A 461,373-nucleotide genomic window follows, 5' to 3' on the forward strand; every position below is an offset into this window, starting at 1 on the left:
TAAGATATACCCCTAACAGCAGCATTACTGTTCTCAGCAATGCAACCACTGTGTTCGATTGCATAGATTGGTTGAGTTTCACACCCAATTTCGCACCCAGATAACTTGAAATAACTAAGACGATTGCATAATGCCAAGCCACATGGCCTTGGAAAATATGTCCGATTGAACTCATGACACTTGAGAAGAAAATCATCATCATACTTGTACCTACTGCCACATGCGGCGGGAATCTGAATACAATCAGCATTAACGGTGTCATTAAAGCACCTCCGCCGATGCCGAATAAACCTGTTGTAATACCGATAAAAAATGTCGCAAAGAAAGCAAACACTGGCGGTACATGATAATGATAAAGTGTGCCATCTTTATCTACATACGTTTTTTCATATTTTTTCTTTTCAAATACTTTAATCGGTTTAATGGCATGACGTACTAATAACAGCACAGCAACTAAAATCAGAAACAGTCCGAAATAAAGGTTGAATGAATCTAATGTTAAATAACGGCTGATAAAGGAACCGAGCAATGACCCCGGCAACAAGCCGAATAAGAAGACATAACCGTTTTTAACATCGACTTGCTTAGATTTTAAATACCCTAATGTTGAGGTTAAACCCGTCACAATTAGAATAATAGAAGAAGTTCCGATCGCAATTTGCGGTGTAATCCCATGCAGCATGTCATGCTCCACTCCAAGATACACCATAGTCGGAACAATAATCAATCCGCCGCCGATTCCGACAATAGAACCGATAATTGCAGATAATGCCCCAATTAAAATGAGCAGTATAATACTCACCATATCCCATCACTTCCTAAAATAATTTCAATTGCTGCGGTGCTAATCCTTCGTAATCAATCCCTAATATACGCTGGAATTCTTTTGCGTTGCCTGCAGCGTGACCGCCGGAGTTATTATTAAACACCACATATATGTTTTTGGCTTTGTGCTGAATAATACGCACTTTTTCAGCTAAGTCTTCCAGTTCCTTTGTTGAATAGTCGTATAAATAACGCACATCACGCCATGCTTCATCTGTCATGTCTTGTTTGGTCCAACCATGACGATTACGGCCATGATAACGTACAAATGCCGTTTCTGTCGTAATACGATTGACGAGCGGTGCTGAACCTTCGCCGACTTGCGGTTCATCCACAATCGCATGAATGAGCTGCTGCTCCGTTAAGAATTCTAATGTGTGTTCTTTCATGCCGTCTTTAAACCAAGTTTGATTTCTGAATTCGATACATACAGGGACATCTTTAAGTTGTACTCTGACGTATCTAATATAATTAATGTTTTGTGTTTTGCAGTCAAACCATGGCGGAAATTGAACTAAGACCATCGCTAGTTTATCCGCTTCGATTAATGGCGCAATCATTAATTTAAAATCTTCAAATAAGCCTTCACGTGTGTCCGCAAAATCTTTATAGTCTGCGTGCAACGTGAGTGCTTGATGGATTTTAACGACGAATTTGAAGCGGTCCGGTGTTTCTTTAATCCATTTTCGGATATTGCGTTCAGGTTGAATCGCATAATACGATGCATCCAATTCTACCACTGGAAAATGACTCGCATACGTCTTTAATTTATCAGTTTTTCGACTTAGATCAGTATACAGGGAATCATGATCTCCCCAACCTGTCAGCCCTATCTCTATCATACTTAATCACCAGTTTCATTCTATCATATTTTAACCTACGACCTTATCTGAACGACCTTTCTCTCGAATCGAGTAGGAGAGTAATCATTAATTGAATACTCGTCCTCTCACACCACCGTGCGTACGGTTCCGTACACGGCGGTTCAATATCTTGCGTAAGCAGACTCTGCGAGTCGGGCTAGTGGTACTAGACCCCACTTGTAGAGTCTATTTGTTGTAAGCGCATGATGAACCTCATGCGTTTTGGAAAGCCTCCAATACTTCTTTCTTGAGTTCGCAATACGCATGGCACCATTGTGGTCTAATCCGTATTTTCGAAGCATTTTGTATTTTGTTTTGACCTTCTTCCATCGCTTTAAAATAAGTTGTCTGATTCGATGGTTCAACCACTCTTGCATTTCGCGGATAAATCCTTTAACAAAACCTCTGCCAAAATAGTTTATCCAACCTCTAGTAATCGCGTTGATTCCTGTTATAATTTCAGTAAATGTGCCAGGTCTATTTCTTCTTGTGACCCACTTTAATTTGGCTTTTAAATTTCTTTTTGCTTCCATAGTGGGTCTGAAACGACAAGTGCCATTTATTTTCGTTATCAGACAACTCAAGAACTTTAAACGTGTGGGAGAGCCTACCTTACTTTTATCTTTATTCACTGTTAATTTCAGGTCCTTTTCGATAAAGTTTGTGATACTCTCCATAACACGTTGTCCGGCACGTTTTGATTTAACAAAGATGACGAAGTCATCTGCGTATCTCACAAAACGATGTCCGCGCTTCTCTAATTCTTTATCCAGCTCATGCAAATAGATATTACACAACAAGGGAGATATAATCCCACCTTGAGGGGCGCCTGTCTTTCTTTCTGCGTATTCGCCAGACAGGTCTGCAGACCCGCTTTGTAAACTTTTGCGGATAAATTTAGAGATAGCTTTATCTTGTATAAAGCGTTCAAACAAGTACATCAATTTGTCATGGTTCAACGTGTCAAAACATTGTTTTAAGTCACAGTCTACGACTGTGTGATAACCCTCCTCATAGTATTGGATACATTGTTTTAATGCAGTACCTGTACTATGATTTGGTCTAAACCCATGACTATGTTTCGAAAACTGGCGATTTATCATCGGTTCGATAACTTGTTTGATTGCTTGTTGGATAACTCTATCCCTTGCGACGGGAATTCCAAGAATTCTCTTTTTGCCATTCGGTTTTGGAATGGCTACTTTCTTAACTGCTTGCGGTTTATACGTACCGTTAAGCAGTTTTCCTTTTATCTGTGGATAGAATTCTCTGAAGTGAGCATGTAACTCTTTAACCTTCATCCCATCGATTCCAGGAGAGCCATTATTTTTAACAACTTTCTTGATTGCTTTCTCTATGTTGTTCTTTCTTACAACAAGTTCCATCAGTGATGGAGTCTCACGATACATTTCTTTCATATCAACTAAGATTTACTGTACACATCTGCTTATCTTTTTCGTTCCACTACTTATCTTCCACAGACTGCCAATTTGCATTGTTTTCGGTACTTCGTAAATCTATAACCTCCATTCTTTACTTTGTATTTAATATTGTTCAGTCCTTCGGTACATTTTCCCTACTATGACTTCTGCTGACTTCTCATAATTCGTTGTTACTACGATTCGAAGAATCGCTTATGAGACCTCCTCGGGTAAGATTAACCACTTTCCACTCATGTCATTGCATCATTTACTCATACGAATTCGGGCAGTATCGGACTTTGTTTTGTTAAGCAAACTCATCCGTTCGCATAAGCCTTGATATGATGTTTCTATTCGTCAATGCGAGTGTTTGCGTCCGACTTCCTTCAGATTCCACCTCGCGATGGACACCCTTGTCTTTCGCTAACAGTTCCTACTGCCAAGCCTGTAATGGACTTTCACCATCAAGTTGCTAATCATGCCGAGCGCACTTAAAATAAGTACTGTGCGTGCTGCACAGTACTTTAATATTGATGTTATTCAGTTAGCGCAAACGCATCTCCTCAATTTGATTAACAATAGACGTTACGATCTCTTGTGCAGAGCGGCTTGTCGCTAATCGCGGTGTTTGGCCGCTCCATAAAGACATCATTGAATCATCGTGGTTTGCGGTAGAAGCTTTTCGAATCGCTGAAGTCAATTGATTTTGGATAGGATACTCCGGAACTTCTCCGTTAAATTGCGATAAATAATTTACAAAATCATTTCGGATACCTCGTGCCATTTTACCGCTGAAAGCATTCGTCAGCACTGTAGAGGTTTCTGTGCTGTTAAGGATAGCTTGTTTATAAGCGATGTCTGCACCGCTTTCTTGCGATGTAAGGAACGCTGTACCCATTTGTACCCCAGACGCACCTAGAATCAAGCTGGCAAGCACACCTCTGCCGTCCATAATGCCTCCTGCAGCGATAACCGGTACACTCACCGCATCCGCAACCTGAGGAATCAGCGAGATACTGCCGATCATCGGATATTCACCATCTTGTTTTAAGAATGAACCGCGATGTCCGCCTGCTTCACTGCCTTGTGTCACGATAATATCAACACCGGCTGCTTCATTTGCCAGAGCTTCTTCAACAGAAGTTGCTGTCCCCATCACAATAATGTCATTTTCATGCATTTTACGAATTAATCTGGTTTCAGGTACGCCGAAAGTAAAACTTGCGACAGCTACTTTCTTTTTGATTAATATATCAATTTGGCGTTCAAGCTGTTGAGACTCTGATAAATTGACAACAGGATGTTCTAAATCCAATGCACGGCGGTAGGGACTTAACCAAGCATTCATTAAATCCACTTGTGCCGGTTTCAGCTTTTGCTTGTTCGGCACAAATAAATTCACCGCAAACGGTTTGGCAGTTAAAAGTTTCACTTTATCTATTTCTTCGCTTAATCGTTCTAAACTGAAATAACCTGCACCTATAGTTCCTAATCCGCCGCTGTCACTCACACTCGCGACAAGTTCAGGCGTTGTATTGCCTGCCATGCCTGCTTGAATAATAGGATACTTGATGCCAAGCATTGCACTCGCTTTTGTCTCAAACCACATAGGGTAAACACTCCTTATAAAGTTGGTTGATTCGGTTTAGGCTTTTGTTTTTGTTTTTGTCTTAAACGTTCATTGACTTTATTTTGTTCGTGTTGATCCATTTCGTCTTCGATATCAATACCAAGCAACTGTTCAATCAAGTCTTCCATAGTAATAATCGCATCCGTTCCGCCATACTCATCCAGCACAATCGCAATATGTTTGCGTGATGCGATCATTTTGCGCATCACCCATTCTGCTTTATTATGCTCGTTCACAAACAGCGGTTTTGAGATGTAATCTTCTAATGATTTGTCATGATGTCGACTCCATACTAATAAATATTTAGAATGGAATACACCTACAATGTTATCAATTTCCTCATCATACACCGGATAACGTGTATAGGGGTGGGTCATAATAATATCATATACCTCATCATAAGGTGTATCGAGCGAAAATGCGGTCACATTGACACGCGGTGTAGTATCTACATCCTTTACACGCAGTTGTTCGAAAGTCAAAACACTTTGAAGTCTGTCTCGCTCGCTTTCATTAAAAGCACCTTGTGCCCCAGCAATCGTCACCATCGTACGAATTTCTTCTTTCGACATTCTATGACTTTGAAATTTATCATTCGCAAGCATTTTGTTGATTAAACCTGTTAAACCGTTCAATATTTTTGTGATAGGTGTCAAAATCACCACAAAGAAATGAATGACTGGATAAACAAGTTTAGAAATCACATCTGGATATGTAGCTGCGATGGATTTAGGAATGACTTCTGAAACAATGATTACAACAACAGTAATGACTAACGACGCAATTCCGACATTCCAGCCGTTTTGAACTGCTAAAATCGTTACTAAAGTCGGCAACACGATATTGGCACTGTTGTTCGCAATCAATATCGTTGTGATAAAATCTCTTGGTCTATTGAGTAATTTTAATAATTTTTTAGATTTAAGATCGCCTTTACGGCTTTCCGTCTGTAATTTAACTTTATTTGCGGCAGTTAACGCAGTTTCACTGCCTGAAAAGAAGAAAGAAACAAATATTAATATAATGATAGCTATAATCATGGTGGCAACGCTCCCTTAAAACTCTGTTTTCACTTGCAAGAAAATGCGTTTATATCTATAATATTTTCCCTTTCAGCTAACGATGTAAACCGAATGCACTTGACACTTTTTCCGCACAGTGAAAGTATTTATCCCTATTGTACCGAATTTTCAGACGAAATGTTTGTAGAATATAAAAATTTACCTCTCTTGCTTGCAGGTTGTATTTTCTTCAGTGTCATCCCTCCACTCTTTGATAGCTATAATCTCACTTTTTTTAAATAGATAGCACTGACTAGTATTTTCAGATTCAAATGATACTTTCGTATCTGTAGTCAACCATTCATGAATATTGTCAACTTCTAACAAGATACTTTCTTCTTTGTGATCATATTGCACTTTACTTACAAATCCTTTAAAACGTGTAAGCGACTGAGTTGTAAGTTCAACGTACTTACCTGCATAACTGCTAAGTTTTGGTTCATCTTTTATTTCAATACTTGCGATGATACTTTTTTTAAATGTTGCTGCTGTTGCTAATACACCCAACTCAACAGTATCTGTATCTAAGTTAACATTGAAATCTTCTATGTCCATTTTCAATATTTCAACATCATGCGTTTTTCTTTTTTTCGTTTCAATCCCCGTCACATAACCCGTGTACTTATTCCCAATTATAGTGGTTAATGTCACATCATGGTTCAGAAAGTCATTTAAATTGATCACCGGTATGTTTTCAATAGAAATACGCTTTTCAAGTTCAATTTCATTAATAAGAGATGTATTATCAAAAGAAATAGTCTTTTCGAATTCAATTTCATTGATATCCTTTGTCTTGACTTGATACGTATTCCACCAAAGATTTAAAATCTTCTCACTGTCCAATTTATATTCTTCAAAAGTAAAGTATATATTAATACTAAGTTCATAGAAGTCTTCATGTTTTTTTATATCTTCAACAAAGCCTGTATATACTCCATTTGATGTATGGATCGTCACAAACTCCGCAAGGTACTTTATATATGGTATGTCATCTGTGATTGTGAGTTTGTCAATCTCACTTAAGTCAAAACAGAAATAGTTATACAATGTATATAAGGTGAATTTTTCGTCATTAAAATCAAAATTTTTGCCGATGTAATTAACTTTCATTGCAATATCATCTTCGTTAGAATCATTATCTACTCTAGAACCAAAGAAACTGTCATATCCTCTATAAATTTTGCCTTCTTTTGTAACTATCTCTAAATGCTTGTTTTCATACTCCCATAATTTTAGTGTGTTCTCATCATAATCAAAAGGTTTGACATCAAATATCACATAGTCATATTCATCACTTGTTAATTCCTCAAACCCTTTAGGATAGTTAAATGTATCCTTCTTTCTTCTTCCGATAAATTGCTCCATCTTTCCCATTCTGTTAAATAAGCTTTCTTTATGATGTCCAGTTTTTCATAGTCTAAATCTTCAGCCATTTTATTTCCCACTTTCTTTAAGTGGAATTATGTCTCTTTCATCCATTAAATATGATTATCTATTTAAGTCAACTATACGCTTCGATAATGCATTTGTGAATAAACTGAATAAAAAACACGAGCAATGCTTCTACCACATCATGTAGGCATTGCTCGTGCTTTGTTTTCAATATTTTAATTCCATAGAATATCGATTAACCGATAGAACCTTCCATTTCGATTGAAATCGGTGTTTTTTTGAAATTGTCAAAATTAAAAACGTTGATTTGACGCGATTTTTAGGCACTCTAATTTTCTGAAATTTACTGTTTTTCAACAAAATGGTATCAAAAATGGTATCAAAAAACCACCTAACTTAATGGATGGGTTCTAAAATCGTTCAAAAGTTACGTGAAATAGAAAAAGCGCTATCTGACGAAAGTTTGACGACCGAATCAGATAACGCTTAAAATATAAGGTTGATTAGTATGTTTAATACAATTAGCATTATATCAAAGATTAAAGGGATAAGCAAGAGTTAGATATATTATAATATGAAAAAAGAGGCTGCCGAAGCAACCTCTATGCCCTATTATCGTTAATATTCACCAAGACTTTTTCAACTTAAAATTTCAACATTAAAAAAATAGTAGAAAATAGAGGATCTATAAACCTTCATAGCGATATCAAGTAATATCACTATGAACAATATAATATGTTTTTTATGTGTAGTCAAGAAAAGGTCACCCCTAGGTGACCAAACGCATGAATTATAAATATCAGACACTATATTTATAATACAACATAATTAAATAAAAAAACCACCCCGAAGGGTCGCGTGTTTTACTCAGGATAGAAAGGAATAACTAAAACGCTTAATAAAGTAACAGAAACGCTTAACCTATAGCATTAAGAAGATAAGAATACAATATGCATATCATTTACATATTGTAACATAAATCATAGCATGATCCTTTCATATAATCAACAATAAGAGGACTACCTGTAGGCAGCCCTCAGTCTTGGAGATTATTATCTATGAACTCATAATATAGCATAGAATATTGGAAATGAAAAACAACGGCCTATTTTGAATATAGCATATTTATTTAACTGATTCTACCCCAAAGGTCGCCTACACCATGATTAGGCGGAGCGACACCGTTCCATGTACGGATTGGTAAATAGTATCGCTGTCCTTGCCAGTCATAACCGATCCAAACGTGGCCATCTTGAAGCATTACTTCTGTATAATCACACCAGCCACCCGGTTGAAAGTCATAAGCATGTGGACAACTTGTGAAAGGCCCAACAGTTCGCGCCATAATTGGTTGATTACCGTTCGTAAACCGCGCCTTTTCTTCCATATAGTAAGTACCATAATTATTGCGTCTCCACGCTCCTGCAACTGGCTTTACTGTATTACTTGATGCGCTTGTACCTTGATTAACTGTAGCAACAGGTACTTTACCGTTCATATAAGCTCTAATTTGCTTAATAAAGTAGTCTTTAAGCTTCAATTGCTTATCTTTAGGCAGTAACCCTTGCGTGACTGGATTAAAACCTGTATGAAGCTCTGCGCTTCTGTGTGGGCAAGATGTAGATGTAAATTCGTTGTGCAATCTGATAGTGTTTCTATTTGCGGGTAGTCCCCACTTTCTCAATAGCCTTGCACATTCTTGAAATACAGCTTGTTCATTTTTTAAAAATGTTTTGTCATCTGCACCGATGGATTGACAGACCTCAATACCATAATAATTTTTGTTTCCGTATTGATTGGCTGTATGCCAACCGACTTGTGACTCATCTAATGCTTGCCAAACGGTATTTTCCGAGACATAACTGTGAGCAATACCTGCCTCTAAGCGTGACAATGGCGCATTGACTAAACCATTTCTATACGCTTGTGCAGTTGCCCCTTTACTTCCAGCGTCGTTGTGTATGACAATCCCTTTTGGGTTATATCCACGCTTGGGTAAGTTGTACCCTTTTACTACATCTTTGACAATGTTTAATTTAACCGGTTTTGCTTTCTTTTTAGAATTAGCTTTTTTAACACTTTGTGTTGGTGATTGTTCTGAACGTGTTTGTGTCGTTTTATATTTCGGACGAATAAACCACATAGGAAAGTCATAATTATGATTGATAAGCTGAGCGACTTCTGTTTTGGCCATACCGCCGCCCCACCAGTTTTGGTCGAGTGATTGGAATGTATTATAGTTACCGTCAATATTTCCGTTCGTAACAATAGCAACATGACCATAACCCCCGCCGTAACTTCTATTGAAAATAACAACGTCCCCTGGTTCTGCTTTGAACGAAGGTGTATTAGGATAAATGACAGCTTCTCCATCAAAATTATTAGCGTTAGGAATGTCTGCAGCACCTATACCTTTAAGACCATGTCCAAATAATTTATACCAGTACATATTAGCTAGATCAAAACATTGCCAGCCATAAACACCGTCAAAATCCCAACCTTTGCCCTTTAACTCATTAATATAAGCGATTGCTTCGTTATTAGTCAGTTTTGCTGTCATCTGAACCGCCTCCATGTTCGTATTCGTTCACATCAAATCCGATTTCATCTGAATCATCTGTAAAAGGCTGCGTTGTATCATATATTTTAGGTTGGAACTGTTGTACTTCAGGCGCATGTGCTTGATTCTGCCACTGAACCATTTCATCTGTATTATTACTATCTCTAGGCTTTGTATAAGTTTGTACAATACCGCTGTCTTTAATCCCCTTGCTTGTCGGATCTACAATAACACCTAAGCCGACAAGCAAAGTAATAATTGTACCCGCTAAGGCGCTTATTTGTTCTAATTGCGTTGATAAATCTAATCCGAATAACTCAGTCACTTGTTTCACAAATAATAAAACAGCACCGACTAATCCAGTCAGCACTGCCTTGTTTTTAAATCTTAATTTCATGTTTATTTTCATTTCATTTGCTCCTCTCTATATTCTGTGTTAAATTGAATATAGAAAAAGGACTCACAATATAGTGAGTCCCCTTACGAACCCGTTAAAAAGACGGTGGCTATTCAGAATTATAGAATTATAATCTAACCATTCCTACTTGGCCAAAGTTGGGGAATGGTTATTTTTTATGGTTAATTTTAATTATTGCAATGACTAAACTGATTAAGGCAACGATAAACATACCGAAACTAATCATCAGTTGTAGCGCATCTACAATAGATACCACAAAGGGCGTCTCCTTTCTAAAGATTCAAGTAATGCCGACATAGGCATCACCTCCTTATACTCAGATAGCCACCATCTATCCAACTTGCTCGCTTTTCTATTTTAACACATTCATTAATATTAAGCCGACGCAGTGCGCCGACTTAGAAAAAGACTTGCGCAAATCCGAATGCCGCAACGATAACCGCAACTACGCCTGATATAATTGCTACTGTAATTTGCGCGTTACCTTTTTGCTTTTCAGAGATAACGCTTTGGACATTATGCAAAGTATCATCGTGCGCTTTGACTTTATACTTAATATCAACCACTTCATCGCCTAAACGTTCCATTGTTCCATTTAACTTTTCTAAATGTTTTTCAGAACGTTCTTGCGATTCAAAAGATCGTTCTTGCAATAAAATCTGCCGATTGACTGTCTTCTCTAATGTGTTGATTGCCTCTGTATGCTTTCGGTCATTATCGTTAATGCGTTCGTATATCTTATTCTTAGCGGCTTCGAATTCATGTTTGGCTAGATATTCATTGTCGTTTGTCATTGAACATCATGCCTCCGATAAATGCTATAGCACCGCTTTTAGCAGTCAATACCGCGAATTGCGCCCATGTCAACCAGTTAATCGCATTGTATATACTTGCGCTTGCCATTAAAAAGTAAATAATTGATGCACCGATACCGCCGATAATCAATAAAAATTGACACGTGTTTGTTAGTCGATGTCTAGGTATCAACCACGCTGCTGCAAATAAAATGATAGCTACAATCATCAGCAATAAGCCCCATACCCAAATAGACATTACATCATTCAAAGCTGAATAAAATTCCGAATCTGCAATCACTTCGTCATCTTCTACAAACCAAAATAAACCTCTCATGAACGTAAAAATTGCAAACCCTGCAAGCATCACAAAAGCGAGTGCTTCGCCTAAATCCGTTCTTTTCATCAAAACACCTGCTTTCTATCGGGTTATTCCTCTTCAGAGTCTTCTTCTAATTCATCAATAAATTCTCTATTAATCACTTCACGAGCGATTCGTACACGGTATTGGTCTCCCGAGAGTTCATACAAACTATTTAAAGCTTTCGAAATCTTTTTAGCTTTTTCTTCATCTTCAAAAGACGTTGCTTGGTCCGGTGATTGGAACGCACTATAACCACCGCCATATAAATTTTTTGCTATAACACGCTCACCTTCTTCTTTGTCTAAGTCTACTTGCACTAAAATAATTCTTTCTTTTCTTCCAATAATATTGTTTTCCATGAAAAATCCTCCTAAAAATTGGTATAAAAATAGTGGTATAAGTTACTCACTTACACCACGGTCATTTTTCTGAGATTCATCTAATAATTGTTGTAATAAAGCTTTATATTGCGCGTTTTCGTTCGTCAATCTAGCCACTTCTTCCAATAAATTTTCAATCACTTTATTTGCTTGTGGTTGTAATTGTTTATCTTCCATTCAGTTTGTCCTCCAATTCTTTTACTTTTTCATTTAATTGCTGTATCGCCCTCATACTGTGTGCGAGCATATCATATAGGTTGACGCCGTCATCTTGAATAAACTGATTCGGTGTATGATAACCTTCTCCGATAATGACGCCGTGATGTGTTTGATTATCGTAGTTCCCTTTGTAATTGAAAGTATATAATTCCGTACTATCGATAACTTTAAGTGCATCACCATGCCAAGGCATAATATTCTTTTTATATTCTGCCTTAGAACCGTTTGTAAAAGCAGATGCGACAACTGGTCTATATTGAGGTCTGCCGTTATTATAACCGTTAACATCTGTTACATACATTTTATTCTTAGGATCAGCGCCTACACCAAAGTACGTACCGCCCTTGCTGTGGTTAGTAAACCCTAACGCGGATTGCGTGGACATCGTTAATGCACGAATCGGTACATACGTTGTCTTTTTGCCTCTCTCTCCTGAAAGGCTTGTTGCGCGTATTTCGCCACCGTTACTATCAGCCATGATATATAAATGTGTAAGTCTTGTTTTTAAGTCGCCATAAAAGTTTCTAGCACTAAACGATCCAGTGTTCGCATTGCCTGCATTATCTGTTGCATATATCATCGGCTCGTACTCTCCGGTCTCATTCCCTTTAACACCTTTTTTTCTGAAACGAATACCTGAACCTGCCAATCCATCCGGATTAGAAACTTCACCGTAAATAAAATAACCATCAGTGTCTGACGCGTTATCTGCCTCTATAACTTTATAACTAAACTCGTTAACCCCTTGTCTAGTAAGAGTGTAAGGTCTTAAATATATACCCGCATCAGCAGTTTCAATGTTAGTCGTTTGTTTTGAACGAATATAAACACGATTTTCTTGAGATTGCAGATATACCATGCCGTAATACGAATGCAGCCTTACACCTTCTGTATTATCTGTAGGACTTAAAAAGTGGAATTGCAATGTACCGCTTGTCCCTTTTAAGTTACCAGCCATTGTAGTTGATAGACCTTTTTCAGTTAAATATAAGTTTCTACCCGATGTTTCGTTTTGCATGATAAGATGCCCATCATAAATACCTAATTTACAGTAAGGACGGTCTGTTTCACCGCCCCACGTTCTCTCAAAGAAACCACGCGACAATAGTTTTGTATTTTGAATGTCGAGATACGTCGTTCCGTCTCCACCACGTATACCAACTTTATTTGCATCAATCGCAATACCCTCATTCGATACATTAATACTGTTAATAACTTCATGTTTACCAACTTTGTTATCAATAGCATTAGCCATGACTTTAAAGTCTTTATTAACTTTAATATTAACTCGGTCGCCTTTTAATTTGATGCCATCTCTCCCAATATTCGCTGATTGAATATTACCGTTATCATCATAGTTAAAGAACATACCGCTCGAAACATCATTGATAAATTCTGATGTGTATCTTTCTAAAGTTTTACTGTTTTCATTAAATATTTCTTTCGAAACACGGTTCGATGTTTGTTCAGCTTCAATTAATACTTCAGCTTTAGAATTAATAAGCTTTTGTCCAACATCATTCTCGTATTCAGACCTTGTAACTCTATCCGCAATTTGATTAGAAAGTTGTTTTCTTTCTGAATCAGAACTATTTAATCTTTCAATAATCCCTTGTTGATCACTTTGATATTGTGAAGAAGTGACATAATCTCTTAACATTTGATTTGTCACTTCACGCACAGATTCATCAATTTGTTTAAAAACATCAACCTCTCCAACGAGTTGATTATTTTCATTAACTGTTAACCCTAATTTAGACGCTACATTCTGCATAGCTTCATTGAATTTCTCATCTGTATATTGCGATTGCAATAATTTGAAGCGATCATCTATTGCAATCTTTGCATTCTCTAATGAATTGTATAATGTTTGCAGTAATTCGCGATATTTTAAAAACAGTGCTTGTGTATCGACCAGTTTGCCGATTGTGGCTGTTTCCGGTTTCATACTATCAAGATTTGTCTTGATTTCATTATAGGTATTGATTGTATTATCTAAATTTTGTTGAACCTGTTGTTTCAATTCAGTATCAACAAAATATTCACTGTCTATCACTTCATACACTTCACTTAATAACTTGCTGTGTTGAATGTTCAAGTTTATAAATGTGTTGGTTAACTCACTGTATAATGCTTTCTCTCGTGTAACTGCACCAATATCTTCAGCTTTTTCAGCAGTCGCATTGAGCCATCTTCCGTTCCAATATCGTTTTAATACAGCAACATCAGGATTACTGGTATCTAACCATAGCAAGTCGTTAACTGGCTTTTTAGGAGGATGCGCACCTTTTATGATTTTCTTTTCAAAGTATTCAAGATTACCTGCTTGTGTCTGTTCAATAATTGTATTAATATTACTTACTTTATCATTCAGCTTTTGTTGAATGTCGCGTAATCTTTGCTCGAACGCTTTCTTGAGTTCGGATTCTGCATATTCCTTATACTCCCCAAAACTGTACTCGGAATCTCCAGAAATCAAATCGTAATCTTCACCGATTACTTCTGCTTCCAGATATAAACTAGGTACAAAATCTTCATTTTTAATTCTGATTTTATCACCTAAACGAATCACTTCATGTGGGTAATAGCGTTTAATATCTGCTGCTTTAACTTCATAACTGATAGCAGCTGCTTTGCGCTTATTTAATTCAGTAGTTGCTAAAGTACGCAAACGTGATTCAGTCATATTTTCATCTTCAGTTTCAGGTGAATAAATCCCCCACAAGTACCGTCCTGGAAGACTGTATCGATTATTTGCTTCATCATCTTTGACAGTCAACGTGATACCTGGTGTCCCATCTTCCTTTTGTGGTCCGCTGGCAAGCAATGCAGTTTTAATTTCAGTCATATCTACTGTACGCTTCATTTCTAGCAAATCTTTACCATACACAATTTCTTTGCCTTTGAATAAAGGAGCGCGCGTCTTTAATACAACATATCTTCCTTCTACACGATTACGCCCGACTTCCACATAAAAATCAGGAATCATTTTATACGTCGTGCATAACTGCATCAATACTTCATAACGTGTTTGAAAACTTGTCCAAGAAGTAGAACGTGTGCCGCCGTATTCAGTTCTATCCGAAACTTGCCAACCTGTATCTTTTAATACATCTCTCAATGCTTGTGATGTGGTCATACTAGGTAATTTACCTGGACTGTAAGGTTTGCTTTTAGAAATATCTTCTAAATAACTGGCGCTGGTTTCTACCTCGGTATAGCCGTCGATATCTTGTGAGGTATGTTCAATAATGAACTCACGATACTGTTCATTCGAATCTTGTATAATGATTCTGTTTCTGTCTTGCAAATGTTCAGCGCGCTCAGACAATATTGTAAAATCAAACGTTTCAGATCGTTCATTTATATTTTTATGGTGCACCGCACTGATAACTGCATTATCGTTTTGAGCTATAAAATCAATAATCTTACCTTGATAATCCAAAACATGAATCATATCAAACCCTCCCTTCTCTAGTAGTATCTATCTTGCCATTTAACTGTTGTATCGAAAGTCTTTTCAGGATAAATCATCAACTCTGTATGACCCGAATCAATATTAAAGAAATTACTGCCAAAGCTTTTTTCAGTTAAAAATGATTCTTCATTTACCATTACAAGATTGCTCCGCGTATCGATAAGGATGTTGTCTCCTTCTTTGATAATCATATCGTTAGCATCTTGTGGTTTTGGCAGTATTTCATGGTTAAAAGTTCCAGCGATAAAAACAGGAAACGTTTTGTCTGTCCCATGCTTACCTTCATACACGCTCACGCTGGATACAGGTCGTTTATAAAAGTTTCCTCGATCTGTAAAGACTTGGCGGTGTTCATCAAAGATTACGCGTTGTTTCTGATCTGTATACTTCCAACTTCTCAATGTAAATTCGTTGCCTACACGCTTGATTTGAACATAGATAACAAAATCATTCATTCTTTGTACTTTCGGCGAATTAGCATACTCATATACTTTACGTTGATTACCGCTTTGGTCGAATAATGTGATAATCACACGTCCTATATTTTGTGTTGGGCTTGGGTTCACGTAACCTAAACTTGCAATGACACGATTATCTGTATCATAGATGTATTGTGCTGCACGGACTGCACCCTTGTTTTTCTGTCCTATAATAAAGCGTACGCTTGAACGAAAATCTTGTGCAGACTTAGTATAACTGCGCTTATACATACCGCCAATCCAGCCTTTTCCTTCAACACTTTCGGGTTCTAAATAAACACTGTCCTTAGTTTCAGACTGTTTGAAGTAACCGCCGACTCCGCCTCCTGTATAATTGTCTGTAAAATCAATCGTAGACTGTTTGCTCCAGTCCACCATTGTCGTAATTTCAGATGAATAAATCGAAGGAAGATAGTTTTTGTAGACCTTATTAACGTTATCGTCACCTATCATAAAATAATCCTTATCACCTTTAGTAATCATAAAATAACTTGATGGTTTGAGCGCTCTCGCTTCAACAATAATAGGCGTGTCAGCTGTGCCAGAATTGACAATACTGACCTGGTCAGAGATTGCAGTGTTTTTATTACCTTTTATAGCGTACTTGTACGGGTCAGTTAAAACCACTTTTAAATTAACCACATTGATTTGATTTTCAGTTTTGTTAAATAACTCGATCGGTCCTTCAAAAAACGCATTCCAATACCATGATTTTGATTTGAATTGAAGTTTAACCTCTTGATCGTAATTCAAGAACTTGACGAGTTCATTCAATATATCGTCGTGCGATTTAAAGCCATTATGCGATAAATAGTCATTGTGAATAACCAATGGTAATTCAAACGCATACTGTTTCAATTCTCTTCCTTGGTATACTGATCCTCTTCTAACGGGTACTTCTTTCGTTTTTACTTCAAAATTAAAAGAGGGTATTTTAAACCCTCTTTGAACAAAAAGCCACGGAAGCGTTTTATCATTTACTATTACTGTATCGTTCATTAAGCAAATACACCTCCTGTATTAAATCTTTGTTTACGTGATACATTGCTCTCACGTTTATCTACGGTTCTATTTATAAACTCACCCAAACCGAAATTATCAATCACTGGTTCGTAATCCTTATTTGCAATTTCTTCATTAGAACCAACAAGTTTGATTAATAAGCCAATCATTGTGTCTAACTTTTTCTCTAACTTACTGTTGTCATTATTGCTCAACGTTGCATTACTAAAGTTTTTAGGGCGCTTATTCTTACTAATATCATTGTTAGCTAAGGCGAGTAATTTAGCTGCGTCATCTGCACGTCTAGGATTGGTAGGGATTATCCACTCAGGGTAACCGTCATCACCTAAATGATATAACCCATTATGAACAAGCCCACCAGTTTTGTATGCATAGTCACCTGCACGTTTGAAAGCTGCACGCCAAGAGCCCATACGCGGCACCCATTTACCTACAATATAGCGCATTGCTGAAATAGCTTGATGCGTCGGATTTAATGGGTTGCCATAGCCTGATTTGGCATATGCTCTGAATGATGGATCTATCATTTGGAACATACCGCGCGAAGGTGTACCGTTACGTGCGTTGATGTCCCAATTATTGACAGCATTTGCGGTGTAATTGGATTCACGGCTGGCAACACGCATCATTTCATTTGTAATAAAACCTGATTTGTAACGACCACCTAAGATATTTTGAGCGGCCTTAATTGCTCTGCGGGCATTAGCTGCACCGCTGCCACCGGGTGCTTTTTTGCCACCGCCGGTTTTGTCATTTTTCTTCAGCCAACTTGTCGGTTCGATTGAGTAACGGTTTGCTTCGCCACCTTGATTGACTTGGAAATGTAAGTGTCGGTAGTTCGTCATAGAACCTGTGTTACCAGACTTACCTACAAGCTGACCTACTTTAACTTGTTCTCCTGTTTTTTTAAGCTGCTTGCTAAGGTGCATGAACCATAAGAATGTTTTGCCTTTTGAAACAGTGATAGCATTACCGCCGCCGTAGCTGTCGTACCAACTTCTGACACGACCAGCCATCGGTGTGCGCACAGGCGTACCAACAGGCATGTCATAATCGACACCGTGATGGACTCCGCCATTAAATGGATAATTTGGGTTGGGTGGATATGGCGGAGCAGAATATTTTTGTAGGATTCCATAACCTTCAAACACCGAACCGTCGCCCGCTTGTGCTTCAAATCCATTAGTTATCCAATCAATTGCGCCTTTTTTAATCTTCTTCCACGCAGCACGCGTAATATCTCCGACAACACCCATACCTTTTGTAAGGGAGTTGAAGTCGACGCCCATCATAGAAAGTACTTTGTTAAGTAGTTTGCCTGGATTGTCCATGTAGTCCATAACGTCTCCGATTTTGTCGGATAGCCATTTAGCGCTATTACCTACGGCTTTACCGGCACCTTTAAGCTTATCACCGACCCAGTCTTTGGCATTGCCGAACCACGTACCTATACTCAATCTCGGCAATGTACCTATGCTGAAGCGAGGTGACATACCTGCACCTTCAGCTTCTTCGTATTTTTGTCGCATTCCGCCACTTATGACACGTGATCCTCTAGGTAAAAATGTAGTGGTGTCTTTTGCGGGTGTTAACGCAGTACGTCCGTTTGGATATTGAATTAATTCACGTCTACCATCAATACCTCTTCCATTACCTGGGCCTTTATCACCCACAATAGCCATAGTACCATCTTTTAATCGACCATCAGATGTTGTTCTGACGTGGCGATTAATTCTTTGTGTACCAGTTGATAATTTAGGTATTTTAGGCAAGCTCAACTTAGAACCTACCCAGTTTAAACCGTCAATTAATCCATTTAAACCTTTCTTAATGGCGCTAACCATGCCGCCGATGTGGTCTTTGATTTTACCGATAATATTCGCAAGCCCGTTTTTCATATTATTAAAAGTAGCAACAACTTTGCTTTTAATACTCTGCGCAATACCTGTTAGTTTTGATTTAATCGTATTCCACGCATTAATTAAATATTGCTTTGCCTTACTTGTAATATCTACTACTGCTCTTTTTAGGCTATTAAACCTTTTTGCCACATTATCGCGGATATTTTGTGCAATTTGCGTAAGTTTATTCTTAATACTTGTCCAAATCGAATATAAGAAGCGCTTTACACTATTAAAAATCATCATTATTGTACGTTTAACATTGTTAAATATACTTTTTACATTCCTATATAATTGACTGACTAGAGAAACGACACGATTTTTTATCGACGTCCAGACTCTAATCATAAAGCTCTTAACGCTATTAAATATAGAAGTTATCGATGATTTTAGACTATTGAATAAAGATCTTGCTGTTCTTACATATGTTTTAATAATTGCAATAACGCTATTTTTAATTGCAGTCCACACTCGAATGAAGAAGCTTTTAATGCTACTGAAAATTGATGAAATTGCATTCTTTAAAGCATTAAAAATCGTTTTGACTGTATTGACGTATGCTCTAACAATTGCGATCACACTATTTTTGATTGCGTTCCATACTCTAAGCGAAATCGCTTTAATCCCGTTCCAAATGTTAGTCAGCGCTGCTTTAAGACCATTAAATAATGCTCTTATACCTGAAATCAATGCACGAACAATTGATAATACTGCATTCTTTAAAGCGTTCCATATATTACGTGCAGCAACAGATAGAGCTGTGAATATTGCAATCACTACTGTCTTTAAGGCTGTAATAGTCGCACGAACACTGAATGCCAGTGCTTTGGCTAAACCAACTACTACATTCTTTATAATTGTCCATATTGTTCTAAAAGCATTTAACATCATTAATCCGATTGTCTTTATGAATGTTAAAAGATTTCCAAATGTCAGACGTAACATACCGCCAATCGCTGTTAATGCACCGCTAAAGACTTGTTTAATACCTTGCCACATCAAACGGAAATTACCAGTAAACAGACCTTTAAAAATGTTGATAATACCGTTGATTGCAGTTAAACCGCCTTGTACAACCATTCTAATACCGGTAAATACATTGATAACGATCGCTTTTAATCCACCGAAAATTATTCTAAAGTGATTTCCGATTCCAGCAAGTATCGGTTTAATAATATTATTGAATAAGAATCCTAATATTAAACCTACGGCAGCTTTTATAGCATTAAAAGTATTAATGATTGTTGAACCGTGCTGTTTCCAAAATGCTCTCATTGCTGCGCCGAAAACTGCTGACGTCGTTCTGATAAATGTGAAGAATTCTCTAAAAGCACCACGAATCATTAATAATGTGCTTGTTAGTTGAGTTGCTGCTTCTTTCGGCAATATTTTTTTAAATATGTTAAAACCGCCCGCAGTATCTCCGCTGAATACATTTTTTATACCTGTAGCAAAAGCTTTGATACCGTTCCACAATGAAATAATAGCATTTTTAACCGGATCTATGACTGCATGAACAATATTTCTAAATGTTTCGGATTTTTTATAAGCAATTATAAACGCTGTGCCCAATGCTGCGATAGCCGCAACAGTAATACCGATTGGACCAGTAAGCAGCGTAAATACACTTCCCAATAACGGTATTTTAGTGAGCATTTGACCAATGTTAGGCAATACTGATTTAATACCGCCGTTAAATAAACTAAAGAATGCAGCTCCGCCTTTTGTGCCGTTTAAAATTGTTACTGCACTTGCGATATTTGTTATCGAACTTCCGAGCAGTCCTAGACCGATAAGCAATGGCGGTATAGACGCAGCCATAATTCCGAAAACGGTTATGGCAATTTTTGTTGCATCACTCGTTCCTTGCAAATGTTTAAATACTCCGGTTAAAGCATCCGACAATTTAATTACAAAAGGCGCTAATGCATCGCCAATTGTACGCATAAAGTTAATAAACGTATTTTTAAGAACCTGAAGTTTAGAACCCATTGTCTCGTAACGAATACGTGCCTCATCTGTGAGTGCAGTATTCTTTTTCCAACCTTCAGCACCAGTTTTCAAAGCATTGTCAAGCAATTTGTGATTATTAGACATACGACGTACAGTGTCCGCTTCACGTACACCTTTAATACCTACAGCGTCTAATGCAGCGATTACACCTTTGGCTCCGCCTTGCGTTTGAGATAATCCTTTAACAAATGCGCTCAATGCTTTGCTTGGGTTGTTTTCCCACGTCTGCGCAAATTCCTGCGCACTCATTCCTGATGTTTTAGCGAATGCTTTAAGCTCTGAACCGCCGTTAGCTGTTGCCTTTGTCATCTTATTCATAATTTGAGTCATTGCAGTACCGCCAGCTTCAGCCTCTATTCCCGCACTACTCATTGCGGCTGAAATGCTCATTATTTGGTCAGCGCTGAATCCTGCTTGTGCGCCAGCTCCAGCTAACCTTTGCCCCATTTCAACGATTTCTTTTTCGGTAGTGGCAGTTGTATTACCTAAAGCAGTTACGGTACTACCCAATCTATCTACATCAGTTATAGGCATTTTTGCTGCGTTAGCGAATCTAGCAAATTCTGTAGCTGCTTCATCCGCAGTTAAGTTAGTAGCGACTCCTAGATTTAACATTGTTTTCGTAAATGCGGTAATATCTTTTTTCTTAACACCCAACTGGCCTGCACTTTCAGCCACACCGGCGATTTCTGTTGCAGCAAACGGCATTTTATTACTCATATTAGTAATTTCATTGCCCATTTTATTCAGCTCTGAACCGCTCATATTTGTAGTTTTAGCTACACCTGCAAGTGCTTGTTCCCACTCAATAGAAGATTTAATACTTTTTCCCATAGCAGCAATGGCGGGCAAGGTCATATAAATCATTGCGCCTGTTCCTACAGAGCGCATTGTAGAAGTTATGCCTCGCAGCGAGTCTTTGTATCTATTAACAGATTGTACACCTCTGCCAAAAGCAGTTGCATTTAAACGCTGCGCACGTTGTTGCTCAATTGAAAGTTGTTTATAAGCATTTGATGTTTGTTTGATTTCGCTTTCAATTTCGTTCATGCGTATTTTTTGTTGAGTGATGGCACTTGCCAGTTCTCTTGCTTCTTGACTGTTTTTACCTTGAGACTGAGCGACAAATTTGTATTGTGCACTTAACTCCCGCAATACTGTTCGCTGTTGGATCATATTATTTTTAAGTGTTTTCAAATGCGCATCATATGCTTTTACACTTTGACCCGCACGCGTTAAATTGCTGCGTGATAATGATAATGTATCGTTAAAACTTTGCATTTTCGCACGTATTTGGGTCATGGAAGCGATACCTTGTTTTTGCTCCATCTCTAGACGATTGTGCGCGTTTGTCGTTTCTTTCAGTTGATTGTTTAAAGACTTTAAACGCACTCTTTCCTCAGTCAATTTTAGGTTCAACTCTTGTGCTTCTTTACTCGTTTCCCCATATTGGCGCTTAGCATAATCATATTGTCTGCTTAAATTTTGTACAATCAGTTTTTGCTTCTGCATGGTGTTATTTAAATCAGCGATGCGTGCTTTATATGATTGAGCAGTTTGCCCGCTCATTTTAAATTTAGAAGCACTTATTTTTAATGCAGTCGCTACTGATGCAATGCTCTTTCTAATTTGCGACATAGACATTGTCAATGTACGTTGCTCCATGGAAAAACGCTTAGCTTCCACGGCGGTGTCTCTATATTGTTTGTCCAGAACGTTCAAGGCTTGTTTTTCTTGCAATATTTTTTGTTTTAAATCAATAGCCTCTTTCGACATCTTGCCTTGTTCACGCACAACTTTTTTATAACGCGATTCTAATACTTGTATCGTACTTTTGTGTTTATTCATAACTACACTGAGTTGATTTAAATAATTCTGATAACTCTTTGTAGATTTACCCGCACGTTCAAAACTCATATTTGCAATATTGAGCTGCTTACGCATGGTACTTAAAATTGTGTTGACTTTTTCCATCGAAAATACAGAACGCTTCGTCGTATTATTGAACTGCTTCATCTCTTTATCTGTTGAGCGTAATTGTCGTTGATATATGTTTAATGCTTTATGTTGACGACTGTATTCATTTCTGAGTTTTTCGGCATGAACACTTGTACGGCGTTCTTCATCGCTCATACGCTTTAATTGCGATGCTATTTCTTTCATAGAGTTTTCAGTAACCGCAATTCCTTTAGATAGTTCTTTGGAACGTTGCTTAAGGCTCTGCATCGATTTTTCAGTGTGTTTGAAATTATTGGATGATCGTGACATTTCGCTCGACAATGTTTTGAATTGTCCTTTGATTTGTTGTAACGTACGTTGAACACCCATGTCTTTTGCATCCATCAGTATTGATAGGCCTTTAATTGCCATATAGCGCACCTCCTTAACAAAAAAATAAAGGGAGCTTCACGCCCCCTTACAATGCTGAAAACAAAGCGTCTGCTTTACTATCCGATATAACTTGATTGGTATGTCGTTCATCTAGAATTTGCAATAAATAATAAAACGGCATTTTTAACACTTGATCCGGTGCCATACCATTCTCAATCATATCTTTCACAACTTTATCTAAATTCCTTTGCATACCTTCATAAGTCAAATCATCAGATTTCAGCTTATGCTCTGGATAAACTTTTTTGTCTCTTCGTCCTGCTGACCATTAGCAATAAATTCGACTTGTTTCTGAAGTGTTTCAATTGCATCCGGTGCATGTAAACGCTGTTTAACGTCTTTTTTAGTAAATTGTTTGCCATAGATTTTTACAACAGCGTCGATTAATTTGTCCAGTTGCTCGCCGAAGCTCATTTCAACTTCTCCAGAATCTACTTTTTCAAGCTCAACCATAATATCCGTTGCTTCATATAACACATCAAGCGGAATAAAATGAGGCGTTAAGTATGTTTCCATTTTGATTTCTTCTGCATTTGGGTTTTCTACTAATTGGATGTAGTTGCGTTTGAGTTTAGTCATTATTAATCTTCTCCTTTTTTATCTACTCGTTTAAAGAAAGGTAATTCATACCCTGCTTTTTCAAGTTTAGATTCATGTTCATTAATATATTTAATCGTTTTATCAATTGTAGTTCCTTGGTGAAATACTTCGTTTGTTTCTTTATCTTTACTTGATTTCAAAACTTCATATCTTGCCATATTTTCACTCCTTTATACGAGTGTTATTTTTGTATACAAAAATAGGCGACCTGTTAAAGTCGCCGTTAAACTTACATTTCAAATCCTTTTGGTTGTACCGTTACTGTTGCAGTTGCTTTTTGACCGCTGCCGTCTTGAGCAGTCGCAGTAATTACAGCACGTCCTTCTTGAACCCCTGTAACTAAGCCTGAATCAGCATCTACTTTTGCATATTCTGTATCTTCAGTGCTGAACGTTACTTTTTGGTTTTTAGCTTCCTTCGGTTCTACTGAAGCGCGTAATTGAGTTGTACTATCGACTTTCACTTCTGCAGAAGATGGTTCGATAGTCACTTTACTTACTTTGACATCTTCTGCTTCACTAAAATCCTCTTCGACATCTACTAGTTCTAATCCTTCTTCGTTTGCAAATAATTCTTTGAAAAATTCGCCTTCATTCGCATCTTCTTTAGCAGAATCAAATAAGATTTTGCGCTTGCCGTCCGCAATGCGGTGCATTGCAGTACCTTCAGATTCTTCTGAGCTGAACTCCCAATCTTCTTTCGATGTTTTACCTTCGATTTGCGGGTCGGAGAACATCACTTTTGTTAATCCGACACGTTGAAAAGTGCCGTCCTTACGTTCACGTTTGAACCACACTGCTACATAGTTATTTTGTTTACCTTGTTTTTCAGCATAAACACCGTGTTTGTTGTATACCTCATTGAAAATTAATTCACGAATTTCTTGAGGGAACGCATGCATTGTCATTGAGATTTTACCTTCACCATCAGTATTTCCTGATTCGATAATACCGCCGTCCGCATAAGCGTTTACAACTTCTCCACCTGTTTCCACAGAAATTTCTTGCAAACCACGCGTCTGTGTAATTTTTGTATATTTAACTGTGCCATCTGCCTCATCCGTTTCTAATAATGCAAATCCTAAATCTTTAACGTTAATAAATGATTTTGGTGTTTTAGCATGTTTGACCATTTATAATTCCTCCTAATAATTTTCATAAAAAATAGCCTCATACCGTCGAGTCGAACGATACAAAGCTAAATCTTTATCATATTCATTACCTAAATTTCTTACATGTTTAATTTGATTTTTCCATAAAATTTCACTAATTCTATTTGAAATCTCATTACGTCTTTTTCTAGCGTTGTATTCATTGCTATACTTGACCATAACATCAATTTGAAAAGCATAGTTATAAGCGATTCTTTCTCCATCTGAATGCCATTCAGGTATAGGGTCATCATAGTCATCAATGACTATATAGGGCTTTATTTTATCTTTGACATCTGGGTATTGATTAAATTTGATGTTAGATTTTTCGACCCATTGCATCAATTGTTCGTCTTCTATTAATAGGTTGTAAACTTCCGCTAAAATATCTTTCATATAAACTTCTGAACCTCCTCTTCAAAAACCTTAAAATATCGTTCTCGGGAGGCTCTCAAAGCTATATCAATTGCACCCATACCTTTAGTTTTTACAAATTTACCGTCACGCCCATAAAAACCTTTCTCATTCAAATGTACAACTGAGTAACGGTGTTTTTCACCTTCCCAATAAATTCTCACTGTTCTTTGACCTCTTTCCCATTTAGGGTCAGACAGTTTAGCTTCACCATATTCCGCACCTGTATCTCTAAAATATCTTATATTGGCTTTCACAGCCTCTAAAACCACTTTGCCTGCTTCAACTAACGCCTTATCAATGATGCGATTTAATTGTCTTTTGCCGATACGCTTTTCCAACTCTTTGCTCAGATCAATTTTTTCTGCTTTTAGCCTCATGATTTAACACCTGCTTGCAACATTAAAAATTGTTCGTTTTCTACATCGGGTTGGACAATTTTAATATTTAAGTCCTGTTGAATATATGGCGAATCTATTGAAACATAATGAGTATCTTTTGGGATATACTCGCCATGAGTTTCTCTTATAAATATTTTGACGTCATGCTCTGTACCACTATCAATTGCTTGCTGTAGTTCAGTCATTTTCCATCTCGGCACATAAGCCCAACACTCATAGAGTCTTTGTTTTCTTTTTTGGCCAGCTTCTGGGCCTTCGTTATCAATATACTCATAGAATTGAACCCATGTGTTTAATTTTTTGGTAGTGATAAATGGTTTTTTAAACTTTGTTTTCATCTCTATCACTTCCGATAACATTATTTAAACCAAAATGAACAAGGTCATCTTGATAATTATCGTTAAAATATTCGGTTAAATCTTCGTAAGCGTAACGGGTACGCGCAAAGACTAATTCCTGACCAACAAGATTACTTTCAATATCAAAATCGCCAAACCTTGACTGAAGATTAGCGTACGATTTTGCGATAAGATCTTTTAAATATTCATCTTCGCTAGTGTGGTTAACTTTCGCGTAACTTTTAAAGGACGCCAACATTTTTTCACTAATGATTATTTGTTTCATTAGTATTCACCCACTTTATACTTCTGGTAAGCTATCATCTAGAGGTTTATCTTCAATTGAATCCAAGTTCAAATCGTAAACCGCTGAAGCGTTGTTATCTAACGGTTGTGCGTAAGCGAATGTCTTAGCTGTAAACAAAATAGCGTCTTCTAAAGCTAAAGTTTGGTCGAATTTTTTAATTGTAAGCCCTCCACCTCGCACTGCGTCATATCTGTCTTTAACAAATGCAACGAGCTTACCTGATTTTACAAATTCTGACGTGATAATTTCTACATTGTAAGGTAACACTGTAACATACCCACCATTCGCAGTTAAGTATGTGTATCTCGCTCGGATATCCCATGCATCACGTGGGTTAACAACGAACACTACTTTACCATCAATGTTAATCTCACGACCTTTTTTATCTACAGAAAGACCTTTTAAAACATCTTTCATTTCAGATACTGTTTTCTTAGAACTAGCAAACGTTAACGTTCCCGCACTTTCTTTGTCCGTCACAGCACCATTATCATCATTAATATTCTTAGTTAGCCCAACAGGTTGGTCTTTAGAAGCGCCTCCGCCATTTAAAAACGCATCCTCTAAAGCAACTGAAATAGCCTCTTGAATTTGTGTTCGTACAAAACGTTCAATCCATTGTGGCCCAAACATTTTCAAATCATCAGGAATAACTACAAAACAAGTTAGTTTAGATTGTTTGAATTCTTCTTCACTGAACGCAGCATCTAATTGACCTTTGATTTCTCCGAACACTTTGCCCCATACAGCTTGCCCTTTAGATTCAGCGCGAATAATACGAGTGACAATACCTGCATTTTTAATATTAATTTTAGAAAGTAACGGGTGGTTATTTTGTAAATCATCGAAGATTCTTTCGATGACTGTTTCTGGTAATAATTTTTCTTCTTTATATCCTGTTTCATAATTAATTTCGTTGAAGAATTTACGTTCTTCTGAAGTCAATGGATCGATTGCACGCTTGGCAAGAATACCGTTGTCTACAACACGATTATTCACCTCTGCTGTGATTTCTTCTTGTAAGTCATTTGATAATGCATCAAACATTTCACCGAACGCTTTTGATTGCTCTTCGTCCGATGCTCCGTTTTGCACTAAGTTGGCAAATTTTGCCTTATGTTCATGATAATTCTTTAATTTAGTATTATTAGCTTTCATATCGCCCATAATAGTTTCCTCCTTAATTTTTGCATAATAAATAGCCTTCGTTTCTCACGAGAGGCTAGTTAAAATGCAAATTTATTAAATTTGTTTTGCGGTTGTTGCGGCGGTTCATTATCATTACCGCCTTTGTTTCCTTCTAAGTCATCTAATCGAGATTTAATGTTTTTAATATCATTTTCTAATTTTGCGACACGTTGATCTAAAGTTTCATTGCTATTTGGTTCGTTAGACTGAGATGATTGATTATCGCCTTCTGTAATATTCATAATAAGTTGATTTAGATTTTGTTGCTGTTTTTGCAACATTGCAACTAATTCTTTGTTTTCCATATTGGCAACCCCCTTCGCTTTCGTTTTTTCATCAGCAAATTTCTTGTTGACGGCTTCATCTGCAGTCAACCAAGTTTCATTTGCCATCATTCGTGACAGCTCTGTTTTATCAATGCCGGTACGTTCGTGATAAATATCAATAATAGATGTATCCACACTTTCTAAAGCATTAAGTGTTTTTTGGATGTCAGATTTATTGCCGAATGCCATTGTAGAAGCTTCATGTATCATCATATTTGCGCCATTGTGCATTATCACTTTATCTGCGGCCATAGCAATCAATGACGCAGCACTTGCAGCGATTGAAGTAATTTCAATCGTCACATTGTTTTTTAGGCTTTTTAAATAGTTGTAAATATTGATACCTTCAAATGCATCTCCGCCAGCACTTGCTAATTTAATGACAATATCTTTATCAGTCCCATCCAAAGAATTTTCAACGAATTTAGATGAAATCGTATTATCAAATTCATCAGAGGCCACCACACCATTTAATGTAAGTATATGTGTGTTATCCTTAATTTCATTTTTAAACTGTGGAATTACTTTCTGCATTATTATCACCTCCTTTGAAAGCGTCAGCACTTTGTAAGTTCTTAGTGATAATAAATTTATCAAGTTCTTGGTCATCTGCCGGTTCTTCGCCTGTCATGATTCTGACTTGATTGCGTGTAAATGTACCGGAGCTTACTAATTTATCAATTGCTTCTGACATTTGTAATGGATCTCGCTTATCAATGCCTACAACACGAATGTGTTTATCTTCTTTTAGGTATTCATCTGAATAGAAAAATTTAGCATTCAATTCAGATTCAATTTTACGCAGCAAAGGGTTGATACAGAACTTAAGATAAGAATCAATTGTTTTTTCAAGGTCGGCCATTTCCCCTAGAACTAAGGATGGAGGAACGCCAATCATTCTCGCAACATCTGTTAAAATAGTGCGTTTCAATTCTTCAAGCTCCTTAAACTCTTGTGAGCCTTGTGATGAACCTTTACTTGAATGCTCTTCATAACTCAATCCTTTTGTTAAAGGTGCAATCGCAATAGAGTTGTTTTTAAATGAGTCAAACAACATATCTATATACTCTTGAATAGCTTGTTGTTTATTTTCTCCTCTCATTTGAGTAACATCAATATTTAACGTACCTCTGACTTGATTATTCATGAGCTGTAGATTAATCATTCTGCCAAAAATTTCACCGTAATCTTCAAATAAACCTAATGAATACTGTTCTAACCTTTCGTTGTTATAGCGTAAGTAAATAACATCATCCATTGAAAATACACGTTTAAACTCAAAATTATTAATCATAACATTTGTGAATTTATGCGGTAATAAACCTAATTCGTCTTCATGATAAAAATCATCTGCAATAAAAAAGTACCCGTCGTCATTCTTAACAACAAGCACTTCATCATCTATGATTAATTTGTAAATAAATTTCTGCCAAAAATCGACAGCGTTTTGATTCTTATTTGGTTGGACATTCAATTGATAGTACAATTGGTCTTTTTCTTTAACATTACCTTTCATCACTCTGAACTCGCTTTGTGATATGGTTCGTGCTACCATCTCCACAACTGTATTTAGTGCAATCTGCTTTAAATAAGCCTTTTTACTTGTATCTTGCAGGAGTTCTAAATCGTACATCCATTCAAGCTCAGAATTACGTTTAAATACACTGTCGAATAATCCCATAAGCTACCTCCCTTCTAAAATTTTAGACCTCTTAAGAAGTCAATTTCTTCATCAATTGTCGATGCTTTCAATTCATCCGCTCTATACAACGCGTGAATAAGTGCTTGGAATCCATCTGTTTTACGTCGGATAGGTTCTTTCTTTTCATACGTTTTATTACCGTACTTATCAATTTTGACAACCACATTCCCTGTATACCAGCGCATAAGCGGATTATCTCCAAATATAATATGATGTTGCGCAAACATATCTTCCACACGCGGTGCTAGCAGTGACTGAATGGCACGTGTGTTTTTTACAACTTCATAATCAATACCATTTTCTTCAAACATCGGACGCAACAGATCCATACGGAAGTTATCTGCTATCACTTTCTTTAATCCATAGTTTTGTTGCGCATCTAAAAACCAATCGATGATATGCTGCGGATGTATGGTAGGTTCGTCCACAATCGTGAGTAGCCCTTGTTGTTCCCATTCTCTAATTGGCGGTTTTAATTGATACTCATTTAAAAATGCTTTACGCGCAAATGAATGTGTTTTCCATACATAATCCTCACCATCTCTGAATAACAACCCAACTGCTGCGAAGTCTTTTAAACTTGCATAGTCGAGACCACCTATACACTCTTCATTCTCCATAGGCGGCATTGCACGATTAGTTGCAAGAACATCATCCCACGGTGCGACAACACTTTGAGAATCTGTTTCTGGCATATTCATTCGCTTAGTCATGAATTCAGGACGTCCTGAAGGATTAAACTTAAGTGTTAAATATTGTTGTTTAACTTCTTTGAAAAGTTGCTGTCCATAAGCATTCATTGGTTTTTCAAACATCGGATTAGCCTTTTCCCACACATCAGGGTTATCAAGTTCATCTTTTTCGTCTATTTTGCAGATAAACGGAAACAATCTGTCTTCCACTGATTCACCTTTAAGTACGTTATTAGCACGTTCTTTCAAACGATCTAAAAATCCATCTCTGACATAACCATCAGTCCCAATATAGAATGTGCGCGGATGTGCAACCTTACCTAAACCACTTCGCTTGATATTGATAATCGTGTCTTTCTCGTAAGCATGGATTTCATCAAAGAAAATGCACCCTTCACGCGCGCCGTCTTTTGTTTTTTCATTTGATGTGTCAAAAAGAAATTGTGATTTAGTTGAAAGACCTTCTACATATACTTTACTTAGATAGAAAGGGTTGTTAGGTTTTTCTTTACTAATAGCTAAATCATTACTTTCAATCATATCGTGTATTTCTTCGAAAGATACTTTAGCTTGCTTTTCACTATTAGCCACAACAGACATGTTATATTTGGGAATGCCATGTAACGGAGTCATGAAGAATGCGCCGAGGGTACTGATATAACCATTCTTACCTCCGCCACGTGCCATAGAGATAAAGAATTCGGAAAAGTACGGTGTGAGTGTCTGCTCTTCGTATAAGAAAACAAAGCAAGATATAAATTTTTGAAAGTCTCGTAATTCAAAAAACCATTTTTCACTGAATTTAATATAATCCTCGATTTTTTGAGTATCAAAGTACAAATCGTCTCGTGTTAAAATATGCGTTTCAAGGAATTCTACCAATTCGATACGCTTTTTATTAGCAATGACAGTGCCGTCTTTAATTTTCTCTATATAATTTGTCACATGCTTTGGTATCTTCATGTTAATTCAGGTCCTTTCTGTGCTTCGAGTTTCCTTTTTTCTTCAGCACGTTTGTCTAATTGAAACGATTTTTCTAAAGACAGCAATGCACCATTCACACGATTCTTTTCTGCAATAGCTGGGTTTTGTTTAATGTATTCTTGACTGCCGTTTTTTATATGCGACATAGGTCCCATTTCATCAATAGCAGTATCCAATGCATAAAAAAGACGCAACAGATTACTGTAGCGTTCCACTTTCTCAATTTCCATATCGTTATCAGTGTCAATAACTGACATTAACATTTTTTCAGCAGCTTCTATTCTTTTTAATTGGTCTCTCGTAAGACTTTCTTGCAGATAACTACGTTTATTCATATACCCCTACCCCCTTTCTTAAATATTTATAATCATAATTTTAAGTTATAGATACCCTCTATCATAATAAAAATAAGTTATAGTTATAGAATCGAGCCAAGCGCCGGTTTCCGCTAAATCCTTTAGGTATGGGATTCTTAAAACCGGGGGGATTTAATAATTTTTATACAAATATTTATTTTATAATTTATTTCACCATTTTTCATCATCGTACTTATTCTTTTTATTATTTGGATTGAATGCGAAACGACCATGCTTACGAGAATGACAACTATTACAAAGGCTTTGCAGATTACTTAAGTCATATGCTAAATCCGGCCTTTCTTCTAAAGGTATGATATGGTCCACTTCCAAAGATTGGTGTTGATTAATCGTGAGTTTACCTTCTGCTTTGCAATGCACACATTCATAATGATCGCGTTTCAATACTTGCTCACGTGTCTTACGCCACTTTGCCCGCATATAGAACTTACGGTTCTCATCACGTCTGTCTATATAATCTGAATACTCGCTCATATGCCTTACCTCTTTGCCGATATAAAGAAAGACATGACACTGAGTGCCATGCCTGAATATAATATAGTATTGATCGTGCGTGTCTTTGCAATTGATAATATTGTTGTAACTCAATTATATTAAATAATTCTCTCAATCCAAATTTAGTATATTTTGTACTTTTTGTACACTTTGTACTTTTTCTATATTTTCACGTTTTTCTACTTTTTCGACTTATTGTAATCTTTTGCTTGTTCTGTCAGATAAATGTTCACAATATCATTCAATCGACTTTCGAGATTGGTCTGACTGATTTTATATTTATCCTGTATCTTGTTCTTCTTCATCCCTTTCTTGAAGTCGTTTAAGATATTGAAGTTCTTATCATTCTCTACCTTCATTTCATAACGGTCGATAAACTCTACAACTTCCACATGCTTCCAATACATACGGTATGCTTTGTCATTGCGTATCGCGATACTACCGACCTTATCGCCTGTACTGCCTTTCGCTTTCGGCATAGCTGATTCGATACCGTACTGTCCGATAGATACACTGTCGTCTTCATAGCCTTGATCAATCAGCGCATTCTTTCTCCAACAATAATCTTCCACAATCATACGTCTTACATCTTCCGGTGTGTACAATGTACAAGCCCCCTACAATAATTTATTTAATATATCCGTGCGGATAGATTCCATTAGCGCTATACGTTCTTCTTCTTTTTTGATTCTCTTTTGACTGTGTTCAACCTCTTTCTTCTTTTGTTTAATAGTCTCTTCGCTTTGTTCTATACTCTCATTCAATTCTTCGATACGACTTAAATAATACTCTTGTTTGTTCATTATCATCTTCATCATTCCTTTTAAATAATATTTGTATAATATCTTCTTGCACTTTGATTGTTTCATTCAACTCTCTGTTCGCCATATAAAGCACAAGAGAGAGGAGAGCGAAGAGAATGGTTAGTGCTATCCACATTTATACATTACTCCAATCTATAATAAGTCTTTCCTCCGGATGTCTTCTAATATTTACACCTCCATATCCTTCTTCAAAATAAATATAGGCTTTAACCCCTTGTTTTTTATAGTGGTGTATAACCGCTTGAATAGTGTCATTATTAATTCTTCCTGTATCGCTAGAAATAACAGTGAGATGTAAAGCAAAAACATTTAAAGACACTCTGTATATACCATTATCAATCGCCTGCTTAATTTCCTCGTCAATATGTTTAATGCAGTAATGATAACCCTTTATGAGAAGTTCTCTTTCATTTTCTTTTGTTTTATCAAAGTCTAATTTTTTGTTCTCTTCGTTTACCTTTTCGCCCATATCAATCACTCACGTTCCTTTCCTGGCGGCATTCTTGTACCTTTATCTTTCTTTGGTGGCGTCGGTTCTTTCTCTGGTTTAGGTGAAATTCTATGACTCTCCGGTCTATTCACATGGTTACTATCTATCTTATAGACGGTGTAACAAATAATCGCAACTATCAATATAATAGTAAATAATATATCTTCCATTTAATCACTCACCTCTGCTTTTAAATCATTAAGATGTATGTGATCGTTTATATCGAAGTCTGCAGGTGCTTCCACATCATCGTTCTGTGTACGGTAAATGATAAGTTGTTCAGTGATGTATTTAGCTGCTTCGTATAGTGTAAGCGTTAAGATAATTTTGAGTATCGGTTTAATCATCAGTATCATCTCCAGTGTCGATTAAACTAGGTATTAATTTGAGCATAGCCCTTAATTCATATCCGTTCATGTTAGCCAATATAGGACTGTAAAATTTACTTTCTTTATCATTGATAGCTTTTATAAACTCATCTTCAATTTTTTCTTTTTCTTCATCCGAACTAGCTTTATATCTTTTTATTATCTCTGTGTGTTTTTTAGAGAACTTCATTTTAGGAATATTAATCATTGTTTACCTCCTAAAAGCAAGGCGGAAGAACCGCCTTACACATATCCTTTGTCTTTATCTGCTTTACCGTCTTGTCTATCGTGATTACGTTGCATTTTCTTTTTGTATGCTTCACCAAGTTGGTTGATTGAATAGTAATTTTTTGCGTAGCCAAATGGTGAAGTAACTGCATCTAACACAGATTCATCACTATCACTCAAAATCATAAGGGGGAGTAACTTAACAATAGTCAGCGTGTTATCTTTTTTAGACAAATCGAATTTACCACCCTTTTCTCTTTTTTGAATCCAAAAATATAAATTGTCTACTAATTCTTCTTTTTCATCTTCGTTACAAGATTGATTCACTATACTCAACCCAAACGCCAATAAGTCAGCCAATTCATCTAACTGTACATCTAATGGTTTGCCTGGTTTCTTCTTCCAGTTCTTAAACGTCTCAAGCGTATTAAACCATTCAAAGAATTCAACAATGTAAGCTACTTTGCTATCTTCTAGGTTTAAAGTTGGAATGCGATCATCAAATTCCTTTTGTATTTGTAATAACTCTTTTAATTGTTCTACTGTGATTGTGTTAGTCATTGTTTTTATCCTCCACTTTCGATATTTCATATTTTATTTCGCTTAATACTTCGCTATCTGGTTTGACTTCTGCTTGTTGGTCGTCAACCATCTCTTTAATACGTTCATAATCGGATCTGTCAGCTAACACAGTGATGCGTGTAGGGCTTGCATCAATCACAAACCCCTTTACACCTCTGCTTTGTAACTCTTGCTCTAGTTGCGTTAAACTACGTCCTCGTGTGCCAGCCATTACAAAATTCCTTCATCATTGAATTTATGATTTAGTGATTGTCCTTGCTCTAATTGTTCGACAATTCTCTTGATACACAGCTTTGCATGCAACTCACGCATGTTGTCCACATATAACTCTCCTGTGCATGTATTCAATTGAGCGTTTGCGTATTCAAGCGCCTCTTTTAAGGTCATTTAAAGCCCTTCCTTGAGACGTTGCGCATAATCGATGATTTTATCCAGCTCTTTATCTAATGCGTCTTTACGACCTAGTCTTGTGGCGTATTTGATGATGTTAAACTTCATTGATGCAATCCACTCATCTTTAGTAAATTGTTGACGTGTAAATTCAATTACATCTGTTTGACCAGAATAATGATCAGGTACTTTTTCTGAATCTTCTGAATTTAATAAATCGAAGTAGTTTGTATCACAAATATGAATTGAAGTATTATCTTCTAATCTGATTTTTGCTTTCGGTTTTTCAAAATTCGGTACGCTCATTTCTTCCACAGTGCCTACATAGTACACTACAACCTCTTGCCCAGGAGTTAACTCGTGTATTTCCATTTAGCGCACCGCCTTTACTATTAAATCATTTTCACATAGGTGTAAGTACCAAGGACCAGCTTCTACACTCTGAGGTGTACCGTCGTATAACCAAGGACGCTCTGCTCTTTTGCGTGCTTCTGCTTGTTCTTTTTGACGTTCTTTGCGTAAACGGTCCTTATAAACCAAATTTCGCAAAGCATCTTTTTCATGTTCCACAATATAAAACTCTGTTTCCAGCGGTAAAATATCGTCCATAATATGCCCGTCATTTAAATATTTAATAATTGTTTGCGGCGGCACTTTAGACCTTTTCAAATCTTCAGCTACGATATAAAAAGTGAGTCCTTTATGTTTAATCTTTCGGCATATTTTCCCTTTGTACATCACGTGTTTGAAATTGTATTTAAGCGCATCTTCTATATCCCAACCTTTATCAAATCTTTCTTGCAAATTTTTAGAAGATACTTTTAAATTTTGAGATGCATATAAGATTTTTTGTGTTCCAATCTCAATCGTTTCACCTTTATAAATAAATTTTCCCATTACTCTAACCTCCTACAATAACCGATCTACATCTGTGACTTCTAAGTCATCCATGTAGGCTTCCGGTTCATCATAAATTTTATGGATCAAATAATTTTCCACATCTTGTAAATCAGTGTGTTTGTGAAATGTATCTTTGACTTTAGCTGTAAACGTCACTGTGCATTTGAATTGCATTTCTACATCGTCATTGTCGATATTCAATTAATATCACCTTCTATAATTTTGATTGCATCGTCCACAGAATAAGCAACACCTGCAAGCGCACCTCTTTTTTTAACTGTTTCAATAAACTTAATTTGCTTATCTCTAATTTTTCCGCCGGGTTTCTTAACTTCTATAAAAAATATCTGTCCATCTGGTCTGAAACCAAATAAATCACAAAAACCTTGAGGCAAACCTGTATCAAAAAATCTTCCGTCTGCCGTACGTACTTTGCCCACATTTGCTCTGAAGATAACGTTTTCTTTTGATGCAGCAATTCGTATTAAATTTTGTATATCTTGTTCTGTCATATCTTTACTCCTTTTGGAATGGTAGGAATAGTTTGTTTTATAATTTAGGAAGGGTTTGCCCTTACTCTCCCAACGAATTGGAATACTTTTTGCAAGTTGGAACACTTTTATAAGAAGTTTTTATATATATACTTATTTTTAATTCTATATACTTTTCTATATTACTATTCCAACTATTACAAATAAGAAATAAGAGTAGTATAAATAGCTTTATATCAAGGTTTGCAAGGTGGAAGGGTTTTACAAAAACCCTTCCTAAACCCTTACAAAACTCTTCCAAATTTATAAATTAAGCTTAATAAAATTAGGATTGTACTCTTGCAACAATTCTATTCCTAAATATTGAACACCGTTTGACTTTTTCCATTTAAATTTTCCCTTCATTTCTTTACCGAATTTAGTATTCGTCATTCTATACTGATGGTTCTCTTTTGCCCATGCATCATAAGCTTGAAATAACGTACTGCTTTTGATTTGAGACGTTTCGCTTCTGCGTCTGCAGCATTCATCAATAAACATTTCAATTGGATCCATTTCTGTACGATATTCATCTCTCTGCGCTTTGACACTTTGTGGTTCGGCCAATCCGATTTTCTGCCATTCAAGATAACCCTCAACACACCATTTCATAATGGCAGGTAATTCTTTTTTTAATTTATTTGTAAGATCTTTGTCGACCTCTTTAAGCGGTATTTGCTTATCAAAAGGTATAATGACGAACCTACGCCAAATCCCTTCATCTGTACCGCGTACATAGGGCTTGTGGTTGGTTGCCATCCACAGTTTCAATTGCGGTACAAATTCAAATTCATTTTCGTAAAGTTTACGTGCTGTAACTTTATCGCCGCCTGTAAGCTGCTTGATTAATCCTTCATCGAATCGGTCGCCTTCATTCGGCTCTGTGGTTGTTACGAATCTTGCACCATCTAACTTGGCAATTTCTGGACTGGCATCCGATTTTTGATTGTTTGCCATAATAGCCTGTGGACGAATGTTAGTTGCATAATTTCCAAAAACTTCATTCATAATATCTAAAAATACTGATTTGCCGTTTCTTCCGTTACCAAGTAATACAAATAAAACTTGTTCTGAAGTGTATCCTGATAATGAATAACCTACACAACGTTGAATAAATTTAATCAATTCTTGATTCCCTAAGAAAATGTCGTTTAAAAAGTCTTCCCATTTCGGACAATCTGCATTGTCGGTATACTCGCACTTAGAAATTTTTGTGAAGAATTTATTTTTGTCATGATCCAACAACTGACCTGTAATTAAATCAATGTAGCCATTTTGTGTATTAAATAATTTAAAATCCGAATCAAAAACATGATTGTGGACAGGTAATAAGTGCTGACATTCTTTCAACATGTTTTCCTTTTTATTATGATTACGCGAATCTTTCCAATGTCGTGTTCTGAATTTTTTAATTTCTTCAGTGTCATAGCCGTCATATGAATCTGAAATTTTTTCGTTTTTCAAACCGGCAATCACTTTGTCGACTAAACCTTTCATTTTGCCTGCGTCATCAATACGCCAACGTTTGCCGTCGTAGAACATCCAATTTTTAGAAGTGTAGTTGTAACGTATAAAACTTCCGAACCTATCCTTAAGACGTTCTGCGTTGCCTGTGTCGTCGTATGAATAACGTTTGTCTTTTTTTACAGGTTTGACTGCATCATCCATAATAAAAATCTGGAAATCATTTTCTGTCTTTTCTGGTATAAATTCATTCGTACAAGAATCGATTGCATTATTGATTGTGATATTGCCGTAAGTGTCTTTCCCTCTCATCTCATCCCACTTGTCGCGGTAGAGGTTGGACTTTCTGAATATGTCGTCCATCTTCGCTGCATCTCTTGCAGTCCAGAAAGCTAAATCGTTGGCGAAAGCCATATCTGCTTCAGATTGGGAATCATAGAACTGTGTCCAGTCACCTTCAAACAATGTGGTAAAGCGTAGTCCGTTTTTTGATTTTTTAGCTATATCAATCAATTCTTCTGCCGATAAATCATTGCCTGTACCTTTTGTGTTATTGATCTGCTTTGTTTCCGATTCTGATTGAGCAATATATTTATTGTGCAGGTAGTTAATCTTTCCCATTTCATCTTCTGAGACTTCCTTAAAACGTCCGATGCGGAAACCTGTAAATGTTAAAAATCTCAATTCTTCATACATTTCTACATTGCCGCGTCTTCTTCCGCCTTTAGGCAATTCGCCTTTGACTAAGATGTGGATACCTTTGCCGCTCGGAGATATTTCTGCATAACTTTCCATTGTTTCGATAAATTCCCCGACAATATTGTCTACATCTTCATTAGCGAGATATTCCTGTATTTCTTTTTCTACACCGTCAATATCGATTCCGAAAATACCATCACCTAACATAAAACCGATGCCGTCGAAATTCTTCGACATTTCTACTGCCGTTTCGTAATCACTCCATGTGGAGGAGTCGTTGCTTTTTGCATATGAGCCTGTGTTTGGATCTATAGGCCTTTTTGTTTTTCGGCCATTAGCTGTTTCTTCAATCTTCCAACAGACCCATGTATCTCGTTCCATTAAATCTATTGGAATTTCTTCATACATGTGTATAACTCCTTTTTAAGTAAGCAAGAGAGGGATAATCCCTCACTGCTTTAGAATGGGTAGTCTTCGTTATCGTCAATCACATCTGCACCTGCAAATGGATTTCCGCCATCTTCTGTTTTGAATTTGTGTGCAAGCTCAGGGAATTTCGTTTTCTCCCAACGTTTCACATTAAGATTTTCATAAGTTTTGCCGTTATATTCTGATGTTTCATTTTTAACAGTGACACGTACGGGTTTACCTAAGAAATCTTTGAATAATTCTTCAATTGATGAGTATTGCTTGCCTTGTTGCAATTGAGCAGCAGCACCGATTGTATTAAAGAAACGCATATCGTATTTGCCTGTTGCTTTTGCTTTCCAAATTTTATGAAAGACAATGTTGTTTTTAAATTTCTGATCAATATCGTTTCTGATTGTTAATCGCATATCCACATGTTCTGTTCCGCTTTGTGTCGCATTTTCTTCACATTTTGTAATTACTACCTCGTAAGTTCCGTCTTGAATACCACCATCAAAAGTATCTTCCATGTTTAAAGTAAAGTTTGTCATAATTAAAATTCTCCTTTTTGATTAAAATATTTTTCTTCTGCTAATTTACGCGCCATAATTGCATCTTGTTTATTTTCATAAGTTCCTAAGTTAATCTGTTTTTGTTTTATTACTATATAAGCTCTCCAAGCATCTTTTTTTCTTTTACCTGGTTTTGCTTTCAAAAGACTCACACCTTTGTAACCTGAAGTATTATTTGTTGGTGTTTTAATGTTCTTTGCCCAAGTTACAGTACCATTTACATATCCGCGTTTTTTTAAATATTTATTTCTACTTTTATTTAACTCATTCATTGATTGACGAGCTTTTTCACGACATTTTTGACTTGTTCTATAGCCAGAAGCATTTCCTCTGGATATATTAACTGATTGGTATTCTCTATAATTACCTTCACTATCTTTAACTAAGTAAATAGCATAATTCCCGTTTTCAGTGCGCTTTCCGGTATCACCAATGATGGTTAATCCATTAATGATTTCTCCACCTTTATATTTAGTATGTTCATACATTTATAATCACCCCAACATTCCTAATCTTTTTGCTTGTACATAAGCCCAACCAGGCTTATATCCTAAATTTCTTGCAACTTCGTATAATTCTTCAACTGACTTGCAATCTTCAGGTTTACGCATTTCCAATACAAAACTGCTGCCGACTTCTTCTAATTCTGCATTTTCATCAACTTTATAATCTTCGCGCTCTAGCGGAGGCCATTCGTAACCGCAGTAAGGACACTCTGAATGTGCTGCAGGGATGACACTTAAACACTCTGGACATTCTTTAGCCATAATAGTGTTTTCTTTTTTATTTTTCTTAAGGCCTTTAAAGTGTTCATCCCATTCATGGTTAGTATCAGGCAGCCCGTGCCTCATATAATTACCTACATGATCAATGATGATTGCCGTTTTATTAGGTTGATATCTCATTGAACGCATGGTCTGTTGAATAAATAATGTGAGTGATTTCGTCGGTCGTAGCAATATGACACATTGACAATCCGGAACATCAACACCCTCACCATATAACTCAGCATTTACTAGAATTTTTACCTTTCCACTTCTGAACAACTCCATTGCTTGATGTCTCTCATCTTTCGGTGTTTTTCCATCTACTTGTAATGCACGATAACCTGATTGATTAAATTTCTCTGCAACACGTATACTGGATTCAATGTTATGTGTGTATATAATTGTTTTTTTGTCTTCCGCAAATTTACGATAATTCTCGACCACATCACCATAGATAGTCGGTTTCATTGCTTTATCTATCGAGTCGTTTTTATAATCACCTGTGGATGCTTTCTTCAACTCATCACTATTGATTAAGTTGACTGAGTAATATTTGAAAGGTGCTAATCGCTCGTTGTCAATTAACCATTTAACGGATTTACCTGTAATTAATTCTTGAAATATTTCAGTAAAACCTTTGCCATTCATTCGATAAGGAGTCGCTGTAAACCCAAAAATAAAAGCGTTAGGAAATGCATTGAAAATATCTTTATAAGTTTTAGCGAGAGAGTGGTGTGCTTCATCCACCAATATAATTGAAGGTTCAGGTTCGGTTCCTCGTTTAACTCTATTTCTTATAGTTTGGACCATACCTACATGACATAAATTCATGTCAACATCATTAGCCTTAAAGGTTTGTTTAATTTGATTTACAAGCTCTATTCTGTGGACGCAAAACAAAACTCTATTACCTTTCTCCGTTGCTCTTCTTGCAACTTCTGACATCGTTACAGACTTACCGCTGCCTGCGTTATGCAGGCGACTGTACCATTAATTTCTTCTTGCCTTGCGAAAGACATTTATAGACACCGTCAATCAATTCCAGTTGGTAGTCTCGAAGTTTAAAGTTAGTCGCCATTATTGTCATCACCTACCTTAAACAAATCCTCTTGCAAGCAATGTTCTCTGTTGTCTAATTGATTTTTAGCAAAGACGTTATTGCTTGGCGTTAGTATAAAGCCACGTTTGCCAGACTTCTCGTTAAACACTAATCTCGCTACGACTTGGCAAAGACCTGCTACGTTGTCGCGAATGGTTTTACGTATATCTGGTACAGCTTGCGTAATTTGTTGCCCTGCAGGCGTGTAGTTTTCATAATTCGTTTCCCAAGCAAGAAATACTAAACGTTTTTTTAAACTTTGTAGGAAACGCAAACTATCAATAGTGAAGAAGTCTACACGTTGGTAATGACTCATCTCTGGTACACGTTCGTTTTTACCATTACGCCCTAAGTTTGCTAACATTGATCTAAACAATTCTGAAATGTTGTCGATAGCGATAGTGTCGTATTGGTTAAGAATTTCTTTATTGTCCGCTAACCATTTCATTAATTCGCCCCACTCTTTCCAAGCTTCGTGGGTATTAAATTCTAAGATATCGATATTTTCGTTACCTTTTAATGGACGTTCTGATTTGTCCACATTGATATATAATGTTCTGCCTGGTAAGAAATTCAATGTGTGTGTTTTTCCTGTTCCAGGTTTCGCATAAATAAGATAAGTTGCTTTGTCTGTCTGAATATCTTTAGCGCTTGTAATGTTAAAACTCATTATTTAATCACCAGGCTTTCAGTCACTTTAAGTTCAGCACCCGGCACCTCTTTGCCTGCTTTCAAGTCGTCTGTCAGTTGCTTAGCGTTTAATTTAGGCGCTTGAGATAACCAATACTCTTTAGGGATTAACTTTTCATCTGTAACTGATTTGCTCGGTGCATTTCGCTTCTTAAACACATAGTTTTTAGAGGTACGATAATTAGTTAATTCTTGAACCTCCAACATGTCCTGTAGGTAGCCTTTCAATTTACCAGCAAGGTTCAGCTTCTGTTTTTTTAGAGTTTGCAGACGCTTGATTTCTTTGTCTATAACTTCAACATCACCCTCTGCTGATCGTTTGAGTCCGATAATGTTATCAACTTTAGTGTCCATATCAGCTTTAATTGCATCTAATGTGTCCTTAATATCTTCAAATGAAAAACCTTCATCCATTTTGTCTAAAACTTCTTTGTAACCTTCAGATAAGTTATATAAGCTAGCCATATTTACCCCCACCCTTTCGAAAAGTAAGCCATGATTTTGTCGAGTTCGTCTGTCTGTTCTTCGATAAATGTATATACATCTTGTTTAATAATTTCTTCTGCAGTTTCAATATCTGATAAACTGGCGACTGCTGTTTTTGTGACGTAAATATTACTTACAGTCGAAATTAAAATACTGATATGATCATCTTCTCTTGCGATTTCTCTTATAAACTCAAATCCGTCTACCTTGAATTTATGATGCAATACTGCCCCTTGTTCAAAATACATTTGATTATTCCTCCTGAATTTGGTAATTTAGAGGGTGAAAAGTTTCTAAAACATTACACCCTGACTGTTAGCAATTGCCCTTGCTAGCAGTCTTTTTTAATACTTAATCGTAAATAACGTAATATACTCTTCGTCGTCATCTTCAACCTCTTCAGTATCGAATATGTCTGTTTCGTAGAACCAAACTAAAAAGAATACATATACTGCTAACGAAGCTATAAATCCCCACGCCATTGATATAATTGCATCGCTTGTTATTGCACTTAGAATGAATGAAGTTACAAACCAAAATGCGTATGCTATCCAAAATGACTTCATTGTTTCACCTCTTTTTTAACGTTAAATTCTTTTAACTCTTTAATTGCTTCATCCGATAAATCACAGTACGGGAATTTTTCTCTCACTAATTGAATGGGTACTTTTCCGCTAATCGCAATAAACCCTTCTTCCTTAAGTTCATTGTTCATCTCTCTTACAATGGTAGAAGCTTTACTTTTACTAACGCCTGCTAGTATCTGTATATCTTTTATAGTTAAATAATTTATGATCATAAAGTGTCGTCTCCTTTCGTGTATAATTGATTTATCGCTACTGCGTTGGATTGGGGGTGTTAAGAATGGTTAATATCCAAAAATTCCCTTTTACTTATGAAGTCAAGTCTCCTAAGAATGGTGGTACTAATGAATTTATAATAGATACACCTTGGCTTGACGAATATGAAAATTGGCAAGATGGAATGCAGCATGATGAAATTTACCAAACTGATGATTTAAAAATATTTGAGCAACAATATGATAACGGCTTTCATGTAATGTTCATTCAGTTTCCTGACAAGATCATCATCAAGAGTAATTGGGCGTTAGATTATAATAGTAGAGAGGATAAGTATTTACCTCGCATTCAATAATTTTTAATTAATGAACCGTTTTTATTTATGGATAATTTAATTCCATGTCTTTTTCTTTTCGGCACTTTCTCTAATATCGTTGCAGCGATATATAAGAGGAGTGCTATTTTAATTGCTTTGAGTTTGCTCATTTTGTTTCCTCCTAAAATTGTTCTCTGCTTGGGCTTGTAAACCCAGTTCTTTCAGCTGCTCAATACCTTTCTCAAAAATTTAATCTATCTTAAATTCGATACCATCAATCAAAGCGTAAAAGTTATTTTTTAAATATGGATATTTTTTTAAAACCTTACTGATAAATATTTCTTGAATCATCAAGTTATATCCATCGTTGACTTGAAAATCTAACGGTCGTCTATTACCTGCTTCGTCATAGTAGTAATAGATGACTTTTTTATTTTGTTCTTGAATGTTCATTCCGTTTCCTCCTTTTAAAATAGAATCACTGAGAGAATTCCGAGAACCAGAGCAATTAGTGACATTGATAAAATCAGTAAATAAGGTAAGTGATCTTTCCAACCCCAAGGGTGGTTTTCTAAAGAAGTTTTTACATCATTTAAAAACTTGAACATTTGCGTTCCTCCTTTCTGCTATACTCCTGTTAAGGAGGTGAAAAACTTATGAATAAAATTGAAAATAATATGATTGATGTCATACTTGAAAAGCATGGCATATCAGACAAAAACGTTTCTGATGCAGTTAAAGAAATTGCTTATGCCCTCTCAAAAGATAAGCAATTTATCAAAAACATTATAGAAACCAACGAACGTGAAACTGCTAGAAAGAATCGTTTTTAATCTCAGTCCCGTTTCGACGGGGCTTCTAATTCCATTCTTTTATTAATTTCGTTATTTAATTTTTCGACAAAATCATGGCTATTTGTATACCACAATAATTTTGAAGCTTCTTTTAATGCTGCTCCGTAGTTTTCTGACTTAATTAAGATGTCATCAACCACTTCTTTAATTAATGCTTCGTATGATTTTTCAATTTCTTTTAATTGCTTAATTTTTGATTCTTGCATGTGATTTCCTCCTATTAAGTAATTTGGTGCTTCTTGTTACAATCATTGTGGGTAGGGTGTTACTAAGTTGTAATTCGTTCAATCGTTTATGCTCCTTTCTGGTATACTTGTTTTATCCCTTTATGAAGGGAGGTGTTACCTATGGTGAATTACATTGACCCTGAGAAATTTGCTTCTGCACTTGTCTCTTCTACAAATTTTGAATATTCTCCGACTTCTATAGCAGCAGGTCAAATAAATGTCGATAAAGCTTTAAAAGTTTATATAGAAGCAGTAGATAAAGCTAATAAATTTAATGAAGAGTATTCTAAAAAACAAGACGAACAAAATTCTCAAGAATTTAATGACGGATTAGAAATTTTGAATAACTTAAAATTCTAATTGTCATAATAAGCGTTGAGCATGCGAGCTAGCACCTTGCAGTCCTCTTCGCTTATTTTGTTTTCTAATAAAAATTTTTGTAGTTGCAGAAACAGTGCTGATATACGTAATTGATTAATTTTACTTGTAACTAGCGGTCTCATATCAATCTTTTTATTTTTAAACATTTGTTTTCCTCCTTTAAGTTGTTTGTTTGCGTTTCGTGTACTTTGTGGGTAAAAAAATATCCCCAATGTTTTCATCGAAAAAATCAGCAATAATAAACATCTCATCATTTTTAAATTGATGTTTTCCTAATTCCTTTAAACGATATCCTTCAGTAGATATATTCAGGAGATTTGCTAAGTCTTCTTGAGTACATTTTCTTTCTTTTCTAAGTCTTATTAAATTCCATTGCATGTTGTCACCTCCTGCTTACAAAACTAACTATACACGAATCGTGTACCCTAGTCAACATAAAAGTTTGCATTTCGTGTATTTTTTTGTTGAATCCCAAAAATAATTGGGATATACTATAGGTACATTTAGAGGAGGTAAGAAAATGGATAAAAAAGAATTAGCATTATTTATAGGTAATAAAATCAGATACTATAGAACTAAAATGAATTTAACTCAAGACCAGCTCGGAGAAAAACTTAATACTAAAAAAGCTACTATTTCAAACTATGAAACAGGCTATAGAACCCCTAAACAAGACGATTTATTTGAAATAGCACATATTTTAAATGTTAGTATCGACGACTTATTCCCTAAGAGACATAGTAAAAAGAACGACATCACAACTGTGTACAATCAACTCACACCTCCACGCCAACACAACGTTCTAGATTTTGCTAATAAACAATTAGAAGAGCAAAACAATGAAGTATCTGAAAACGACAGAAATATTATTACTATCAAACGTATGCACGCTGCAGCTGCTGGTGTAGTCGGCGAAGAATTATTTGATGATTTAATTGAGGAAGATGTTGAGTTTTATGAGGATGAAGTGCCTAAGGGTGCTGACTTCTGCATTTTAGTTAACGGTGATTCGATGGAACCAATGATTAAAGAAGGTACATACGCATTTATCAAAAGAGAAACTAACATTAAGGACGGAACGATCGCTTTAGTGGTTCTTGATGGTACAAGCTTTATCAAACGTGTAGATATTCATCCGGAATATCTTAAACTCATCTCTTTGAATCCGAAGTATGAAGATATTACAGTAAGTTCATTTAATGATTTGAAAGTAGTAGGAAAAATAGTCTTATAAAAAGGAGTGTGTAAAATGAGAAAGTACGATGCAGCAGTAATTGATTTTGAAACTATGAACTCTAAAACAAACAGTCCTTGTGAAATAGGGATTACATTAATCAATGATTTGGAAATAGTTTCCAGTTATTCATCATATATTAACCCGAAAAGTAATTATTATAGTTTAAACAATGCTGAAATTCATAACATACCTAAGGAAACTATTTTAAATGCACCTAGTTTTGATATTATTTATAAAGATATTAAACACTATCTAAGAGAATCTCAAATTATTATTGCTCATAATGCTAATTTTGATATATCAGTATTGAAATCTACTTTATCAGATTATAATATCAATTTCCCTAATTTTCTTTATATAGATAGTGTAAGAATATTCAAAAATTTTTTGGGTGGAATTTCATTAAGTATGAAAAACTTATGCGAATTTTACGGGATTTCAAAAGAAGGACTACATTCTGCAAAAGTAGATGCTGAAAAACTTGCTGAAATGTTGATAATATTAGCAAACGAGAATAACTTCAATAGTTTATTAGAAATGATTCAATCAACTAAAAAGAACCATATTAAATTTAGTAAGTTTATAAATTCTATCGATTTCTTAAATAAGAATTCATCTTTTCAAAAATCCATTACTATTAAAGAGCTTAATAAAGTAAAACCAACAAACTTCAGCAATCCTCATATATCTGGGAAGAATATTGTATTTTCTGGAAAATTTAAAAACGGTAAAGATGTTTTGCAAGTTATGGCAAAAGAGAATAATGCTGTCGTGAGTTCATCAGTAAATAAAAGCACTAATATTTTAGTTGAAGGAATACAAGAAAAAAGATACGTGGATGAAAACGGGCTTGTCTCTAAACAAAGGAAAGCAAGAGAACTAATATCACAAGGTTTTGAAATATCACTGGTTAATGAGGAAGAATTTTTGAGAATGATTGGAGAATTTGAAAATGATCAAAAAAATAACTACTAAAACTCACACTTTTTTAGTAGAAGAAGAATTTAAAGACGTTCATAAAGAAGCCATTTATGGAAAATCTCTGTTACTTTCTATATACATAGGATTTAACAAAGAAGATAACACTAAAAGTGGTAATTATTATTTCAGTGGTAATAATAACAGAATTGCTTTAAGAAGTAATATTATCTCTGAAGAAGAACCTACTGAAAAAGAAATAGAATTTTATGAACTATTAAAAAAGAAAAAGAATTTGAGCTATTCTAAAAAAATCGCGAAGAATTATGACATACATGAATATATTCGCTGGTATTTTACCGAAGATAGAAAAGTGAAAACTAAGGAACAACTAAATATAGAAGAAAAAGATAAATTATTACATCCAAGATGTAAAGTTTTCTATGACTACAGTTTATTAGAAAAGCTATTTTAACTAATTTTCTTCATTTTCACTGAACAAAGCGTACCGCGACTTGCACTTTTACGAAAACGAAAGCGTAGAGCTGGTGGGGAAAGTAATTTTATAACCCCCCCTCCACTCTGGGGCGAAGGAGGTAAATATGTCATTTATAATACTAGGTTTAATATTTATGGTTATCGGTGGTATATGGATAACTATTGAAAGTCGCAGCTTTTATGCAGGACTCTTGTTTAGCTGCGGTGTATTTATTACCGGATTTGCAACATTTATTATCAGTTTAGATTTTTTAATGAACAAGTTCTCAAACATAGGCAATTTGATTAATATGTTTGCCATTTTAATTATACTTTCAGTATTTTTATTTACTATAGTTTATCTCATCATTAATACTTTTATTGTTCAAAATAAAGAAGGAAGAAGCCCAACAGCGTTGTTATCGCTATTCCTTGGTATTAATATATTCTTTATCATACCTTTCCCTCTGTGGATAGGTTTTCTAAGCAATGAACGCATTCCGCAGATCGTATCATTCATTGTACTCTTATTTTGTTCAATCAATTTCATATTGACGTTATGCTTTGTTTTTTATTTGCTTTATTCCGTGTTCTATCAATTTATTCCGTTCAAAGGTAAAGTACATTTTATCATTGTATTAGGTTCCGGTATTAAAACCATCAAAGTTCCGCCTTTGTTAAAATCAAGATTGGACATGGCCATAAAATACTTCAAGAAAAACCCTGATTCTAAAATCATTGTTTCGGGTGGTCAGGGCGCAGACGAACCTGTTTCAGAAGCTTATGCAATGCGTGAATATCTTTTATCCCAAGATATCCCTGACGCACAAATTATTATGGAAGACCAATCAACAACCACATATGAAAACATGCGCTTATCGAAAAATAAAATTATCAAAGCGTTAGGTCATGCGAATTTAAGAGATATTAATATTTTATTCAGCACAAACAACTACCATGTATTCAGAGCGGCTGTCTATACTCGAAAGGCCAAACTTAAAGCGCAAGGTGTAGGCGCTCCTACTGCGCATTACTTCTTGCCTACTGCGTTGATTAGAGAGTTTATCGCATTACTGGTGATGCATAAGAAATCTCTATTAATCTTAACGCTGTTGTTCTCACTATTACTGGCATGGACATACTTTTTTTAATACGATGACCGATCACAAAAATTAGAAAAGGATTAGAATATTATGAAAAAAATTTTTATTAAAGAGAAAGTAAAGAACCAGAGTTATAATAACCCTGCTGTAAGAGAAATAGAAGCATTAGCAAATGAGTTAAAACCTGAAGAAATTGATGTAGTTATTGACAAACTGCAAAGTATTCGGGAAAGTAAAACACCTGATAAAACTAAAAAAGAAAAACGAATTGAAAATGTTGTTAAACGTATAACAGAAACGATTCTTAATATTTTTACATGAGTTAAAACTCAATAACCTTAAGGGTACTTCCACGTGCCCTTATTATTTTTTAACTTTTTAAGGAAGGAATGAGTAAAAATGCCAGTATATAAAGATGATAGTACAAGCAAATGGTATTTTTCTATCAGATATAAAGATGTTTACGGTAATAACAAGCGTAAAATGAAACGAGGTTACGGTACTAAAAGAGAAGCTAAATATGCAGAAGCTGCGTTTTTAAATGATATTAATGAGGGTTATAGCGATTCGAATACCTTCGACTATGTGTTCAAGCATTATTTAGAGCATAGCGACTTAAGACCTAAAACTAAAAAACGTAAAATCAATGAATACAATAGACACTTTAAAGATAAATTCGGACATATTAATATGAACAAGATTACGCAGAACCAGTGTCAAGAGTTCCGAAAATATCTAATGGATAACATCCCTTCCACTAACACTGCACGCACAATATGGTCTGGCTTCAAAGTAGTTATCAACTACGCTAAAAAATATTTCGGTTTGCGTATAGATCCTACTATCTCAATCAAACCGATTCCACGTGTTAAACCTAAACCAAAGTATATGTTAAGAGAAGAATTTGATGAGCGTGTAAAGGAAGTGGAGGAACAAGATTATCAAGAGTTATTTAAGTTGATGTTTTATACTGGTTTGCGCATTGGAGAAGCAATGGCGTTAGTATGGACAGACTTTAATAAATATAAAAAAGAGATATCCATAGACAAAACTATGGACATCTCTAATCGGACTATATATCCCAGAGCTAAAACTGAAAGTTCTGAAGATATTGTCCCCTTACCTAAATTCATTAACCAAATGTTAGCTGATCGCTACCAACGTGAAAAGGCAGCCAATAAATATTTTGATGAACGCAGCTATTTTATTTTTGGAGGGATAGCGCCTAAACATTATAGCCACGTTCACAAAAAATTTCAAAAAGCTTTTCCACATTATAACATACACACACTGAGACATTCTTATGCATCTTACCTTGCAAATAACGGTGTAGATATTTTCGTTTTACAGTCACTCATGAGACACGCTCAAATCACTGAAACGATGGGCACTTACAGCCATTTATACACCCAGAAAAAGCATGATGCAATAGCCATTTTTGATGAGTAAATGGTATCAAAATGGTATCAATAGCCGTTTTTCGACTACAAGAATCGCTCAACCACGCGGTTTACAGCTATCCAATACTACCTTCCATTTCGAAATTTGATTAGACGGTTCATTTCAACGGCATATTCCATTGGAAGTTCTTTTGTGAATGGTTCGATGAAGCCCATTACGATCATTTCAGTTGCTTCTTCTTCTGAAATACCGCGGCTCATCAAGTAGAATAATTGTTCTTCTGATACTTTAGAAACTTTCGCTTCGTGTTCTAATGAAATGTCATCGTTCATGATTTCATTATAAGGAATTGTATCTGAAGTTGATTTGTTATCTAAGATTAACGTATCGCATTCGATGTTCGCACGTGCACCTTTTGCTTTGCGTCCAAATTTAACGATACCGCGGTAAACAACTTTACCGCCATCTTTAGAAATTGATTTTGAAACGATAGTTGAAGATGTGTTTGGTGCTAAGTGAATCATTTTCGCACCCGCATCTTGAACTTGACCTTTACCTGCTAAAGCGATAGAAAGTGTGCTGCCTTTGGCACCTTCACCTGCTAATACACAGTTAGGGTATTTCATAGTCAATTTAGAACCTAAGTTGCCGTCAACCCATTCCATGTTACCATTCTCATGAACTAAAGTACGTTTAGTAACTAAGTTATAAACGTTGTTTGCCCAGTTTTGAATTGTAGTGTAACGCACATGTGCATCTTTGTGTACGATGATTTCTACTACAGCTGAGTGTAGTGAGTTAGTTGTATAAACTGGAGCTGTACAACCTTCAACGTAGTTTACTGATGCACCTTCATCAGCGATGATTAAAGTACGTTCGAATTGACCCATGTTTTCTGAGTTGATACGGAAGTATGCTTGAAGCGGTGTATCTAATTTGATGTTCTTAGGAACATAAATGAATGATCCGCCTGACCATACTGCTGAGTTAAGTGCTGCGAATTTGTTATCGGCAGCTGGAACAACTGAAGCAAAGTATTCTTTGAATAATTCTTCGTGTTCTCTTAATGCAGAGTCAGTGTCTTTGAAGATAACACCTTTCTCTTCTAATTCAGCTTCCATGTTTTGGTAAACAACTTCTGATTCATATTGTGCAGAAACACCAGCAAGGTATTTTTGTTCTGCTTCTGGAATACCTAAACGGTCGAAAGTACGTTTGATTTCTTCTGGTACTTCATCCCAAGAACGTTCTGCATGTTCAGAAGGTTTAACATAGTAAGTGATGTCGTCAAAGTTTAACTCTGACAAGTCGCCGCCCCATTGCGGCATCGGCATTTTATAGAATAATTTTAATGATTTAAGACGGAAGTCCAGCATCCATTCTGGCTCTTCCTTCATTCTTGATATTTCAGTAACGATATTTTCTGTTAATCCGCGTTCTGATCTGAAAATGGAAACATCTTCGTCGTGGAAACCATATTTGTAATCCCCAACATCAGGTGCTTTTTTAGCCATTTCAATCACTCCTTTTATATAATCAACACGATTTATTGACCCGTGACATTATTTCAAAAATAGATAGCGCTTCTTGGTGATTAAATGCTAGTGTATTACCTGCGCTGAGATAATACTTGTATTAATCAGTCTATCATGGAACTGACAAGTAAGAAACCACCTTGCCAGTTATCATACGTTTACCCGTTATTTACACTTACTTTGCATTTTCTTCAGATTCAGGATCTGCTTTGCCTTCGCGTTCCACAGTTCCTTTTTCTAAAGCTTTCCAAGCAAGTGTTGCACATTTAATACGTGCTGGGAATTGAGAAACACCTTGCAATGCTTCAATATCTCCCATATCTTCAGTAAGTTCGTAATCTTCGCCAAGCATCATTTTAGAGAACTCTTGGCTCATTTCTAATGCCTCTTTTAGTGAATGACCTTTAACTGCTTCAGTCATCATAGATGCACTAGACATTGAAATTGAACAGCCTTCACCATCAAACTTAGCATCCTCAATAATACCGTCAACAATATCGAAAGTAAGGTGGATGCGGTCTCCGCATGTTGGATTATTCATATCAACAGTTAAAGAGCCGTTATCTAATTTACCTTTATTTCTCGGATTTTTGTAGTGGTCCATAATTACAGATCTGTATAGTTGATCTAAATTATTAAAATTCATATGAGAAAAACTCCTTCGTTTGGTTTAAAGCGCTAATTAATTGATCAATGTCTTCTTTCGTATTATAAATATAGAAACTTGCTCTTGCTGTTGAAGATTGATTCAACCATTTCATTAACGGCTGCGCACAGTGGTGTCCTGCACGAACGGCTACGCCTTCAGTATCTAAAGCTGTCGCAGTATCGTGCGGGTGAATACCTTTCAAGTTGAAAGTGATTACGCCTGCACGTCTGTCTTTCGGCGGTCCGTAAATTTCTAAATCTTCAATTGCAGACATTTGTTCATACGCATATTCAGTCAGTTCTTTCTCATGTGCATGAATTGCATCAAAGCCTAAATTTTCAAGGTACTTAATAGCTTCTGCTAAACCGATTGCTTGTGCAATCAATGGTGTACCTGCTTCAAATTTAGTCGGCAAGTCTGCCCAGCTTGCTTCGTATTTTCCTACGAAGTCAATCATATCGCCGCCATATTCAATCGGTTCCATGTCTTTAAGCAAGCTGCGTTTACCAAATAAGACACCAATACCTGTCGGACCAAGCATTTTGTGTCCGCTGAAACTATAAAAATCAACATCTAAGTCTTGAACATCAATTTTCATGTGCGGAGCTGCTTGTGCACCGTCAACACTGATAATTGCGCCATGTTCGTGTGCAACTTTGGCAATTTCTTTTACATCGTTGATTGTACCTAATACGTTAGAAACGTGTGCAATCGCAACGATTTTAGTATTATCGTTGATTGTTGCTTTCACATCTTCGATGTTTAATTCTCCTGTTTCAGTCATTGGGATGAATTTTAAAGTTGCGCCTTTACGATGTGCAAGTTCTTGCCAAGGTACAATGTTTGCGTGGTGTTCCATTTCAGTGACAACGATTTCATCGCCTTCTGAAACATTCGCATCCCCATAGCTGCGTGCAACTAAGTTGATTGATGCTGTTGTACCTCTTGTAAAGATAATTTCTTCAAAATAACGTGCATTAATGAAACGTCTTACTGTTTCGCGTGCACCTTCATAACCATCTGTTGCTAATGAACCGAGTGTATGCACACCGCGGTGAACATTAGAATTATAGCGTTTATAATAATCGTCAATTGCTTCGATTACTTGAATCGGTGTTTGACTTGTCGCTGTTGTATCTAAATAAGCTAAGCGTTTGCCATTGACTTGTTGTTTTAAGATTGGAAAATCTTCTATAACTTCATTAACATTTAGTGTTGTTTCGGCCACTATATCCACAGACCTTTCTTCATTAATAATCACTATCGTACAAAATAACGAAAAGCAGACAGGGTTTAATGAATCATTTGAGATCTGGTTGCTCAAGTGGTCGAAAGAGAAGGAGGAAAGCAAACGTGTTGATTGATTCCGCGTTGACTTCCTCCTGTTTTCAACCTCTCCTGCCTAGCTTAACTTTTTTTATTTTGCAACTTTTAATTCGATAACTTCACGTAATTGACGTTTAACGTCTTCAATTGGTAATTCTCTTACTACAGGGTCTAAGAAACCATGAATGATTAAACGTTCCGCTTCATGTTTAGAAATTCCGCGGCTCATTAAATAGTAAAGTTGTTCATCATCCACACGGCCTACTGAAGCTGCGTGACCTGCTTCTACATCGTCTTCATCGATTAATAGAATAGGGTTGGCATCCCCGCGTGCTTTATCAGAAAGCATTAAGACACGTGACTCTTGGTTCGCAACTGATTTTGAACCGCCGTGTTTAATATATCCGATACCGTTAAAGATGATAGTTGCTTGTTCTTCAACAACACCGTGTTTAAGAATGTAACCATCAGTTTCTTTACCGTATTGAACAATCTTAGATGTTACGTTAGATTTTTGTTCGCCTGTACCTACTGCTACTGATTTCAATTCACTTGTCGAACGGTCGCCGATCAAGTTTGTTGTATTATCAATGATTTGGTTGCCTTCGTTCATTAAACCAAGTGCCCAATTGATTGTAGCATCTGCTTCTGTAATACCGCGACGAATGATATGGCCAGTGAACCCTTTATCTAAATAGTCTACTGCACCATAAGTGATTTTTGAGTTAGCACCCGCAATCACTTCAGAAATAATGTTTACTTGGTTGCCTTCGCCGCTTACGTCAGACAAGTAGTTTTCAACATAAGTGACTTCTGCGCTTTGTTCAGTCGCAATAATCACATGATTGAAGAAGCTTGCGTTCTCATCATCATGAAACACAACATATTGGATTGGGTGTTCTACAACTACGTTCTTAGGAACATATACAAATACACCGCCGTTGATTAATGCTGTGTGTAATGCTGTTAAACGATGTTCGTCAACGTTCACTGCATCTTTCATAAGATATTTTTGAACAAGGTCGCCGTGATTAACTAATGCATCAGCTAAACCTTCAATCACTACACCGTCTTTTTGTGCTTGCTCTGAAACACGTGAGAATGCAAGTGAGTTGTTATGTTGAATGATTAAATTTTCTGATTGATCAACATCAATGATTTTTTCGATTGATTCTGGAACTTCACTGATGTCAGTGTATTTTTCAGATTTTGTTTCGAATTGTTTAAATGAGTCGAAATCCCATTTAGTAATTTTAGTTTTATCTGGTTTCGGCATTTCCAAAGTTTCAGTAAGTTTCAACGCTTCTTTACGTAATTCTGTCATCCAAGAAGGTTCATTTTGGGCTTGTGAATACTCAACAAGTTCTGCTTCAGAAATGTTCAAAGTTTCAGTCGTCATAACTTAATATCCTCCTAACGATACTTATAACATTTAATCGGTTGTTTCATCTTTGCGTATAAGCTTACGCTTCGCTGAATTCTTCTTTAACCCATTCATAACCTTCATTTTCAAGACGTTTTGCTAATTCTGCATCGCCTGTTTTAACGATTTTACCGTTATACATAACGTGTACGAAATCAGGTGTGATGTAGTTTAATAAACGTTGATAGTGCGTAATGATTAATGAACCGAAGTCATCTCCGCGCATTTCGTTGATACCTTTAGATACAACTTTCAACGCATCAATGTCTAAACCTGAGTCGATTTCGTCAAGAATAGCGAATTTAGGTTGCAACATCATTAATTGTAAAATTTCGTTACGTTTTTTCTCGCCGCCTGAGAACCCTTCGTTAAGGTAACGTTGTGCCATGTTAGGATCCATATCTAGGAATTCCATTTCTTTATCTAATTTCTTAATGAATTGCATTAAGTTGATTTCTTTACCTTCTTCACGTTTAGCATTAATTGCTGAACGCATGAAGTCAGCGTTTGTAACACCAGTGATTTCTGATGGATATTGCATAGCTAGGAATAAACCTGCTTTTGCACGTTCGTCAACGTCTAATTCTAAAACGTTTTCACCGTCAAGTAAAACTTCACCTTTAGTAACTGTGAAAGCTGGGTGACCCATGATTGCTGCTGATAAAGTTGATTTACCAGTACCGTTAGGTCCCATTACTGCATGAATTTCTCCTGTGTTAATCGTTAAGTTAACACCTTTTAAAATTTCTTTATCCTCGATAGACACGTGTAAGTCTTTAATCTCCAATGTTGATGGCATTAAAAGTCCCTCCGTAAACATAAATAGTATTTCAATTACTAGTTTATAATAATTTTAATCTGTAGTCAAAACAGCACTACATTCGTACATTTATAAATTATAACGCAATTAAACCCTAGAATAAACCTTTTAAGTACCTAAATTAAAAGAATTCTTAAATAGTAATCACTTTTAAAAATGCAATTCAATGTGAAAAGCTGCACGAATTTTAAAGCCGTTGATTCTCATTTTCTCTCCTTCTATTATCATTACCCATATCTTTGTCACATATTTAGAAGGACAATTCCCACTGCTTTCATTTCCTATTACAACCAAAAATCACCCCCAAGCATTATGCTTGAGAGTGATAGATTACCTTTGCAATATGAAACTGACATAACTATTTAATAAATTGATATTAGTATTTCTAACATTCATCTCAAAACTTTTCATCATCTGCCAACTGTTATCAAAGTCTTCCTCAAAATCATTTGTTATTTTTCGACAAGCAACACTTTCAATATGTTTCTCAATCTCTTCGATTTCAGTACAGTCAATATACTCAAACATCAAATCATCTTTATCTTCTTGCGACAAATTTAGTTTATTGAAAATTGCATGCTCTAAATTACACGAAAAGAAAAACAACCTAAACTCTATATTGGAAAATATTTTCGTGATGATCATTTGATTGATCTTACTGCTTTTATTTTTATTTCTACTCAGAATCTCACATTTACGCTTCTCATTAGGAACTTCAATTCTATCGTCATAATATGCAATTCTATCGACTTGATTGTTTATTTTTACATTAGATAAGTAAACAACATCTATATCTATCACTTGAATAACAGCAATAATATCTTTCTTTTTTAACTTGTATTTAACTAATACTTCTTTCTTAATCCAATCTCCTATATTTTGCTTTATACTCTTTTGAGTATATTGTGAAAATAAATCACACCTAACTATATGGACTTGAAATTCAATATTTGATTTGAACTTTTCTATCAAAACATTTATTAAAGCCTCATCAGTGTCCCCTTCCACCAAAGCTATAAGAATTTTGTTTTTCATGATGACTTCCTTTTCTTGCTAGTTTTTTAAATGCTCTTTTAATTTTAAAATTATCTGTTTTATCATACAGTTCTTCTTGTTGATTTTTAATTTGCAAAGATCTTATATACACATCTCTGTTATTGGACGTTTTACTTGTATGTTTAAGTTGTACATACCTATTTTCAGAGTTCGTTGTAGTAAACCAAATTGAATGAGTGGGTAATAATTCTACAATTCTAAGATTATGCGAAGTGAAAATCAATTGTCCCTTTGCACTCTCATCTACAATTTTCAAGACTTCTCCTAACAAATATTCAAATACTCCTGCATCTAATTCATCTACAACTACGCAAACATTAGTCTCTTTAAATAACGCTGACAAAACACTTAGCATAGATATGATTTTGATTATACCTTCAGATTCTGTATTAAGAGGGAGCCTATTACCATTTCTATTAGAGAGCAATTCAAATTGTATTCCTTTCGTTCCACCTTCTTTATGAATTTCAGCAATTTCATTAATTTCTATCGTCAAACCTGGAACGATACAAGGTAAGACCACATTTATATTTGGGAAAACCTCTCTTTTCAATAAATCAAAAATCTTTTTAGGGATAGCAGCCGATTTATTATCGACACTTTGACTCAATGGCACTATCCCTTTAACTTCATCTTGAAAGATATTAAAAGGGATTAAAATATTCGCCATTAAAAGCCCGTAATTTCTATTTTCAATAATGTGCAAGCCTTGAACAAAATGAATACTTAATGCGTAAAAAATCTGCATTTCTTCTTTTGAAAAAACTTCATTGTAAATTGGTAACATTTCACTATTAAAAATAAGCGACTTCCTTTGTTTTTTAGACAAATGAAATGAAACTAACCCTTGAATCTTCATTTCGTCTCTCATCGTTTTAATATTTTGATTTCTGACATATATTGTGTCGGAATCTGCTTGCACTAGCGTTTTGAACCTCTTGCCTTTTTCATCTTCTTTATATACTAATTTTTCAGATTCAACATGATAGCCGCTATCTTTCTCTGAAATTTCGACATAATACTCAAGATACAGCTTTTTTTTATTTTCTAATATGACAATAAACTTAGCTTGCAACCATAAATTCTCTTTACCATATGTTACTAACCTTTTTCCGATTTGAGACAACTCTCTATTTTCTATTAAACTTTCGATAATTTTGAATGCATCAACTACCGCAGTTTTTCCTGATCCATTTTGACCATAAAACCCCACAACGTTAGATTTGTTTATATTAGAAAAATTAGCGTTTGTATTAAAGGAACCGTAGTTTACGTTTTTAATATTGCCTAATGTCATATCACTCATTTTAATTGTTGTTTTCATAATTTCTCCTTATGTCACAGTCACTTAAATTCCCGCTTCTATTATATCACACCTATCTTATAGAATACGTTTTTTTAACTGTTTAGCCAATTTAATCAGTGTATTAGTCTTTTCTAAATATCAAATGTAGATTTATTAATCGATTTTATTTGATAACAATCTATGAATAACTCAATAAAAAAACACCCCCAAGCATTATGCTTGAGAGTGATAGACAATGGTTTACTCGGCAGGGATGACTGCACCATCGTATTTTTTATTGATGAAATCTTTAATTTCTTTAGATTGTAATGCTTTGATTAAAGCTTGGATTTTTTTATCTTTTTCATGACCTTCTTTAACCGCTACTAAGTTTGCGTATGGGTTGTTTTCTGGTTTTTCAAGTGCGATAGAGTCTTTTTTAGGACTTAATTTTTGTTCGATCGCGAAGTTAGAGTTGATGATTGCTGCGTCAACATCTTGGTTTTGATAGATTTTTGGTAAGTACTCAGCTGATTGTTTGTTGTTGAATTTGATATCTTTTTTGTTTTCTACAATGTCGCTGAAGTGTGCGTCTTGGATTTTAACGCCTTTTTTCAATTTCATTAAGCCTTCGTCAACGAAGAATTTCAAGAAACGTCCTTCTTCAGCTGGGTTGTTTGATACGTAAACTGTTGCGCCTTTTGGAAGTTCTTTCAAGCTTTTGTATTTTTTAGAATACACAGCCATTGGTTCTAAGTGAACGTTGCCTACAGATACTAATTTATAGCCTTTGCTTTTCTTTTCAGTGTTTAAGTAAGGTGTGTGTTGGAAGAAGTTCGCATCCAATTCACCGCTGTCTACTAATTTGTTAGGTGTAGTATAGTCGTTGATTGTTTTAATTTTTAAGTCATAACCTTCTTTTTTCAAGATTGGTTTTGCTTGTTCTAAAAGTTCAGCGTGAGGTGCCGGTGATGCTCCGACTTTAATTGTCTTAGATTCTTCTCCGCTTGATTTGTCTTTATTGCCGCATGCTGCTAAAGCTACAGTTAATACTAAAACTGCTAAAATAGTAATAATCTTTTTCATTGAATTGACCCTCTCTTAATGTAATTAACGTTTATCGATTTTATTTGTAGCCCAGTCACCCACAAATTGGATAATGAACACAAATACCAAAATAAAGATAGTTGAAACCAAGATGACGTCATTTTGGTTTCTTGTAAAGCCTGTTAAATAAGCTAAGTTACCTAAACCGCCGGCACCGATTACCCCGGCCACTGCAGTTGAACCTACTAATGCGATAGCTGTAACTGTAATACCTGAGATAAGTGCTGGACGTGATTCAGGAATTAATACTTTTCGAATAATTGTCCAAGTATTTGCACCCATTGAACGTGCAGCTTCAATAACGCCTTTATCTATTTCTTTAAACGCAATTTCAACTAAACGTGCATAGAATGGTGCCGCGCCAATGACTAATGCCGGCAATGCCCCTGTCGGTCCGCTGATTGTTCCTAAAATCAAACTTGTAAATGGAATCAATAACAAGATTAAAATGATGAACGGAATTGCACGGAACAAGTTGACAATGAATGATACGATTTGATAAAACACTTTGGCTGCCGGTGATTTGCTTTTAGCTGTTAAGAAAAGCAGCACACCTAAAATAATGCCGATAAAGAATGCAAAAACAGTTGAAATAGCAGTCATATAAAGTGTTTCGTATGAAGCCACCCAAACTTGATCCCCTTGGACGTTCGGCATGGTTACCATTTCGCGCAGAATATCGCTGAATGACTTATCCATTTCGAATCACCTCCACATGTACATTGCGGTTTTCAAGCTCGTTTTTAAAATCATCAAAAAATTCAGTTTTCAAGTCTGCAATATGTACAATCAAGAAACCGATCGGTCCGCTTTTCGAATGACGGATATTCGCTTCTAAGATGTTCACATCGAGATTATATTTTTGAGTGATATATGATACAACCGGTTCAGTTGTTTCTTCTCCTGAGAAGTTCAAACGGACAATGTAACCATTTGTTGCTTCTGGAATAAGTTCTTGAATCGATTCATCGAATTCATCATTCAAGCCCTCTTTAACGAAGCGTTTAGTTACCGGATGCTGAGGATTTTCAAAGACCTCTTTTACATCGCCGCGTTCAATCACTTTACCATTTTCCATTACTGCAACTTCATCGCAGATTTGACGAATGACATTCATTTCATGCGTAATGATAACAATTGTTAAATCTTCTTCTTTTCTGATTTTCAGTAATAACTCTAAAATTTCATCAGTTGTTTGCGGGTCGAGTGCACTTGTTGCCTCATCGCAAAGCAATACTTTCGGTTCGTTCGCTAAAGCACGTGCAATACCCACTCTTTGTTTTTGACCGCCAGATAGTTCAGAAGGATAAGAATTTTCTCGCCCTTTAAGTCCTACAAGTTCTACAAGCTCTTGTGCTCTGCTTTCAGCTTTCTTCTTATCTACTCCGGCTATTTCCAACGGAAACTTAATGTTATCTACAACAGTTCGCGACCAAAGCAAGTTGAAATGTTGGAATATCATACTTACCTTTTGTCGTTTCTGTCTAAGCTGCGCCTTGCTGAGTTGTCCTAATTCATCTCCATCTATGATGACTTCTCCTGATGTAGGTTCCTCTAAATAATTTAAAATTCTGACAAGTGTACTTTTACCGGCACCTGAAAACCCGATGACACCGTATATGACACCTTCTGCCACATCTAAATCGACATGATCAACTGCCAGCACATCTTGGTGTTTCGTCTTATACCTTTTGACGATTTGTTTCAGTTGAATCACTTGTTTCTCCCCTTTCCTTACTTTACCTGCAAAATTAAAAATGCTTTCTCTTATCGCTGCTGTAAGCAAAAAAGAGAAAGCAATTTAAAATTTCTTTCTCTCATCTTCAAAAGCAGTTCAACTTTTTGTGAATTGGCACCATTTCTTTAAAAGACGGTTGCCGGGTTTCAACGGGCACATCCCTCCACCTCTCTTGATAAGAGATAACTATTTAATTGATATTAATCCTACCACTTCACTCGGTAGGCGTCAATAACTATTTTAAATTTTCTAATAAATAAGGAACAGATTGAAATGCATAAATGCGTTTTAGTTCCTCATCTTTAGACATCACCATCAAAACAGGAACAGATTGAATTTGATATTGTTCGCTGAAATCTGCATGGAAGTTTAAATCTGCCTTAACAATCGGCAAGTCTAAAATCTCATTTGCAATATCCAGCATGCGTTCAGACACTTTGCATGTTCCGCACATCGGTGTGTAGCCGAATATCAAATGTTTATCTTGATCAAAGTTTTGTGTGATATCTGCAATATGCTGCTTAGAACTCATCTATATACTAATCCTTTCACAGGTGCTTCACCTTTTACCATAAATCCATAATTTCTAAGCACTCTGGCAAGATATGGGCGTGGACAGCGAGCCACCTCGCAATATGTTTTATCTACAAAAATATGCTCGCTCTCAGAAAGATAATGTTTAAACCATTGACGAATCCGTCTGCCTTCCTTATCCGCATCAACAAGAATATAAACCGGACGCTCATATAATGTTTCGATCATATCATCTAATTTATCGATTCCCATCGTACCATGTGTACAAATAATCTGTACTGGTTCATCAATGACCTCTTGAACACGCTTCTTATCTGTCTTACCTTCAACAACGATTACTTTATCTAACAATGCCATATTCACTACACTCCAATACTCTCGTGATATCATTGCATAATAACTTGCAAACGTAAGTGCTTAGGTTCTTACCAATATTATATTGTTTTGTGAGCTGCTAACTCAATTGTAACGCAAGCGCCTTTTAAATTACACGCAACTTGTTTTATGTACAAACAAGCCCTTTTAATTTATGTAATAATTCTGCTGTTAAGCACTTGCACTTTACCTTCATAGTTACTTATAGCCCGTTAAATAAAAAAATAACTCCAAAATACAAAGTATCTTGGAGTTACGACGAATCGTCAATTATTCACCGATCATTTCTTTATATTGATCTGCTGATAATAATTCATCTAATTGGCTTTCGTCATTTAATTTAACTTTAACCATCCATGCTTTTTCGTATGGTGATTCATTAACAAATTCTGGGCTGTCTTCTAATTCTTCGTTAACTTCGACTACAGTTCCTGAAACTGGAGCGTATAATTCAGAAACAGTTTTAACTGATTCAACGCTTCCGAAAGATTCGCCCTCTTCGATATCATCGTCAGCTTCTGGTAATTCAACGAATACGATATCACCAAGTTCTCCTTGAGCGTATTCAGTAATACCGATTGTTACTGTATCGTCCTCAACTTTTACCCATTCATGTTCTTTTGAATATTTTAATTCCTCTGGCACTGCCACACGAATCCCCTCCTATTTTATAAATGAATACTCTTTAATGATGCCATATGAAACCTTTTCATTCAACTATTTATAGACATCTTGTAGTTTTTTAATCTTTAGAGTTAATTTAATAATTAGCAATCTGTTGTTGCTGTTGGGCTTTTAACTTAATTTACCCAAGTATCTTTGTATTCTTGCTCTTTAAAACCTAATGTAATTTTATTGCCAGACACAGCAAGCGGACGTTTGACTAACATACCGTCAGAAGCCAATAAATCTAGTTTTTCATCATCAGACAAACTGTCTAATCTATCTTTCAGACCAAGTTCGCGGTATTTTCCTCCGCGTTTGTTAAATAACTTATCAAGCTCAACACCCGTTTTATCAATAATGTCTTGCAGCTCTCTTTTATTCGGGTTTAGTTCTACAATATCAATCGGTTCATAACTTACACCATATTCATCTAAAAATTTTGCAGCTTTTTTACAAGTCGTACAGTTGTGGTACTGATAGAATCTAATCATCTTTTGACCTCCTTTAACTAATTATTTCTAATATAGCAAATTTTCATAAAGAACGCTTTAAATTATAGGTATATTTTTTTAATCTTACGCACAAATTGGTTATAATAATGTTAGTAGTATCAGAAAAAAGGAGAGAAATTTAAATGGAATCGATTAAAACACGTCAAGATTTCGATAATATCATTCAAAGCAATGAACCAGTTATCATTAAATTCGAAGCTGGCTGGTGCCCTGATTGCCGTGCTATGGATATGTGGATTGACCCGATTGTTGAAAAATACAACGACTATAAATGGTATACAGTAAACCGCGACGAATTAGAAGATGTTGCACAAGATTACGAAGTCATGGGTATTCCTAGCTTGCTTGTATTCAAAGATGGAAAAAAAACTGCACACTTGCATTCAGCAAATGCTAAATCTCCAGAACAAGTTGAAGATTTCTTAAGCCAAACTTTCAATAAATAATTAATAATTTTACGTCTAACGTATAAATAAAGCCGGGTTGCATTGATTTGCAGCCCGGCTTTTTCTATACATTAATATTCTGAAATAAAATTTTCAGTATGACGCGGTTTTTTTGGAGGGATTTTTGTTTCCATGTCTGTAAGATATAAGAAACCTAATAAATCTTCATCATCTTCTACACCTAATACTTTTCTCACTTTAGGTTGGAAAATGTATGGCGGTGTTTTCCAGCACGTACCGATGCCTGCTTCATGCAGCAGCAGCATCAGGTTTTGTGCATAAGCACCAAATGCTAAATGGTTCTCTAGGTTTTCTTTTTGTCTTGGATCTCGTTTTACGATCAATACGAGTAAGCCGCCTAATTTTGTCACTGCATCGTAGTGACTTTGCTGTTTCTCTGGTTCGTTGCGAAACGCATAACGAGAAACCGATCTGCTTAAATCAGGCAGTCTGTCTTTAGACACATGGATGATTCTCCAAGGTTCCCTCATTCCATGATTAGGTGCATCTGTAGAGAGTTTTAATGCTTCATACAACGCTTTATCATCTATATGCATATCATGGTCAAAAATCTTCACACTGCGTCTTGAAGAAATTGCTTCCCTTAATTCCACAATCCAACTCTCCTTTACCTATTGATAATCATTATCATTTATAGTATAGATTGGTTTACATATTATTTCAAATTATTTGTTTATATCATATAAAGTTAACAATTCTTTTAATTTGCTGACATGAATTTGTCCTGGTGCTTGCGCTTCACCTAACGCACCATATGACACTGTACCGCCAAAGACACCTTGCGCTGTTCTTGAAACCAGTCCTAATTGAGACATAGAAATACCAATCACTTTAGCGCCGACACTCTCTGATGAAATATACAACGCATCTAATAAATGCGTTACATCCTCTGCAGTGTTCGGCATTACTGCAAGTTTTATATAATCTGCCCCTGTCTTACTCATTTTAAAGTAAGTAAATTTCAAGTTTTCTAACGGAGGTGTTTGTTTGAAGTCATGTTGAGAAAGTACTACTTCTAAATCGTATGCTTGTGCTTTCTTTACTAATTGCTCAATACGTAATTTGTTTTGTTCTTCCCATTCAATATCAATCATATCGATACCAGACAATTCGATTAATGCTTCAACCAATTCATAATAAGCTGTTTCGGATTTTTCCCCTTTTCCGCCTTGTGAACTTGTACGATAGGTCACTAGAATTTTGGCAGTTTGATGTGCCTCATGCAATGCAGCTGTTAATGCTTCTAATGCCTCTTGATCAAACGTTTCTCGCTGATCGATTCTTAATTCAATGATATCTATTGCTGCTGCATTTTCCTTCAATTGTGTCAGTAATTCTTCTGTTGCTTCAAATTTCGGCGCAATAGTAGCCGCGACTTCAACCTGTGTCATTGTAACAACCCCTTTATTTAACATTGCTGCTTGTTATTTTGAATCGTTTATATTATTAATAGTTTAACACTAGTCTAAAACTAATAGTAAGACTATAAATGATAATATAACTAAAATAATAAGCGCTATAACGATAAATGCAATGCACCCCATGTCATCTGTCCCTTCTCACGCTTGTGTGTACGCATTATAATTATTTTATATAATAGCATAAGAATTACCTGGAGGTACAATTACATTCATTAAGATTAATGTAGCTTAATATTGCAAGCAACACCTTTTATAATTTTACTTTTTTGTTAAAACCATCATTTTAGTATTGCTTTGATTAAATACGTATAATAATATTAAATTAAACTTATCAGTGATAACGGGATTAAGACAAACAAACAAGAAATCCAGATATACCAAAAGAGGTGTTATTTATGAAAGAATTCCGCTTGCTAGGCCCAGAAGATTTAGATGAGGTCTACCAACTATTCAAAGAAGCAACGCGTGACTTTAAAAATATTTATACATGGGCGATTTATGATGAAAATACATTGTCAAAGGACTATTTCAAACGACTAGTAGATAAAAGCAATAAAGTCCAATATTTATTCGGCGTCTTCTTCAACAAAGAACTTGTGGGTGCATTAACTTTGTTTCACCCTATTATTGTCGGAACACAGCATAAAGCAATCATAGAAAATATGTATGTTAAAGATATCGATCATCTCGATGAGAAATTATTGAACACTGTTACTGATTTTTGTGAACAACGTGCAATCGAAAAGATTTTAGCACCGGTCGCATCAAATAATATCAGTGCTCTTACATTTTACAGCGAGTATGGTTTTTCTAAAATCGGTTTTGAAACTGCATCACGCAAATACGGAGAGAAATATATCGATGAGCATTGGTTAATTTATCCAATTCAAAAAGAAGCAGCACATCTTAATTAAGCTGTATGAGAGGCATAAAATAAAAAATTCGGTACATTCCCGTGTACCGAATTGATTAAGTAAAGTAAGTTGTAATTAAGTGACCGTAAATCGTAACGGTTACGTTTTATATTACATGATGATGTTAGATTTGTAAACCATAAATCGTAATTTTTACGATTTAATTTTATTTATGAGAAAAGCAAGTGCAAAAATGATGAGTTTGCACTTGCTTATTTTAATTGCTTTTATACACGCTAAGGGCTCTGTTTGCTGATTCTAACAGATGGTGTTCATAATAATTTTCATGAACATACTCGAAGATATGTTCTGTATTTGTTTCTTCTTTTGGAAAATTATTATCTTTGATAATATACTCTGCTAATTGCCCAAATGGTGTATCATCTTCCATAAATGTGATAATAAATTTATAAAAGCTCATATAACAACCCCACTTAAAGATATTCTAAATTGAAAACACTAGTATCAATAAGTCTTCGCTATCTACGAAAAATTATTCTTATCAGTTAAATAGGTTTTTTGTCAGTATAACATAAATTTTCATATTGAATATAGTTTTTAGCAAAATTCATTGATTACTTATTAAAACAATCAACCTATTTCAGCACCGTGTTTTTCACATTCTAAGTTCGTCCGATCAAATAATCATAATTTTCCGAAGACTTCATCCACCCAATAATCACGCTTACTTTTCTATCTTTGATATATTTTTGCAGGATTCATTCTTCTTACTCTCTACGTTAGCGGAGGGGGTACAGAAACGCAAGGCTTTTATGTAGACATTATAAAGTTTAATGCATTATTTTTTCACTAAATTCAATCTTTTGTAATATTTAAATAGCTCAATTGAATCATGTGTGAAATATTTTTAATTAAAAGCGTGCAAAATAAAAAAGCAGGACCGTAAAAAGTCCTGCTTAGTGCATAGCGATGAGATTAGAATCCGCGTCCGGCACCTCCGCCGCCGAAGCCGCCGCCTCCGCCGAAACTGCCGCCGCTGAATCCTCCACCGCCTGATGAGCCGCCGAAGTCTCCGCCAAAGCCTCCAGATCCGACCCACCAAGTATCTGAATCATGTCTTCTGCGACCGCCGCCTCTTGGAGGTCCGCCGCCGCCATTTTTAGTGAAGATTATAATAAGTATCACGACAATAAGGAAAAAGATGCCGAAGACACTTAAATAAGCATCTCCTTCTGAGTTATCTTGTTCTTTTGGTGAGGACTCAGTGAACTTTTCACCATCATAACCATAAGCTTTAGCTATCTCTTTCCATACAGCATTGTACAGTTGTGTAATACCTTGACTGTAATATGCTTTTTGTTGTTCCTTACTATCAGCATGTGCTGCTTTTTTCGCATAAGGCATGAAATTGTCATCAATCAGAGCACCTACTTTAGCGTCGTTTAAAACACCTTCCAGGCCTCTTCCGACAGCAACTTGGATACCTCTGTTTTGATATTCATTACCATTATCTAAATTGACTAGAATAACGACACCTCGACTATGCTTTTGGTCCCCTACTTTATAGTGGCGGCCAGCTTGATACGCATAGTCTTCTTTTGGTGTTTGACCAATGGACTTCATCGTCATTACCAAAATGTCCGAGTCTGTACCATCTTGCAATTTTTGACCTTTATTTACAATTTCGTCTTTATCTTGCGCAGAAATTAAATCTGCATGATCTTGAACAAATACCGGTGGTTCTAGTTTAGGAAATTTATCTGATGACGCAGCACCTGCATTCTGTGCAACGAGCAATATCCCAACGAACATTACAGCTAATAAGCTGGCAATGCGTTTTATCATTGAGATTTATCAGTGCCGAAATCTACTTTAGGAGCTTTATCGGCACCTTTCTCAGCTTTAAAGTACTCTTTCTTATCGAATCCGAATATTTTAGCAACAATGGTTGTTGGGAAGTGTCGAATGGCTTGGTTATATTTATTGACTGATGTATTGTAATCATTTCTGGCAACCGCAATTCTGTTTTCAGTTCCAGCTAGTTCATCGCGCAATCCAGTGAATTGTTTGTCTGCTTTTAAATCTGGATAATTCTCACTGATTGCTAAGAGTCTGCTTAATGAAGAATTCACTTCTTCGTTTGCTTCAGCTTTTTCTTTCGGTGTTGAGGCACCAGCTAGTTTACTGCGTGCATCTGAAACTTGTTTAAATACATCTTCTTCATGCTTCGCATAACCTTTAACAGTATTTACCAAGTTTGGAATCAAATCAACACGGCGTTGAAGCTGGTTATCAATGTTAGACAGTTGGTTTTCAGTATCTTCATCCATTCCTACAAGTTTATTGTAAGGTGCAATCATAGTCACTCCAATGATGACTATAACGATTCCGATGATGATAAGAGGTGTAAGTATTTTCTTCATAATCTGCTCCTTTAACTTAAAGATTCTCAATTTTATTATACATGATACCTATCTATCTGGCTAAATTTCACGAACAGAAGCTTCTTGTCTATACCCTCATAAATTTATTTTTGAACAGTGTTATTTTATAGATGCAATTACCAAAAATAATTGTATAATAACAGTTGTATTCGAAATACACATAAAAATACATTCAAGTTTAGAAGGTGTTCGTTTGGATTTCTTAAAGAAGCCCTTAACTGTTTATTTACTATTATTTCTTAGTACCACACTATTTGGAGCGTTATTGCTGTATTTGCCTGCGACAGGTAAGCAATATACCTCATTTATAGATGCTTTCTTTGTAGCTTCTAGTGCGTTTACTGTTACCGGTCTATCCACTGTAGATATCACAACACAGTTTAATTGGCTCGGCGACATCATTATTATGTTTTTAATTCAAATCGGCGGATTAGGTATTGTGACCATTACAACACTTACATTGATTATCGCTAACCGCAGAATATCCATGCACGAACGCAAATTGATTATGGTCACTTGGAATGTGGATGAACCTGGCGGTATGGTACGTTTAATTCGACAATTAACGCTGTATAGTATCACAACGGAATTCATCGGCATGCTGCTTTTAGCATTATCGTTTGTACCGAAATACGGTATTGGCAAAGGTATCTTCATCAGTATGTTCACCGCTGTTTCAGCGTTCAATAACGCAGGGTTTGCATTATTTTCAAAGAACATGATCGGGTTCAATGATGATCCGGTTGTTACACTTATCATTCCTATATTAATCATTATGGGTGGTCTTGGACCGTTAGTGATGTCTGATTTGATACGTACAAGAAGATTATCTAAATTAAAGCTGCATACAAAAGTCGCAGTTACTACTACGCTAGCTTTAATTGCCATTGGTACAGCAGGCTATTTCTTATTAGAATATACCAATACGTTACGACCTTTTAATATATGGGCTAAAATCGGCACTTCTTTCTTTCAATCTGTCACTACGAGAACAGCCGGTTTCCAATCTGTAGATTTAGGTTTGATTCATACCCCTACCGCAATTATGATGATGATTTTAATGTTCATCGGCGGTACACCTTTTAGTGCAGCAGGCGGTATTAAAGTCACTACATTTATTGTTGTGCTTATGTTCGTATACAGCACATTGCGTGACGATGATCATACAACACTCTTCAATAGAACGATTAAACCTAAAACAATCGCAAAAGCAATTACTGTCACTTCTGTAAGTTTAATATTTGTGTTGACTGTCACATTTATTGTCAGCTGTTTAAACGAAACAACACCATTCATTAAAGTTATTTTTGAAGTCGTATCAGCGTTTGGTACAGTTGGTTTAAGTATGAACTTTACAACTGAATATCATACTCTGACAAAAGCTATTATCATTATTGTCATGATATGCGGTAAATTAGGTGTTGTAACAGTATTAGCACTGTTCATCCCTAGTAAAAAACGCTTTTATCAATATGCCAAAGGCAATATCTATTTATAATCTGTATACACAAGACCTGTTTTTCGGGTCTTGTTTTCTTTTACGATATAGGGTTTTACAAAACATAAAATACAGTTATATTATAAGTAACCCTATTTAGAAATGAAAAATGATTATGAAAAAATTATGTTTTATCCTCGCTACAAGCTTATTATTACTCTCAGCTTGCAATAGCGATAATGATTCAGATAAAAGCGAAAAGAAATCGCAAAGTGAATCAACTAAAAAATCAAAAGAGCACTCAAAAGATAAGCAAAAAGAAAACGACAGCCAGAACAAATCAAAGACTTCAGAAAATAATTCCTCTAAAAGCTCACCTCATAATAAGCAACAACAGGACAATAACAACACTCAAAAGCAAGTCAGTCTCAACAATATAACTGATCGCGCTACATTAGAAAGTGTTATTTATGGTAATTACAGCGAAATGGATAAAATACAGGCCTATAACTCTGCAGTCGCAAATGGCGTCATCCCACAAGGCAACGTGATGGAAGGACCAGCAAGTGCTGCCTACCAAAGTTCATTACGTGTTGAAAGCGGTACGGAAAAATCCATCTACGAACAACAAGGTAATACTCAATCAAATACTTCAGAACAAGACGTTAATGCTGAAATTAATGCTGCACAAACAAAAGACGAATACATCAATGCACTACGTAAAAAAAATCATGGCGGCTTATCTACTCAAGAACTCCAAACTAAAACTGCAATAGAACAAGGCTATTACGATGGTAGTAAAGAAGAACAAAAAGCTATATATGATGAAATACAAAGACGCGAATCAGATATAAAAGCAGGAAAATACGATCAATATAAACAATAATTATCCAAAAAGAAAAGCAGCACAACAACCTTTAAAAGATTGTTGTGCTGCTTATTTCAGCTTTAGTAAAAATTATGACATTTTTACAACGTTAGCAGCTTGTTCACCGCGGTCGCCTTCAACGATGTCGAAGTCAACTTGTTGGCCTTCTTCTAATGTTTTGTAGCCATCGCCTTGGATTGCTGAGAAGTGTACGAATACATCGTCGCCATTTTCTCTTTCGATAAATCCAAAACCTTTTTCTGCGTTAAACCATTTAACTGTACCGTTATTCATATAAAAATCCTCCATGTGCTTTTGCACGAATATTTGTAACTTGTTTATAAAAATCAATGGGAGCAAATTCATACGAATAAAACTTCAAATTAATTTCACGAACAAAAATTACTTAAGTTCAATACTACACGTATTTTTTCGATTTGTACACCCTTTTGACTCAAATAACACTTACAAATAAAAAAAACCAACCTATAATGTAAAATTACATTTTGATTGACCATAAAAATTAGAAAATGAAGAATTTCCTATTGGCACTTACACAAAATAACTATACAATATTTACAAAACAAAAATACTTTTCACAAAGTTTTTACAAACATATTCTTTTTATGTTAATAGGCGTATATCCGCTTTATTATAATCAAAACATCTTGGAGGTTACAACATGAATGATCAAGAAAAAAAGCAATTCGAGCAGTTTAAAGCATTTCAAGCACAACAACAAAAACCGAAAAAGAAGAACAAATTTCTAGTTGGTTGTTTATCAATTATCATACTAATCATAATCATCAGTGCTTGCAATGCAATAACTGGCGGTGGAGATTCTGATTCAAACAAAACTGCCAGCAAAAAAGAAGAAACTAAAGCCACTCACAAAATGAATGAAGTTGTTAAACTCGATAAACTAGAGTTCAATGTGACAAATAAAGCAGTTGCTGATCAAGTGGGAAATGTACTGACTAACAAAGCAAAAGGAACATTTATTATTTTAGACGTTACTGTTAAAAATAACGGAGATAAAGCAGTAGATATTGCAGACTCATTCTTCAAATTAGTTGGGGACGGCAAAACTTATGAAGCTGATTCTGCAGCATCAACTACTGCCAACCAAGCTGTATCGCCTGATGATCTAGGTTTCTTCGGAGATAAAATAAATCCAGACAGCACTAAAAATGGAAAAGTTGTTTTCGACGTATCAAAAGAAGTCGCAAACAAACAAAATTTAGTACTTCAAGTTCAATCTGGTGTTTTTGGAACTAAAACAGAAAAAATCAAATTAAAATAATCTCATTTTGGGCAGCTCAAAAACTGCCCTCTTTTTTTGCTTTCATAACAAGCACAGTCATTCAAAATCTTTATGAAAAATTAATAAATTTGTGCACTTTTTGTGGCAATATCCAAATAAAAAAGCCCATAACCGCGCGGGTTATAGGCATATGTATGGAGGCGGCGGGATTTGAACCCGCGTCCAAGGATCCTGATACAAATCTTTCTACGTGTGTAGTCTATTATTCAAATTTCACATGGTGGTAGGAAATAGACAACCAACACCATGCTAGTTCGCTTAATCTCTTCTAGACAGACTTCGAACAGCAGTGCCTAGCGTATCCTACTAAAGTTGAATCACGTTAACAGCACATAGGCGATGCTGTTAGGTGATGCAGAGTGCGATTAGGCAGCTACTGCTAAATTATTGTTTGATTTGCCAGTTATTATAAACTGAGTGTGTTGATAACGAAGACAACCCTCCGACACGCTTAATAAGCTCTGGGGACCCCTGTCGAATCCAAAACGCCCCCTTAATATTAATAAACAGATTCTAATTGTAAAGAATCCGAAAGCATTCTTTATCATATCAAATAAACTTTAACTAAGCAACGAAATTGTTTACATTCTCTTATTATTCTTAAATAAGATGCGGGAAGCAGGACGTGCCTGCTTGCCCTTAATAACGGTCTTTCATTGCACGTTGGATATCGCGCTTTACTGCTTTATCTTTAAGATCTTGACGCTTATCGTATTTTTTCTTGCCTCGCGCAACACCAATTAAGACTTTGCATTGTCCATGCTTGAGATACAGTTTTAACGGAATAATAGAATAGCCGATTTCACGTGTACGTGTTCCCAATTTTTGAATCTCTCTTTTGTGTAAGAGCAGTTTTCTTGGGCGCAATGGATCGTGATTAAATCGGTTGCCTTCTTCATAAGGCGCAATATGCATATTATGAACGTAAATTTCACCATTTTTCACTTGTGCGAAACTATCTTTTAAATTGGCACTGCCGCGACGAATGGATTTAATTTCTGTACCTCTTAACACAATGCCCGCTTCAAGCGTATCCTCTATATTATAATCGTGTCTGGCTTTGCGGTTCTCCGCTAAAGTACCAGGAGATTTTTTCTTCTTCTTCGACATCGTGTTCACCTCTTGTTGAAATTATTATAAAGAGAAGTAAGTACACAGTACTTAAATCTCTTTCTCATACATTATTTCTTTTTACGTGCTTTTTGTTTTACCTTTTTACTTTTGTAAAACGGTTTGTGATTTGTATTGTTTTGTTTATCGCGGTTACGTTGGTTTTTACCTTTACGTTGTTTCTTCTTGCCTTTTTTCTTATCTCCGCCAAGGTTTTTACCGCGTGTTTTTGTTTGGATTGTCGTACCGCGTGCAGGACGTTCGCTTGATTTTTTGCGTTTTGGTTCCGGCATGCCTAAGATTTGGAAATCAATCATACGTTGTTCCACATCGACATTAACGACTTTGATTTTAACAGCGTCGCCAATGCGGAAGACATTGCCTGAGCGTTCGCCGATCATAGCCATTTGACCTTCTGCGAATTGGTAATAGTCATCTGTCATATTAGACACATGCACCATACCTTCTACAGTATTCGGCAATTCTACAAACATACCGAAGTTTGCGACAGAACTGATGATACCTTCAAACTCATCACCGATGTGTTGAAGCATAAACTCTGCTTTCTTCAGTTCGTCCGTGTCACGTTCAGCTTCAATTGCACGACGTTCGCGATTAGAAGTGTGTTCTGCGATTTCTGGAAGCTTATCTTCCCATTTCCTTAGTTCTTTACCGCTCATTGAATCTTCTATCAAGTATTTGCGTATGAGTCGATGGACAACTAAGTCAGGATAACGACGAATCGGTGACGTAAAGTGTGTATAGTAATCCGCTGATAAACCGAAGTGGCCTAAGTTCGTATCTTCATAGCGTGCCTGCTGCATAGAGCGTAACATCATAGTAGATACTACTGTTTGTTCAGGCAGACCTTTCACTTTTTCATGAATTTCTTGAAGTGTACTTGGAGATACATCTTCGCCTGTACCTCTTACCAAAATTCCGAAGTTCGTAATGAATTCGAAGAATTGCGTTAAGCGATCTGATTTCGGCTGTTCGTGCACACGATAGATAAACGGCACTTCCATTTTGTTGAAGTGTTCCGCAACTGTTTCGTTCGCAGCTAACATGAAGGATTCGATTAAGCGTTCACCTTCGCCGCGTTCACGCATTCTCACTTCTACCGGAATACCTTCGTCATTAACGATAACTTGTGCTTCATCAATATCAAAGTCTATTTCACCACGGCGTTTACGCATTTGAATCAGTGTATTGCTTAATTCTTGCGCCATATCCAGCATCGGTGCCACATCTGAATATTTTGAACGTACCGCTTCATCTTTATCCGTAATAATCTGATTTACTTCATCATAAGTCATACGATGATCAGATTGAATCGCACTGTCAAAGATTTCATGTTTTACCACTTTGCCGTCTTGATTGATTTCCATACGGCAACTTAATGTTAAGCGGTCTACATTCGGGTTCAATGAACAGATACCATTGCTTAATCGATGCGGAATCATCGGAATAACACGGTCTACTAAATAAACACTTGTACCGCGGTCATATGCTTCTTTGTCTAACGCTGAGTCTTCTTTAACATAATGGCTGACATCTGCGATACTTACTGTTAATTGCGTATTGCCGTTTTTAAGCTTTTTCAGCGCAATCGCATCATCTAAGTCTTTCGCATCTGCGCCATCAATTGTAATTGTTAATTCATCACGCAAGTCTCTGCGGCCTTCTAATTCTGATGGTTCGATAGATTCCGGTACGGCTTCTGCTTCTTTCAATACTTCATCAGGGAATTCGATTTCAATGCCATGTTGGTAAATAATTGAAAGAATATCTACACCCGGGTCATTTTTATGCCCTAAGATTGCAGAAACATGGCCTTCAGGATTATCGTTGCCTTGTGCGTATTTAGAAATCTGCACTAACACTTTATGGCCTTCTACAGCACCTAAACTTTGACCTTTCGGAATGAAAATATCTTGCATAATACGTTTGTCATCCGGAATTACGAAACCGAAATGACGGCCTTCTGTATACGTTCCGACTACTTGTGTAACGGAATGTTTTTCAATTGATTTAACTTCCCCTTCGACTTTTCCTTTGAAATCTCCGCGTGAGGGCTGCACTTCTACAATAACAGTGTCGCCATCCATGGCGCGGTTGATTTTAGTCGGAGGAATAAAGATATCTTCCATGTCTTCGTCTTCAGGTCTTAAGAAGGCAAAACCTTTTTTGTTTTGGCTTAAAGTCCCTTTGACTAAGTTGTCTTTCATTTTCTTTTGACTGCTCTTTCTTTTATAGCGGTCTGTTTTAGTGCGTTCCACAAGTCCGGATTGTTCTAGTTCAACTAACACCTTTATTAAGTCTCTGAATGAGTCGGCATTATCTAAACCTAAACGATCTTGGAAATCTGACACTGACATAGGTTCATAATCAGGTTGTTTAATGATTTCTGCTACAGATTGTTTTAAATCCATTATGCCCCCTCCTTTCTTCCTTATTTAATAGTTTATTTTTAATGATCTTATTCAGACCAATCAAGTCCTTCTAAGAAGGCATAAATATCTTCGAAAACTTGTTCTTTTTCTTTATCAATCGTAATAACGTGACCTGATTCTGCATACCATTTAATTGATTTGTCATCAGATGACGCTTCATCATAAATTACATTTGCAGATTCAGGGTTGATCATATCATCTTGTTCAGCTTGAATGACCAATAATGGGTCCATTACTTCATCAACATGATCTCTCACATCTTGAATCGTTTGCTGAAGCTCTTTTAAAGTGTCAGTCGGATGGAATGCATCCATTTCGCGATCGATTGTCGCTTCATCTTTACCTTGGTATTTCTTAAAGTTGCGTGCATATTCTAATACGCCTTCGTACATTGAGCCTTCTGTCTTGATAAACATAGGCGCACACATGGTTACAATACCCTCTACATCTCTGTTTAAGCTTAACTTCAAGGCAAAGTCGCCGCCTAAAGATAATCCAGCCACTGCGATTTCATCATATCCTTTGGATTTTAAGAAATCATATCCGTCTAACGCATCTTTAAACCAGACATGCGGACTGGATTGCAGAATTTCCTCCGGTGGTGCTGCATGGCCTTCATACTGAGGTGCATAAGATGTATAACCTTTCTTCTGCAAGAAACGTCCTAACTGACGTACATCTGATGAATTCCCAGTAAACCCATGTAATAATAATACTGCTCTATTCCCTTCTTCAAAGAAGAACGGTTCAGGCAATTTAATCTGCATGTCTTTCAACCCTTTCATCTCATTAAATATACATACTCACATTCCATTATAATGAAAAAAGCCCGACTTTTACATTGTCGGACCTTACATTTACATATTAAGATAAGTAATTGCGAGCATTAACACGAAAAACACAATAGATAATACGATTGTGACACGGTTTAAGAATAAATCTACACCGCGTTGTTTCTGTTTTCCACCAAAGAGCTGTTCAGCACCGCCGCTGATTGCTCCTGAAAGTCCATTGCTTTTGCTTTCTTGGAGTAACACAACTGTAATTAAAGCGATACAGTCAATGACTAATAAAACTGTTAACAAAACATGCATGCGTTAGTCCTCCATTCATAATATACCTGACAATTATAACACGAAAAGACAGCGTATATCAAATTCAGATCCAAAAAATCAACGATTAAACGTACTTTTTCTTTTGATAGATATAATCAGCATATACAGTGCCAAGATTAATGAACCTGCCAAAGTAATCCATAACGGCAATGTCATATATAAAGACTTCACATGAATAATACTTTGCATAATCGGCCCAGCGTTCACAGCAGTAAAGAAAGTTTGTGAAATATAGACTGCAAACAAGAACCACCATAAATACGGGTGCTGATTCCAAATTGCGATTAACCCGCATAAGTAAGCCAGTAAATACATAATGCCGGTTAAGCGGTAACTGTTCAAGAAGTTGCCGACCGCATTTTTCGTAGCTTCAATTTGGTGGGAAGTTAATAAATCAACAATGACACTTTTATCCAATACCACAAAAATATATGTCGCATACATCATCGCTAAAAAGATTGAAGCGTATGCGATCAATTTCCCTGATTTTTTTGCGCGCATCGCTTTAGTATTTTCAGTATCCACGATAAAACCAAACTCCTTAATAAATATAGAATACTCTCATTGTTTTTAATTATATCAGTTATGAAAGAGAAGTGGGAGTATTCCAAGCATCACAAAAAGGTTCTCCACCATTTGTGGTGGGTGAATAATTTAAAGAACTTAATTTTGATTGGAATTCTTCGAATTCTATCATTTAGACAACCATCCGATGTACGGGTCTGGTTGTCTTTTTCTTTTTGTTTTTAAATAAACTAAATACCAGCATTATACGGTTTCTTAAGTTATTAAAGCTTCTGTATCCATATGAAATTCGCTTAATTAGCTTTATTTTATTGTTAATACCCTCGATTGCACCGTTATTTAATAAGGGATTGTAAATCGTATTTCGAAGTATTTCTTGATGCTTTCTAAAAAATGTTACTACTTTCCATATGTTTTTACTGATTGAGTTTTTATCAACGTCGTTCAAACGATTGATAAAATCTTTCCAATTACATAATTTTAAACTTTCGCGTAAATCATGTACTAGTTCGTATGAATTTTTTAACTTTTCATCTGTTTGAAGCATAAAATTCACTAGATCATAACCTTTTTTATAACATCTAAAGGAACCATCCCAAATACCATCCATCATGAAGAGTTTACGTTTGTCTGTTAAAAGAAGTCTCCATTTGTTCTTTAAAACAGGGTATTCCCTTCCTTCTTTGTCTTTATAACGATTCATTACTTCTCTGCGATAGAAGTTTAACTCTCTATTCATGTGCTGAACGATATGAAATCTATCAAAGATTATAGATGCATTAGGAAAGAGCTTTTTAAATAAGAATAAATAGGGTTCAAACATATCAATGGTAATTGTTTTAACTTTAAGTCTATTTTTTCGATCAAAGCGTTCAAAATAAGCTTTTAAATAACCCGAAGTTCTGTTTTCTAAGACATCTAGAAATTCATGTGTGTCATTGTTAATAAATATAAAACTCATTAAGCCAGTCACACTCTTTACACTTCTAAATTCATCCATTGCCAAATGTTCAGGTAGATTATCGAAAGGCTTGATAAGTAAAGTATTGACTGCTTTATTTCGAATACGACGTACTGTAGATGGAGAAACACAGTTGTCTTCTGCAGTATCTATTTCTGTTTTGACTTTCGTGGCTTCTTCAATTATTTTTTGATTCACATAATTAGAAATAAATCGTGTCTTATCTACGACATCAGTTTCAGCAGTAAAAGTTGTATTACACTCTAAACACTTAAAGCGCTGTTTGGCTAAGTTTAGATATGTATTATAGCCTTGAGTTTTAAGCAAGGTAATACGAGAAACTCGTTTACCATGCTTATGAATTTGTCCTTCATTTTTAATTCCGCAGCAAGGACAAGCCGAAGGCTTATACGTAAGTACAGCATTAACAACCGTAGACTTCTTTCCTTTTACTATTACATCAATATCTTGGCTAACAAATTTGATATTTTTATCTTTTATTCTTAGTATTTCTAATGTATCATTACACATAGGCGCACTTGTCTCCTTTAATTTGGGTTTGGTCACTTTAAATTATAGAGGCAATTGCGCTTTTTGTGTATCGAAAAAGGCGGGAAGTTTTACCTTCCCACCATAAAAGATGAAGAACCCACAAAAAAAGAAACTGTCAAAGCACTTAAGCCTTAACAGTTTCCTATTTCAGTTACTGAATTAAATTTTGCGTGAACTCAATTTCAGTAAGTCTTAAATTATTTGTCTAAATTGTAGAAAGAATGGATGCCGTCAAATTCAGCTGTTTCGTAAAGTTCGTCTTCAATACGTAACAATTGATTGTATTTAGCGATACGGTCAGTTCTTGATAATGAACCTGTTTTAATTTGACCAGCATTTGTAGCAACTGCGATGTCAGCAATTGTAGTATCTTCAGTTTCACCAGAACGGTGAGAGATAACTGCTGTGTAGTTTGCTTTTTGAGCCATTTGGATAGCGTCAAATGTTTCAGTTAAAGTACCGATTTGGTTAACTTTGATTAAGATTGAGTTACCGATACCTTTTTCGATACCTTCAGATAATTTTTTAGTGTTAGTAACGAATAAGTCGTCACCTACTAATTGAACTTTTTTACCTAAACGATCTGTAAGTTGTTTCCAACCATCCCAGTCGTCTTCGTCCATACCATCTTCGATAGTAATGATTGGGTATTTGTTAACTAATTCTTCTAAGTAGTCAACTTGTTCTGCTGAAGAACGTTTAGCGCCGCCTTCACCTTCGAATTTAGTGTAGTCGTAAACGCCGTCTGTGTAGAATTCAGAAGCAGCACAGTCAAATCCTAAGAATACGTCTTTACCTGGTTCAAGACCAGAAGTTTTGATTGCTTCTAAGATAGTGTCTACAGCATCTTCAGTACCGTGGAATTTAGGTGCGAAACCACCTTCATCACCTACTGCAGTTTCTAAGCCGCGACCTTTAAGAAGTTTAGCTAAGTTGTGGAAGATTTCAGCACCCCAGCGTAATGCTTCTTTGAATGAGTCAGCACCAACAGGTAAAATCATGAATTCTTGGAATGCAATCGGCGCATCTGAGTGAGAACCACCGTTAACGATGTTCATCATAGGAACTGGTAATTGTTTACCATTGAATCCGCCTAAATATTTGTAAAGCGGTTGACCTAAGAAGTCAGCTGCAGCACGTGCAACAGCGATAGAAACACCAAGAATAGCGTTGGCACCTAATTTACCTTTGTTTTCTGTTCCGTCTAATTGAATCATCATTTTGTCGATAGATACTTGATCTAATGTTGAAAATTCGCCTTCAATAATCTCTGGAGCAATGATTTCGTTTACGTTCTCAACTGCTTTAGTAACACCTTTACCACCGTAACGGTTTTTGTCACCGTCACGTAATTCTACGGCTTCGTATTCACCTGTAGATGCACCTGATGGTACTAACGCACGACCGAATGCACCGCTTTCAGTTAATACTTCTACTTCAACTGTTGGATTTCCGCGAGAATCTAAGACTTCGCGAGCATAAACATCTGTAATAATTGGCATGTTGATAATCTCCTTTTCATAATTGCTTTCATATATATTATAACTTGTCTTGCTTAAAAAATGAATTAATTATCCGATATTGATTGTGAACAATTAATGTTTAATTAATGACTCTCCAGTCATTTCTTCAGGTTGTTTAACACCTAATAAATCAAGTAATGTCGGTGCTAAGTCGCCTAATTTTCCAGTTTCGCGTAATTCAACGCCGTCTTTAGTTACGATAACAGGAACCGGGTTGGTTGTGTGTGTTGTCATTGGTTGATCATCGTCAGTTAAAACTTGGTCAGAGTTGCCGTGGTCAGCAGTGATAATTGCATTGCCGCCCATATCCAAGATTTTATCAACGACTTCACCTAAACATTCATCTACTGCTTCAATTGCTTTTACAGTAGGTTCTAACATACCGCTGTGTCCTACCATATCAGGGTTCGCAAAGTTCAAGATGATTAAATCTAAGTCGCCTTTATCTAATTCCCCTAATAATGCATCTTTAACTTCATATGCACTCATTTCTGGTTTTAAATCGTAAGTTGCAACTTTAGGCGAATCGATAAGGATACGACGTTCACCTTCGAACTCTTCGTTGCGTCCGCCGCTCATGAAGTAAGTAACATGAGGGTATTTTTCAGTTTCAGCAATTCTTAATTGTTTAAGATTGTTTGCTTCTGCAACTTCACCGATAGTTTGTTTTAAATCAACTTTTTCAAATACAACTTTACCGTCAACTTGGTCATTGTATTTTGTAAATGTCGCAAAGAATAAATCTTTAGGTTGGTTAACTTCAAAACCTTTGAAATCTTTGTTTGTGAAGATTTCTGAAAGTTGTCCAGCTCTGTCAGGACGGAAGTTGAAGAATACAACTGAATCCCCGTCTTGAACACTTTCATTTTGTTCTTTGATTGAGAATGGAATAATAAATTCGTCAGTTAAACCTACTTCATAACTTGCTTCGATACCTTCTTCTGCTGTCGCATATTCAGGTGTATGGATGTCACGAATTGCATTGTACGCTTTTTGTTCGCGTTCCCAACGTTTATCACGGTCCATTGCATAATAACGACCTGAGATAGATGCGAATTGGCCAATGCCGATTTCTTTGAATTTTTCTTCAGTTTCTTTGACATATTTGAATGCAGATTTTTGATCCACGTCACGGCCGTCTAAGAAACCATGTACATAGACTTTATCAAGTCCTTGTTTTTTAGCTAATTCTAAGATTGCAAATAAGTGTGTATAGTGACTGTGTACACCGCCGTCTGAAAGCAATCCGAATACGTGCAATGCTGAATTGTTCGCTTTAACATGTTCAATTGCTTCGTTAAGCACTTCATTTTCAAAGAAGTCGCCGTCTTCAATTGATTTGTTAATGCGTGTTAAACTTTGGTAAACAATACGTCCAGCACCGATATTCATGTGACCTACTTCTGAGTTGCCCATTTGACCAGCAGGAAGACCTACTTCTAAGCCGCTGGCTTCAATTTGAGTTGTAGGATATTTTTCATAATAACGGTCGAAGTTTGGTTTATACGCTTGTTTGACTGCGTTACCATGTACATCTTCTCTATTTGCAAAACCATCTAAGATGATTAATGCTGTTGGTTGTTTCGCCATATTATTTAGCACCTTCTAATAATTTTACATAGTCTTCAACTTTTAATGAAGCACCGCCGACTAAAGCGCCGTCGATATCTGATTCAGCCATATATTCTGCAATGTTGTTAGGTTTAACACTGCCGCCGTATTGGATGCGAACTGCATCTGCTACGTCTTGGCTTGCAAGTTCTGCTACAGTTTTGCGGATGAATGCACTCATTTCGTTTGCATCTTTCGCTGTAGATGATTTACCAGTACCGATTGCCCAGATTGGTTCATAAGCAATCACTACTTGTTTCAATTGATCATCTGATAAACCTTCAACTGCTTTTTTAACTTGTTCTGCAACAACTGATTCAGCTTTGCCGCCTTCACGTTGTTCAAGTGTTTCACCTACGCAAATGATAGGTGTCATACCATGGTTGAATACTGCGTGTGCTTTTTTATTTACATCTTCGTCAGTTTCAAAGAATAATTCACGGCGTTCTGAGTGACCGATGATCACATATTTAATACCTAAATCAGCCAATGCTACTGGAGAAGTTTCTCCTGTGAAAGCACCGCTATCTTCGAAATAAGTGTTTTCTGCGCCGATTTTCAAACCTTCAGCTTTGCCGTCTTTAACAGCTGTAGTTAAGGCATCTAATTGAATTGTAGGTGCACAAATCACTGCTTCAACTTTGCTTGTATCAGGCAACTGAGGTAAAGCATTTACGAAATCTTTAGCCTCTTGCACTGTTTTATTCATTTTCCAGTTACCTGCAATAATTGGTTTTCTCATTATAAAACGCTCCTTGAAATTATATTAATATGTTACAGCTTATTTATCGCTAATTGATGCAATACCTGGTAATTCTTTACCCTCAAGATATTCTAATGATGCACCGCCGCCAGTAGAAATATGCGTGAAGTCTTTTTCGAATCCAAGCATCATTGCTGCAGCTGCTGAGTCGCCGCCGCCGATAATAGTTGTAGCGTCTTTTAATTCTGCAATTGCTTCACATACGCCGATTGTACCTTGCGCGTAGTTTTCAAATTCGAATACACCCATAGGTCCGTTCCATACTACAGTATGCGCACCTTCTAATTCTTTTTTGAATAACTCAACAGTTTTAGGTCCGATATCTAAAGCTTCTTGATCTTCAGGAATTTCATCGATACCTACAACAGTGTATGGAGAATCGTTAGAGAATTCTTTTGTTACTTTACCGTCAACTGGTAATACAATTTTTCCTCCGGCACGTTCTAATAAGTCTTTAGCGAAGTCGACTTTGTCTGCTTCTAATAAAGATTTACCGATTTCGTAACCTTGTGCTTTAAGGAATGTGTAAGCCATTCCGCCGCCGATTAAGACTTTATCAGCAACATTCAATAAATTTTCAATTACACCGATTTTATCAGAAACTTTAGCTCCGCCTAAGATAGCAACAACTGGTTTGTCAGGGTTGTTGACAACACCGCCGATAAATTTGATTTCTTTTTCCATCAAATCTCCAGCAGCACTTTCTAAGTTAGAAGCAATACCTACGTTTGAAGCGTGAGAACGGTGAGCAGTACCAAATGCGTCATTTACGAATACATCGCCTAATGAAGCCCAGTATTTGCCTAATTCAGGATCGTTTTTAGATTCTTTTTTACCGTCTAAATCTTCGAAACGTGTATTTTCAACTAAAAGCACATCGCCTTCATTTAATGCAGCGATTGCGTCTTCTAATTCTTTACCGCGTGTTTGCGGAACAAATTTAACATCTTTGCCTAATTTTTCGCTTAAACGAACTGCTACAGGTTTAAGTGTTAATTTTTCTTTATCGCTTTCTTCTTTAACTTTGCCTAAGTGAGAGAATAAAACTAATTTTCCGCCTTGTTCAAGAATATACTCAATAGTTGGTAATGCTTGAACGATACGGTTATCGTTTGTAATTTCTCCATCTTTTAAAGGTACGTTAAAATCTGCACGTTCTAAAACGACTTTACCTTTTAAATCTAAATCAGATACATGTTTTTTTGCCATCAAAACTTCCTCCTTTGGATAAAAGCACGAATATATAAAATGTCTGTAATTTGAGGTTAGCATATGGGCACAAATATTGCAGATATATTAACAGAATCCAATGAAAAATTTCATCTTTCTGAAAATATTAACTCTAATAACCATGTACTTAATGAAAATAAGCGGAGAAGCGTATGTGCCTCCCCGCTTACTCATAAGCTGGTCATTGAATTTCAACAACACATTACCGCTTGTTAAATTCAGACCTTATTTCATATCAGTGTTGATCAATTATTTTACGTCTTTGATAAGGTATTCTAAAGTACGTACTAATTGTGCAGTGTAAGACATTTCGTTATCGTACCAAGCTGCAACTTTAACTAATTGACGACCAGATACAGTCATTACACGAGTTTGAGTTGCGTCGAATAATGAACCGAATGTCATACCAACTACGTCAGAAGATACGATTTCGTCTTCAGTGTAACCGAATGATTCGTTTGAAGCTGCTTTCATAGCTGCGTTGATGTCTTCTACTGTAGCGTCTTTGTCTAATACAACAGTTAATTCAGTTAATGAACCAGTTGCTACAGGAACACGTTGAGCGCCACCGTCTAATTTTCCGTCGATTTCAGGAATTACTTTACCGATTGCTTTAGCAGCACCAGTTGAGTTTGGAACGATGTTTTGAGCTGCTGCACGTGCACGACGTTTGTCGCCTTTTCTGTGTGGACCGTCTTGAGTATTTTGGTCACCAGTGTAAGCGTGGATAGTAGTCATGAAACCTTCTACTAAACCGAAGCTGTCATTTAAAACTTTTGCTACTGGAGCAAGTGAGTTTGTAGTACATGAAGCACCTGAAACGATTGTGTCATTGCTGTCTAAAGTTTGGTTGTTTACGTTGTAAACGATTGTTTTAAGATCACCAGTTGCTGGTGCAGAGATTAATACTTTTTTAGCACCTGCATCGATGTGAGCTTGTGCTTTTTCTTTGCTAGTATAGAATCCAGTACATTCTAATACTACGTCGATTCCTAAATCTTTCCAAGGTAATTTGCTTGCATCTGGTTGTTCGAATGATTTAACTTCTTTACCATTCACGCGGAATCCGCCATCTACAACTTCAACTTCTTCAGTGAAACGTCCTTGCATAGTATCATATTTTAATAAGTGTGCTAACATTTCATCGTCTGTTAAGTCGTTTACTGCTACTACGTCGATACCTTCAACATCTTGAATTCTTCTGAATGCTAAACGACCGATTCTACCAAAACCATTAATTGCTACTTTTACTGCCATTATTATGGCCTCCTTTAAAAGATATTGTTAAAAAGTGAAGTCACTTTTTTAAACTAAATTCATTGTGATTGAACAATATTTCTTGCTGCACCTTCATCTGTAATTAAGATGGTGTTTTTAGGAGCGATAGAAAGATATGCTCTGATTGCATCTCCTTTTGAAGCACCGCCCGCTACAGCAAAAATATATTCTTTTGATACTAAATCTTCCATTTGAAGTCCTATCGTTTTCACTTTGTGAACGATATTGCCTTCATTATCGAAATAATATCCAAACGCTTCTCCTGCTGCATTGTGATGATGAAGCTTTTCAATCACACTTTTTGACGAATGGCGTCTGTTTGCCATTTTCAGCGCATCACCAATGCCGTGAACCGTTATATTGGATTGTTTGATTAAATCTAATGTGTTTCTAACAGATGGCTCTTGCAGCAACATCTCGTATGTGGATTCGCTGACATTGTCAGGAACATAGAGTGTTGTATAATCGCCGCCTGTTTGTTGTGCCATACTTGCTGCGATAGTATTGGCCTGATAAACTACGTTTTCTCCTAGTCCCCCTCTTGCTGGGACATAGAAAGTTTTAAACGGCAGTATATGCATTGATTCGCTCACAGCAGCCATTGTAGAGCCGCCGGTGATAGATACGATAGCATCATTATAAAATGTACGTTCTAACAATTGTCCTGCTTGACTGCCCATTTCTTTCTTTACAGCACTATCCATATCTGTATCACCCGGTACAACAAAAACGTTCTTGATTTGATAACGTTCTTTTACCAACTGTGCCAAATGATACCCATCAGAATACATATCGAAATAAGATTCCAACTCTTCAATCAAAGCTTCGCCTTCAGCAGTCAATTCCATGCCTGTCGGTTTTACTTTGATGAGCTCTTGCTTTTTCAAAGTGTTTGTTTCTGATCTCAATACACGCTCAGTCAAATTCATAAATTCGCTTAAGCTTCTTCTTCCGACTGGCTGGTGCATTTTGATAGTAGTGAGTATAGTAAATCTTCGGTACATTTTTTCGACAAGCTCAGGAATCAATTTCTGTTGGACTTTAAGCAAGTCTTCCACTACTATTTCCTCCTCTTTTTCTTTAAGGGTCAGCATGCAACCACACTTTGACGTTTTTAGTCCCAGGTGGGACAAAAAATAACATCTCTTACAATTGTCATAATACTATCATCTGATATAAAAAGCAAGCTTTAAGATTAACTAAGGTGAGTTGTTCAATATATTGTTGCAAACAACACTACTACCTTATCTACATTATACCCTTTTCTTCAAAGAAAAATCATCTGAAAACCTCATTTCTTTTAAATATATTTTCTGAAGCTTCTCTATTATAATGAGGTTAACAAAGGAGGGTATCTGATTGACTCATAATAATGATGATAAACCAGAAGTTATTGATCCTGATGATCCAAGATACAAAGATGATTCCTATTTTAACCGCAGTCCAGAAGAACAACAGCGTTCACGCTTTGAAAACGACAGAAAGATAAAATACTATTCCTTCGGCTGCACGCCATTTGGATGCGGATGCCTTCCAGCAGTCGCTGTCATCGCATTAATCATCACTTGGCTCATCAGCCTGATGTCTTAAATCAACTTATTTTAAATATTAAGGCAATCAAGTCACAGCTTGGTTGCTTTTTTTCTGATATATATCACATACCCGCTTCATGCCTTTCATTAATCATTACAAATATTTTCAGCCATAAAAAAGACAGGAAACATCAGCTTCCTGCCTTATCATTAACTATTTAAAATTGTATTAATCATCATCTGAGCTGCTTTGGCTTGATTGATTTGAACTTGATGATTGATTAGATTGAGAATTTTGCTGCGGTGCAGATGGTTTAGGCTGTGAGCTTTGAGATTCGTTTACTGGTTTTGACTGCTGTTCTTGCCCTGGCCTGGGTTGTTGAGAAGATTGGCTGCTGCGTTGGCTTTGTTCTTGTTTTGCTTGTTCTTGTGCACGTTCTCTCTGTTGTGCAGCTTCTTCTCTTTGTTTTTGAGCTTGTTCTTGTGCTTGCTTTTGTGCTTGTTTTTGTGCCTCTTCTTGTCGTTTTTGTTGTGCTTCTTGCTGTGCTTTTTGTTTTTCTGCTGCTTCTTTGCTAGCTTGTTCTCTTTGTTTTTGTGCTGCTTCTTGAGCTTTTTTCTGTTTGTCGTCTTGTTGTTTTTCAGCTTGTTTTTGTGCCGCAGCGTTTTGACGCGCTTGTTCTTGTTGGCGCTGTTGCTCGCGTTGTGCATTGATTTCATTTTGACGCTGCTGTTCTGCAGCTTGCTGATTCGCAATTTCTTGTTGTCTTTGTTCTTCTAATTCTTGTTCGCGCTTTTGCTTTTCTTCTTTCTTTTTCTTCTCAGCATGTTCTTTTTTCTCTTGTTTCTCTTTCTTTTGCTGCTGACTATAGCGTTCGCTGCTTTTTTTGTTATTATCTACAAAAGCAAATGTAGCAAACGCTAAACCAAACAATAATATTATGACGATGATAGAACTCACTATCTTTGCGAGTCTACTCATTTTATTGTTAGACATGCGCTCTCCTCTTTTCAGTCTCATTTCTTTTTCTCATATAAGTACAAGTGTGTTTTCTCACGATAATATCTATTACCCGTTTCTTGATAACTTCACTAATATTTCTTCGCTGTATTCATTTATTTATCATAACATTTTCACACAAGGGATACATCATTTTAGTTGGCAAACAATTGATTTTTTATATATTGAGAATATCTACAAGTTGAAGGAATGAAACATTAAAATCCAATACAAGTGATTAATAACAGTAAGATTGTTATAATAACATCATCAATCAATGGAAGAAGACAAAAATAATGAACCTATACGCTGCTCGCATAGGCCCAAAACTAAAGGGAGTCAAAATTTCACCTTCGCATGTATATTATGGGGTATACTATTTTTAATTAAGAGATGTTTAATTAATTCCGAAGGTACTTCTATTATAACTTTTCTAAAAGTGATTTAAACGAGATTATTTAGATTATCTTGACATATTAATGACTAAATATTGAATAATCATTGAATGTTTAGAATTTCTACAATCTGAACATCCATTGTTATAATTGATGATGATTACTATTAATGAGGTGAAAGGTAATGAAGCAGTTTCTAATTACAGGCGGTACAGGTTTGGTAGGCAGTCATTTAGTTGATGCCATTCATAACACAGACTCCCACATTACGATTTTGACACGTCAAGATCGTCAGAACTTAGATGAGAAAATCACCTATATTAACTGGAACAAAGAAGGCTGGGAAGATAAAGTCCCTGATCATATTGATATCGTTATCAATTTAGCAGGTGCGACTTTAAACAAAAGATGGACAGACGAATATAAACAAACCTTAATGTTAAGCCGTATCCAAGCAACACAAGCACTATATGAACTGTTTGAGCATAAAGGGAAATTCCCGGAAATTTTATTTAATGCCAGTGCAGTCGGTTATTACAGACCTGATGTTCACCGCACTTATACTGAATTATCACAGTGTGATCCGCATGATTTCCTATCAGATATTACCTATCAATGGGAACGATTTGCACGTAAATTCGAACAGCATCAAACACGTGTTATTATCGGCCGTTTCGGAATGGTGCTGTCAGATGAAGGCGGCGCGCTTCCGATGATGGAATTGCCTTATCGTTTTTATGCAGGCGGTAAACTCGGCACTGGTTTCCAATGGTATTCATGGATCCACATCACAGATTTAACACGTGCCATTTTATTCTTAATCAATAAAGACGAAGCTTCTGGTGTATTTAATATGACAACACCTGTCGCAGAACGTCAAAACTTATTCGGCTATACCCTTGCACGTGCAATGCATAAACCGCACGAAACATGGGTACCGAGTGCATTATTACGTCTAGTATTAGGCCAAAGAGCAACTATTATATTAGACACACAAAAAGCGATTCCTAACCGCTTAGACGCATATGGTTTCCAATTCGCCTACCCTAACTTGAAATCAGCTTTAGATAGTTTAGTTCATGAGTAAAAAGAGATATAATAGATTTGAATTGTGAGCGTTTATTTAACAAGCAGCACTCACTTAAACAAACTAAAAGCAAGATTGTTTTTGAATGAAGGTGGATCAATGGATAAAAGTAGTATGGTAACACGAATATTACTTATGATTGCTGCGATACTGTTAATCTGTATCGGCAGCTTCTCAATGACACGCGCCATCCCTTCTCTGTATATTGCATGTTTCTATCTGGTTAGCGGCATCATTATATTAGGATGGGCAGTCTACAATTTCGTTATGTATCAAAAGCAAAATAAGAAAGACACAAAAAAAGTTCCGGAGCAATAATGCCGGAACTTTCTTTATGCTTGAATATCTTATTTTTCAGGTTGCATAACTTCGTCGATTAAGCCGTATTCTTTCGCTTCATCTGCTGTTAAGAAGTTATCGCGATCAGTATCTTTTTCGATTTGTTCGATAGATTGACCTGTACGTTCAGATAAGATTTTGTTTAATTTAGCACGTGTTTTTAAGATGTGTGTCGCAGCAATTTCGATTTCTGTTGCTTGACCTTGTGCACCGCCAAGTGGTTGGTGAATCATTACTTCAGCGTTCGGTAAAGCAAAGCGTTTGCCTTTCGCACCTGCAGCAAGCAAGAATGAACCCATTGATGCTGCCATACCGATGCAGATTGTTTGTACATCAGGTTTAATGTGTTGAATTGTATCATAAATAGCGAAACCAGCTGTTACACTGCCGCCTGGTGAATTGATATAAAGATAAATATCTTTTTCAGCATCTTGTGCTTGTAAGAATAACAATTGTGATACGATTGAGTTTGCTACGTTATCATCAATTGCTGAACCTAACATAATAATACGGTCTTTCAACAATCTTGAGTAAATGTCATAAGCACGTTCGCCGCGATTTGTTGTTTCAATTACTGTAGGAATTAAATTCATTCTATTTCCTCCTTGTACTTTTAATGAATTATCTTTATTTTAACCCAAAAGTCAAAAATGGTCAAAAATAAAACTCATACTTCTCAAATTGACTATATTGACCACTCTAACCGATAAAGGTACACTATTAATTGCATGCTAATATTTACCCCTCGTAGTGTAATGGATAACACGTAAGATTCCGGTTCTTGAAATAGGGGTTCGATTCCCTTCGAGGGGGTAATTTTAAGCCTTTAAACACTTTGTTTAAGGGCTTTTCTTTTGTCTGTTGGAAAATACAGCGTTAAATCCCAAGCTGATGCACCTATTTCTTCTTGATTCGCCCATTTATTTTGATTTCTCTATTAACTGGCTCTAATGTCTTTTAAATTTTCAAAAAAATTCTCTTTTCTAATATTTGGAAATATGTTAAAGTTTATATGTTTGATAGAAATTTATCTACATAAATTGTCAGAAATTTTTGTAAATAGAGAAAGATTTGCAACACCAGGAGGTTAATATGAAAAAAGTAATACTAGTATCAGGTTTAATGCTCTTCTCATTATTCTTTGGGGCAGGCAACTTGATCTTCCCGCCTATGCTCGGTTATACCGCGCAAAGCAATATGTGGACTGGCATGACAGGCTTTGCGATAACAGGTATTTTAATGCCTTTTATCACAGTGATTGTCATTGCCTATTATGATGGAGGCGTTGAATTTATCGGGAACCGTGTCCATCCAAAATTTGGGTTTATATTTGCTGTATGTATATATTTATCAATCGGAGCACTTTACGGTATTCCACGTGCCGCAAACGTAGCTTACGAAATCGGGGCGAAATCTATTATCCCTATCCATAATACATGGACACTAGTTGGATTCTCATTGGTTTTCTTTATCGTTGTAGGACTTATCGCCTTATATCCAACTAAAATGGTCGATAATTTAGGTAAAATTTTAACACCCGCACTATTAATCATTATCGGGGCATTATGTATCGGAGCAATTGTTAATCCAGAAGGTCCTGTAGGACAACCGCACGGGAAATATGAAAAAGCACCATTCGTTTCTGGTATTTTAGAAGGTTATTACACAATGGACTTAGTTGCCGCATTGGCATTCTCAGTTGTTATTGTACAAAGTTTTAAACTTGCAGGCTTAACTGACAGCAAGAAGATTGTGAAGAACGTGATACTTTCAGGCTTAATATCAGCTGTATTGTTAACAGTAATCTACTTCTCATTGGCTTACTTAGGAATTACAACGAGCAAGCCAGGCTTTGAAAACGGCGCAAGCATCTTAACATACAATTCAGTCCGCTTGTTCGGTGCGTTCGGAAACATCTTATTCGGTATGATTGTCATCTTAGCTTGTTTAACAACATGTATTGGTTTAGTGAACGCAAGTGCCGCTTTCGGTATGAAGAAGTTCCCTAAAATTCCGTATAAAACATATGTCGTTTCATTTGCGTTAGTCGGTTTCTTAATATCTATTCTAGGACTAGATATGATATTACAAATCGCAGTACCTTTACTGACATTTATTTATCCGATTTCAATTGTGTTAGTGTTGATTTCGCTCTTCGCAATTGCTATTCCGACACACTTGAAAGTCGCTTATATCTTACCAACCATTTCAACATTGGTCATTTCAGTACTTGAAATTTTCAATACCTTTAAACTTATCAAACCTTTAAATGCGGTTTACCAAAAATTACCTTTATCTGATTTAGGTCTTGCTTGGTTATTCCCATTTATCGCTTTAACACTGATTGGTATGATCATCGACTTTATACGTAATAAGAAACAGACACAATCGAGCACAACCGCATCATAATAATTTAATGCCTTTCCTTTTCATTAAGGAAAGGTCTTTTTTATGCTTTGGCCCCTTGCTATTGTCACAATATTTCAATATCAACCCTTTCTATTTAATTCTCGATTAAATGTGTTAAAATTAACAATGCAATTTAAAGGTGAAAACAAAGGTTGTCTGAAATCAGACCTTTTTTCACTGTTTTAAACATTTAGATTCATTGATTTACAAATTTCTTATGGCATGATGATGTCATTTTTTATTTGTCTGTTTATATATTCTCTATCAACTATTTAATCTATTCAAAGAAAGGGAGGTTTATCTTGAAACAACAATCATTTAATTACAACTTGATTACCACAGTCTTCTTTATCTCAGGTATTGCTGTGATGTGCAGTTTGTATTCTGCGATTCCGCTCATGCCGATTATGGGCGAAGAATTGCATCTGACTGAAAGTGCAACTACTTTAATCGGCGTTGTCTTTTCAGTTTCCTATTCTGTCAGTTGTATGTTTTACGGTATTATCGCAGATAAATTCGGAAAGAAAAAAGTCATACTCGTCGGCTTAGCCTTGCTGACATTGACCACATTAGCGATTGGCTTTATCCACAGCTTCGCTTTATTATTGATTGTACGTGTTATTCAAGGTATTGCGGCCGCTAGTTTCTCTCCGGTCTCATTAACATATGTGACAGAAGTATTCCCGATTACTAAGCGTGTTACAGCAATCAGCTTTATCAGTACAAGTTTTATGCTTTCAGGAGTTTTAGGACAAAACTTGAGTGATATTATCGCTGCGCATACAAGTTGGCGTGTGGTTTACTTTATTCTGACAATCGTTTATCTCTTGCTTATCTTATGGATTTATAAATCCATTCCTAAAAGCCCTTATCACATGCCTGATACGAAGTTTTCGGTATTCTTTAAAAATATGCGCCATATCTTTGACTATAAAGGCATTGTATTATGCTTCTTCGTATCACTGACAATCTTAACTTCATTTGTTTCTATGTATACACTCTTAAATGAATATCTGACTTCAAATCCGATTAATGCAGACTTAACAACAATCTCTACTGTTAAACTGTTTGGACTTATCGGTATGCTGCTGGCATTATTTGCCGGACGTCTCAGTGACCATTTAGGTGTTAAACGCATTATCTTAATCGCTTTGCTCACAGCAGGCATCTCTATGATATTCATGGGGCTGACACACAATATCTTGATTATCACTATCTTCAGTGTCATCTTTGTTGCAGGTATCGCATTTGTCATCCCTTCTGTGATTTCGCAAATCGGCTTGCTTACAGTGAAAGATAAAGGTTTCTATTTATCTATCAATACCTTCATGTTATTTATCGGTACAGCGATTGCGCCGGTACTTTCTATGCAGCTGATGAGTCACTTGCATTCATTTAAAATGATGTTTATCTTATTATCGCTGGTTAACTTTATCGGCTTCTTCATTGCCCTTTGGATTCCGAAGAAAAGTGTAACAGAATAGAGATAAAACCCATAAAACACTAAAAGAAGACTGCACTTTCCTGATTGTTTTCAAGGAAGTGCAGTCTTCTTTTTATGGTTTACATTTCAATATGTTCGCCGCTTCTGATTTTATCTGCTAATTCATTTAATTTACGCAAACGATGATTCACACCTGATTTTGAAATAGTACCTGTCGACACCATTTCACCTAACTCTTTTAAAGATACATCTTGATTCTCTACACGCAGCTTCGCAATTTCTCTTAAGCGATCAGGCAGATTCTCAATACCAATTTCTTGATCAATCAATTGAATACTTTCCACTTGTTTCATTGCGGCACTGACCGTTTTGTTCAGGTTAGCTGTTTCGCAATTCACTAAACGGTTCACTGAATTACGCATATCTCTGACAATACGCACATCCTCAAACTTCAGCATCGCTTGATAACCGCCGATTAAACTTAGGAAATCAGAAATCTTTTCCGCTTCCTTCAAATAAACGATATTGCCTTTTTTACGTTCAAGATGCTTTGCATTCAATTCATACTCATTCATCAACGCTGTTAAGCCTTCTGAATGACTCTCATACAGCGAAAATATCTCTAAATGATAAGATGACGTTTCCGGATTATTAACAGAGCCGCCTGCTAAAAAAGCACCTCTTAAATAACTGCGTTTCATTTCATCATCACGTATCATGTCCAAATCTATCGCATGCGTAAATACGCCATCTTTTAAAATACCTAATTCATGCAGAATTTCGCGAGATTTCACTTTCGTTCTGCAAATATAGATATTATTTTTCTTCAATTTCATTTTCTTTCTAACAAGAATCTCTACTTCAATATTAAATACTTTCTTAATCAAAGAGTAGATACGTCTGGCTGTTGTCGCATTTTCAGTTTGCACATTGATGACAAATTGCTGGTTCGACAAACTGAGCGCACCATTCATCCGTATCAATGCACTTAATTCAGCGCGCGCATTTTTATCATCGACATCTATTCTTGTCAATTCATTTTTCATGTCTGATGCAAAGCTCATGCCGTGCCATTCCTTTCGTTATTTTTTTCTTTGTTTTGGATTAAATTGGATTGTACTTGTTAAATCAAGTGCAAGTTCATAAATCATACGTGATAAACGTGTCGTATTATGACGGACTCGATTCTTATCTGAGATATGCACAAGGTCATCTGCCGTTAACGGTACAATACCAGCCGCTTCTATCTCTTCTTTATGATACTTTACCGGCTCTGCATGCTCTTTACGATAGTTCTCTAAAATTTCCTTGCTGTAATCATGATTGATACAGCAAATCACATAATCAATAAACTTGGTATCCATATGTCTGTGAATGGCATTTACATGATCCATCACATCAAAATGATCTGTTTCCCCATGCTGCGTCATCACATTAGACACATAGACTTTAGGCGCCAAGCTTTCTACAATCGCTTGACCGATACCTGGGACACACAAGTTTGAAAGCACACTAGTATAAAGCGAACCAGGTCCTAAGACTATTAAATCCGCCTCTTCTAACGCTTCTACCGCTTCTTCCATAGGCTGCACATCTGCTGGTTCGATAAAGACCCTTTTAATCGGTTTTTCGCGTTTTGGTATATTAGATTCGCCATAAACAATTTCGCCATCATCCATTTCCGCATTCAAACGAATACTGGAATTGGTTGAAGGAATCACACGGCCCTTGATATTTAAAATTTTACTCAGTTCTTTCACTGCATGACCAAAGTCATCCATAATGTTCGTCAACGCTGCGATCAGCAGATTACCGACAGAATGGCCTTCTACTTGATTCTCTTTAAAACGATACTGGAACAGCTCCTTCAACGTCGGTTCCGTATCGCTTAATGCTGCGATAACATTTCGGATATCGCCGGGTGCCGGGATATCCATTTCACTTCTGATTTTTCCTGTACTTCCGCCATCATCCGCAACAGTCACGATTGCAGTGATATCTATCGGAAAATCTTTTAAACCACGAGCAAGGACAGATAAACCTGTGCCTCCCCCGATTAATACGATTTTAAGCTTTTTCATTTTTCTCGCCACTTTCGATATGTGCATCTCTATGATGAACGTAAACATTATAGTCGTAACTGTCGTTCAAGTCTTCAGCCAATCTTTTTGCTAAAGCTACAGAACGATGCTGTCCTCCGGTACAACCGATAGCGATAACTAACTGCGTCTTACCTTCTTTCTTATAACCTGGAATCATAAATTTCAATAAGTCTAATAATTTATCATAGAAAATAGCAGTCTCTTGCCATTTCATCACATATTGATACACTGGATCGTCGTTTCCTGTTAACGGACGCAGTGATTTCACATAGAAAGGATTCGGTAAGAAGCGCACATCAAAAACTAAGTCCGCATCTTGTTGAATACCATGTTTAAAGCCGAAGCTTGTAACACTGATACTAAATGTTTCGATATCATCTCTGTTAAAGAGTTTATTTATTTTTGCACGTAATTCTTTTGGTTTTAATTCTGTAGTATCTATGACAAAGTTTGCGAAACTGCGAATTTCAGACAATGATTGACGTTCTTCTCTGATAGAGTCAATCAATGAATTCTGACCGTTGTCGCTTAATGGATGCGCACGGCGTGTTTCTTTATATCTTGAAATCAATTTAGATTCGCTGGCTTCTACAAACATAACGTCAACAATAATTTTATTCTTGCTGCGCAATAAATCTACTTCTTTTACTAAGGATTTGAAAAATTCGCGTCCGCGTAAATCAATTGCGATTGCGACTTTTTGCAATGATGGTGTTCCTTGTTCCATCAATTCAACAAATTTCGGCAGTAAAATCGGAGGTAAATTGTCTACACAAAAATACCCTAAATCTTCTAAACTTTGCAGTACTACAGACTTACCCGCTCCTGACATACCCGTAACCACTAATAATTCACTCTTATTTACGACTTCATTTTCTTCATGTTGCATGACGACACCATCCTGTATTTAAATTCGCTCATAATATCCTTATCATAACAATAGTATCATATTCATTTCTATGTTGGACATTAATACCGTATATTATGAAAAAAGGTTTGAATATGTGCATGCAACTAAACGCTGCATACACTACTCAAACCTTGTTTGTGTTTTACTTATGCTTCTTCTGTTTCAGCTTCTAATTTATCTTTAATGCCTTCAATATAAGATTGCGCATTTTGAGCCGCAATACTTCCGTCGCCAGTTGCTGTAACGATTTGTCTTAAACCTTTTTCGCGCACATCGCCTGCCGCAAAGACACCCGGCACTTTAGTTTCCATTTCATCGTTTGTCACGATGTAGCCTGCGTCGTTAGTAATGCCTAAATCAACGATAGGTGCTGTTAAAGGTTTCATACCGATATATACGAATACACCATCCGCATCTAATGTTTCTTCTTTACCGTCTTTAGTAGATTGTAAAGTTACTGAACCGACTTTGCCGTCTTTTTCATTAATAGATGCTAATGTGTGATCCCAAATGAAGTGCATTTTTTCGTTTTTGAATGCACGATCTTGCAAGATTTTTTGTGCACGTAATTGGTCTCTGCGGTGAACCACTGTTACGCTGTCTGCGAATTTAGTCAAGAATGTACCTTCTTCTACTGCAGAGTCTCCGCCGCCGATTACGAATAAGTTTTTGCCTTTAAAGAACGCGCCGTCACAAACTGCACAGTAACTTACACCGCGACCGCCGAGTTCTTCTTCGCCAGGCACACCGATTTTCTTGTATTCTGCACCTGTCGCAATAATTACTGCGTAGGCTGTTACTGATTTATCGCCGTAAAAGACTTCTTTGATATCGCCTTTATCTTCGATGAATTTAATATCACCATATTGATATACTGCACCGAATTTTTGCGCATGATCAAACATTTTTGTAGATAAATCCGGACCAGAAATCGATTCGAATCCTGGGAAGTTTTCTACATCTTCTGTATTCGCCATTTGTCCGCCGGGTAAACCGCGTTCAATCATTACAGTTTTTAAGTTCGCACGAGAAGCATATACAGCTGCAGTCATTCCTGCTGGACCTGCGCCGATAATTACAACATCATATTCAGCTTGTTGTTTCGCCATTCTTATAGCCTCCTAGTCTTTAATCAACAGTTATTATATTATACTGTGTCCTTGAAATATACTTTTATGCTCAAATTGTAAAATATACTAATTTCACTTGCACATTATTTAAACTTCTAGAAGAATGTTAATCGATTTATTCAAACGATAAAGCGTTACCCCGAACCATTCTGCAACTTGCTTTTTGGTATAAGGGCGCTCTAAAGATTTGAAGTATAAATACACAAGCGCTGCAGTATATCCTTCCACATGGTCTAAATCATAACCATGTTCGATAATCCCTTCAGCGCGATCGATCCAATTTAAAAATAAAGGTTTTAAAAACTTTAATTCTTCATTCTCATACAAGGCTAACATGCCTCGGTGAATAAAGCCTAATTTTATCAACTTCAAATCTTTAATCAAATACGTAAGATAGAGCTTTTCATACTCTCCCATACCTTCCAGTACAGACCAGATTTCTTCAGTAATGAGCAGTTCTTTCTCATTTACTTGATCTAATAAGAAAATACCATACAGTCTTTCATGGTTATCTTCACTCATCAGCAATGGCAAGATATTCGTTTTGAAGTAACCGTTCTTTTCAGACATCAGCCACGGCGGATAACCTGGATTGCCTTGTGTAATATCTTCCAGTTTCTTCCAAAACTCATGACTTCGTTCTTGATTTCCCAGGAAATAAAAATTATAGCTGAGCGCATGAAACAGCTGCAGCGAAATAAACTTTCCTTTTCGATACAGCGGATAAAGCAGCTTTTTCGAAGCTTGATACTTCTTCAAATAGCTCAGCACAATACCCAGTTTGAAACTTTCATCATCATTCATCGGTACGACTTTTGATAAAGACTCTAAATATGTCGGATAAGCCTCATCCTTCGTATTATATAAAAGCAATGTATAGTGGCATAAAGCATGCACGTCTGCCTGATTTTCTTTCAGCAATTGTTTCAGCATCTCTCTCGCAGAATCATAATTGTCGAGATATAAATAAATCATCGCTAATAAATTACGCGTACCGTGATGTGTCTGCACATCCATATCTTGGTTCGTAATGTAGTCGCGGGCATCTTCTAATCTGCCTCTCGCAAAGAGGTGTTGGAAGATGAGCTGTACCGCAAAGACTTTGCTTTCTTGTTCAAGTTTGTCCAAGTCATCATACACGACTTCAAACATTTCTTCTAATTCTTTTCGATACGCTTCATCATTTGAAATAATAACGTAATTGATACCGAAACAAAATGCTTTGTTCGGGTCATTTAATTGAATGAACAGCTGGCTTAATTGGTAGAAAGCATCCGCAGTATGTGCATCTTTCGCAATAAAATCAAAATAATGATCAATGACTTGTTTGCCTTGGCCTATTTCAGTCAGTGCTGTTGTATAGTCTTTCAGTGCTTCAAAGTCAGAAGGTGACAATTCAAGGACTTTTCTATAATGTTCTGCAGCTTTATGGTAATCGCGGTGTTTTAATTTAGAGTCAGCCAGCTTCTTGAAGAAAGACGCATCTTGCGTCATAGGTATTACGTTTTTATGCGGTTCTTGTACCATGGATTGCCCCTCCTTTCTCATTATTTTCTAATCTGCATCGGATTGCCGTAGGCAAGTGCACCATCAGGTACATCTTTGTTTACGACTGTACCTGCACCGATACGCACATGATCTCCGATTGTTACGCCAGGCAAAATTGTCACATTGGCCCCTACTAATGTGTGGTTGCCGATATTCACTTTTCCTACACGCCATTCTGTCACTAAAAATTCGTGTGTCAATATTGTTGTATTATACCCTATCACACAATTATCTCCAATACGAATCAAATGCGGATAAATCACATCCGGCATCACTTTATACGCAAAAGCTGTATGTTTGCCGACTTGCATGCCTAAACAAGCACGGTAAATCCATCGTTTTAATCTCAACGATGGCATGAACCGTGCTAATTCAATGAACAATGTTTGTTTAAACAGCTTTGTGAATTTAATGAAATGATACATTCTCCATAATGGATTGATATGTGTCGCTTTATCTTCTATTTTTTGATAACGCCTCATTGAATCCCCTCTTTATTTCAGCCATGAAAGATTTCCGGCATCTTTGAATTTCGGTTGTGGGCTTTTATATCTGCGGTAAATAATCATCACTACGCTGATAATAATCAAAACAATCGACATGACTTGTGCGACTCTGATATTGCTCGTTAACATCAAACTATCTGTACGCATGCCTTCCACGAAGAATCTTCCGATAGAATACCAGATCAAGTATAAGAAGAACGTTTCTCCGATACGCAAATGTTTGCGCAAGAACAGCAATAACGCAAAACCAACCACATCCCAGATCGATTCATATAAAAATGTAGGCTGGTAATATTTGCCGTCAATGTACATGTTATCAATGATGAATCTTGGAATATGCAGGCTTTCTAAAAATGATTGCGACACTGGACCGCCATGTGCTTCATGGTTCATAAAGTTGCCCCAGCGTCCGATACCTTGCGCTAAGATAATACTCGGTGCAACGATATCGCCGATCTGCCATGGATTATGGTTATTCATTTTACATACGATAATCCCTGTAATGAAGCCGCCGATCAAGCCGCCGTGAATCGCAATACCCCCATGCCAAATCATCGGTATTTCAGCGGGATGTGCTGCGTAATACGGCCATTGGAAAATCACAAAGTAGATTCTCGCCGCTATGAACCCGAAAATCGCACTCCAAAAGATGATATCAATCAATGCGTCTTTATGCAGGCCCACTCTTTTCGCGGTTGCTTGTGCAATAAAGTATCCTAATAAAATTCCGAATGCAATGATAATCCCATACCAGCGCACGGAGATAGGACCTAGATTAAAAGCCACCGGATCAATATAACCAAAGTTAAAAAACATAATTGCTTACTCCTCTTTATGTTCGTTTTTTCTTAGTATTTCAGCATTTAATCGTTCGTTAAACTCTTCAGCAGTATTAATGCCCATAATATTCAAACGGTAGTTCATTGCTGCGACTTCAATAATAACTGCCACATTTCTTCCTGGTCGTACCGGAATGGTTTTCTTAGTGATTTCAGTATCCAAGATACGCAAGGTTTCTTCATTCAAACCGACACGGTCATATAACTTATCTTTATCCCAGTTTTCTAAGTTGATATTCAAACCGATTTTCTTTTCGGTCAAGATAGACCCTGCACCGAACAGTGTCATCACGTTGATAATACCGAGTCCTCTGATTTCTAATAAATGCTCAATCAATTTCGGCGGTTTGCCGATAAGTTCATCTTTAGTGATTTCGCGGATTTCCACGTTATCATCTGCGACTAAACGGTGACCGCGTTTGACTAATTCTAAAGCTGTTTCGCTTTTACCGATACCAGAATCACCAGTAATTAAAACACCGACACCATACACATCCACTAATACACCATGCAAAGATGTTGTTTTAGCAAGTTCATGTTCTAAATATGTAGTTAATCGACTCATTAAACTTGTTGTCGCATCTTTAGATGTAAGTAAAGGTGTTCCGAGTTCTTTCGCCGCATTGACTAACTCTTCAGGAGGCTCAATCCCTCTTGTCACAATAATTGCAGGTGTATCAGGGCGGCATAATTTGCGTAATCTGCCATGTCTTTCTTTATCAGGCAATAGATTATAAAATGACAGTTCTGTTGTCCCTAATAACTGGATACGATCTGATGCATAATGCGAAAAGTATCCTGCCATTTCTAATCCTGGTCTTGAAATATCTGTATTATGGATTGGTCGATCCAATCCTTCTTCTCCGGCTGCTAAATTCAATTTAAATCTGTTTACTAAAGCTCTAGCACTTAACATATTTTCACCTCAATCGTCATTCTTCTTTCTATGCTTACTACTATCATATCAAAAAAGAATGCGAAAACGTTATTGGTATTACTACTTAAATTCCCTACCTATTTTATCATTTCTCATGATGATTCAAAAATCAAATTTTAACACTGCTTTTCGCTTCAAATATGTAAAAAAAACGGCATTTTACCTTATTTAAGGCAAAATACCGTTTACTTCATGCTTATACATTTTGAGGAGTGTCTCGTTCTAATACTGTTTTCAAATATTTTCCGGTATAAGAATCTTTAGAGGCTGCGATTTCTTCAGGTGTACCTGTTGCGACAATCGTACCGCCGCCGTCGCCGCCTTCAGGTCCTAAATCTATCAGATAATCTGCAGTTTTAATGACATCTAAGTTGTGTTCGATAATCACAACAGTGTCGCCGTTATCTACGATACGATTCAACACTTTCAAGAGACGATTGATATCGTCCACATGCAAGCCTGTTGTCGGTTCGTCTAAAATATAAATCGAGCGTCCTGTAGAACGTTTATGCAGCTCTGAAGCCAGTTTTACACGCTGTGCTTCACCGCCGGATAATGTTGTCGCAGGTTGGCCTAAACGCACATAACCTAATCCCACATCGACAAGTGTTTGTAGTTTGCGTTTGATTTTAGGGATATTTTCAAAGAAGTGTGTCGCTTCTTCTGCAGTCATATCCAATACTTCTGCGATGTTTTTACCTTTGTATGTGACTTCTAATGTCTCACGGTTGTAGCGATTACCACCGCAAACTTCGCAAGGAACATAAACATCCGGCAAGAAGTGCATTTCGATTTTAATAATACCGTCGCCTTTACAAGCTTCGCAGCGTCCGCCTTTAACGTTGAAGCTGAAACGTCCTTTTTGGTACCCTCTGATTTTCGCTTCGTTCGTTGACGCAAAGACATCGCGGATATCATCAAAGACACCTGTATAAGTCGCAGGGTTGGAACGCGGTGTACGTCCGATTGGAGATTGGTCGATATCAATGACTTTATCTAATTGATCGATACCTTCAATTTCATCTACCTTGCCGGGTCTTGCTTTAGCACGGTTGATTTTTTGCGCTAGTGTTTTATACAGCACTTCGTTTACTAATGAACTTTTACCTGAACCTGACACACCAGTCACAACTGTCATAGTTGATAGCGGGAAATCCACATCTACATTTTTCAAGTTGTTGCTTTGCGCCCCGTGTACTTTTAATTTGCGGTCTGTAACCGGTCTGCGGTATTCAGGGACTTCAATACGTTTTTTGCCGCTGAGGTATTGGCCTGTCAGTGATTTAGAATTACGCATCACTTGTTTAGGTGTGCCCGCTGCTACAATTTCACCGCCGTGTTCGCCTGCACCCGGTCCTACATCGACAAGATAATCCGCTTCTCTCATCGTATCATCATCATGTTCTACAACAATCAGTGTATTGCCTAAATCACGCATCTCTTTCAATGTATTGATTAAGCGGTCATTGTCTCTCTGATGGAGCCCGATAGATGGTTCATCCAAGACATACAATACACCAGACAATCTCGAACCGATTTGTGTAGCTAAACGGATACGTTGTGCTTCACCGCCGGATAGCGTACCTGATGAACGATTCAATGTCAGATAATCCAAGCCTACGTTATTCAAGAAATAAAGTCTTGAAATAATTTCTTTTAAAATCAAGTCTGCGATTTTACGGTCTTGGCTGGATAAATCAATATTTTCAAAGAAATGGAGTGCTTCTTTAATAGAGTATTCAACCACTTCTCCGATATTCAAGCCTGATACGTAGACAGATAGTGCTTCTTGGCTTAAACGTTTGCCGTGGCACGTTTCACATGGCAGTTCTGTCATATATTTCTGCATCATTTCGCGTACATATTCTGATGGCGATTCATGATAACGGCGTTCGATATTCGGAATCACACCTTCGAATTCCATCGTTCTTGTACGTGTCGTTCCGTTTTTCTGTCCGAAAGTAAATGTAATTTCTTTACCTTTAGAGCCATATAAAATAATATCTTTTTGACGTTCTGTCAGTTTTTTGAACGGTTTATCCATATTGATTTTATATACTTCAGCTACACGTTTTAACAATGTAGGATAGAAGTCAGAGCTTTTCGGTTCCCAAGGCACAATCGCCCCTTCGCTTAATGACTTATTTGGATCTGGAATCACTAAATCAATATCCACTTTCAGCTTTTGGCCCAGCCCGTCACATGTCGGACAAGCTCCGAACGGACTGTTGAAACTGAACATACGCGGTTCAAGTTCTCCGATACTGAACCCGCAAATCGGACATGCATGATTTTCAGAGAACTTCATTTCTTCGCCGTCAATGACATCGACTGTTAAATTGCCTTCTGCTAATTCTAAAGCCGTCTCAATTGAATCTGCTAAACGTGTTTCAATGCCTTCTTTAACAACAAGACGATCCACCACAACTTCAATTGTGTGATTTTTGTTTTTGTCTAATTCCGGCACATCATTAATATCTCTGATTTCGCCGTCTACTCTGACACGCACATAACCTTTTTTACTGATGTCTTGAAGCAGTTTTTCATGCGACCCTTTGCGGTGATTTACAATCGGTGCCATGAGTTGGATTTTAGTACGTTCTTCCAGTTCTAAAATGCGGTCTGCCATTTGCTGAACAGTTTGCGATTCGATTTCGATGCCGTGATGCGGACAAAATGCTTTACCGACACGTGCATACAACAAACGAATATAGTCATAAATCTCTGTAACTGTCGCTACAGTCGATCTCGGGTTTTTGCTTGTTGTCTTCTGGTCGATTGAAATCGCTGGGGATAAACCTTCAATCGTATCTACATCCGGTTTATCCATTTGTCCTAAGAATTGACGTGCATAAGCACTTAAGGATTCTACATAACGTCTTTGCCCTTCCGCATAGATAGTATCGAATGCTAAGGAAGACTTACCAGAACCTGATAAGCCTGTCATGACGATCAATTTATTTTTCGGCAGTTCCACATTCACATTCTTTAAGTTATTCTCACGTGCACCTTTTACAACAATTGATGGATCTTTCTTACTCACCCGCGTCACCTCATCTTTCTGCTTTGAGTTCAAACAACATGTCTCGTAATTCTGTTGCTCTTTCAAAGTCTAATGCTTTTGCTGCTTGTTTCATTTCTTTTTCTACATTTTCAATCGTTTTTTCACGTTCTTTTTTCGTTAATTTCTTAGGTACTACTTTTTGTTCTTGTTCGTTTTCTTCTTCTGTTTCCACAGTAGCACTGATAACATCATGAATTTTCTTCTTGATTGTTTTCGGTGTAATACCATGTTCTTCGTTATACGCTTGTTGAATCTTGCGACGGCGTTCTGTTTCATCCATCGCATATTTCATAGAATCTGTAATTTTGTCTGCGTACATAATCACTTGCCCATGCTCGTTACGTGCTGCACGGCCAATAGTTTGAACTAACGAACGCTCTGAACGCAAGAAACCTTCTTTATCTGCATCAAGTATCACCACTAACGATACTTCCGGTATATCGATACCTTCTCTTAATAAGTTGATACCGACAACCGCATCATAAGTGCCCATTCTTAAGTCGCGAATGATTTCGATACGTTCTAATGTCTTGATTTCAGAATGCAGATAGTTGACTTTGATACCTGCTTCTTTCATATAAGTCGTTAAATCTTCACTCATTTTTTTCGTTAATGTCGTAATGAGTACACGTTCGTTTTTATCGATTCTATCTTGAATCTCGCTTAATAAATCATCAATTTGATTTTTCGTCGGACGGACATCTATTTTAGGGTCCAGCAATCCTGTCGGTCGAATAATCTGCTCAACCACTTCATCTGAATGTTCTAATTCATAAGGACCTGGTGTTGCTGAAACGTAAACCAATTGATGTGCTTTCTTTTCAAACTCTTCAAACGTTAAAGGTCTGTTATCTAAAGCACTCGGCAATCTGAAACCGTGATCGATCAGCACTTGTTTACGTGCTCTGTCACCGTTATACATCCCTCTGATTTGCGGTAAAGTCACGTGTGATTCATCAATCATAATCAGCCAATCATCACCGAAATAATCAAGCAACGTATAAGGTGTAGAACCATAGTCTCTTAAGTTCAAATGCACAGAATAGTTCTCGATTCCTGAAACAAAGCCCATCTCTCTCATCATTTCCAAATCATAGTTGGTACGTTGTTCCAGTCTTTGCGCTTCTAACAATTTATTATTTTCTCTTAAATATTTCAGACGGTCTGCAAGTTCCTTTTCAATACGTTGGATGGCTAACTCTAACTTTTCATCACGCGTTACGAAGTGGGATGCCGGATATATAGAGAAGTGGTCTCTTTCACGCAGTACTTCTCCTGTTAAATAGTTCACTTCGCTGATACGATCGATTTCATCACCGAAGAATTCGACACGAATACACATTTCATCACGAGACGCCGGGAAGACTTCTACCACATCGCCGCGTACTCTGAATGTGCCGCGTTTGAAGTCGATATCGTTACGTGTATATTGGATATCAACTAATCCACGCAAGAATTGGCTGCGGTCCATTTCCATGCCTCGACGCACGTTGACAACTAAACTGCTGTATTCAGACGGATCCCCTAAACCAAAGATACTGCTGACACTGGCAACTACAATTACATCATCGCGCTCGAATAATGAACTTGTAGCTGAGTGGCGTAATTGGTCGATTTCATCGTTAATTGTCGCATCTTTTTCGATAAATGTATCCGTAGAGGGTACATAAGCTTCTGGTTGATAATAATCATAGAAACTGACAAAATATTCTACTCTGTTTTCTGGGAAAAATGCTTTGAATTCGTTATATAACTGACCTGCTAAAGTCTTGTTGTGGGCAAGTACTAATGTAGGCTTGCCGGCTTGTTGAATTACGTTGCTCATTGTGAAAGTTTTACCTGTCCCTGTTGCACCGAGCAAAGTTTGATGATGTTTGCCTTCCTTAATTCCTTTAGAAATCTTTTCAATTGCGGCAGGCTGGTCTCCTTGAGGTGTAAACTCTGAAACCACTTTAAATGGATGATGTTCCATATATCAGGTATCCTCCTTTTTATACGATGCATACTGTAGCGTCTCTAAAATATAAATAGGCTGAGACATTCCACCATTGTCCCAACCGTTCACTTCATGTTGAGATTGCAATTAAACTTGTTAATTCGCAACTTCTCAATTTTTATATAATCTTTCTATTTACTCTATTTATACTCTTAATTACTTGTTTTCAAACTATTTACATCACTTAGTATTATAACATATCATGTCAAAGAAATACAAACATCTGTTCGTAAAATAGAAGTTTTTTGCCAAACAAAAAAGCACTTGTCTCTGCTTTGACAAGTACCTGTATTGCAATTTAACGGTCATCTTCATGATGTTGATGCAGTTTTAATTGATCCACGATGACAAAGCCTGCCAACAATGAAACGACATCTATAAATATAATCCACTCGCTGTGAAAGAATCCTTTATAAATCGAACCACCGATTAACATCAACGTTACAATTGCACCGACCCATTTGTTCTTAGTAACGACACTGAATAGTACCACTAAGATACAGGGGAAAAATGAGGCGCAAAGATACCAAATGAGAACCATTTGTCAGTCACCCATCTCTTTTATTTAAAATTGACATCGTCAACTCACGCAATTCTGAACGCGGAATAAAGTTTTCTGTCAGCATTTCTGGTATCACATTATCGATAAAGTCTTGTACGGAGACCAAATGATCAAACTGCATAATTGTTTCTAATGACATTTCATAAATTTCGAAGAATAACGAATCCGGATTACGCTTTTGAATTTCTCCGAATGTTTCATAAAGCAAATCTATTTTATCTGCGACAGCTAAAATCTGACCTTCTAATGAATCATCTTTGCCTTCTTGCAGACGCTCTCTATACACATCTTGATATTCCTCTGGGAATTCTTCTCTGATAAAATTATCTACCATTTCCTCTTCCACTTGAGAAAACAACTTTTTTAAATCACTGCTCGCATATTTAACCGGGGTTTTGATATCTCCTGTAAATACTTCCGCAAAGTCATGATTTAAAGCCTTTTCATATAAACTCTTCCAATCAATCGTATTGCCGTGCTGTTCTTCTACTGTACCTAAATATTGTGCAATTTTAGTCACTTTAAATGAATGTGCTGCTACATTATGCTCAAAATACTTAAACTTACCAGGCAAGCGTATCAGCTTTTCTAAATCAGACAGTCTTTTAAAATATTGATGTACACCCACGTTGAGCTCACCCCTTATCTATTTAATCGAATATTATACGCGCATGTCTTCGCATTGCGCAAGCACTTTGAAAACATATCATTCAAGTTCATTCAAACACTTTTTATTTTCTATTCAAAATATATTGATGCTTTGTCAAAGAAATTTCTTATTCATCCGCATTTCATATAAGAACAACCTGAATACTAAAAGTTGATTTAACTTTACCATTTTCAACGGTGACTTTAAATTAATATTACCCTTTCTCAAGCAATTTTTCGATTTCAATTATACATAGCACAAGATACAAAAAAAGCACCGTCCTCAAAAGAGAACAGTGCGCTATATCAATTATTTATTAGTGGATGTAGTTATATCCGCCTGCTTGACCTGCTGAAATTGTACGTGAAGTTACAACACCTGGGCCGTAACCGTAGTTCATTTCAGATACGCGAACTGAACCGTCGCTGTTAACACCTTCAACGTATGCTACGTGACCGTAAGCACCTGCTGATGATTGCATGATTGAACCAGCTGCTGGTGTATTGTTAACTGTACGTCCTGCCGCTGCTGCTGCGTTCGCCCAGTTATTTGCATTACCCCAAGTTGATCCGATGTTGCCGCCTGCACGACTGAATGCATAATAAGTACATTGTCCTGCAGTGTATAAGTTAGCACCTGAATAGTAAGATGGTGCACTTGTTTGGTATGATGGAGCGCTGTATGAAGCTGCTGGCGCACTGTATGTTTCAGTAGCGTTGTAAGCTGGTGCTTCATAGCTTGTATAATTTGTATTGTAGCTGTTGTAAGCTGCATCTGATGTATAGTTTACAGGTGCTGCTGTTGTATTTGCCGGTGCATCGTAGTTTGCAGCTGCTTTTGGAGCTGCTGTATCTTGTTTTGATTGTGATGCTTGTGCTTCAGTTGGTACAGCTTTACCAGTATATAATGCTTCTAAATGTGTTGCGCCTTTTTCTGAAACTGCTAAGATATCTCCAGGTAAGATAACGTGAGAAACACCTGGGTTTAATTTGTACAATGTATCTAATGTAATATTATGTGCTTTTGCGATTGATTTTAAAGTATCTCCAGCTTTGACTTCTACAACGTCTGTGTCAGGTAAAACTAGAGAAGTCTCTTTTTTAACTTCATCTTGGTTTAATTGGTTTAAATTTTTAATCTCGTCTGTAGTAGTGGCAAACAAAGCTGCAACTTCGCTTAACTTAGCATCTTCTTTAACTACGTGTGTTTGTTCTGCAGATGCAACACCATTTAATGATGTTAGTAAAGTTAGTGATGATGCTGATAGTAATAAAGCTTTCTTCATTTATTATTTCATCCTTTGCTGTCAATTTGTAATGCATTCAATATAGCACAACTTTCCTACCCTGGGGGCATTGTTATAATTTTGTAATATAATCGTTATACTATCGTTTAAACTCTAAATTGGACAAACTTTCTGTCAATTAAAGCAAATCATAGGCATTTCAATGCTCGATAGGTTATTTAATAACTTTTCATGTCACATAACAGTAATATTAATCTATGCATTAAACATCTAAAATTATTTTTATGCGATATACTTTTTTCGTTGCAGCAAAAGAAAAGGTTCTTCATCTTTTATGGTGGGAAGGTAAAACTTCCCGCCTTTTTCGATACACAAAAAGCGCAATTGCCTCTATAATTTAAAGTGACCAAACCCAAATTAAAGGAGACAAGTGCGCCTATGTGTAATGATACATTAGAAATACTAAGAATAAAAGATAAAAATATCAAATTTGTTAGCCAAGATATTGATGTAATAGTAAAAGGAAAGAAGTCTACGGTTGTTAATGCTGTACTTACGTATAAGCCTTCGGCTTGTCCTTGCTGCGGAATTAAAAATGAAGGACAAATTCATAAGCATGGTAAACGAGTTTCTCGTATTACCTTGCTTAAAACTCAAGGCTATAATACATATCTAAACTTAGCCAAACAGCGCTTTAAGTGTTTAGAGTGTAATACAACTTTTACTGCTGAAACTGATGTCGTAGATAAGACACGATTTATTTCTAATTATGTGAATCAAAAAATAATTGAAGAAGCCACGAAAGTCAAAACAGAAATAGATACTGCAGAAGACAACTGTGTTTCTCCATCTACAGTACGTCGTATTCGAAATAAAGCAGTCAATACTTTACTTATCAAGCCTTTCGATAATCTACCTGAACATTTGGCAATGGATGAATTTAGAAGTGTAAAGAGTGTGACTGGCTTAATGAGTTTTATATTTATTAACAATGACACACATGAATTTCTAGATGTCTTAGAAAACAGAACTTCGGGTTATTTAAAAGCTTATTTTGAACGCTTTGATCGAAAAAATAGACTTAAAGTTAAAACAATTACCATTGATATGTTTGAACCCTATTTATTCTTATTTAAAAAGCTCTTTCCTAATGCATCTATAATCTTTGATAGATTTCATATCGTTCAGCACATGAATAGAGAGTTAAACTTCTATCGCAGAGAAGTAATGAATCGTTATAAAGACAAAGAAGGAAGGGAATACCCTGTTTTAAAGAACAAATGGAGACTTCTTTTAACAGACAAACGTAAACTCTTCATGATGGATGGTATTTGGGATGGTTCCTTTAGATGTTATAAAAAAGGTTATGATCTAGTGAATTTTATGCTTCAAACAGATGAAAAGTTAAAAAATTCATACGAACTAGTACATGATTTACGCGAAAGTTTAAAATTATGTAATTGGAAAGATTTTATCAATCGTTTGAACGACGTTGATAAAAACTCAATCAGTAAAAACATATGGAAAGTAGTAACATTTTTTAGAAAGCATCAAGAAATACTTCGAAATACGATTTACAATCCCTTATTAAATAACGGTGCAATCGAGGGTATTAACAATAAAATAAAGCTAATTAAGCGAATTTCATATGGATACAGAAGTTTTAATAACTTAAGAAACCGTATAATGCTGGTATTTAGTTTATTTAAAAACAAAAAGAAAAAGACAACCAGACCCGTACATCGGATGGTTGTCTAAATGATAGAATTCGAAGAATTCCAATCAAAATTAAGTTCTTTAAATTATTCACCCACCACAAATGGTGGAGAACCAAAGAAAAGACCAAGACATTTCCTGTCTTGGCCTTCATAAGTATAGAGATTAAGCTTCGCGATTATCCATTTGTGTACGCAAGTAAGCTTCGATGAATGGACCGATATCTCCATCCATCACCGCATTCACATTACCTGTTTCTTCATTTGTACGATGATCTTTAACCATTGAATACGGATGGAAGACATAAGAACGAATTTGGCTGCCCCATCCGATGTCTTTTTGTTCGCCTCGGATTTCTGCCATTTCACGTTCTTGTTCTTCTAATTTCAATTGATACAATTTCGATTTCAGCATTTTCATTGCTGCTTCACGGTTCTTGATTTGAGAACGTTCGTTTTGGTTGTTTACTACAATACCTGTAGGATGGTGGGTAATACGAATTGCAGATTCTGTTTTGTTGATGTGCTGACCGCCGGCACCTGATGCACGGAACGTATCTACTGTAATATCATCCGGGTTAATGTCGATTTCGATTTCATTATTGCTGAATTCAGGAATCACATCACATGAAACGAATGATGTATGACGTCGGCCTGAAGAGTCGAATGGTGAAATACGTACGAGACGATGTACACCTTTCTCAGCTTTTAAATAACCATAAGCGTTATGTCCTTTAATCACTAAAGTAACACTCTTAACGCCCGCTTCATCACCTGGCAGATAATCCGCCATTTCTACTTTAAAGCCTTTATTCTCTGCATAGCGCTGATACATACGCAATAACATACTTGCCCAGTCTTGCGATTCTGTACCGCCGGCACCCGGATGCAATTCAAGAATCGCATTATTGACATCATAAGGTCCGTTTAATAACAGCTGCAATTCGAATTGGTCCAGTTTTTCTTTGAAGTTGTTGGTTTCTTCTTCCAGATCCGCTTTTAAGTCTTCGTCATATTCTTCTTGCAGCAGCTCATGTGTGGCTGTCATATCTTCGATTTCTGCTTCTAAATCACGGTAACCTTGTACCACTGATTTCAACGCATTGTTTTTATCTATAATTTCTTGCGCTTTATTTTGATCATCCCAGAAATTCGGTTCTGTCATCATTTCTTCATATTCTTGGATGTTTGTCTCTTTTTCCTCTAAGTCAAAGAGACCCCCTAAGTTGTTCTAATTTTTCGTCGTAATTGACTATGTTGCGCTTAATTTCAGATAGCTCCATCTTATCTCTCTCCTGTACACTTATTTTCATTTCATTTTATACTGGTATTATTTTAGCATATTTCATCTCTTGTCATGAATGAGAAAAAGAACCAAAAGCAGGCAATGACAAAAAGCATGCGCTTCTTGTCAAAGCATCTCGCAGTGGTTCTTAACAACGCTGATTATTTACCGCAGCAGTTTTTGTATTTTTTGCCGCTTCCGCATGGGCAGGGATCATTTCGGCCTACTTGGTCGCCTTTTACAATCGGCTTCGGTTTAGCTTTTTCTTTGCCGTCCTCAGCTGAGACGTGCTGCCCCTGATACTCCTTTGCTTTATCACGTTCCACATCATCTTCTACTGTGATTACAGACTTAAGGATATATTTGCTGACATCTTCTTCAATCATCATCATCATGTTATCGAAAAGCTGATGTCCTTCGTTTTGATAATCACGCAATGGGTTTTGCTGACCATATGAACGCAAGTGAATACCTTGACGCAATTGATCCATTGTATCGATATGGTCTGTCCAGCGGCTATCGATAGAACGTAATAAAATCATACGTTCGAACTCATTGAATTGCTCAGGAATATTCGCTTTTTGATTTTCATACGCTTGTTCAACTTTAGCCCATACTGTATCAAAGATATCTTCACGGTCTTTGCCTTTGATTTCCGACTCATTCAATTCGCCTTCATGCAAGAAGACATCTTCAACATAGTTGATGAACGGTTCATAATCTATTTCATCGATATCTTCATTCACATAGTTGCCGATAGCACGGTCTAATGTAGAACGCATCATTGTTTTCACAAGTTCTGAACTTGATTCGTTATCAATAATGTTATTTCTTTCACCGTAAATGATTTCACGTTGTTTACGCAGTACTTCGTCATATTCAAGAATACGTTTACGTGCATCGAAGTTGTTACCTTCAACACGTTTTTGCGCAGATTCAACCGCACGCGACACCATTTTAGATTCAATCGGTGTTGAATCATCCATACCTAAACGGCCCATCATGTTTTGTAATCGTTCAGAACCGAAACGTACCATTAATTCGTCTTGCAATGATAAGTAGAAACGACTTTCGCCTTTGTCGCCTTGACGTCCGGAACGACCACGTAATTGGTCATCGATACGGCGTGATTCATGGCGTTCTGTACCAATAACTGCTAAGCCGCCTAATTCTTCTACGCCTTCGCCTAATTTAATATCGGTACCGCGTCCGGCCATGTTTGTCGCAATCGTTACTGCGCCTTTTTGACCTGCAGTCGATACGATTTCTGCTTCGCGTTCGTGGTTTTTCGCGTTAAGTACATCATGGCGTACACCGCGTTTTTTCAATAGTTTAGAAATATATTCACTGGTTTCAACCGCAACTGTACCTAATAGAATCGGTTGGCCTTTTTTGTGTTTTTCCACTACATCTTCAACTACTGCGTTGAATTTGCCTTTTTGACTGATGTAAATCAAGTCAGGTTTATCTAAACGCTGAACTGGACGGTTTGTCGGTATTTGCGTCACCGTCATATTATAAATGTTACGGAACTCTTCTTCCTCTGTTTTCGCTGTACCTGTCATACCTGATAACTTGTTGTACATACGGAAGAAGTTTTGGAACGTAATCGATGCCATTGTTTTAGATTCGTTTTGGATTTGCACGCCCTCTTTAGCTTCAATCGCTTGGTGCAAACCTTCAGAGAAACGACGGCCCGGCATTGTACGACCTGTAAATTGGTCAACGATTAAGACTTCGCCGTCTGTTACCATGTAGTCGACATCGCGCTGCAATGTGTAGTTGGCACGTAAAGCTGTGTTGATATGCGTAATGATATCTACGTTGTTTAAATCATATAAGTTATCCAATTTAAACATACGCTCAGCTTTATCTGCACCTTGATCTGTTAATTGTACAGATTTTGTTTTCTCATCATAGTTGTAATCATCTTCAGCTTTCAACATCTTCGCAAATACGTTGGCTTGCGTATAAAGCGATGTTGATTTTTCAGCTTCGCCTGAGATGATTAACGGTGTACGCGCTTCGTCGATCAAGATAGAGTCGACCTCATCAATGATCGCAAAGTGCAGCGGACGCATAACACGTTCTTCCGCATAATTCACCATGTTGTCGCGCAGATAGTCGAACCCTAATTCATTATTCGTACTGTACGTAATATCTTCCTTATAAGCTTGGCGTTTTTCAGCAGTAGACAAACTGTTTAAGTTTAATCCGACTGATAAACCTAAGAAGTTATACAACTCAGCCATTTCTTCACTTTGTACACTTGATAGATATTCGTTGACTGTAATAACGTGTACGCCGCGGCCAGCTAATGCGTTTAAATACGTCGGCATCGTAGCTGTTAATGTTTTACCTTCACCGGTTCTCATTTCCGCAATATCGCCATTATGAATCGCAATACCGCCCATGACTTGAACACGGTAAGGTGTCATATTGAATACACGTTTAGCCCCTTCTCTTACTAAAGCAAAGGCTTCAGGAAGGATTTCATCTAATATTTTATCTTGCTTTCTTACATCTTCTTCAGCTTGAACTCTCTCTTGGAATTCTCTTGTTTTGTTTCTCATTTCTTCGTCAGTAAGAATTGACATTTCTTCTTCTAAAGCGAGTACTTTGTCAGCTTGCTTACCTAGGCGTTTGATTTCTCTTTTATTGCCGTCAACAATTTTTGATAAAAAACCCATTCTGTTCGCTCCTTTGGTATAAAAACTGTTTGGCTTACAACAATTCATCTTACCATTTATATCGTCAAATTTACACTTAAATACTCATTATAATAGCCGTCTGTCCCTTGTTTTGACTATTACGATTCAAGTCTTTTTCTTTTACCCTATGCATAAGTATCTATTGCTCGATGCGTTATTTCTGCACAAAACGCACATATCTCTCTTATTCTGACATGTTTAAGTTGCCTAAATCAATCAAATACAATTTTATTAATACAATCTTAATCTTCGTGAAATAGAAAAAGAGACTTGCAGCTGATACAGCTGCAAGCCCCCTTCTCATACATATGAATCTTAATTTTCAACTGTTTCGATTAAACCGTATTTACCATCTTTTCTGCGGTAAACGATGCTTGTACCATCTGTATCACGGTCTGTGAAAATGAAGAAGTCATGGCCTAATAAGTCCATTTGCAATACTGCTTCTTCAGAATCCATTGGTTTCAAGCTGAATTGTTTAGAACGGATGATTTCGATTTCATCATCTTTATCTTGATCAGCTGCTTCCGGAGGTGTTTCTGGAATAGCTGGGAATGGTTCTTTCTCATTCTCTTTGCGTTTTTTACGATTTACGCGTGTTTTGTACTTACGCACTTGACGTTCTAATTTATTAGTAATTAAATCAATTCCCGCATATAAATCATCGTTTCTTTCTTCTGCACGAAGTGTCACGTCTTTAAGCGGAATTGTCACTTCAATTTTAGTGCTTGAATTTGCGTAAGTTTTTACTTTTACATGTGCATCAACGTTCGGCACATTTGTAAAGTAACGTTCTAGTTTACCAACTTTGTCCTCAATGTAATTACGGATTGCGTCTGTAATAGTGAGGTTGTCTCCATGAATTTCAAATCTAATCATAGTGATCGACTCCTTTAACCTCTATATATGTTTGATTGGTAATGCTCACTATTATAATAACATGTTTCAACTACCTAGCGAAAGCAAAGACATCTATTTTCCAATTTTTCTGACAAATAGCGTTGCTATCGCATGATGAACAGTAAGCCCTGTTGTATAAATATCATCTACGAGTAAAATTGAACTGTTCTCAAGATTTTTGATTGCGCTTTCATTCTTGATATAAAAAGGATTCTCCGCTTTTGCACGCATCACCTTATTCAAGCTGGATTGTTTCGGTCTGAGGTCCGTCTGCAACACAGCCTGATAACGGATACCTTTTGCATCCAGTACTTGCTGCACAGGATTGAAGGTTCGATTTTAGCCTCTGAGCAGCGGAGATGGAATCGGTATAATGAGGTCGTAATTTTCTTTCGGCAGCTGAATTCGATCCGCAATTACTTCGCACAAAGCAGTATCCCCTGCTATTTTGTATTGGTGGATCGTATCGCGTACTTTGCCGGTATAACGATAATCACAGTACAGCTGATGCATCAATTGAAACTTTTGTTCTAAAAAAGCACAGTCCAAACATACGGTTTCTGTTTCAGCTAACGGTTTCAAACAACGCTTGCAGCGGTGTACTGTTGTTAAACGACAAGCCTCCCACTCGAGTCTGCAGCGTTCGCATAATACTTCAGGTGATTTATAAAAATTGGCGGCAGTTAACGGCTCATGAAATGGCACAAGACATTGTTTACATCTCGGCATCTAACCACCCCTTCTCAAATCCTAAGCGATTCATACGCTGAATTTGGCGCTTTGCACTGAGCATCGCTAAAGTTACACCATTATGCAGAAATAGTACATTGCCTGATGTATCTTGCAATTTCCGTCCCGTACGCCCCGCAATCTGAACAAGTGCTGCAGCTTGGAAGGTTTGACTCTCTAGTACAATGACATCTAAATGTGCCATAGTAAAGCCGCGTTCTAAAATAGTCGTCGTAAAAATAATTCGGTGTTTACCCGCTCTTAATGCTTCAACTTTTTCAAAACGCAGTGCATCTTCACTGTGCACCGCTGCTAAATCATCAAAATACTTTTGATAATGCACTAAAGCTTGTTCCATTGCTTCGATTTGGTTAAAGAACACTAAAGTAACACGTTTGTTTTCAATCTGTTTTTGCAACAGTTTCAGTAAATATGGCTGCAAGCGCTGTGGTTTGAATTTAAAATAGCGAAACTTCGGTACAGGCAGCGGCTTTCTATGATAACGTGCCGGCAAAGTAATAATATTTTCTTTTTTGAACTGCTTTAACAAGTGTTTAGAGGGAGTAGCAGTCATATAAATATGACTATAGCAAGATGCAGAAGCATGAATCAGCAGCGGATCCATCGCAAGCGGGAAAGCATCCACTTCATCAATAAAAATGACGTCGAAATGTTGTTTGAACCGATACAATTGATGGACCGTAGCAACTACAAAATGCCCGCAGTACTTTTGTGACTGTCCTTGATATAACACATCAATTGCTTCATGAGAAAATGCTTCGATAATACGCTTGCTGATTTCAACGACAACATCGACTCTTGGCGATACAATCGCTACATTCAGCCCCGCTTGTCTGGCATATCGAATGCCTTCAAACATCATTTCTGTCTTCCCTGCCCCTGTCACTGCATATAACAGCAGCATTTCTTGTGTTTGAATAGCTCTGATAATATGCGACGAAGCATACGCTTGCTGCTGCGAGAGTTGGAAATCTAAATGGTATTCCCCCGAACTTTTATAATGTGCAGTTTCTGTCACAGCAATCATTTGCACTGTATCCATCCGACCCAGCTGCAAGCACCTTCTGCAGTAAGTAATGGTCTGCTGATGAAAGGCAGATGTATACGTATAATAATCGTGTTGATTCGGTGTTGCGCATTGTCGGCAATACCATTTGCCTTTGCTGTCTTTTAAGACACCAGGTCCTTGATATAGGATTGTTTCATCTGTCAGATGGGCTGTATTTCTGACGAGTTTGCCGTAGTGTTTAATTATTATGATTCCTCCTTCAAACAAAAAAAGGACAAATCAAGCCGCTTCATAGCGCACTTCATTTGCCCGAAATATTGTTATTTCTAATTTAATTTTTATTCTTCTACATAATCCTCTGGTCGATTTGCTAAGACTTCAAGACGTTTATTCGTAAAGCCTAACGCCACACTGCCGACACCTAAATGCGAAGCAATGACCGGACTGAAATCTGAATAGTTGATGACATAGTGGTCTGGACAACGCTTTTTCAGACTTTCATATAGCTTTAATCCGTCTTCTTTTGAATCTCCATTAACAACATAGAGTGTCACTTCATCATAGTCTTTGACCTGTTCTAATACGCCGTCTTCGATACGTTGGATTGCACGCTTTTTCGTACGTACTTTATCAACCGGAACAATTAAACCATCATCGAACTTCAAGACAGGTTTCATCTTAAGCAGCGTACCGATAAAGGCTTGCGCACCTGTAATACGTCCGCTCTTTTGCAGGTTCTTCAAGTCATCTACTACAATCATCGCACCTGTATGGTCTCTCATTTCATATAACTCATCCATGATGGCTTCAGCTGAAAGACCTTCTTTAGCACGTTGTGCCGCATGAATGACATAACCGCCTAAAATCATACCAGACAATTTAGAATCGAATGAATGTACATTAATGCCGTCTACCATTTCGCCGGCTTGTGTTGCTGATTGATACGTTCCGCTGATACCTGCAGACAAGTATAATCCGATTACATCTGTATAGCCTTCTGCTTTTAGTCTTTCATAGACTTCGACGACTTCTCCGATTGCCGGTTGACTTGTTGTCGGAATCTTCTTCTCTGATTTCATACGCTGATACAACTGACTCGGCGCAAGATCGACTCTCTCTGTATAATTATCTCCATTTTCAAATGTCACACTTAATGACACAACTGAAATATCATATTTATCTAATAAAGCTTGTGTTAATGATGTTGTTGAATCCGTCATTACAGCAATCTTCATAGTTTTCCTCCTCAAATATACTCATTTTTAATCATACCTTATTTCATTAGAAAAGAAAATCGATTCTTACGTTTAGAAAAAACTGTTTCGCCATGTATAATAGGAGTTAAGATTGAGAACAAATTGCGTTCAAGAAATGCATAAAAGGATGTCATACAATGGAGAATCATATTATTACTATCAAGCAAGAATACGTGATTGAAAATGTCATTAACAAATCACGGTTTATTGCTCATATCAAGCCGGTAGCAACCGAAGAAGAAGCGAAAGCATTCATCGAAGCGGTCAAAAAAGAACACCGTGATGCAACACATAACTGTTCAGCCTATACCATCGGCGATAATATGCTGACACAAAAAGCAAATGATGACGGCGAACCGAGCGGGACTGCAGGTGTACCGATGCTTGAAATCTTAAAAAAATTAGAAACACATAATACAGCTGCTGTAGTGACACGTTATTTCGGCGGTATTAAACTTGGTACCGGCGGATTAATCAGAGCATACAGCGGTGCAGTCCGAGATGCTATCAAAGAAGGCGGACGCGTAGAATTGCACAATGCACTTCCTACTACAGTAACAATCAGCTATGATCAAACTGGAAAATTCGAATACGAGTTGCAATCTACTGATTTCATCTTAAGAGATACGATTTATACTGACAAAGTCAGCTATAAGATCGATGTATTAGAAGATGACTATGAAGATTTTATCGCCTTTTTAAATCGTATTACTGCCGGCAAATTTGAATTAGATGAAGGCACAGTGACACGCTTGCCTTTTGATATCGAAACAAAATAATACTTGATTTCAAATGAAAGACCGCCCAAGCTCTATCATCGACATAGAACTTAGGCGGTTTCATTTCAGTGTTATTTATGTTTATGTCCTCGGTTGGCTCTTCTTTCTAAGAGTCCGAGCAATGGTCTGTAATTATCATCAATCAGTCCAGTAAACTCAACAATCAATTCAATCGTAATCAAGATTAGAATCAACATCATCACAACACCCCATGGTTGCGATAAGTATAAAATAATACTTGAAATACTGAACATAATCGCGATGGAATATATCAGTACAACGGTTTGACGATGTGTATAACCAAGTTTCAGCAATTTATGATGCAAGTGTGATTTATCCGGCTGCATGATACGCTGTCCCTTCTTTGCACGTCTGATCATCGCAAACAATGTATCAATGAAAGGTACTGCTAAAATCACCATAGGGAAGAATAATGAGAAGAATGTAATATTCTTAAACCCGAGCAGCGAAACAAAGCTGATAATAAAGCCCAGCTGCAAGGAACCGCTGTCCCCTAAGAAAATCTTAGCCGGATGGAAATTATAAAACAAGAATCCGATTAACGAACCGATCATGACAGAACAAATCATCATGATGAAGATATCCGCTTGCAGTATCGCAATAAACCCGATGGTCATAAAGGCAATGGTAGACACCCCTGCTGCTAAACCGTCTAAACCATCTATTAAGTTGATGGCATTCGTAATAGCGATAACCCAAAAGACAGTAAAAGGAATACTTAAAATTCCGAATTGAATCGTACCGAAGGGCAACTGAATGAAATCAATCGTTACACCATGATACACAACTACCAGCGCGGCTAAACATTGACCGAATAACTTATATAAAGGTTTTAATTCATGCACATCATCAATCAAGCCGACAATGTACATAATAATCATACCGATCAGCAGCGGAATGATTTCGCGTTCAATCGGATGGCCGATCCAAATGCCTAACACAAATGAAAAGAGTACCACCGTTCCGCCAAGTACAGAAACAGGTTTGATGTGCACTTTTCGATAGTTCGGCTTATCCATAATATCCAGTTTTTTGGATATTTTAATAACAATCGGTGTCAACACTACACTGACGACCATTGAAATAAGTATCAATAAAAGTGTTATCATCTTATTTCCATTGCCAAAATGCTCCTCAAATTATGTTATACATAAGATGAGCACGCTGCTATCTGTCTTTTGACAAGGGAACCTCCCTTCAGTTTTTCATATGTATACAATACTAATAATCTATTTTAACACGAATTATTATTAATTGTAGTAAATTCTGGCAACTCTTAGCAATGTTTGAGATGACAAAATGTATATTTTCACTTACAATAACTAAGTGGTAAAACAAAGGAGCCGATCGAAATGATTGAAGCTATCATTTACAATATTTCTGTTACCGTTGCAGGAATTTACCTATTCCATAGGTTGCAATATTCAGAAACGAAACAAATGAAGTTTTCACAAACTTACGTCACAATACTTATGACTGTTGTAGCGCTATTGCTTGCGGCATATCCGATTCCAGTTCATAATTATTCACTTTATTTAACATTTGTTCCGCTATTATTCTTAGGCCGTTATACAAATGTATTCTTTACAATGGTCTCAGCCGCAATTCTCTTTGTGATAGGCGTGTTTGTTTACGGCGATCCGCTATCTTACAACATTGCCTTAATCATCATTGCTTTGGCTGTAAGTTTCATCGGACCGTTTATCAAGCAGAATGATATCGTTTCGCTGCAGATTTTAAACGTTATCAGTCTGATTATACTCATCATTGTATCAGTGATTACACGTCTCTATACATTGCAAGAAATTATTTATCTTATTCCGATATCATTTGTTTTAACGATTTCATCATCGATTATCTTTGTCGATATTTGGCGTTTCTTCACATTAGTTCAACGGTATGAAAGCGAAGAACGTTTCGACTATTTAACAGGTCTCGGCAATGTAAAAGAATTCGACCGACACTTAAATAAAATGACTGACAAAGCTGACAGCAAACACACAAGCCTAGGTCTGTTATTAATTGATATTGACGGCTTTAAAGATGTGAATGATGCCTTTACACATCGTTCTGGAGATGCAGTATTAAAGCAGATTTCACAATTGCTGATAAATTATGTTCCGCCGAATATGAAGATATTCAGAAACGGCGGCGAGGAATTTTCAGTTGTCTTGCTCGGCTATTCGCTGGATCAAACTGTGAAACTCGCTGAAAGCATTCGTGCAGGTGTAGAACAATCTTCTTTCCACTTGCCGAATAAAGAAGTGATTAAACTCTCTGTTTCTATCGGTATCGGCTATTTAACAGAAGATGACTATAAATCACAGCGCAAAGTCTTTAAAGACGCAGATGATATGCTGCATATGGCAAAAAATGAGGGACGTAACCAAGTGATGTTTAACCCGATTGTTAAATAATATTTTGTTTCAGATGAATACTTCAGAGACAAGGACAAATTCGATGTTCTTGTCTCTTTTTTTGCAATTCTATTGCAATCGCCGCCGTTCTATTGCAAGATTCAAATCTTCCCTGTAAACTTTCAAGTATCAACCAATACAAACAAGAAGGAGAGCTACAAGGTGCCTGAAGAAGCAATTACCATAATAGATGAGAACAAAGTTATCGATGTTGTGCTCACGGCAGGAAAAATTTTACTTGAAAGCGGTGCGGAAACATATCGTGTCGAAGATACGATGTCACGTATTGCTTACAGCTTTGGGTTAGATAATACCAACAGCTTTGTATCTAACACAGCAATTATCTTCTCATTAAACGATCGAACGAACACGCGTTTAATTCGAGTCCGAGATAGAACTACAGATTTAGAAAAGATTGCTTTAGCCAATAACATTTCACGTAAAATTGCGAAACACGAATTGAATATTGACGAAGCAAAATCTGAATTGATTCATTTGGAGCATGCCTCGCTGCAATATTCTTATTTAACGAAGTTTTTAGCAGTGTCTATCGCCTGCGGATTTTTCTTATTCATGTTCGGCGGTGTTGCACAAGACTTTATCTTCGCAATTATTGCTGGCGCTGGTGCTTATTTAACCTTTGATTTTGTACAACGCTTTATCCAAATCAAATTCTTCTCAGAATTCATCAGTGCTATCGTAGTCGTCAGTGTTGCCGCTATCAGCCACAAGCTCGGCTTATCGGTCAACCAAGACATTATCACCATTTCCGGTGTCATGGTCTTAGTGCCAGGTGTCTTAATTACAAATGCCATCAGAGATTTAATGGCTGGCGAATTGCTTGCTGGTATGTCGCGCGGAATGGAAGCGGCATTAACCGCATTTGCAATCGGTGCCGGCGTCGCAATCATCTTACTCTTCTTTTAAGAAAGGCGTGTTACAGAATTGATCTTACATTATTTATTCCATTTCATTATCAGTTTTAGTTCCACAACTCTGTTTTCGATACTTTTCAACGCGCCGCGTAAGTTGTTACCTGCTTGTGGTTATGTAGGCGCAATGGGCTGGACGATTTATATCGTGTCCATGGATTTGAATTTAGGAAAAGTTGCTGCTTCTTTCCTTGGAAGCTTTATCTTGGCTATTATGAGTCACGCAATGGCAAAACGTTATTTCCAACCGGTTATTATCTTTATCGTTCCTGGTATTATTCCTCTTGTACCTGGGGGTGCTGCGTATGAAGCAACACGTTTCTTAGTTACCAACCAATATACACACGCAGTCAATACCTTCTTAGAGGTAACTTTAATTTCAGGTGCCATAGCATTCGGTATCTTATGTGCAGAAATCAGCTATCATATTTATAATCGAATTAGAATATACTATGGTAAAATGAAAGGTAAATCATATAAGAAGCAATTTAATATGAATAATCGAGGATAAGAGGTGCATATCAAGTGAAAGAACAATTAATCGACAGACTGAAACGTTATGCGGAGATTGATACTCAATCTAATCCCGACTCAGAAACAACACCATCTACTGAGAAACAATGGGACTTATTAAATTTACTCAAACAAGAATTAGAAGAACTTGGTCTTAAAACAGATATCGACGACTATGGTTATTTATTTGCGACATTAGAAAGCAACATCGCAACTGAAGTACCTACTGTCGGATTCCTAGCTCATATCGATACGTCGCCAGATTTCAACGCGACTAATGTCAAACCGCAAATCATTGAAAAATATGACGGCCAACCTATTCAATTAGGAGACACAGATCGCGAATTGAACCAAGACGTCTTCCCTGCTATGAAATCCGTTGAAGGCCATACGCTAATGATTACAGATGGCACATCATTGCTTGGCGCAGATGATAAAGCAGGTGTAGCGGAAATCATGACCGCGTTGAACTATTTAGTGGAACATCCGGAAGTGAAACATGGACGTATCCGAGTCGCATTCACACCAGATGAAGAAATCGGACGCGGTCCTCACAAATTTGATGTTGAACGCTTTGGGGCTGACTTCGGTTACACAATGGACGGCAGCCAATACGGCGAGCTTCAATTCGAAAGCTTCAATGCTGCTGAAGCAACTATCACTTGCCACGGTGTCAACGTACATCCGGGTTCAGCGAAAAATGTCATGGTCAACGCTATTAAATTAGGCGAACGCTTTGATCATGCATTGCCGCAAGATGAAGTACCAGAACAAACAGAAGGCTATGAAGGCTTCTTCCACTTAATGAGCTTCAATGGTACTACTGAAAAAGCACAATTAAAATATATCGTCCGTGATCATAATCGCGACCAATTCGAAGCACGCAAAGCATTGCTTGAAGAGATTAAAGATACTATCAATCAAGACTATGCGAATGATCCGGTAGAATTAGAAGTTAATGACCAATACTATAATATGGCTGAAAAAATCAACGAAGTACCTGAAGTTATCGAGATTCCAAAACGTGTCTTCAAACAATTAGGTATCGAACCGAATACAGAACCGATTCGCGGCGGAACAGACGGCTCTCAACTTTCATTTATGGGCTTGCCGACACCTAATATCTTCACAGGCTGCGACAACTTCCATGGTCCATTCGAGTATGCATCTATCGATGTTATGGAAAAAGCAGTACAAGTCATTTTAGGCATTGCTGAAGAAGTTGCGGCATCATCAAAAGAATAAGTATATATCTACGAAAAAACGGCTGAGTCCCTATCAAAAGGATTCAGCCGTTTTATTGTTTGAATTATGCTTTTTTCTCATCATTATCAAAAGATGTCGTCAACAGTTTAAGTGCTTGTACCGCATAGAAACGAATTTGCAGACCCGCTTCAAAGCTCGTATAATTTTTCGGCATTTTCATAAATAAATTGAACATGCCTGTGACACCTAAAGCTTCATAGCGATCGAATTTATCAGCTGTCGCATTAATCGCAATGCAAGGCTTATGATATTTCGTTGCAAGTTCCGCAATACGCAGTGTTGTTGTTTCTAAGAGCTGATCTTGTTCATTGATGCCTTCACCGAACATAATTAAATCTGCTTGTTCGATCAAACTTTCTAAATGCGTGATTTGATCCACCAGATTATGGCTTGTCAGCACCTCTGCGTTGTATAGCGCTGCTAGAACAGCCGCAACACCGCCGCCTGCACCGCCGCGTTCGACTGTGCTTGTTACGGTGCGTGTTTCATTTTTCAAAATCTCGCTGAAGTACCATACAAGATTATCCACTGCCGCTGCTTCTTCGCGTGAAATACCTAATAACGGATAGACTTGCATGATTTCACTGGCTTTGCCGTACATTTTGCTTGAGAAGTCCGATACAAGCTGGAAGCGTGTTTTTGATAAGCGCGGATTCAAACCAGATAAATCAACGTGGCGAATATATTTTAAAACATTAACACCTTTGCTTGTATCAATCGGTTCGCCTTCGTCATTATAATATTTTGCGCCTAAAGCTTGCAGCATACCTGCACCGCCGTCAAAGCTTGCAATATTGCCAAGGGAAATGACAATATGCTGTGCATCATTTTCTAATGCCGCCGCAATCACTTCACCTAAACCATAGCTTGAGCGATCAACAATCGGCTTTTTGCCTTGCAAGAATAAATCCGCTTCAAAAATCGTCATGCCGCTCTCTGTTTTACCGTAAACCGCTTCAATCGGTTCCATATCTGCATCATGTACATTCACACGGTATTTTGTTCCGGATTGCCATAAAAAGACCGAATCCATCAGTTCATGCCGGCCGTTGAACAAAGGCACTTGCACGATATCTGCACCTTCGATTTGGCTTGCTACTGCTTCTTCTACGTAGCGATTCGCTTCGTAACTCGAAACGATTCCATTAAATTCATCCATTGCGACTAATACTCTCATTTTGTCACCTCAAATAAAGTTTCCCAATGTTTGTTGCATTCACTTTAATATTATACAGGGCATTATTCAAAATGCCCACTGTTACGTCTAACCCTTAAAATTAAAATAACTCCAAGCCTATCGGAAGTTGGAACTGTTTTATTTTCTTTCATTTCCGCCTTCCAAAGCTTGGAGTCTGTTTTCGTTCATATTTTATTATTGATGTTTTCCCCTAACAAGCTTATTCTTCAGCTTGTGCGAGTGAGGTCACATTAATGTCATCATGACTCGCATGCCACTTCACTTCTCCATTTACAAAGTAGAAAGCTTGCGGCGATTCGTGCTTCACTCCAGTTTTTTCAGCAATATAATCTGATACGTCTCTTTGTTCTTGTACAATTAAGTAATATCCATCAATATCGCGTTCATACAAAAACTTATTGAATTGATCATATGCATTTGCTGAAATTGGACAAGTGTCGCTGTGTTTCATTATAAATACATATTTGTTGTCGTTAATTACCTGTTCAAACTGGTCAATTGAAGTCAGCTTTGTAGCCATTCTATTCACCTCTAAAAATATTTATCACTGCACGTGATAGTCCCATTCTAATTGCTATTTCAATGTGTCTAATTATACACACTTTATATTTCAATGTTAACCAAAACACTAACATTTTCCTTGCTTTTTTCAATCATTCTTGTGCAATTTGTTTTTTAAGTCCGTCAACTCGCGCTTAAACGGTTTATGCGCTTCATCTAATTCTTTCCCTGTTAAAGGCGTTTTATTCATATCATATCGTTCTAAACCATTGCTGACATCGATTGTCTTTTGTCGTGTCTCATAATAGTTTTGCAGACTGTAATACATTTCAATAGCCGTTTGATGTGCTTTTGCAGTATTCGGCTCTGACACACTCGCTTGGTTCAGCTCTTCGATTTGTCGATTAATCAGAGGCTGTACTTTATCTTTAATCACCGTTTTCGTATTAGCCGGATCATCTGTATCCAAATATTTTTTCGCAATCTGCTGCAGCTCTTTATTATGATGCTTCAACTTATGAATAAATTTATCGATACTGTCAGACTCCCCTGCTTGGCGTGCTGTTTCGACTTGCTTCTCTAACTGCGCACGGTTCTTCTCAAACAGCCTCGTGTAATTCAAGATATCTTCATTTGCTTTAATCGAGGCGTTGCAAAGGTGTATAAAACTGCGGATGGCTTTTAAATCTTTTTCTTGTTCATTAACCTCACTTATGTAAGTTTTACGTAAGGCTTTGACATCTTTAGTTTCAGCCGGCAATTGTTCTGCGGCGTGCTGATAAGTTTCAAATGCAAGCATCAGCTTCTTATCCATATCCTTTTCCAATTGTTTGAAGTCTGTTTTATTTCTATCTGTTAAATCTGATTTGCTGAGTTCATTCAAACGATTCAAGCGCATGTCATCCATAATTTTTTCAACTTGACGCTCTTCTTTATCTACTTCATGCTTTGCTTTTTCAAAATGATTTAAATCTGACTGCGTTTTATTACTGCATGCCGCAAGAGACAGCGTTAGACAAGCAATCGTTATTATGAGAAGCCACCTTTTCACTTTTGTCCACTCCTGTCTGTTTATCTTTATAATTTGCGTGTTAAGTGTTTGAGTAAGTCAAGATTCATAATATAATATTTTAGAGACTTTTACAAAGGACGGTTGATTATGTATTCAAAAACACAGCCTTTTATAGAAGATAAAAAGGCATTACCCTCTTATCAAGATCAATTCGACAGGTTAAGCGAACTTTTGCTCGGTTTGCTGAATACACCTGTTCAAACCGTGCAGCACATCGGAGGAACTGCACATTTCAACTATCCGACTGAACCTATTTTAGATATTTTGGTCGGTGTGAACAACCTGCATGATATTACTGCATTAGATGAAAAGCGCTTAAATTATGCCGGCTTTTATCGCGTGCACCACAGCTACAAGAAAAAAGCTATGATGGTAAAGTTCAATGATATGACTGAATTAAAACAAACTGTACGCCTGCACATCTTGCAGATTGAATCAAAACGATATCGCCATTATAAAGAAATGGATGCTGCACTGAGCCGTGATACTGAACTCAGCGTGCAGTTTTCAAAAGAAAAACAAGCATTGCATGCACAAGCCTCAACCATTCGCGAATATGAAGAAGCTAAAGAGGCATTGTTTGAAAAATTGTCACGTCAATTTCATTTAAATTAAGGTTATAGCATTTCACAAACTAAAGGTTTCATTGCTATAATAAGAAGATGAAAACAATTGAAAGGGAGTTCTATCGTTGCACAAAGATGACATTCTTACAGAATTAGCTAAAATTCTGCCAGAAGAAAAAATTAAAGTTGATGAACCATTAAAACGCTATACTTATACGCAAACAGGAGGAAAGGCTGATTTCTATCTCAGTCCGACTAATTTCAAAGAAGTCCAAGCCATCAATCATCTTGCTAGAATCAACAACATCCCTGTCACATACTTAGGCAACGGCTCTAACATTATTATCCGCGAAGGCGGTATCCGCGGAATTGTATTGAGCTTATTATCCATGGATTATATTAAAGTTGAAGATAATGTCATAATCGCAGGCAGCGGTGCAGCGATTATTGATGTCTCCCGTACCGCTCGCGACAAATTTTTAACTGGATTAGAATTTGCATGCGGCATCCCAGGTTCTATCGGCGGTGCTGTATTCATGAATGCAGGTGCTTATGGCGGAGAAGTCCGTGATTGTATCGATTACGCTGTATGCGTCAATGAACGCGGCGACTTAGTTCAATTGACACGTGATGAATTAGAACTTGGCTACCGCAGCAGTATTGTGCAAAAGCAGCACTTAGTAGTCTTAGAAGCTGCCTTTAACTTAGCACCAGGTAATCAAGAGGATATTCAAGCTGTCATGGACGACTTGACTGAACGCCGTGAATCAAAACAACCGCTTGAACATCCATCATGCGGCAGTGTCTTCCAAAGACCTCCAGGCCACTTTGCAGGTAAACTGATTCAAGATTCAGACTTGCAAGGCCATCGTATCGGCGGTGTCGAAGTTTCTACCAAACACGCAGGTTTCATGGTCAATGTCGATAACGGCACAGCAACGGACTACGAAGACTTGATCCACCATGTTCAGCAAGTGGTTAAAGAAAAGTTCGATGTTGAATTGCATCCGGAAGTACGTATCATCGGCGACCATCCAGAAGACCAGCAATAAGGCAGGCAATTGATATGTCGCATTCACAACAAGTACACGGCATTGGTTTAGACAGCGAAACAAGATGTATACACTATCACACACCTTTAGACGTAGTCGCCATTAAATTCAAATGCTGCGGCAAGTACTATGCTTGTATTCATTGCCATAACGAATCAGAAGATCACGCACCTATTCCATGGTCCAAAGAAGAATATGATACACATGCGATTTTGTGCGGTGTATGCGGACATGAACTTACCATTGCAGAATATACCGAAACCAATCATTGTCCTCATTGCAACGCACCATTCAATCCGCGTTGCGAAGCACACTATCCGCATTACTTTGAAATATAAAATCAAAACGGGCGAGTTACGATAACTTATCATCGTGACTCACCCGTTTTTTTATCGTCTTCCCCCATGTTTGACGATAATTATTTAATTATGTCTTTTAATTCGTCATCTATATATTCCTTTATTTTCATTAAGGCAAATTCGATATTATCGTTCGTTTCATAAGAATATGATAAACGAATCGAATTATCAGTTTCTCCATAAATATAGCCTGGGTTAATCAAAATTTGATGATGATCAATAAGATACGAGAACAACTTTTTAATATCAATGTTAATTTTAAATTCTAGCCATATGAAAAAGCTCCCTTCTGGTATTTTCCATTCAGCAACATCTAAGAACCATTTTTTTAACAAACTCAACATAAAATCTCGCTTCCCAATTAAAATTTCCTTCAACCTGATAATATGACGATCATAATCACCTTTATTAAGCATTTCATAAATCACCATTTGCGAGAGTATACTTGAACCATAATCAATCTGCATTCTAACATCTGCAAGTTGTTCTATTACCTTTTCAGATGCAATAATCCAGCCAATTCTAAGTGCTGGCGCAATAGACTTTGAAAAGCTGCTGATATGAATTACCAGACCTTTGTTGTCTAATGCTTTCAACGAAACAGGCGCCTTCTTTGAAAACCATATATCTTTATAAATATCGTCTTCTATTATAGTAATATTGTACATTTTACTACTTTTTAATATCTGCTCTTTTTCGTCGTGTGATAATGATGCACCCGTGGGATTGTTAAAAGAGGTTTCTACATAAATCGCTTTATCTTTATAATGGTGATATTTATCAATACATGCTTTGAATGCATGCATATCATTGTAATCAAATTGTATGTTCTTCAAATTCAAGCTATTGAATACATATGTTGAATTAATATAAGATGGTGTATTTGAAAATACCACTGTATTCTGACTTAGAAAACCTGTGACTAGTAGTTGAAGTGTATGCAATGCTCCCGATGTAATCATGACATTGCCGGTATTAATATTCATTCCTTCATTATTCAGCCTCTCAGCAATTAATTCCCGTAATTTTTTATATCCATAACCGTCATTGTACCCAAAAGCTAAATCACCAATATAATTTGCAACGGCATTCATCGCATTTTTTAATTCAATATGCTGTATTAAATCTTTCCCCAACTCTCCTTTACTGAGATGTATGTAATGTTCATCAGTTTCAAGACGATTAATCAATTGAACAGTATACTGACTTCTTGAAGCAACAGACCACTCCATCATCTCTTCCCATTTATTCATCACAAATGATTCACTTAAATAGTTATTTACATAAGTGCCGCTTCCAGGCTTCGTATATATAAATCCTTCAGCTTCTAATACTTCGATACTTTTTATTACTGTCACCCGATTTACCTTGAACTGTTCAGCAAGCTTACGATGAGACGGAATTTTCATGCCGTAAAACCAATCACCCATAATAATTTTATTCCTTATAAACGATGCAATTTCCTTATATTTCATGATGTTCTCCTATTTCAAGATTGGTTGTCTGTTTTTCTTTTTAACTGGTTGTACTCGTTATAACTTCTTTCTTTTATTATAAACAAAAATAAGAATGGAGAGGTTAATATGGCCATGCATGATAAAACCAAATATGTACTTCTATCTTTTTCTATAACAATCTTGCTTTGGGCTTCAGCATTTCCTGTAATCAAATTAGCGTTAGAAGACTTTAAAGCAGAAAACCTGTCAGCCTTGCGGTTAGTTATAGGTGCATTTCTTTTAATTATAATTGGTGTTATTAAACAAATTAAACTGCCAGAAAAAAGAGATTTACCTGTTATATTGCTACTTGGCTTTTGCGGATTTACTGTTTATCATACCGCACTAAGTTTTGGAGAACATTTTGTTAGTGCAGGTATAGCCAGTTTGTTAGTATCAACAACACCGATATTTTCAGCTATACTTGCGACTTTATTTCTAAAACACCATTTCTCAAAGTGGGCATGGTTTGGTTCGAGTGTTGCTTTTATAGGTGTAGCATTCATTTCATTAAGCAGCAAATCTGAATTAAAAGCTGCATTACTAGGTATAATATTAGTTTTAGTTGCTTCCTTTGGAGAGAGTATTTATTTTGTTTTTCAATCTCGATTATTGAAGAAATACGGCTTTTTGCCTCTAACTATTTATACAATCATCAGCGGTGCAATTTTTTCAGTGATCTTTTTACCTAGTGCATGTAACGATTTGTTTTCAGCAAGCACTTCATCCGTATTGTCTGTTTTGTATTTGGGAATATTTCCTACGGTTATTCCTTATATTGCCTTAGCTTATACAATTCAAGAAATCGGTGTTTCTGATGCGACTTTATCTTTATACTTAACACCAGCCGTATCTTTGTTATTAGCATATGTATTATTAGGAGAGATTCCAAACCTCATCGCATTAACAGGAGGAACTATTACACTCATCGGTGTAGGTATTGCCTCAAAATATAGTTCTTCTTAGCTTATATAAAATCAAAACGGGCGAGTTACGATAACTTATCATCGTGACTCACCCGTTTTTTTATCGTCTTCCCCCATGTTTAACGATAATTATTTAACTATATCTTTTAATTCATCGATTTGTTTCATTGTTGTAGTTGTAGAACCTGATGCGAAGTACCAAAGTTTAGGATCTACTTCGTATACTTGGTCATCTTTGATAGCTTTAACGTTTTTAATTACGTCATTGCTTAATACTTGTTTTGCAGTAGATTTACCGCCGATAGCTTGACCGCGGTCCATCGCAATAATTACACCTGGATTTTTTTCGTTAACATATTCGTTTGTTACGTTTTGACCATGTGCACTTGCTTTAATTTTTTCATCTGCTGGTTTGAAACCTAATGTATTGTAAACTAAGCTTCCGAAACGTTCTTTAGGACCGAATGTTGATAATTCGCCTTCGTTCACTAATAAGTACATCACTGATTTGTCGAAGTCTTTCGTTTTAGCTTTCATGTCCGCAACTTTTTTATCTAATTTTTTGTTCAATTCTTTTGCTTTATCTTCTTTGTCATAGATTTTGCCTAAGTTTTCAGCGTTTTTCTTAACTGAATTCATGTAGTCTTTATCATCTGCACCAACATAAACTACTTTTGCTTTAGGTGCTGCTTTTTTGAATTCATCTAAATTCTTTTGGTTCGCTGTACGGTTTGAAATGAAGATTACTTCTGGTTTTGCTTGTGCAACTTTATCAAAGTTGACTTCTTTCAATGAACCTGTGTTTAAGTATTTTTCATCTTTAAATTCTTTTAAGAAATCTGGTAAAGTGCTGTTGTCTTCACCTTTAGGTGTTGCTTTTACTTTGTCTGCTACACCTAATGCTTTTAATGTATCTAATGCACCGTAATCTAAAACAACTGCGTTTTTAGGATTAACAGGTACTTCTACAGTGTCTTTCACTTGTTTAGCATCGCTGCCTTTTGGATCTTTACCGTTTAATTTATAACTATTTTCAATTTTTACTGTCTTTTTATCTGAAGTTCCTTTTTCTGAACTTTCTTTTTGATCACTGCCGTTACCGCAAGCAGCTAATAAAAACATAACACTAACTAAAATAAATAAGCCTAATTTCTTCATCTGTTTTTCTCCTTTTGGAATATTTTAGACCCCCGTCTCATAATGCCGTAAAAAAATCGGCATCACCCCTTTCAATAGTTCAATATTAATCGTAGTAAAGACAGATTCTTTGACCTCGGATGCATTCAATTCGAACATCCATATCGTATAAATATCTTAAAGTGCTTGGTTGAATCACTTCGTCTCTGACATCTGCTTTGACAATACGGCCGTCTTTCATTGCGACCACATCATCGGAATAACTAGAAGCGAAGTTGATATCATGCAAGACAATTACAATTGTTTTGCCGTAATCTCTGGTCAATGTTCTCAGTGTCTTCATAATGTCTACTGAGTATTTCATATCTAGGTTGTTCAGCGGTTCATCCAGCAAAATACATTCTGTATCTTGTGCAATTGTCATCGCAATGTAAGCACGCTGACGTTGTCCGCCAGAAAGTGTTTTAAGGTTGCGGTCTTTGATTTCTTGCAGCTGCAATAAATCTAAGGCTTGATTGATTTTTTCTTTATCTTCAGGCGTTAAACGTCCTTTAGAATATGGGAAACGGCCGAATGCGACAAGCTGTTCGACAGTAATATTCAATTCCGTGTGATTGGTTTGTTTCAGTACCGATAACTTTCTTGCGATTTCATTGCTTGTAAAGGTTTCTAATTGTTCATTTTCAAGCTGAATGTTACCAGTGTCCACATCGATTAATCGGCTGATTGCTGACAATAAAGTACTCTTGCCTGCCCCATTTGGACCGATTAATGATGTCAGACGGCCTTTACGAATTTCGACATTAATATCGCTGAGAATCGGTTTATCATGAATAGACTTATTCAAATCTTGGACTTGTATCATCGCACGTTCCTCCTTTTAATGAGTAAGTAAACAAAGTAACTGCCGCCGATCAGGTTGATTAATATACTGACCTCTGTTGTAGCTTCAAAGAGATGTTCTACAACCCATTCTGCTGTAAATAAACTGATCCAGCTTAAAAAGATAGTCGCCGGCAAGAGATATTTATGTTCAAACGTTTTCATAATTTCATGAGCAATATTCACAGTTAACAGACCTAAGAATGTAATGGGTCCTACCAGTGCTGTCGCAATAGCCGTCAGCAAAGCGACCATAATCATTAAAAGTCTCGTTACACGTGTATAATTCACACCTAAGTTCATTGCTTGTGCTTTTCCAAGCAACAATACATCTAAATAAGGCAATATCTTGATTGTAATGGCAATTAAAATAATCAGCACAATGCCGCCGATCAACACTAACTTTTCATTTGAAGCGTTAAAGTTTGCGAACATTGAACTTTGAACTGCCAAGAAATCTTCTGGATTAAGTACCAATTCGATAAACCCTGTAATACTTCTGAAGAAGGTACCTAAAATTACCCCTATCAACAAAATAAAGTACACAGAGAAGTTGCCGTATTTAAAGACCCCTTGGAATAAAATCAGTGCGAATATAATCATTGCGACAAGTGTTAATGCAAAGTTTAAATACAAGTTTGTCACTGCTATCGATTGAATGCCGAATATAAAAACTAGGACGACTTTCACAAACATATAGACCGCATCTAATCCCATCATCGAAGGTGTCAATAACCGGTTGACGGTAATCGCTTGGAAGATAATCACCGATGTACCGATTGCGGCACCGACTAAGACCATTAAAATCAGTTTTCTGATACGACTTTGAATCTGATAAGCAAAGATATCAAAATCGATACCTAAAACAAGGTATAAAGCGCCTGTAATCACAACTACCGAAAATAAAATGAATAATTTAAGCTTCGTTTGTTTAAGACTCATAGTTGCGGCTCCCTTTAAATAACATGATCAAGAAAATACATGTACCAAAGACACCAATCGTCAATCCGATATTGATTTCATAAGGATAGACAATCAAACGTCCGATAATGTCTGAAATCAAAACGAATATTGCGCCTAACACAGCAGTGTGCGGTAATGCATTTTTTAAATGGTCTCCTCTGTAAATGGAAACAATATTCGGAACAATCAGACCTAAAAACGGTAATGTTCCGACTGTCACGACGACTAAAGCTGTCATCGTTGCGGTAATTGTTAAGCCGAACATCATAACTCTTTCATAATTCACACCTAAGTTATGGCTGAAATCTTTGCCCATTCCGGCTATCGTGAAATAATTAGCAAAAATATATGTAACAATAAGCAATGGAATACTGAGATACAGTACTTCATAACGGCCGCTTGTAATAATCGCAAAGTTTCCGTTCAACCAGTTGCCGATACTTTGAAGCGCATTGGTGCGCAAGGCAATAAAGGTCGTTAAACTTGAGATAATGCCGCCGATCATAATACCGAGCAGCGGGACAAAAATTACATCTTTGAAGCGGATAATCTGTATTAATTTCATAAAGAAAAAAGTGCCGCCGATACTAAGTACCATGGCGAATAATAATTTAACTAATATGTGCGCTTGAGGAAAGAAAATCAACGCAATTAAAATACCTAACTTGGCCCATTCCATTGTTCCTGCGGTAGTTGGACTGACAAATTTATTCTGCATCATCTGTTGCATAATCAATCCTGCAAGTGCTAATGAACTGCCGGAAATCACAATGCTGACTGTTCTAGGAATACGACTTGAAACGAGGATATTTTGCTGCTCTTGTGTTAAATGAAAAATTTGAGTAATTGAAACCTGACTCACACCAACAAACAATGAAAGGACGGTTAAAATTAAAAAGAACACGACTAAAACCGGAAAACGCATAAGTTGCTGAACCATTCTGAAACCCTATCCTTCCTTTTATCTTTCTCTAATCTAATTGTAAATGATAATCGTTTTCACTTAAATCTATTGTATCAGTTTATTGATTTTAATCAATACTTTTTGTACATTTTCATAAAAATCCTTATTCAAAATTAGACTAAATACTATTAAAAGTTGTATAATATCTCCTCATTTTTCTAATAACACTTACCTTAGTTGAAAATCTCTAATTTTAGGAAAACAAAAAACACTGAACCTAAACTGTGAAAACAGTCAGATTCAGTGTTTGTCATTCAATTACTCTTCATCATCGAAAATGAAATCTTCGTCACGCAACGCTTCTACATTCAATGCTAATGTATAGCCGTCACCTTTAACTGAGAAGAAGTCATGGTTCTTCGTAGAAGTATCTAAGGCATTTTCAATAATCGGGTTGAACTCGCGTTCTTCAAAGTAAGGTTCGAAACCTAAGTTAGATAACGCTTTGTTTCCGTTGTAACGTACATAGTTTAATACGTCATCTGTTAAACCGATTTGATCATAAAGCGAATGTGTATAAGACACTTCGTTTTTGTATAATTCATCTAATAATTTATACATTTCTTGGTCCGCACGCTGCTTTTCATTTTCTGAGAGTTCATTACGCATATGTTGTGCATCTAAGCCTGTGAATACCCCGTGAATCGATTCATCTAATAGAATTTTACGGATAATTTCACCAGATGTTGTCATGCGTCCTTGACCTGCAAGGAAAAGCGGATAATAGAATCCAGAGTAGAATAAGAATGTTTCTAAGAATACACTGGACACACGTGCCATATATTGATCATAAACAGAGGCATCTTTTGTCCATAGTTTATGATAGTTGCCTACGATTTTATCAGATTTGAATTTCAAATGCGGTTCTTCCAACACCCATTTATCTAATAAATAATTTGTTTCGCTTGATGGTAAAAGTGTTGTAAAGATATGAGAATAACTTTTCGCATGGATTTGCTCCATCATTCCCATAAATGAGTAAACTGCTTTTTTACGTAAATCTTTAGTGTGCATCATGACTAAAGGCATACCATCGTCAGCTTGGTGTGTATCTAATCCTGTTAAGCCGGCCAATGCCTTTTTGAAAGTATCTTGTTCTTCTGGTGTTAAAGTTTTCCAGCTTGCAATATCTTTAGATACTTTAAATTCCGTTTCTACCCACATTTGGGAGATGTTTTGTCGCCAAAACATATTCGTCATGTCTTCTTGCGTGTTCCAATTGACAGCGATCATCAAAGTGCATTTCCCCATTCTTGATTTTTAATTTAGCTCGTTTAATTTCCGTTTAATTTTCGCAGTATAACTTATGTAGAGACAACCTATTCAGGTTGTCTCACTTTCTTTCTCTATTAGATAGCGCAGCTTGTACATTCTTCTACGCTTAATAATTTGTTACGTGTATAATAAAGTGATTTTAGACCTTTATGATGTGCATAGACATATAAACGTGCTAATTCACGTGTAGAAATTTCTGAGTTGACGTAAAGGATTGTTGAGATACCTTGGTCAACGTGTTGTTGAATCGTTGCTACTAAATCAATCAAACGCATTTGATCTGTGTTGAATGCTGATTTATAGTACCACATTGTTTGCGGTGATAAGAACGGCATTGGATAGAATGTTTCAGAGTTGCCGTACGTACGACGTTCGATTTGGTCTACAATCGGCATAACTGAACTTGTCGCATTTTGAACGTATGAAATACTTTGTGTCGGTGCAATCGCTAGACGGTAAGCATGGTATAAACCATATTGTTTAACGTCTTCTGCTAATGCTTTCCAATCTTCTGCAGTCGGAATTTCCAAGCCTTCAAATAATGCTTTTACTTTTTCATATTCAGGAACGATATCTTCTTTTGTATATTTATCAAAATATTTACCGCTCGCATAATCTGATTTATCAAAGTCTTGATAAGCTTCGCCGCGTTCTTTAGCTGTTTGCATAGAACGTTCGATTGAGTAATAGTTCATCATCATGAAGAATACGTTCGCAAAGTCTTTTGCTTCTTCTGATTCATAGCCGATTTGATTTTTCGCAAGATAACCATGCAAGTTCATTACGCCTAAACCGACTGAATGCAATTCGCTGTTTGCTTTACGTACACCTGGCGCGTTTTGGATATCCGCTTCATCGCTGACAACTGTCAATGCATCCATACCTGTGTGTACAGAGTCTCTGAATTTGCCTGATTCCATTACGTTCACGATGTTAAGTGAACCTAAGTTACAAGAAATATCGCGTTTGATTTCATCTTCAACACCGTAGTCATTGATGATTGAAGTTTCTTGTAATTGGAAGATTTCAGTACATAAGTTACTCATTTTGATTTGGCCGATATTTGAATTGGCATGTACTTTGTTTGCGTTATCTTTAAACATTAAATAAGGATAACCTGATTGCAATTGTGTTTGCGCAATTGTATTCAACATTTCGCGCGCATCTTTTTTGCGTTTTAAGATGTTAGGGTTCTCAACCATTTCATCATAATATTTATCTAAATCGATATCATCTAATGTTACGCCGTATTCGTTATATACAGTGTGCGGCGCAAACATATAGAAGTCTTTGCCTTCTTTAGCAAGTTCGAAGAATTTAGCAGGCACAATTAAACCTGTTGAAATTGTTGATAAACGGATGTCTTCGTCTGCGTTTACTTTTTTAGTATCTAAGAACTCTTCAACATCATAGTGGAAGATATTAAGGTAAACCGCACCTGCACCTGGTCTTTGACCTAATTGGTCTGCATAGCTGAAGCCGCCTTCAAGTGATTTCGCAACAGGCAATACGCCTTTTGCGACACCTTTGATGCCTTTGATTGCTTCGCCGCGTGCACGAAGTTTAGATAAGTTGATCGCTACACCGCCGCCGATTTTACTTAATTGTTTTGCTGTTGAATCAATAAAGTTGATAGAGTTCAAGCTGTCATCTACTTCTAATAAGAAACATGAAACTAATTCGCCGCGACGTGCACGTCCTGCGTTTAAGAATGTAGGTGTTGCAGGTTGGTAGCGTTGTTCAATCATTGATGAGATAAATTGTTTAGCTTGTGCTTTGTCGCCATCCGCTAAATAAAGTGCAACAATTGTAACGTGCTGCGAATAGTCTTCAAGATATTGCTTTTTATCATTTGTTTTCAAAGCATAGTCTTTGAAGAATTTGCTTGCTGACATATAGCTTGCAAATTCGAATGGAATACTGCGTGCATATTCAGTAATTTCTTCTAAATCTGCTTCGCTGTATTGTTTGAATACATCTACATAAAAGTCATTATCTACAAGATAGTGCAAACGTTCGATTTCTGTATCGAAATAAATCGTATGATCTTTGATTTCTTCTAAATAAACCGCTAAAGCTTCTTGGTCTTTTTCTAAGTTGAAGAAACCATCTTCTTTACGCTTTGTAACCTCGTTATTTAATTCAATATGATTGTACTGCTTTTCGTTCATAGTCTTCATATAATTGCCCCACCTTATCATTAAACTCTTCTACATCTTTCTTTGTACCTTGTACTTCAAACTTCATTAATAGCGGAACGAAATATTCTCGTGAAATGGTTTCGCTGGCTTTCGCAAAGTTTTGGCCCCAGTTGCGATTACCGCTTCCAACAACACCTCTGATCATATTTCCGTTATTTTTCAAAAATGTTTTAACTACATCTGGCACTTCTCCAAAACCAATTGTACTAGTGACCAATATATAAGGTTCATCAACGCGCACTTCTGCACAGTTGTCATTTGTAATTTCTAAAGTATTCTCAAATTCAGTTCTTCCTATAAATCGTCTGACGTTACCAGTAAATGAAAAATATACTACCTTCATTGAATCACCCGCTTTCTTATAAAGAACGCGCTCACTCGTCACATAGCGTCATGCACTTTCTTTCTCATAATTAAAAAACATGCCAGGCTGCCTTGCTGGTATTGCTGTATCTTAAAGGAGATGTTGTGACTGCTGCATGTTTTAATTTGATTTCGATATGTTAATGCATTGATCCTTAACACTACATGTTGTGTTGAGATGATTTTATTCACACTACTGGGCTTTCTCTTTCTTGATAGAGTAAAGCTTTTGCTTGTTATACCTGTATACTGCATATCCTCTTGCAATCACAGGGTTGTATGCCTTTTCTTAAATGAGCAGAAATATCAGGTTAAACCCCTAACCTGTATTCTGTTCTTTCAAGTTATGTGTGAAATTGCCAAAAAGAAGTGAAATATTATTTTCATTATTTTGGGTTCAACCACAATATATAGTGTTGGCTTTCGTTCTTCAATACTATATTATGTGATTCATTATACCGAACACACATTATAATTTCAAAGAGAATAGCCCCTCTAAAATTTATTTAAATTTGTCAAAATTGATAGAAGTAGCGTCACCGCTATGCTTAGACTTCTTATTTTTTATTAAAAATCCTTTCAAAATAAATAATTGTAATTTTGCCCTTGATTTTTAGAAAATTTGTGTACACCTTGTCATCATAAGATTTCTCTCAATCCCACCATGAAAGGCTTAACGCAATACTTTAATAAAAATCAACTAATTCATATATTCAGTCGGTTATGCATAACTCAATCTATAACAAGAACATATGTTCGATTAAAGTATAACGATTCTTGATGTCTTTTGCAAGTGCATATAGGCACTTATTTTGATATATGCTAAGATGATATACGTTAAGTTTTGAGGAAAGTAGAGGAGAAAGTATGGATTCTAAATTAAAAGGTATTATTGCCATACTCGTTTCAGCGATCGGCTTTAGTTTCATGTCGCTGTTTTTCAGACTTGCAGGCGACTTGCCTGTCTTCCAAAAGTCTTTAGCAAGAAACTTGGTTGCCATGCTGATTCCGTTGTATTTCTTATATAAATATAAACAACCTATGTTTGGCAAATTAAGCAGTCAGCCCCTATTGATTTCACGTTCTACACTCGGTTTAATCGGTGTGCTGCTCAACATCTACGCGATTGACCATATGCTTTTAAGCGACGCAGATACATTGATGAAGTTGAATCCGTTTTGGACGATTCTGCTCAGTTTGATTTTCTTGCATGAGAAAGTCCGCAAATATCAAATTACCGCAATGCTGGTTGCGATTGTCGGCATGTTGTTTGTCGTACAGCCGCAATTCTCATCTGAAATGATTCCAGCTGTTGCCGGATTATTCTCAGGTATCTTTGCTGCTTCAGCTTATACGTGTGTACGCGCATTAAGCACAAGAGAAGCACCGTATACTATTGTCTTTTACTTTTCATTCTTCTCAATTGTAGCTTTAATTCCATTTGTCCTATTTACTTATCAACCCATGTCAGGCCTTCAAATTATCTACTTGGTCGGCGCAGGTTTATCAGCAGCTGTCGGACAAATCGGTATCACCCTAGCCTATAGTTTCGCACCAGCAAAAGACATTTCAATCTTTACGTATGCTTCTATCATCTTCACAGCATTGATGGGCATCGTGATTTTCGGAGAATCGCCGGACTTATATGCTACACTAGGCTATGTAATCATTATCAGTGCAAGCTACTATATGTTTGAAAAAGCACGCAGACAAAGTAAAAACCATCCAAAACCGCAACATAAAGGAGGAAAATAACCGTGTCACAACAAGGACGCAAAAAAGAAGATTTGCAAGACATTACATTGCTCGGCAATCAAAATAACCAATATGATTTCGACTACCGACCTGATGTCTTAGAAACATTCGATAACAAGCATCAAGGCCGCGACTATTTCGTTAAATTCAATTGTCCTGAATTCACTTCGCTTTGCCCTATTACGGGACAACCGGATTTTGCGACAATTTATATTTCATATATTCCAAATATCAAAATGGTAGAGTCTAAGTCACTCAAGCTTTATTTATTCAGCTTCAGAAATCATGGTGACTTCCATGAAGATTGTATGAATATCATTATGAATGACTTGATTGATTTGATGGATCCGCATTATATCGAAGTTTGGGGCAAATTTACGCCGCGCGGCGGTATTTCTATTGATCCTTATACGAATTACGGCCGTCCTGATACTAAATATGAGGAAATGGCAGAGTATCGTATGATGAATCATGACTTGTACCCTGAGAAAATTGATAACAGATAATTTCATACGTGATTTAATAGCAGCAACCTGATTAATTTCAGGTTGTTTTTTATTTTTATGGAAGCGGATTCGTTCTTTTTTGTTCAAATAATTTAGTAATTTTACGATTTATTTTTCAGAATTTTCTTGTATCTGCACATTGAATAGATTAAACTTATTTTTAAGTCACACCGAGGGGGAAGATTATGAATAAGAAACAATACACACGCGAAGAAGTCATAGAAAGTACACCACGAACAGGTTTCTTTGGGCATCCTAAAGGACTAAGCACTTTGTTCTTTACTGAGTTTTGGGAGAGATTCAGTTACTATGGTATGAAAGCCATTTTAGTGTACTATCTGTACTACTCTGTAGCTAAAGGCGGATTCGGATTAGATGAATCTGTAGCCATGCAGATTGTGGCATTATATGGGACATTAATCTATATGTCTGGGGTTATCGGAGGCTGGATTGCTGACCGTATTACCGGAACACAGCACGCAGTATTCTTCGGCGGAATACTCATTATGTTCGGTCATATTATTTTAAGTTTGCCGGGCAGTTTAACCGCCGTTATGATTGCGTTGCTGCTGCTGATTATCGGGACAGGTTTATTAAAACCGAATATTTCTACAACTGTCGGAGAGCTTTATAACAAAAACGACAACCGTGTCGACGCTGCATTTACCATTTTCTACATGGGTATCAACTTAGGTGCATTGATTTCACCATTATTAACAGGTTTCTTGCAAACACGTGTTGGTTTCCACGCAGGATTTGCAACAGCGGCTATCGGGATGTTCTTCGGTTTAGTCGTTTATTGGACAAAACGCAAAAAGTATTTAAACTTAGCAGGATTATCTGTACATAATCCGCTGACAAAAGCAGATACGAAGAAATTCTCTATTATTGCAGGTGCAATCATCGCTGCATTTGCGATTTACTTGATCATCTTAAAATCATTTAACGCATTATCAATCGAAAACTTCAGTTTACTCGTTACATTCATCGGGATTGCATTACCGATTTACATCGTTGTTTACATGCTTGTAAGCAAGAAAGTAACACCAGAAGAAAAGTCGCGTGTCGGCAGTTATGTACCTTTGTACATTACTTCTGTAGCATTCTGGATGATTCAAGAACAAGGTTCAACAATCTTAGCCAACTTTGCGGATAAGAAGACTGAACTGAGTTTAGCTAAATTAACAGGCGGCGCATTGAATTTTGATATTCCGGCAGCCTGGTTCCAATCATTAAACCCGATCTTTATCGTTGCACTTGCACCTTTATTTGCGACATTATGGGTGAAATTAGGCAAACATAATCCGCCTACAGTAATTAAGTTTGCTTTAGGTGCAATTATCGGCGGTATCTCATATTTAATCATGGTCGTACCATTAGCCGGCGGTTTAGGCCAAGGTGAATTGATTCACCCGATCTGGTTAGTACTCAGCTTCTTGCTTATCACAATCGGAGAGTTGTGCATTTCACCAGTCGGCTTAGCAACAACAACAAAACTTGCACCTTATGCTTTCACAGCACAAATGATGAGTTTATGGATGCTGAGCAACGCAACAGCGCAAGGTTTAAACGCACAGCTTGTTGTCGTATATGCGAAGATGGACTCAGGTCAATACTTCTTGTATTCAGGATTATTAACTTTAGTTATCGGCGTATTGCTTATCGCAATTTCTCCATTTATACGTCGTGCAATGAAAGGGATTCACTAATCCTATTATCAAGTCTGAAATCTTATTTAGGTTTCAGGCTTTTTTCTTTGTGTCGTTCACTTTTTAGACATATTGGGAAGCGGTTATCCTTATGTTCTCTGAATTGTTCTGCGCCCTCGTATTATGCGTGTGATTAAATTACGCTTGATGAACACAGCTTTAAATCATATATTTATCTGAATTTTGATAATATTTTTATTTTTAGAAAATTATTGAAACTCCCTATTGTAAATAGTAAAATCTAATATAATCAACCCGTTATAGGAAAGAAAGGTCGGGGTTAGTTTGCAGAATAATTTGCATAATCAACATGTTCAAGAAATTCCACAGAAAGGTTTCTTCGGACATCCAAAAGGATTAGGAGTCCTATTCTTCGTAGAGTTTTGGGAGAGATTCAGTTATTACGGAATGCGTGCACTCTTAATCTTCTATATGTTCTTCGCCGTAAGCGATGGCGGATTAGGTATGGACAAAACAACAGCACAATCTGTCATGTCAGTGTATGGTTCACTGATCTTCATGACAAGTGTACTTGGCGGATGGGTCGCTGACAGAATTACAGGGACACGCGGCGCAACGATGTACGGTGCCATATTAATTATTATCGGTCACGTCTTTTTAAGTCTGCCGTTGGCTCAAACAGGATTATTCATTTCAATGTTCTTTATCATTGTGGGTTCAGGACTTATGAAACCGAATATCTCTAACATCGTAGGTCGTTTATATCCTGAAAATGATAAACGTATCGATTCAGGGTTTGTTATTTTCTACATGTCAGTAAATATGGGTGCCCTTGCTGCACCGCTTGTATTGAATGCTTTCTCTAAAGGACATATGTTCCATCAAGGCTTCTTAATCGCCGCAATCGGTATGTCATTTGCGCTTGCGATTTATTTACTCTTCAACAAACGCAATTTAGGAGATGTTGGTTCTAAACCAACCAATCCATTGAACAGCAGCGAAAAGAAAAAATATGCGAAAATCGCAGGTATTGCTGTGTTAGTGATTGCACTTGTATTAGTCATTACCGGCTTAACAGGTACATTATCATTCAACTTAGTCAGCACAACTGTATTGGTTTTAGGTATCGCATTGCCGATTGCTTACTTTACAATCATGATTAGAAGCAAGGAAGTTACAGATGATGAACGCTCACGCGTGATTTCATTCATACCGCTCTTCATTATCGGTGTTATCTTCTGGTCTATCCAAGAACAAGGTTCAAACGTCTTGAACTTATACGCTTTAAGCGGTACTGATATGAAATTGAACTTATTCGGTTGGAAAACAGATTTCGGTAAAACATATTTCCAATCTATTAACCCGCTCTTCATCGTATTGTTAGCACCTGTGCTTTCATATGTTTGGAAGAAATTGGGTGATCGTCAACCAAGCTTGGCGACTAAATTCGTTTGGGGTGCATGGTTAGCAGGTGTTTCTTACATACTGGTAGCAGTCGTTATGATGACTTCAGGCGGCAACAGTGTATCCGTGAACTGGGTTATTTTATCTTACATCCTTTGCGTTATCGGTGAATTATGTTTATCACCTACCGGCAACAGTGCCGCAGTTAAATTGGCACCTAAAGCCTTCAACTCGCAAATGATGAGTTTATGGTTATTAGCAAATGCGACAGCACAAGCCATCAACGGAACGCTCGTTAAATTAATCGAGCCGTTAGGCTATCAAAATTATTTCTTATTCCTAGGAAGTTTAGCAGTAATTATCGGGTTGGTTACATTAGCATTTGTGCCTAAGATTGTTAAAGGTATGCGCGGTATACGCTAAAATAACGCTTTATTACCCAAAATAGAGGGACAAGAACTCAACAAGTTCTTGCCCCTCTTTTCTTATTTGAATCATATTTTTATTGGTTTCAAATCTCAGCCTTACACTTATTTATTTCCCAAGAAATATGCTTCGACTTCTTTCCAGTTATTCACACGATCGAAGTCTTCGTTATGAATATTGTGCTGAGCTGTATACATCACTGGTTTTCCTGTAAAACGTGCCAGTTGTCTTGGGTTATCATCAATTAAATAATCTGCTTTAACAATATTCTTTCTGCCGCAAAAGACGAATTGCTGCGGATCTAAAAATGGAAAATGTACTCTTAACCATTCATATTTATCATGGAACGAAGTCGGTACATCCATTGCTGCTGTCGCAATGTACATATCATAATGCTCTGCTAGTTTCTTAACCACTTCTTGTGAATCTTTAATCACTTCTAAGTTTTTGAAGAAGCCCGGTTGTTTCAAAACTTCATCAAGCACACCTTCGTGTTCCGGCATAAAGTGGCGTAATTTATTTCCATCTAATAATGCCTCTTTGATTCCTAAATCTGTACGTTTATTCACTTCCTCAATCAAAGCTTTGATTGTATCCGCTAATACTTCATCCATATCAATCGCTATTGATTCTCTCTTCATACTTATAGCAACTTCCTTTCCTTATCTTCTCTTCGAGTATAGCATATTTATTTTATTTAGTTGTGAAGCAAGGTTGCCGATTATGTAAATACAAAACAAGCAGAGACTGTTTATCGCTCTGCTTGTCCATATTCAGCTTATTTTTCAAAATCAAAATTTTTCAAGACTTCGATCATGGCATCATTTTGTTCTGGGAAGCCGATAGTTACACGTACGCCGTTCGGGAATGGGCGTGTAATACAGCCTACGCTCAAGAATGCTTCATATAAATCTTTAGGTCGGTTGGTATTAATGAATACAAAGTTGGTTTGACTCTCAAAGAAATACTTGCTTTCTGGAATTTCATAGAATTTCTTACGTTCAGCCGCATTTTTTTGCTGGATTTCTTTTAAGTACGCTTGGTCTTCAAAAGCCGCAACTGCCGCATACTCTGATAAACGACCTACGTTAAACGGTGGACGGATAATATTATACGTTTTAATCGCTTCTTCTGTTGCGATGATATAACCGATTCTAAGTCCAGCTAAGCCGTAAGCTTTAGAGAACGTACGCATTAAGAATGCATTCGGGAAGCGTTCTTGCAATTTCAATGTATCCGGGAAGTCTTTTGCTGTCACAAATTCAAAGTATGCTTCATCGACTAAAACAGGTACGTTGCTTGGTACTTGTTCAAGAAATGCTTCTAATTCCGCATGTGTCACGTAATTGCCTGTCGGGTTATTCGGGTTGCAAATCCATACTAACGCTGTATCTTCATCTACTTCTGCTAAAATACCATCTAAATCAAATTGTCCATTGTCTTTAAGCGGTACTTGCACAACTTCTGCCGCTTCTACAATCGCATTATGATAGTATTGTCCGAATGTGCCTTGGCTTGTAACAATTTTATCTCCAGGTGTTAACACAGCACGTGAAATCATGAGGATGACTTCATCTAAGCCGGCACCGAATAAAATACGATTTTCATTGATACCTAAAGCTTTGGCGATATCTTTACGTAATGTCGGTGCACCTGTTTCCGGGTAATACAACACTTCATCGACATGTGATCGAATTGCTTCTTTTGCTTTTGGAGAAGGTCCGTATAAGTTTTCATTAGATGCAAGTTTATGTAATTCGATATCTAACCCGAATTCTTCTTTTAAAGCTCTTGGCGAGAGACCTGGCTGATATGCTGAGAGTTGATTGATTTGTTCTTTCATAAATATCTGTCCCCTTTTAACTGGTTTGTTTAAAAATTTGAAATTTACTGATAATTATATACCTTATAGAGACAACTTGGCAATAGTTGTTCGTACGTTCATGAAATTGTAAGGTTTAAAATAGAAAAAGTCCGAGCACAAAGGCTCAGACTTAAACTATAACTATTATTTTTCAATCAAATGTTCTTTTTCTAAATATTCTTTTGCGACTTGATACGGATCTTCGTTTTTCACTGTTACTTTATAGTTCATTTCCTGCATTTCTTCATCTGAAATTTTGCCTGCTAATTTATTCAGCGGCTTTTTAATTTCAGGATGATCTTTGAGGTAGGATTCTTTAAAGATTGGTGCGCCTTGATAAGGCGGGAAGACATGTTTATCATCTTCTAATACCACCATATCGTATTGTCTTAATTCCGCATCTGTTGAATAAGCATCTATTAAGTTGATATCGCCTTTTTTAACTGCTTGATAGCGTAATTTAGGTTCCATTGTACGGATATTATCAAACTTCAGACCATATGCCTTAGAGACCGCTTTAAAGCCGTCAGGACGGTCATTAAATTCTAATGTAAAGCCTGGTTTGATTTGATTTTGTACTTTTTCTAAATCACCTATCGTTTTCAGACCATGCTTTTTCGCAAAGTCGCGTTTGACTGCCAATGCATACGTATTATTGTATTTCATCGGTTTCAACATCGTGATGCCGTCTTTTTTCTCTAAGCTTTGTTTCGCTTGCTGGTAAACTTTGGCTTCTTCTTTAGATTTCAACGGTTCTTTCGTTAATTCGCCTAACACTGTACCTGTGAATTCTAAATAACCGTCAATATCATCTGATTTCAGTGCGTTGTATAAGAATGATGTTTTACCCATACCGTCTTTGACTTCAACCGTATTATCTGTTTCATCTTCAATTAAAATCTTATACATATTCGTGATGATAGAAGGTTCTGACCCTAGTTTGCCGGCAATTGTTACCTTGTCGCCTTTCGCGCCTAACATCGGCACTACTAATACTAAGACGATAACAATTAAAATGGCACCTAAAGTAATTAACAATTTCTTATATGACAGCTTCTGCATATAACGCAATGCTAAATCAAAGATAATCGCTAAAATAGCAGCTGGAATTGCGCCTAATAAAATCAGAGAGCTGTTATTGCGGTCGATACCTAATAAGATTAAATCACCTAAACCGCCTGCCCCGATTAACGCAGCAAGTGTTGCAGTACCGATAATTAATACCATTGCAGTACGTATACCTGCCATAATAATCGGCATAGCAATCGGCAGCTCTACTTTTGTTAAGCGGCGTCCAGGTTTCATCCCAATCCCTTTTGCGGCTTCTACTAATGAGGGATCTACTTCCTTGATTCCAGTGTATGTATTACGCAGGATTGGAAGTAATGCATACACAACTAATGCAATGATGGCAGGGACTGTACCAATTCCGAATAACGGAATCATTAGACCTAATAATGCCAGTGACGGTATCGTCTGCATCACCGCAGCAATATTAATAATCACTTCAGAGAAATGCTTGGTCTTCGTCAGCAAGATACCTAAAGGTACCCCGATTAAACAAGCAATCAGCAAAGCGATAAATGAAATCTGAATATGTTCTAAAATAGTACTCAGCAATTCGCCTTTACGTTCAGAGAGGGTTTGGAAGAATGTACTCATGATACGTCACCTCTCTTATTTTGTGCTAAGAACTTAAAGACATCTTCTCGTGTTAATAGATGCAGCTGTCCTTGCTGCTCAACCGCAACACCATCCGCATGTGCTAAATCCTCATACACTTTATTGAGCGGTGCATCTGCAGATACGATAGGCAATTCCTGTGCAGTATCAATCGCTTTCAGTTTTGTTGCGCGTAAAATCGTTTCAAGTGTCAGTCTTGGTGCGTTGGCTTGATCATATTGGCTGATGAAGTGTCGGACAAACTCATTTTTCGGATGATCTAAGAAACCATCCGGTGTATCGATTTGTTCTACACGCCCCTCATTTAACAAGCAGATACGATCTGCTAATTTCATAGCTTCGTTAATATCATGTGTCACAAACACAATTGTTTTCTTGATTTTTGATTGCAATTCAATCAAATCTTCTTGCAGTTTTGTGCGGCTGATCGGGTCTAATGCACTAAAAGGTTCATCCATTAATATCATTGGAGGATCTGCAGCCAGTGCACGTACAACACCGACACGTTGACGTTGGCCGCCTGATAACTCATCAGGTTTGCGATCGCGATATGTATCAGGATCTAAATTAACCATTTCTAATAATTCATCAATGCGCTGGTCGATTCTAGTTTTGTCCCAGCCTTTCATTTGAGGCACTTGTGCAATATTTTCTTTCACCGTCATATGCGGAAACAGTGCAATTTGCTGGAGCACATAGCCGATATCCCATCGCATTTCATAAACTGGAAAGTCGCTGATCGGCTTATCCTTAAAATAAATGTATCCTTTCGTGAGCGGAATCAACCGGTTAATCATTTTCAAAGTTGTTGTCTTACCGCTTCCTGATGGTCCGATTAACACGAAGAATTCGCCTTCTTCAACATTAAAGCTGACATTATCGACTACTGTCTTATTGCCGTATTGCTTTGAAACGTTCTTAAATTCTATCATGCTTTATTCACCTGCATTCTATTCATTTTAAAAAATAACAGCAAGCTTACACATTAATCATTGTGATACTTGCTGTTATTATTTTATTTCCTCTATACTTGTGCTTTATAGTTATGAATGGTTTCAATAAATTGAGGACAGTAATGTTTTAATTTATAACTGCCGACACCATCTATCGCAATCATTTCTTGTTTGGATTCTGGCTTGCGCTTCGCAAACTCTTCCAGAGTAAAGTCTGTAAAAATACTGATCGGTGCCACATTCAGCTTCTCGCTTAATTGTTGACGTACTTGAACAAGTGCATCGTATAAAGCGCGATCGACGCCTTCAATCGTATTAATATTTACTTTTTCTCGTGATTTCTTCTTAAATGGTACAGTATAAATTTTTAACCCTTCATTTAATACTTTCTTAATCTTTTTATCACAAGTTAAAACTTCATCATTTTCATTTAAGAAGCCTTTAAAGCGTAATTCATCAATCAAATGACTGCATTCTGAGGTAGTATATTCTTTCATAATACCGAACGTTGAAAGTTTGTCATACTGGTTGTACTTCACATAGTCTGACGTTTCTCCTCTTAACACTTGAATGATTACGCCGTACGTTTCTTGCTGCTTCATGCGTACAATACAACTGATAATTTTCTTCGCTTCATTCGTCATATCGTATGTTTTGTTTTCATTTCTGCAGTTGCTGCAGCGTCCGCATTCTTCAAGCTTCTCATTCGGTTCAAAGTAATGGACTAAAGTAGCTTCCAGACATTTCTTTGTCTTGGTATATTGAATCATTTTATTCAGCTTTTCACCCATTTTCTCTTTATAATCATCATCCCCTTTAGAAGATGAAATAAAGAATTGATGCAAGCTGATATCACGATCGCTGTACAATAGAATACATTCACTTGTTAAGCCGTCACGTCCGGCACGCCCAGCTTCTTGATAATAAGATTCTAAATCGCCCGGCATATTGTAATGGATAACATATCTGACATTCGATTTATCGATACCCATACCGAATGCGTTGGTCGCAATGACTACTTTCGTACGGTCGAAGACAAAGTCGTTTTGTGCTTCTTCACGCTCTTTATTCGTTAAACCTGCATGATAAATCGTACTGTTGATTTTCTGATCTTCAAACACTTGTTGCAGCTCTTCGACTTGTTTGCGTGTCGAACAATAAATAATGCCTGCTTGATGGTCATGTTCTTTCACATACTCTAAGACGAACTTCTGTCTTTGATACGTTGAATTTACTTTAAAGACAAGGTTCGGACGTTTAACACTTGTTTTTACACGATTGCTAAAAGCAATGTGCAAACGTTCCATAATGTCTTTTTGAACTTCAACTGTTGCTGTAGCTGTCAATGCCGCAATCGCAAAGTCTTGAGGCAGACTCATCACTTTATCAATCACTTGCTGATAACTCGGTCTGAAATCGTGCCCCCATTTAGAAATACAGTGCGCTTCATCAAAAGCGATTAAATGAATATCTAATCCGAACATCAGCTTCATAAATTGACCATTGTCAAAACGCTCTGGCGCGACATACAAGAACTGAATGTCACCGCGTTTTAATTCTGCTTCAATTGCACGCTGCTCCTTTTGAGACAAGCTGCTGTTCAGATAAGCAGCGCGAATACCCATTGCTTTCAACTGATCCACTTGGTCTTTCATCAATGAAATCAATGGACTGATGACTACCGTGACGCCACCCATAATGAGTCCCGGTACTTGATAACATAATGATTTACCGCCGCCTGTAGGTAAAACCCCCAGGACATTTTGTTTGTCTAAAATTTTAGATATGATTTCCTTCTGCCCTGGACGGAAATCTTTATATCCAAAATAATGCGATAATGTCGTTTCCATAATCTTGACCCCTTATTGTTCTTTTAATTCTTCAAGCTCGCTCCATCGTGTGATGTCAGCTTCATACTGTGTCTCTAACGCTTCTTTCTCTGTGTTTAATTCTTGAATTTTACCGTAGTCGTCGCTTGCGTCTATCATCTCTTGTTCTATTTCCTCTAGACGCGTTTCTGTATGTTCAATACGCTCCATAACAGTTTCGTATTCACGTTTTTCTTTATAAGACAACCCTTTTCTTTGTCTTTCTATCAGTGCTTTCGGCTGTGTTTTCACAGTTTCCTTTTGTTTTTCTTGTGCTTGTTTATAATTTTCACAATCCTCAAAACTTCCGATAACACGTTCGATTTTACCATCATGTACATACCAATATTCTTGTGCCACTTTATTTAAGAAGTAGCGATCATGGCTGACAGTGATGACTGTACCGCCGAACGTCGCAATATAGTCTTCAAGGATTGTTAATGTTTCAGTATCCAAGTCATTGGTCGGCTCATCAAGCAGCAGCACATTCGGTTGATGTACTAACAATCTCAGCAAATACAAACGCTTTTGTTCTCCGCCGGATAATTTATAGACTTTCTTGCCGTGTGTTGCACTTGGGAATAAGAAACGTTCTAACAACTGTGTGACTGAAACAGTTGTGCCGTCTTTTTCTTTTGCGACTTCGCTTTCTTCACGCAAGAAATCAATGACACGTATATCCCTGTCTAAACGCTCATCAGTTTGTTTGAAATAAGCTGTTTTTACAGTTAATCCGATTTTCAAATCACCGTCAAAGTCTGTATCTTCTCCAGCTAAAACATTCAATAACGTTGTTTTACCTGCACCATTCGGTCCCACAATACCGATTTGCTGGCCGTTTTGAATAATTTGCGTCACATGCTCAAATAACGTCTTATCTCCGATACGTTTTGATACATCATCTAATTCAAAGACTTGTTTGCCTAGTCTTGAATGCGCTAAATTCAACTGTCCGCTTTCTCGTGTTGTTTGATTCTTCACTTGTGCTTCTAAGTCGCCGAAACGATTAATACGTGCTTGCTGCTTAGTCGTTCTGGCTTTAGCACCCGCACGCATCCATGCAAGTTCTTGTTTATACAATTGACGTGCTTTTTGATTTTGCTGCTGTTCGATTTGTTCATTTTCTGCACGCATCGCAATATAGTCTTCATAATTACCGGGATAGGTAGTTAATTTGCCTCTATCCAGTTCCACAATACGTGTCGATACTTCATTTAAGAAATAACGGTCGTGCGTCACAAACAAGACAGTGTGCGGATATTGCTTCACATAATTAATCAGCCATTTAATCGAATCAAAATCTAAATGGTTGGTCGGTTCGTCTAAAAGCAATAAATCCGGTTGTTCAATTAAAGTTTTTGCTAAAACCACACGCTTTTGCTGACCGCCAGATAACGCACTTACTGGTTTAGATGTATCATGAATGCCGAGTTTAGATAGAATCGTTTTCACTTCAGCACTGTAATCCCATGCCTCTGCTTGATCCATTGCTTCTTGTGCGTTCATCATTTGCTGGAAGTCTTTATCGCTTTGTGTTTCGCTGTAGCGCTGTACAGCTGTTTCGTAATTTTTAATGAGCTTTACAGCATCTGTATCTGCACTTAACACTTCTTCAAGCACTGTATGGTCTTGATTCAAGTCTTGTTTTTGCGAAGAATAGCGTATGCGATAAGCATTCGGACAATTGACTTCTGCTTCAAAGTCATCATCTAGTCCTGCAATCACTTTTAACAATGTACTCTTCCCTGTCCCATTAATACCTACAAGTCCAATACGTTCATGCTCTGAGACAGATAAGTGCAAGTCATCAAAAATAATCTTATCTGCGTATGATTTATGTAAATGTTCAATTTTATATGCTTCCATGTCATGCCTCCGCTTTGTTCAATCCGTTCATATCAATTGAGGTAGTCCTCTGCACATCTCAATTTTCAGTTCTATATATTATACATCTTTTGAGGCTCAAAAGATACTCTTACAGGTTCTTCTAAGCGAGTTAAATATTAAGCTTTTGTAAAGATTTTCGAATACAAAAAAGAAAACGAGCAAACCCTTTTCGGATTTGCCCGTTCAATTCAATGATCTGTTTATCATTGATTATTTTTTCTCAGAACCTTTTGGTCCTGCTTTATATTGATATTTAGATGGATCAATTTTTTTGAAGTCTGGGTTTTTATAGAATCTGAATAAATCACCATTAAGAACGCTGTCGCTCATTTCCAAGTCTTTTTCGACTTGTTGTTTATTTTTCTGCAAGTCTGCAGGTTCTTTAGGCAATGGTTGGTTCGTTTTATTATCGTATGCTTTACCATTTACATATTTGTATTCAGGAGTGATGAAATCACCGTTTCTGAATGGTACAACTTCTTTATGGTTTTTAGATAATAAATCTGTACCCAGCATTAAGAAGTTATCTGTATTGATACCTTCTAAGTTAAGCAATGTAGGCATTACGTCGATTTGTCCGCCGTAAGTATTGTCTACGCCGCCTTCTTTACCAGGAACTTTCATCCATAAACCAGTACGGTTCAAGTCCATGAATTTCGCTGGTGTAATTTCTTCGCCTAAAAGTTTTTCCATTGCTTTATTATGGTTTTCAGAAATACCGTAGTGGTCACCATAAATGATGATTACAGAGTCTTCATAAAGACCTTTTTTCTTCAAATCATTAATATATTCTTCTAAAGCACTATCCATATAGTTCGCAGTTTGAACATAACCATCTACTGTTGAATCACCAGTGTTTGGTTTTTCAATTCCCGCTTCATCCGGAGATAAAGTGAATGGGTAATGGTTTGTCAATGTAATCAAGTGTGAGTAGAATGGTTGCTTCATCTTAGATTGATATTCCGCTGATTCTTTGAAGAACGGTTTATCTTTCAATCCTAAGTTTTCGATGTTTTCCGGACTCATGTCATAATATGTTGCATCGTAGAATTTATCGATACCGAAATGTTTGTAGACTTGGTCACGGTTCCAGAAAGTTTTGTAGTCACCATGCATTACATTGCTTGTATAACCGCGTTTTTGATCAAGAATGGCAGGTAATGATTGATACGTATTAGATCCTTTCAATGAATAAGCTGAACCTTGCGGTAAACCGTATAAGCTGTTATCCAATGTAAATTCCGCATCAGATGTTTTACCTTGTCCAGTTTGGTGGAAGAAGTTCGGATAATATCTGTAGCCTTCTTGTCCTGATGACAATTTGTTAAGGAAAGGCGTTACTTCTTTACCATTGACTTTTTTGTTGATCAAGAAAGTTTGGAAACTTTCTAAATGGATTTTAATAACATTTTTCTTTTTACCTGCACCAAAGTATTCTGGATTAGGCTTTACTTCTGATTGTCTTTGTTTTGTATAGTTAAGTACTTTTGTTAAATCATCTTCAGATGCCATTGCTTTTTCTTGATGGTTTTGAATAGATTTCACACCATCATAAACTGTGAAGTTGTATGGTCCAAGATATTTAACTAAATACTTATGGTCGAATGTACGAGTTAATAATTCAGGACGGTCAGTTTCCGCAAATGCTAAGTTCAAGAAGAATAAAGCAACTGAAACTGCCATTACAACTGGTACGAACTTCTTGCTGAAAGTACGTGTATTTAACCAGCTTGATTTAAAGATTAAGATAAACAGGTAAACAATCGTATCAATGAAGTATACGAAGTCATACCATTTGAACGACGCAGATACTGCACCGCCCATAGATTCAACGTTGCCCGCTTGATTTAAAGTACTGAATGTCAAAAAGTCTGAGAAGAATCTAAAGTAAACAACGTTCGCGTAAAGCAAGAAAGTTAATAAGAATCCGCCGATAAGCATAAACCAGAACGCTTTCTTACCTTTAAAGAACAAGAATACGCTAAGTATTAATGCGAGTAAGCTGTATGGATTCATTAACAAAATCAAATTTTGGACTAATCCCTTAACTCCTAAAGAAAAATCAACATAATAAGCAAAATACGTCTTCAAACTTACGGTTAGTACGGTAAGCAAGAAGAAGACAAATATGCTTATTTTCTTTTTCTGCAGACTCATGTGTGTCTCCCCCGTTATTTGTTATTTTAGTATTCAATCAATCATCAAACAGCACCATTCCCCGTTTTATATCGTATCTCTTAGAAAGGCTTCCTGCTCAATGGCCAATCAATAAAAAGCAAAGCAGTTAAAACTGCTTTATCAGTCTATATTTTCAATCGTTACATCTTTTTTTCGTTTCATTTTTCAATTTCATATTCACTAAAAATTTACAAACACTACTTTTTGTAACATACTTGTAACAAAAATCACGTAGTACAGTAATTAAATATAGAACATTTCACACTACATTTCAAGTAATATCTTACGCAAAAATGACTTATTACACTTTATTTTTTCTATGTTAATTTATTAATAAGGCAATTTGAAAACCGTTCATAGTGCGTGTTAAGCCTTATCAATTTCGTAATGAATAAGTGTTGATAAAGTAAAATTATACAGCAGCTGCCTCTATTTTGAATCAGTCCGCAGCCCTAGTAGCTGGTGTTATTTTAAAGCAGCAAAAAATCCGAGAAAAGCATGTCGCTTCTCTCGGATTTTTCAGTCAGATGTTTCTATTATTATTTCTGCATTTCCTGCAGCATACGGTACTCAATACCATGGAACAACTGTTGCAGCCAGCTGCTGTATTTCATTAAGTTGCTTTCAGCTGTGTACACATCAATATATTGGAATTTCAAACGTGCACCTTGCGGCTTTTGTGCAAGTTTTGTTAAATGATAGCTTGCAATCGTTCCAAGCTGCGGATAACTGCCTAATGTGTAATGGTCATTTAATAAAATAATCGGTGAACCGTCACGTTTCACTTGAATCGTACCGCGCTTAACTGATTGGTGCGGCGGCATATCTTCATAGAATGCTTTCACCGGATCGCCTTCTAAAATCATACCGGCACGATTCGCTTTGCTGGTTACTTTATATTCTCCGTAAGTAAATCGGTTGAGTGTTTTTTCGTCAAAGTCCTCTGCACCTTTGTTTAAGACAACGTGGAACATATCAGACATGTAGTTGAAAGATAACGCATAACCGTCAATACCCCAGTCTGTCTTGTGTGTGACTTTCAAGTTATCGAATAACTTCAAATGGCGTTTTGTGTAGTTGCGTTTCATATTAATTGCATCGCCTGTCTGCAATGCACGTCCTTGATAGCCGCCGATTTTAGATAAAAAGTCAGTAGAAGTTGAACCGAGCCACTCTTCTAATTCCACACCGCCGCCGATTGCTAAGTAAACACGTGAAGTACGGTTAGATTCAGAAAACTGCAATACATCGCCTTTTTCGACTAAATACAATTTATTCGGCAAAATACGCATATTTTGTGTCCACGCTTTAAAATTGCCGCCGGAAAGTGCAATTAATGTAGGCTCTGTAAAACGGATACGCGCCATTTTTGTCGTCATTTCTAATGTCGCTTCATTTTTATCATTTGCGACCAGACGGTTTGCGATTTCATGTGCTAGGAAATCAAGGGCACCGCCGGGAATCACGCCATCATGTTCATAACCTTGGCGTCCAAAATCTTGGAAGCTAGAAAACAGCCCTGGATTTTCAATTATGATTGACATGCTCATTGCCTCCTACTGCTGCATTTTCAGGATCTGCCGGTTTAAAACGCACCGTATCTCCTAATTTCAATAAAGTAAAGTCTTCTTTCTCTGGGTTGAATAAACGTACAGGTGTATAACCGATCACAAGCCAGTCGCCATATGTATCTGTTGTCACTACACCGCATTTCTTACCTTCTAAAATAACGGAGCCTGCAGGAATGAATTTTTGTTCGCTGCCCGTATGATTGACATAAATACGTTCATTCAATCCTGTTAAATATGGAAAACCAGGTGAATAGCCCATCATTGAAACAAAATACGTTTTATGCGCATGCAATTGAATAAATTCTTCTTCAGTCATTTTGAAATACGCTGCGAGCTCAGCTAAATCCGGTCCGTATTCTCCGCCGTAATACACTGGTAATTCTGTCGGCATATTCACTGCATCCCCGTGTTTGACTTCAATTTTAATAGAGTGCAGCAAATCCGTCATGTATTGAAACGGAGACGCGATATGGTGATGCTTAATCATATCTCGCGCATTATAAACAATCATCATATCCGATTCTGTCGGCACAATTTCAGTAATAAACGGATAATTTTGATCTAATAAGTATTTACGCAATGCTAACAAATCTTCTGTTGTATGTTGTGTGACTTCTTTTTCCACAGAAACCACGATGGCTTGGTCACCTTGACTATATATTTTCATAATGCACCTCTGGTCTTCATTGATTATAGAATATATTTAACAACCTCAAAATATACGTTATCAACATGTTCATAAAATAATATACGAGTACAATTTGTATCAATAACATTACACCTACAACAACTTTGGCTTTTATCAGCTGGTGCTGCTGAATGTAATGTTTCATCATGCGCTTAGCAATCATCGTTACAGCAACTATCAATATTATGATTATCCAAATCATGCTGCCACCTTAATTTATACCCTTCTGAAACTTATAATGTTCTAATCATTCTTAATTCTAAAGATTTATCTCAATCTCGGCAACCTCTCGCAAACTATTTACAAGAAAAATTTCCGCTTCCCCTGCTTTCAGCTTACGCTTAAGTTCAGAGATGTCATAATCCTTTTCTTTTGCTTTGCCTTCATCTAATAATTGCGCGCGCATACACCCGCGCAAGAAATCATTTTCAAAGGATGGTGTATAATAATGTTCATTTTCTTTAATCAATACATTGCCGATATCAAATTCCAGCACTTTGCCTTTATTATCATAATACAACACCACATCGGTTTCGTGATTATGTTCTACATGCTCCCTATGCGAAGTTTTATTAATATATTGCCACTTCGGATAGTCGGTGTTTATCTGTTGTGCTTTCGCTGTAAAGTGCGATTTATTCGGCAATGCGACACATTGATATGTCAGTGTGCTTGAAGGTTCTAACATCACTTTCAAACGGTGTGTTCCTGTCGGATGTGCTTGTTGAATGGATTGAATAAAGCGTTCGAAAGTCTCTTTAGTTAACGGGTAGCCTAATTGTTCAGCTGAATTGAATAAGCGTGCTTGATGATAAGCATATCTTGGTATTTTGCCTGCTTCTAAACGCATCGTCTCAAATAAATACATAATCACTGCTCCAATATTTTAGTTTTCGCTTTGAATTCTGCCACTTCTGCTTCTGGGTCTGAATCAATCGTAATACCGGCACCGACACCATAAACTGCCTTGCCTCCGATATACTGCACTGTACGAATCGGCACATTGAAAATCGAAGGCCCTTTAGGAAGCATTAAACCGATAGTACCGCAATAAACATGTCTAGGTGTACTTTCTAGTGCTTTGATATAGCGCATGGTATTCAGTTTCGGTGCCCCTGTAATGGAACCGCATGGGAACAGTGCTGTAAATATACGATGCAAGGAAGTATTGCTTGGCAATTGCCCAGTGACCATGCTCGTCATTTGAAAGACTGTTTGGTACTTTTCAATATGAAACGGCTGATATACTTTGACACTGCCCGGCTCAGCGATACGTGCAATATCATTACGCAACAAATCAACAATCATAACATTCTCAGCTTGGTCCTTTTCCGATTGTTTCAGTTGCTGATAATAATATTGATCTTCTGTTTCATCCTTGCCTCTTTGCATCGTACCTTTCATCGGTTTACTTAAGACAACATCTTGCATCGACTTAAAGCTGCCGCGTTGAAAGAACAATTCCGGTGAAATTGAAGCCACTTCTAATTCATCTGTATCAATGAGTGCCGTATAATTTCCGTGGCTGCTTCTTGTAAGATAACGATACATAGCCGCTATAGGCATACGGATATCATCAAACATACGTGTCGTGTAATTGACTTGGTACGTATTCCCTTCCACAATCATAGCTTGAACATGTTGAATATGTGCAATCATCGTCGATTCAGGCAGATAAAATTGAAATTGCAGGTGTTCTGGCTGTTCTGCTTTTACTGTCTGTTCTCTATCAACAGGTGCTTCGAATACATAAGCCGCCGCATAAACATACGGTGATTGCTTTGATGTATGAACTTCCATTTGTGCATTGAAGGCAGGTGCTGCTTCATAAGGCAGATAAACACCTACAAAGCTGCCTGCTTGTTGTGCTTGTTCCGCAAAGTCGATGACATCTTTAACCTCTTCTAAGCGATAAGCAATCCGCTTCTCTTTCAACTGATTAAACGCGTATTGATATTGCTTATATTCTGTTTCATTAGTGTAATAACGAAAGTTAAATTGAGCTAACAAGAGACTCACCTGCCTGTTGTAGAAATAGTCGAATCTGTTCATGTCCATATTCGCTTAAAATAGATTCCGGATGATACTGCACACCATATACCGGATAGTTTTGATGTGCTACTGCCATAATGATACCTGCATCATTTTGTGCAGTAACCTCCAGACATTCAGGTATACGCGCAGCATCTGCGCATAATGAATGATAGCGCATAACATGAAATTGTTTCGGCAGTCCATGAAATATCCCTTTGTCATTGTGCGTTATCTTTGTCGTATGTCCGTGCACCGGCCGATCATTATGAATAATCGCACCGCCGTAATGTTCAATCAAAAGCTGAAAACCTAAACAAACACCTAAAATCGGTGTCGTTGTACTGAAGGTTTCTACTACTTGATGCAAAATCGGATAGTCGCTCGGACGTCCAGGTCCTGGGGATATAACAATGGCTGTGGGCTGCATGGCACGCATGGATGCGATATCCACTGCATCAACATCAATGACTTGAATCTCTTCTTTGCTTTCAGTCGCCAAATAATCTACCAAATTGTATGTAAATGAATCTTTGTTATCTATCATTATGATCATTTTTAACTTGTCCCCTTACTCAACGTTCTTTTACTATCCATTTTACAAGATGTCGGCAGATTTTGTAATAGCAATGACCACATCTTGATTTTAGTGCAGAAATATATTATTCTATCTATCGACATAAATAACACAGAGGTTCCTAGCTGATACCCTCTATAAAAAACTAGACTTTTACTTCCAATCGTCTATCTTTTATAGAGATAGTCAATAGATTAATCAATTGTCTACGTCAACTCGGACCTAAAAGAGTTAAAGCAATATTGTCTCACAATTTGCTTGCTCCCATTAGCGTCCGAGTTTTTTTATTGATTTGGCTAGGCCATAAATTAAAGGAGAGAATGACTTATGGCACCCCATACCCTTGACGATAAAAAGGCATTAGTCGTCTTCAGCGGCGGACAAGACAGTACAACTTGTTTATTTTACGCGAAAGAAAAATTCGATGAAGTCGAACTTGTCACATTTCAGTATGGTCAAAGACATGATACTGAAATCGAAGTAGCGAAGAAAATTGCACAAGAACAAGGCCTTAAACACCATGTTTTAGACATGTCTTTATTATCTCAACTGACACCTAATGCACTTACACAACATGAACTGAAAATCGAAGACACAGATGATGGTGTTCCAAATACTTTTGTGCCGGCACGCAACCTATTATTCTTATCATTTGCAGGTGCACTGGCTTATCAAATTAAAGCACGCCACATCATAACAGGTGTTTGCGAAACAGACTTCTCCGGCTATCCAGATTGCCGAGACGACTTTGTCAAATCGATGAATATCACATTAAACCTATCTATGGATAAAAACTTTGTTATCCATACACCTTTAATGTGGTTAGATAAGAAAGAAACTTGGGCCTTAAGCGATCAACTTGGCGTTTTAGATTATGTCAGAAACGAAACATTAACTTGCTATAACGGGATTATCGCAGACGGCTGCGGTGAATGCCCTGCTTGTAAATTACGCAAACGCGGTTTAGATGCTTATTTAGCAGAAAAAGGAGTGAAATAATTTGTTACAGCAAATTTATCCAACTGTCGCCCATCCATACGCATTCGAACTTAATAAAGATTTCCATTTTGCGGCTGCACATTATATTCCTTGCGACGATGCAGGAAAATGTGTACGTACGCATGGTCACACATACTTTGTAAATCTGACAATCGTCGGAGATGAACTTGATCACAGCGGTTTCTTAATCAACTTTGCGGCTCTAAAGAAAGAAATTCATGAACAATTCGATCATTATTTATTGAATGATTTACCGCAATTCAAAGATAAAATGCCATCTACAGAAGTCGTAGCACAAACGATTTGCGACATCACAGAACAAATTTTAGAAAAACAGCCGAATCAGCCAAAATGCGCACAAGTCTATTTAAGAGAAACACCATCAAGCTACGTAGTCTATCGACCAAAGGCGTTTCGCAATGGCTAAAATTCCTGTATTAGAAATCTTCGGCCCTACTATACAAGGCGAAGGCCGTGTCATTGGACGTAAAACTATGTTTGTGCGCACAGCAGGCTGTGATTACCGATGCAGCTGGTGTGATTCTAGTTTTACATGGGACGGCAGTATGAAAGATGAGATTCAAATGATGACCGCAAAAGAAATTTATGAACGTTTATATGAAATCGGCGGCGATTGTTTTAACCATGTCACTATCTCAGGTGGCAACCCTGCTTTAATCAAAGGTATTCAGGACTTGGTAGATCTGTTTGAAACTAAAGGTATAGAAAGCGCACTCGAAACACAAGGCAGCCGCTTCCAGCCATGGATGCGCCAAATCAACGATTTAACAATCAGTCCGAAACCGCCAAGTTCAGGTATGCAGCCGAACTTGCAGATTTTAGATGAAGTCATTGAACAATGTGTCAAAGAATCACTCAATTTAAAAGTCGTTGTCTTTGATGATAAGGATTATGATTTTGCGAAAGCTATGCATCATCGCTATCCGGATATTCCATTCTATTTACAAGTGGGCAATCCTTATTTAGATGATGAAGTAGAAAATCATACACAACGTTTGCTTAAACGTTATGAAGACCTCGTTGAAACAGTGATGAAAAGCAGCGATATGAATCAAGTCTATGTTTTACCGCAATTGCATACTTTACTTTGGAGCAATATGAAAGGTGTTTAAGTCTCGGGCAAGCTTGCCCGAGCTTTTTTTATTCGAAAGTGTTTTCAAATGCTTAAATTTACCGAAATTGATATAATATTCCAATGAATAATAGAAGTCAGGAGACACACCATATGCTCATATACATAGTTATTAACATAGTGATGATTTTAGCTTCAATCTTTATTGATATGTTTTTCAATTCTATTCACCAAGTGCGCTTAAGTTCTATTTTAATCGCAGTTACATTGAATAGTATTATTAATATGATTATCATTGGAAAGTACGATTTTATTACATATTCTATCGTTGCTTTTATTTCAATTTGGACACTTCTTGCTTTACTTACAGATTGGAAATTAAAGCCGATTATTTTTGAAACACAAAAATTCATAGCCTTTGTAGTCTTTACAATCATGAGTCTTTCGATGCTTATCATCTTTAATACCAGCGAGAAATCATATTATATGTCGATTCCATATCTATCACCTGTCTTCTTTTTATTCGGCGCATCCTTGATTTTCTTAGCTGTTTTTCATAATACTGATCAACAACATCAAACCAAACATTTTTGGAATGATATCGCAAAGTCTCTGACAATCGGCACAGTACTCATTATTCTTTCATTCTTAGTGATTACGCTTTTAACACCATTCTGGTATATTTTCTTAATCGTGTATTCTATTTTATTATTATTTGTATTATGGACGAAACCTTTTTGTATGAAATTTGATTAATTATGATTATCTCTTCATTGTTAGTGGTAAATACTAACAAGTACAATAGAAAGTATTGTTAGTATTTTATGAGGAGGCTATTATTATGGGATTAATAGTAATGTTAATCGTCGGGGGCCTAATCGGTTGGTTAGCCGGCGCTATTTTAGGTAAAGATATTCCTGGAGGAATTTTAGGAAACATTATCGCAGGTATCGTAGGTGCTTGGTTAGGTTCAGCAATCTTTGGTGATTGGGGTCCATCATTAGGCGGCCTAGCAATCTTCCCAGCATTAATCGGTACAATTCTTTTAATCTTGATTGTATCATTCATCTTTGGTGCAATTCACAAAAACAAAAGAAAATAAGCATTAACGCTGAAGCAGTACCACTCAATTCGTTGAGTGGTACTGCTTTTTTCATTGGATTATATTATACGTCATTCAATTTAATCCTACTTTAGATTCTCTTTAATAGTATTGCCAAACTATTGTTTGATACAATAACAGTGAAGACAAAGTAGAAGGAGAGCGAACTACCCTTGAAGAAAAACACAAAGTTAAACAACAAAATTAAGATTCCCCGACTTGGTTTAGGCGTTTACAAAATTGATGAAGAACATATGAAGCCTGCTGTAAAAGCGGCTGAAAAAGCTGGTTATCGTGCCTTTGATACAGCTTATTTCTATCATAATGAAAAAGAATTAGGTGCAGCACTTAAAAGCGGCAAAGTACCTAGAGAAAAGTTATTCATCACAACAAAACTATGGAATGACTATCAAGGTTATGACAGCACAAAAGAATACTTTGAAAAATCGCTGAAAAATCTTGGCACAGATTACTTAGATATGTTCTTAATTCACTGGCCATGCGAAGAAGATGGTTTATTTATCGAAACCTATAAAGCCATGGAAGAATTGTACAAAGAAGGCCGTGTCAAAGCTATCGGTGTGTGCAACTTCCAACAACATCATTTAGAAAAATTGATGGAAAACACTGAAATCGTACCAGCAGTTAATCAGGTTGAATTCCACCCTTACTTAAATCAGCAAGACTTGCAAGATTTCTGCGATAAACACGACATTAAAGTCACAGCTTGGATGCCTTTAATGCGCGGCCGCGGTTTATTTGAAGATCCGGTTATCGCTAAACTAGCCAAAAAGTATGAGAAAACACCTGCACAAATCATTTTAAATTGGCATTTGATGCACAATAGAATTGTGATTCCTAAATCACAAACACCTTCACGTATTGCGGAAAACTTCGAAGCCCTTTCTTTCGAATTGCGTAAGAAAGACGTGAAGAAAATCGATGCCTTAAACAAAGATTTAAGACAAGGCAAACATCCTGATGAAGTACGTATCGGTACATTAAAATAAGAACGAATAATGATAGAAAGGCTGTAGTTTTGCGCCGCAAAATTGCAGTCTTTTTCTTGTCCCTTTTTCTAATTGATAACAATTTTCAATTAGTCGGAATTCTGTCACATTTATGTATTATCATCCAATTAAAGATATATTACCCTAAACTATCGACTGATTTTACGATTAAAGCTGATTATTTTGTATATTTAATGAGTGAGTCTTATAAAAACATAGATTCTTTTTGCAATTTTCAATTCTAACAAGTCATGAATAGTTTAGATTTTATTCCCTATTGATTATAATAAAGATGAGTCGAAGAAGGAGAATGTTGATGATTACTAAAAATGATATTGTAGCAAATGTTGTGACGGACTATCCTAAAACTGCGGATGTATTTAAACATTCTGGTATAGATTTTTGCTGCGGCGGACAAGTTACGATTGAAGCAGCCGCTAAAGATAAAAAGCGCGTCGTATTAGCAGATCTATTAGCCGAATTAGAAGCAGCGAGCAAACAAGATGCAGGCGGACAAGGTTTAAACCCTAAATATCTTAGTATCCCTTCATTAATTCAATACATTCAAGATGCATATCATGCACCTATGAAAGAGAAATTCAAAAACTTAACGCCTTACGTAACGAAATTAGCGAAAGTACACGGCCCTCAACACGACTATCTCTTAGAATTGAAAGACCTATATACAACATTCAAGAATAATATGTTAGAACATACACAAAAAGAAGACGAACAAGACTTTCCTCAATTGATTGCTTTTGCGAATGGCGAAGCTGTAGACAATGTAGAAGCAATTATCGAAGATTTAACTGCAGATCATGATAGTACCGGCAATCTGCTCCACAGAATGGATGAAATCACAAATGATTTCCAACCTCCTGTTGAAGCTTGCGGTACATGGCGTTTAGTATATACACGTTTAGCTGCTTTAGAAAAAGCGACATTACAACATGTGCATTTAGAAAATCATGTTTTATTTGAAAAATGCCGCGAAAAACTGCAATCTCACTAATTCAAATAAGGTTGAATAGGTACTTTTGCCTATCCAACCTTATTTTTGTATGATTCACTTTAAAAACTTATTAGAGTTTAGGAAATTGCACAGTCATTGCAGTACCGATATTAGGTACACTTTCTACGGTGATGGTTCCACCGATTTGATGGACCAATGCCTGTGTAATATAAAGTCCTAATCCAGAACCGCCTGTATGATAGTTGCGGGAATCTTCTACTCTGAATGTTCTTTCGAAAATACGCGGTATATCTGATTCAGCAATACCGATACCTTCATCTTTGATTTCAATCTTAATTTGATGTGCGCTTTCTGACAAACCAATATAGATAGGACTGCCTGACGGTGAAAAGTTCAATGCATTATCGATTAAATTAGTAATGATGCGTTCAAGCGGTTGCTGATATTGTCTGAACGGCAGCAATTGATCGCAAAGTTTCACTTCTAACTCTCTTGCATCTAACTTCATGCGCTGTTCGTAACCATTCAAGATAGTCAAAAGCAGCTGATCAATTTGTATCATTTTAATTAAATGCGTGTTCGGCGCATCCACCGTAGCCACATTGGTCAATTCATCGAACATATTGGATAAACGGTTGGATTGTTTCATGAGACTTTCATACGCTTTTTGACAATCATCTTGTTGATGAATCACGCCATCTTTTAAAGCCTCTGAATAAGAAATAATACAGGATAAAGGTGTTTTTAAGTCATGTGCCAAATTTTGAATTAACTCATACTTCTCTTGTTGTTCGGACTTGATTTGTGCCATTTGATTCGTAATTTCATGTGCCATTTTATTAAATGAATGGCTTAACTCTTTTATTTCCCGCGGTGATTTAAAACGTGTCGGTTCTATATCATAATTGCCGTCCGCAAATTGTTTTGTGCGCATATTGAAATGCTTAATTTTTTGGACAAGCGGAGTTAAAAAGAAACTGCAAATAAACAAAGTCAGACAGCTGGAGACGATGGCACTGATTGTCAGTAATAGTGTCGTTTGCCCATTAAACAACATCAGTTTATAAGCAATGCCTAAAATCGTAGAAGCTAATAAGACACTGGTCAATACACCCATTATTACTTGTGTTCTGATTGAAAACATGGCTGGACCTTCCTTTCGAATTTATAGCCTAAGCCCCAAACAGTTGTAATCGTATAAGCATCAAACTTGAGCTGATCAAATTTATCCCTGATACGATGAATGTGTACATTTACAGTACTCGCATCTTCGTAGTAATCATAACCCCAAACTTCTTCTAGCAGCTGTGACTTAGAAATAGCTTGGTTTTCATGCGTTGCCAAATACCATAAGAGTTCAAATTCCTTCACTCTCAAATTGACAACTGTATCCTCAATCACTGCACTTTTGCGCTGATCATTTAGTTCCAATGTATCAAACACTAAAATATTTTCTTGCACTTGGCAGCGTTTGACTCGATTCAATAAATTATTGGCACGTAATACTAATTCTCTTGGACTGAAAGGTTTCTTAATATAATCATCCGCCCCTAAAGTTAATGCATAAATCGTATCATGTTCTTTGGTTTTTGCGGACATATAGATAAATGGGATATCCAGCTTTCTTTGTTTCATTTGTTTGATGACTTCATAACCATCTACGTTCGGCATCATAATATCTAAGACAATCAAATCAATGGAGGCATTCAATTGATTCAATGCTTCTTCGCCGTTTTCGGCCGTCACTACTTTATAGCCTTCATATTCGAAATAAGTCTGGCAGATATCTACAATATCTTGTTCATCATCTACGATTAAGATTGTGTTCACGTTTTATATCACCTTTTTCTTTTATATACGCGATGATAGATTTCAACGCTGTTTGATTTACTATATTTTTATTCATCAGCAAAATGATAAAAATTGCTAATTGAAGCGGATAAGTAAAAATCATATCCGATAAAATATAATTTAGCATAACAAAAGCGCCGAAGAAACTTGCAATATGTGACAATATACCTAACAATAACCCTAAACCTATCGCAATTTCCCCTAAAGGCACGATTAGGTTAAATACTGGTGCTGCAGGCATTACGATATGTTCAAAGAAAAGCTTGAACCATATTGGCGAATCCTCATTTTGAATCACTACCGGAATCAATGGTTCAATTTTAAAACCGCCGGTTAATTTCTCCCATCCTTGTGCAAAAATATAGCCGCCTGAACCGATACGCAGCACGAAGATAATACTCAGCCAAATCAAACGCAACTTCTCTTTCATAGCTCTCAACTCTTTTCTTCTTCAGATTAATCAGCGAACCTGTGCTGAACCGAAAATAACATGTGCTTTTTTGCAGTAGATTGTGACTTCGTTATATTGATCTAAATCTGCACCCTTAGTATCGAAAGTTTGCGTTGCTTTATTGTAATCCACAGCATCTAGCTGTTTACCGCCTTTAATATCGCCATCTTTCGTCAAGTACACGAATAAATCAGGTCCTTTTGCGGATTTAAAGTTCGTGAGTTTGATTTGATTGTTTTCGATTTTAACATCGCCGCTTACCTCTTCTTCACCCGATTTAAAAGTACCAGTTAACACTTTATGATTCTGATGGTCATGTTGATGAGAAGTTTCTGTTGTTTTTTCTTTTTCTTGCTTAGGTTCATCTTGTGCATTGCATCCTGCTAAAGCGATACCTGCCGCTAAAAGTGTTGTCGCAAATAAATGTTTCTTTTTCATAATAAGCCCTCATTTCATTTGTTTTTAATAATGATTACACTTATTATAATTTGAGTTTTTAACACATGCCATTAACTATTTATTAACTCATTTATAACTTTTATTCATACCTAAAAGGTAAATAAGGCATAAAAATAACCCTTTTAAGTCACACATTAATGTGCAGCTTAAAAGGGGTGCGTTGTTACTGTTATTCATCGTTATCTTTTTTATCTCTTTTGTTTCTTTTGTTATTATCGTCGTTATCTTCGTCGTCTTCTTCGAATTCATGACGTTCTGCATTATATTCTACTTTCAAGATAACAGTAATGATTTGGTGATTTTCGATATCTGAGATAATCCAGCGATCAAAATAAGTGTCGACAAAATCATTTTTTTGCAAGTTCGTATTGTGTGCTTGCAGCCAACCGCCGATTGTATCGATATCATCTGAATCATCAAACTCGATACCTAATTGATCTGTTAAATCATCTAATAACACACGACCATTGATTTGGTATGTGTCTTCATTCAATTTAATAATATCATTGACTTCATTTTCATCGAATTCATCACGGATTTCCCCTACAATTTCTTCTAAGATGTCTTCCATTGTAAGGATACCTGCTGTACCGCCGTATTCATCAATGACTAAACTGATGTGTACACGTTCGCGCTGCATTCTGATTAAAGCATCGCTGATACGTGTTGTTTCTGAAATCAACGGCAATTCATGAATATAATTGGCAATTTTAATCGGTTTGCCTGATGCATATTCTGTTAAGAATTCTTTTACGTTAATAAAGCCTTTGATATGGTCTTTATCGCCATCTTCTGTAATTGGGTAACGGGTGAATTGGTATTCTCTAATCGTATCTAATAACTCATCCACAGTAAAAGGTTCGTTCAATGTTACCATTTGTGTTCTTGGCACCATAACATCTTTTGCTTGTCTTTCATCGAATGAAAAGATGTTTTGCATATATGCAAGTTCAGTCTGATTGATTTCCCCACTGTTATAACTGTTGTTGATAATCATTTTGATTTCTTCTTCTGACATCGCATCATTATTCTCATCCGGATCAATACCGAACACACGAATAATCATACGTGCTGAACCGTTCATCAACCAAATGAGCGGTTTCATGAATAAACCGAAATAATATAACGGGCGCGCATAAAACAACGCGACTTTTTCAGTATGCTGAATCGCAAATGATTTTGGCGCTAACTCTCCAAGTACTACGTGCAGATATGTCACAACTAAGAATGATACAACAATTGCAATCGTAGTATTTAATGCGTCAGGCAGCGGTATCAATTCAAAGACAGGATGTAACAATTTAGAAAAGACAGGTTCACCTAACCAACCTAATCCTAAAGATGTCACAGTGATACCTAACTGACATGCAGATAAGTAATAGTCCAAGTTGGTAATCATTTTCTTAACTACAACTGCGCTGCGATTACCTTCAGAAACTAATTCTTCAATTTTTGTAGCTCTGACTTTTACAAGCGCAAATTCCGATCCTACAAAGACTGTAGTAAGTGCGATTAAAAATATAAAAATAAACAAGTTAATTATGGTCGTACTATCCAATTAATTCCCTAATACTAGGGATTCACCTCCATGTTATATGCCGCTATGCACAGCAATGATGTTAAGTTCGTAGTTACAGTCGACTATACAAAATCTTAGTTCATCCTTCCCATGCTCACAGCGACACCTCCCAACTAGCGTAAAATCTAACAAGAATATCATATCATAATCATGATTGATATAGTAAGTTTTTTGAAAGGATATTATGAGTTTTTTTATCCTTGAAATTAAGTGATTAAACAAAAAATAAACAGTTAAGATCAGAGTATATCCTGGGAATAGGTTTTACCTCTTTCTTAACTGTTTATCTGAATATACATTTACCTACCACAGTAAATATGATTCCAAAGGCATGCGGTTAATGTTCGCATGCCTTTATTATCATGCGCCAAATTCATAAAAAATTCAACTGATTATTCATCCATTGCTTCTGAAGCAGCAATTTCATCAGCTGTCGGTTTGCGTTTAAGGAAACCGTAGATACATGCTGAAACTAAAGCACCGATAATAATCGCTAAAATGGTTTGCAATGAATGAGAGAAGTCTGTACCAAAGATTACAAATATTCCTCCGTGCGGTGCTTGAATAGATGAACCTAAACCAAGTGCAATCGCACCGCCGATACCTGAACCGATCATCATAGATGGAATTACACGCAACGGATCTGCCGCTGCAAATGGAATCGCACCTTCAGTAATAAATGATGCACCCATTACGAAGTTTGGTACGATAGAACCGCGTTGCGTCTTAGTAAACTTGCGTTTAAAGATAAGCATTGCTAAAGCTAATGCAATCGGAGGTACCATACCGCCGACCATCGCTGCTGTAATCGGTGCTGCGTTGCCTTCAGTAAGTGCTGCTGTTGCGAATACATATGCTGCCTTGTTGAATGGACCGCCCATATCAATGGCCATCATTGCACCGATAACTAAACCTAATAACATAATGTTAGTTCCTGATAAACTGTTCAGACCATTTAATAATAAATGGTTTACCCACGCTGCTGGCGGATTCAGAACATAAATCATTAATAATCCAGTGATTGTTACAGAGAAAATCGGATAAATCAATGTAGGTTTCAAACCTTCTAATGATTGAGGCATACGACGTGTTGCCAATTTAATACCTTCAGTTAAATAACCGGCTAAGAAACCTGCAAGAATACCGCCGATAAATCCAGAGTCGCCGCTCATTGCTAACATACCGCCGACTAAACCAGCAGCCATACCTGGTTTCTCAGCAATACTGCGTGCAATGAATGCTGATAAAATCGGAATGATGAGGTAGAATGCACTATTCTTACCTATGTTCCACAACTGTTCAGCAAATGCATTGTACTCAGATGATTTAGGATCAAATGAGTTAGCGCCGAATAAGAATACAATCGCCATTAAAATACCGCCGGCAATAACGAGCGGCAACATGTTAGAAACACCATTCATCAAGTGTTTATAAATTGTTTTGCCCACGCTTTGTTTCTCTTGTTTGCCGCCTGCTTGCCCTTTGCCTTGGCCGCCTTTTGCTTTAAAGGGAGTACGGTCTGTCGCTAGTGCAAGGTCAATTAATGCTTCAGGACGTTTAATACCGTCTGCTACAGGTACTTCTACTACATTTTTACCGTCAAAGCGATCTGTTTCAACGTGAACATCCGCTGCGACAATAACACCTTGTGCTTTTTCGATATCTTCAGATATTAAACGGTTCTTAATACCGCTTGAACCATTCGTCTCTACTTTCATTTTGACGCCCATTTTTTTCGCTTGTTTCAATAAAGCATCTTTTGCCATATACGTATGTGCAATACCTGTAGGACATGCAGTCACACCAATGACATACGGTTCATCTGATGCAGTGTCGTCTTTCGTTTCAACTGCAGCAGCTTCCTCTTCTTCATCTGGTGCTTCATCATCAGCACAATCAATAATGGCTAAGACTTCGTCTGGTGTTGATGCATGCAGTAATGCTTCACGCACTTTATCATCCATTAAGACACCTGACAATTTAGCTAATGCATCTAAGTGTGTTTGCGCGCCGCCTTCAGGCGCAGCAATCATAAAGAATAAATGTGCAGGTTGTCCGTCTAAACTTTGATAATCTACACCTGCTTTTGATTTCCCGAAAGCAATTGCAGGTTGTTTTACCGCATCCACTTTCGCATGCGGAATCGCAATGCCTTCGCCGATACCTGTCGTACTTTGACCTTCACGAGCCATAATGGCATCTTTAAATGCATCAACATCACTTAATATGCCGGCATGGTCTAATTGTGCAACTAAAGTATCAATAACGCCTTCTTTTGTCGTTGCTTCTACGTCCATCGCGATCGTATCACGCGTTAATAATTCAGTGATTCTCATATTTATTTCACTCCTATTTCAAGTCCGTTAACTCAATTTGAGCACGTACCTTATCTATCATTGCTTTATCTGCTAAGTCCTGACTGAATGCAGTGGCTGTTCCTGAAGCAACTGCGTTTCGAAATGCTTCATCTGTCGATAACCCTTGTGCTAAACCTGCCAGCATACCTGCAACGGTACTGTCGCCGGCACCTACAGTGTTGATTGCTTTGCCTTTTGGTACTGAAGCTTTAATTTGTTTAGCTTTATCAATATAAATCGCACCTTCGCCGCCGAGCGAAACAATTACAGCTTGTGCACCTTGTTCAATAATTTCAAGGCCGTATTTTACTACATCAGCATCTGTCGTAATGGTTGTATCAAACATCACTTCAAGTTCATCTTTATTCGGTTTAATAAAGAACGGCTGATACGGCAGAATCGTTTCTACTAAATCTTTTTCTGCATCTACGACCAATTTAGCTCCGGTACTTTGTGTGATTTTTGCGATTTGTTCATACGCATCATCTGGAATGCTTTTTGGTACACTGCCCGCTATAACAACAGTGTCATTTGAAGTTGTTGTTTTAACCTGTGTTAACAAAGCTTCGAATGCTGTATTTGAAATTGAAGGGCCCCCAGCATTAATTTCAGTTTCTGCGTCTGATTTCAGCTTCACATTAATGCGTGTGTCCTCTTCTACTTCAACGAAGCCGCTCGCAATGCCTGCCTTTTCTAATGCATCTTTGATAAATTGCCCCGGAAAGCCGCCTACAAATCCTAATGCTGTAGAAGGTGTATTTAATGTATGCAGTACGCGTGAGACATTAATCCCTTTGCCTCCGGCAAATTTATAAGTTTCTGGTGCGCGATTAAGTCCGCCTGTTTGAAAATTATCTACTTTCATAATGTAATCAATGGATGAATTGAAAGTTACTGTATAAATCAATTTATTGTCCTCCTATGATGGAATAACTGTTGCGATAGGTTTTGATATCTCCGCGTGTTAACGCTTTGGCTGATGTCAATATGTCGCAAGGTACTTTAGTATTGACACTTACGCCCGCAAAATAAGTATGACCGAATTTAGAACTATCTATTAAAATAAAGATATGCTGACCGACTTTCATCGCATTTTCTTTTACATAAGCTTCTTGCTCATCTGGCGTTGTTAATCTGCCTTCGCTGTCAATACCGTTCATGCCGATAAAGACTTTGTCGAAATGATAATGTTTCAATGTTTCGATGGCACGCGGTCCTACTGAAGCAAGTGTGTTGGCTTTAACATCTCCGCCGATAATCAGTGTCTTAATTCCGCGTTTCAATAATGCTTCTACATGGGTTAAGCCATTAGTAACCGCTACAATTTCTTTAGCTTCTATATACTCAATCATTTCAAAGGTCGTCGTACCCGCATCAATATAAATACAGTCGCGATCTTCAATTTGTTCAGCCGCCAGTTTGCCTATTTCTCTTTTTTCTTGAATATTGCGTTCTTTCTTCTCAGACATTTCAGGCTCGCTTAAAGCCGTATTTTTAAGTGTTGCGCCGCCATGGACACGTTGTAATTTACCCATTTTCTGCAATTTCGATAAATCCCGACGGATTGTGGAAGCACTGCATCCTGTCATTTGGATTAACTCTTGCAGCGTCAAAAATTCTTTTTCCTTTAACAACTGTATAATCAGGTCAAATCTTTTTTGCGTTATCATATCGCCACCTCGTTTCTACTTTATTATAATGTGTCCGCTTTCAAATTTCAACCAAAAACATTCATTTTCATTCAAAATCAATCATAAATCCGTAAAAAAAGATGAGCTTCTGCTCATCCTTCATGTGTTGCTACATCTGCAACTTTTGCTTCGGTGGCTTGAATAAGTTCTGAAACATTCACACCCATTTGTACACCGCGCAGTCCGCCGCTGACAAAGATTTTCTCCTGTTGCTCAGCAGATTGATCAATGACAGTCGGATACGCGTGTTTCATGCCGATTGGAGAACAGCCGCCGCGAATATATCCTGTCACTTTAGTCAGTTCATCTAATGGGAGTAAATGCAGCTTCTTCTCTCCAACAGCTTGTGCCGCATGTTTCATATCCAAGTGGCTTTCTACCGGTATTACAAATACATACGGGTCATGATTGTTGTTAATAAACAGCAAGGTTTTAAACACTTGTTCAGGATCTGCCCCAATCAGCTTTGCGACCTCTTGTCCTTCAATGTGTTCCTTGCCCATTTTAAATGTACGCATTTCATAATCGATGCCTTCGCGATCTAAAATGCGCATCGCATTTGTCTTCTTCTGTTTCATTGCGTTCACCTCATATTTAATATAGCACGCAAAGCAAACAGACAACATCAATACCGCTTCAAACCTAAAAAAACAAGGCGCCCCGACACTGTTTCTGCTCATTTCTGAGTTCAGTTGCCCGATACGCCTTGTTTTGTAAAATGCTGAAGCCATTGCTGACTCACATCATTTGCGATAAATGTGAGTGAAATCACAAATACTGAATTGGATTCTGCTTTTGTACTATGTGCTGCTTCTGTATGTTGTGTTGATGCCCCCCCAGCCACTGCACTGTATGTAGGTGGAGGAGTTTCTGATGCATTGTTGTTTGACGAAACATGCTCGCTTTGCATGAAAGCAGAGACACCGTTTTGGAACTTAGCAAGTTCGCTTTCATTCGTCACTAATACTAACAGAAAAATCAAGCAACAAGCCAGAATGCCAGCATATACCCATAAAATTAACGCTCTCATTCTTATAACCTCTTCACCCTTGATTCGTGATTACAATATTAACACAAAAACTTTACATAAACGGTAAGTAGTAAGCTATTTAAACCAAATGTAATATATGTAACAGAACCGACACGAAAATAACGGTGACATCACAAAGTGACACAAACCTCTTTTTGGTTGCGAACATCCTATTTAACAAGGTTTAACGTCTATCTGATTGCTTTCCTTCTCATCTATCCCTTCAAATTTTGTCCATAAAATTGAAATCATGTTACAAACACACTACAAATAAGACTATTCACAGAAAAAGCAGGTCAACTGCTGGGGTTAAACACCTCGCAACTGACCTGCTGATATATTATTGATTTTCTTTAATAGCTTGTTCGCCTTGTTCAATGGCTTGTTGAATAAATTGATGTGCGGCTTCTAATTGCTGTACCTCTGTATCAGAAAGTGCTATCGGCAAACGTTGTTTTATACCTTGTCGATCAATCAATGTTAACAGACTTAATGCGCCATCAGATAAGCCATACTCATGATTGACTAGACCGCTCACCGGTTCAATCGTATGTTCATTCAATACAACAGCGTGTGCTAATTGTACAGCTGCTCTTGAAATGGCCGCATTCGTCCAGCCTTTCTTGATAAAGACATCAAATGCTACTTCATCAATACTATGCGACACAGCTGCTTGGTTGATTGGTTCTGCGCCTGTTAACTGTTCAAACTCAGGCAATTCAATACCATGAATGCGTACACGGCTCCAAACAGGTACACAGTGAGAGCCATGCTCGCCTAAAACAAAAGCCTCTACGTCTTTAGGATCGACATCGTAGTAAGCTGCAATTAAAGTACGAAAACGAGAAGACTCTAAAATTGTTCCTGTTCCAATGACTTTATCAGCTGGATAACCTGCCTGATGACCCAAATAAGTCATTGCATCCACAGGATTAGAAATTAAGATAACAATAGGCTCTGTCGTTACAGCAGAAAGCTTGCTGAAGACTTCATGAACGATGGTACTGTTCGCTTTCGTCAATAAGGTACGATCCTTCATATCTGGTGTAGAAGGTGCGCTGGCTGAAATAATTACGATATCCGCATCTTTTAAATCCTCGTACCCTCCGGTTTGGATATCCACATGATGCGAACGTTTCAAACCTTGGATATGCAAGTGGTCTAAGACTTCTCCTTCAGCTTGCGAAGTATCTGTATCCACTACAACGATTTGTGAAAAGCATCCTAAATATTGTGCATCAGTCAATACTTGGCTGCCTACTCTGCCTACACCGATAATCCCTAATTTTGTCATTATAATTCTCTCCCTTGTCTTACTTAGCTTCATACGGTATTACGTCTTTACCGTATTCTTTTTTAATGAATGCTTTCATATCTTTTGATTGCAATACTTTAATCAAAGTTTGGAATTTTTCATCATTTTTATGTCCTTCTTTTACCGCAAGGATATTCGCAAATGGTGAAGATTCGTTTTCCATAACAATGGCATCTTTAGAAGGTGTTAAACCATTATCAATTGCATAGTTAGAGTTCATGATAACAGCTGCACCTTCACCGCTTTTATACGTTTTCGGCAAGAATTCTGCGCCTTGCTGATTATTGAATTTCAAATCTTTCTTGTTTTCCACAATGTCTTCGAATTTTGCATCTTCGATTTTGACACCATCTTTGATTTTAACCAAACCTTCATTTACAAAGAATGATAGGAAACGTCCTTCTTCTGCTGGGTTATTTGAAACATAGATTGTTGATCCTTTCGGAATATCTTTAATGTTTTTGTATTTTTTACTATATACACCCATTGGTGTTGTGAAGACTTTGCCGACTTCTTCTATTTTATAACCATGTGATTTCTTTTCGGCTTTTAAATAAGGAACGTGTTGGAATAAGTTCGCATCCACATCGCCTTTGTCTAATAATTTATTCGGCACTTTATAATCGTTAACGACTTTTACTTCTAAGTCATAACCTTTTTTCTTCATTTCTTTCTTAGCATGTTCTAACACTTCACCATGAGGCGCAGGAGAGGCCGCAACTGTAATTTTTTTGTTTTCTCCGCCTTTACCTTGACCGCAGGCTGCTAATACGACTAACAAAATACATAACCCGATAAAACTGATTAATTTTTTCATCTTACTATGACACCATCCCTATGTAATTTACAAATAACAAGACTCCTTTCAATAGAAAAAGCTCCCCCTTAAATTAAGAGAAAGCTTTTCGTTCTTTCTCTCATCTTCATAAGCAATTGCTTTTTGTGAATTAGCACCACTTCGTATATACGATGGTTGCTGGGCTTCATAGGGCACATCCCTCCGCCGCTCTTGATAAGAGTCTTATTAAATTGAATTGTATTAAGGTTACCACCAGTTATATAATTCGTCAATCTTATTTTCATATTTTTCTGAAAAAAATACTGTAATAATTAAAGTGCCAACAATAAACTGCTGGCACATGTATCTTTTCTTTTAAAATTACACTTTCATTCCTTTATTCTTTCTAATCGTCTTCTCTATCATAATAATTACAATTCCAAGCAGCATAACAGTAATAGACATGTACAACGGAAATTCAAAGTTCACGTCATATAATGAACCCGCGACAAGTGGTCCTGCAAAGTTGCCCATACTAGTAAATGTCGAGTTTAATCCACCGGCAAGTCCTTGGCGGTTGCCTGCAATATTTGAAAAGTAGTTGGTAATCGCAGGTCGGATCATGTCGAAACCGATAAATACAATAAAGCTGATGATCATGATTGACCAATAGTGGTGTGCAACTACTAATAAGAATAAGACTACTGCTGAATAAAAGAGCGAAATTTGAATAAAGGTCAATTCTTTGAAATACTTCATAAACTTATCAAATAAGAAAATTTGGAAGATAGCACCTGCTAAACCGCCGCCCATTATAGCGATAGAAATATCTTTTGGAGCATAGTGTGCTTTATCTGCAGTATATAAAGGATACAGTGTTTCAAAAGCTGCTAAACCGAATGCGAGTACGAATGTAATAATGATCGGTGTAATAAAAGCTTTGATATTAACTTTAGCTAATTCTTGCGGCTCTACAAATTGGTGGAAACCATCTGTTGTTTCGCGTTTTGCGCCATGAATAAAGAATACCGAACAAACAAAAGCTATAATACCTAAACTTCCTGCAAAATAGAACGGCAGACGATGGGAGAATTCAGCCATAAAACCGCCGAACCCTGGTCCTAAAATAAACCCTGAGTTGATAATGGCAGACATATAGCCGAAGTTCTTAGCTTTATCTTGCGGCGGCGAAATATCCGCAATCATGCCTGTTACACCCGGCATGACCATACCAGCACTAAAGCCCCCGATAATTCTTGAAATAATTAACAATGTATAATTACTGCTCATCGCAAAGATAAATTCAGAAACAGAGAATAATATCAATCCGATACAGATAATGAGTTTTTTGCCTAATTTATCAGCAAGGTTGCCTCCGAATGGAGAAATTACCATTTGCGCTAATGCAAAGGCCGCAACAAGAATACCTAAATCACTTCCATTTAAACCTAAATCCTTTAAATAGACAGGTAATACAGGTACAACTAATCCAATCCCTAAGAAAACGAGAAATATATTAAAGTAAAGTGTGATTAATTGCTTACTCATGATAGCCTCCTTTATTGCGTATTTTACGTCGATTTTTGTAATGACTACCTATTATACACCAAAGTTATTCTATAGCTCAATCAAATAATTTTATCTTAAGTTAGTAGCATTATTCCCTGATTATTTAAAATTTATGCTTCATTTCAAGGTATGCCTAACCTGCGCTTTTAATTGATATCTCCGTTAAAAAGATGTATTATATTCACTTAAGTCTGACAGAAAAGCACGTTTGCTGTCTGTTTTAGAAGCAAGACAATACATCCCTATGATGGATGAATGAAGAGAGAGGGCTTTAAAGATGCAATCACGATATATTGCACGCATATTTTTCGTTATACTGATGCTGATGACACTGCCATTGGACAATTTCTACCAATTCATGGCATTGAACTTATTTTTAGCATATATCCCTTTTGAATTGGTATGGTTAATAAAACTCTTTATACCTAAGCGCCGGTTTGAATGGCCGTTATTTATTATTTTCTCAGCGATTTTTATTTTAATCTTCCCTAACACCTTTTATATGGTGACGGATTTAATCCATTTGAACCAATTCGGTTTTAGTATTATGCATGGTGTGATCGCAACAGAATGGCTCTACTTCACTTATTTAGTCGGCGGCGTTTTATTTGCGCTGTATTGTTATATTTTAATCAATATCGAACTCTTCCACCTTACTGACAAACCTCTATTCAACTACATCCTTGTCATTACATTGATGATTGCGAATAGTGTCGGTATTGCGATGGGTCGATTTTTAAGATTTCACAGTGTATATTTGATCAATCAGCCGTTCTCAATTCTAAGAGATGTGATACACTTTTTCGATATTAAGGGTATCTTCTTTGTGGTCATCATGACACTCTTGCAAGGATTTGTATTGATCTTAGTGAAAGGAGTGCGAATGGCCAAATGATGATGCACTTACTACTCTTTTTAGCTATCACCATTATTTTGCAGCTGATAATCGGACATTTTATACATGAAATCGGCTTCTCGCTCACTGTCAGTATTGGATTAATGTGTTTGCCGTTAGGTCTCGGTTTATTCTTGCTTCAAATCATTTATTTTGAACAAAAATATCCGAATTGGGAAGTAGACTTGCGTACGAAATTACGACTCAAATATATGTATCTTATTACATTTGCAGAATATATTGCACTTTATGTATGTTTCTTTATGATATAAAGCAAAAGCGCATGCTGTACGGTGTCACTTAATAACAGTGAACCCGGAGCATGCGCCTTTTCTTATTTATTATAAAATTTACCTACTTATCAAATTAAGCCTAACCATTTCCAGTAAGTCATACTGAATACCAAAATTAAAATGTATCCGATAACTGTTAATGGTATACCAGATTTTAAGAAATCTTTTACTGTAAATGTTCCAGAACCATATGCCAGCATATTTTGCGGCGCACTTACAGGTAATAAGAAACCAAAGCTAATTACGAATTGTTGGATCAGCACAAAGCCGATGTTTTGATCTCCTAAATTCAAAGTTGCTGTCAGTGAGATAAAGACTGGAATCAAAGCGGATGATAAACTTGTCGCACTCGCAAAGCCTAAATGAATCAAGATGTTAAATAACGTAATTAATGCGATGGTTGCAATCAACGGCAAATGCTGCAAGCCCATTAAACCGAATGTTTTATCACTTAACCATTGCGCACCGCCTGTATTCAACAGCACATTACCGAGTGAGATACCGATACCAAAGACGATAATTGTACCCCATGGTATACGGCCTTCTGCCTCTTTCCATGTCATTACACCGATTTTAGGTGTCAGCATCACAGCCATTGCCACTAATGTAATAGAAGCTGAGTCAATCGGATGGATGACTTTCTCTGTTGACCAAAAGAGCAGCAATAATACTGAAATAGCGATTAATCGCCATTCTCTAGGTGACACTGGACCTAGTTTATCCAATTCTTGACGAATCAATTCTTTACCGCCTTTGACTTCATCTTGTTCCGGCGGCATTACTTTCAACATAATGAAGTACAATGCAATCGACATTAAGATAGACCAAGGTGCCGCATATAAGAACCATTGTCCCCATGAAATATCATGACCGAAACTTTGGTTGATAAAGTTTACCGCAACAATGTTTTGGGCTGCTGCTGTTTTAATACCGATATTCCAAATCGAAACAGCTTGTACGGCTGTGATAATCAATAATCCAGCCAGCTTACTTTCCTTCGATGCTTTAAACGCCGCAATCATACCAAGTAAAATCGGTACGACTGCACCCGCACGTGCAGTTGCTGAAGGAACGAAGAAAGCAAGAATAATCGATACTAAAATAGCACCAATGACAATACGTTTGGTTTTATTTCCTACAATCGATAAAACCAGCAATGCTAAACGCTTATGCAAGTTAGTAACTTGCATCGCTGCTGCTAAGAATAACGCTGCCGCAACTAGGGCTACTGCTGAAGTAGAGAAACCGCTGAATGCAAGTTTCAACGCATTCCCTGTCCCAAATAAATCAGCACCTTGCAATGCAGCACCATTTGCTTTCGGATTCCCTAATTTTTCTGCTAAATCCTGCACCGGACTGAATCCGAGCATTAATATCATCAAAGCTACAATCATCGTTGATGATACAGGATATGAGACCGCTTCAGTCACCCACATAATTACCGCAAATGCTAAGATTGCGAGTGAAACTTTAGCCATCACAGGAATACTGCCGCCTGTCGGAATCAGCATAATAGCGATTAACACTACAAAACTAATGATGATCCACAGCGGTTTAACTTTCTTGTTCTTCTTGTTAGCCGTTTTATCTTGTGCTTTTGCTCCTGACATAACATTTTCCTCCCTTTAAAGTTGACCCTGCTCATCTGTCGCAGAGCAACACTTAAAATACTATTAAATAGTAAGAAAGCAGTATGCTATGATATAGGACCCATAATTGATTACATCACGCTTTGACTTTTGATGCTTTTCTTAATATTTAATCTATTTCAATTTTATTATAACAAGAATGCGCTTACAAAATGGTTATATCTGAAAATTTGTAGAAATTTTCACAATAAATTCACAAAATACAAAAGGAGACTCACTTATAAAGTCAGCCTCCTATTAGATTTAAATCAATACCAGTACTCTTCTTTTCAGTTAAAATTATTATTTATTTTTCAATGCCTTTTTAACTTCTTCTACTGCATCCGCAGAAGCTTGAAGTTGTGCTTTTTCATCATCATTCAACGTCGTTTCAACGACTTGTTCTACACCATTCTCACCTAAAATAGTCGGCACACCCAGACAAATATCATTAAAGCCGTATTCCCCTTCTAAATACGTAATAGACGGCAATAATCGTTTTTCGTCTTTTAAGATGGCAGCGGCCATTTCATAAATTGCGGCAGCCGGTGCATAATACGCAGAGCCATTACCCAATAAGCCGACGATTTCAGCGCCGCCTTTTCTTGTACGATCAATAATCGCATCGATTTTCTCTTGTTCCAGCAATTCAGTTAACGGAACACCGCCGACTGTCGTCGTGCTTAACAGTGGCACCATTGTGTCGCCATGTCCGCCTAGGACTAATCCTGTAACATCCGTTTGTGCAACATTTAATACTTCAGAAACAAATGTACGGTAACGTGCTGTATCTAATACACCTGATTGTCCTAAGACACGATTTTTAGGGAAGCCTGATAATTTATACACAGCATACGTCATCGCATCCACTGGATTTGTGAGTACAATAATCGTACTATCCGGTGCATAAGTTTTAATGCCGTCAGTTACTTGCGCCATAACCCCTTCGTTAATTTGAATCAAATCATCACGGCTCATGCCAGGTTTACGTGCAGCCCCTGCTGTAATAACAACAATATCTGCACCTGTAATATCTTGATAATCAGAAGTGCCTTTGATTTTACTGTTAAAGTTTAAAATCGGACCGCTTTCTGAAATATCTAATGCTTTGCCTTTAGCAGGTTTTTCATTATGCGGCTGATCCAGCAATACTACATCTGCCAAAGCTCTTTCAGCCACTATAAATGCTAAAGTTGCACCTGTATGTCCTGCACCGATAATTGCAATTTTTCTCTTACTCATTCTATTTCCCCCTTGATATGAATGATTGCATTTTTGGTTCACTTTTATCATAGCAAAGCCGAATATAATAATAAAGAAAACGCTTAATTTTGAATTTGAATCAATTGCGCCATATGTAATCCAAGTACAAAAAAGCCCAGGTCAACTTTACCTGGGACTTAACATTTAATATCTACCAGCAAAATGTGCAGTAGCTGAAATTGTAAACATGACACCAACAAAAATTGTTAAAATCAACAATAAAATCATGGTACGCGTATAGTGTTTGATAAACGCAGTGAAAAGCAAAACAGCGTTATAAATAAAGAATATACCGAATAACGTCAGCACCACTGTCGGCATAGAAATGATTGTCGTAAAGAAAAAGATAATAATCGCAAATATAATATAAGGAAATACAATAAAATTACGCTCAAACTGAATACGTGAACGTGATTGTTCGTCTCTTTTCATTCTTCTTACTCCTTTAAAGTTAATCAGTTAAGGGATATCATGACCTAAAACTGCCGTATAAATATCAAACCATTCTTGATCGGTTAAACTAATATCTAAACCTTTAACCGCATCATTGATACGGTCGATTCGGCTTGTGCCCATAATCGGCATAATGGTTGCCGGATGTTTCATCAGCCATGCTGTCGCAATAGAAGCTGGTGCTGTCTGATATTTTTGTGCTAAAGGTCCGATAATCGCCATGACACGTTTTGACTTTTCATCCTCAACATCCAGCAATTTTCCGCCGGCAAGCGGACTCCACGCTGTAATTTTGACGTCATCACGATACATGTGATCAATGGTACCGTCATAAATCGATGCCGCATGATAAGGAGAAACTTCAAGTTGGTTAACCGCTATATGCAGCTTATGTGATTTAATCCCTCTATTTAATAAATCATATTGATCATTATTGAAATTTGAAACTCCGAATGATTTGATTTTACCTTCTTTTACTAAAATATCAAGGGCATCTCTGACTTCATCCGGATTCATCAGTGGTGAAGGTCTATGAATCAGCAATGTGTCCAAGTAATCTGTCTGCAGCGCTTCAAGCGAACGGTTGACAGATGCAACAATATGTTGGCGGCTTAAATCGTAACGATGCCCATCGAATTGTTCAAAACGGTCTGTCGGCAAAACAATGCCGCATTTTGAAACCAGCTCGATTTGATTACGCAATTCTGGAGATAATTTCAGCGCTTCGCCGAATAACGTTTCACACGTATAATCTCCATAGATATCCGCATGATCCATCGTTGTTACACCCATCTCCACGAGTTGATGCAAGTGGCGGTTAAGATCTTGCGGCGTCATTTTCCATTCATTTAATCGCCAAAAACCTTGAATAATTTTGGAATATTCCACATTACGGTTAATTTGAACACGTTCCATTGATGTCTCTCCTCCTGATTTTTCAATTTCATTACAACCGTATACTAACCCTTGCTTAATTTGATAATGAGGTTCACTATTAAGTAGTGGGAGTTATAGTTAGATGTAAAAATTTTACTATTGTATTCCCCTCAAAATCCTTGTACTATTAAACGTTGCATCCATTATAGTGGCACCTTTATCTGTACGTCAATTTTCAGGTGAATTGCAGTGCGTCCAGCTGATTGCGCAAACGTTCTTTATCCAAATTTTCGCCGATCAGCACAATTGTATTTTGTACTTCACCTTGAATAGGCTCGTAATCGGGCAGCCCATTGGCGAATTGGAACAGATAAGTTGTCTCAGGATCATCTCTGAATCTGACGTAACCTTTCAAACGGTAAATATTATCTGGCAAGCGCAAAATGAATTGATAGAATATCTGTCTGTCTATCGGTGCTGTGAAGGTATATGCGATGGAACTTATACCATGATGATGCAAATGACGATGACGTACGTCTTGTCTTGCAGTATCAAGTGCTTCTAACTCATCTATATTCACACGACCGTACGACGTGAAGTAAATCGTATCGTTAGGATTGATTTGTTTTAATGCAGTTTCAATTTTATGCTGCTCTTCTTGTCCGACTAAGTCAGTCTTGTTGACAATCAAAGCTTGGCTGACAGCGATTTGTTCTTCCATTAAAGCTTGAGTAGATGCTGTGTAGCGCTCGCGATTTAAAAATCTCGGCGCGTCGACTAAACCTACAACAAGCGGCGGATGGACGTATTGTGCAAGAGACGGATCAAAACACGCTTCAATAAGTTGGAGCGGATGTGCGATACCTGTTGCTTCGATGATGACAAATTGTGATTGTTTTTGATTGATTAATACTGATAATTGATTAATCAAATCTTGCTGTAAATCACAGCAAACACAACCGTTTTGCAGAGAAATTGTTTGAATTTTATCCCCTAAGATTTTACTATCAACATCAAAGTCACCAAATTCATTCATTATGACCGTAATTTTCTCATCTCTTTTTAATAATTGCTCAGTATAATATTTAAGGAAAGACGTTTTACCGCTTCCTAGAAAACCTGTTACAATACAAATAGATAATTTAGATTTATTATTTCGTTCCAATTTTAACACTCATTTCTAAAGGACTTAATGGTACAACCATTAATGGACATATTATATTATGTTTCAACTTGATTTAATGCAAGATATCTTCTAAAATCAATACATGCTTTAATTTTAACATGGCTTGTGAGTTGTCGACAAAAGACCTTGGATATTTTCTTAATTGTCACATCTCAAACTTTTACAACGAGACGGAACGATTTCCGGAACACAGAAAAATATATCGGATAGAATGTCTGGAGGAGAACTTATGACTGAAAAACTTAATTTAGGCGGGCGTTTATGCTTTAGTTTGTACAATGCTCAAAGACAAGTCAATCGCTACTACTCAAATAACGTTTTTAAGAAGTACAAATTAACGTACCCGCAGTTTTTAGTATTAACAATTTTATGGGAAGAATCACCAGTCAATGTCAAAAAAGTCGTGACTGAATTGGCACTTGATACTGGTACAGTATCTCCATTATTAAAAAGAATGGAACAAGTTGATTTAATCAAGAGAGAACGCTCTGAAGTGGATCAACGTGAAGTATTTGTTCACTTAACAGAAAAAAGCGAAGCCATTGAAGCAGACCTAGGCGGTGCTTGCAACCACTTAGGCGACATCTCAGGATTAAACAAAAAAGAAGAAAAAGAATTGAACCGTTTACTTGATAAACTTATCGATTCTTTAACAAAAGAAAACTCATAATTCTAACGCCATTAAAATTAGAGTGATAACTTGCAGTTTTTTCACTTTTAAGATAAAGCATTCAGGCTGAATCTTCTATTAATTAGAGGGTTCAGCCTTTTTTCTTTCCTCTATCTTCCAACACATCAGCACGAAAAGCAAACTTATTTTTAAATGTATTGTTTTTCATCACTCCAATTGCTATCGCACTGCTTAATATCAAACAACTTAAAAACAGTGAGGATTAAATACTTTACCATTCAAAGTACATACATAATAGAACCACTATCTATTAAAAGCGCAAAACATGCTATGAAAGTTTTTAGCTGTTTTGCGCTTATTTCTATTCCTATTGATTATAAAGTTGTATCTCGAAATATTTGCTGGCACTAATTTAATGTCACCATTTCATACAGTGCACCTTGCTGCTGCATCAAGTCAGAATAAGTACCTATTTCAATGATTCGCCCTTCCACCATGACCGCAATTCGATCAAATTGCGGTAACAATTCTAAATCATGTGTCGCTACAATCAATGTTTCGCTTTCTGAGAATAAACGATGCATGACATTTTGACTGTTCTCCCAATCCAGTGCACGGGTCGGTTCATCAATCAGCCAAACCGGTGCTGCTTTGAGGAAGAGTCTTGCTAAACAAAGCCGCTGCAGTTCCCCGCCGGATAATCCTTTTCCGCTTAAAGTAATAACGTAGTCTAAATCTATATAATCAAGTCCTAAATCATTTAATACCTTGCGCATTTCTTTATCATCTGCATCAGATAATAAATTATCACGTACTGTACCGTCGAATAATTGCTGATGCTGGAGCAGCACATTAAAGACTTGTGCTTTTTGCTGTTCAGTCAGATCATACGTCGCTTGATCAGCATACTGCACACTGCCTGATGAAGTTTGATATAAACCTGCCATCACTTGCAGCAAAGTACTCTTGCCTGAACCAGAAGGACCGACAATCGCAATTCGTTCACCAGGTTGAACGTTTAAATCAATGCCTTGCAGCACTGCATTCACTTGATGTTCGTATTTAAATGTCATGTGTTCTACTGTCAACGATGCATTAGAAGTACTATCTAAATCTACTTTATCTTTTTTGGCAGGTGCCCCTTTCAGCACACTTTCCAAATCTAATAATGCTTGATCAGTATCTGCCTTATAATATGCAACATTACTCATTGAAACAGCTTGTTCAAACAACGTCAGCAGCATTAAAACAATACTTGTCAGATAGATAACATCCAACTGTCCGTTCTGCACTTGTGTTACACCTAATGCGACACAAAAGAATAAAGCAATCATGGACACAAGATCTAATGCAAATTCATACAACGTCAGAAATCGTTGTTCTTTTCTTTGTGTTCGGCTGTAACTTTCTAAATGGTTAGTGACAGATTGGCGATACGCTGTTTGCTTATGGAATCGTTCAAGTTCTTCATATCCTTCCTTATAATCGAAGTAACGACTTAAGAAGTCAGCTTCTTCACGTGCAGCACGTTGTTGCTGCAATTGTGCACGCTTTGCACATAACCATGGCAATATACCTAATGCAATCAGCATACTGATTGCTAATAACACAGCATGTGCCCAAGAAAAGAAGAACAGCGTAATCATCGTCAGTGTCGCAGTTAATCCGATAACGACTGGCGGATAATATACTCTTAAATAGATATTCTGCAGTGCTTCAACACTTGAAACCATACGCGCAATCAAATCACTCGATTTAAACTTTCGGTAAATATCAGGTACGACTTGAATCAAACCATTGAAAAATTGCGCACGTACATCTCTCAACATAGTAAAGGTTGTACGGTGTGATAAAATACGTTCAAAATAACGCATGACTGCACGTAACATTCCGAATAACTTCACACAGACGACTAAGACAATCAAACCATAGAGCGGTACATTTTGTGCTGCTTGTGTAATCATTAAACCACTTAAAAAGAACATACCGATAGCTACTAAACTGCCGATAACGCCGAATAAGATGGCCAATCCTAAATCTTTATCTAATTTGAATTGAATACTGCGCCGCTTCATTGTCTATCACGTCCTTTATGCCATTGCGTCGAGATGTCATTATCATCGGCTGTAATGCGACCTTTTTCCATATAAATACGGCGTTTTGCTCGACGAATGGTACTTTCTCTATGTGCAATCATAATCACTGTACGGTCATGAAAATAAGCTGTTAACGCTTCTTGTATCACACGCTCTGTCCATACATCCAATCCCGTTGCAGGTTCATCAAACACAACAAGATCAGGTTGGGCTAATAAGACGCGTGATAATTCAATACGCCGCATTTGACCGCCGGACAACATCTCTCCGCCTTCACCGATGAATGTGTCGATACCTTGAGGCAGCTGATTGATTTTATCCGTTAAACCTACTGCATCCAATACTTGATGTACTTGTTCATCTGACACTGCTTCAAACATCGCAACGTTATCTTTAATAGAAGCATTAAAGATATACGGCTGCTGGCTTAACACACCCATGCGCAGCTGCTCTGATTGTATCGAGATACTGCCTGAAGTCGGCGGCAATGCTTGTAGTATCAGTTCGGAAAGCGTGGTTTTGCCTGCCCCGCTCGGTCCTACTAAAGCAATATGTTCACCTTGATAAATATCAAAGTGTGCATCCATCACCGCATCGCTTTTAGCACCAATGTAGCGATAATCCACATGTTCCAATCGCATCAAAGGTGCTTGCTGCTGATTGATTATATGTGTGCGTTCAGATTTAGTATCATTACTGTTATCTAATGTTTCAAAGACCACATCTGCAGCACCTTCACTTTGTTTACCGGTATGAAACGCCTGTCCTAAATCTTTGATCGAATTGTAAAATTCAGGTGCTAAAATAATTGCAACAGCCGCTGTTTCAAAAGTGACGCTATGAAACAATACCAAACCTAAACCTGCTTCTAATGCGACAATTCCTATACCTAATAAACTGATAAATTCAAGCATCAGTCCTGATAAGAATGCACTGCGCAATATTTTCATTGTTAAATCCCTAAAACGTGTACTTTCATTGTAGATAGCATTTGTTGCTTGGTGCGAACGATTGAACAGCTTCAAAGTCACCAAACCTTGCGCAAGATTTAAGAAGCGTTGGCTGAATTGTGTTAAATACGTCATTTGTTCTTTAGATTCATCACGTGTCTTAAGTCCGAAAATAATATAAAAGACCGGAATAAACGGTGCAGTGACCAGCATAATCAATGCTGTATTCAAATGGATAAAGCACATCGTAATGATAATCACCAACGGTATCATAATCGCTCTGAAGACTTGAGGCAGATAATCTTGATAAAACGGTGTAATGCCATCGATACTTTCTGTCATCACACTCATTTGTTTACCAATCGGCTGAGGGATTCTGCTGTTTACCATACGCAGACGCAAATTCCGTTTCACTTTATAAGCAAGCTGCATTCCTATCCATTGATTCATCATATTTAAGACAGCACGCAGTAATAAAGCACCTAATAAGATGCTTAATAGTACACTCACAGCAATATGATGATTCTGTTTGATCAACATCGCATCTAAAACTTTAGCAATGGTCACGTTTTGTACCACCACAATAACGGCTAAAGCTGCGCATATTATGCCCATTATTATGGGATAGTGTATATATTTCAAAGCATAGTGCATTAAATTCTTCATTGTTTTCACCCTTATGTATTTATCTGAAAGTGATAAAACAAAGGTGGAACACGTATGTGTATCAAGCATACTTGTCCCACCCACTGTGTTTGGTTTCATCTTTTCTGTGATGTAACGACCTGATTGTTTTCTCAAGTAGTCATTTGTGTCAAAAAATGTCTTATCTTCAACTTAAAACATCTATGTAGCTATTTCAATTTTTTCGTCTTAGAATTCTTTTTAATTTTGAATTTATCATTCAAGATTCTGTCATAATTACACGCAGCCTCTATGCTACATCTTAAGTCCTATCTTTCAAATTCCTTCAATAATTAGTAGCACAAAGAATTTTTTATGTGCTATCATAAAAGTTGTTTCAACAAGTATTTACATACTACAATTAAAACTATTAATCACAAATAAGGATGGTACGCTATGTTATTGTTAGAATTACTCAAAGCGTTGATTCTGGGAATCGTTGAAGGATTAACAGAGTTCGCACCTGTTTCCTCAACTGGGCATATGATTCTCGTTGATGACATGTGGTTGAAATCCCCTGATTTCTTAGGGTCTCAATCCGCATTTACATTTAAAATTGTCATTCAGCTCGGATCAGTCTTCGCCGCAGCATGGGTATTCAGAAAACGTTATTTCGAAATGCTGCACATTGGAAAATATAAACATGGAGCACAAGCACCAGATACAGCCGAAGGCGAAACGTTAAGCAGAACTGCACAAACAAAACAAAAACGTTTAACTTTATGGCATGTATTAGTCGGGATGATTCCTGCAGGTATTTTAGGTTTATTGTTTGACGACTTTATCGAGAAATACTTATTCAGTGTGCCGACGGTTATGATTGGTCTTTTATTAGGTGCTTTCTATATGATTTTCGCACAAAAATTCAGCCGCCGTTATGCACATCGTGAAACAATTGATCAGATTACTTACTTGCAAGCTTTCGTTATCGGTTTATCGCAAGCGGTCGCAATGTGGCCGGGCTTCAGCCGTTCAGGCTCTACAATTTCAACAGGGGTATTAATGAAATTGAATTATAAAGCCGCATCTGACTTTACATTTATTATGGCTGTACCGATTATGTTAGCCGCAAGCGGTTTATCGTTAATCAAACATATCGGATACATTCATTTGAATCATATCCCATTCTATATTATCGGTTTCTTAGCCGCATTCTTATTCGGCTTACTGTCAATCCGATTATTCTTAAACTTAATCAACCGTATTAAATTAGTACCTTTTGCGATTTACCGTATCATTTTAGTGATCATTATTGCTATTCTTTACTTCGGATTCGGTATCGGCAAAGGCCTTTAATACAGAAGACACCCAGCACAAATTGCGTGCTGGTTTTTTGTGTTTCAAACACCTATCTGCACAATTGCTTTGACCCTTAAAAAAAGTAGTGTATGATACAAATGTATTCGTTTATGCCTGTCTGACTCAGGGTATTAAGTAGTTATATACTAATAAATGGAGGCCACTCAAATGGAGAAGAAAAGATTAATTAGAACATTGTTAACGGTACTGCCTTTCATTCTTGTGCCTTTAATTGTAGAACGTAAACGCATCAAGGATCATCCTGATGTGAAAAAAGTGAATGATAAAACTGCAAACTTAAGACAAAATGTCTCTGACAAATCATCGCAATTTGCGAGCAATGTATCAGATAAATCTTCTAAAGCAGCAACGGCGGTTTCTAATAAATCTTCTGACCTTAAACAATATGTCAGCGAGAAGAAACAAGAAATGGAAGAAAAACGCCAAGCTAAAAAAGAAGCAAAAGCCAATGACCCTGAGCGTATCAAAGCAAAAGGCGATAAATTAGAGAAGAAAAACGAAAAAGAAGCTGAAAAGATGGCGAAGAAATTAGAGAAGAACATCGAGAAGCGTCAAAAACAAGAAGATAAAGACGCAGAAGCAACACGCAAACGCCTTGTTAAAGAAATGAAAGACGCTCAAAAGTATGAGAAAAAAGTAGGTCTCGTACCAGGCGGACAATCTGATAAACAGCTTGAAAATAAAGGCGAAGAACTTGAACAAGAAAATAAAGATGAAGCTTATGACATGAATCGTATTTTAGAAGACCGCATTGAACAACGTTTAAAAGCAGAAGAAGAAGACAGACGCACTAACCAAGAAGAACGTATTGCGGAAATTCAAAAACACGAGAAAAAGCCGAATCTCTAAATGACACAAGTGATTATTGACGGAGATGCTTGTCCTGTTACAGGTTCAATTATCCAATTGACTGAAGGGACAGGCATTTTTGTTGTGTTAGTACGCAGTTATTCCCACTTCTCAATGCGAGATTATCCTGAACATGTCAAAGTTTCATATGTAGATGACGGTCCTGATCAAGTCGATTACAAAATCGTTCAGCTTGCACAACCTGATGATATTGTCGTCACACAAGATTACGGTTTAGCAAGTCTGTTAATCGGTAAAATCCAGTATGTTCTTCATCATAATGGTATGCTATATAGTGATAAGAATATGGCACAACTATTGGAACAGCGTTATTTGAATGCACAAACCAGACATCAAGGCACAAGACATAAAGGTCTTAAAAAGTTCTCAGATGAAGCACGTGCAAAATTCGAACAATCCTTCCAGCGTGTCATAGCACAGATTTCTTCTTAGGAGATGAAAAGCATGAGTAAAATTAAACGTATTGCAGTCTATTGCGGAGCAAGCAAAGGCAAAGATGAAATTTATATGCAGCAGGGTTATGCTTTAGGCAAGTATATGGCGGAGCATGGTTATGAACTTGTCTTTGGTGCAGGTTCTGTCGGTATTATGGGCGCAATTTCTGATGGTGTATTAGATAATGGCGGCAGTGCAATCGGTGTCATGCCTAAAAGTTTAGATGATAAAGAAATTACCAGCCAGCGTTTAACAGATTTAGTACTCGTAGATTCATTACATGGACGCAAAGCTGAAATGAGCGAACGCGCAGATGCCTTTATTTTAGCACCCGGCGGTGCCGGCTCATTAGAAGAATTCTTTGAAACTTACAGCTGGGCACAAATCGGTATTCACACAAAACCAATGGCAGTTTTTAATATCAATGGTTTCTTCGAACCGCTTCAGCACTTAATCGATGAAATGATCAAAGCTGGTTTTATTGATGATAAATACCGCTCATTAGCACCGCTTTACAACGATTTAGACAGCTTATTCAACGGTCTTGAACATTACCATTCTGTCGGCACACGTACCTATAATTAATTAACAGCACATGAAAAGAGAGCAGCGCTTCAACATGCGTTGCTCTCTTTATTCGTTCAGCTTCTTATAATATCTGACTTGTTGTCTTAACGGATGGATTTTCGACACAGTAGGCAGCTCGAAATCATCAAAATGCTGCATACCGATTTTATCCATTACGCGGCGTGATGCTGTATTTTCTGCTGCTGCTAAACTATAGACTTCATCAATACCTTTTTTTGCAGCATACTCCAATACCGCTTTCGCCCCTTCTGTGGCTATACCGTTATCCCAAACTTCTGGGATTAAGCGCCAGCCGATTTCATAAAACGGCAATTCTTTAAATGGATACTTACTGTTCTTAGGCAGATAATTCAACCCAACAAAGCCTATCCATTCACCGCTCTCTTTGAGTTCTACCGCAAACAACCCGATGCCTTCTCTTTGGAGGTTGTTCTGCATGGCTTGCATATCCAATTCAGATCGTCTGTAACTCAAAATGCTCGGGAAGAAGCGACGCACTTGCCGGTTAGCATTCATTCTTTGAAACGGCAATAAGTCTTTTTCTTCCCAATCTCTTAACTTTAAACGTTGTGTTTCCAAATATACGCTCATTTGATTCCACCTCGTACACCCATTCAATCTCTTGTGATCGCGTAAAAAATGATATACAAAAAAGCACTGTAGCAAAGTAGATTGTACTCTCGTTCTTATACATGGTTGTTATCACTGCACTTCACTTACGAGTGCCCTTCACACTATCTATTTGATTGTTAACTGCAAAGCTGCAGTAGATTGCCCTCAAATTAAGCTTGAGGATATTCAGAGCGTGTGTTGTAACTGATCAGTTGTACTGTGACCGGAACTTCTTGCAGACGTTCTTTCTCGCTTTTAGGCGCAGTAAATACAACGTCTACAAAGTCGCCTAAGTGGCTCAACTGATATGTAGCTTCAAAAGTATCTGTATCCGACTCGAAGTTTGGTTTTTGCGCAACTCTGCGTTTAACTTGTGCAGAAGGTGATGTATGTTCATACCCCGTAATTTTTTCAATTGCTTTGCCGACTTCTCTTAAAGTCATTTGTTTGCCTTCTAATTCGAAAAATTGTTGTTCGTGCATGGTTTAATCGACTCCTTTAGTTCGTTACTCTGTTACCTCTTTCATACCCTTTAGGCTTTTCATGCAAACGCCTAAGGCTGCTTCGCTGTGTCCTGCTCTTGTTGTTTTGAGTTTGTCTTAGATTTAGAGGTTGAAGTCTCAGACTGTGCAGATGAATCTGTTTTGTCTTTTGCTTTGTCTTCCTTTGCTTCTTTTGCTGCTTTATCTTTTTCCTCTTGTTTTGAACGTTGCTTAGCACTTTCAGTCGCAACTTTATCTTTGACTTCGTCTTGTAATTTATCAACACGTTCTTGTGTCGCTTTTTCTTCTTTTTCAAGCTTATCTTTTGCTGCTTTTAATTTTTTATTTTCCTTTTCAAGCTTATCGATATCTTTCTCTAGCGCTGCCTTTTCATCGCTCTTCCCGCAAGCACCTAACACTAAGGTTGAAGCCAGCAGCAGCATGATTACCTTCTTCATTTGATTTGTACTCCTTTAATCCTCAATCCAGCTCATCATTGCGCTGATTTTCTACTTATATTTTACCATGTATCGTACATTGCTTCATAGTTTACAATCAAACCTCAGAAAATTTTCGCTTTCGATGCGTCTGTGATTGATTTATACGCTTAACTTAGTCATAATATTCTTGATTGATAAAAAGAATCGAGGAGGTTTGCAATATGCCTAAATCCACGGAACGGTTGATGCGTGAAAATAATGTTAAGTCGCTGCATTTGAATAATACCGACCGAGAAATATTCGAAAGCTACATGACTTATATTCGTGCTGATCTGCGTGTCAATCCCCACGATTCTGAACGTGTACTGAACCGTATATTAAGACAGCTGCTTAAATCAGAGAACCAAGGGATGCTGGCCATGGATTTCTTTGACCATAATCCTAAAGCGCATGCGGTGAGAACCATTAAAGAATTAAAAAACGAAACCTTAAAGAACATCTTTAAGTATGTCTGGCATCATATCTTGTTTTTACTCGGGATATTCTGCTTCTTTAAAGGCTTTATCGGTTTCTTTATAGGCGCAAAGCCGATTTATTACTTTACGTTTCCTATTGTAGTCCTGGCTGGATTATTCATCATTTTCTTATTCGTATGGTGGACGTTCAAAACCGTACAAATCCAAGCCTTTAACAAGTCGAATTGGGTATGGATATTAACCTATGTCGTGATTTTTGCATTAATTGCATTGCTCTTTTACGTCTTATATATCCCGCAATCTTATTTGGCTTTTGGTCCATCTATCCAAATCAATAACTGGACCTTTATCATTATTTCATTTATTATCACACCTATCGCGTTCTATATTGATCATCACTTCATTAAACAAAACAGCAATACGTATTTATAAGCAAAAACAGCTTCAAAAGCAAAGTTATCCAACCTGCTTTTGAAGCTGTTCTTTTATTAGATGATTCTGCTTAATTGATTAAAATCGCTAAGAAGAACCATACTACCATAATAATCATTACAATAGCTTGTGCTGCAGTACTGGCAAGAAAACCTACAACTGATCCGAAACTTGCTTTTATAGCAGTTGCCGGATCCTTTTGCAAAATCATTTCTACAACAAATACCGCAATAAGCGGAACTAAAATAATGCCGAATGGCGGGAAGATAAAGCAGCCTAAAATAACACCGATCAGTGCTGTGATTTCGCCTGCTTTAGAGCCGCCGAAACGTCTTGTGAAATACTGACTCATCATCAAGTCGGCTAAAAAGATAAAAATCGTTAAGATAATCATGGAAATATAGAAGACCCATGATAATTTTCCGTTGTGGAAACCGATTTGGTAAATCAAGAAACCGATCCACATTACCGGCATTGATGGAATGACCGGCTTAACCAGTCCAATAAATGCAATCACAAAACATGCAATAATAAATAGCCATAAAATCGTTGCGACCATGCTTAACCTCTTTCTGATTCGATAAATTTCTGCTCTTTAGTAAAGAAGATTAATATCATACCTAAAGCTAAAGAAGCAGCTGATACATAAAACACATTCCCTAATCCTACAATTTGACTCATCACACCGCCAAGTAAATTTCCGCATAATTGACCGATAACCATCGCGTTCGCAAACAGAGTTGAGGAATAACCTGGGAATTCAGGTACAATATCTTGGAAATACGTAATACCTAAACCTAATAAGACAGCTAAGAACATAGCTAAGAAGACTTGTCCGACCATCATCATATAAACATTATCGAAGACACCGATACTAAAGAAAAACAGTGTTCCAAAACATGCGCCGAAAATCAACAGCGTACGTGTCTCTAATTTGGCAGATAAAACACCTAAGATAATCATAAACGGTACTTCTAAGCCTGCACATAAGCTTGCTAGTATCCCAACATAGTCTTCACTCTCATGCAGATATTTCGTTACAAACAGCGGCATATTTAAAGTATACATCCACTGACCGATATGCAGCAGGATAAAGGCAATAAACGGAATCAGCAGTTTCATATTTTTGAACATACTTGGTGCTCTCTTTTCAACATGCGGGCCGTCCCCGATAGAACGCTTGACCGGCACTTCTTTGAAGAAGAAGACTTGAAGCATTAATGTTAATAAGATTACAACAATTGTTCCGCCGAATAATCCGGCATAGCCCATCGTACCGTTTAATACAGCACCGATTAACGGACCGAATAAGAAACCAAATGAGAACATCGAACGCAAAACAGTATTCGCAAATTTAGCGCGCCCTCGTGAAGATGAAGCATTAATCGACTCACGTGCTGACGCATAAAGCTGCGGCATCGCAGGTGCGAATAACCCTTGGAAGATGGCATAAAGTGCAATGTATAACCAAATACTATGCACATAGAAGTAAATACCAAAACTCATTGCGCCCATAAACAGCGCACAAATAATAATTAATTTACGATTCACACCGCCTCTATCAGAGAAACGTGCAACAATCGCATTGACACTGAATTGACTGATTGCGGCTAATGCCAGCAATAAACCGAATTGCGATGTCGTCATGCCTAACTCATTCGTAGCAAAGAGCACTAAATAAGGAATGGTAATCGCAATCCCCATACCGATGAGCATCATGTTAATGACAAATAATTTATAGTTTTTAATATGCAGTAACTCTGCAAACATATTCTAACCTCACTCAACAATTAATAGTAACTACTAGTTTAATCAATTTAAAGCTTATTTGGAATAGATAGACATAATTTTTATGGATTTCTCATATTATTTCTTTTCCACATTAAAAAGACATCCAGCACGATACGGATGTCTTTGTGATAGTTTGCATTCAATACTCAGCGTTATGCTTCTGGCTTTTCTGCAATATCATTGACCACTAAATCAACGAATGATTCTACTTGCGGCAATTGCAACATGCTGGAGTCATAACTCAAATAAGTTGAACGCACTAATGGATGTGTTTCAATATCAACTTGTTCAAAATCAAAACGCTTCGGATCTAAATCTTTAATCATAATTTCCGGCAGCACCGTCACACCGACACCGCCAACAAGCATTTCTTTACATGTAGCAACTTGGTCTACAGATATCATTGCATGATAATCTTTGCCTAAGTTGCGGCCATACCATTCTTTGATTTGATTAATATAAATCGGGTCTGCTTGAAACTCGATAAATGGTAATTCTGGTGCTTGGTCTCTCTTGCCTTTGGGGTAAATAAAGAAATGTTTGTCATTGAATAAGTATTGGTTGTTCAAATTTAAAATTTTACTGCCGCGGATAATCATAATGTGATAGTCTCGATGATGTGCTTTTATATGATCACTGGAACCCACGCGTACTTGAATTTCTACATTCGGATACTTATCGTTATAATGACTCAGCACTTCAGGCAGCAATGTTTGACCTATCAATGAAGAGCACCCTATAGAGATTGTGCCGTTGACTTCTCCCATATGGGCTTGCATCTTATCAAAGAACAAACGCTCGCGTTTCAGCATATCTCTGGCATGTTCTATGACCATTGCGCCCTCAGTCGTAGTAATCAGCTGCTTTTTGGTACGTATAAAGATATCCACTCCAAATGCATTCTCTATCGCTTTTAATCGCTGTGTTACAGCAGGTTGAGAAATATATAAAATCTCAGCTGCTTTACGCAATGTACGCGTTTCGTCTAACGTGATTAACAATCGGTAATCCTCAATCTTCACACTTTATCCTCCTAGATACTTCAATCCATTTCTAATAAATAAAACCATGCGGCAGTCAATCTGACAGCATGGCACCTTTCATACAAACATCTTTTGTACATGACATGCAGCGTGATAACCAGCTCATGATTTGTCGCGGTGATGATGCGTCGTATGTTTATCGTTTAAATATTTATGTTTAATCTTATTATAGCAATACATAATATTTTCTTGCATACTCGCAAAGTCATGATCGATTTTCATCATCAATTGATGCGCGATAATGTATGCTTCATGATATTGTTTCTTCGAAATCTGCTTTGTCTCTAATGCACGTAATAAGTCATCTTCATCAACCAACTCATATTCTCCGTTAGGCAGCACAATGATGTCTAGACATAAGTCCACTGTACGTGCTTTGCCCTTTTGTGTAATATTCTTGATGTTGATATCAAAATAATATTCAAGCGGGTTGCCTTTTTCATCTAGCATCACTGTTATACTGTAGCGTTTCTTATCGGGAACGATCTGAAGCCACTGATAGTTGTTATCTGCGACAACAATCGTCTGTCCCACGACTGAAACCTTTAAAGGTTCCTTTACTTTCTTCATTGTGATTAGACCAATGATTCCTTTGAATTTATTATTATTCACCTTAACTTCAGTATAATCTCTTTCAATCAGACGACGCCAGTGACGTTTATCGATGTATTTTACTTTCACAGTCACCAACTCCTTGACATTATTATATAAAACTGTCACATACATGTCACTCAATGTTTGATATTCTTTACATTATTGCAATAAGAAGCACACCTTTTACACATTAATAAGCGATAGTGCCTTCCCTTTGTTTTTCCCCGCAATATAAAAATACCGTACTTATTTGACATAAGTACGGCTGCATAAAAACATAAGGCTGCCCCATTTGCAGCCTTAGTGTTAACTCGTTTTAATTTTTCCAAGGAAGAAACTGTCGACTGCACTTAAGTTTCCTCTCCAAGTAATTTTACCGCTGGAAGGCGTCGGCTTGCTGTCTCCTAAAAAGATACTGACATCTTTTAAATGGATATAGTTCGCTTCGCCGTCAGATGACTCAGCTGCTTCGCTTGCTCCGGCAAGTTCTTCGCTGAATTCTTTAGAACGTTTATTTCCGCCTTTAAAATACTTGCTTTGTGTTTCAAAGTACTCTGATGCTGAAATCAATGTCCCTGTAACAATCGCACCGTTAATCATGAGTGTAATATCCAATGAAAAGTCATCTTGATTTGCGGCTTGTACAAAGGACTCTAATACATCATCTTTAGCAGAATTACTACTCATTTTAATCACCCCTCTTTGTTTTATTTAAGAATTGTGGGTATCATCATTACTTTCTAACCACGTTTTAGTTTCTTCTTCAGTTTTCTCTTTTTGCTTTTTTTGGGTTTGAGCCCTTTTTGTTTTCCTAGTACTTTTTTCGGGCTTTTGTTTTTGCTTTTCTTTTTCATTTTCTTGAGACGTTTTTTCAGATCTTTTTTCATCTTCTTTAGTTTTTTCTGATTGCTCTTTTTCATCCTTATCATCCTTTTTGAACATTCTAGAAGTTGAATTTCTTAATCTTTTAATCCTATTCTTTGCGGAAAGATTAAGTTTAGAACCTCTTTGCTTAAGCGTTTGTTTTTCTTCTGAAGCAGCTTCAGAAGTTGTCGCTTCCTTTTTTCCGGCATCATCTGCCTTCGACTGCTTTTTTGCTGTACTCCCTGTACTTTTCTTTCTGCTTGAAGCAGATGTCTTCCTTGCCGGCTGCTTTCTTCTTGAAGATGTTTTCTTAGTTGCGGATGGTTTCTCCTCTTCTGAAACCTCAGACTCATCTGACTGCTTTGCTTCAGAAGCTTTTGTACTGTTAGATGTTCTCTTTCTTGGTGGCTTTCTATTAGCAGCAGAACCACGCTTAGATTTAGAAACTACCGCTTCTTTCTCATCCTTATCTTCTGCATCATCTGCTTTCTCTGATGACGCTATATCTTCCTCAGTTTTACCCTCTGATTTTTCATCGTTGTCTGATTGTTTTTCCTCTTGATCAGAATCAGTAGACTTTGAGTCTTTCTCTTCTGTTGCTTTTTTAGAATCAGGTGTTTCTGACTTAGCATCTTCATCTTTTGACGCTTCAGACTCTGAATCATCTTTGTCTAACTCGTCTTTTGATTGTTCACTTTCTTCTTTGTCATCAGATTCTTCTTTGTCAGTTCCGTCCCCTGATTTTGATGAGTCATCTTTTGAATCCTCTTCAGATTCAGTATCTTCTTGTTTAGAATCAGGTGTTTTCGAAGACGTGTCATCATCGGATTTAACATCTTCATCTGAAGTATCTTCAGCTTCTTTTTCATCCTTATCTTCTGGAACGTCTGTTTTCTCTGATGACACCTTATCTTCATCAGTTTTATCCTCTGATTTCTCATCGTTGTCTGATTGTTTATCCCCTTGATCAGAATCAGATACTTTTGAATCCTTATCTTCTGTCTCTTCTTTATCATCAGATTCTTCTTTGTAAGACTCGTCCTCTGATTTTGATGATTCAGTTTTAGAATCCTCTTCAGAATCTTCATCTTGTTCAGAATCAGGAGCTTTTGAAGACGTGTCATCTTCTGATTTTGTATTTTCATCTTTTGACGCTTCAGACTCTGAATCATCTTTGTCCAACTCATCTTCTGATTGAGCACTCTCTTCTTTTTCATCAGATTCATCTTCTTCGTCAGACTCGTCTTCTTCTAACTCATCTTCAGATTGAGTACTTTCCTCTTCATCATCTGATTCACTTTCTCCTGTGTCTTCTTCTGGTTCTTCTTCTGATGATGGTTCTTCTTCATCAGGTTCTGTTTCTTTTGTGTCATCATCATGATCTAAAGAGGTTTCATTGGATGATTCGTTTTCTGATGTTTCCTGATCTGAGTTTTCGTCTTCTTCATCTGATTCTGTTGCTTCGTCTGAATCTGTTTCTTCTTCTGTTGTTTCTTCTCTGCTTGTGTCTTCTTCATCTTCTGTGTCTGTGTCGTCATCTGCGACGAGTTCATTTTCATGAGTGTCTTCATCAGATTCATCTACATAAAGCTTGTCTTCTTTGTGGAATGGGTTGAGTTTAGAAAGCAGTTTTTTGCGACAGCTTGGTGCTGACAGATAACCGACTGAGGCGCCGACAAGTGTTCCTGCAATCGTTTGTGTAAGTGTCCGTTCACGCTGTTTTTGCTTTTGCAGTTTTTTCTTTAGTTTCTTTTTCGACTTTTTACTCATGCTTATCCTCTCCATCTCGCTGCTTGTCAGATGATGAATTTTCTAATTGAGCTTTGTTGCTTTCGTTGAGTTTGTTTTCTAATTCTTCAACTCTCTTTTGAAGTGCCTCATTTTCATCATCGCGTTTTTTAGCAAATTCTGTTGCTCTAGAAGTGAGATAAGGATCTGTTTCCCACCAATCTAGGCCGATTTCTTTAGCTTTATCGACTGATGCAACAATTAAACGGATTTTGATAGATAGTAATTCAACATCTCCGATACCGACTCTGATATCACCAGCAATAACGACACCTTTATCTAATACTTTCTCTAATACATCGACTAAGTTACTCGTTCCGTTTGAAGCAGGAGGCAGTTGTTCATTTGCCATAACTTATTCTCACTCCCTTGTTATCATTCGAATATGACATCATTACATCAATCTTCCTAATGGACCTAGGTCAATGTTTAAGTCTTCATCATCTAAACCGAAAACTTCTTTCAGCTCTTCCATTTTTTCTTCTAAGTCCATTAAGGCGATACCTAAGTCCTCGATTTGTTCTTCTGTCAGTGTGCCGCCTTCTACACGTCTGATAGCGTGGCGTTCGACAATTTCTCTTAACAGCTCGATGACTGTCATCACTAATTGCGCTAATCCATCTTCAGCATCATCTTGTCCTATATTAATACGTGCATTATTCTGATTGATCTGTGGCATCTAGAAGTTCCCTCCTTTGTTTTTCGAATTCGTCAGATGTGATATCGTGCCGGTTATTTTCGTAAGACTGAACCAACGTTTCAACAGAAGAAATCAAAATGCGCAAGTCTAAATAAACCAAATCAATACCAGCAATGGAGATGATTAAGTCACCTCTGATTGCGACACCTTTATCCAAAATGACATCTAAAACATCTATGAGCCCAACTTCTTTATTTTCTATGGTTTCTCTTGTTGACGGCATCTACATACACCTCACAATTAATTAAAGCTAGAAAAATGGTATGCAGGCCAAGGGCCTGTTGCTTCTATACGCCAACCTTCTTCTGGCAGTTCGTTTTTTTCATTATCGATAATCTCTAAGAACGCATCAACTTTGTCTTTTGGTAAAAGATAGACACTGTTGTAAACCATTTCTTCTTTTAATCCGGTCACATCTCTTCCCCAATTCTTCTTAATAGAGTAATCTACTGCTAATGCTTTGATTTTTTGATGCAATGCTTCTCCGACACGGTCTTTCTCGTTTTCAAGTTCTGTATCTACGAACGTATCGATTTTTTTCTCCGCAAAGAAACGTTTGCCTTTTGACATACCATCGAGTTCGCGGCGTTTTTCTTCAACATTTTTATTATGCTTGCTGATTTCCTTTTTCAACTTGTTGTCATCTGTATAAAGTTTCAATGTCCATTCTTCTTTGTCTTGCAAGAAATCGAATGTCGCATTGATTTTTTCTTCAACATCTTGAATTGTGGATTTTAAGCTGTCTTTTGTTTTATAAATCGTACAGAATTTCAACGGAATCAGCGTATAGTTCTGGTAGAGCGTTTCAATCGTTTCATGATGGTGAAAGGCTTTTTCTTGAAGCCATTCCATGTCATTATCGATTTTATCTTCAATTACGGATTCAGAGTATTCATCACCATCTAAATCACAAACAATACTAGTAATGTTGTCATCAATCGGTACAGTGTATAAACTGCCCTTTTTATCAAAACCTGTTAAAGAAGGTAGTTCGGTGTCTTCAAGTTCCGATGCTGGAACAAGTGCATACAAATATAACAAATTCCCCATTATCTATTCATCTTCCTTCTGTTCAATCATTGCTTCAACTTCTTCAATTTCTTTTTGTTTGGCAGTTTCGTAGCGTGCAAGCAGCTCTGCTTCCTTCTCTTTATATACATCTTCTGGAATTTCGCCTAATTCCATCATCATCTGAAGTTGGATGAGTTTTTGTTCAATTGTCGGAAGGTCATAGAGTTCCTTGTCTGCCTCTTCTTTGACTTTTTTAGCGATGGCCGTCAAAGTTTTGATTGAGCCGTATATCAACATTTACATCCCTCATTCAATGTTAAGACGGATATTCACAAAGTTATACGCTGCCCATGGTCCTGTATATTTGAAATCAACTTTGTCTTTCCATTCTTCATGAAGTTGATTGACCTTATCATCAAATGCTTGATCATGTTCGCTGTCGACAAGAAATGCTGCGTTTAACAACATTTTCTCGCTTTGCGGTTCATTAGATTTAGCAGCCGTACTGATATTTGCGAGCGGTTGATAAATATCCTCTTCGATTTTTTGTGTTAATGCTTTGAATACATTTTGCGTAGCTGAACCGAGCTTAATACGGTCGTAATAGCCTGCATCTTCTGATTTGCCTTTGACAGATTCGGCCATTTTTTGAAGTTCCGGATCATCTTTTACTATTGATTCCAGCCATTCTTGTTTGCCGATTACTTTTAATCCGAGTTCGAATTTGCCTTTAATTTCTGGGAATAATGTTTCGAATTGGGGATAAAGCTTTTCAAGCAATACTTTCACATCATCTTTAGATTTAAAGACATTCCCAAAACTGATAGGGATGACTGCATCTTTTTCTTTCATGACTGTAGATACTACCGTTTGATGCATAATCAAGTTTTCTTTCTTTGGTGCATATATTTTCATAGGAACAACTGCAGCAACAATCGCTGCATCCTTATATCTGATAGTGAAGAGTTCTCTTTCCTCACCTTCAACTTCTACTGTTCCAAAATCATCATTGCGATCTGTTTGTGTACCGCAAAAAACATAAACGCCTGTATCTTCTTGTGCCATATGCGTAGCTCCTTTGATTGTATCTATTGTTTAATCCTTATAAGCTTATGATTAATTATTATCAACTTTACTTCTGTAGCGGATGCCCTCACGTTTAAATGACGTGACTTCTCCATCTTTATCAAGTTCTACATGATACGTTCCTAACATTTCATCTTTTGCATAACGTTTCATATACTCTTTCTCTTCAATCACTTCAACAGTTGCTATCCATCCGCCTTCATCACTTTCGCTTTTTTCAACTGATGTGATTTTAAATGGCGGTGCAACGTTTTCATTGAAAAACTCAGTGATTTTATTTAAAAGTTCTTTGATAGCCATGTTTATCCTCCATATATGCAAATAGTAAGAGATGACGACAAACTCTCATAGTTGCCGCCTCTCTGGAATTTGATTCAGTTATTAAACGCTATATGACGATTCTTTCTTTTCTTTCTTGTCTTCGTCATCTGATTGGCTTTGCTGCTCGATTTGCTGTTGTTCATTGTTATCTGCTGTAAGTCTTTCAGGTGTTTGACCTGGCAGACCTTCTTCTTCAACATCGTCTCTTAATAAGCCGACTGCTTCAGCATATCTTAACCAAGTATCCACACTTGCAATAACTACTCTTGCTTCAATTGTTAAGATTTCGATACCTACGACTGAAACTCTCACAAATGCGTCAATTACAATACCTTTATCTAATATACGGTCGATTACCTCTGCTAAACTTGAAGTATCTGCGCTTCTTTGTACACTCATACTATTTAATCCCCTCTCAAATTTGTATTTTTATCAATACTTTTAATTGTCAGTTAACAACGATTTATTGTGTTGCAAACCTTTGACTTCGCTTGACTTTTTAATATCTGCTGCGCTTTTGATTTTGGAAACGCCTTTGATGTCTCTGTAACTCTTGATGTCTTGAACACCTTTGACTTTTTTCTTGCTGCTGCCTGAATCGTTGGTGTTGATTTTATCTTGAAAGGCTTCCCCAGCCTCTTTTACTTTTCCTAATTTATCGCGTGTCTTGAGCAAAGCACCTTGGATTTTATCCGTTGCTTCATCCGCAACTTCGGGTACAACTTCTTGGTTTTTCTCTTTCACTTGCTGTAACTTTCCTGCTGCTTGATCCGCCTTCGTTTGTACACCATCTTGAATTTTTTCTTCCATCATTTCATTTGCTTTGTCTTTCAACTTGTCTTTAGCTTTGTCTTCAATGGCGTCAGGAGTTTTTTCAATTGCTTTCTTTGCTAATGTTCCTGCTGCTTTTTTTACTAGTTTATTCGGCATCAAAGTCCTCCCTTAACTATGAGGTTTGCCTTTATCATTTACAGTATTAGCAACCACCTTTATATCCGGTATAAACAAAATGATTTTCTTGATGTTTTCTATATAAAAAGTTTTGATTATTTACAATTTTGATTTTACAATAATAATCATTTTCGACAATTACAAACTTTTGTCTCAATACACAAACGGTGTACTTTCATATAAGTAACAATCCTAATATTGTTCAATATGTACAAATCATCAACTATACTTATTTTTTCTTTATTGAACACCTTATAGTATTAGTCGCCTTTCATCTTATGTATTGTTTCAGAGCACAAAAAAAACAGAACCCTTAACATTTGCAGGGTTCTGCTTTTAAGTAAACTATTCATTTAATGATGCTACCGCATAAGATTCAATTACTTGGCTTAAGTGCGGATAGTCTGCTTTTAAAGTTGCTTGATCAAACATTTCAAAATGCTCAAACATGAATCCAGGCTGGCACATACAGCCGACTAATGCATAACCGGACTCATCTTTGATTGAAGATGCAAAAATTGTTCCGGCTGGTACAACATATTGAAGGACTTCTCCTTGTGCAATATTAGGACCGATGTGTACCGCTTCATATTCGCCATTCTTATGAATCATATGAACAGTCAATGTTTGACCATAATGATAATACCAGATTTCATCTGTATCGATACGATGAAAGTGTGAAATATTATCATCAGTCAGTAAAAAATAAATGCTCGTATAAGCTGGGCGCGTTGTTTGCGCTATATGTCGTTCGGCTTGAATAATCTCTTTATAATAGCCACCTTCCGGATGAGGAATTAAATCTAATTCATTCACCCAATCTGCCACTGTTCGCTGCATCATTTAGTCCAAATCCACATTATGGTAAACGTTTTGAACATCTTCTAAATCTTCTAATGCATCGATTAAGCCTTCGAACGTTGCTTTATCTTCATCTGATAATTGGATATCATTTTGAGGCAGCATTTCAAATTCGGCTACTTGGAATTCTTCAATACCGCTTTCTTTCAATGCATCTTGTACTTGTGCAAATTGATCAGGTTCAGAATAAACGATTGTTAAATCGCCGTCTTCTACGACATCACGCACATCTAAGTCTTTTTCCATTAACAGTTCCAAGATGTCATCTGCTGATTTGCCTTCAAATGCGAATGTACCTGTATGTGTGAACATATAAGATACTGAACCGGAAACACCCATGTTTCCGCCGTTTTTACCGAAAGCTGCACGTACGTCTGATGCAGTACGGTTCACATTGTTAGTTAAAGCATCAACGATTAACATAGAGCCGCTAGGACCGAACCCTTCATAACGCAGTTCGTCATAGTTTTCGTCATCTGAGCCCTTCGCTTTATCGATTGCACGGTCAATGATGTTTCTCGGTACATTATATGTTTTTGCACGCTCTAACACTAAACGCAGTGTTTGGTTAGAATCTGGATCAGGTTCACCAGATTTTGCGGCTACATATATTTCTTTACCGAATTTCGCATAAATTCGACTCGTATTTTTGTCTTTTTGGGCTTTTTTCTCTTTGATGTTATTCCATTTACGTCCCATACTTCCATCTCGCTTTCGCTCTCAATTTTTAACATCAACTATTATACATGATTTTTCCTTTAATATATAGTTTTTGCAAACCTAATTCCCAATTTGTGCAGAATTACTTTTAAAACAGGATAAAAAAAGACAGCACTGTTAAACAACAGGCTGCCAAATCCACAATATTATATCTTTCTCTAGTGTGCGATGATGTGATGTAAAATCAACCTAAAAACTTATCAATGTCATCAAGCATTGCATTAAGTTTATCTATGTCTTTGTCATCCATGAAGATGTAAACTTTACGCTCATCAGAATCAGATCTGACTTTGCTGACGCGATCTTGGTTTACAAGCTTGCGGATAGAAGCCAAAACTTTCGTACGGCTGATCTCAAATGAATCTGTAGCAATCTTTAAAAAAGGTTGCATTAACATCTTTTCTTCGGTGCAATTCTCATGAATACAGTTAAGTATAACAAAATCGTTCATGTTGATTTTGTATGTTTTTTCGATGTAACTCGTTAAATCCATATACTTTTTGTATTCTTTGAGCAATTTTTCTAACTTACTTTTTTCAAAGTACACGCCTCCAGAACTTATATCGATATAATACATTCATTATGAATATTTAAAATATGAAAGTCTTTAGTGTTTCCCCACTTTGTCTTTGCAGTTTTTCCAAGTACAGCAAATTAAATTGTACAAAATATACATACCCTTCAAAATGTTCTGCTCAATCTTTCATTTTATACAAAGAAATCACCTGCAGTGAATTGTAGTTAACTTCAACACTAAGAAAGTCCTGGTTAAAATCATGCTCGAAAACATCAAAATTCGGAACATTGACGCTTTCAATTTTTTCTTTCAGATGTTCTGACCATTGATACGTATTAAGCAGAGACGGTGAAATAATCTGATTGATATTACCATACTGATAATCCGTAATTTCACGCGTAACAAGATAATTCTTTCTTAAAGAAACATCTTTAAAACCTAAATCAAAACGATGGCTGCTTTGTTCTGTTTCATGGACTTCATTTTCAATGATTCTCCAGTCATAGACAATGATACTGAGACGTTCATCGTCCTTACTCACTAAACACGCCTCATTTTCATAGAAATAATACGTTTCAAAATCCGACAATTGCTGATATAAGAAATACAGTGTTGATTTAAATCCGTTTCTATCAAATAGATATGCCGCATTATTATGTGTCTGCTTATACAAATCTACCCCGATACCTGAAAACACTTCATAAAACTGCATATACATATACATCATCAATGGTGTACTGTCTAACAAACTCATATTCTCATTAAACAGCTCTCGATTCGGTATATTAACAAGAATATATTTGCGTTCTTCTAGATGAACTTGATCCATGACAGCTTTAAGCGGTGCTAAATTTGCAATTTGTTTCATCGGTATATTTTGATAAGACTTCTCTAAATAAGGATACTTCAACTTTTCATTATCAATAATGTAATAGTCAAAGTTAACACGCTTCATGGGCAGTTCTAATGATTTAAACTTTTCCAGATCATTGAAGAGTTTGCTGATTTCCAAGTTGAATTTAACATTGAATCCTAATTCTTTAAGCCGCATTTTTTGAATATAAATGTCTTTTAAAGATTCATTGTGCAAACTAAACGTAAATGAAATGTTCGACCCTTCAGATCTTAATGCTTCATATGCTGGATGTCCTGTAAAGACCTCTGATTGCAGCAGCGCTTGCTTCATATAATAAATGTCATCTTTAGAATTAATGGTGAATGCTACACGAATTTGATTGTTATGCATGGTATCTAATAGTGCTGTAAGTTCCTCATCACTGAATGCTTGATGAATCTCTGGAATACTGATATTGATTAAGAACATAACTTCCTTGTCAAATTCCATAATCTGCTTATTTCTCTTTTTAACCATGGCTTGTTTCAATTCTTCAAGCGTATGAATTTGAATCGTCATCACAAATGGATGTGTTGGTTTATAGAAAGCATCCGAATCGTCGATATAAACTATGTTTTGTTTATCTTCTTTCCAATTCGAGAGTAATTCATCGACTTTCTCTATATAGAACTGCTTTCCTTGATTACTTAACTCAGATTCATGGTCTTTCACTATGTAACACATGTTTTTGCTTACTTTAGACTTATGTCTGTAATCATTAGGTGTTGTTTCTAAATGCTGCTTAAACTTCCTTGAAAATACACTGAAACTGCTGAAACCTACTTTTTGCGAAATTTCACTTATTTTCATTTTTGTTGAGACAAGCAATTCCATAGAAAGTCCGATACGCAATGTTTCAATGTAATTTCTGAATCCCATATTAAAGATTTTTTGGAAGTGTGATGAGAGCGATGTAGGTGAGGTATAAATCTCTTTAGCAACTGTCTCTAAAGTGATTTTTTCATCAATATGCTTATGAATATATTCGACGATTTTTTATCGCGATTATTCAAAGAGGCCAATAAATGATGCGACACATGTTGCAATTCAACACTGGCTTCATTAATTAATATATCGCAAATTTCGCCCACATATTGATTGATGTTATCTTCGGAAAGCGTACCTTCTAAGTACTTCTTCAATAAAATAAGCATTGCTTTTTCAACATGTTTATTTGACTGAATCAATTGCGCATTGAATGCATAATTAAAAAAAGGCAAACCCTTTTTCTAAAAACCAATCACTCGCAATGTACAGCATCATCATTTTATCATTGTTCTTAACCTGAAAGACTTCGCTATGATTGATAATGCAAATACAGTCTTCAACTGTATCAGTATGGGTTGAGTGTTGGATTTCTGCTGTGCTATTTATAGGCCAAAGTAATAAAAGTCCATCATAACAACGATTGACAGGTAAGTTTTGGGCTGTATACAGATCAATAATACTACTTCTCATTCAAATAACCTTTAATAAAATAAACTTGTTCATAATCACAATGATACATATTCTCTTTATTTTATTTCCTTCCTTGTAATTTCTCCAGGACTATACTATACAAATTTAGCACATAATGGAATTAGACAAAAATGTTAATTTTTAATACTATTTTTATGTTGTTTCAAATTACGTAACGCATAACTGTATCGCATTAACTATAATAGTTTGTTAAAAAATCAAACAGATATAATTAAGGACCGGAACATATAACAATACTGTTCCAGTCCTCTGTGTTGTCAGTCTCTAAACCGATTGGCTAAACTTAGTATATTAATAATAATGTTTAATAAATTGACGAATAAGTTAAAGCCCATTTCACTCGGTGTAAACTGTCCCCGTTTCAGTCGGTTAAAATCATACAAGGTATAAAGTAAGAAAAGCCCTACTGCGGCAACATTAATAATCGTATAGAAGATCGGATTGTGAATAAAGAATCCGATTAATGTAGCAACAAGCAGTGCCACTAAAACTACAAATAAATACTTGCCGAGGCTTGAAGCATTTTGTACAAAGAAATACCCTACAATACCGAATGCTGCGAAAGCACCTACTGCAAGAGCGACGTTCTTATAAAACAGTGCTGGACCTAAATTATGCATATACGTCGCAAATGCTGCATAAGCCAGCAAACCAATCATCACTGCATATATATTTGAAATAATAAAACCGAATTTACGCGAACGATTAATAAAGAGCGAAATCAATATCAACACAGTTAAACCAATCGAAAGCGGTCTTCTCCATGTATCAGGTAAGAACTGGCCAAAATAAGTACCGATTCCGAAAATAATCCAAAAGTACATAAAATAAAGCCATACTTTTGCATAAGCACTTGATTTTGAAACAGTATGTGCTGAATGAACCATATTGTTCAACTCCCTCATTGGTACGACTTAATAATTATTCTGTCATATAAGTATATCAAAATTCCAATTTAAACATAAATGATTTCCTATGTTTCGAAAGATGTTCATAATTTTATTACAAACATTACGTTACCTCTTTCACAAACTTTTCTGCTTCACCGTTCAACCCTGATTGTATTACGGCTTTTGATATTTATAATTCTTTTCATCTTTTATTAAAAAATATTACAAGAACGTAACAATACACAAATCCGAGATTATTTCTGATAAGATGTGGAAGTATAGAAATGTTGATTAATATCAAAGTTACATAGGAAATCAAATGCATAAGTCAATAAAGAACCAATGATAGAGGAGGAATCTCTTTTGAAAAAGTTAGCAGTTACATTCTCAGTTGCGACAGGCGCTGCCTTAGCACTTACGCATCAAGATGCTGATGCTTCGACACAACACACAGTTCAAGCTGGTGAATCACTTTGGTCTATCTCAGATCAATACGGTGTTTCTATTGATAGTATCAAGCAAGACAATAACTTATCGAACAATATGGTATTCCCTGGACAAGTCATTACAGTCAACGGCAGCAGCCAAGGTTCAAACAGCGGCGCTAGCGTTAATGTTTCAACAGGCCAAGGCGGCGTACATAATGTACAAGCTGGTGAATCTTTAGGTATTATTGCAAGTCAATATGGTACTTCTGCTGAAGCAATTATGTCAGCTAACAACTTAAATGGTTACCTTATCCATCCTGGTCAGCAACTGACTATTCCAAGTTCCGGCGGTACTGGCGGCGGCGGTACACCAACAGCACCAACGACAAATCAATCACCGACATTCAATCATGCTAACTTATATGACTGGGGTCAATGTACTTGGCATGTATTCAATCGTCGTGCTGAAACAGGCCAACCAATCAGTACATATTGGTGGAACGCAGATCATTGGGCAGCTAATGCACAAGCGGATGGTTATACAGTCAACAACACACCTCAAGCAGGTTCAATTATGCAAAACTATGAAGGCCCGATTGGACACGTAGCTTATGTAGAACAAGTGAATGGTGACGGAAGTATTTTAATTTCAGAAATGAACTTCAATACACCTCCAGGTGTGGTAGATTACCGTACAATTCCAGCTTCAATGGCTTCAAGCTACAATTACATTCATTAATCTTTAACACATACACGAAAGGCGATGGAACCCCCATCGCCTTTTTCATATACACATATACATTGAAAAACGGACAATCATTCACAAATCGAAGATTGTCCGTTCTTTATTTCGCACTGTTTGCCTCTAAGCTAAACAGATTTATATTGTAATTAAGTATGTGTGCATTGCATTATAAGAAAATATTCATAATCCAGTAAATGATTGCTGCGACAATTGCAGAAATCGGTAATGTGATTACCCAAGTCACAATCATACGTTGTGCTGTATTCCATTTAACACCTTTTGCACGGTTAGAAGCCCCTACACCAAGGATAGATGAAGATACAACGTGAGTTGTAGATAGTGGGAAATGCAATGAAGATGCCACGAAGATTGTTAATGCTGAAGATAAATCCGCAGCAGCACCGTTAGCCGGGCGAATCTTCATAATGTTGCCGCCGACAGTTTTGATGATTTTCCAACCACCTACTGCAGTACCAAGACCCATTGCGGCAGCACAGGCAACTTTAACCCATAATTGCGGTTCTACGTTATTACCATTTTGCAAGTTAGCAACAATTAACGCTAATGTAATGATACCCATTGATTTTTGGGCATCGTTTGTACCGTGTGAGAATGATTGCAATGCCGCAGTAAAGATTTGGAATATTCTAAAGTTGCGGTTGCTTTTCGTTAAGTTTGCGTTTTTGAAAACTACTTTGATAAATGAATAAATCAAGAAACCTACACAAAACGCAATTAACGGTGACACGATTAATACAATAATAATTTTTGTGAAACCTTGGAAATGCAAGACTGTAAATGAACCTTGCGATGCTACAGCTGCACCAGCAATAGATCCGATTAATGCGTGTGATGAAGAACTTGGGATACCGAAGTACCATGTTAACAAGTTCCAGAAAATCGCCGCAAAAATCGCTGCTAATACAACAACTAAGCCATTCGTCAATTTAAATGGATCGACGATATCTTTCGTAATTGTTCCTGCTACACCTGTAAATGTCAAAGCACCGATAAAGTTCATAATCGCTGCTAAAAAGATTGCACGTCTTGGCGTTAATGCTCTAGTCGACACTGCAGTAGCTACCGCATTCGCTGTATCGTGGAAGCCGTTAATAAAGTCGAACACCAATGAAAAAATAACGATAGCTACAGTGATAATTATAATATAATCCATTTAAATTACTCCTTAGCTATTTTTCATGATAATTGTTTCGAAATTATTTGCTACTGCTTGGCATTTATCCGCAACGTTTTCCAAGCTTTCATAGATATCTTTGATTTTAATCAATGTGATTGGATCTGTTTCGCTGTTGAAGATGTGCTTAATAGATTGTCTTAACACTCCATCACAGTTTGTTTCGAATTCTTTAATATTAATTGAATGAATACGCATATGAGAAAGTTTTTTCTCTACTAATAAACCAATAGCAAGTTTCATTTCTGCTACTGCTTTTTGAATGTTATCAACGAATTCTGCCATGTACTCATCTGAATATTCAATTGAATACATTTCAAACATCGCAGATGTTTCTTCCATTGCATCTAATACATCGTCAATTGCATTACATAAAGATAAAATATCTTCACGTTCGATTGGGGTAATGAAAGTTTGGTTCAAGTCAGAAATAACTTGATGCATTAAGTCATCACCGTGTGACTCATATGTTTTGATATTATCAGAATAAGCTTTCAAATCTAGATGTGTGTTAAAGTCCATTTTTCCAAACTCAATGGCTGCGCGATCTAAATTGAACACCATTTCCTCCAATTTAACCATGAACTTATCCTTTTTCTTATTAAACATTTTGAAAATCCTCCATTTTCAGCGATTGCTTTTCAATCACATTTCGTAAATTTGAAACTCAAAAGTATATAGTTGTAAAAAGTAATCTTTTTTTACTTTCGAAACTAATATGTATGTCATCTTCACACTAGCTTCAAATAAAATTTACCTTCCTAAAAAGAAAATAGCATAAAATTTACACTACTACAATTATATTTACAAAATCTTAACAATTGAACATAATTGTAATGTACGATTACTGTAATAAAATCAGTATCCTATATAAAATTTCACCTTGATTGTTAAGCATCCCACTAAAGTTTTTACCTAACTTCCTTATTTTCACACATTTTCAGCACAAAAAATACTCCGAAAACCAAATAATTTTAGTTTCCAGAGTACATTTACATTCATAGTGTTAAATCGATTGTTTTATTGTACGTTTCATATGCACGTACGCACTCACCGCAAAACCAGCATAAATCATTGTGTAAATTGCCATCACTGCAAAGACTGGCGAGTGATCAGTTGACCCCATTAATTTTAAGAAGGACCATGATGCAAAATACGCATGCAATAATCCAACAACCAGCGGCAAACCGAAATTAAACAATACTTTCAGTTTCAAGCCTTTGCGCATATCATATTGCGTAAATCCAAGTTTGCGCAGTACTTTGAAATGATCGATTTCGTCTGTGGTTTCATCCATTTGTTTAATATAGATGATGCAACCTGCAGCCATTAAAAAGGCGATGCCTAAGAATGATGTGACGAATAAGAAAATACCGCTGAAGTTTCTGAAGTCCTTAGCCGCTTCTTCTCTCGTTTCATAATGCGGCAATGTTTTGTGCAGTAATTTTGTTGCTTCGTCCATTTTGGAATCATCTGTTATTGTGAAACCGTATTGTTGGGCAACACTATCCTTTTCAAACTGCCCTTTCTCTTTTAACAGCTGATAATCTTCATCATCTATAATTAATAATGGACCGCCGCGCAATGTCACTAAACTAAAGCGAATATCTGTATCTGAACGCTGTACATTCAATCGCAGTAATTTGTTTTGCTGCTTATCTTTAAATTCAACATAAGATTTGTCTGTAATCGGCTTTAAAAATTGTCCCGTACCAAACGGATGTGCTAATTTAGCCGAATGATCAGACAGGCTCGCATCTTTAACATATTTATCACTTGTAACACGCATGCCCATCATACTGCCGATACGGCTTTCATACAAGTTGCTGCTTTCACCTTTGAACATAGTCAGCTCTTTATAATTCAAATCGAAAGGAATGTCATGTGATTTTAATGTCTCTTGATAGCGATCAGCATCCTTTTTGCTTTGCATTGTAATATCATACGGTGCACGCAAATTCACTTGTTCTTGTTCTAATTTGACGGTAACAGCCGCAAAGCACAGGATAGTTACCGTAATCGCTGAAATCACTGCGATAATCGTCAGCGATAACGCATTTTTCTTCATGCGATGCATAATCGATGCTGTAAAGATGACATCGTTGATGGTCACATTGCCTTTCTTTCTTTTCTTGAGTGTTTTGAATAACAGCGATACTGTACTTCTAAAGAATAAGTACGCACCGACGATAGTTAATAATAAGATAAGATATGGCGTAACGAGACTGATTAATAACTTCGTATTGAGTGCCATAAGATATCCTGAAACAATCATACCTAGTCCTAAAACACCGCTGATAAATTCTAACACTTTAATTTTGTTCGTTTTAGCATCCGTAGTTTGACGTGTCTGCATCAATTTTAAAATCGAACGGCGTTGAATAAAAATAGTATTCTGCAAAATTATCAAGATGTAAGCTAATAACAACATCAGTGATGTAGCAGTAAAGGCTTGCATACTAAAGTGCAGATGGATGCTCATATCCATATCCATCAGTTTCATACATATCAAAAGCAGTAGTCTTGAACCGATTAAACCTGCAATCATACCTACGGCACCTGTAATAAGGAATATCGCAATTTGTTCCAACATCGACATACGGATAATATTACCTTTGGTCAAACCGATTAATTGATATAGGCCCAGCTCCTTATCGCGTTGTTTTATAAACAGCTGATTCACATAGAGCAGGAATACTATAATGATAATGAAGAGAAAGGTACTTCCGATGCTCGCACCTTTTTGAATAAATACTGTTGCTTCTTTGTTGTTGATGGTATCTGTATACTTTAAAGTCACAAAGCTGAAATATAAGGCAATACTCATAATTAATGAAAATAAGTATAAGCCGTAATGTCTGATATTTTGTCTCAGGTTCTTGAATACAATATGCTTAAAGCTCATATTGAACACCGCCCAAGACACTTTGTGCTTGAATGATTTCTTTATAGAACGCCTGTTTTGTACGTTCGCCTTGATATAATTCAGAATGAATTTGTCCATCTTTCAGCATAATGACACGGTTAGAATAACTTGCTGCGGCAGGATCATGTGTCACCATTAAAATCGTTGTATTAAAACGTTCATTCATTGATTTTAAACGGCGCAATAAATCTTGCGCACTTTTAGAATCTAATGCCCCTGTCGGCTCATCCGCAAAGATAATTGCAGGTCTTGTTATAAATGCACGTGCTGCTGAAACACGCTGCTTTTGACCTCCTGAAATCTCTGAAGGATATTTATGTGCGATTTCTGTAATACCTAATGCTTCGACAACCTCATTAAAACGTACTTCCGCATCTTTTTTAGACAGCTTTTGAATCGATAGCGGCAGCATAATATTTTCTTTAACCGTTAAAGTATCAAGCAGATTGTAATCTTGGAAAATAAATCCGATTTCTTTCTTGCGTACTTCAGACAAAGCTTTATTACTTAACTTCTGAAGTTGATGTCCATTCAACTCAACTGATCCTTGTGTAATATAATCAATTGAACTTAACATATTCAATAATGTCGTTTTACCAGAACCTGATGGCCCCATAATTGAAATAAATTCACCTTTTTCAACTTTAAACGACAAACCCTTAAGCACCTCTTGCGCCACTTGTTTGTTTCCAAATACTTTAGTTAAATTGGATACTGTTAGAATTGCCATTTTGATAGCGCTCCTTTTCTTAACTTATTGTACTTTCAGTGTACGCAACTACTGCTTTTAGGTCGTTGGATTGATGTTACAAAACACAGGCTTAAAGTGACAATATTGTCACTTCAGACATACGTGACAATATTTCATTTTGTTTTGGAAAAACAAAAGTCACTGTTGTCCCTTTATTGACTGTTGAATCTACCTCTACTTGAATCTGAAGTGCATCTTTAATTTGGTCCACTAAATATAAACCGATACCTGAAGAAGTCGTTTCGTGACGATATTGCGTAGAAGTAAAACCGCGTTCAAAAATCCGCGGCAAATCATTCGTCGCAATCCCGCGTCCAGTATCTGTGATGCTTAAGCACACTTGCTCTTGTGCTTTATAAGCATTGATTGTGATTTCGGTACTTGGATGACTGTATTTCACCGCATTTGAAATCACTTGCCGCAGCATCATTTTGCACCACTTCATATCTGTAAACACTTGAAAATCCGCTTCGAAATCCATATCAAAGCCGATACCGCGCTGCCTGCAGATATTGCGCGTGAGCTGAATTTCTCCTATCACCATTCGTTTCAAGGAGACTTTATCAAAATAGAGGTCTTGCTGCTTCGAATTCAGCCGTGTTAAGTACAGCTGGTTATCCAGCATTTGATTCATACGCGACCATTCGTACAACATTTCATTGCGGCGTGTTTCATCTGTTTCTTGGTCAATTAATAACTGCAGCGCAGTCAGCGGTGTTTTAATTTCATGCACAAACTCCGTTAAGCTTTGTTCGTGTGCATTCAATTGAATGGCTTGTTCCGATACAATGTGCTTTTGACGCTGAATCATCGTATACAGATAATCCAGTACTTCACTCTCCATCGGTGTATTTGCTGCTTCTTTATGTTTTAACTCCTCAATCTCTCGCATCTCTGACAGCTGCTTATTAAATGCTGTTTCATAAAAGTAAGCAAAGATTAAGAACACCAGTGTAAATATCAGATTGCATAAAATCACATAGCCTACCGAACCAAGTGATAAATCAGGATCCAAATAAGCTAATACAACCAAAAAGACTTGAAAGCCTAAAATAAGCGCCAGCCAATTCAACCGCGACACTAAATAATGATAAATTCTTTTAATCGAAGTCATGTGCCATATATCCTTTGCCGACTCTTGTTTCAATCGCATGCGTTAAACCGAATTCTGCCAGTTTCTTTCTTAAACGATTGATATTCACCGTTAAGGTATTATCGCTGACAAAGGCTTCATCATCCCACAATGCAGTGATAATCGCATCACGGCTGACAATTTGATTGCGGTGCTGTAATAAAATTTCCAGTATCAGCATCTCTGTTTTCGACAAGTGCGCACTTTCACCCTCTCGTTCTAAGACACCTTTTGCCAAATCCACTTGTACATCTCCCCATGTCATCATACGTTTTTCTTCTATATTAAATTGATAAACGCGGCGGTAAATCGCCTTTAACTTTGCAATCAGCACATTGGTATAGAACGGCTTCTGCATAAAATCATCCGCCCCTAATTCCATACTCATCACTTGATCCATCGGATTATCTCTAGCGGATAAGAAGAGTATCGGCACATTCGATTGATTACGAATGGCACGACACCAATAGAAACCATCATATTTCGGCAATTCAACATCCATGATGATAATCTCTGGTTGGATTTCTTTATATTCTTCTAAGACATGGTTAAAGTCTTCTATACCGTATACATGCAAGTCCCAGTGTTCCAATTCTTTCTTTAATTGTTCAAATAAAGATTTATCATCTTCTACCAATAAAATTTTCATGCTTTCACCAGCCTGTATTTATTTCAAAATCATTGCAAAAACATTTCTTTTACATTTCACTGTTTTTCTTTTACACTATTGAATACGTACTACTCTAAAATATATTGTTTTATACACTTTAGATAAGCATTGAACTAAATCAATGCAGTCCGGTACGAATTAGTATATACTCAGTGTAATACTACCTTATAAAATGGAGGGTGTCTATGGAACATACGATTAGAGAAATAAGTATAAATGATGCGGATGATTATATTGTATTGTTGAAAGATATCTACGATGAGTCTAATTACATGCTGTATAGTCCTGGTGAATATGTCCCTTCGCTTTCAAGTGCACTCAAGCAGCTTGAACATTTCATCACTTCTCCATCAAATACCATTTACCTCGCTGAAATCGACGGTATGCTGATTGGGTTTGCAATTGTAACTTCCCGCAAATACGAGCGCACACGTCATGAAACACGCGTACGTATCGGTATACGCGAACAATACCGCAGCAAAGGTGTTGGGCAATCGTTACTAAACGCGGTGGATGCATGGGCATATAACCACAGTATTCGCCGTTTAGAAGCATTAGTTGTTCCTGAAAATGAAACAGCCGTGGATTTATTTAAATCCGCCGGTTATCAAATTGAAGGCGAAATGCGCGATAAATTAAAGATAGATAATAAATTCTACAGTGAATATGTAATGGCTAAATTATTACATTAATACTTTTTCCTAATATGTATCTTTGCATATTAGGTTTTTATTTTGTCTTTTTCATTCACCTCACTATTTATTATTTTATAGCATAAAGAGATATCAGATAAAACACATGCATCTGGTATCTCTTTTCATCTATTACTATTCATTTTTATTAATATGGATTGAGTTGGACAGAGTCCGTCTGTTCATCTTGCTCTTTCATCGTTGTAGAGCTTGTGTTGCGGCTTAAGAAGCGTTGTACTTGTGTCAGGTTCTCTTTAGATTCCGGCAGATTCAAATGGAATTGGTACTGATGTCTGAGTTGATGAGAACCATCATAGAATAAGGTATCTGCAGAAGTGCCTTTTTCATCTAACACTTGTGCAAATTCTTCGTTTTGACTCGCAAACGGATCGGCATCGCCTACAGATAAGAATGTCGGCGGATAATTTTTAGTAACATGCTCAATTGTCGACATTTCCGATAGATCTCTAAACTCAGTTTCCCAATTTTCTGTACCTGTATAACTTCTCATAAATAATTGAATACGCGGGAATTCTGTTTTCTTCACTGTATTCATATTATAGAATCCGCCGAAAAAGATAGCGGCACGAATATTTTCAGGTTTGAAGCGTTGTTTAAAGTCCATTTCTTTTCTTAATTTTTCATCCGTTTGAATCGCTGTATACTGACTGTTTAATTGTGCCCCGGCAGAATCTCCGCCAAAGACCACTTGATTGAAATCAATCGGCAATTCATGCGGGTTTTCTTTAATAAACTTTACAGCTTGATCCATTTGGATTAAAGGTGTCGGATATTTATATTGCGGTGCTAATGCATAATTCACATTCACGACAATGTAACCTTGTTCAGCAATCCTTGAAAGCAGCGGATTTTTATATTGCTTATCACCTGCAATAAAACCGCCGCCATGCATCCAAAAAATTACAGGCAGCTTCACATCTTTATCTAATTCTGCTGGTGTAATAATGTCTAGTTGGCTTTTCGGGTAAGTCTTGCCATATGTAATATTATTAAAGACTTTAACATTGTTATTATTAATTGCGACTTTTTGTTTCATATTTTGTCTATGCTGCTCATCCATATATAATTTCACTCCGATAGCTATGGCAATACATACTAAGACACCGACAACGGCCCCTCCTATCAACCAACGCTTTTTGCGACTGCTCATTTCATTATCATGTCCTCTCTCTGTCATTCTTTGGGCGAGATAATTTTATTTCGCTTTTATTGTACTTGAAATCACAATGTATCTCAAAGACGAAGCAATACTCATTAAAAAAGCGCAGCATCATCTGCTGCGCCATGTTCTACTATTTTCATCCTTATTGTTTTTACAATAAGTTGACCTTCATTTTTGTTTTGCTATATCAAGTAAATTAACAAATTGGGCTTTTATGCGATATGTTGTTCATTTTCTTTCTTACGTTTGAAATACTTAATTAATACGCCGACTACGATTAAGAGTCCGATTACACCCATCATAGGATATAAGAAGTTAATCAGACTTGAGAAGCCTACGAAACTTAATCCGTAACCTACTAACATCATAATCACGATTAAAATATGGTATTTCTTACTGTATGGTGTTGTAAATCTTGCTGCGAATGAATACAGCATACCCAAAATTGTATTGTACATTACGGCTAACATTACAACCGATAACACAATTGTCACAGCTGGGTGAATACCATGTGCTAATTTCAATGTTGGAATAGCCGCGTCTTTAATCGTTGGATACTCAGATTGCAATGCAAATGTGATTAAAGCTAATAGAATCGTATAAACGATACCGCCGAATAATGCGCCGGCACCAGATACTTTTCTTTTACTTGCATCACCGCCGATTGCAACGATAGTACTGAATCCAACTGCGAAAGCTAAACCGCCGTATACAGTACCCCAGAAGATACCTAAGAATGGATTTGCTTTCGGCATTGTCGCGTTGATTTCGTTAAATGGCACTTCACCTTTCACTAAATATGTCCCTGCAATAATAATCACTAAAATGATTAAGAATGGTGTAACAACACCTAATGCACGAACAATTTTGTTGAAGTCCATCAATAATGTAATGTAAATTGCGATAACCATAATCAAGGCACCTAACCATGTAGGTATGCCGTAACTTTCATGGAATGCAGAACCTGCCCCTGCGATCATTGTGACAGAAATTCCGAATAAGAAGAAGACTAAAATATAGTCGATGATCCGTCCTAAGCCTTTCCCAAATAAATAAGACAAAGTCGATTCGTGGTTTTCAGCATCGAAAGCCGTTCCGATTTTCGCTACTTGTCTTCCGATGAATCCTAAGATAATTCCTGAAAGTAATACACCGATATAAGCCCATAAGCCGAACTCGGTGAAGAATTGCATAACTTCTTGACCTGTTGAAAAACCTGCGCCGACGACTACACCGACATAGGCAAAGCCAATTTTTACAGTTTCTTTATTAAACGTCATAATAACGTTAAATACCTCCTCGTGTAATTAAACCAATGCTTGCCAACGTTTTACTTACTATCCATAGCGTTTCTGTCTGAAAAGGCCATTACTTTTTCCATGAAAAGTTTATAGTAACAATAAACTGCCACAAAGCGCAATAGGCGTTCTGTGTAATTGAACAAACACAACAATAAATTACCCTCAACTCGATAGAATTACTCATTAAACTTTGTGAACGTTATCATTAGAAATACTTAAGTATCATTTTTTCTTGCAGAAAAAACTAAAGAGAGCACCTTTTACGGCACTCTCTGTAATGGGTTGATTATTATTTTGCATCACGGTTTTGATTAAGTTCGTCAATGCTGACCACAACGTTATCCATTCGTTTCGCTGTCTGTTTAAGAATATTACGGGCTACGTTATTGTTCGGATCCAGCTTCAAAATCTGTTTAGAAATATCGAAAGCTTTTTTATCAGAAATAACAGGTTCAGGAATTGCATGGAGTAACAACATTTGTAGTAAACTCTTCACTTCTTTGCCCTCAGTGAGTTTTATGGAAGCTTCAGCATGATAATAAGCAGAGTCAAGCGCACCTTCTAATTCGCTTAATGGATAAACCAGCAGCAAGAATGCTAAATCGTGCATTTCGGCAGTTTCTCCATCTTTGATCATATCTAAGATACACGTGTAAAACATGATACTTTCTACTTCATGCGCACTTGAAATGTAATGTTCTTCAAATTCCATAAAATCTGATTCGGACATTAATCGTTTTACTGATTCAAATTCACCGTTTAAGACATGTCGCTTTATTAAATCTTTCATGCCAATGTCCTCCTATAGTTGAACAGATTTTATCTACAATTAACATAATTCTATCATATATTTTCTTGATTTCACATCAATATCTTTCAACCTTATACATATAATTTCAAATACAATCAATTAGAAGGACTTAGTACGATACATCAGATATAAGAAATACGGCGCGCCGATTAAAGCAACGACAATACCTGCAGGAATGCCGGAAGGTTGTAAAACCACTTGACCTACTGTATCAGAAAAGACCAGTAAGAAAGCTCCGATTACAACCGCCAGCGGCATAAATAATTGGTGTCTCGGTCCTACAATCGTCTTCGCAATGTGCGGACCCATTAAACCGATAAAGCTGATGGCGCCGCTGACTGCGACCGCTGCCGATGACAACGCTACGGCCAGCAGTAAAATGACCATGCGAGCACGTCTGACATTCACACCTAAGCCTTGTGCTAATTGTTCGTTGGTATTTAAGATGTTCAGCGTATTAGCTTTCATAAATAAGAACGGTACAATAACTACCAGCCACGGCAGTAATGCGATTACAAATGTCCATTCGTCACCCCAAATATTTCCGGCCAGCCATGTCGCCATAAATTCAGCTTGGTCTTTATCAAATTTTGACATTAAAGTCAGGGAACCGCCGGATAAAGCTGCCGATAAGCCTACACCGACGAGCACCATACTCGCAGGTGTCATGCCGCGTTCTTTAGAATAACTGAAATAGAAAATAACCAGCGCTGTTAAAATACCGCCGATCATACTTAAAATCGGCAATACATAAATAAAGCTGTCCGCATTGACTTGTCCGATAACAATAAACAATGCGATAAAGAAACCGCTGCCCGCATTAATACCAAGGATACCCGGCTCTGCAAGCGGGTTGTTCGTCACACTCTGCATCATTGCACCGCTTAAACTTAAGGCAGCACCTGCAAGAATAGTAATCAGCATTCGCGGCATTCTGAATTCTAATAAAATTAAACTGTCTGTGTATTCACCAAAGCCGAACAGTGTTTTAAAAAATGTACCGATAGACATTTGATATTCGCCTGAAGTCATACTCCAAGCACATGCACACAAAAGCAGTATAATCAAAATCGTCAATGCGATAATTTGTTTGATTCTTAAACTTTTCTCTATCATATCGTGCGCCCTCCTTTTCTAATCAAATAGATAAAGTAAGGCACACCGATAAATGACACGATAGCACCGACAGGTGCATCGCCAAGCATACGCGCTGCAGTATCAGCCAATAGTACTAACAGTGCACCCAATATTGCTGTGACGGGTATGACTTTCGCATAATCTGTACCGATTAAAAAGCGTACAATATGCGGTACAATCAAACCGACAAAGGCAATTTGACCTACCATCGCAACGGCAATACCAGCCAGCAGCATCGTTAAAACCAGACTCAATGCTCGGATAAAACCGACATTTTGTCCTAAGCCTTTCGCAAGACTTTCACCAAGATTTAAGATAGTTAATTGTCTGCTTAATAAAACAATCAATACAATCGTAATCAAGATGACAGGCGCACTCCACTTCAGCTGCGACCATGTAGTACCGGAAACACCGCCCATACTCCAAAAGTTAAGATCTTGGTTTAATTTAAAAGCCAGTGCGATACCTTGGCTTAATGCCGTAAGGAAAGCACTGACTGCAGCACCCGCTAATATAATACGAATCGGATTGAAACCATCTGTACGAGAACGGCCCATCATTAATACAATCGTACCGCCCATGATTGCCCCGATAAAACCAGCAAGCATCAATATACCGAATGCAGCTTGCGGCATGAATGCATAGGTTAAAGCCAACATGAAGCTGGCACCTGCGTTTAAACCGATTAAACTCGGGTCAGCTAAACCATTTTTCGTCACGCCTTGTACAACTGCACCGGCAACGGCTAAAGCCATGCCGACTAAAATGGCGCCTAAGTCTCTCGGTATTCTTATTTCACTGATAATATTATGCTGTTCATTCGAGGCATTATAATGGAAAATCGCATCATAAATCGTTGATAAACGAATATGCGCATCTCCATATAAAATGGACAGTACCAGCATGACTAAAAGTAATATCAGCGATATACATAGTGTTGCTGTGAATTTGGTGTATCTCTGTTTTTTCTCTCTCTCACCCATTGATGATTGCCTCACACTTTCGAGTAATGTTTGCACAATAAATCATACGTTACAAGCATAGGTTTGCCTGTTCTCGGATCAGTACTGAGTTCCGCATCAATATTGAAACATCTCTCTAGAATATCTTTCGTCAACACTTCTTGCGTTTCACCGCTGGATACAATTTCTCCTGCTTTCATCGCTATCAAATGATCTGAGAAACGTATCGCTTGGTTGATATCATGCAAGACCATAACAATAGTACAGCCTTGTTCACGGTTCAATTCTTGAACCAGCTCTAAAATTTCTAATTGGTGGCTGATATCTAAATAAGTGGTAGGCTCATCTAAGAAAATAATATCTGTTTTTTGAGCTAATGCCATCGCAATCCAGACACGTTGTCTTTGTCCGCCGCTCAAATCATTAATCGGTCTGTGTTTAAAGTCGTATGTGCCTGTAACTCTAAGTGCCCAATCAATTTCTGCTTTGTCTTCTGCACTTAAACGTCCGAAACCTTTTTGGTGCGGGAAGCGACCATAAGATACCAATTCACCTGTAGTTAAACCATCTGCGACATCAGGTGATTGAGGCAGAATCGCAATTTTCTTTGCGATTTCTTTTGTTGATTGTGTATGAATATTTTTGCCGTCAAGCGTAATTTGTCCGCCTTTGACCGCTAATAATCTAGATAATGCTTTCAACAATGTCGATTTACCGCAACCGTTAGGCCCAATAATTGACGTTACTTTACCATCAGGAATCTCTACATCTAAATCATTGACAATTACATGATCCCCATATCCAATTGTCACTTGCTGACCATTTAAACGATTAGTCAATATACTTCATCCTCCGTTGGATACGACATTGATTCCTTGAATACAGTTACCGTAATAACCGCCTCTTTTCAAGGTTTGCCGCTATCTTCAATTTCGCATAATCTATACATCTATTTACAAAATAATTGTGTATATCTCAAATACCTTATAGTTGTGTTTATCACTTTATCTCAATTACCAAACTGTAATTGATAATCATTATCATAGGATACATTATAACATCTTTTCTGCTCATTTCCTAACAAATATTATTGCACAGAACGCAAAAAATCGAGGCAAATGCCTCGATTTCTTTACAGTTATTCATCTACTAAAAAGCCGTTGCCGTATACATCACGCACATCGTGAATGACTAAGAAGGCTTGCTCATCAATTTTTCGGATAAGTCGTTTCGCTTTAGAGACTTGCGTCTTACTGATAACGACATATAAAATCTCTTTCTCTTCTTTAGAGAAATAGCCGCGGCCATCCATAATCGTAACTCCGCGTCCGACCTTTTCATCAATGACTTTAGCCACTTCATCTGGTCGGCTCGAAATAATCGTCATCGCTTTCTTCGTATTTAAACCTTCAATTACAAATTCCATTACTTTTGTTCCGATATATAATGAAATAATTGTCACTAAAATTTTACTCATCGGAATAACAGTAATTGAAATCGCAACAACGATTAAATCAAAGAATAACAATGCATAAGATGTACTGACATCTAAATATTTATTGGCTAATCGCGCCAAAATGGTTGTACCTGCTGTTGTACCTCCTGCTAGAACAATCACCCCGATGCCTAGCCCTACAGAAGAACCCCCGAAAATAGCATTCACAATCATATTCCCTGTTTCAACATGCCATGATTCCGTTAAACTTAGGAAAACTGAAATCAAGACAGTCGCAAGAATAGTTAAATACATACTGCGTTTACTTAAGAACTTATAACCGATTACAATTAAAATCGCATTCAACACAAAGTTTGTAACGGCAGGTGAAAGATGGAATGCGTAGTACAATACGATAGAAAGTCCTGTTACGCCGCCTTCACCTAATTGTGCGGAAATGATGAACGTGTTAACACCAAAAGAAAACATAAAGCTTCCGAATACAACCAGTGCTATATCACGCCATGTCTTTTTATTCATACTAACCGCCCCCTTATAAAATTGTATAGACAATTTAAATACTAGCACAGTCCCCTTTATACCTACAATGTTGGACCGCAGAATCACGGCGGATGAAATATTAAATTAATTATTCTGAAAATTTTGTTTACTTTGTGTGAAAGCTTTGCTATAATAAATTTCAACTTCCTTAATCAAGAGATTAAGGAAGTTATCTCCTTTGTGTTGTTTACAATAAACAAGCAAAATTTTCGCTCGAATGCACGATCAGTACCTAGTCCTTACTGACTTCGTGTATCAAATTCATTTCCCGTTGAAAACAGGTAATGTTTGTGTCTCCCCACATACATTAACCTGTTTTCTGTGTTTTAGAAATGAAAAAGCACGATACTCGGATGAAGTGTAGTGAACCCAAAAAGTTGAACTTTTTGATTAAGCTATTTTCCTAAGGCAAGATTTCTGTATTCAACAGGAGTCTTGCCTTTTAAATTTACTTTTCTTCTTACGTTATTATAGTAATTGATATATTTGTGTATTTCTAATTCCAACTCTTCATAAGAATTAAATTCTTCTCCATAAAACATCTCTTGTTTTAATAGGCCAAAGAAATTCTCCATTGGAGAATTATCATAACAGTTCCCTTTACGCGACATACTTTGAAATATATGATTGTCTTTGAGCGCTTTTACCCAAGCTTTATGCTGGTAGTGCCAACCTTGATCAGAATGTACTGTAGTTCGATAATTTAATTCAGGTATATTTTTAATAGCCTGATTTAAAGATGACAAAGCACATTCTAAATTTGGGTGCCTACTAATAGAATAAGCGATGATTTCTTTTGAAAATACATCTAAAACAGGTGACAAATAAAGCTTTGTATTTGTATTCTTAATATTGAATTGAGTAATATCTGTTAATAATTTTTGATAAGGTCTATCTGATACAAATCTTCGATTTAGTATATTTTTAGCGACTTTTCCAGTGCTTCCTTTATATGATTTATAGTTTCTGCTTCTATGGTTAAACTTTGTGCATAAAAGTTTATTTTCTCTTGTTATTCTTAAAACTTTCTTATGATTAACTATAATCCCCATTGCATGAAGCTCTAAAGTAATTCTACGATAACCAACACGTTCATGATTTTTTTCGATAATTTCTTTAATCAACTTCAGCAGAGGTGCATCCTTATACTCTTTTAAACCTAAATTGTTTTTCCAATAATGATAGCTGCTTTTAGCTATATTGGCTACTTTTAGAATATGATTCAGCTGATAATCTTTCTCTTTCCTTAACTCAATAATAGCTGAAACTATTTCTTTGTTTGATTTTTTCGAGCTAAGGATTGTAACTTTTTTTCGAGTTCAATTTGGATTTCCAACAATTTATTTTCATAACGTAGTCTTTCAAGTTCTTCTCTTTCAGTTTCGTTTAATGGTTGGTTAGACGGTTCACTCTTCTTATTTTTCATGGCTTTGGACACACGACCTTTCGGTTTTGGTTTTAAGCCAAGAATACCATACTCATTAAATTTCTTCTGCCATTGAGCAATTAAGGAAGGGTTAGGAATATTAAATATTTTCGCAGTTTCTTTATACGATAAATGATGTTCCAATCGGTATTCTATGATTTCACATTTTTCTTCTTTTGAATATTTTCTTTTTGTCATACCAAAAGTAAGACCTTGAATACCGAAGGTATCGTACTGATAGATCCATCTTTCGATATAAGAATGATGAATATTGTACTTTTTAGCTAATGAACCATAACCAATTTGCCCGCTTTTGTATTCTTGTAATATTTTAAGTTTGAAATCTAAACTATAACTTTTATTCATAATTAAACACCCCAAAAGTTGAATTTTGTAGGTTCAACTTTTGGGGTGCAGTACAAAGCCTCCGAATATCGTGCTTTTTTTGTTCATTGCTTACCAAGCAAACAATCCTACGAATGCTGCTGTTAATAATGATACTAAAATACCTGATAATAACATCATAGGTACATATTTAGATACAAAGTCCGATGTCTTCTTGTCGACAATTCCTTTTAATGTACCGATAATCATACCGATTGTTGAGAAGTTCGCAAATGATACTAAGAATGTTGAAATAACTGCTCTTCTGTGCGGATCATATGTTTTAACCTCATCTGAGATTTGTCCCATTACTACGAATTCGTTTGTGACAATTTTCTTTGCCATTTGTTGTGCTACATGCCATGCCTCACTCCAAGGTAAACCAAGCAATAATGAGAACGGCACCATAATCACACCTAAAATCTGATCTAAACCAAAGCTGAATTTAACATTAAACCAGCCGATAACAGTACCTGAAAGAATGTGGATGAGACGATCAATCAAATCAGCTAATGCTACGAAACTGATAACGAAAGCGATAATGATTAATACTAATTTACCCGCATTAATAACAGAGTCTCCTAAGAATGAGAAGAACGGTTGACGTTCAACGCCTTCTTGTTGAATGTGATAAATAATATCTTCACGTTCTTCAACGCTGACAGGGTTTAAGATTGAAGTAACAATAATTGCGTTAATAATATTCAACGGAATTGCTGTAAGTACTAATTCACCAGGAATCATAGTGACATAAGCCCCTACAATCGCACCAGAAACAGAACTCATTGACATCATCGCAATTGTTAAAACACGCATTTCATTCATACGTTTTAATTGTTCACTTGAAACTGCTAAAGCTTCAGTGTTGCCTAAGAACATCATTTCGATACCGAAGAATGATTCGAATTTAGGCTGACGAGTGATTTTTGCTAAAGCCCAGCCGATACCGCCGATAACTTTAGGTAAAATATTAAAGTACATTAGAATGTCGAATAACGGCACGACTAATAAGATAGGGAACAATGCCGCAATCGCCATATCCATTTGTTTTGTATCTACAAAACTATGGAACGCAAATCCTGTTCCGGCATTTGCAGATTCAATAATCCACGAAATACCATCTGCCATTTTAGAAACCGCTAAGTTGCCCCATGGGAAGAACACGAAGAACCAAGCTAAAATCAAGTTAACTACTACTAGGATACCTACGGACTTCCACTGAATCGCTTTTCTGTTTCTAGAGAAAAGCACCGCTATACCTAAAAATACAATCAAACCAACAATATTGATCAGTAAATACATTTTACACCCACCATTTCTATAACTTTATTACGTACGAGTCAGTACTGTTAGAATCATAATTTACTGTTTTATTCCCTATGTTCTATACAATATCCTTCTAATACCAGAGATTGTTCGTATTTACAAATTGTAAAAAATTAAAGTGCTTTTTTAGTATATCATGTTGTCTCATGCTTTTAATTAGATTTTTCAAGAAACGAATCAAAAATTTTCAACGATTTTCGATTTGTCACTTTTCTTCAACAATTTAAAATCGCAATAAAAATAAGGTTGGAACGCTTTTAAATTCCAACCTTTGAATCATACTATGCATTTAATCTGTTAATTTTTGTGTCATCACAAACTCTTTGTATTTTTGATGAGAAGCCATCAATTCTTTATGTTTGCCGATACCTGTGACACACCCGCCGTCTAAGAAAATAATCTGATCTGCTTTCATGATAGTAGAGAGACGGTGTGCAATGACAACTGTGGTACGGTCTTCCATTAATGTCTCTAACGACTCTTGTATCTTTTTCTCGCTTTCACTGTCTAAATTGGCTGTCGCTTCATCTAAAAGCAGAATATCCGGATTCTTTACAAAGCTGCGTGCAATATCAATTCGTTGGCGCTGCCCGCCTGATAATTTCAATCCGCGTTCACCGACTAAAGTATCGTAACCTTCATCAAAATCCATGATAAAGTCATGACAATTTGCTAGTTGCGTATATTTCATTAATTCTGCATCTGTGACTTCACGGTTAATACCATATAAGATATTATCTCGTATTGTACCGCTCATCATTGCATTCGACTGCATGACATAACCGATTTTGTTTCGCCAATCAGATAAAGGAAGATTGTAAATCGAAACACCGTTATAACGGATATCTCCTTGTGTCACATCATACATACGTTCAATCAAATTAAAGATGGTACTTTTACCAGAACCAGAAGGTCCTACAAAGGCAGTCACTTTCCCTTTTGGAATTGCGAATTCCAAATCATGCAAGACTTCTTTTGTATCGTACGCAAAATGAACATGTTCAAAGTCGATATTGCCGTTTTCTAAAGTTTGACCCGTCGGCAAATACACTTCTTCCAATGGTTCTTGCATAATTTCATAAATACGGCTGCTGGCACCGACAGCTTTCTTATAATCTGTCATTAATGTCGAAAGGTTCACCAGCGGCATAGACATTTGAATCACATAGAAAATCATTGCGACCAATGTCCCGGCTGTGATTGCGCCTGAAGAAATACGAATACCGCCGAACCCTAAAATAATTCCGATAGTTAATAACATAATCAAACCTGAAATAGGCTGGATAACCGCCGCAATCTTCGCTTGTTTTAAACCTAATTTATAAATTTCCTTTAGATTCACATGTGCTTTATCCAGCTCCACTTGTTCTGTATTGGCAACTTTGACTAAGCGCATCTCAGTCAATACACGACCGAGCAAGCCGCTGAAATTCGCAATTTCAGCTTGTGTTTTCGTAGAAATTTTCTGCATCACTTTGCCTAGTGGAATCATAATGACCACAAAGAGCGGAATCGTAATAAACGTCAGCAATGTCATTTGCCAATCCATAATAAACAGCATAATCAGCGAACCGATCAGTGTAATAATGGACGGTAAGACATTCGGCAGTTTTTGCGATACAAACTCATTAATCACTTTTGTATCATCAGTCAGCCTACTCATCAGCTGTCCGCTTTCGTTCACGTCAAAGAAGCGCATTCTAAGACGTATAATATGTTCCCACACGACTGTACGAATCGCATATATAATCTTTTCACCGATTTTACTCAGCAAATAAAGACCAATCCCGCTCAGTACTGCATTGAGCGCAAAAACAATAATGAATATCAAAATAAACTGCATGTTGAATTGACTGCCAGTAAATTTATCAACCATTTTTCCTGTGAATAAAGGTACGATTAAACCACTGATACTGCCTAATGAGGAAATGGATACTGCAATCGCAATTAAGCCGATTGGCCATGTCAGTTTCTTAAGTAAAAATAAGAGTGGATTTGATGTTTTAGTAGAATGTTTCATTTTTCACGCTTACCTCAATTATATTTTTAAATTATCTTCACAAAACATTTACACTTTATGTACGTTTCTTCATTCGTCCTGTTTTTAGACCCCCGAGCACACTTCGGTCAGACATCCCTCAGACTGACACCATTTGTAATCCTTGCGCCTATGCATTTTACTCACTTGTTTCAAACTACTTTTATGATAAAATAGTTTTACTTGTGAAATTATTTTTGTTGAAGGACTGAAAAATACATAATGAAAAAGATAGTAATACTGACAATGTTAATATTCTTCGTAAGTACAATTATAACACCATTTTCAAATGCAGACACACAAACCAAATCCCCCGTTCAAATTGCAAATGAACGCGGACAAAATATTTCCGAAGGATTTGAACCTGAAGGTGCAGTCAATATCAGCCAAACAGGTCAAGTCTTATACGACTATAACATGGATAAGAAATGGTACCCTGCTTCAATGTCTAAACTTATGACTATGTACCTCACATTAAAAGCTGTAAAAGACGGTAAATTATCATTAGATGATACCGTCAAAATTTCAGAGGATAACTATAGAATGTCGACACTTCCAGAACTCAGCAACACGAAGCTGTATCCTGGCGAAACGTATACGATCAGAGAGCTGCTTCAAATTACGGTATCGGCTTCCAGCAACGCAGCTGCGTTGATTCTTGCGAACCAAGTTTCTGATTCTACTTCAGATTTTACTGATAAAATGAATAAAACTGCTAAAGATATCGGCATGAACCATACACACTTTGTAAATCCGACAGGTGCTGAAAACAGATTATTGGAAAGCTTTGCGCCAGAACGCTACAAAGATGAAACACGCAGTACAGCAACAGCAAGAGACTTTGCGATCCTTTCTCAAAGAGTAGTTCAAGATACACCGAAGGTATTAGACTTCACTAAAGCTATCGCACCGACACAACACGGTGTGACATACTATACGTTCAATTGGTCTTTAGAAGGTTCTGAATTAAGCCTTCCAGGTACAGATGGTTTGAAAACCGGTTCAAGCGATGTAGCGGATTACAACCATACCTTAACTACTAAACGAGACGGCTTCCGTATCGATCAAGCGATTATGGGTGCCGGTGATTTCAAAAATCTCGGCGGAGACAAAGAACGCAACAAAATCGGCAACAGCTTAATGAATCAATCATTCGAACAATATAAATATGTAAAAGTCATGTCTAAAGGCGAACACAAAATCAATGGTAAAACTTACTTTGTAGAAAAAGATTTATACGATGTCCTTCCTCAAGACTTTACAAAAGGTGATTATAAATATGTCATTGAAGACGGCAAGCTGCATATCGATTATGATCGTACATTTATCTCAAAAGATTACGGTCCGCCTTCAGTAGATGTCAATCGTCCATTGACACATAAAGCAACGACATTTGCGAAATCATCTTGGAGTGAGCATCCAGTGCTTACAATTATCGGCGGCGCATTCGTTGTCGCAGCACTTGCTATTGTTATTTACATGATTATGGAACTGTTCCGCCGCAAAAAATAAGATACGGCAGCTTTAACAACAGTACAGCATAAAACAGAGGCGTTACCTCCGAAACTCATTCGGTAGTAACGCCTCTGTTGTTATATTATTTAGCATCTTTGCCATATAACTCTTTTTTGATTTGGGTTGTAGAAATGCCTTCTGTACGTTTTAAATAAATGACTTCGCATTTATCTTTTAGGAAATCAAATTCGCCTTCCCAGTCATGACCCATTACAAATGTATCCACATCGTAACGTTCTACGTCACGTTCTTTTTGGCCCCAGTCATCCTCAGGAATAACTAAGTCAACATAACGAATGGATTCCAGCATCATTTTTCTTTGTTCGTAATTGTAATATGATTTTTTATTTTTAATGCGGTTAAATTCGTCTGTAGAGAGTGCTACAATCAAGTAGTCTCCCATTTCTCTCGCTCTTCTTAATAGTTCAATATGACCATAATGCAGTAAATCATATGTACCGTAAGTGATAACTCTCTTCAAATTTAAACCCTCCTTTACAATGTTAAGCTACTGTAAAAAATAACACACTTTCAACATTATTTCACTTACAAACTTAATACATCAACGTTTTAGTGCGCTTTTTAATGCTGCACGACCTCTGAACGCTGTCTTTTTAGGTACAAGCTGTGCTTTAAATGCTAAATAATTCGGACGTCCTATGCCCACTTTATTTAAAGCTTCACGCCACTGTTTATAGAAATGCAACGTCCATCCGCTGCATCCGCCTTCTACAACTTTAACGATTCTAAAGAGTGCATCACCGTCATAATGCGTGCCCTGCATCCCTTCAATGTATTGAATGACTGTGTCTAATAAAGCTTGTGTCATTTTAGGCTTTTCAGTCACATAAGCCTGCAGCATATAGCTGACAATCAGTTCATCCATACGATAACTATAAAATTGCTGCACATTCGGCATTCTTAAATAGTCCATAACACGCTGACGAACAATATAAGCATCATGCATATAGTCGAAGAAGCGTTCGACACTGCGTGCTGTAATCGAATTTTCTCGAACGTTATAACCTGCGATAATATCTGGCAGCAATTGAATGTCATGCGCTTGATTAAAGGCATGTGCCATAAAGGTATGTTCTTCGCAAAAGACAATATCTTCATCAAAGCGCAAGTTCTTAAAACGCGCACTGAACATTTTATCTCTCGGTCCGATAGATTGCAGCATGGCTGGACATTGCGACAAATTAACAATTTCATCTTTTTTGATTTCTTCGTGTGTCGGGAACGTACGCCACTCGCCGTGATAGTCGCGTCCTGTTTGACCGATGACAATTTCAACATCTTCATTTTGTTCATAACGGCGTGCCATCACATCAATCCGACTCGGTAAGAATTCATCATCCGCATCTAAAAACATAAAGACATCTCCGGTAATATGTCCTAAACCGACATTACGGCTTGCGGCTGCGCCTTTATTTGTTTGACTGATGATTTTGACATGTTTATTTTCTTTTTGCAGTGTTTCAAGTGCTTCTAAAGTATTATCTGTTGAGCCGTCATTGATACAAATAATTTCATGATCATACTTCGTATCGATAGAGCTCACTGCTTTTTTAATGACATCTTCTGAATTATAAACAGGAATAATAATAGATATTTTCATCGTTTCACCAATTCTTTTATATAATTTGAAATTTGATTCAGTGTTTCTTTGCTATTGTAACTATGCCAATCTTTAAAGAGCGGCGGATAGTGTTCGCGCCCTTCTTGCAACTTGCTCAGCAACTCATTTTCATTATAAGCTTTATATTCTTCAGGTATCTGCCAATAGAAATGATTCAAGCCGCGTTCGCTCTCGTATTCTGCTTGATCATAAACGTAAAAGAGCACCGGTTTGTTAATCAGTCCGGCTTCAATTGCCAGAGAGCTGTAGTCTGTGATGACTACATCTGCCATTAAGAATAAATGCTGTGTCGCTATCGTACACACTTCACCTAACTTGACTGCTGCAGGATGCAATTTATTAATAACTGTAAAACCTGGCAGTGCCTCTTCAAAACGCTTCTTATCTATCGTTCTGTTCGCTTGATGATTTTCTCTGTATGTCGGTACATAGACTGCAAGTTTGCCTTTGATACCATAACGTTGTTTCAGTTCTTCTTTTTGCTGTTCTATATTCACTGTAAAGTAACGCTGCATTCTAGGCAAACCAAAACGGAGCATTTGGTACGGTTTAGCGCTGAAAGCATTAGTAAAACAAATCTCCATCGGTGCCCCGCCGACCAAATAACGGTCAGTCGCATTATAGACACGCATATATTGATTCACCATTTGTCTATTTGCCAAGTCGACGGAATGGTCTTTTAACCCGAAGTACTTTAAAGCGCCTGCTGCGTGCCATGTTTGAATAACCGTCTGCCCTGCTTTCTTACGATACCCGCCCATCAGCAAGTAGTAATTATCAATAAAAATTACTTTAGCTGTTGCGAGTGCATTGAGTTGTGCAACGACATTTTTATTGCCGTTGGCTAAAAATTTAACATGTTCAAAGTCTGAGACACTTTTTTTATCCATCACATTGCCGATAACGGTTAAGTCATACCCTTCTTTATTGAATCTTTCAACTAAAGGCAAGACATCTTCTTTAAAACTCATAAATAAAACAATATGATTCGCTTTGATTTTCTTTTTATACAGCAGCGTGTTCAACACTTTGATGGTCATCAAATAAACCTTTTTAATGACTTGTCTCATGGATTTCACCTCTGTTTTCTTGTAAAAAAACTCCAAACACGCTAAACATGCTTGGAGTTGAATCGCTCATCTTCTTACATAAAGTCTGCAAATTGATCTCTGTAGCGCATGTGCAGAATAGAACCTACAAAGTATAAGAATAATACGATAAATATGTTATACACCGCGAGTTCCCAGTGTTCAATAAAGTACCAGTTATGATACAGCACTGCTGCACGGTAAGATTCTGCGATGAAATACATCGGATTCAGCATCAGAATCTTTTGGACAATCGTACCAGGTTTTGCGACCCATAAAATCGGAGACGCATAGAATAATACACGCATTAACGCTTGCATCATCATTTGAGTATCTCGAATCAATACACCTAGTGTTGACGTCAACAACGCTACAGCACTTGTGAAGATATAAGCAAATGGGACGTATAAGAATAATTGAATAATGTGTATCGTCGGATAAATTCCAGAACCGATACAGAAAATGATAATAATCCCAAGTAATGCTAAATGTCCGTATAATTTTGAAGTAACGGTATAAGTCGGAATAATAGATAATGGGAAGTTCATTTTAGCGACTTGATTGAATTTCGATACAATCGAACGTGTCCCATCTAAAATACCTTGGTTGATAAAGAACCACATACTGATACCTACAAGCATCCAGTAGATGAATGGTATACCGTCAACCGGTGCGTTCGTACGGATTCCGAAACCGAACACGAACCAGTAAACCAAGATTTGGATCAGCGGGTTGATAATTTCCCACGCTGTACCTAAATAGTTATTATGGTTAGCTATTTTTAATTGGAATTGTGCTAACCTATGGATTAAGTAAAATCCTTTAATATGTTCTTTCAGAACAGTTATTAATGCTCCCATGTTCAAACCACGCTTTCAAACGTTTTGCGCATTTTTTCATTACATACACTTATGTAACAATTTCTCTATGCTTGAAATATATCCATCTCAACATTATACGTAATTATAATATAGATTGGAATAATTTTCATTATTATTTACGGAGAAATGACTGCACTCACTAAAATAATGACCTATTCTTCAAGAAATGGTAAAATTTATAGCGTTGAAGAAAACACATGCGTTTTGTCCTCTCGACATCGCAATTTGTACTATAATAGAGTAAATAGAGGTTAAGGAAGAGGTTATACAATGAAAGATGTATCTGTAAAGATGGATAATATTACAAAAGAATATCGTATCTATCGTAATAATAAAGAACGAATCAAAGATGCGCTCATTCCTAATCATAAAAATAAAACATTTTACGCTTTGAAAGATGTTTCGATGACAGCTTATAAAGGAGATGTCATCGGCTTAGTCGGAATCAACGGTTCCGGAAAATCTACCCTCAGCAACATTATCGGAGGGTCGCTTTCAAATACAGAAGGCAAAATCACAAAGAACGGCGAAGTGAGTGTTATTGCGATTAACGCAGGACTCAACGCGCAATTGACCGGCTTAGAAAATATCGAATTCAAAATGCTTTGTATGGGGTTCAACCGCAAACAAATCAAAGCATTAACACCTAAAATTGTAGAATTCAGCGAACTTGGCGAGTTTATTTATCAACCCGTTAAAAAGTACTCAAGCGGTATGCGCGCAAAACTCGGCTTCTCTATCAACGTAACTATCGATCCCGATATCTTAGTAATTGACGAAGCGTTATCTGTAGGCGACCAAACATTCACGCAAAAATCATTAGACAAAATCCACGAGTTCAAAGAAGCTGGAAAAACTATCTTCTTCGTGAGTCACAATATCGGCCAAGTCCGTCAATTCTGTACTAAAATTGCTTGGATTGAGGGCGGCCGTCTCAAAGATTTCGGAGATGTGAAAGAGGTTCTGCCGAAATACGAACAATTCTTAAAGGACTTTAAAAAGAAATCAAAAGCAGACCAAAAAGCATTCCGCAAACAATTAGACGAAACACGATTTGTGATGAAGTAAAGGAAGATGCAAGACAACTCAGACTGAATCAGCAATTTTTGAAACAAACCCCTTTAAATCAAGCGCAAAAAGTATTATTATTAAATACAAGTGTAAAAATAACAGGCACATTAAAGCTGCTCTTTAAATAATGTCTTACTCACTTGTAACGCGGCATTTTGATCAGAGCATAATATTCAGCGTTGCTGCATGCTTCATTAAATTTTAGTGAAGATGTATCGATGCAATACAGCCTGAACTCAATATGTCATATCATTTCTCTAGTAAGCAGGTGATTGATATAGCTAACCAAAACAAAACACAAGCCTTTGCGAATCTTGTCCGTGCTTATCGTAAATCACACATAGGCAAAGGGCCAGAACAAATCAAAGTGTTTTTCAAAGATAATTGGGCAATCGCTCATATGACAGGCAGCCTAAGCAAAGTTGAAAATTTCTATTTGCGTAATACCGAAAGCAAAGAATTTGAAAGAATGCTTAAATTCGGACGTACAGAAGAAATCAAACAGCTTTATAAGCAGCATCCTCCAACGCAAATGGAAGATTTAGTAGGCGCTAAGTTTGTAAAATTATTTACAGACGTAAATTTAGAAGATGACGAGGTCATTTCAGTCTTTGTATTTGACCGTAATATAGAATAAAACCAAATATTTCTAGGATTGGTGTAAGGTACTCGGTGCTGTTTACTAACCCGCTTTGAAACTCGAAACGACATTTCAAGGAGGTGATGCATGTAAACAGGATCGAGTTTTTTATTTTCCATATACAATGACGTTGAACTTATCTGATAAACAACCATTCATTTCTAAAATAATATACAACGCTTTACGCTCACCACTATAGTAAGGCACTGTATGAACCCTTGAACAGCGCATTAAGCTGACAGCCCTTGCTGATGCGTACGAAATTGACAAGTGTGTCTGCTTCAACCATTGCTTTGCGAATCCCCTATAGTAACAGTGATTGAAAAAAGCAGCCCTTAGCGAGCCGTGGCGAACGGACACACACATTACCCTAACAACTATTTACAACCCTAACGATAAGTCAGCGTTCATGCTAAATAGCCAGATGCTATCATTCATTGATGGTTTCAACCATTCGCGTTAAAACACTTAACGCTATCAAGTGATGAAATAAGGTACGACCAGCAGATCCCTCAACCCTATTAAAGCTATACCGTACTATTTCATACTTGACCACAACCCTAACTTAAATCAAACAGAGTTCTAAAGTCTCTCTGAAATACAACCATCGATTCAAAGCATAAGATTGTATATGTAAACCTGGCCGTTAATCAAACGACCGCTTAAATCACACGACATTACAGAATGTGAACAGCCCTGCATTCTGATAACCCTTAACAAAAAAATGTCAAAACGTGTTCAATTAAGCTCCCTCAACTTCTTAATTGAAACACTGAAATCTATAAAAATAACCCTTAACAAAATAAACGCATTGCAGCTGCCCTTTCAACTGCAATGCGTTATTTTTATAGTTTAAATATTATTACTTTGCGGCTTTACTTTCGACCATATAGTTCTAGCAAAAATGACAATTACCATTGCCAATCCAATGTATCCAACAAATGGATAAATCATTGCTACTAATTTACCAAATGGCAATGTTCCGCCAAGCATGAATACGACACCTAATACTACTGTCACAATCAAGCCGAATTTTGCTGGTATAAATCTCATAAATTCATTTTTTACTAACCAATACATTGGTGCTGTTGTTGAATAAATACCTAGCAAAATACAAATTGAAAATATCATTGCAACTATCGGACTGATTGTGTCACCTAAATACAATACCGGTACTTCAAGTTTTAATACATTTGGATAATGTGCAAACATAGCAACTACCATAGCTAATACTGCCAGCATTAATCCAGCACCGCCGCATATACCTGCAGCCGCAGCTTCTTTTCGACTGCCAGCTTGTTGACCTAATTGAGTGAAAAAGATAGTACCTGCTAAAATGTTGTAACAGAAAAATAATATACTCGCTTGCCACCAATGACCTGCTGGCTGTAAATCTTTTGCTGCTTGCGGTAATGTATCTAAAGAAGGTAAGCCGTTAATATTTTTGAAGAAAACTACTAAACAAATAGCAATTGTCAGAACTACAATAACGGGTCCGACCGCCCCAATAATATCTACTAGTTTCTTCAATCCAAAAATAACCGTAAGCATTGTTATGACACCCATTCCTATCAGACCAATATATGTTGGAATGCCAAAGTGTTCATGTGCGATTGCACCAGTACCAGAAATCATGATTACAACGATACTAAACAAGAATAATAACGTAAAATATTCAATCAACCGACCTATAATTTTTCCGCAATACAGTTTAAAAATATCTCCCGGTTGTTTCAATTGCAGCTCGAAGCCTCTCGTCATTAAAGTTACACCTAACGAGCAGAATAAAATCGCACTTAAAACGATTCCTGCAATACCCGCTTTTCCATAAGAAGCAAAAAACTGCATAACTTCTTGTCCTGTTGCAAAACCTGATCCAATTAAGTAAGCCATGTAGGCGCCGCTTAATTTAATAACATTTTTCCAATCGATAGTTTGTCCCATATATTCACCCCTATTACCAACCTTGTCCTTCAACTTGGTAATCATCTAGTTTTCCCTCTTCTAATTCCTGCATTGTCTCTGTTAGTACCTTTAAAGCATAATCTAACTGTTCATCTGTTATGACAAGCGGAGGTTGGAATCTCAATACATTCCCAGCGACAGCAATAATGACTAAACCTCTTTCATAGCAGCGGTTGCAAATTTTTAATGCTGCTTGATTGTCCCTTTCTTTTGTCTTTTTATCTTTAACAATATCAATTCCTATCGAGAGTCCTAGACCTCTTACATTACCGATAAAATCATATTTTTCTTCCCATTTTTTCATATAGTCTTTAGCGTATTTTCCTTTAGTTGCTGATTTTTCAACTAGGTTTTCTTCTTCTAACATTTCAAGTGTTGCTAATGCAGCGGCACAGCTGACCGGATTCGCTCCCATAGTAAATAGATGAGCTGGAGAGGATAAACTTTCTAAGATTTCTTCCCGACCAACAATTGCTGACATCGGCATACCGCCTGCTAAAGATTTTCCATATGCCACTAAATCAGGTTCAAAATTAAAGTGCTCGATTGAACTCCATTTGCCTGTACGTCCCATACCTTGTTGGATATCATCTACAGCAATTAGAATGCCGTGTTTCTTGCATAACTTTTCGAGTGCTTCAAAATAGCCCTCTACTGGTTCAAGCAAACCACCGTCGCCTTGAAGTGTTTCAACAACAATACATGCTACCTCTTCAGGCGGTAAATACTTCTCAAACATCTCATTTAATGGCGCAAGATATTCTTCTACAGTATTAGGTTTTGTCGAACCATACATTCCTCTATAGCTATCTGGATATGGAATATGGTGCACATCTGGTAATAATGGTCCGATTTTCCTGCGCATGTTTAAGCTGATTGCTGATAATGAAATAGATCCAAAAGTTGAGCCATGATAAGCATTTGTGAAGCTAATAATGTGAGGTCGTCCTGTATAAGCTCGTGCAAATTTAATAATACCGTCACAAGCATCAGATCCCGTTAAACCGAAGATAACTCTTTTTCTATAATTTCCTGGTGACAGTCCGCATATTTTCTCTGCTAAATTCGCTAGCGGTTCATGATACATATACGCTGGTGTATAATGAATCATTTTATTGGTCTGTTCTTGAATTGCTTTCACCACTTTTTCAGGTGTATGACCAACATTTTGAGAACTTGCACTTGATAACAAGTCAATATATTCCTTACCGCTGATATCTGTTAAAGTAGCCCCGTGTGCTTGATCGATAATAAGCGGATAATAAGGAATTCTCCCTGCATGGGCAAAATACTTATCGTCCCGTTCGAATATTTCTTGAGCATTTGCCATCATAAACATCTCCTTCATTTTGCACAATTTTATTTAGATTCAGAGAATTGAATATATGTAATATACTACTAAAAACGCTGACTGTAAACAGATTATTTAAAATATTCAGATAATAACGCAAGTTATTTTTTTATTTTATCTCTTTTCTAGTAAAATATCATGATAAATAAAAAAGTAACCGTTCAAATAACGGTTACCATTTTATTTATAAAACATTTTATTTATTCTACTGAATTCAATACATCTCTTTCAGCTTTCAATTGTTCGATGAAAGCTTTGACATCGATGCTAGTTTCTTCAGAATCGCCGCGTTTTCTTACTGCGACAGTACCATTTTCAACTTCATTGTCACCGACTACAAGTGTATAAGGTACTTTTTTCAAGTGTGCTTGACGGATTTTGTATCCCATTTTTTCATCTGAAAGATCTAAGTCTACTCTGAAACCTTCTGCTTTTAATTGACGTTTTAAATCTTTCACAGCATCTAAATGCAAGTCAGCATTAACCGGAATCACTTCTAATTGAACAGGAGCTAACCATAATGGCAAGTTGCCGCCGAAGTGTTCAAGTAAAATACCGATAAAGCGATCGCTTGAACCGTAAATAGCACGGTGGATAACAACTGGACGTTCTTTTTCACCATCTTGATTTACAAATGTTAAGTCGAATTTTTCCGGCATTTGGAAATCAAGTTGTACAGTACCGCATTGGTGGCTTCTGCCTAATGCATCTTTGATGTGAATATCGATTTTAGGGCCATAGAAAGCACCGTCTTTTTCATTGACTGTATATTCAAAGTTATGTTGGTTTAATACATTTTCAAGTGATTGTTCTGCGAAATCCCATAATTCGATTTCACCCATATAATCATCTGGACGTGTTGATAATTCAATACTGTAATCGAAGCCGAACACGCTGTATACTTTATGGATTAATCCAAGTACTTCTAAAATTTCTGATTCGATTTGATCACGGCGTACAAAGATATGTGCATCATCTTGGTTAAATGTTCTTACACGGAATAAACCATTTAAAGAACCGCTTAATTCATGACGATGTACTTGGCCGAATTCTGCCATACGAATCGGTAAATCACGATAAGAATGAAGATGATTTTTATAAATCAACATATGACCTGGGCAGTTCATTGGTTTTAAGGCATATGTTTGTTCATCTACTTCAGTGAAGTACATATTGTCTTGATAGTGATCCCAGTGTCCGCTGTTTTTCCATAAAGTTTCATCCATAATGAATGGAGTATAAACTTCTTCGTAATCTGATTCAAACTGTAATTGTCTCAACATATTTTGAAGCTCTAAACGAATCACTTGTCCGTTATGTGCATAGAACGGCATACCTGGTGCATATTCAGAGAATGAGAAGATATCTAATTCTTTACCTAAACGGCGGTGGTTGATTTGTTCATATTTATCAATGAATGCTAAGTGTTCTTCTAAAGCTTTAGCATCTGCGAATGCAAAACCTGCCGCACGTTGCAATGATTCATTATTAACATCGCGCAACCAGTTAGTTGCTGAGATAGATTGCAAGCTAAAGTGTTTCACTTTTGATAAGTTGCTGACTAATGGCTGATCAATCACTGCTTTGTAATCACCGTGCACTGCCACTTTAACAGGCTCTTGTGCTTGTTCAATGTGATGCTGCATAAATGCATTATCACTGAATTGGTCTAATGCTTCGAGTTTAGATAATTCACGGATTTCAATCGGATGATTGGCACTGATTGCTTTTTTCACTGCTTTTGCGACATCTTCTAAGTCAGCTGCTTTTAAATTAGATTCTGGTTTGAAATCCACAAAGAATTGTTCTTTATTCGCACCGAAACCAGCTACTTTTGCGCCTTGTTTTGCTAAAACTTCTCCTGCTAAATAACCTAATGTGTAACGAATGGCTTCTAAGCCTTGTTCATCTTCGTATGTGAAGAATTCAACTTGGCAATCTTCGTTGATGTATTCATTTAAACCATATAATGTACCATCTACATTCGCAACTGCGGCTTTTTTCGCAAATGAACTACCGATTTGCTGAGCTGCTTGGTAAAGTGTTGTGCCTTGTTCCACCTCCAATTTGCGTTGATCTGGTAAAGTAACGATGACTTGTTCTGACATAATAATTGCCTCCTTAAATTCTTATAATCCATATTTTTGAAATAAAAAACTGCACTTATCCCCTAGATAAAAGGGACGAGTGCAGTTTATGCTCGTGGTACCACCCACATTCGAAAAAAGCTGGATACAACCTGCCGTATAACAGCATACGTGTTTGTTTGCTTGTTTCCTCATTGGTATGACGTAACATGTCATAAATCGGTATATTTTCATATACATCTCGAAAGTAGTAAGACACAGTTTAAGTGATAAGAAAGTTTCCAGCCTATGACTTTCTCTCTCTGACTTAAATTTTGTATCTTGTATCTTTCTCATAGAAATTGTTTTTTAAATTATGTTCATTATATCGTAACAATTTCGATTTGACAATCGACATACGAACATGTTCATGATTCTGTAAAAATTGAAACCGCTTCACATCAAGATTTCCTCAATATATCCTCCATCTTTTTCCCTCTTGCCAATTCATCCACTAATTTATCCAAATAGCGGACTTCCTGCATTAAAGGTTCTTCGATTTCTTCCACACGTACGCCGCAAATCACACCTGTTATCATTTTACGATTCGGATTCAACTGCGGTGCTTGTTCAAAGAAAATCTCAAACGTAGTCCCGTTTTCCAAAACTTTTTTCGATACCCGCTTGATCATAACCGGTTAACCAAGTAATTACTTCATCCAACTCTGCCTTTGTACGCCCTTTTTTCTCTACTTTAGTTACATAGTGCGGATATACACTTGAAACTTTCATCGCATTGATTGTTCTTCTAGCCACGCATGTCACTCCTTCTATTATTGTTGTTTACATTATAGCGGTTTGTTTAATATTATATGCAAATATTTAACAAAGCAAGACTGCACTTTATCTTGATAAGCTAGACGCATCTTACATATTAAAACAGGGAGCGTGATGCTAGGTCACACTCCCTGTCACTGCAATGTCTAAAATGAATAACTTAAACATGCACAGTTTCTATTTACTTTTTCAATCGTTTGCGAAAGACTTTGGTCACAAAACTAGGCAAACGTCGCATTCTAGCCATACGTTTCCAATCCGTAATCAAACGATAGAACCATTCAAGATTGGTTTTGCGGAAGAGATACGGCGCACGTTTTTTAGTGCCGCTGTAAATTTCAATCGAACCGCCCACACCCATAAGCAATGTGTGCTGCAAAAGATGGCGATGTTGTTTAATCCATTGTTCTTGTTTAGGGTAACCCATTCCTACAAAGACATAATCCGGATTAAAACGGCTGACTTGGCGTATCACCGCTTCATCATCTAAATCGATATAGCCGTGATGTGCATCAAAAGTAATATTCGGATATTTATTCTGCAATTCACGCACCGCCGCATGTACTACATTTTCAGCTGCACCTAACAAGAAGACACGTTGATGATAACGTTCTGCAATCTCTAAACAAGCAGCCATAAACTCAATTCCAGGCACACGTTCTTTTAATGGTGTACCTAAAATACGGCCGGCTTGAATAATGCCTGTTCCGTCCGGAATGATATAATCTGCTTCGCTGATGAGTGCATGATAGTTGTGATCTTCTAATGCATAATCAACGATTTCCGGATTCGCAGTCACTACAAACATATTATCTGTCGTATCATTTTCTATAAAATCATGTACCGCTTCTCTCATTTCCTGCATTGTTACATCATCAAATGGCACGGATAAAATATCTACTTTATTATGTTTATGTATGTGATTTCTCATCGCTTCAAACTCCTATCTTACGCCTCTGGTTGAATTTCTTTATTTCTATCATTATACACTTCAGATGAATTGATTGCATTCACAACAAAAAGTGCTATTCTGAATGCACTATAGAATGAATGAGGTAAGATACAAATGATGACTGAAAAACAAAGAATGTTAAATGGCGAACTGTATGATTCAAGAGATCCTGAACTTGTAAAAGAACGGCATAAAGCACGGCATGCGAACAAAGCAATCAATAATGCGTTCTCTATCAAAGAACGTATGCAGCAATTCAAACAAAGTATAGGCAAATGCGGAGAAAATCCTTTCATTGAACCAGATATTCATTTTGATTACGGTTATAATATTGAAATCGGAGATCACTTTTATGCTAACTGCAACCCGATAATGTTAGATGTTGCTAAAATCAAAATCGGAGACCATGTTTTGCTCGGTCCGAACGTCCAATTAATCACTGCTACACACCCTCTGAATCCAAGAGAACGCGCAACAGGCTTAGAATTAGGTTATCCTATTACAATCGGCAATCACGTTTGGATCGGCGCAGGTGCCATTATCTTGTCAGGTATTACTATCGGCGACAATGCGATTATCGGTGCCGGCAGTGTTGTGACTAAAGACGTACCCGCAAATAAAGTTTATGCCGGCAATCCTGCACGTTATATCAAAGATGTACCGTTAGACTAAAATAGGTCCGAAGACGCAAGACAATCTTATGAGGTTTTTAATACAATAGACATGAATTTAAAGTTGAGGTCGCGCTATCTCAACTTTTTTCTATTACACTTAAGAGGTTAGATTATGCAGCTTATCAAAGATATTCTCAATACATCCATGACACTCCATTTATATTGGGTTGTGTTAATAGCGATAGCTTATATCGTTGTCCATCAAAAACGTCACAGCTCAAGTTTTGCGATGTTGGATATTATTTTAAATTATATTCCTGTTTTGACACATGAATTCGGACATATCTTATTTAATAAAATCAGCGGCGGACATACAGAAGATTTAGTGATTGTAACCTCAAGAAGAGAAAGAATCGAAACATCGCGACAAGGGTTCGCAATAACTAGAGCCAGACACAGAAGTACAATGATTATTACCACGCTCGGCGGTTATATGATGCCGCCGATTATGCTGGCTGTTGGATTATTTGCAGGCTACTATCATTACCCCTCGCTCTTTGTCTTAAGTTATACAGCTTTATTTATATATTTCGTCATCATCACTTCACGTAAAGGGACTCCGATTTTATTAACATTATTGTTAGCACTCATGATTTATGGTTTAATTCAAAATGGACAGCCAGAATTTATCGTCATTGTATTGTCGATTGTGTATCACTTTATATTAGGTGTCCTATTCGGAGAAGTGCTGCAATCGACTTGGACTATTGCAATATTAACGTTCACCCGTCACATAGATTGGGACGGTTCAGCACTGCGCAGGTTAACAGGCATCCCTGTATTTGTGTTCAGTTTGTTATGGATTGCCTTTAACATTTATATCGTGTATTCTATTGTAAACATTTTACTATTCCAAAATTAAGGTGATGAAAATGGTAAAGCTACGTCCAGCAACAGAAATCGAATTACCCTTATTTACCAAGGTATACAACCAAGCAATAGCAGAAAGAAATATTACAGCTGATATCAATCAAGTGACTGAAGAGGAAATGGCTAAGATTTTTGATCAACATGATGCCGCACGTCCGTTATTCACTGTCATCGATGAAGAAGACCGCCCTATCGGTTATGCGAGTCTGAATCACTTTTACGGCCGCCCTGCTTATGATGAAACAGCAGAGCTCAGCATCTATTTAGACGAAGACTTGCGCGGCAAAGGGGTCGGCACCAAAGTGATGGAACGTTTAGAACAAGAAGCAAAAGCATTAGGTATCCGCTTCTTAACCGGTTATGTCTTTGCGCAAAATCAACCGTGCAACCATTTATTTAAAAAACTGGGTTATGCACTATGGGGAGAATTACCGCAAATTGCACACATTGATAACAAGCGCTTAGATTTAAATATTTGGGGCAAACAAATCAAATAACTGTGTAACGTAAAGCAACTGCCAGACTGGTAATCAGCCGGCAGTTGCTTTTTGTATCTTTGAGCTTGTACTTCACCTATTTATTTTGTACAAAGCGTATAAATTTTGCTTTTCTTCAGCAGCGGCAGCTTTTGTAAGAAAGGAGTGATGAGATGGCCTATATATTTCATTCCTAACACCCATAATATACCTAATGCTGTACCTCCAAGGACATCGGTTAAAAAATGTGCATGGATATATAATCTTGAAAATAAGATACTGACCCATAACACTGCTATCATCACATAAGCTGTATAACGCAGCGCTTTATTACTGAATTTCGGTATGACCACGCGCAATAGAGTCATCGCAATCAATGTACTTGATAGCGAGTGGCCGCTTGGGAAGGAAAAGCCGGTATCTACTAATAAATGATCATAAGGACGGCTGCGCTGAAAAATCTCCTTTAAGAGAATGCCTAATATTCCTCCGAATCCCACTGTCGCAAGTATCCATAAACTTACTATGTAATAACGTTTCACAAACAATATGACTGCACCCGCAACAGCCAGCAAGACAAAAGAGAAAGCATCTCCGTACGAAGCAGCTAAAGTCATAACATCATTAAATAAACCACCGTTATAATTCATTGCAGGTGCCTTAAACATACGATTAAACCAATTCAATGCGGCTAAATCCATTTTATGTACAAATCCAATATGCAGACATACACCAAGCATCGCAAATACCAGCACGATGAAACTTGCGATTATGGTATATGTTTCTAATGAGCTCTTTCTGTTTATATCCATAATCTATTGCTCCATTTCTCTTTTCATAGATTATAACGCATTGCACAATAATTTAAATCCGCTTAAAGTCCGACTCAATTTGCATATAAAAAAAGACGCAATCAAAGATTACGCCTCTGTAGTCATTATTGATCTGTTTTCTCACCAAAAATGTGATCAGCATTTTCATAACTTAAGATAATCAACGGATCTTCACCTTTTTGAATCGCAATGACTTGGTTAGTGTCATCACGCGATGCTACTGTGACTTCATCACCGATAGAAATAGATTTGCTTGAGAGATAAATCAATAATTTAGTACGGTCTCGGACACGTCTGATAGTTACACGATCTCCAGCTTCAAATTCCTTCAATGAAAGATTATAAATCTCCTCGAAATTGCCGTCGCGCGGAATCACACCGCCATGCGGACAGGTTGTCGGATAATTCAACAGTGCATCTAAATGTTCTACAAATAAATCCGATACACGATGTTCTAATACCTCTGCTTCTTGATGCACTTCTTCCCAGTTGTACTTCAATATTTCGATTAAGAAAAGTTCCAATAAGCGATGGCGTTTAATAATCTCTAATGTATGATTAAAACCTTCTTCAGATAATTTAACACCTTTATAAGGTTTCGTAGTCACATAGCCTGCTTTTTCCAAACGATTGACCATCTCACTCACGGATGGGGGTTTAATATTTAAATACCGAGAGAGTTGTTTGTTTGTAACGAATGAAATTGCGCCGCCATTATTCAAAATCGCTTTTAGGTAATCTTCCTTTTCTTCCGTTAACATCTTGTCACCGTTCCTTCCATCCAGATTCACTTTATTGTATCACGAAAAGACTTGACAAGCGAAAATTCATGACTTATCATGAAATAAATTAGGTTAGCCTAAAAATTATTTTAGGAGGTGTGGTATTGTTAGAAATTAAAAATTTAGATTTACACTTAGGAAATAAGCATGTACTTCACAACATCAGCTTATCTATTCCGACTCATGGTGAGATTATCGGCATTATCGGTCCGAACGGTGCAGGTAAATCATCACTTATTAAAGCGTTAATCGGAGAATTCAAATCACAAGGTCAGCGTTTGCTAGATAACCGACCCATCGAGACACAACTGAAGAATATTACATACATACCGCAAAAAGCTTACTTAGATTTAGATTTTCCTATCGATGTTGAAGGTGTTGTCTTATCTGGTGCCTATAAGGATATCGGATGGTTTAAACGCCCTTCTGCAAACATCAAACAACGTTTAACAGCACTTTTAGAAGACATGCAGCTGACGCATTTAAGAAAACGTCAGATTTCTCAACTCAGCGGCGGTCAATTACAGCGTGTCTTAGTCGCTCGTGCTTTAATGACTACAAGCAGCCTTTACTTATTAGATGAACCTTTTGTCGGCATCGACTTCACCAGCGAACAATTAATTATGGAGAAGATCGAAGCATTAAAAGCAAAAGGCAAATTAATTTTAATCGTACATCATGACTTATCAAAGGCGACAACCTACTTTGACCGCATTATTTTATTAAACCAAACATTGCGCTACTTCGGACCAAGTAAAGACGCAATGACCACAGAACGTTTAAATGAGACATTCATGAATCAGGCACCTAAGACACTATAGAAACAGAAAGAGAGCTAGATCAATGTTCGAATTTATACAACAACTCACACAATATCAATTCTTAAACCGTGCTTTAATCATCTCCATATGTGTCGGCATTGTGTGCGGAACAGTCGGCAGTCTGATTGTCTTAAGAGGATTGTCGCTCATGGGTGATGCGATGAGCCATGCTGTATTGCCTGGCGTTGCACTTTCATTCCTTTTCAACATTCCAATGTTTGTCGGAGCTTTAGTCACAGGAATGTTAGCCAGTCTGTTTATCGGATTTATCTCTGATAGAAGCAAGACAAAACAAGATGCAGCTATCGGTATCAGCTTTACAGCATTTTTAGCGGTCGGGGTCATTATTATCAGTCTGATTAATAGTTCAACGAACTTGTACCATATTCTTTTCGGTAATTTGCTAGCGATTACCAAAACAGCATACTGGTCAACCATTATTGTCAGCGTTATTGTCCTCTTGCTTATCATCATTTTCTACCGCCCATTGATGATTTCTACTTTTGATCCGACATTTAGCAGAATGAGCGGTTTGAACACAACTTTCATCCACTATTTTGTCATGTTGCTCTTGTCACTTGTGACAGTCGCAAGTATTCAAACAGTAGGAATCATTTTAGTCGTTGCACTCTTGATTACACCGGCATCCAGCGCCTTTCTCATTACCAAGAAATTATGGTCTATGATGATTGTCGCCAGCCTTTTCAGTGTCATCAGTGCAATTGTCGGAATGTATTTCAGCTATATTTATAACATTCCAAGCGGTGCAACTATTGTTTTGTGTGCATTTGCGATTTATATCGGTACATTTATCTATTCTAAATGCGCTCTCAAAATCAAAAAAGGAGTTACATCATGAGAAAATTAGTACCCTTGTTAGCAATAATGCTCTTACTCTTAGCAGCTTGCGGCACAGGCAAAGATTCAAAATCAGCAGATTCTGATCATAAATTAAAAATCGTCACAACCAATTCAATACTATATGACATGGCAGACAATGTAGTTGGGGACCATGCAGAGATCCATAGCATTGTTCCTGTCGGCCAAGACCCCCATGAATATGAGGTCAAACCTAAAGATATCAAAGCCTTAACAGATGCCGATATTATCCTCTACAACGGACTTAATCTTGAAACAGGCAACGGCTGGTTCAACAAAGCTTTAGAACAAGCTGGCAAAACAACAAAAGATGACAGTGTCGTACGCGTTTCTAAAGGCGTTCAACCGATTTATCTGAACGGTGCAAAAGGTGATGCATCTAAACAAGATCCGCATGCTTGGTTAAGTCTTGACAACGGCATCAAATACGTCGAAAATATTCAACAAGCTGTAAGTCAGCACGATAAAGCACACAAAGCAGATTACGACAAACTAGGTGATGCCTATATCTCGAAACTTAAACAATTAAATAAAGAAAGCAACAATAAATTTAATGACATTCCTAAAGAACAGCGTGCGATGATTACAAGCGAAGGCGCGTTTAAATATTTCTCAAAACAATACGGTATTACTCCCGGCTATATTTGGGAAATCAACACTGAAAAACAAGGTACACCTGAACAAATGAAACAAGCTATTCAATTCGTTAAAGATCACAAATTGAAAAATCTATTAGTCGAAACAAGCGTCGATCATAAAAGCATGAAAAGCTTGAGCGAAGAAACAGGCGTTCCTATTTCAGGAGAAGTCTATACAGACTCTATTGGCAAAAAAGGCAGTAAAGGCGATTCTTATTACAAAATGATGGAATCTAATATTGAAACTGTCCATAAAAGTATGAAGTAAACTAATTTATCCTTTCAACCATCAGAAAAGACCTCCTAGTATGTCCATACCATTTCTGATGGTCCATAAATAATCTATCCTAAACATAAATAGCTGTGGTCTTTCCTCCCACTGGACCACAATTCCTTAAGAAAATCGGTGCTTTGCGATGACATCGATTTTCGAAGCGACAGTGCAGAAGTGCTGTCGCTTTTTTTATTTTTTGCATAAAAACAGCAGCAGTGTACTCGTTGGTTTACGGCACACTGCTGCTATTTTAATTTTTTAAATTACGTCAATCGATCTACTAACACCATTTCATCATAGTTGATGGCTTGTCGGATTTTCAGTGCAGTTTTTTCGCTTACTTCTCCGTCTTCTACTAATTCGTTGAGGATATGGCGTTGTTCACGCAACGCATTCAGTTTGATTTTTGTAATGTTGTTCGGATTGAACTTCTTGTAATTGAAGAGGTTCGATGATGTTAAATTATCCGAGCGCATTAAGTAACTGTCGCAAATGGTACTGATTTCTAATTTGTTGTCAGCATTGGCTTCTTTGGTTAAGCGTTTAACGACGTTATAATGCACAATACGCATAATTTTAGAGATTTCTTTTAAGTTTTGTTGAACATCTAATGAAGATGCAGCGTTAGTTTGAACGCGAACACGGCGTCTTAAAATAGCTACTTTAATACGCATAATCATTCTTCGGATTAAAGAAGCTTGACGATATACTTGTGTACGTTCTGCATAGCGCATATAGTTATCAAAATCACTTTGCGTAATTTTGCCTTCTTTAACTAATTCATTTAAAGTCTTCGTTTCTGTATCAATCGCAATCCCTTGCAGGCGTTCGAGTTCTTTTGAGTTTTCGTCATCATCATCTAAGACTTTCATAAATGCAATACGGTCGTGATAGATTTTAATCACACTGCCGTATTTGAATGATGTTTCAGGTGTTGCATGGCTTCTTAAATACTCGATTGCTTGTTCTAAAATGTAGATACGCGCTTCTTTGAAACTCATACCTTCCACTTTGACTTGTTTCATCATTGGTGTCACAATCGGCAGCAATACTTGTGCGATTACAAGACTGAGTATCACCATACCTGAAGAAATAAAGAGCAGATCATTACGATAAATGAATGATCTATCTTCTGCCAGCATATACGGGAATGTCAACGCGATAGCAAGTGAAATTGTCCCATGCACACCGCAAAGTGTCATCACCAACGCATATTTGCTGCGCTTAGGTTTAACTTCACCCGGACCTTGTTCGTCCCCTTCGTTCATTGCACGTTGGAACGGACTGACCGGCAAGTAGAAGTAAGGATATAATACATATACCCATAAGAAACGAAAGACGTATACTGCTAATGCAATAAGTCCAGTAGTACCTAATAAGAACACTAGGTTCTGCGGCTCTGTACGTATTATATTCTTCACTGTTTCAGGCACAATATAACCTAAAATTACAAAGACAAAGCCGTTTAATACATAACTTAATAAATTCCATGTCTGCGTATAACTTAATTGGAGCTGTGTACTGATATGGGTAATACGATCACGTTCAAAGCCGTGCACCAACCCGGATACAACAGCCGCAATAATACCAGAAGCATGGAAGACTTCAGCGACTAAATAAGTAATAAACGGTGTCAATAATTGAATAAAGATAAACATGTTATTACTTTCAACACCGCGGCGCGCAAGTATAATACGCAATCTGACTAAGACAATACCTACAATCAAACCAACGACTAAACCGCCGATGGAAGACACTAAGAACTGCCCTACTGCGTCAGTAATAGAAAATGCGCCGGTAATCAGCGCAGCCACCGCAATCTTGAAGGAAATGATACCTGCGGCATCGTTTAATAACGATTCCCCTTCTAAAATCGTCATAGAACCTTTCGGCAGCACTTTACCTTTAGTAATCGCTGAAACTGCCACCGCATCTGTCGGACATAGTACCGCTGCTAACGCAAAGCCGGCAGGCATCGGCAAGCTCGGCCAAACCCAATGAATAAAGAAGCCTACACCAATCACGGTAGTGAAGACTAAGCCTAAAGCCATCATCATTACTGGCTTTATGTAGCGTTTTAAGCCGACACGAGAAACATGTACCCCTTCAATAAATAATAGCGGCGCAATCAATGCGACCATAAACACCTCTGTGTCAAAATCAAATGCCACAGGAATAGGTGTTACAAATATTAATGCCCCTAAAATAATTTGGATGAATGCCAAAGGGACTTTAGGGAGAAATAGTGAATGTATTAATGAACTTAGGATAATAGCCGCAATAAATATGAGTAATCCTTCAACTATTTCCACAGCGTCACCTCTTTCTATGTTGTGTGCACTCTCTTGTGTTTATAACCCAATTGAAATTAATGATGTATTTTCACATACATCTATCAAGTGTCTTTATTTATAATACTATATTCAATTGTGTGAAATCTATTTATATAACTTTAGCCATAAGCTTTCATTCTCTTAAATTCTGCACACAACATTTTTATAACTAAAGCTATAGAAATAGCGATACACACTACGTTTACCCGTTTGCTTGTGCTTAAGACGAAAAAAATTAAAATAATTTACAAAAAGGGTGTGCTTTTTTTCTGCGGATTTCGATATATAGAGTGAGCAAGGAGGTGAGAAACATGAAAACAATCAAAGAACTTGCTGTGACTCTAATTCGTTTAGAAGAAACAAAAGATGGAAAACCTGTCGCAAAACGCCGTCGTTTCGCTCGTTTAAACCCTCAAAGTACTGAAACACAATTAAATGGTTTTAAATCAGTTATTGAAAAATTAACTGGCGAAACTTTCGACAACGTCGAAATCACTACTGTAGAAACTTTATAAGAAGGAGCTGTTACTTTATGACTAAAACATTAGAACTTATCTATCTCAATGAAGCACACAAGCCTGTTAAATTCCAAATTCCGGACGTATCAGGCCAAGTGCAAGAAGAAACGGTCAGAAATGCGATGAGTACATTATTGGACTTGAATGTCTTAAACCCCGCATCTGGCAAGATTGCTGCGATTAAAGGCGCACAAATTATAGAAAAAGAAACACACATCATTTTCTAAATCATTGCATGTCGAGTATACTCAAATGAGTATGCTCGATTTTTTATTGCTCTGCATCAAGCGGTCTCGGCTTTACAATATCTCCGAAGAAGATGCGATCTTTCCCCAGCTTTTTGCATAACGCATAGCTTTCAAAAACATCCACGACTTGCGCTAAGTTTTTATAAGCATGTTTTGGATTTAATACTTCAACAAATTGCTTTTTCTGAATGTCTGAATCTTGGCCTGCATCAATAAAAAACATTTCTTCATCTAACAAACGAATAATAGACACCTGTGTCATGGCTGTTCCCCCTACTTTCTCATTTTGCAATGCTTCTGTTTATTGCCAGTTTACCAAATTATATATTGATACATTGAAAAAATCTACAACTTTAACAATTAACAAATAAAAAGTACTTATTATTCCCTAATTCTTTACGAAATAATCGAAAAACTGAAAAAAACACTTTTTTCAGCGTGATATACCTTTATTTTTTCTTTTATTATAACAATTCAATAAAAGGAACAAAATAATTATTTTCAGCGTTGCCCCAACCATTATCTCCATTGTATAATAACTATAAAATTATATAAGAAGAGGTGACTTTATTTGTTAAAAACCCACTGGTTGTCCGCCTTAATAGCTATCCTCTTATTAAGTGCAGCTGCCGTCGGATTATACGCCGCACTCCGACATCACACGCCCCAGGCAAAGCAAAATATTAAAACCTACACTGCTGCTTACAATCACCCGATTCGATTTACAGGTCATCAAGCAGCCGAAACAAAACATTCTTTTTACTACGACCCTAAGATGGGAATGATTCATGATTGGTATGTTGATTCAGGTAAAACAGTTAAGAAAGATCAGCCCTTATTCGAATACTACAATAAGGAAAACGAGCAGCACCTGACTTTACTTCGTAAACAACTGAATTATTTGGATCAGCATTCTAAACGTTCGAATTTCTTAAATTTGCATACCGACCTTGAAAAGCAATTTTACGCTGTCCAAGCAGGACTGCGCGTAAAACAATTCACTGCCTTGGAAGGTGTAGTCCATATTATAGACAAGCACCCAAGCAAACCGCAGCAATTGTTCGCTGAAGTATACAGCCCTAAACGTATTATTAAAGCCTACGTTTCTGAATCTGTCTTACATCAGCTGAAGCTGAAGCTGAATCAAGAAGCAGAGATCAAAGGACAGACCGCTGCTTTGTTTAAAGGTAAAATTCAAAAGATCGACGCATTCCCTATCGCACAGTCTGAAGACAGTAAATCTTCGCAATACGAAGTACAAATCTCCACAAATGCACGACTTCCAATAGGAAGCCGCTTTAACATTTCAATTTCTACGCATTTCATTGCACTTCCTAAGGATGTTTTATACGGAAAAAACGCAGTAATAATTAAAAAAAATCAACAAATGGTTAAAAGAATTATTAAATATAGCGAAAATTCGGGTATGGTTATTATTAGTGAAGGACTTTTACCGGGAGAAAAAGTTGTTGCTCAACCCAAAAACTTCACATCAAACTAGAGTTCTTATATAATTAACCCATATCATATCGGTAAATAGGAAAATAGACATTATCTTAATTAATAATGTGTTATTCAAATGATGTTCAATAAATTGTCTTGCTTCATTCGGTAATTTTTTGAAAGAATCATTAGTTTGAAAAAACCATTGTTTTATAATGTTTTTTGTTTACAATTCATTTTTATCTAGTTATAATTAAATAAATAATAGGGACGCGAATATTTTGTTTGAAAAGTATCTCGCCCCAATTATGAAAATTAACGTTTAAAAATCTGTCTGTTTACCTATAGTATAATGATAATGGGAATGTTAAGGGAGGAAATACACATGGCAGTATCAAAAATTAAAAATTCATCAGATTTATTAGCAATGGTGACATATGCTGATAAAATGAAAAGTATTATCAAGAAAGAATTCACAATCAGCTTCGAGGAATTTGCAGTATTAACTTTCCTTAGTCAATCAAATGACGAGGAATACTACTTAAAAGATATCATTAACCACTTGAACTACAAACAACCACAAGTTGTTAAAGCGGTTAAAAATTTATCTCAAGAAGATTACTTCGATAAAAAACGTAACGAACAAGATGAAAGAACAGTTTTAATTTTAGTGAATGTAACACAACGCGAAAAAATCAACGAGTTATTAAACCGTATTAATGAACGTATCTTAACTGCAAACAAAGAAATTAAAATCTGATTTGTTTAAGCTATGTATATACAAAAAGCGTGATGCAAAAATGATGATTCATTCTAGCATCACCTTTTTTATGGGTTCTTCACCTTTTATGGCGGAGAACCTTTTTATTTTGATAATGAAGCTTGTATCAGCCTACTTCTCACGTGTTGATAATTTAATGGAATAATAAATAATTACTACTAAGATTAAAATCCAAATAATGACTGTGCCGATTTGTGCCAGATTCGGATCTAATACTACTGCATCAATTGTTTTTTGACTCAGCAGCAATCCGACACCTGTAAATTCAAAGCGTTTGTAATAAACACCGAATATCGCCATGATAATACCGAAGAAGAACACAAAAATATGCGCATATTTCGTTACTACCACAACACCGAAATCTATATTAAATGCATGCAGCATCACTAATATGGCCGCAATGATGATAATCCCTATACCTATCATGACTTCGGTTCGATTGCTGTATAAATAGTTCTTTTTAACAATTCTGGTATAAACAAAAACTGTTATCGGGAAAATAATGAGGCAGTAGACAATCGATAAGCCTGTCGCAGCCTGAAACGGCACAAACTGTTTGTCATATAAGTACGATATCAACAAGAAATTGACGATAAAGAACAGTATCGGATTCAATTGAATTCCAAACAGATTACGTTGAATCGTTAAAATAATTTCAGCTGGTGCTTTCTTGCGGTATTCTATATAATCTTCATCTTTTGCTTCTGATTTTGGCAGGTCATTACGTATTTTTTCTTTGATATCATCAATCATCTTAGGAGAAATCCCTTTGTAGTTAAAATAATCGGTGATATTTTCTAATAATATTTTGTCATTAGGACGCATGATGTGTCTCCTTTAAATATTCTATCCTTATCAATTTATCATTTCACACTTAATTTATCCACTCAATGAAAAAAGAAGACAGGAGTTTGCTCTCCCGTCTTCCTGCACAAACCTGTTCTTATTTACCGATATCAATACGATAAAGTTTCAGGTTTTTATCTTTAGGTGATTGGCTTGCAAATTGATAAGAAGTATCTTTATCTTTGATATAGCCGAAATTACCTGTTTGTTCATTATAGTTATATCTCCAAGTTACAGTATTACCAAGTTGGTTGCGTACTGTTTTGAAACTTGGTCCATCTATTTTATTGTACTTCATTGTGATGTGTGTGACTTGGCCGCGATCTTTTTGGCCATTCGCTGTCACAATCATTAATCCTTTGTCAGAATTAAATTCATAATAGTGTTTAGTTTTATCAGGTTTATAAGAATAGCCTGTGAGTTTGTGCGTTTTCAAAACATCTTTAATATTTTGACCCAACTTCACACCCTCTAATGATGTGTCGCCATGTTGGATTTGCTGCACGGTTTGAATTGTATTGCCAGACGCTGCATCTGCTTGATGGATGCCAAGTCCGGTTACCACGGTTGCAGAAACGATAGCCGCTGAAAGTAATTTTTTCATAAGCAATAACTCCTTTGCTCTCTTTTTGTAATGTTCCTGTAATTTTTTCTGCGCTTATTATACTATACCCTTAAATACCCGTTATGTAATCGGTCTTCGGATGTAATATTTTGTAATACTGTATAATAATCAAGAGTTTAATTGCAAATAATAATGAATAACTTTGCTTTTAGGCTTTAATACGTTGCTGCTCGTCTTCTAATACTTCATTGACATTTATGAAAGCTGTCACCGTTTCTAAGAATCTTTTCTTCTCTTCACCCATCGGATAAAGACCAGAACGTTCAAATGTTTCGACTTGTGCATGCTGAATATGATCAGTATATGCTGCTAACTCTTCTGATGTTAAACGTTCATCGTGTTTACCTTGAATGATTAATACAGGTGCTTGAATATGATTTAAAGCAGGCTGAATTTCGGTATGTTCAAATGAAGCTGTAACAGAACGCTTTTCGAGTCCTGTCATAATCGGTGTCATATCTGAATAATTCTTCAGCATTTTCCCTGCTTTTTTCTTTGAACCATATGTGTGTTTATCCAAGAATTTCTGCTGCTTGTTGTCTTCCCATGTTCTGATTGTATCAGCATATTTTCTAAACAGACGTGCTTCTGGCAGTTCTGCTTGCAGTGTTGCCGGGTTAACCAGTACAAGTCCATCGACATATGCATCAAATTTAGACGCAAAGTCTGCCGCAATGGTTGCGCCTAGTTCTTGTCCGATAAAGAATGCATGTCGGATGTATAAGTAATCCAGTAATTCTTTAATATCTGAAGCATAGTCCGCAAAATCAATTTGCAGCGGTTTGTCTGAATAGCCATGACCGCGTAAATCTATACAAATCACTTCATAACTGTATGACAGTTTTGTAGCGATATCGTTAAAGATTGAAAAATTTTCAAATGCGGAATGTATCAATACAATCGGCTGTCCGCTTCCCATCGCCGCATAATGCAATGTTGTATGATCTTTAGTCGTAAATAGTTCCATTCGCTTGCTCACTCTCCTTAGAATCTGGGGCTTCTTGCGGTAGAATCTCTAATAGTTCTTCTAACGTCGCAATTTCAAAATCCATTTCTTCCGGTTCCGGCTCAAGTTCAACTTCATCATCTTCATGATTAAACCAAACACTGACCATTCCCATCGCTCGTGCCGGCGCAACATCATTTAAAGCATCATCGCCTACATACAACACTTCTTCTGGTTCTACACCGAGCTGTTCCATAATATCTTCAAAGATTTTAGGATGCGGTTTTCTGTAGCCTACCATCTCTGACGTAGACAAAAAATGAATATAAGACAATATACCCAAACTATCTAAACGATATTGCTTTATTTTAGATTTACCATTCGCAATCACACCTGTCAAATATCCTCTGTTTACTAAACGTTCCAACGTATACTGTGTATCATGATACGGAAAGACATAACGATAGAAGTGATTCTCAAAATCATGAAATAGATCTTTCCACGTTAAACGATCGACATGGAAACGTTTGATAATCGCTTTATAAAGTTCCGGCTTATCATGATCCTCGTCATCATCCAATTCAATAAACTGCTTTTTGAAATCTTGAGCTTGTACATGAACTAAGTAATCATGGAACCGTTCATACTGTTCTTCAATAAATTTCTCTCTCGATTTATTACGATCTAACAGTGTTCCTTCTAAATCGAATACGACCGCCTTTATACCCTCTAAATTCATTATTCTTCTCTCCTATAAATGCATATCAAGCATCTCTGTTATCATTTCTTTATTAATAAGATCATTCATACGAGCGTTTCTGTGTTGCTATTAAATACCCAAGTACAGGTATTCCTAATAATGCCAAAATAATACTGGCTGGAATTTCAATCGGGTGCCACAGTTGTGCACCTAAAGTATCCGCAAAGACCATGACCGCACCGCCGACAATACCATTCATCAGCATCTGCACACCTAATGTCGCTTTAACAGTACGTCTGATCAACTGAGGAACTATCATTCCGATAAACCCTATAATACCAGTATATGAAACAATAATCGCTGTCATAATAGAGGCAAGTGTCAATACCATAAACATCATCTGCTGCACATTTAAACTTAACGAACGGGCTTTCAGCGTACCGACTTGCAGCAGTTTAATCTTCGGCAGCAATACACCGAGCAGCAGTACACACAAAAGCATCACAGGTACAATGAAGTAGACTTCATACATTTCCGCATTGGAAAAACCGCCGAACATATACATCACAATACTTTTCATTCTGCGTTCGTCTAACAATATCAACAGATATAACAACGCATTAAACAAAGCACCTATCATAATACCTGATAATATCAAAGCGCGCATCGGATAACCTTGCGAAATAACAGCCGTCACACCCAGCACAATACCTAATGTGATGAAACTTGCTGTCATTGAGGCCATAGGAATCCATAGACTGCTGAGACCTAAGAAGACTGCACAACCGCCGCCTAAAACAGAACCGCTCGCTAAGCCTAATGTCAGGCTGTCTGCAAGCGGATTATTCAGTACGGTTTGAAACATTTGGCCTGCAATCGACAAGCCGATACCTGCGAGCAGTGCTTCCAATACTCTTGGCAAACGCACTTCAAACAGGATACTTTGATTTAAAGGGTCCGACCAGCTGCCTAAATTCCAAAACAAGCTGATGCCGATGCTTGCTGTGAGTGCAAGACACCATCCTATAATCATTGTAGTTTGTTTCATTTTATTGTTCATCTCGATAAATGGCATCTCTTAATGCTTTAAGTCCTTGGTCGATACGCGGACCAGGTCTTGAAATCGTATCGCCATTCACCGCTTCAATTCTTTTCTTCTTCACAGCATCTATATTTTCAAAGCCGCCGCGCTTACGTATGATCTTCAAGTAATCTGAACGCGTAATCCCTTCAGTTGTAATTAATACATCTGGATTATGCTTAATGATACTTTCTTTGCTGACTTTCTTCCAACCTGTCAAATCATCAAACGTATTCTGTGCTTGCAGCTCTTCTAACATATAATTAAAGAACGTAGATTTGCCTGCTGTATAAATTTCAGGTTCATGCGAAACTTCTAAGAAGACACTAGGTGCTTTTTGATGTTTCGGCACATCTTTCAACACTGCTTCAACACGGTGCTTAGTATCATACACTAATGTATCTGCTTGTGATTTGCGTCCTGTAATATCGCCGATTTGTTCAAACGTTCCATAGATTTCTTCAAAGTTTTTGGCTTCAGGTATGTAAACCACCTTGATGCCTTTCTTTTCTATGTCGCTTAATACTTTATTATCCATGCCTTTTTGAGATTCATGCGCTAAAATCAAATCCGGTTTAGCTTTAAGCAATTGATCTTTATTCAACTTCATCGCGTCGAATTTCTGCTTGTTTTTAACGTCTTTAGGATAGTCATCTACAGTAGAAACCCCTATCACTTCTTTACATAAACCTAATTCATACAATATCTCCGTGTTGCTCGGCATCAATGAAATGATGCGGTGGTATTTGATAGACTGCTCAGTTTTGTGCTCAGATTGTTTTTTATCGTCTTTCTTATCCTTTTCTGCAGGTGAAGCACACCCTGCCGCAACCAAAATAACTAAGATTAGAAAAACCCATAGTTTTTGTTTCATCAACTTCTCCTCATATTGTATTGTAAATCTCATTTTAGCACATTTACTCTTGCTGAAAAGGTCAATTTTACAAAAAACTTATACACATTTTGCATAAAAAAAGAAGCACTCTGAAAAGAGTACTTCGAATAAGTGAATTACATTGTATGCGGTGCAGTAACACCCACTAATGCTAAGGCATTGCGTAATGTAATTTGCGCTGCCGCAATCATTGAAACATAAGCTTGTGTCTTAGTTTCATCGTCTGTTAATACTTTGTCCGCATTGTAGAATTTATGAAATGCTGCTGCAAGTTCTTGAATATAGTTTGTTACACGATGCGGTGCACGTTGTTCTGCAGCACTTTCAATCATCGGTTCAAATTCAGCTATTTTTTTCAATAGGTCGATTGCTTTATCATTTTTGATAACACTGAAGTCCGCATTTTGCGTCGGCACAATGCCGCGTTCAGCCGCTTGTTTCAAGATTGAAGAAATACGCGCATGTGCATATTGTGCATAATACACAGGGTTTTCTGCTGAATTTTCTTTCGCAAGTTCCATATCAAAATCAAAATGCGTATCCGGGCTGCGCATCGTTAAGAAGTAACGTGCTGCGTCAATGCCGACTTCATCCATGATTTCACGCAATGTAATCGCATTGCCTGTACGTTTACTCATTTTAACTTCTTCGCCGTCTTGCATTAAACGTACCATTTGCATGATTTGAATTTCTAAACGATCTGCATCAATACCATATGTTTCAACTGAAGCTTTCAAACGGTTGATATAACCGTGGTGATCCGCTCCGAATAAGTTGATTAAGATATCTTGACCGCCATCGCGATGGAATTTGTCATAGTGATAAGCAACATCTGGCAAGAAGTAAGTGTATGTGCCGTCTTTTTTGATTAACACACGGTCTTTGTCATCGTTGAATTCTGTCGTACGCAGCCATGTCGCACCATCCGCTTCATACGTATGACCATTTTTTTTCATCAGCTCTAATACACGTTTGATTTCGCCTGAATCATATAAAGTTGTTTCACTGAACCAGCCGTCAAAGTGTGTATTGAAGTCTGCTAAGTCTTTTTTCAATTTTTCCATTTCATAATCGACACCTAATTGTCTGAACACTTTTAAGCGTTCGTCATCAGGCAGCTCTTGAAGGTCAGGACGTTTTTTTGCTAAATCTTTACCAATATTCACGATATCTTTACCGTGATAACCATCAGCTGGTAATTCCGCTTCTTTGCCTAACGCTTGATAATAACGCGCTTCAATAGAACGTGCTAAGTTAGTAATTTGGTTGCCGGCATCGTTGATGTAGTATTCACGTGTCACATCATAGCCTGCCGCATCTAAAATATTGCTTAATGTATCACCGACTGCCGCATTACGTGCATGTCCGATATGCAAATCGCCAGTTGGGTTCGCAGATACATATTCAACTAAGATTTTTTGGTTTTTAGGTACTTCTGCACGTCCGAAGTCTTTATCTTTTTTCAAGGCTTGCGGAATAATTTCAGTTAAGTATTCATTGTTTAAATAGAAATTGATAAATCCAGGTCCTGCAATTTCGATTTTTTGCACATTCGCTTTTGATTTATCCAAGTTATCAACAATCTCTTGTGCGATTTCACGCGGATTGCGTTTCGCAATTTTTGTCAGCACCATTGCGATATTTGTAGAGTAGTCCCCGTTTTTAGGATCTTTTGGAATTTCCACTTTGACTTCAGGAACTTCTTCTGCAAGTCCAGCGGCTTTAACACTTGCTGTTATTTCTTCAATTAATGTTTGTTTGACTTGATCAATAATATTCACTTACTTCAGCTCCTTGTAGGTAATTTGGTAAAGGTATGTGCCCATCTTCTCTTCATTTTGATAGAGTTCATAACGAACTTTGAGTTTTGACTGTTCTGGTTGTACATAATGATTAATGCTGAGCGTACGAATCGTTAAAGGAATCTTGCCAGTAGGTATTTCGTATAATGACATCGTATCATTACCTTCTATAAAATGCAGATTCTGTTTAATATTCCCGCTGCGCAGCAACCTCACTTCGCCATTTTGAATCTTCAATGTAACATGTACTTCCAAGTTTTCTACGACTTCATCATAACGTATATATTCAGCTTGCCGCTTCTCTTGCCAAGTGCCGTTGGTTTCAAATTCAAACTCATCTATTTCTCCATCGCGTTCAATCATCTGAAATGTTTGTATACGAATGTTTTCATTCAAAGACGCGCTCACCCTATTCTTATTTATTCATTAATACTCTGAATTATAACATAAATATACAGCGCACACAGTGACTAAATTCACACTGTATGCGCTGATAACCCTAAAAGTCAAAATTAAATTGTGTCTCACTTCATTTAGTCTTTCAAATAATCTAACACAATCGTACCCACTGCTTCAGCTGCACTCATCATAGATGATTCGCTGATATTGAATTTCGGATGATGGTGCGGGTAGACTTCCCCTTCTTCTGGTTCTGCACCTGCAAAGATAAATGCGCCTGGAACTTCTTGTAAATAATATGCAAAGTCTTCTGAAGGCGGCCAAGGTTCGCAGCGTTCGACTTTTTGTATTGCAGATTTTTCTGCGTTGTTTAATGTCTCTGATACATATTTCGTAAATTTCGGATCATTATAGACAGCCGGATAATCGTCTGTATATTCATAATCGCAAGTCACACCGAATGTTGTTTCTAAACCATCTACGACATGTTGTAATTCTTGTGCGATTTTATCTTTTGTTTCATCTTGCAGTCCGCGTACATCTCCATCAAGGACAACTTTATCTTTAATTACATTGAATTGACCTTTGGCATCGAATGAACCGATAGAAACGACACCCGTTTCAAATGGACTTAAACGTCTTGAAACGATAGATTGTACAGTCGTCACAAAGTTTGCGCCTGCGACAATCGCATCATTCGCGTCATGCGGTGATGAGCCATGACCGCCCTTGCCGTGAATCGTTAATTTAAAGAAGCCGCGCCCTGTTTGCACGTTGCCTTCTCGATAATAAATTGTACCGCGTTCACCATTACTCATCACATGTACCCCTAATACATGATCTACACCATCTAAAACGCCATCTTTAATCATTCCGATTGCACCGCCTGGAGGCATTTCTTCAGCTGGTTGATGTATCACAACTACTTTTCCTGAGAACTGATCTTTCATTTCGATTAATGTCTCAGCCAATATCAGCATATAAGCTGTATGTGCATCGTGACCGCAAGCATGCATAACACCAGGATTTTCTGATGCGAACGGCAAACCTGTTGCTTCCTCTATCGGCAATGCATCAAAATCGGCACGAATCGCAATCGTTTTACCCGGTTTCCCACTGTCGATAGTAACCTTCAAACCATTTTCTCCGACATTAGTTTCTACTTCACAATCCTTATCTTTATAGAATTCTGCAATATACTTCGGTGTTTCAACCTCTTTGAAAGATAATTCCGGATGTGCATGCAGATAACGTCTGATTTCAACCATACGGTCCTCTTTCTCTTTTAATCGCTGAATTAATTCTGAACTCATACTATCTCCCCTTTGCAATAATCTTACAATTTAGATTATTCTAAAATTTATATACCTACTGTAACATACTTAGAATGATGAACGGGCAAAAAAGCAGAAACCACTTTGTGTGATTTCTGCTTAACATTTACTTATCGTGCAATGCTTCTTTTAATTCATCGCTTGAATGATTCCACATTTCAATATCATGATTTTTAAGGAAGTCTCTGATAATCGCGATGTATTCATCTCCGATGTGATCGATGACCACTTTATGTTTCATAGATTTATCCATCATATTCACATGTTCAGGCATGCTTTTGTAGCCTCTGCGGATTTTTTTATTCACCATGAGGTAACATGCGGTTAACCCTGCATAATATGCACCTTGTTCACCGCGTTCAGTCGTTACCCAGCATAACCAATATTCTTTCGCTTCAGGTCCTTCGACTGTTTCTTTATCTGTAATCCATTTTACACCTTTTTCAACATCTGCACGTGCGTGCATCGCACCGATATCAATAAATGCTTCTTTAGATTGCATGTCTATAAATACAGGTGCAACGTTATCTAAACTGATTGCCCCGATATTTGTTCCTTTATGGCCGTCTAGCGGGTCATTTTTAATAATATTGAATTTAAACCCTTTATTCTCTGCCACAAGCCACACCTCCATTATATGCTCATGTTATTCCATTTTACTGTATCATCTGTATCTTTTCGAATACAATGCACATCGTTTAATTCAGTTCGTTTAAGATACTCAAAATACGTTCGCGTACTGCATCATCTTTGATATTATGAACCAGTTCTTTAGGATAATATAATTTATAATCTTGGCGATTAATTCCTGTGATACTTTGAATCACCATAGACTGACTGCTGATTTCTCGGATTTTGCCGTTATGCTGAAGGAGATGAATCGGTTGGCGGTTAGACCCCGGGCGGTCATAATCATAAGGCAGATCAGAGAACGATTCGCTCACGAAATAGTAATCCGGATTAATACCGCCGGCTTCAAACAACTCTCTCAGCTCATTCATTGTAATAATCGAACCGTCAAACGGCAGATATTTGAATAAGTCCCGATTAATAAAACGGCGTGCTAAATCACTTAAGATATCATCGTCTTCTTTAATCCATTCTTTCAAGTAATATAAGACTACCGCTTCATCCAGCTCTACATATTGTTCAATTGTCATCGTTCCTTCAAAGAACGGAATGAAATCTTTAGGGAACAGATTAAACTCATAACCTTCTTGATAGAGTGCTTTTGCACGTTTCAAACAGTTATTCAGCAAGACTTCTCCGCCTCGGCTGACCGGGTGGAAATAAATCTGCCAATACATTTGATAGCGGCTCATAATAAAGTTTTCTACCGCATGCATACCGCTGTCTTTAATCAAGACTTCTTCTTTAGTTGGACGCATTAATCTTAAGATACGTTCCATATCGAATTTGCCATATTGCACACCTGTAAAATAAGCATCCCTTTGCAGGTAATCCATTCTATCTGCATCGATTTGAGATGAAATCATAGAAATAACCAGCTTATTAGGATGTGTTTTATTAATCACGTCTGCGACTTGTTTCGGAAAGTCTTTTGAAACTCTGCTCAGCACGGCATTCACTTCAGTATTTCCGGTAATAGTGGCTTGTGTAAATGCTTCGTGATCTGTATTGAAAATCTTTTCGAAACTGTGAGAAAAAGGACCATGACCTAAATCATGCAGCAAAGCAGCACATAATGCGAGCAAACGGTCATCATCATGCCATGCTTCACGTCCGCGAAACGACTCGTCTATAATTCTGCGGACAATCTCATACACACCCAGCGAATGGCCGAAACGGCTGTGTTCTGCAGTGTGAAAAGACAAATACAGCGTGCCGAGCTGTTTGATACGGCGCAAACGCTGGAATTCTTTTGTTTTTACTAAATCCCAAATGACTTGATCTTTAACATGAATATAGCGGTGAATCGGATCTTTGAATACTTTCTCTTCAAATAATTTTTTAGTGCCGTAATCTGTCTCCGCCATGAGGATCCCTCCATCTCATTCTATTCGATATATTTAAAATGCCTTTTTCATTAGCGCAAGGTCCATGACTTCCCCGTATACTTCTCGGTTATAGGCACGTACCATTTCAAAGCCTTGTTGGCGGTAGTATTCGACACCTTCTTCGTTTTGGTTATCTACTTCTAAATAAACCGCATCATATTGTCCTTTGAAATGGTCCAATCCTTTATTTAACAAGGCAGTACCATAGCCTTTACGTTGTGCTTTAGGATGAATATAGTGCGCAGATAAGAAAAGTTCGCTGCCGTTAATAAAATTAGCGAACCCTACAATTTCATTATCTTCTTCTGCCACTAGGAATAATTGTTCTTTTAATCTTTTAAGCAAATGCTGCTCATTGTATGAAGCTGTCAATAACTCATTGACAGTCGTCGCAGCATAGATATTCAAATACGTGTTATACCATGCTTTTGTTGCCACATCTCTGATGCCGACAACATCCGCTGGTGTTGCTTCTCTCACTTTATGCATCGTTAATCACGTCTCCTTACATAGTTCAACTTTCAAAATGAATAAATTAATTATATCATACGAGATATAAAATTGTGTTTAAACAAACACGCGTATGACGACTTATTTATTGTTCTACCCCGCTTGCAGGGTGTTGCTAAACACAGCGCAATGTACATGATAAATATATAGTCTGAATCAGTTGTTGTGTTTATGAATATGAAAAGCATTCAGATATAACCTAAGCGCTTCAAATCTAATACAACATATTATCTATAACGTACGTGTACTTGCTTTTTCTTTTAATTGCTCATGCCACTGCTTTGCATGATGCATCGCGTATGTATCTTTTAAAATATCACCCGGCGCATTCACTGTACCAATCAGATAATCTTCTAAGAGGGCACCTAAAAATTCCAAGCTGTATTCTATTTGATGCATACATGGACGTGCTTTGATTTTAGGACAATCACCGCCCACTAAAATTAAGCGAAATTCGATTTGCGTCATCTTTTCTTTAAAATCACGATAATTTTTATCGCGCAATGTTTCTGACCAGTGGTCGATGAATGATTTCATCGAGGCTGAAACACTATACCAATATACCGGCGACACCAATAGCACACTATCGCTTTCTAACACACGATCAATAATATCAGGATAATCATCCAGGTAGCCGTCAATTTGTCCCCCATTATGTCTGACGTCCCTGACAGGTGCGAAGCGGTATTGCGTTAAATCAATCCATTGATAATCTAAACCCTCTACAACCAATTTTGCGAGTGAAGCAGAATTGCCTTCTGGTCTGCTTCCTCCGAATATAACAGTTATCATGTGCAGGTTCCTTTCTGGAATATAAGTGAACTTTTTATGAACATTGTTATCTCTTGTTTAATAAGCCTAATTATAGGTTACATTATTTAAATATACCAACTTAATGAATCTAACGTAAATTTTTTGTAAAAAATGCGAATACCTTCAAGATAGACTGGGTATATGAACTGAGTAAGAAGGATAAAAGGTACCCTATTCAATCAAGCAAAAGGGACTAAAAAAACTCAATAAAAGGTGATTAAAATATGGATGATACGAGCTTTGGTAACATTTATATTGACTCGCAGCCTGTAACGTTAGATTGGGATACTTTAGTAACTGATGAATCTGAAATGGCAGTTGATGGCATCCCGCCATCTCTTATAGATAAATGGGTGAAAAGAAAAGAACTTATCCCATCGTATACAAAGGACAATTTGCGTCATTTCTATACTAAAGATGTTTTAAATGCTTGCAGGTCATATGTAAAAGTTTATTGAGAATCCACTACCACGAGACAACAACGGCATTACCCGCAGTCAATATGCGATGAATCTCGCGATAGTTCGAACGATAAAAAGACAGACCCTCTGTTTTGCCTATATGCAAACAGTAAAGGGTCTGTCTTTTTGTATTTGAAATTCTAATTATTCAGCTTGTTTACGTTTCGCTAATTTTTCTTTAAGTTTTCGGTCTTGTTCTTCTTTTCTGCGTTTACGTTCTTCATTACGTTGACGCAAGCGCTCTTCTTCTTCTGGATCACGCGGTTTTTGAAGCTGCTTTTCAACTTTCTCCATTAACTCATCTTCTGTTAATGCTGCTAAAGGGCGGTTGTTGACGAACGCAAATGTCTTTCTGCGACCTGGACCACAGTATGATTGGCAGCCTATTTCTATTTCAGCTTCTGGATCTAATTTCTTTAATTTTCTTTCTAGGGATTTGCAATTAACGGCTTGGCAATCATCACAAATCAAAAATTTGTTTTGCACTGCTATGTCCACCTCACTTTATCTCTATAATCATCTATTTTCTCTAACGACTTCTATTATTTAACCTTATCTATTCTACGCTTTTTCCGTAAAATTTCAAGTCCCAATTCTTTGAACTGTATGTTAATCAGTCTTTAACACCTCAACAGAACACTGAAATCTGCTATAAAAAAACTGCCGCACTGCAATGGTTCACAGTGAGACAGCACACTATATTATTGACCTTGATAAACGTGGAACGGCAGCGGTTTGATGTTTGCTGCTTTCCAGCTGTTATAAATCATTTTGCGGTGTTTTTGGTTGCCGATAATCGCTATACCGCAGTCTCCGCCGCCTGCACCTGATGTTTTAGCAGCAGCATTATAAGTCTCTGCGATATCGCATAATTGTTTAAGCTGAGGTGTTTCAATGTCGACAATTGCTTCTGCATCCATCATTTGGATGATAGAACGGTTGCGTCGAATCATAGCTTGTACACCTTTTAAATTGTTCGTTTTGAAAGCATAAATCAAACGCTCGACACAAGATTGAGATTGTTCTAAGAAACGGCTATAAAACTCTGGATCTGATTTTAATCGTTTCACTTCACTGACTAAGTAAGGAGATGACGCTGGAGAACCTGTCCAGCCGATAAGCACTTCCATATTCTCAGGGGCTTGCAAGGGTTCAGTATATAATCCCGGCCAGTTTTTCTTTACCACTTCAGCAACAGAAGACGTTTCAATCTGCTGCATGACCCAATCATGGTCGAAAGTACTGTAAGCTAACCAACCAGTAAAGACACTGACTGCAATATCGCCGCACGAACTTAAACTTTGCAGTTTCATATTCGCAATCACCGCAAGTTTATAAATATTTAAATTCGCTAAATCCAACTCATAAAATTCATTCAGTGCTTTAACGACAGAAACTAAAACAGCAGCACTCGAACCTAAACCGTATTTATGGCCAGAGGCATCGTCTAAATTGCTGTCGATCACTAAATCAAAGTGTTTCAGCGCTTTACCGCAGCTTTTAGCATATTGCTCGAAGACTTCAACTGCAGTAATCACATATTCTAATTGTTTAGCCGCATTCGCATCTGAGACTGCAATCTTATCGCCTTCTCTTTGGAATGTAATCGGCTCATGATGCAGCGTTTTAGAATGAATTGAACCGCCGTTATTTGCGGCTGCTGTATCTATCGTAGCCGTCACAAAACGGTCCACTGCTATCAATACAGACTTATAGCCTGGTTCCGTTACTGCATATTCACCTGCGATATAGAGTTTGCCTGGCGCTTTGACTGTAATCATGATTCATCTTCCTCATTTATAATTTCAATCCCGGTACCGATATCACTCGCGATAATTTGGTCTTGATCAAAGTAAGTTGTTAATTTATCGATGACTGCTTGCTGATGCTGTTTTTGTACTAATACTTTTACATTAGGACCTGCATCCATTGTGAAGTATGCCGGCAATCCTGCTTCGCGGCATTCATGTACTAAAGCCATAGCTTCATAACTTTCCGGCACCAAATATGTAAATGGCGGTTGTGCCCCTAAGTTTGTCGCATGCATGCGCAGTCCATTCTCTTCAAATACTTCGCCTAATCGTTTGAAATCTTTAGCTGCAATCGCGGCTTTTGCTTCTTTGATATCCTCATCAATATGGTCTAACCAATATTGGTAAAAGCGAGAAGTATTGCGTGTTAAAGACATCCCGGCACGGCTTTTTACTTTTTTAGATTTTTGATTAATCACTACGAAAATCATTGCTAAATTATCTTCCCAATGATCCGCATCGATGGCATGTGCATAAGACGTTTCATCATCATGGCCTTTTTCCCATTCCGCAAATCCTCCGTAAATACTGCGGCTTGCAGAACCTGAACCGCGTCTAGCGAGGCGGGATAAATCTTTATCAGACAACTGCATGTCCAATGCTTCATTGCATGCAGCCGCAAGTGCCGCAAACGCACTGGCAGAAGAAGCTAATCCAGCTGCCGTCGGCACAAAATTAGTGCTGTCGATATGTGCTTTCATGTCAGTACCTGCGCGTGCTCTGACAATGTCTAAGTATGCTGAAATTTTTTGCGTTTCTTTGTCATCCGCTTCTTCCCCGTTTAAGAAGAAACGGTCCTTTTCAAATTGCGCATCAAATGTTGCACGTGTTTCCGTATAAAATTTATCCAAAGTCAGCGACAAACTATTATTCATTGGAATAATCAGTGCATCGTCTGCTTTCCCCCAATATTTAATCAACGCAATATTCGTATGCGCTCTCGCTTTGCCCGTCTTAGCCAATTGAATTAACCTCCTAAATTCTCTATCCACGTATGCTTAGCACCCGCTTCTTTTACTGCTTGTGCTACCTTTTTCGCTGTCCCATAATCTTTCACTAACGTAATGACACTGCCGCCGCGGCCGCTGCCTGTCAGCTTGCCTGCCACAGCACCTGCTTGTTTTGCCACTTGCAGCAATCGATCAATTTTCGGATGACTGACTGTCAATGTCGCTAAATAAGATTGGCATTCATTGAAAATGTCAGCTAACGCTTCAAAGTTATGCGTGTTGATGGCTTGATTCGCTGCATGTACCAGTCGGCCAATACGTTCGATAAACTGCATATTCTCATGATTATGCTGCACAAGTTCATGCACATCACTCACTGCCTCTTTGGTATTCCCTCTGATGCCGGTATCTAAAACGACCATATATCCCGCAACATTCAAAGTTTTCAAAGGTGTAAAGACACCTTCTTGGAACCATGTCGGTTTATTCGACACAATCGTTTGTGCATCGATACCGCTAGGTTTCCCATGCGCAATCATTTCTGCCCAGTTGACATGTTCAATCAATGCTTCATCAGATAAAGGTTTGCCCATATAGTCAAAAGCAGCTCTAGTGAAGGCTACGGCTACAGCAGCACTAGAACCTAAGCCTCTTGAAGGCGGTAATTGTGCATCGATTTTAATCATCACAGGTGAATCAATATGATTTTCTTCTTCGAATCTGCTGATTAATGCATGTAAATGCTCCGGTGCATCCGCAACTTCGCCTTCATAGACATCACTGATCATCGTAGACACTGCCAATTCCGGCATTTCTTCAATTTCAACTGTTACTTTCCCAGAGGAAAACGGAATTGCAATCGCAGGCTGGCCGAACGTCACCGCATGTTCACCTACTAATATGATTTTCCCATTAGATTCCCCGTAGCCTTTTTGTGTCATATCTGCATCACCTTTAATACTTTCCTAGTTTCTCAAAGTATATTGAATTCCTGTTGTATACATGCAAAGACCTCCAGCCACTTTCTTTGTTGCCCTTATGAAAATGACAGGAAGCTTATGCATGGGACTTAATATACTCATTTATTTTTCAACCTATATATTTTTGTCATTTATAAAATATGTTGCACTTTACTGTTCACTTTTCTTCAAACACCGTTTTATTATACCCTATTTATCTCGATGTTTTATCATACCTAAGTTGTAAAATTAATACCTGATAATAAACTACTTCCTCATTCTACCGAAAATTTCACTTTATTTAAACGATTTGTTCATATCTTCGTCATAAAAAATATAATTAAAAATGAGGATTCACACCATCTGAATTAAAAAACCGCAACACAAAAGGGATATTGAAAGTCACCATGTCAAATAGAAAACGAAAGTTGGTTGCTATTTGTTTATCTTCAATTGTCAAATTAAGTGCAACACCTTATCATTGAAAAGCTCTGCTGGTGTTTTCCAATCAAATCGTTTACGAGGACGTGTATTCAACTTATAAACATAGCGTTCTATTTGTTCTTCTGTAATGTTATCAATATCAATACCTTTGGCTATATATTCTCTAATCAATCCATTTGTATTTTCATTAGTTCCACGTTGCCAAGGGGAATGAGGATCAGGAAAATAAAAGGGAATGTTATCTAACTCTGACGTAATTTCTGGATGTTTAGAAAACTCTACACCTCTATCTGGTGTAATGGATAATCGTTTATTGTTTGGTAAGCCGCTAAGTAAATCTACGATTTTCTGTTTCACAAACTCAGATTTCTTTTTAGGTACTTTACCACAAAGTAAATAGCTGGTTTTACGATCTACTAATGTAACAAGACAAGATTTTCCAGTTTTTCCCATAACAGTATCGGCTTCCCAATCTCCGATGCGTTCTCTATTATTAATGATTTGAGGCCGATCGTGTATTGAATAACTTATTCTAATTCTACCTCTTTTTTCTTGATGATCTTTAGTGTGTCTAGTCTTGCCTCTATGCCTTAACAATCTAATACATCCACGATTACCGTGACTTAATTTTGGCGGATCAAACAGGCCTAAATAAATAGCACGGTAAATAGTGTTATAACTAATAGCCAAGTGAAACCCTTCACTTTTTAATCGGTTCGCAATTTGTTCAGGCGACCACTGTTGATTAAGAAATAAAAATTTCACTTTATCAAATAAAATCTGTGATTTTAATAATAATTTACGTCCGCATTTTTTCTTATTGCACTTGTAATTATTATGAGCATATGTAGGGCTGTAGCTTCCGGAGGAAGCATTTCTAACTAATTCACGAGAAACGGTTGATGGGCTTCTGCAAATATCTTAAGCGATTTTCTTAAAGAATATCCTTTAGAGAATATTCTTTCGCGTTCTTCTATGGTAAGGTGTTTATATGAGTCCATAATCATTATCTCCAGTAAAATTTTGTCTTCGCAAACTTTATTTTACTAGATTGATGATATTAGGGCTCTTTTTTATGTGTTACACTTATTTTGACAATTGAAGTCATAAATAAACACCCCAAAAGTAGTATTTTATAGGTTCAACTTTTGGGATGTAGTACACAAATCATCTACATTTTAAGTTTAAACTTTATTAAGAGAGTATCAAGCCACATAACTTTTCAGCTATTTACATCCCTTTGTGCTTAATCGTTCATTTTCGCATTAATTTTTGCATTACGTTCTATCATACGCTCAAAATATTTTTCAAATCTTTCCCATTCTTCATCACTGATCGGTTCCATATTTAATGTTGCGCCTAAATCTTTAATCGCATAAAGCAATTTTAACATCACATCTTGAACCGTCATGGAATGTCCAAACAAAGTTTCAAGCGAAGCCATACAAGATGGATCAATATCAGGGTACTTAAACTTTGTTTCTTCGCCTTGCAGCGCTCTATCGTAGAAAGCTTTCATCATTTCAGCACGTTCTTCGCCTGAACCTTCTACACAAAGATAAACTTGTACCGCAATACCGCCTCTCACTCTGCGTTGAGAAATACCAGCAAACTTTTTGTCATTGATACTCAAGTCGAATTTTCCTGGGCAATAAGAGCGTTCAATTTCTTTCGTTTCGATAGTAACATGTTCATCTTCGAACATTTTATCGACTACTAAATACATTAAGTTAAATGCTTCGTCTATTGAAACTTCGGTCTTGCCCTTAAAGATAAGGGAGAAATTCAAAATACCTTGATCGAGCACCACACCTAAGCCGCCTGAATTGCGGACAATTACATTATAACCGCGTTCATCGACCAAATAGCGTATGCCGTCATTTAAATGCGGCAAGCGTGCATCATGTGTACCTAGTATTACGGTATGCTGATGAATCCAAGTGCGGACGACACTGCATGATAAATCCTTGCCCGCACTTTCTGAAAATGTATCATCAAATGCAAAAGACTGCATCGGCGCAAAGCCTGTAGAATGGTCAATATAACGCCATTCTTGATCTTTAAAATAGCGCTCTGCCAAATCCATTATTGCAATGTTTGTGCTGCAGTGATGATTGATAAGTTGAAGACATCTTCAGTTGAGCAGCCGCGGCTTAAGTCGTTTACTGGAGAATTCAAGCCTTGCAATACAGGTCCGATTGCTTCATAACCGCCTAAACGCTGTGCAATTTTATAGCCGATGTTGCCTCCTTCTAAGCTAGGGAACACAAAGACATTTGCATCACCGTTGATTTTAGCGTCTGGTGCTTTTTTCGCTGCAACTTCTGGTACGATTGCTGCGTCGAATTGGAATTCGCCGTCAATAACAACATCGTTTAAACCTTCTGATTCAGCTTTTTCTTGTGCTGCTTTTGTTGCTTGTGCTACTTTTTCAACGTCGTCTGATTTTGCAGAACCTTTTGTTGAGAAGCTTAATAATGCAACTTTAGGGTCCATACCGAAGCTTTTCGCTGTTTTTGCACTTTCTACAGCAATTTCAGCTAAGTCTGTTGCTTCTAGTGTCGGGTTGATTGCACAGTCGCCGAATACATATTGTGCGTCGTCTTTAATCATGAAGAACACACCTGAAGTTTTCGCAACGCCTGGTTTTGTTTTGATAATTTGCAATGCAGGACGTACAGTATCGCCTGTAGAGTGTGCAGCACCGCTGACAAGCCCTTCTGCTTTACCTGTATAAACAAGCATTGTACCGAAGTAGTTTACATTGTTCAGCATGTCTTCTGCTTGTTCTTTTGTCGCTTTGCCTTTACGACGTTCTACAAATGCTTCCACCAATTCTGGTTTCAATTCACTTGTTTCTGGTGTAATAATTTCGATGCCTGAAATATCTAAACCTTTGTCTTCTGCGAGTGATTTGATTTTGTCTTCATCACCTAAAACAACAGGTTCCACAAAATCTGAAGCTTGTAATTTTGTTGCTGCAGTTAATACACGTTCATCTTCACCCTCAGGTAATACGATTCTTACATTCTTTCCTGAAAGTTTGTCTTTCAATACATCTAATAAACTAGGCATAATATCCTCCTTGGAAATCACGGTTTTATAAATTTTTTCATCCATTATTATACGCTATTTTACAAGTAATTACCACGCTCTTACTTTCAATCAATTTGTATGCTTTGCATCAACCTTTATGATAAACTTTGATGTGAATCAATAGATATTTCAAAGGAGCGATAATAATGAGTCAAGCAGCAGAAACATTAGATGGTTGGTACAGCCTCCATTTATTTTATGCAATCGACTGGCCAACATTACGTCTTGTACCTAGTGAAGACCGTCAAGAAATTGTCAAAGAATTCCAAGACTTCTTAGACAAATTAGGTTCAGTACGTAAAGTTCAAAACGGTGATCACGCACTGTATAATATTACAGGCCAAAAAGCAGATGTTTTACTTTGGGTATTACGTCCAGAAATGCAAGAGCTTAATGCTATTGAACTTGCATTAAACAAATTACGTATCGCAGATTACTTTATCCCAACGTACTCATACGTATCTGTTATCGAATTAAGCAACTATCTTGCAGGCAAATCAGACGAAGATCCATATGAAAACCCGCATGTTAAAGCACGTCTTTATCCTGAATTGCCGCATTCAGATTATATCTGCTTCTATCCAATGAACAAACGCCGCAATGAAACATATAACTGGTATATGCTTTCAATGGATGAACGTAAAAAATTAATGTATGACCACGGTATGATTGGTCGTAAATATGCCGGTAAAATCAAACAATTCATCACTGGCTCAGTTGGATTTGACGATTACGAATGGGGCGTTACATTATTTGCAGATGACGTACTTCAATTCAAGAAAATCGTTTATGAAATGCGCTTTGATGAAACAACTGCGCGTTATGGCGAATTCGGCAGTTTCTTTGTCGGCCATAAATTACCTGAAGACAGCTTAGAAAAATTCTTCAGTATTTAAGATAAGAGATAAATTAGATAAAGCAAGGGACACAAGTCATGGAGAGTTCATGATTTTTGTGTCCCTTTTCTTATGTATATTTATTTTATTCGCTATCTTTCTATCATTTACCACAACATCAAAAGTTCGTGTCTCCAGGGCACAAAACAGGATGTAATCAAATGGTGTAAAGACAAAAGAGAACTTCCCAACAAACTCCTGTTGTTGAAAGCTCTCTTTTGATGGATTTATATAAAGGTGTGATTCATTAATTAAAGCAGAATGCTAGCCAGCACCGAGAAATGAATGACACCTATGTACCACACGTATGCTGGCTATCTGAGCCTGCATGCTAGCGGCACGTTCTTCGGCATCTACCACTCCCAATGTTGGCAGCTTCTGCCGTATAGTATAAGCATACAACTGCACGGCTTGAATGCAGTGTTGCTCATCCCTCCTGTAGTGTCCTTGGAGAACTTTGCCACTACTTGTTTAGCAGGTTAACTGTGAAGCGGTTACCGTCGCTACCCAGTTAACACACTTCAACAGTCAACCACTATAACTTTAACCGTTTTGAAATATTTGAAACATTGGATAGAATATTGGATTATTTGATTGCCTTCTTTTAATTATATAAAGTCAATTATGAAATTATTGATATGATAAAAAATACATCGACTATGTAAAGCTCACTCTCGATAACGAGTTGGTATATGAATACCTCATTTTTCAAAATTTACACAATCGAAACGAATTCTTCGGTTGTTTCTCTCCTTGTTTTCCTACATAATTGATGTATTGATTTGAATATTCACAAAAATATAAGGACAACTTTACGACAGAAGAAAATGAGTGATGATATGGAATTAGATAACAGAGTAAGTTATATAGAAGATACGCCTAAAGAACGCCTAGCGAAAGATACGATTATGCTTGCAGGACGTATATTATTAGAGTCTGGTGCCGAAGGTACTCGTGTCGAAGGTACGATGACGCGTATTGCGGAAACATTAGGCTTTAACCAAAGCAACAGCTTTGTGACTAATACAGTGATCAATTTCTTGCTTGATAATCAAACAACGCCAAGAATGTATAGAATCGAATCACGTGATACCAATTTAATTAAAATTTCCCAAACCAATTCTGTTTCTCGTAAATTAGCATCTGGTGATATTAGTTTAGAAGAAGCTTACACACGTTTGAAACAGGTCTATAGAACTAAACAAACACATGATTTAATTTATAAAGGAATAGCTGCCGCAATCATTTCAATCAGCTTTTTATACTTGCAGACGGGTAATTTCGTAGATATTGTTGCGACCGTTTTTGCTGGCTCCCTTGGTTATCTGGTTGTAGAAATGCTCTACCGCGCTAATTTAAAAACTTTATTTATACCAGAATTTCTAGGTTCTGTTGTAATCGGAGGGATTGCAATACTTGGAAATAATATGGTCCCCGACGGTTCGCTCTCTGCGATTATTATCGCCGCAGTCATGCCGATTGTCCCAGGAGTGTTGATTACCAATGCAATCCAAGACTTATTCGGGGGACACATGATGATGTTCACGACTAAATCATTAGAAGCGCTCGTTACTTCGTTCGGCATAGGTGCAGGCGTAGGTACGATGCTGCTGATATTTTAAAAGAGGAGGCTGACACAACATGTTATATTGGATTTCTCACTTTTTCTTTAGTTATATTGCCTCCCTCTTCTTTTGTGTCATTTTCGATGCGCCGAAGCGCATGTATGTATGGGCAGGATTAGTGGGATCATGCGGATGGATGGTATATATCTTTTTATATTCCGGTCTGCATATTCATACAATCTATGCTTCTTTCTTCGGCAGTTTAGCACTTGGTTTGCTGAGCCATATCATGGCTCGTCTGAAAAAAGAACCCGTCATTATCTTTATGGTACCTGGTATTATCCCCTTGGTACCTGGAGGACTTGCATTCGACACCACAAAAAGCCTGGTGATACTTCAGTTTAACAAAGCAGTACCTACCATGCTTGAGGTTACTTTAATTGCCGGTGCAATTGCGGCAGGTCTCCTTTTTGCCGATCAGCTTTCACGTCTTTTGATTACTTGGAAGAGTGCAGTAAAACAAAAAGTAAAATGAATTTCAGAATACGAAACGTCTCCTTTCTATCGAAAGCGAGGCGTTCTTTAGTACTTATCCATATATTTCTCTATCAGTCTTGCTTTTTATTTTCCGAATATTTAAAATATAATTAAAGCGTTTACATAAGATTCAGGAAGAAGGAAGACATCATGAAAAAGCTTAAATTGACCCTTAAAGGATCACTTGCTGAACAAAAGTTTCTCGAACAGAAAAAACAAGAAGGTTATTACTTAACGCGTGTTATCAACGGCGTTTATACTTTCAAACATAATCCTGCAGTTAAGAATATGAAACTCCAGGTCAACTTTATTAAAACAAAAGATATAGAAACGCAACCTACGCTCGATAACAACAGTCCTTATTTCGCAATGACAACCAAACAACTCAACTACTCAAAACATACATTGGTGTACAGCTATTTAAAAGACACTGAAAACCCTATCTATAGCAACACAGATACTAAAGCAGAAGAATATCAATACCTTAAGCACTTTCAAAATACCATCTTAACTCTTGCTATTTTAGCGTTATTTATCTGTATTGCTTTATGGGCTTATTTCACTTCAATCGGCTATACAAATGTAATGGCACCTTTACCTATGAAAATCATGAGCGGTGTATTTATTGCGGTAGTATTATTTTATTTGATGATTAAACACCGAATCAGAACAAGCTGCCCAACTTACGTCGATCAGTTCTACCTCAGTTATTCCGTTTCCATTCGAACAACTGATGGACCGCCTGACTTAAATAAACTCAAACATTTAGGCGCATGGCGTTACGTGCTGGAAAAGAACGGTAAATATTACTACAACTTGCACAGCAAACAACCAAAAGACTCCATCATCCACTCTATTTGTACAAGATTAGACATGAAACCAGAACAAATCTTTGTATATTCAGCATTGGATTTATTTCCTGTTCGTGGACACTTTTAATACGTTTATATGTATAAAGCAATATAATTAAACCGCACTTCCCTCTTCATGAACTGCTCCCTGTCAAGTAGACAGGAAAAAAACAAAAAATAATTTATTGGGAATCTGATAAACAAATTTTAAGTTACTGTACAAATGAGTTGATAAATCTCGTTTGTACAGTTTTTTTATTCTCCTAGCGCACTATCGTTTGCTTGATCTGGTAAAAAAAGTGGTGCGCTACGCACACTACTTCTTTTACCAGATTATTTAGGGTAGACATTAGTTAGAAGTTAAGCAATTAATCTTTCCATTTCCAAAGTAATTCTCTCATTGTTGTAAAAATCAATGTATTCTTTAAACTGCGAGCGTGCAGTTTTTATATCCTTGAATTTATAATGTCTATTACCGCGATAAATTTCTGATTTCATTATTCCCCAAAATGATTCCATTGGACTATTATCTATGCATCGTCCGACTCGTGACATGCTTTGAATAACACCTTGCTCATCGAGCAAGAATTTAAAATGTTTGCTTGTATATTGAAAACCTCTGTCGCTATGTAGTATTAAGCCGCTTATATTTTTCACTTTCTTTAACGCTTTATTGAAAGTATTAAAAACCAGCTGATTGTTATTTGAATAACTTATATCATAGCTTACAATTTTACCTGTTCCGAGATCTCTGATAGCGCTTAAATAAAATTTCCTTCCATTTTCTAAAATAAGTTCTGTCACATCTGTTACCCATTTTTTGTTAGCTTCCGTTTCACTAAATTCTCTATCTAATAAATTCTCTGCAGTAATAGTAGGTGTTGAGGGTCTATATCTTTTTCTTGCAGCACGTATGCAAGATTTTAGACCTAATTTTTTCATTAAACGATATACTCGTTTACGACTTACTTTTTTATCCAGTCTTAAACAGATATATATACGAATACGACGATAACCATATATACCGTTGTATTTATTGAAAATCCACAAGATTTCTTTCATTAATATTTCATCTTCAATTTCACGCTGTGTTTTAAATTCTCTTCTCTTTCTCCACTTATAATAACTGGCTCTAGAAATTCCAACCACCTTACATAACAGAGTTATTGGATATTCATTTTTTAAGTCTCTATTACAAGGTACTCAACTATTTGTCTAAACGGCGATTGATCAGCTCTCTTTCTTTCTCCTTCAACTTTTTTAAAATCTTGTTTTCCATTTCTAAGTATTTGATTCTTTCTTCAAGAGCTTTTGTTTTAGCTAATGCTTGTTCTTCATCAGTCATTGTCTGAGTTGGCTTACCTTTACCTCTTCCGTCTACAAGACCGGCACTTCCAAATTGTTCATATTTTTTAACCCAACTATATACTTGGCCATAATTAACATTATATTTTAAAGCTGTTTTCTTATAATCTTTTTCTGACTCAATACATGCTTCTACTATTTCTACACGTTCTTCGAACGTTGTTTTTCTCGCTTTCATTGAATACACCCCTAGTAATGGAGAATATGAAACATTCTCTTTTCCTAAAGTATATCGTTTTATCCAATCCCTAACAGTAGAATATGCTGGAATATTATATTTTATTGCTAAATCAACAGCAGAAACACCTTCAGTTAAGTATTCCTGAACAATTGTTTCTTTAAATGCTTTACTATAAGTATTATTGCTTTTCTTTGGTAATAGTACCTCAACGCCATGTACTTTATATTGGTGATATTTAAACATCACCTGTTTACGATTTAATTCTATACCACTCTTTTCTATAGCTTCATTACAACTATAACCTTCATCTATTAAACTAAATGTTAAGAGAAATAATTTAATGTCACTTTCGAGATATTTAGACATAAGAATTCTCCCCCTATAGTTTTGTTTTTTTAGTGTCTACTATAGGGGGAGCATATCATCATCGGAAAGTGCGGTATTTATGTTTACTTATTTGATTTGCTGAAACGTTTCTTCACAAATAGTAGAACTAAAATAATAAATAAAATAACTAAGACGATAAGTACTATACTTGAGAATGAATCGAATGCAGCTGAAATTTTCGGCCAAGCTGATCCTGCTTGATGACCTAATATTACAAGAACGGTGTTCCAAATTAATGTACCAAGTGTGGTAAAGATTAAGAATGGTATGAGTCGCATGCCTGTTGTTCCGGCTGGAATTGAAATCAGGCTTCGAATCACTGGAATAAATCTTGCGAAGAAAACAACTTTATTGCCGTGTGTATCAAACCAGTCATCTGCTTTTTCTATGTCACTTGCTTTAAATCGCAATATTTTTCCTACTTTACCGTTTACCAGTTTCTGCAATCTTTCTACAGAGAGCAGTCGTCCTACATAATAAAGTACAATAGCGCCTGCTACTGAACCTAGTGTAGACGCAATAATTACACCAACAACGTTCATATCTGAATGCAACGTTAAAAATCCGCTGAAAGTTAAAATCAATTCAGAAGGGATTGGAGGGAAGATATTCTCTAGAGCGATTAATAAGAATACTCCCAGGTAACCAAACTGATCGATAAAATTTTCGACCATCTGTTCCATAAGGTTCCTCCTATTTATTATTTAGAAAAACAACAGATTCCTTTCAATCTGCTTTTTCCTTACTCGCTATAACTTATAAAAATTCCAAGCATTTTGCAAGTAAAATAGGGTGATTCAACAAATTCTATAAATTATTAAAGGCGAGGCATCTTTTATAATGGCCTCACCTTATTTAAAAGTATCTATTGATTTTTAGAATTTGAATCTCTTGTATTTGAAGGTCTATCTGTTTCTGCTGTGTCGTTATCTCCCGGTTCTTCAATAATCTCATCTACTCTTTCTTGACTTGTATCAAGAATCAAGCGGCTGAGTTCATCTTTATCGATACGTTTAAGCTTAGGATAACGTACGATGAAGAAAATCAAACCTAACACTAGCCATGCGATTAAAGCAATATAAGATGGTAATGATAAAGCAGCTGGTGATCCTGGGATTAATAATAATCCTAAGAAAATAAACGCAAATACCGAACCAACAATCGCAAAGGTTTTATAAACCGGAGCGTAAGTATTGCTTGCTTTGTTATAGCTGAATAATTTCGCAGCTGATAAACATGTGACTAAGTATGCGACTGATACCCCCGTTGAAGACATATCTACAATCCAAGTTAATGCAGTACGTCCTAACCACGGCGCAATCAGTGTTAAAGCACCCAAGAATAAAATAGCGACATACGGTGTTTTGTATCTTGAATGCAGTTTACTGAATATCCCCGGCATAATTCCTGAACGGCCCATTGAGAATAATAAACGGCTTGAACTCATCAAGAAACCGTTAAGTCCTGTAAAGATACCCATGATGATTGCGATAGCAAGTATGAATAAACCAATGTAGCCGAAAGCTTGTTGAGTTACAGCACCTGTTAACCACAAGTTGCCGTTTAAGCTTTCACTGCTTTTGCTTAACCATGCTGTATAAAGAATCATCAAGACATACGTCCCTGCTGCCGCAAGCAAACTGTAAACAATCAGTTTGAATGTTTTATTCGGCGCAAAGTCGAATTCTTCTGCGGTTTGCGGAATGTTATCAAACCCGACATATGCCCATGGCGCTACAGCCACTATCAAGATAATTGAAGTAAACCAGCCTTTGGACTCGTTAGTTAAAGGTTGTAAATTACTGAATGAAAATTCGCTTCCGAAAAACGATCCGAAGAACATCAGTAGTACAACTATTACCATCGCAACACAGAAATAATACTGCAAGCTCCCTGACACGTGTGCACCACGTATCGTAATAAACGTAAAGAGTAATAATAAAACAGTTGCGATAATAATTTCAGTGATGTAAACATCCCATCCGGCGATGGTGTAAAGTTTACCATGCTCGAGTACGCTCGGCATCATAAACTTCAAGAGTAAACTAAAGGCGGTCGCATTCAATGCGACAACACAAATATAACCAAAAGTTAAAAACCATGATGAGAAGAAACTCACATACCTCCCAAAGCTTAAATAACTGAAGGCAAAAGCGCCTCCTGATACTGGGAAGTGTTTCACAAGTGCCCCGTAACTTACACCAATAATAATCATTAATAATGCACCAATTGTAATACCGATTGCTGCTGAAATCGGACCTGATTGTTTAATCCAGTCCCCAGGCAATATAAAAGAACCCCAGCCTATACATGAACCATAGGCAATTGCCCAGACGAACTTTTCTGACAGGTTCTGTTGTAAATCTCCTCGGTCTACTTTTTTATGGTGTTTTCTATCTCTTTCTCCCATAATAAAAAATTCACCTCATTCGATACATTATACCCTGTGAGATGAATTTTTGAACCGTTTATTGGTTTATTTTTTTAATTTAAGTGATTGTACGAGTAAAGTTACCCAAGAAGCGATAAATAACACGCCTCCAATTGGTGTAATTGCGCCTAAAGGTTTGATTTGTGTTAATGATAATACATATAGTGAGCCGCTGAAGATGACAATACCGCCAAACATCATCCATCCTGCAGCTTTTAAGTTTAATTTAGTTGTACCGCTTAAAATCCCGATACCGACTAACCCTAAGCTATGATACATTTCATATGTTGTTGCTTTATTCCACACATCTAAATAGTGCGGTGATAATTTATCAGCTAACGCATGTGCACCGAATGCTCCTGTCGCAACTGATAATGCAGCACACCCTGCACCGAGTGCTACAAATGCTTTCATTGATTTAAGATTCATTGCTTAATCGCTCCTTTATAGTTAAAAGTCAAATATAGAATCGCCATTGCCGAGTTGGTCATCAGTTACCATTTTATTAGAAGCACCTGGCGGTGTCGATGAATTCGGTGTTTCTGAATAAGAAGCAACCTTGCCGCCCATCGCTTTGATTTCCTCAGCAGACACACCGGATGTTGAAAGAGATTGTTTTTGCACTGAAGTATGCGCAGCAGGTTGCTGATACGGTGCTGATTGTTTCGCATACACTTTGCTTGTATCAGACGGTTCTGCATCTGTATAAAGCGAAGTCAATGTATGAATCGCATACATATGCTTATTAAATTCCGCTTCGCTGTGCGCTTCATCTGCTTGCACTAATTCACGTTCAATCAATGCGATTAATTTCTCTTTGTTCATCGCATTTCCCCCTCTCCGCACCAATTCACTGGTGTTTGATCATGTGCTTCTAAATAAGCATTCGCCCGTGAATACGGTTTAGAACCAAAGAAACCGCGGTACGCTGATAATGGGCTCGGATGCACAGACTTGATCACATCATGCTTTGTTGTATCAATCAGCTTTTCCTTTTGTTGTGCGGGTTTGCCCCATAAAATAAACACCACATGGTCTCTATGGTCAGAAACAGCTTTGATAATCTCATCTGTAAAGATTTCCCAGCCTATGCCGCGATGAGAATGTGCCTCGCCTTGACGCACAGTTAAAACAGTATTTAACAACAGCACACCTTCACGTGCCCAGTCCTGTAAATGTGATACTGTACGCTGACAACCGATATCATCAGCTAATTCTTGGTACATATTGCGCAATGAAGGCGGGAATTTAGCCCCAGGCTGTATCGAGAACGCCAAACCATGCGCTTGTTTTGGACCATGATAAGGATCTTGTCCCAATATCACGACTTTCACCTTTTCAAATGGTGTTAAATCAAAGGCTTGATAGATATTTTCTCTGTCTGGATAGACAGTTTGTGTCGTATATTCTTTCTCTAAAAAATCATGCATCGCTTTGAAATCATGACGGCTTGTTATGTCATGAAATACTTCAGACCACTCCATGGTATCACCTCAAACATATGATAACACAGGATATATCAAAAAGTTCAATCCTCCCTTGGAATCGTGTTATGATTAAAGAAACGAAAACGTTAGGGAGTGTAGTATTATGGCATTGAAAAAAGTATTAACAATTGCCGGTTCAGATACAAGTGCCGGTGCGGGAATGCAAGCAGATTTAAAAACATTCCAGGAATTAGACACTTACGGAATGGTCGCTTTAGCAGCGATTGTGACTATGGACAAAGAAACATGGTCTCATGATGTAACACCTATTCCATTTGATGTCTTCAACAAACAATTAGAAACAGCAATTTCTATCGGTCCAGATGCTGTTAAAACAGGGATGTTAGGTACTGAGGAAGTCATCAAACGTGCTGGCGAAGCATTTGAAGAATCAGGTGCAGACTACTTCGTTGTTGACCCTGTGATGGTATGTAAAGGCGAAGACGAAGTCTTAAACCCTGGCAACACAGATGCAATGATTAAATATTTATTGCCAAAAGCAACAGTAACAACACCTAACCTCTTTGAAGCAGGTCAATTATCAGGTTTAGGTACACTTAAATCTATCGAAGATATGAAAAAAGCCGCTAAAATCATTCATGAACAAGGTGCAGAAAATGTTGTAATCAAAGGCGGAAAAGCTTTAGAGCAAGATAAATCATATGACTTATACTACGATGGCGATAAATACTATCAACTTACAACAGACATGTTCCAACAAAGTTATAACCATGGTGCAGGCTGTACCTTCGCAGCTGCGACAACAGCTAACTTAGCAAACGGCCAATCACCTAAAGATGCTGTTATCAATGCTAAAGCATTCGTTGCTTCAGCGATTAAAAACGGTTGGAAAATGAACGACTTTGTAGGTCCGGTTGACCACGGTGCCTATAACCGTATCGAAAAAATCGATGTAACCGTTGCTGAAGTATAAACAAACATATAGTAATTCATAATGCAGACAAGCTCTTTCCTTGAGCTTGTCTCTTTTTATACATAAGAGGAAAAGCACCGCAATTCAAAAAAATCAACGTTCACGCTCTCATCAATTAGTCCTAGAAAAAGTTGATACCGAAGCCCCATGTATCATCAAAAAAAATTTAATACAATAATCAATGTAGAGGAAGCAAAATGTAATGTGTGAATCCTAAATCAATCCTAAATGTAAATTCTATAAATAATCGTTACACCTTTCTACCCACCTAAAAGGCTGAGTGCTTCCTCTACACCGACATAGACAATGCAAAAATCGCATTTAACCTCCTAAATAAAAGGTAATCATATCCTAACAATAAAATTGCGATAGCATTAACAGTTAATCTAATCATTGAATTAAAAAAGCCGATAAGCAACACCCTTCCCCTGACACTGCTTATCGGCTCACCCTAAAAATAAGAGCACTGCTAAACAAGTGAGACCGTCCCTTCTCTCTTGTTGCCTGCCGTCCCAACAGGTTATATGCAGTGCTCTTTTTTTATTGAAAGACATAAAAAGCCGCCAGTATGATTCGACAAAGTACCGAATCAGGCAAGACGGCTTATTGTTGATTGCCTATTTATTATTTTCTGTGTTTTAATTTCGCAAATGCATCGTGTTGGTGAATAGACTCTTCATTGCGGCATTCAATATAGAAGCCTTCTAACCAATCTAATTCTACTAAGTCCGCTGCGATCAAACGAATTAAATCTTCCACAAAACGCGGGTTTTCATAAGCACGTTCTGTGACGCGTTTTTCGTCTGGACGTTTAAGGATAGGATATAAGATTGAGCTTGCATTGGCTTCCATTGCATCTAAGATAACTTCTTTATGATCTGATGGTAATGTCGCCTCTGGATTAATATACGTTTTTACAGTGATTACACCGCGCTGATTGTGTGCAGAGTATTCACTGATTTCTTTTGAACAAGGACATAGTGTTGTGACTGTTGCTTGAACTGTTAATTCTTGGCGTGTCACTTTATCCCCTTCAACTGCCATGCCGTAAGTTACATCAGCGTTGCCGACAGCTTTTAAGTTTGTTACTGGGCTGTAGCGGTTAAAGAACCATTTACCTGATACATCTACACCCGCAGAACTTTGCTTCATGTGTTTTTGAAGCGAGTCTAATACAGTGTGCAAGTTATCGAATGTTAATCTCACACCATTGTCATAGTGTCTTTCAACACTCTCTAAAATACGGCTCATATTAATGCCTTTTTCTTCTCTTGTTAAACTTGTTGAGAATGCGAATGTACCTGCAGTTTGATATTCATCTATAATTACGGGATAGACTAAGTTTTTAATCCCGACTTCTTCAATTTCAAATAGGAAATCTTTGTGCGTGCTTTGCAAGTCTGTCATTTCTTCTTTTACTGTTGGTTTTGTACCTTTAATCGGATCAACAGAACCAAAGTGTTTCCAACGACCTTCACGTGTTGATAAATCAAATTCAGTCATCTGTGTGCGCCTCCACTCATGATTCAATATTATAAGTCCAATAAGTTTCTTGTTCTAAGAAACTTTTGGCTGTATCTGGAACTTGCGGTTCAGCAAGTTGCTGCAAGAAAGGTCCAGATTGTGATGCATGTGCTTTGAATGCATCTAATTTTACTTCTCTATAATCACTGATATCATTCACAATATCAGGTTCCCCTAATTCATCAATTGCATCATTACTAAAAGCCACTAATTGTAAACGCGGGCGCTGTGCCTTCGGCATACGTCCCACTGTTCTTACAACCGCTTCCGCTGTCGCTTCATGATCAGGATGTACAGCATAACCTGGATAGAATGAAATGATTACTGATGGATGCAGTTCATCGATTAAGCTTTCTACCATTCCATCAATCTTATCATAAGGTTCAAATTCTACCGTCTTGTCACGGTACCCCATCTTTCTTAAATCTTTGATACCTATCACTCTCGCTGCTTCTTCCAACTCGCGCTCTCTGACATCCGGCAAAGATTCGCGTGTCGCAAACGGCGGATTCCCTAAGTTGCGCGCCATTTGACCTAAAGTCAGGCAAGCATATGTGACAGGTACACCGTTATCGATATATCTGGCTAATGTTCCTGCTGATGAGAACGTCTCATCGTCAGGATGCGGAAAGATAACTAATACTTGTTGTTCCTCTGACATGATACGTCCTCCTTATATTTGAAACGGTACAGTACTGATTTCCAGCGCTGCTGCTAACTGTCCTTCATAATTAAATCCAGCGAGCAAGAATTCATTATTCTCATTCACTTCATAATGCGTTAAACCTTGTACATAAACCCATCCGTTATCTTGCAGTTTCAAGCCTACTCTGAACGGTTCTTTACCGCCGCCTTTAAGCTTTGCATGTTCAAAGACAACTTTAATATTTCTTAAGAAAGTCCCAGCATTAAATACACGTTGATCAAAATGGTTCGCATATGCGCCATTAGTCGTCTCAACATGCAAATATACCGGCTGGTCTACATAAGATGATAATAAAGATTGTACTTTCTCGTATTCTATCGGCTCCAAGTCGCTCACTCCCTTACACAAAACAAATTCAATTGTTAACCCCATCTATACTGTGTCGTGTTTAATTTATCTATTATTCTGTATCACTTAATTGTACTAAATCAGCGTCAATAAATATAACCACTTGCTCATTCCATAAAAAACCATAGGAATTATCGGTTATTATTCAATATTTAGAAACAATATTTACATTATATAACTGTTCTAACACTTTCTAAAGAGGTTATTGAAACATTTCTATAAAATGAGGGGGATTTACTATCTGTTTGTATAACACCCCGTTATAATGGACATGTATGTCTTCATAACAGATAAATAATAAGGAGGTCATTCATAATGAAAATTATTAATTTAGGCAATAGAGACGATGCTTCGTTTTATACAGCATGTGAATTATTCAATCAAATCAGCCGTCATCCTGACAGTAAGCTGGGCATGGCAACAGGCGGTACAATGGTTGATGTTTATTCCAATTTCGTCAACCTGCTGGAACGCAACCAATTAGATGTTTCAAATGTAGAAACATTCAACTTAGATGAGTATATTGGTTTATCAGCAGATCACCCTGAGAGTTACCATCATTATATGCATGAAGTTTTATTCGATCGCTATCCGCATTTCAAAGAAGAAAATGTACATTTACCGATTGGGGATGCAAAAGATTTAGAGGCTGAAACATCACGCTACGAACAACTCATTAAAGAACAAGGTCCTGTAGATATTCAAATCTTGGGTATTGGGGAAAACGGACATATCGGTTTTAATGAACCAGGAACAGCAAAAGACAGTGTGACACGTGTCGTAGATTTAACAGAAAGTACAATTCAAGCTAACAGCCGCTACTTCGACAACGAAGAAGATGTGCCGAAACAAGCGATTTCAATGGGACTTTCTACAATCTTGTCTGCAAAACGTATCATCTTATTAGCATTCGGAGAGAAAAAGAAAGATGCAATTACCAAACTTGCAAGCGGTATTCAAGATCCAAATGTACCGGCAACTGTATTGTATGATCACCCGAATGTAGAAGTTTATGTAGATGATGCGGCAGCACCTGATAAGTAAACTTGCCTATTGTTTGTACATTATCAAACAGGGTATACAATTTAGGTAAAGCAAAAGTTACAACACTCACATTATGAAAGGATGAATCATTTTGGAACTACAATTAGCAATTGATTTATTAAATAAAGAAGACGCTGCAGAGTTAGCTAACAAAGTGAAAGATTATGTTGATATCGTAGAAATCGGTACACCTATCATTTATAACGAAGGTTTACCAGCTGTTCAATACATGGACGATAATATCGACGGTGTTAAAGTCCTTGCAGATATGAAAATCATGGATGCGGCAGACTACGAAGTCAGCCAAGCAGTGAAATTCGGCGCTGACGTTGTAACAATCTTAGGTGTTGCAGAAGATGCTTCTATCAAAGCAGCAATCGAAGAAGCACACAAAAATGACAAGCAATTATTAGTAGACATGATTGCTGTACAAGACATTGAAAAACGTGCAAAAGAATTAGACGAAATGGGTGCAGACTATATCGCAGTACACATCGGCTATGACTTGCAAGCACAAGGTAAATCACCATTAGATGATTTACACACTGTTAAATCAGTTATCAAAAATTCTAAAGTTGCAGTTGCTGGCGGTATCAAACCAGATACAATCAAAGACATCGTAGCTGAAGGACCAGACTTAGTCATTGTCGGCGGCGGAATCGCAAATGCTGACGATCCAGTAGAAGCTGCTAAAGCTTGCCGCGACGCAGTTGAAGGGAAATAAGTTATGGCAGAATTAAAATACCAACTTATTTTAGACGAGCTGAAAACAACATTAGCTAACGTAAAAGAAGAAGATGTTGAAAACTTTGAAAAAGCAATCAAAGACGCAAAAAACATCTTTGTCGCAGGCAAAGGCCGCTCTGGATTCGTTGCTAACGGCTTCACAATGCGTTTAAATCAACTTGAACAACCTGCTTTCATCATCGGCGGTATTACAACACCTTCAATTCATGAAGGCGACTTATTTATCGTTATTTCAGGTTCAGGCAGCACAGAACACTTACGCTTATTAGCTGAAAAAGCTAAAGGCGAAGGTGCACGTGTTGCATTAGTAACAACAAAACCTGACTCAAAAATCGGTGAACTTGCAGATACAACAATCGAGTTGCCAGCCGGCACTAAATACGATGCTGAAGGTTCAGCACAACCATTAGGCAGTCTTTTCGAACAATCTGCACAATTAATCTTAGATGCAGTTGTCTTAAACTTAATGGAAACATTCAACATTGATGAAACTGCTATGCAGCAAAATCATGCTAATTTAGAATAGTTGAATATAAATAACAACGCCCTGTATCGCGCGGTACTTCCGCTTGATACAGGGCGTTATTTATACAATAAACGATTGTACTTTTGTGTATAATCGTTAGTTTATTTTAAATGTTCATAAGGACGGCTTTCCGCAAATGACACAATTTGTTCTACAAATAAGCGTGAACGTAATTGGAACTCTTCGTCTTGTAGGAAGAATGTTCCGTCATCCAGCTTCCCATAATCAGAGTCATGTGTCGCAATTTGCGTAGGTACTGCGATACCTAATAATGTACGTACAATCAAACGCAAGTGGGATAATGGTTCCGCACTTACAATACCGCCGCTGTTGCCTACTAAGCCCACCGGTTTCATTTTGAATTCATCCATAGTCAGATGATCTAAAGCATTTTTCAGCACACCTGAATAAGAACCGTGGTAGTTCGGTGTACCTAAAATAATAAAGTCCGCTTCTCTTGCCAATGTTTGTAAATCTTTCACATTCTCTTGATAGTCGCTTGGCGGATTACTTGTTCCTGAAACGTCCAATGTATGAATCGGACGATCTGCTAAGTCGAAAATCTCAACCTCTACCTCTTTTTCATTAAACTGTCCCTTTAAGAATCGTGCCAGTGCTTTAGTGTGTGATTCTACACGTGCACTCCCGACAATAATGACACCCTTCATGAAATTCGTCACCTCAACTAGATTATTTTGATTGTTCTTCTAACATTTTATTGATTGCTTTACCGACACCGCTGTTTTGGTTTGTGTCTGTCACATATTTCGCGTATTCCTTCACTTCTGGAATCGCATTTTCCATTGCGACCGGATAACCTGCGCGTGAAAGCATAGATACATCATTCATGTTATCGCCGATAGCCATGACATTTTCCATTTTAATGCCTAATTGGCTGGCGATTTCTTCTAACGCAATCCCTTTTTGCGCATACGCATTCGTTATCTCGATATTGCCGCGTGCAGAAGATGAAATTGCCAAGTTTGGATGTTCTGCTAATTCTTTGCTGACACGGTCTACTTTTTCGACATCGCCGTCGAATGCTAAAAGTTTCATCACAATTTCACCTGGTGTTTCCGCAATTTGGTCATAATTGCTGACAACTTTAAGTGTCCCTTGGTCAATACGATGTTGAATGTGTTTTTTAATCTTTTCAACATCTGCTTTTTGACCGGCATGCTCAGCAATATCAATATAAATATCTAAATCTCTTTGCGGGTCTTCTGTATAAATACCAAAGTTCGTATACACTTGGTAATAAATATTTTCACGGTTCAGTACGTGTGTAATCTGTTCAATCATTTCATGATTCAAACTTGAAGTATGCATAATATCAAATGATTCATCACGTACTTCTGCACCATTCAAACAAATATAAGGGACTTTTAATCCTGTAGGTTCCACAGGCGCATTGGCTTCATAGAAAGCACGTCCCGTCGCTATTACTACCGTAATCCCTTGGTCTTGCGCTGCTTTAATCGCTTTAATATTTTCCTCTGAAATTTCATGTGCTGCATTTAATAATGTTCCGTCCATATCTGTCGCAATTAATTTAATCATGAATTAACCTCGTTTCTATTGTCTTTACCGCAGTGTCGTAAACTTAATATATTACAACGTAGTCTAATCTCATTCTATCAAATTTCATCCGGATACTTCTATCGTCTGTTCCGCCTATTTCTCAGATAAACCCGATCAAGTATTAAAATCGCCTTAAAAACGCCTTAAACTCACATATTTTTTACACTCTTTACAAAAAAACAAAGACAAACTTCCTCTGTAGTGAACCCAAAAAGTTGAACTTTTTGATTAAGCTATTTTCCTAAGGCAAGATTTCTGTATTCAACAGGAGTCTTGCCTTTTAAATTTACTTTTCTTCTTACGTTATTATAGTAATTGATATATTTGTGTATTTCTAATTCCAACTCTTCATAAGAATTAAATTCTTCTCCATAAAACATCTCTTGTTTTAATAGGCCAAAGAAATTCTCCATTGGAGAATTATCATAACAGTTCCCTTTACGCGACATACTTTGAAATATATGATTGTCTTTGAGCGCTTTTACCCAAGCTTTATGCTGGTAGTGCCAACCTTGATCAGAATGTACTGTAGTTCGATAATTTAATTCAGGTATATTTTTAATAGCCTGATTTAAAGATGACAAAGCACATTCTAAATTTGGGTGCCTACTAATAGAATAAGCGATGATTTCTTTTGAAAATACATCTAAAACAGGTGACAAATAAAGCTTTGTATTTGTATTCTTAATATTGAATTGAGTAATATCTGTTAATAATTTTTGATAAGGTCTATCTGATACAAATCTTCGATTTAGTATATTTTTAGCGACTTTTCCAGTGCTTCCTTTATAAGATTTATAGTTTCTGCTTCTATGGTTAAACTTTGTGCATAAAAGTTTATTTTCTCTTGTTATTCTTAAAACTTTCTTATGATTAACTATAATCCCCATTGCATGAAGCTCTAAAGTAATTCTACGATAACCAACACGTTCATGATTTTTTTCGATAATTTCTTTAATCAACTTCAGCAGAGGTGCATCCTTATACTCTTTTAAACCTAAATTGTTTTTCCAATAATGATAGCTGCTTTTAGCTATATTGGCTACTTTTAGAATATGATTCAGCTGATAATCTTTCTCTTTCCTTAACTCAATAATAGCTGAAACTATTTCTTTGTTTGATTTTTTCGAGCTAAGGATTGTAACTTTTTTTCGAGTTCAATTTGGATTTCCAACAATTTATTTTCATAACGTAGTCTTTCAAGTTCTTCTCTTTCAGTTTCGTTTAATGGTTGGTTAGACGGTTCACTCTTCTTATTTTTCATGGCTTTGGACACACGACCTTTCGGTTTTGGTTTTAAGCCAAGAATACCATACTCATTAAATTTCTTCTGCCATTGAGCAATTAAGGAAGGGTTAGGAATATTAAATATTTTCGCAGTTTCTTTATACGATAAATGATGTTCCAATCGGTATTCTATGATTTCACATTTTTCTTCTTTTGAATATTTTCTTTTTGTCATACCAAAAGTAAGACCTTGAATACCGAAGGTATCGTACTGATAGATCCATCTTTCGATATAAGAATGATGAATATTGTACTTTTTAGCTAATGAACCATAACCAATTTGCCCGCTTTTGTATTCTTGTAATATTTTAAGTTTGAAATCTAAACTATAACTTTTATTCATAATTAAACACCCCAAAAGTTGAATTTTGTAGGTTCAACTTTTGGGGTGCAGTACACTCACAAGAGTTCGTCTGTCTTATTTGCTTATTTTAATTATATCCTGAAAGATGTTTGATCATTCTTTTGTTCTTTGTTGCTTTGCTGCTTTTTTTCTTATCTCTTAATTGTTTAAAGAAGTCTTTTAAAATTTGTCCGCATTCTTCTTCTAATACACCGCTCACTACTTCAGCACGGTGGTTGAAACGTTCTTCTTGAAGCAAGTCCATTAAACTGCCGCTGCATCCGCCTTTCGGATCTGTTGCTCCATATACCACTCTAGGTATCCGACTCATAACAATAGCGCCTGAACACATCACACAAGGTTCTAAAGTAACATAAAGCGTACACCCTTCTAAACGCCAGCTGCCTACCGCTTCTGCTGCTTTCTCTATTACTATATGTTCTGCATGTGCCGTCGGAAGTTGAATGGTTTCTCTTAAGTTATGTGCACGTGCTATAATTTCATCGTCTTTAACCATCACAGCACCAATCGGCACTTCCCCGATGGCTTGTGCTTTTTTTGCTTCGTCTAATGCGATTTTCATATATTTTTCATCTAATGTCATAGGTTCAATCCCTTACCATGTGATACAATATCTATTGTCTATTTTAACACTTGGAGTGTTGTTTATGAATCAACCTTATATCGCTATTGAAGGACCTATAGGAGTAGGCAAATCCTCATTAGCACACTTATTAAGTCAATCTCTTAACTACCATGAAGCACAAGAAATTGTGGATGAGAACCCCTTCTTGTCCGATTTCTATGACGACATTTCAAAATGGAGTTTCCAAACAGAAATGTTCTTCTTGTGCAATCGCTATAAACAAGTTCAAGACCTCAAACATCATAACAAAGGTATTGTCGGCGATTATCATGTTTATAAGAATAAAATTTTTGCACGTCAAACTTTGACAGATACAGAGTACCATAAATTTGATCGTATCTTTGATATTTTAACTGAAGATTTGATGATGCCGGATATTGTTGTTTTTCTCGATGCTGATTTAGACGTGTTAAAACAGCGTATCGCAAAGCGCAACCGCAGTTTTGAAGCACAAATCGAAGACGATTATCTGTTGAACTTAAAAGATGCTTATTACCGTTTTTATCAATATTTAAAACAACAAGGCAAACAAGTCATCCGCATCAATACAACAAATATCGATTTCGTTAATCGCCCAGACGATTACAACAATATATTAAACATTGTCCAATCAATGATAGGAGGCAACACGCATGAATAATTACGGTATCCCTCAAGATGCAGTGATTACTATCGCAGGTACCGTGGGCGTTGGTAAATCCAGCTTAACACGTGCTTTAGCTGAAAAATTAAATTTCCGCACTTCTTTTGAGAATGTGGATCATAATCCATACCTTGATAAGTTCTACGATAATTTTGAACGTTGGAGTTTCCATCTTCAAATCTATTTCTTGGCAGAACGTTTCAAAGAACAAAAACGTATGTTTGAATACGGCGGCGGTTTCATTCAAGACCGTTCCATTTATGAAGACGTTGATATCTTCGCGAAAATGCATGAAGAACAAGGTACAATGTCGCCAGAAGACTTCAAAACCTATTCAGAGTTGTTTGAAGCGATGGTCATGACACCTTACTTCCCAAAACCTGACATTTTAATTTATCTTGAATGCGATTATGACGAAGTCATTGAACGTATTCGACAACGCGGACGCCAAATGGAAATCGATACAGATCCAGAATACTGGAAGAAACTCTTCCGTCGTTATGAAGCATGGATTTCAAGTTTCAATGCCTGCCCTGTCGTACGCGTGAACATCAACGAATACGATTTGCATGAAAGCCCAGATACCTTAGATCCGGTGCTGGATAAAATTGCGCATATCATTGATATCCATCGTAATGTAGATCCGAGAAAATAATAAGCAGCCAAAAAATCATGTATCTCTTCTCTTAGCTGAGTGAGATACATGATTTTCTTTTACTCTGAATCAATCTGTATTAATTTGTTTATCAAAGAACCGCTTAATTTCATCATTTAATCCTTTATAATAATCATAATGTGTAACTGGGAATTTCTCTTTCATTTCATCATCTGTGCTGTTATGCATTACAAACGGATAACCGATATGACTGAGATAAACCTCATCATTACCACTGTCACCGAAACCTAGTACTCCTTCTGAATCAAGGTCATACATATCTAACAGATAACGCACAGCAAATAACTTTCCAGCATTTTTCGGTGTGAAGTGTACATCATAGGCATCTTCAGGGTCGCCTGCTTTAGGATTCGTTTTATTATAATGTACAGCATAATCATAAGCTGCGGCTTTATCTTGTAAATCTTTTAAATACTGCGCATCTTGCGCTTCATCACCTTGTGCATAATAATAGTATTCATACAATGTTTCTTCATCTCTGAAGGCTCTTTGCGGATGAAGTTCAACGTGGTGTTCAGACTCAAAGTCGTTGATAATTTCATCGACTTTTTCTTTAGTGAATGTTGTTTCTGAAACAGCTTGGCCATAGTCTTTAGAACGATGGTACACACCTTTATCATCTCGCTCAAATAGTTTTGAACATAAATCAGAAAAGATAAAGTGCGGTTTATACTCCATTTCAGCATTTTTCATTTTCTCCATGATGCTTTCAAAGATACTGCCGGATAGCACCGCAGTAATCACTTGATGCTTGTCTTCAGCCAGTCGCAATGTCGATTCAAGTTCACGCAGTTGTGGAATATCTTCTTTCGTGGTTTGATGTTTATAATACGTTTCGTCAAAATCAAATAAAATTAATTGACGCATCATATCACCCCTCCAACATTAATTATATTTCTAATTCCTCGCGATAAATAACAGGTTCATATTCATCATCATTGACAGCTTTACTGAAATAGCCCTCATCCTTTTCTGTTAAACCGAAAGCTTCAGCTTTGTTTACATCGCTGGTCCCCATATAACTTTGACCTTGCATATCAAAATACAAATCAAATAAAGTACCGCCGTAGCGTGCTTCATGTTTAAGATCATATAGTGCTTCCACTTCATGGCGTGCTACATCTTTATAATAGAGTGTATGGCTTGAATGCTTAGTGGTCTTAGCTTCAAAGCCTAAAGCACGTGCACTGGTATCTTCAGTCACTAAATGTAATGTTTTGCCGGAATCATTCAATACCCGAAACACTTCTCCTTGATATTCTGCGTAGCGTCCATCTGCTACTGTGCCTGGATTGCTCATGTTAATCACCTCTTTTTATGCATCTGCGCTGTTATTCTTTATCTGATGATTGCCCTTTTAAGATATTCACCACTTCAGGGGCTGTTTCAACGACATAATCGGCTTGTTTAAATTCATGTGCTTGTCCTACACCGGTCAACACCGCTACAGAAAGGCCTAGATGGGCATTAACAGCCGTTTGGATATCATTAGGGTTATCGCCCACAATTGCGATTTCTTCTGCTTTAAGCCCCTTCTCTTGGTCAAAGAGCGGGTTTAATACAGCAGGGTCAGGTTTCTCAGCCGCATTGGCTTCTGTAGATATGACTAAATCAAAGAAAGCTTCTGTATCGGTCGCCTCTATAAATTGATCTGTTCCTTTTTTAGTGTCGCTGGTAATAATACCGATGCGATAGCCTTGTGCTTTTAAAGTTTCTAATGCTTCTACCATACCCTCAATCCATTTGATTTCAGGTTCTCTGTGATCAATCAAATATTGACTGGTTTGACGCGTCCATTCACCTACATCTTCACCTGCCAGCGCATTGAAATTTTGAATAATTTCATCAAGTGAACCACATGCCATCGGTGTCCCTGGTTCAATTTGATTTGTCTCTTTATTTACACCTAATGTTTGATACGCGTGTGCTTGATCTTCATCCGAAATAAAGCGCTCAACAAATTGGTCTACCATTTGAATACCAATTTTCATCCAGCTCATATCAAAATCGATTAATGTTCCGTCTTTATCAAATAAGATCCACTTAATTACCAATGATTTCACTTCTTTCTATAACCTTTTATCCCATTTTATCAGTTCGGCTGAAATGAAGGAAATTTAAAAAAGCCTTGTCTCCGAAAACTGGATACAAGACTTTGAATCATCCTATTTCAAACCGTTTCAGCTTAACGCTGTTTATCTTCTTTCGAATCTTCCGGCAAAGTTTTTACCAAAGTAAACAAGACAACTGTTTGAATCGTTACCATAATCAATAAGCCGATTCTCACTAAACTGTGTTCTATCATAAAAATTGAAAAAGCAATCACTATATACAAACTCATCAATATCTTAAATTTCTTCTTTAAAGTGAAGCCTCTATCTCTTTTAAAGCTCTCGACATATTCGCCGTAAATTTTTGTATTGACTAACCATCGATTAAATCTCTCTGAGCTTCTAGAGAAACAGACAGCTGCTAAAAGTAAAAAAGGTGTAGTCGGCAATAAAGGAACAACAATTCCGATAAACCCGACAATTGCAGCGATGAGTCCAATCGCAATCAAAATATATCTCATAAAAGCACCTCTGTCGATAATCATTTCCAATTATACAACAGGACGGACACTTGTAAATAAAAATACAATCAGAAACATACTTCTATCGAACCAAAACAAAAAAGAATAAGCCGAAAACCGCACTGTATTGCGATTTCCGACTTATTCATCTGCTTCATATTAGTGTTTAGGGACCACAACTCTCCAGCCGTGTTTATCTTCTAATTTACCGCTTTGAATACCAGTGTATTGGTCATATAAGTGTTGCGTAATTTTACCTGTTTCGTTGTTGTTGATAGTGATTTCACGGTCTTCATATTTTAAAGTACCTACAGGTGAGATAACTGCAGCTGTACCTGTACCGAAGACTTCGTCTAATTCGCCTCTGTCGTATGCTTCGAATAATTCATCAACAGAAACACGGCGTTCTTCAACTTTGTAACCTAATTCTTTTGCAAGTTCGATTACTGTTTTACGTGTAATACCAGGTAAGATACTGCCGTTTAATTTTGGTGTAACAAGTACGCCGTTTTCAACGAAGAAGATGTTCATGCTTCCGACTTCTTCGATGTATTTTTGTTCTACACCGTCTAACCATAATACTTGGTCGTAGCCTTCTTTGTTTGCGTTAGATTGTGCTAATAAACTTGCTGCGTAGTTACCAGCAACTTTAGCGAAACCAACACCGCCGCGTACGGCACGAACGTATTTGTCTTCAACATAGATACGTGTAGGTTTTAATGCATCTCCGCCATAGTATGAACCTGATGGTGATAAGATGATTAATAATTTGTAGTGTGTTGCTGGGTGCACACCTAAACCTGCTTCAGTCGCAAATATGAATGGACGAATGTATAATGATTGTCCTTCGCCTTCAGGTACCCAATCACGTTCAACATTAACAAGTTCTTTTAAGCCTTCTAATAATAATTCTTCATCGATTTGAGGCATTTCTAAACGTGCTAATGATTGGTTAATACGTTTGAAGTTTTGGTCTGGTCTGAATAAATCAACTTCTCCATTATGTTTATATGCTTTTAGACCTTCAAAGACAGCTTGGCCATAATGAAGTCCTTGTGCAGCTGGATCTAATTCGATCGGTGCATAAGGTGTAATCTTCAAATCATGCCAACCACCTTTATCTTCATCGTAGTCGTAACTTAACATATAGTCTGTGAAGTGTTGACCGAATCCTAAGTTGCTTGGATCTGGTTTTTGTTTAAGTTCTTCACGTTTCTCGAATTTAACATTTTCTGACATGATTTTTGCCTCCTAAAAATTTGCTTATAAATAAGATAATACTAAAAGTATAGCAATCAAACACCTTGTATTCAATGAGTTTTTAGAAAATTTCAAAAATATACCCCTAATCAAAATGATACATCAACAGTATTCCCTGTCATTTTCCCCCTATGTATTTGTTTCATTGATTGAAGAGGCATGTCACTAAAATTGTTTACATCTCCATTATTGTACAGTAGATAGATGAATGCAACTGTGAGGGGTAGCAATTACTAAGAAGCCTGCTTTCTTGCAGATAATTTCTCTACTTGCATCCTTGTTCTGAAATCGAAAATGAAGGCATCTCGGTATTTAATACTGCTTGCGCACCGTACGGCAAAATACATTTAGGTTCATTATGGCCGAAACTTGCATTAAACATAACAATCAAATCATCATAGCCGTTTTCTTTTAAGACATCTTGCCATATTGTTTTAATCATTTGTGCTTGCTCAATTTTCTGAGGCTTTCCAATAATTACACCACTGATTTTATCGAATATTCCCATGTAAATAAAAGAACGCAGCGCTTGTTTTAAAAAGTATGGCGGTAATTGTGATTCAGAGTTTTCCACAAATAATATACTATTTTCAAATGCTTCAATTTCAGGAAATACAGATGTACCTCTCAAGTTATTAAGAACTTCAAAACAACCGCCTATTAACTTTCCTTCAGCAATACCATTGCCATTAATCACTTCATAACCTGTATTTTCGATTTTCGGCCGTGATACAAAGCGGCTTTGTTTCCCCCACTTCAAACCGAATTGACGGTAATAAGGAGCAGTGTCGATATTTCCGATAATCTGGTTGGCAAACAGCGTTTTGAATATATGATCTGTTGTATATTCGTCCATCTCTATATGTTCTGCGAAATCTGTTAAAACAGCTGGACCATAATAACTGCGTACTCCTGCTTTGAAAAACTTCAAATGAATTGATGTCGCATCTGAATAGCCCATGAAAATTTTAGGATACTGCTGAATCAGCTTCTCATCTAGAAAAGGTACAATTCTCATAAATTCTTCACCGCCGATGAATGTAATCAGTGCTTTAACTTCTTCATCTAGGAGTGCTTGATGAATATCATCTGCTCTTTTTTCTGGATGGCGATATACGAAATCCAGACCCTTCAATGCATTCGGCATCACTTTTACTTTCAAACCGAATACTGTCTTTAAGCGGTCAATTGCTGTTTGGACACGATATTGCACAAAGGATTCGCCTACTACTCCCGAAGAAGGTGAAATCAGCGCAACCGTATCTCCTCTTTTTAAGTGTTTTGGTACTATTAACTGTTTCATTCAGTTCTCCTCCAACTTCATCATAAAACTGGATACAAATTAAAAAACAGGTGATGCGAATCACCTCAACCCAAGGTCACCCGCTTCACCTGCTTCTTCATTGCCTGTCTGTTAAGTAAAGCTGGATACAAAAGTCCTTTTAATTACATTCAGCCCTGCTTTTGCGCTTTACCTATTATGATTTATTTTTGTGCTGCTGCTTCTTTTTCTCTGACACCGTTTAACATAGCTTCAGTCATTTTATCTAAGTCATATTTTGGTGCGAAGCCCCATTCGTCTCTTGAACAGCTTGTGTCGATCGCATCCGGCCAGCTGTCCGCAATACCTTGACGTACAGGATCTACATCGTAACTTAATTTAAAGTCTGGAATGTGTTTTTGAATAGATGCTGCGATTTCTTCTGGTTCAAAGCTCATACCGCTTAAGTTGAAAGCACAACGATGTTTTAATTCACCTTCAGGTGCTTCCATTAATTTAATAATTGCATCAATCGCATCATCCATAAACATCATGTCCATGTATGTGCCTTTATCGATGAAGCTAGTGTATTCTCCCTTACGTACTGCTTCAAAGTAAATTTCAACGGCATAGTCTGTAGTTCCGCCGCCTGGTTCTTTAACATATGAGATTAAACCTGGGAAACGTACACTGCGTGTATCCACACCGAATTTAGTATGGTAATACTCACATAACAATTCTCCCGATACTTTATTTACCCCATACATTGAAGTTGGACGTTGGATTGTAAGTGCAGGTGTATCTTTCTTAGGTGTTGTCGGTCCGAATGCACCGATTGAACTTGGTGTAAAGAATTGCAAGTCATATTCACGTGCTGTTTCTAACGCATTGACTAAACCGCCCATGTTGATATTCCAAGCAAGCTGCGGGTTCTTTTCAGCAGTTGCTGAAAGTAATGCAGCCATGTGCATCATCGCATCCGGTTTAAACTCAGAAACGATTTTCTTCATACGCTCTATATCTGTCACATCAAGAATTTCGAATGCTCCTTCCTTGATTGGAGAGTCTGCTTCAGGCTCTCTGATATCTGTCGCCAATACATTATCTGTTCCGTAAATTTCACGACATTTCAATACAAGTTCCGTACCGATTTGGCCAAGTGCACCAGTAATCATAATTCTTTTCATGAATTTCATCCCCTTGAATTTGAGTGTGTTTTTATAAAGACAAGGTGTATTTCTGAGATGTACATTCTGTTTCTATTTGAATATATTTTACTATATCTCCTTACTATTGTATATATCATATATACAAAGATAAGTAAAGCGCTTACATTTGCATATTGCAATTTTCCACTAATTCATCGTTTTTACCCACAATTTTAATATACACATACATTTTAAAGTTTTTTGCGACAACAGTGCCGTAAAGTTTCATAGCCTTCTTTTTCATAAAATAAAGCCGCATGATCATTTTGCACCCAGTAATCCAATTCTACTGTATCGCATGCTTCTTGAACTGCAATATTTTCAATATAATCCATAAGCGCATGTCCATACCCGTTATTTTGATACTCAGGTTCTATACCGATTTGATGTACATATAAAGTCTTTTGCGCATAGCGAAAAGGTGTTTCAGTCAAAGTAAGCACCTGACACCAGACGTAACCTACTGCTTCTTCTTTCTCTGTTGCGACTAGCAAATAATGTTCTGGACGCTCAATCAGCTTTTGAAACAAATCTAATGTATCTAAATAATGGTAGGGTTTGAAGATATCTGGATAGGCTTGATGATGCAAAGTGTGTACATTTGTATTCAGGCGTGCTAATAACGCTGCATCTTCGCATGTTGTTATTTTCATATCTCTTCCCCTCTTTCGCTTCTTCCTTTAATTCGATAATCGTTCTTCCTTCATGTTATGCTTATTCTAACAATTTCACGTAAACATTGCTCAAACTAAGGAGGCACTCATTATGTGTACAAGCTTAACTTATACATCGCAGTACGACAGCAATTATTTAGCACGCACCATGGATTTTTCTTTTGCGTTAAACTCATTTCCTAAAGTCATTCCAAGACATCATGATTGGACGACAATGAATGGTCGCGACTTTACATTAGATTACGGCTTTGTCGGTACTGCAATGACTGTGAATGGTGTTGTTTTTGCGGATGGTGTAAATGAACAAGGCTTAGCTGTTTCAGTGCTTTATTATCAAGAAGAAGCATCTTATGCCACATCTACTTCCAGCGACAACATTAATTTAGAACCGGAAGAATTTATTATGTGGGCATTAGGCATGAATGATTCTATTAAAGAACTCAAGGAACAAGTGGATAGTGTACGATTATTAAAACAAGTCAATCCCGCTTTAGATAGTGCACCGCCGCTTCACTTTATGGTCACAGATCAAACAGGACAAAGTGTTGTAGTGATTCCTGCAGATGGGCAGCTCATCATTAAAGAAAATCCTGTCCGTGTCTTAACAAATAATCCGAATCTCGAATGGCACTACCAAAACTTAAGACAATATACCAACTTCAATGTCGAAGCACCTTCACCTTCTTTGCTTGGGATTGAAACTATACGTCCCTTAGGTGTAGAAGCAGGTACTGAAACATTGCCAGGCGGTTATACTTCACCATCTCGTTTTGTGAAAATGGCACACTTCAGACAATTTATCGAAGATACAGAAGATGATCGCAAACGTTTGAATAACCTTTTCAAACTGTTGGATACTGTCAGTATTCCGCGCGGTATTGTCTTAGACGAAGGCACAATTTATTACACGCAATATCAAGCCATAGCAGATACACATCATTTAACTTATTATTTCAAAGACTACAGCAGCAATAATATTTATAAAATCAAACTTACCGAAGAATTGTTGTCGTCTAGAGAAGAAAAGTCATATGTCGTCAAACCTGAGTTGAACTTTACTGATTTAACAGAAGCAGAACCTGATGCTTAATATAATTTATGAACAAACCAGAACACATAAAACTCTTAAAACACAAAAAATAAAGCGGAAAAGCTCATCCTTGAACTTTTCCGCTTCTTTTCATACTTGTTATTAAATAATACCTAATTCTTTACCTACTTTTTCGTATGCTGCTAAAGCATCATCTAACATTTCTTTAGTGTGTGCAGCTGTAGGCATGTTGCGTACACGGCCTGTACCTCTTGGAACAGTTGGGAAGACGATTGATTTTACATAAACGCCTTCATCTTTTAAGCGTGAACTGAATTCTTGTGTTTTCTTTTCATCACCAATGATTACTGGTGTAATCGGAGTATCTGAGTTTCCGATATCATAGCCTAATTTTTTCAAGCCTTCTTTAAGGTAGTCGCCATTTTCCCAAAGCTTGTCATGCAACTCTGTAGAATCCATTAATTTGCGTACTGCTGCGATAATTGCTGCTGAAGATTCTGGAGTTAATGAAGTTGAGAATAAGAATGGACGAGATTGTACTTTTAACCAGTCGATTAATTCTTGAGAGCCAGCTACATAACCGCCTACAACACCGATTGCTTTAGAAAGTGTACCGATTTGGAAATCGATTTTATCTTGCAAGCCGAAATGTTTAACTGTACCGGCACCTTTGCCCATCACACCTGAACCATGTGCGTCATCAACGTAAGTGATTAAACCGTACTCTTCCGCAATTTCAACGATTTCAGGTAATTTCGCAACGTCGCCGTCCATACTGAAGACACCATCAGTAATGTACATAACTTTGTTGTATTGGCCTGATTCAACCGCTTCTTTTGCTTTTTGACGTAAATCATCCATATCTGAGTGGTTCACACGAATGATTTTAGCTTTTGATAAACGGCAGCCGTCAATGATAGAGGCATGGTTTAATTCATCAGAAAAAATTGCATCGTTTTTGTTCATAACTGCTGAAATCGCAGCCATGTTACAGTTGAAACCAGATTGGTATGCGATTGCTGCTTCAGTACCTTTGAACTCTGCTAATGTTTTTTCTAATTCATCATGCACATCTAAAGTACCGTTGATTGAACGTACAGCACCTGCACCTACACCGTATTTATCAATTGCTTTTTTTGCTACTTCTTTAAGATCTTCGTTTGTTGCTAATCCTAAGTAGTTGTTTGAAGATAAGTTGATGTAGTTTTTACCGTTAATTGTAATTTCCGGTCCGTTTGCACCCTCAATTGTGTCAATTTCGTTGTAAAGTCCGTTATCTTTTAAATGCTGGATATTTTCACTTAAAAAATTGTGTAATGATTGAACCATTGGTAGTAAATCCCCCTTGTGTTTGATTACATATATCATAACGCATTTTATTCTTTTAGAAAAGCTGAGTACTTTCAAATAACTTTAAATTCGCATTTTTTAGCATTTTCAATGTTTGAAAACATCGCCTTTCCCCTTTCGGGTTTAAATCAAAGGGTCCGTGCTATAATAAGTACATCTATACTAATTACAGAAGAGGTGAATACCATGATTAATTGGTATCAACTTGCACAAGAGAAAGAGAAGTCTATGATTCAAATCAGAAGACATCTGCATCAATATCCAGAACTCTCTTTCGAAGAACACAACACACATGATTATATCGTCAATCAGCTCGAACAGCTTGCTTGTGATATCCGCCGTCCTGTCGGTAAAAACGGGATTGTCGCAACGTTTAAAGGACAAGAAGAAGGGCCGACTGTTGCGCTGCGTGCTGACTTTGATGCATTGCCGATCACTGAATTAAACGATAAGCCCTACCGTTCTAAAAACGAAGGCTGCATGCACGCATGCGGACATGATGGACATACGGCTATCTTATTAGGTGTGGCACAAATTATTAATGAAAACTTAGCCTATTTAAAAGGCAATGTCGTTTTAATCTTCCAATACGGCGAAGAAATTGTCCCGGGCGGTGCCCAGCAAATGATTGATGATGGTGCTTTAGACGGTGTAGACCGTGTTTACGGCAACCACTTATGGAGCGGTTATCCCACAGGCATCATCTATTCACGCCCTGGTGCTATGATGGCATCACCTGATGAATTTACTGTCAGTATTCAAGGTAAAGGCGGACATGGCGCAAAACCGCATGAAACAATTGATCCGATTGTCATCTTAGCTGAATTTATCTTAAGTGCGCAAAAGATTGTTTCTCGTACTGTAGACCCGATTAAACAAGCTGTGGTGACATTCGGTATGATTCAAGCAGGTGCATCAGACAGCGTTATCCCTGACTCAGCTATCTGCCGCGGTACCGTAAGAACATTCGATTCAGAACTGCAGACCCACATTATGAATAAACTCAATAAACTCTTGCAAGGTTTAGCAGTCGCAAATGATATCGAATATACACTAGATTACGAACGCGGTTATGTTCCTGTTCATAATAATGAACAAGCGTATGAAACAGTAAAACAAGCAGCACATGACTCTAATTTAAGATTTACAGAAGCAGAAATGATGATGGTCGGAGAAGACTTCTCTGCGTATCAACGTGTCAGACCTGGCGCATTCTTCTTAACAGGCTGCGGCAATGCTCAAAAAGGTACTGACTACCCGCACCATAGTCCTTATTTCGATATTGATGAAGCTGCACTTAAATATGCGGCAGCAGAATTCTTGAAAATACTCGAACTTGAAACTGTGTTATCTCCTGAGAGGCTATAATCAAAGCAAACTGGATTAATAATATTTATAAACACAAAGCAGCAATGCACACCGTAAAAGGCCGCATTGCTGCTTTATTATGTAAAAAAAGAGTCCCTCATAAGAGAGACCCTTTATTATAAATTCAACTAAGCTAGTCGAAATTATGCTTGGATTTCAGTAACAACGCCTGATCCTACAGTACGTCCACCTTCACGGATAGAGAAACGAGTACCGTCTTCAATCGCGATTGGAGCGATTAATTCAACAGTCATTTCTACGTTATCCCCAGGCATTACCATTTCAGTACCTTCTGGTAAGTTAACAACGCCTGTTACGTCAGTAGTACGGAAGTAGAATTGTGGGCGGTAGTTAGTGAAGAAAGGAGTGTGACGTCCACCTTCATCTTTAGATAAAACATAAACATCAGCTTTGAATTTAGTGTGTGGAGTAATAGAGCCAGGAGCTGCTAATACTTGTCCACGTTGTACATCTTCACGTGCAACACCACGTAATAAAGCACCAATGTTGTCACCAGCTTCAGCGTAGTCTAATAATTTACGGAACATTTCTACACCTGTAACTGTTGTTTTTTTGCTTTCTTCTGTGATACCGATGATTTCAACTTCTTCACCGACTTTGATTTGACCACGTTCAACACGGCCTGTAGCTACAGTACCACGACCAGTGATTGAGAATACGTCCTCAACTGGCATCATGAATGGTTTATCAGAGTCACGTTCTGGAGTTGGAATGTAGTCATCTACAGCTTGCATTAAGTCTAAGATTTTTTGTTCGTATTCTGGGTCGCCTTCTATAGCTTTTAATGCAGAACCAACGATAACTGGTACATCGTCACCAGGGAAGTCGTATTCAGATAATAAGTCACGAACTTCCATTTCAACTAATTCTAATAATTCTTCGTCATCAACCATGTCAGCTTTGTTTAAGAATACAACTAAAGCTGGTACACCAACGTTACGTGATAAAAGAATGTGTTCACGAGTTTGTGGCATTGGACCATCTGCAGCAGATACTACTAAGATACCGCCGTCCATTTGAGCAGCACCAGTGATCATGTTTTTAACATAGTCAGCGTGTCCTGGGCAGTCAACGTGAGCATAGTGACGTTTGTCAGTTTGATACTCGATGTGTGAAGTATTGATTGTAATACCACGTTCTTTTTCTTCTGGAGCGTTGTCAATCATGTCGTATGATTGTGCTACAGTGTCACCATTTTTTGCTAATACAGTTGCGATAGCAGCTGTTAAAGTTGTTTTACCATGGTCAACGTGACCGATAGTACCAATATTGGCATGTTCTTTTGAGCGATCGAATTTTTCTTTAGCCATTATGAAATCTCTCCTCTTCTTGTTAAAAAGTTATTTAAATTATCTCTCATGATAGTTTCTCACCACCATGAGAGCTGATTGTTAAGTTGTAAAGGGCTAATTCCTTTATAAAGCATTTGGTTCAAAAAATCAATTAAGGAACCCTGCCAAGCAGAAACTTGGCTCAGAACTAAAGATGAATCAATTATTCACCTTTATTTTTCTTGATGATTTCTTCAGAAATTGATTTTGGAACTTCCTCATAGTGATCGAAGTACATAGTGTAAGTACCGCGACCTTGAGTGTTAGAACGTAATGAAGTTGCGTAACCGAACATTTCTGAAAGCGGTACGTATGCACGAACCATTTGAGCATTACCACGTGGTTCCATACCATCTACGCGTCCACGGCGAGCTGTTACGTCACCCATGATGTCGCCCATGTATTCTTCAGGCATTAAGATTTCAACTTTCATCATTGGTTCTAAGATTACTGGATCTGCAACTTTAGCAGCTTCTTTAAGTGCTAATGAAGCAGCGATTTTGAAGGCCATTTCAGATGAATCGACATCATGGTAAGAACCATCGTAAAGTTTAGCTTTTACGTCGATTAATGGATAACCAGCTAATACACCGTTTTCCATAGCATCTTTAAGACCAGCTTCAACTGATGGAATGTATTCACGTGGAACTACACCACCAACGATAGCGTTTTCGAATTCGAAACCTGCTCCAACTTCGTTTGGAGTGAATTCAATATGAACGTCACCATATTGACCACGACCACCAGATTGACGAGAGAATTTACCTTGAACTTTTGCTGGTGTTTTGAATGTTTCACGGTATGAAACCATTGGCGCACCAACGTTAGCTTCAACGTTAAATTCTTTTTTCATACGGTCTACAAGAATGTCTAAGTGAAGTTCACCCATACCGCCGATGATAACTTGTCCAGTTTCTTCATCAGTGTGTGCATGGAATGTTGGGTCTTCTTCTTGTAATTTAACTAAAGCTTGAGTCATTTTATCTTGGTCAGCTTTAGATTTTGGTTCTACTGATAAGTGAATAACAGGTTCTGGGAATTCCATTGATTCCAAGATAATGTCATTTTTCTCACCGCATAAAGTATCACCAGTACCAGTTTCTTTAAGACCTACCGCAGCAGCGATATCGCCTGAGTAAACTGTGCTGATTTCTTTACGAGTGTTAGCGTGCATTTGTAATAAACGACCTACACGTTCACGTTTATCTTTAGTAGAGTTTTTCACGTATGAACCAGAGTTCATTGTACCTGAGTACACACGGAAGAATGTTAATTTACCAACGTAAGGGTCAGTCATAACTTTGAATGCTAATGCAGCGAATTCTGCATCGTCATCTGCTCTAGCAATGATTTCTTCATCAGGGTTGCTAGCACGGTGACCAACGATTGGTTTAACATCTAATGGTGATGGTAAGTAGTCAATTACTGCGTCAAGCATTAATTGAACACCTTTGTTTTTGAAAGCAGTACCGCAAAGTACTGGGTAGAATTCGATATCTAGAGTTGCTTGACGAATAGCTTTTTTCAATTCATCAACTGAAATTTCTTCGCCTTCTAAATATTTTTCCATTAACTCTTCGTTAACTTCAGCTACTGATTCGATTAATGTTTCACGCGCTTCAGCTGCTTTGTCTTTGTAGTCGTCTGGAATTTCGATTTCTACTACTTCTTCACCAAAGTCACCATTGTATTGGAAACATTTCATTTGAACTAAGTCAATGATAGCTTCAAATTCGTCTTCGGCACCAATTGGTAATTGGATCGCTTGAGCGTTAGCGTCTAAACGATCGTGTAAAGTACTTACTGCATATTCGAAGTTAGCACCTAATTTGTCCATTTTGTTTACGAATACGATACGAGGAACTCCATAAGTAGTAGCCTGACGCCAAACTGTTTCAGTTTGTGGTTCAACACCTGATTGCGCATCAAGTACTGTAACCGCACCGTCAAGTACACGTAATGAACGTTCAACTTCAACTGTGAAGTCTACGTGTCCTGGAGTATCGATAATGTTGACACGATGATCATGCCATTGTGCAGTTGTTGCTGCTGATGTGATTGTGATACCACGGTCTTGTTCTTGTTCCATCCAGTCCATTTGTGCCCCACCATCGTGAGTTTCACCAATTTTGTGGATACGTCCAGTGTAAAACAGGATACGTTCAGTAGTCGTTGTTTTACCTGCGTCAATGTGAGCCATGATACCAATGTTACGAGTTTTTTCCAAAGAAAAGTCTCTAGCCATTGTATTGTTTCTCCTTCCAGTAATTACTGAGTAAATACTTTGTATATGGCGATGCCCTAAGCATGCCTATGGTAGTACCATGCGAACATACTCAGGGTTAAACCTTGAATCTTACCAGCGGTAGTGAGCGAATGCTTTGTTCGCTTCAGCCATTTTGTGTACATCTTCACGTTTCTTAACTGCGCCGCCTGTGTTGTTAGCTGCATCTAAGATTTCGTTAGCTAAACGTTCTTCCATAGTTTTTTCACCACGAAGACGTGAATAGTTCACTAACCAACGTAAACCTAAAGTAGTACGACGTTCTGGACGTACTTCAACAGGTACTTGGTAGTTAGAGCCACCTACACGGCGAGCTTTAACTTCTAATACTGGCATGATGTTGTTGATTGCTTCATCGAATACTTCCATTGCGTCGCGACCACTGCGTTCTTGTACAAGGTCGAATGCTGAATAAAGAATTCTTTGAGCTGTTCCGCGCTTACCATCTAACATGATTTTGTTAATCAATTTTGTCACTAACTTAGAGTTGTGAATTGGATCTGGTAAAACGTCTCTTTTTGGTACTGATCCTTTACGAGGCATAATCAGAGTCCTCCCTTCATATTATAGTATAATCTCATAATCTATCTCGAAAATTTACGTAATCTTAAACTTATTTTTTAGGACGTTTAGTACCGTATAATGAACGGCTTTGCATACGACCTTCTACACCTGAAGTATCAAGTGCACCACGAACGATATGGTAACGCACACCAGGTAAGTCTTTTACACGACCTCCACGTACAAGTACAACACTGTGTTCTTGCAAGTTATGGCCGATACCAGGGATATATGCGTTCACTTCGATGTTGTTTGATAAACGAACACGCGCATATTTACGTAACGCTGAGTTAGGTTTTTTAGGTGTCATTGTACCAACACGAGTACAAACGCCACGTTTTTGTGGTGAGTTCAAGTCAGTAAATTGTTTTCTCATACTGTTAAAACCTTTGTTCAAAGCTGGTGAATCTGATTTCTTAGCTTTGCTTTTTCTTGGTTTACGTACTAATTGGTTAATAGTAGGCATTTAAGATGTCCTCCTCTCCTGTTTTATAATCCCACACATCCAGGTGGTTCATTTTTAGGTTAAATAAAATTTAGTAAGCATAATTACTTACTAATTCTCATTTCAATAGAGCAACAATTGCTGCATCTACGTTGATACCTGCAAATTCTCCTAAAGCTTTCTTGCTTTCGAAAAATGAAACAGATATATCGCTATGATTGATCTTACTTAACACGTCTGACAGCAAATAAACTTCAACGTCTTGAGCAATAATCAATGATGTAACTCGGTTCTTTTTGAGCGCTTTGAGCGTCTCTTTCAAACCAACAACACTATGGTGTTTGTTAAAGCGTGCAACTTTTTCATTAGACATTGACTATCCTCCAAAGTTTTGCTTGCATCAACCTTTATAATAGTAACACTTTCCATAGGTTGCGTCAACATTATTTTTCAATATACTGTCGACTTTTTTAATCATAACAAATTCAGAAAGAATTTCAAACATCTTCACTGATTTCTTACAACTTTTATTTCAAATTATCCAATAAAAGAAAGCCAATACCCGCTTTCTTGCGAAAGCAGTATTGGCTTCAAAATTAATATTTATTATTGTTGCGGTGTATCTTCCGCAAGTACTTCAACTGCCTCTTTAACTTGAGGATCGATATGTTTTTCGTATTTAGCATCGCTGTAACGTCTCATACCTGTACCTGCAGGAATCAATTTACCGATAATAACGTTCTCTTTAAGTCCAAGCAAGTCATCACGTTTACCTTTGATAGCTGCATCAGTAAGGACACGTGTTGTTTCTTGGAATGATGCGGCTGATAAGAAGCTTTCTGTTTCAAGAGACGCTTTAGTAATACCAAGCAATACTGGTTTAGCAGTTGCTGGACGTTTGCGTTCTTTGAATGCTTCTCTGTTCGCATCTGTGAAGTTATGGATGTCTACTAATGAACCTGGTAATAATTTAGTATCGCCAGCTTCGATGATACGTACTTTACGTAACATTTGACGTACCATAACCTCAACGTGTTTATCGTCGATTTCTACACCTTGCATACGGTAAACTTTTTGAACTTCTTTAAGCAAGTAACTTTCAGTCGCATTTAAGCCTGCTACTGATAAGTAGTGCTTAGGTTCGATAGAACCTTCAGTTAAGACTTCACCGCGTTCAACGTGTTGGCCTTTTTCAACTTTAAGACGTGAAGTACCTGAAGCAAGATAAGATCTTGTTTCGTTTGCACCTTTAATCACGATTTCTTGTTGACGGTCTTTCGCAAGTTTGATGTCTTCAACAGTACCTTCAATGTCAGTGATAACAGCTTGACCTTTAGGGTTACGTGCTTCGAAGATCTCTTGGATACGTGGAAGACCTTGTGTGATATCGCTTCCGGCTACCCCGCCTGTATGGAAGGTACGCATTGTAAGCTGTGTACCTGGTTCACCGATAGATTGTGCTGCGATTGTACCAACCGCTTCACCAACTTCAACTTTTTCACCAGTCGCAAGGTTTTTACCGTAACATTTTTCACATACACCATGACGTGTGTTACATGTAAATGCTGAACGGATATACATTTGCTCAATGCCAGCATCTGTAATACGTTTTGCGATTTCTGGTGTGATTAATTGATCTGGTTCTACTAACACTTCATCTGTTTCTGGATGACGTACCGTTTCTTTAGAGTAACGGCCTTCAATACGCTCGATGAATGGTTCGATCATTTCTGTACCTTCTTTAATGTCAGATACAAGCAAGCCGCGGTCAGTTCCGCAGTCTTCTTCACGAACAATAACATCTTGTGCCACGTCAACCAGACGACGAGTAAGGTAACCTGAATCGGCAGTTTTAAGTGCTGTATCGGCAAGACCTTTACGCGCACCGTGAGTAGAGATGAAGTACTCTAACACTGTTAAACCTTCACGGAATGAAGATGTGATCGGCAACTCGATGATTTTACCTGATGGAGCGGCCATCAGACCACGCATACCGGCTAACTGAGTAAAGTTAGATGCGTTACCACGGGCACCAGAGTCACTCATCATGAAGATAGGGTTCGTTTTCTCTAGGGATTTCATCAATTTGCCTTGAATTTCATCCTTAGCATCTGTCCAAATTTCAACGACAGCATTATAACGTTCTTCTTCAGTGATTAAACCACGGTTATATTGTTTTTGAACACGTTCAACTAATTTTTCGTGTTCATCTAAGATTTCTTGTTTATCCGGTAATACCACAATGTCAGATACACCAACAGTGATACCTGCTTTAGAAGAGAATTTGAAACCTAAGTCTTTCATACGGTCAAGCATCATTGAAGTATCAGTAATGCTGAAGCGATTGAACACTTCTGCGATGATATTTCCTAAGAATTTTTTGTTGAACGGATCAACAAGTTCTTGTTCTTCAAAGTATGCTTTCAAGCCGCCTTCGCCTAATTCGCTTGCGCTGACGAAGTATTTATCAGGTGTTTTATCTTCTAAGTTTGTTTGTGATGGTTCATTAATGTAAGCAAATGAATCCGGAATAATTTCGTTGAAGATTACTTTACCAACTGTTGTTGTAAGAATCTTGCTGTTTTGTTCTTCTGTGAACGTAGGATTATGGAATGAACCTGCGTGTACACCGATACGTGTATGCAAGTGTACATAACCGTTTTGGTAAGCCTTCAAGACTTCATTTGCGTCATTGAAGATAGCTCCTGTATTCACAGCATCTTCACGCTCTAAAGTAAGGTAATAGTTACCAAGTACCATATCTTGTGATGGTGTAACAACTGGTTTACCGTCTTTAGGGTTCAAGATGTTTTGTGCTGCAAGCATCAACATACGTGCTTCTGCTTGTGCTTCTTTAGATAAAGGTACGTGAACAGCCATTTGGTCACCATCGAAGTCAGCGTTGTATGCTGTTGTAACCAATGGGTGCAGACGAATCGCACGGCCTTCAACCAATGTTGGTTCGAAAGCTTGGATACCTAATCTGTGAAGTGTAGGCGCACGGTTTAAAAGTACTGGGTGTTCTCTGATTACATCTTCTAAAACATCCCATACTTCATCTTCCATACGTTCGATTTTACTTTTCGCATTTTTGATGTTTGTTGCGATTTCGCGTTGAACTAATTCTTTCATTACGAAAGGTTTGAATAATTCTAACGCCATTTCTTTAGGCAAACCACATTGGTACATTTTTAAACTTGGACCAACGGCGATAACTGAACGACCTGAATAGTCAACACGTTTACCTAATAAGTTTTGACGGAAACGACCTTGTTTACCTTTCAACATGTGTGAAAGTGATTTTAAAGGACGGTTGCCTGGACCAGTAACTGGACGGCCGCGGCGACCGTTATCGATTAATGCATCGACAGCTTCTTGCAGCATACGTTTTTCGTTTTGAACGATGATGCCAGGCGCACCTAAATCTAATAAACGTTTCAAACGGTTGTTACGGTTGATGACACGACGGTATAAGTCGTTTAAGTCACTTGTCGCAAAACGTCCGCCGTCTAATTGAACCATTGGACGGATTTCCGGCGGGATAATCGGAAGTACATCCAAAATCATCCATGAAGGTTCGTTACCAGAGTTTCTGAATGATTCAACTACTTCTAAACGTTTGATTGCACGTGTCAATCTTTGACCAGTAGCTGATTCTAATTCAGTACGCAACTCTTTCAACTCTTCATCCAAGTCAATTTCTGCTAATAGGTCTTTGATACCTTCAGCACCCATTTTTGCTACGAATTGACCAGGGAATTTGTCATAGTAATCTCTGTATTCTGCTTCTGAAAGCAATGATTTTTTCTCAAGACCTGTTGGGCCTGGGTCAACCACAACATAAGATGCGAAGTAAATGACTTCTTCTAATGATCTTGGAGACATATCTAATAATAGACCCATACGGCTTGGGATACCTTTGAAGTACCAAATGTGTGATACAGGTGCCGCAAGTTCAATGTGGCCCATTCTTTCACGACGTACTTTTGATTTAGTTACTTCAACGCCGCAACGGTCACAAACCATACCTTTATAACGTACACGTTTGTACTTACCGCAACTACATTCCCAGTCTTTTGTAGGTCCGAAAATTCTTTCGCAGAACAAACCATCTTTTTCAGGTTTTAAAGTACGATAGTTGATTGTTTCAGGTTTCTTAACTTCACCGTATGACCATGAACGAATCTTTTCAGGTGAAGCAAGGCCGATTTTCATATAATGGAAATTATTTACATCAATCAAGGAGCCTACCTCCTTCAATTTAGATTAGCTGTGCTATTTGATTGATAAATGATCAATAAATTGAAAAATATTAAAGGTGCATAAAGGCAATGCAGTACATTGCCTAATGCTGCCTTATGCTATTTGAATTTTAAACATTACGCTATTTGCTTATTGAACATTGAAATATATTAGTCAGTGATTTCTTTTTGAGATTCAGGGATTGAAGATTGTTGGATGTTCACTTTATGTTCGTTCACATCATCATCATCCATATCTGACATTTCAATTTCTTTATCATCTTCATCCATGACTTTAACATCAAGTCCTAAACTTTGTAATTCTTTCATCAATACGCGGAATGATTCCGGAACACTTGGTCTAGAGATGTTTTCACCTTTAACGATCGCTTCATAAGTTTTTACACGACCTACAGTGTCATCAGATTTGTAAGTTAGGATTTCTTGCAATGTGTATGCAGCACCATATGCTTCAAGTGCCCATACCTCCATCTCACCGAAACGTTGTCCACCGAATTGAGCTTTACCGCCAAGTGGTTGTTGTGTAACAAGTGAGTATGGTCCAGTTGAACGCGCATGTAATTTGTCGTCAACCATGTGTGCAAGTTTCAACATGTACATTACACCAACAGAAATACGGTTATCGAATGGTTCGCCTGTACGTCCATCATACAATACAGTTTTACCATCTCTTGCCATACCTGCTTCTTCGATTGTAGACCAAACATCATCATCGTTGGCACCATCGAATACTGGTGATGCGACATGAATACCTAAGTTTTTAGCCGCCATACCTAAGTGCAATTCAAGTACTTGTCCGATGTTCATACGTGATGGTACACCTAATGGGTTTAACATGATATCAATAGGTGTTCCGTCTGGTAAGTAAGGCATATCTTCTTCAGGAACAATCTTAGAAATAACACCTTTGTTACCGTGACGACCGCACATTTTATCCCCTACGTGGATTTTACGTTTTTGAACGATATAAACACGTACAAGTTGGTTTACACCTGGAGATAATGAATCGTCGCCGTCTTCGCGGTTGAAGACTTTAACGTCTAGAACAATACCGCCTGCACCATGTGGTACACGTAATGAAGTATCGCGGACTTCACGTGCTTTTTCACCAAAGATTGCATGTAATAAGCGTTCTTCAGCAGTTAATTCAGTGACACCTTTAGGTGTTACTTTACCAACCAAGATGTCGCCATCTTTAACTTCTGCACCTACATAAACAATACCGCGTTCATCTAGGTTTTTAAGTGCGCTTTCTGCAACGTTCGGAATATCACGTGTGATTTCTTCAGGTCCTAATTTTGTATCACGTGCTTCTGATTCATATTCTTCGATATGAATTGAAGTGTAAACATCGTCTTTAACAAGACGTTCACTCATGATTACAGCATCCTCGTAGTTATAACCGTCCCATGTCATGAAACCTACAACTACGTTGCGTCCAAGTGCCATCTCGCCAAGTTCCATAGAAGGACCGTCAGCTAAGATTTCGCCTTGTGATACAACATCTCCGACTTTAACAATCGGACGTTGGTTATAACATGTACCTGAGTTAGAACGTTTGAATTTAGCTAATCTATACGTATCTACTTCGCCATCATATTCTTGACCATCTTCTTCGATGATACGGCGAACTTTAATTTCGTTTGATTCAACATGTTCAACACGACCGAAATGTCTGTTGATAACTGCAGCACCTGAGTCGCGTGCAGCAACATGTTCCATACCTGTACCTACAAATGGAGATTCAGGGTTCATCAATGGTACTGCTTGACGCTGCATGTTCGCACCCATTAACGCACGGTTAGAGTCATCGTTTTCTAAGAATGGGATACATGCTGTCGCAGCAGAAACAACTTGTTTAGGAGAAACGTCCATGTAGTCCATTTTCTCTCTGTCCATAGTTGTGTTGTTACCACGGAAACGACAAACGATTTCTTCGTCTAAGAAACGACCTTCGTCATCTAAACGAGAGTTCGCTTGGGCAACGACATAACTGTCTTCTTCATCAGCAGTTAAGTAATCGATTTGATCTGTTACCGCATTTTTATCATGGTCTACTTTACGATATGGTGTTTCGATAAATCCGAATTCGTTAACACGTGCATAACTTGATAACGAGTTGATTAAACCAATGTTCGGACCCTCAGGTGTCTCGATTGGACACATACGGCCATAGTGAGAATAGTGCACGTCACGTACTTCCATTTGGGCACGTTCACGTGTTAAACCACCAGGTCCTAATGCAGATAAACGACGTTTGTGTGTTAATTCTGCTAATGGGTTCGCTTGGTCCATGAATTGTGATAATTGAGAGCTGCCAAAGAATTCTTTGATAGATGCAATTACCGGACGAATGTTGATTAATTGCTGCGGTGTAATTGAATCAGTGTCTTGGATAGACATTCTTTCACGTACCACACGTTCCATTCTTGAAAGACCGATTCTGAATTGGTTTTGCAATAATTCGCCTACTGAACGTAAACGACGGTTGCCTAAGTGGTCAATATCGTCAGTTTGACCTACACCATACAATAAGTTGAAGAAGTAAGACATTGAAGCAACAATATCAGCCGGTGTAATGCATTTAACCTCTGAATCAGGGAATGCGTTGCCGATTACTGTTGTTGTACGGCCTTCTTCATCATTAGGTACATAGATTTTAATTGATTGTGTTTCAACAGGTTCGTTAACGATGCTGTCATCTAATTCATCTACTTCGATGTTTGCATTAGATTCTAAAACATCCATAATTTCGTCTAGTTTACGACGGTCTAAAACTGTGCCTTCTTCAGCAACAATTTCACCTGTTTCAGTATTAACAATCGGTTCAGCCAATTTTTGGTTGAATAAACGATGTTTTAAATGAAGTTTTTTATTCATTTTATAGCGACCAACACTTGCTAAATCATAGCGTTTTGGATCGAAGAAACGAGAATAAAGCAAGCTTTTCGCGTTTTCTACTGTAGGTGGTTCGCCAGGGCGTAAACGTTCGTAAATTTCTAATAAAGCTTGATCAGTATTTTCAGTACTGTCTTTTTCTAATGTGTTGCGCAAGTATTCATTATCGCCTAATAAATCAATAATTGATTGATCAGTTGAATAGCCTAGCGCGCGTAATAATATAGTTAACGGTAATTTTCTTGTTCTGTCGATACGCACATAAACAATATCTTTTGCATCAGTTTCAAACTCTAACCAAGCACCACGGTTAGGAATAACTGTTGCATCATAGTTTTCGCGACCGTTTTTATCTATTTTTTCATTGAAGTATACGGATGGAGAACGTACTAATTGCGAAACAATAACACGTTCCGCACCATTAATTACGAAAGTACCAGTATCTGTCATTAATGGGAAATCACCCATAAAGACTTCTTGGTCTTTCACTTCTCCTGTTTCTTTGTTAATAAGACGCACTTTGACACGAAGAGGTGCAGCATAAGTTACGTCGCGGTTCTTAGATTCCTCTAAATCGTATTTCGGTTCACCCAATCTATAATCTACAAATTCTAAAGAAAGGTTGCCTGTGAAGTCTTCGATTGGAGAAATGTCTCTAAACATTTCTAATAAGCCTTCTTTTAAGAACCATTCATAAGATTTAGTTTGAATTTCAATAAGGTTTGGTAATTCTAAAACCTCAGAAATTCTCGCGTAATTTCTACGTTTACGATGTCTTCCATATTGGACAAATTTACCTGCCAAACAGATTCACCCCTCAAAAATTGTTCGAATGTCTCTTACATTATAAAATAAACAAAACGGTAACAAGACAAAAAGAAAACGGCAGCACACCCGATGACACCATTTTCTATTCTGTGTTATTAAAGATTTACTTTGTTATTTTATACGTAAAAGTACACACTTCTTGAACATAAATTTTTACATTCTATAACTATATCAGAAACTCATATGGTTGTCAATGGTTAACGCTTGCTTTTTAAAATATAATACCCTTTCTCTTTAGTCAGGGTTTCAACGTTCCCAAAAACAGCTTCCATTTTCTTTTTTGCTGAAGGCATGCCTTGTTTCTTTTGAATCACAACATACAACTCGCCGTCTGCCTTCAACTTCTCATATGCATCTTCTAAAATACCATGGACCACTGACTTTCCTGCCCTGATTGGCGGATTCGTCACAACCATGTCGCATGAATCATCTTGAACTTCAGCTAAACCATCGCTCTCTAAAATAGTGACATTATCAATATGATTCTTTTCACTATTTTCTTTTGCTAGATCCAGTGCACGGTGGTTCACATCCAAGATGATAATTTGATGATGCGGTGATACTTTTGCAATCATCAATCCGATTGGGCCGTAGCCGCAGCCGACATCAACAATGGTTTTGCTCGGTCCTGGCGGATGTTCTTTTAAGAACGTTCGCACAAGCAAATCCGAACCGAAGTCGATTTTCCCTTTTGAAAATACACCGGCATCTGTCACGAGATTCAATTCATTTTGATGATAATGGTATTTAAACGTCTCTTTATGACTTTCAATATTTGGATCTTTGTCGTAATAATGACTCATACTTACACCTCATTGCTTCTCTTTAGAAATCATTTGAGCCTGTTTGTTTCATTCTAAATAAAGGCAAGCACACCCTTTACTCTAAGGATACACATAACATCAGTGTTTTGCTATAAATACCTTTTATTCAAAATTGAACTGCACTCATTAGAAAAACCCCGTTAACTCAATAACGGGGTTTTCATTTCTCAAAGAATTCAGGCTGTGAAACGATGTTTCACGATATTAACAATGGTAATTAGCCTCGTTCTCTTTTCATTTAGTTATTGGCTGTTTAAATAGAATTATTTTAATTCTACAGTTGCGCCAACTTCTTCTAATGTTTCTTTAAGTTTTTCAGCTTCTTCTTTAGGTAAAGCTTCTTTGATTACTTTAGGAGCGTTGTCTACTAATTCTTTAGCGTCTTTTAATCCTAAGCCAGTTGCGTCTTTAACAGCTTTAACAACTTTGATTTTTGATGATCCAGCTGAAGTTAACTCAACGTCAAATTCAGTTTTTTCTGCTGCTGCGTCTCCGCCGCCTGCTGCACCTGCTGCTGCTACTGGAGCTGCTGCAGTTACACCAAATTCTTCTTCGATTGCTTTTACTAAGTCATTTAATTCTAATACTGACATTTCTTTAATTGCTTCAATGATTTGTTCTTGATTAGCCATTATATATTTCCTCCATTTTTTAAATAATTATTTGTGCGTACTGATTATTCAGCGCTTTCTTCTTCTTTTGATTCGCCAACTGCTTTAACTGCATAAGCGAAGTTGCGTACAGGAGCTTGTAATACAGAAAGTAACATAGATACAAGACCGTCGTGAGATGGTAAAGAACCAACAGTTTTAACTTCTTCTGCTGAGATAACACTACCGTCCATCACGCCTGTTTTAATTTCTAAAGCTTCGTGTTCTTTAGCAAATCCAGCAATAACTTTTGCAGGAGCAACTACGTCTTCAGTAGCTGTTGCAATAGCAGTAGGACCTACTAAGAATTCGTCAATACCTTCGATTCCCGCTTGTTCTGCAGCACGACGTAACATAGTGTTTTTGTAAACTTTGTACTCAACACCTGCTTCACGTAATTGTTTACGTAATTCAGTTACTTCAGCTACTGTTAAACCACGGTAATTCACGATTACTGTTGAAACAGAATTTTTAAGTTGATCAGCGATTTGGTCAACTAATTGTTTTTTAGCTTCAATAATTCCAGACATTTAGACACCTCCATATAAATTTTGTTCGGTGCTTTTTATTTGAGCCTTACCCAATAAAAAAAGCACTTTCACCCCACGGCAAAAAGTGCTTGAAAGTTTCATAGTTCACGTTCAAGTCAATTTTAGCCTCGGTAGGATCATTATTTTAAGTTATTTCTAACTCCTACTGTCTTAGGTAAAATAATCACATCAATAAATATAACTGTTACGATGTAATATGTCAATATGTTTTAAAAAAACTAGAGAAAATATTTTTAAAGCCTTGCAGATATAAATCTATACGATTGGCACTGTGCAACTTTAGCATTTTCTCTAGTTCTTAGTTTCATTTATATATTAAAGTTTGAAGCTTGAAGTATCTACTTTAACACCAGGACCCATTGTAGTTGACACTGCAACAGACTTGAAGTAAGTACCTTTAGCTGAAGCTGGTTTAGCTTTTGTTAAAACGTCTTGCAACGCTTTGAAGTTTTCAACTAAGTCTTCAGTACTGAATGATACTTTACCGATTGAAGCGTGGACAATACCAGCTTTCTCAGCACGGTATTCTACTTTACCTGCTTTGATTTCTTCAACCGCTTTTTTAACGTCCATTGTTACTGTGCCAGTTTTAGGGTTAGGCATTAAACCTTTAGGTCCTAATACACGACCTAATTTACCAACTTCGCCCATCATGTCCGGTGTAGCTACTACTACATCGAAATCGAACCAGCCTTGTTGGATTTTAGTTGCGTATTCTGATTCGCCTACGTAATCTGCGCCAGCTTCTTGAGCTTCAGTCGCTTTATCACCTTTCGCGAATACTAATACACGTTGAGTTTTACCAGTTCCGTGCGGTAATACTACCGCACCACGGATTTGCTGGTCGTTTTTACGAGTATCGATACCTAAACGGAATGCTACTTCAACAGAAGCATCGAAGTTTGCAACGCTAGTTTCTTTAGCTAAGCTGATTGCATCTTCAACACCGTAATATTCATTACGGTCAACTTTTTTAGCAGCTTCTAGATACTTTTTACCTTTTTTAGCCATTTATATTTTCCTCCTTTAGTGGTTTTAGCGGAATGTCCTCCCACATTACTTGCTATCGCAAGTTAAGAGCAGATGACGCCATAATTGTTCGCAACATGTTTCATTGGATTCACTTATTTGTCATCTGCCGCATTTGTTTCAAGTTTCTAATTGTTATTCGTTTTCGTTTAATAAGTACTCAATTTGCATTGAGTTGCTTATAAGTACGCTATTATTCTACAGTGATACCCATACTACGTGCAGTACCTTCGACAATACGCATTGCCGCTTCAATATCTGCCGCGTTTAAGTCAGGCATTTTTGTTTCAGCGATTTCACGTACTTGATCTTTAGTTACTGTAGCAACTTTGTTTTTGTTAGGTTCACCAGAACCTTTGTCAACGCCAGCTGCTTTTTTAAGTAGTACTGGAGCCGGTGGAGTTTTTGTAATGAATGTAAATGAACGGTCTTCATATACACTGATTTCTACCGGAATGATTAAACCTGCTTGTTCTTGTGTTCTCGCGTTGAATTCTTTACAGAATCCCATAATGTTCACACCTGCTTGACCTAATGCTGGACCAACTGGTGGTGCTGGGTTCGCTTTACCTGCAGGAATTTGCAATTTAACTACTTTTTCTACTTTTTTAGCCACGATGTACACCTCCTTGATATCGTGATGTGGTCACAGGGCTCAGTTTTGCCCTCCCACTCTTAAAACATTTCGTGACGAAATGGCCGCCTTCTTCCAAAGCACGACCATAATATTATATCATTGAAAAAATGTAAAATCAATACCTGAATTGCATTACAATTTTTCGATTTGATCAAACTCTACTTCTACAGGAGTTTCTCTGCCAAACATATCTACTAATACTGTAAGTTTGAATTTGTCTGCTTCAATCTCTTGAACTTCACCGACTTGGTTGGCAAATGGGCCGGATTTGATACGTACTTGCTCTCCGACTTCGACTTCTACATCGATAGTTTTTTCTTTCATTCCCATTTGTTTCAAAATAAAGCGAACTTCATCCGGCAGCAGCGGGTTAGGTTTTGATCCAGCACCTGCTGAACCGACAAAGCCTGTAACACCTGGTGTATTTCTTACGACATACCAAGACTCATCTGTCATGACTAATTCCACTAATACATAACCAGGGAATGTCTTTTTCGTTAATTTCTTCGCTTTACCGTCTTTAACTTGTGTTTCCTCTTCTTCTGGTATGACAACTCTGAAAATCTGTTCTGTCATATTCATTGATTCAACACGTTTCTCTAAATTTTTCTTAACTTTATTTTCGTAGCCAGAGTAAGTATGCACGGCATACCAACGCTTTGCTCCAACTTCTTCAGACATGCTGTCACTCCTCATTAACTAATTAATTCTATTAATCTACCGATTCCCAAATCTAAGGCATAGAAGAAGATTAAGAAAAATATTACTGTAACAATTACAATAGTTGTATATTTTACGAGTTCTGGTCCAGTCGGCCAGCTCGTCTTCTCCATCTCAGATATAACGCCTTTGAAGAAACTTTCTTTCGGTGTTTTGTTTTTATCTTCAGCCATTGTCGTACCTCCAATTAATCATTAATTTCATCTTGGCCTTAAGAGCAATTACTTCGATTCCTTGTGTATTGTATGCGCATTGCATTTTTTGCAATACTTCTTCAACACGAGTCTTTCTGCAAGGTTGCTGTTTTTTGGTACGGTATAGTTTCTATTGCCGCAAATTTCACAGTTAAGCGGGACTTTCTTCATAATACCTTCACCTTACCTATATTAAATACTCACTAACTATACATAAGAAACCCTCAAATTGTCAAACGTCTAGTGAATTGTAAGTTGTATCTATAAGTGTAACGAAATGCACTTAACTATCCAATAATTCATGCATTTTGCGCAGCTTCGTTTTACTTCGGTGCAATGCATTATAAACCGTTTTTTCACTAATGCCCATCGCTTTTGCTGTTTCACTTGGGGAATAATCATCCAACATATATTGTACTACTTCTTGCTCTAATTTGCTTAATTTCTTGCAGCAGTTCATAAGAATTTCTATACGCTCTTTTAAAATAAGCTGTTCTTCTATTGAAGGACGCGCACTGCGGTAAACACTTTTTGCTTCTTCAATTAAGTGCTCTTGCTGAAGTTTTAAACGTTCTTGCTTTCGGTAGTAATCATATTTAGATGTTTTGACAAGCCGATTGAAGTAATGCTCGAAGGGTGTCGCTTCGATGATTTTAAAGTGATGAATATTTCTGCTGATTCTAATGGAGATATCTTGCAACAAGTCTTCGCAATCATGCGGTGCAATTGATGTATGCATAACACGCCTGCAAATTTCAGGGTGCAGCTTTTTCAGCAGTTTATGCATTGCTTGTGCATCCTGTGCTTGTACAAGTTGTATTAAAGGGACAATGTCTTGAGGAAATGGAGTTTTCTGCATCGCTGTAAGTTCTATCCTTTCATAAAAGTGAACTTATCATAGCGGACTGCTTATCAAATAAGCAAGATACAGAAAACTTATTTTTCATTGTCTCCTCTTCTGATTTTTTCAAATTCTGATAACACTTCATCAGAAAGCTGAATACGTGTACGCGGTTTGTTATTATTGAACGTCTTCATGGTCGAACTGACACTTGCTTCGCTTAATTTGATGTTTTGCCACATTTCTCTGGATGAAATACGGTATGCACCTGTTCCGAATATAGCGTGCTGTTCGCTCAGATCACTCGTCACAACCGCAATATGGGTTGTATGTTTGTCATATAACCCATATACAAAGCGCTCAATAAAGCTGTCGGCTGTTTCGTTTTCTTTCGTAAAAATCGTTCTTACGCCATGATAATAGAACTCGCTTTCAGTACCTTCTTGTTCATACGCATCAAAAACACAAATGACTTCGTCTGCCACAGTCGCATTGTAATTACCAATGGCCAGTAATAACTTCTCCCTTGCTTCCTCTAAATTTTCTTTTGCAAGATTAGACAAAGCGGTACTGTGGCCAATCATATTGTAGCCGTCGATGATTAGATAACGGTCCTTATTCTTCATAACTTACTCTCCAACCGGATGACGTTTGCGATAAATTTCGTACATCATCAAACTTGCCGCTACAGATGCATTTAAGCTGTTGATATGCCCTACCATTGGTATTTTAATATAAAAGTCGCACTTCTCTTTGACAAGACGGCTCATGCCATGGCCTTCATTGCCGATTACAATTGCGATCGGCATATCTGCACTCATTTGACGGTAGTCTGTTGCGTTATCAGCTGCAGTTCCGGCAATCCAGTAGCCTTCTTCTTTCAATTTATCCATTGTTTGGGCTAAATTGGTAACACGTGTGACCGGTATATGCTGAATCGCACCTGCAGATGCCTTAGCTACTGTTTGCGTTAAAGCCACTGAACGGCGCTTAGGAATAATGACACCATCTACTCCGGCCGCATCTGCTGTTCTTAGAATCGATCCTAAATTATGCGGATCTTCCAGGCCGTCTAACAACATTAAAGTCGGCAGATGATCTTGTGCTTTCAATTTTGCTAACAAGTCATCCAGCTCAACATATTCATAGGGCGCAACGAGGGCCGCAACACCTTGGTGCGGTGCTTCAGCTAATCCATCTAATTTCGTTTTTGGTACGGTTTGCACGATTAATTTTTGCTTTTTTGCATTTTTTAAGATTTCATCAAGTTGTTGCTTTTTTACACCATCTTGAATCAGAATCTTATTGATTGGATGCCCAGAAGTAATCGCTTCTTTAACGGCATGTCTTCCTACAATCACTGAATCTTCCACATCCATCACACCCTTTCTTCTACTTCAGATACAATACGACAAAGCAAAGCTTCAAGGCGCTCTGTACGGCCTTCTAGGTATAAGAAGCCGATAACAGCTTCCAGCCCTGAACTTTTGCGGTAAGTCTGAATATCTGTATTTTTTGCTTTGGTATGGCTTTTCGCATTGCGGCCTCTGCGAACAATTTCCAACTCTTCTTCAGTCAGCCACTCTGCTTCGATTAAGCTTTCCAACGTCAGTGCTTGGCTTTTCGCCGAAACAAAACGTTTAGCCTGCTGATGCAAACGATTAGGTTTAGCACGCAGCTTTAAGATAATGTGCTGTCTGACATATTGGTCTAAAACTGCATCCCCCATATATGCGAGTGATAAGGGGTTCAGCAGTTTAATATTTTGCGCATTATCCACGTTTGAATCTCACACCTTGCGGCGTATCTTCAAGAATAATATTTTTCGCTTTTAATTCATCGCGGATTTCATCAGCACGCGCATAATCTTTATTTTTTCGTGCTTCATTACGTTCTTCGATTAATGCTTCGATTTCTTCATCTAACAATTCTTCTTGTTTGCCTTTTAACGGTACACCTAAAACATCGCTGAAGATTTGGAAGACTTCTTTGAAACGTGCGATGACTTTTTTAGATGTCGTATTTTCCATGACATATTTATTCGCTAATTTTGCTAAGTCATACCAAGTTGTAATCGCATTCGCTGTGTTGAAGTCATCGTCCATCACTGTTTCAAATTGTTCTAACAATGCATCCACTTGTTCGATATATTCTGATTGATCTTCGATATCAGATGCAATCGCTTCTCTTTCTTCTAAAGCTTGATAACTATTGCGGATACGTTCTAATCCTGCTTTCGCTGATTCTACTAACTCCATATTGTAGTTGATTGGACTGCGGTAATGTACGCTGATCATGAAGAAACGCAGTACATCCGGGTCTACTTCTTTAATGATGTCGTGTACTAATACGAAGTTGCCTAATGATTTACTCATTTTTTCATTGTTGATATTGATGAAACCATTATGCATCCAATAGTTCGCAAAAGGCGCATGGTTATGTGCTTCAGATTGTGCGATTTCGTTTTCGTGGTGAGGGAATTGCAAGTCGCTGCCCCCTGCGTGAATATCGATTGTTTCGCCTAATTCATGGTATGCCATAACAGAGCATTCGATATGCCAGCCTGGACGACCTTTGCCGAATGGGCTGTCCCAGCTGATTTCGCCCGGTTTTGCTTTTTTCCATAATGTGAAGTCTAACGCATCTTCTTTTTGCTCGCCTGATTCAATACGTGCACCGACTTTTAAGTCATCAATAGATTGGTGGCTGAGTTTGCCGTAGCCTTCAAACTTGCGTGTTCTGAAGTATACGTCGCCTTCACTTTCGTAAGCATAACCTTGGTCCACGAGGTTTTGAATAAATTGGATGATATCATCCATATGATTCATAACACGCGGATTAGATGTTGCTTTTTTAACGTTCAATGCGCCTGTATCTTCGTAGAACGCTTTAATATAACGGTCTGCGATTTCAGGCACACTTTCGTTTAATTCTTTTGAACGTTTGATTAATTTGTCATCCACATCCGTGAAGTTAGATACATAGTTCACATCGTAGCCTTTATATTCAAAATAGCGGCGGACTACGTCGTAGTTGATAGCTGGACGCGCATTCCCAATATGAATATAGTTGTAAACCGTCGGACCGCAGACATACATTTTAACTTTGCCTTCTTCTAAAGGCTTAAACGGTTCTTTTTGTCTTGTTAATGTATTATATAATGTAATCATCTTGAATCTCTCCATTCTTAACTTGCTCTAGTTGTTTCTCTAATTGTTTCATTTGTTCGTAAATTGGGTCTGGTAAGTTGAGATGGTCGAAGTTTTTACCAATACGTTTGCCATGTTGTTTTACAATATGACCAGGAATACCGACTACCGTTGAATAACTTGGTACATTCGTTAATACCACTGAGTTTGCGCCGATATTGACGTTTGAATCTACTTTGATATTGCCTAAAATTTTTGAACCCGCTGCAATCAACACGTTATCTCCGATATCAGGGTGACGTTTACCTTTCTCTTTACCTGTACCGCCGAGTGTGACACCTTGGTAAATTGTTACATTATCGCCGATTGTACAAGTTTCGCCGATAACCACTCCCATACCATGGTCAATAAATAAACGTTTGCCTATTTTGGCACCGGGGTGAATTTCAATCCCAGTGAAAAAGCGTGATACTTGTGAAATAATACGTGCAGCAACGTAGTGCTTTTTATTATAAAGTTTGTGTGCCAGCAAGTGATTCCATACTGCATGCAATCCTGCATAAGTTGTCACAACCTCAAATGACGTCTTAGCCGCAGGATCTTGTTCGAATACCATTTTTATATCGTCTCTCATTCTTTTAAACAAGTTATTCCCCTCCTATATATAACGAAAGCACCTCTAACAACTTAATGTCAGAGGTGCTTCGCACGGTTCCACTCTTCTTCAGTATGCGTGATACAAATGTTTCAAGGCATACTCTCTCAAATCCCGTATTTATCATTGTCTGAACCAAGGTGCATTCAATAACGCTCAAGATGTGCTCGCAGCAGCCGCACACTCTCTGGACTTGAAACTTTATTTACTAATCCTCAGTAATTACTTCTAATAATAGGTGGTTTGCGTTGAAAATTCAAGCAGTGTCCCCCATCGAAATTATAGATATTTTTTTAAACGGTTCAGTACTTTTTCTTTACCTAATACTTCAATCGTATTCGGTAATTCCGGACCATGCATTGATCCTGTTACTGCAACACGAATCGGCATAAATAATTGTTTGCCTTTAATACCTGTTTCTTTTTGAACTTCTTTGATTGTTTTTTTGATTTCAGCCGCTTCAAACGGTTCTAACGCTTCTAACTTGCCGTATAAATGTTCAATAAGTTCTGGCACTTGTTCACCGTTGATAACTTCTTGTTCTTCTTCGCCTAACTCGATTTCGTCTCTGAAGAAGATTTCAGAAAGCGGTACGATTTCACCTGCATAGCTCATTTCTTTTTGGTATAAACCGATTAATTTGCGACCCCAGTCTAAATCTTTTTCAGATGGTGATTCTGGAATCAATCCTGCATTAATTAAATGCGGCAATGCAAGTTCGAAGACTGTTTCTGAGTCTTTTTGTTTCATGTATTGGTTGTTAACCCAAGCTAATTTTTTCTTATCGAAGAATGCTGGTGATTTTTGCAAACGATTTTCATCGAATAATTTAATGAATTCTTCTCTAGAGAAAATTTCTTCTTCGCCTTCAGGTGACCAGCCAAGCAATGTAATGAAGTTGAATAATGCTTCCGGCAAGTAGCCTAAGTCGCGATATTGTTCGATGAATTGAAGGATTTGACCATCACGTTTACTTAATTTTTTACGTTGTTCGTTCACGATTAATGAAATGTGGCCGAAACGCGGCGGTTCCCAACCAAATGCTTCATAAATCATTAATTGTTTAGGTGTGTTTGAAACATGGTCATCACCGCGGATAACGTCAGAGATTTCCATGTAGTGGTCATCTGCAGCTACTGCGAAGTTGTAAGTCGGAACACCGTCTTTTTTCACAATAACCCAGTCGCCGATGTTGTCTGATTCAAATGATACTTCGCCTTTAACCATATCATCGAATTTATAGACTTTGCCTTTTGGTACACGGAAACGAATTGCCGGAAGACGTCCTTCTGCTTCGAATGCTTCTCTTTCTTCTTGTGTTAAATGAGCATGTTTACCTGCATAGCGCGGTGTTTCTCCGCGTGCAATTTGGCATTCGCGTTCCGCTTCTAATTCTTCTTCAGTCATATAGCATTTATATGCTTTATCTTCTGCTAATAATTGTTCTACTAAAGGATCGTAGAATTTACCACGTTCAGATTGACGATACGGACCATAACCATTGTCTTTATCAACAGATTCGTCCCAATCAAGACCTAACCATTTCAAGTTGCTGAATTGTGAAGATTCGCCGTCTTCTAAGTTACGTTTTTTATCCGTATCCTCAATACGTACAATAAAGTCTCCATCATAATGTTTAGCAAATAAATAGTTGAATAGTGCTGTTCTAGCGTTTCCGATATGCAAGTAACCTGTTGGACTCGGTGCATATCTGACTCTTACGCGATCACTCATTATTTCGTTCACTCCTGTATTTTTAGATTATTAAAAAGAAAGCGGCAAAATGTCCGTACATTTTTATACTTCCTTTTGAGATAGTGATTAATCAGAAAATGCTTGATTATCGTTTGCAAGACAAGGTCAAAAACCTGTGTATCGGCATGACTTTGACTGACAAGAAATAGCCAGGCAATTCTGTACCCATTCTTACTTATTGTAGCATTACAAGCCGTATTTGGTAAGCCCATTGCTTCAACTAAACGGCTGTAAATGCATCCTTGTTCCATGTGAAACAATAAACAAACTAGCGTTTCATCAATTTCGCAAAGACGATACGTCCTGATGATGTTTGCAGAATGCTTGTGATTTCAATATCGACATGCTGGCCGACGAATGTTTTAGCATCATCAATTACCACCATTGTGCCATCCTCTAAATAGCCGACACCTTGTCCCGGCTCTTTACCTATTTTCGTCAATAAGAGGTTGATTTGATCCCCTTGACGTACAGTAGGCTTCACTGCTTCTGACAAGTCGTTGACATTCAGTACTTTAATGCCTTGCACACGTGAAATTTTATTTAAATTAAAGTCTGTCGTAATCAAGTCTGCTTTGTATTTATGTGCCAGTTTAATCAATAAAGCGTCGATATCATTATATGATTTTTGCGGATGCACTACTTGTGAAGGATGATCTGCGTCATGAATTTTATTCAAGATATCCAAACCTCTTTGGCCTTTCTCTCTTTTGACGCTGTCTGTCGAATCTGCGACCACTTGCAGCTCATTGATTACACCTTGAGGAATCAAGATTTCACCGTCAAAGAAACCGCATTGAATCACATCTAAAATTCTGCCGTCGATCACAGCGCTGGTATCGATAATTTTCGGTGTTGCGCGCAGTGCGTTCATAGAAGCTGAACGTGCCATCTTTTCTGGCAGGAATGCTAACATCTCATCCCTTTTCTTCAAGCCGAACTGGAACCCTAAATAACTTAAAAAGACTGTAATGATAATAGGTAGGACATGAAGGAACAGTGATGAACCTATAATATTTAAAATAAAGGCAATCATTACAGAAATAAAGAGTCCCATAATCAATCCGATTGCCGCAAATAGAATTTCAACAGCACTGTGACGCATAATAAACACTTCTAATCGACGCAGTGTCCGCGTGATTTTCGGTATTAACAAACCGAAAATGATAAAGAAGCCGATAATTCCTAATAATGCTGCGATATACTTGTTTGTCAGCCATGGATACGTATGTACCAAATTCGTATCTTTCGCAATATCAGGAATAATCAAAATGCCTAAGCTGATTCCCAAAATGAAATAGCTTATGGTGACAATTGTCTTTATAATATTCATCTGATAGCCCCCTTTCTTTATATTTGGTATCAGCTTTTCATCAATGCAAAATTCAATGCTTCATGCACACTGGTTACACCGATGACTTGAATATTGTCAGGGAAATCCCAACCTCCTATATTTGTTTTAGGAATAATAACACGTTTAAATCCGAGTTTCGCTGCCTCTTGCACACGTTGTTCAATACGTGATACACGACGTACTTCCCCCGTTAAACCAACCTCACCGACAAAGCAATCCATACCATTGACCGGCTGGTCTTTGAAGCTGGATGCGACTGCTGCGATGATAGCCAAGTCGACTGCAGGTTCTGTCAGACGTACACCGCCTGCCACTTTAACGTACGCATCTTGCTGCTGAAGCAGGTAGCTTTCTTTCTTCTCTAAGACCGCCATCAGCAAGTTCAAGCGGTTATGATCAATTCCAGTCGCCATACGTCTCGGGTTATTGAATGTCGTCGGTGTGACTAAGGCTTGTACTTCAATTAATAAAGGACGTGTTCCTTCCATAGTCGGTACAATCGTTGAACCCGCAACATTCGTTGAGCGTTCTTCTAAAAACATTTCTGAAGGGTTTTTGACTCCTTTTAAACCGCTGTGTTTCATTTCGAAAATACCCATTTCATTGGTTGAACCGAAACGGTTTTTCACTGCACGCAAAATTCTGTATGCATGGTGTTCATCGCCTTCGAAGTATAAGACGGTATCCACCATATGTTCTAATAAACGCGGTCCGGCAATTTGACCTTCTTTGGTCACGTGACCCACGATAAAGGTCGCAATGTTCATCTGTTTTGCGATTCCCATCAAGATTTGCGTACTTTCTCTGACTTGCGATACTGAACCTGGTGCTGAACTGATATCAGGATGATAGACAGTTTGAATAGAGTCTACTACGACTAAATCAGGCTGTGTTTGTTTTACAGCCTCTTTAATCACTTCTAAATCCGTTTCCGCAAATACATTCAATTGACTTGAATCTTCTTCTAAGCGATCTGCACGCAATTTCGTTTGGTTCAGTGATTCCTCACCGGTAATATATAATACTTTCTTATTTTGAGATAATGCAGAACAAATCTGCAGCAGCAATGTAGATTTCCCGATACCCGGGTCGCCGCCGATAAGCACCAGCGAACCTTGTACAATGCCTCCGCCCAAGACACGATCAAATTCAGGCGAGCTCGTGTGGATACGCGGTGTCGTTTCATGCTGCACTTGATTTAATTTTGTTACTTTAGCTGTTTGTTCGCGTGTACGCATCCCTCTGCCGCTGGGTGCTTCTTTTTGAGAGATTACCTCTTCCATTTGGTTCCAAGCTCCGCAATTCGGGCATTTCCCCATCCATTTCGGTGATTGGTAACCACAAGCCATACACTCGAATGTCACTTTCTTTTTCGCCAAATTTACACCACCTATTTTTATGTGAAAAACATATCTATTTTACCGCTTTATGCATTTAAATGCTATTAATGATTGCTTTACTATTTTATACCTGAATCCTGTCCGCTCACAATCATAAATAGTATGATTTAAAATAATCATATCAGATTTCTTTGCGGTCACATATTATAACACCTTTAACCGATTATAACCCCAAAATATAAAAAGACTCCCTTTAAGCAGCACTGATTTCAGCCGCTGCTTAAAAAGGAGCCTTTGCTCAACAAATACTGATATTACTTCAACATCGCTTATGCTTTTGTTGCTGTAGTTTCAGTTTCATCTGTTTTGCGATCATTAATATTATATTCGAATTTTTCACCGTTATGGTCCACTACAACATCTTTGCCTTCTAATTGGTTGCCGTCTAAGATCAAATCACTTAAGTTATCTTCAACTGTTTTTTGAATTGCTCTGATCAATGGACGTGCACCGTATTGAGGGTCATAACCTTCTTCAGCGATTTTTTCTTTCGCTGCTTCAGTTACTTCAATATTAATATCTTGTTCAGATAAACGATCTGTAAGCTGGTTGACCATTTTCGTAACGATTTCTTTCAATTCAGCTTTATCAAGTTTGTGGAAGACAATGATATCATCGACACGGTTTAAGAACTCTGGACGGAACGCATTTTTCAGTTCTTTCAACATTGTACTGCGGATTGTTTCATAGTCCGCACCTTCATCATTACCGCCGCCGAAACCAGCGAAGCGTTGATCTTGAAGTTCTTGTGCGCCGACGTTTGAAGTCATGATAATCACTGTATTGCGGAAGTCTACACGACGTCCTTTTGTATCCGTTAAGAAACCATCATCTAAAACTTGAAGCATGATGTTGAATACATCAGGGTGTGCTTTTTCGACTTCGTCGAATAAGATAACTGAGTAAGGTTTGCGTCTTACTTTTTCAGTTAATTGGCCGCCGTCATCATGACCTACATAGCCCGGAGGCGCTCCGACTAAACGACTCACTGCGTGTTTTTCCATGAATTCACTCATGTCGACACGAATCATTGCATCTTCGTCTCCGAACATTGATTCTGCTAATGCGCGTGCTAATTCAGTTTTACCTACACCTGTCGGTCCTAAGAAGATGAAGCTTCCGATTGGACGTTTAGGGTCTTTAAGACCTGCACGTGCACGACGTACTGCTTTACTGATTGAAGTCACAGCATCTTTTTGACCAATTACACGTTTGTGCAATGTGTCTTCTAAGTTAAGCAGACGTTCAGATTCTGTTTCGTTCAAGCGTGTTAATGGAATGCCTGTCCATCCGGCAATGACTTCAGCGATATCATTTTCTGTTAATGATGTGTTAGAACCGCCTTGTGCATTTTTCCATTCATTTTTCGCTTCTTCATATTGTTTTTCTAATTTTGTTTGTTTATCGCGAAGGTTCGCAGCGTTTTCGAATTCTTGTGAATGTACTGCTGCGTCTTTTTCATTTTTAACTTTTTCAATTTCTTGTTCGATTTCTTTCAAGTTTGAAGGTGTTGTATGACTTTTCAGTCTTACTTTTGAACTTGCTTCATCGATTAAGTCGATTGCTTTGTCTGGTAAGAAACGATCTGAAACATAACGGTCGCTTAAACGCGCAGCTGCTTCAACCGCTTCATCAGAAATATTAATACGGTGATGCGCTTCGTAACGATCGCGTAAACCTTTTAAGATAGCAATTGTATCTTCAACTGTCGGTTCATCAACTTGTACAGGTTGGAAACGACGTTCTAATGCTGCATCTTTTTCAATGTGTTTACGGTATTCATCTAATGTTGTTGCACCGATTGCTTGCAGTTCACCGCGTGCTAATGCTGGTTTTAAGATATTTGAAGCATCAATAGCACCTTCAGCACCGCCGGCACCGATTAATGTGTGCAATTCATCGATGAATAAGATAACGTTGCCTGCTTGGTGAATTTCTTCCATAACTTTTTTCAATCTTTCTTCGAATTCACCGCGGTATTTTGTACCGGCAACAACTGTACCCATATCAAGAGACATTACACGTTTGCCTTTTAATGTTTCTGGTACTTCATTATTTACGATTGCTTGTGCTAAGCCTTCAGCAATTGCTGTTTTACCTACCCCTGGTTCACCAATCAATACTGGGTTGTTTTTAGTACGGCGGCTTAATACTTCAATGACACGTGTAATTTCTTTATCGCGTCCGACAACCGGATCTAATGTGCCGTCTTTTGCGATGACTGTTAAGTCGCGTGCCAAGCCGTCTAACGTAGGTGTGTTATTTGATTTAGCAGCTTGTGCATTTTTATTGCTCATTTCAGGACTGCCAAGTGCTTTAACCACTTGTGCGCGTGCTTTTGTAATATTTAAATCCAAGTTTGCGAATACACGTGCAGCTACACCTTCGTTTTCGCGGATTAAACCAAGCAGGATATGCTCTGTTCCGACGAAGTTATGGTGTAATTTGCGTGCTTCGTCCATTGAAAGTTCAATGACTTTCTTAGCTCTTGGTGTATAGTGCAATGTACCGATTTGTTCTTGGCCTTGACCGATCAGTTTTTCAACTTCTGATACAACCAAGTCTTCTGTAATACCGAAACTTTCTAATACTTTTGCTGCAATACCCTCAGGTTCTTTCATTAATCCAAGCAGCAAGTGTTCCGTTCCGATATTTGAGTGATTCAAACGAATCGCTTCTTCTTGTGCATGTGCTAATACACGTTGTGCACGTTCTGTTAATCTGCCGAATAACATAGCAAAACCTCCTATTTTATATGTTCTCTGATTACATTTGCTCTTTGTTCTTTAATTGAAATTCGATTATTTTCGTCTATTAAGAATGGCGATTGAATTGCGACCATCATTTGGTTGAAATTAAAGTCAGGCAATTCATCAATGTAGCCTAAATCAATACCTAATTTGACTTCGCTCAAACGCGTTGATGCTTCTTCCATAGAAATCATACGGCTATAGCGTAGCAGACCCAGTGAACGGTAAATACGATCTTGCATTTCAATGAGACTGTGATAGTCTAATTGCTTGCGGATCTGCATTTCTTCAGCAATAATCTGCTGAACAATTTCTGTTAAAGTTTCAATAATTTGTTCTTCCGTTCTTCCCAAGGTCAACTGGTTTGAAACTTGATAGATGTGTCCGTACACTTGAGAACCTTCTCCGAAAATACCGCGGATTGTAAAGCCGAAACGATTAATTGTTTGTGCAATACGATTCATGCGTTTCATAATCGAAAGTCCCGGCAAGTGCAGCATGACACTCGCACGCATACCTGTTCCGATGTTTGTCGGACAAGTCGTTAGATAGCCGAGTTGTTCATCGAAACTGATATCTAAAGCGCGATCAAGCCGATTATCTATTTCTGAAGCGCTTTGATATAAGCGTTCCAAGTCCATATCTGAACTCATTGTCTGTATTCTGATATGATCTTCTTCATTTACCATTATGCTTAATGATTCATCTTCATTCAACAATACTGCTGAAGCCGGCTGCTCTATCAGTTCTTTACTGATGAGATGTTTGGCAACTAATTTCAGTTTATCTGTCTGCTCAATCATTTGAAGGTTGATAACTTTCAAATCCGGCAAAGCATCTTGTACTTCGTTGATGACTTTTTGTCCTTCAACATCTGAAGTAAACATTAAGGGATGAACATGATTATTCAAGTTTCTGGCAAGTCGAATACGTGAAGACATCACCACTGGTGTTGCAGCGTCTTGCTGCATCCAATTACTCATGTACATTGAATGTTCGCTCATGTATTATCCCTCGCTTTCTTCTTTTAGTGCTTTAATCTCATCGCGGACAACCGCAGCTTCTTCAAATTCTTGTTTCTCTATCAATTCTTGTAAATATTTATCTTTTGCTTCTATTTGTTTCTTAATTGCTAATTTGTGCTGAGAGGAGACAGGTGTCTTGCCGACATGCTCGATTTGACCGCCTTGCACACGTCTGACAATATCCACAATATCCTCTTTAAAAGTAGTGTAACATTGTGCACACCCAAACTTCCCTTTATATGCAATATCTTTCAGTGTCATATGGCAATTCGGGCATTTCTTTTCTTCTCTGATAGTTAAGTCTTCTAATTGTATACCGTGCTTAGATGCCAAATGCTGAAGGATTTGTTTTATAACAAAAGAGCCTTCCATGTCATCTTGATTGTTCTGCCATGTAGGTTCCTCTTCATTACTTTCTGCTATTACTCTCTTTATTGTTTTAGATTGTATTTCATTTTCGCTGTGCTTATCAGACTTTGGTGTATGCATTGATTTGTCAGCCATGTGCAGCCTCCTATCTATTAATAGTAATTAATGACCGGTAACAGCTGTTTCAATATATTTGCTCGAACAATATCTCTTGCGACAACTTCCATTCTAAGTGTGTCTCTATCTATCACTGCAAGCATCATTTTGGCTTCGCGCAGTGTAATATATTGATTATCAAGCAATCCTTCGATCACATAATGTGCTTGTTGCTGAGAAATAGAATCGCCGATGATTTGTAAGAGGTGATCAATGTAACCCTTCGTATCCTTAGTTTCAACTTTCGTGATTCGGATATAACCTCCACCACCGCGTTTACTTTCAATTTCATAACCGTGTTCATTGGTGAATCTTGTCTTAATTACATAATTAAGCTGAGAAGGCACACAGTCAAAGCGTTGAGCAATATTCGCTCGTTGTATCTCAACAACATCTTTATTTGATTCCTCAAATAAATGTTTAATGTACTGTTCTATGATGTCGGACATATTGTGCATGGATATCACCCCTTTTTTGACCTTCTTTGACTATATTATATGACCAACTTTGACCTTTTTCAACCAATATGATTTAAAAAATTTTCGACAACCTTAAAATTGGGATGTTCGTGAGCGGTATTTTCCTGTATGATATTGGATGAAATAAAATATAAAGGATGAAGTTAAACCATGCATATACTTATTGCTTTAATTGGGATTATTTTCTTTTTAGCACTTGCATTTGTTTTCAGTTCTGATAAGAAGAATATCAAATGGAAATATGTGGGTATCTTGCTTGTCATCCAATTCATCTTCGCTTTCCTACTATTAAAAACAAATGTGGGAATTACTGTAATTGGTGGCATTGCCCATGGCTTCTCTTACCTGTTGTCTAAAGCAGCAGAAGGAGTTAATTTCGTGTTTGGAGGGTTTAAATATGTAGACCCTAAAAACCCGCCGTTCTTCTTTAACGTATTATTGCCGATCGTATTTATCTCTGCGATTATCGGGATCTTGCAATATACGAAAATCTTACCGCTTATTATTAATGTTTTAGGTTTCTTGATTTCAAAAATCAACGGTATGGGACGTTTAGAATCTTATAATGCCGTAGCAGCTGCGATTTTAGGACAATCTGAAGTATTCATTTCATTGAAAAAACAACTGCCTTACATACCTAAGCAGCGTTTATATACTTTAACTGCTTCTGCGATGTCTACAGTTTCCGCTTCAATTATCGGTGCATACTTTACATTATTAGATCCTAAATATGTGGTAACAGCGATTGTCTTAAACTTATTCGGCGGTTTCATTATCGCTTCAATCATCAACCCTTATACAGTGGATGAAAAAGACGATAAATTATTAGTCGAAGAGACAGGCGCAAAACAGTCGTTCTTTGAAATGTTGGGAGAATATATTTTAGACGGCTTTAAAGTGGCAGTGATTGTAGGTGCGATGTTAATCGGTTATATCGCTATTATCGCTTTATTAAACGGTATTGTCAGCGGTATTTTCTCTGGCGTATCCGGCGGCGCAATCAAATGGGACTTCCAAACATTAATCGGATTTGTGTTTGCACCATTTGCATTCTTAACAGGTATTCCTTGGGGAGATGCAGTGAAAGCAGGCTCATTAATGGCGACTAAATTATTATCTAACGAATTCGTTGCAATGCTTGATTTAGGCAAAATGCAAGGCTTATCAGAGCGTGCAGTCGGCATTACGTCTGTATTCTTAGTATCATTTGCGAACTTCAGTTCTATCGGTATCATTTCAGGTGCCATCAAATCTTTAAACAACGAAAAAGGCGACGTAGTTGCCCGCTTCGGTCTTAAACTTTTATTCGGTGCAACACTTGTATCATTTATTTCTGCAGCAATTGCAGGATTCTTCATGTAAACACCTTACTACACAACGGCTTCCTTTTCAGGAGGCCGTTTTTTGCGTTGCATTTCATCGTTGACCTTGTCATCTACTAGTTTTTGCTGTTCAGGTATCAAATTTGTTTCAGTATTGTCCCCAGGTTCTGCATTTTCACCGTTTTCATTTTGTTCAGTTTGGCCAGTATTTCCATTATCTGCGAAAAATTGCAGTTTCAACTTTAATAAGCGTTCAGATTGTAATAAGTTTGTCATGTTTTGCACCTCTTATAGTATTGAGCACGGTTTGGGTATAATAAAAAGCCACCACATTAAATGTGATAGCTTAGCTTAAAATATATTTATTTGCATAAAAATCAGATAAACTTTCATTCTTTTTAATGCATTCTTTTAAAATTAAAACTTTTTGCCGTTCGGTAGTCACTTGCATATACATTGTTTCTGGTTCTTCACCAAACTTTTTAATGTATTCTTTTAATACTTTTTCATAATTAACCAATTTTCAACACCTCCACTGCAATTTCTAATAGTTTCGCATAAAACTTGTACGATTTTGGCACCTCATTTTTTATTAATTCTAATGATTTTGGATCTGAATATATCTTGCCAGTTACCAACATATGGCGCTGTTGTACTTCTGCAATTCGGGTGCATAGGCGGTGCATTAACACCTGGCACCATATCTTTAACATAAAACACTTTATCGTCGTTCTGTCTGCATATCTTACTTGCGCGTTCGTCTAATTTAGCTATGAACTGGTATTATACATCATTGCCCAATGTTTCTTTATACTGCAGTTTCTGTGCTTTTGTTATGAGCAATCTTTTTGTATTGCTTACGGTTTGGTCTTGTTTCTTGCGAATTTCAGACACATATTCATAAGGGGGTCGACCTCAATTAATGTGATAGCTTAAAAAGTATATAAAAATAGCACCTTAACCGCTGTTTTTGGTTAGGTGCTTACCACCATGCTACAAAATCAGTTTCGGGGAATTCGTTATTTTCTATGTTCTCTTTTATTCTTTGTATTGCATGGCCTAAATAAATAGAATAGTACCCGCCTAAACCTGATTTCGTTGCATCAACTACTTTTCTGTCTGCTAGCCTAATTGTAACTTTCCCTTGGTATTCCTCAGATCTATCTTCAGGAAAATAATTGTAAGTGACAAAAGATTTATTTTTTTCTAGTAACTTTATTGTTAACATTCAATTACCCTATCCCTTCCACTTCTTGTGAATAATTGTATTTTTTCTACAATGCTATGAGCTTTACTGTATGAATAATTATACTTGTTCATCAAATAATGTTCGAGTGCCTCATGATGCTTCAATATAATATCTCTTTTTTTAATATTATCCCCTGCACTCAATCTATTCCAACTAAAAGCAATATTATAATCTGAATCAAAAGTTTTGAAACCATTTCTGAGTTGATATTTGTTTTCAAACGAATGCTCGTAAACACGTTTTATTGTATTTTCATTTAGTCCTGTGTTCATAGATATATTTATTATTTCTTGGCGCTTATCTCTTTTTTTATTTTATTGTACAATTCATCTGAAATTTCAATTCTTTTTTCCCAATATGAATCATTATTATCGTTTAAATCTTCTTCTCTTGTAGCGCCCAAAACCCTTTTTGCAGTATCGTTTTGTAATTCTATACTAATATCTTTTACATCATCATCATTCAAGCTGTACTTACCTTTTCTGTCTTTAAAGCATTTATTCCGCCAGTTTCCAATATATGGGGCTGTTGTGCTTCTGTTTGCACTCCTGCAACTTCTGTTATGAGCAATCTTATTGTAACTCGTATTGATTATACCAAAGCCTGTCCGACCAGTTTACATTGTCATAATCTGCATTAACCACTCTATGACCAAATCGGTCCACTATCTGCCTTGTCTTTCAATGTAACAGTTATTTATAGTACTTATACTTTATCTCCTCAAATGTCATGATTCTTTTTCTTGTCCTTTATCTTTTTAATAAATAAAGGTAATAATAATAGAAGTAGAATAGGTAACTTCATAAGTCACATCTCCTTTTCTTTTAAATTCACAATCTAAAGTTTAAAAGAAAGGCATACAAAAGCATACCTTTCTTCCAAACCAAATTGTTAATCACAAAATGTGGCCATTCCTACTAAACCACCACCCCAAAAACCAATAGGACCACCAGCAGCGCCAACCATTGCTGATCCAGCTGTACCAATTAAGCACTTAGCCATTCCGCCACCATTTACAGATTTTAATTCTTCTAAATTTAACTTTCTTGTTTCCCACTTCATAAAATCACCCCTAAACTATTTTATTTTAAAATAAAACGTTTTCATTTATATTATATTGTACAAATTTTATAGAAGTCAACTTGTTTATGCACCATTAAAAAAGTGAGTAGCTGGATATTGAGGTATCCTTGGAATGCAAAACAAGTTATCTTTATTATCGATATTCATTTGAAATTCCACATCAAAACTGCTATTTTTAAAATAAGAATATTCTAACTATTTTAACTATCGATCAAACTTTTTTCTCTCTAGCATCGATTTTTTATTTTTTGAGTTAATACATTGTCTATGAAGAATTATTGTTTGAGGGACTGAAGTCTGCAATAACACTAAAATAACTAATTGTGGTGCGAAAATAAGTGTTATCCAAAGAGACGCTTTATAGTAAGTGATTTAATGTATGTCAAAGCTAATTCTAAATGATGAACATACGCTCATCTGCTAGAGACTGTAAATATTAGATTTTTGAACCTGAATTTAAATCGATTCACCACCCTTTCGCTGAAGATGAAACCATGGTGGGTGAAAAATTTAAATGTATATACACAAAATAAAAAGAAGGTGTCCCTATGAAATTGAATGAGATACACATCAGTAAATTCCAAGAAACAGATACACAAGCAGTTGTAGATTTAATAATCGACACGCTTAGAACGACAAACATTAAAGATGAACCGAAGGAAGATATAGAAAGTTACGCAAAAGATATCACACCTGAAAGCATTCAATATAAAGCAGAACACGTCAATTTCTATGTTTTTAAGATGAATGATCAATTAATCGCCACAGGTGCTATTGGTCCTTATTACGGCAGTGAAACAGAATCATGTTTCTTTTCTATTTTTGTCTCTCCTGATTACCAGCAGCAAGGTATCGGAAGATTGATCATGGATACTTTGGAAGATGACTATTATTATCATCGAGCAGAGCGTCTGATTATCCCTGCTTCTATTACAGCTGTTCAATTCTATAGAAAACGCGGTTATGATTATATAAACGGCAATCAAACACCAGATCATGAGGGTCTGATATATCTTGAAAAATTTAATTCAACACAAAGAAGCGAGCAACCTTAATGGCTGCTCGTTTTTGATTGCTTATACATTTGCTTTTTTACTTTCAGCAACAATATGATCAATAAAGTATTCTGTAACACGATAATCATCTGTTAATTCAGGGTGGAAAGAAACACCTAAATAGTTGCCTTCTCTCACTGCTACGATTTTATCGCCGACTGTACTTAATACTTCGACATTGTCACTGTTTACTTTTTCGATATGCGGTGCTCTGATGAAGACCGCTTCAATATCTTCTGCAATACCGTTAATGTCTAATTCAGACTCGAAACTGTCTACTTGGCGTCCGAATGAGTTGCGTTCAACAGTAATATCTAATTTCTTCAAGTAACCTTCTTCACCGACGATATCTTGAGCAAGGACAATTAAGCCTGCACAAGTTCCGAACATCGGCAAATCTGAATTGACTAATGCTTCTTTAAAGCCGTAGAGATTCATCAAACGGCGTAATGTCGTTGATTCTCCTCCAGGCAAAATTAAACCGTCAATTTCTTCTAATTGTTCAACACGTTTGATTGCGACACCTTCGTGACCGCTTAACTCAATATGGCGCAAGTGCTCGCGCACTGCACCTTGCAAAGCTAATACGCCGATTTTCATCTTACCAGCCACGCTCTTGCATACGTTCTTCTAATGATAATTGGTTAACATCTAAACCTCTCATTGCTTCACCTAAGTCTTGAGCTAATTTACCGATGAGTTCGTAATCAGTGTAGTGTGTTGTTGCTTGAACAATTGCTTTTGCGAATTTCTCAGGATCGTCTGATTTGAAGATACCTGAACCTACGAATACACCGTCAGCACCTAATTGCATCATTAATGCAGCATCTTGAGGTGTCGCAACACCGCCTGCTGCGAAGTTAACAACTGGTAAACGGCCATTGTCTTTGATTGATTTTAAGACTTCGTATGGTGCACCGATTTCTTTTGCGAATGTCATGATTTCATCATCTGGCATTACTGTTAATTTAGCCACTTCTGAATTAACTTGACGCATATGACGTACAGCTTCAACGATGTTGCCTGTACCAGGTTCACCTTTTGTACGTAACATTGCAGCACCTTCGCCGATACGACGTGCAGCTTCGCCTAAGTTGCGGCAGCCGCATACGAATGGTACTGTGTAGTCGCTTTTCAATAAGTGATACTCTTCATCTGCTGGTGTTAATACTTCTGATTCATCGATATAGTCTACACCCATTGCTTCTAATACACGTGCTTCTGTGATGTGACCGATACGGCATTTAGCCATTACAGGAATAGAAACAGCATCCATAACTTCTTGTACAATTTTAGGATTGCATGCACGTGCTACTCCGCCAGCTGCTCTGATATCTGATGGTACACGTTCAAGCGCCATAACTGCTACTGCGCCTGCTTCTTCTGCAATTTTAGCTTGTTCTGCATTGACAACGTCCATGATAACGCCGCCTTTTTGCATTTCAGCCATTCCTCGTTTTACTCGATCTGAGCCTACAATTTTAGACATACTAAATACCCCTTTTCTGATTGATTAAATCCAGTTTAAAGGATAAACTGATAGTGTTAAAGGACCAATTTCGATAAATAATAGGAGGTCAGTTGAATGAAGCAACCCTTATACATGCAGTTATATCAAACTTTAAAAGAACAAATCATTGAAGGACAGTATCAATCTGGTGACCGTTTCCCGTCTAAACGCCGTTTAGCAGAGCATCATTCCTTAAGTAATACAACGATAGAGCATGCCTATCAGTTCTTATTAGATGAAGGCTATATCTATTCCAAACCGCGCTCAGGCTATTATGTATCAGATATTGAATCTTTGCCGATTGTGACGAAAGACAACCCTGTCGCTGATATTAAGAAAGAAGCACCCGCTGCTTCTGATATACAATTCAGTTTTGACCTGGCACGTATCGATACACAACACTTCCCTTGGCAGCAATTCCGCAAGTATTCGCGTGATGTCTTTGATGAATCTATGCCGGACATTTTACAACCTGGCCATCAGCAAGGCGAATATCGATTAAGACAAGCGATTGCACATTATCTCTTTAACAGCCGAGGTGTGAATTGCCATCCAGAACAGATTATTATCGGTTCTTCTACTGAACAATTAATCAACCAAGTTACTGATATCTTAACAGATTGCTCTTACATCATTGAATATCCGAGTTATCCTCCTATCAAGCAAGTATTAGATAAAAAGGAATTGGATTATAAACAAGTCCCTGTCACAAAAAACGGTATAAATATGAAACAAGTCTTTAATTCCAATCGCCAAGTTGTATATGTGACACCTTCACACCAATTCCCTACTGGTTATGTGATGAATTTAAAAACACGTACACAATTGATCAACTGGGCCCAGCAGCACCCTGAACGCTTTATCATTGAAGATGATTATGATTCTGAGTTCCGATATTTCAGTAAGCCGATCCCTGCCCTGCAAAGTTTGGATACGACTGGAAAGGTTATTTATATAAGTACCTTTTCAAAGTCACTCTTTCCAAGCTGTCGTATCGCATTTATGGTATTGCCTAAAGCCTTAATCCAAACTTATGATGCTTTGCCAGACAAAGAAGGCAATACAGTCCCTGCACCTATGCAGTATATGGTTGCACAATTTATGGAAAAAGGTTCATTCGAACGTCATTTAAATAAAATGCGTAAAGTTTATCGCCATAAATCGACTTACATTATCGATGCTTTGTCACCTTTTAAAAATCAGTTACTGATAGAAGGTGCCACAACCGGCATGCACTTCACATTGACCGTCAAAAATGGTTTGGATTTGGATACTATCTTAAAACGTGCAGAAACGCATCATGTAAAATTAAAACCCTTGGTGCACTATATGAAGAAAGAAAATTATGATGTGCATGCCCCTAAGTTTATTGTAGGTTTCGGAGGCATTCCAGATGATGAATTAGAAGCGCATACGCAAGCATTAATCAAAACTTTAGTACGATAAGGAGGAAACTATGCATGCCATTCAATTAATCCCATATGATTCGAAATATAATGCACAGCTCGCAGAGTTCTCTATAGCAAAAGAAGAAAGTGCCTTTGCACTTACACCGTTAGCCGCGTTAGAAGATTTAGCAGATCAAGAATATCCTGTCATTGTGTTGTATGAACAACTACCTGCCGGCTTCTTAAGGTTGAATCAAAATCAAGAACGTTTCGGACTCACTGACAATCCAAATTCCATTTTGGTCAAATCATTCTCTGTGACAGAAACCCTGCAAGGCCAAGGAATTGCACAAAGTGCACTAAAACAGCTTCCGAATTATGTCAAACAGCATTTTCCAGAAGTGGATGAAATTGTTCTTTCCGTAAACTTCAAAAATCCTAAAGCAATTCATGTTTATAAGAAAATAGGATATAACGATACAGGACGTGTTATCGGCGGTAATGCCGGTCCGCAACATGTTATGTCTTATCGCATAGATTAAGTGAGCACAAAAGTGTTCACTTAATTTTTTGAATAATTTTTGTACATTGACTCTCTTAATGGACTTCTATATAATCGGAACATATTTGCGTTTTTCGGAGGTGTAAATGTGAAGAAATATCCCATCGCAATATGGATGCTGGCTATCGGCGCATTCGCTATCGGTATGACAGAGTTCGTCATCATGGGTTTGCTTCCAAATACTGCGCATGATTTTAAAGTAACAGTGAGTCAAGCAGGTCAGCTGATCACAGGCTATGCTTTAGGTGTGGCAATCGGCGGTCCGATTTTAGTCATGCTTACGATCAAATTAAACAGAAAATATTTACTGATTTTGCTGATGTCCATTTTTATTATCGGCAACATCGCCGCATCATTCAGTACAAGTTACGGTTTCATGATGACAGCACGAATTATTACTTCCCTAGCCCATGGTTCATTCTTCGGCATCGGTTCTATACTTGCGGCTAATATGGTTCAACCTCAATATCGTGCAAGTGCAATGGCACTGATGTTCATGGGCCTTTCACTCTGCAACATTTTAGGTGTACCCTTTGGCACCTTAATCGGTCAAAATTTCGGATGGGCTATGACATTTATTGTGATTGCCATTATCGGCTTTTTAGCATTGTTAGGTATTATTGCTTTTGTACCTAACCCTAAAGCAGCACCCCAATCCTCTGTATTGAATGAGCTGAAGATCTTAAAAGAGAAACGTTTATGGCTGACTTTAGCAGTAAAGCTCTTCGGCTTCAGCAGTGTTTTTGCATATTTCACTTACATCTCTTCTATTTTGATAGATGTATCGCACATTAAAGAAAGTCTGATTTCCTTTATGCTGATTATTTTCGGTGTGGGTGTCACATTAGGTAATATGATCGGCGGAAAACTGGCAGACTGGAATTTGAACAAAGCATTAAAACTGATTTTCAGTGTCTTTATTCTTTATTTCATTGTGCTGTATTTCATTCAAATGAATGGCATTATTATGGTTTTAGGTATTTTCCTATTTGGTGTGATCGGCTTTAGTATGAGTCCTTCACTGCAATTTAAAAGTACCATCATCTCACAAGATGCTCCGACATTAGCAAGTACGCTTAACCAATCGGCATTCAATTTAGGCAATGCTTTAGGCGCATTTGTCGGCGGACTCGTAGTCACGCATTTGCCTATTGCTTCTTTAAGCTTGATCGCTCCATTGCTGACATTAATCGGTTTAATCTTTTTATTGATTTCCATCCAAGTAGACAAACAACACCCAGATACAGCATAATAGTTTATTATCTGCCTTCATGTTATACAACATGGAGGCTCTTTTTGATTATCCGCTAAAAAAGGCAAAAAAAAAGAGACCCGACTGGGTCTCTAATTGCCTGGCAACGTCCTACTCTTGCGGAACGTAAGTCCGACTACCATCGGCGCTAAAGAGCTTAACTTCTGTGTTCGGCATGGGAACAGGTGTGACCTCTTTGCCATTGTCGCCAGACAATGGAATGTATTATACATTCAAAACTAGATAGTAAGTAAATTTCAATTCAACCAATCAAAACTTGAAATTTGATTAAGTCTTCGATCGATTAGTATTCGTCAGCTCCACATATCGCTATGCTTCCACCCCGAACCTATTAACCTCATCATCTTTGAGGGATCTTATAACCGAAGTTGGGAAATCTCATCTTGAGGGGGGCTTCATGCTTAGATGCTTTCAGCACTTATCCCGTCCATACATAGCTACCCAGCTATGCCGTTGGCACGACAACTGGTACACCAGAGGTATGTCCATCCCGGTCCTCTCGTACTAAGGACAGCTCCTCTCAAATTTCCTACGCCCACGACGGATAGGGACCGAACTGTCTCACGACGTTCTGAACCCAGCTCGCGTACCGCTTTAATGGGCGAACAGCCCAACCCTTGGGACCGACTACAGCCCCAGGATGCGATGAGCCGACATCGAGGTGCCAAACCTCCCCGTCGATGTGAACTCTTGGGGGAGATAAGCCTGTTATCCCCGGGGTAGCTTTTATCCGTTGAGCGATGGCCCTTCCATGCGGAACCACCGGATCACTAAGTCCGTCTTTCGACCCTGCTCGACTTGTAGGTCTCGCAGTCAAGCTCCCTTATGCCTTTACACTCTATGAATGATTTCCAACCATTCTGAGGGAACCTTTGAGCGCCTCCGTTACACTTTAGGAGGCGACCGCCCCAGTCAAACTGCCCGCCTGACACTGTCTCCCGCCATGATCAATGGCGCGGGTTAGAAATCCAACACAGCTAGGGTAGTATCCCACCAGCGCCTCGGCGTAAGCTGGCGCTCACGCTTCTAAGGCTCCTACCTATCCTGTACAAGCTGTGCCGAATTTCAATATCAGGCTACAGTAAAGCTCCACGGGGTCTTTCCGTCCTGTCGCGGGTAACCTGCATCTTCACAGGTACTATGATTTCACCGAGTCTCTCGTTGAGACAGTGCCCAAATCGTTACGCCTTTCGTGCGGGTCGGAACTTACCCGACAAGGAATTTCGCTACCTTAGGACCGTTATAGTTACGGCCGCCGTTTACTGGGGCTTCGATTCGTAGCTTCGCAGAAGCTAACCACTCCTCTTAACCTTCCAGCACCGGGCAGGCGTCAGCCCCTATACATCACCTTACGGTTTAGCAGAGACCTGTGTTTTTGATAAACAGTCGCTTGGGCCTATTCACTGCGGCTCTTCAGAGCGTGAACCCTAAAGAGCACCCCTTCTCCCGAAGTTACGGGGTCATTTTGCCGAGTTCCTTAACGAGAGTTCTCTCGCTCACCTTAGAATTCTCATCTTGACTACCTGTGTCGGTTTGCGGTACGGGCACCAGTTATCTAGCTAGAGGCTTTTCTCGACAGTGTGAAATCAACGACTCGAGGAAAACATGTTTCCTCTCCCCATCACAGCTCAACCTTGAGAATGGCGGATTTGCCTACCATTCAGTCTCACTGCTTGGACGTGCACTCCAACAGCACGCTTCGCCTATCCTACTGTGTCCCCCCATCGCTTAAAACGATAAATGGTGGTACAGGAATATCAACCTGTTATCCATCGCCTACGCCTGTCGGCCTCGGCTTAGGACCCGACTAACCCAGAGCGGACGAGCCTTCCTCTGGAAACCTTAGTCAATCGGTGGATGGGATTCTCACCCATCTTTCGCTACTCACACCGGCATTCTCACTTCTAAGCGCTCCACATGTCCTTGCGATCATGCTTCGACGCCCTTAGAACGCTCTCCTACCATTGTCCTACGGACAATCCACAGCTTCGGTAATATGTTTAGCCCCGGTACATTTTCGGCGCAGTGTCACTCGACTAGTGAGCTATTACGCACTCTTTAAATGATGGCTGCTTCTAAGCCAACATCCTAGTTGTCTGGGCAATACCACATCCTTTGCCACTTAACATATATTTTGGGACCTTAGCTGGTGGTCTGGGCTGTTTCCCTTTCGAACATGGACCTTATCACCCACGTTCTGACTCCCAAGTTAAATTGATTGGCATTCGGAGTTTGTCTGAATTCGGTAACCCGAGAGGGGCCCCTCGTCCAAACAGTGCTCTACCTCCAACAATCATCACTTGAGGCTAGCCCTAAAGCTATTTCGGAGAGAACCAGCTATCTCCAGGTTCGATTGGAATTTCTCCGCTACCCTCAGTTCATCCGCTCACTTTTCAACGTAAGTCGGTTCGGTCCTCCATTCAGTGTTACCTGAACTTCAACCTGACCAAGGGTAGATCACCTGGTTTCGGGTCTACGACCAAATACTCAACGCCCTATTCAGACTCGCTTTCGCTGCGGCTCCACATTTGCTGCTTAACCTTGCATCAGATCGTAACTCGCCGGTTCATTCTACAAAAGGCACGCCATCACCCATTAACGGGCTCTGACTACTTGTAAGCACACGGTTTCAAGTTCTTTTTCACTCCCCTTCCGGGGTACTTTTCACCTTTCCCTCACGGTACTGGTTCACTATCGGTCACTAGAGAGTATTTAGCCTTGGGAGATGGTCCTCCCGGATTCCGACGGAATTTCACGTGCTCCGTCGTACTCAGGATCCACTCAAGAGAGAATAAACTTTCGACTACAGGACTCTTACCTTCTCTGGTTCAACTTTCCAGTACGATTCGTCTAATTTATTCCTTTGTAACTCCGTATAGAGTGTCCTACAACCCCAATGAGCAAGCTCATAGGTTTGGGCTCTTCCCGTTTCGCTCGCCGCTACTCAGGGAATCGATTTTTCTTTCTCTTCCTGCGGGTACTAAGATGTTTCAGTTCTCCGCGTCTGCCTTCTGACATGCTATGTATTCACATGTCGATAACACAACATAACTTGTGCTGGGTTTCCCCATTCGGAAATCTCTGGATCAACGCTTACTTACAGCTACCCAAAGCATATCGTCGTTAGTAACGTCCTTCTTCGGCTTCTAGTGCCAAGGCATCCACCGTGCGCCCTTAATAACTTAATCACGTTATTAATATTGTGAGTAATCGTTTGCCATCGGCAATTGATTACTAGCGATTCATTTAAATGAATAAAGCTTTTAAAACTCTAATTCACTCGGTTTTGCTTGGTAAAATCTATTTTTACTTACTTATCTAGTTTTCAATGTACAAAATCAAAATGGTGGGCCTAAGTGGACTCGAACCACCGACCTCACGCTTATCAGGCGTGCGCTCTAACCAGCTGAGCTATAGGCCCATCTCACGTTGAATGTTTTAATAAACATTCAAAACTGAATACAATATGTCACGTTATTCCTTTTCAGTTTCTAACGAAACTGTTCCGAATATATCCTTAGAAAGGAGGTGATCCAGCCGCACCTTCCGATACGGCTACCTTGTTACGACTTCACCCCAATCATTTGTCCCACCTTCGACGGCTAGTTCCTAAAAGGTTACTCCACCGGCTTCGGGTGTTACAAACTCTCGTGGTGTGACGGGCGGTGTGTACAAGACCCGGGAACGTATTCACCGTAGCATGCTGATCTACGATTACTAGCGATTCCAGCTTCATGTAGTCGAGTTGCAGACTACAATCCGAACTGAGAACGGCTTTATGGGATTTGCTTGACCTCGCGGGTTCGCTGCCCTTTGTACCGTCCATTGTAGCACGTGTGTAGCCCAAATCATAAGGGGCATGATGATTTGACGTCATCCCCACCTTCCTCCGGTTTGTCACCGGCAGTCAACTTAGAGTGCCCAACTTAATGCTGGCAACTAAGCTTAAGGGTTGCGCTCGTTGCGGGACTTAACCCAACATCTCACGACACGAGCTGACGACAACCATGCACCACCTGTCACTTTGTCCCCCGAAGGGGAAGGCTCTGTCTCCAGAGTTGTCAAAGGATGTCAAGATTTGGTAAGGTTCTTCGCGTTGCTTCGAATTAAACCACATGCTCCACCGCTTGTGCGGGTCCCCGTCAATTCCTTTGAGTTTCAGCCTTGCGGCCGTACTCCCCAGGCGGAGTGCTTAATGCGTTAGCTGCAGCACTAAGGGGCGGAAACCCCCTAACACTTAGCACTCATCGTTTACGGCGTGGACTACCAGGGTATCTAATCCTGTTTGATCCCCACGCTTTCGCACATCAGCGTCAGTTGCAGACCAGAAAGTCGCCTTCGCCACTGGTGTTCCTCCATATCTCTGCGCATTTCACCGCTACACATGGAATTCCACTTTCCTCTTCTGCACTCAAGTTTCCCAGTTTCCAATGACCCTCCACGGTTGAGCCGTGGGCTTTCACATCAGACTTAAGAAACCGCCTACGCGCGCTTTACGCCCAATAATTCCGGATAACGCTTGCCACCTACGTATTACCGCGGCTGCTGGCACGTAGTTAGCCGTGGCTTTCTGATTAGGTACCGTCAAGGGATGCACAGTTACTTACATCCTTGTTCTTCCCTAATAACAGAGTTTTACGATCCGAAGACCTTCATCACTCACGCGGCGTTGCTCCGTCAGGCTTTCGCCCATTGCGGAAGATTCCCTACTGCTGCCTCCCGTAGGAGTCTGGACCGTGTCTCAGTTCCAGTGTGGCCGATCACCCTCTCAGGTCGGCTACGTATCGTTGCCTTGGTAAGCCGTTACCTTACCAACTAGCTAATACGCCGCGGGTCCATCTATAAGTGACAGCAAGACCGTCTTTCATCATGAAACCATGCGGTTTCATGTATTATCCGGCATTAGCCCCGGTTTCCCGGAGTTATTCCAGTCTTATAGGTAGGTTACCCACGTGTTACTCACCCGTCCGCCGCTAACGTCAGAGGAGCAAGCTCCTCGTCTGTTCGCTCGACTTGCATGTATTAGGCACGCCGCCAGCGTTCATCCTGAGCCAGGATCAAACTCTCCATAAAAATTTATGATGTTTGACTAGCTCATAAAAACTATTTGTTATAAAACGTTTAAAACGTTTGTAAATTTTGGAATTAACGTTGACATATTGTCATTCAGTTTTCAATGTTCATTTTTTCACTGACAAGAATCAATTATACACACTTTATAATGTAAAGTCAATGCTTTTTATAAAGTTTTTTCGATTCTTTTCAATTTCTCTCACAAAAAAATGACCTAACGGTCACATAAGTGAAATTGCCTGGCAACGTCCTACTCTTGCGGAACGTAAGTCCGACTACCATCGGCGCTAAAGAGCTTAACTTCTGTGTTCGGCATGGGAACAGGTGTGACCTCTTTGCCATTGTCGCCAGACAATGGAATGTATTATACATTCAAAACTAGATAGTAAGTAAATTTCAATTCAACCAATCAAAACTTGAAATTTGATTAAGTCTTCGATCGATTAGTATTCGTCAGCTCCACATATCGCTATGCTTCCACCCCGAACCTATTAACCTCATCATCTTTGAGGGATCTTATAACCGAAGTTGGGAAATCTCATCTTGAGGGGGGCTTCATGCTTAGATGCTTTCAGCACTTATCCCGTCCATACATAGCTACCCAGCTATGCCGTTGGCACGACAACTGGTACACCAGAGGTATGTCCATCCCGGTCCTCTCGTACTAAGGACAGCTCCTCTCAAATTTCCTACGCCCACGACGGATAGGGACCGAACTGTCTCACGACGTTCTGAACCCAGCTCGCGTACCGCTTTAATGGGCGAACAGCCCAACCCTTGGGACCGACTACAGCCCCAGGATGCGATGAGCCGACATCGAGGTGCCAAACCTCCCCGTCGATGTGAACTCTTGGGGGAGATAAGCCTGTTATCCCCGGGGTAGCTTTTATCCGTTGAGCGATGGCCCTTCCATGCGGAACCACCGGATCACTAAGTCCGTCTTTCGACCCTGCTCGACTTGTAGGTCTCGCAGTCAAGCTCCCTTATGCCTTTACACTCTATGAATGATTTCCAACCATTCTGAGGGAACCTTTGAGCGCCTCCGTTACACTTTAGGAGGCGACCGCCCCAGTCAAACTGCCCGCCTGACACTGTCTCCCGCCATGATCAATGGCGCGGGTTAGAAATCCAACACAGCTAGGGTAGTATCCCACCAGCGCCTCGGCGTAAGCTGGCGCTCACGCTTCTAAGGCTCCTACCTATCCTGTACAAGCTGTGCCGAATTTCAATATCAGGCTACAGTAAAGCTCCACGGGGTCTTTCCGTCCTGTCGCGGGTAACCTGCATCTTCACAGGTACTATGATTTCACCGAGTCTCTCGTTGAGACAGTGCCCAAATCGTTACGCCTTTCGTGCGGGTCGGAACTTACCCGACAAGGAATTTCGCTACCTTAGGACCGTTATAGTTACGGCCGCCGTTTACTGGGGCTTCGATTCGTAGCTTCGCAGAAGCTAACCACTCCTCTTAACCTTCCAGCACCGGGCAGGCGTCAGCCCCTATACATCACCTTACGGTTTAGCAGAGACCTGTGTTTTTGATAAACAGTCGCTTGGGCCTATTCACTGCGGCTCTTCAGAGCGTGAACCCTAAAGAGCACCCCTTCTCCCGAAGTTACGGGGTCATTTTGCCGAGTTCCTTAACGAGAGTTCTCTCGCTCACCTTAGAATTCTCATCTTGACTACCTGTGTCGGTTTGCGGTACGGGCACCAGTTATCTAGCTAGAGGCTTTTCTCGACAGTGTGAAATCAACGACTCGAGGAAAACATGTTTCCTCTCCCCATCACAGCTCAACCTTGAGAATGGCGGATTTGCCTACCATTCAGTCTCACTGCTTGGACGTGCACTCCAACAGCACGCTTCGCCTATCCTACTGTGTCCCCCCATCGCTTAAAACGATAAATGGTGGTACAGGAATATCAACCTGTTATCCATCGCCTACGCCTGTCGGCCTCGGCTTAGGACCCGACTAACCCAGAGCGGACGAGCCTTCCTCTGGAAACCTTAGTCAATCGGTGGATGGGATTCTCACCCATCTTTCGCTACTCACACCGGCATTCTCACTTCTAAGCGCTCCACATGTCCTTGCGATCATGCTTCGACGCCCTTAGAACGCTCTCCTACCATTGTCCTACGGACAATCCACAGCTTCGGTAATATGTTTAGCCCCGGTACATTTTCGGCGCAGTGTCACTCGACTAGTGAGCTATTACGCACTCTTTAAATGATGGCTGCTTCTAAGCCAACATCCTAGTTGTCTGGGCAATACCACATCCTTTGCCACTTAACATATATTTTGGGACCTTAGCTGGTGGTCTGGGCTGTTTCCCTTTCGAACATGGACCTTATCACCCACGTTCTGACTCCCAAGTTAAATTGATTGGCATTCGGAGTTTGTCTGAATTCGGTAACCCGAGAGGGGCCCCTCGTCCAAACAGTGCTCTACCTCCAACAATCATCACTTGAGGCTAGCCCTAAAGCTATTTCGGAGAGAACCAGCTATCTCCAGGTTCGATTGGAATTTCTCCGCTACCCTCAGTTCATCCGCTCACTTTTCAACGTAAGTCGGTTCGGTCCTCCATTCAGTGTTACCTGAACTTCAACCTGACCAAGGGTAGATCACCTGGTTTCGGGTCTACGACCAAATACTCAACGCCCTATTCAGACTCGCTTTCGCTGCGGCTCCACATTTGCTGCTTAACCTTGCATCAGATCGTAACTCGCCGGTTCATTCTACAAAAGGCACGCCATCACCCATTAACGGGCTCTGACTACTTGTAAGCACACGGTTTCAAGTTCTTTTTCACTCCCCTTCCGGGGTACTTTTCACCTTTCCCTCACGGTACTGGTTCACTATCGGTCACTAGAGAGTATTTAGCCTTGGGAGATGGTCCTCCCGGATTCCGACGGAATTTCACGTGCTCCGTCGTACTCAGGATCCACTCAAGAGAGAATAAACTTTCGACTACAGGACTCTTACCTTCTCTGGTTCAACTTTCCAGTACGATTCGTCTAATTTATTCCTTTGTAACTCCGTATAGAGTGTCCTACAACCCCAATGAGCAAGCTCATAGGTTTGGGCTCTTCCCGTTTCGCTCGCCGCTACTCAGGGAATCGATTTTTCTTTCTCTTCCTGCGGGTACTAAGATGTTTCAGTTCTCCGCGTCTGCCTTCTGACATGCTATGTATTCACATGTCGATAACACAACATAACTTGTGCTGGGTTTCCCCATTCGGAAATCTCTGGATCAACGCTTACTTACAGCTACCCAAAGCATATCGTCGTTAGTAACGTCCTTCTTCGGCTTCTAGTGCCAAGGCATCCACCGTGCGCCCTTAATAACTTAATCACGTTATTAATATTGTGAGTAATCGTTTGCCATCGGCAATTGATTACTAGCGATTCATTTAAATGAATAAAGCTTTTAAAACTCTAATTCACTCGGTTTTGCTTGGTAAAATCTATTTTTTACTTACTTATCTAGTTTTCAATGTACAATCAATGAATGTTTTCAATAAACATTCAAAACTGAATACAATATGTCACGTTATTCCTATTTCAGTTTCTAACGAAACTGTTCCGAATATATCCTTAGAAAGGAGGTGATCCAGCCGCACCTTCCGATACGGCTACCTTGTTACGACTTCACCCCAATCATTTGTCCCACCTTCGACGGCTAGTTCCTAAAAGGTTACTCCACCGGCTTCGGGTGTTACAAACTCTCGTGGTGTGACGGGCGGTGTGTACAAGACCCGGGAACGTATTCACCGTAGCATGCTGATCTACGATTACTAGCGATTCCAGCTTCATGTAGTCGAGTTGCAGACTACAATCCGAACTGAGAACGGCTTTATGGGATTTGCTTGACCTCGCGGGTTCGCTGCCCTTTGTACCGTCCATTGTAGCACGTGTGTAGCCCAAATCATAAGGGGCATGATGATTTGACGTCATCCCCACCTTCCTCCGGTTTGTCACCGGCAGTCAACTTAGAGTGCCCAACTTAATGCTGGCAACTAAGCTTAAGGGTTGCGCTCGTTGCGGGACTTAACCCAACATCTCACGACACGAGCTGACGACAACCATGCACCACCTGTCACTTTGTCCCCCGAAGGGGAAGGCTCTGTCTCCAGAGTTGTCAAAGGATGTCAAGATTTGGTAAGGTTCTTCGCGTTGCTTCGAATTAAACCACATGCTCCACCGCTTGTGCGGGTCCCCGTCAATTCCTTTGAGTTTCAGCCTTGCGGCCGTACTCCCCAGGCGGAGTGCTTAATGCGTTAGCTGCAGCACTAAGGGGCGGAAACCCCCTAACACTTAGCACTCATCGTTTACGGCGTGGACTACCAGGGTATCTAATCCTGTTTGATCCCCACGCTTTCGCACATCAGCGTCAGTTGCAGACCAGAAAGTCGCCTTCGCCACTGGTGTTCCTCCATATCTCTGCGCATTTCACCGCTACACATGGAATTCCACTTTCCTCTTCTGCACTCAAGTTTCCCAGTTTCCAATGACCCTCCACGGTTGAGCCGTGGGCTTTCACATCAGACTTAAGAAACCGCCTACGCGCGCTTTACGCCCAATAATTCCGGATAACGCTTGCCACCTACGTATTACCGCGGCTGCTGGCACGTAGTTAGCCGTGGCTTTCTGATTAGGTACCGTCAAGGGATGCACAGTTACTTACATCCTTGTTCTTCCCTAATAACAGAGTTTTACGATCCGAAGACCTTCATCACTCACGCGGCGTTGCTCCGTCAGGCTTTCGCCCATTGCGGAAGATTCCCTACTGCTGCCTCCCGTAGGAGTCTGGACCGTGTCTCAGTTCCAGTGTGGCCGATCACCCTCTCAGGTCGGCTACGTATCGTTGCCTTGGTAAGCCGTTACCTTACCAACTAGCTAATACGCCGCGGGTCCATCTATAAGTGACAGCAAGACCGTCTTTCATCATGAAACCATGCGGTTTCATGTATTATCCGGCATTAGCCCCGGTTTCCCGGAGTTATTCCAGTCTTATAGGTAGGTTACCCACGTGTTACTCACCCGTCCGCCGCTAACGTCAGAGGAGCAAGCTCCTCGTCTGTTCGCTCGACTTGCATGTATTAGGCACGCCGCCAGCGTTCATCCTGAGCCAGGATCAAACTCTCCATAAAAATTTATGATGTTTGACTAGCTCATAAAAACTATTTGTTATAAAACGTTTAAAACGTTTGTTAATTTTGGAATTAACGTTGACATATTGTCATTCAGTTTTCAATGTTCATTTAAAAATATTAATGGTGGAGACTAGCGGGATCGAACCGCTGACCTCCTGCGTGCAAAGCAGGCGCTCTCCCAGCTGAGCTAAGCCCCCATTATTCAAATAAGAGTCGGGAAGACAGGATTCGAACCTGCGACCCCTTGGTCCCAAACCAAGTGCTCTACCAAGCTGAGCTACTTCCCGTATATAAAATGTAATTAAAAATATAAAATGGCGCGCCCGATAGGAGTCGAACCCATAACCTCTTGATCCGTAGTCAAACGCTCTATCCAGTTGAGCTACGGGCGCATTTTTATAATATATATGGTGCCGAGGACCGGAATCGAACCGGTACGGTAATCACTTACCGCAGGATTTTAAGTCCTGTGCGTCTGCCAGTTCCGCCACCCCGGCAACATAAAAATAAAATGGAGCAGAAGACGGGATTCGAACCCGCGACCCCAACCTTGGCAAGGTTGTATTCTACCGCTGAACTACTTCTGCATTATTAAAATTGGAAAACTGATGAGCCATAGAGGATTCGAACCTCTGACCCTCTGATTAAAAGTCAGATGCTCTACCAACTGAGCTAATGGCTCATAGCTTTAAGATGGTGCCGGCCAGAGGACTTGAACCCCCAACCTACTGATTACAAGTCAGTTGCTCTACCAATTGAGCTAGGCCGGCTCCTAAATGGTGGAGAATGACGGATTCGAACCGCCGACCCTCTGCTTGTAAGGCAGATGCTCTCCCAGCTGAGCTAATTCTCCGAATTATATTGTCTGGCAACGTCCTACTCTTGCGGAACGTGAGTCCGACTACCATCGGCGCTAAAGAGCTTAACTTCTGTGTTCGGCATGGGAACAGGTGTGACCTCTTTGCCATTGTCGCCAGACAATATATTACTTATTTATTTAAGTGGTTTTCAATAACTCACTTAAATTATTTTAACTTGTTTCGTTAACATTTGCAATGGTCAATTTTACACTCAGTTAAAATCTTTTTTACAAATGTGTAACGCGTTCTTTTTGACGACCCTTTAATATTACTACTTTATGAATCTTTTGTCAACACTTATGTATCATTTTTTTGATTCTTTTATAATCATACAAAATCTCTCATAAAACGTTGCTTTATTTCGTAGAACAATTAACAATTATACAGGGTTTTCAAAATAATGCAAGTGGTTTTTCAAACTTTTTTAAAGTTATTTACATTTCCTGCCTCTCTCTCATCTGATCGCTCTATATTACCGCTTTTCAATGCAATCGAGTAGGAGAGTAATCATTAATTGAATACTCGTCCTCTCACACCACCGTGCGTACGGTTCCGTACACGGCGGTTCAATATCTTGCGTAAGCAGACTCTGCGAGTCGGGCTAGTGGTACTAGACCCCACTTGTAGAGTCTATTTGTTGTAAGCGCATGATGAACCTCATGCGTTTTGGAAAGCCTCCAATACTTCTTTCTTGAGTTCGCAATACGCATGGCACCATTGTGGTCTAATCCGTATTTTCGAAGCATTTTGTATTTTGTTTTGACCTTCTTCCATCGCTTTAAAATAAGTTGTCTGATTCGATGGTTCAACCACTCTTGCATTTCGCGGATAAATCCTTTAACAAAACCTCTGCCAAAATAGTTTATCCAACCTCTAGTAATCGCGTTGATTCCTGTTATAATGTTCAGTAAATGTGCCAGGTCTATTTCTTCTTGTGACCCACTTTAATTTGGCTTTTAAATTTCTTTTTGCTTCCATAGTGGGTCTGAAACGACAAGTGCCATTTATTTTCGTTATCAGACAACTCAAGAACTTTAAACGTGTGGGAGAGCCTACCTTACTTTTATCTTTATTCACTGTTAATTTCAGGTCCTTTTCGATAAAGTTTGTGATACTCTCCATAACACGTTGTCCGGCACGTTTTGATTTAACAAAGATGACGAAGTCATCTGCGTATCTCACAAAACGATGTCCGCGCTTCTCTAATTCTTTATCCAGCTCATGCAAATAGATATTACACAACAAGGGAGATATAACCCCACCTTGAGGGGCGTCTGTCTTTCTTTCTGCGTATTCGCCAGACAGGTCTGCAGACCCGCTTTGTAAACTTTTGCGGATAAATTTAGAGATAGCTTTATCTTGTATAAAGCGTTCAAACAAGTACATCAATTTGTCATGGTTCAACGTGTCAAAACATTGTTTTAAGTCACAGTCTACGACTGTGTGATAACCCTCCTCATAGTATTGGATACATTGTTTTAATGCAGTACCTGTACTATGATTTGGTCTAAACCCATGACTATGTTTCGAAAACTGGCGATTTATCATCGGTTCGATAACTTGTTTGATTGCTTGTTGGATAACTCTATCCCTTGCGACGGGAATTCCAAGAATTCTCTTTTTGCCATTCGGTTTTGGAATGGCTACTTTCTTAACTGCTTGCGGTTTATACGTACCGTTAAGCAGTTTTCCTTTTATCTGTGGATAGAATTCTCTGAAGTGAGCATGTAACTCTTTAACCTTCATCCCATCGATTCCAGGAGAGCCATTATTTTTAACAACTTTCTTGATTGCTTTCTCTATGTTGTTCTTTCTTACAACAAGTTCCATCAGTGATGGAGTCTCACGATACATTTCTTTCATATCAACTAAGATTTACTGTACACATCTGCTTATCTTTTTCGTTCCACTACTTATCTTCCACAGACTGCCAATTTGCATTGTTTTCGGTACTTCGTAAATCTATAACCTCCATTCTTTACTTTGTATTTAATATTGTTCAGTCCTTCGGTACATTTTCCCTACTATGACTTCTGCTGACTTCTCATAATTCGTTGTTACTACGATTCGAAGAATCGCTTATGAGACCTCCTCGGGTAAGATTAACCACTTTCCACTCATGTCATTGCATCATTTACTCATACGAATTCGGGCAGTATCGGACTTTGTTTTGTTAAGCAAACTCATCCGTTCGCATAAGCCTTGATATGATGTTTCTATTCGTCAATGCGAGTGTTTGCGTCCGACTTCCTTCAGATTCCACCTCGCGATGGACACCCTTGTCTTTCGCTAACAGTTCCTACTGCCAAGCCTGTAATGGACTTTCACCATCAAGTTGCTAATCATGCCGAGCGCACTTATAAAAGCAGGCGGCCTTCTGTTTAAAAGGCTGCCTGCTTCTTGATTTCAATATTAATTTCATCTTAATATCGCTGCTGATCTTATTTTTGACGCATGTATGGGAATAATAATACGTCGCGAATAGATGGTGAGTTGGTTAACAACATTACTAATCTGTCGATACCGATACCTAGTCCGCCTGTTGGAGGCATACCGTATTCAAGTGCTTCGATGTAATCTTCATCCATCTCATGCGCTTCGTCATTACCTTGTTCTTTTTCTTTTAATTGTGCTTCGAAACGTTCTCTTTGATCGATTGGATCATTCAACTCAGTGAACGCATTCGCATGTTCGCGACCGACAATGAATAATTCAAAGCGATCTGTGAAACGAGGATCTTCTGGATTTTTCTTAGCCAATGGTGAAATTTCAATAGGGTGACCATACACGAATGTAGGTTGAATTAGAGTTTCTTCTACTTTTTGTTCGAAGAATTCATTTAAAATATGACCGTACGTCATGTGATCTGTAATTTCGATACCATGTTCTTTTGCTAATGCACGTGCTTCATCGTCAGATTTAACATCATAGAAGTTTACACCTGTCGCTTCTTTAACAGCATCTACAATATGCACACGTTTCCAGTCAGATTCTAAGTCGATTTCATAATCTCCGTAAGGTACAACTGCTGTACCTAATACCGCTTTAGAAATATGACGGATTGTACCCTCAGTAATATCCATAATGTCATGGAAGTCTGCATAAGCTTCGTATAATTCAATCATAGTGAACTCAGGGTTATGTCTAGTTGACACACCTTCGTTACGGAATACACGTCCGATTTCATATACTTTTTCTAAACCGCCGACAATCAAGCGTTTTAAGTGCAATTCGATTGCTATACGCATATAAAGTGTCGCATCTAACGCATTGTGATGTGTTACGAATGGACGTGCTGCTGCACCGCCAGGAATTTGATGCATCATCGGCGTTTCAACTTCTAAGAAACCTTTGCTGTTTAAGTAATTACGCATTTCTTGAATGATTTTACTGCGGTTGATAAATGTTTGTGTACTTTCTTGGTTAGTAATCAAGTCTAAATAACGTTGACGATAACGTTGTTCAATATCTTGAAGACCATGGAATTTGTCCGGTAATGGACGTAATGATTTTGTAAGTAAGATGAATGATTTAGCTTTTACGCTTAATTCACCTGTATTTGTTTTGAACATAACCCCTTCGATACCTATAATGTCGCCAAGGTCAGCCATTTTCCAAATATCGAATTGTTCTTCTCCGACTTGGTCTTTACGTACATAAATTTGGATTTGTCCTGATAAATCTTGCACATGCGCAAATCCTGCTTTACCTTTACCGCGTTTTGTCATTAAACGGCCAGCAATCGCTACATGGCTTTCATCTTCTTTTTCTTTTAATTCATCTTTAGAGAATTCTTCCCATTTTTCATGTAATTCAGCCGCACTTGCTGTACGATCAAAGCGTTGGCCGAAAGGATCAATTCCTAAATCGATTAATTCTTGTAATTTTTGACGACGGACCTGCATTTGGTCATTCATTTCTTCTGACATGTTATCTCTCCTTTAAGCTTCTTGAGTTGCTTTAGCTGCAGTGGCTTCTTTTTGGAAATCCTGCAGTATATCAATCATTTCTTGTTCAGTGTTGGCTTGATTCAATGCTTTACGCGCTTTCCCGTTACCTTTCACACCTTTAAGATACCAAGATGCATGCTTGCGCATTTCCATAACGCCAACCTTCTCACCTTTTAATTCTACTAGTCGGCGCAAATGTAATAAAGCAATTTCTACTTTTTCTTTCACTGTAGGTTCATCCATCAGCTCGCCAGTCTCTAAATAATGCACTGTACGATAAATCATCCAAGGATTGCCTAAAGCTTCGCGGCCGATCATTACCGCATCTACACCTGTTTCTTCCAGCATTTTTTCCGCAAGTTCCGGACTTGTGACATCTCCGTTGCCGATAACAGGAATATTTACCGCTTCTTTCACTTGTCTGATAATATCCCAGTCTGCTTTGCCTTCATACATTTGGACACGTGTACGGCCATGCAGCGAAATCGCTGATGCTCCGGCACGTTCTGCTGCTTTAGCATTCTCCACTGCATAAATATGGTCTTCGTCCCAGCCGATACGCATTTTGCATGTCACAGGTTTGTTTACTCTCTCTACAACGGCTGAAACCATCTCATAAATCTTATTAGGGTCAAGCAGCCATCTTGCTCCGGCTTCGCAGCGGATAATCTTATTAACAGGGCAGCCCATATTAATATCGATAATATCTGCTGTCGTATTCTGGTCGACATAAACTGCCGCTTCAACTAAACTTTCCTTTTCACCGCCGAAAATCTGCAATGATAACGGTCGCTCGTTTTCATCGATATACAACATATTCATTGTTTTCGGGTTATTGAATAAAATGGCTTTGTCGCTTACCATTTCGGCACATACTAAGCCTGCGCCGAACTCTTTAACCGTCAATCTGAATGCAGAGTTGCATACACCCGCCATAGGTGCAAGCACGACTCTGTTGTCGATTTCGACATCTCCAATCTTCCACATAATAATTACCTCTCAATCTATCTCTCGCATTTAATGAAATTTCTTCACAGTTTCGTCTGGAACAGTTATCTCTTTAATCTTTTTCTGTGTTCTCGGCTCTACCTTGTCCGGCGCAATCTCTTGCAGTGGAATCAAGACAAAAGCACGTTCTGTCATTCGCGGATGCGGAATACTCAAATCTTTTGTTTCAATAATCTCATCGCCGTATAATAATATATCAATATCTAAAGTACGCGGACCCCAACGTTCTTTGCGTACACGATGCAATTGCTGTTCTATCGCTAAACCGCGTTCTAATACTTCATGCGGCGATAGTTCTGTTTCTATTTTTATACATAAATTCAAAAAGTCAGGCTGATCCACATATCCGACAGGTGCTGTTTCATAAAATGAGGAAACTTTGATAACTTCTATACCTTGCTGTTCATCCAGCAAATCGATGGCTGCTTTTAATTGTGCTTCTCTATCTCCGACATTGCTGCCGAGTCCTAAAAATACTTCAGTCATTTTGATTCACCCTTGTTATCTCTATTCCCACTCCGTCATAATGGCCTGGAATAGGTGGTGTTTCTTTCGTAATTCTCACTTTAGTTTCCAATACCCGATTATAGTGTGAATTTATACGTTTTGCAATAAGTGCTGCGAGATGTTCGAGCAATTTTTTAGGTTCCCCTTCCATCACAGACTTAACATCAGCATAGACTTCAGCGTAATTCACAGTATCCATAACATCATCTGATTCTCCTGCTGCCGTTAAATCTGTCTTCAGCTCGACATCCACTACAAAGATTTGTCCGATTTCATTTTCTGCTGCTAAGACACCATGATAACCATAGAATCTCATACCATTTAAAAATATACGATCCTTCATCGTTCATTCTCCTTTAAGTAATCGATACCGTGCGCAATACGGGCATTCATTTTCACATTATGTACGCGCACCGCTTGCACACCTTTCATGACACCATAAGCTGTCGTTGCTGCAGTCATTTCATCTCGATCTCCTGGTCCGTCATCTTCCCCCATCATTTCTTTGATGAAACGTTTGCGGCTTGTCGCCAGCAAGACTGGATATTCCGTCGCAACTAATTCATCCAATCTTTCCATTACTTCACGTTCTTCTGCTCTGCTTTTCGCAAAACCGATGCCTGGATCCAACCAGATTTTATCAGTCGCAATACCAGCTGTTTCAGCTCTATGCGCTTGTTTTAATAAATAGACCAGCATTTCATCCATAATCGGCGTTTCTCGTTCGCCGTCGCCGTTATGCATCAATACAATTTCAGCATCATATTGTGCCACAGTCTCAAACATTTTAGGGTCGTATAAGCCTGCCCATTGATCATTAATCATCGCAGCACCAGCTTCTAATGCCTGTTTTGCGACTTCGCTGCGGAAAGTGTCGACAGACAATTGAACATTCAGCTCAGAGAGTGCTTTCACTACAGGAATCACACGTTCCAACTCATCTTCAAGTTCTACCTCGCTGTGGCCCGGACGTGTAGAAACACCGCCGATATCAATGATATCTGCACCTTCATCCATCATAACCTTAGCGCGTTCAACCGCCGCATCAACAGAATTATATTTTCCGCCGTCAGAAAATGAATCAGGTGTTACATTTAAAATACCCATTATTTTTGTATGTGCCATGTCTATCTCCCTTTCACCATAACTGTGTTATATTATATCAAATTTTTGATTAATGACCGACCCCGAGTGTTCGATCAAGACCATCAATAAAAAAACTGCCGTGCAATCCCTCAACGTGGAATTTAACCGGCAGTTGTGATACTATCTCATTATTTTTCTTCGAAAGAATATAAAGGTGTTGATAGGTAACGTTCACCATTACTTGGTAATACAGTTACAACTGTTTTGCCTTTACCTAATTCTTTTGCTTTTTGAATTGCAGCGTGGATTGCAGCACCAGAAGAAATACCTGCTAAGATACCTTCTTCTTTCGCAACTTTGCGTGCAGTTTCCATCGCAATATCGTTGCCTACTTTAATTACTTCATCATAAATTTCAGTGTTCAATGTGTCAGGAACAAAGCCTGCACCTAAACCTTGTAATTTATGAGGACCTGGTTCTCCGCCGCTTAATACAGGTGAGCCTTCAGGTTCGATAGCTACGATATCAATATCAGGGTATTTTTCTTTCAATACTTTGCCTGCGCCTGATAAAGTACCGCCAGTACCTACACCTGCTAAGAATGCATCGATTGTACGGCCTTCGAATTGTTCTACAAGTTCAGGACCAGTTGTTAACTCGTGAATACGAGGGTTAGCTGGGTTTTCGAATTGCTGCGGTTCATAGTAACCGTATTTTTCTTTTAATTCTTTTGCTTTTATGATTGCGCCTTTCATCGCTTCTGAGCCCGGTGTTAAAACAACTTCTGCACCGTATGCTTTTAATAAGTTGCGACGTTCAAGACTCATTGTTTCAGGCATTGTAAATACAGCTTTATAACCTTTTGCTGCTGCAACGAATGCTAAACCGATACCTGTGTTGCCGCTTGTAGGTTCAACAAGTGTGTCGCCCGGTTTGATTTTGCCGTCTTTCTCAGCTTGTTCAACCATTGCTAATGCGATACGGTCTTTAACTGAGCCGCCTGGGTTTTGATATTCTAACTTAACGTAAATGTCAGCTGCATCTTCAGGTACAACATTGTTTAATTTAACAACTGGTGTATCCCCAATAATTTGAGTAATGTTATCTACAGGTTTCTTTGCCATAAAAAAACGCTCCTTTATTCTTGAAAGTTATTTAAATAAGCTACCAGAACCTTGTTATCCATTACACCCCAAAAACAACGCCATTCTGATACTTAAATATGCGATTTTATTTCTACTAAACCTTATCTATCTCATCGGATATTGTTATTTTATCAAACTTGTATGACATTCTACAAGTTCATTGTCTCTACTCTTAATTATTTCCTATTTTGTAAAAAAGAAACCTTTTGAAAAATCAGCTGAAAAAAGCAAAAAAGCCGGAGCCTTTTATGCCCCAGCTTCAAAAAATATTTATTTTGCTTGCAGCTCTTCAATCAAACCTTGAAGTTCCGCTTCACTGTAATGATATTTCGAACAGCAGAAATGACATTCTGCTTCTGCCCCGTGATCTTCATCAATCATGCTTTGGATTTCCGCTTCGCCTAATCCTTTAATCGCATTCAAGAATTTTTCATGACTGCAGTTGCATTCAAATCTTACCGGTGCTGTTTCTAAGAATTTCACATGCTCTTCTCCCAAAATTTCAATTAACAATTCTTCGGGAGACAAGCCTTGATCGATTAATTGAGAAACAGGTGTCATGTGTGTAATGGCCTGTTCTACTTTTTCGATTGTTTCTTCTTTGGCATTCGGCATAACTTGGATAATAAAGCCGCCTGCTGCTTTGATTGAATTATCCGGATTGACTAATACACCTAGTCCTACTGATGAAGGAACTTGTTCACTTGTCGCATAATAATATGTGAAGTCTTCACCCAATTCACCTGAAACAATCGGACTAGATCCGGAGAAGTAATCTTTCATACCGACATCTTTAACTACTGTTAAAGTACCATCTGTACCTACAGCACGGCGTACATCCAATTTGCCTTGGTCATTAAGCGGGAAGTGTGTTTGCGGGTTCGTTACATATGCACGAATATCCCCTTTTGCATTAGCATCTGCGACAATACGTCCGATTGGTCCGTGTCCGTCTACTGTTACAGTTAATTTCTGATCACCTTTTAACATTGCGCCCATCATAGCTGTTGCAGTCATCGTACGGCCTAAAGCTGCTGAAGCAGTCGGCCATGTGTAATGTCTTGTTTGTCCTTCTTGCACTGTATTGGTAGTGACTGCTGCATAAGCTCGGATATCACCATCAAATGCTAGTGCTTTTACTATATAATCTTGAGTCATTTGAGCTACTCCTTTTTACTTTGAAATTTCTATTTTCACTGCGTCTGCATGTTCATTTCAGCTTAAAAAATCTCTTTCTGCGTATTCCTAATCATAGCAGAAAGAGATTTTAAACTACATTATTTAGTTTCAGACAATAGAACTGTCTTATTTGTCAGTACGTCTGTCAGAATCATCAGCATCATGGTTATCATGCTTTGTTTCATCTTCAGATGATTCATCTGCATGAGTGTGTCCATCTTGATGTGCTTCTTCTTCTTTTTGACGTTTTTCTTGTTCATCTAATTCAGCATCTTCTGCTTGGTGTTGCTTGTCATCTTCGCGCACTTCATCAAGGATTTCGTCGTAAGATTTTCCGAATTTGCCTTCTTGGAATTCTTCGCCGCCTTGTTTCACAACTTTTGCATCTTCATAATTCACTTTAGGCAACTTGCCTTCGTAGAATAATGAATGGATTTGTTCGCGAACCAATGTTTCTTCTGTTAACAATGTCTTCGCAATCAATTTAAGCTGATCTTCGTGCTCAAGCAAGATTTGTTTACAACGTTCATATTGTTCTTTGATGATACGTTGAACTTCTTTATCGATTTCATATGCGATTTGACCAGAGTATTCCTGTTCGCCTTGCATATCTTTACCTAAGAAGACTTGACCGCCGCTCTTCGTAAACTGCATAGGTCCGAGTTTCTTACTCATACCGTATTCAGTTACCATTGAGCGCGCAATTTGTGTTGCACGTTCGAAGTCGTTTGAAGCACCTGTAGACACTTCATTAAAGTTGATATCTTCAGATACACGACCACCGAGCAATCCGCAAATCTTATCAAGCAATTCTGGTTCTGTCATTAAGAAGCGATCTTGCTTAGGCAGCATCATTGCATAGCCGCCTGCTTGACCACGCGGTACAATCGTAACTTTATGTACGACTTCCGCTTCATCCAGTACCATACCGATAATTGTATGACCTGCTTCGTGGTGTGCAACGATATTGCGTTCTTTTTCAGAAATAACACGAGATTTCTTAGCCGGACCTGCGATAACACGGTCAGTTGCTTCTTCAATATCTCGCATATCGATTTTCTTCTTGCCGTCGCGCACTGCAATTAATGACGCTTCATTCAGCAAGTTTTCTAAATCGGCACCAGAGAAACCTGGTGTTCTTTGCGCAATCGCTTTTAAGTCTACTGTTTCATCAAGCGGTTTGTTTCTGGCATGTACGTAAAGAATCGCTTCACGGCCTTTAACATCCGGACGACCCACTTGAATTTGACGGTCGAAACGACCTGGACGAAGTAAGGCTGGATCAAGGATATCAGGACGGTTTGTTGCCGCAATCATGATAATGCCTTCGTTTTCGCCGAAGCCATCCATTTCAACTAATAATTGGTTCAGCGTTTGTTCACGTTCATCGTGACCGCCGCCGACACCGGCACCACGTTGACGACCCACTGCGTCAATCTCATCAATAAAGATGATACAAGGTGCGTTTTTCTTCGCATTTTCGAATAAGTCGCGGACACGGCTGGCACCGACACCAACGAACATTTCTACGAAGTCAGAACCGCTGATAGTGAAGAACGGTACACCCGCTTCACCAGCTACAGCACGGGCAAGCAATGTTTTACCTGTACCTGGAGGACCCACTAAGAGTACCCCTTTAGGGATTCTTGATCCCATTTCCTTAAATTTCTTATTATCTTTCAAGAAGTCGACAATTTCGATTAATTCTTGTTTTTCCTCATCTGCACCGGCTACGTCAGAGAAACGTACACGGCGTTTTTGGTTGTCGTACATCTTCGCTTTGGATTTACCAAAGTTCATCATACGTCCGCCGCCTCCGCCGCCTTGTGCTTGACTAAGGAAGAATATGAATAATAAAGCAATAACCAATACTGGAATCAACGTTGAAAGAATACTTACAAATACACTTTGTTTTTCTTCTTCTTTAACTGTAAATTTTAAATCTTTTTGTTTTTGTGCTTCATCTGTGACTTTCTGCAAGTCTTTTTCGTTATTATATAACATCGTTGAAGAATAATCTTCACCGTTCTTGGTCTTTCCAGTTACCATATAAACGTTCTGCTCAGGCTGGATTTCTAATGATTTCAAATCGCCTTTTTCGAGTTTTTCGAAGAACTGTGAATATGATAGTTGTTTCGGCATATTGCCGTTACCATTCAGCCAGGAAAATAAACCGAATATAAAAACGCCAATGATTGCGATTACAAGCACATTGCGAAAAGCTTTCTGCATGCGTTTTTTCCTCCTACTCCAATAATAAAACTAACAAAAATTGTAACACAATATAACTTTTAATGGCTAGTATTTCAACTTTGTAGAAAAAGTAAGCCATCTATGTTATTCGAATGTTTATTTGTTTTGGTAAACTTCCGGTTTCAACGTTCCGATGTACGGAAGATTACGATAATACTCTGCATAATCCAAACCATAACCTACCACAAATTCATCTGGAATTTTGCGGCCGACATATTTTGCTTCAATGTCTGCTTTACGGCGGTTAGGTTTATCTAATAACGTTACGATTTCTAACGAATTCACACGACGTGATTTTAACAATTCAGTAATCGATTTCAAAGTTGTACCTGTTTCAAGAATATCTTCGACAATCAATACATCTTTATTTTCGATTGAACCGCCTAAATCTTTTAAAATTTTAACTTCTCCTGTTGATTCTGTTCCGCCGTGATAACTTGATACATCCATAAAATCAATGGAAAGATGTGTATCAATACGCTTGATTAAATCCGACATGAACATTGCTGAACCTTTTAAGATACCTATACAAACAAGATTTTTATCCGCATAGTCCTCTGTGATTTTTGCACCTAATTCACGACAAATCTGTTGAATCTCATCTTCTGTCATTAGTACTTCTTTTAAATCGTCCTTCATTTTCGGCTACACTCCTATTTTTATTATCTCTAATTTCCCTTCGTATTTCGGTGCAGTGTACAATGTACCCACTGCGATAATCTCCCCTTGTTTATTCAGCAATATGGGCAACCGCTCACGTTCGTATTTCGGAACTTTGCGGTTGATCATCAAGCGATTGACTTTCTGATGGCCTTCTAAGTTGGGCAATACAAAGCGGTCTCCAGGTTGTCTGGTTCGTATTGCTAATGGGAAGTCCTCATGCGCAATTTCATCATGAACTATAATTTGATATGTACCAAAATCATAATTGCCTGGTTGTAGCACCCGTTGTGTTGATAACGCTTCTTTTGTGAAACCCATTATTATAAATTTATCATACACAATTTGAATATTCCATTTATCTGACGAATAAATTACTGCTTGTGCTTGAGAATTTTCAATTTGCGCAAACCATGCTTCATAAGCATGTTCTGAAATCGGCGCTGCTTTTGTGTACCCTGCTAACAATTCATCCATTACAATTGTTTTTTGTGCATGGTTCAACGCATTAAATGCGGCGCGTTCAACAGAAATACTATGCTCAGTTTGAACTGTATGCTGTTTAAGAAATGCTGCTGCGTTTTGTTTTAATTCATCGAATTGTGCGTCATGCCAAGCTTTGAGCTTCAGCAGCTGCTCTGTATCCAACTGAGGATTCTCATTAATCATCGGAAAGATACGATTGCGGATATCATTACGCACATAATGATTATCTTGATTAGATGCATCTTCGTAATAAGGCACTTGGTGTTGTGCTTGATAGGCTTGAATGTCTGCTTTACTGACATTCAGCAGCGGACGTACTAAACGATAGCCTTCTCTTTGTTCAACTGCTTCCATCCCAAGACGGCTTCTGGTTGTTCTTCCGGTCATTACACGATAAAAAATGGTCTCTAGCTGATCATCTTGATGATGTGCTGTCATTAAGACATCTGCGTTCAACTCTTGGATGACTTCTGTAAACCACGCATAACGCTGCTGTCGTGCTTCATGCTGAATACTCTTGCCTTGTTCTGTTAAGGCAGAAAGGTCTAGATGGTGTACGCGAAGCGGGATATGATGTGTTGTGCAATAACGGCTCAAAAAGGCTTCTTCCTCCGCTGAAGCGTCACGCAAACCATGATTGACATGCAAGACGGTCACTTGCCGATATGTATGTTGTAATTTCGTTATTAATAATTGCAGCAGCACCATACTATCTATACCTGTGGAAACTGCTACGACTAGATGGCCGTTTTCCGACCAGCCTTCTGTATAAATATTCATATCTGCACCTCTTCATTGGTTTGCTTAATGCTGTTGTGCTGACATTGTGTATTATTCCAAACATTGAATCTTTAAAATTACGAAAAAATAAAAGAAGACTGTTCCATCGCGAAACAGTCATCTTCTGTATGTTGAATTATCGTCTTGAACCTCTTCCGCCGCGGCGTGATTCAGCTTGGCGTTTGATAGACGTCATTTTCTCTTCGCTATCTTTTAAGAAGTTGCTTAATTTCTTTTCAAAGTCCTCTGGTTTGTTGTGCGCAGGTTTGCCATGACCATGGCCGCCGCCTCTATGATGTTGTCTTTTTGGACGATCTTTCGCTTTTTTAATTGAAAGACTAATCTTGCCGTCGTCAGCAACAGATAGTACCTTAACTTCTACTTCATCTCCAACAGACAAGTGATCCTCTACATTTTCAACATAATTGTCTGCAACTTCACTGATGTGAACTAAGCCACTTTTCCCTTCAGGCAATTCTACAAACGCACCAAATTTCTTGATACCAGTGACTTTCCCTTTAAGCTTGCTTCCTACTTCGATTGACATATCCTAAATAAATCCTCCGATTTCTTTCAATTTTACTTAACTCTATTATATGCTTGTTGTCTTAATTTAACAATGGCATATCAGTTAATTCAATGAGATATTATGATTTTATCATTTTTAACACACGCATGATCCTACTTTTTGTCTTTTTTCTTATCTTCAGGAAGCTTGAATATCACTTCTCCATCGTTGCTTAAATAGTAATCATCTCGTGCGACTTTCTCAATATATTCTTTGTTATTCAAATTGTTCAGCTGTTCCTTCAACGCAATTTCTTCATCTTGTTGTTTTTGGAACTTTTCTTCTTTCGCTTTACGTTCTTTTGCATCATCTGCATTACTTTTGGTTTGAGAGATAACCATAATAGAAAGGACAATGATAATTGCGAGCAAAATTCCCGCAAAGAGCATAATACGACGTTTAACCACGCGCTTTTTCATTTCGCGCTGCTTTTTCTTGCGGTTTTCATTTTCAATATATCTGTTTTCCATATGCTCTACTTTTCTATTCATGGTCCGTCACTCCTTAGTCATTCTCATTAATACGCTCTTCTTTTACTAATTCATACATGCCTTTCGCATTTTCTTTCGATGCATGTTCGCTTAATCCAGTGACATGAATAGTAATCACACGTTGCCCGAAACGAATGACAATTTCATCACCGATTTTGACATCCGTACCTGCTTTAGCTGTATTGCCGTTGACCTGCACACGTCCTTGGTCGCTGACTTCTTTCGCTAAAGTACGGCGTTTGATTAAACGAGATACTTTTAAATATTTGTCTAATCTCACGTTATTCCCCTTCTTTCTGTTGTAAAAAGGCCTTCAACTGTGCCTCATCATAGTCTTTATTTTTGACTTCATCATACAACGCCATAAAATGGTCTGCAAATACTTTCTCAAATTTTACGCGCGGTGTTTTGCCTTCTTTTGCTTTTGCATTAGACCATATTGCTTTTAAATCATCGATATTTTCCGCATTTTCACTTCCGAATACATGCGGATGGCGTCGAATCATTTTATCATTCAAACTTTCAACTACTTCGCTGATATCGATATAACCTTCTTTTTTGCCGATACTTGCATGCAGCAAGACTTGCAATAAGATATCGCCAAGTTCTTCTATCATATGCCAATCATCTTCATGATCAATCGCTTCAAACAACTCAAAAGTCTCTTCTAACAGATAACGTTTCAGTGTTTCATGCGTCTGCACTTTATCCCATGGACAGCCTTTTTCATCATCCACTAATGTATCAATCACTTCTGTCGCATAATCAAAGTCGCGGTGCATCAGCGCCTCATCTTCAACACGCGGCAAGAACACACTCGTTAAATTACTGAATACATCGTGATGATCCAATTCATATAAAGGTGTTTCGATTACCGTTGCCCCTGTATTACGTGCACCGTCTACGATGTATACTAGGTAATCATCGGCATAGCGTTCCATCAATGTTAATTTCAAATCTCCTGCAGTCATCGCACTGAACACTTGTGTAATCAATGTGTGTGTACGAATATTCAATTGGTTCGCATTTAACGCTGTACCGTCTAATAAAGTAAAGCCTTCATTCGGATCAACTTTCACTGCTTCAAACACATCATCAATAAAACTTTTGCCACCTAACACTTCGACTTTTATATCATCGTGTTGTTGTGCATACGCCGTCAGCAATGCAGTTGTAGTTTCTGCTACACGCGGATGACCGGGTACAACATAGACAATATCTTCTTTTTGTGCCGCAGCAATCAATTGGTCAACAATCGTTTGATAGACATTGCTGAAAGCATCATTATCTTCATATACTTCATCAAAGCTTGTCCACTGCAATTGTGCGGCTTGTTCTTGCAGCGCTTTGACAACCGGATGCGACAGTGTACGTGCATAAATATGTGTTTGCTTTGTTAAATAATTATAAATGCCTAATGGCATCTCATCTAATCCATAGTTGCCTAAACCTGCAATTGTAATGGTATGACTCATGATTTTCGTCCTTTCTTTATGCGATACAATTTATGTCCGAACGGCATATGCTGCAACTCTCGATACGTTAATAAGTTTAAATACACAATAGCAGCTATCACCACAATGACACCTGCAGCCGCTGCCGACAGCAGCTCTGCCATACCTATCAAACGACCGCCTGCCGGCCATAGATACATCACCGCTTGTACTGCAACAGTCATTGCCAACATCGCAGCCGCAAGTTTCCATACAAAGTACGACATATTGCGCAAACGATAAAACTTCAATGTCCGATACTGCAAGACACAAGCAAATAAGCATAGCGAACTTACAGTACTGATACTTGCGCCGACAATACCGATCTTAGGTATCAATAGAATGTTCAATCCTAATTTTATAACTGCTCCTATCGCAAATGCAAAGAGAATCAAACGAGATTGTTCCCGTACTTCCAACAATGCAATATTCACCATAATCAGAGATACACATATCACCGTAATCATATAAATTACTAATGTTACTGTTAAAACATCATTTTTAAAGAAGACACGGTTCATAATCGGTAATAGATTCATTAAACCGACACCCGCTGCAACACTGATTGTAACCGTGATTTTCAACGTCGCATCCGCATAGCGGTTCATACGTTCAAAACGCCGTTCTGAAAAAGCGTTGGTTAACAACGGAATCAACACAAAACAAAACGTTGTCGTTACAATCAAACCGATTTGGATAAAAGATGCCCCGCGATCGTATATGCCTTTTTGGACAATTGCTTCATGAAACGACAAGCCGTAATGCTGCAATGTGCGGATAACCGAGAAACTATCCATCAACTGCCATGTCGTCACAATCAAGTGACTGACTGAAAAGATAATAATCGCAGCGGCTAAACGGCTCCAAACCGCTTTTGGCATCGTTGCTTCGCGCCACGTCCATTGAAAACCAAACGGACGTTTCCAGCTCAAAAAGACTGTTGCGGCTAAGAAACCAAGTCCAGATGCTAAAATCGACCATTTGCCTACTTGATAAATCGACCAATCATACAGTGCAAACACTGCAATCATTACCAAGATAATGCCTACACGTACAATTTGCTCGATAACTTGAGAGTAAGCCGGGTATTCCATTTGCTGTCTTGCTTGGAAACTGCCGCGCAAAACACCTAGGCAGCCGACAACTAAAAAGCTACAGCTGGCCATACGAATCATCGGTGTTAAATGCTGATCACCCATAATATGCGCAATCACAGGTGCGCCAAGACAAATCAGTACGAACAGCACAAAACATGTGCCCTGAATCCAAATCATCGCATGACTCATCCGCTTCGCTGTCGCATGCGCCCTGAAATTTTGCGTGACTGCACTCGGTATCGCATTCATAGATAATATCGTCGCAAGCGACAAAAAAGGATACACTTGCTGATAAGCATAAAGCCCTGCATCGCCTAATACGTTTTGGTACGGTACACGATAAATCGCACTCAGAACTTTCACTGCAATCAAAGCTAAAGTCAAAATAATGACGCCGCTGAATGCTGATTTACGCTTCATCTGGGATGACCATGCTTTCTTCTAAAGCTTTCATCAAGAATTTCAAGCGGTCAAACCACGCGCCTGCCTTTTTATTTTTATTCAGCGTTACCGTCATCGCATTTTCAGACACGCCTACCTTCATATCGCGTCCAAGCGGCAAGGTTTGTTTGAATAATGCTTCGCCGTTGATATCTTCTGTACCTTTTTCAGACAGATGGATGTCTACTGCTTTGCCGGTATCTTTAATACGTGTAACACCGACATGCAATACATGAATACGGATTTCTACAATATCCAGCAAGCGTTCGACTTCAACCGGATACTCGTTGAAACGATCGATTAATTCATCTTTAATATCCATCAGCTGATCTGCAGTTTCAATCTGACGCAATTTCTTATAGATTTCAATTTTAGATTGTTCGTTCGGAATATAACTTGTCGGCAAGTATGCATCAATATTCAATTCGATTTCAATTTCAGGTGTGTCGTTTTCTTGTTGGATGCCGCGTTTTTCATTCACAGCTTCTTCTAGCATTTGTGAGTACAAGTCGAAGCCGACAGAATCAATAAAGCCGTGCTGCTGCTTACCCAGCAAGTTGCCTGCTCCGCGGATATTCAAATCGCGCATCGCAATTTTAAAGCCGCTGCCGAGTTCAGTAAACTCTTTGATTGCTTGCAGACGTTCTTCTGCAGTCTCAGACAATACTTTGTTTGTCGGGGGCAGGAAGTATGCATAACCGACACGTGATGAACGGCCGACACGTCCGCGCAATTGATACAATTGGCTTAAACCGAAGCGGTCTGCTTCTTCAATAATCAATGTATTCGCATTCGGTACATCGACCCCTGTTTCAATAATCGTAGTAGTCACCAAGATGTCATACTCTCCGTTGACAAAGCCGATCATTGTATCTTCTAATTCGCGTTCAGTCATTCGGCCATGTGCAACACCGATATTGGCATCCGGCATCAGCATTTGAAGCTGTTCGCGTTTCTCATAAATAGACTGCACTCTGTTATAAAGATAGAAAGCTTGTCCGCCGCGCGATAATTCTCGCTCTAATGCTTCCTTGATGAAATTAGAATTTTGTTCTAAGACATAAGTTTGGACTGAGAAGCGGTTTTCCGGCGGTGTTTCAATAACAGACAAATCGCGCACCCCAAGCATACTCATATGCAATGTACGCGGAATAGGTGTCGCAGTTAACGTTAAAACATCCACATTCGTCTTCAATGTTTTGATACGTTCTTTATGGCGTACACCAAAGCGTTGTTCTTCATCGACCACTAATAGACCTAAATCTTTATACTGCACATCTTTTGCGAGCAGTTTATGCGTACCGACTACGATATCAATCGTACCGTCTTTAAGGCCTTGTTTCGTTTCTTTGATTTCTTTTGGTGTACGGAAGCGGCTTAATAATTGAATATTGACCGGGAAATCCTGCATACGCTCTATCAGTGTTTCATAGTGCTGCTGCGCTAGGATGGTTGTCGGTACTAAGAACGCGACTTGTTTGCCTTCCATTACCGCTTTGAACGCTGCACGCAATGCCACTTCTGTTTTGCCGTAGCCGACATCACCGCATAATAAGCGGTCCATCGGGCGTTCTTTCTCCATGTCTGCTTTGATTTCATCAATAGACTTCGCTTGGTCGGCTGTTAAATCATATGGGAAATCCATTTCGAATTCATGCTGCTGCTCAGTATCCGGACCGAATTGATAGCCTTGTGCCATTTCACGCTCGCGGTACAGTTCAATCAATTCATCTGCGATATCTTCAACACTTTGTTGGACTTTCGCTTTGGTTTTCTTCCATTCTGTGCCGCCGAGTTTGTTTAATTTCGGTGTTTTATCTTCAGATGCTACATATTTTTGCACTTGATCCATCTGATCAACAGGTACGAACAGCTGGTCTGTACCCTTGTATTGAATTTTAATGTAGTCGCGATGCACATCTCCGACTTCAAGTGTTTCAACACCTAAATAACGTCCGACACCATGGTGAACGTGTACAACATAGTCGCCGATTTTTAAATCTTGGTACGATTTAATACGCTCAGCATTGGTCATCGTCGGTGTACGTTTTTTAGCTTTTTTCTGTTTTGATTTGAATAATTCGCGCTCTGTTACAACTGCCAGCTGCATATATGGCAGTTCGAAGCCTTCAGATAGACTGCCTTCTACTATTACCGCATGGCCGCCCTGAACTTTGTCGCTTGCGCCTGCTTCGACAATCGGAATATGCATTTCGTTCATCATGGCTTTAACGCGTTCTTTCTTCGTTTCTGTTTCCACCAAGACAACTACGGTATAACCGTTATTGATATAGCGTTGGAATTCCGAACGCATAATATCATATTGGCCGTAGAACTGCTGTACCGGTTTGCTTGAGAATTTAATAATGTGATCCAGTTTGACCGGCATGCTTGCTGTAAAGAGTGTGAAGAATGTGATTTTGCGTGATTTGATTAAACGCGCAAATGCATCATCATCCATAAATTTTTGACCGATAAAGCCTTTCCCGCTTTCAATCAGTTGTGAAATAAAATCATTGACTTCGGTTGTTAATGTTTCTTCAGTATCCTTCACACGATTATATTCATCTACCACAATAATCGCATCGTCGCCGATATAATCGACAAGTGTTGCAGGTGTTTCGTACATGAAAGCCACTAATCTGCGAATCACTTGGTGGTCAATAAAGTTCGTATCAAACTGCAAGAAGCTTTCATACGTATCTTTGATATCATTGCGGACAGATTTATCTATTTTAGGGCGTGTTGTTTCATAAGCCGTTTTCAATTCTGACTGAATCCGTTTTAAGACATCTTTCGTAATGATATAGTCGCTCGCTGAAGTAATATGTGCTTCTTCTTGATTTTCTTTTGAGCGTTGGCTTTCTACATCAAATTCGCGAATCGAATCGACTTCAGTATCAAACAATTCGATACGTACCGGTGCCCCGATTAACGGATAGATATCAATGATACCCCCGCGGACAGAGAATTCGCCGATATGCGAAACGACACTTTCTCTGCGGTAACCCATATCTACCAATGTGTTTAAGAAGTCATCGACATCAATATCCTCGCCGACTTTTAAATGTACTTGATGGGATTGCCATATATCGACAGGTGTCTGAAGTTTCTTCAATCCGTTTAAAGGTATGATAAAGAACCCTCGCTGGCCTTGTGCTAAGGCAGTAAGGGTACGCACACGTTCACTCATCAGCTGCGGGCTTTGTGTGGAGAACTCTTCAGTCATGATGTCTTGAAGCGGATATTTATATATATCTTCAGCATCTAAATATTGCTGCAAATCTGCTTCTAACTTATCTGCTTGATACAAGTTGTTCGTCACAACGACCATAGGACGCTGAGATGACAAATACTTCTCAGCCATCATCGTCGCTTTAGCCGCACCTGCTAATCCTGTAACCAATACATTTTCTTGTCCGAATACATCATTTAACTCTTCATATCGTTTATCTTTGTTTAAATAATCTGTAATTATTGATTTCACTTAGCCTCACCATTATATTCATTCATCACATGGTCGAAACGCGAACTTGCGATATAATCTTCAACAGCACGTGCAGAATGTTCTATTACTTTGTTCATTGTTTCCATTTCTTGCTTAGAGAATTTTTGCAATACATAATCCGGTACTGACATCCCATTAGTCGGTCTTCCGATACCGATACGGATACGTTTGAATTGATCTGTACCTAAATGCTGGATGATGGATTTCATTCCATTATGTCCGCCGGCACTGCCTTTTTGGCGTAAACGCACTTGGCCTTGCGGTAAATCCAAATCATCATATAAAACCAATAAATCATCTGGATCTACATTATAATAATCCATTAAAGGGCCTACTGCTTCACCCGATAAATTCATCATTGTCATCGGTTCAATCAAAAGCACCTTTTCCCCTGCAATGCGCTCAATCGTATAAGCACCGCGGAACTTTTGCTTGTCTAGTTTGATTTGATTAGCGTCTAGTAAATAATCGATAACCTCAAATCCGATATTATGCTTGGTTTGTTCGAATCGCTTACCGATATTGCCTAATCCGACAATACATTTCATGCTTTTTTCCTCCATCTCTTTACGTTTATCTTTTAGTTGGCATTGGTCATCTCCCAATGTCTATGTATCGCTTTACCATCTATATTAACACAAATTACCCATAACCCTGACCTGAAAAGCTATGTATGTTTTCGAGTGCCGGCCATTAGTTTCAGTGAAATAAAAAAAGCCGGACACACATAAAGTGTGAACGGCAATCATTAAAAACGAAATTATTATTCTTCTTCGTCTTCTTTGTCTTCTCCAACAACTTCTGGTTCAGGAGTATCCGCACTGCCTGCTTCAACTTCTTGAATTTCTTCTTCGCTTGGTCCTTGAGTTGGAGGTGTTACAGTTACAACTGTATCTTCAGGTTCGTTTTCGATTGTGAAGTCGCCTGTTACTTTCAAGTCTTGAACTGCGATAGTGTCGCCGATTTCTAATTCAGCGATATCTGCTTCAAGATATTCAGGAATGTTGTCTGGTGTTGCTGTAACTTCAACATAGTATAATGGTTGGTCAACTACGCCGCCTTCTTTAGCGCCTACTGCTTCACCAACTAAGTGAACTGGTACTTCTACAGTACGTTCTTCAGTCATGTTGATTGCTAAGAAGTCGATGTGAGTGATTTGGTTTTTCAACGGATCGAATTGGTAGTCAGCTACCATTACTTTGATAGATTTAGAACCTACGCCTAAATCGATAACACCGTTACGTCCAACTTCACGGATAACTTTGATGAATTCTACTTCATCAACTTTAACTGATACGTTTTTTTGACCGTAACCATACATAACTGCTGGTACTTTACCTGAGTTTCTGATTGCTGTTAAATCAGAACGTCTTTGTTTACCTTGACGGATAATAGACTTTAATGAAGCCATTTCCTTTTTCCACCTTTCGTATATGAGATTTTCTATCGTCGCCTATATCAGACTATAAATATTGAATCTCTCCGCACTTGCCCATCGGTTGTTTGACCGCTTGCAAGTGTTTGATATGTTCACGACAGAAAGTCGCGAACGGAATTATTATACACATTTTAACAAATTACGTCAACCGCTGTTTTCAGAAATCAAACAGATAACTAGAAGAAAAGCCGCAGCCTGAATGGCTGCAGCTCCTTAAATATTAGTCGAATAATACACTTACTGATTCTCTTTCGTATACACGAACGATTGCTTGTGCGATTAATCCTGCTATTGATAATTCAGTTGTGTTTTCTGGTTTGCGTCCGTCATCAAGACGAATTGAATTTGTAACGATTAATTCTTTAATCGCTGAGTTTTCAATACGTTCTTTTGCCGGACCAGAAAGTACAGCATGTGAACAGCAAGCATAAACTTCTTTAGCACCTTTGTCTTTTAATGCTTGTGCTGCTAATGTAATTGTACCTGCTGTGTCGATGATGTCATCGATAATAATTGCCGTACGGCCATCAATGTCACCAACGATATTCATAACTTCTGCTACGTTTGGTTTTGGACGACGTTTGTCGATAATCGCGATTGGTGTTTTTAAAATGTCTGCTAATTTACGTGCGCGTGTTACGCCTCCGTGGTCTGGTGAAACGACTACAGTTTCTTCTGGGTCGATTTCAGGGTTGTTTTTGAAGTATTCCGCTAAGATCGGCACACCCATTAAGTGGTCGATTGGAATATCGAAGAAACCTTGAATTTGCGGTGCATGCAAGTCTAAAGCAATCATACGATTTGCGCCTGCAACTTGGATTAAGTTGGCTACAAGTTTTGCTGTGATAGGTTCACGGCTGCGTGCTTTACGGTCTTGGCGTGCATAACCATAATAAGGAACCACAATGTTGATTGTTGCTGCAGAAGCACGTTTGCATGCGTCAATCATAATAAGCAATTCCATTAAGTGATCGTTAACCGGATTTGATGTAGGTTGGATAATGAAGACATCGCAACCTCGGATACTTTCTTCGATATTGATTTGAATTTCACCGTCGCTGAAACGCTTTACCGAACATTTTCCTAATTCAATTCCAATGTTATCTGCCACCTCGTTTGCAAGCGGCTCATTTCCTTTCAACGAGAAAATCTTTAAAGATGAATTTTTATATTCATTAGCTAACATTTATAGTCCTCCATTTATTTGCATTCATGCGTTGTTCAAGTCGAACTGATACATAACATCCTATTTAATTTTACTGAATTGGACACGAGACATCAATACTTGTTAGTTTTTATTTTTATTTAAATAACCTGGTTTTGTTGTTTGTCTTTCACGTGCTAGTGCTAAACTGTCGTTTGGTACGTCGTCTGTAATCGTTGAGCCTGCTGCAATCAAGACGTTATCGCCTAATGTAACCGGCGCAACTAAATTTGTATTACAGCCGATGAATGCATCTTTGCCGATTGTTGTTTTAAATTTATTTTTACCGTCATAATTGACTGTAATCGAACCGCATCCGACATTTGTGCGTTCTCCGATTTCTGCATCGCCGATGTAGCTGAGATGAGAAACTTTAGCGCCGTCTTTAATATCTGCTTTTTTCACTTCGACAAAGTTGCCGACTTTCACTTCATTGCCTAAGTTGGCTTTGGGTCTCAATTGCGCAAATGGTCCGACTGTTGTATCTTCGCCGACTGACGCATCATTGATAACAGATTGTTTAATTGTCGTACGGCTGCCGATACGGCTGTTGTTGATTTCTGAGTACTGACCGATGAAAGCGTCTTCACCAATCACTGTGCCTGTACCTAAATGTACCCCAGGTTCCACAATTGTATCCATACCGATTTCTACATCCGCTTCGATATACGTTGTTTCAGGATCAATTAATGTGACACCATTACGCATATGATATTCGTTTGTACGTTTTCTGAATGCAGCTTCTGCTTTGCTTAATGCAACACGATCATTAACACCCATGATTTCATCGAAATCTTCAGTGCGGTATGCATCTGCTGTGTGACCTTCTGCTAAAGCAAGTGTGATAACATCCGGCAAATAATATTCGCCTTGTGCGTTATCATTTTTCACTTCTTCCAGCAAACGGAATAATAAAGCATTGTCAAAAGCGAAGATACCTGTGCTGATTTCATCAATGGCTTGTTCTTCTTTTGAAGCATCTTTTTGTTCTACTATTTTTTCCAAACGACCTTCTTGGTCTCTGACAATACGTCCATAACCAAAAGGATTTTCAGCTGTCGCAGACAGCACTGTCACACCTGTTTGCTGTGCTTCGTGATAATCTGCTAATGCTTTTAATGTTTCAGGTGTGATAAGCGGAGTATCGCCGCACACGACCAACGTTGTGCCTTCTTTGCCTTTCAATTCATCAGCTGCCATCTTCACAGCGTGTGCTGTGCCGAGTTGTTCCTCTTGGAAACTGTATGATGACTGATATCCTAAAGTTTCTTTTACACTTTCTGCACCGTGACCGACGATTGTGACAATTTTATCTGTGCCTGCTTGTTTGACACTGTCGACCACGTGTTCAATCATACTTTTGCCTGCTACTTTGTGTAACACTTTGTAAAGTTTTGATTTCATTCTGGTACCTTTACCAGCTGCTAATACTACCGCATATCTCTGCATGACTGCGAACCCTCCAATAAATTTACACTTCTACATTATTATAAATTAAGCCGAGTTGCACTTTCAAGACTCACCCTCATTCTTATCTGCTGACTGTCATTCGGGTTGCGCTTATCATAACACATCCATTTAATATTTTGTACAATATTATTTTGTATTAAAATATCCAAAGAGTTAAGTCTTCTTAAGTATTCAGCGATAAAAAACCCTCGATCGCATGACCGAGGGTTGAATAAGCTTTATTTATCATCTTTAAGCTTTGAATTAAGCTTCTTCGTTACTATCTTCTTCTGATTCTGATGGTTTCGCATTCTTATCTGGAATGACTTCATCAGTTTCATCATATACTTTCATCACAGCATCTTGAATTTCTTGTCTCATGTCTGAATTGATAGGATGCGCGATGTCACGGAATTCACCATCTGGTGTACGTTTGCTTGGCATTGCGACGAATAGACCTGAGTTGCCTTCAATTACGCGCAAATCATGGACTACGAATGCGTCATCTAGTGTAATTGACACTAGTGCTTTCATTCTTCCATCAGTTTGTATTTTTCTAAGTCTTACATCTGTCACTTTCATGTAGTGAGCCCCCCCCTAGTATATCTCTCTATTGTCTTTATAGAAGCTTACAATATTTAATTAAAAATTATTTTCCTTTGACTTGAGCGATGACCTCGATCTCAACTTTTACGTCTTTAGGCAAACGCGCCACTTCTACACAGCTTCTCGCTGGTTTGTGCGCATTGAAATATTGTCCGTAGACTTCGTTGATTTCTTGGAAATCATTCATATCTTTGATAAAGATAGTCGCTTTAATCACTGAATCGATATCAGCACCCGCTTCTTGTAAAACCGCTTTAAGATTTTCCAAGACTTGACGTGTTTGAACTGATACTTCATCACTGACAAGTTCATTAAATTCATTTAATGGAATTTGACCTGAAGTATAAACCATATCATTCACTACAACTGCATGTGAATACGGTCCTAAAGCTTCAGGTGCTTTATTAGTGTGTACTGTCTTCATGTTGCAAATCGCTCCTTTTATGAGAATTTAGATAAAACGTTGCCTTGCTCAACTTTAAAGTCTTGATTGTATTCATCTACATCAGACAATTTGACCAAGGAAGTATAATCTTCAATCAATCTTTGTTTCACTTCTTTAGATTCTACAAGTACTGATACCCCCTTGACATGCGCTTTAAACTCATTCATCAAATTCATCACGCCGTTAATCGAGCCCCCGGCACGCATAAAGTCATCAACGATTAAAACGTTTGAATTTTCTTTAAGTGTGCGTTTCGACAAGACCATCGTTTCGATCTTGCGCGAAGAGCCTGAAACATAGTTGATAGAGACTGTAGAACCTTCTGTTACTTTATTATCCTTGCGAATAACAACTACTGGTAAATTTAATACATTTGCTACTGCATTGGCAAGAGATATCCCTTTTGTCGCAATTGTCACAATCGCATCGAGCTCTTCATCCATATAAATTGTAGCGATTAATCGCCCGACTTTATTTAATAATTCCGGGTTGCCCATTAAATCTGAAAGGAAAAGATATCCTCCCGGAAGCAAGCGTTCTTTTTCTTGCAAGAGCACAATTACTTCATTAATGACTTCCTCAGCTTCTTCTTTGCTCATTGTCGGGCGATACGTGACACCTCCGCTCGCACCTGCCGTAGTAATGACTGTTCCCAATTTCTCCTTATGCAAGGTTTCGCGAACAATGTGGATGTCTTCGCTGATAGAAGACTTAGCTTGTTTAAACTTCTTCACAAAGTGCGTTAAGGGTATCAGTTTATTCGGGTGACACATTAAATAATGCGTCATGTACACAATGCGCTCGCTTCGTTTATAACGCAAGAGAATCCTTCCTTTCTTATCCTAATAATCTTACTAAATAGACCTCGTTGCAGCACCCATGCACTGCATTATAAATATTTTGTGCTTGCTTGTAATGCTTTGCCAAACTATAAACGGTCGGTCCGCTGCCGCTCATCAATGCACCATCTGCACCGCTGTTCAGCATATTCTGCTTTAATTTCAAAATATCCGGATGCATCTCCATAGAGATAGCTTCTAAACTATTAGATAAAGCCGAACAAATCTGTTCATAGTCGCCTGATTCAATCGCTTCAATACACGCAGCTGAATGTGATGCTTTCTGCTGCACCGCATTCAGTTTCAATTCTTGGAAGACACAAGGCGTCGAAATCCCTACATTCGGTTTTGCAATGACAACCCATGCCTTCGGAGGCCGTTTAAGCAAACGCACCTTCTCGCCATGCCCTGTACATACAGCTGTTTTGCTGTAAATACAAAACGGAACATCTGAACCTACTTGCTCAGCTAATGTACTCAATTCATCCAGCGTCAAATTCAATTCAAATAATCGATTCATCGCACGCATGGTCGCAGCCGCATCTGCCGACCCTCCGCCAAGACCTGCCGAAACAGGAATCTCTTTATCCAGCACAATCGTTACACCTTGCGGGATTTGATAAGTTTCGTTCATCAGCATCGCAGCTTGAAACGCCAGGTTCTTCGCATTTTCAGGCACAAAATTATAATCCACCTTCACGACTACACGCTGATCCTCGCGTTTTTCAACAGTAACGCGGTCATTCAAGTCCACCGTTGTCATTACCATTTCAACTTCATGAAACCCATCATTTCTTTTATAAAGTGCATCTAAAGTGAAATTAATCTTGGCAGGTGCCTTTTCATATATCATATTACCGCCCACCTTTACTGTTCAATTTGCTTTAGTTCAGAAATGTCTGCTTCACTAAAAAGTGATAAGAGGGTTCAATTTCCCTTGTACAAAAATAAAATGACGTACATCATCTGCATTATCGTTATTATAACACGAACATTGGCACACATTACAGTGGTTAATGTTATGAAATTGAAAAATATTTAAGTAATTTGTGAAGATACGTTATATTCTGCGTATATGATTGCCAACCGCAACAAAATCTCCTTGTTTGTATGCTGCATTTTTCCCTTTTCTTCTCAGCGCAGCTTTTTATTTTGCATGTTCTATAACAGAAGAAGCAGATCTAAAAGTATAAAGCACATAAAATGATTATCGCTCAACGCAAAAAAAGAGGAATCCTTAAATCAGGATTCCTCTTTTTAAACGAAGCACATGGCTTCAACTCTATTATTTTCTAGTGTGCAACTGCATCCTGGTGATTTTCGTCTACAAACGAAACTTGGACGTTCTCTGTCAACACATCTGTGTATGTATAAGATACACGTTCAAAGTTATGTTTGTCTTGGTCTAATTCAACAATGAATACTGCAGGGTATGTTTCAGCTAACACTCCGCAACGTTCGATTGTTTTCTTACGACCACCATTCGCTTTAAGTACAATACGGTTTCCTAAATGACAATCAAGTGCATTTTTGATGTCCCAAATTGATTTTGGCATATTGCTCCACCTCGCTACAAATTGTATTATAACACATTTCCAGCGATTCAGTCAAATAAAATTTAAATTTTAACAATACCAATGCCCTATGTCAATATTTTAAAACTCTAATTCTGGGAATTTTTTCAAGTTATTGTACAAATGCGCAAATTCTTTTATAGATAATGTTTCACCGCGGCGTCTTGGATCGATTTCACTGCTTTCCAACCAGTCTTTAATGCGATCTTTTTGTTGTTTGCCGTCAGTAAATAAACTTTGGTAATTATTCGCGATCGTCTTGCGTCTTTGGCTGAATGCAGCTTTAGTCATTTTAAAGAAACGATCTTCATCATCCACCGATACCACCGGTGCTTCTCGCTTCATCAATTTCACGACAATAGAATCTACATTCGGCGGCGGCATAAAGACTGTCTTAGGTACAGTTAATACTTTTGAAGTCTCTGTATAATACTGGGCTACAATCGATAATGAGCCGTAAGCCTTCGTACCTACTTGGGCATTTAAACGTTCACCGACTTCTTTTTGCATCATGACCACATAGCCGTCAATCGGCAGTGTCTGCGACATTAAGTTCAACAATATCGGTGTTGTGATATAATACGGCAAATTCGCAACAACCATAATTTTATCGCAATCTGATAAGTGCGCTTGTACCGCTTCTACTACATTCGCTTTTAAAATATCTTCATTAATTACCGTCACATTGTCATAAGGAGATAAAGTATCCTCTAAGACAGGAATCAAACGCTGATCAATCTCAAATGCGACAACTTTTTTCGCATGTTTTGCGAGTTGTTCGGTTAATGATCCCATCCCCGGTCCTACTTCAATGACACCTGTATTTTCATCAATGGCACTGGCCTCAATAATTTTATGAATAATATTCACATCAATTAAGAAGTTTTGTCCCAAGCTCTTCTTGAAATCAAATTGATATTTATCCAGCAATGCACGCGTTCGCGTCGGTGTTGCGATATCTTTATGCATCATTTATGCTCACTTCCTTTATCTTCGTTTAATGCTTCACGCACATCTTGTTCGGTATAGCCGAAAGCATTCAGTTTTTTCAACAGCTGCTTGCCATTTGAATGTCCAATATGTAATTTACGGCCGAGTACTGCACGCTTATGTCTTGCATCTGCACCGACAATCAAACCTAAATCAATTAAGACATCTTTGCTGATGGATTCCATGCCCTCTTCAAATGGAGATGACACATGCATCAGCGCTTCTTTAATCGCATCCACAGACGCATGTTCTACACCGATTTTTCCGCGTCTGCTTTTTGCTTTTTCACGGTCAATATAAGCATGTTTTACACCCGGTACATGTTCGCGTATAGTATTACGTATTTTATCACCCGGGAAATCAGGATCAGTTAATACAATGACGCCTCTTGTTTCCTGCGCATTGCGGATGACATCTAAAGTTTCCCAACTGATTGCACTGCCATTGGTTTCAATTGTATCGCACTCTACAGCACGCTTCACACGTTCTGTGTCATCACGGCCTTCAACCACGATAAACTCATTTATCTTCATATTATTCGTCACCTTTCACGTGTTAACTTCAATACTATACCATATCTTCAAGCTTGAAAAATAAAACATTGTCACATTGAATCACATTTAGCTATAAAACAAAAGATAACTTCCTAAAAGCACTATTTAAAATAGTAAATGCACTCACCTAGAATTTAGTAAACTGTTTTATCAAAACATCTTTTATAAAGCGATAACACCTTCAATAATCATTCAACCTATACAGACTGTACTGCACAAGCAAAAACACGTTATTGCACGTTATCCCTTACATCAAGGCATTATAAAAGCACCCTTCTCGCGAACGGTGCTTTTACGTGTTATTGATTTAAGTTAAATAACTTTTCCGCATTTTCTGTTGTTTGTTTAGCAACTTCTTCATAGCTGATACCGCGTAATTCCGCAATTTTTTCAGCAACTAAAGTCACGCGCATCGGTTCATTACGTTTACCGCGATAAGGATGCGGTGATAAATAAGGCGCGTCTGTTTCAACAAGTAAGCGATCAAGCGGTACATGTTTTGCGACTTCTTTAGGTTGTTTGGCATTTTTAAACGTCACAGGTCCGCCTAATGAAATATGGAAACCTAATTTATTAATGACAACATCCGCAATTTCAGGCGAACCGCTGAAGCTGTGCATGATGCCGCCTACTTCTTCTGCATGTTCTTCCATTAAGATATCAACGCAATCTTGTGTAGCTTCGCGGTTGTGAATCACAATCGGCAAGTTGACACGTTTTGCTAAGGCAATTTGTTTTCTAAACACTTCTTTTTGTACAACTTTCGGTGATTTATCCCAATGGTAATCTAAGCCCATTTCACCGATACCGATAACTTTAGGATGCTCAGATAACTTTTCAATCCATTGTTCGCGTTCTTCTGTGTAGTCAATCGCGTCTACAGGGTGCCAACCGATAATCGCATATAAGAAATCATATTGGTCGATGAGTTCCATCGCACGTTCGATTGTCGGTGTATCAAAACCTACGACAAACATACGGTCTACCCCTGCTTCACGTGCACGATCAATTACTTCTTGCAAGTCTTCATCATATTGTTCCGCATTTAAATGTACATGTGTATCAATTAACAATGTTAAGTGCTCCTTTCACTACTGTATATAGCTGATGTATTGTCATTATACCCGTATTCGCAAGAGGCATGACAATGAAAAGAAGCGGCTGAAGCATTTCAATCTGCCGGCCGCTTTCTCTTTGTTTTCTTAAACTGTTTCAATCTTCTTATTTAATCACTGCACCGTTAGGAATTGCATTAGGCAGACTTACAAGTGTAAGTACGCCGTCTTTTTCCGCTGATAAAATCATACCTTCTGATTTACGGCCCATTAATTTCGCTGGTTTCAAGTTTGTGACCACTGCGACTTTTTTACCGATAATATCATCCGGCTCATAGAATTTCGCAATGCCTGATACGATTTGGCGTTGTTCATCGCCTAAGTCTACTTGAATTTTCAACAGTTTATCTGATTTCTTCACGTTTTCCGCATCCATCACTGTTGCGGCTTTGATTTCTACTTTATCAAAGTCTTTAATTGTGATTTGAGGTTTAGAAGGCACTGCTTCTTTCTCCTCTTCTTTTGCTGCTTCCTCAGTTTCAGCTTTCGGTGCTGAACCTTGCATAGATGCTTTAATGAAGCTGACTTCTGCTTCTGTATCTAAACGCGGGAAGATTGGGTGCGGCTTCTCTGTTACCGTAATCGGTTTTGTCAATGCGCCGTATGCTTTTAGACTGTCGAGTTCGAACAACTCAGGACTGTTGATGTGCAGTTGCGCAAAGATTTCACGCGGTGCGTTTGTAAGGAATGGGCGGAGTAATACAGCTGCGAAGCGGATATTCTCTACTAAGTGTGCCATTACATTACCTAACATTTCTCTTTGGCTGTCGTCTTTAGCAAGTACCCATGGTGTTGTTTCATCAATGTATTTATTTGTACGGCTGATGAATTTCCATACTGTCGCAAGTGCAACTGAGAACTGAAGATTTTCCATATTCTCATGATATTCTTTGACAGTATCTAATGCGAATTGTTCCATTTCAGCATCCAATTCATGTTTAGGTCCTTGGTATGCCGGTAATTCACCGTCAAAGTATTTGTTGATCATCGCAATTGTACGGTTCACAAGGTTGCCTAAATCGTTGGCTAAGTCAAAGTTCGTACGATCTACGAAGGCTTCAGGTGTGAAGACGCCGTCTGAACCGAATGGCAACTCTCTCATTAAGTAGTAACGTGTCGCATCTAAGCCGTAACGGTCGATTAATACGTTAGGGTCTACTACGTTGCCTTTAGATTTACTCATTTTGCCGTCTTTCATTAAAATCCAGCCGTGTGCGAAGACGCGTTTTGGAAGCGGCAAGTCTAATGCCATTAATAAAATCGGCCATACAATTGAGTGGAAACGTACAATTTCTTTCGCCATTAAATGCAAATCAGCCGGCCAATATTTTTGGAACAGACTGTCATCATCTGATAAGTAGCCAAGTGCTGAAATATAGTTCACCAACGCATCAATCCAAACGTAAACAACGTGTTTAGGATTAGACGGCACTTGTACACCCCAATCAAATGTTGTACGTGATACTGCCAAGTCTGTTAATCCTGGTTTGATAAAGTTGTTAATCATTTCGTTCTTACGAGAAGGAGGTTGAATGAACTCAGGGTTCGCATCATAAAACTCTAATAAGCGATCCGCATATTTTGAAATATTGAAGAAGTAGCTTTCTTCTTTCACTAATTCTACTTCATGTCCAGAATCAGGGCTTTTACCGCCGATAATATGACCATCTTTGTCATATTCTGGATCTTCAAGTTGAGATTCTGTGTAGTACGTTTCATCCGGCACAGAGTACCAGCCTTCATATTCGCCAAGGTAAATATCGCCTTGAGCAAGCAAACGTTCAAAGACTTTTTCTACAACTTTCTCATGACGTCTTTCCGTCGTTCTGATGAAGTCATCGTTAGAAATCTCTAATTTTTCCCATAAAGCTTTAATACCTGCGATCATATCGTCCAGGTATTCTAATTCTGTAAGGCCTGCTTTATGTGCCTTTTCTTGAATTTTTTGACCATGTTCATCTGTACCTGTTAAATAACGTACATCATAGCCTTGCATGCGTTTGTAGCGCGCAATAACGTCGCCTGCTACAGTTGAATAGGCATGCCCAATGTGTAGTTTACCGCTTGGGTAATAAATAGGTGTTGTTATATAAAATGTATCTTTCGCCATTCCATGCTCCTCCTTGTATCTTACATATTTAATATATCTAAATTCAGTGTTGATTTCAATGCAGAGTCCTGTCACGACAGTATCACACGTACAATAAGCAACGCTTTCGCAAGACGTTTTCACTACATAATTGTCATGTACCCTTCACATGAGTTCGACTGATTTTTATTCCATATGTATATATTGTAACAATTCTAAGTTGCGGTGCATATAGTGAGGGTGTTGAATCTTTCGTATTTGTGTTTAGATTTCACTGCGATTGAAAGAAAAAAGCAACAAGGCACTGCTGATAATAAGATATAAGATACAAACCAACCAAGGTACTGCATGAAATGTCTGACCTTGTATCATTAATTGATTCAAACTTGTGAATGGCGGTAATATCCAGAGGAATAGTTTCATAAAAGAAAACTGTTCGATGAATATAGGCTTTAAAAAAGTGAGTAAGCCAAACAAGATCAGCAATAGCCAAATAAACTTACGTTGTTAAAGATATGAAAGCAGGACATAACTCCCAATCACAACACCAAAAAGCGCTGAAAGCACGTGTGTAATAACAGCCGTTACGGTTTCAGCCACTGTAGGCATCTGACTAAAAACACGAATCACAATCGGATAAACAATCGCAAACAAGACCAGAGGCAGCGCGATAACAAAAGACGTCCACAGTGTCCCTAATACATACTTATAACGCTTGCTTTGCATATGAATTAATAAAATATAACGTTCATTGGACGAATTTTGCTTAGCAATGAGAGCTCCTATCCATAATACAATCGGAAATAATAACATGTGACTCAAAGTGTAACTCGAAGTTGCTTGAACACCTTTGTAACTATACAACGTGACAATGCTTACTATATATAAACAATATGCTGGAAGTATTTGTGGCCTTCTTATTAATTTATGTAACTGATAGGACATCAGACGCATCAATGTCCTTCCCTCCTCACTTCAATAATGTCACACTGCTGCTTTATTAAATAATCCAGTGTCTGATTCACACTATCTGGACTCACTTTAATCATATAGCCTTCTGCAGAAGTCTCAATAGGAAAGTGTTGAGCTACTGCTTGAAGGTGATTGGTATGAAAATATATCGTCGTAATTGGGTACGTATTAATTCGGTCATCCTTCTCGATTTGACGACCTAATTGAATATGATGTATTGAAGTTGGCAATTCTGCTTGTGCTTCATGATTCGTAAAAATGATTGTCGTATGTGTTTTTAAATCATTTAACACTTCAATGAGATATGCTTTTGCACGTCCGTCAAGTCCCGTAAAAGGCTCGTCTAAAATCATTAAATCCGCTTCAAGCATCAAACATTGAATTAAATTAACTTTTTGTCTTGTCCCTTTAGAACATTGAGTTATAGGTGTTCTCAAATAAGGCCCTAAACCCAATTTTTCTATGTATGTCATTAAGCGTGTGTTGTCATGATGTTGTCCACGTGTTGTTAAAGTATTTAAAAATGTTTCAACAGATAATGGAATGTTATCTGGTAAATCATCAGGGGCATAACTCAATGACTTTATTGACTTAGCAAATGTAATTTGACCAGAGGTCGGATGAGATAAACCCGCAATCATTTTTAAAAGGACACTCTTGCCAGCACCATTGGAGCCAGAAATTTTAGTGAGCGCGTGAAGCGGTATAGTTTCAGTAATATCGTCAAAAATAGTCTGTTTACCAAACGTTTTACTAACTTGATTTAATTGCACTGCAACATGATTCATAAGCACACCTCTTTATATGGAGAATTCAAACAAGCAAAGTATAATCTTGTATTACTTTTTCAATAAAGCAAGCTACCTTATGCATTCCCCACTGGGCTAATGATATTAAACATTTCACTTAACTGTTTGTTAATTAAAAAATGCATCCGCATCTTCCAACTCATAATCTGATAATACTTGTGTGTAATGTATATAAAGCATAAGGACAACAAAGTATACCACTGGCATGATTACAGCTAAAAATAAAAATACAGAATTCACTCCATTAATATTAGGTACTGTGAAATATTCAATAATATTTTGGAAAACTACTAAAAGACTTAACGAGAATGCAATTATAATTGTCATTATTTTTTTGGAAACTCGCTCGTCTTTTTTCTTACTTTTTAACCAATAAGGAGTATGGCTAAGTAAATATATTCCATAAATTAAGCTCGCCAAACATATAATCATAGTTGATATCCCAATACCCCAAAACACCGCAAGATCTATACCCATATTTGCGCCCAAAAAGAAGTAGGCATTGTATATAGATACAATCAAACAATATAATACTAAAATATCTAACACCATAAGTTTAAACGCACTTTTTTTCATATCCTCATGATTCTTAGGGTATGGACAAGCCAATATAATGAAACATATTATAGACGTTGCAATTATTATTAAAGAACTTATGATTAAATACAATGGAGTAGCTTTTATTGTTAAACCATAAAAGTATTGTACCCACCCAAAAAAAGAAAAAATATAGAGAAAACCCCCCCCAGTATTTGCGGTAAAGGCTTCCTTAATTTTTCATATGCATCATTCAAATTGAGTCCCCCCATTCTCTCTTTTATTCCAATTGATATAAAAAGCTATGAACCATCAATTCAAAACTATTTACTTATTTAATGCCATTATTCTCTAATTCAACGTTAGACCTTTGTTCCACCATTTATGATATTTAATGATTGATAGTATTGATCCTGTTGTATAAGCCAGTATCCCTAAAACAAAAAATACATATTGTAGTGTAATTATATTTGTTCCATAGATTATTGGCCCAAATTCCGCACCGATATGCAATGTTATAAAGGTTGTTAATACCATGAACATAGTAAATACATAAAACATACCCACCGTTATATAAAAGAATACATTGTTCACTTGACTGAAGATATTTGTTTTAGAGGGAAAAGTGAATAATGGCCAAATCAGCCCTACTATTAAAACACCTAGGCAACCTACACTCAGTATAAAACCATCAATACTTAATATATTCATTACAAGTCCAATAACTAATAATATCCACCATACGTGTTTCATTGCACAACCTCCTTGTGATTAGTTCTGTTGCTTTGTTTTAACATTAATATCCCTGCTACTAACCACACTACAAAACCTACAAGGTTAAACATTAAAACTCCAGCAATGATATGTAAGATGCCGCTAACTTTATTATCTTTGCCTATCTTGCGAAACGCTATAAATCCTAGTAATTCTGAAACAAATAATAAGACTAATCCAATTGAAAGACCAATAGTAAACGTGTTACGTGCTGCTTCGACACTTTGTACATGAACCTCACCATTAACAGTCGTTGTTACCTCTGGATTTGTCACACCTGCAAAATTCGCAATCAAAAATAACAATAACAACACCAACCCTAATCCTTGTATGACCAATCCAATTATGGAAAGTATTTTTTCTGTTTTATACATAGTAACCTCCAAATATATTTTTCTATTGTGTAATTTGAAATAAGTTAAATCACCTTAATGATTACGAGACCAAAAAGGACAAATTTATTGAAATGCGCAAAATAGAATACTCGCAGCATCAAAAAATGTTAGACTTCTTTACTTTTCATTTTAAGAATCAAAACCACCCGTGTGAACGGGTGGTTTGTTCTCCGGCTGAAAGCCTCTGTTACTGACCAGCCCTTAAAAGGGCACTGAAGAATCTGACAACCGTACTACTTTTTCAGCAAGCCCTAAAGGGCTACGGTCATCATTCTTTATTTTCCTACTTTCTCACCAGTAAATGGGTCGATAAATTCTTTCATCGACATCTGATCTGCAAGGATATCCTCTTGTATTTGATTTCGAATATAGTTCTCTATCACTTTTTTATTTCTTCCTACTGTATCAACATAAAAACCTTTACACCAAAATTTTCTGTTCCCATATTTATATTTAAGATTTGCATGTCTATCAAAAATCATTAGACTACTTTTTCCTTTTAAATATCCAACAAAACTTGAAACTGAAATTTTTGGAGGTATACTCACAAGCATATGAATGTGATCTTTACAGGCCTCTGCCTCTATTATTTCTACACCTTTTCGTTCGCATAAAAGTCGAAGTATTTTCCCAATATCCTTTTTCAATTTACCATAAATTATTTGTCTTCTGTATTTAGGGGCGAAAACAATATGATACTTACAATTCCATTTTGTGTGTGCTAAACTATTTATATCATTAGACATACAAAAACTCCTATTCATGATGTAATGTTGGTTGCCAAACCATTTCACATTATACCATGTTTAGGAGTTTTTTTATTACATCGCTAAAGCTTTCCTGAACCATACGCACAGCGTATGGTTTTCAAAAGAAAGAATAAAACAACAGAGCATAGTTAATAACTGTTACTCTGTTGTATGAATTGTTATCCCATTAAGTTTTTCATAATAACATATACTAAACTAACAACTGTCACAATAATTGCTATGTATAGAAGTTTAGCGCCTTTTTCTTAATTGTGTTTTTTGTAGTTTACTGCACAAATGATACTACCGATTCCAAAAATCGGAGTAATTAATGAAAGTACAATTAAAATCCATGTCCATACTTTCAATGTTTTACCTGGTTCTCTAGTATTTTCTGCCATGTTTTATTCTCTTATCTCTATTTTTTTAATCCTGACTATGGGAACAGGACACACATGCATGTTTGAATGAAACACAAATGTGTGTCCGTTCCCATATAATCTTCACTTCATTTTTTTGAACTTACCATGCTTATCTCGTGTAAGATCAAAATTATATTTTTTATCATTCAACTCATATTTCACAATGATTTCTTTTACATCTTTATTATCGGAATATTGTTCAACAGCTACATCTCTTACAAGGTCCGCGGGTAATTCAACTGGATCATTAAACTGAAGTGGTAGTGTTAGTTTTTTTGTATCCTTGTCATAAACTACATTTTTACGATCTAATTTAAATATTTTAATTACGTCCATTTTTTGTTCACTTTTATGCATATCATTTTTCACTGACCTTGGTAGAGGATCACCTTTTGAACATCCAACTGTAATTAATATAATGACAGTTAACAGTAAGATACTTAATTTTTTCATAGTCTCCTCCTATATGAACTATATTTATTAAACAATGATGGCAAATATTATCAGCCAAATTAAAGTACCTAAAGGTCTTAGAGTAATAAATGCAAACTTGCCTCTTTTTACAGCGAGCACAATATCAATGATTAAATAAACAATAATCATCAAAAATAGGATAAGGCCTAATGCAATTAAACCGCCCTCTAAATCCTGCTTTAATACAGGAGTTAGCTTTAACTTAATCGCAATCATACAAACTACCGATATCACACCTGAAATAATGCCTTTATACTTCGCAGAAACCAAATCGATTTTAATACTTTCAGCTTCTTCATACTTAGTCTTTGTTAAAATATGATCATGTACAGGTCCCATACTCTCTAGTTTGACTTTATAAGGTCGATTCCAGAATGATTTAATTGCTATCCACCCATAGACCACAAAAGCCACAATTAATACAAATATGTAATTCTGCAAAGAACTGAAACTTGGATTCACAAAAATAAATGTTATTAAAAAGATCAATGCTGCAATTCCATAAGCAATCCACTGCAGTAATTTAATGCCCTCCGCATACATCACAGCAGTGATATACACTACGTAATACAAACCTGCCATCAACAACAATAATAATATGGTCATAAGCGCTCCTATTCTTCCATTACTTTAACTTTGATGTCTACCCAACTCATATCATCAATTTCATTGATGATATGATAATATGGCGACACTCTTTTAAGATTGTTTAATTTCGCAAAATTTTCTATTTCTGTTAATACTTGTTTTTCTTCTTTTTCATATTGCTTCGTCTTTAATCTGCCTTCTAGCATTTGATCAATGTATAGGTAAGTTCTAAATCCTAAATCATCACCTGGTGCAAATGGCATATCTACTGGCATCATCAGCGTGACATTAACTTGATTGTCTTTCATAAATTGAGTGTATACAAGAATTAAAGGCCCTGATTTATTTAGTCCATAACTGCCTGCAAGTTCAATAAAGTCTTTCGCACATTCACCCAATTCAAGAATGTTGTAATCTAGATACTCTTTATAAACTACATTTCTATACATCATATGTGAGTAGCTCATCTCATTCATTCTAATTCAACTCCAGATACATCGATTTCTGCATGAATTTCATAAACCTGACCATTAAAGTAATCTACCATTACATGATAAAAATTTTGATCTTTCAATACTATCTCATTTTCTAGTGCAAATTGTTTCATAGCTTCATAAATTTCTTCAAAATCTTCATCATCAAAACACTTGTGTGATATCGTAGGGAATACCTCTAATGAAGGTACATACTTGATATTCAATTCGGGTATATCGTCAATTTCATCATTTAATGAGATGTAAGTTGTATAACTCACCTTTTCTAATCCTGTAATTTCTTTAGTAAAAATAATCGGTCCGGTTGTATAAATATCATCATCGATAAAAAAACTTTTTTATTTTCAGCATTTCATCTTGCCAATATTCAGGTTCAATTGAAAATTCTACTTTTGCCAAGTTAGGCATGATTAGAATATCTAATTCCATAGTATTTTTCTCCTCTTTTTTATGAAATTTCTTATTCAAAAAATTTATCCGCATCATCCAATTCATAATCTGATAGTACTTGGGTGTAATGTATATAAAGCATGAGGACAATAAAATATATTATTGGCATAATTATACCAACTGTTGAAATTATAAATTTAGATTCATTGACATTCGGTATCAAGATATATTCTATGATTTTTTGAACCACTACCAACAAACTAAATAGCCACAAAATTATGATAGCGATAATTTTCCCTGATATTTTCTCTTCTTTTTTCTTACCTTTTAACCAAAATGGTGTATTACTCAATAAATAAACACCATAAATAAATGCAATCAGGCACACAAACATTGTAATCATTCCTACTGTCCAATATACAGTAAGGTAGATAGCATAATTAGCTGCCAAAAAAAGTATATGTTGTAGGAGGATATAATCATACAATATAAAATTGCAATATCTAAAATCATAAGTTTGAATGCCTTTTTTTCATATCTTCATGATTCTTAGGTTTCGGCAAAAATAATATCAAAAAGCACACCACAGAAATGATAATTGTTAATATATTAGTGACCAATAAATACAAAGGTGTATTTTCTATTGTTAAATTATAAAAGTATTGAACAAAATCTAAAAAAGAAAACACAATCGATAATACTGCTAAAATTTGCGGAAGTGGATTTATTAATTTTTTATATGCATCATTCAATTTTATTACCTCTTTTCATTCATATATTTAAATTTATAATTAAAAAACATGACTTAATTTTTGTCCGAATTTTATTGCCGGTGAGTTGTTAAATGCTGATTTAGCTACATTTGAAATACCTTTTTTAGTTTGTTTCCAAGTATCGGAGTTTCTGAATTTACTCACAAATTTATTGGCTTTTTCTTTAGCGATATCAGTAACTGATTTACCATTAAAAATTTTAACTTCTGCTGCCATTCCTATTAATGCACCAGAAACCAAGCCAATCCCTGCTCCTACAGGCCCTCCGATAGCTGCACCTATCATAGTACCAGTTCCTGCTGAACCAGCTAAAGCACCTAAGTCTACCGCTGATCCTACCAACTTTCTTTGCATTGTTTTTTCAGTTGCAAAATTATTTCCAACTGCAATAACTGCTCCTACAGGCGCAAAAGCTTTCCCAGCATATTTTAGGCTTTTCATACTTTTCCCAAATTTATTCAAATCTTTAAAGTCATCAAGTTCCATTTTCATATACTTTTTTACATTTTTGGGATCTTTAATAACCTTTTGAATATTTGGATTAATAACGGAATCTAATGCACTTTTACCAAATTTTTTAATTAATTTCTTTTTCTTAGTATCGAACACATCTTTATAATCTTTTGACTTTTTTAGTGCTTCTAATTCTTTGGGAGTTTTTACTTTCTTTATCTCATCACTAGTTTTTACTTTTTCTAATTCTCTAACATTTTTTAGATTTAAAGGCTTATCATTTAAAGCTATTTTATAGGCTTCCCATAATTTTTTACTCATCTTCATATTTCCCTTTTTATTTGTCAATAGAGTATAAGCTTTTTTGATGTTTTCGCCTTTTACATTATTTATATCAGTATCTAATATACTATTAATAAGCTTAATTTTTTGACTTCCTATTTTTTTAAAATTACCATTTTTTAGTAATTCATTTCCTTTTTGAAAATCCCCATCACCAGCGACAAGCCCAATAATTAAATAATTTTTTAATTTGGCAGCACCTTCATATAAATCTTTCATATGTTTTCCACCATACGCTGCATTTTGTACCCCTTTAATAGCATTACTCGCCTCAGTAAAAGGATTATTTTGTGAATTCATTTTATATTTTGCATCAATTTTAGAACTCACACCGTATATTTTAGATCTATTTGCGGATAGATTTTTAACTTTAGATGACATTGTTGCAACTGGATAAATGGCTCCTAATAAGTCAACAGCATCAAAATCATGACTAGCTTGAAAATCCTCAAAATGACTGATTGTCTCTTTTACATGCTTGTCAAATTGATCACCTTGTTGTTTCACTTTGTATTCTGAAATAGACTGCGCACTCGTTAAGTCATGAACTCTTAGAATAGTTGAATTCATTTTCAATTTATTTTCTTCTATATTTTCATATGACTTTTTTATATCTTCTTTATATTTTTTCAAAGCTGTTTTAACGATAATAGCTGATTTATCGCTATCTACCTCTGATTCAAATCCACTTATTGACTTTTTAAAAGAATTTTCAAATTCCTTATTTATGTCTTCAATTCTAGTAATTGTTTCAATATGATAGCTTTCATTATATTTTTTTACATTATTTGCTGTCTGCCCTTTAAAGTCACTGTCTCTACCTAAAGTATCTAATCTCTTCTTTAAAGCTTTTGTTTGAGAGCTTAAGTTTTCTAAAGCGTCATCAATATTTTTCTTTAATTCATTCACTTCTTGCATATTCACTTTGTTACAAATAATTCTACCTCCTTTACTTTTAGTCACTCGCAAGCTGTCTGTCAATACTATCGATACGATTCGTCAACTCTCTAATATCTGTTTCAACATTACTGATTTTAGTTTCAAGTTCTTCTAAATCTTTATTCATTTGCTCAATGATTTCTTTATACTTAGTTTTGTAATCATCTATCGCTTCATCTAAATCTCTTTTTTTATTATCAGAATCTTTTCTGGTTTTACCTTTCCACTCATTATTTTGAATCTCTATACTATCGTATTTATTTTTTTCAGAATCAAAATCGTTTTTAATATCTTCGGCATCACGAATTGCGTCTTCTAAACGTCTCTTATCATCTTGCAATCCTTTTAATTCTGTATTTTTATTGTTTCTGATATTCACATATCTGTTTTTAGTTGCACGAAGTTGAGCTTTATTAGACATTCTCACCACTCCTAGTTAAGTCCAGTATTCTGTATCGATGAATTTTGTTCTATTTGATTTGCCATATCATTGTCTGTTTTCTCAATCTCATCTACTACATTTTGCATTGCTTTTGAATCCTGAGAAATTATCGTTGAATAATTGTTAATTGCAGTTTCAAGAAGTGCTGAAGCTTTCTTAAAATCTACAAAAGGATTGATATCTGTTTCGCTTAAATCTACATTCCCTCCATCAAATTTCACATTCGAACCGGCGTTTGAAATATTGCTGATTTTTCCAGTTAAACTGCCTATTTCAACTTTCACTTCACCCATTTTCGATTCCTCCTATTCAATCATTTGAATTTTATGCGTAACATTTTGATTGGTGTAATACATTTCATACGGTTTTAACATCGGTTCTCTGCTTGTTGAAGTTGTCATTACTAACTCTTGATCATATAATCGTGAAACAATTATAGATTGTTTCGTGATTTGTCTAACTAACTTAGCTTGACGTTCATAAGTAGATACCATGTCATTATACATACCACTGAAGATTGTAAATACGTTATATTTAGGACCTTCTCCAAGAATCATTCTTATCTCTTGTTCTGTAAGCAAACTGTTATTAATAAATGCTTTTAAATTATTAATAAAGACGATTTTTCTTTGTTGGATAGAGTGTTCTCCGCTTATGCGTTTCTTAATTTCAATTTCGAATCCTTCCTTAACAAACTTTTGTTCTTCTGCAGTGGTGTAATACGATGAAAAATATTCTGACTTATCGCTCATACTTCCATCACTGTCTATTAAAATAACGGTTTCTTTTTCTTTTAAATCTTTTAACGCTTCTAAAATATGGTTGTTTACAAGTTCTAAATCTTGAGGGGACAATGCCGTAATAATACTTGGCTCAGATAAATCTAAGGTTATAAGTTCAACCTCCTCAAAATCTAGCCCCAATGGAATTCGATAGGATTTTGTAATCAACTGTTCAACATCGTAATCAGCATCGATATTTTTCTTTAATACATGTTCTGGCATCATTGGAATAGGACTAGGATAAGTATCTACATAATTCTCATTCATTAATGCTACTTCATTCTTGATGCAATTATTCATAGTTTCACCTTCATTTAATTTAAAAGGCTGCGCTACTTGGAATTGAGTGTAATTATCATCATTAATCACTGCTCTCCCTTTAATGTCTTTGGCACCTTTTTTAGAAGAACCTAAAACATTCGTACTCTCTGAACTATCAAAGAGATACAAAGCAATTCTTGTTTTGATATTTGTTAAAACTGATGCTTTAATCGTGCTTGTTCTTGAACCTGTAATCAATGTATAAATACCAAGTGCTAGTCCTTCACGTGTCAGTTTACTCATTAATTCTTCATATACTTCCATAAACGGAACTTCTTTTACAGCATCATAATTATCAATCACAACAAAAATATTCGGCAATGTACTTCCCATTTGACGATTGTATTGTTCGATATTCACTACCCGTTCTTGACTTAATAATTTTTTGCGCTCATTAATTGTATTGCGTAATCGCTTTAGCGCCTTTTTAATCTTCTCTTCTTGATCCACTGTGAAATAATCTGCTACATGTGGTACATCTGCCATTGGCATTAAACCATTTGTCCCAAAATCAAAAAGATACATATGGGCTTGATCTGGTCGATAATGACGTGCAATATCCATAATTACATTGTGTAAGAAAGTACTGCGTCCATAACCCGGACTACCTATTACCGCAATATTTCCAGCCTTACTTAATTCAATGGTCATTGGTCCTTGATATTGTTCCTCCGGAACATCTTTTAATCCAAGTGTGAGTACTACCTTATTCGTTTCTGTTGCCCATAGCTTTCTAAAATCAATCTCAACTAAATCTTCTTGATAAATTTGATTAGGCAACGGCGGTAACCAAGGGCGTTTAACTGGTTGAATATTGTTTGTTTTCGTAATCTCACCGATATGGTCGATAACCGCTTCAAGCTCCGTCTGCGCTTCTTTTGGTATTTCGTTTTCAATTCCGCTTAAGTCTTTATTAATAGCTTGATATTGGCCATACTCATTGATGAAATAAATAATATTATCTTCAAAGTCATTTGTACCTTGAACGTCCTCGCTATAATTCGCGCCACTCCAAGCAGATTGGAATAACTCATAAATTTCATTATTACCAACCTGTAAATAAGCACGTCCTGGTAAAGTAATATCAGCGGCATCTGGCGTTTTCAAAATCTCATTACTATCTTGCTTATCTTGAACTTTCAAAGCTAATTTAAATTTCGAGTTCGACCAAATTTGGTCATCCACAACACCCGAAGGTTTTTGTGTTGCTAGAATCAGATGAATACCTAATGAACGTCCTATACGTGCTGTTGACACTAGTTCTTTCATAAAGTCTGGTTGTTCTGATTTTAATTCGGCGAATTCATCAGAAATAATAAACAGATGCGGCATTGGTTCAGAAGCGTGTCCATCTTTCCATAACTTGTGATAATGGTTGATATGATTAACATCATGCTCGCCAAAAAGTCGTTGTCTTTTTCTTAGTTCTGCTTTAATAGAAGTCAATGCACGCATTGCTTCGTCCCCATCTAAATTGGTAATTGTACCTACAAGATGCGGTAGTGATTTGAATAAATTCGCCATACCCCCACCTTTGTAGTCAATTAATAGAAATGCAATTTCATGCGGATGAAAATTAACTGCCAATGATAAAATATACGATTGAATAATCTCCGATTTACCTGATCCTGTTGTTCCAGCAATCAATCCATGTGGACCATGCGCTTTCTCATGAAGATTCAATTCTAAAATATCGTCTTTTCCTCTCACACCAAGCGGGACTGCCATAGTTTTATAGGTCTCATTTGTCAGCCATCGTTGATTGATTTTCAATTCATGCACTTTAACTGCACCATACATTTCCATGAATGTGACGGATTCTGGAATTGCATTCTTCATTTGTTCAACGTGATTCAAATTAGCTAATCGACGTGCGATATATTCCTTATCGATTTCGACACTGCTTTCTGGTATAAACTTCAGACGCTTGAGCTCTTCTTCTTTCATGACTAACTCACCTTCAGTGCGAGACTTGATGTCAATAATCGTTCTCACATGTTCAGGTAAGCTTTCAATAACGTCTTCAACGAAAACCAGTGAAATACCGATTTCGGATAAATCTTGGTTCACATACTCCAAGATAACGTGGTCCATAATTAGTGACATATCAGTAATTACAAATACTAAATGCGGTGTAAACAATACTTGTTCATTATTTTTTCCGCGTTCTCTAATAAAATTCATTCTTTCTTTAATCAAACTATAAATCGAAGTCAAAATAAGATCTCTTGTACGTTGCTGATAGACAAAACCACGAATATTCTGAGTTGATAAATTCATGTGCGGCAACCAACGCATCCATTTAAACTGTTCATATTCTTCTTCACGTAAAACAACTAAAAACTCAACGTCATGGTAGCTGTGGAAAGTCGCAATTTGAAGCAGCATTTGCTGCAATTCTTTCATAACTAAGCTTCTTGGTCCGATGTAGGCAATAGGTCCATGTGTTAAGTCATTCACAAGAGGTGCTTGTTCTGCATCTTTAAAGAAGTCATATAGGTGCTTTGCTTCATCAAACAATTCGTCACGTCGTTGATTATATTCATCTTCTTGATAATCTAATTTAAAAGATTTCTCCACATTCGCAATACCTAATTTATAATGAAGAAAGTCATGGTGGTGTGCTGTCTTTTCATAGATACGCGGTGCTTTACTCTCAACAATATCTTGTATTTCAGCTAATGTAGGATAATGAAAATTTAAACTTAGACGCTGCTCTTGTATTGCTTTATGAATTTGAATAGATTTTTCACTCAAATATTTTTCATACGTTTCTTTTCGCGTTCGAACATCTTCTCTGTATCTTCTTTTATCTCTAATATAAGTGGTAATACCAAATACAATCATGACCACACTCATCCCCACCATAATCAGCATATATACTCCGAGCGGGCGCAATAAATACACAATTCCTGTAAGTATAATCATGACAAGCGGCGGGATGATTGCACGCCATATCATCGCATTATTTTTGTTAACAGGTTGAGGAGGTTTTTCGATTTTAATAGTCTCTGTCGGCTCACGGTGTATAATTCGAGGTGAACGATGATAATCATAATACCCTTCATCTTCCAAACTTTTTTCTTCGATTTCCAACTCAACTAAATTCGAATTCATTTGGTATGGAGACATTAAAATTAAACCGTCTTCACGTACTTCAAGCCAAATGCGATCAATCAGAATATGATCTCCAACTTTTACCGCTGCTTTTTCATATTCGATAAGATTATAATTAATATAAAAAGGTACCTCAGTATTATGAATAATTTTCAATTCTCCTGTAACTTTAACTTTATCGATCCCTTCAAAAATAATAGTCTGATTCAATCCATCAGCTTTAATATCATCGAATGTTTCGACCCCTAATGTCATCATTGATTTATCAGGAAATTGATAAAAATGCCTATTACGGCTTTCTAATATTTCAAATTCGATCTTGTGTAATTCACTATCTAGTTGCAACACTTTATGAGGTGTTAAACGCATGTCATTTGCTTGCCATTGATTGGGCATGAGCTCAGTAATTTTAATAGGATGAGAAATCTCTTTAAGTGTGATATCCGAATCAGGATGGTTATCAATAACATAGGTGTGTCCGCTTTTTAAATTCAATATCCTTACTTGTTTGTTCAACTTGATTATGAGCTTCTGCATTCTTTTAACCTCCATCCTATCTTAATTACCACGTTCTGCTTTTTGACGCTGTTCTTTGTCTTCTTGCGCTTGTTCTTTTTGTTTTTTCTCATTTTCTTCTTGTTGTTTCAGCTTCTCATCTTTCTCTTGTGCTGCTTTAGCTTTTTGTTCGCTTTCAGCATCTTTAACTTCTTTTTCTTTGTCTAAGATATCTTGTAATTTATCATTATATTTTTTAGTTTGTTCTGATCTTTTTTCACTAGATAAATCTGGTGAGTTTTTAATTTCATTCAATTTATTGATTAGAGCTAGTTTTGTGATGTCATTATCATCAAGGTAAGTTGCAATATTAAGTGCTTCGTCTAAATGACCTTGTCCAAGTTCTGTCCAATATAGTAGATAGTCTTTATTTGCGTCTGGTGTGATATTATTCAGCAAGTTCTCTTTCTTCTCTTTTTCTAGGCCTTGCTTGTTAGTTTCTATATAACTGCGCGCATAGACATAAAGTGTTTCTTTTTCTAAGTTTGATGCATCTAAATCTTTATAATCATTCAATACATTTGTATAATCAGCTCGGACATAATCAAGATAACCTTTTTCAACAATCTCATTCTGCTTCATAACAGAGAAGTACAAATAAAGTAAAACGCCAGCAAGTACAATTGCTAGTACACCTGCAGCAATCGCAATCCACTTATAAATACTAAAACGTTTTTTGGGAACATAAGCATATTGTTGAGTATATATAGCACTTTGATGTTTATATTGTGCTTTCAGAATGTCTTTTAACTCTTCAAAATCTTTTGCTTCAGCAACCTTTTTCTCAAATCCTGTTCCTTTATGTAATTGAAGGTTGCCTCCAATCAAACTGTCAAAATCTGTTCTCTGATTAAATGCACAAATAACCAAAGCCTTATAACGGTCGAGAAATTCCTCGTCCGTTATAGGCATTGGTTCAACTATATTTTTCAATCCTCTTGTTTTTAGTTGGGGCAAACCATTTTTAGTGAAGTAAATTTCCTCAGGACGCAAGTCGAAAGTATAACGAGTCTTTTGAACACGCATTAACTCAGCAATATTAAGTAAATAACGCAGCTTAAGATCCCTTGTATAAGCACGAATATCATCAAAACGAATAAGGTGCTCTGGAAAATCATAATGTACTTGGAAACTTTCATCTAACTCGATGACATCTGCTTTAAGAAAATGAGGGATGTCCTCCCCTAGCAGATGCATTAAATGATAATGTGCTTTTTTAATTGCTGACTTGGGTATTTCTCTCATTATTTCTCGTTCTTCATTATTATTTTGGGCTGAGTTGTTTTTCTCCACTTTCCTGTCCTCCTATATCACTTTTAAAATATCGCCGTCTGCTATATGAAAGTCGACTAAGCAATCTCCTTCAGTCAGTAATTTTGATTTAGTCAATTCTTTAACTTGTATTAGTCTCTTCACATTACGTAAATCCAAACTATCAATAATCAGTGGTATCAGTGTATTAATCGGCAAATGTACTGGAACTGATAAATCATATGTGCCAGCTTTATAATTAGTAAAATCTAAAGTTACACTTTTATGATATTTCATGATTCTCACGCTTTCTTCGTCGGATTATGGTGTAAGCAATAAAACTTATCATCAATATGAGGCCGCCAGCCATCATTAAATAAGTAAATATACTTTTCTTTTGGGCCTCCTGTGTATAAGGAACTTTGTCGTATCTTACTTTCTGTTTGTCAGAAACAGGCCCGAACAATTGCTTTTTCGTTTCAGATAAGCGGGAAGATTCTCCCGCTTCTTCTTGAAACATATCTTTTTTAACATCTTGCATTTTATTCATTTGTTTTTCTTTCAGCATATTATTCACACTTTGACTATCGTCATTAAACAAAGTAGTATCATAGCGATCTAAATCTTTATTTTTATTCTCAGTTGCTTCTTGTTCGCTGGTATCTATTTCAAGACTTCCATTGTGGCTATCTGCTTGGCCTATGAATAGATGCATAGTCAATAAAGATGCTGCTATCATTGCGATGGACTCGCTTTTCCTAATTTTTTAACCAGCGCATTTAGACCAAGTCCAATGAGTGCAAAGATAACTAAGAAGAATAACATAGCTCCTACAGGATGTTCTGCATTGAGATAATTAAAGAACATTGTATCGATATAAGACAATGGCGATACAGCAGATAAAGCTTCACCTTTTGTACTTGAAGTCCACTGGTTCATAGCGATGAGATAAATACCAAGAACAGTAAGAATCAGCATCATACCAATCGCTTTAACTTGTCTTAGCAAGTAAGTGTTGATTAAAACAAAAACGATCATCGTTAACATCACCATTAAAATAAACTTAATGCGATAGCCTGGTAATACGTTATATTGATTTAAAGCAACCAGTCCGATAATCAACCCTTCAATTAATCCTACAAGTCCAATACTTCCCGAATTAATTGCTTTATTCCACAATTCATTATTCTCGCTGAAATCATTTTTGATTAGTTTAAGCGGACCTCTAGCATTAAAATAGCTATGAATCAGATAAGCAGTCATGATTGAGATTAAATACATAATCAACACCATAATAGAAGGTGAAATCGTGTTTTTGTCTCCATTATTGGCTAATACATTCTCTAAGTTCTTTTTCTTGATTGGGTTGCTCATGAAATCTTTAAGGGCTTCATTTTGTTTATCTCCGTCCTTAGAGTTTTTCAATACCGTTTCGAAATTTTTAACAAACAAATCATTCTCTTTAGAATTTGCAATCATCTCCTTATTAAGTTCATTAGCTCTTGTTCCTAATGAACGACCAGATGCATGAAGATTGTTAACATTGCCGTCAAGACGATTAATATCTGTGCTTACAGATTCTGCAGTAGATTTCGTGTTCTGACTATCTGATAACAATTGACTGCTGCGTTCTGACATTTTTTGAATATCATCATCCAACTGCATAGATAAAGTTGTAAATTCTTTACCTTCTTCTCTATCAATTTTTGGTACTTCTGGTTTTTCTTTTAACTTGTCATTTTCTGCTGATAAGTTTTGAATTAAACTTTGTACTTCTTGTTGATTATTTGCTATCCAATCTTTTTCATTCATCATCTTCTCTACCATTTCATCAGATGATTGTTGCATCTTTTCAATTTCTGTCATCAACGCTTTTTTGTTATCTTTAAAATCAGTCATATCTGTTATAACTTCATTTACCATCATGTCCACAATCGCATTATTATCGATTTGAGGTTTGATTTGACTCACTTTCGTTTCATTATAAAGTTCATATTGTGATTGGAATTGATCTAATGAACGTAACTGCTGATTTAATTGCGGACTGATTACATCACCAGATAAGTCATGGCTCATTGAAATATCAACAACATTTGCTGACTTGTTAGCGTTGGCTGATGTTGGTGTTTCCGCTTCTTCTTGTGCATTCGGTACTGCAGGCATTGTTTCTGGTTTAACTTCAGCTGATTCTTCACCTTTTACAGCTTGACCGAACACTAACTGTAAATGCATAGTCTTATCCTTAAGAAATGCTTCTTGATTTTTTGTATCTTGTTTTAAACGTGCTACCCCTTCGATAGCCACTTTATAATTTTTAACATCGGTTTCTAACTGAATTTCATCATCTTTGACATCATATTTCTTACCGTTGATATCAATAGTGCCATCAAAATCAAAATTTGAATCTGTCACTATTGTTAATCTATTAATATCCTTACTTTTTACTGTTTGGTTACGTTTGAATTTTACGCCATCAGTCGTTAACTTTTCAGTATTATTTGCTGTCAATTCACCTTTATAAGGTGCCTGCTGAATAGTTTGATCAGGATGATCTTCGTTATAAGCGGATTTAAAAGCATTTAAGTTATTTAAAATTTTGGCATACTTTTCAACTTGTGTATGTGATAATCCAGTTGTTTCTAAATCTGCACGAGATAAATCAGTAATGTAAGTAGCGTCATCACTAGACTCTTCTCTTTCAATTGATTTCACCATATTTGTTAGAAATACAGAACGCAGACTTTGGTTGTTTTGTTCTATTTCTTCTTTTACCGAATTGAGTTCAGGATTTTTATCCAATTGCTCATTTAATGATGTCGTCAGTTCTTTGCGGTAATCTTCAATCATCTTATCAGTGAAAGGAGATTTTTCTTTATCTACTTCTTCTTTCATAGATTCTAAGTTCTTCTCGAATGCCGTTTTATATTCTGACTTTTCTTTTTTGTTCGCTTCAGCTTGACTTTCATATTCTTGATTCATTTTTTCTAAGGATTTAATTTGACTTTCTATATCTGCACTTTCATTTTGTGTTTGATAGGCATTCAAAGCTTTTTCAAGTGATGAGATATCTTCATCATATTCAGAACTTTGATTTTGTACGATTTCAGAAGCAGAACGATTAATATTGAAAATACTGTTGTCTTGTTTCAAAAGAGAATTATTATATCCCACAATCCATTGCGTAATACTCTTATTCGCATTAATGGAATTCACCATTAATTCTGTAAAGTTCTTCGGATAATCATTTAAAGGATTTAATAAATAATTTTGGAACATATGGTCTGTATTCTTTTGACGTTCCTTCATATCAGAGACATTCTTTTGTGCGTTATGCAAATTATCGATAACACTTGAGAAATATATATTAATCAAATTCTTATTGAACGAATTTAATACTGTACTCACCACTTGTTCTACTTCGCGTGTCAACTTTTCATTTTGGCCAGCAGCTGTTTTATACTGAATCGCCATTTTAGCAGGCGTTTTTTTATCTAACTGCATTCCTAACTTAGAGAAGTTTTTGGGAATGATCACCATAACTTGATATGCACCATTTTTCATTCCATTCTCTGCTACATCTCTATTTACAGTTTCAAAACTATATGTGTCTTCTTTTGACAAACGTGCCGCTGACGGTAATACCATCAGTACATTTTGGGGGGATGCGAAAAACTGGGCAAGCCAAGCTAAAGCTGCGGGATTTAGAGTAGATAACCAACCTGAAAAAGGTGCAGTTTTTCAAACACCTATTGGAGTATGGGGACATGTAGCCTACGTTGAACGCGTTAATATTGATGGCAGTATATTTATCTCAGAAATGAACTTCATAGCTCCTTATATAACGTCAACGCGTACTATTTCAGCTGCAGAAGCAAAAAATTATAATTACATCCATTAAATATCGCAATGTTCCTTAATGACAATACTTAATCATATCTTTACGATAATTTTTAATTAATTCAAAGCAATATTAGTATAATTATTTCTAATGACTTAAAAATGATGATTCTTATCAACCAATGAGGTGGTCTATGAAAAAGCTGCTTTACACAATTATAATTTCAACAACTCTATTAGGTGGATGCAATGCATTGAAAGATATAACAACTGAAAATAACGTTCCGCGTACAATGCCTGTCAATGAATATAAAGGACAAGGTTTTCAGCCTAAGGCTGAAAAAGATGCGACTGAATTAGCCAAAAAACACAAAAAAGAATTTGCGGACTTGGGTGAGCGTTTCTTTAAAGATAATTTTGGTTTGAATGTCAAAGCCACGAATGTTGTCGGCAGTGGTAAAGGAGCCGAAGTTTTTGTCCATTGCGATGATCATGATATTGTCTTTAATTCTAGTATTGTTGTCTCTGCAGATTCTTTAGGATACAAAGGCTCTGCAAGAGCACAAGAAGAAAGTGATGAACTCGCTACTCAAATTGGTAAAGTAGTCAGCGGCTTTGATTACAAAGCAAACAAAAAAGAATATGATGAACTATACCAATACTTTAAAGATAATCAAAAGAATTATGGTTATTATGGTTATACTAAAGAAGCTATTAATAAAACTCAAAACTCTGGTTATCAAAATGAATTTTTTAGATTAAGTGGAAGACCGATGACTCTTAAAGAATATAATGAACACCTACGCCCCTTAATCACATTAAGTAATCCTGAATTTAAACGGCAGTATATTTCGAAAAAAGAATTAATTATTGAAACTAAAAAATCATATCTGGTAACTAACCTTTTTGATAGGTTTAAGCACTATAACAAAGAGCGAGGCAAAGAAAATTTATTGAAAATTTCAGATGATATTATACATGAACAAATTGGACCGCAAAAATCAGAAATATCATATACACTTCTGTATACAGAAAAGAACATCAATATAGTAGAAGGAAGAAAAAACGATGCTGATTCTATTCGATTCGGGGTGTATGATAGTGAATAATAAAATTACTGAGAGAGACAAAATTGAATTGAGTAGTTATTGGGCATACCAAGATTATACAATTCCAAAAGATTTTAATTTTAATGGCAAAAAGTTTAAAGCGCACCGCAATCACTAAGATTACGGCGCACTTTATTTTATGCTTCTAATTCTTCTACACGCATCATATTATTGATAAGTCCAGCATAGAAACCTTGAAGTTCTTGTCCTGTATGTTTAAAGTCTAACGTATCTAAACCGACAAAGTCTAAGTGGTCCCAGCCTTTCATAACTGGTGTTACTTGCCAAATGCCTTTTTTAAGACCATCTGTAAAATCAGTAAAGACTTGTCCTGTCGGATAGAGTGATGAAACAACTGAAACAATACCGTCATTCGGACGCAATGATTGATCTGGTTCGCTTCCGATTACACGACTTGTCGCATCAAATAAGAAGAATTGTCCTATATCCGGCACATAATTGCCTGTTAAGCCTTCATGACTGGCTAATCCTGTATATGTTGTATAAACAATATTAGGATTCATAGGTGTCATTTAATTCAGTTTTTCTGAGCCTTCTGAAGTTAAATCATACATTGCATTATCGTCTGTGTGCCATAAATTGCTTTTAGCGACACGATTGGCATAATCAATATATGATTCATTTTCTCCTTGTTTAAAGCCCCACTTTTCAAAACCGAAATCTACATTGCCTAGTTTTCCGCCGCCCATTCTGCCTAACGCATAAACAATATCTTTAAATGCTTTTTGGTTACCGATACGATCTGCGGCAGCTGAACCGTTGTGCGGCGTACCAAGTGTAGTAATTGAGGCAATTCATATTATCTTTTCCGCCTTCAAATAACGGAGAAATTGTACCGCCATGCTGGCGTTGGTAATCGATTTCTTCTTGGTTGCCAAAACGTAAGAAATGTTCTAATAAACGGATCGTTTGTCCGCCCATACTATGCCCTACCATGTGTACCTTTTTACCAGGTTCCCAATCATGAAAGACACCAGTATATGTACGTCCATAGCGTGCATGACCATACTTTTCTGCATGTGCTGCACCGTAGTCTACAGTACCGCCTTTAATATAATAATAAAGTTCGACTGCACGATCATAGTTGCTGCTGAAAGCACCGACACTTGCTTCATAAGCATCATAGCCCTTTTCTCTTAAACCGTCGACAATACGATATTTATCGCCGCCCCAATAATTAGGATATAAATCAGGCTTAACATCTCCGGTAAAGCCCATAAAGCCGTGTACAAAGATAACTGGATATTTATTGATAGACTGTTGTTGTGTCGTTTTCGATAATGTTTCTTGCTTTTGTTCTGCAGGCTGTTGAGTAGAACGCAGCGCAGTTGCTTGAGGATTTTCTTTGTCTATATGCGATGATTCAGGTGTCGGTTCAGATTGCGTTTCGCCCGTTCCAGGTGCAGAAACAGGTTTTACACGTGTCACAGCTGTTTCTTGTTGCTTCGTTGTCTTATCAACCGGCGCAGGGCTCACCTTCGGTGATAGCTCATCTGTACTTGGACGCTTAAATGTATTATCCTTTTCTTTAACTTGTGCTGCCGCAATTTGTGCGACATCCTGACTTTCTTGCTGGTCGCGTCGAACCACAGAAAATCCTTCATCCAGCTGATTCTGATTCTCTGTTGTATTGTTCACACCCTGTTTTGAACTATCTGTTTCAAAAGACTGCTCTTGTGACACGTCACCTTCGCTGATCGATGGCGCTTTTGGCAGATGTGGACGTCGAACATGTGAAAATTCTGGATCAATCACTGTTTCAGATGAAGCATTAGCATCATCTTGTTCCTTTTTTGGTGCTGATGATGAACGCACATTATCTTGGGCTGCATCTTCACGTTGGACATGTGAAAATTCTGCATCCAAAAGCAGGTCATTATGTTCTGATGTTTCAGTTTGTGCCGCCTCAGATTGCTGTGATGATGTTGAGGGTTCAGACTGAGTGGTACGTTGAACATGCGAAAAGCCAGAATCCAACACTGGCTCTGATTCTCCTTGAGACACTGCTTTATCTGTATGCTCAGTTTGAACAGATGTTTCTGGTTGAGTTGCCGCAGGCTGCACTTCTTCTGCATGTGCTGATGTACTTAATCCCACGAAGACAAAAGAGGCAATTAAAGCAGAACTTGCACCTGCTGTATATTTTCGAATGGCATATGTGTTATATTTTGAATTATTTTTCTTCATCTAAGATTTCTCCTATTCTGACGGTGTTGCTCACTAAAGAAAAATAATAACGGGTTCCCTAATTAATAGATATTAACTGTACCCTTCTAAAATAACATAGTTTTATGCAGTCCGGCGCAAATTACGCTTAATTTTATATTAATTTTACATATTGCTTATTTTATTCCATGATAGATATCGTAAACTTCACCTGTTTTCATCTGACGGTCTTCAGCTGTTTGTTTAATTGCTTTTTTGGGTTTCATATTCTGACGAATATAGTGCGCTACATGTTCGTGAATATCTAATTCGCTGAACCATTCAGTTTCTTCTTTTTGTTCTGCACCTTCGATAAGAATCACAAATTCACCTTTAGTCAAAATATCGCCATTTGCTAGTGCAGCTATTAATTCAGAAACCGGAGCTGTTTGTATCTCTTCGAATTTTTTAGTAAGTTCTCTCCCTACTGCGACAGGACGATTTTCATCTATTTCCGCAATTACTTTTAACGTATCCGCAACACGAAACGGACTTTCATAAATAATCACAGTTGAATCTTCAAACATTCTTTGTTCAAGTACTGCTTTCTTTTCTTTCGCTTTTCTAGGCAAGAAACCGATAAAAGTGTACACAAATGAAGGCAATCCGCTTCCCATCAACGCCGTCAACCCGGCATTCGGTCCTGGAATCGGCACTACCTCAATACCTGCTTCGCGTGCACGCACGACTAACTCATATCCCGGATCACTGATTAAAGGCAATCCGGCATCAGATACTAAAGCAATAGATTGACCCTCTAACAAGGTCTCAATCAACGGTTCTGTTTGTGAAGCTTTATTATGCTCATGATAAGATTTCAACGGTGTTGTAATCTCATAATGATGACACAACTTCTTAGTTACACGTGTATCTTCGCAAGCAATGACATCTACTGCTTTTAAAGTGTCTACAGCACGAAATGTAATATCTGCTAAATTGCCGATGGGTGTCCCGACTAAATAAAGTGTTCCCATATTAGATTCTGCCCCTTTCAATGAGCTGAAGTTTTTGCGTTCTTGAATATGTTTTGATTTCATATTCTCGACGCATCGCTTCTGATTTTGTTTCATAACCTTCTTGATACATTAAGACGACCGGCCGTCTTGTTTTGGTATATTTTGCGCCTTTGCCGGCATTATGCTTTTGTATACGTGCTTCAACATTATTGGTATACCCTGTATATAACGTGCCGTCTTTGCATTTCACAATATAAATAAAGTGTTTAGCTTCCATAATAAATTGCGCTCATCTCTTTGGTATAATCTCCATTGGTTTCATACATATGAAACGGGGGCGCAATATCTAAGCCGGGATTACCGGCTTTACGCCCTTCAACAATAATAGCATGGGCTGCTTTGCCTTGTTTACTGTAAACCATGGTTAATCGTTTCGGTTCAATCTGATGCTGACGAAATTCAAACAATACATCCATCAGTCTTTCTGCACGGTGGACCATTACCAAGCGTCCGCCTTGTTTCAATAAATGCTTCGCCGCATTAACACAGTCTGCCAATGTACACATAATTTCATGACGTGCGATTTTATGTGCTTCTTTTTGGTGCTGCTGCGTTTGAATGGTTTTAAAATACGGTGGATTGCATGTCACCACATTATAACTTGAAGGTTTAAAATTTTGCTGTACCTCTCTTAAATCCATCTCATACATGCGGATGCGCGTTTCTAAACCGTTATGTTGAATGCTGCGCTTTGCCATATCCACAAGTTGCAGTTGAATTTCTATTGCATCAATTTCATGTGTGCCTTTATCCGACAGCAACAACGGTATCACACCATTACCTGAACACAAGTCCATCACTTTATCGCGTTTTCTTAAATGCGTAAAATGCCCCAGTAATAACGCATCAGTAGAAAAGGAAAAGACTTCATCGTTTTGAATAATTTCTAACTGCTCTTTTAACAAACAATCCAAGCGTTCATTTTCTTTCAACATCATGATTCTCCAATTTTTAATATGTATAGGCGAGCGTTGTATGAACGCTCGCACTTTAATTGAACTCATTCAATTTTACTTTCTATATGTGTCTTCAAAAAAGCATGTCTGATTACGACTGCTCTTCTAAAGTTTGTAAACAAAATAAGCAATCCTCGCCATTACGATGTTTACCGAATAAATCGCCTTTACAGATATGGAAACCTTCTTGATATAAAATCGCTAAGTTTTCTTTACTGCTTAAGCGCGGTTTCTTTTTCTCTTTTGACTTTTGTTCAAGCTTAGTATCATCTGTATCAGGTTCTGATGTTCCTTCTTGAGAACGTCCGATTAAACGCTTTAAATGATTATTTTCCACTTCTAAAGCCACGTTCTCTTCGATCAGTTCCACCGCAATCGTCTTCAACTCTGCCGTATCTTGATACAATTGCTGTACATTGGTTTCAAGACGCAATAGTCTCTCCATTAAATCTTTGCGTTCCAACAGCCTACGGCCTCCTTAATAGATTGCTTCTAAATCTTCTACTGAATATTCTAAAGGTTGTTCTAACCCTTCGACTTTGACTTGCATTGAAATATCAAGCATATTCAAACCGACAACTGTCCCTTGCCCTTCTGGTGTCTCAATTTTCGTTCCGACATCCGGCAGCTGCTCTCTTGCAGCTTCATAATGATCGTTTTCATATTTTAAACAGCACATTAATCGGCCGCATGCACCGGAAATTTTTGTAGGGTTCAATGACAGGTTTTGATCCTTTGCCATTTTAATAGAGACAGGTTCAAAGTCGCCTAAGAATGTCGAACAGCATAATGAACGGCCGCAAGGTCCGATGCCGCCTAACAATTTAGCTTCATCGCGCACCCCGATTTGCCGCAATTCAATACGTGTTCTTAGTCTTGATGCTAAGATTTTAACTAACTTTCTAAAGTCGATACGATCATCAGCTGTAAAGTTGAAAATGACCTTCGATTTATCCAATGTATATTCACAATTGACTAAACGCATTTCTAACCCTAATTGTTCAATAGATTCCTTACAGAAATCCAATGCTTTTTCTGCGTCTTCCTCATTGCAGGCACACTGTTCTAAATCATTCTCAGTCGCTACACGGATAATCGGTTTTAACGGTAATGTGACATCTTGTTCATCTACTTCTAAAGCAGCATCCTTCACATCACCTACTTCTACACCGCGCTTTGATTCCACAACTACTCTGTCACCGCAGCAAAGTTCTGCTTCTTCTGCAGGTGCATAGTATTCTAATTTTCCGGCTTTTTGGAATTGAACGCCAACGACTTGAAGCATTTAGCCCACCCCCTTGATTACGATTTGTTCAAATACAAGTGTCGGATTCACATTTTGAGTTAATTTCTTATGTGCTTCCGTTATATGATCATACATATGCGTCAATTGACCATATGTTAAACGTTGTGCATATTGCTTAATGTCTGTTTCCAATTCAGAAAAGACGAGATGTCCTGGTGTTTGTGCTTTCTCATGCATAATATCTTGAAAAAAGGCGTTGACCACTGAAAGTGTCAATTGCTGCAGCTTCTTATTCTTAGCTGCTTTCATCAAATCCACCAATGCAATCAGAGCCATTGTGCGATTTGTCAGCAGCAACTGGCACCAGTTGATAATATTCTTGCGCAAATTCGCTAAGTCATATTCTTCATTCAATGCGCGTGCCTCTTCAATCTGTGTGGTATATGTACTTAACATTTGTGCAATCGGCTTTGAAATCTCTTGTTCTTTCAAACGCTCGACCAGCTGAGCTTGCGACATCGGTTTGAAGTACACATGCTGACAGCGGGAATGAATCGTACTCAATATTTGTTCAGGCTTTGTAGATAACAATAATGCAATTGTATTTTCAGGCGGTTCTTCTAAGAATTTTAAAATACTGTTTTCACCTTGAACTGTTAATTTTTCAAATCCATTAATGATATATACCTTATGCGAACCTTCCACAGGAAGTTGATTCATCGCGTGAACCAATGTTTCAATCTTTTCCTTCTTCAGATTGGTTTCTTCAGTTGTTACATATCTGAAATCCGGATGGTTGAAGGCATCAACTTTCGCTTGGCATGTCTCATTGTCATTACATAATATCAACTTCGCAAATGCCATTGCCGTCTGCTGCATTGTTTGTGCATCATCGCCTTCAAACAAATAGGCATGCGAAAGCTTTCCAGATTGATACGCATTGGTCAATCGTGATAATTCATCCATTCGCGTCGTCACCTTTCCATAATGAAAAAGGGCAGGACATCGAGAGTTCATCCTAGATTGTTCAATCAACAACCTCCGATTACACACTCGTCCCGACCCCCACTATTTATAAAGACTGTATTCTGCGTTAATCTTTCTTTAACGTCTTATTCATTAAAATCTGTGGAATGCATCAACAGGCATAACGAAAACTGTTGCGCCGCCGACTTCTACTTCTACTGGATAAGGAATGTATGAGTCTGCGCTGCCGCCCATTGGCGTAATTGGCGATACAAGTTGTTCTCTGTTTCCGCATGTTTTGTTGATGACATTAAGTAAATCATCTACTTTGTCATCGTCAACACCGCAAAGGAAAGTTGTATTTCCTGCGCGAAGGAATCCACCTGTAGTTGCGAGTTTGGTAGCTCGGAAATTATTTTTGACGAGTTGGTCAGACAACTCTTGACTATCTTGGTCTTGAACAATTGCAATTACCATTTTCATAACTAACACCTCTTTGTAATATTATAGCATATTCTGATGGTAGAGCTTGTTTGAAACTTAATAGATTTTTACTAAAAGTGATGTCTGATTACTTGATGTTTTCTATTAAAATCTATATTAATCTTTAGGGCTCGCTGTAAATAAAGTTGAACAAATTATACTATGCAAACACGCTTTCTTGCAACAACTTCCCAGTTGTTTCCTATGACACGATTCTATTATGCGTCTTTTTCTAAGTATTGTGTGATTGCTTTATATGCCGCATCGACCACCGCATCAATTGATTGATTCGCATCAATGACAGCGTAACGTTTTGAGTCTTGTTCAATTAATTGATGGTACCCTTCAATTACCCTTTGATGAAAGGCAATACTCTCATGATCTAAACGATTCATGTTGCGGGCATTGCTTTGAATACGTTCTCTTCCTGTTTCTGCAGTGATATCTAAATAAATTGTTAAATCTGGGTAGAGACCATTAATCGCAAATTCATTAATCGCACGTACTTCGTCTACACCAATACCTCTTGCATAACCTTGATATGCAAGCGAACTGTCAATGTAACGATCGCAAAGCACAACTTTGCCTGTGTTTAAGGCAGGGATGACTTTCTCAACTAAATGTTCTCTGCGCGATGCCGCAAACAATAAAGCTTCCGTACGGTCATCGACAGCTTCGCCTTCTAATAAAATTTCACGAATCTGTTCTGCAGCCGGCACACCTCCCGGTTCTCTTGTCGTCAATATATCAAATTGTTCGCTTAAACGTTCAGAAACGCGCTGTAAAATTGTTGTCTTGCCAGAACCCTCCGGTCCTTCAAATGTGATAAATGCTGACATATTATTCATCCTTAATCTTTATAGTTCGATTTGTGATACCTTCAACTCTGATGCCTTGTGCTAACCAATTTTCCATAACCTCAATCATTTCACCGCTGACAACCTCACCTTTATAAAAGACTGGAATGCCTGGCGGATAAGGGACAATATGCTGTGCGAGTGTTTTACCGGCGGTTGACTCAAGTGCGGCACTTTTCATATGTGTAATTGCTGCCGGTTGATAAATCCCTGCAGTTTTCGGCATAGAAGGACATGGTGTATTTTGCCCTTTTATCGCATGCGGCAGTTGTATCGCTTGAAGACGTTCTAATAATAAATCAAACGGGAAGCGATCCCCTTCATGCCACATCGGCAAGACTAACAATCCTTGCTGCTCGTCTGCCAATTCAAGATAAATATGCTGTGCTTCCAGCCATTGCTGCACTTCATAGCCAAAATAACCTGGATATGCCACCGTTAACTTCAGCGGATCATCCATTTCGCAAACCTCAAACCCTTTCGCTGACAATGCATGCATGAGACGGCGGCGCTTTTCAAAAAACTGCGTACTATCATACATTTTGTAGAAATGATGAGCACGTTCTAAACCAGCCATCAATAAATACGACGGACTGGAAGATTGAAAATACGTTAAGTACTCAAGCACCTGTTCGCGATAAGGTGCTGATTTATGTATAAAGATAACTGAGCTCATTGTCAGTGCAGGCAGACTTTTATGATACGACTGCACCACATAATCTGCACCATAAGTTAATGAAGAATGTGGAAATCCAGGCAATCCAAAATGCGCACCATGTGCTTCATCTACTAGTACAGGTGTATGACACGCATGCTGCTGCTGAATAAAGGTTTGTATATCAAACGTTTCGCCGTAATAGTTCGGATACGTCACTATCGCCAGACTATGTTTCTCTTGATTATCCATTGTCAGCGGTGCTTTATATTGTTGTGTAGCTTCACTCAGTGTCATCGGCAAGATATCAGCTGTTGTTTGTGCTAAGTCCAAACCATGAAAAACTGATTTATGTACATTGCGTCCCATGATTACCGGCTGTTGTTGCTGTGCAGCTGCTTGAATCACTGACAGTATTCCTGAAGTTGTACCATTCACTAAATAATATGCATCATATTCAGGATGTTTATCTATCGCTGCCATACTTTCTTTTAATACTGCTTCTGGATGATGGAGATCATCAAAATCAGTGATTTCGGTAATGTCCATCGCTAAATCCATTGCATTTAATGAGCCGATTGTCATATTTTTATGTCCGGGGACATGAAATGAAATCGGTTGTTCTTCAAGCCATGTCTCTAGCTTATGATTCAAGGGCAAATTCATTTTTTTCACTGCCTTTAATTTCGTAATTACCTCTTATTTTAACATATACATTGGAAAGAATTTGGACAGAAATGAAAGAAATTCTGTTTCTACCTGCCATAAAAACTAATTTATTACAAGATTGCTTCAAAAAAGGCATAAAAAAAAGAGACCCGATTGGGTCTCTGATTGCCTGGCAACGTCCTACTCTTGCGGAACGTAAGTCCGACTACCATCGGCGCTAAAGAGCTTAACTTCTGTGTTCGGCATGGGAACAGGTGTGACCTCTTTGCCATTGTCGCCAGACAATGGAATGTTTATACATTCAAAACTAGATAGTAAGTAAATTTCAATTCGACCAATCAAAACTTGAAATTTGATTAAGTCTTCGATCGATTAGTATTCGTCAGCTCCACATATCGCTATGCTTCCACCCCGAACCTATTAACCTCATCATCTTTGAGGGATCTTATAACCGAAGTTGGGAAATCTCATCTTGAGGGGGGCTTCATGCTTAGATGCTTTCAGCACTTATCCCGTCCATACATAGCTACCCAGCTATGCCGTTGGCACGACAACTGGTACACCAGAGGTATGTCCATCCCGGTCCTCTCGTACTAAGGACAGCTCCTCTCAAATTTCCTACGCCCACGACGGATAGGGACCGAACTGTCTCACGACGTTCTGAACCCAGCTCGCGTACCGCTTTAATGGGCGAACAGCCCAACCCTTGGGACCGACTACAGCCCCAGGATGCGATGAGCCGACATCGAGGTGCCAAACCTCCCCGTCGATGTGAACTCTTGGGGGAGATAAGCCTGTTATCCCCGGGGTAGCTTTTATCCGTTGAGCGATGGCCCTTCCATGCGGAACCACCGGATCACTAAGTCCGTCTTTCGACCCTGCTCGACTTGTAGGTCTCGCAGTCAAGCTCCCTTATGCCTTTACACTCTATGAATGATTTCCAACCATTCTGAGGGAACCTTTGAGCGCCTCCGTTACACTTTAGGAGGCGACCGCCCCAGTCAAACTGCCCGCCTGACACTGTCTCCCGCCATGATCAATGGCGCGGGTTAGAAATCCAACACAGCTAGGGTAGTATCCCACCAGCGCCTCGGCGTAAGCTGGCGCTCACGCTTCTAAGGCTCCTACCTATCCTGTACAAGCTGTGCCGAATTTCAATATCAGGCTACAGTAAAGCTCCACGGGGTCTTTCCGTCCTGTCGCGGGTAACCTGCATCTTCACAGGTACTATGATTTCACCGAGTCTCTCGTTGAGACAGTGCCCAAATCGTTACGCCTTTCGTGCGGGTCGGAACTTACCCGACAAGGAATTTCGCTACCTTAGGACCGTTATAGTTACGGCCGCCGTTTACTGGGGCTTCGATTCGTAGCTTCGCAGAAGCTAACCACTCCTCTTAACCTTCCAGCACCGGGCAGGCGTCAGCCCCTATACATCACCTTACGGTTTAGCAGAGACCTGTGTTTTTGATAAACAGTCGCTTGGGCCTGTTCACTGCGGCTCTTCAGAGCGTGAACCCTAAAGAGCACCCCTTCTCCCGAAGTTACGGGGTCATTTTGCCGAGTTCCTTAACGAGAGTTCTCTCGCTCACCTTAGAATTCTCATCTTGACTACCTGTGTCGGTTTGCGGTACGGGCACCAGTTATCTAGCTAGAGGCTTTTCTCGACAGTGTGAAATCAACGACTCGAGGAAAACATGTTTCCTCTCCCCATCACAGCTCAACCTTGAGAATGGCGGATTTGCCTACCATTCAGTCTCACTGCTTGGACGTGCACTCCAACAGCACGCTTCGCCTATCCTACTGTGTCCCCCCATCGCTTAAAACGATAAATGGTGGTACAGGAATATCAACCTGTTATCCATCGCCTACGCCTGTCGGCCTCGGCTTAGGACCCGACTAACCCAGAGCGGACGAGCCTTCCTCTGGAAACCTTAGTCAATCGGTGGATGGGATTCTCACCCATCTTTCGCTACTCACACCGGCATTCTCACTTCTAAGCGCTCCACATGTCCTTGCGATCATGCTTCGACGCCCTTAGAACGCTCTCCTACCATTGTCCTACGGACAATCCACAGCTTCGGTAATATGTTTAGCCCCGGTACATTTTCGGCGCAGTGTCACTCGACTAGTGAGCTATTACGCACTCTTTAAATGATGGCTGCTTCTAAGCCAACATCCTAGTTGTCTGGGCAATACCACATCCTTTGCCACTTAACATATATTTTGGGACCTTAGCTGGTGGTCTGGGCTGTTTCCCTTTCGAACATGGACCTTATCACCCACGTTCTGACTCCCAAGTTAAATTGATTGGCATTCGGAGTTTGTCTGAATTCGGTAACCCGAGAGGGGCCCCTCGTCCAAACAGTGCTCTACCTCCAACAATCATCACTTGAGGCTAGCCCTAAAGCTATTTCGGAGAGAACCAGCTATCTCCAGGTTCGATTGGAATTTCTCCGCTACCCTCAGTTCATCCGCTCACTTTTCAACGTAAGTCGGTTCGGTCCTCCATTCAGTGTTACCTGAACTTCAACCTGACCAAGGGTAGATCACCTGGTTTCGGGTCTACGACCAAATACTCAACGCCCTATTCAGACTCGCTTTCGCTGCGGCTCCGCATTTGCTGCTTAACCTTGCATCAGATCGTAACTCGCCGGTTCATTCTACAAAAGGCACGCCATCACCCATTAACGGGCTCTGACTACTTGTAAGCACACGGTTTCAAGTTCTTTTTCACTCCCCTTCCGGGGTACTTTTCACCTTTCCCTCACGGTACTGGTTCACTATCGGTCACTAGAGAGTATTTAGCCTTGGGAGATGGTCCTCCCGGATTCCGACGGAATTTCACGTGCTCCGTCGTACTCAGGATCCACTCAAGAGAGAATAAACTTTCGACTACAGGACTCTTACCTTCTCTGGTTCAACTTTCCAGTACGATTCGTCTAATTTATTCCTTTGTAACTCCGTATAGAGTGTCCTACAACCCCAATGAGCAAGCTCATAGGTTTGGGCTCTTCCCGTTTCGCTCGCCGCTACTCAGGGAATCGATTTTTCTTTCTCTTCCTGCGGGTACTAAGATGTTTCAGTTCTCCGCGTCTGCCTTCTGACATGCTATGTATTCACATGTCGATAACACAACATAACTTGTGCTGGGTTTCCCCATTCGGAAATCTCTGGATCAACGCTTACTTACAGCTACCCAAAGCATATCGTCGTTAGTAACGTCCTTCTTCGGCTTCTAGTGCCAAGGCATCCACCGTGCGCCCTTAATAACTTAATCACGTTATTAATATTGTGAGTAATCGTTTGCCATCGGCAATTGATTACTAGCGATTCATTTAAATGAATAAAGCTTTTAAAACTCTAATTCACTCGGTTTTGCTTGGTAAAATCTATTTTTTACTTACTTATCTAGTTTTCAATGTACAATCAATGAATGTTTTCAATAAACATTCAAAACTGAATACAATATGTCACGTTATTCCTATTTCAGTTTCTAACGAAACTGTTCCGAATATATCCTTAGAAAGGAGGTGATCCAGCCGCACCTTCCGATACGGCTACCTTGTTACGACTTCACCCCAATCATTTGTCCCACCTTCGACGGCTAGTTCCTAAAAGGTTACTCCACCGGCTTCGGGTGTTACAAACTCTCGTGGTGTGACGGGCGGTGTGTACAAGACCCGGGAACGTATTCACCGTAGCATGCTGATCTACGATTACTAGCGATTCCAGCTTCATGTAGTCGAGTTGCAGACTACAATCCGAACTGAAAACGGCTTTATGGGATTTGCTTGACCTCGCGGGTTCGCTGCCCTTTGTACCGTCCATTGTAGCACGTGTGTAGCCCAAATCATAAGGGGCATGATGATTTGACGTCATCCCCACCTTCCTCCGGTTTGTCACCGGCAGTCAACTTAGAGTGCCCAACTTAATGCTGGCAACTAAGCTTAAGGGTTGCGCTCGTTGCGGGACTTAACCCAACATCTCACGACACGAGCTGACGACAACCATGCACCACCTGTCACTTTGTCCCCCGAAGGGGAAGGCTCTGTCTCCAGAGTTGTCAAAGGATGTCAAGATTTGGTAAGGTTCTTCGCGTTGCTTCGAATTAAACCACATGCTCCACCGCTTGTGCGGGTCCCCGTCAATTCCTTTGAGTTTCAGCCTTGCGGCCGTACTCCCCAGGCGGAGTGCTTAATGCGTTAGCTGCAGCACTAAGGGGCGGAAACCCCCTAACACTTAGCACTCATCGTTTACGGCGTGGACTACCAGGGTATCTAATCCTGTTTGATCCCCACGCTTTCGCACATCAGCGTCAGTTGCAGACCAGAAAGTCGCCTTCGCCACTGGTGTTCCTCCATATCTCTGCGCATTTCACCGCTACACATGGAATTCCACTTTCCTCTTCTGCACTCAAGTTTCCCAGTTTCCAATGACCCTCCACGGTTGAGCCGTGGGCTTTCACATCAGACTTAAGAAACCGCCTACGCGCGCTTTACGCCCAATAATTCCGGATAACGCTTGCCACCTACGTATTACCGCGGCTGCTGGCACGTAGTTAGCCGTGGCTTTCTGATTAGGTACCGTCAAGGGATGCACAGTTACTTACATCCTTGTTCTTCCCTAATAACAGAGTTTTACGATCCGAAGACCTTCATCACTCACGCGGCGTTGCTCCGTCAGGCTTTCGCCCATTGCGGAAGATTCCCTACTGCTGCCTCCCGTAGGAGTCTGGACCGTGTCTCAGTTCCAGTGTGGCCGATCACCCTCTCAGGTCGGCTACGTATCGTTGCCTTGGTAAGCCGTTACCTTACCAACTAGCTAATACGCCGCGGGTCCATCTATAAGTGACAGCAAGACCGTCTTTCATCATGAAACCATGCGGTTTCATGTATTATCCGGCATTAGCCCCGGTTTCCCGGAGTTATTCCAGTCTTATAGGTAGGTTACCCACGTGTTACTCACCCGTCCGCCGCTAACGTCAGAGGAGCAAGCTCCTCGTCTGTTCGCTCGACTTGCATGTATTAGGCACGCCGCCAGCGTTCATCCTGAGCCAGGATCAAACTCTCCATAAAAATTTATGATGTTTGACTAGCTCATAAAAACTATTTGTTATAAAACGTTTAAAACGTTTGTTAATTTTGGAATTAACGTTGACATATTGTCATTCAGTTTTCAATGTTCATTTCGTTTTCTTTAAGTCGTTTTTTGCGACTCACAAGAAATAATTATACGCTCTTTCAAAACTAAAGTCAACACTTTTTTTAAAAGTTTTTTAAAGTTAATTTTGTAAATCTTTGTTGAAGAATTTGTTTCGTTCGCTCAACAGATATTAACTATACTATCATTCTAGATGAATTGCAACCCCCCAAAATTGAAATTTACGCCTCGAAACCCTTGTCCTTATGCCTTTTCCCGTACTTTTATAACTCGTTGTTTATTAACGTTCGTGTTTTAGAAAGCATTCTCTTTTCAACCACTTCACAATTCCTTAACAATTACCTCAAACACAAACTTTATTTTTTCCTAAAAAAGTTTTAAAAAAGTGCAGTAGGGCATAATACTAGGTTAAGGCACTAGTATTATTACTCCTCTGCACTTATTTTACATTTCTGTTCTTCCTGCAATCGCACGCGATAAAGTCACCTCATCGGCATATTCTAGATCTCCGCCCACTGATAAACCTTGTGCTAATCGTGTAACCTTAATACCAATCGGCTTCACAAGTCGTGAAATATACATAGCTGTAGATTCACCTTCAAGGTTAGGATTCATTGCAAGAATCAATTCTTTAACTTCGTCATCTTTTAATCGTTCTATTAATGAAGGAATATTTATATCTTCAGGTCCTATACCATCCATTGGAGAAATCGCACCATGCAATACATGATAAAGACCTTTGTATTCTTTCATTTTTTCCATTGCGATAACATCCTTATCATCTTCAACCACACAAATAACAGAACGGTCTCTCTGTTTGTCTTGGCAGATATAACAAGGATCTTCTTCAGTAATATGACCGCAAACACTGCAATAAGTCAGTTCGCGTTTCACATCAACTAATGACTTCGCAAATTGAACGACATCGTCTTCTTTCATATCTAATACATGAAATGCCAGACGTTGCGCCGTCTTGGGCCCAATGCCTGGCAATTTCATGAAACTATCAATCAGTTTAGAAATCGGTTCTGGATAATGCATGTTTTATCACATTCCAGGAATGTTCAAGCCTTTAGTGTGTTTGCCTAAACGTTCTGATGTGAGTTCATCTGCTTTGTTCATCGCTTCGTTTGTTGCTGCTAACACTAAATCTTGAAGCATTTCAACATCATCTGGGTCGACCGCTTCTTCATTAATCTCTACATCTACGACTTCTTTATGACCAGTTACTGTAACTGTAACCATACCGCCGCCTGCAGTACCTTTTACTCGTTCATCTTTTAATTTTTCTTGCTCTTCAGCCATTTTCTTTTGCATTTTCTGCATTTGTTTCATCATTTGTTGCATATTTCCGCCACCGCGCATAATACATTTCCTCCTTAGATTCTTGTTTGTTATTCAACATATGGTAAAGATATCAAGAGCATCACATCATCCAACTTGCTGCGTTGTGATTTTCTGCATTTATATAGTAGAAACACATGACATACTCTTATATCTCTTCTATTGATATGCAAATTATAACACAAAGCCGTCACGTCTTTCGACAATGATGGTGCCTTAGTATAAGGCATCTCTCTTTATTCTTCATCCATGACATGTACAGTATCTTCACCAAACATATCCTTAGCTTTTTGCACAATATCATCATTTTTCGGTGCAGCTTGTTCTGCCTCAGCATTGCCGCCATTCGATGTGTTGCCGCGCTTTCGGTTTTTAATATATTCAGAACGTACTTGCAGCCATTGATCTGCAGGCACTCCTACGACTTTAACATCTTTATTGATAATACTGCGTACGACTTCTTCTAAATTTTTACGTTTTTCATCGTCCTCATTAACAATCTCGCAGTGTATCTCTGCTTCAAATTGTACAAGCACACTCTTTTCGCTTGCCGCAACAGGAATTGAATTTTGCAATAGACTGACCAATGCTTTTTGATTGTTATTCTTCGCATGATCAATTACTTCTTGCCAATGCTCTTTCAACAATTGAATATCTTCTTTATTCGCATTATCTAAGACTTTTGCAATTTGAGTCATAGAGAAACTGTTCTTGCTCTTGCGGCGTCCTCTTGAAGAAGATTGTTGTTTAGGCGGCGTATTGACTTGTGTACCGCCTTGCTGTTTCAACGCATGCAATTCTTGTTCTAAGTGTTCTAACCGTTGAAGCAATGCACTGTTTACATCATTTGTTGCTGGGGCTGCAGGTTGTGCAGCTGCGGGTGCTTCTGATACAGCTGGCGCTTCTCCGCCGGATTTAATGAGTTCTGCCATTTTAACCAGCAGGACTTCAAAGTGTACATTTTGATTCACACTAAAGCGTACAGAGACTAATGTGTCATTGATGAGGTCTATCATTTTATACAGTGTATCTAAATCAAAACGCATCAATGCATCATATTCTGCATCTTGTTGTGCTGTTTTATTCATAATCGTATCACGTACAAAGTAAATCAAATCGTTGATTAAACGATTCACTTCTTTGCCGTCTTTAATAAATTGATGGTAACGCACGAATGCATCTTTCACTTCGCCGTTTGCGACATCATTCATCAATTCATTTAATGAAGCTTCATCTACGCTGCCTGTCACATTCAAAGCATCTTGCAACGTTAAATGTTCATCACCGAATGCAATGGCTTGGTCCATAATACTTAACGCGTCACGCATACCGCCTTCAGAAGCCTTCGCAATAAAGGTAATGGTCTCTTCGTCGAACGCTATATTTTGAGACTGTGCCACATAGCGCAAACGATCTGTAATCTGTTCTAAACCTATTGCTTTAAAATCAAAACGTTGCGCACGTGAAATAATAGTCGGCGGGATTTTATGCGGTTCAGTCGTCGCCAGGATAAAGATAGCATGTGCCGGCGGTTCTTCTAATGTTTTCAACAGTGCGTTAAATGCACCTGTCGTCAGCATATGCACCTCATCTATAATGTAGACCTTATACTTAGATTGTGATGGTGCGTATTTAACTTTATCACGAATGTTTCTGATTTCATCGACACCATTATTACTTGCGGCGTCAATTTCAATCACATCCGAGTTGGAACCTTGTGTGATACTCTTGCATATTTCACATTCATTGCAGGGTTCTCCGTCAACACTGTTAGGACAGTTGATCGCTTTCGCAAATACTTTCGCAATACTTGTCTTACCCGTACCTCTGGGTCCGCTGAAAATATACGCATGCGATTGCTTGCCTTTAGCGATTGCGTTGCGGAGTGTTTTCGTTACATGCTCTTGTCCGACCACATCTTCAAAGCTTTGCGGCCGATACATTCTATATAAAGCTTGATAATTCACTTTCGCACCTCCGGATACAAATCAACATTATTATAGCACGCGTAAAGGACAGAACGCGACGATAGAAACTACACTTCATTTTCAAAAATCAATTGTCCTTGCGGATTTGCATCTAATGTATCCCATAATAAGTAAACACTATACTGGTCGATAGCTTCCCCTTCAGGCACCTCTACACTAAAATCTGTTAATGGTACAAACCCAAGCGATCTGAAATAATCAGGCTCTCCTTCTACAATAATTTCATTATAACCCGCTTCTTTCGCTCGGCTCTCTGCAGCTTCGACTAATGCTTTGCCGATTCCATATTCACGATAATCTTCTTTTACTGACAGTGACTTAATCATTAAAGGACGTTGGATATCCTCTTCATTTCGAATCAATTCTTGCATTAACAAAATATGACCGACGATTTCATTATCATCTGTACGTGCAATCATCTCAAAATCATGATTATAGTTTGGCAATTGACGTAATTCACGCAAGTTATCTTCATAATATTCCCCTTCGAAGAGTCCCTCACTATCTTTCTTATCTTTCAAGTGTGCAATGACTGGATAATCGTTCTCTGTTACTGTACCTAGAAATATCTGCATACGTTCCCCTCCGTTTTTCGTCAAAGTGATAGGTTTATTATAACGTAATTCTTCACTTTGTCTTATTAATACCCCTCTGTAATGAATGCTCCCCTTTTATCTACGACTTAAGTACAATTTATTGAAAGTGTATGTAAATTTTGTAAAATTATTGTAAATACTATGGTAAGATAATGAGTAATCCATGTGAAATGATTTCACGCTTCCAATAATAAAAGCTAAAGAGAGGATGTTTCAGATGATTAAAAACAAAGTATATCTATTAATCGGTATTATATTTATCGTCCTCTGTATTGTGAGTTTTTCAAAAGTACAAAATATCTGGATGATTATCCCCGGGTTTGTATGCGGGGCGTTATTCATATACTTCAGCTTACAACTGAATCAGAAGGTTAAATGAAGATAGGGTTGCGATGAACAATAATTTGAACATCGCAACCCTATTTGATTGTTTTAAATACAGCTCCACCATTAAAAAATACGATGTGTCTATCAATGAAGAGACACATCGTATTTTCATTAGTATTCCATTGTAATGTGCTTGCGTCCATGCAAGAAGTAATACAGTACAATAACAAAGACAAGCAATGCTGCCATGAGTAAATATAAATTACGATAGCCTACACCGCCGATTAATAAGCCCAGCAATGTCGGACCTGCGCCTGCCCCTAAATCTGCAAAAATGTAGAAGGTAGATGTTGCAAGTCCTATCTTCTTAGTTGGAGAAGCTTGAATTGCAATTGTTTGGAAGGATGGCAAGATTGTACCATAACCGATACCAATAAAGATTGCTGAGAACAGCAGCATCCAACTGCTATGCGTAATACTTAATAAAGCTAATCCGATTACGAATAACACAAGTACCGGATAAACCACTTTATTCGCCCCATAATTATCGAATATTTTACCTGTGATCGGACGGACAATAAACATACTTGCCGCATAGACAACAAAGAAGAAGCTGGCTGCTGCGGCTAGACCAATATGACTGGCATATGAATCAATAAACGCGAGCACACTGGAGTAGGCAATACCTACAAAGACTACTACGATAGAAATCGGCATTGCTTCCTTCTGCAAGAATTGACTTAAGCCTTTGTCTGGTTCAATTTCTTCATTTTCTTCGTCAACCTTAGGCTGTTTGATATTGGTAATGAAGAGTGCGAGTACACCGGCTAATACAATGCAGACTAAACAAACGATAAAGTTGCTTTCGAAACTGAAGTTTTGGTTGATAATAATACCTAAGAAAGGCCCTACTGCCGAAGCAACTGTCGTACTTAGTGCATAATAACCAATGCCTTATAACATCCCGATAATAAAGATACCTGCGGCTAATCCGCCCATACCTTCGCCTGCGTGGAAGGTATCTATCGTAAACGCTGTAACTGTTACGATTAATGCATAATGAATGATATACATTAAAAAGTTGATGATTGTAATGAACATAAAATCTTTTGTCCATAAATTGCGATACATTTTATGCACACTCCCTCTATGATTTGTTACTAAAATTTCAATAATGCTATTATAAACATAAAGATTACTAATGTATAATGGATAATGTTAATGAATACATAAGTATTACTAATCTATAAGGAGCATTACCATGAACTTCGCACAATTGCACCATGTGAAAGCTATTGCAGAAACAGGCTCTATTACTAAAGCCGCAACTTTGCTTCACATTACACAGTCCGCTTTAAGCCAGTCGATATCCAACCTAGAAACTTCACTCGGAATCAAACTCTTCCAAAGACAAAAGAGCGGTACGACACTGACACCGCTTGGGAAAAACATCTATCCCCTTATATTAGATATGTTGGAACAAGAGGAAAATTTATATGAAAAAATCGATACACTCAATTCGAATATGGATGGTTCGCTTTCAATTGCGACCGTACCTAGTCTATTTATGACAATTGTCCCAAGTGTATTAGCCGCTTTCAAAAGAGACAATCCTAATATTGATGTACAGATTACAGAAGCTGAAAATCATGAAGTCCGCCAATCTGTTGTAAATGGTGAAGTAGACATCGGTTTATATACCGTGCTTCAAGAAGGCGACTTAGAAGTTACAGGGGCACATTACGCCCCTTTATTCTCAAGCGGCTTTACTGCCATTGTGCCTAAAGACTCTAAACTTGCCTATCTCAGCAAACTGTCGCTCAGCGATATTAAAGGATTCCCCTTCATTCTATATGATCGTAATTTCTATAAACAGAACATCAAAAAGTTCGAAGAAAAGAACAACGCTATCAACTTGCTGTTCTCTACTAATAATGTCGGTGTACTCTTCAACTCTGTCGCTGAAGGGCTTGGCATGAGTATCTTATCCGATTTAATGGTAGAAAGTACTCCCTTCTATCAACGCAATATGATTACAACCGTTCCGATAGGTGCACCTTTTAACCAAATGATTGAATATGGTGTACTTTATATGGAAGATTCTGAGAAACAAAAACAAATCACTGAGTTCGCAAAATACTTAGTAGATGCTGCGAAATCTAATAGCTAGAAACTAAAAGAAACAGGATAAATGCACACAATCATGTGTATTTTCAGCCTGTTTCTTTTTATATTGCTTTCTCATCTATTCAATAATAGACAACAGCTATTCTTTTGTTAACTCTAATTTGTCTTTCGTATCGCCACTAGGATCTTCAATGATTAATTTATCCCCTTTGACTTTGTACTTCAATTTCATCGTTCTATTTTGAATATCAAAGTTCATAGTTCCATTGTCTTTATCAACAGTTCCATTAAATTCTCCGTCATTTTCTCCTACACCAAAGAACCCTTCAGATTGCATCGCTTTAATAATCATTGTCGCATTGCCTGATTCACTGTTTGCTGTAACTCTAATGTCACTATTACTATATGTGCCATCTACCTTATTCCCGCATGCTGCCAACAAAATAATAAGTCCTAAACAAAACGCCATTAGTTTTTTCATACTTTTCCTCCTCGTATAATAAATCTTTCAAAACATATTATAGATTTCAGAGAAGACAGCATGGGTCCAGTTATTTATTATTTTCAAACGCAAAAAATGCTTTCTTATTTTAACGATTGATTCGTCTCATAAAATAAGAAAGCATTTTTTATCATCTATTTAGAAATAAAAATACCGCGCAACTTTGCTTCGAATGTGTATCATGAACGTTACCAAAGTCGACAGCTAAATTTCGGCTACCCTACGGCACATATGAGAATCCACTTAATGCTGCTTCCGTCAGGACCTGACATGATTCATGGGTTCATATTGCATAGGACCGAAATCTTCAAACACCTCGTGCTTTGGGCAGACTTCACAAGTACACACCCTAGGCAAAGTATTCAGTCTCGCATAAGCGGATTTCGAGAATAGGGAACCGCTACCTCCCCACCTAGCACGGTAAGTTATATCATACTATATTTTAAGGTCGTAATGCAAGCATTAATAATTTTTGGCACTCCCACAGCTAAAGCGGTGGGATTCTTTAGTGCAAAACCGTACGCATCTATTTCTAGTTTGTACTTGCCTAAAGCTAAGGGTATGCCAATACCCCATCCTAGTTCAGAACATATAGTTAACTAGGCTACTTGACTGTTACCATCAAGTACAGGTGCATGAATGATGTTTTCAGCACCTACAATATCTCTATGACTTTTATAGCCGCAGTTGCAGCATTTGTATTCTCTGTCTTTTGCTTTATTTTTATGGCCGCACTTCGGACATTGCTGGCTTGTATATTTAGGATCAACATATTCAACTTTAATACCTGCTAAGTTTGCCTTGTACTCAATGTATTTTGTTAATCTATAGAATGACCAATTACTTAATGAATGATTGTTTTTTCGACTTTTGCTGGTCTGTTTTCTGATGTTGGCCAATTTTTCTAATTTGATGATTCCTACATTATGTTGAATAGCAAAATCTACAATTTCTCTGCTGGCTTTATGGTCTTTGTCATTCATCCAGCGTTGTTCTTTATTTCGTGATTTTTTTATAGCATTCAGTTTTTTGGCTTTGCCTAATTTCTTGCGTCTGGTATTGTGTTTGCGTCTTATATATTTATTTTCCCTGCCGTTGCCGACACACTTTACTTTATGGTCATCTGTACAGCATACCGCAGGTATTTTAACACCTAAATCAACACCCATAGTCTTAATGCCTGCGGGTTGTTTAACAGGTGTTTCAACTGCAATTTGTGCGACATAGTCTGTTCCTTTTCGGGTGATACGCAACGTTCCTAATTTACCGGCTTTTTCAATTACATTTCTTTCGTAGTCCGAAATATGAGCTTTAATTTCAATTCTTTTAGACTTGCCCTTTACAATAAATGGAACGCTTATACTTGTATGATTGATGGTATAGTTTTGGTTATTCCATACAATAATAGGTCTTTTTAAAACAGGTATCTTTTGATATTGTGTTTTCTTAGCTCGTTTAAAAACTGACTTAGCATCTCTGATTGCTTGATTCTTGACACTGCTGTTTAAAGGTACATGAATATGCTTGGTGGTTTTCTTTGATTGTGTCTGTACTTCAACCATTTCAGCAACGAGTGTATTAACGGTGTCAATATATAAGCGTGATGATTGTTGGATTAATTCTAGTTGTTTTTTGTTAGGTTCTAATTTGATTTTAACTGTCATTGCTTGGCTCAAAGTTGTCACCTTTTTCTTTGGTTTTCTACATACTGCTTGATTGTTTCGCTAGAAACATTTCCTGCCGTTGATACAAAATAACTTCTCGTCCATAGATTAGGCATTGCGTTAAGCTCTTTAAACTCCTCTCTTAATATTCTTCCAGTTCCTCCTTTGATTTTTGCCATAATATCTGACGGACTATAAGTTGGAAGCGCATTTAAAAATAAATGGCAATGATCTTTATCCGTTTCTACCGCCAATATTTTAAAATCATGCTTGCTCGCTATTTCGTTTATCAGCGCTTTAAATCTATGATCTAATCTTGCATTCAGAAATATTTTCCTTCTATATCTTGGGCAAAATACAAAATGATACTGGATTAGACTTACAGTTGTTTTTGTTCTTCTATAATTATTTTCCATGATGCTATTATACCATATATTCGTATTTTCACCCCTTAAATAAACGAGGTTTTAAATCTATATCATCGCTTTCATCCCACGATTGAAATCGTGGGCTTTCTCGCTTCCTAAATCTGTAAATACACAGTAAATATTGAGTTTCAAACAGAACGGCGCCATGCATTTTACACGATTTTATTGAGATTTATCTTCTTGAGAAATCCACAAATCTAAACTCTGTCGCAATGTGTTTTGCGATATTGTATTGAAATTTTGTGGTGTCTTTCAAATGTACAACACCTCTTACAGTGGCTGTATAAGGTGGATTAACATCTCCAAATGCTTCATATTCCGAGTCTCCAAATGCTTCAAAAGTTATAGCTTTGCTAGAGTAGCTGATTTCAAGTCCAAGTTGGCGTTCAATATAATCGTATAGCGAATCGAGTGCAATGCTTTCATTTAGACCCGGTACAATGGCAGCTGACAGATAGTCTTCATCAATAATTTTGACACGTCCATCCATTTTACGATAGCGCACAAGATGCCATAGTGTTTCATGACTTTTTAAATCTAATGCTTGCTGCACATCAGGTACTTCATGCGCTTTTAAAGTTTCCAGCAGCTTCACTTCTGTTTCAAGTACTATTCCTAAATTCTCTTGTACTTCTTTGAAGCTGGTTAATTTAGAAAACGGAAACTCTTTGACACCTTGATAAATCACAATCGAACCTTTGCCGCGTATCTTCTGAATCATACCTTCGCTTACAAGTAAATTTAATGCACGTCGTACCGTTTCACGTGAAGCATGGTACTTCTCCACTAATTCATGCTCAGAAGGTAATTGATCGCCATAACTCAATTGCATATTTACGATTTGTGCTTTTAATTCATCATAAATCTTTGTGAATTTCTTAGGTTTCGTAATCATAACTCTCACTCTATTCTTTAATCGTTATTCGCAATCACAATAGCACCATAGCCTTCAATCTCGCCATTTGTGATTGAACCGCGTTCTATTATCACTTTACCTTCAGTATACAGGTCTTTAGGCAATGTGACTGCATCTTTACTAAAGTTCGCAATCACTAACCAAGTTTCACCTTGATACGAACGTTGATAAATCATCAAGTTCGGATCTTCCATATACATAGGTGTAATCGCTCCATAAGTAATAATATCATGTTCATGACGCAAGCGAATTAATTCGCGATAGGTTTGTAAGATAGAATGTTCATTTTCTATATCATCTTCAACATTGATATGGCGATAATTCTCTGGAATATCTATCCATGGTGTACCACTTGTAAATCCAGCATTTTCACCTGCTGTCCATTGCATCGGCGTACGTGAATTATCACGAGATTTCTGTGCTAAAATCTGCATGATTTTCGCTTCATCATATCCTTTGTCTTTTAAATTCTGATAGGCATTCAATGATTCTACATCACGATATTGATCAATGTGTGTAAAGTGCGGGTTTGTCATTCCGATTTCTTCACCTTGATAAATATATGGAGTCCCTTGAAGCATGTGTAATGCTACTACTAACATTTTCGCACTCTTTTGACGCAATTCTTCCGTTGAATCATCTCCAAAACGAGAAACAACACGCGGTTGGTCATGGTTGCACCAGAAAATCGCATTCCAGCCATTGCCTTCATAGATACCGAGCTGCCATTCCATTAAAATACGTTTCAATGCGATAAAATCGAAATCTGCTAATGTCCATTTTTCTCCATCTTCATAATCAACCTTTAAATGATGGAAGTTGAAAACACTGCTCAACTCTTCGCGTTTCGGATTTGTATATTTAATACAATTATCAATCGTTGTGGAAGACATTTCTCCGACCGTCATCAAGTCTTTGCCTCCGAATGTATTGCGGTTCATTTCATGAATAAATTCATGCACACGCGGGCCGTCTGTATAAAACTCTTTACCGATTTTATCCGAATCTTTAAATTCACCTTTTGAAATCAAATTGATAACATCAAAACGGAACCCATCTACTCCGAAGTCTATCCAGTAATTGATCATGTCATAAAGGGCTTCTCGTACTTTAGGATTTTCCCAGTTTAAATCCGCTTGAGTAACGTCAAACAGATGCAAGTAGTATTCATCCGTCGCTTCATCATATTTCCATGCATTGCCTCCGAATTTTGATTCCCAGTTTGTCGGCGGCACGCCTTCTTTTGCGGACTTACGGAAGAAGTAATAATCTCTATAAGGATTGTCTTTTGAGGAGATTGCTTCTTTAAACCATTCATGTTCTGTAGAAGTATGGTTAATCACAATATCCATCATTACTTTCAAATTGTGATCATGTGCTGTATCTAATAAGCGTTTTAAATCTTCTTTTGTGCCGAATGCTTCATTTACATTATAGTAATCACTGATATCATAACCATTATCATTCATTGGAGAACGATAAACCGGTGTGAGCCATAGATAATCAACACCTAAATATTCAAGGTAATCCATTTTTTCAATAATCCCATTTAAATCCCCTGCACCATTACCTGTCGTGTCGTTAAATGATTTAGGATAAATTTGATAGACCACTGATTTCCTTATATCTTGTTTCTTCATAAAATGACCACCTTTACCTTTCTATTATTAAAAAAACAGAACACCCTCTGCACGATGTTCTGTTTTATACTTTTCATCACTTTCATGGTTAGCTTGCGTTGCTATGCTTAAATTTAGTCTACCATTTCTTTTGCTTTGTTTTTCGCAAACTTAGAGAAAACTACTGTTAAAATTGCCGGCACGATAACTGCAATTACTGTACAAATACCGTAGATAATCCAATATTCTTTTTGAATCGAAATGATTGCGGGCACACCGCCGACACCAACGTTACCTAAGACTTTGCCGGCACCGATAAATGCCCCTAATACACCTGAAGTAAGGATAGCTGCGACGAATGGATATTTCAACGGAATATTCACACCGAACATTGCCGGTTCAGTGACACCTAATAAGCCGGAAATACCAGAAGTCATCGCAAGTCCTTCTTCTTTTGCCATTTTACGACGTTTATAGACATACCAAGCACCGAAGGCTGCTGAACCTTGGCAGATATTTGAAATTGCAAGAATCGGCCATAAGTAAGTACCTTTTAAGCTTGAACCCATTAATTGGAAGTCTACTGCTAAGAACATATGATGCAGACCTGTAATAACAAGCGGCGCATAGAATAAACCGTAAATTGCGCCTCCTAACCAACCTGCATGTTCGAATAGGAATGTTACAACGTTAGTAATACCTGTACCGACCCACAATGCAATAGGTCCAATCACTAAGAATGCTAGGAACCCTGTCACAAGCAATGCGATAGGTCCTACGACTAGCATCTTAATCGAATCATGTACGACTTTGTTTAAAGTTTTTTCAATTTGTGCTAAAACGTAAGACGCTAATAATACCGGTAAAACTTGTCCTTGATAGTTCAACTGTTTAATATCTAAACCGAAAATATGCCATACCGGAATCTTTGATCCTTCATTCAATGAATACTGAGAGATTAACTGCGGATGCATTAACACAAGTCCTAATACTAACCCGAGTACTGGATTTCCACCGAACACACGCATACTGCTCCAACCAATTAATGCCGGCAAGAAGATAAATGCCGTTGTCGCAATGACATTGACAATATCTGCGAAGTCAGCCATTTGCGGGAATTGTTCCACTAATGGTTTAGAACCGAATAAATCTTTCATCGTTAAGACATTATAAATCCCCATTAAAAGACCCGCTGTCACGATGGCAGGTAAAATCGGAATAAAGATATCTCCTAATAATTTCACAAGACGCTGGATTGGATTTCCTTTTTGCGCCGCTGCAGCTTTTACATCATCTTTAGAAGCTTCATCTTTTCCGATATCATCCATAAAACGTTTGTATACCTCATCTACAGTACCTGGTCCAATTACAATTTGGTACTGATGATCCGCTTTGAATTGCCCTTTAACCAGCGGATTGTCATCTAATTCATCTTTATTAACCTTATTGTCGTCCTTTAATACTAAACGTAATCGTGTGACACAATGCGTTGCAGTATCTACGTTTTCTGCGCCGCCGATTGCTTTTACTATCGCTTTTACATCTTTATCTTTAACAGCCATCTTACTCACTCCCTCGTTTTTCTTGTTTGAATTTATTATACTTGTCTAGACAAGTTATGTAAAGGCTTTCATTTAAATTAATACTTTCTTATACATATTCATACAGCATTCAAATACTTAAAGGGGATACGCAGACAAATAAAAAACGACAACCTTATTAAAGATTATCGTTATAAATCAAATGCTATTTTATTGTTCATGACGTTCAACAATTTGAATCAAATTACCGCAAGTATCATCAAATATCGCAAATTTCACATTACCATATTCCATCGGTGCCATTGTGAAACCTACTCCTTGTTCTTTAAGGTTTTGGTATGTAGCTTGTACATCTTCTACGTCTAATAACGCACACGGAATACCTTCTTTTTTCAAGCCTTCTTGATAATTTTTCGCAATTTCATGTTCATTCGGCTCTAACAATAGTTCAGAGCCGTTAGGTTCTTCTTTAGACACAACAGTCAACCAGCGATATTCACCAGCAGGTTCATCAGATTTCTTCTCAAATCCTAATACTTCTGTATAAAACTTTAATGCATGATCTTGATCATCCACAAAAATACTTGTCACTTTTATTTTCATTTCTGTTACCTCCTGATAGGAATAATTAGTTGTTCCTTTAATGGTGCTTAAATAAACCTGTTTGGCTCAGTTTGTGTTTGCTGTCAATATAATTCAACTTTCAGCTGAAATTATCAAATAAAAACTAAAAAGGCAATCACTCAACATGATATGCTCCCCCTATAGTAGACACTAAAAAAACAAAACTATAGGGGGAGCATATCAAAGTTCCGGCAGTGCTTGTTTGTCGTATTTCATAAAACCTTTAAATTCACCCATATCTAAACACTCCTTCTGTTTCGTTAATATACTACTGAGAATGGTCCTTCTACTTCGGATGCTTTACGTTCATCATAAAATGCATTCAAAATTGCTTCGGATTGATTATGCGTTTTGCGTTCTTGCGCTTCGATTTTATGCATCATTAACTTAAAGTCTTTCGGAATAACTTTGACTACTTTTTGAGCAACATTATCAAAGTCCGCTAAGACTGCTTTTGCTTTTTTACTGTCTGTGTATCTTACATGTTCTTCTAACATGTCTTTGATTACTTCGAATTCTTCTGGTTCAGAAATCGTGTCAAAATCAAGTGTTGGAAGTGCGTAATAAGATTTAAAGTGTTCTACATCCTCTGGGAAGATATAAGCAACACCGCCGCTCATACCTTGACCAAAGTTGTCTCCAACATTGCCTAATACAATGACACGTCCGCCGGTCATGTACTCTAATCCGTGGTTGCCGATACCTTCAACGACTGCATGCACACCGCTGTTTCTGATACAGAAACGTTCACCGGCATAACCGTTGATAAATGCTTTACCAGCTGTCGCACCGTAGAAGCACACGTTACCAGCAATAATATTTTCTTCTCGTTCTTCGTTTGGCGCGTTGATGATGATCTTGCCGCCGGATAAACCTTTACCGACATAGTCGTTTGCATCACCTGTATGGTGAATAGTTAATCCTGAAGGTGTAAATGCACCAACGCTTTGGCCTGCATGGCCTGTAGTTTCAACATAGATTGTATCTTCGGGTAAACCTTCCGCTGCATGTGCACGCGTAATCAAACTGCCCGCAGTAACGCCGACATCACGCTGTTCGTTGCACAAATTGTATGTCCCTTTAAATTGAGTGCCTGCTTCAATTGCTGCTTTAGCGTCAGGTATCAGTTCTGTCTGGTCGAAACCTTTTTCCAAGTGATGCAATTGTTCGATTTGTTTAAACTTAGGTCCTTCTTCTTGATGAAGCAGCGGCGCAACATCTAGTGCACGCGCTTTATCATTTTCAATAGAAGCATTTGCTTCTAATAAATCTGTTCGGCCGATTAATTCTTCGACTGAACGCAAACCAAGTTCAGCTAAGACTTCACGTAATTCTTGCGCGATAAAGTGCATAAAGTTCACAACGTGATGTGCACGACCGTTAAAGAGTTTACGCAAATCTTCATTTTGTGTCGCCACGCCGACAGGACATGTATCTTTGTGACACACACGCATCATGACACAGCCTAAAACTACAAGCGGTGCAGTCGCAAAACCAAATTCTTCTGCACCTAATGCACATGCATAGGCAACATCGTGTCCAGTTAATAATTTACCGTCCGTTTCTAAACGAATACGTGAACGTAAATCATTCATCATTAATGTTTGATGCGTTTCTGCTAGACCGATTTCCCAAGGCAGTCCAGCATGTTGGATACTCGTTTTAGGTGAAGCACCTGTACCGCCGTCATAACCGCTGATAACGATTTTATCGGCAAAGGCTTTTGCAACACCTGCTGCGATTGTTCCGACACCGCTTTTAGATACTAATTTTACTGCGATATTCGCTTCTGGATTAGCATTCTTCAAGTCATGTATCAATTGCGCTAAATCTTCAATTGAATAAATGTCGTGGTGAGGCGGCGGCGAAATCAATCCGATACCCGGTGTTGAACCACGCACCTCAGCAATCCATGGATAGACTTTTTTACCTGGCAGCTGTCCGCCTTCCCCCGGTTTAGCGCCTTGTGCTACTTTAATTTGAATTTCAGTAGCGTGTTGCAAGTAATTGCTTGTTACTCCGAAGCGACCAGATGCGACTTGTTTAATCATACTTGTGTAGTCTTCTCCTTTTGAACCTCTGATATAACGTTCAGGGTTTTCTCCGCCTTCACCGCTGTTGCTTTTACCGCCGATCAAGTTCATCGCTTCTGCTAAAGTTTTATGCGCTTCGGCAGAAATAGAACCATAACTCATCGCACCTGTGTTAAAGCGATGTACGATGTCTTCGATAGGTTCAACAGCATCAATACTGATTGGTGTGCGTTTTTTGAATTGCATTAAATGACGGATACGATCTGTACGATGATCGTTCACTGTTTTCGAATATTCTTTAAACATGTCATAGTCGTTTTCACGACACGCATGTTGCAACAACCTAATGGTAGTTGGGTTGAAAGCATGGTATTGACCTTGTTGACGCCATTGGAAAGTACTGCCTGATTCCAAGTGTGCTTCTTTGCGTCCTTGACGTTTCTTGTTTTCTTCATCGATCATTCCAATACTTAAACCAGATAATTTAGATTGTGTACCTGTAAAGTATTTATCGATGACATCATGAGATAAACCAACCGCTTCAAAGATTTGTGCCCCTTGATAACTTTGAACTGTTGAGATACCCATCTTAGACATGACTTTGATAACACCTTCAGCTAATACATCTGTATAAGTTTTGACTTGTACTTCTGCTGGTCCCGGCAATTCGCCTTGTTCCACAAGTGTCGCAATCGTTTCTTGTGCTAAATAAGGTACCACAGCGTTAGCACCGTAACCTAATAGACATGCAACATGATGTACTTCGCGAATTTCTCCGCCTTTAGCAACCAAACTTGTTTCCTGTCTTAAATCTTCTGTGATTAATGCTTGGTGCAAGTAGCTGACTGCTAATAAAATCGGCATTGCATAGCCCGGCTCTGATTTTAAACTGCTGTCATCCAACACTAAAATATCGTAACCTTGCTTAACTGCTTCTACCGCTTTTTCTCTTAACACTTCAAGTGCATCTTCTAAACTGCCGCTGTATACCGTAGATAAATGTTTGGCTCTGAATGGTCCGTTTTCTGCTACTTTTAATTGCGCTTCAGTCAATACTGGATGTTTAAGCTGCAGACGGTTCAAAGCATCTGTATCCGGCAATAACAAGTTGCCTTCTTTACCTAGATAAGATAATTCGCTGGTAACGATTTTTTCACGATAAGCATCGATCGGCGGGTTTGTAACTTGTGCAAAGAGCTGCTTGAAGTAATTGAATAATGATTCTGGTCGTTCATTTAAAACTGCAAGCGGCGCATCATAACCCATCGCACCGATAGGATCTTTTTTACCTGAAACCAGCTCGGCCATGTATTTATAAATTTCTTCGCGTGTGTAACCGAATTGTTTTTGAAGACGTTCGACTGTTTTAACATCCCAGCCCTTTGTTTCAAATGGAACATTTAGATCTAAATTGACTTTATGCGATTCCAACCATTTCTCATACGGTAATTCACTTGCAATTTCAGCTTTGAGCATATGGTTATGCACCACTTCATGCTTATCAAAATCTACAAGCAGCAAACGTCCTGGATTCAATCTGCCTTTGAAAGCAACATCTTCTTCGTCTACATCGATAACACCGACTTCTGAAGAAAAGATAATGTAGTTATCTTTCGTTACAGTATAACGACCTGGACGCAATCCGTTACGGTCTGTTAATGCTCCGATTTTATCGCCGTTGCAAAAGGCAATCATTGTCGGACCATCCCAAGGTTCCATCATATAGCTGTAGTATTCATAAAAAGCACGTACAGCACTTTGGTTAGCCTTACTGTATTGCCATGGTTCCGGCACGAGCAGCATTGCAGCTTTTTCAGGCTCCATTGCTAATGATAAGAACTCAAGTGCATTATCTACAATTGCTGAGTCGCTTCCGTCTACATCTAATACTGCATGCACTTTCGGTCGATCATTTTCATCGAAAATCGTTTCAACCAAACGTTTCTGACGTGCACGCATCCAGTTGACATTGCCTCGAATCGTATTGATTTCTCCGTTATGCATTAATAAACGGTTAGGATGCGCACGTTTCCAGCTTGGGAATGTGTTGGTACTGAATCGAGAGTGGACCAATCCTAATTTCGATTCATAATCAGGGTGGTTCAAATCATTGTATAATCCTTTAATTTGGTCAGAACGCAACCAACCTTTATAAACAATTGTCTTAGGAGATAAACTTGTGAAGTATAATTCCAACCCTTGTTCTTCTCCGTAAAACTCAATTTGCTTACGTGCAAGATACAGACGTTTTGCTGCATCAGCACTGTGGTTTAAATCAATAAATACTTGTTGTATCACCGGCATTGTTTCTGCAACATGCGGTGCAATTGCTGTGACATCGACAGGTACATCACGGTACCCGATTACACGAAGCCCCTCGCTTTCGAAATATGCCTTAAATACTGTTTCATGTCTTGAACCTTTAATTGGTTCATTAGTGAAAAAGAAACCGACAGCATAGCTGCCCTCTTCAGGCAAGTCTAAATCTGTCTGTTGTTTTAAAAACTTAAATGGAATTTCAGTCATAATCCCTGCTCCGTCACCAGTCATTCCATCTGCACCGATTCCCCCGCGGTGATCTAGACGGCGCAGCATTTCCAGCGACTTGATGACAATATCGTGAGAACGTAAATTGTCCATGTTTGCATAAAATCCTATGCCGCAAGCATCATGTTCGTTTCTTGCATCGTACAAACCTTGCTTTTGCTCATTTTCAGCCATGCTTGCTCCTCCTTTAAATATGCGTGTTGTATGAATTTTCAGATTATTATCGATAAGTTATATAATATAGGAGGGCATTCTTCTGTTCAATATAAATATTAGATGATATCATTCTAATAATTAGAACAATAAGTGTGGTGCAGAATAACATGGAATTAAAACAACTGAAATACTTCGTAGAAGTCGCCAAAAGAGAACATTTATCAGAAGCAGCTTTAGAATTGAACATCGCCCAATCCGCAATCAGCCGGCAAATCTCTCAACTAGAAGAAGAATTAAATACAAAACTTTTCAGAAGAGACGGACGCAACATTTACTTAACCGACGCAGGTCAGCGTTTTATGACACAAGCCACTAAAATAATAGAACAGGCAGAACAAACTTTAGAGATGTTTCGCCATGAACAAGAAGCAGAAGCCAAACGGATTAAAATCGGATATGTAGAAAGTTATGTGGCACAGCTTTTGACTTTGCTGATACAAAAGTTCGAAAAAGATCATGCCGCTACACTGCTTCCAATGATGCAAGAAAATGAGACATTGCTGAAATCTATTTTGAATCGTGATTTAGATGTTGCTTTTACAGATTTGACATCACAATTAAAAAAGCATAATGAAATTGAAATCATTCCATTATTTGAAGATAATTATCAACTTTATGTCCCTAAACAAGATCCATTGACCGCTACTGTCAATCCGCCATTAAATCAATTGAATGCTCAACCATTATTTTTAATGTCAGACTTGCCGCAGCACCTGATACATCAACTTGAAGCTTCCGCAAGATGCACCACTTACCGCATTTCGACAGAACGCTTAGCACATTACTTGCTTAAGCATAACCGCGGTTATGTCATTTCACCGCAATATATGAGTTTGTCAGAAGGCGAGCATTGGGTACGGATTAACTTATCGCATACAGAACTTAAACGCACACTATGTGCAATTGTAAGAAAAGATAACCACAAACCAGAACTTACCGATTTAATGAATGAAATTACCACTCTGCTTTCTCATACGTCTGTTTATCATTAAACCGGCAAAACATTGTACAGATCATACACTTTACAAAATCTTCAACAAATAATTTCATAAAGGTACTATCAATAGCTATCCTATTAATATAGTATGTATTTAAATGCTAAAGATTGAGAGGATAAAATATATGCGATTCAAACTAAAAGAAGAAGAAATATTAGAAGCTCTGCGTCTACATTATCCAGAACAAACTTTTGATAAAGGCAGATTATTAGTTGGACAAAATAAACGCAATAACTTGCACGTTTTTTATTTAGGGGAACAAGATTACTTTGCAGTATTAACTGTAGAGTTCACTACTTTCAATTTCATTGAAACATCTCTTTTCCCGAAATCACAAATCAGCGAGATTCGCCTTAAAGACGCGCTGCTTTTCAGAAAAATGTACGTAACATTTGAACTTGACGGCTCTGTAACTAAATACGGTACATCTAAAGCACTTATCAGTGATTTCCAACAAGCCAACTACAATAAATTCATTGATGGCGAAAAAGAAAAAGTAATTTATAAAGACGGCAAGTTTTTATAAATCTAGTTAACAATGAACAAATCAATACTCCCAGTTTAGTCGTCACTCCTAAAGTGAAAACTAAATCGGGAGTATTAATGATTACCATGGATATACCTTACAACTCATATAAGCTGCTCTCGCAATATCCCTATCTTTGATTACTTCATTCTTTTGATTGCTCAACGCTTCTATCATACTTTCAGACGTTAAACCCTTAGTGATTGTATCTAACTTTTCACAAATACTTTTTAAATCAGATGACAAATTATCTAAGTCAATTACATGCCCAGATATGACTAATTTCTCATCATTAATCATATCTTCAATCTCTGACTTTATTTTATGTTTAAGATTTGTAAGAATCTCTTGTTCCTCTATATACTTTTCGTCAATCAATAGATGTGAAACCTCCTAGTGTAACCCAAAATAATCGCCTACTCTATGTTCAACTTCTTTCATTTTAGAGATAGTTTGATGAATTTGTTGAGAATATTCAATAAGGCGCTGTTTCCTTTGACTAATACGATGTTGAACTTCTTCAAAAATATATTTATCATAAAAATCATATTTACCAGATTTGGATATTTCTGCTACATAATTTTCTATATCACCACTGTGAATATATTCATAATTACCATTTGAAACAATATCTATGTATTTTCGTTCAATCTGTTTTGCTCTTCTAACACTATTTTCTATATACGTATGATAGTTTAATAATTCTTTTTCCAAGAAAAATATCTTATTAGCTAATTCTTGTGCAACCAGCTCCAAATTGTCATAATCCATTTTTATAATCAGATGATTACCAATAAACTTAAATGTGTCGAGACCATGGCCATGAAACAAATTACCAAATCGGGGTGAAGCGTAAAGCTCGACTTTTTTACCTATATCTGGTGAGCCAAAATCAACTGAACCTATGGCATCTGAAGTATGAACATAATTCGCAAATTTATTTTTATACTTATCATTGTCAAAATGTTTTTGAATTTCTATAGGTAATAACTTAAAGATATTAGGTGCAGAATAAACACGTACTTTATCAAAATTAAAAATGACCCCCATTAATAAGCTTTGTCCACCACCTAAACTATGACCTGTTCCGTACATCTTTTTAGGTTTGAAAGTTCGACGCACAGATTTCGTCCAAATCATCGCTTCTTCAAATTGGCTCATATTTGAAACATTTCCTTTTAGTTGCTTATTTTTAATCACGGTCTGATTCAAATCAGCATATCTTTTAATATGACTTGTAGGCATTTTCATACTTATGGGCATACCATGGGCTGCTAAAATGGATAAGTCCGCACCAAGATCTGCACCTATATCCTCATAAATACTAGTACCAGCATAAGCCATATAAATCGTATCGTTATCAACCTTACCTTGTTCATCAATTGGAGATACCGCCATTGCTTTAAACCCATTGTTTTTATCTATTCGTTTTACTCTTATCTTCATTGGAATTACTTTATCGCCATCATGTAATTTAACTACGTTTTGTTCGGAATACAATCTATAGACTTTATCTGATAATTCCCAATATGTTTTATCATTTTTACTTAAATCCTTAATACCCATCACTCCCTATTCATCATAGAAAAAAACGAAGACACATGATAATATCTGTACTGCACCCCAAAAGTTGAACCTACAAAATTCAACTTTTGGGGTGTTTAATTATGAATAAAAGTTATAGTTTAGATTTCAAACTTAAAATATTACAAGAATACAAAAGCGGGCAAATTGGTTATGGTTCATTAGCTAAAAAGTACAATATTCATCATTCTTATATCGAAAGATGGATCTATCAGTACGATACCTTCGGTATTCAAGGTCTTACTTTTGGTATGACAAAAAGAAAATATTCAAAAGAAGAAAAATGTGAAATCATAGAATACCGATTGGAACATCATTTATCGTATAAAGAAACTGCGAAAATATTTAATATTCCTAACCCTTCCTTAATTGCTCAATGGCAGAAGAAATTTAATGAGTATGGTATTCTTGGCTTAAAACCAAAACCGAAAGGTCGTGTGTCCAAAGCCATGAAAAATAAGAAGAGTGAATCGTCTAACCAACCATTAAACGAAACTGAAAGAGAAGAACTTGAAAGACTACGTTATGAAAATAAATTGTTGGAAATCCAAATTGAACTCGAAAAAAAGTTACAATCCTTAGCTCGAAAAAATCAAACAAAGAAATAGTTTCAGCTATTATTGAGTTAAGGAAAGAGAAAGATTATCAGCTGAATCATATTCTAAAAGTAGCCAATATAGCTAAAAGCAGCTATCATTATTGGAAAAACAATTTAGGTTTAAAAGAGTATAAGGATGCACCTCTGCTGAAGTTGATTAAAGAAATTATCGAAAAAAATCATGAACGTGTTGGTTATCGTAGAATTACTTTAGAGCTTCATGCAATGGGGATTATAGTTAATCATAAGAAAGTTTTAAGAATAACAAGAGAAAATAAACTTTTATGCACAAAGTTTAACCATAGAAGCAGAAACTATAAATCTTATAAAGGAAGCACTGGAAAAGTCGCTAAAAATATACTAAATCGAAGATTTGTATCAGATAGACCTTATCAAAAATTATTAACAGATATTACTCAATTCAATATTAAGAATACAAATACAAAGCTTTATTTGTCACCTGTTTTAGATGTATTTTCAAAAGAAATCATCGCTTATTCTATTAGTAGGCACCCAAATTTAGAATGTGCTTTGTCATCTTTAAATCAGGCTATTAAAAATATACCTGAATTAAATTATCGAACTACAGTACATTCTGATCAAGGTTGGCACTACCAGCATAAAGCTTGGGTAAAAGCGCTCAAAGACAATCATATATTTCAAAGTATGTCGCGTAAAGGGAACTGTTATGATAATTCTCCAATGGAGAATTTCTTTGGCCTATTAAAACAAGAGATGTTTTATGGAGAAGAATTTAATTCTTATGAAGAGTTGGAATTAGAAATACACAAATATATCAATTACTATAATAACGTAAGAAGAAAAGTAAATTTAAAAGGCAAGACTCCTGTTGAATACAGAAATCTTGCCTTAGGAAAATAGCTTAATCAAAAAGTTCAACTTTTTGGGTTCACTACAATCTTAATTATATAGCGAAACGCATTTTTTTATAATATTATACTTAAAAGGAGTCTTGATGTGAAACATAAAATTTTCCTTATTATTTTTTCCACACTTGGCTTTATATTTCTTATTTTAGGAGGTATCCATCACAAATTGACTGTTGATGAAGACCAAAAATTTTTAATGAACAAGAAAAAAGAATCACTTTGTATCTCAAATACAATACTAAAGTTTTTAAAAATGTCACTTTTACTAAACGCGATATGACCCCCATGGGCAGTTATGTCATTGATGGTTACATGAACAATGATCAAAAGATGAGTTTCACCGCTTTTGCCAGTGCCCCTGACAATTTTCAATTTGTAGGAAGTATGTCCTATACAGACAAATTCGGTGATAACTTAAAAAAAGAGGAAAAGTCTATTGATCAAATCGAACAAGAAATATACGACAAAGAACACCCAAGTACTGGTTTACACTAAAAGAATAATTACAGGAGACTCTTGGTGACACATAAAATTATCCTTATCATTTTTTCCACACTTGGCTTTATATTTCTTATTTTAGGAATTATCCATCACAAATTGACCGTTGATGATGACAAGAAAATTTTGATGAACAAGAAAAGCGAATCACTTTGCATCTCAAATACAATACTAAAGTTTTTAAAAATATTACTTTTACTAAACGTGAAATCGACCCTATGGGCAGTTACGTTATTTGGGGCTACATGAACAATGATAAAAAATGGATTTCACTGCTTTTGCAGGTGCTTCAGACAATTTTCAATTTAACGGAATTATGTCCTATACCGAAGAATTTGAGGCTAACTTAAAAAAGACGAAAAAAACCATGAAGCAAATTGAAAAAGAAATCTACGACAAAGAACACTCGAATCATGAACAACATTAACATAATTTAGAATGTATACTTTATTAGACAACTCATGTAACGTGAATTGTCTTTTTTCTATTATTGGCATTTTCATAGCTTAAGGATTATAATCACGTTGTTAATCTTCTCTTATAATAAAGTGATAGAGGAATAGAAAGGGTGGCTTATATGTCATTCAAAGATAAACTGTCTCAGCGGTTTTCATGGGTACTGATTGGTTTCTTGGTCATATTCATAGCAAGTGTGCTGTTTACTCTTAGCAATGCACGCTTTTATCGTATGCCTATTGGTGAAATCACACAGATTACACACCAAAAGGCCGTACCCGTGACAGATGAACATCATAATGAAGATACAAAACATACTGAACATCTTAAGTTCAAAATATTAAACGGAAAGTTCGAAGGACAGACAGGTACAATTGCACATAAATATTACGCATCACAAGCGGACTCAGAAAAGTTTCATACACACGATAAAGTCCTATTACATATCAATCAATCCCCTAAAGATGCGACTATTATTGAAAAGAAACGCGATACATTAGTAGTCGTTATCACAGGATTATTTGTATTAGTTGTGCTCTGGGTTGGACGCAAAGTCGGTATTCAATCGATTCTTTCTCTTGTATTGAATACTGCGGCAGTCATCGGTGCCATCGCATTGCATAATGCTTTTCAAGGGCTTAGTCTCTTTTGGTTAATGAGTCTTGCGGTGGTAATCTCAACCATCATCACCCTATTACTCGTAACCGGATGGCATTGGCGTACTACTATTACGATTTTCAGCACACTGCTAGGTACTTTCATCTGTGTCGGCATTGCGGAAATTGTCATACGCTCAACTGCAGGTGCCGGTATTAAATATGAAACAATGAGTTTCCTCACCTTACCTCCTAAAGAAGTCTTCATGGCTTCTGTCATTGTCGGAACTTTAGGTGCAGTGATGGATGTCGCCATTACCATTGCGAGCGGTATGTATGAAATCAAACAACGTACCCCTGATATCGATTTGAAACGCTGGGCGCTGGCCGGACGCCATATCGGACAAGACATCATGGGAACTATGACGAACATCTTATTGTTCTCTTATTTAGCAGGCAGCTTGCCGATGATGCTGATATATCTAAGAAATGCGAATACCATTACCTATACAATTTCAATGAACTGGTCATTAGAAATTGCACGTGCTTTAATCGGAGGTATCGGCATTGTCTTAACTATCCCAGCGACTATTGTATTAATGGAATTATGGGTGAAATTGAGAGGTGATCAAGCATGAACGCAGTCTTAATACTCGCACTGATTCTCTTCATCTTGATGCTGATATTCGGCGGTAAAAAAGGCGCTGTATCTTACGGCATGCTGTTTTTAAACTTCGTCCTTGTCTTGCTTGCCTTAGTTGCGGTTGTCTTGAAATTACCGATACCTATTGTAGCAATCGTCTTTTGTATCATCGTCGCAAGCTTGAATTTATTTGGACTCAACGGCAATAACGTTAAAACACAAGCTGCGTTTTATGCAACTTGTATCACTACGCTTGTATTATTAGGCGCTATATATTGTGCTGTTGCATTAGGACACTTACAGGGATTTGCGTCGGAACAACAAGATGAAACCTACGTTTATTCGATGAACATTGGGATTAATATGATTCAATTTATGGTCTTTACCACTTTGCTTGCAGTCATAGCAGCCGTAGTCGATCTGGCAATTACCATCAGTTCTCCGATGTATGAACTTAATACTACCAATCCTGATTTAAATCGATTCGAATTGTTCCAATCAGGCATGCGTATTGGACGAGAAATTTTAGCAACCTCTGCCAATACCATTTACCTTGCCTATTTCGGAGGACAGCTCACCCTGTTCTTTTGGTTCTTTAAATTAGATTATTCATTCGGACATATCATGAACTCTAAAATCTTCACTCAAGAGTTCGTCTCAATTTTATTCGGCGGCATTGCTGTTGCGATGAGTATTCCGATTACAGCTTGGATCACTGCTTGGCTGATTAAAAGACAACATCCGAAAAAGACGGTATCGAAATAAGTTTTAAAATCGTCACACCTTCACAGCAATGTTATAATAATCATGCTCAACACATCTTATGAAGGAGGAACATATACATGGCAAGACAATCTAATTCAAAATTACGTCGTTTTTCTAACGTTTTAAATATTGTCGGTTACGGCATCGAAGCTTATAATGCGTATGCGCACAATTCTAAAAACCGCAACTTATCTCGTATCGGCTTAGTGATCAATGTAACAGGAGGTATCCTTGATTTCTATACAGCATTGCAATCAGGACGCTTCTTCACAAAAATCTTCTCATTCGCAAACTTAGTAACAGTCTTTGCGACATCTTATAAACGCTTTAAAGCTTTAAAATCAAATTAACATACAATAAAGCAAGCTGAACTTCCTTTTTTATAAGAAGTTGCAGCTTGCTTTTTTTAATAATCTGAAATATAGATTGTACAAGACATTACTTTGGATTACTGCTATAATTTGATTTGAATATACATTTATAGTTGCACTGCACTTAAGCCTATCGACATAATTATTTTGCAGCAACATCTAGGAGGAAACAACATGAAAATCCAAATTACTGATAGCGCATTAAAATGGTTTAGAAACGAGTTAGATTTAGAGCCGGGAGATAAAGTGAACTTTTATGTACAAGCTTATGTACATACTGGACTGCATGAACACTTCACAACAGCGTTCAAAATCGAACCTTACGACAAAAACGCAGCGGCTTCTGTTACAGTAGATCGCATCACTTTCTATATCAATGATTCAGATGTATGGTTCTTTAAAGGTCTTGATTTATTGGTGGACTATAATCCGGAAATCGATGAAATTGAATACAAAAATACACAACTTTAATCCAAAAAGATGTATTGGCAGTCACCAGTACCTCTCTTTTATTGCAAAAAAATCCAGAGACCCTATCCGTCTCTGGATTTTAAACATTATTCAATTAATGGATAAAGTTATAGTAACCTACTTGGCTTGCAGGAATTGTACGATAAGTCGTATAACCAGGGTTGCCAGTAAAGTTCATTTCAGATACTAATAAACTTCCGTCGCCATTGACACGTTCTACGAACGCTACGTGGCCAAAAGGTCCAGCATCTGATTGCAAGATTGAACCTACAGTTGCGTAATGGTCTACAGTGTAGCCGTCTGCACGCGCTGCATTATCCCAGTTATAATCATGCCACCAATAAGTACTGATCGGTTTGCCGATTTGAGCACGGCGATTGAATGTATGCCATGTACATTGACCCCAGTCATATAAGTTAGAGTGGTTGAATACCGGAGTATAGTAACCGCCTCTGCTCGTTGAAACTGATGGTGAAGGCGAATTAGTATTCGCTGCAGTTGTACCGACTACTTTTAATTTTTGTCCCGGATAAATAAAGAAGTTATTTAAACCGTTTAACTTCATAATGTTTTGGTAAGTTGTACCGTATTTTGATGCGATTAATGATAATGAATCACCAGGTTGTACCGTATAAACTGAACCGCCTGAAACTTGTGTTCTATTATTAGAAACCGTAGTACTGCTAGAAGCTGTACCGGATACTTTTAAAACTTGTCCTGGATGGATTAAGAATCCGTTTAATCCATTCAAGCGCATAATATTTTGGTATGTCGTACCGTATTTTGATGCGATTAATGATAATGAGTCACCAGGTTTTACTGTATAAGTAGACCCGCCTGATGATGAACCGCTTGAAGTACTTGTACGATTTGTATTCGCAGAACCAGACACTTTTAAGACTTGGTTCGGGAAAATCAAGTTTGAACTTAAATTGTTTAATGATTTAATATTCGCAATGGACGTGTTGTGACGGTGTGCAATAGACCACAAAGAGTCGCCAGCTTGGACTCTATATGTTGAAGCAGCATCTGCAGCTCCAGCAGTAGCAATTGCAGAAACAGCGCCAGTCCCAACAACAGCAGCAATAATTTTCTTTTCCACCTATACACTTAATTATTATACACATCATTTACGTATGACATATTATCATTAGATGACATTTAGGTTACAAAAGATTCAATTCTATTTTTTCTAATATAATGTAAGCGCTTAACTTACTGTCACATCTATAAACAATCCTATTTAAGACACCTTTTATTTATATCATTACTTTTTCCACTACGATTCCAACAAGTTCCCCCGATTACTATCAATCATTGAACCCTATTTTCTCCTTGAATTTCCAATAAACCAAAAAATATATTTATTACGTCGTAAACATTTGTAAAATTAACAAAAATTAAATACATTTTGATACGTTTCACTGGTACTATAGTGTTGTGTGCTTAACACAATCCAATAAAAAGGAGGACACAAATGCATAAGTTACTATTAAGAACTTGCTTCTTAGTCGCAACTTTATTCTTACTGTTCAACATCACAAGTTTTGCGGCAGAAACAGCAGCAACTCCGTCTGACAGTACGGATACGACAGTACAAACAGCTCAAGAACCAAAAGCATCCGCTTCTGACAATGCACCTGTGCAGGAAGCACCTGCTGAAACGACACAACAAACAGCAGACGTACCCGCTTCACCAACTGAAAACACTGTACAAAGTACTACGCAGACCGCACCATCTTCAGACTCAACACCAACAGCTGAAACTGAAGTTGCAAAAGCAAGTCCTGCATCTACTGACACTGCAACACAAACTACTACGCAACCCGCTGATACTGTGAAACCTGAAACAACAACAGCACCAAAATCACAAACTGTTTCGCAACCATCAGCACAAACAACACAAAATGCTGAGCCTGACACTATGACAGCTTCAGCAGCACGCAGCACTGCACAAACAGATCCCAACACTGCGCAGCACGTCAAAATTCTTCATACTAATGATATGCACGGACGTATCTTAGAAGAAGACGGACGCGTCATCGGGATGTCTAAATTAAAGACCATCAAGCAGCAAGAAAATCCGGATTTAATGCTGGATTCCGGGGATGCTTTCCAAGGTTTGCCTATCTCTAACAACACAAAAGGTGCAGATATGGCAGAAGCAATGAACGATGTGGGTTACGATGCTATGGCCGTCGGCAACCATGAGTTCGATTTCGGCTTGGATCAAGCAATCAAATACAAAGATCAATTAAACTTCCCTATTCTTTCGGCGAATACATATAAAGATGGGAAGCCGCTCTTTGACCCTTACACTATCGTCAATAAAAACGGCATTAACTACGGGATTATCGGTGTCACAACACCTGAAACCGGCGTTAAAACACATCCGAATAACATCCAAGGTGTCACTTTTACAGAACCGATTCCTGCCGTACAAAATGTCATGAATCAAATTAAAGACCAAGCAGATATTTTTATCATTCTCTCTCATTTAGGGATTGACGGCTCTACCAAAACAGAATGGCGCGGAGATACATTAGCGAATACGTTAGCGCGCGATCGCCGCTTTAACGACAAAGAAATTATCATCTTAGACGGCCATTCGCACTCAGTCATTGAAAATGGCGAAATCAATCAAAATACATTATTAGCACAAACAGGTACAGCGCTCGCAAACATCGGAAAAGTAGAATTCGATTACGCAGATAACACTGTATCTAACTTAAAAGATTCATTAATTAACGTGAAAGACACAGCGAATGTACAGCCTGATCCAACTTTGCAGCAAAAAATGGATGAAGCAAAAGCGAAATTCGACGCACAAGTGTCTGAAGTAATCATTCCTGATAACCAAGTACAATTCCAAGGTGAACGCGATGATGTTCGCAGACACGAAACTAACTTAGGGAATGCCATTACAGACAGCATGGAAGCTTATGCTCAAGACGGTTTCTCGCACCCTGCAGATTTTGCGGTAACTAACGGCGGCGGTATCCGTGCTTCTATCGATAAAGGCAAAGACGTTACACTTGGCGATGTGATTACTGTATTGCCGTTCGGCAACACAATTTCTCAAATCCAAGTTTCTGGCGAAAACGTTAAGAAAATGTTCGAACACAGCCTAAGTGCACCAGTTGAAAATGGTGAATTAGGCGCAAACGGCGGTTTCTTGCACGCTTCTAAATCTATCCGTGTTTATTACGACATCAATAAAGCACCTGGTGAACGTGTACTTAAAATTGAAGTCTTAAATAAACAAACACAGCAATTCGAACCATTAGATAACGCCCGCACTTACTATGTAACAACAAATGATTTCACAGCTGCCGGCGGCGATGGTTACGACATGTTAGGCGGACCGCGTGAAGAAGGCATCTCATTAGATAAAGTCTTTGCGGACTACCTTGAAACTGCAGATTTATCACAATACGCTACAGATACAGCCAGCCGTATTATCAACGGCCAACCTCCTGTTGCGGATACTGAAACACCTGGCGTTGAAACAGATACACCAGCAGAACAAGACAACAGCCCAGCACCAGGTCAATCTTCTGAACCTGCAGCACAAGGCAATGTACCGGTTGTACCTGAAGATCAACCAGCAGTTGCTCAAACGCAAACACCTGTGGTTAACGGACAAGGCAATCCTGTCAAAGCACCATCCAATGTGATTCCTTTCCCATCAAACAAACCATCAAGTGTGCCTGCAGACCAGCCGGCTGCAGCACAAGCAGCTCAACACACGAACACTGCACATCCTGGCACTGCAGCTGACAAAGTGATGTACCATCCAGCACATAAAGCTGTACATCATAACAATGCAGCTGCGCCGACACACAAAACTGCTCAATCTGATGCAAGTCATCACTTGCCGAACACAGGCACATCACAACTTCCATTCTTACCGATTGGATTAGTACTTTTAGGTTTAGGTACTTATTGTGTAACACGAAAAGCAGATAAAGCAGCGTAAACCCAAATAAAAGCAGCGCAACTTCCTATATTTTCAGGAGGTTGTGCTGCTTTTTCTTCATGTAATATATTATGAAAATGTCGCAATGGTCATCTTCGGTATACCAAAATATGTTTCTAAGAAATCTTGGTAGTTCTCTTTCGTTGTCGTTTGTGCAGACTTGTCACCGTTTGAAAGCAGTGTTAAATGATTATGTGTTAATGTATTGCGTCCGGTTTCTGTCGCTTTTGTGATCAGTAAACCTTGAACAAATATAGAATCCGGGCTGGATTGATTGTAGGCAATCCCATCTTCGAATGCCTCTAACGTTTTCGGTTCATTCAACACACGATAGCTGATTTGCCATGCTTGTTGTGCATCAGACCATTTCTCAATGTCATAATAACCTTCATTCAAGCCATGTACTCTGTAACTGCCTGTCACATCTGACAGACCTTCACTTGGACACGCCATAGGCAAAGCAAATTTCGGCATGTCCCCAAAACCGATATCTGCGACATACGCTTTATCATCAATCGTGACTTTTAAGGACATATGCGAGCCTTCACGTGCCCAGCCGTTCGGACTCATCACGGTTGCGGACATTGCGTCGACTTCAAAGCCTTTATATTCTAAATAATGCTTAAAGAAATAATTCATTTCATAACAAAAGCCGCCGCGCTGTTCATCTACTACTTTTTGCATCATCGCTTCATCTGTCAATGCAAGCGGCCAGCCATTCTGCACGTTGATATTTTCAAACGGCACCTTCAGCATATACTGGCGGATATAGTGATTCAACGCCTCTGCACTAGCTTCACTATATTTTGTGTCATCAATTGCTAGAAAATGTTCCAATTTTGTAAAATCTACCATAATCTATTCCCTTCTCTTTCTTTTTGAGATTGCATTCATACCTTTACAAGGTATAGAATTAAATCAAAATGATTACGATTTATATAAAAAGGAGTCGTGACTTGTGAAATATTTTAACTTCGATGCCTCATTGACATCAAACGAGCGAGCTATGCGCGAAACGCTAATACAACATATTCTAAAGCACCCCACTACACCACCCGCATTTAAACAAAGTTATACAGCGTTGTACGATAAACATATGATTACAGTTCAAAACCAACAAATCACATGTCTCTATCCCTTTGCGACACATGTGACCGAATTTAAAGTACAACTACTTTCACAACCTGATGTATATGCCATGTGCGCGATTGATGCTTTAGGTGTTCATTACTTATTACATCAACCGATTACAATCGAATCACAATGTGCCACAACACATGCGCCTATTATGATTCAGTTAAGCAATCAACAAATCCAACACTCAGAGTATACCAAAGACATTCACGTGTTGTTTAAAAACATCTATCCCCATACTTCTTGTGCTTCGACTTGTTGTCCAAATATGTTGTTCTTTATTAATCGCCAAGCATTAGATGATTATTATCGTACACACATTAACCTTACATTACCTATTGAAGCACATGCCGAATATTTTGCGTTAAGCTTAGATGAAGCCAATCAAGTGGCTCAAGATATTTTTGAAATTCAATCAAATAATTAAATCTCCCTTCAAAACAATTCAATTCTGCCTATTCATTTCCTTTTGGATAAGCTGAAACTACGACGGTTCGCAAATAATGAGGGGCTTTGGATTTTGCAGCTCTTCATGAATTTCACGAACTAATGCATCTTTATGGGGGTTTCGCACGATCTATTTTACTCCAAAGAAAATAGCGTTTTTGACTATTTTCAGCTTGAACTTATAAGCGTTTGCCTTTTGTTTAGCGGCTACAAACACAACGTACCATGTCATTCTACCTTTAAATTCATTATCACTCTACCAAAAAGATGCCTCCCACTTTTTAAATGTGAAAGGCATCTTTGTTTTAATGTTGATTATTTTAATTGATCTAATGCTTGTTTTAAGTCTTCGATTAAATCATCAGTGTCTTCAATACCTACTGATAAACGGATTAAACCATCCGCAATACCTTCTTTTTCACGTACTTCTTTAGGAATAGAAGCATGTGTCATTAATGCTGGAACAGAGATTAAACTTTCTACTGCGCCTAAGCTTTCTGCTAATGTGAAGTATTTTGTGTTTCGAATGACTGCTTTCGCTGATTCGATATCCGGCACTACAAATGATACAACACCAGTGTGGCCTGTTGCTTGACGTGCTTGAATATCATGGTTCGGATGATCTTTTAAGCTTGGGTGATAAACTTTTTCTACTTTAGGGTGGTTCGCAAGCATTTCAGATACAGCAACTGCACTGC

The 461,373-nt window shown here is 37.7% G+C and carries 452 protein-coding genes, 10 tRNA genes, 10 rRNA genes, 2 other RNA genes, 15 pseudogenes, 2 riboswitches and 1 other annotated feature (2 of these 492 running past the window's edge); of the genes and pseudogenes, 98 read left to right on the forward strand and 391 right to left on the reverse strand.

What is annotated here, in order from left to right; genetic code table 11:
* The 53 genes and pseudogenes from MUA90_RS10630 to MUA90_RS10890 form a co-directional block, all read right to left on the reverse strand.
* A protein-coding gene (locus MUA90_RS10630) for a sulfite exporter TauE/SafE family protein (RefSeq protein WP_105993621.1) crosses the window boundary here: on the reverse strand, positions 1–805 show its 5' portion. The gene continues 20 nt to the left of window position 1, outside the view; the window shows 805 of its 825 coding nt (coding positions 1–805); the start codon lies at positions 803–805; its stop codon lies off the left edge, out of view.
* A gap of 13 nt (positions 806–818) precedes the next feature.
* Positions 819–1,667: a DUF72 domain-containing protein gene (locus tag MUA90_RS10635; protein WP_262586803.1), complete on the reverse strand. Its 849-nt coding sequence runs from the start codon at positions 1,665–1,667 to the stop codon at positions 819–821.
* A gap of 143 nt (positions 1,668–1,810) precedes the next feature.
* Positions 1,811–3,097, reverse strand: a complete 1,287-nt coding sequence (gene ltrA, locus MUA90_RS10640; protein WP_262588837.1) for a group II intron reverse transcriptase/maturase — start codon at positions 3,095–3,097, stop codon at positions 1,811–1,813.
* A gap of 556 nt (positions 3,098–3,653) precedes the next feature.
* On the reverse strand, positions 3,654–4,718 hold the full coding sequence (locus MUA90_RS10645) for an NAD(P)H-dependent flavin oxidoreductase (RefSeq protein WP_262586804.1): 1,065 nt from the start codon (positions 4,716–4,718) through the stop codon (positions 3,654–3,656).
* 14 nt (positions 4,719–4,732) lie between these two features.
* Positions 4,733–5,779 carry a hemolysin family protein gene (locus tag MUA90_RS10650; RefSeq protein ID WP_262586806.1) on the reverse strand — a complete coding sequence of 349 codons (1,047 nt, stop codon included), beginning with the start codon at positions 5,777–5,779 and terminating at the stop codon, positions 4,733–4,735.
* 180 nt (positions 5,780–5,959) lie between these two features.
* Positions 5,960–7,165: a hypothetical protein gene (locus MUA90_RS10655; RefSeq protein WP_262586808.1), complete on the reverse strand. Its 1,206-nt coding sequence runs from the start codon at positions 7,163–7,165 to the stop codon at positions 5,960–5,962.
* 1,156 nt (positions 7,166–8,321) lie between these two features.
* Positions 8,322–9,752, reverse strand: coding sequence for an SH3 domain-containing protein (locus MUA90_RS10660; protein ID WP_262586810.1), 1,431 nt, complete (start codon positions 9,750–9,752; stop codon positions 8,322–8,324).
* Positions 9,733–10,161, reverse strand: a complete 429-nt coding sequence (locus MUA90_RS10665) for a phage holin (protein WP_262586812.1) — start codon at positions 10,159–10,161, stop codon at positions 9,733–9,735. The genes MUA90_RS10660 and MUA90_RS10665 overlap by 20 nt, the downstream gene beginning before the upstream one ends.
* A gap of 157 nt (positions 10,162–10,318) precedes the next feature.
* Entirely contained in the window at positions 10,319–10,426 is a 108-nt protein-coding gene (locus tag MUA90_RS10670; protein WP_262586814.1) for a putative holin-like toxin, read from the reverse strand.
* 142 nt (positions 10,427–10,568) lie between these two features.
* Positions 10,569–10,964, reverse strand: a complete 396-nt coding sequence (locus MUA90_RS10675; RefSeq protein WP_262586816.1) for a hypothetical protein — start codon at positions 10,962–10,964, stop codon at positions 10,569–10,571.
* Positions 10,948–11,370 carry a hypothetical protein gene (locus MUA90_RS10680; RefSeq protein ID WP_262586818.1) on the reverse strand — a complete coding sequence of 141 codons (423 nt, stop codon included), beginning with the start codon at positions 11,368–11,370 and terminating at the stop codon, positions 10,948–10,950. Before MUA90_RS10680 ends, MUA90_RS10675 begins: the two co-directional genes overlap by 17 nt.
* A gap of 23 nt (positions 11,371–11,393) precedes the next feature.
* Entirely contained in the window at positions 11,394–11,687 is a 294-nt protein-coding gene (locus MUA90_RS10685) for a hypothetical protein (RefSeq protein ID WP_262586820.1), read from the reverse strand.
* A 42-nt stretch (positions 11,688–11,729) separates the two neighbouring features.
* Positions 11,730–11,885, reverse strand: a complete 156-nt coding sequence (locus tag MUA90_RS10690) for a hypothetical protein (RefSeq protein ID WP_262586822.1) — start codon at positions 11,883–11,885, stop codon at positions 11,730–11,732.
* Positions 11,875–15,384 carry a phage tail spike protein gene (locus MUA90_RS10695; protein ID WP_262586823.1) on the reverse strand — a complete coding sequence of 1,170 codons (3,510 nt, stop codon included), beginning with the start codon at positions 15,382–15,384 and terminating at the stop codon, positions 11,875–11,877. The genes MUA90_RS10690 and MUA90_RS10695 overlap by 11 nt, the downstream gene beginning before the upstream one ends.
* A gap of 17 nt (positions 15,385–15,401) precedes the next feature.
* Positions 15,402–16,883 (reverse strand): phage tail family protein, encoded by a 1,482-nt coding sequence (locus tag MUA90_RS10700; RefSeq protein ID WP_262586824.1) that lies wholly within the window; start codon positions 16,881–16,883, stop codon positions 15,402–15,404.
* Positions 16,883–23,191: a phage tail tape measure protein gene (locus MUA90_RS10705; protein WP_262586826.1), complete on the reverse strand. Its 6,309-nt coding sequence runs from the start codon at positions 23,189–23,191 to the stop codon at positions 16,883–16,885. The genes MUA90_RS10700 and MUA90_RS10705 overlap by 1 nt, the downstream gene beginning before the upstream one ends.
* Positions 23,192–23,237: 46 nt before the next feature.
* Positions 23,238–23,405: a phage tail assembly chaperone GT gene (gene gpGT, locus MUA90_RS10710; protein WP_262586828.1), complete on the reverse strand. Its 168-nt coding sequence runs from the start codon at positions 23,403–23,405 to the stop codon at positions 23,238–23,240.
* A gap of 26 nt (positions 23,406–23,431) precedes the next feature.
* Positions 23,432–23,791: a phage tail assembly chaperone G gene (gene gpG, locus MUA90_RS10715; RefSeq protein WP_262586830.1), complete on the reverse strand. Its 360-nt coding sequence runs from the start codon at positions 23,789–23,791 to the stop codon at positions 23,432–23,434.
* A gap of 2 nt (positions 23,792–23,793) precedes the next feature.
* A complete protein-coding gene (locus tag MUA90_RS10720; RefSeq protein WP_262586831.1) occupies positions 23,794–23,970 on the reverse strand; it encodes a hypothetical protein in 177 nt (58 codons plus the stop codon).
* Between the two features lie 71 nt (positions 23,971–24,041).
* A complete protein-coding gene (locus MUA90_RS10725; protein WP_262588838.1) occupies positions 24,042–24,302 on the reverse strand; it encodes an Ig-like domain-containing protein in 261 nt (86 codons plus the stop codon).
* 66 nt (positions 24,303–24,368) lie between these two features.
* Positions 24,369–24,944: pseudogene (locus tag MUA90_RS10730) on the reverse strand (major tail protein); the annotation flags it as partial.
* Between the two features lie 12 nt (positions 24,945–24,956).
* Entirely contained in the window at positions 24,957–25,358 is a 402-nt protein-coding gene (locus MUA90_RS10735; RefSeq protein WP_262586832.1) for a hypothetical protein, read from the reverse strand.
* The gene (locus MUA90_RS10740) at positions 25,355–25,756 is read right to left on the reverse strand and encodes an HK97 gp10 family phage protein (protein ID WP_262586833.1); all 402 of its coding nucleotides are present in this window, start codon (positions 25,754–25,756) and stop codon (positions 25,355–25,357) included. The genes MUA90_RS10735 and MUA90_RS10740 overlap by 4 nt, the downstream gene beginning before the upstream one ends.
* Positions 25,753–26,115, reverse strand: a complete 363-nt coding sequence (locus tag MUA90_RS10745) for a phage head-tail adapter protein (RefSeq protein ID WP_262586835.1) — start codon at positions 26,113–26,115, stop codon at positions 25,753–25,755. Before MUA90_RS10745 ends, MUA90_RS10740 begins: the two co-directional genes overlap by 4 nt.
* Entirely contained in the window at positions 26,099–26,401 is a 303-nt protein-coding gene (locus MUA90_RS10750) for a phage head-tail adapter protein (protein WP_262586837.1), read from the reverse strand. Before MUA90_RS10750 ends, MUA90_RS10745 begins: the two co-directional genes overlap by 17 nt.
* Positions 26,402–26,416: 15 nt before the next feature.
* Positions 26,417–27,592: a phage major capsid protein gene (locus MUA90_RS10755; RefSeq protein ID WP_262588839.1), complete on the reverse strand. Its 1,176-nt coding sequence runs from the start codon at positions 27,590–27,592 to the stop codon at positions 26,417–26,419.
* Between the two features lie 56 nt (positions 27,593–27,648).
* Positions 27,649–28,470, reverse strand: a complete 822-nt coding sequence (locus MUA90_RS10760; RefSeq protein ID WP_262586839.1) for a head maturation protease, ClpP-related — start codon at positions 28,468–28,470, stop codon at positions 27,649–27,651.
* Positions 28,445–29,617, reverse strand: coding sequence for a phage portal protein (locus MUA90_RS10765; protein WP_262586840.1), 1,173 nt, complete (start codon positions 29,615–29,617; stop codon positions 28,445–28,447). Before MUA90_RS10765 ends, MUA90_RS10760 begins: the two co-directional genes overlap by 26 nt.
* A gap of 14 nt (positions 29,618–29,631) precedes the next feature.
* Positions 29,632–31,293, reverse strand: coding sequence for a terminase TerL endonuclease subunit (locus MUA90_RS10770; RefSeq protein ID WP_262586841.1), 1,662 nt, complete (start codon positions 31,291–31,293; stop codon positions 29,632–29,634).
* Entirely contained in the window at positions 31,290–31,649 is a 360-nt protein-coding gene (locus MUA90_RS10775) for a hypothetical protein (RefSeq protein WP_262586842.1), read from the reverse strand. Before MUA90_RS10775 ends, MUA90_RS10770 begins: the two co-directional genes overlap by 4 nt.
* Before the next feature lie 192 nt (positions 31,650–31,841).
* The gene (locus tag MUA90_RS10780) at positions 31,842–32,165 is read right to left on the reverse strand and encodes an HNH endonuclease (RefSeq protein ID WP_398577353.1); all 324 of its coding nucleotides are present in this window, start codon (positions 32,163–32,165) and stop codon (positions 31,842–31,844) included.
* Positions 32,166–32,365: 200 nt separating this feature from the next.
* Positions 32,366–32,791, reverse strand: a complete 426-nt coding sequence (locus MUA90_RS10785) for a hypothetical protein (RefSeq protein ID WP_232166976.1) — start codon at positions 32,789–32,791, stop codon at positions 32,366–32,368.
* A gap of 12 nt (positions 32,792–32,803) precedes the next feature.
* Positions 32,804–32,995, reverse strand: coding sequence for a hypothetical protein (locus MUA90_RS10790; protein WP_262586845.1), 192 nt, complete (start codon positions 32,993–32,995; stop codon positions 32,804–32,806).
* Positions 32,996–33,125: 130 nt separating this feature from the next.
* The gene (locus MUA90_RS10795) at positions 33,126–33,488 is read right to left on the reverse strand and encodes a hypothetical protein (RefSeq protein ID WP_262586846.1); all 363 of its coding nucleotides are present in this window, start codon (positions 33,486–33,488) and stop codon (positions 33,126–33,128) included.
* The gene (locus tag MUA90_RS10800) at positions 33,485–33,670 is read right to left on the reverse strand and encodes a hypothetical protein (protein ID WP_262586848.1); all 186 of its coding nucleotides are present in this window, start codon (positions 33,668–33,670) and stop codon (positions 33,485–33,487) included. The genes MUA90_RS10795 and MUA90_RS10800 overlap by 4 nt, the downstream gene beginning before the upstream one ends.
* On the reverse strand, positions 33,671–33,847 hold the full coding sequence (rinB, locus tag MUA90_RS10805) for a transcriptional activator RinB (RefSeq protein WP_262586849.1): 177 nt from the start codon (positions 33,845–33,847) through the stop codon (positions 33,671–33,673). It lies immediately after the preceding gene.
* The gene (locus tag MUA90_RS10810) at positions 33,840–34,076 is read right to left on the reverse strand and encodes a DUF7366 family protein (RefSeq protein ID WP_262586851.1); all 237 of its coding nucleotides are present in this window, start codon (positions 34,074–34,076) and stop codon (positions 33,840–33,842) included. Before MUA90_RS10810 ends, rinB begins: the two co-directional genes overlap by 8 nt.
* Positions 34,077–34,111: 35 nt before the next feature.
* The gene (locus tag MUA90_RS10815) at positions 34,112–34,657 is read right to left on the reverse strand and encodes a dUTPase (RefSeq protein WP_262586853.1); all 546 of its coding nucleotides are present in this window, start codon (positions 34,655–34,657) and stop codon (positions 34,112–34,114) included.
* Positions 34,650–34,889: a hypothetical protein gene (locus MUA90_RS10820; protein ID WP_262586855.1), complete on the reverse strand. Its 240-nt coding sequence runs from the start codon at positions 34,887–34,889 to the stop codon at positions 34,650–34,652. Before MUA90_RS10820 ends, MUA90_RS10815 begins: the two co-directional genes overlap by 8 nt.
* Positions 34,889–35,065, reverse strand: a complete 177-nt coding sequence (locus MUA90_RS10825) for a hypothetical protein (protein WP_262586857.1) — start codon at positions 35,063–35,065, stop codon at positions 34,889–34,891. The genes MUA90_RS10820 and MUA90_RS10825 overlap by 1 nt, the downstream gene beginning before the upstream one ends.
* Positions 35,066–35,440, reverse strand: coding sequence for a DUF3310 domain-containing protein (locus tag MUA90_RS10830; protein WP_262586858.1), 375 nt, complete (start codon positions 35,438–35,440; stop codon positions 35,066–35,068). It abuts the gene before it with no gap.
* Entirely contained in the window at positions 35,441–35,965 is a 525-nt protein-coding gene (locus tag MUA90_RS10835; protein ID WP_262586859.1) for an SA1788 family PVL leukocidin-associated protein, read from the reverse strand.
* Positions 35,966–35,977: 12 nt separating this feature from the next.
* Positions 35,978–36,169 (reverse strand): hypothetical protein, encoded by a 192-nt coding sequence (locus MUA90_RS10840; RefSeq protein ID WP_262586861.1) that lies wholly within the window; start codon positions 36,167–36,169, stop codon positions 35,978–35,980.
* Positions 36,166–36,480, reverse strand: a complete 315-nt coding sequence (locus MUA90_RS10845; protein ID WP_262586863.1) for a VRR-NUC domain-containing protein — start codon at positions 36,478–36,480, stop codon at positions 36,166–36,168. The genes MUA90_RS10840 and MUA90_RS10845 overlap by 4 nt, the downstream gene beginning before the upstream one ends.
* Positions 36,481–36,762: 282 nt before the next feature.
* A complete protein-coding gene (locus MUA90_RS10850) occupies positions 36,763–39,069 on the reverse strand; it encodes a phage/plasmid primase, P4 family (protein ID WP_262586865.1) in 2,307 nt (768 codons plus the stop codon).
* Between the two features lie 50 nt (positions 39,070–39,119).
* Positions 39,120–39,620, reverse strand: coding sequence for a DUF669 domain-containing protein (locus MUA90_RS10855; protein ID WP_070848623.1), 501 nt, complete (start codon positions 39,618–39,620; stop codon positions 39,120–39,122).
* Positions 39,621–39,622: 2 nt separating this feature from the next.
* Positions 39,623–40,129, reverse strand: a complete 507-nt coding sequence (locus MUA90_RS10860; RefSeq protein WP_262557183.1) for a hypothetical protein — start codon at positions 40,127–40,129, stop codon at positions 39,623–39,625.
* 6 nt (positions 40,130–40,135) lie between these two features.
* The gene (locus MUA90_RS10865) at positions 40,136–41,353 is read right to left on the reverse strand and encodes a DEAD/DEAH box helicase (RefSeq protein WP_262557184.1); all 1,218 of its coding nucleotides are present in this window, start codon (positions 41,351–41,353) and stop codon (positions 40,136–40,138) included.
* 122 nt (positions 41,354–41,475) lie between these two features.
* Complete coding sequence (locus MUA90_RS10870; protein WP_262586866.1) at positions 41,476–42,177, reverse strand: AAA family ATPase; 702 nt, start codon at positions 42,175–42,177, stop codon at positions 41,476–41,478.
* Positions 42,177–42,662, reverse strand: coding sequence for a siphovirus Gp157 family protein (locus MUA90_RS10875; RefSeq protein WP_262586868.1), 486 nt, complete (start codon positions 42,660–42,662; stop codon positions 42,177–42,179). Before MUA90_RS10875 ends, MUA90_RS10870 begins: the two co-directional genes overlap by 1 nt.
* A 2-nt stretch (positions 42,663–42,664) precedes the next feature.
* A complete protein-coding gene (locus MUA90_RS10880) occupies positions 42,665–42,931 on the reverse strand; it encodes a DUF1108 family protein (RefSeq protein WP_262586869.1) in 267 nt (88 codons plus the stop codon).
* Positions 42,932–43,027: 96 nt separating this feature from the next.
* Positions 43,028–43,249, reverse strand: a complete 222-nt coding sequence (locus tag MUA90_RS10885; RefSeq protein ID WP_262586871.1) for a hypothetical protein — start codon at positions 43,247–43,249, stop codon at positions 43,028–43,030.
* The gene (locus tag MUA90_RS10890) at positions 43,246–43,482 is read right to left on the reverse strand and encodes a hypothetical protein (protein ID WP_262586872.1); all 237 of its coding nucleotides are present in this window, start codon (positions 43,480–43,482) and stop codon (positions 43,246–43,248) included. The genes MUA90_RS10885 and MUA90_RS10890 overlap by 4 nt, the downstream gene beginning before the upstream one ends.
* A gap of 65 nt (positions 43,483–43,547) precedes the next feature.
* On the opposite strand from MUA90_RS10890, the gene MUA90_RS10895 reads away from it, so the two are divergent.
* On the forward strand, positions 43,548–43,838 hold the full coding sequence (locus tag MUA90_RS10895) for a hypothetical protein (protein WP_262586874.1): 291 nt from the start codon (positions 43,548–43,550) through the stop codon (positions 43,836–43,838).
* Here MUA90_RS10895 and MUA90_RS10900 read toward each other — a convergent pair.
* The 3 genes from MUA90_RS10900 to MUA90_RS10910 all read right to left on the reverse strand — a co-directional run bounded on the left by MUA90_RS10900 (position 43,832) and on the right by MUA90_RS10910 (position 44,407).
* Complete coding sequence (locus MUA90_RS10900) at positions 43,832–43,969, reverse strand: hypothetical protein (protein WP_262586876.1); 138 nt, start codon at positions 43,967–43,969, stop codon at positions 43,832–43,834. The two genes, MUA90_RS10895 and MUA90_RS10900, sit on opposite strands and share 7 nt — an antisense overlap.
* Before the next feature lie 79 nt (positions 43,970–44,048).
* The gene (locus MUA90_RS10905; RefSeq protein ID WP_262588809.1) at positions 44,049–44,246 is read right to left on the reverse strand and encodes a hypothetical protein; all 198 of its coding nucleotides are present in this window, start codon (positions 44,244–44,246) and stop codon (positions 44,049–44,051) included.
* Positions 44,247–44,266: 20 nt separating this feature from the next.
* The gene (locus MUA90_RS10910; protein ID WP_262586878.1) at positions 44,267–44,407 is read right to left on the reverse strand and encodes a hypothetical protein; all 141 of its coding nucleotides are present in this window, start codon (positions 44,405–44,407) and stop codon (positions 44,267–44,269) included.
* 48 nt (positions 44,408–44,455) lie between these two features.
* Here MUA90_RS10910 and MUA90_RS10915 point away from each other — a divergent pair, with 48 nt between their 5' ends.
* The gene (locus tag MUA90_RS10915; protein ID WP_194746656.1) at positions 44,456–44,632 is read left to right on the forward strand and encodes a hypothetical protein; all 177 of its coding nucleotides are present in this window, start codon (positions 44,456–44,458) and stop codon (positions 44,630–44,632) included.
* Positions 44,633–44,634: 2 nt separating this feature from the next.
* Here the strand turns inward: MUA90_RS10915 and MUA90_RS10920 are convergent, their stop codons facing one another.
* Positions 44,635–44,859, reverse strand: coding sequence for a hypothetical protein (locus MUA90_RS10920; RefSeq protein ID WP_262586880.1), 225 nt, complete (start codon positions 44,857–44,859; stop codon positions 44,635–44,637).
* A gap of 141 nt (positions 44,860–45,000) precedes the next feature.
* On the opposite strand from MUA90_RS10920, the gene MUA90_RS10925 reads away from it, so the two are divergent.
* The gene (locus MUA90_RS10925) at positions 45,001–45,240 is read left to right on the forward strand and encodes a hypothetical protein (RefSeq protein WP_262586882.1); all 240 of its coding nucleotides are present in this window, start codon (positions 45,001–45,003) and stop codon (positions 45,238–45,240) included.
* Here MUA90_RS10925 and MUA90_RS10930 read toward each other — a convergent pair.
* Both MUA90_RS10930 and MUA90_RS10935 read right to left on the reverse strand, forming a co-directional pair.
* Positions 45,237–45,407, reverse strand: coding sequence for a hypothetical protein (locus tag MUA90_RS10930; protein ID WP_262586884.1), 171 nt, complete (start codon positions 45,405–45,407; stop codon positions 45,237–45,239). The genes MUA90_RS10925 and MUA90_RS10930 overlap by 4 nt on opposite strands.
* Before the next feature lie 13 nt (positions 45,408–45,420).
* Entirely contained in the window at positions 45,421–45,639 is a 219-nt protein-coding gene (locus MUA90_RS10935) for a helix-turn-helix transcriptional regulator (RefSeq protein ID WP_096608508.1), read from the reverse strand.
* Between the two features lie 142 nt (positions 45,640–45,781).
* Between MUA90_RS10935 and MUA90_RS10940 the strand changes: the two genes are divergently transcribed.
* The 7 genes and pseudogenes from MUA90_RS10940 (at position 45,782) to MUA90_RS10970 (ending at position 50,445) form a co-directional block, all read left to right on the forward strand.
* A complete protein-coding gene (locus MUA90_RS10940) occupies positions 45,782–46,495 on the forward strand; it encodes a helix-turn-helix domain-containing protein (RefSeq protein WP_262586887.1) in 714 nt (237 codons plus the stop codon).
* A 15-nt stretch (positions 46,496–46,510) separates the two neighbouring features.
* The gene (locus MUA90_RS10945) at positions 46,511–47,473 is read left to right on the forward strand and encodes an exonuclease domain-containing protein (protein WP_262586889.1); all 963 of its coding nucleotides are present in this window, start codon (positions 46,511–46,513) and stop codon (positions 47,471–47,473) included.
* Complete coding sequence (locus tag MUA90_RS10950) at positions 47,451–47,891, forward strand: hypothetical protein (RefSeq protein WP_262586891.1); 441 nt, start codon at positions 47,451–47,453, stop codon at positions 47,889–47,891. Before MUA90_RS10945 ends, MUA90_RS10950 begins: the two co-directional genes overlap by 23 nt.
* 16 nt (positions 47,892–47,907) lie before the next feature.
* Positions 47,908–47,985: pseudogene (locus MUA90_RS10955) on the forward strand (transcriptional regulator); the annotation flags it as partial.
* A gap of 33 nt (positions 47,986–48,018) precedes the next feature.
* Positions 48,019–49,044, forward strand: a complete 1,026-nt coding sequence (locus MUA90_RS10960) for a YdcF family protein (RefSeq protein WP_262586892.1) — start codon at positions 48,019–48,021, stop codon at positions 49,042–49,044.
* A 42-nt stretch (positions 49,045–49,086) separates the two neighbouring features.
* On the forward strand, positions 49,087–49,317 hold the full coding sequence (locus tag MUA90_RS10965; RefSeq protein WP_262586894.1) for a hypothetical protein: 231 nt from the start codon (positions 49,087–49,089) through the stop codon (positions 49,315–49,317).
* A gap of 78 nt (positions 49,318–49,395) precedes the next feature.
* Positions 49,396–50,445 carry a site-specific integrase gene (locus MUA90_RS10970; RefSeq protein ID WP_262586896.1) on the forward strand — a complete coding sequence of 350 codons (1,050 nt, stop codon included), beginning with the start codon at positions 49,396–49,398 and terminating at the stop codon, positions 50,443–50,445.
* A 67-nt stretch (positions 50,446–50,512) separates the two neighbouring features.
* Here the strand turns inward: MUA90_RS10970 and sufB are convergent.
* The 14 genes and pseudogenes from sufB to MUA90_RS11040 form a co-directional block, all read right to left on the reverse strand.
* A pseudogene (gene sufB, locus MUA90_RS10975) lies at positions 50,513–51,911 on the reverse strand (Fe-S cluster assembly protein SufB).
* 196 nt (positions 51,912–52,107) lie between these two features.
* The gene (gene sufU, locus MUA90_RS10980) at positions 52,108–52,578 is read right to left on the reverse strand and encodes a Fe-S cluster assembly sulfur transfer protein SufU (protein WP_105993614.1); all 471 of its coding nucleotides are present in this window, start codon (positions 52,576–52,578) and stop codon (positions 52,108–52,110) included.
* Positions 52,568–53,818 (reverse strand): cysteine desulfurase, encoded by a 1,251-nt coding sequence (locus tag MUA90_RS10985; RefSeq protein WP_262586898.1) that lies wholly within the window; start codon positions 53,816–53,818, stop codon positions 52,568–52,570. The genes sufU and MUA90_RS10985 overlap by 11 nt, the downstream gene beginning before the upstream one ends.
* Before the next feature lie 180 nt (positions 53,819–53,998).
* Positions 53,999–55,306, reverse strand: a complete 1,308-nt coding sequence (gene sufD / locus MUA90_RS10990; RefSeq protein WP_262586900.1) for a Fe-S cluster assembly protein SufD — start codon at positions 55,304–55,306, stop codon at positions 53,999–54,001.
* 64 nt (positions 55,307–55,370) lie between these two features.
* Positions 55,371–56,129, reverse strand: a complete 759-nt coding sequence (gene sufC / locus MUA90_RS10995; RefSeq protein ID WP_105993612.1) for a Fe-S cluster assembly ATPase SufC — start codon at positions 56,127–56,129, stop codon at positions 55,371–55,373.
* A 351-nt stretch (positions 56,130–56,480) separates the two neighbouring features.
* On the reverse strand, positions 56,481–57,185 hold the full coding sequence (locus MUA90_RS11000; RefSeq protein ID WP_262586903.1) for a hypothetical protein: 705 nt from the start codon (positions 57,183–57,185) through the stop codon (positions 56,481–56,483).
* Positions 57,142–58,530, reverse strand: coding sequence for an ATP-binding protein (locus MUA90_RS11005; protein WP_262586906.1), 1,389 nt, complete (start codon positions 58,528–58,530; stop codon positions 57,142–57,144). Before MUA90_RS11005 ends, MUA90_RS11000 begins: the two co-directional genes overlap by 44 nt.
* Before the next feature lie 222 nt (positions 58,531–58,752).
* Positions 58,753–59,577: a MetQ/NlpA family ABC transporter substrate-binding protein gene (locus MUA90_RS11010; protein ID WP_262586908.1), complete on the reverse strand. Its 825-nt coding sequence runs from the start codon at positions 59,575–59,577 to the stop codon at positions 58,753–58,755.
* Positions 59,578–59,601: 24 nt separating this feature from the next.
* Entirely contained in the window at positions 59,602–60,297 is a 696-nt protein-coding gene (locus MUA90_RS11015) for a methionine ABC transporter permease (RefSeq protein ID WP_262586910.1), read from the reverse strand.
* Positions 60,290–61,315: a methionine ABC transporter ATP-binding protein gene (locus MUA90_RS11020; RefSeq protein ID WP_114603789.1), complete on the reverse strand. Its 1,026-nt coding sequence runs from the start codon at positions 61,313–61,315 to the stop codon at positions 60,290–60,292. Before MUA90_RS11020 ends, MUA90_RS11015 begins: the two co-directional genes overlap by 8 nt.
* 97 nt (positions 61,316–61,412) lie before the next feature.
* A riboswitch (SAM riboswitch) is annotated at positions 61,413–61,518 on the reverse strand.
* A 53-nt stretch (positions 61,519–61,571) separates the two neighbouring features.
* On the reverse strand, positions 61,572–61,868 hold the full coding sequence (locus MUA90_RS11025; protein ID WP_262586913.1) for a thioredoxin family protein: 297 nt from the start codon (positions 61,866–61,868) through the stop codon (positions 61,572–61,574).
* A complete protein-coding gene (locus tag MUA90_RS11030) occupies positions 61,865–62,227 on the reverse strand; it encodes a toprim domain-containing protein (protein WP_105993605.1) in 363 nt (120 codons plus the stop codon). Before MUA90_RS11030 ends, MUA90_RS11025 begins: the two co-directional genes overlap by 4 nt.
* Before the next feature lie 288 nt (positions 62,228–62,515).
* Entirely contained in the window at positions 62,516–62,896 is a 381-nt protein-coding gene (gene gcvH, locus MUA90_RS11035; protein ID WP_105993604.1) for a glycine cleavage system protein GcvH, read from the reverse strand.
* A gap of 149 nt (positions 62,897–63,045) precedes the next feature.
* Positions 63,046–63,402 carry an arsenate reductase family protein gene (locus MUA90_RS11040; protein WP_105993603.1) on the reverse strand — a complete coding sequence of 119 codons (357 nt, stop codon included), beginning with the start codon at positions 63,400–63,402 and terminating at the stop codon, positions 63,046–63,048.
* 143 nt (positions 63,403–63,545) lie between these two features.
* On the opposite strand from MUA90_RS11040, the gene MUA90_RS11045 reads away from it, so the two are divergent.
* A complete protein-coding gene (locus tag MUA90_RS11045; protein WP_262586915.1) occupies positions 63,546–63,869 on the forward strand; it encodes a thioredoxin family protein in 324 nt (107 codons plus the stop codon).
* A 71-nt stretch (positions 63,870–63,940) separates the two neighbouring features.
* On the opposite strand, the gene MUA90_RS11050 is transcribed toward MUA90_RS11045, so the two are convergent.
* The gene (locus MUA90_RS11050) at positions 63,941–64,483 is read right to left on the reverse strand and encodes a nitroreductase family protein (protein ID WP_105993601.1); all 543 of its coding nucleotides are present in this window, start codon (positions 64,481–64,483) and stop codon (positions 63,941–63,943) included.
* A 72-nt stretch (positions 64,484–64,555) separates the two neighbouring features.
* Complete coding sequence (aroD, locus tag MUA90_RS11055) at positions 64,556–65,281, reverse strand: type I 3-dehydroquinate dehydratase (protein ID WP_262586918.1); 726 nt, start codon at positions 65,279–65,281, stop codon at positions 64,556–64,558.
* Positions 65,282–65,706: 425 nt separating this feature from the next.
* On the opposite strand from aroD, the gene MUA90_RS11060 reads away from it, so the two are divergent.
* Entirely contained in the window at positions 65,707–66,225 is a 519-nt protein-coding gene (locus MUA90_RS11060) for a GNAT family N-acetyltransferase (protein ID WP_262586919.1), read from the forward strand.
* Between the two features lie 217 nt (positions 66,226–66,442).
* On the opposite strand, the gene MUA90_RS11065 is transcribed toward MUA90_RS11060, so the two are convergent.
* From MUA90_RS11065 to MUA90_RS11075, 3 genes are all read right to left on the reverse strand, one after another.
* Positions 66,443–66,646 (reverse strand): YozE family protein, encoded by a 204-nt coding sequence (locus MUA90_RS11065; protein ID WP_114603793.1) that lies wholly within the window; start codon positions 66,644–66,646, stop codon positions 66,443–66,445.
* A 515-nt stretch (positions 66,647–67,161) separates the two neighbouring features.
* The gene (locus MUA90_RS11070; RefSeq protein ID WP_262586922.1) at positions 67,162–68,031 is read right to left on the reverse strand and encodes a TPM domain-containing protein; all 870 of its coding nucleotides are present in this window, start codon (positions 68,029–68,031) and stop codon (positions 67,162–67,164) included.
* A complete protein-coding gene (locus tag MUA90_RS11075; RefSeq protein WP_105993596.1) occupies positions 68,028–68,609 on the reverse strand; it encodes a LemA family protein in 582 nt (193 codons plus the stop codon). Before MUA90_RS11075 ends, MUA90_RS11070 begins: the two co-directional genes overlap by 4 nt.
* Before the next feature lie 214 nt (positions 68,610–68,823).
* On the opposite strand from MUA90_RS11075, the gene MUA90_RS11080 reads away from it, so the two are divergent.
* Positions 68,824–70,128, forward strand: a complete 1,305-nt coding sequence (locus MUA90_RS11080) for a TrkH family potassium uptake protein (RefSeq protein ID WP_262586923.1) — start codon at positions 68,824–68,826, stop codon at positions 70,126–70,128.
* 115 nt (positions 70,129–70,243) lie between these two features.
* Positions 70,244–70,954: a hypothetical protein gene (locus MUA90_RS11085; RefSeq protein ID WP_262586925.1), complete on the forward strand. Its 711-nt coding sequence runs from the start codon at positions 70,244–70,246 to the stop codon at positions 70,952–70,954.
* Between the two features lie 72 nt (positions 70,955–71,026).
* Here the strand turns inward: MUA90_RS11085 and MUA90_RS11090 are convergent, their stop codons facing one another.
* Positions 71,027–71,230, reverse strand: a complete 204-nt coding sequence (locus tag MUA90_RS11090) for a cold-shock protein (protein ID WP_105993593.1) — start codon at positions 71,228–71,230, stop codon at positions 71,027–71,029.
* Positions 71,231–71,618: 388 nt separating this feature from the next.
* On the opposite strand from MUA90_RS11090, the gene MUA90_RS11095 reads away from it, so the two are divergent.
* Positions 71,619–72,239, forward strand: a complete 621-nt coding sequence (locus MUA90_RS11095; protein ID WP_262586927.1) for a DUF4352 domain-containing protein — start codon at positions 71,619–71,621, stop codon at positions 72,237–72,239.
* A gap of 153 nt (positions 72,240–72,392) precedes the next feature.
* Here MUA90_RS11095 and ssrA read toward each other — a convergent pair.
* The 13 genes from ssrA to MUA90_RS11160 all read right to left on the reverse strand — a co-directional run bounded on the left by ssrA (position 72,393) and on the right by MUA90_RS11160 (position 86,439).
* Positions 72,393–72,753, reverse strand: a transfer-messenger RNA (tmRNA) gene (gene ssrA, locus MUA90_RS11100).
* Between the two features lie 146 nt (positions 72,754–72,899).
* Positions 72,900–73,370 carry an SsrA-binding protein SmpB gene (gene smpB, locus MUA90_RS11105; RefSeq protein ID WP_105993592.1) on the reverse strand — a complete coding sequence of 157 codons (471 nt, stop codon included), beginning with the start codon at positions 73,368–73,370 and terminating at the stop codon, positions 72,900–72,902.
* A gap of 71 nt (positions 73,371–73,441) precedes the next feature.
* The gene (gene rnr, locus MUA90_RS11110) at positions 73,442–75,802 is read right to left on the reverse strand and encodes a ribonuclease R (protein WP_262586930.1); all 2,361 of its coding nucleotides are present in this window, start codon (positions 75,800–75,802) and stop codon (positions 73,442–73,444) included.
* 47 nt (positions 75,803–75,849) lie between these two features.
* On the reverse strand, positions 75,850–76,590 hold the full coding sequence (locus MUA90_RS11115; RefSeq protein ID WP_105993590.1) for an alpha/beta hydrolase: 741 nt from the start codon (positions 76,588–76,590) through the stop codon (positions 75,850–75,852).
* 90 nt (positions 76,591–76,680) lie between these two features.
* The gene (secG, locus tag MUA90_RS11120; RefSeq protein WP_105993589.1) at positions 76,681–76,917 is read right to left on the reverse strand and encodes a preprotein translocase subunit SecG; all 237 of its coding nucleotides are present in this window, start codon (positions 76,915–76,917) and stop codon (positions 76,681–76,683) included.
* Between the two features lie 78 nt (positions 76,918–76,995).
* Positions 76,996–77,463 carry a hypothetical protein gene (locus tag MUA90_RS11125; protein ID WP_240430825.1) on the reverse strand — a complete coding sequence of 156 codons (468 nt, stop codon included), beginning with the start codon at positions 77,461–77,463 and terminating at the stop codon, positions 76,996–76,998.
* Positions 77,464–77,635: 172 nt separating this feature from the next.
* Entirely contained in the window at positions 77,636–78,955 is a 1,320-nt protein-coding gene (locus MUA90_RS11130) for an ISL3 family transposase (RefSeq protein ID WP_262586934.1), read from the reverse strand.
* A gap of 218 nt (positions 78,956–79,173) precedes the next feature.
* Positions 79,174–80,478 carry a surface-displayed alpha-enolase gene (gene eno, locus MUA90_RS11135; protein WP_262586936.1) on the reverse strand — a complete coding sequence of 435 codons (1,305 nt, stop codon included), beginning with the start codon at positions 80,476–80,478 and terminating at the stop codon, positions 79,174–79,176.
* A 93-nt stretch (positions 80,479–80,571) separates the two neighbouring features.
* The gene (gpmI, locus tag MUA90_RS11140) at positions 80,572–82,089 is read right to left on the reverse strand and encodes a 2,3-bisphosphoglycerate-independent phosphoglycerate mutase (protein WP_262586938.1); all 1,518 of its coding nucleotides are present in this window, start codon (positions 82,087–82,089) and stop codon (positions 80,572–80,574) included.
* Position 82,090: 1 nt separating this feature from the next.
* A complete protein-coding gene (tpiA, locus tag MUA90_RS11145) occupies positions 82,091–82,852 on the reverse strand; it encodes a triose-phosphate isomerase (protein WP_262586939.1) in 762 nt (253 codons plus the stop codon).
* Between the two features lie 39 nt (positions 82,853–82,891).
* Entirely contained in the window at positions 82,892–84,082 is a 1,191-nt protein-coding gene (locus tag MUA90_RS11150; RefSeq protein ID WP_105993585.1) for a phosphoglycerate kinase, read from the reverse strand.
* 270 nt (positions 84,083–84,352) lie between these two features.
* Positions 84,353–85,360 (reverse strand): type I glyceraldehyde-3-phosphate dehydrogenase, encoded by a 1,008-nt coding sequence (gap, locus tag MUA90_RS11155; protein WP_105993584.1) that lies wholly within the window; start codon positions 85,358–85,360, stop codon positions 84,353–84,355.
* Positions 85,361–85,419: 59 nt separating this feature from the next.
* Entirely contained in the window at positions 85,420–86,439 is a 1,020-nt protein-coding gene (locus MUA90_RS11160) for a sugar-binding transcriptional regulator (RefSeq protein WP_114603800.1), read from the reverse strand.
* Between the two features lie 301 nt (positions 86,440–86,740).
* Here MUA90_RS11160 and MUA90_RS11165 point away from each other — a divergent pair, with 301 nt between their 5' ends.
* On the forward strand, positions 86,741–86,971 hold the full coding sequence (locus MUA90_RS11165) for a hypothetical protein (protein ID WP_114603801.1): 231 nt from the start codon (positions 86,741–86,743) through the stop codon (positions 86,969–86,971).
* Positions 86,972–87,142: 171 nt separating this feature from the next.
* Here the strand turns inward: MUA90_RS11165 and MUA90_RS11170 are convergent, their stop codons facing one another.
* Positions 87,143–87,907 (reverse strand): hypothetical protein, encoded by a 765-nt coding sequence (locus MUA90_RS11170; protein ID WP_262586944.1) that lies wholly within the window; start codon positions 87,905–87,907, stop codon positions 87,143–87,145.
* Positions 87,908–88,489: 582 nt separating this feature from the next.
* Between MUA90_RS11170 and MUA90_RS11175 the strand changes: the two genes are divergently transcribed.
* Complete coding sequence (locus tag MUA90_RS11175) at positions 88,490–89,392, forward strand: TIGR01777 family oxidoreductase (protein WP_114603803.1); 903 nt, start codon at positions 88,490–88,492, stop codon at positions 89,390–89,392.
* A 99-nt stretch (positions 89,393–89,491) separates the two neighbouring features.
* Positions 89,492–89,710 (forward strand): hypothetical protein, encoded by a 219-nt coding sequence (locus MUA90_RS11180; protein ID WP_262586946.1) that lies wholly within the window; start codon positions 89,492–89,494, stop codon positions 89,708–89,710.
* Between the two features lie 29 nt (positions 89,711–89,739).
* Here the strand turns inward: MUA90_RS11180 and clpP are convergent, their stop codons facing one another.
* Positions 89,740–90,324: an ATP-dependent Clp endopeptidase proteolytic subunit ClpP gene (gene clpP, locus MUA90_RS11185; protein WP_002481561.1), complete on the reverse strand. Its 585-nt coding sequence runs from the start codon at positions 90,322–90,324 to the stop codon at positions 89,740–89,742.
* A 148-nt stretch (positions 90,325–90,472) separates the two neighbouring features.
* Between clpP and MUA90_RS11190 the strand changes: the two genes are divergently transcribed.
* The 3 genes from MUA90_RS11190 (at position 90,473) to MUA90_RS11200 (ending at position 93,624) form a co-directional block, all read left to right on the forward strand.
* Positions 90,473–90,544: transfer RNA gene (locus tag MUA90_RS11190), tRNA-Arg, on the forward strand.
* A gap of 279 nt (positions 90,545–90,823) precedes the next feature.
* Complete coding sequence (brnQ, locus tag MUA90_RS11195; RefSeq protein WP_262586948.1) at positions 90,824–92,140, forward strand: branched-chain amino acid transport system II carrier protein; 1,317 nt, start codon at positions 90,824–90,826, stop codon at positions 92,138–92,140.
* 302 nt (positions 92,141–92,442) lie between these two features.
* Positions 92,443–93,624 (forward strand): MFS transporter, encoded by a 1,182-nt coding sequence (locus MUA90_RS11200; protein ID WP_262586950.1) that lies wholly within the window; start codon positions 92,443–92,445, stop codon positions 93,622–93,624.
* 79 nt (positions 93,625–93,703) lie between these two features.
* Here the strand turns inward: MUA90_RS11200 and whiA are convergent, their stop codons facing one another.
* The 13 genes from whiA to MUA90_RS11265 form a co-directional block, all read right to left on the reverse strand.
* On the reverse strand, positions 93,704–94,648 hold the full coding sequence (whiA, locus tag MUA90_RS11205) for a DNA-binding protein WhiA (RefSeq protein ID WP_105993577.1): 945 nt from the start codon (positions 94,646–94,648) through the stop codon (positions 93,704–93,706).
* A gap of 18 nt (positions 94,649–94,666) precedes the next feature.
* Entirely contained in the window at positions 94,667–95,665 is a 999-nt protein-coding gene (gene yvcK / locus MUA90_RS11210) for a gluconeogenesis factor YvcK family protein (RefSeq protein ID WP_105993576.1), read from the reverse strand.
* On the reverse strand, positions 95,652–96,575 hold the full coding sequence (rapZ, locus tag MUA90_RS11215; protein ID WP_105993575.1) for an RNase adapter RapZ: 924 nt from the start codon (positions 96,573–96,575) through the stop codon (positions 95,652–95,654). Before rapZ ends, yvcK begins: the two co-directional genes overlap by 14 nt.
* Positions 96,576–96,742: 167 nt before the next feature.
* Positions 96,743–97,705, reverse strand: a complete 963-nt coding sequence (gene trxB, locus MUA90_RS11220; RefSeq protein ID WP_262586952.1) for a thioredoxin-disulfide reductase — start codon at positions 97,703–97,705, stop codon at positions 96,743–96,745.
* Positions 97,706–97,813: 108 nt separating this feature from the next.
* The gene (locus MUA90_RS11225) at positions 97,814–99,253 is read right to left on the reverse strand and encodes a tetratricopeptide repeat protein (protein ID WP_262586954.1); all 1,440 of its coding nucleotides are present in this window, start codon (positions 99,251–99,253) and stop codon (positions 97,814–97,816) included.
* Positions 99,254–99,273: 20 nt separating this feature from the next.
* On the reverse strand, positions 99,274–99,756 hold the full coding sequence (locus MUA90_RS11230; protein ID WP_262586956.1) for an acyltransferase: 483 nt from the start codon (positions 99,754–99,756) through the stop codon (positions 99,274–99,276).
* A 12-nt stretch (positions 99,757–99,768) separates the two neighbouring features.
* Positions 99,769–100,596: a prolipoprotein diacylglyceryl transferase gene (gene lgt / locus MUA90_RS11235; RefSeq protein WP_262586958.1), complete on the reverse strand. Its 828-nt coding sequence runs from the start codon at positions 100,594–100,596 to the stop codon at positions 99,769–99,771.
* Positions 100,597–100,602: 6 nt separating this feature from the next.
* A complete protein-coding gene (gene hprK / locus MUA90_RS11240) occupies positions 100,603–101,535 on the reverse strand; it encodes an HPr(Ser) kinase/phosphatase (protein ID WP_105993570.1) in 933 nt (310 codons plus the stop codon).
* A 217-nt stretch (positions 101,536–101,752) separates the two neighbouring features.
* Positions 101,753–104,599 (reverse strand): excinuclease ABC subunit UvrA, encoded by a 2,847-nt coding sequence (gene uvrA, locus MUA90_RS11245; protein ID WP_262586960.1) that lies wholly within the window; start codon positions 104,597–104,599, stop codon positions 101,753–101,755.
* 10 nt (positions 104,600–104,609) lie between these two features.
* A complete protein-coding gene (uvrB, locus tag MUA90_RS11250) occupies positions 104,610–106,592 on the reverse strand; it encodes an excinuclease ABC subunit UvrB (protein ID WP_105993568.1) in 1,983 nt (660 codons plus the stop codon).
* A 322-nt stretch (positions 106,593–106,914) separates the two neighbouring features.
* Positions 106,915–107,157, reverse strand: a complete 243-nt coding sequence (locus MUA90_RS11255) for a CsbA family protein (RefSeq protein WP_114603812.1) — start codon at positions 107,155–107,157, stop codon at positions 106,915–106,917.
* A gap of 7 nt (positions 107,158–107,164) precedes the next feature.
* Positions 107,165–107,806, reverse strand: coding sequence for a YfbR-like 5'-deoxynucleotidase (locus MUA90_RS11260; protein ID WP_105993566.1), 642 nt, complete (start codon positions 107,804–107,806; stop codon positions 107,165–107,167).
* Between the two features lie 337 nt (positions 107,807–108,143).
* Positions 108,144–109,112: a COG3942 and LysM peptidoglycan-binding domain-containing protein gene (locus MUA90_RS11265; protein WP_262586963.1), complete on the reverse strand. Its 969-nt coding sequence runs from the start codon at positions 109,110–109,112 to the stop codon at positions 108,144–108,146.
* A 399-nt stretch (positions 109,113–109,511) separates the two neighbouring features.
* Between MUA90_RS11265 and MUA90_RS11270 the strand changes: the two genes are divergently transcribed.
* Positions 109,512–110,831, forward strand: coding sequence for an ISL3 family transposase (locus MUA90_RS11270; RefSeq protein WP_262586934.1), 1,320 nt, complete (start codon positions 109,512–109,514; stop codon positions 110,829–110,831).
* Positions 110,832–110,954: 123 nt separating this feature from the next.
* Here the strand turns inward: MUA90_RS11270 and prfB are convergent.
* From prfB to fakB1, 6 genes and pseudogenes are all read right to left on the reverse strand, one after another.
* Positions 110,955–112,071, reverse strand: a protein-coding gene (gene prfB, locus MUA90_RS11280) for a peptide chain release factor 2 (protein ID WP_114603815.1) whose coding sequence is annotated in 2 segments (ribosomal slippage) — positions 110,955–111,998 and positions 112,000–112,071 — 1,116 coding nt in all. Because the reading frame shifts where the segments join, the coding sequence is not laid out codon by codon here.
* Between the two features lie 163 nt (positions 112,072–112,234).
* Positions 112,235–114,763, reverse strand: coding sequence for a preprotein translocase subunit SecA (gene secA / locus MUA90_RS11285; protein WP_262586967.1), 2,529 nt, complete (start codon positions 114,761–114,763; stop codon positions 112,235–112,237).
* Between the two features lie 336 nt (positions 114,764–115,099).
* Positions 115,100–115,663: a ribosome hibernation-promoting factor, HPF/YfiA family gene (hpf, locus tag MUA90_RS11290; RefSeq protein ID WP_105993562.1), complete on the reverse strand. Its 564-nt coding sequence runs from the start codon at positions 115,661–115,663 to the stop codon at positions 115,100–115,102.
* A gap of 70 nt (positions 115,664–115,733) precedes the next feature.
* Positions 115,734–116,413 (reverse strand): annotated as a pseudogene (locus MUA90_RS11295) (ComF family protein).
* Positions 116,400–117,710 (reverse strand): DEAD/DEAH box helicase family protein, encoded by a 1,311-nt coding sequence (locus MUA90_RS11300; RefSeq protein WP_262586970.1) that lies wholly within the window; start codon positions 117,708–117,710, stop codon positions 116,400–116,402. The pseudogene MUA90_RS11295 and the gene MUA90_RS11300 overlap by 14 nt, the downstream one beginning before the upstream one ends.
* Before the next feature lie 71 nt (positions 117,711–117,781).
* Positions 117,782–118,678: a fatty acid kinase binding subunit FakB1 gene (gene fakB1 / locus MUA90_RS11305; RefSeq protein WP_232166901.1), complete on the reverse strand. Its 897-nt coding sequence runs from the start codon at positions 118,676–118,678 to the stop codon at positions 117,782–117,784.
* 158 nt (positions 118,679–118,836) lie between these two features.
* Between fakB1 and MUA90_RS11310 the strand changes: the two genes are divergently transcribed.
* Positions 118,837–119,478, forward strand: coding sequence for a YigZ family protein (locus MUA90_RS11310; protein WP_262586971.1), 642 nt, complete (start codon positions 118,837–118,839; stop codon positions 119,476–119,478).
* Positions 119,479–119,549: 71 nt separating this feature from the next.
* On the opposite strand, the gene MUA90_RS11315 is transcribed toward MUA90_RS11310, so the two are convergent.
* Entirely contained in the window at positions 119,550–120,608 is a 1,059-nt protein-coding gene (locus MUA90_RS11315; protein ID WP_262586972.1) for a glycosyltransferase family 4 protein, read from the reverse strand.
* A 243-nt stretch (positions 120,609–120,851) separates the two neighbouring features.
* Here MUA90_RS11315 and MUA90_RS11320 point away from each other — a divergent pair, with 243 nt between their 5' ends.
* The 4 genes from MUA90_RS11320 (at position 120,852) to pepT (ending at position 124,606) form a co-directional block, all read left to right on the forward strand.
* On the forward strand, positions 120,852–121,916 hold the full coding sequence (locus MUA90_RS11320) for a GGDEF domain-containing protein GdpS (protein WP_262586974.1): 1,065 nt from the start codon (positions 120,852–120,854) through the stop codon (positions 121,914–121,916).
* A 162-nt stretch (positions 121,917–122,078) separates the two neighbouring features.
* The gene (locus tag MUA90_RS11325) at positions 122,079–122,843 is read left to right on the forward strand and encodes a threonine/serine exporter family protein (RefSeq protein WP_105993556.1); all 765 of its coding nucleotides are present in this window, start codon (positions 122,079–122,081) and stop codon (positions 122,841–122,843) included.
* A gap of 21 nt (positions 122,844–122,864) precedes the next feature.
* Positions 122,865–123,359, forward strand: coding sequence for a threonine/serine exporter family protein (locus tag MUA90_RS11330; protein ID WP_162912160.1), 495 nt, complete (start codon positions 122,865–122,867; stop codon positions 123,357–123,359).
* Positions 123,360–123,373: 14 nt separating this feature from the next.
* The gene (gene pepT, locus MUA90_RS11335; protein ID WP_262586976.1) at positions 123,374–124,606 is read left to right on the forward strand and encodes a peptidase T; all 1,233 of its coding nucleotides are present in this window, start codon (positions 123,374–123,376) and stop codon (positions 124,604–124,606) included.
* Between the two features lie 64 nt (positions 124,607–124,670).
* On the opposite strand, the gene MUA90_RS11340 is transcribed toward pepT, so the two are convergent.
* The 3 genes from MUA90_RS11340 to MUA90_RS11350 form a co-directional block, all read right to left on the reverse strand.
* Positions 124,671–125,804 carry a glycerate kinase gene (locus MUA90_RS11340; protein WP_262586978.1) on the reverse strand — a complete coding sequence of 378 codons (1,134 nt, stop codon included), beginning with the start codon at positions 125,802–125,804 and terminating at the stop codon, positions 124,671–124,673.
* Between the two features lie 220 nt (positions 125,805–126,024).
* Entirely contained in the window at positions 126,025–126,345 is a 321-nt protein-coding gene (gene ytxJ / locus MUA90_RS11345) for a bacillithiol system redox-active protein YtxJ (protein ID WP_105993552.1), read from the reverse strand.
* Between the two features lie 129 nt (positions 126,346–126,474).
* Positions 126,475–127,377 (reverse strand): EMYY motif lipoprotein, encoded by a 903-nt coding sequence (locus MUA90_RS11350; protein WP_262586980.1) that lies wholly within the window; start codon positions 127,375–127,377, stop codon positions 126,475–126,477.
* A gap of 108 nt (positions 127,378–127,485) precedes the next feature.
* Here MUA90_RS11350 and MUA90_RS11355 point away from each other — a divergent pair, with 108 nt between their 5' ends.
* The 3 genes from MUA90_RS11355 (at position 127,486) to MUA90_RS11365 (ending at position 129,354) form a co-directional block, all read left to right on the forward strand.
* A complete protein-coding gene (locus MUA90_RS11355) occupies positions 127,486–128,013 on the forward strand; it encodes a GrpB family protein (RefSeq protein ID WP_262586981.1) in 528 nt (175 codons plus the stop codon).
* A 76-nt stretch (positions 128,014–128,089) separates the two neighbouring features.
* On the forward strand, positions 128,090–129,016 hold the full coding sequence (gene murB / locus MUA90_RS11360) for a UDP-N-acetylmuramate dehydrogenase (RefSeq protein WP_262586982.1): 927 nt from the start codon (positions 128,090–128,092) through the stop codon (positions 129,014–129,016).
* 14 nt (positions 129,017–129,030) lie between these two features.
* A complete protein-coding gene (locus MUA90_RS11365) occupies positions 129,031–129,354 on the forward strand; it encodes a CHY zinc finger protein (protein ID WP_262586983.1) in 324 nt (107 codons plus the stop codon).
* Between the two features lie 80 nt (positions 129,355–129,434).
* Here the strand turns inward: MUA90_RS11365 and MUA90_RS11370 are convergent, their stop codons facing one another.
* Complete coding sequence (locus MUA90_RS11370) at positions 129,435–130,850, reverse strand: aminotransferase-like domain-containing protein (RefSeq protein WP_262586985.1); 1,416 nt, start codon at positions 130,848–130,850, stop codon at positions 129,435–129,437.
* Positions 130,851–130,964: 114 nt separating this feature from the next.
* Here MUA90_RS11370 and MUA90_RS11375 point away from each other — a divergent pair, with 114 nt between their 5' ends.
* Positions 130,965–131,837 carry a DMT family transporter gene (locus tag MUA90_RS11375; RefSeq protein ID WP_398577386.1) on the forward strand — a complete coding sequence of 291 codons (873 nt, stop codon included), beginning with the start codon at positions 130,965–130,967 and terminating at the stop codon, positions 131,835–131,837.
* An 89-nt stretch (positions 131,838–131,926) separates the two neighbouring features.
* On the opposite strand, the gene MUA90_RS11380 is transcribed toward MUA90_RS11375, so the two are convergent.
* The 7 genes from MUA90_RS11380 to nrdI all read right to left on the reverse strand — a co-directional run bounded on the left by MUA90_RS11380 (position 131,927) and on the right by nrdI (position 139,562).
* Positions 131,927–132,955: a ferrated catecholamine ABC transporter substrate-binding lipoprotein SstD gene (locus MUA90_RS11380; protein ID WP_114603826.1), complete on the reverse strand. Its 1,029-nt coding sequence runs from the start codon at positions 132,953–132,955 to the stop codon at positions 131,927–131,929.
* A gap of 85 nt (positions 132,956–133,040) precedes the next feature.
* A complete protein-coding gene (locus MUA90_RS11385; RefSeq protein ID WP_262586989.1) occupies positions 133,041–133,799 on the reverse strand; it encodes an iron ABC transporter ATP-binding protein in 759 nt (252 codons plus the stop codon).
* Positions 133,796–134,758 (reverse strand): iron chelate uptake ABC transporter family permease subunit, encoded by a 963-nt coding sequence (locus MUA90_RS11390; RefSeq protein WP_262586991.1) that lies wholly within the window; start codon positions 134,756–134,758, stop codon positions 133,796–133,798. The genes MUA90_RS11385 and MUA90_RS11390 overlap by 4 nt, the downstream gene beginning before the upstream one ends.
* Complete coding sequence (locus tag MUA90_RS11395; protein WP_262588841.1) at positions 134,748–135,704, reverse strand: ABC transporter permease; 957 nt, start codon at positions 135,702–135,704, stop codon at positions 134,748–134,750. The genes MUA90_RS11390 and MUA90_RS11395 overlap by 11 nt, the downstream gene beginning before the upstream one ends.
* A gap of 297 nt (positions 135,705–136,001) precedes the next feature.
* Complete coding sequence (gene nrdF / locus MUA90_RS11400) at positions 136,002–136,976, reverse strand: class 1b ribonucleoside-diphosphate reductase subunit beta (protein WP_114603828.1); 975 nt, start codon at positions 136,974–136,976, stop codon at positions 136,002–136,004.
* A 116-nt stretch (positions 136,977–137,092) separates the two neighbouring features.
* Positions 137,093–139,198, reverse strand: a complete 2,106-nt coding sequence (nrdE, locus tag MUA90_RS11405) for a class 1b ribonucleoside-diphosphate reductase subunit alpha (RefSeq protein WP_262586992.1) — start codon at positions 139,196–139,198, stop codon at positions 137,093–137,095.
* Positions 139,161–139,562: a class Ib ribonucleoside-diphosphate reductase assembly flavoprotein NrdI gene (nrdI, locus tag MUA90_RS11410; protein ID WP_105993541.1), complete on the reverse strand. Its 402-nt coding sequence runs from the start codon at positions 139,560–139,562 to the stop codon at positions 139,161–139,163. Before nrdI ends, nrdE begins: the two co-directional genes overlap by 38 nt.
* 887 nt (positions 139,563–140,449) lie before the next feature.
* Between nrdI and MUA90_RS11415 the strand changes: the two genes are divergently transcribed.
* The 4 genes from MUA90_RS11415 (at position 140,450) to MUA90_RS11430 (ending at position 145,340) form a co-directional block, all read left to right on the forward strand.
* The gene (locus MUA90_RS11415; RefSeq protein WP_114603830.1) at positions 140,450–141,337 is read left to right on the forward strand and encodes a DMT family transporter; all 888 of its coding nucleotides are present in this window, start codon (positions 140,450–140,452) and stop codon (positions 141,335–141,337) included.
* Between the two features lie 2 nt (positions 141,338–141,339).
* Positions 141,340–141,843: a preQ(1) synthase gene (queF, locus tag MUA90_RS11420; protein ID WP_105993539.1), complete on the forward strand. Its 504-nt coding sequence runs from the start codon at positions 141,340–141,342 to the stop codon at positions 141,841–141,843.
* 185 nt (positions 141,844–142,028) lie between these two features.
* Positions 142,029–143,552, forward strand: coding sequence for a peptide MFS transporter (locus tag MUA90_RS11425; RefSeq protein WP_262586995.1), 1,524 nt, complete (start codon positions 142,029–142,031; stop codon positions 143,550–143,552).
* 285 nt (positions 143,553–143,837) lie between these two features.
* Positions 143,838–145,340 (forward strand): peptide MFS transporter, encoded by a 1,503-nt coding sequence (locus MUA90_RS11430; RefSeq protein WP_262586996.1) that lies wholly within the window; start codon positions 143,838–143,840, stop codon positions 145,338–145,340.
* A gap of 107 nt (positions 145,341–145,447) precedes the next feature.
* Here the strand turns inward: MUA90_RS11430 and MUA90_RS11435 are convergent, their stop codons facing one another.
* The 12 genes from MUA90_RS11435 to MUA90_RS11490 all read right to left on the reverse strand — a co-directional run bounded on the left by MUA90_RS11435 (position 145,448) and on the right by MUA90_RS11490 (position 160,622).
* Positions 145,448–145,984, reverse strand: coding sequence for a 5' nucleotidase, NT5C type (locus tag MUA90_RS11435; RefSeq protein WP_262586998.1), 537 nt, complete (start codon positions 145,982–145,984; stop codon positions 145,448–145,450).
* Positions 145,985–146,121: 137 nt separating this feature from the next.
* Positions 146,122–147,186 carry a histidinol-phosphate transaminase gene (gene hisC, locus MUA90_RS11440; RefSeq protein ID WP_262587000.1) on the reverse strand — a complete coding sequence of 355 codons (1,065 nt, stop codon included), beginning with the start codon at positions 147,184–147,186 and terminating at the stop codon, positions 146,122–146,124.
* A gap of 165 nt (positions 147,187–147,351) precedes the next feature.
* Positions 147,352–148,869 carry an ABC transporter permease/substrate-binding protein gene (locus MUA90_RS11445; RefSeq protein ID WP_262587002.1) on the reverse strand — a complete coding sequence of 506 codons (1,518 nt, stop codon included), beginning with the start codon at positions 148,867–148,869 and terminating at the stop codon, positions 147,352–147,354.
* On the reverse strand, positions 148,866–149,822 hold the full coding sequence (locus tag MUA90_RS11450; RefSeq protein WP_262587003.1) for an ABC transporter ATP-binding protein: 957 nt from the start codon (positions 149,820–149,822) through the stop codon (positions 148,866–148,868). The genes MUA90_RS11445 and MUA90_RS11450 overlap by 4 nt, the downstream gene beginning before the upstream one ends.
* A 92-nt stretch (positions 149,823–149,914) precedes the next feature.
* Positions 149,915–151,696 (reverse strand): DNA helicase RecQ, encoded by a 1,782-nt coding sequence (gene recQ, locus MUA90_RS11455; protein ID WP_262588842.1) that lies wholly within the window; start codon positions 151,694–151,696, stop codon positions 149,915–149,917.
* 9 nt (positions 151,697–151,705) lie between these two features.
* On the reverse strand, positions 151,706–153,577 hold the full coding sequence (locus MUA90_RS11460) for an ABC-F family ATP-binding cassette domain-containing protein (protein ID WP_262587005.1): 1,872 nt from the start codon (positions 153,575–153,577) through the stop codon (positions 151,706–151,708).
* Between the two features lie 231 nt (positions 153,578–153,808).
* Positions 153,809–155,755, reverse strand: a complete 1,947-nt coding sequence (gene ltaS / locus MUA90_RS11465; protein WP_262587007.1) for a polyglycerol-phosphate lipoteichoic acid synthase LtaS — start codon at positions 155,753–155,755, stop codon at positions 153,809–153,811.
* 560 nt (positions 155,756–156,315) lie between these two features.
* Positions 156,316–157,320, reverse strand: a complete 1,005-nt coding sequence (locus MUA90_RS11470; protein ID WP_262587009.1) for a 5-oxoprolinase subunit C family protein — start codon at positions 157,318–157,320, stop codon at positions 156,316–156,318.
* Positions 157,304–158,014: a 5-oxoprolinase subunit PxpB gene (gene pxpB, locus MUA90_RS11475; RefSeq protein ID WP_105993528.1), complete on the reverse strand. Its 711-nt coding sequence runs from the start codon at positions 158,012–158,014 to the stop codon at positions 157,304–157,306. The genes MUA90_RS11470 and pxpB overlap by 17 nt, the downstream gene beginning before the upstream one ends.
* Before the next feature lie 280 nt (positions 158,015–158,294).
* Positions 158,295–158,903: an aminotransferase class IV gene (locus MUA90_RS11480; RefSeq protein ID WP_262587012.1), complete on the reverse strand. Its 609-nt coding sequence runs from the start codon at positions 158,901–158,903 to the stop codon at positions 158,295–158,297.
* A gap of 2 nt (positions 158,904–158,905) precedes the next feature.
* On the reverse strand, positions 158,906–160,045 hold the full coding sequence (locus MUA90_RS11485) for a chorismate-binding protein (protein ID WP_262587014.1): 1,140 nt from the start codon (positions 160,043–160,045) through the stop codon (positions 158,906–158,908).
* Positions 160,029–160,622 (reverse strand): anthranilate synthase component II, encoded by a 594-nt coding sequence (locus MUA90_RS11490; protein ID WP_262587016.1) that lies wholly within the window; start codon positions 160,620–160,622, stop codon positions 160,029–160,031. The genes MUA90_RS11485 and MUA90_RS11490 overlap by 17 nt, the downstream gene beginning before the upstream one ends.
* 348 nt (positions 160,623–160,970) lie before the next feature.
* Here MUA90_RS11490 and queC point away from each other — a divergent pair, with 348 nt between their 5' ends.
* The 7 genes from queC (at position 160,971) to scdA (ending at position 165,859) form a co-directional block, all read left to right on the forward strand.
* A complete protein-coding gene (gene queC / locus MUA90_RS11495; protein ID WP_262587018.1) occupies positions 160,971–161,642 on the forward strand; it encodes a 7-cyano-7-deazaguanine synthase QueC in 672 nt (223 codons plus the stop codon).
* Between the two features lies 1 nt (position 161,643).
* The gene (queD, locus tag MUA90_RS11500; RefSeq protein WP_105993522.1) at positions 161,644–162,069 is read left to right on the forward strand and encodes a 6-carboxytetrahydropterin synthase QueD; all 426 of its coding nucleotides are present in this window, start codon (positions 161,644–161,646) and stop codon (positions 162,067–162,069) included.
* Positions 162,062–162,775 (forward strand): 7-carboxy-7-deazaguanine synthase QueE, encoded by a 714-nt coding sequence (queE, locus tag MUA90_RS11505; RefSeq protein WP_262587020.1) that lies wholly within the window; start codon positions 162,062–162,064, stop codon positions 162,773–162,775. The genes queD and queE overlap by 8 nt, the downstream gene beginning before the upstream one ends.
* Before the next feature lie 113 nt (positions 162,776–162,888).
* Positions 162,889–163,491 (forward strand): hypothetical protein, encoded by a 603-nt coding sequence (locus MUA90_RS11510; RefSeq protein ID WP_262587022.1) that lies wholly within the window; start codon positions 162,889–162,891, stop codon positions 163,489–163,491.
* An 85-nt stretch (positions 163,492–163,576) separates the two neighbouring features.
* A complete protein-coding gene (locus MUA90_RS11515) occupies positions 163,577–163,837 on the forward strand; it encodes a GlsB/YeaQ/YmgE family stress response membrane protein (RefSeq protein WP_105993519.1) in 261 nt (86 codons plus the stop codon).
* Between the two features lie 173 nt (positions 163,838–164,010).
* Positions 164,011–164,847 (forward strand): aldo/keto reductase, encoded by an 837-nt coding sequence (locus MUA90_RS11520; protein ID WP_114603844.1) that lies wholly within the window; start codon positions 164,011–164,013, stop codon positions 164,845–164,847.
* 316 nt (positions 164,848–165,163) lie between these two features.
* The gene (gene scdA, locus MUA90_RS11525; RefSeq protein ID WP_262587024.1) at positions 165,164–165,859 is read left to right on the forward strand and encodes an iron-sulfur cluster repair di-iron protein ScdA; all 696 of its coding nucleotides are present in this window, start codon (positions 165,164–165,166) and stop codon (positions 165,857–165,859) included.
* A gap of 70 nt (positions 165,860–165,929) precedes the next feature.
* Here scdA and MUA90_RS11530 read toward each other — a convergent pair whose 3' ends face one another.
* The 13 genes from MUA90_RS11530 to norA form a co-directional block, all read right to left on the reverse strand.
* Positions 165,930–166,964, reverse strand: coding sequence for a sensor histidine kinase (locus tag MUA90_RS11530; protein WP_262587026.1), 1,035 nt, complete (start codon positions 166,962–166,964; stop codon positions 165,930–165,932).
* Positions 166,940–167,650 carry a response regulator transcription factor gene (locus MUA90_RS11535; RefSeq protein ID WP_262587028.1) on the reverse strand — a complete coding sequence of 237 codons (711 nt, stop codon included), beginning with the start codon at positions 167,648–167,650 and terminating at the stop codon, positions 166,940–166,942. Before MUA90_RS11535 ends, MUA90_RS11530 begins: the two co-directional genes overlap by 25 nt.
* The gene (locus MUA90_RS11540; protein WP_262588843.1) at positions 167,625–168,089 is read right to left on the reverse strand and encodes a DoxX family membrane protein; all 465 of its coding nucleotides are present in this window, start codon (positions 168,087–168,089) and stop codon (positions 167,625–167,627) included. Before MUA90_RS11540 ends, MUA90_RS11535 begins: the two co-directional genes overlap by 26 nt.
* Positions 168,090–168,131: 42 nt before the next feature.
* Positions 168,132–168,560: a DM13 domain-containing protein gene (locus MUA90_RS11545; RefSeq protein WP_114603850.1), complete on the reverse strand. Its 429-nt coding sequence runs from the start codon at positions 168,558–168,560 to the stop codon at positions 168,132–168,134.
* Positions 168,561–168,750: 190 nt separating this feature from the next.
* A complete protein-coding gene (locus MUA90_RS11550; protein ID WP_262587030.1) occupies positions 168,751–170,139 on the reverse strand; it encodes a hemolysin family protein in 1,389 nt (462 codons plus the stop codon).
* Positions 170,140–170,552: 413 nt separating this feature from the next.
* Positions 170,553–172,496 (reverse strand): PTS fructose transporter subunit IIABC, encoded by a 1,944-nt coding sequence (locus MUA90_RS11555; protein ID WP_262587032.1) that lies wholly within the window; start codon positions 172,494–172,496, stop codon positions 170,553–170,555.
* 13 nt (positions 172,497–172,509) lie between these two features.
* Positions 172,510–173,424: a 1-phosphofructokinase gene (pfkB, locus tag MUA90_RS11560; protein ID WP_262587034.1), complete on the reverse strand. Its 915-nt coding sequence runs from the start codon at positions 173,422–173,424 to the stop codon at positions 172,510–172,512.
* Between the two features lies 1 nt (position 173,425).
* Entirely contained in the window at positions 173,426–174,187 is a 762-nt protein-coding gene (locus MUA90_RS11565) for a DeoR/GlpR family DNA-binding transcription regulator (RefSeq protein WP_262587046.1), read from the reverse strand.
* A 113-nt stretch (positions 174,188–174,300) separates the two neighbouring features.
* Complete coding sequence (gene ybaK, locus MUA90_RS11570; protein ID WP_114603854.1) at positions 174,301–174,786, reverse strand: Cys-tRNA(Pro) deacylase; 486 nt, start codon at positions 174,784–174,786, stop codon at positions 174,301–174,303.
* Positions 174,787–174,896: 110 nt separating this feature from the next.
* Positions 174,897–175,238, reverse strand: coding sequence for a hypothetical protein (locus tag MUA90_RS11575; RefSeq protein ID WP_262587048.1), 342 nt, complete (start codon positions 175,236–175,238; stop codon positions 174,897–174,899).
* 340 nt (positions 175,239–175,578) lie between these two features.
* Complete coding sequence (locus MUA90_RS11580) at positions 175,579–176,532, reverse strand: lactate/malate family dehydrogenase (RefSeq protein ID WP_262587050.1); 954 nt, start codon at positions 176,530–176,532, stop codon at positions 175,579–175,581.
* A 19-nt stretch (positions 176,533–176,551) separates the two neighbouring features.
* Entirely contained in the window at positions 176,552–177,370 is an 819-nt protein-coding gene (locus tag MUA90_RS11585) for a MetQ/NlpA family ABC transporter substrate-binding protein (protein WP_262587052.1), read from the reverse strand.
* A gap of 97 nt (positions 177,371–177,467) precedes the next feature.
* Positions 177,468–177,572, reverse strand: a riboswitch (SAM riboswitch).
* Between the two features lie 140 nt (positions 177,573–177,712).
* Positions 177,713–178,879, reverse strand: a complete 1,167-nt coding sequence (gene norA / locus MUA90_RS11590; RefSeq protein WP_398577356.1) for a multidrug efflux MFS transporter NorA — start codon at positions 178,877–178,879, stop codon at positions 177,713–177,715.
* A 298-nt stretch (positions 178,880–179,177) separates the two neighbouring features.
* On the opposite strand from norA, the gene MUA90_RS11595 reads away from it, so the two are divergent.
* Both MUA90_RS11595 and MUA90_RS11600 read left to right on the forward strand, forming a co-directional pair.
* Complete coding sequence (locus MUA90_RS11595; protein WP_262587054.1) at positions 179,178–179,795, forward strand: DUF1361 domain-containing protein; 618 nt, start codon at positions 179,178–179,180, stop codon at positions 179,793–179,795.
* Positions 179,792–180,067 carry a hypothetical protein gene (locus MUA90_RS11600; RefSeq protein ID WP_114603860.1) on the forward strand — a complete coding sequence of 92 codons (276 nt, stop codon included), beginning with the start codon at positions 179,792–179,794 and terminating at the stop codon, positions 180,065–180,067. Before MUA90_RS11595 ends, MUA90_RS11600 begins: the two co-directional genes overlap by 4 nt.
* Positions 180,068–180,156: 89 nt before the next feature.
* Here MUA90_RS11600 and MUA90_RS11605 read toward each other — a convergent pair whose 3' ends face one another.
* The 5 genes from MUA90_RS11605 to MUA90_RS11625 all read right to left on the reverse strand — a co-directional run bounded on the left by MUA90_RS11605 (position 180,157) and on the right by MUA90_RS11625 (position 185,473).
* Positions 180,157–181,698, reverse strand: a complete 1,542-nt coding sequence (locus MUA90_RS11605; RefSeq protein WP_262587057.1) for an SLC13 family permease — start codon at positions 181,696–181,698, stop codon at positions 180,157–180,159.
* 321 nt (positions 181,699–182,019) lie between these two features.
* Positions 182,020–182,958 (reverse strand): malate dehydrogenase, encoded by a 939-nt coding sequence (gene mdh / locus MUA90_RS11610; RefSeq protein WP_262587058.1) that lies wholly within the window; start codon positions 182,956–182,958, stop codon positions 182,020–182,022.
* A 165-nt stretch (positions 182,959–183,123) separates the two neighbouring features.
* A complete protein-coding gene (locus MUA90_RS11615; RefSeq protein ID WP_114603863.1) occupies positions 183,124–183,411 on the reverse strand; it encodes a hypothetical protein in 288 nt (95 codons plus the stop codon).
* Between the two features lie 27 nt (positions 183,412–183,438).
* Positions 183,439–184,347 carry an aldo/keto reductase gene (locus MUA90_RS11620; protein WP_262587060.1) on the reverse strand — a complete coding sequence of 303 codons (909 nt, stop codon included), beginning with the start codon at positions 184,345–184,347 and terminating at the stop codon, positions 183,439–183,441.
* Between the two features lie 196 nt (positions 184,348–184,543).
* On the reverse strand, positions 184,544–185,473 hold the full coding sequence (locus MUA90_RS11625; protein ID WP_262587062.1) for a CobW family GTP-binding protein: 930 nt from the start codon (positions 185,471–185,473) through the stop codon (positions 184,544–184,546).
* A 250-nt stretch (positions 185,474–185,723) separates the two neighbouring features.
* On the opposite strand from MUA90_RS11625, the gene MUA90_RS11630 reads away from it, so the two are divergent.
* Positions 185,724–186,164 carry a MarR family winged helix-turn-helix transcriptional regulator gene (locus MUA90_RS11630; RefSeq protein ID WP_105993496.1) on the forward strand — a complete coding sequence of 147 codons (441 nt, stop codon included), beginning with the start codon at positions 185,724–185,726 and terminating at the stop codon, positions 186,162–186,164.
* A gap of 368 nt (positions 186,165–186,532) precedes the next feature.
* On the opposite strand, the gene cydC is transcribed toward MUA90_RS11630, so the two are convergent.
* Positions 186,533–188,200, reverse strand: coding sequence for a thiol reductant ABC exporter subunit CydC (cydC, locus tag MUA90_RS11635; protein WP_262587065.1), 1,668 nt, complete (start codon positions 188,198–188,200; stop codon positions 186,533–186,535).
* Entirely contained in the window at positions 188,197–189,837 is a 1,641-nt protein-coding gene (locus MUA90_RS11640) for an ABC transporter ATP-binding protein/permease (RefSeq protein WP_262587067.1), read from the reverse strand. Before MUA90_RS11640 ends, cydC begins: the two co-directional genes overlap by 4 nt.
* A 414-nt stretch (positions 189,838–190,251) precedes the next feature.
* Here MUA90_RS11640 and MUA90_RS11645 point away from each other — a divergent pair, with 414 nt between their 5' ends.
* The 4 genes from MUA90_RS11645 to MUA90_RS11660 all read left to right on the forward strand — a co-directional run bounded on the left by MUA90_RS11645 (position 190,252) and on the right by MUA90_RS11660 (position 193,065).
* Positions 190,252–191,151: an undecaprenyl-diphosphate phosphatase gene (locus MUA90_RS11645; protein ID WP_262587069.1), complete on the forward strand. Its 900-nt coding sequence runs from the start codon at positions 190,252–190,254 to the stop codon at positions 191,149–191,151.
* A gap of 171 nt (positions 191,152–191,322) precedes the next feature.
* The gene (locus tag MUA90_RS11650; RefSeq protein WP_262587071.1) at positions 191,323–192,024 is read left to right on the forward strand and encodes a hypothetical protein; all 702 of its coding nucleotides are present in this window, start codon (positions 191,323–191,325) and stop codon (positions 192,022–192,024) included.
* Positions 192,025–192,477, forward strand: coding sequence for a YaiI/YqxD family protein (locus MUA90_RS11655; RefSeq protein WP_262587073.1), 453 nt, complete (start codon positions 192,025–192,027; stop codon positions 192,475–192,477).
* A 21-nt stretch (positions 192,478–192,498) separates the two neighbouring features.
* Entirely contained in the window at positions 192,499–193,065 is a 567-nt protein-coding gene (locus MUA90_RS11660; protein WP_262588845.1) for an LOG family protein, read from the forward strand.
* Between the two features lie 48 nt (positions 193,066–193,113).
* Here the strand turns inward: MUA90_RS11660 and MUA90_RS11665 are convergent, their stop codons facing one another.
* The 3 genes from MUA90_RS11665 to MUA90_RS11675 form a co-directional block, all read right to left on the reverse strand.
* Positions 193,114–193,659, reverse strand: coding sequence for a GNAT family N-acetyltransferase (locus MUA90_RS11665; RefSeq protein ID WP_114603872.1), 546 nt, complete (start codon positions 193,657–193,659; stop codon positions 193,114–193,116).
* Between the two features lie 191 nt (positions 193,660–193,850).
* Positions 193,851–194,162, reverse strand: coding sequence for a hypothetical protein (locus tag MUA90_RS11670; protein WP_105993488.1), 312 nt, complete (start codon positions 194,160–194,162; stop codon positions 193,851–193,853).
* 71 nt (positions 194,163–194,233) lie between these two features.
* A complete protein-coding gene (locus MUA90_RS11675; protein ID WP_262587077.1) occupies positions 194,234–194,620 on the reverse strand; it encodes an SA0632 family lipoprotein in 387 nt (128 codons plus the stop codon).
* A gap of 203 nt (positions 194,621–194,823) precedes the next feature.
* On the opposite strand from MUA90_RS11675, the gene MUA90_RS11680 reads away from it, so the two are divergent.
* Positions 194,824–195,510: a DUF1129 family protein gene (locus MUA90_RS11680; protein WP_105993486.1), complete on the forward strand. Its 687-nt coding sequence runs from the start codon at positions 194,824–194,826 to the stop codon at positions 195,508–195,510.
* 70 nt (positions 195,511–195,580) lie between these two features.
* Here the strand turns inward: MUA90_RS11680 and MUA90_RS11685 are convergent, their stop codons facing one another.
* The 21 genes from MUA90_RS11685 to MUA90_RS11785 form a co-directional block, all read right to left on the reverse strand.
* A complete protein-coding gene (locus MUA90_RS11685) occupies positions 195,581–196,069 on the reverse strand; it encodes a DUF456 domain-containing protein (protein WP_114603876.1) in 489 nt (162 codons plus the stop codon).
* Positions 196,070–196,071: 2 nt separating this feature from the next.
* Positions 196,072–197,280 (reverse strand): sugar efflux transporter, encoded by a 1,209-nt coding sequence (locus MUA90_RS11690; RefSeq protein ID WP_262587080.1) that lies wholly within the window; start codon positions 197,278–197,280, stop codon positions 196,072–196,074.
* Between the two features lie 173 nt (positions 197,281–197,453).
* Positions 197,454–198,323, reverse strand: coding sequence for a LysR family transcriptional regulator (locus MUA90_RS11695; RefSeq protein WP_114603878.1), 870 nt, complete (start codon positions 198,321–198,323; stop codon positions 197,454–197,456).
* A gap of 123 nt (positions 198,324–198,446) precedes the next feature.
* Positions 198,447–199,025, reverse strand: a complete 579-nt coding sequence (locus MUA90_RS11700) for a ribonuclease FAU-1 family protein (RefSeq protein ID WP_262587082.1) — start codon at positions 199,023–199,025, stop codon at positions 198,447–198,449.
* Positions 199,026–199,244: 219 nt separating this feature from the next.
* Positions 199,245–199,625 (reverse strand): gas vesicle accessory protein GvpU, encoded by a 381-nt coding sequence (gvpU, locus tag MUA90_RS11705; protein ID WP_262587083.1) that lies wholly within the window; start codon positions 199,623–199,625, stop codon positions 199,245–199,247.
* Positions 199,626–199,649: 24 nt separating this feature from the next.
* A complete protein-coding gene (locus MUA90_RS11710) occupies positions 199,650–201,572 on the reverse strand; it encodes a hypothetical protein (RefSeq protein ID WP_262587084.1) in 1,923 nt (640 codons plus the stop codon).
* On the reverse strand, positions 201,565–201,942 hold the full coding sequence (locus tag MUA90_RS11715; protein WP_262587086.1) for a gas vesicle protein: 378 nt from the start codon (positions 201,940–201,942) through the stop codon (positions 201,565–201,567). Before MUA90_RS11715 ends, MUA90_RS11710 begins: the two co-directional genes overlap by 8 nt.
* Positions 201,943–201,984: 42 nt before the next feature.
* Positions 201,985–202,269, reverse strand: a complete 285-nt coding sequence (locus MUA90_RS11720) for a gas vesicle protein K (RefSeq protein WP_114603882.1) — start codon at positions 202,267–202,269, stop codon at positions 201,985–201,987.
* Positions 202,247–202,513, reverse strand: coding sequence for a gas vesicle protein (locus tag MUA90_RS11725; RefSeq protein ID WP_114603883.1), 267 nt, complete (start codon positions 202,511–202,513; stop codon positions 202,247–202,249). The genes MUA90_RS11720 and MUA90_RS11725 overlap by 23 nt, the downstream gene beginning before the upstream one ends.
* A 17-nt stretch (positions 202,514–202,530) precedes the next feature.
* Entirely contained in the window at positions 202,531–203,340 is an 810-nt protein-coding gene (locus tag MUA90_RS11730; RefSeq protein WP_262587087.1) for a GvpL/GvpF family gas vesicle protein, read from the reverse strand.
* Between the two features lie 3 nt (positions 203,341–203,343).
* Positions 203,344–203,598 (reverse strand): gas vesicle protein GvpG, encoded by a 255-nt coding sequence (locus MUA90_RS11735; protein ID WP_114603885.1) that lies wholly within the window; start codon positions 203,596–203,598, stop codon positions 203,344–203,346.
* Positions 203,599–203,607: 9 nt separating this feature from the next.
* Positions 203,608–204,366, reverse strand: coding sequence for a GvpL/GvpF family gas vesicle protein (locus MUA90_RS11740; RefSeq protein WP_114603886.1), 759 nt, complete (start codon positions 204,364–204,366; stop codon positions 203,608–203,610).
* Between the two features lie 51 nt (positions 204,367–204,417).
* Positions 204,418–204,687, reverse strand: a complete 270-nt coding sequence (locus MUA90_RS11745; RefSeq protein WP_262587089.1) for a gas vesicle protein GvpO — start codon at positions 204,685–204,687, stop codon at positions 204,418–204,420.
* Between the two features lie 81 nt (positions 204,688–204,768).
* The gene (gvpJ, locus tag MUA90_RS11750; protein WP_262587090.1) at positions 204,769–205,107 is read right to left on the reverse strand and encodes a gas vesicle protein GvpJ; all 339 of its coding nucleotides are present in this window, start codon (positions 205,105–205,107) and stop codon (positions 204,769–204,771) included.
* A 42-nt stretch (positions 205,108–205,149) separates the two neighbouring features.
* Positions 205,150–205,638, reverse strand: coding sequence for a gas vesicle protein GvpQ (gene gvpQ / locus MUA90_RS11755; RefSeq protein WP_262587091.1), 489 nt, complete (start codon positions 205,636–205,638; stop codon positions 205,150–205,152).
* Positions 205,639–206,004: 366 nt separating this feature from the next.
* The gene (locus tag MUA90_RS11760; RefSeq protein WP_262588846.1) at positions 206,005–206,499 is read right to left on the reverse strand and encodes a cupin domain-containing protein; all 495 of its coding nucleotides are present in this window, start codon (positions 206,497–206,499) and stop codon (positions 206,005–206,007) included.
* 3 nt (positions 206,500–206,502) lie between these two features.
* Entirely contained in the window at positions 206,503–207,219 is a 717-nt protein-coding gene (locus MUA90_RS11765) for a YebC/PmpR family DNA-binding transcriptional regulator (RefSeq protein WP_262587092.1), read from the reverse strand.
* 205 nt (positions 207,220–207,424) lie between these two features.
* A complete protein-coding gene (locus MUA90_RS11770; protein WP_262587094.1) occupies positions 207,425–207,787 on the reverse strand; it encodes a transcriptional regulator, SarA/Rot family in 363 nt (120 codons plus the stop codon).
* Between the two features lie 148 nt (positions 207,788–207,935).
* Positions 207,936–209,645 (reverse strand): helix-turn-helix domain-containing protein, encoded by a 1,710-nt coding sequence (locus MUA90_RS11775; RefSeq protein WP_316959814.1) that lies wholly within the window; start codon positions 209,643–209,645, stop codon positions 207,936–207,938.
* 213 nt (positions 209,646–209,858) lie between these two features.
* Positions 209,859–210,110, reverse strand: coding sequence for a hypothetical protein (locus tag MUA90_RS11780; protein ID WP_262587095.1), 252 nt, complete (start codon positions 210,108–210,110; stop codon positions 209,859–209,861).
* Between the two features lie 278 nt (positions 210,111–210,388).
* Positions 210,389–211,018 (reverse strand): Bax inhibitor-1/YccA family protein, encoded by a 630-nt coding sequence (locus MUA90_RS11785; RefSeq protein WP_262587097.1) that lies wholly within the window; start codon positions 211,016–211,018, stop codon positions 210,389–210,391.
* Positions 211,019–211,384: 366 nt separating this feature from the next.
* Here MUA90_RS11785 and MUA90_RS11790 point away from each other — a divergent pair, with 366 nt between their 5' ends.
* The gene (locus MUA90_RS11790) at positions 211,385–212,188 is read left to right on the forward strand and encodes a LysM peptidoglycan-binding domain-containing protein (protein ID WP_262587098.1); all 804 of its coding nucleotides are present in this window, start codon (positions 211,385–211,387) and stop codon (positions 212,186–212,188) included.
* Positions 212,189–212,360: 172 nt separating this feature from the next.
* Here the strand turns inward: MUA90_RS11790 and MUA90_RS11795 are convergent, their stop codons facing one another.
* The 6 genes from MUA90_RS11795 to MUA90_RS11820 all read right to left on the reverse strand — a co-directional run bounded on the left by MUA90_RS11795 (position 212,361) and on the right by MUA90_RS11820 (position 218,847).
* Entirely contained in the window at positions 212,361–213,368 is a 1,008-nt protein-coding gene (locus tag MUA90_RS11795; protein ID WP_105993476.1) for an inorganic phosphate transporter, read from the reverse strand.
* 12 nt (positions 213,369–213,380) lie between these two features.
* Positions 213,381–213,998 (reverse strand): DUF47 domain-containing protein, encoded by a 618-nt coding sequence (locus tag MUA90_RS11800; RefSeq protein ID WP_105993475.1) that lies wholly within the window; start codon positions 213,996–213,998, stop codon positions 213,381–213,383.
* 397 nt (positions 213,999–214,395) lie between these two features.
* Positions 214,396–216,294 carry an FtsX-like permease family protein gene (locus tag MUA90_RS11805; protein WP_262587100.1) on the reverse strand — a complete coding sequence of 633 codons (1,899 nt, stop codon included), beginning with the start codon at positions 216,292–216,294 and terminating at the stop codon, positions 214,396–214,398.
* Positions 216,284–217,045: an ABC transporter ATP-binding protein gene (locus MUA90_RS11810; RefSeq protein ID WP_262587102.1), complete on the reverse strand. Its 762-nt coding sequence runs from the start codon at positions 217,043–217,045 to the stop codon at positions 216,284–216,286. Before MUA90_RS11810 ends, MUA90_RS11805 begins: the two co-directional genes overlap by 11 nt.
* Before the next feature lie 91 nt (positions 217,046–217,136).
* On the reverse strand, positions 217,137–218,180 hold the full coding sequence (locus MUA90_RS11815; RefSeq protein WP_262587104.1) for a sensor histidine kinase: 1,044 nt from the start codon (positions 218,178–218,180) through the stop codon (positions 217,137–217,139).
* Positions 218,167–218,847 (reverse strand): response regulator transcription factor, encoded by a 681-nt coding sequence (locus tag MUA90_RS11820; protein ID WP_262587106.1) that lies wholly within the window; start codon positions 218,845–218,847, stop codon positions 218,167–218,169. Before MUA90_RS11820 ends, MUA90_RS11815 begins: the two co-directional genes overlap by 14 nt.
* Positions 218,848–219,053: 206 nt before the next feature.
* Here MUA90_RS11820 and MUA90_RS11825 point away from each other — a divergent pair, with 206 nt between their 5' ends.
* Positions 219,054–219,560 (forward strand): GNAT family N-acetyltransferase, encoded by a 507-nt coding sequence (locus tag MUA90_RS11825; protein ID WP_105993470.1) that lies wholly within the window; start codon positions 219,054–219,056, stop codon positions 219,558–219,560.
* 148 nt (positions 219,561–219,708) lie between these two features.
* Here MUA90_RS11825 and MUA90_RS11830 read toward each other — a convergent pair whose 3' ends face one another.
* The 11 genes from MUA90_RS11830 to MUA90_RS11880 form a co-directional block, all read right to left on the reverse strand.
* Positions 219,709–220,731 carry an alpha/beta hydrolase gene (locus MUA90_RS11830; protein WP_262587108.1) on the reverse strand — a complete coding sequence of 341 codons (1,023 nt, stop codon included), beginning with the start codon at positions 220,729–220,731 and terminating at the stop codon, positions 219,709–219,711.
* A gap of 224 nt (positions 220,732–220,955) precedes the next feature.
* Positions 220,956–222,023, reverse strand: coding sequence for a YkvI family membrane protein (locus MUA90_RS11835; protein WP_262587110.1), 1,068 nt, complete (start codon positions 222,021–222,023; stop codon positions 220,956–220,958).
* Between the two features lie 310 nt (positions 222,024–222,333).
* A complete protein-coding gene (locus MUA90_RS11840) occupies positions 222,334–222,834 on the reverse strand; it encodes a hypothetical protein (protein WP_105993467.1) in 501 nt (166 codons plus the stop codon).
* 120 nt (positions 222,835–222,954) lie between these two features.
* Positions 222,955–223,971, reverse strand: coding sequence for a FecCD family ABC transporter permease (locus MUA90_RS11845; protein WP_262587112.1), 1,017 nt, complete (start codon positions 223,969–223,971; stop codon positions 222,955–222,957).
* A complete protein-coding gene (locus MUA90_RS11850) occupies positions 223,968–224,975 on the reverse strand; it encodes a FecCD family ABC transporter permease (protein ID WP_114603907.1) in 1,008 nt (335 codons plus the stop codon). The genes MUA90_RS11845 and MUA90_RS11850 overlap by 4 nt, the downstream gene beginning before the upstream one ends.
* A gap of 11 nt (positions 224,976–224,986) precedes the next feature.
* Positions 224,987–225,793: an ABC transporter ATP-binding protein gene (locus tag MUA90_RS11855; RefSeq protein WP_114603908.1), complete on the reverse strand. Its 807-nt coding sequence runs from the start codon at positions 225,791–225,793 to the stop codon at positions 224,987–224,989.
* Positions 225,794–226,092: 299 nt separating this feature from the next.
* Positions 226,093–226,929, reverse strand: a complete 837-nt coding sequence (locus MUA90_RS11860; RefSeq protein ID WP_114603909.1) for a YitT family protein — start codon at positions 226,927–226,929, stop codon at positions 226,093–226,095.
* A gap of 416 nt (positions 226,930–227,345) precedes the next feature.
* Positions 227,346–228,251, reverse strand: coding sequence for an IS3 family transposase (locus tag MUA90_RS11865; RefSeq protein ID WP_316959807.1), 906 nt, complete (start codon positions 228,249–228,251; stop codon positions 227,346–227,348).
* Entirely contained in the window at positions 228,218–228,742 is a 525-nt protein-coding gene (locus MUA90_RS11870) for a transposase (RefSeq protein ID WP_262585858.1), read from the reverse strand. Before MUA90_RS11870 ends, MUA90_RS11865 begins: the two co-directional genes overlap by 34 nt.
* A gap of 90 nt (positions 228,743–228,832) precedes the next feature.
* Complete coding sequence (locus MUA90_RS11875; protein WP_262587114.1) at positions 228,833–230,062, reverse strand: NupC/NupG family nucleoside CNT transporter; 1,230 nt, start codon at positions 230,060–230,062, stop codon at positions 228,833–228,835.
* A gap of 313 nt (positions 230,063–230,375) precedes the next feature.
* A complete protein-coding gene (locus tag MUA90_RS11880) occupies positions 230,376–232,106 on the reverse strand; it encodes an ABC transporter ATP-binding protein (protein ID WP_262587116.1) in 1,731 nt (576 codons plus the stop codon).
* Between the two features lie 240 nt (positions 232,107–232,346).
* On the opposite strand from MUA90_RS11880, the gene pbp4 reads away from it, so the two are divergent.
* A complete protein-coding gene (pbp4, locus tag MUA90_RS11885) occupies positions 232,347–233,636 on the forward strand; it encodes a penicillin-binding protein PBP4 (protein WP_262587118.1) in 1,290 nt (429 codons plus the stop codon).
* An 85-nt stretch (positions 233,637–233,721) separates the two neighbouring features.
* Here pbp4 and tagD read toward each other — a convergent pair whose 3' ends face one another.
* From tagD to MUA90_RS11905, 4 genes are all read right to left on the reverse strand, one after another.
* The gene (gene tagD / locus MUA90_RS11890) at positions 233,722–234,120 is read right to left on the reverse strand and encodes a glycerol-3-phosphate cytidylyltransferase (RefSeq protein ID WP_105993459.1); all 399 of its coding nucleotides are present in this window, start codon (positions 234,118–234,120) and stop codon (positions 233,722–233,724) included.
* Between the two features lie 81 nt (positions 234,121–234,201).
* Positions 234,202–235,260 (reverse strand): glycosyltransferase family 2 protein, encoded by a 1,059-nt coding sequence (locus MUA90_RS11895; protein WP_262587120.1) that lies wholly within the window; start codon positions 235,258–235,260, stop codon positions 234,202–234,204.
* Positions 235,257–236,351 (reverse strand): teichoic acid glycerol-phosphate primase TarB, encoded by a 1,095-nt coding sequence (tarB, locus tag MUA90_RS11900; protein WP_262587121.1) that lies wholly within the window; start codon positions 236,349–236,351, stop codon positions 235,257–235,259. The genes MUA90_RS11895 and tarB overlap by 4 nt, the downstream gene beginning before the upstream one ends.
* 74 nt (positions 236,352–236,425) lie before the next feature.
* Positions 236,426–237,229, reverse strand: coding sequence for an ABC transporter permease (locus MUA90_RS11905; RefSeq protein ID WP_105993456.1), 804 nt, complete (start codon positions 237,227–237,229; stop codon positions 236,426–236,428).
* Positions 237,230–237,520: 291 nt separating this feature from the next.
* Here MUA90_RS11905 and tagH point away from each other — a divergent pair, with 291 nt between their 5' ends.
* A complete protein-coding gene (tagH, locus tag MUA90_RS11910) occupies positions 237,521–238,318 on the forward strand; it encodes a teichoic acids export ABC transporter ATP-binding subunit TagH (RefSeq protein WP_105993455.1) in 798 nt (265 codons plus the stop codon).
* A 271-nt stretch (positions 238,319–238,589) separates the two neighbouring features.
* Entirely contained in the window at positions 238,590–238,958 is a 369-nt protein-coding gene (locus MUA90_RS11915; RefSeq protein ID WP_398577387.1) for a Na-translocating system protein MpsC family protein, read from the forward strand.
* Between the two features lie 855 nt (positions 238,959–239,813).
* Here MUA90_RS11915 and MUA90_RS11920 read toward each other — a convergent pair.
* The 5 genes and pseudogenes from MUA90_RS11920 to tarA all read right to left on the reverse strand — a co-directional run bounded on the left by MUA90_RS11920 (position 239,814) and on the right by tarA (position 246,111).
* Positions 239,814–240,905 (reverse strand): YkvI family membrane protein, encoded by a 1,092-nt coding sequence (locus tag MUA90_RS11920; RefSeq protein WP_105993453.1) that lies wholly within the window; start codon positions 240,903–240,905, stop codon positions 239,814–239,816.
* A 13-nt stretch (positions 240,906–240,918) separates the two neighbouring features.
* The gene (locus MUA90_RS11925; RefSeq protein WP_262587126.1) at positions 240,919–242,256 is read right to left on the reverse strand and encodes an aspartate aminotransferase family protein; all 1,338 of its coding nucleotides are present in this window, start codon (positions 242,254–242,256) and stop codon (positions 240,919–240,921) included.
* Positions 242,257–242,477: 221 nt separating this feature from the next.
* Positions 242,478–244,385, reverse strand: a complete 1,908-nt coding sequence (gene thrS / locus MUA90_RS11930; protein WP_262587128.1) for a threonine--tRNA ligase — start codon at positions 244,383–244,385, stop codon at positions 242,478–242,480.
* A gap of 419 nt (positions 244,386–244,804) precedes the next feature.
* A pseudogene (locus MUA90_RS11935) lies at positions 244,805–245,135 on the reverse strand (DUF2200 domain-containing protein).
* Positions 245,136–245,361: 226 nt separating this feature from the next.
* Positions 245,362–246,111, reverse strand: a complete 750-nt coding sequence (gene tarA, locus MUA90_RS11940) for an N-acetylglucosaminyldiphosphoundecaprenol N-acetyl-beta-D-mannosaminyltransferase TarA (protein ID WP_262587130.1) — start codon at positions 246,109–246,111, stop codon at positions 245,362–245,364.
* Positions 246,112–246,246: 135 nt separating this feature from the next.
* Between tarA and MUA90_RS11945 the strand changes: the two genes are divergently transcribed.
* The 3 genes from MUA90_RS11945 (at position 246,247) to MUA90_RS11955 (ending at position 248,173) form a co-directional block, all read left to right on the forward strand.
* Entirely contained in the window at positions 246,247–246,804 is a 558-nt protein-coding gene (locus tag MUA90_RS11945) for a sugar O-acetyltransferase (protein ID WP_262587132.1), read from the forward strand.
* A 114-nt stretch (positions 246,805–246,918) separates the two neighbouring features.
* A complete protein-coding gene (locus MUA90_RS11950; protein WP_262587133.1) occupies positions 246,919–247,668 on the forward strand; it encodes a M50 family metallopeptidase in 750 nt (249 codons plus the stop codon).
* Positions 247,669–247,678: 10 nt separating this feature from the next.
* Positions 247,679–248,173: a GNAT family N-acetyltransferase gene (locus tag MUA90_RS11955; protein WP_105993447.1), complete on the forward strand. Its 495-nt coding sequence runs from the start codon at positions 247,679–247,681 to the stop codon at positions 248,171–248,173.
* 80 nt (positions 248,174–248,253) lie between these two features.
* On the opposite strand, the gene MUA90_RS11960 is transcribed toward MUA90_RS11955, so the two are convergent.
* Both MUA90_RS11960 and MUA90_RS11965 read right to left on the reverse strand, forming a co-directional pair.
* On the reverse strand, positions 248,254–248,964 hold the full coding sequence (locus MUA90_RS11960; protein WP_262587136.1) for a phosphatase PAP2 family protein: 711 nt from the start codon (positions 248,962–248,964) through the stop codon (positions 248,254–248,256).
* 125 nt (positions 248,965–249,089) lie between these two features.
* Entirely contained in the window at positions 249,090–249,746 is a 657-nt protein-coding gene (locus MUA90_RS11965) for a metal-dependent transcriptional regulator (protein WP_262587138.1), read from the reverse strand.
* Between the two features lie 125 nt (positions 249,747–249,871).
* On the opposite strand from MUA90_RS11965, the gene MUA90_RS11970 reads away from it, so the two are divergent.
* From MUA90_RS11970 to mntC, 3 genes are read left to right on the forward strand one after another with little or no spacing between them, the layout of a single operon-like run.
* Complete coding sequence (locus tag MUA90_RS11970) at positions 249,872–250,588, forward strand: metal ABC transporter ATP-binding protein (RefSeq protein ID WP_114603921.1); 717 nt, start codon at positions 249,872–249,874, stop codon at positions 250,586–250,588.
* 22 nt (positions 250,589–250,610) lie between these two features.
* A complete protein-coding gene (locus MUA90_RS11975) occupies positions 250,611–251,447 on the forward strand; it encodes a metal ABC transporter permease (protein WP_262587140.1) in 837 nt (278 codons plus the stop codon).
* On the forward strand, positions 251,444–252,373 hold the full coding sequence (mntC, locus tag MUA90_RS11980) for a manganese ABC transporter substrate-binding lipoprotein MntC (protein WP_262587141.1): 930 nt from the start codon (positions 251,444–251,446) through the stop codon (positions 252,371–252,373). The genes MUA90_RS11975 and mntC overlap by 4 nt, the downstream gene beginning before the upstream one ends.
* 269 nt (positions 252,374–252,642) lie before the next feature.
* On the opposite strand, the gene MUA90_RS11985 is transcribed toward mntC, so the two are convergent.
* Positions 252,643–254,691 carry a cation:proton antiporter gene (locus MUA90_RS11985; RefSeq protein WP_262587143.1) on the reverse strand — a complete coding sequence of 683 codons (2,049 nt, stop codon included), beginning with the start codon at positions 254,689–254,691 and terminating at the stop codon, positions 252,643–252,645.
* A gap of 332 nt (positions 254,692–255,023) precedes the next feature.
* Between MUA90_RS11985 and MUA90_RS11990 the strand changes: the two genes are divergently transcribed.
* Complete coding sequence (locus tag MUA90_RS11990) at positions 255,024–255,227, forward strand: DUF1659 domain-containing protein (RefSeq protein WP_105993440.1); 204 nt, start codon at positions 255,024–255,026, stop codon at positions 255,225–255,227.
* Between the two features lie 17 nt (positions 255,228–255,244).
* Positions 255,245–255,457 carry a DUF2922 domain-containing protein gene (locus tag MUA90_RS11995; protein WP_105993439.1) on the forward strand — a complete coding sequence of 71 codons (213 nt, stop codon included), beginning with the start codon at positions 255,245–255,247 and terminating at the stop codon, positions 255,455–255,457.
* A 43-nt stretch (positions 255,458–255,500) separates the two neighbouring features.
* Here MUA90_RS11995 and MUA90_RS12000 read toward each other — a convergent pair whose 3' ends face one another.
* Positions 255,501–255,740, reverse strand: coding sequence for a hypothetical protein (locus MUA90_RS12000; protein ID WP_105993438.1), 240 nt, complete (start codon positions 255,738–255,740; stop codon positions 255,501–255,503).
* Positions 255,741–256,049: 309 nt separating this feature from the next.
* Here MUA90_RS12000 and MUA90_RS12005 point away from each other — a divergent pair, with 309 nt between their 5' ends.
* Entirely contained in the window at positions 256,050–256,979 is a 930-nt protein-coding gene (locus MUA90_RS12005; protein WP_262587146.1) for an efflux RND transporter periplasmic adaptor subunit, read from the forward strand.
* A gap of 327 nt (positions 256,980–257,306) precedes the next feature.
* The gene (gene sarA / locus MUA90_RS12010; RefSeq protein WP_262587148.1) at positions 257,307–257,681 is read left to right on the forward strand and encodes a global transcriptional regulator SarA; all 375 of its coding nucleotides are present in this window, start codon (positions 257,307–257,309) and stop codon (positions 257,679–257,681) included.
* Positions 257,682–257,813: 132 nt separating this feature from the next.
* Here the strand turns inward: sarA and MUA90_RS12015 are convergent, their stop codons facing one another.
* The 13 genes from MUA90_RS12015 to MUA90_RS12075 form a co-directional block, all read right to left on the reverse strand.
* Positions 257,814–258,527 (reverse strand): hypothetical protein, encoded by a 714-nt coding sequence (locus tag MUA90_RS12015; RefSeq protein WP_105993435.1) that lies wholly within the window; start codon positions 258,525–258,527, stop codon positions 257,814–257,816.
* Between the two features lie 118 nt (positions 258,528–258,645).
* Positions 258,646–259,152 carry an SA0570 family protein gene (locus MUA90_RS12020; protein ID WP_105993434.1) on the reverse strand — a complete coding sequence of 169 codons (507 nt, stop codon included), beginning with the start codon at positions 259,150–259,152 and terminating at the stop codon, positions 258,646–258,648.
* 169 nt (positions 259,153–259,321) lie between these two features.
* Positions 259,322–260,140, reverse strand: a complete 819-nt coding sequence (locus MUA90_RS12025) for an alpha/beta fold hydrolase (RefSeq protein WP_262587151.1) — start codon at positions 260,138–260,140, stop codon at positions 259,322–259,324.
* Positions 260,121–260,858 (reverse strand): HAD family hydrolase, encoded by a 738-nt coding sequence (locus MUA90_RS12030; RefSeq protein WP_105993432.1) that lies wholly within the window; start codon positions 260,856–260,858, stop codon positions 260,121–260,123. Before MUA90_RS12030 ends, MUA90_RS12025 begins: the two co-directional genes overlap by 20 nt.
* A 61-nt stretch (positions 260,859–260,919) precedes the next feature.
* Positions 260,920–261,867: a FecCD family ABC transporter permease gene (locus MUA90_RS12035; RefSeq protein WP_262587153.1), complete on the reverse strand. Its 948-nt coding sequence runs from the start codon at positions 261,865–261,867 to the stop codon at positions 260,920–260,922.
* Position 261,868: 1 nt separating this feature from the next.
* The gene (locus tag MUA90_RS12040; protein ID WP_262587155.1) at positions 261,869–262,774 is read right to left on the reverse strand and encodes an ABC transporter substrate-binding protein; all 906 of its coding nucleotides are present in this window, start codon (positions 262,772–262,774) and stop codon (positions 261,869–261,871) included.
* A gap of 137 nt (positions 262,775–262,911) precedes the next feature.
* Complete coding sequence (argS, locus tag MUA90_RS12045; protein ID WP_262587156.1) at positions 262,912–264,576, reverse strand: arginine--tRNA ligase; 1,665 nt, start codon at positions 264,574–264,576, stop codon at positions 262,912–262,914.
* Positions 264,577–264,993 carry a YwiB family protein gene (locus tag MUA90_RS12050; RefSeq protein ID WP_105993429.1) on the reverse strand — a complete coding sequence of 139 codons (417 nt, stop codon included), beginning with the start codon at positions 264,991–264,993 and terminating at the stop codon, positions 264,577–264,579.
* A 137-nt stretch (positions 264,994–265,130) separates the two neighbouring features.
* Positions 265,131–266,309 (reverse strand): M20 family metallopeptidase, encoded by a 1,179-nt coding sequence (locus tag MUA90_RS12055; RefSeq protein ID WP_105993428.1) that lies wholly within the window; start codon positions 266,307–266,309, stop codon positions 265,131–265,133.
* Positions 266,310–266,436: 127 nt separating this feature from the next.
* Positions 266,437–266,949: a YwhD family protein gene (locus tag MUA90_RS12060; RefSeq protein WP_398577357.1), complete on the reverse strand. Its 513-nt coding sequence runs from the start codon at positions 266,947–266,949 to the stop codon at positions 266,437–266,439.
* A gap of 79 nt (positions 266,950–267,028) precedes the next feature.
* Positions 267,029–268,327, reverse strand: coding sequence for an HD domain-containing protein (locus MUA90_RS12065; RefSeq protein WP_262587158.1), 1,299 nt, complete (start codon positions 268,325–268,327; stop codon positions 267,029–267,031).
* Positions 268,328–268,360: 33 nt separating this feature from the next.
* Positions 268,361–268,837, reverse strand: coding sequence for a GNAT family N-acetyltransferase (locus MUA90_RS12070; protein WP_114603931.1), 477 nt, complete (start codon positions 268,835–268,837; stop codon positions 268,361–268,363).
* Between the two features lie 252 nt (positions 268,838–269,089).
* The gene (locus MUA90_RS12075) at positions 269,090–269,650 is read right to left on the reverse strand and encodes a flavodoxin family protein (RefSeq protein ID WP_262587160.1); all 561 of its coding nucleotides are present in this window, start codon (positions 269,648–269,650) and stop codon (positions 269,090–269,092) included.
* Positions 269,651–269,895: 245 nt separating this feature from the next.
* Here MUA90_RS12075 and MUA90_RS12080 point away from each other — a divergent pair, with 245 nt between their 5' ends.
* Positions 269,896–270,129, forward strand: coding sequence for a hypothetical protein (locus MUA90_RS12080; protein WP_114603933.1), 234 nt, complete (start codon positions 269,896–269,898; stop codon positions 270,127–270,129).
* Positions 270,130–270,276: 147 nt separating this feature from the next.
* Here the strand turns inward: MUA90_RS12080 and MUA90_RS12085 are convergent, their stop codons facing one another.
* From MUA90_RS12085 to pta, 7 genes and pseudogenes are all read right to left on the reverse strand, one after another.
* Positions 270,277–270,618, reverse strand: coding sequence for a YuzB family protein (locus MUA90_RS12085; protein WP_114603936.1), 342 nt, complete (start codon positions 270,616–270,618; stop codon positions 270,277–270,279).
* Positions 270,619–270,833: 215 nt separating this feature from the next.
* On the reverse strand, positions 270,834–271,913 hold the full coding sequence (locus MUA90_RS12090) for a phosphomevalonate kinase (RefSeq protein WP_114603937.1): 1,080 nt from the start codon (positions 271,911–271,913) through the stop codon (positions 270,834–270,836).
* The gene (mvaD, locus tag MUA90_RS12095; protein ID WP_262587165.1) at positions 271,910–272,905 is read right to left on the reverse strand and encodes a diphosphomevalonate decarboxylase; all 996 of its coding nucleotides are present in this window, start codon (positions 272,903–272,905) and stop codon (positions 271,910–271,912) included. Before mvaD ends, MUA90_RS12090 begins: the two co-directional genes overlap by 4 nt.
* Positions 272,906–272,910: 5 nt before the next feature.
* A complete protein-coding gene (gene mvk, locus MUA90_RS12100; protein WP_262587167.1) occupies positions 272,911–273,834 on the reverse strand; it encodes a mevalonate kinase in 924 nt (307 codons plus the stop codon).
* A gap of 474 nt (positions 273,835–274,308) precedes the next feature.
* Positions 274,309–275,303: pseudogene (locus MUA90_RS12105) on the reverse strand (IS30 family transposase).
* Between the two features lie 239 nt (positions 275,304–275,542).
* Positions 275,543–276,382 carry a lipoate--protein ligase family protein gene (locus tag MUA90_RS12110; protein ID WP_262587169.1) on the reverse strand — a complete coding sequence of 280 codons (840 nt, stop codon included), beginning with the start codon at positions 276,380–276,382 and terminating at the stop codon, positions 275,543–275,545.
* Positions 276,382–277,371 carry a phosphate acetyltransferase gene (gene pta, locus MUA90_RS12115; protein WP_262587171.1) on the reverse strand — a complete coding sequence of 330 codons (990 nt, stop codon included), beginning with the start codon at positions 277,369–277,371 and terminating at the stop codon, positions 276,382–276,384. The genes MUA90_RS12110 and pta overlap by 1 nt, the downstream gene beginning before the upstream one ends.
* Positions 277,372–277,538: 167 nt before the next feature.
* On the opposite strand from pta, the gene hemQ reads away from it, so the two are divergent.
* From hemQ to MUA90_RS12135, 4 genes are all read left to right on the forward strand, one after another.
* The gene (gene hemQ, locus MUA90_RS12120; protein WP_262587173.1) at positions 277,539–278,288 is read left to right on the forward strand and encodes a hydrogen peroxide-dependent heme synthase; all 750 of its coding nucleotides are present in this window, start codon (positions 277,539–277,541) and stop codon (positions 278,286–278,288) included.
* An 839-nt stretch (positions 278,289–279,127) separates the two neighbouring features.
* The gene (locus MUA90_RS12125; RefSeq protein ID WP_105993415.1) at positions 279,128–279,910 is read left to right on the forward strand and encodes a threonine/serine exporter family protein; all 783 of its coding nucleotides are present in this window, start codon (positions 279,128–279,130) and stop codon (positions 279,908–279,910) included.
* 19 nt (positions 279,911–279,929) lie between these two features.
* A complete protein-coding gene (locus MUA90_RS12130; protein ID WP_105993414.1) occupies positions 279,930–280,388 on the forward strand; it encodes a threonine/serine exporter family protein in 459 nt (152 codons plus the stop codon).
* 152 nt (positions 280,389–280,540) lie between these two features.
* Entirely contained in the window at positions 280,541–281,329 is a 789-nt protein-coding gene (locus MUA90_RS12135) for a hypothetical protein (RefSeq protein ID WP_262587176.1), read from the forward strand.
* Positions 281,330–281,601: 272 nt separating this feature from the next.
* Here MUA90_RS12135 and MUA90_RS14110 read toward each other — a convergent pair.
* From MUA90_RS14110 to MUA90_RS12170, 6 genes and pseudogenes are all read right to left on the reverse strand, one after another.
* Positions 281,602–283,153, reverse strand: a pseudogene (locus MUA90_RS14110) (IS3 family transposase).
* An 83-nt stretch (positions 283,154–283,236) separates the two neighbouring features.
* Entirely contained in the window at positions 283,237–283,857 is a 621-nt protein-coding gene (locus tag MUA90_RS12150) for a DedA family protein (RefSeq protein ID WP_262587178.1), read from the reverse strand.
* Between the two features lie 182 nt (positions 283,858–284,039).
* Positions 284,040–285,584 carry an APC family permease gene (locus MUA90_RS12155; RefSeq protein WP_262587180.1) on the reverse strand — a complete coding sequence of 515 codons (1,545 nt, stop codon included), beginning with the start codon at positions 285,582–285,584 and terminating at the stop codon, positions 284,040–284,042.
* Between the two features lie 66 nt (positions 285,585–285,650).
* Positions 285,651–286,034, reverse strand: coding sequence for a DUF423 domain-containing protein (locus MUA90_RS12160; protein WP_262587181.1), 384 nt, complete (start codon positions 286,032–286,034; stop codon positions 285,651–285,653).
* A gap of 21 nt (positions 286,035–286,055) precedes the next feature.
* Positions 286,056–286,430 carry a YwdI family protein gene (locus tag MUA90_RS12165; RefSeq protein ID WP_262587182.1) on the reverse strand — a complete coding sequence of 125 codons (375 nt, stop codon included), beginning with the start codon at positions 286,428–286,430 and terminating at the stop codon, positions 286,056–286,058.
* Entirely contained in the window at positions 286,427–287,089 is a 663-nt protein-coding gene (locus MUA90_RS12170) for a uracil-DNA glycosylase (protein ID WP_105993408.1), read from the reverse strand. Before MUA90_RS12170 ends, MUA90_RS12165 begins: the two co-directional genes overlap by 4 nt.
* Before the next feature lie 106 nt (positions 287,090–287,195).
* On the opposite strand from MUA90_RS12170, the gene thiD reads away from it, so the two are divergent.
* On the forward strand, positions 287,196–288,026 hold the full coding sequence (thiD, locus tag MUA90_RS12175) for a bifunctional hydroxymethylpyrimidine kinase/phosphomethylpyrimidine kinase (protein WP_262587184.1): 831 nt from the start codon (positions 287,196–287,198) through the stop codon (positions 288,024–288,026).
* A gap of 624 nt (positions 288,027–288,650) precedes the next feature.
* Here the strand turns inward: thiD and folE2 are convergent.
* From folE2 to MUA90_RS12190, 3 genes are read right to left on the reverse strand one after another with little or no spacing between them, the layout of a single operon-like run.
* Positions 288,651–289,529 (reverse strand): GTP cyclohydrolase FolE2, encoded by an 879-nt coding sequence (gene folE2 / locus MUA90_RS12180; RefSeq protein ID WP_262587186.1) that lies wholly within the window; start codon positions 289,527–289,529, stop codon positions 288,651–288,653.
* A 16-nt stretch (positions 289,530–289,545) separates the two neighbouring features.
* Positions 289,546–290,211 carry a bacillithiol biosynthesis deacetylase BshB2 gene (gene bshB2 / locus MUA90_RS12185; protein ID WP_114603950.1) on the reverse strand — a complete coding sequence of 222 codons (666 nt, stop codon included), beginning with the start codon at positions 290,209–290,211 and terminating at the stop codon, positions 289,546–289,548.
* A gap of 12 nt (positions 290,212–290,223) precedes the next feature.
* A complete protein-coding gene (locus MUA90_RS12190; protein ID WP_262587188.1) occupies positions 290,224–290,583 on the reverse strand; it encodes a YojF family protein in 360 nt (119 codons plus the stop codon).
* A gap of 336 nt (positions 290,584–290,919) precedes the next feature.
* Here MUA90_RS12190 and nagB point away from each other — a divergent pair, with 336 nt between their 5' ends.
* The 3 genes from nagB (at position 290,920) to hxlB (ending at position 292,921) form a co-directional block, all read left to right on the forward strand.
* Positions 290,920–291,648 (forward strand): glucosamine-6-phosphate deaminase, encoded by a 729-nt coding sequence (nagB, locus tag MUA90_RS12195; protein WP_262587190.1) that lies wholly within the window; start codon positions 290,920–290,922, stop codon positions 291,646–291,648.
* A gap of 91 nt (positions 291,649–291,739) precedes the next feature.
* Positions 291,740–292,372 (forward strand): 3-hexulose-6-phosphate synthase, encoded by a 633-nt coding sequence (hxlA, locus tag MUA90_RS12200; RefSeq protein WP_114603952.1) that lies wholly within the window; start codon positions 291,740–291,742, stop codon positions 292,370–292,372.
* Between the two features lie 3 nt (positions 292,373–292,375).
* Positions 292,376–292,921 (forward strand): 6-phospho-3-hexuloisomerase, encoded by a 546-nt coding sequence (gene hxlB, locus MUA90_RS12205; protein ID WP_262587192.1) that lies wholly within the window; start codon positions 292,376–292,378, stop codon positions 292,919–292,921.
* A gap of 101 nt (positions 292,922–293,022) precedes the next feature.
* On the opposite strand, the gene MUA90_RS12210 is transcribed toward hxlB, so the two are convergent.
* From MUA90_RS12210 to tadA, 5 genes are all read right to left on the reverse strand, one after another.
* Positions 293,023–293,589, reverse strand: a complete 567-nt coding sequence (locus tag MUA90_RS12210; protein WP_262587194.1) for an NADPH-dependent FMN reductase — start codon at positions 293,587–293,589, stop codon at positions 293,023–293,025.
* Between the two features lie 22 nt (positions 293,590–293,611).
* Positions 293,612–294,481, reverse strand: a complete 870-nt coding sequence (locus MUA90_RS12215; RefSeq protein WP_114603955.1) for a Cof-type HAD-IIB family hydrolase — start codon at positions 294,479–294,481, stop codon at positions 293,612–293,614.
* 254 nt (positions 294,482–294,735) lie between these two features.
* A complete protein-coding gene (locus tag MUA90_RS12220) occupies positions 294,736–295,641 on the reverse strand; it encodes an IS3 family transposase (protein WP_316959807.1) in 906 nt (301 codons plus the stop codon).
* Complete coding sequence (locus tag MUA90_RS12225) at positions 295,608–296,132, reverse strand: transposase (RefSeq protein WP_262585858.1); 525 nt, start codon at positions 296,130–296,132, stop codon at positions 295,608–295,610. Before MUA90_RS12225 ends, MUA90_RS12220 begins: the two co-directional genes overlap by 34 nt.
* An 88-nt stretch (positions 296,133–296,220) precedes the next feature.
* Positions 296,221–296,736 carry a tRNA adenosine(34) deaminase TadA gene (tadA, locus tag MUA90_RS12230; protein WP_262587196.1) on the reverse strand — a complete coding sequence of 172 codons (516 nt, stop codon included), beginning with the start codon at positions 296,734–296,736 and terminating at the stop codon, positions 296,221–296,223.
* Positions 296,737–296,800: 64 nt separating this feature from the next.
* Between tadA and MUA90_RS12235 the strand changes: the two genes are divergently transcribed.
* Positions 296,801–297,418, forward strand: coding sequence for a deoxynucleoside kinase (locus tag MUA90_RS12235; protein WP_262587198.1), 618 nt, complete (start codon positions 296,801–296,803; stop codon positions 297,416–297,418).
* Positions 297,411–298,076: a deoxynucleoside kinase gene (locus MUA90_RS12240; protein WP_114603958.1), complete on the forward strand. Its 666-nt coding sequence runs from the start codon at positions 297,411–297,413 to the stop codon at positions 298,074–298,076. The genes MUA90_RS12235 and MUA90_RS12240 overlap by 8 nt, the downstream gene beginning before the upstream one ends.
* Positions 298,077–298,145: 69 nt before the next feature.
* Here the strand turns inward: MUA90_RS12240 and MUA90_RS12245 are convergent, their stop codons facing one another.
* From MUA90_RS12245 to MUA90_RS12280, 8 genes are all read right to left on the reverse strand, one after another.
* Entirely contained in the window at positions 298,146–298,967 is an 822-nt protein-coding gene (locus MUA90_RS12245; protein WP_262587200.1) for an HAD-IIB family hydrolase, read from the reverse strand.
* A 19-nt stretch (positions 298,968–298,986) separates the two neighbouring features.
* Positions 298,987–299,397, reverse strand: coding sequence for a hypothetical protein (locus tag MUA90_RS12250; protein WP_262587201.1), 411 nt, complete (start codon positions 299,395–299,397; stop codon positions 298,987–298,989).
* 31 nt (positions 299,398–299,428) lie between these two features.
* Positions 299,429–300,145 (reverse strand): HAD family hydrolase, encoded by a 717-nt coding sequence (locus MUA90_RS12255; protein WP_105993654.1) that lies wholly within the window; start codon positions 300,143–300,145, stop codon positions 299,429–299,431.
* A gap of 137 nt (positions 300,146–300,282) precedes the next feature.
* Positions 300,283–300,669 carry a YbaN family protein gene (locus MUA90_RS12260; protein ID WP_114603961.1) on the reverse strand — a complete coding sequence of 129 codons (387 nt, stop codon included), beginning with the start codon at positions 300,667–300,669 and terminating at the stop codon, positions 300,283–300,285.
* A gap of 159 nt (positions 300,670–300,828) precedes the next feature.
* On the reverse strand, positions 300,829–301,908 hold the full coding sequence (locus tag MUA90_RS12265; RefSeq protein WP_262587203.1) for a branched-chain amino acid aminotransferase: 1,080 nt from the start codon (positions 301,906–301,908) through the stop codon (positions 300,829–300,831).
* A gap of 286 nt (positions 301,909–302,194) precedes the next feature.
* Positions 302,195–303,232: a S66 family peptidase gene (locus MUA90_RS12270; protein WP_262587204.1), complete on the reverse strand. Its 1,038-nt coding sequence runs from the start codon at positions 303,230–303,232 to the stop codon at positions 302,195–302,197.
* Positions 303,233–303,414: 182 nt separating this feature from the next.
* Positions 303,415–304,377 (reverse strand): L-threonine 3-dehydrogenase, encoded by a 963-nt coding sequence (locus MUA90_RS12275; protein WP_262587206.1) that lies wholly within the window; start codon positions 304,375–304,377, stop codon positions 303,415–303,417.
* A gap of 212 nt (positions 304,378–304,589) precedes the next feature.
* Positions 304,590–305,051, reverse strand: coding sequence for a GNAT family N-acetyltransferase (locus MUA90_RS12280; protein WP_262587208.1), 462 nt, complete (start codon positions 305,049–305,051; stop codon positions 304,590–304,592).
* Positions 305,052–305,163: 112 nt separating this feature from the next.
* On the opposite strand from MUA90_RS12280, the gene MUA90_RS12285 reads away from it, so the two are divergent.
* Positions 305,164–306,162 (forward strand): choloylglycine hydrolase family protein, encoded by a 999-nt coding sequence (locus MUA90_RS12285; protein WP_262587209.1) that lies wholly within the window; start codon positions 305,164–305,166, stop codon positions 306,160–306,162.
* A gap of 102 nt (positions 306,163–306,264) precedes the next feature.
* Here the strand turns inward: MUA90_RS12285 and MUA90_RS12290 are convergent, their stop codons facing one another.
* Positions 306,265–307,452 (reverse strand): glycine C-acetyltransferase, encoded by a 1,188-nt coding sequence (locus MUA90_RS12290; RefSeq protein ID WP_262587211.1) that lies wholly within the window; start codon positions 307,450–307,452, stop codon positions 306,265–306,267.
* Positions 307,453–307,659: 207 nt separating this feature from the next.
* On the opposite strand from MUA90_RS12290, the gene MUA90_RS12295 reads away from it, so the two are divergent.
* Positions 307,660–308,841 (forward strand): M20 family metallopeptidase, encoded by a 1,182-nt coding sequence (locus MUA90_RS12295; RefSeq protein ID WP_262587213.1) that lies wholly within the window; start codon positions 307,660–307,662, stop codon positions 308,839–308,841.
* Between the two features lie 143 nt (positions 308,842–308,984).
* Here the strand turns inward: MUA90_RS12295 and tuf are convergent, their stop codons facing one another.
* The 28 genes and pseudogenes from tuf to MUA90_RS12435 all read right to left on the reverse strand — a co-directional run bounded on the left by tuf (position 308,985) and on the right by MUA90_RS12435 (position 339,988).
* Entirely contained in the window at positions 308,985–310,172 is a 1,188-nt protein-coding gene (gene tuf, locus MUA90_RS12300; RefSeq protein WP_262587215.1) for an elongation factor Tu, read from the reverse strand.
* Between the two features lie 184 nt (positions 310,173–310,356).
* Positions 310,357–312,438 (reverse strand): elongation factor G, encoded by a 2,082-nt coding sequence (gene fusA, locus MUA90_RS12305; RefSeq protein WP_105993384.1) that lies wholly within the window; start codon positions 312,436–312,438, stop codon positions 310,357–310,359.
* A 111-nt stretch (positions 312,439–312,549) separates the two neighbouring features.
* Positions 312,550–313,020, reverse strand: coding sequence for a 30S ribosomal protein S7 (gene rpsG / locus MUA90_RS12310; protein ID WP_002481335.1), 471 nt, complete (start codon positions 313,018–313,020; stop codon positions 312,550–312,552).
* A 70-nt stretch (positions 313,021–313,090) separates the two neighbouring features.
* Complete coding sequence (gene rpsL, locus MUA90_RS12315; RefSeq protein ID WP_002481334.1) at positions 313,091–313,504, reverse strand: 30S ribosomal protein S12; 414 nt, start codon at positions 313,502–313,504, stop codon at positions 313,091–313,093.
* A 97-nt stretch (positions 313,505–313,601) separates the two neighbouring features.
* A complete protein-coding gene (locus tag MUA90_RS12320) occupies positions 313,602–313,856 on the reverse strand; it encodes a ribosomal L7Ae/L30e/S12e/Gadd45 family protein (protein ID WP_105993383.1) in 255 nt (84 codons plus the stop codon).
* Positions 313,857–314,089: 233 nt separating this feature from the next.
* A complete protein-coding gene (gene rpoC / locus MUA90_RS12325; RefSeq protein ID WP_232167249.1) occupies positions 314,090–317,698 on the reverse strand; it encodes a DNA-directed RNA polymerase subunit beta' in 3,609 nt (1,202 codons plus the stop codon).
* Positions 317,699–317,895: 197 nt separating this feature from the next.
* The gene (rpoB, locus tag MUA90_RS12330; RefSeq protein WP_262587218.1) at positions 317,896–321,447 is read right to left on the reverse strand and encodes a DNA-directed RNA polymerase subunit beta; all 3,552 of its coding nucleotides are present in this window, start codon (positions 321,445–321,447) and stop codon (positions 317,896–317,898) included.
* 221 nt (positions 321,448–321,668) lie between these two features.
* Positions 321,669–322,274, reverse strand: coding sequence for a class I SAM-dependent methyltransferase (locus MUA90_RS12335; RefSeq protein ID WP_262587220.1), 606 nt, complete (start codon positions 322,272–322,274; stop codon positions 321,669–321,671).
* A 284-nt stretch (positions 322,275–322,558) separates the two neighbouring features.
* Entirely contained in the window at positions 322,559–322,927 is a 369-nt protein-coding gene (gene rplL / locus MUA90_RS12340) for a 50S ribosomal protein L7/L12 (RefSeq protein WP_002481329.1), read from the reverse strand.
* Positions 322,928–322,971: 44 nt separating this feature from the next.
* On the reverse strand, positions 322,972–323,475 hold the full coding sequence (gene rplJ / locus MUA90_RS12345) for a 50S ribosomal protein L10 (protein WP_105994723.1): 504 nt from the start codon (positions 323,473–323,475) through the stop codon (positions 322,972–322,974).
* A 47-nt stretch (positions 323,476–323,522) separates the two neighbouring features.
* Positions 323,523–323,669, reverse strand: a sequence feature (ribosomal protein L10 leader region).
* 142 nt (positions 323,670–323,811) lie between these two features.
* Positions 323,812–324,507, reverse strand: a complete 696-nt coding sequence (gene rplA / locus MUA90_RS12350; protein ID WP_105994724.1) for a 50S ribosomal protein L1 — start codon at positions 324,505–324,507, stop codon at positions 323,812–323,814.
* Positions 324,508–324,718: 211 nt separating this feature from the next.
* On the reverse strand, positions 324,719–325,141 hold the full coding sequence (rplK, locus tag MUA90_RS12355) for a 50S ribosomal protein L11 (RefSeq protein ID WP_002481326.1): 423 nt from the start codon (positions 325,139–325,141) through the stop codon (positions 324,719–324,721).
* A 153-nt stretch (positions 325,142–325,294) separates the two neighbouring features.
* Complete coding sequence (gene nusG, locus MUA90_RS12360; RefSeq protein WP_012664220.1) at positions 325,295–325,843, reverse strand: transcription termination/antitermination protein NusG; 549 nt, start codon at positions 325,841–325,843, stop codon at positions 325,295–325,297.
* Positions 325,844–325,857: 14 nt separating this feature from the next.
* A complete protein-coding gene (gene secE, locus MUA90_RS12365) occupies positions 325,858–326,055 on the reverse strand; it encodes a preprotein translocase subunit SecE (RefSeq protein WP_105994725.1) in 198 nt (65 codons plus the stop codon).
* A gap of 48 nt (positions 326,056–326,103) precedes the next feature.
* The gene (gene rpmG / locus MUA90_RS12370) at positions 326,104–326,247 is read right to left on the reverse strand and encodes a 50S ribosomal protein L33 (RefSeq protein WP_105994726.1); all 144 of its coding nucleotides are present in this window, start codon (positions 326,245–326,247) and stop codon (positions 326,104–326,106) included.
* A 112-nt stretch (positions 326,248–326,359) separates the two neighbouring features.
* Complete coding sequence (locus MUA90_RS12375; protein ID WP_262587235.1) at positions 326,360–326,935, reverse strand: RNA polymerase sigma factor; 576 nt, start codon at positions 326,933–326,935, stop codon at positions 326,360–326,362.
* A 77-nt stretch (positions 326,936–327,012) separates the two neighbouring features.
* Positions 327,013–327,543 (reverse strand): NYN domain-containing protein, encoded by a 531-nt coding sequence (locus MUA90_RS12380; RefSeq protein WP_105994728.1) that lies wholly within the window; start codon positions 327,541–327,543, stop codon positions 327,013–327,015.
* 3 nt (positions 327,544–327,546) lie between these two features.
* Positions 327,547–328,290 (reverse strand): 23S rRNA (guanosine(2251)-2'-O)-methyltransferase RlmB, encoded by a 744-nt coding sequence (gene rlmB / locus MUA90_RS12385; protein WP_105994745.1) that lies wholly within the window; start codon positions 328,288–328,290, stop codon positions 327,547–327,549.
* Positions 328,291–328,295: 5 nt separating this feature from the next.
* Positions 328,296–328,697 (reverse strand): Mini-ribonuclease 3, encoded by a 402-nt coding sequence (locus tag MUA90_RS12390; RefSeq protein ID WP_232166814.1) that lies wholly within the window; start codon positions 328,695–328,697, stop codon positions 328,296–328,298.
* Positions 328,690–330,087, reverse strand: coding sequence for a cysteine--tRNA ligase (gene cysS / locus MUA90_RS12395; protein WP_262587243.1), 1,398 nt, complete (start codon positions 330,085–330,087; stop codon positions 328,690–328,692). Before cysS ends, MUA90_RS12390 begins: the two co-directional genes overlap by 8 nt.
* Entirely contained in the window at positions 330,071–330,700 is a 630-nt protein-coding gene (cysE, locus tag MUA90_RS12400; protein ID WP_199790696.1) for a serine O-acetyltransferase, read from the reverse strand. Before cysE ends, cysS begins: the two co-directional genes overlap by 17 nt.
* A gap of 300 nt (positions 330,701–331,000) precedes the next feature.
* Complete coding sequence (gene gltX, locus MUA90_RS12405; RefSeq protein WP_262587245.1) at positions 331,001–332,455, reverse strand: glutamate--tRNA ligase; 1,455 nt, start codon at positions 332,453–332,455, stop codon at positions 331,001–331,003.
* A gap of 289 nt (positions 332,456–332,744) precedes the next feature.
* Positions 332,745–333,809 carry a PIN/TRAM domain-containing protein gene (locus MUA90_RS12410; protein WP_262587247.1) on the reverse strand — a complete coding sequence of 355 codons (1,065 nt, stop codon included), beginning with the start codon at positions 333,807–333,809 and terminating at the stop codon, positions 332,745–332,747.
* Between the two features lie 29 nt (positions 333,810–333,838).
* Positions 333,839–335,209, reverse strand: a complete 1,371-nt coding sequence (gene radA / locus MUA90_RS12415) for a DNA repair protein RadA (RefSeq protein ID WP_232166811.1) — start codon at positions 335,207–335,209, stop codon at positions 333,839–333,841.
* Between the two features lie 290 nt (positions 335,210–335,499).
* Complete coding sequence (locus MUA90_RS12420; protein ID WP_262587249.1) at positions 335,500–337,965, reverse strand: ATP-dependent Clp protease ATP-binding subunit; 2,466 nt, start codon at positions 337,963–337,965, stop codon at positions 335,500–335,502.
* Positions 337,966–337,976: 11 nt separating this feature from the next.
* Positions 337,977–338,984 carry a protein arginine kinase gene (locus tag MUA90_RS12425; RefSeq protein WP_105994735.1) on the reverse strand — a complete coding sequence of 336 codons (1,008 nt, stop codon included), beginning with the start codon at positions 338,982–338,984 and terminating at the stop codon, positions 337,977–337,979.
* 3 nt (positions 338,985–338,987) lie between these two features.
* Positions 338,988–339,392 (reverse strand): annotated as a pseudogene (locus MUA90_RS12430) (UvrB/UvrC motif-containing protein); the annotation flags it as partial.
* A 134-nt stretch (positions 339,393–339,526) separates the two neighbouring features.
* The gene (locus MUA90_RS12435) at positions 339,527–339,988 is read right to left on the reverse strand and encodes a CtsR family transcriptional regulator (RefSeq protein ID WP_114603976.1); all 462 of its coding nucleotides are present in this window, start codon (positions 339,986–339,988) and stop codon (positions 339,527–339,529) included.
* 171 nt (positions 339,989–340,159) lie between these two features.
* Between MUA90_RS12435 and MUA90_RS12440 the strand changes: the two genes are divergently transcribed.
* Entirely contained in the window at positions 340,160–341,371 is a 1,212-nt protein-coding gene (locus MUA90_RS12440) for a NupC/NupG family nucleoside CNT transporter (RefSeq protein ID WP_262587255.1), read from the forward strand.
* Positions 341,372–341,379: 8 nt separating this feature from the next.
* Here the strand turns inward: MUA90_RS12440 and MUA90_RS12445 are convergent, their stop codons facing one another.
* The 6 genes and pseudogenes from MUA90_RS12445 to MUA90_RS12470 all read right to left on the reverse strand — a co-directional run bounded on the left by MUA90_RS12445 (position 341,380) and on the right by MUA90_RS12470 (position 343,642).
* Complete coding sequence (locus MUA90_RS12445; RefSeq protein WP_262587257.1) at positions 341,380–341,607, reverse strand: hypothetical protein; 228 nt, start codon at positions 341,605–341,607, stop codon at positions 341,380–341,382.
* Between the two features lie 70 nt (positions 341,608–341,677).
* A complete protein-coding gene (locus tag MUA90_RS12450) occupies positions 341,678–341,851 on the reverse strand; it encodes a hypothetical protein (RefSeq protein WP_162912167.1) in 174 nt (57 codons plus the stop codon).
* 95 nt (positions 341,852–341,946) lie between these two features.
* Positions 341,947–342,246 (reverse strand): annotated as a pseudogene (locus MUA90_RS14115) (minor capsid protein); the annotation flags it as partial.
* A 67-nt stretch (positions 342,247–342,313) separates the two neighbouring features.
* Positions 342,314–342,559 (reverse strand): hypothetical protein, encoded by a 246-nt coding sequence (locus MUA90_RS12460; RefSeq protein WP_262587261.1) that lies wholly within the window; start codon positions 342,557–342,559, stop codon positions 342,314–342,316.
* Positions 342,560–342,863: 304 nt separating this feature from the next.
* Complete coding sequence (locus tag MUA90_RS12465) at positions 342,864–343,046, reverse strand: hypothetical protein (protein WP_262587263.1); 183 nt, start codon at positions 343,044–343,046, stop codon at positions 342,864–342,866.
* A 425-nt stretch (positions 343,047–343,471) separates the two neighbouring features.
* Entirely contained in the window at positions 343,472–343,642 is a 171-nt protein-coding gene (locus MUA90_RS12470; RefSeq protein ID WP_105994739.1) for a Blp family class II bacteriocin, read from the reverse strand.
* 569 nt (positions 343,643–344,211) lie between these two features.
* Here MUA90_RS12470 and MUA90_RS12475 point away from each other — a divergent pair.
* Entirely contained in the window at positions 344,212–344,718 is a 507-nt protein-coding gene (locus MUA90_RS12475) for a GNAT family N-acetyltransferase (RefSeq protein ID WP_262587265.1), read from the forward strand.
* A 21-nt stretch (positions 344,719–344,739) separates the two neighbouring features.
* Here MUA90_RS12475 and pdxT read toward each other — a convergent pair whose 3' ends face one another.
* Both pdxT and pdxS read right to left on the reverse strand, forming a co-directional pair.
* On the reverse strand, positions 344,740–345,318 hold the full coding sequence (gene pdxT / locus MUA90_RS12480) for a pyridoxal 5'-phosphate synthase glutaminase subunit PdxT (protein ID WP_114603979.1): 579 nt from the start codon (positions 345,316–345,318) through the stop codon (positions 344,740–344,742).
* Between the two features lies 1 nt (position 345,319).
* Positions 345,320–346,207, reverse strand: a complete 888-nt coding sequence (gene pdxS, locus MUA90_RS12485; protein WP_262587267.1) for a pyridoxal 5'-phosphate synthase lyase subunit PdxS — start codon at positions 346,205–346,207, stop codon at positions 345,320–345,322.
* A 96-nt stretch (positions 346,208–346,303) separates the two neighbouring features.
* On the opposite strand from pdxS, the gene MUA90_RS12490 reads away from it, so the two are divergent.
* The 3 genes from MUA90_RS12490 to MUA90_RS12500 all read left to right on the forward strand — a co-directional run bounded on the left by MUA90_RS12490 (position 346,304) and on the right by MUA90_RS12500 (position 349,430).
* Positions 346,304–347,674 (forward strand): MocR-like pyridoxine biosynthesis transcription factor PdxR, encoded by a 1,371-nt coding sequence (locus MUA90_RS12490; RefSeq protein ID WP_262587268.1) that lies wholly within the window; start codon positions 346,304–346,306, stop codon positions 347,672–347,674.
* A 10-nt stretch (positions 347,675–347,684) separates the two neighbouring features.
* The gene (locus tag MUA90_RS12495) at positions 347,685–348,158 is read left to right on the forward strand and encodes a GNAT family N-acetyltransferase (RefSeq protein WP_262587270.1); all 474 of its coding nucleotides are present in this window, start codon (positions 347,685–347,687) and stop codon (positions 348,156–348,158) included.
* A 135-nt stretch (positions 348,159–348,293) separates the two neighbouring features.
* A complete protein-coding gene (locus tag MUA90_RS12500; RefSeq protein ID WP_262588849.1) occupies positions 348,294–349,430 on the forward strand; it encodes an MFS transporter in 1,137 nt (378 codons plus the stop codon).
* A gap of 98 nt (positions 349,431–349,528) precedes the next feature.
* Here the strand turns inward: MUA90_RS12500 and rrf (MUA90_RS12505) are convergent.
* The 67 genes and pseudogenes from rrf (MUA90_RS12505) to esaA all read right to left on the reverse strand — a co-directional run bounded on the left by rrf (MUA90_RS12505) (position 349,529) and on the right by esaA (position 412,712).
* Positions 349,529–349,643, reverse strand: a 5S ribosomal RNA gene (gene rrf, locus MUA90_RS12505).
* A gap of 71 nt (positions 349,644–349,714) precedes the next feature.
* Positions 349,715–352,639, reverse strand: a 23S ribosomal RNA gene (locus tag MUA90_RS12510).
* Positions 352,640–352,795: 156 nt separating this feature from the next.
* Positions 352,796–352,872 (reverse strand) — tRNA-Ile (locus MUA90_RS12515).
* Between the two features lie 100 nt (positions 352,873–352,972).
* Positions 352,973–354,524, reverse strand: a 16S ribosomal RNA gene (locus tag MUA90_RS12520).
* 237 nt (positions 354,525–354,761) lie between these two features.
* A 5S ribosomal RNA gene (gene rrf / locus MUA90_RS12525) occupies positions 354,762–354,876 on the reverse strand.
* Between the two features lie 71 nt (positions 354,877–354,947).
* Positions 354,948–357,872, reverse strand: a 23S ribosomal RNA gene (locus MUA90_RS12530).
* Between the two features lie 246 nt (positions 357,873–358,118).
* A 16S ribosomal RNA gene (locus MUA90_RS12535) occupies positions 358,119–359,670 on the reverse strand.
* Positions 359,671–359,794: 124 nt separating this feature from the next.
* Positions 359,795–359,870 (reverse strand) — tRNA-Ala (locus tag MUA90_RS12540).
* Between the two features lie 16 nt (positions 359,871–359,886).
* Positions 359,887–359,960 (reverse strand) — tRNA-Pro (locus MUA90_RS12545).
* Between the two features lie 28 nt (positions 359,961–359,988).
* Positions 359,989–360,065: transfer RNA gene (locus MUA90_RS12550), tRNA-Arg, on the reverse strand.
* Positions 360,066–360,081: 16 nt separating this feature from the next.
* Positions 360,082–360,170, reverse strand: a tRNA-Leu gene (locus MUA90_RS12555).
* Between the two features lie 15 nt (positions 360,171–360,185).
* A tRNA-Gly gene (locus tag MUA90_RS12560) sits at positions 360,186–360,260 on the reverse strand.
* A 22-nt stretch (positions 360,261–360,282) separates the two neighbouring features.
* Positions 360,283–360,355 (reverse strand) — tRNA-Lys (locus tag MUA90_RS12565).
* A gap of 12 nt (positions 360,356–360,367) precedes the next feature.
* A tRNA-Thr gene (locus tag MUA90_RS12570) sits at positions 360,368–360,443 on the reverse strand.
* A 7-nt stretch (positions 360,444–360,450) separates the two neighbouring features.
* Positions 360,451–360,526: transfer RNA gene (locus tag MUA90_RS12575), tRNA-Val, on the reverse strand.
* 10 nt (positions 360,527–360,536) lie between these two features.
* Positions 360,537–360,651 (reverse strand): 5S ribosomal RNA (gene rrf / locus MUA90_RS12580).
* Together the 16S, 23S and 5S rRNA genes with 9 tRNA genes alongside form the textbook arrangement of a ribosomal RNA operon.
* A gap of 448 nt (positions 360,652–361,099) precedes the next feature.
* Positions 361,100–362,387, reverse strand: a pseudogene (gene ltrA / locus MUA90_RS12590) (group II intron reverse transcriptase/maturase).
* Between the two features lie 587 nt (positions 362,388–362,974).
* The gene (lysS, locus tag MUA90_RS12595; protein ID WP_105994628.1) at positions 362,975–364,462 is read right to left on the reverse strand and encodes a lysine--tRNA ligase; all 1,488 of its coding nucleotides are present in this window, start codon (positions 364,460–364,462) and stop codon (positions 362,975–362,977) included.
* Between the two features lie 12 nt (positions 364,463–364,474).
* The gene (dusB, locus tag MUA90_RS12600; RefSeq protein WP_262587273.1) at positions 364,475–365,470 is read right to left on the reverse strand and encodes a tRNA dihydrouridine synthase DusB; all 996 of its coding nucleotides are present in this window, start codon (positions 365,468–365,470) and stop codon (positions 364,475–364,477) included.
* A 30-nt stretch (positions 365,471–365,500) separates the two neighbouring features.
* Complete coding sequence (gene folK / locus MUA90_RS12605) at positions 365,501–365,977, reverse strand: 2-amino-4-hydroxy-6-hydroxymethyldihydropteridine diphosphokinase (protein WP_114603991.1); 477 nt, start codon at positions 365,975–365,977, stop codon at positions 365,501–365,503.
* A complete protein-coding gene (gene folB / locus MUA90_RS12610) occupies positions 365,970–366,341 on the reverse strand; it encodes a dihydroneopterin aldolase (RefSeq protein ID WP_114603992.1) in 372 nt (123 codons plus the stop codon). The genes folK and folB overlap by 8 nt, the downstream gene beginning before the upstream one ends.
* Positions 366,338–367,123, reverse strand: coding sequence for a dihydropteroate synthase (gene folP / locus MUA90_RS12615; RefSeq protein ID WP_262587276.1), 786 nt, complete (start codon positions 367,121–367,123; stop codon positions 366,338–366,340). The genes folB and folP overlap by 4 nt, the downstream gene beginning before the upstream one ends.
* Positions 367,124–367,272: 149 nt before the next feature.
* Positions 367,273–368,208, reverse strand: a complete 936-nt coding sequence (gene cysK, locus MUA90_RS12620) for a cysteine synthase A (protein ID WP_262587277.1) — start codon at positions 368,206–368,208, stop codon at positions 367,273–367,275.
* Positions 368,209–368,499: 291 nt separating this feature from the next.
* Positions 368,500–369,387 (reverse strand): Hsp33 family molecular chaperone HslO, encoded by an 888-nt coding sequence (gene hslO, locus MUA90_RS12625; RefSeq protein WP_262587278.1) that lies wholly within the window; start codon positions 369,385–369,387, stop codon positions 368,500–368,502.
* A gap of 147 nt (positions 369,388–369,534) precedes the next feature.
* Entirely contained in the window at positions 369,535–371,640 is a 2,106-nt protein-coding gene (gene ftsH / locus MUA90_RS12630; protein WP_262587279.1) for an ATP-dependent zinc metalloprotease FtsH, read from the reverse strand.
* A gap of 117 nt (positions 371,641–371,757) precedes the next feature.
* Positions 371,758–372,300 (reverse strand): hypoxanthine phosphoribosyltransferase, encoded by a 543-nt coding sequence (hpt, locus tag MUA90_RS12635; protein WP_262587281.1) that lies wholly within the window; start codon positions 372,298–372,300, stop codon positions 371,758–371,760.
* 6 nt (positions 372,301–372,306) lie between these two features.
* On the reverse strand, positions 372,307–373,587 hold the full coding sequence (gene tilS, locus MUA90_RS12640) for a tRNA lysidine(34) synthetase TilS (RefSeq protein ID WP_262587283.1): 1,281 nt from the start codon (positions 373,585–373,587) through the stop codon (positions 372,307–372,309).
* A gap of 136 nt (positions 373,588–373,723) precedes the next feature.
* A complete protein-coding gene (locus tag MUA90_RS12645; protein ID WP_105994618.1) occupies positions 373,724–374,134 on the reverse strand; it encodes a S1 domain-containing RNA-binding protein in 411 nt (136 codons plus the stop codon).
* Between the two features lie 134 nt (positions 374,135–374,268).
* Positions 374,269–374,646 carry an FtsB family cell division protein gene (locus MUA90_RS12650; RefSeq protein WP_114603997.1) on the reverse strand — a complete coding sequence of 126 codons (378 nt, stop codon included), beginning with the start codon at positions 374,644–374,646 and terminating at the stop codon, positions 374,269–374,271.
* A gap of 13 nt (positions 374,647–374,659) precedes the next feature.
* Complete coding sequence (locus MUA90_RS12655; protein ID WP_105994616.1) at positions 374,660–374,926, reverse strand: RNA-binding S4 domain-containing protein; 267 nt, start codon at positions 374,924–374,926, stop codon at positions 374,660–374,662.
* A gap of 1 nt (position 374,927) precedes the next feature.
* Positions 374,928–376,121, reverse strand: a complete 1,194-nt coding sequence (locus MUA90_RS12660; protein ID WP_262587287.1) for a MazG nucleotide pyrophosphohydrolase domain-containing protein — start codon at positions 376,119–376,121, stop codon at positions 374,928–374,930.
* Positions 376,118–377,656 (reverse strand): polysaccharide biosynthesis protein, encoded by a 1,539-nt coding sequence (locus MUA90_RS12665; protein WP_262587289.1) that lies wholly within the window; start codon positions 377,654–377,656, stop codon positions 376,118–376,120. Before MUA90_RS12665 ends, MUA90_RS12660 begins: the two co-directional genes overlap by 4 nt.
* Positions 377,646–381,164, reverse strand: coding sequence for a transcription-repair coupling factor (mfd, locus tag MUA90_RS12670; protein ID WP_262587291.1), 3,519 nt, complete (start codon positions 381,162–381,164; stop codon positions 377,646–377,648). The genes MUA90_RS12665 and mfd overlap by 11 nt, the downstream gene beginning before the upstream one ends.
* On the reverse strand, positions 381,161–381,733 hold the full coding sequence (pth, locus tag MUA90_RS12675; protein WP_105994612.1) for an aminoacyl-tRNA hydrolase: 573 nt from the start codon (positions 381,731–381,733) through the stop codon (positions 381,161–381,163). Before pth ends, mfd begins: the two co-directional genes overlap by 4 nt.
* A gap of 215 nt (positions 381,734–381,948) precedes the next feature.
* Positions 381,949–382,596, reverse strand: a complete 648-nt coding sequence (locus MUA90_RS12680; protein WP_114604001.1) for a 50S ribosomal protein L25/general stress protein Ctc — start codon at positions 382,594–382,596, stop codon at positions 381,949–381,951.
* A 247-nt stretch (positions 382,597–382,843) separates the two neighbouring features.
* Positions 382,844–383,809, reverse strand: a complete 966-nt coding sequence (locus tag MUA90_RS12685; protein ID WP_262587293.1) for a ribose-phosphate diphosphokinase — start codon at positions 383,807–383,809, stop codon at positions 382,844–382,846.
* A 102-nt stretch (positions 383,810–383,911) separates the two neighbouring features.
* Positions 383,912–385,276, reverse strand: coding sequence for a bifunctional UDP-N-acetylglucosamine diphosphorylase/glucosamine-1-phosphate N-acetyltransferase GlmU (glmU, locus tag MUA90_RS12690; protein ID WP_262587295.1), 1,365 nt, complete (start codon positions 385,274–385,276; stop codon positions 383,912–383,914).
* Positions 385,277–385,540: 264 nt separating this feature from the next.
* Positions 385,541–385,858, reverse strand: coding sequence for a septation regulator SpoVG (gene spoVG / locus MUA90_RS12695; protein WP_105994608.1), 318 nt, complete (start codon positions 385,856–385,858; stop codon positions 385,541–385,543).
* 67 nt (positions 385,859–385,925) lie between these two features.
* Positions 385,926–386,306 (reverse strand): RidA family protein, encoded by a 381-nt coding sequence (locus tag MUA90_RS12700; protein WP_114604002.1) that lies wholly within the window; start codon positions 386,304–386,306, stop codon positions 385,926–385,928.
* Between the two features lie 17 nt (positions 386,307–386,323).
* Positions 386,324–387,148: a pur operon repressor gene (purR, locus tag MUA90_RS12705; protein WP_105994606.1), complete on the reverse strand. Its 825-nt coding sequence runs from the start codon at positions 387,146–387,148 to the stop codon at positions 386,324–386,326.
* A 16-nt stretch (positions 387,149–387,164) separates the two neighbouring features.
* Complete coding sequence (ispE, locus tag MUA90_RS12710) at positions 387,165–388,019, reverse strand: 4-(cytidine 5'-diphospho)-2-C-methyl-D-erythritol kinase (RefSeq protein WP_262587298.1); 855 nt, start codon at positions 388,017–388,019, stop codon at positions 387,165–387,167.
* 439 nt (positions 388,020–388,458) lie between these two features.
* Positions 388,459–388,722 carry a biofilm formation stimulator Veg gene (veg, locus tag MUA90_RS12715; RefSeq protein ID WP_105994604.1) on the reverse strand — a complete coding sequence of 88 codons (264 nt, stop codon included), beginning with the start codon at positions 388,720–388,722 and terminating at the stop codon, positions 388,459–388,461.
* Between the two features lie 99 nt (positions 388,723–388,821).
* Positions 388,822–389,712 carry a 16S rRNA (adenine(1518)-N(6)/adenine(1519)-N(6))-dimethyltransferase RsmA gene (gene rsmA / locus MUA90_RS12720; RefSeq protein ID WP_262587300.1) on the reverse strand — a complete coding sequence of 297 codons (891 nt, stop codon included), beginning with the start codon at positions 389,710–389,712 and terminating at the stop codon, positions 388,822–388,824.
* Positions 389,709–390,263, reverse strand: coding sequence for a ribonuclease M5 (gene rnmV / locus MUA90_RS12725; RefSeq protein ID WP_114604004.1), 555 nt, complete (start codon positions 390,261–390,263; stop codon positions 389,709–389,711). Before rnmV ends, rsmA begins: the two co-directional genes overlap by 4 nt.
* A gap of 320 nt (positions 390,264–390,583) precedes the next feature.
* Positions 390,584–391,357 (reverse strand): TatD family hydrolase, encoded by a 774-nt coding sequence (locus tag MUA90_RS12730; protein ID WP_262587302.1) that lies wholly within the window; start codon positions 391,355–391,357, stop codon positions 390,584–390,586.
* Between the two features lie 148 nt (positions 391,358–391,505).
* Entirely contained in the window at positions 391,506–393,509 is a 2,004-nt protein-coding gene (metG, locus tag MUA90_RS12735; RefSeq protein ID WP_262587304.1) for a methionine--tRNA ligase, read from the reverse strand.
* Positions 393,510–393,995: 486 nt separating this feature from the next.
* Entirely contained in the window at positions 393,996–394,445 is a 450-nt protein-coding gene (locus MUA90_RS12740) for a hypothetical protein (protein WP_262587306.1), read from the reverse strand.
* The gene (locus MUA90_RS12745; RefSeq protein ID WP_262587308.1) at positions 394,442–395,248 is read right to left on the reverse strand and encodes an ABC transporter ATP-binding protein; all 807 of its coding nucleotides are present in this window, start codon (positions 395,246–395,248) and stop codon (positions 394,442–394,444) included. The genes MUA90_RS12740 and MUA90_RS12745 overlap by 4 nt, the downstream gene beginning before the upstream one ends.
* Before the next feature lie 129 nt (positions 395,249–395,377).
* The gene (locus tag MUA90_RS12750; protein ID WP_398577358.1) at positions 395,378–395,845 is read right to left on the reverse strand and encodes a hypothetical protein; all 468 of its coding nucleotides are present in this window, start codon (positions 395,843–395,845) and stop codon (positions 395,378–395,380) included.
* A 312-nt stretch (positions 395,846–396,157) separates the two neighbouring features.
* Entirely contained in the window at positions 396,158–396,559 is a 402-nt protein-coding gene (locus MUA90_RS12755) for a DUF5084 family protein (RefSeq protein ID WP_262587310.1), read from the reverse strand.
* Positions 396,556–396,954 carry a DUF4064 domain-containing protein gene (locus tag MUA90_RS12760; protein ID WP_262587312.1) on the reverse strand — a complete coding sequence of 133 codons (399 nt, stop codon included), beginning with the start codon at positions 396,952–396,954 and terminating at the stop codon, positions 396,556–396,558. Before MUA90_RS12760 ends, MUA90_RS12755 begins: the two co-directional genes overlap by 4 nt.
* Positions 396,955–397,250: 296 nt before the next feature.
* Entirely contained in the window at positions 397,251–397,721 is a 471-nt protein-coding gene (gene tnpA, locus MUA90_RS12765) for an IS200/IS605 family transposase (RefSeq protein WP_262587313.1), read from the reverse strand.
* Between the two features lie 182 nt (positions 397,722–397,903).
* Positions 397,904–398,125 (reverse strand): annotated as a pseudogene (locus MUA90_RS14120) (hypothetical protein).
* 102 nt (positions 398,126–398,227) lie between these two features.
* A complete protein-coding gene (locus tag MUA90_RS12775) occupies positions 398,228–398,599 on the reverse strand; it encodes a hypothetical protein (protein WP_262587315.1) in 372 nt (123 codons plus the stop codon).
* A gap of 27 nt (positions 398,600–398,626) precedes the next feature.
* Complete coding sequence (locus MUA90_RS12780; protein ID WP_262587317.1) at positions 398,627–399,226, reverse strand: DUF5080 family protein; 600 nt, start codon at positions 399,224–399,226, stop codon at positions 398,627–398,629.
* A gap of 8 nt (positions 399,227–399,234) precedes the next feature.
* A complete protein-coding gene (locus tag MUA90_RS12785; protein WP_262587319.1) occupies positions 399,235–399,660 on the reverse strand; it encodes a DUF5085 family protein in 426 nt (141 codons plus the stop codon).
* A 20-nt stretch (positions 399,661–399,680) separates the two neighbouring features.
* Positions 399,681–400,131: pseudogene (locus tag MUA90_RS12790) on the reverse strand (DUF5085 family protein).
* 31 nt (positions 400,132–400,162) lie between these two features.
* Complete coding sequence (locus MUA90_RS12795; RefSeq protein WP_262587320.1) at positions 400,163–400,444, reverse strand: hypothetical protein; 282 nt, start codon at positions 400,442–400,444, stop codon at positions 400,163–400,165.
* A 157-nt stretch (positions 400,445–400,601) separates the two neighbouring features.
* Positions 400,602–400,844 carry a DUF5079 family protein gene (locus tag MUA90_RS12800; RefSeq protein ID WP_262587322.1) on the reverse strand — a complete coding sequence of 81 codons (243 nt, stop codon included), beginning with the start codon at positions 400,842–400,844 and terminating at the stop codon, positions 400,602–400,604.
* A gap of 39 nt (positions 400,845–400,883) precedes the next feature.
* The gene (locus tag MUA90_RS12805; RefSeq protein WP_262587324.1) at positions 400,884–402,623 is read right to left on the reverse strand and encodes a T7SS effector LXG polymorphic toxin; all 1,740 of its coding nucleotides are present in this window, start codon (positions 402,621–402,623) and stop codon (positions 400,884–400,886) included.
* Positions 402,616–403,020: a DUF5082 domain-containing protein gene (locus MUA90_RS12810; protein WP_262587326.1), complete on the reverse strand. Its 405-nt coding sequence runs from the start codon at positions 403,018–403,020 to the stop codon at positions 402,616–402,618. The genes MUA90_RS12805 and MUA90_RS12810 overlap by 8 nt, the downstream gene beginning before the upstream one ends.
* An 11-nt stretch (positions 403,021–403,031) precedes the next feature.
* Positions 403,032–403,334, reverse strand: coding sequence for a TIGR04197 family type VII secretion effector (locus tag MUA90_RS12815; protein ID WP_262587328.1), 303 nt, complete (start codon positions 403,332–403,334; stop codon positions 403,032–403,034).
* Positions 403,335–403,346: 12 nt separating this feature from the next.
* The gene (gene essC, locus MUA90_RS12820) at positions 403,347–407,798 is read right to left on the reverse strand and encodes a type VII secretion protein EssC (RefSeq protein WP_262587330.1); all 4,452 of its coding nucleotides are present in this window, start codon (positions 407,796–407,798) and stop codon (positions 403,347–403,349) included.
* A 21-nt stretch (positions 407,799–407,819) separates the two neighbouring features.
* Positions 407,820–409,061, reverse strand: coding sequence for a type VII secretion protein EssB (gene essB / locus MUA90_RS12825; protein WP_398577388.1), 1,242 nt, complete (start codon positions 409,059–409,061; stop codon positions 407,820–407,822).
* 60 nt (positions 409,062–409,121) lie between these two features.
* A complete protein-coding gene (locus MUA90_RS12830) occupies positions 409,122–409,364 on the reverse strand; it encodes an EsaB/YukD family protein (RefSeq protein WP_262588853.1) in 243 nt (80 codons plus the stop codon).
* A complete protein-coding gene (gene essA / locus MUA90_RS12835) occupies positions 409,351–409,806 on the reverse strand; it encodes a type VII secretion protein EssA (protein ID WP_262587332.1) in 456 nt (151 codons plus the stop codon). The genes MUA90_RS12830 and essA overlap by 14 nt, the downstream gene beginning before the upstream one ends.
* Positions 409,803–412,712, reverse strand: a complete 2,910-nt coding sequence (gene esaA, locus MUA90_RS12840) for a type VII secretion protein EsaA (RefSeq protein WP_262587334.1) — start codon at positions 412,710–412,712, stop codon at positions 409,803–409,805. Before esaA ends, essA begins: the two co-directional genes overlap by 4 nt.
* On the opposite strand from esaA, the pseudogene MUA90_RS12845 reads away from it, so the two are divergent.
* Both MUA90_RS12845 and MUA90_RS12850 read left to right on the forward strand, forming a co-directional pair.
* A pseudogene (locus MUA90_RS12845) lies at positions 412,636–412,965 on the forward strand (CHAP domain-containing protein); the annotation flags it as partial. The gene esaA and the pseudogene MUA90_RS12845 sit on opposite strands and share 77 nt — an antisense overlap.
* 133 nt (positions 412,966–413,098) lie before the next feature.
* Positions 413,099–414,013, forward strand: a complete 915-nt coding sequence (locus MUA90_RS12850; protein WP_262587336.1) for a DUF1672 family protein — start codon at positions 413,099–413,101, stop codon at positions 414,011–414,013.
* Between the two features lie 137 nt (positions 414,014–414,150).
* Here MUA90_RS12850 and MUA90_RS12855 read toward each other — a convergent pair whose 3' ends face one another.
* The 20 genes and pseudogenes from MUA90_RS12855 to MUA90_RS12950 form a co-directional block, all read right to left on the reverse strand.
* A complete protein-coding gene (locus tag MUA90_RS12855; RefSeq protein ID WP_262587338.1) occupies positions 414,151–414,546 on the reverse strand; it encodes a lipase-like domain-containing protein in 396 nt (131 codons plus the stop codon).
* Positions 414,547–414,723 carry a lipase-like domain-containing protein gene (locus MUA90_RS12860; protein WP_262587340.1) on the reverse strand — a complete coding sequence of 59 codons (177 nt, stop codon included), beginning with the start codon at positions 414,721–414,723 and terminating at the stop codon, positions 414,547–414,549.
* A 40-nt stretch (positions 414,724–414,763) separates the two neighbouring features.
* Complete coding sequence (locus MUA90_RS12865; protein ID WP_262587342.1) at positions 414,764–416,221, reverse strand: lipase-like domain-containing protein; 1,458 nt, start codon at positions 416,219–416,221, stop codon at positions 414,764–414,766.
* A gap of 155 nt (positions 416,222–416,376) precedes the next feature.
* Complete coding sequence (gene rsmI, locus MUA90_RS12870) at positions 416,377–417,213, reverse strand: 16S rRNA (cytidine(1402)-2'-O)-methyltransferase (protein WP_262587345.1); 837 nt, start codon at positions 417,211–417,213, stop codon at positions 416,377–416,379.
* A gap of 1 nt (position 417,214) precedes the next feature.
* The gene (locus tag MUA90_RS12875; RefSeq protein ID WP_105994585.1) at positions 417,215–417,472 is read right to left on the reverse strand and encodes a GIY-YIG nuclease family protein; all 258 of its coding nucleotides are present in this window, start codon (positions 417,470–417,472) and stop codon (positions 417,215–417,217) included.
* Positions 417,462–418,190, reverse strand: coding sequence for a tRNA1(Val) (adenine(37)-N6)-methyltransferase (locus tag MUA90_RS12880; protein ID WP_262587346.1), 729 nt, complete (start codon positions 418,188–418,190; stop codon positions 417,462–417,464). Before MUA90_RS12880 ends, MUA90_RS12875 begins: the two co-directional genes overlap by 11 nt.
* 112 nt (positions 418,191–418,302) lie before the next feature.
* Positions 418,303–418,674 (reverse strand): DNA replication initiation control protein YabA, encoded by a 372-nt coding sequence (gene yabA / locus MUA90_RS12885; RefSeq protein WP_105994583.1) that lies wholly within the window; start codon positions 418,672–418,674, stop codon positions 418,303–418,305.
* 15 nt (positions 418,675–418,689) lie between these two features.
* Positions 418,690–419,496, reverse strand: a complete 807-nt coding sequence (locus MUA90_RS12890; protein WP_105994582.1) for a PSP1 domain-containing protein — start codon at positions 419,494–419,496, stop codon at positions 418,690–418,692.
* Positions 419,497–420,423, reverse strand: coding sequence for a DNA polymerase III subunit delta' C-terminal domain-containing protein (locus MUA90_RS12895; RefSeq protein ID WP_105994581.1), 927 nt, complete (start codon positions 420,421–420,423; stop codon positions 419,497–419,499). It abuts the gene before it with no gap.
* Between the two features lie 153 nt (positions 420,424–420,576).
* Positions 420,577–420,906 carry a cyclic-di-AMP receptor gene (locus tag MUA90_RS12900; protein WP_002481885.1) on the reverse strand — a complete coding sequence of 110 codons (330 nt, stop codon included), beginning with the start codon at positions 420,904–420,906 and terminating at the stop codon, positions 420,577–420,579.
* A 218-nt stretch (positions 420,907–421,124) separates the two neighbouring features.
* A complete protein-coding gene (gene tmk, locus MUA90_RS12905; protein WP_262587347.1) occupies positions 421,125–421,745 on the reverse strand; it encodes a dTMP kinase in 621 nt (206 codons plus the stop codon).
* A gap of 1 nt (position 421,746) precedes the next feature.
* Positions 421,747–423,084 carry an Orn/Lys/Arg family decarboxylase gene (locus MUA90_RS12910; RefSeq protein ID WP_262587348.1) on the reverse strand — a complete coding sequence of 446 codons (1,338 nt, stop codon included), beginning with the start codon at positions 423,082–423,084 and terminating at the stop codon, positions 421,747–421,749.
* A gap of 170 nt (positions 423,085–423,254) precedes the next feature.
* Positions 423,255–423,369, reverse strand: a 5S ribosomal RNA gene (rrf, locus tag MUA90_RS12915).
* A gap of 70 nt (positions 423,370–423,439) precedes the next feature.
* Positions 423,440–426,364: ribosomal RNA gene (locus MUA90_RS12920) — 23S ribosomal RNA — on the reverse strand.
* A 246-nt stretch (positions 426,365–426,610) separates the two neighbouring features.
* Positions 426,611–428,162, reverse strand: a 16S ribosomal RNA gene (locus tag MUA90_RS12925).
* Between the two features lie 529 nt (positions 428,163–428,691).
* Positions 428,692–429,288 carry a recombination mediator RecR gene (gene recR, locus MUA90_RS12930; RefSeq protein WP_105994516.1) on the reverse strand — a complete coding sequence of 199 codons (597 nt, stop codon included), beginning with the start codon at positions 429,286–429,288 and terminating at the stop codon, positions 428,692–428,694.
* Positions 429,289–429,294: 6 nt separating this feature from the next.
* Positions 429,295–429,612, reverse strand: coding sequence for a YbaB/EbfC family nucleoid-associated protein (locus MUA90_RS12935; protein ID WP_002480398.1), 318 nt, complete (start codon positions 429,610–429,612; stop codon positions 429,295–429,297).
* 215 nt (positions 429,613–429,827) lie between these two features.
* Entirely contained in the window at positions 429,828–431,558 is a 1,731-nt protein-coding gene (gene dnaX, locus MUA90_RS12940; protein ID WP_262587349.1) for a DNA polymerase III subunit gamma/tau, read from the reverse strand.
* Between the two features lie 68 nt (positions 431,559–431,626).
* Complete coding sequence (locus MUA90_RS12945; RefSeq protein ID WP_105994514.1) at positions 431,627–432,154, reverse strand: GNAT family N-acetyltransferase; 528 nt, start codon at positions 432,152–432,154, stop codon at positions 431,627–431,629.
* A 519-nt stretch (positions 432,155–432,673) separates the two neighbouring features.
* Positions 432,674–433,633, reverse strand: a pseudogene (locus tag MUA90_RS12950) (MFS transporter).
* Positions 433,634–433,763: 130 nt separating this feature from the next.
* Here MUA90_RS12950 and MUA90_RS12955 point away from each other — a divergent pair.
* Complete coding sequence (locus MUA90_RS12955; protein ID WP_262587350.1) at positions 433,764–434,672, forward strand: LysR family transcriptional regulator; 909 nt, start codon at positions 433,764–433,766, stop codon at positions 434,670–434,672.
* 96 nt (positions 434,673–434,768) lie between these two features.
* On the opposite strand, the gene MUA90_RS12960 is transcribed toward MUA90_RS12955, so the two are convergent.
* From MUA90_RS12960 to gltB, 9 genes are all read right to left on the reverse strand, one after another.
* On the reverse strand, positions 434,769–435,110 hold the full coding sequence (locus MUA90_RS12960) for a hypothetical protein (RefSeq protein ID WP_105994511.1): 342 nt from the start codon (positions 435,108–435,110) through the stop codon (positions 434,769–434,771).
* 174 nt (positions 435,111–435,284) lie between these two features.
* Positions 435,285–435,552: signal recognition particle sRNA large type (gene ffs, locus MUA90_RS12965), an RNA gene on the reverse strand.
* Between the two features lie 178 nt (positions 435,553–435,730).
* A complete protein-coding gene (locus tag MUA90_RS12970; RefSeq protein WP_262587351.1) occupies positions 435,731–436,807 on the reverse strand; it encodes an RNA-guided endonuclease InsQ/TnpB family protein in 1,077 nt (358 codons plus the stop codon).
* Between the two features lie 5 nt (positions 436,808–436,812).
* A complete protein-coding gene (tnpA, locus tag MUA90_RS12975) occupies positions 436,813–437,211 on the reverse strand; it encodes an IS200/IS605 family transposase (protein WP_262587352.1) in 399 nt (132 codons plus the stop codon).
* 184 nt (positions 437,212–437,395) lie between these two features.
* Positions 437,396–438,118 carry a trehalose operon repressor gene (gene treR, locus MUA90_RS12980; RefSeq protein WP_262587353.1) on the reverse strand — a complete coding sequence of 241 codons (723 nt, stop codon included), beginning with the start codon at positions 438,116–438,118 and terminating at the stop codon, positions 437,396–437,398.
* A gap of 17 nt (positions 438,119–438,135) precedes the next feature.
* Positions 438,136–439,779, reverse strand: coding sequence for an alpha,alpha-phosphotrehalase (gene treC / locus MUA90_RS12985; protein WP_262587355.1), 1,644 nt, complete (start codon positions 439,777–439,779; stop codon positions 438,136–438,138).
* Positions 439,780–439,892: 113 nt separating this feature from the next.
* The gene (gene treP / locus MUA90_RS12990; protein ID WP_262587356.1) at positions 439,893–441,320 is read right to left on the reverse strand and encodes a PTS system trehalose-specific EIIBC component; all 1,428 of its coding nucleotides are present in this window, start codon (positions 441,318–441,320) and stop codon (positions 439,893–439,895) included.
* A 189-nt stretch (positions 441,321–441,509) separates the two neighbouring features.
* Positions 441,510–441,902 (reverse strand): VOC family protein, encoded by a 393-nt coding sequence (locus MUA90_RS12995; RefSeq protein WP_105994507.1) that lies wholly within the window; start codon positions 441,900–441,902, stop codon positions 441,510–441,512.
* Between the two features lie 281 nt (positions 441,903–442,183).
* On the reverse strand, positions 442,184–446,677 hold the full coding sequence (gene gltB / locus MUA90_RS13000) for a glutamate synthase large subunit (RefSeq protein WP_262587357.1): 4,494 nt from the start codon (positions 446,675–446,677) through the stop codon (positions 442,184–442,186).
* Between the two features lie 149 nt (positions 446,678–446,826).
* On the opposite strand from gltB, the gene gltC reads away from it, so the two are divergent.
* Complete coding sequence (gene gltC, locus MUA90_RS13005; protein ID WP_262587358.1) at positions 446,827–447,711, forward strand: glutamate biosynthesis transcriptional regulator GltC; 885 nt, start codon at positions 446,827–446,829, stop codon at positions 447,709–447,711.
* Between the two features lie 130 nt (positions 447,712–447,841).
* A complete protein-coding gene (locus MUA90_RS13010) occupies positions 447,842–448,243 on the forward strand; it encodes a hypothetical protein (RefSeq protein WP_262587359.1) in 402 nt (133 codons plus the stop codon).
* A gap of 81 nt (positions 448,244–448,324) precedes the next feature.
* Here MUA90_RS13010 and MUA90_RS13015 read toward each other — a convergent pair whose 3' ends face one another.
* Together MUA90_RS13015 and MUA90_RS13020 are read right to left on the reverse strand one after the other, a co-directional pair.
* Complete coding sequence (locus tag MUA90_RS13015) at positions 448,325–448,621, reverse strand: hypothetical protein (protein WP_262587360.1); 297 nt, start codon at positions 448,619–448,621, stop codon at positions 448,325–448,327.
* 15 nt (positions 448,622–448,636) lie between these two features.
* Positions 448,637–449,809, reverse strand: coding sequence for a hypothetical protein (locus MUA90_RS13020; protein ID WP_262587361.1), 1,173 nt, complete (start codon positions 449,807–449,809; stop codon positions 448,637–448,639).
* Positions 449,810–449,910: 101 nt separating this feature from the next.
* Between MUA90_RS13020 and MUA90_RS13025 the strand changes: the two genes are divergently transcribed.
* The 8 genes and pseudogenes from MUA90_RS13025 (at position 449,911) to MUA90_RS13055 (ending at position 455,115) form a co-directional block, all read left to right on the forward strand.
* Complete coding sequence (locus tag MUA90_RS13025) at positions 449,911–450,435, forward strand: transposase (protein WP_262587362.1); 525 nt, start codon at positions 449,911–449,913, stop codon at positions 450,433–450,435.
* 41 nt (positions 450,436–450,476) lie between these two features.
* Positions 450,477–451,307: an IS3 family transposase gene (locus MUA90_RS13030; RefSeq protein ID WP_262588806.1), complete on the forward strand. Its 831-nt coding sequence runs from the start codon at positions 450,477–450,479 to the stop codon at positions 451,305–451,307.
* A 197-nt stretch (positions 451,308–451,504) separates the two neighbouring features.
* Positions 451,505–451,810 (forward strand): DUF1433 domain-containing protein, encoded by a 306-nt coding sequence (locus tag MUA90_RS13035; RefSeq protein WP_262588854.1) that lies wholly within the window; start codon positions 451,505–451,507, stop codon positions 451,808–451,810.
* Positions 451,811–451,950: 140 nt separating this feature from the next.
* Positions 451,951–452,163, forward strand: a pseudogene (locus MUA90_RS14125) (DUF1433 domain-containing protein); the annotation flags it as partial.
* Between the two features lie 227 nt (positions 452,164–452,390).
* The gene (locus MUA90_RS13040) at positions 452,391–453,503 is read left to right on the forward strand and encodes a YibE/F family protein (RefSeq protein WP_262587363.1); all 1,113 of its coding nucleotides are present in this window, start codon (positions 452,391–452,393) and stop codon (positions 453,501–453,503) included.
* Entirely contained in the window at positions 453,500–454,273 is a 774-nt protein-coding gene (locus MUA90_RS13045) for a YibE/F family protein (protein ID WP_232167496.1), read from the forward strand. The genes MUA90_RS13040 and MUA90_RS13045 overlap by 4 nt, the downstream gene beginning before the upstream one ends.
* 77 nt (positions 454,274–454,350) lie before the next feature.
* Positions 454,351–454,623, forward strand: a complete 273-nt coding sequence (locus tag MUA90_RS13050) for a hypothetical protein (protein ID WP_105994500.1) — start codon at positions 454,351–454,353, stop codon at positions 454,621–454,623.
* A gap of 195 nt (positions 454,624–454,818) precedes the next feature.
* Positions 454,819–455,115: a HesB/YadR/YfhF family protein gene (locus MUA90_RS13055; protein WP_114604050.1), complete on the forward strand. Its 297-nt coding sequence runs from the start codon at positions 454,819–454,821 to the stop codon at positions 455,113–455,115.
* A 94-nt stretch (positions 455,116–455,209) separates the two neighbouring features.
* Here MUA90_RS13055 and MUA90_RS13060 read toward each other — a convergent pair whose 3' ends face one another.
* Positions 455,210–456,217, reverse strand: a complete 1,008-nt coding sequence (locus tag MUA90_RS13060) for a LysM peptidoglycan-binding domain-containing protein (RefSeq protein WP_262587367.1) — start codon at positions 456,215–456,217, stop codon at positions 455,210–455,212.
* A 375-nt stretch (positions 456,218–456,592) separates the two neighbouring features.
* Between MUA90_RS13060 and MUA90_RS13970 the strand changes: the two genes are divergently transcribed.
* A complete protein-coding gene (locus MUA90_RS13970; RefSeq protein WP_316959791.1) occupies positions 456,593–459,094 on the forward strand; it encodes a 5'-nucleotidase C-terminal domain-containing protein in 2,502 nt (833 codons plus the stop codon).
* Positions 459,095–459,163: 69 nt separating this feature from the next.
* Here MUA90_RS13970 and MUA90_RS13070 read toward each other — a convergent pair whose 3' ends face one another.
* Positions 459,164–459,949 (reverse strand): arylamine N-acetyltransferase family protein, encoded by a 786-nt coding sequence (locus MUA90_RS13070; protein ID WP_262587368.1) that lies wholly within the window; start codon positions 459,947–459,949, stop codon positions 459,164–459,166.
* Between the two features lie 103 nt (positions 459,950–460,052).
* Between MUA90_RS13070 and MUA90_RS13075 the strand changes: the two genes are divergently transcribed.
* The gene (locus MUA90_RS13075) at positions 460,053–460,655 is read left to right on the forward strand and encodes an organomercurial lyase (RefSeq protein ID WP_262587371.1); all 603 of its coding nucleotides are present in this window, start codon (positions 460,053–460,055) and stop codon (positions 460,653–460,655) included.
* Between the two features lie 335 nt (positions 460,656–460,990).
* Here MUA90_RS13075 and MUA90_RS13080 read toward each other — a convergent pair whose 3' ends face one another.
* Positions 460,991–461,373 carry the 3' portion of a bifunctional cystathionine gamma-lyase/homocysteine desulfhydrase gene (locus MUA90_RS13080; protein ID WP_105994495.1) on the reverse strand. 763 nt of this gene lie beyond the right edge of the window, so the window shows 383 of its 1,146 coding nt (coding positions 764–1,146); its start codon lies off the right edge, out of view; its stop codon occupies positions 460,991–460,993.

It is taken from the genome of Staphylococcus sp. IVB6181 (assembly GCF_025561445.1).
In the GTDB taxonomy this organism is placed as follows: domain Bacteria; phylum Bacillota; class Bacilli; order Staphylococcales; family Staphylococcaceae; genus Staphylococcus; species Staphylococcus simulans_B.

What these genes read in the sequence shown, in the direction of transcription:
- MUA90_RS10635 (WP_262586803.1), bottom strand. Translation starts at nt 1,667, where the DNA reads ATGATAGAGATAGGGCTGACAGGTTGGGGAGATCATGATTCCCTGTAT.
- ltrA (WP_262588837.1), bottom strand. Translation starts at nt 3,097, where the DNA reads ATGTATCGTGAGACTCCATCACTGATGGAACTTGTTGTAAGAAAGAAC.
- MUA90_RS10645 (WP_262586804.1), bottom strand. Translation starts at nt 4,718, where the DNA reads ATGTGGTTTGAGACAAAAGCGAGTGCAATGCTTGGCATCAAGTATCCT.
- MUA90_RS10650 (WP_262586806.1), bottom strand. Translation starts at nt 5,779, where the DNA reads ATGATTATAGCTATCATTATATTAATATTTGTTTCTTTCTTCTTTTCA.
- MUA90_RS10655 (WP_262586808.1), bottom strand. Translation starts at nt 7,165, where the DNA reads ATGGAGCAATTTATCGGAAGAAGAAAGAAGGATACATTTAACTATCCT.
- MUA90_RS10660 (WP_262586810.1), bottom strand. Translation starts at nt 9,752, where the DNA reads ATGACAGCAAAACTGACTAATAACGAAGCAATCGCTTATATTAATGAG.
- MUA90_RS10665 (WP_262586812.1), bottom strand. Translation starts at nt 10,161, where the DNA reads ATGAAAATAAACATGAAATTAAGATTTAAAAACAAGGCAGTGCTGACT.
- MUA90_RS10675 (WP_262586816.1), bottom strand. Translation starts at nt 10,964, where the DNA reads ATGACAAACGACAATGAATATCTAGCCAAACATGAATTCGAAGCCGCT.
- MUA90_RS10680 (WP_262586818.1), bottom strand. Translation starts at nt 11,370, where the DNA reads ATGAAAAGAACGGATTTAGGCGAAGCACTCGCTTTTGTGATGCTTGCA.
- MUA90_RS10685 (WP_262586820.1), bottom strand. Translation starts at nt 11,687, where the DNA reads ATGGAAAACAATATTATTGGAAGAAAAGAAAGAATTATTTTAGTGCAA.
- MUA90_RS10690 (WP_262586822.1), bottom strand. Translation starts at nt 11,885, where the DNA reads ATGGAAGATAAACAATTACAACCACAAGCAAATAAAGTGATTGAAAAT.
- MUA90_RS10695 (WP_262586823.1), bottom strand. Translation starts at nt 15,384, where the DNA reads ATGATTCATGTTTTGGATTATCAAGGTAAGATTATTGATTTTATAGCT.
- MUA90_RS10700 (WP_262586824.1), bottom strand. Translation starts at nt 16,883, where the DNA reads ATGAACGATACAGTAATAGTAAATGATAAAACGCTTCCGTGGCTTTTT.
- MUA90_RS10705 (WP_262586826.1), bottom strand. Translation starts at nt 23,191, where the DNA reads ATGGCAATTAAAGGCCTATCAATACTGATGGATGCAAAAGACATGGGT.
- gpGT (WP_262586828.1), bottom strand. Translation starts at nt 23,405, where the DNA reads ATGCAAAGGAATTTAGATAAAGTTGTGAAAGATATGATTGAGAATGGT.
- gpG (WP_262586830.1), bottom strand. Translation starts at nt 23,791, where the DNA reads ATGACTAAACTCAAACGCAACTACATCCAATTAGTAGAAAACCCAAAT.
- MUA90_RS10720 (WP_262586831.1), bottom strand. Translation starts at nt 23,970, where the DNA reads ATGGCAAGATATGAAGTTTTGAAATCAAGTAAAGATAAAGAAACAAAC.
- MUA90_RS10735 (WP_262586832.1), bottom strand. Translation starts at nt 25,358, where the DNA reads ATGAAAGATATTTTAGCGGAAGTTTACAACCTATTAATAGAAGACGAA.
- MUA90_RS10740 (WP_262586833.1), bottom strand. Translation starts at nt 25,756, where the DNA reads ATGAGGCTAAAAGCAGAAAAAATTGATCTGAGCAAAGAGTTGGAAAAG.
- MUA90_RS10745 (WP_262586835.1), bottom strand. Translation starts at nt 26,115, where the DNA reads ATGAAAACAAAGTTTAAAAAACCATTTATCACTACCAAAAAATTAAAC.
- MUA90_RS10750 (WP_262586837.1), bottom strand. Translation starts at nt 26,401, where the DNA reads ATGAAACAAATAATCATTAGTGAAAAAATGTTGGCGTCCTTTAAAAGT.
- MUA90_RS10760 (WP_262586839.1), bottom strand. Translation starts at nt 28,470, where the DNA reads ATGCAGAAAGTAATTCCACAGTTTAAAAATGAAATTAAGGATAACACA.
- MUA90_RS10765 (WP_262586840.1), bottom strand. Translation starts at nt 29,617, where the DNA reads ATGGGATTATTCGACAGTGTATTTAAACGTAATTCTGAGCTTGAATGG.
- MUA90_RS10770 (WP_262586841.1), bottom strand. Translation starts at nt 31,293, where the DNA reads ATGAAGATACCAAAGCATGTGACAAATTATATAGAGAAAATTAAAGAC.
- MUA90_RS10775 (WP_262586842.1), bottom strand. Translation starts at nt 31,649, where the DNA reads ATGAATAAACGTAGTTATCTGCAAGAAAGTCTTACGAGAGACCAATTA.
- MUA90_RS10780 (WP_398577353.1), bottom strand. Translation starts at nt 32,165, where the DNA reads ATGAGCGAGTATTCAGATTATATAGACAGACGTGATGAGAACCGTAAG.
- MUA90_RS10790 (WP_262586845.1), bottom strand. Translation starts at nt 32,995, where the DNA reads ATGATAATGAACAAACAAGAGTATTATTTAAGTCGTATCGAAGAATTG.
- MUA90_RS10800 (WP_262586848.1), bottom strand. Translation starts at nt 33,670, where the DNA reads ATGGAAGATATATTATTTACTATTATATTGATAGTTGCGATTATTTGT.
- rinB (WP_262586849.1), bottom strand. Translation starts at nt 33,847, where the DNA reads ATGATTAAACCGATACTCAAAATTATCTTAACGCTTACACTATACGAA.
- MUA90_RS10810 (WP_262586851.1), bottom strand. Translation starts at nt 34,076, where the DNA reads ATGATTAATATTCCTAAAATGAAGTTCTCTAAAAAACACACAGAGATA.
- MUA90_RS10815 (WP_262586853.1), bottom strand. Translation starts at nt 34,657, where the DNA reads ATGACTAACACAATCACAGTAGAACAATTAAAAGAGTTATTACAAATA.
- MUA90_RS10820 (WP_262586855.1), bottom strand. Translation starts at nt 34,889, where the DNA reads ATGGCTGGCACACGAGGACGTAGTTTAACGCAACTAGAGCAAGAGTTA.
- MUA90_RS10825 (WP_262586857.1), bottom strand. Translation starts at nt 35,065, where the DNA reads ATGACCTTAAAAGAGGCGCTTGAATACGCAAACGCTCAATTGAATACA.
- MUA90_RS10830 (WP_262586858.1), bottom strand. Translation starts at nt 35,440, where the DNA reads ATGGAAATACACGAGTTAACTCCTGGGCAAGAGGTTGTAGTGTACTAT.
- MUA90_RS10835 (WP_262586859.1), bottom strand. Translation starts at nt 35,965, where the DNA reads ATGGGAAAATTTATTTATAAAGGTGAAACGATTGAGATTGGAACACAA.
- MUA90_RS10845 (WP_262586863.1), bottom strand. Translation starts at nt 36,480, where the DNA reads ATGACAGAACAAGATATACAAAATTTAATACGAATTGCTGCATCAAAA.
- MUA90_RS10850 (WP_262586865.1), bottom strand. Translation starts at nt 39,069, where the DNA reads ATGTATGAAGAAATTCCAATAGATTTAATGGAACGAGATACATGGGTC.
- MUA90_RS10855 (WP_070848623.1), bottom strand. Translation starts at nt 39,620, where the DNA reads ATGACAAACTTTACTTTAAACATGGAAGATACTTTTGATGGTGGTATT.
- MUA90_RS10860 (WP_262557183.1), bottom strand. Translation starts at nt 40,129, where the DNA reads ATGTATGAACATACTAAATATAAAGGTGGAGAAATCATTAATGGATTA.
- MUA90_RS10865 (WP_262557184.1), bottom strand. Translation starts at nt 41,353, where the DNA reads ATGTCAGAAGTTGCAAGAAGAGCAACGGAGAAAGGTAATAGAGTTTTG.
- MUA90_RS10870 (WP_262586866.1), bottom strand. Translation starts at nt 42,177, where the DNA reads ATGAGTTTTAACATTACAAGCGCTAAAGATATTCAGACAGACAAAGCA.
- MUA90_RS10875 (WP_262586868.1), bottom strand. Translation starts at nt 42,662, where the DNA reads ATGGCTAGCTTATATAACTTATCTGAAGGTTACAAAGAAGTTTTAGAC.
- MUA90_RS10880 (WP_262586869.1), bottom strand. Translation starts at nt 42,931, where the DNA reads ATGTATTTTGAACAAGGGGCAGTATTGCATCATAAATTCAAGGTAGAC.
- MUA90_RS10885 (WP_262586871.1), bottom strand. Translation starts at nt 43,249, where the DNA reads ATGAAGTCATTTTGGATAGCATACGCATTTTGGTTTGTAACTTCATTC.
- MUA90_RS10890 (WP_262586872.1), bottom strand. Translation starts at nt 43,482, where the DNA reads ATGATCATAAATTATTTAACTATAAAAGATATACAGATACTAGCAGGC.
- MUA90_RS10895 (WP_262586874.1), top strand. Translation starts at nt 43,548, where the DNA reads ATGGTTAATATCCAAAAATTCCCTTTTACTTATGAAGTCAAGTCTCCT.
- MUA90_RS10900 (WP_262586876.1), bottom strand. Translation starts at nt 43,969, where the DNA reads ATGAGCAAACTCAAAGCAATTAAAATAGCACTCCTCTTATATATCGCT.
- MUA90_RS10910 (WP_262586878.1), bottom strand. Translation starts at nt 44,407, where the DNA reads ATGTTCAAGTTTTTAAATGATGTAAAAACTTCTTTAGAAAACCACCCT.
- MUA90_RS10915 (WP_194746656.1), top strand. Translation starts at nt 44,456, where the DNA reads ATGAATAAAATTGAAAATAATATGATTGATGTCATACTTGAAAAGCAT.
- MUA90_RS10920 (WP_262586880.1), bottom strand. Translation starts at nt 44,859, where the DNA reads ATGCAAGAATCAAAAATTAAGCAATTAAAAGAAATTGAAAAATCATAC.
- MUA90_RS10925 (WP_262586882.1), top strand. Translation starts at nt 45,001, where the DNA reads ATGGTGAATTACATTGACCCTGAGAAATTTGCTTCTGCACTTGTCTCT.
- MUA90_RS10930 (WP_262586884.1), bottom strand. Translation starts at nt 45,407, where the DNA reads ATGTTTAAAAATAAAAAGATTGATATGAGACCGCTAGTTACAAGTAAA.
- MUA90_RS10935 (WP_096608508.1), bottom strand. Translation starts at nt 45,639, where the DNA reads ATGCAATGGAATTTAATAAGACTTAGAAAAGAAAGAAAATGTACTCAA.
- MUA90_RS10940 (WP_262586887.1), top strand. Translation starts at nt 45,782, where the DNA reads ATGGATAAAAAAGAATTAGCATTATTTATAGGTAATAAAATCAGATAC.
- MUA90_RS10945 (WP_262586889.1), top strand. Translation starts at nt 46,511, where the DNA reads ATGAGAAAGTACGATGCAGCAGTAATTGATTTTGAAACTATGAACTCT.
- MUA90_RS10950 (WP_262586891.1), top strand. Translation starts at nt 47,451, where the DNA reads ATGATCAAAAAAATAACTACTAAAACTCACACTTTTTTAGTAGAAGAA.
- MUA90_RS10960 (WP_262586892.1), top strand. Translation starts at nt 48,019, where the DNA reads ATGTCATTTATAATACTAGGTTTAATATTTATGGTTATCGGTGGTATA.
- MUA90_RS10965 (WP_262586894.1), top strand. Translation starts at nt 49,087, where the DNA reads ATGAAAAAAATTTTTATTAAAGAGAAAGTAAAGAACCAGAGTTATAAT.
- MUA90_RS10970 (WP_262586896.1), top strand. Translation starts at nt 49,396, where the DNA reads ATGCCAGTATATAAAGATGATAGTACAAGCAAATGGTATTTTTCTATC.
- sufU (WP_105993614.1), bottom strand. Translation starts at nt 52,578, where the DNA reads ATGAATTTTAATAATTTAGATCAACTATACAGATCTGTAATTATGGAC.
- sufD (WP_262586900.1), bottom strand. Translation starts at nt 55,306, where the DNA reads ATGACGACTGAAACTTTGAACATTTCTGAAGCAGAACTTGTTGAGTAT.
- sufC (WP_105993612.1), bottom strand. Translation starts at nt 56,129, where the DNA reads ATGCCATCAACATTGGAGATTAAAGACTTACACGTGTCTATCGAGGAT.
- MUA90_RS11000 (WP_262586903.1), bottom strand. Translation starts at nt 57,185, where the DNA reads ATGAAAAACAAAATTCTTATAGCTTTGGTGGAAGGGGACACTGATGAG.
- MUA90_RS11005 (WP_262586906.1), bottom strand. Translation starts at nt 58,530, where the DNA reads ATGAAAACAACAATTAAAATGAGTGATATGACATTAGGCAATATTAAA.
- MUA90_RS11010 (WP_262586908.1), bottom strand. Translation starts at nt 59,577, where the DNA reads ATGAAAAAGATTATTACTATTTTAGCAGTTTTAGTATTAACTGTAGCT.
- MUA90_RS11015 (WP_262586910.1), bottom strand. Translation starts at nt 60,297, where the DNA reads ATGGATAAGTCATTCAGCGATATTCTGCGCGAAATGGTAACCATGCCG.
- MUA90_RS11025 (WP_262586913.1), bottom strand. Translation starts at nt 61,868, where the DNA reads ATGAGTTCTAAGCAGCATATTGCAGATATCACACAAAACTTTGATCAA.
- MUA90_RS11030 (WP_105993605.1), bottom strand. Translation starts at nt 62,227, where the DNA reads ATGGCATTGTTAGATAAAGTAATCGTTGTTGAAGGTAAGACAGATAAG.
- MUA90_RS11040 (WP_105993603.1), bottom strand. Translation starts at nt 63,402, where the DNA reads ATGATTAGATTCTATCAGTACCACAACTGTACGACTTGTAAAAAAGCT.
- MUA90_RS11045 (WP_262586915.1), top strand. Translation starts at nt 63,546, where the DNA reads ATGGAATCGATTAAAACACGTCAAGATTTCGATAATATCATTCAAAGC.
- aroD (WP_262586918.1), bottom strand. Translation starts at nt 65,281, where the DNA reads ATGACACAGGTTGAAGTCGCGGCTACTATTGCGCCGAAATTTGAAGCA.
- MUA90_RS11060 (WP_262586919.1), top strand. Translation starts at nt 65,707, where the DNA reads ATGAAAGAATTCCGCTTGCTAGGCCCAGAAGATTTAGATGAGGTCTAC.
- MUA90_RS11065 (WP_114603793.1), bottom strand. Translation starts at nt 66,646, where the DNA reads ATGAGCTTTTATAAATTTATTATCACATTTATGGAAGATGATACACCA.
- MUA90_RS11070 (WP_262586922.1), bottom strand. Translation starts at nt 68,031, where the DNA reads ATGATAAAACGCATTGCCAGCTTATTAGCTGTAATGTTCGTTGGGATA.
- MUA90_RS11075 (WP_105993596.1), bottom strand. Translation starts at nt 68,609, where the DNA reads ATGAAGAAAATACTTACACCTCTTATCATCATCGGAATCGTTATAGTC.
- MUA90_RS11085 (WP_262586925.1), top strand. Translation starts at nt 70,244, where the DNA reads ATGAAAAAATTATGTTTTATCCTCGCTACAAGCTTATTATTACTCTCA.
- MUA90_RS11090 (WP_105993593.1), bottom strand. Translation starts at nt 71,230, where the DNA reads ATGAATAACGGTACAGTTAAATGGTTTAACGCAGAAAAAGGTTTTGGA.
- MUA90_RS11095 (WP_262586927.1), top strand. Translation starts at nt 71,619, where the DNA reads ATGAATGATCAAGAAAAAAAGCAATTCGAGCAGTTTAAAGCATTTCAA.
- smpB (WP_105993592.1), bottom strand. Translation starts at nt 73,370, where the DNA reads ATGTCGAAGAAGAAGAAAAAATCTCCTGGTACTTTAGCGGAGAACCGC.
- rnr (WP_262586930.1), bottom strand. Translation starts at nt 75,802, where the DNA reads ATGGATTTAAAACAATCTGTAGCAGAAATCATTAAACAACCTGATTAT.
- MUA90_RS11115 (WP_105993590.1), bottom strand. Translation starts at nt 76,590, where the DNA reads ATGCAGATTAAATTGCCTGAACCGTTCTTCTTTGAAGAAGGGAATAGA.
- secG (WP_105993589.1), bottom strand. Translation starts at nt 76,917, where the DNA reads ATGCATGTTTTGTTAACAGTTTTATTAGTCATTGACTGTATCGCTTTA.
- MUA90_RS11130 (WP_262586934.1), bottom strand. Translation starts at nt 78,955, where the DNA reads ATGTGTAATGATACATTAGAAATACTAAGAATAAAAGATAAAAATATC.
- eno (WP_262586936.1), bottom strand. Translation starts at nt 80,478, where the DNA reads ATGCCAATTATTACAGATGTTTATGCTCGCGAAGTCTTAGATTCTCGC.
- gpmI (WP_262586938.1), bottom strand. Translation starts at nt 82,089, where the DNA reads ATGGCGAAACAACCAACAGCATTAATCATCTTAGATGGTTTTGCAAAT.
- tpiA (WP_262586939.1), bottom strand. Translation starts at nt 82,852, where the DNA reads ATGAGAAAACCAATTATTGCAGGTAACTGGAAAATGAATAAAACAGTG.
- MUA90_RS11150 (WP_105993585.1), bottom strand. Translation starts at nt 84,082, where the DNA reads ATGGCAAAAAAACATGTATCTGATTTAGATTTAAAAGGTAAAGTCGTT.
- gap (WP_105993584.1), bottom strand. Translation starts at nt 85,360, where the DNA reads ATGGCAGTAAAAGTAGCAATTAATGGTTTTGGTAGAATCGGTCGTTTA.
- MUA90_RS11170 (WP_262586944.1), bottom strand. Translation starts at nt 87,907, where the DNA reads ATGTCTAACAATAAAATGAGTAGACTCGCAAAGATAGTGAGTTCTATC.
- MUA90_RS11175 (WP_114603803.1), top strand. Translation starts at nt 88,490, where the DNA reads ATGAAGCAGTTTCTAATTACAGGCGGTACAGGTTTGGTAGGCAGTCAT.
- MUA90_RS11180 (WP_262586946.1), top strand. Translation starts at nt 89,492, where the DNA reads ATGGATAAAAGTAGTATGGTAACACGAATATTACTTATGATTGCTGCG.
- clpP (WP_002481561.1), bottom strand. Translation starts at nt 90,324, where the DNA reads ATGAATTTAATTCCTACAGTAATTGAAACAACAAATCGCGGCGAACGT.
- brnQ (WP_262586948.1), top strand. Translation starts at nt 90,824, where the DNA reads ATGAAAAAAGTAATACTAGTATCAGGTTTAATGCTCTTCTCATTATTC.
- whiA (WP_105993577.1), bottom strand. Translation starts at nt 94,648, where the DNA reads ATGAGCTTTGCATCAGACATGAAAAATGAATTGACAAGAATAGATGTC.
- yvcK (WP_105993576.1), bottom strand. Translation starts at nt 95,665, where the DNA reads ATGAAAAAGCTTAAAATCGTATTAATCGGGGGAGGCACAGGTTTATCT.
- rapZ (WP_105993575.1), bottom strand. Translation starts at nt 96,575, where the DNA reads ATGCAACATGAAGAAAATGAAGTCGTAAATAAGAGTGAATTATTAGTG.
- trxB (WP_262586952.1), bottom strand. Translation starts at nt 97,705, where the DNA reads ATGGCGAAACAACAAGCTGAATATGATGTTGTAATTATCGGCGCAGGT.
- MUA90_RS11225 (WP_262586954.1), bottom strand. Translation starts at nt 99,253, where the DNA reads ATGGTACAAGAACCGCATAAAAACGTAATACCTATGACGCAAGATGCG.
- MUA90_RS11230 (WP_262586956.1), bottom strand. Translation starts at nt 99,756, where the DNA reads ATGAGGCGTTATCAAAAAATAGAAGATAAAGCGACACATATCAATCCA.
- lgt (WP_262586958.1), bottom strand. Translation starts at nt 100,596, where the DNA reads ATGTTTTTTAACTTTGGTTATATTGATCCGGTGGCTTTTAATCTAGGT.
- hprK (WP_105993570.1), bottom strand. Translation starts at nt 101,535, where the DNA reads ATGTTAAGTGCTAGAGCTTTAGTAAACAGATTTAAATTGAATTTAGCA.
- uvrB (WP_105993568.1), bottom strand. Translation starts at nt 106,592, where the DNA reads ATGGAACATCATCCATTTAAAGTGGTTTCAGAGTTTACACCTCAAGGA.
- MUA90_RS11255 (WP_114603812.1), bottom strand. Translation starts at nt 107,157, where the DNA reads ATGGTTCTCATTTGGTATCTTTGCGCCTCATTTTTCCCCTGTATCTTA.
- MUA90_RS11265 (WP_262586963.1), bottom strand. Translation starts at nt 109,112, where the DNA reads ATGAAGAAAGCTTTATTACTATCAGCATCATCACTAACTTTACTAACA.
- MUA90_RS11270 (WP_262586934.1), top strand. Translation starts at nt 109,512, where the DNA reads ATGTGTAATGATACATTAGAAATACTAAGAATAAAAGATAAAAATATC.
- secA (WP_262586967.1), bottom strand. Translation starts at nt 114,763, where the DNA reads ATGGGTTTTTTATCAAAAATTGTTGACGGCAATAAAAGAGAAATCAAA.
- hpf (WP_105993562.1), bottom strand. Translation starts at nt 115,663, where the DNA reads ATGATTAGATTTGAAATTCATGGAGACAACCTCACTATTACAGACGCA.
- fakB1 (WP_232166901.1), bottom strand. Translation starts at nt 118,678, where the DNA reads ATGAAGATTGCTGTAATGACGGATTCAACAACATCATTAACACAAGCT.
- MUA90_RS11310 (WP_262586971.1), top strand. Translation starts at nt 118,837, where the DNA reads ATGGAGAATCATATTATTACTATCAAGCAAGAATACGTGATTGAAAAT.
- MUA90_RS11315 (WP_262586972.1), bottom strand. Translation starts at nt 120,608, where the DNA reads ATGATAACACTTTTATTGATACTTATTTCAATGGTCGTCAGTGTAGTG.
- MUA90_RS11320 (WP_262586974.1), top strand. Translation starts at nt 120,852, where the DNA reads ATGATTGAAGCTATCATTTACAATATTTCTGTTACCGTTGCAGGAATT.
- MUA90_RS11340 (WP_262586978.1), bottom strand. Translation starts at nt 125,804, where the DNA reads ATGAGAGTATTAGTCGCAATGGATGAATTTAATGGAATCGTTTCGAGT.
- ytxJ (WP_105993552.1), bottom strand. Translation starts at nt 126,345, where the DNA reads ATGGCTACAAAGCTGACTTCAATTGACCAGTTTGAACAGGTAATTAAC.
- MUA90_RS11355 (WP_262586981.1), top strand. Translation starts at nt 127,486, where the DNA reads ATGTATTCAAAAACACAGCCTTTTATAGAAGATAAAAAGGCATTACCC.
- MUA90_RS11365 (WP_262586983.1), top strand. Translation starts at nt 129,031, where the DNA reads ATGTCGCATTCACAACAAGTACACGGCATTGGTTTAGACAGCGAAACA.
- MUA90_RS11370 (WP_262586985.1), bottom strand. Translation starts at nt 130,850, where the DNA reads ATGAAATATAAGGAAATTGCATCGTTTATAAGGAATAAAATTATTATG.
- MUA90_RS11375 (WP_398577386.1), top strand. Translation starts at nt 130,965, where the DNA reads ATGCATGATAAAACCAAATATGTACTTCTATCTTTTTCTATAACAATC.
- MUA90_RS11380 (WP_114603826.1), bottom strand. Translation starts at nt 132,955, where the DNA reads ATGAAGAAATTAGGCTTATTTATTTTAGTTAGTGTTATGTTTTTATTA.
- MUA90_RS11385 (WP_262586989.1), bottom strand. Translation starts at nt 133,799, where the DNA reads ATGATACAAGTCCAAGATTTGAATAAGTCTATTCATGATAAACCGATT.
- MUA90_RS11390 (WP_262586991.1), bottom strand. Translation starts at nt 134,758, where the DNA reads ATGAGTCTTAAACAAACGAAGCTTAAATTATTCATTTTATTTTCGGTA.
- MUA90_RS11395 (WP_262588841.1), bottom strand. Translation starts at nt 135,704, where the DNA reads ATGCGTTTTCCGGTTTTAGTCGTGTTCTTTTTAATTTTAACCGTCCTT.
- nrdF (WP_114603828.1), bottom strand. Translation starts at nt 136,976, where the DNA reads ATGATCGCTGTCAATTGGAACACGCAAGAAGACATGACGAATATGTTT.
- nrdE (WP_262586992.1), bottom strand. Translation starts at nt 139,198, where the DNA reads ATGAAGACTATGAACGAAAAGCAGTACAATCATATTGAATTAAATAAC.
- nrdI (WP_105993541.1), bottom strand. Translation starts at nt 139,562, where the DNA reads ATGAAGGTAGTATATTTTTCATTTACTGGTAACGTCAGACGATTTATA.
- MUA90_RS11415 (WP_114603830.1), top strand. Translation starts at nt 140,450, where the DNA reads ATGGATTCTAAATTAAAAGGTATTATTGCCATACTCGTTTCAGCGATC.
- MUA90_RS11425 (WP_262586995.1), top strand. Translation starts at nt 142,029, where the DNA reads ATGAATAAGAAACAATACACACGCGAAGAAGTCATAGAAAGTACACCA.
- MUA90_RS11435 (WP_262586998.1), bottom strand. Translation starts at nt 145,984, where the DNA reads ATGAAGAGAGAATCAATAGCGATTGATATGGATGAAGTATTAGCGGAT.
- hisC (WP_262587000.1), bottom strand. Translation starts at nt 147,186, where the DNA reads ATGAAAGAACAAATCAATCAACTCTCAGCATATCAGCCAGGTCTCTCG.
- MUA90_RS11445 (WP_262587002.1), bottom strand. Translation starts at nt 148,869, where the DNA reads ATGAGTACATTCTTCCAAACCCTCTCTGAACGTAAAGGCGAATTGCTG.
- MUA90_RS11450 (WP_262587003.1), bottom strand. Translation starts at nt 149,822, where the DNA reads ATGATAGAATTTAAGAACGTTTCAAAGCAATACGGCAATAAGACAGTA.
- MUA90_RS11460 (WP_262587005.1), bottom strand. Translation starts at nt 153,577, where the DNA reads ATGGAAGCATATAAAATTGAACATTTACATAAATCATACGCAGATAAG.
- ltaS (WP_262587007.1), bottom strand. Translation starts at nt 155,755, where the DNA reads ATGAGTCTGCAGAAAAAGAAAATAAGCATATTTGTCTTCTTCTTGCTT.
- MUA90_RS11470 (WP_262587009.1), bottom strand. Translation starts at nt 157,320, where the DNA reads ATGTCAATCATAATTGAAAATCCAGGGCTGTTTTCTAGCTTCCAAGAT.
- pxpB (WP_105993528.1), bottom strand. Translation starts at nt 158,014, where the DNA reads ATGAAAATATATAGTCAAGGTGACCAAGCCATCGTGGTTTCTGTGGAA.
- MUA90_RS11480 (WP_262587012.1), bottom strand. Translation starts at nt 158,903, where the DNA reads ATGTATTTATTTGAGACGATGCGTTTAGAAGCAGGCAAAATACCAAGA.
- MUA90_RS11490 (WP_262587016.1), bottom strand. Translation starts at nt 160,622, where the DNA reads ATGATCATAATGATAGATAACAAAGATTCATTTACATACAATTTGGTA.
- queC (WP_262587018.1), top strand. Translation starts at nt 160,971, where the DNA reads ATGGCACCCCATACCCTTGACGATAAAAAGGCATTAGTCGTCTTCAGC.
- queE (WP_262587020.1), top strand. Translation starts at nt 162,062, where the DNA reads ATGGCTAAAATTCCTGTATTAGAAATCTTCGGCCCTACTATACAAGGC.
- MUA90_RS11510 (WP_262587022.1), top strand. Translation starts at nt 162,889, where the DNA reads ATGCTCATATACATAGTTATTAACATAGTGATGATTTTAGCTTCAATC.
- MUA90_RS11515 (WP_105993519.1), top strand. Translation starts at nt 163,577, where the DNA reads ATGGGATTAATAGTAATGTTAATCGTCGGGGGCCTAATCGGTTGGTTA.
- scdA (WP_262587024.1), top strand. Translation starts at nt 165,164, where the DNA reads ATGATTACTAAAAATGATATTGTAGCAAATGTTGTGACGGACTATCCT.
- MUA90_RS11530 (WP_262587026.1), bottom strand. Translation starts at nt 166,964, where the DNA reads ATGTTTTCAATCAGAACACAAGTAATAATGGGTGTATTGACCAGTGTC.
- MUA90_RS11545 (WP_114603850.1), bottom strand. Translation starts at nt 168,560, where the DNA reads ATGAAAAAGAAACATTTATTTGCGACAACACTTTTAGCGGCAGGTATC.
- MUA90_RS11555 (WP_262587032.1), bottom strand. Translation starts at nt 172,496, where the DNA reads ATGAGAATCACTGAATTATTAACGCGTGATACGATCGCGATGGACGTA.
- MUA90_RS11565 (WP_262587046.1), bottom strand. Translation starts at nt 174,187, where the DNA reads ATGATAACGCAAAAAAGATTTGACCTGATTATACAGTTGTTAAAGGAA.
- ybaK (WP_114603854.1), bottom strand. Translation starts at nt 174,786, where the DNA reads ATGAAACAGAAGAAGACAAATGCGATGCGCATTTTAGATCGCGAAGGC.
- MUA90_RS11575 (WP_262587048.1), bottom strand. Translation starts at nt 175,238, where the DNA reads ATGAGAGCGTTAATTTTATGGGTATATGCTGGCATTCTGGCTTGTTGC.
- MUA90_RS11580 (WP_262587050.1), bottom strand. Translation starts at nt 176,532, where the DNA reads ATGACAAAATTAGGGATTATCGGTGTAGGCAGAGTAGGCAGCCAAGTA.
- MUA90_RS11585 (WP_262587052.1), bottom strand. Translation starts at nt 177,370, where the DNA reads ATGAAAAAATTAATCAGTTTTATCGGGTTATGTATTTTGTTAGTCGTA.
- norA (WP_398577356.1), bottom strand. Translation starts at nt 178,879, where the DNA reads ATGAGTAAGCAATTAATCACACTTTACTTTAATATATTTCTCGTTTTC.
- MUA90_RS11595 (WP_262587054.1), top strand. Translation starts at nt 179,178, where the DNA reads ATGCAATCACGATATATTGCACGCATATTTTTCGTTATACTGATGCTG.
- MUA90_RS11600 (WP_114603860.1), top strand. Translation starts at nt 179,792, where the DNA reads ATGATGATGCACTTACTACTCTTTTTAGCTATCACCATTATTTTGCAG.
- MUA90_RS11605 (WP_262587057.1), bottom strand. Translation starts at nt 181,698, where the DNA reads ATGTCAGGAGCAAAAGCACAAGATAAAACGGCTAACAAGAAGAACAAG.
- mdh (WP_262587058.1), bottom strand. Translation starts at nt 182,958, where the DNA reads ATGAGTAAGAGAAAAATTGCAATTATCGGTGCAGGACATACAGGTGCA.
- MUA90_RS11615 (WP_114603863.1), bottom strand. Translation starts at nt 183,411, where the DNA reads ATGAAAAGAGACGAACAATCACGTTCACGTATTCAGTTTGAGCGTAAT.
- MUA90_RS11620 (WP_262587060.1), bottom strand. Translation starts at nt 184,347, where the DNA reads ATGGAACGTGTTCAAATTAACCGTAATGTGGAATATTCCAAAATTATT.
- MUA90_RS11630 (WP_105993496.1), top strand. Translation starts at nt 185,724, where the DNA reads ATGACTGAAAAACTTAATTTAGGCGGGCGTTTATGCTTTAGTTTGTAC.
- cydC (WP_262587065.1), bottom strand. Translation starts at nt 188,200, where the DNA reads ATGAAGCGGCGCAGTATTCAATTCAAATTAGATAAAGATTTAGGATTG.
- MUA90_RS11640 (WP_262587067.1), bottom strand. Translation starts at nt 189,837, where the DNA reads ATGAAGAATTTAATGCACTATGCTTTGAAATATATACACTATCCCATA.
- MUA90_RS11645 (WP_262587069.1), top strand. Translation starts at nt 190,252, where the DNA reads ATGTTATTGTTAGAATTACTCAAAGCGTTGATTCTGGGAATCGTTGAA.
- MUA90_RS11650 (WP_262587071.1), top strand. Translation starts at nt 191,323, where the DNA reads ATGGAGAAGAAAAGATTAATTAGAACATTGTTAACGGTACTGCCTTTC.
- MUA90_RS11655 (WP_262587073.1), top strand. Translation starts at nt 192,025, where the DNA reads ATGACACAAGTGATTATTGACGGAGATGCTTGTCCTGTTACAGGTTCA.
- MUA90_RS11665 (WP_114603872.1), bottom strand. Translation starts at nt 193,659, where the DNA reads ATGAGCGTATATTTGGAAACACAACGTTTAAAGTTAAGAGATTGGGAA.
- MUA90_RS11670 (WP_105993488.1), bottom strand. Translation starts at nt 194,162, where the DNA reads ATGCACGAACAACAATTTTTCGAATTAGAAGGCAAACAAATGACTTTA.
- MUA90_RS11675 (WP_262587077.1), bottom strand. Translation starts at nt 194,620, where the DNA reads ATGAAGAAGGTAATCATGCTGCTGCTGGCTTCAACCTTAGTGTTAGGT.
- MUA90_RS11680 (WP_105993486.1), top strand. Translation starts at nt 194,824, where the DNA reads ATGCCTAAATCCACGGAACGGTTGATGCGTGAAAATAATGTTAAGTCG.
- MUA90_RS11685 (WP_114603876.1), bottom strand. Translation starts at nt 196,069, where the DNA reads ATGGTCGCAACGATTTTATGGCTATTTATTATTGCATGTTTTGTGATT.
- MUA90_RS11690 (WP_262587080.1), bottom strand. Translation starts at nt 197,280, where the DNA reads ATGTTTGCAGAGTTACTGCATATTAAAAACTATAAATTATTTGTCATT.
- gvpU (WP_262587083.1), bottom strand. Translation starts at nt 199,625, where the DNA reads ATGAGTAGTAATTCTGCTAAAGATGATGTATTAGAGTCCTTTGTACAA.
- MUA90_RS11710 (WP_262587084.1), bottom strand. Translation starts at nt 201,572, where the DNA reads ATGAGTAAAAAGTCGAAAAAGAAACTAAAGAAAAAACTGCAAAAGCAA.
- MUA90_RS11715 (WP_262587086.1), bottom strand. Translation starts at nt 201,942, where the DNA reads ATGGCAAATGAACAACTGCCTCCTGCTTCAAACGGAACGAGTAACTTA.
- MUA90_RS11720 (WP_114603882.1), bottom strand. Translation starts at nt 202,269, where the DNA reads ATGCCACAGATCAATCAGAATAATGCACGTATTAATATAGGACAAGAT.
- MUA90_RS11725 (WP_114603883.1), bottom strand. Translation starts at nt 202,513, where the DNA reads ATGCCGTCAACAAGAGAAACCATAGAAAATAAAGAAGTTGGGCTCATA.
- MUA90_RS11730 (WP_262587087.1), bottom strand. Translation starts at nt 203,340, where the DNA reads ATGGGGAATTTGTTATATTTGTATGCACTTGTTCCAGCATCGGAACTT.
- MUA90_RS11735 (WP_114603885.1), bottom strand. Translation starts at nt 203,598, where the DNA reads ATGTTGATATACGGCTCAATCAAAACTTTGACGGCCATCGCTAAAAAA.
- MUA90_RS11740 (WP_114603886.1), bottom strand. Translation starts at nt 204,366, where the DNA reads ATGGCACAAGAAGATACAGGCGTTTATGTTTTTTGCGGTACACAAACA.
- MUA90_RS11745 (WP_262587089.1), bottom strand. Translation starts at nt 204,687, where the DNA reads ATGGCTATCAAAGAACTTTTAAATAAAATCACTGAGTTTTTCAATGAA.
- gvpJ (WP_262587090.1), bottom strand. Translation starts at nt 205,107, where the DNA reads ATGAGTGTACAAAGAAGCGCAGATACTTCAAGTTTAGCAGAGGTAATC.
- gvpQ (WP_262587091.1), bottom strand. Translation starts at nt 205,638, where the DNA reads ATGCCGAATAAACTAGTAAAAAAAGCAGCAGGAACATTAGCAAAGAAA.
- MUA90_RS11760 (WP_262588846.1), bottom strand. Translation starts at nt 206,499, where the DNA reads ATGCAGCGAACAGTGGCAGATTGGGTGAATGAATTAGATTTAATTCCT.
- MUA90_RS11765 (WP_262587092.1), bottom strand. Translation starts at nt 207,219, where the DNA reads ATGGGACGTAAATGGAATAACATCAAAGAGAAAAAAGCCCAAAAAGAC.
- MUA90_RS11780 (WP_262587095.1), bottom strand. Translation starts at nt 210,110, where the DNA reads ATGAGAAGTAGTATTATTGATCTGTATACAGCCCAAAACTTACCTGTC.
- MUA90_RS11785 (WP_262587097.1), bottom strand. Translation starts at nt 211,018, where the DNA reads ATGGTTCATTCAGCACATACTGTTTCAAAATCAAGTGCTTATGCAAAA.
- MUA90_RS11795 (WP_105993476.1), bottom strand. Translation starts at nt 213,368, where the DNA reads ATGGATTATATTATAATTATCACTGTAGCTATCGTTATTTTTTCATTG.
- MUA90_RS11800 (WP_105993475.1), bottom strand. Translation starts at nt 213,998, where the DNA reads ATGTTTAATAAGAAAAAGGATAAGTTCATGGTTAAATTGGAGGAAATG.
- MUA90_RS11805 (WP_262587100.1), bottom strand. Translation starts at nt 216,294, where the DNA reads ATGAGCTTTAAGCATATTGTATTCAAGAACCTGAGACAAAATATCAGA.
- MUA90_RS11810 (WP_262587102.1), bottom strand. Translation starts at nt 217,045, where the DNA reads ATGGCAATTCTAACAGTATCCAATTTAACTAAAGTATTTGGAAACAAA.
- MUA90_RS11815 (WP_262587104.1), bottom strand. Translation starts at nt 218,180, where the DNA reads ATGACTTCGATTAAAAGAATTTATCATTATTTAGTGTCGCGGTTGAAT.
- MUA90_RS11820 (WP_262587106.1), bottom strand. Translation starts at nt 218,847, where the DNA reads ATGAAAATTTTATTGGTAGAAGATGATAAATCTTTATTTGAACAATTA.
- MUA90_RS11825 (WP_105993470.1), top strand. Translation starts at nt 219,054, where the DNA reads ATGGAACATACGATTAGAGAAATAAGTATAAATGATGCGGATGATTAT.
- MUA90_RS11830 (WP_262587108.1), bottom strand. Translation starts at nt 220,731, where the DNA reads ATGAGCAGTCGCAAAAAGCGTTGGTTGATAGGAGGGGCCGTTGTCGGT.
- MUA90_RS11835 (WP_262587110.1), bottom strand. Translation starts at nt 222,023, where the DNA reads ATGACGTTTAATAAAGAAACTGTAAAAATTGGCTTTGCCTATGTCGGT.
- MUA90_RS11840 (WP_105993467.1), bottom strand. Translation starts at nt 222,834, where the DNA reads ATGAAAGATTTAATAAAGCGACATGTCTTAAACGGTGAATTTGAATCA.
- MUA90_RS11845 (WP_262587112.1), bottom strand. Translation starts at nt 223,971, where the DNA reads ATGATAGAGAAAAGTTTAAGAATCAAACAAATTATCGCATTGACGATT.
- MUA90_RS11850 (WP_114603907.1), bottom strand. Translation starts at nt 224,975, where the DNA reads ATGGGTGAGAGAGAGAAAAAACAGAGATACACCAAATTCACAGCAACA.
- MUA90_RS11860 (WP_114603909.1), bottom strand. Translation starts at nt 226,929, where the DNA reads ATGAATAAAAAGACATGGCGTGATATAGCACTGGTTGTATTCGGAAGC.
- MUA90_RS11870 (WP_262585858.1), bottom strand. Translation starts at nt 228,742, where the DNA reads ATGAATAAAAGTTATAGTTTAGATTTCAAACTTAAAATATTACAAGAA.
- MUA90_RS11875 (WP_262587114.1), bottom strand. Translation starts at nt 230,062, where the DNA reads ATGTATTTACTGATCAATATTGTTGGTTTGATTGTATTTTTAGGTATA.
- MUA90_RS11880 (WP_262587116.1), bottom strand. Translation starts at nt 232,106, where the DNA reads ATGAAACATTCTACTAAAACATCAAATCCACTCTTATTTTTACTTAAG.
- pbp4 (WP_262587118.1), top strand. Translation starts at nt 232,347, where the DNA reads ATGAAAAAGATAGTAATACTGACAATGTTAATATTCTTCGTAAGTACA.
- MUA90_RS11895 (WP_262587120.1), bottom strand. Translation starts at nt 235,260, where the DNA reads ATGAAAATATCTATTATTATTCCTGTTTATAATTCAGAAGATGTCATT.
- tarB (WP_262587121.1), bottom strand. Translation starts at nt 236,351, where the DNA reads ATGAGACAAGTCATTAAAAAGGTTTATTTGATGACCATCAAAGTGTTG.
- MUA90_RS11905 (WP_105993456.1), bottom strand. Translation starts at nt 237,229, where the DNA reads ATGGGAGCATTAATAACTGTTCTGAAAGAACATATTAAAGGATTTTAC.
- tagH (WP_105993455.1), top strand. Translation starts at nt 237,521, where the DNA reads ATGAAAGATGTATCTGTAAAGATGGATAATATTACAAAAGAATATCGT.
- MUA90_RS11920 (WP_105993453.1), bottom strand. Translation starts at nt 240,905, where the DNA reads ATGGGACAAACTATCGATTGGAAAAATGTTATTAAATTAAGCGGCGCC.
- MUA90_RS11925 (WP_262587126.1), bottom strand. Translation starts at nt 242,256, where the DNA reads ATGGCAAATGCTCAAGAAATATTCGAACGGGACGATAAGTATTTTGCC.
- thrS (WP_262587128.1), bottom strand. Translation starts at nt 244,385, where the DNA reads ATGTCAGAACAAGTCATCGTTACTTTACCAGATCAACGCAAATTGGAG.
- tarA (WP_262587130.1), bottom strand. Translation starts at nt 246,111, where the DNA reads ATGAGAAATCACATACATAAACATAATAAAGTAGATATTTTATCCGTG.
- MUA90_RS11945 (WP_262587132.1), top strand. Translation starts at nt 246,247, where the DNA reads ATGATGACTGAAAAACAAAGAATGTTAAATGGCGAACTGTATGATTCA.
- MUA90_RS11950 (WP_262587133.1), top strand. Translation starts at nt 246,919, where the DNA reads ATGCAGCTTATCAAAGATATTCTCAATACATCCATGACACTCCATTTA.
- MUA90_RS11955 (WP_105993447.1), top strand. Translation starts at nt 247,679, where the DNA reads ATGGTAAAGCTACGTCCAGCAACAGAAATCGAATTACCCTTATTTACC.
- MUA90_RS11960 (WP_262587136.1), bottom strand. Translation starts at nt 248,964, where the DNA reads ATGGATATAAACAGAAAGAGCTCATTAGAAACATATACCATAATCGCA.
- MUA90_RS11965 (WP_262587138.1), bottom strand. Translation starts at nt 249,746, where the DNA reads ATGTTAACGGAAGAAAAGGAAGATTACCTAAAAGCGATTTTGAATAAT.
- MUA90_RS11975 (WP_262587140.1), top strand. Translation starts at nt 250,611, where the DNA reads ATGTTCGAATTTATACAACAACTCACACAATATCAATTCTTAAACCGT.
- mntC (WP_262587141.1), top strand. Translation starts at nt 251,444, where the DNA reads ATGAGAAAATTAGTACCCTTGTTAGCAATAATGCTCTTACTCTTAGCA.
- MUA90_RS11990 (WP_105993440.1), top strand. Translation starts at nt 255,024, where the DNA reads ATGAAAACAATCAAAGAACTTGCTGTGACTCTAATTCGTTTAGAAGAA.
- MUA90_RS11995 (WP_105993439.1), top strand. Translation starts at nt 255,245, where the DNA reads ATGACTAAAACATTAGAACTTATCTATCTCAATGAAGCACACAAGCCT.
- MUA90_RS12000 (WP_105993438.1), bottom strand. Translation starts at nt 255,740, where the DNA reads ATGACACAGGTGTCTATTATTCGTTTGTTAGATGAAGAAATGTTTTTT.
- sarA (WP_262587148.1), top strand. Translation starts at nt 257,307, where the DNA reads ATGGCAGTATCAAAAATTAAAAATTCATCAGATTTATTAGCAATGGTG.
- MUA90_RS12015 (WP_105993435.1), bottom strand. Translation starts at nt 258,527, where the DNA reads ATGCGTCCTAATGACAAAATATTATTAGAAAATATCACCGATTATTTT.
- MUA90_RS12020 (WP_105993434.1), bottom strand. Translation starts at nt 259,152, where the DNA reads ATGAAAAAATTACTTTCAGCGGCTATCGTTTCTGCAACCGTGGTAACC.
- MUA90_RS12025 (WP_262587151.1), bottom strand. Translation starts at nt 260,140, where the DNA reads ATGGAACTATTTACGACTAAAGATCATACAACATTGCATTATGCGGCG.
- MUA90_RS12030 (WP_105993432.1), bottom strand. Translation starts at nt 260,858, where the DNA reads ATGAATTTAGAGGGTATAAAGGCGGTCGTATTCGATTTAGAAGGAACA.
- MUA90_RS12035 (WP_262587153.1), bottom strand. Translation starts at nt 261,867, where the DNA reads ATGAAACAAACTACAATGATTATAGGATGGTGTCTTGCACTCACAGCA.
- MUA90_RS12040 (WP_262587155.1), bottom strand. Translation starts at nt 262,774, where the DNA reads ATGAAACAAAAACTATGGGTTTTTCTAATCTTAGTTATTTTGGTTGCG.
- MUA90_RS12055 (WP_105993428.1), bottom strand. Translation starts at nt 266,309, where the DNA reads ATGAGTTCAGAATTAATTCAGCGATTAAAAGAGAAAGAGGACCGTATG.
- MUA90_RS12065 (WP_262587158.1), bottom strand. Translation starts at nt 268,327, where the DNA reads ATGGCGGAGACAGATTACGGCACTAAAAAATTATTTGAAGAGAAAGTA.
- MUA90_RS12070 (WP_114603931.1), bottom strand. Translation starts at nt 268,837, where the DNA reads ATGCATAAAGTGAGAGAAGCAACACCAGCGGATGTTGTCGGCATCAGA.
- MUA90_RS12075 (WP_262587160.1), bottom strand. Translation starts at nt 269,650, where the DNA reads ATGATAACTGTTATATTCGGAGGAAGCAGACCAGAAGGCAATTCTGCT.
- MUA90_RS12080 (WP_114603933.1), top strand. Translation starts at nt 269,896, where the DNA reads ATGGATGATACGAGCTTTGGTAACATTTATATTGACTCGCAGCCTGTA.
- MUA90_RS12090 (WP_114603937.1), bottom strand. Translation starts at nt 271,913, where the DNA reads ATGATTACAGTCAAAGCGCCAGGCAAACTCTATATCGCAGGTGAATAT.
- mvk (WP_262587167.1), bottom strand. Translation starts at nt 273,834, where the DNA reads ATGACACAAAAAGGCTACGGGGAATCTAATGGGAAAATCATATTAGTA.
- MUA90_RS12110 (WP_262587169.1), bottom strand. Translation starts at nt 276,382, where the DNA reads ATGGATTTGGCAGAGCGCTATTTTAAAGATCAAGAATGGCGTTATATT.
- pta (WP_262587171.1), bottom strand. Translation starts at nt 277,371, where the DNA reads ATGCCTAGTTTATTAGATGTATTGAAAGACAAACTTTCAGGAAAGAAT.
- hemQ (WP_262587173.1), top strand. Translation starts at nt 277,539, where the DNA reads ATGAGTCAAGCAGCAGAAACATTAGATGGTTGGTACAGCCTCCATTTA.
- MUA90_RS12125 (WP_105993415.1), top strand. Translation starts at nt 279,128, where the DNA reads ATGGAATTAGATAACAGAGTAAGTTATATAGAAGATACGCCTAAAGAA.
- MUA90_RS12130 (WP_105993414.1), top strand. Translation starts at nt 279,930, where the DNA reads ATGTTATATTGGATTTCTCACTTTTTCTTTAGTTATATTGCCTCCCTC.
- MUA90_RS12135 (WP_262587176.1), top strand. Translation starts at nt 280,541, where the DNA reads ATGAAAAAGCTTAAATTGACCCTTAAAGGATCACTTGCTGAACAAAAG.
- MUA90_RS12150 (WP_262587178.1), bottom strand. Translation starts at nt 283,857, where the DNA reads ATGGAACAGATGGTCGAAAATTTTATCGATCAGTTTGGTTACCTGGGA.
- MUA90_RS12155 (WP_262587180.1), bottom strand. Translation starts at nt 285,584, where the DNA reads ATGGGAGAAAGAGATAGAAAACACCATAAAAAAGTAGACCGAGGAGAT.
- MUA90_RS12160 (WP_262587181.1), bottom strand. Translation starts at nt 286,034, where the DNA reads ATGAATCTTAAATCAATGAAAGCATTTGTAGCACTCGGTGCAGGGTGT.
- MUA90_RS12165 (WP_262587182.1), bottom strand. Translation starts at nt 286,430, where the DNA reads ATGAACAAAGAGAAATTAATCGCATTGATTGAACGTGAATTAGTGCAA.
- MUA90_RS12170 (WP_105993408.1), bottom strand. Translation starts at nt 287,089, where the DNA reads ATGGAGTGGTCTGAAGTATTTCATGACATAACAAGCCGTCATGATTTC.
- thiD (WP_262587184.1), top strand. Translation starts at nt 287,196, where the DNA reads ATGGCATTGAAAAAAGTATTAACAATTGCCGGTTCAGATACAAGTGCC.
- folE2 (WP_262587186.1), bottom strand. Translation starts at nt 289,529, where the DNA reads ATGACTGAATTTGATTTATCAACACGTGAAGGTCGTTGGAAACACTTT.
- bshB2 (WP_114603950.1), bottom strand. Translation starts at nt 290,211, where the DNA reads ATGTCAGAGGAACAACAAGTATTAGTTATCTTTCCGCATCCTGACGAT.
- nagB (WP_262587190.1), top strand. Translation starts at nt 290,920, where the DNA reads ATGAAAATTATTAATTTAGGCAATAGAGACGATGCTTCGTTTTATACA.
- hxlB (WP_262587192.1), top strand. Translation starts at nt 292,376, where the DNA reads ATGGCAGAATTAAAATACCAACTTATTTTAGACGAGCTGAAAACAACA.
- MUA90_RS12210 (WP_262587194.1), bottom strand. Translation starts at nt 293,589, where the DNA reads ATGAAGGGTGTCATTATTGTCGGGAGTGCACGTGTAGAATCACACACT.
- MUA90_RS12215 (WP_114603955.1), bottom strand. Translation starts at nt 294,481, where the DNA reads ATGATTAAATTAATTGCGACAGATATGGACGGAACATTATTAAATGCA.
- MUA90_RS12225 (WP_262585858.1), bottom strand. Translation starts at nt 296,132, where the DNA reads ATGAATAAAAGTTATAGTTTAGATTTCAAACTTAAAATATTACAAGAA.
- tadA (WP_262587196.1), bottom strand. Translation starts at nt 296,736, where the DNA reads ATGACATTAGATGAAAAATATATGAAAATCGCATTAGACGAAGCAAAA.
- MUA90_RS12235 (WP_262587198.1), top strand. Translation starts at nt 296,801, where the DNA reads ATGAATCAACCTTATATCGCTATTGAAGGACCTATAGGAGTAGGCAAA.
- MUA90_RS12240 (WP_114603958.1), top strand. Translation starts at nt 297,411, where the DNA reads ATGAATAATTACGGTATCCCTCAAGATGCAGTGATTACTATCGCAGGT.
- MUA90_RS12245 (WP_262587200.1), bottom strand. Translation starts at nt 298,967, where the DNA reads ATGATGCGTCAATTAATTTTATTTGATTTTGACGAAACGTATTATAAA.
- MUA90_RS12250 (WP_262587201.1), bottom strand. Translation starts at nt 299,397, where the DNA reads ATGAGCAATCCAGGCACAGTAGCAGATGGACGCTACGCAGAATATCAA.
- MUA90_RS12260 (WP_114603961.1), bottom strand. Translation starts at nt 300,669, where the DNA reads ATGAGATATATTTTGATTGCGATTGGACTCATCGCTGCAATTGTCGGG.
- MUA90_RS12265 (WP_262587203.1), bottom strand. Translation starts at nt 301,908, where the DNA reads ATGTCAGAAAATGTTAAATTCGAGAAACGTGAAGAACTTAAACAAAAA.
- MUA90_RS12270 (WP_262587204.1), bottom strand. Translation starts at nt 303,232, where the DNA reads ATGAAACAGTTAATAGTACCAAAACACTTAAAAAGAGGAGATACGGTT.
- MUA90_RS12275 (WP_262587206.1), bottom strand. Translation starts at nt 304,377, where the DNA reads ATGAAAAGAATTATGATTACTGGTGCACTTGGCCAAATCGGTACGGAA.
- MUA90_RS12280 (WP_262587208.1), bottom strand. Translation starts at nt 305,051, where the DNA reads ATGAAAATAACAACATGCGAAGATGCAGCGTTATTAGCACGCCTGAAT.
- MUA90_RS12285 (WP_262587209.1), top strand. Translation starts at nt 305,164, where the DNA reads ATGTGTACAAGCTTAACTTATACATCGCAGTACGACAGCAATTATTTA.
- MUA90_RS12290 (WP_262587211.1), bottom strand. Translation starts at nt 307,452, where the DNA reads ATGGTTCAATCATTACACAATTTTTTAAGTGAAAATATCCAGCATTTA.
- MUA90_RS12295 (WP_262587213.1), top strand. Translation starts at nt 307,660, where the DNA reads ATGATTAATTGGTATCAACTTGCACAAGAGAAAGAGAAGTCTATGATT.
- tuf (WP_262587215.1), bottom strand. Translation starts at nt 310,172, where the DNA reads ATGGCTAAAGAAAAATTCGATCGCTCAAAAGAACATGCCAATATTGGT.
- fusA (WP_105993384.1), bottom strand. Translation starts at nt 312,438, where the DNA reads ATGGCTAGAGACTTTTCTTTGGAAAAAACTCGTAACATTGGTATCATG.
- rpsG (WP_002481335.1), bottom strand. Translation starts at nt 313,020, where the DNA reads ATGCCTCGTAAAGGATCAGTACCAAAAAGAGACGTTTTACCAGATCCA.
- rpsL (WP_002481334.1), bottom strand. Translation starts at nt 313,504, where the DNA reads ATGCCTACTATTAACCAATTAGTACGTAAACCAAGAAAAAGCAAAGCT.
- MUA90_RS12320 (WP_105993383.1), bottom strand. Translation starts at nt 313,856, where the DNA reads ATGTCTAATGAAAAAGTTGCACGCTTTAACAAACACCATAGTGTTGTT.
- rpoC (WP_232167249.1), bottom strand. Translation starts at nt 317,698, where the DNA reads ATGAAAATCGGCCTTGCTTCACCTGAAAAGATTCGTTCATGGTCATAC.
- MUA90_RS12335 (WP_262587220.1), bottom strand. Translation starts at nt 322,274, where the DNA reads ATGAGTCATTATTACGACAAAGATCCAAATATTGAAAGTCATAAAGAG.
- rplL (WP_002481329.1), bottom strand. Translation starts at nt 322,927, where the DNA reads ATGGCTAATCAAGAACAAATCATTGAAGCAATTAAAGAAATGTCAGTA.
- rplJ (WP_105994723.1), bottom strand. Translation starts at nt 323,475, where the DNA reads ATGTCTGGAATTATTGAAGCTAAAAAACAATTAGTTGACCAAATCGCT.
- rplA (WP_105994724.1), bottom strand. Translation starts at nt 324,507, where the DNA reads ATGGCTAAAAAAGGTAAAAAGTATCTAGAAGCTGCTAAAAAAGTTGAC.
- nusG (WP_012664220.1), bottom strand. Translation starts at nt 325,843, where the DNA reads ATGTCTGAAGAAGTTGGAGCAAAGCGTTGGTATGCCGTGCATACTTAC.
- secE (WP_105994725.1), bottom strand. Translation starts at nt 326,055, where the DNA reads ATGGCTGAAGATAAAAACAAAACACCGAAAGAAAGTTTCTTCAAAGGC.
- rpmG (WP_105994726.1), bottom strand. Translation starts at nt 326,247, where the DNA reads ATGAAGAAAGTCCCGCTTAACTGTGAAATTTGCGGCAATAGAAACTAT.
- MUA90_RS12375 (WP_262587235.1), bottom strand. Translation starts at nt 326,935, where the DNA reads ATGCAGAAAACTCCATTTCCTCAAGACATTGTCCCTTTAATACAACTT.
- MUA90_RS12380 (WP_105994728.1), bottom strand. Translation starts at nt 327,543, where the DNA reads ATGAAGAATAAGGACCGTTATCTAATCATCGACGGCTACAATATGATT.
- cysS (WP_262587243.1), bottom strand. Translation starts at nt 330,087, where the DNA reads ATGATTACATTATATAATACATTAACAAGACAAAAAGAACCGTTTAAG.
- cysE (WP_199790696.1), bottom strand. Translation starts at nt 330,700, where the DNA reads ATGAGAGACGATATAAAAATGGTATTCGAACAAGATCCTGCGGCTAAG.
- gltX (WP_262587245.1), bottom strand. Translation starts at nt 332,455, where the DNA reads ATGAGTGATCGCGTAAGAGTCAGATATGCACCGAGTCCAACAGGTTAC.
- MUA90_RS12410 (WP_262587247.1), bottom strand. Translation starts at nt 333,809, where the DNA reads ATGAATATTATAAAGACAATTGTCACCATAAGCTATTTCATTTTGGGA.
- MUA90_RS12420 (WP_262587249.1), bottom strand. Translation starts at nt 337,965, where the DNA reads ATGTTATTCGGCAGATTAACAGAACGTGCACAACGTGTATTAGCACAT.
- MUA90_RS12425 (WP_105994735.1), bottom strand. Translation starts at nt 338,984, where the DNA reads ATGAGCGAACATTCAATGTACATGAGTAATTGGATGCAGCAAGACGCT.
- MUA90_RS12435 (WP_114603976.1), bottom strand. Translation starts at nt 339,988, where the DNA reads ATGCACAATATGTCCGACATCATAGAACAGTACATTAAACATTTATTT.
- MUA90_RS12440 (WP_262587255.1), top strand. Translation starts at nt 340,160, where the DNA reads ATGCATATACTTATTGCTTTAATTGGGATTATTTTCTTTTTAGCACTT.
- MUA90_RS12445 (WP_262587257.1), bottom strand. Translation starts at nt 341,607, where the DNA reads ATGACAAACTTATTACAATCTGAACGCTTATTAAAGTTGAAACTGCAA.
- MUA90_RS12460 (WP_262587261.1), bottom strand. Translation starts at nt 342,559, where the DNA reads ATGTTAACAATAAAGTTACTAGAAAAAAATAAATCTTTTGTCACTTAC.
- MUA90_RS12470 (WP_105994739.1), bottom strand. Translation starts at nt 343,642, where the DNA reads ATGAAGTGGGAAACAAGAAAGTTAAATTTAGAAGAATTAAAATCTGTA.
- MUA90_RS12475 (WP_262587265.1), top strand. Translation starts at nt 344,212, where the DNA reads ATGAAATTGAATGAGATACACATCAGTAAATTCCAAGAAACAGATACA.
- pdxT (WP_114603979.1), bottom strand. Translation starts at nt 345,318, where the DNA reads ATGAAAATCGGCGTATTAGCTTTGCAAGGTGCAGTGCGCGAGCACTTG.
- pdxS (WP_262587267.1), bottom strand. Translation starts at nt 346,207, where the DNA reads ATGTCTAAAATTGTAGGCTCAGATCGAGTAAAACGAGGAATGGCTGAA.
- MUA90_RS12490 (WP_262587268.1), top strand. Translation starts at nt 346,304, where the DNA reads ATGAAGCAACCCTTATACATGCAGTTATATCAAACTTTAAAAGAACAA.
- MUA90_RS12495 (WP_262587270.1), top strand. Translation starts at nt 347,685, where the DNA reads ATGCATGCCATTCAATTAATCCCATATGATTCGAAATATAATGCACAG.
- MUA90_RS12500 (WP_262588849.1), top strand. Translation starts at nt 348,294, where the DNA reads ATGCTGGCTATCGGCGCATTCGCTATCGGTATGACAGAGTTCGTCATC.
- lysS (WP_105994628.1), bottom strand. Translation starts at nt 364,462, where the DNA reads ATGTCAGAAGAAATGAATGACCAAATGCAGGTCCGTCGTCAAAAATTA.
- dusB (WP_262587273.1), bottom strand. Translation starts at nt 365,470, where the DNA reads ATGTGGAAGATTGGAGATGTCGAAATCGACAACAGAGTCGTGCTTGCA.
- folK (WP_114603991.1), bottom strand. Translation starts at nt 365,977, where the DNA reads ATGACTGAAGTATTTTTAGGACTCGGCAGCAATGTCGGAGATAGAGAA.
- folB (WP_114603992.1), bottom strand. Translation starts at nt 366,341, where the DNA reads ATGAAGGATCGTATATTTTTAAATGGTATGAGATTCTATGGTTATCAT.
- folP (WP_262587276.1), bottom strand. Translation starts at nt 367,123, where the DNA reads ATGGCACATACAAAAATAATGGGTATTTTAAATGTAACACCTGATTCA.
- cysK (WP_262587277.1), bottom strand. Translation starts at nt 368,208, where the DNA reads ATGGCAAAGAAACCTGTAGATAACATTACTCAAATTATTGGGGATACA.
- hslO (WP_262587278.1), bottom strand. Translation starts at nt 369,387, where the DNA reads ATGACTCAAGATTATATAGTAAAAGCACTAGCATTTGATGGTGATATC.
- ftsH (WP_262587279.1), bottom strand. Translation starts at nt 371,640, where the DNA reads ATGCAGAAAGCTTTTCGCAATGTGCTTGTAATCGCAATCATTGGCGTT.
- hpt (WP_262587281.1), bottom strand. Translation starts at nt 372,300, where the DNA reads ATGAAGGACGATTTAAAAGAAGTACTAATGACAGAAGATGAGATTCAA.
- tilS (WP_262587283.1), bottom strand. Translation starts at nt 373,587, where the DNA reads ATGAATATTTATACAGAAGGCTGGTCGGAAAACGGCCATCTAGTCGTA.
- MUA90_RS12645 (WP_105994618.1), bottom strand. Translation starts at nt 374,134, where the DNA reads ATGTCAATCGAAGTAGGAAGCAAGCTTAAAGGGAAAGTCACTGGTATC.
- MUA90_RS12650 (WP_114603997.1), bottom strand. Translation starts at nt 374,646, where the DNA reads ATGAATAGAAAAGTAGAGCATATGGAAAACAGATATATTGAAAATGAA.
- MUA90_RS12660 (WP_262587287.1), bottom strand. Translation starts at nt 376,121, where the DNA reads ATGAGTCATACCATTACAATTGCAGGTTTAGGCAACTATGGATTAGAT.
- MUA90_RS12665 (WP_262587289.1), bottom strand. Translation starts at nt 377,656, where the DNA reads ATGAAGCGTAAATCAGCATTCAGCGGCGTCATTATTTTGACTTTAGCT.
- pth (WP_105994612.1), bottom strand. Translation starts at nt 381,733, where the DNA reads ATGAAATGTATTGTCGGATTAGGCAATATCGGTAAGCGATTCGAACAA.
- MUA90_RS12680 (WP_114604001.1), bottom strand. Translation starts at nt 382,596, where the DNA reads ATGGCTTCATTAAAGTCTATTATCCGTCAAGGTAAACAAAGACGTTCT.
- MUA90_RS12685 (WP_262587293.1), bottom strand. Translation starts at nt 383,809, where the DNA reads ATGTTAGCTAATGAATATAAAAATTCATCTTTAAAGATTTTCTCGTTG.
- glmU (WP_262587295.1), bottom strand. Translation starts at nt 385,276, where the DNA reads ATGCAGAGATATGCGGTAGTATTAGCAGCTGGTAAAGGTACCAGAATG.
- spoVG (WP_105994608.1), bottom strand. Translation starts at nt 385,858, where the DNA reads ATGAAAGTGACAGATGTAAGACTTAGAAAAATACAAACTGATGGAAGA.
- MUA90_RS12700 (WP_114604002.1), bottom strand. Translation starts at nt 386,306, where the DNA reads ATGAAGACAGTACACACTAATAAAGCACCTGAAGCTTTAGGACCGTAT.
- ispE (WP_262587298.1), bottom strand. Translation starts at nt 388,019, where the DNA reads ATGATATATGAAAAGGCACCTGCCAAGATTAATTTCACTTTAGATGCA.
- veg (WP_105994604.1), bottom strand. Translation starts at nt 388,722, where the DNA reads ATGCCAAAATCAATTTGGGACATCAAAAATGCACTTGATTGTCATTTA.
- rsmA (WP_262587300.1), bottom strand. Translation starts at nt 389,712, where the DNA reads ATGATGCATAAAGATATCGCAACACCGACGCGAACGCGTGCATTGCTG.
- rnmV (WP_114604004.1), bottom strand. Translation starts at nt 390,263, where the DNA reads ATGAAGATAAATGAGTTTATCGTGGTTGAAGGCCGTGATGACACAGAA.
- metG (WP_262587304.1), bottom strand. Translation starts at nt 393,509, where the DNA reads ATGGCGAAAGATACATTTTATATAACAACACCTATTTATTACCCAAGC.
- MUA90_RS12745 (WP_262587308.1), bottom strand. Translation starts at nt 395,248, where the DNA reads ATGAATCATGTTGCAGTGCAATTAAATCAAGTTAGTAAAACGTTTGGT.
- MUA90_RS12750 (WP_398577358.1), bottom strand. Translation starts at nt 395,845, where the DNA reads ATGAAAAAAAGTGCGTTTAAACTTATGGTGTTAGATATTTTAGTATTA.
- MUA90_RS12755 (WP_262587310.1), bottom strand. Translation starts at nt 396,559, where the DNA reads ATGAAACACGTATGGTGGATATTATTAGTTATTGGACTTGTAATGAAT.
- MUA90_RS12760 (WP_262587312.1), bottom strand. Translation starts at nt 396,954, where the DNA reads ATGTATAAAACAGAAAAAATACTTTCCATAATTGGATTGGTCATACAA.
- tnpA (WP_262587313.1), bottom strand. Translation starts at nt 397,721, where the DNA reads ATGTCTAATGATATAAATAGTTTAGCACACACAAAATGGAATTGTAAG.
- MUA90_RS12775 (WP_262587315.1), bottom strand. Translation starts at nt 398,599, where the DNA reads ATGAAAAAATTAAGTATCTTACTGTTAACTGTCATTATATTAATTACA.
- MUA90_RS12780 (WP_262587317.1), bottom strand. Translation starts at nt 399,226, where the DNA reads ATGACCATATTATTATTGTTGTTGATGGCAGGTTTGTATTACGTAGTG.
- MUA90_RS12785 (WP_262587319.1), bottom strand. Translation starts at nt 399,660, where the DNA reads ATGATGTATAGAAATGTAGTTTATAAAGAGTATCTAGATTACAACATT.
- MUA90_RS12810 (WP_262587326.1), bottom strand. Translation starts at nt 403,020, where the DNA reads ATGTCTAATAAAGCTCAACTTCGTGCAACTAAAAACAGATATGTGAAT.
- MUA90_RS12815 (WP_262587328.1), bottom strand. Translation starts at nt 403,334, where the DNA reads ATGGGTGAAGTGAAAGTTGAAATAGGCAGTTTAACTGGAAAAATCAGC.
- essC (WP_262587330.1), bottom strand. Translation starts at nt 407,798, where the DNA reads ATGCAGAAGCTCATAATCAAGTTGAACAAACAAGTAAGGATATTGAAT.
- essB (WP_398577388.1), bottom strand. Translation starts at nt 409,061, where the DNA reads ATGAGAGAAATACCCAAGTCAGCAATTAAAAAAGCACATTATCATTTA.
- MUA90_RS12830 (WP_262588853.1), bottom strand. Translation starts at nt 409,364, where the DNA reads ATGAAATATCATAAAAGTGTAACTTTAGATTTTACTAATTATAAAGCT.
- essA (WP_262587332.1), bottom strand. Translation starts at nt 409,806, where the DNA reads ATGATAGCAGCATCTTTATTGACTATGCATCTATTCATAGGCCAAGCA.
- esaA (WP_262587334.1), bottom strand. Translation starts at nt 412,712, where the DNA reads ATGGTATTACCGTCAGCGGCACGTTTGTCAAAAGAAGACACATATAGT.
- MUA90_RS12850 (WP_262587336.1), top strand. Translation starts at nt 413,099, where the DNA reads ATGAAAAAGCTGCTTTACACAATTATAATTTCAACAACTCTATTAGGT.
- MUA90_RS12855 (WP_262587338.1), bottom strand. Translation starts at nt 414,546, where the DNA reads ATGACACCTATGAATCCTAATATTGTTTATACAACATATACAGGATTA.
- MUA90_RS12860 (WP_262587340.1), bottom strand. Translation starts at nt 414,723, where the DNA reads ATGGGCGGCGGAAAACTAGGCAATGTAGATTTCGGTTTTGAAAAGTGG.
- MUA90_RS12865 (WP_262587342.1), bottom strand. Translation starts at nt 416,221, where the DNA reads ATGAAGAAAAATAATTCAAAATATAACACATATGCCATTCGAAAATAT.
- rsmI (WP_262587345.1), bottom strand. Translation starts at nt 417,213, where the DNA reads ATGGGAACACTTTATTTAGTCGGGACACCCATCGGCAATTTAGCAGAT.
- MUA90_RS12875 (WP_105994585.1), bottom strand. Translation starts at nt 417,472, where the DNA reads ATGGAAGCTAAACACTTTATTTATATTGTGAAATGCAAAGACGGCACG.
- MUA90_RS12880 (WP_262587346.1), bottom strand. Translation starts at nt 418,190, where the DNA reads ATGTTGAAAGAAAATGAACGCTTGGATTGTTTGTTAAAAGAGCAGTTA.
- MUA90_RS12890 (WP_105994582.1), bottom strand. Translation starts at nt 419,496, where the DNA reads ATGCTTCAAGTCGTTGGCGTTCAATTCCAAAAAGCCGGAAAATTAGAA.
- MUA90_RS12895 (WP_105994581.1), bottom strand. Translation starts at nt 420,423, where the DNA reads ATGGATGAATTATCACGATTGACCAATGCGTATCAATCTGGAAAGCTT.
- MUA90_RS12900 (WP_002481885.1), bottom strand. Translation starts at nt 420,906, where the DNA reads ATGAAAATGGTAATTGCAATTGTTCAAGACCAAGATAGTCAAGAGTTG.
- tmk (WP_262587347.1), bottom strand. Translation starts at nt 421,745, where the DNA reads ATGTCAGCATTTATCACATTTGAAGGACCGGAGGGTTCTGGCAAGACA.
- MUA90_RS12910 (WP_262587348.1), bottom strand. Translation starts at nt 423,084, where the DNA reads ATGAATTTGCCCTTGAATCATAAGCTAGAGACATGGCTTGAAGAACAA.
- recR (WP_105994516.1), bottom strand. Translation starts at nt 429,288, where the DNA reads ATGCATTATCCAGAACCGATTTCTAAACTGATTGATAGTTTCATGAAA.
- MUA90_RS12935 (WP_002480398.1), bottom strand. Translation starts at nt 429,612, where the DNA reads ATGCGCGGTGGCGGAAATATGCAACAAATGATGAAACAAATGCAGAAA.
- MUA90_RS12945 (WP_105994514.1), bottom strand. Translation starts at nt 432,154, where the DNA reads ATGCAGATATTTCTAGGTACAGTAACAGAGAACGATTATCCAGTCATT.
- MUA90_RS12955 (WP_262587350.1), top strand. Translation starts at nt 433,764, where the DNA reads ATGAACTTCGCACAATTGCACCATGTGAAAGCTATTGCAGAAACAGGC.
- MUA90_RS12960 (WP_105994511.1), bottom strand. Translation starts at nt 435,110, where the DNA reads ATGAAAAAACTAATGGCGTTTTGTTTAGGACTTATTATTTTGTTGGCA.
- tnpA (WP_262587352.1), bottom strand. Translation starts at nt 437,211, where the DNA reads ATGGAAAATAATTATAGAAGAACAAAAACAACTGTAAGTCTAATCCAG.
- treR (WP_262587353.1), bottom strand. Translation starts at nt 438,118, where the DNA reads ATGATTACGAAACCTAAGAAATTCACAAAGATTTATGATGAATTAAAA.
- treC (WP_262587355.1), bottom strand. Translation starts at nt 439,779, where the DNA reads ATGAAGAAACAAGATATAAGGAAATCAGTGGTCTATCAAATTTATCCT.
- treP (WP_262587356.1), bottom strand. Translation starts at nt 441,320, where the DNA reads ATGGCTGTTAAAGATAAAGATGTAAAAGCGATAGTAAAAGCAATCGGC.
- MUA90_RS12995 (WP_105994507.1), bottom strand. Translation starts at nt 441,902, where the DNA reads ATGAAAATAAAAGTGACAAGTATTTTTGTGGATGATCAAGATCATGCA.
- gltB (WP_262587357.1), bottom strand. Translation starts at nt 446,677, where the DNA reads ATGGCTGAAAATGAGCAAAAGCAAGGTTTGTACGATGCAAGAAACGAA.
- gltC (WP_262587358.1), top strand. Translation starts at nt 446,827, where the DNA reads ATGGAATTAAAACAACTGAAATACTTCGTAGAAGTCGCCAAAAGAGAA.
- MUA90_RS13010 (WP_262587359.1), top strand. Translation starts at nt 447,842, where the DNA reads ATGCGATTCAAACTAAAAGAAGAAGAAATATTAGAAGCTCTGCGTCTA.
- MUA90_RS13020 (WP_262587361.1), bottom strand. Translation starts at nt 449,809, where the DNA reads ATGGGTATTAAGGATTTAAGTAAAAATGATAAAACATATTGGGAATTA.
- MUA90_RS13025 (WP_262587362.1), top strand. Translation starts at nt 449,911, where the DNA reads ATGAATAAAAGTTATAGTTTAGATTTCAAACTTAAAATATTACAAGAA.
- MUA90_RS13040 (WP_262587363.1), top strand. Translation starts at nt 452,391, where the DNA reads ATGTCATTCAAAGATAAACTGTCTCAGCGGTTTTCATGGGTACTGATT.
- MUA90_RS13045 (WP_232167496.1), top strand. Translation starts at nt 453,500, where the DNA reads ATGAACGCAGTCTTAATACTCGCACTGATTCTCTTCATCTTGATGCTG.
- MUA90_RS13050 (WP_105994500.1), top strand. Translation starts at nt 454,351, where the DNA reads ATGGCAAGACAATCTAATTCAAAATTACGTCGTTTTTCTAACGTTTTA.
- MUA90_RS13055 (WP_114604050.1), top strand. Translation starts at nt 454,819, where the DNA reads ATGAAAATCCAAATTACTGATAGCGCATTAAAATGGTTTAGAAACGAG.
- MUA90_RS13970 (WP_316959791.1), top strand. Translation starts at nt 456,593, where the DNA reads ATGCATAAGTTACTATTAAGAACTTGCTTCTTAGTCGCAACTTTATTC.
- MUA90_RS13070 (WP_262587368.1), bottom strand. Translation starts at nt 459,949, where the DNA reads ATGGTAGATTTTACAAAATTGGAACATTTTCTAGCAATTGATGACACA.